The organism is Methanobacterium bryantii (assembly GCF_002287175.1).
GTDB classification, from domain to species: domain Archaea; phylum Methanobacteriota; class Methanobacteria; order Methanobacteriales; family Methanobacteriaceae; genus Methanobacterium_D; species Methanobacterium_D bryantii.
On record NZ_LMVM01000012.1, the window covers coordinates 1 to 461,373 of the forward strand.

A 461,373-nucleotide genomic window follows, 5' to 3' on the forward strand; every position below is an offset into this window, starting at 1 on the left:
CTAACACCTTCATTTTCCATTTAAAATATTAGTACAAAATACCAATTGTACAAATCAACCATATAAATATTTCCATTTTAGTTGAGTAAATATCAAGTAAAATTGAATTAAATGAAGCAGTACCAAACCGAAAAAATCAACATCAAAAAGCCATAATCTGCAAAAGCTATTTTTAAATTGCAAAATCATCACTTTCTACTCCTAAAAATCAATTATCCTTTAACTGATGTACATGGACAATACAATTTTTTTAAATGAGTTTACCACTTCCAGTTTAAAACAAATACTGATTAATTTTTGACTATTATTTTAAAAAACTGTAATTTGCAAGAGAGACAAACTCCATTTTATGATAAACATTTGCAAAAAATTATTGTAATTTGATGATCTTAAATAATAATGATGCATATGAAGACCAGATTTAAAATAGAACCCCATGAATTTAAAGGTCCATTCGACATTGAACTTACCATTGGAAGCGGCCAGACCTCCCAGCCTGCATGGGAGAAGAAAGGCAAATACTTTCAAGGATTAATATTTGTAGAAAATAACGCTTGCCTTGTAAAAATAGCCCATACGCCCAACACTGATGATCCAATTGATATAATAGCTGAATCCAAAGAAGAAATAGAAAAAGAACAGATTAAAGCTAAAATAATGGAAATTTTTGGTTTAAATGATGATCTCCCTAAGTTATATGATTTTTTAAGAAATGACCCCAAACTAGAACCTACAATCGATTTCTGTGAAGGTTTAAGACTATTTAAAGCTAATAACTTATTTGAATCAGTTGTATGCTCCATAACATCTGCCCATAACTCCATAAAGCAGTGGAACAAAGCTATAAATCTATTAAAGGAAAAATTTGGAGATGAATACAAATTCTCATCAGGTACATTCTACTCTTTTCCTAGCCCTCAAATACTTGCAAATGCCCCGGAACATGAGTTTGATGAAGAAGAATGCAGCCCAGAATTACTTAAAACACGGGCTTCATGGAAAGACCTTAGAAGCTGCCGCGTAGGCTACAGGTCAAAATACATAATTAAGGCATCTGAAATGGTTCAAAACGAAATAGATCTGCAGAAAATTAGCAAAATGGACTATGAAACTGCTTTTGATACAATACTCAAGATTCCTGGAGTGGGGCCCAAAGTAGGGGACTGTATCCTCCTTTACGGTTATGGATTTGGAAAAGCCTTCCCAGTGGATATATGGATAAGTAGAATCGTTTCCAGTCTTTACTTTGATGGGAAGAACGTTACAAACCCTAAAATGAGAAAATTTGGTATAGAAAGGTTTGGAAATTATGCAGGATATACACAGCTGTATTTATTCCACTATGCGCGGAAATCCGGGCTTATGAAGACCTTGAAGAAATAATTAGAAGATAATTTATCACCATATTGAATAATATCAAAATGATGAGTTAAATAAATTTATTTAGCTAAAACAAGCTTTAAATAATCAGACCACAAAAAGCGTGAAACATTACTTTGAAAGGTTGAAATGTCAATGAGTGATTTGTATGGGCGAGCTTTCAGATGCACTGGATGAATTCAGTGAAATTTCAAGGGAATTCCATGCAAGAATACAAAAAATTTTAAGGGATAAGTACTGCTGGAAATGTCCAATGAGGTCTACAAGTAAAAATACTTTTTGTAATGAGTTAGATGCATGGATTAGACTTACAGGTGCCTTTGAAAGAGGAGTTCAGGATAATATGCTCAATAATGTTGCATATGATGAACTAGAGATTATAACCTCAAGATACTTATTTAAACTCTTAAAAAAGCATAAAAGACACTTAAAATGTAATAAAACAACTATTTTAAAATTAAAGGAAGATGTTGATCCATTTGCTTTAAAAGAGGATCTACTTTTTATTGAAGAAAATCCAGAATCAGTTAAAACTAATGATCTGATTTTATGGCCTCAAATTTGCCCAGTTTCATTTTACTGGTTTTCAAAAGCTAAAATACTGGGCATTATTCCGTTTAAAATCCTAAAAGTAGAAAAATCATTTCAAAAAGAAGGACATAAGTTTGTTCAAGTAGAAAACAGCTTAGAAATTCCATTAGAATATATAACAGGGAAACTAATTAAAATTATAAGTAAAAACGATCCAGTATATTCAAAACTAGATTTATAACCGACTAAAATAAGTAGGGAACTCCAAATGAAAGTTGAAGAAAACTTTAAAACTCAGGATAAATCCCGTAAAAACCCAAAATTTATAATTGGCGTTATTGATTCATATATTCATAGTGGAGATAAAAATCACATTCCAGATATTTTAAATGGTTCTTTTTCTCTTAAAGAAATTTCAGATACTATCTTAAAAGAGGCAACCAGATTAACTGAAAGTAAATACTGTTATGTAGCCTATGTAGATCCCAAAAATAAGGATAGTGTAGGAATTTCATTCACTAAAATGACGCCCGAATGCGATATGTACGAAAAAATAGGAGAATCGCGGTTTCCTGTGAGAAAAGATGGTACCTACGGCGGACTTCTGGGATATTCACTGGATACAGGGGAATCATTTTATACTCAAGATGTTACTGGCCATGAAGCTGCTCATGGGATTCCAAAGGGACATGTTCCTGTAAAACAGTTTTTATCTGTTCCTGTATTTTCAAAAGACAGAATTACCGGCCAAATTGTCATTGGTAACCCTAAAAGAGATTATACAGATAAAAACCTGAAAATAATTGAAAAAATAGCTGATTTTTATGGTCTAGTTCTTGAAAACTTGTTTTAAATAAAAAAATAAAATAAATAATTATATTTATCTTAAGGCTTCAGGCGGGTTTCTTCTTTTCAAAATAACTGCTGCGATGTATCCAAGTCCTAAAGTTATTAGAACACCTACAATCAATGCCACTATTCCACCGTAAGGATTATCTTCACCTAAAAATGGTATAGTATAATCTGGCATTGGTGCCTCATAAATTCCTGACTCTTCAGTGGTAGATACGTCCTCTGCAGTCTTTTCAAGTCCATCAGGATTGCTTGAAGCTATAAATGGTGCTAAAACAGCAATTATTATGCAGATTACTAATCCTCCCAGGACTAATTTTTTGTCTTTAGGGCTCATTTTGCTGCAGCCTCCATAGATTCAGATTTAGTTTCTTCAACATTCTTTTTTCTGTTCCAAGCGAGTAAATCTGGCCTTACACTTTCCAGTCCCATAATTACTACCACTGTTAGAACTGCTTCAATGATTCCGATTAATGCATGGTATAATCCCATCATTTCAAGTCCAGGTACAAGTGGGAACGTTCCAGCAAGCCACATTTCTACTGCAACTGCTTCAGATGCTAAGAAAATAGATAACCATGATGCTACGCCTATAGCTGCTATTTTTCCTATTGATTTTCTAAGGGCTTTAAATGTGAAAAGTCCTACAAATCCTCCTATAATTCCCATGTTAAGTACGTTAGCACCTATTGTAGTTATTCCACCGTCTCCGAAGAATAAAGCCTGAACAAGTAGTACTAATGTAAATATTATAACTGCTGCTTCGGGAGCACAGAATACAAGTGCGACTAATGCTCCTCCCACCATATGTCCACTCGTTCCAAATGCTATAGGAATGTTCATGGACATTATGGCAAATATACCTGCAGCTAAAACTGCCATTAACGGAACTGATTTTTCATCAAGGTTCTTTCTGGCCCATTTTTGTGAGAAGTACAATGCCACAATAAGAATAACAAAATAAATGGCACACTGCCACAAAGGTATAAATCCATTTGGTATATGCATATTTTTATCCTCCCTTTACTTTATAAGGATCATTTTTAAGTTAATGGAGTATTACCAAACCTGATTTCAGAGGATAAAAGTTAATACTCCATTTTAAAGCTCTATGACCCTTAAACTCTCCGTCTATGCCTTTTAATTTTTAATCATATAAAGCTTTCCATCAGTATTACAAAAACCATTATTTCATCATTAAATGTAATAAAAAAGTATTACATCAGTTCTATTTTTAATGGAAAATGTAATAACACACTATTTCAGACAAAAAAAACTAATAAACGACAATTTCTGATCGTTCTATAAATAGTATACTAAGCCCTAAAACTCAGCTTAACCTATCTTAAAAAAAATAGATGAAAAAATATAAAAAAAGTAACCGTCAACCCTCAACCATAATCAATTTACCGCTGCTAGGATCCTTATATACCGTTCCCATTTGCACATAACCTTTTCCTTGTCCAGATTGGCTTTGTGGTGTGTTGTTGAGTTGTTTACCCTGTTGAATTTCAGCAGCTTTCTTCATGGCTTCCATGGTCTGTTTTTTCTCTTCTGAAGTTGAATCACTGAAAACAACACTCTGCATATTCCATGATAATACCAGAAATATAAGGAATCCAACGGCCAATACGAGCATTGCATCTACTAAATTAGATGTGCCTGCCATTGGATCTTCTTCTTGAGTGTTAAGTAATCTGCGCCGGTTTTTTCGAAGCATTTTCTAAGACCTCCAGAACAGATTCTGCCAGTGTTTCAAGGGTCGAAAGGTTATCTTCGTACCACCGCCTTCTAACTTTAGAAATGACGTATGCAACACCTCCAGCAGCTATACCAACAACAGTAGTGTCAAAAGCAATTATTATTGCCTGTGCAAGAGTATTTATGTCTCCAGAACCTAAAGCTGCTAAACCAGGACCCATTGGTATTAATGTACCCATAAGTCCAAGGGTTGGGCCAAGCCGTGTTACGATATCTGTTTTCTCGAGACTTTTAGCTATTTTATATTCTTCATTTTCAATTAACTTCCTTGCAAGGGATTCCCTTGATTTTAAACCTATATCATCAGACTCTACAATACTCACCAGTATTTCCTTATGATTTTCAGATAAATTACTCTTTTCAACCACTTCCAGTACATGTTCTGGGGTGCCGGGGTTTGACATGTCTTTTATAAGTTTTTTAACGTCCCCAACTTCAAATTTAACCCTGCTTGAATATTCAGAGAGTAAACCTCCAAAACTAATTATTGCATAGACCATAAAGGCCAGTAAACCTATAATAACAGGTATAAGAAGGCTCTGGGATATAACGTGTAAAGCTGCACTTAATGCTTCACTTCCAGGAATTGTCGCCATTAAATCACCTCATTTATTTTTGTATTAGAATGCTTCTCTTTTTTGTCAGGTAAAATCCTGCAAATACAAGTACTACAACAAGTAGTACTGCATAAATCAATGTTTCTGCAGATGGAACAGTTAACGGGCTCATTTGAGATTGAAGAACTGTACTTATATTTGGAATAACTATAGCAGAAGCTAAAAAGTAAAGGCCAACAAAAAGCATAAAATTACCCAACAAAACAGGGTAAGGCTTCTTCAAAACCCTTACTATTGCACCAGATGCAAAATAAAAGGCAAGTATAGTTATACTAAGGAAAACAGCCGCATATTGCCCAACAAATACTGTAGAAACTCCTATAAATGGAGAAGCCAGTACTATAGCTGCTATAACCGCCCCAAAACAACATGGACACGGTGCAATCATTGCAGCACATGATGCCTTAGCATGATTTTTACGATGCACTTTCCATTCCCTAATGGTGTGAAAACCTGCATACATAATTATAACTGACATAGCTAAAAATATAGCGAAATTATAATCATACACGACCTTATAAACAATATCAGTATGTCCTGAAACTAAAAATGCTAATATGAATATTCCAAGACCGTAACCAGCAGATACTCCCACTGCAGCTTTTTTAGAAAGCCCAGCAAATCCAGATGCAAGCCCGATCTTAATACCGAACACTAAAATTGCAGATAATATTCCCATTTGCCATAATAACTCTAACATGATAATCAACCCAATTTTTATAGTTTAGTTCAATATAATACTTTCTATTTTACTTTTATTATTACATAGGGCCATTATTTCACCAAAAATGTAATACAATTTATCTAAAATTATTACTTAAATCAGTTATTTCACCAATTAGTAATAATTAAATAGAAATTATTACGTTCTATCTTTAAATATACCTATTTTTATTACACAACCAAACCAGATACTTTTCATGACTTTTATCCCTACTTAAATAAAAAAATAGGGAAATTTTAGTTTTTAGACCGTTTTAACAGGTTCAAAATATCTGATTTGAAGTAGCCAGCACCAAGTAAACACAAAATTGATATTACACCAATTATAGCCATTACAGGGACACCTGAAGATCCTGACGCACCACTAGAAGCTGCTGTAGATACTTCATAGGCATTGTTACTGCCAGAAGCTACTGAAGCGCTGCTACTGCTGCTTGAAGCACTTTTAGTTGCAGCCGTAACCGCTGCAGCTCCAACACTGCCCACGCCGCTTCCAGAAGAACCAACACTGCCGCTGCCTTTACCAGTATCAGATTGGCCTTTACCCGAATTTTGTGAATTTTCCCCATTAGAGTTCTCACTTAAAACCTGACCAGTAGCCTTATACATCATATCCGCGAACTGTTTAAGCTGGGCCGTACTCAAAGAGGAACTCATCATCAGGAAATTGCTGAAGTCAATATTAGCACACGTGTGGTGGCAGCAGGTAACACCGTACGAAGTAGACTTTATATAAGTATCAACCAAGTCGGTAATAGTTTTCGAGTCTGCATTCCACAGACCTTTACGATATGCCGTAATAAGCCATCCGGCCATACTCTGGAAAGAAAATGCTTTATAATCTGCGTTAACACTGAATGCAGAACTCAGCAAAGTATTGGCCAGTTGATTCCATGTAGAATCGCTGACGAGTTTTCCGCCATTTGTATCTTTATTGATCAGATCAAATGCAGCTAAATTTTCAATCCTTGCAGAATATTCCAGCCAACCGCTTGCTCCCTGGTTCAAAAGAGCATTCACGTATTTTGGGTTTAATAACGTAGATCTAATCTCCAAATTTATCTCTTCAGAAAGGCTCCTTGTTATGATATCGTTTTTGTTACGGATATCAACAATAGATGTATCTGGATTTGCACCTAAATATTGAGATGCTAGAGTTACTCCTCCAAGCCAATCATAATAATCGCTTGAATCTAATAATCCCCATGTACTGTCAATATTTTGGGTTATTAAGTCTGTATTCTTTAATAAATACTCAAAGGTATCTCTATTACTGGACACGACAATATTACCATTTTTATCAACAGTCCATGCATTAGATATTCTTGACAGGTATATCTCTGCTAGTTCTTTGGTAACATCAGCACTATGCTCCCATTTACCCGTGTTTGGAAGGTAATCAGATACTCCTGTCCCTTCAAGAACCGCTCCAGGTAAACCAAATATACGATCCAAAGAGGGGTTTTGTGCATAATGTTTTTTAACATAGTTATCTTTTGTACTTTCATTTGTAGCATTAACCAGTGCCACTGCACCGGTCATGAGTTTTAACCAGTTTACATTACTTGTAACTGCTGTTGCAAAAACATCTATGCGCGGCCTGTGGATTACAGTACCATTACTAAGAGTTATAGTTAATTCAGATAGTTTCATTAGTTTAATACCAGTTACTGTGCCGCTGGCATCCCATACTGGCTCAACACCTAAATAATATAAAAATTGAGCAATAGCGACACCTTCAGTACGCAGCAGTTCAGTACCCCACATAACAATAGCTATAGTATCAGGGAATTTTTTATGTTCCTCATAATACTCAACTATTTGCTTATTAACAATATTTTTAGCAGATTCCCATGCTGCTTCACTCGGCATTTTAGTAGAATCAACAGAGTACATACTGGTACCTGTAGGTAAACTATCGCAGTAAGATGGATCCCCTGCCAAACCCGGCACGATATAACCCCCACTTAAAGCTGTTATAATAGATTCTATTTCAGTATTGTTTGATAATTCTGAAATTGTTTCCACACAAAACTCTAAATTAGCATATAAATCACTCTGCTTGCTGATACCATTCTTTGCCGCTAGATTAGCTAAAGAAACCCCATTAACCAGTTGAGTTATATAATAGGTCAATTTGCTTTTAATAGTAGTTACTTTCTCATCATATGCAGTATTGTGGGTCATAGTGTAATAATCTACACTTAATGACGGATACAATAATTTTTTGATGTTATCCATGACCTTCGTTCTCGACGAAGCTATCGTAACTGTTTCCTGAATTAAATCATCGCCAGTGAGTCCTTTACCTAAAATATGTAAGCCTAATGTGATAAGATTATTTTGAAGTTCATCTAAATAACCATCAAGGCTATTAACCCATGTTTCAAAACTTTCACCCGTTTTCGGACCATCCAATCCTAAGTCATTAACAGCCACGTTTTTAATTTTAATTTGATACTGTGTCACCAGATCAGTAGCATTTACTTTAAGTGCATTTTTATAAGCAGTGATATAATTCTGCAGGGTGACATAATCCCCATATAATTCTGAAGAAACTGTAGCTGGAGTCATATGACTTATAACAAGAGCAAATGCCCTGTCTTTAGCAACCATACCTTCACCCGGATCAGAAGTTATAAAAGGATATATGTCTGGTATTGTGGATAATTGAAAAGTCCAGTCATCTGCCTGCACTCCAATAGATCTACCCGGCAACCACTCCAGTGTTCCATGGGTTCCAAAGTTTATCATTACGTCTGCTTTGAATACTTCACTTAACCATTTATAAAATGCAACATACTGCTGATGAGGTGGAAGCGTTGCACTGTGATAATCTTCAGCTGTTTCCAGTTCTTCCCATCCCCTACTTGGTTGAACTGTGATAAACACGTTACCGCAAACAATACCTGGAATAACAAGGTACTTGTTATCATAAACCATGACTTTACCAATACCAGAGCCCCATTCAGCAACTAATTGATCTTGCAGCGTTTCAGGTAATTCATTGAACCATTTTATGTATTGGGTAAGATTTACAAGCTGTTTATTTGCAGTAAGATTTGCATAGTTGTCTTCAACATACTCATTAAGAAGTCCCTGAGCCCAGGTACCTTTATTACCAAATGAGGCGATTATGGTATAAAGTTTCGTAGCAGAAGGAATTTCACTTCTTTTCATACCAATATTGTATCCCTCATCATACATCGCTACCAATAAATCATGGAGGCTCTGGAAAACATCCAGATAAGAAGCACCGATATTAGATTTCCCCGGAGGGTAATCATAAAGAACGATAGCAACTTTTTTATCTTTATTGGCCTTTTCTTTAAGATTTGCCCACCCATTGGTCAGTTGAACAACTTTATCTATACCTTCCTGTACAGGTATTTCATTACCATTAGAATCAATATAAGATACAGGCACAGCTCCAAAAACGCCTTCAAACTCTGGAATAGTCACTGCATAGGTCCATTCGGCTTGAGGTCCATATGCACTTGTGTAACTATAGTTACTGATACCATTAACAGCCTTGATAATTTCAATGTTCATCTCTGCAAAGTCATCAATGGCACCTCCATCAGCCATATTAGCATAATCCATTGACCAGCTGTACAGTGAAGTTACACAGACAACACCCCTTGATAATGGGCCAGTGCCATTTACACCGACGGTTAGTTCATTTAACAGTTGACTAATTGAAGGTGTAAGTGCAGACTGGAATAAATTAAATACGGCCCTGCCTTGAGCTTCATAAGTTTTGATCATTTTATCTACAAGGGCTCCTCCAGGGTTGTAACTGGCAATAATTATAAATGAACCCTTTATTTTTGATTTAGACGAATTATACCATTTTTCAAACGCTGCATAAATCTCTTTATTGGTGTTATGTTTCGCTTGCCATGTTTTCAATTCATTGGTCATCCAGTTTAAACTCCCAGATTTATCACTATTATAGCCCGGATCTGCCTTGATCCATTCATTTATCTCTTTTTGGGTGGGAGATGATCCAAAAATTCCATAATCTGGATGATATATTCCCCATGTAGGGTTAGATAAAAGTGGGGTTCTGCCCTCTATTTTAGTAGGATTTACGCTGGTTTCTCCCATTAAATAGAAGATATAATCCAGCATGTTCTGCATGTTTTCTTTAACTATGCTACTATCATTTACAGCTTCTGCCTGCCAGTAAGAACCAATATACGTGTTTTCAAGTGTGTTATAAGTGTTGTTTTTATCGGTCCCACCTAAAAAATTCCAGCTGCCTATATACTTTGATATGAAGTTTGCATCATAAATCCCAAATACATATGCAATCCTGTGATTCTGGTTGGCGGGGCTATCTGCAATTACATCTGCAGGTATAGCAAAGTTGTAACTGTACATATCCACCATGATAAAATTGGTATATTTCAACATCCACCACTTAGAATCATCTTTACTGTAGCTTTCAATAGTGTAAACCCTGCAGCTTAAGTTTTGAAGTGTCTGCATCTTATTAAGCTGGCCATCAGTACTGGAAGTACCAGAATAACTGATAACAGCTATATCTGGAACAAATGTATGGTTGACAGTTAGGGGCGTTGTAGTGAGAGTTATACTTTTAGTAAAGCTTTTATAAGTTTTATACAGTATTTCTACAATGTAACTCCCCTTAGTCAGATTACTAAAAGTATAAGTTCCAGAATTACCTGTAACTACAGTTTTAATTATCTTTTTATTACTCTGATTTCTTAAATTTACTGTCGCGTTAGAAACAGGTACCGCATCATTATACTCTCCAGCATACTCCTTTTTTGATTTATCATATGCATCGCGGACAGTTCCGCTGATATTCAATTTGGAAACGGTACTTTGAGATGTGGAATAGGCACTGTAAATTCCACTACTTAACGTGCTGTTATTTGTTGTATTCAAAGACTGATTACCTGTAATATTATCTGCAGATACAGTCCCGCAAAGAGCGAAAGAAAACAAAAGTACAGCCATTAAAAGCAAAATTTTCATGCCCTGTTTTTTGATATTTTTGATAGTAACACTTCCTACTTTTGAAGTTTAAATTGTACTTCAAAAAAGAAAATAAGGTTTTTATTTTCCTGTTTTGAACTTAAAAGTATATGCTTTAGCTAGTTTATTGCCGGCACTGTCTTTTACAGCATATGCTGGGATATAAACCTGGTACCAGGTGTAAGAAGATTTTTTGCTGGTAGTTTTAAGGTACAAAATGTTTCCCTTAATTACTTTGCTAACTGCAACTTTTTTCCCAGTTTTAAGGTTCTTAATATACACTTTAGACCAATTCACACCCGCTTTAACGCTTTCACTGAACTTAACCGCAATAGTACCTGTTCTAGAAACCTTCCCCGCCTTATTTTTAGGACTGGTTAAACTAACCTTAGGCGCAGCCTTATCGATAACATACTTAACAGTGTACACCGGTGACTTATTACCTGCCTTATCCACCGCAAAAAACTTCAAAGTATGCGTTGAAGCCATATTAATCGGCTTAGTGTACCTTGCATTTGAAGTGGTTGGCGTTTTACCATTCAAAGTATAATAAATACTTCCAGACTCACTCATCTTCAAAATAACACTCTTACTAACGTTATACGTTCCCGCCTTAACACTAGCACTAGCTTTAGGAGCAGTCTTATCAATAACATACTTAACAGTGTACACTGGAGACTTATTACCTGCCTTATCCACCGCCAAAAACTTCAAAGTACAAGTAGAACCAACACTAAAAGAACCAGCATACTTAGTACTGCCAGTAGTAGGAGTACTACCATCCAAAGTATAATAAATACTTCCAGACTCACTCATTGAAAGAGCAACACTCTTACTAACATTATACGTTCCACCTGGAACATTAACACTCGCCGTAGGAACCTTAGTGTCAACAATATAAGTTTTTGTAACTACATCCGAAACTTCACCATCCAAATTAACAGCAATAAACTTCAAAACAGTTATCCCTTCCTTACTAACGCTTATTGACCCAGTATACAAAGTACTGCCCACAGTCGGAACACTACCATCCAAAGTATAATAAATTCTAGGATTAGGATCATTATTATCTACAGCAGTTAAATGCACAGTTATCCCCTTATTAAAAGAGCCACTCCCAACATCCGCCGAAGGCAACAGTTTACCAGAATTACCAGTAACCACATCACCAGAAGCAGAAGCCACAGCATCATTACCCCTTTTGCCATTTGAATTCATATAGTTACCCTTAATGGTGGTACTGGTGCCGCCAGTTGAGTCTATGGCATAGGTGCTGGTGGTGATTATTTCATTATCGTTTATGGTAGTGTTGGTGGGGCATTTGCTTGAGGACTGTTTTTTTAACAGGACCCCCGTACTATTTGAGTTTATGATATTCCGGGAGATATTAATGCCACTGGTTCCACCGTATATGTAAATACTTTCTTTACTTGTATCAGCTGTTGTGATTTTATTTTCTGTGATGTTACTGTTTCCTGTTACGTAAATTCCATATCCCCCGTAGAACATGTTGACAATGTTATCAGTTACTGTACAGTTGGAGCCTGTTGTGATGCCGCTGTTGCTTTGATTGGTATAATCAGCAGTTTTATCATCTTTATAACCATATATAGTGTTTCCCGATATTATAGAGTCACCCGATGCGAAAATACCGCAATACGTCGCGTAAATAGTGTTTCCAGTTATGGTATTACCCCCAGATTCAGATGAGATGCCCCGGTAGGCTCCTTTACCATAGGTTCCTGCCGTTAAGTTGGAAACTGTGATGGTGTTGTTCCTTGCTATATTGTAGGACCCCATCATCTGGATAGCATAACACCAGGAGGTGTCCACGCCTATGCAGGTGTTGTCTGTGATGTTGTTATAGTAGCATAATCCACCGCCAGAACCATATATGGATAGGTAAATGCAGTTAGAAACGCGGGATATGATGTAATTATTTTTGATGTTGTTGTAGTTGCTGTTTCCCAGGATGATTGGTGAGTGTGTCCATCCAACTGTTGTTTCGAATTCTGACAAATTATTTTCCAGGATATTATTGCAGTTGGATCCTGTTAATGCAATACCATGACCTGAAGATCCATCACACTGGATGGTGTTCCCTTTTATTGTGTTGTTCTGCGTATCCTTAAGGAATATTCCCATCACTCCATCTCGAGTATTGTTAATCCTTAAACCAGTTACATTCGAACCTGAACCACCTGACAGAATGTTGATGGTTCCATTGATGATCTTCCCCGTTTTACTACTGCTGGTTATATTCAAAGGACGGTCAATATACATGTTCTTATCATAGATAGTACCATACACGTCTAAAACATCACCCGCCTTAATATTCGCACCTTTAATGTACCCCGATTCATTGAAATAGTTACTATATGAATCAGCACTAATGTTATAAACATTAGCCGCGCTGGTAACATTGATACTGGCAAAGGATAACAACAGTATAACAGTTACCATGACCATTTTTACTTCCTTTCTCATTTTCTCCCTCCTTTAAAAGTTTTCTTTAAATTTAATTTGTAAAAATTCAATGCCTATTATCCAATAGAAATGGATAGTATGCGCCCCTTACCAAACAAATTTAAAACCCCTTTCATCAATCATTAATTAAATCAAGTGAATTATATTTTAAGCTTCTTAAATTATGGCATTTGAGAATCAGTAAAAATAAAAAGACTAAATTAATCAATCCATTTATTCTACATCTTTTAAAGTTATACTGCCCTGTAAAAAGTTCTTTACCATCCCGTTTACAATGTGGCATAAAAATTATTGCTGGAAAATACTGCTTTAGGAATATTATCAACCTGAACTGTCCCACCAAACAGTATTACGCATCTTTTTAGAATATTCAGCCGTAAAATGTCAGGAGTTGCCATGACCATAGAAACCATTTTCCTGCAATTTTTTAATTTATATGTAATGTAACTTCAACACCCTTTTTTAGGCCCCGCTAAATAAAATGCCAGGTTTAGGAAGTAATGTACATTATTCAAGTATACTTGAATTTTATTCAATTATAAGTGATATTTAATATTATCTATTTTTTTTCAAGCCCATTTCAAAAAAATTAAAGTAAATTACATCCTATTACCACAGAACAGTTAATTCATAATAAAAAATTCTACAAAAACCCTCAAAAACCCAGTAAACTACAGATAAAATACAAAAACAACTATTTAAAAAAATAAAAAAATAGGGAAAAATTTATTTTTTAGACTGTTTTAACAGGTTCAAAATATCCGATTTGAAGTAACCAGCACCGAGTAGACATAAAATTGATACTACCCCTATGATAGCCAGTGCAGGAACTCCTGAAGATCCTGACGCACCGCTAGAAGCTGCTGTAGATACTTCATATGCATTTTTACTGCCGGAAGCTACTGAAGCACTGCTGCTGCTTGAAACACTTTTAGTTGCAGCCGTAACCGCTGCTGCCCCAACACTGCCCACGCCGCTTCCAGAAGAACCAACACTACCACTGCCTTTACCTGTACTAGATTGGCCTTTACCAGAATTTTCATTCTGTGAATTTGCCCCTTTAGAGTCTACAGTTAAAGTTTGACTAGTAGCCTTATTCATCATATCCGCGAACTGTTTAAGCTGAGCCGTGCTCAATGAAGAGCTCATCACCACAAAATTGCTGAAGTCAACATTAGCACATGTGTGGTGGCAGCAGGTAACACCATACTGATTAGCGTAATTAATATACTGATTAGCCAGTTCAGTTAAGGTAGCCTTGTCAGCGCTCCACATGTTTCTCCGGTTTGCCTCAAGCATCCATCCCAGTATAGACGTATATGCGTAGGGGTTAGATTTGAGCAGTGCACTGCGGACATCAGGATTGGTCATGTAATCTTTAGCCAGGGTTTCATACATCCAATCCTTAACTACGTTGGACTGCACTGCATCCCAGGCGAACATGTTACCTATCTCCTTTACAATTTCATGGGCACCCGAAAATCCCTCGTTAAGCATTCCCTCTTTCCACTTAGGATTTGCAAGTCTGGTTCGGAATTCAGTGGCTAAAAAGTTATCCAGTGTCTCTATCTTTGGATTTGAACGTGTGTTAGCAATATAAACACTAACATCATTTCCAGAAAGGCTTTTTACAGCCATTGAAAGACCACCCAGGTACTGGTAAACATCGTCGTTGTCTAAAACCCCATAATTGTTGTCCCTCACCTGTACAGTTGCCTGTACATTTTTCAGCTGATCCTTGAAGGCCTGAAGTCCCTGTAAACCATAAGTACCTGCACCATAGATATAGGACATCCTTGAGAGGTATGTGTCCACGAGATCAGACTGATCCTTCCACTTGGACGTGGATGGTACCTGTGCTGCAACTCCAGTTCCATAACTTCCAGGCGCTTCTCCGAATATCCTGGCCCCTGCCAGGATATCTGCATCTTTAGAGCTCATACCACTGTTCACATACTTGTTGTAGTTGTTCTGGTAGTGCTTCTTAACGAAATTGTTGCTGGTGCTTTCAGACAGGTTTGCAACCTGACGGAATGCCTTGTCCAGAATGTCTATGGTGTAAGGGAATGTATCTCTGAAAAGACCGCTTATTGTTACAACTACATCGACACGGGGCCTCTGGAGTTCACTCAATGGAGTTACCTTAACACCTACAAATCTTCCGGACTTCCATTCCGGTTCCAGGCCCATGTACCTGAGTATCATAGCTATGGTCTGGCCGTTGGTACGCATGGTTTCAGTTGACCAGAGAACAACTCCCACAGTTTCAGGGTAGTGTCCATTTTTCTTGTAGTAATCTTTTAGCATGTCATCAGCCATTTTCTTACCTATTTCCCAAGCTGTTGTATCTGGAGCCGATCTTGGGTCGAAGGAGTAGAAGTTAGAACCTGTTGGAAGCACATCGGGCTTACGAATTGGATCACCACCTAGAGAAGGAGATATAAACTCTCCATTCAAAGCTGCAAGTAAAGCTTCCATTTCATAGTTTTGAGAGAGCGCAGCCCTTATTTTTGCCCTAAACTCCGCATTATCTCGGTTTACAGGGTCGAAGCCCACTATAGATTCAACCATCTGATCCAGTATTGTGCCGTTCAATGCAACTCCAAATGTATGGAGCCCATAGGGCATGAGTGTTGCTGCAAGATCCTCCAAATGGTGTTCAACTTCGTTTTTAATGGTTTCAAAGTCTGCAGTGTTCATATTGAGATCAATATCCTGATCCAGATTCATTTTAGTTACAAGTGCTCTGATCTGTTTCTCCAGAACTGTTTTACGTTCGCTGTCGCTTGTGCTGTCGTAACTGTTTATCAAGTCTTGAAGAGTCGAAAGATCTCCGTATAACCCTGAACTTATAAGTGGGGCTGTTAAGTGATCAATTATCACTGCGTAGCCCCTTCTTTTAGCCTGAGTTCCCTCTCCAGTGTTATCAACAATGTAGGGGTATATGTTTGGTATGTCTCCAAGGAGAATATCTGGCCAGTCATCTTCACCAAGCCCCACACTTTTCCCAGGTAACCATTCCAGGGTTCCATGTGTTCCAAGATGTATAACTGCGTTTGCACCCATGTTCTTCTGCAACCACATGTAGAATGCAATGTACTGGTGAGTCGGCGGTAGTGTTGATGAATGAGCAATGTCTGTGGAGTTCTCTCCCCATCCACGCATTGGCTGCGCACCAACGAATATATTACCCAACATTATACCCGGTAAAACTATTTTACCATCGTATACCATTACATTACCTGGAGCAGGGCCCCACTTAGCATTTACTTCATCTCTAAGTTCTTTAGGTAATGTATTAAACCATTCCATATATTCGCTGAGAGGTATGGTTATTGCACCTGCATCCACAACCTTTTTAAGCTCTCCAGGAGCCCATGAACCCACGTTATTTCCAGCTGTCAGGAACAGATCAATTATAGATTCAACTGAATAGTTGCCTGATACCTTGTATCCTGATGCTTTAAGTGCTTGAAGTATTGCAGATATACTCTCAGGAACGTTGAGATATGAAGCACCAACTCCATCTTTGCCCCCTGCAGAGTTATAGTAAATAATTGCTATCTTTTTCTTATCTTCAGGGAGTGTTTGAAGTGCTATCCAGTTATAGACCCTGTTAGTTATTCTTTCTATCCTATCTGATAGTGGCTGGTAATTTTTGACAACGATTCCAGTGTATGGGTCAGTTTCTGCAGATTCAACCCCTCCCATAATGATAGGTTCGATTCTTCCTTCCATTTCAGGCATTGCAACCTGCCAGTAAACTTCACTGGAAAGTCCTGAAGAACTGTTCTTCCAAGTTTCAAGGTCTGAAGCATATATAGGGGCAAATATTGGCACATTCATCTTTTTCAGAAGATCTGTGCTGTTTTGAGGGTTGTTGTAGATGATGTTGTAACCAACACATGCCACAAGGGCACCTATACGTGAAGAATTGCCATTCAAAAAGTATTTTGTTATGGAATTTGCCCTGGCAGTGTCACTTGATGCTGTTACAGCCAGGACCACATTCAAACCCTTGGCTTCCAGGCTTCTTAGTATGCTGATGGGCATGTCACCGTTTCCATTGAAGAATGTAGATGCGTACATCATTATACCCACCCAGGACTTACCAGACTTATAGTGTCCGCTCTGGGTGTACCATTTCAGGTAGTCATTCCAGGTTGTAAACTGTGGTGTGGTTGAGTCTGGATGGTATATGAACTCGGTTGGATAGTTTATGACACTCAGGTTTTCAGAGGGTTCAACATACATGCCAACCCTTTGAAGTGCCCTGAGCTGGAACCTTTCCATGTTGTCCGTACCAGTTCCGTCCCAGTAGGCACGGAGTTCGGTGTCGTTGGAATCAATACTGTCGTTATTTAAAAATGTGACCCCACATCTTAAAGCCATTATTTTGGCATTTGAATCTGATAAGAGTGGCATTAAATTTGAAAGTGTGCTTGATTCGCTTATCATCTCTATGACTATGAGATCTGCCTTAGATGCAGACTGTTTTATCTTCGCCCTGGTGTCTGCAGATGTTAAATCTGTGCTGGTGAAGAAGTTCAGGTTAAAATAGTAACCCTTGTCCCTGAGTTTCTTGTTGGAATCAACGAACGGCTTAGCATAGGACGAAGATCCACTTATTATAAGCAGGTTATACGCCCTCAACTTCACAGATGCATCGCCATAAAATACAGGATCCGCGGCATTCCTCTGTGAGACTAATACATTCACTGTTTGAGATACATGCCCTAAGGCACCTGCAGTCAGTTTGAAACTTGTTTTATCGCTGAGGAAATTAACTTTATACTGATTATTTTTAACCTTAACAACTTTCACATTAGTGATAGTTTTTCCACTGGTATCTTTCACTGTTACAGTTGGTAGTTTGTTACCAGAAAGTGCTTCAGGGTGTTCTAAAGTGACATTTAAAGTGATTTCCGGATCAACAGGTTGTTCTGTACTTTTAACATTACTAGAATTTGCTGTTGAATTGTTTAGTTGAAATTGACCCGTATCATTACCTCCCTGTAAACTTTCTGCTGATACTGCACCACACAGAACCATCCCCAAAACAGCCGTAATCATTAGTAAAATCGCTTGTTTTCTAATCTTTTTCACCTCCAAAAATATTTTCAATATTTTTGGGGTTTCGAAAAATTCATAGAATTTTTCTTCAACCTCCAAAATCTTCGATTTTTGGGTCATCAAATGCTTCGCATTTGGGACATCGAAATTTTTAATTTCGATAGTTCCAAAATTCATTCTGAATTTTGATAACCTCCAAAATTTTTTAACAAAAATTTTTGGGTTTTGAAAAATTCGTAAAATTTTTCTTCAACCTCCAAAAAATTTTAGCAAGTATCCTCCTATTCAAGTAATACTTGAATAAAAATCAAGTATAAGCAATATTTAACATTATCTATTTTTTTCAAATTTAGTTTAAAAAAATTAAAGTAAATTTTATATATGAAATAGAACCATCCATTGTTGTTGTAAAAAATAAATAATAAAAAGACATCAAAATGGGTCTACCATAAACTCCTTATTCGCAAATAAGATGTCTTTATTAAGGTATCTGGGTTAAACCAGATTCCTACCCCCCTTTTATAGAAAATTAAATTATTATTTTTGAGAAGTTAAAAATTAAGTTTATACAAAAAATAAAAAAAATAGGAGTTATTTCCTTTTAAATAGATTTAGCATATCCTTTCTGAAATAACCTGCACCCATTAAACCAAGTATAAGGATAACTCCCAATATTGCTGCTAACACTGTATCTTCTGAAGATCCGGATGAATTTTCTGGTTTAGTTATCTCATACGCTTTTTGTCCATTACCGTTTTGTCCCTGGTTACCTGCACTAGATTGAGATTCCTGCGAACTTTGTGTAGAACTTGCAGCTGAAGCGTAAGTAACTCCGCTAGAAACTTGACCCGGAGAAGAAGTTCCACCGGTAGAAGTGGATCCTCCCTGCTGCGGTTGGGAAGGATTAGATGGTGCAAATGCAGGGTTCAACGTAGAAGCATACAATTTGCTTTTAATTCCATCTACAAGCGTAGAATTCATATTTTGGAACATCTCGTTTACAATATTCATGTCTAGAAGATCACCACTCCAACCATTATCGTTAATTGAAGTAGCCAAACTATTAGCTAAAGCTCTTAGAGCATCAGAATCTGCATTCCAGCGGTTTAAATGGATAGCCTGCATAAGGTTATACATGATCGCCTGCTGCGCGTAAGGATTATTCGTTCTGAAATAGTCATTGAGCCCCAAATTCAAGCTATCCCTGACATATATATCGTAAATTGATTGAAACTGGTTTGAAGTTGCAGTACCTGGATTTAATATATCCCACGCCAGCAGATTCGTAATGTCCAAGAGACGGCTGGCTGCACCAGGTCCCTGAGAAATTAATGCACTAATCCAACTAGGATTGAAGTAGGTAGTTCTTAAATCACGGGCTATTGACTCAGCTAGGGTTTCTGTTTTGGGTTTATCTGGATTTTCCAGGTTATTTATGACCATTACAGGTTCAGTACCAGTTATTTTAGTTATAGCTGCTCCCAAACCTCCAAAGTACGCATAGTAGTCATCATCACCAAGCAAGTCGTTAGCATTTACATCCCTGCTGAAAACTGCCATACTAGTTCCATTGAGGATTGCTGTGTAAAGGTCTACAAGAATTTGGGAAGTCGCATTAGAACCGTATAAATAACCAAATGTATTTATATAGGTGTCAATGACTGCCTGCATATTATCCCCACTTTTACCCAGGGTAACCTCTGTTAGCGGGTTATGGTGATTTCCAGGTTCTTGAGAGAATATTCTGGACATCGAAAGCTGCTTAGCATCCTCCTCATTGTAGCCTTTTTTAATAAGCATCTGATAAATACTATTTGAATGAGTTTTAACGTAATTTGTTGTGCTGTTGATGGTTGCAGCATATCTTACGGCATCATCAAGTACATCCAAGACACATTTATAGTCGTTCAAGTAAAGAGAAGTTGTAGTGATTACAACATCGATTATAGGCCTTCCAAGATTAGGGATTACCTCTGTACCGTTGACATATCCATTAATATCCCATTTAGGTTTTAAACCCATCAAATAGAGTATTTCAGCTTCCATTACACCTTTATCCTGAATTGAATGTGTAGCCCACAGCATGAAGGCTACTTTTTCTGGATATTTTCCATGCTGTTTATAGTAAGAAGACAGCATTTCGTCCACCAGTTTCACAGCGATATTCCATGCTTCCTTGGTAGGTACTGTTCTAGGGTCAAATGAATACATGTTATTTCCAGTAGGAAGCACATTTGGATTTGTAATTGGGTCTCCAATGTTAGATGCAGGAATATAACCTCCATTTAATGCTTTCAAAGTGCTGTTGATCTCGTTAGTTGCCAGAGCAAGGTTATTCATGTATATTATTGCCAGATTTAGATAGGCCGTTAAATCAGTTTTAGTTTGGTTTAAGACCGATTTTTGAGCATCTTCAGCTGACATTTTATCAAATAAAACCTTTTCAAGCAGTAAATATACCTGATCATCAGTTAATTTATTCACATTCATGTAATCTCTAAACTGGTAACCCAAAAGCGATTGTACCATGTAAATAGAATAATTTCCCGTTGGGGGTTCACCAAGCACGTGTAACCCAAGCGTGATGTATTCTGATTCCATTTCCTGCAGATAATCCTGCAGTTCAATAGCGAAATCATCGAAATCCTTGATTGTAGATAAGTTCACATTCATATCTTCATCAAGATGAAGAGTTTTGGTCAGCTGTAAAATTGTACTTTTAAGTTCTGCCTTGATGGATGCCGATGTTGATTGATCGAAATATGTATTCAACTTCTGGTTCAGTACTGTTAAATTACCATAAAGCCCGGAAATAGTCATAGTTGGTACTAAGTGGCTGATCATTACCGCGCCCTGTCTTCTTTGAGGTAAAGTAGATTCACTTCCCTCTACAGTAAATAGATAGATTACAGGCATGTCTTGACTTACAATCGCAGGCCAATCATTTTCACAGTCCAGACCAGTTGCACTCTTTCCTGGTAACCATGCCACAGTACCGTGTCTTCCAAAGTTAATCAATGCATCTGCATTATAAACATTATTTAACCAGAAATAGAATGCCAGATACTGATGAGTCGGCGGTACGCTGCCGCTGTGATACATCACTTCCCCATTCTGAGTGTAACCACGGGATGGTTCAGGAGCCAGAATAATGTTTCCATACTGAATTACAGGTAAAACTAGATACCTTGTACCGTTTTTAGTGTAAACCATTATGTCTCCAGGTGCTTCGCCCCATTCATCAATAACTTCCTGTCTTTTAGCAGCGTTAAGCTTGTTAAACCATGCTAAATATTGAGATTCAGGAACTAAAACCACAGGATAATTTTCAACCAGCTTTTTCAGGTCTCCAGGTGCCCAGTTACCAATATTTGAACCCTGATTTCTGATGATCACCGCAAGTTCATCTGCTGTAGGAATTTTTTTATTTCCCAAATTATAGCCGCTGTCTTTCAAAGCCTGCAAAAGGTTAACTAAACTGGCATATGCATCTAAATGTCCTGCACTAACTCCAGAACTCAATCCTGGCTGTGAAGTCCAGTAAATGATAGCTATCTTCTTATTATCATTTGATTTGTATTTGAGGTTTATTTGAGCTATTGATCTATCAATTATCCAATTTATTTGCCGTGTGATTGGTACTGTTTGAGCTATACCTTTAGAATCTGTTTCTGTGGTTGCAACAACAATTGGATCAATTATACCCTGTTTTTCTCCATTTGTAACTGAGTATGCAAATGTAGCGGACCCTATTCCCTGAGTAGCATTTAGCCATTTTTCATATGAATCTTCATAGGTCAGTGCTTTGATAATAGGGACATTCATGGAAATTAATTCAGCCATTGTATCATTATATGACCGTATCATATCCCATCCGGCAGCACGATAATGCACAACTAAATCTGGAAGGAATTTTCCTTTATACACTAAAAACGTGTTTATATCTACTTGACCTAAAGGATATGTCTCATGATCAAGGAAATATGGGATTACATTGTACCCTTTTGCTTCAAATCCGCTGATTAATGCATCTACTGCTGCCGTATCTGCTTTGTTATATGAAAACTGGCCAAACATAACTGCTACTGTTGGCTTATTTGAATTATATTTTTTGTACCATGCCAGATAGCTGGTTAAATTTGAAAATACTTTGTCCGCATCTGGATGATAAATACCAACCTTAACTACAGTGGCAGGGCTCTGATAACTATCTTTTACCCCCAAAAAATTCACTGCCATATATTTCAGCATATTTTTTACATTTTCTGGTGAAATATTAGTCCAGTACTGCCTAATAGCAGAAAGCTTTGTTAAATCTACATTTGTTGGATTTGACATGTAATACGTTGTTGTAATGATCACATGTATATCCTTAGCTTTTGCTTCCTCTATTAGGGGAGTTATTTTATCCAGATTCGGCGTTGAAGTGTATAAATAGTCAATAAATACCAGGTCATATTTAGTGAGATTGAGACCCGCTGGAAGATTTTTAAGTAAGTAGACTTCACTTGTAAAGTGGGTATTTTGATCTAATGCATTCATTAACGTATTTGATACTGCTGAAGAACTTGTAAATAAGAAAACTACTTTTGGTTTTCCTAATTTAAAAGTAGCAGTGCCTTGTAATACTGTTGAATTATTTGAAGTATATTGACGAGTATTTACTATTTGAGACGAAGATTTATGCCCCGTGTAACTCGCTGTCACGTTGAATTGAGTTAAATTACTTAGAAATCTCAGTTCATATTCCCCTTTGCTATTGGTCTTAGTAGAACTTAATTTATTTCCATTACCCGATACAGTCACATTTACTCCTGGAAATGGTTTGCTGGTGACACAATCAAGAACCTGGCCCTTAATTTTAACCTCTTTTAATGAACTATTTTGATAGGAGCTGCTGAGATCAGTTGAATTTATTGTGCCTCCAGAATCACCTCCAGTAGTAGTATTTGCTGCAGAAACTGTTCCAAACAGCGCCAATATAAAAACAAACGTTGTTATTAGTAATATTACTTGTTTTTTAATATTTTTCACCTCCTTTCCTATTTGTAAGAGAGTTTAAAGTCTACCAATATTTAATACTTTTTATTATTCATTTATTATTACTTTTAGGTTCAAATTATGAAGTTTAGTAATAAAAAACACATAAAATTATTACAAATTGAGTAATTATTGTTCAATTTGTAATAAATTCTCTCAAAATTAAGTAAAATCAAGAAAATATATTGTACAAAACTAATAAAAAAATAAAACTTTTTATAATTAGTTAAATATACTTTATTTAAAAAAAAGAATATGAAATACTATTTATTTATGTATTAAATACATACCAAACTTTATTTTATAATAATAATGTTTTTAAGCCATCATTAACTCATAAATTGATATAATTGGTCTTTAGACTTGAAAAAAAGCAGAGTTTAATGTTATTACTGAATCCTTTAAAAATTCCTAAAAAAATGTAAAAATGCAATAACCAGAGTAAATAAAAACTATTTATTCTAAATCCTTTTTAACAAAGATAAGATTTTCATCATAATTTAAAATGTATTCTTCAACTCGCCAGTTAAGCTTTTTTAAAGCTTTTTCTACGGTCTTTAAATTTTCTTCATTATATGGAAAAGTGGTCCATGCAACACATGTAGCTTTTCTTTCAAAATCAAAATCTAATTCTTTCAATTTTTCTACTACAAAATCTAGTGTTGTTAATTTTTTCATATCTAACAATTCAACGTTATTCTTATAATTCATATCATATCCCTCAAAAAGTTTGTAGGGCATTTTAAATACATTTGAGCGAAATTTAAATGCCCTATACTTTTTTATTTGCTAAGGTATGTTTTGGGTTAATTTTCATGTCCTAATGACATCAAGGGGGAAACTTATGGCAAGAGGTGAATTAATAATTTAGCTAAGTATTTTAAACCATTCGTAATACTAAATCATCCCTTTGCCATTACAAAGAAAGATTAGCGCTTTTTATATATAATACTTTCTATTTATTTGGTATTATTACTTTCATGGCCAATTTAAACAGAATCTTAATACTTATAAAAAAAGTAATAAAAATAGGGGTGCTTTAATAATAACTATAACAAAGTTTTTTCAACAAAAATCAGGTTTTCATCATAGTTTAAATTATATTCCCTCGTCTCCCAGTCAAGTTTTTTTAAACAGCTTTTTACAACTCTTAAATTAAATTCATTGTAAGGAAATGTTGTCCATGCTATGCAGGAACCTTTTCCTGCAAAATCTGTGTTTAAAATTACAAGTTTCTCTATTACTTCAGATTCAGCCAAATAGTTATGCTCCACTTTTACTCCCCCGAAATGGAAATCAATATAAAAAATATAATTAAATATCTTATATCTTCAAAACCATTACATTTCAACGCTAATTTTAGTTTTCCTCCAATAAGGAGGAAAGAATGGCAAAGCCGGCAAATCAAGATTTGCGGTGTGCAAAAATTGAGAATTTTTGCAGCCCCCAAACAAGTTGGTGTTTGGGACCCTCGAAAACTGTCAAAATCCTCAAAAATCTATGATTTTTGGGAGTTACGAAACTTTGCTTTTCGAATGTTGTCAAATCCCTCAAAAATTCTTTGAATTTTTGGGGGCACGAATCGAAGCTGTAAAACATGCTGTGCATGTTTTACGCATAAAAAATCTACGATTTTTTAAGATTCGTAAGCTATAATTTGACACAGCAAACACAAGGTGTTTGCATGCTTTGTTTTCGGGACCGAGGAAACTAAGTTTCCTCAGGCATGTAAAAATCTTCGATTTTTAACAGACACCAGAAATCAAATTTAAAATATAAAATTATAAACTTTGACATAGAGTTTAATACATGTATTCATATTCAAAGTAATACAAATTGGTTCTTTGCCATTACAAACACAAATTATAATTTTTTCACATATAATACTTTCTATTTGAAGTTTATTATTACTTTCAAGACAAATTTAAATGAAATAGTAATACTTACACTAAAAATAAGGACAATATATAAAGAAAACTCCCAGTAGTATATCACTTTCTAAATATCTAATTAATGGCTAAAAATGGTAATTTTCTGTTATAATCTGAGTAAATTAAAAAAAATAGGAGCTAAATCTTTGTAAATAATATACTTAAATCCTAAAAAGAGACCAATTCCAAAGCTATTTGCCATTCTTCCTGGAGATCTCCAAATTCAATTCCTCCATTTTTTCCTTTAAAATATCTTTCGGCCGTTTCAATATAGTTGGATCTTTAATTATCTCTTTTGAATACTTTAAAAGCTCTGAATCTTCAAGTAATTCCTTTGAATGTTTTACCAGCTCTAATTCATTGATTATTTCGCTTGATTCTTCAATTATATCCTGCGGTGCAGGTATTATGTCTGATTCCTGAATTATCTCTTTAGTTTCAGTGATTTTCTTCCTGTAGATACCCACTGGAGAAAGTATTAGTATAATTATACTTAAAAGTGCTCCTAACATCATTATCAAGTGCATTCCACTTGTAAAATTATATGCCGCCAGGTTATAGAGTTGATTTTGCTGTAAAGCATCCGGACTTATAGTGGTATACAGCAGTATACCTGCAATTGATACTCCAAATACCATTCCCAGATTTCTCATGGTTACTATAATACTGGAAGCTAATCCTTTCTTTTTATCAGGTATAACTGTCATAATTGCCCTATTATTTGGGGCCTGAAAGATTGCAGCGCCTATCCCTAAAAGGGCTAATCTCCATACAACATCAAAGACATTAGAGAACATGGTAAGAGAGGTCATAGAATAAAACGCTAAAGCACTTATTAATGCCCCCATAATTGCTAAGGGCCTTGAACCTACCCTATCAGCCAATGTTCCACTTATAGGAGCTAGAACCATCATAACTATTGGATTAGCCATTAATACAGCTCCCGTTAATGCAGGATTACACAGCAACACCTTCTGCAGGTAAAAAGGCATGATAAAGAGAATCATATACATGCAGATATAATTGAAGTACAGACTGAGGTTAAATGCAGAAAATGTTTTATTTTTAAATATTTCAATGTCCAGAAGAGGATCATCTGCCCTTTTCTCATTCCAGACAAACAAAATTAAAGTTATCGCAGCCACAAAAGCCATTATTATTGTCAAAGCATCTAATTTTGAGGTTTGAATATCATTAAGCAGGTATACCACAGAAAAAAGGCAAAAGTACTGCAATATTGCTCCAGGAACATCTAATTTAGCTGATTTAGTCTCGCCTCTTTTTAACACTTTATAACAGAGCAGAAAGCTGGTTATACCCATTGGAATATTTACCAGGAATATGGTTTGCCATCCAAAAAAGGTTTGTATTAACCCCCCAATTGCTGGACCAATCGCTAACCCTGCAGATATTGCCACGGCATATATACCTAAAGCTTTACCAGTCTGACTGGGTGGAAAAGCACTTTTAACTATACCCATGGAGACTGACAGCATTAATGCGGCTGCAATACCCTGCAGACCCCTGAAAATTATAAGAAAAGTTATTGAAGGGGATAAGCTGCATAAAACTGACGTGATGAGAAAACTAACCAGGCCCACCATATATATTCTTTCATGACCGTAGAAATCACCTAAACGACCAAATAATAGGACAAAACCCAGTAAATTAATTAAGTATGCAGTTATTACCCACTCTGAGCTCGCAATACTTGTAGAAAAGAAAGCAGTGATTGTAGGTAATGAAACATTAACAATACTGGCATTAATAGGCACCATTATGGTTCCTATAGCAATTGCAAATAATATTCTCCATTTTCTCTCTAAAACATTCAAAACAGTTTCACCTGAATATGAAATAAGGCTTTACTTAACTTTATTTTATATAAAAAGTTGCTAATAAATTTTTTGAACATGCTGATCCTTTAAAATTCAACCATTTATTATATATTTAAAAGCATATTAAGCCCTTAATTGTGTTAAAATCAAACAAAACAAATAAATTAAAGATGCAATTTTTAAAAAATTCATAACACCATTTAAAATAAAAATAAAGTAGAATAGAGTTATTCGTCAAAGACAGTAACCTTATTCATTACGTCGTTCTGTTTTATTTTGTTTACAACATCCATTCCCTTAACAACTTTACCAAAAACGGTGTGTACTCCATCAAGGTGTGGCTGTGGAGAATGGGTAATGAAAAACTGACTACCGCCTGTGTCTTTACCTGCATGAGCCATCGAAAGAGCTCCTGCACCGTGTTTGTGAGGGTTTATTTCACATTTTATAGTGTAGCCAGGCCCACCAGTTCCATTTCCTTTAGGACATCCGCCCTGGATGACAAAATTAGGAATTACCCTGTGAAAAGTCAGGCCGTTGTAAAATCCTTCGTTTGCAAGTTTTTCAAAGTTAGCCACTGTATTTGGGGCTTCCTTATCAAAAAGTACAAGTTCTATATTCCCTTTATCAGTTTCAATTATTGCTTTTTTCATTTTTTTTCACCATCGATTATTTATAATCAAGTAAAAATTTTTAAAATATTAATTAAATTCAAATTTATAGAAAGTGTATTTAATTACTTTCTGAATTCCAGTAATTCTCCCATGAAATAGTGTTTAATGAGATATTAAGATAGTTATTTTATCATATCATATATGAACTTAACTACATTTAGTCCTTAAATTAACAGAAACATACCAGAAAAATAATTTAAATCATATTTTATTCTTTAAACCCATAAAATTTCTAAATTTTCCGGATGATTTAATAGTGGACAAAACAAATTAATTTAGTAAAATAAATTTCAATTAGATAATAAAATTTTCTACTTATATGTTACAAAGGTGATTTAATGAATACGGAAGAGATTATGGCTTTAGATAAGGAATACGTCATGCAAACATACGGACGATATCCTTTAGCCCTTGCAAAGGGACAGGGATCTGTGGTTTGGGACATGGAAGGTAAAACGTATATTGACTGTTTTGCAGGGATTGCCGTAAACAACGTAGGGCATTCGCACCCCAAGGTTGTAGAGGCCATATGTAACCAGGCTAAAAGGATGATTCACTGCTCTAATATCTATTATACACAGGAGCAGGTAGAATTAGCAAAATTGCTTAGTGAAGTTTCTCCGCATGATAAAGCATTCTTCTGTAACAGCGGAGCAGAAGCAAATGAAGGGGCCGTGAAACTCGCACGGAAATTTACAGGAAACGGCGAAATAATTGCCATGGAAAACTCATTCCACGGGCGAACACTTGCCATGATTACAGCTACAGGCCAGCATAAATACAAAAAGGGATTTGAACCACTATCTCCAGGATTTACACATGTTCCTTTTGGAGATATTGAGGCAGTTTCAGAAACTATAACTGATGACACGGCTGCAGTTCTGGTCGAGCCTATACAGGGCGAAGGAGGAGTTATAGTGCCTCCAGAAGGTTATTTAAAAGAACTTAAAGAACTCTGTGATGAAAATGATGTTCTTTTGATCTTCGACGAAGTGCAAACTGGATTCGGAAGGACTGGAGAAATGTTTGCATCCGACCTTTTCGGTGTGACCCCAGACATAACCACTGTTGCTAAAGCTTTAGGTGGAGGATTCCCAATAGGCGGTGTACTTGCCCAAGAAGAAGTTGCAGATGCATTTGAACCTGGAGACCATGCAGCAACCTTCGGTGGAAACCCACTTGCATGTGCCGCCGCAAAAGCGTCAATTGAAACTATAATTGAAGAAAATCTCCCTCTAAAAGCAAAGGAAATGGGAGAATACTTCATGTACAAACTTAACGAACAGAAAAAACTGTACGGCATAGTTGAGGATGTGCGCGGTGCTGGTTTAATGATTGGAATGGAAATAGATATTGACTGTTCTGATATCGTGACCACTGCCAGGGATCAGGGTGTTCTTATAAACTGTACAGCAGGTAATGTTTTAAGGTTCTTACCACCGCTTAACATAGATAAAGGTCAGATAGACACTGTTACATGTGTTTTAGAGACTATTTTAGAGAAGCTTTCTTAAATTTCATTTTTTAGAAGTTTTCTCTATCCCTATATTTTTAAATTGACAATGAATTTAAGATTACACTTTAATAAGATAGTCTATAATGTCTTTCACTGAGATTCAATTTATAATCCTTCTCTTCTAACAATTTCAAGATAAATGGAAGGATGAAATCTATTTAAACGTGGAAAATATTAAAATTGGAGGCGTTGTATCGCTTTTCCAGGTTTATTATTAATTTTTATCTTTTCTCATAGTCTGCAAGATGATATAGTACTGCCATGTTTGTACACAATCAGTTTCATTTACTATATTGAAACAGATTCCACTGTTTTTAAAAATTTATTTATATAACAAAAAAATCAGAATTTTTTTATATCTTATTTAGAAAAGTACTGTTGGGAACATTACAACAATACCCTTTTTAATATTGGGATTTCCATTTTTTTAGCTTCATTATATGCCCGGCATATTATGATAATCATGCTCCTCGAAGGGATATTGTTTTCGTAATATATGTGTATGACGCCACGTTAGTGGTTTAAAGTTCGCAACTTATCTTAAAGAGTAACTGATAAATTGATTTCATAAAATAAATAGCTACAAAAAAGAATTTTATCTGCAAATTCATTAAATCCTTTTTTCCATTAACTTTTTATAGTTTATTTAGAAAATAAGCATTATGGGAATTATTGATACAATTTTTTTAATAATAGGTATTTTTCTTATAATTACAATCACTTTAATTATCGTTTACTGTAAACTAAAACTTCCTGAAAAAGAATTGAACTATATCTCCTATTTAATTACATATTTAATGGGAATTCTTCTTATTATAGGTGTTATTACTGGTTCGATTTGGTTTATACTGCTATTCGTACTTCTACTTGCTTTTTTAGATCGTATTTACCGTTCAAAGAAATATCCTGAAAAATATAAACCTATGTCTATTTGGGAAAAATTAGGTTTTGTTTGGGTGATTCTTTTAATTTCAACTATACTATACATTGCCTTCTTTCATTAGTGTAATCATTTCATGATGTATTTCCAAGGAACTAGGTCCATTAAATAGAATTCACCTAAGCTTCAATAATACATGAATTACTATTAATTTTTATAAGATTTAAATAGTCCTAGAATATTTTTTTTACGGAATTCTGTTCAAAAAAAATTATAGATTTTGAGGGTTTTCAGGTCTAATCTATTTTTAAATTTATTTCTTTCATATCTAATCTATCCCCAATATATTTCCAGAACTTTTCCAATTGATCCATCTAACCTTTATCGGAATAAATATCTTCAGTCATCTATCCAATAATGACCCAATAATACTAAATCCCATGGCGTAATGTATCCAATAGTAGATCCGCTATTTCCACTGCGCAATCTTCCGCTTGTTCCACATAAGTTTCATCAGAATAGGTTGGCTCTCTAATCATTCCAGAAACACCAAGCATGAACGACGACACACCAACTGACATTACAGCAGCAGCTTCAATAGCCGTACCAACTGCCAAATCTCCTGCTAGTAATGTTAATGGACCTGAAACAGCAATTGCTGCAGAAACAGCTATAACATCAGCACCACCAATAGCTGCACCAAGACCGAAAAGCCATATCCCCATATCTATTTTAAGTAATGGACCAATATTATAATATTTTCCATCTGGAATCGCAGGTTCACCACGAATGAAGTCTTTTAATTGAGAATAATTCAATTGCGCTACACTTACAAACCACCGTTCATATGCAACGCTATCATCAAACCAACTACCACATAAATTAGCAACTATGTTAATATCCCTGCAAATACCTGTTTCTGAGTCAATTACAATGAAATCATTGCCAGACACTTCTATGAGGAATCCATTCTGTACAAATATTTGAGGAGTAGCATTACTTAAATAAGCATTAATCAGATCCATCTCTACCGAATTAAAAGTCCCATTAATAGATGTATTCATTACTGCATATTCAATTAATGGAATATTAGAAGAAGTGAGGTAGTTAAATGTATACATATTTCCTAATGTGCCTATAACTGTCATTCCCATGCTATGATCACAATCTAAAGTTAAATAGGTTCCAGTTGCATCTTCATATGCAGAAACTACAATTGGACTGGTACGACTCCAACTAACATTATATTCAGGAGCAACAGCATCAGATAGTTGATCATGAAGGTATTCTACCATCAAAGCTGCTATGAAAGCATTGTATGCAGCTTTCATAGAAGTAGACTGATAATTAGATCCTTGATTCAAGCAGTCTTGTACAATACTAGAAGTTACATCTGTTGTGGCTATTGCAAAACTTTGTACACTATCATATTGCGAACCTATGTATTTTAATTGGACTGTTCTATGAACAAAATTTCCAGGGAAGTTCAGAGTTGTCACATTTGTACTGTTATTCGGGTCAGTTACAGTTATATTAAATCCAGATACTCCAGGATAAGCTAAATTAACTGTAAGAGTATCAATAACAGGGGCCGCATTATTATAAATACATCTATCCAGCACTACAGTTCCATCTATAATAACCTGTAACTCATCTGTCGGGGCATTGGAATAATATGTAGAAATACAAGTCGTCACGACACTGAGCCAAGTCACAGACTCATTTAATGTAATATTACATGTAATATTAAGCGGCTGACCAGTAGAAGTATCATAGGCTGTACTTGTAATGGTTAATACAGCTACTCCTGTAGATATAATTCCAGTTGCATTGACACTTTGATTATCAAGGGACGCTGTTGTTATAACTGTTGCATTTTGCGTGCTGCCAAGATGTAGGATAGTTGTTGCCTTACCTTTAACTGTATAAGCTGAACCGACAATTGTTCCAAATGTAGTTGAGAAATCTACAGGTATACCATTAGGAACATGACCCTGGGACGATGTATCTCCACCCTGATTATTATGAGTTAAATCTGCTGTTACACTGGTATTTCCACAAGAATTAGTAGAAGAAACATTTACACCTAAAACTAACCATGGATTGGCTATAACATTTCCACTTACGTTCCAAATAATGCTTGAATTGGTTGATGGATTAGCATTTGAGCCCCACCAGTTATTAGTTGCGTTTACTGTACCAATATCATTTCTAAGCCCGTAAGTATTCCCAGTTATTCTATTAAAATGTATAGCATCTGTCGAGTTGTAGGTCCAGATACCATAATAGTTATCAGTTAAATTATTGCTTATAATGGAATCATTGGAATATTCTGAATAAATTCCACTGTTACAACCATATATTATATTGCTAGATATGATATTACTGCTGTAACTGCTGTGAATTCCCTCAAAACCATTACTAGTTATTGTATTATTAAATATGGTGTTGTTAAATGAGTTAGAAGCAATAATTCCAGAAGTTCCATTTCCAAAAATAGTGTTTCCGGAGATTGAACAACTATTGGCATTTAAATTGACGCTACCATTTATTATTAAACCTTGAATTATTGAACCGCTTCCACCAGAATTAATTGTTATAGCAGGGCCTGATGAATTTGCAGCTATAATTATCACATTGTTTCCAGAAACAGATTTTATTGTAAGCTTTTTATTAATAACTAAATTTTCTACAAATGTTCCGTTAACTATTTCAATAGTATCACCGTTTAAGGCGTCATTTATAGCATCCTGAATCTTAGAATAAGAAATGTTAGTGTTAATATCCACAACAGGAAGCGTTAATATATAAATCCTGCTTTGAGTCGGCATTTGATAACCAATGCTGTCGACGGCCATAAATTTTAAGTTAATAATATTACAGTTACCATTCATTTGAAGAGTAATAGGACCAGTATACCTTGTACTTGAAGTTGTCGGAGCAGTACCATTTAGAGTGTAATAAATGACTGGATTTGAGTCAAGATTATCAGTGGCAGTTAAAGTTACTGTTTTTGTAGTATTATAAATTCCACTTACCGGATTTGCAGTTACAGTTAATGTATCTATAGTGTAGTTTTGTGTATATTCAGAGCCCCAGTTGCCTGCTGCATCAACTGCTACATATCTAAGGGTTGTGATATTAGTTATTGTTATTGGATTTGTATATCTAATACCATTTACTTGTGGATCAGAACCATCTGTGGTGTAGTAAACTATAGGATTAGGGTCAAGATTATCCGTTGCGTTCAAAGTCACGTTTTGATAAGTGTTATAAAAACCACCTGCATGATTTATAGTTACTGTTGGAGCAGTTGTATCAATTGTGTAATTTATAGTCTGAGTAGCGCGACTATTACCCGCTGCATCAACTGCATAATACTTTAAATTTGTTATTCCCTGATTAAGAGTCAAAGTGACAGTATTGGCCTGATGATTCCATGTACTGCCGTTATTAGTACTGTAATAAATTACAGGGTTAGAATCCAAATTATCACTCGCAGTCAAAGTTACAGACTTTGTAGTATTATAAATTCCTCCTGCAAGATTTGTAGTTACTATAGGCATTATAGCATCAATAATAATGTTGGTTTGCACAGTTTGATTATTTACAGTTACGGTAATGTTTGCAGTCCCAGAAATAGCTGTTCCACGGTTAAATGTTGCACTAGCCTTACCATTTCTAGCTGAAACAGAACTAGTTACAGTACCTAATGTCGTAGTAAAATTAATTGGAGTATTATCCGGAATATGGCCCTGAGAAGAAGTATCAGTACCTGCATTATTATGAGTTAAATCTGCAGTTACTGTGGAATTATTATTAGTGCTTGTGGGATTAGCAGTTACTTTTAAAGTTATCCAAGGACTATAAGTAATAGTTCCGCCATTCATGGTAATATACAGATCGCTTCCCTGATTTGATGAAAGTGTTGGATTGTTTGAACCCCACCAATTATTAGTAGCATCTGCTGTTCCACCATTACTTTCAAGCCCATAGGCTATATTTCCAGTTATTATATTGAAATGAACATTAGCAAAAGAAGAACTGCCAATGTATATTCCATATATTTTATTGTTCATTATAGTATTATATTGGATTATGTTATCAGTTGAGCTAGCATCAACTGAAATTCCATTACCATTATTTGTCACAGTGTTATTTTGGATTGTATTATTAGTTGAAAACACATAAAGGTGAATTCCAAAGTTAGCAACATTATTATTTGTTACCGTATTATTTTGAATTATATTTAGTGAACTAGTATAAAGGTAAATTCCATTACTGTTATTTGTTACAATATTATTACGAATTACATTACTCAAACTAAAATAATTAAGATAAATTCCATATTGACTACTATTTCTCACATTATTATTTTGAATTACATTATGTGAACTGTGATAAAGATAAATACCATTTGAAGTAGTTTTTAAAACATTTCCAGTTATGTTACAGCTTGAAGCTCCATTAATATAAATTCCATTTGATTTTGTGGCCCCAGTAATTGTAAATCCTTGAATAATTGAACCAGTTCCACCAGAATTTATAGTAATAACAGGTTTTGACGAATTCGAAGCTTTAAGCGTCACCGATGCACCAGATTTAGCTTTTAACGTTACATTCTTATTAATAGCCAAATTCACCGTATACGTATATGCAGAACCATTATTATCATTAACAGTAATAATATCCTTAGCAGAAGCACTATTTATAACCGATTGAATGTTACCACCGGGGCTTACAGTCCAATTAGCAGCCGATACTGCTCCACTAAACATCAAAAGTATTGTAAAAAACGTTATACATGCCAAAACTGTTTTTATATTCGCCATAATTCATCACATCGATTATTACAAATACATGGCTATTGTAATTAAGTAATATTTAATACTTTCGGTTCATATCTTATTTTATTATGATTAAACATGATAAAAGGAAAAATAAACAGTTTATACCAAATTAAGGAATAAATAATACAAATTACAAATAAATACAAATTAAATAAAAAAATTACAGTAAAATATCTAAAAAATAATCCATTTAAATAATTTAGCACTGAAATTTGTTTTATTTTATTAGCTAGAACTTAAAAATTAAATTTTAATTTTATTTATAAATAGCAATTTCTCCTATAACACAAAAATCTATTTAAAATGCATATAAAATCATTTAGAGCACTTTAATAAAGCATATTTATAAATTGAATTTTTATTGGTTGAATTATATCCCTTAAAAAGAAAAATTTTGCCTGAAATTCGCTTTCAGGCATAAACTGCAGATACATTTCTCATAGGTTGTAATTACTTAAAGGGTTCACTATATTATCTTTCACAATCACGTTGATCCATGCGATATTCGATGTTCTTCCATTGAATGATAATTGATAGCTAAAAGTGTTGTTACCAACAAAATCCTTAAACGGAACATACTGAACCCAGGGAAAAGTCATGTTTCCAGGATTTAACACAGTAACATTCCCATTTAACGGTTTATCAACAATAAACACTTTATACCCTGCACTAACATTCGTACAATTAATATTCACAGTAACAGGCATATTCTTAACAGTCTCAACCGTCAAATTTTGCGCAGTAATATTTAAAGTACCATTCTCTTTAACAACTACTGTTACCCATCCAACATTTGAATAGTTTCCTTTAGAATCTTTTACCCTGTAACTAAAAGTGTCATTACCAAAGAAATCCTTATTAGAAGTATAACTAAAGCTCCCATTAGTTGAAATATTTACACTACCATTTCCAGGCTTAAAAACAATACTTGAAGTCAAATTATCACCATCAACATCAGTAGCATTAAACACTCCCTGCACTTCCCTTCCAGATTCCGTATTTACTGTACTATTCCCTGCAACAGGCACATGATTTATTTCACTGTTGTGAAAAGAGTTTAAATCTGCTAAATCTGCCTCAGCAGAGGATTTCATTTCCTCAGCATATTTATTCAATATATGGTAGGCTACTAAAATCGCAGTTATTGCTATAGTTAGTACAATAACCACAATAACAATAGTAACTGCAGGAACTGCATTATAAATTAGAGTTAGAAAAACCAGACTCCACAAAACTATATCAATTATACCTAATAAAGCAGCGATTCCCCCTAGAGATTCCCCCGCTATCATAAGCCTATTTGCGGTATTTGCTGTTTTTTTAGCTGCATCCAGTTTTTGATCTATATTTTCTTTTTGAATTGAATATATTTGAGTTACAGCTTGCGAACCATTGAAACCAGGGTAATTAGGAGTTATTTTTAATGTAACTAGCGAAGGAAGCTGTTCTACAGGTATTTGATCAATTTTGCCGTTACTTCCATTAAATAATGCAAATTCATTTTCTTTATCAATTTTATCAAAAATCAAATACCTGTAATACCCTTTTTCAGTCTTGAGCTGTACTATATCCCCACTTTCAAGTTCAGATGGGGAAGTTTTAGAAATGTTGAAAAATATTTTAAAATGATCCCCTAGCTGTTTTGCTATTGATTCTGCATCTTTAAGGCTGTTATTATACTGAACCTGTTGATCCAGCTTTTCAGAATTCTCTTTAATTATTTGCGCTTTACTTTCAATATTTTTTGCATTTGTTTTCAATTGCTTAGACTCTGAATTTATAATAGAAATATGGGAGCTTAACTCTTTCAATTTCCAAAATTTCCACCAATTACCTTTTATATAATTTATAGAGTCACTTATATTCGCAATATTATTCATCATCTTGTCTACATATTCGTTTATTTCATTTGCATTACAATCCATTGTTGAAAGCGTTTCATCAACATTATTTCCATTATTAACTACTCCACCTATTTTTGCTGCACTTACTGGGACTATACTAATTACCAGAAACAGAATAACAAAAATAAAAACATTTTTCAACATTTAAATCACACCCTAATTACTACTAACAATTATATTTAAAAGTTAAAAGTTTAAATATATAAACGTTTAGGTATAATAGTACCAATGCACCCTAAAATAAGAGCAGTAAATAGAAAATCTACAAACAAAAATATAGTTAATATTGAGTTTAAGCATAAATTACAATTTTTAAAGGAGTTTTCATAAATATTATAAAAATATAATTAAAGTCCTAATTAAATAAATTAAACTAATAAATTCTTGAAAACATGATTTGCAATTTTTTTATTGTTTATAGCAATAATTTCCATTTTTTCAACTCAAACATAAAACATTTTTATAGTAGAAAGAGAATAAATTTAATGTTTACTTCTTTTTTGGAATTCCAAAATCGAAGTTGAAGTTGACAAATTAATAATTTTAGAACCCCAAGACTTTTGGAGAGATTATAAATGCAATTTGATCTTAAAACAAATGAAAAAGGAAATTTAAGCATCGGTGGAGCAGATGCTGTAGAACTCACAGAAAAATATGACACCCCTCTTTACGTCATAGACGAGATGAAAATAAGGGATAATTACAACAGGCTGTACAACGCATTTTCCAGCCAGTACGAAGACTTTAAAATATTTTACGCCTGTAAAGCTAACACAAACCTTGCAGTAATGAGAATACTGGAACAGGAAGGAAGCTGTATTGACGCAGTGTCCCCTGGAGAAGTGTATACCTCACTCCTTGCCGGGTTTGAACCTGAAAGGATCTTATACACGGGGAACAACGTCACTGATGAAGAACTTAAATTCGCAGTATCATCAGGCGTTACAATCAACCTGGATTCAATTTCAGCCCTTAAAAGGCTGTCAAAATTAACAGATCCTGAAAAAGTCAGAATATCATTCAGGGTAAACCCAATGGTAGGTGCTGGACACCACGAACACTGCATAACTGGTGGTGAACTATCTAAGTTCGGTGTTATGGAAAAAGAAGCAGCAGATGTTTACAGCTTAGCACAGGACCTTGGATTTACACCTGTCGGAATTCACACTCACATAGGATCTGGAATACTTGACCCAGAACCATTCATGCTTGCAGTTGAAACATTGATGGACATTACAGGAAAAGTACACGAAGAAGCAGGAGTTAAATTTGAATTTATAGACTTCGGCGGCGGGCTTGGTATTCCATACGAGCCGCATGAAAATAAACTTGACATAGACCACTTTTCAAAAGAAATTGTAGGCCTCTTTAAAAACAAATTAAACGAGTACAACCTTGGAAAACCTACAATGTACCTAGAGCCAGGTAGATATATAGTCGGGAACGCTTCAACACTCCTTACAAAAGTAAATACCATAAAACAGAGCTACAGGAAATTTGCAGGTGTAGACGCTGGTTTTAACACTCTCTTACGCCCTTCAATGTACGGGTCATACCACCACATCGTGGTTGCAAACAAGCCAGAAGCAGAAGCTACCCAGAATATAGACATTGCTGGAAATGTGTGTGAATCTGGAGATCTATTTGCAAGGGACAGGCCATTACCTGAAGTTGAAGAAGGTGACATTCTTGCGATCTTAAATGCAGGAGCATACGGATTTTCAATGTCATCACAGTACAACTCACGCCCAAAAACTGCGGAAGTGCTTGTAACTGACGGCGAAAGCGAAGTTATAAGAGAGAGGGAAACCTTTGCAGATGTCCTTACAAAACAGAATGTGCCTGTAAGGCTTTTAAAATAGATACAGATTACTGTACATTAACTAAAAGAAAAATTATTGTAAAGCTTTTAAATTAGGTACATGAGTTATGGAAGCGCCCAAGACTTAAATTGATGTATAATTATTGTGAAGCTTTTAAAATAAAGACTATGAAATGCATTACGCGCCATAACTTAAATTAACGCTTCAAAAACCTATATTTAGGGTTTAAAATAAATGTTCCTTAAACTTTCAAAAAACAGGTATCCATCCAAAAAAACTAAAAAAAAATCTTATTGATCTAACGAGGCTTAAGTAATGAGTTTAAAAGAGATTAAATTTTCAAAAATGCATGGACTTGGAAACGATTACATTGTAATCGATGAAACAGAGGAAGAAATTATTCCAGAGGATAAAAAATCAGAAATTACAGCAGAAATATGCAGACGCGGTTTTTCAATTGGAGCTGACGGAGTTATATTTGTTACTCCATCTGCATCTGAAGATATATGGTTTAGAATCTTTAATTCAGACGGTTCTGAAGCTGAAATGTGTGGAAATGGAATAAGATGCTTCTCCAAGTTTGTATATGACAAAGGGATTATAAATAAAGAAAATATAGATGTTGAAACACTCGGCGGAACTAAAAAAGTAGAGTTAAGCATCAAAGATGGAAAAGTAGCATCTTCAAAGGTTAATATGGGTAACGCAACCTTTAAAACATCAGAGATTCCAATGACAAGTGATAAAGAAGAGTTTCTTGATGACGAATTAGTTGTAGGTGGAAATCCGCTTAAAATGAGTACCGTAAGTGTTGGAAACCCCCATGCCGTGATATTTACTGATAATCTTGATGATGTGCCTCTAAATGAAATGGGTCCTGTAATTGAAGCACATGAGGCATTTCCACAGAAAATCAACGTGCATTTCGTGAAAATATTAAGTAAAAACGAAATAGACATGATCACATGGGAACGCGGCGCCGGCGTGACATTTGCCTGCGGTACTGGAGCTACTTCCTGCGTATTAGCTGGATTTAAGCTTGGAAAACTTGATAATGACGTTCTGGTGCATCTTCCAGGTGGAGATCTTAAAATAAATGTCTACGAGAACAATGGGACATTAGGCGCGTTCATGGAAGGGGACGCTGTCTTAGTCTTTGACGGGATCATCAAAACTAAGATTTAGTTTTGATGGACTGGCAAAATTGAAAATTTTGCCAAGATAATAAAAATTAAAAATTAATTTTTATTGCTATCCAAATTCTTCGAATTTAGATAAGATCATCGGAATTAATATTTAATTCCAATGGACTGTCACAATTGAAAATTTTGCCACGATAATAGAACTTAATCTTTAAGTTCTATTGCATATCAAAATTATGGAAATCGAGCTTTAATTATACAAAAAGCTCTTATCCTTTAATTTTAGAATTTAAATTCCCTGATTTTTAATTTATTTTCTAGTATAAGCTTTTTAATCCAGATACTTAAATCTAGCCTTAATGTTTATTTTAGTGTAAATGTATTTTAATAGATTATTCACTGGTTAATGCCATATAAACCATTATCCTTCCAAGTTCTGTCATTAGATATAAGTCTTCAGTCTGTTTTCCTTTTTCTAGAAGGTCTGTACTGTAATAAGCATGCGCCTTCTCCTCGCCAGCTTCAAATTCTTTTGTTTCAAAGTACTTTAAAATTCCTACATCAGATAATTTCTTTAAGTACTCTTTTGCACTGTCTTTTGTAATCCCAAATTCTTTATTAACAGACTTAGAATCAATAAATCCATGACAGTCGGCTAATTTTAATATTTCACTCTCCTTCTCGCCAAGCGCGCCTGCAGGGATGATAGGAAGCTGCTGAAGTTCCCCATGGCTTAGTACATATGTTGGATTTAAAGAACGCATTTGGGCAAGCCATAAAAGATACACACCAGTTCTATCTGGCCTAACTATAATTGAAAAATCATCCTCATCATTTAAAATTGCATTAGCTTTATGGATAATATCTTCAAATCGATTTTTTATCTTCATATAATCCGTTTTAACCTCAAAATCCCGGAATTTCGCTTTTTTGGATGATATAATTATCATCCTATCAGGTTTAACTTCAGACACCGCATCTTGAATATTATTTTTACTTTTAAGATTTGTTATCAATATTTTTTCACTCATGATATCACCAACAAGCTATAGGTAAAGAAACAGAAAAATTTTGATTTTTTATATTAAAATAACTATAATTTTCTGAGTGTATGTTCAAGCACAACTGCATTATTGTGTTCTTTATCTTTTGCAGAGTAAATTAAAGTTACTTTACCTTTATCTCTTTCTATTCCCTTTATTCCATTAATTAGCTCACCTTTGTCTTTTAACTCATCTTTGTATTTGTTTTCAAACTCTTTCCATTTTTTAGGGTCGTGCGCAAACCATTTTCTTAGATCATTGCTTGGTGCAATCTCTTTCATCCAGGTATCTAGATTTGCCTTTTCCTTGGATACTCTCCTAGGCCAGATCCTATCAACGAGAATTCTAAATTCATCATCTTCTTCACTGGATGACTCATAAGCCTGCAAAAATCGTAGATTTTTGCGGCCACAAAACCAAGAGTTAAAGAAACTTCGTTTCTTTACACCAAAAATCTGTGATTTTTGAAGTTTTGTAGGCCCTTTTTATCTTTATCATTTTATCACTTTTAATACTATGGTTAAAATTAATAATAAGTTTTTTTAACTGTCAAAACTTTATAGTTTTGACCCCCCGAAAAATTGAAAATTTTCGAATATTGTCCAATCTGAGATTTGACACAGCAAACACGGAGTGTTTACATGCTTTGTTTTTCGACTGCTGTTAAAATTTCTAATTTTAACACTTGCCATTGATTTTTCCATTTAAAAGAATTCTAGAAATATACAAAACAAAATACAACTTAAAAACTACATTTAATGACATATAATTAAAAAAATGGTAAATTAGCCTTTACCTTAATTAAGGCAAGTAAAGACAAAAAATTCAATTTTAAAAATACTGAATCAAAAATAAAAAGTAATATATGTTAAATTATCCTATTTTTGAATACATTCCCTTCTCAACTTCAAAAGATCTTTTTTTCTTTTTTTGAGGTCAGATACTTCCTTAACAATTTCCGGGAATTTCTCCAGGATACAGTCCACCACTTCTTTTTTATGTATCCACGTACAGTCTTCACAGCTCCAAACACCTTTATCTTTTATCCATTTACCTCCAGTAGAACTATCTCCACATGGATAAAACGGACAGTAACAGAAGGTACAGCTCTGTCCCTCCTCATGACAGGGATAATATTCACATTCTAAATTTGGACCTTCAACTATTTCGCCCTCTAAAAAGCGTTCATAAAACTCCTTTGAAAGTGGATGTATATCTGATCGGATCATATAGCCCCGTGGAGTAATCATATATCCATCCTGAACATAAGTCATGGAATTTCCGATAATTACAGTTGTGGACATGTTTATTTCATGATCCTTAAGTTCTCCAAGTGTTGTTACTGTAGTATCTACTCTATTATCTCCACTTTTTACTATCCCAACAGGAGTGGATGGTTTTTTATTTTCAAGTAAGACCCTGTAAGCTTCATTAAATGGTTCTTTCCTTGTCTTGCTCATTGGATTGTATATGGCAATTACAAAGTCCCCTTTTGATGCAAACTCTACCTTCCTTTTTATTTCAGATAAAGGAGTTAAAATATCACTTAAACTTATAACTGCAAAATCATGGAGAGGTGCCCCAAGTTTGGACGCTGCAAAGGTTGCTGCAGTTACGCCAGGTATAACTTCCACTTCAATATCACTGTACTTGCCAATTAATTGAAAAACAACATTCCCCATTCCAAATACGCCAGGATCTCCAGAACTTATAATTGCAACATTTTTACCTTCCTTTGACTTTTGTATAGCTATTTCAGCCCGCTCTATTTCATCTCCCATTCCCTTTTTAATTATTTCTTTTCCATCAAGCAGGTCTTCTATGGGTTTTATGTAAGCTTTGTAAGCAATTATAACTTCGCAGTTCTTAATTGCATTTAAAGCCCTTATACTCATGTCTTCTCGGGAAGGCCCTATGCCTATAACGCTGATCATTGAATCACCATGTTTACTACAATTAATTATTTTTTATAAAAAAATATAGTTAGTTTAAGTTAAAACTTAAACTAATTCTTCTATTTTAAGATTTTATTTGCTTAAGTGATGTTATCTTGAGAGTGTTAACATCCACTGCTATACCTTTTGTTTTCTGTTCTCCAGTTGCCGTTGCAGTCAAGTTATAGGTTGCACTTGGACTTATTACTATTTGTCCGCTTGTAAAAGCAGTATTTGAACTGTTTGCAGTTGTTTCATTTTCCTTATATCCAGTTGCCGTAATAGTCACATTTACATTACCGCCGCTTGAGCTAATTATTACAGCAGAGATCGTATCGATATTAATTCCATCAAGCTTTGTTTTGCTCTTAAGAGCCTGAGAAACACCATCTACATTTGTAACGTTGTATGTTTTAGTAATGCTGACCTTTGAACCGATGCCAATACTGTCCCAAATAGCAGTTAATTTACTGACCTGCATATCTATAACTTTTCCAACATCAGGGGGTTGGGAAGTTACTATGGTATATGAGCTTAAAAGTCCTGCTTCAAAAATTATCCCGAAGAGTAAAAGGAAAAATATAAATTTTATAATCCTTGGCAAATTTTATCACCTTAAATAATTTATTTTAGTATACTTTCTTAACATGAATTTTTAAAATTGATTAACTTAGTTTTGTGAGTTAAATTAGATTAATATTATAATATGATGTTATAAATATACATACAAAAAGCTTTGCACGGGGTAGTCATGAGCGATGATATCATTTTAAAGTTCACCAATGCCAACATTTTAATAAACGATAAAGCATATGAACGCATAATAACTCAAGAAAATTCAATTAAATTCACAGAATCATTAATAGAAGATATAGTGTACTCGAATCAGAATATAATTGTTTTAACTGAAGAAATTCTGGATCAATACCTGGAAAAAAATGGTTTAAAAGAAGAAATAAATAACGAAATTATCCCAGAGAATGCGGATATAAACCCCCCTGTTTCCCAGAGTAAATTCCAAACTGGAATGCCCTTCGATTTTCACGTGATTCAGGACACCACTAAGAAATCATATACAAGTGGGGAAGTTAAGGACTTTATTACTTATTTTAACAGCAGATATGAACAATTACATAATATTTTAAATAAAAGAAGGGAATTAAAGGATCACCGCCCTATTAATAAAATAGGAAAGAGCGAAGAGGTCATCAAAATAATAGGAATGGTAAATGACATCAAAAACACTAAAAACAGCCATAAAATAATAGAATTAGAGGATGAGACTGGAAGTACTAGTGTTCTTGTACATAACGAAAGTGGTCAACTCTATGAAAAAGCTGAGAAAATTGTAAGAGATGAAGTTATTGGCATAATTGGAAGTAAAAAAGGAACATTAGTAATAGCCTCAGATATTATACAGCCCGGAGTTCCAAGAATCGGTGAAAAACCCATGGATTTTGGAGCAGTTTTTATTTCTGATGTCCACATAGGCAGTTCTACTTTTCTTGAAGATGCATTTAATAGATTCATAAAATGGATAAACGGAGATTTTGGTGATGATAACCAGCAAGAAATCGCCAACGATGTTAAATATCTAGTTTTGGGTGGAGATACAGTTGATGGAATTGGTATATACCCCAACCAGGAAAAAGAGCTCACTATAAAAGATATTTATGAACAGTACGACGAAGCTGCAAGACTTCTTGGAGATATCCGAAGTGACATTAAAATAGTAATAGCCCCTGGAAACCACGACGCAGTAAGATTAGCCGAGCCACAACCTGCCCTTCCAGAAACATACGCCAAGTCCCTTTACGAGCTTAAAAATGCAGAATTTGTAAGTAATCCCGGAGTTGTAAGTTTAGATGGGATTAATACACTTATATATCATGGAAGAAGCTTCGATGATATGGCGATGTCTGTCAAAGGGTTTTCCCACCAGCGGACAGATTTGGTAATGACTGAACTTATAGAAAAAAGGCATTTAGCACCCATATATGGGGAAAGAACCCCCCTTGCATCAGAATATGAAGATCATCTCGTCATAAAAGAAGTTCCAGATATATTCCATACAGGGCATGTGCATATTAATGCATATAAACGGCATAAAGGTATCCACCTGATAAATTCAGGAACCTTCCAGTCCCAGACAGAGTTTCAGAAAATTTACAACATCGTGCCAACATGTGCAGAAGTTCCGGTGATACATAGGGGCTCATTTAAACTCTTAAAATTTGCTTAAATGTGAAATAGTTTCACATAAATTTATTATTCTCATTGATTAAATTTTTAAAATAGGAAATAGCTACTTAATAAATTATAAATAGAAAAACATTACATTCAAGTGATTTAAATGGATAAAAACCTAATTATAAAAGGAATAGTTGATACTTCACATTATGTTTACAAAAAAGGACTTGTACCTGGAAAATCTGGAAATATAAGCTGTAGATTTTATGAAGAAGGAATATCAAAAATTGCAATTACAAGAAGCGGTATTGCCAAAAGAAACGTAGAAGCAGATGATATCATCATAATAGATATGGATGGAAATGTGCTTGAGGGAGATAAAAAACCATCTATGGAGACTTTTCTGCATCTTGGAATCTATAGGGAAAGAGATGACATAAATAGTATTGTACATTCACATTCGCCATTTGCAACTGGTTTTTCAATGTCAGGTAAAAAATTAAAAAGATTAGAAGGATTTGGACCTATTGAAACTCCTCATATTCCATATGTGAAGTATGCATCACCAGGAAGCGAAGAACTTGCTAAAAACACCGCTTTCATGATGAAAGACAACGATGCGGTGGTACTGAAAAACCATGGAACAGTTGCTGCAGGTGTCAATCTTGATGAAGCAACTCTTCTTGCTGAATTTATAGAAGATATTGCTAAAATACAGTATATCGCACACACTTTAAGCTTAAATTCTGATACATCAGTCTAATTTTAAAATTAATTCAATAATTTTTTCATTTTAAATTATTAAAAATAAGGCAGAGAACGGAGAAAGTTCTCTGCCATGTGGAGTTAATTAAGTCATGTTTTTTTTTTGTTTGGTATGGAATTCGCTTTCAACCTAGATATCCTATCTTTCGTAGTAACGGCGGGTGAATCTGGGATATACAATAGTTAGGATCTAGAATATTGTTTCAAGCTCATTTCCCAATATCATACATACATTACCTAATTCTTCTAGCGTTGCCTGTACTACTCCACACAAACCATTAACAATGGTTACAATTAGGGGTTTACAATTGGCGGATACATTTGTACTTATCTGCGATGTATCTTCAGATAATGGAACATCTGATGAGTCAATTACAGTAAAATTACCATTATCTAATTCATTTACACCTTCATCTTGACTCTCATTTAATTGATCTATATCATGTGGGCCATCATATCCAAATTCAAGGTTTAATTCCGTGAACATATCATATCCGTCTTCATCAAACTGATCATTTGCGTTTAACTCATCAAAATTATCATTTTCATATGAAGGAATTGATACATCACCCAGATAATCAGTGCCTTCATCAACAGTATCTAATACTTCCAACAAATCATTACCCTCATCATCAAATTCATCCATACTTGCAGAGTCAGCCATATTATTGCTATATAGTTCGTCTATGTACTCAATATCTTCACCAGGAATATTAAATGAACTAACGGTGTAATCATCAGTTTCATCCAGCTGATCATCGGGTATACATTCTAAATCTGATGGATCTATCACTGTATAATTACCAATATAGTTACCATCATCGTCATATCCATCAATATAACCACTATCTTCATCTTCTGGATCTGAAACATCAAATGAAGTTACCATATCAGTATTAGATGAATCTAATACTTGAGATACATCTTTAATATCACTATTAGTTTGTTTAACTGCTGTAGAAACGACAGTTTGCTGATCTGCAGGGGAATCTACTGCAAATGCTGGTGCCACTCCCATCATCAAGATTACAAGAAAAATTGCCATTAATACTTTCACATTATCACATCCAATTATAACAATTCATGATTTTGATTAATAAGTTTCATAGTATATAATCTTAACTATTTTAACGGTGTATTAACGCCCATTAATTGTTCTATTAAGACAATATTGCTCTTAAGTGATAAATAAGATTTATATAAGATCATTTTACAAAATTAATATTGCTATAACTGAATAGATAGAAACAAAGTCATATTATCCAAAATTTGAATTAAATATATTGGCAGGAATTAGCAGAATAAAGTCTAAAATTTGGACCAATATGACAGGAACTATGTAAAATAAAGTCTAAAATTTGGACTAAATATACGAAAGTAGAATAAACCTAAATGGGACTAAATATTTGACAAAAGAAGTAAAATAAAATCCAAATCTCAGACTAAATACTAACAAAAACAGTGGAATAAAATCCAAGTCTCGGACCAAATATACTGACAAATAGTAAAATAAAGTCTAAAATTTTGGACTTAAAATTAGAGAAAATAATTAATTTACATAATGCCTTCTAAAAACCTTAATTTACTTTCAACTTTACAATTTATTCAAAAAAGAACACTAACTCAAATTAGATTATTAAATTAATTACAGATCTACAATGTTTAAAAGATAAATAATTCACTTAAACTAAAAATTAAAAGTGAAATATGACATAGATCTAAAAAAGAAAGTTTTGAGAAAATATCAGCTGAAAATAACCTTAAGTTATCTATGCTGACATCAATCAAAAGTAGCTAAATTAAGTTAATATTTATTTAAAATTAAATTCAGTCCCTAACAGACTCTAGTTCGCTTAAAACATTCCATATAAGGGTTCTTGCATGTATTGGAATATTTGGATCATTACTAATTTCGTCAAGTATTGAAATTACAGTACTTGCACGGATAGTAGGTTCTTCTTCATCTTTTGCCAATATATCCTTAGATTCTTCTGCTGCTCTCCTAATATTCCTAGGAACGCTTGTATCTTCCATTATATGTTGTAATATCTGATTAACACGATCAAATGCCTCTTCATTCATAATGTGACCTCCATAATATTTTTAGATAAAAGAATTCATAAAATAATCTAACTATTATTTTTTATATTTGATAAACTAAAAACCTTTTGGTATTTCAATAATTCACCTGTTTCTATTTGAATTTGAAAAATTTAAGATTTCCCCTATGAACTTCATATGGAAAGTAATACAACCTGCTTTATACTGACACAAATTTAATTTTTTAGCCTTTAGAAGCCACAGCAATGGCTACAGTAACCCCATTAAATGCTGTTTTCTTTAATACAAGCCTAGAATTTCTTCCAGCAGTTATTAAAGCCACAGGCTCACAAACTCCATAAATACCAAATTTTTTCTTAACAAATGATGATTTTGAATATCCATCATAGTTAAATTTTTTTAATTTATCTAAAGGAACTATTTCAAGGGGCATATTAAATTCAGAAACCATTTCAATTATACCCTCCTCATTCCTTTTCATTTCACCTGTTGAAATCACATCAATTCTTGCAACTGGTAATTTAAGAGCACTCATTGCACTCGTAATTGCACCTTCAACATTTTGTTTTGAAATGTCCCTTCGTGCACCTACACCAACCACGAATTTTTTAGGTTTTAAAATAATTTCAGTATCTTCAAATAATACTTTTAAATTATTTTCACCGGACTCAACCAAATTGTAAGAAGATTTAACCTGAGGATCATCTGAAATAAAGCTAAGCCTTAACGGAACAAATAGTTCAGGAAATTCATCCCTGACTAAAGCAGAATTTATACTTTTTATTCCTCCAGGATTTTTAATATTCAGATAATATTTTTTTGCAAGTGAATCTATCCCCAATTTACCATGTACGTCTGTAGCTGTTGTTATAACTGGGTCGGCGCCGGTAATTTCTGCAATTTTCTTTGTAATTTCATTGGCACCGCCAAAATGACCTGAAAGTAAGCTTATAACATGTTTTCCAGCGTCGTCCATGACCAGGACTGCAGGATCTTCCAGTTTACTTTCAAGTAATCCGCAAATATTTCTTACCATAATTCCAGATGCCATTATGCCAATTATACAGTCATATTTGCTGAATACAGATTTTAATGTCTTTTTAACGTTTTTGTGGAATATATCCACGCTGGTTATTGTAGGATCCCCTGCAAGATTTTCCAGAATTTTAGATGCAAGATCCTGAGAATCCTTGGTTATGGTGATTATTGCAATTTTCAAAGAAAAATCTCCATTTTACTTCAATTAGAATGTAACTTCTAAACAAATATCATATATAAAATAAGTTTTCTACATTAAAATACTGTTTGGTATGGAGTAACATCATACAACTTTAAAATTTCATAATATACTCAATTTTGGCATTTAAATGGCAGTTTAATTTAATTATAGCACTTTTTAATTTAAGTTTTTAAAAAGGCGAAAAAATTTAATCGACATTAAAAAAATAAATACATCTCGATAAATTTGATGAACTTATTGATGTTAATAGTGATGAAGAACTATTTAGAAAAAAAGGCTGAATATCAGCTAGAAGTGAGTAATCTGTTACAAATCACGTCTTCAAGAAAATAACCATTTAATTTTTTTAAAATCAAAATTACGGCAGTTATAATATTATTATCAAATATAAAAGATTTATAAGCATATATTTAAAAAAATATTTATATTTTTTCTCTTTTTTGGATTAATGAAACACTAAATAACAGTTATGAAAAATAAAAATTAAATTAATTACCATAAAGAGATGGGAAAAGGTTTAACACCTTTTCCATTCGGGTTTAACCTGGAATGTTACTAGATAAAATATGATCATTATGACTGCGATACTTATGAGTTCATAGGCCGGATCTATTGCTGCCTGGGTAAATAGCGATGGTGTTTGCAGAATTGAAGCTTGAGGATGAATGATAGCCGATTCATAGATATTATTAGCAGCATGCATACCAATAGCTAGCTCTAGTGTTCCACTTTTAAGAGTGATAAATGCTAAGGAGAATCCAACTACTACATAATAAACCATTGCTAGAATTCCACCTGCACTGATTTCAGGGTTTACTATATGAGGTAATAAGAATAAAATACCATTTATCAGTGCTAGCACTAAAAAATTTCGGGTTAACAGCCCGGTTCCCTGCATCAAGTAACCTCTGTAAGTGAGCTCTTCGCTAGTAGTTTGAAGTGGTATCAACACTAAAATAAATGGCAGGAAGTACAAGAACTGCGAAATATTACTACCATTAAACTGGATGTTTGATGGGTTCAATCCATATAAAAGAACATCTGAAAGGACTAAAAGCAGGAAAAAAAATCCAAACCCATAGAGAATAGGCTTCACGTTGATATTTTTAAATGGAGTTATAAGTGTAGAAAATGGTCTTTGATGCACATAACGGACGCTTATGAACACTCCAATTATTCCACAAATTGCAGGACACATGGTAACCACAAAATAGGCCAGCGGAGTGATTGAACTGATGTTAAGTGTTCCAAGATTAACTGATGATCCAAAGGCCATTGCAACGATGAATTGTACTGCAGCGCCAACAATATAAATAAAAAAATAAATAATAAATATTCCAATAATATACCTTATTAAACTTGTTTTACCTTTACGAGCTTGATCAAGAAATGTTTCCATTATATATCACCTTTTATTAGCAAACCAAATATTGAATTATCTCTTAAATAAACTTTTCTTACATAAATTCACTAATATTAAGCATTTCATAATAAATAACATGCCTTTTAATCTTATTTGTGATGAATTAAAAAAAATTTAAATAATTATAATTAAAAGTAATCTAAAAGCAATTTTTTTTAAATTTGTTTGCTCATTTATGCTCTAATTAATAAAAATTTAAATATGAATTGTTAAAAATATTGCTATTGAAAGGGGGATATATTATGAAACAAAAAATATTAATAGTTGGAATTTTGCTAATTGCAGGTTTACTTTTAGCTTCTCCTGCATCAGCAGCTACATCAGTAGATAAAAACACGCATAATGTGTACAGCACTAAATTTCATTGTTACGGGTCTATGACACATGTTACTTACAAAATTAGTGCATCTCATTATAGAACCTATGTTTATATTAAATATAAGAATGGGAAGGATGGAAAGTTGCAGATTGATTTAACTAAGCCTTCATCTAATAAAATCAAAATGACTGTTCTTCAACGTACTGACTGGGGTAATTCATATAATACAAAATATATCTACACTTCTTGGAGCGTTTACAAGTTCTATTTCTCCTATTTTAAATATGTGTTAAGATCAATGACATCTTAACCATTCTAAATTTTTATTTTTTTAGACTCGTAAAAATTAATTAATGACCATTAACAAGATATAAATCTCAAGAAATGCTTATTTATATGCTTTACAACAACTTAATTTTTAAAATAATTAACTAATACCATCCTAATTTTAATTTATTTATTATATATTCTCTTTTTTCAAAAATTAAACCATTATATATCATATAAACATGAATAAATAGGTAAAATTAAAATTAACCCTATTAATAATCTTAAATAGTCTTCTTTGAAACTTTTTTCAAATATAGAAAAGAGTAAAATATATTACATCTGCAAATAAATTTAATACTTAGCTAAGAAAAGCGTATGGGTAATGGTAAATAAAAATTCACAATCGAGATTTATTTAGAATTATATCTTGGTGTATCCATGTACGTAATAGTAATGGGCGGGGGAAGAGTAGGACTTAACTTATCATCCTTTTTAATTTCAGATGGGCAGGACGTTACACTCATTGAAAATAACGAAGAATTATGCTCAAAAGCTGCTTCAGAATTGGATGCTATGATTATCTGTGGTAACGGCACCGATACAAAAACACTTGAAGAAGCAGATATAAAAAGTGCAGATGTTTTTGTGGCAGCCACTGGAAATGATGAAACAAACCTGCTGGCGTGTATTCTTGTTAAAGATTATAATGTTTCTAAAATTATCACCAGAATAAGCGATCATACCCATGCAAAAGCATTTAAAAACGCAGGTATTGATTTTGCGATAAGTCCTGAGCTTACTGCAGCCAGTTACCTTGAAAAAATAATATTACGGCCAAAAATAGCAGATCTTGTTGTTTTAGGGAAAGGGGACGCAGAATTACTTGATGTTAGTGTAGAAAATAACAAAGTTATTGGTAAAAAAATAGGTGATATAAGTCCAACCAGGGACTATATCATAGTGTCCTTGCATGAAAATGGGAAGATAACAATTCCAATGATGGATACTGTCCTTGAAAGAGGATTTAAAATCTCGATCCTTGCAAAAACAGGGTCTATAAAAAAAGTTATAGATTTATTCACATAAAAAAGATAATATACATTTAAATATGATTTAATAAGCTTAAATGAGTTAAAATAAATGATTAAACACATTAATGCCTAAACTTTTAAACAAGTCATAAAATCCAATGTATAAAATGAAAACATACCATATTATCATTATAAACTTCTTTTTTCTGGCTTCTTTTTTATAAAATTCATTGAGCATATAGTAAATTGCCCCTATAATCAGGAATATACCTATTAATAAAAGATAATAATCCATATATTTACTTTAAAAATTGTTATATAAATATATTCAAGCTAAAATCATTAAAAATTAAAATACATTCTCAAAAGAAGATAAAAATAAGATATCAAGTTAATTAATTACAGTATACTCTTAAAAAATCATAAATATGTGAAAGGAGTATAGCAAAGAATCTAAATATTAAATAGATTACAATTCACAAACAAATGAAACTATAGCATATCAAAACTGTAAAAACACCAAACAGAATACATGCAACTAAAATAAATAATAAAACCGTTAGTTTAGACAGTAACACTGCTTCTGTAATCTTATCAGTTGTTAATGGACTTAATTCATCTCCAATTTCATAATAACCTATTTTTTCAAGTTTAATATCAAGAGCACCAGCTGCTGCAGCCATAGAAAATCCTGAATTTGGACTGTCTGGTTTTCTTGCATCTCTCCTCATTATTTTATATGCATTTCCCCAGTTTAACCTTAAAAACGCAGCTGCAATTACAATAAGGACTCCTGTAATCCTTGCAGGTATAAAATTCAAAACATCATCCAGTTTTGCAGGAAACCAACCTATTTTTATCTTTTCAGGTGTTTTGTAGCCCACCATAGCATCAAGCGTGTTTATAACCCTGTACACAACAGCCCCAAGAACTCCGAATATAAATGCATAAAACAAAGGAGCTATAATAGAATCTGTAATGTTCTCTGTTAGCGTTTCTATTGTTGCAGATACCAGATCTTCTTCATTAAGTTCCATTGTATTCCTGCTTACAAGATAAGACATTGATTGTCTCGCTTTTTCAATATTATTATCTATATCATTTTTCATATTTTCTGCAGAACCTAATAGGACCTTAATTGCAAATGTAGTGGATAAAATTATAGAAGAAACTAAAATGTATAATATGTAATTGAATGCTGACAGACGGAGTAAGACATAGGTTGCAAGTGTAAAAATCATTACAGCCATGAATGTTAAAATTATTCCAGAAATTTTACTTCTGTAGTTGATAAGATACTCCCTGAAAAAATCTATTACTTTCCCCATCCAGACTACAGGGTGTATCTTTGCAGGTAATTCTCCAAATATGACATCGATGATTATTGCAATTATGATTATAGATAAAGTTAGTTGAAGATACATTGAATTCCTCTAGATTTATTTATAGAAATTTTGTAAATTAGTTTATATTCTTGAATAATTTAATATTCTTCGAAGGAATAAATATGGATATCGTAGGCATATTTGGTGAAGTATCTAAAACTATGCGTTCAGATTTTAAAAGAGTGCAAAAAGCAATTGAAAAACATCCGGGATTAAAGGGAAACTCATATGAAGAAATTGTTAGAAAGTTTCTTAGAGAATACTTGCCAGAATCATTAGATACAGCTACAGGACTCCCTGTTAATTCTAATGGAAATTTTTAGGCAAATTGATGTAATTATTTCAGATAAAGCAAAAACACCCATTTTCTTCAGTAGTGGGGATATTCGAGTTATACCAGTTGATGTGCATATGCCGTTATTGAAATTAAGGCCTTTTTAAATTCCAAAGAATTATATAAAGCATTTAAAAATATGGAAAGCGCCAAAAATCTTGAAAAAAAGCTTATTTTAAAGAAAATGGTCCTGTTACTCATGTAACTAAATTGTAAGGAAAAAAATGGGAAAATTGGCCTTTAAATTATTATATTTTTGCATATAACTCTATTGATCTAGTTAAATTAGCTGAAACAGAACATAAAAAACACATTGCTAAAAATTTGTCAGAACACGCAAAGATAGATACCATTTGTGTTCTTATAAATGAGTCATTTGTAATAGAAAAAATGATAAAAAAAATAGATGCTCTCCAAAGCCAGGATCTAATCTTTATGTTGTCCAAACGAATCATTCACTTCTTTTATTTTATGCATTGACTAGTATTTATTTTAACCAAGCTAATATCCCTAATTTTAATTTTAATAGTTATTTAGGAGAATTAAAATTCTAAAATAACAATCTTTATAACTGAACATGTTAATCAGTTGAAAAGCAAGATATAGCCATATTTACATCAATAAATGTGAAAAATATTTTATAGAATTTTTACACTTGAAATTTAGTTATTAGATGTTAAAATAATCTATATAGGTAAATACACTTGAAAAGTAACTCTATTACTTTTAGTATATCTCCTATTTTTTTTCACTTGAAATCAATCTATTCAACATAATTTCACTAAATTTTATTGATTTACACTTGAAATACAACTGTTAGTTACAGAATCCAATAAAACATCTGAATTTACACTTAAATTTAACTGAACTAATTTTAAGAGTTATATATTTTAAAATTTACACTTGAAATCGATCTATTTAACATAAAACAATAAATTTGCTCTATACCTTAAATAAAACTGTTAAATACCTAAATTAATAAAAACATTAAATTTACACTTGAAACTTAAGTCTAATAATTTTAAAATTCGTATAGTTAAATTTTACACTTGAAACGTGCCTATTCAAATTAATATCAATAACTTTTATCGATTTACACTTGAAACTTAACTTTAAGTGCTGAATACATAATAGTATTAAATTTAATAGTTTAAACATGGTTTAAATGATTTTAAAGGTTTTATTTTAAGACATTGCATTTTAAAATATATCTATTTAGAGTAATTACAACGCATTTCATTTATTTATAGTTAAAAAGCACATTTATATGTCAAACGATAAAAAAAGTTAAATTTACACTTTAAACTTGGCTCTAAGCATTAAATTTATAATGATGTTAATTTTAACACTTTAAACATTATTTAAATAATTTTAAATGTTATATTTTAAAATATTACACTTGAAATGTATCTATTCACCCTAATTTTGATGATTTTTGTTGATTTATACTTAAAATTAGTATTTATATGTTAAATATAACAAAAAAATTAAACTTACACTTAAAAAATAACTTAGACTAATTTTAACAAATTTATAGCACTTTTACACTTGCAAAGTAACTAAACTAATTTCAACAGATTTATAAAGACTTTACACTTGCAAAGTAACTAAACTAATTTTAACATGTTTATAGTTATTTTACACTTGAAACGCGACTCTAGTTATTTTAACATGTTCACTACACTTAAAAAGAAGCGTTTCAAATCTGATTTTATTATTCATTATCGCTTTAACTATAAATTGAAATTTGCATGTTGAAATGACAAAAAACTAAACTTACACTTGAAAGGTAACTAAACTAATTTTAACAAATTTATAGCACTTTTACACTTGAAATAAAGGTTATGATAAATAAAAATAAAAAATTTAAATTTAAATCAATTATTTTTTTTCTAAACACTTTATAACAAGACAAATTTTAAGTTACTTTTTTAAAAAAATTTCACTAGACAAATTTTAATATAATAAATAGATTTTTTAAGCATGGATTAAATATGGGTATACTATTAAAGTACAAGTTACACTTGAAACGCAAGTAGGTGTTAAAAAATGTCAAAAATTGAAAGTAAAGTTCAAAAATGGCTCTCTGATGAAGGTCTCTTCAGACAAAAAGTTCCTGATGATAATACAAATTTTCATTTCATGATAAATTACCCTGAAGGCCATGTTCTAGACATTATTCAGCCAAAAGGGAAAGATGATATGATTTTAATCGCATGTGCAACTAATGTAAGTCCAGAACATCAAACTGAGATTAAAAAATTATCAAGTAAAAAAAGAGAAGATTTTATCTGGGATATAAGGTTTCTTTTAAATAGTCAGTTCGTTGATTTCCAGCTGCAGCATCCAGACAACATTTTACAGAATTTTGTAATTACAGAAGAAATTTTTGAAGATGGATTGAACAAGGACAGGTTAATTTCAACTGTAAAAAAGATCTTCAGGGCCAAGTTACAGGGAATCTGGAAAATACAGAGAGAATTCGGACTTGGAGAAGAGAGTCAAGGAAGTATTCAGCAGGATAACATGTATGTATAACTCTTAAATTCATTTTTTAAGAGACTTAAATTCTTTATTTTTATTTTAGCGCGTTTTATATAATTATAATTTAATTAAAATTATTTATATGTATTTATAAATTAAAATATGACTATAAAACTTATAATTACATGATTTATATATTTTTTCTGGGTTTTTACTGTATAAACATACAATCAACAGGAAGTATTGTAACAAAAATTAAAACATATGTTACACTTGAAATAGATGTCATGAGACTATTTACTAACTTAGATAATAAAACAAAGGTAGTATTCTATTACTTATCATGAAATAGCTAGATCATGAATAGAAAAACATCAAAATAAATTTAATTTTTAAATTTTGATACAGTTGAAATTGTAGTCAAAATAAAACAAATTTTGAGGTATAAAAACAAAAAATATAATCAAATTTACGGTTAAAACAGTATAAACAATCTAAAATTTAAATTATATTCATAAATATTTTATTAAAAGATTAAATTTAAAATTTAAACGTTGAAACACATGATTAACAAAATACACTTGAAACATAACTGTTTTAAGAGAAATCCAACATTGAAAACAAATACAAAAAAATGAAAATTATTTTTTAGATTGCATGTTACAAAGCAAGACATGCATTTCAAGTGTAAATAATTTCTCAAAAATTAATTTTTAGTAAGTAAGACATGCATTTCAAGTGTATTATAAAATAAGCTTTGTAAAGTAAAAATTTTTTATTGGTTTTAATATCTTTTTTTCATAAAACTACTTTAAAAAAAGTGTAAATTTCATCATATCATCTTTAATTACTAATTTAAATCATAAAAATACCTTTTATATTTATTTTAAGATAAAAAATTTGGTTAAGATACAGTATAAAGTCAATAAACCTTAATAAACTTATTCAAAGCATTTAAATTATATAAATATTAATACTAAACAAACTAAGATTAGATATTCTGTTTAGATTATATTAATCAAGCTGTACTACAGTTTTTATATCAAAATATTAAATTATTACTGTTTAATGTATAAAACACTTGTTTACAGTTGAAATGTATGTTGTTATAAAATCTATGTTAAAAATACAACATTTAAGTTCATTTCAGCTGATTTTTTAATTATAAGGAATATTTCAGGTATTTAATTTATAATTATTTACAGGTTATAACATCAAATAAAGCTAAATATATCTTTAATAACAAAAGTACCATTTTAATCGTAATTTTATATATTTTAAGGATATAAAAATAAAATATAATCAATGATTTTAATATAAAGTTTTTATAGTAGATAATAAAATAAATCATTTAGTTTTATAGGACCTTTAAATTAAGTATTAATTATATCTATTTTTATCCAATTTAAACAACTATTTAAGAAATTTATATTATATAATCAATTTTAATCTATTTTTAAGCCGTAAAAGCTCAATAACAGTTATAAGTTTAAAAAATTCTAATCTATTTTTATGTTAAATATATGGTTTAAAATTACATATTTCCAGATATCAATTTTAATAATTTGAATTATTTTAAAATATAGGTAATGTTCTAAATTATATTAAAATATTGTAGAGTTTATCTGCTGTTAAAACTACATAGATCCTGCCAATAGTTTTATAATTTACCTATTCTAATTTTAAAAACTGAAATAAATTGAAATATCAATATTAAATTTAATACCTGCTGTTAATTTTATTTACAATTAAATGCTCGTTAATTTGTTTATATCTAAATTTACACTTGAAATAGTACTGATATCTATTTTAATTAAATCTATAATCTTAAATTATAGTTATATCCAATTTTTTAATTGACACATAATTTTAAATCACATTTAATGATACTGATATTTTCAATTAATCTATAATTTTAAACCACACTTAAAATGGTATGATATGTTTATTAGGTTATAATTTTAAATTAGACTGGAAATAGTATAAACTTTATTTTAATTAGTTCATAATTTTGTGAGTTAAACTTGAAAATGGTGTATTTTACAGTAATTAGTTAAATATCTTTAGTTTACACTTGAAATGGATGTTAATAAACTTTAATTAATTTATAATTTTAAATTATATTTGTAATATTTGATGTATTTTAAATCGATCCTTAATTTTGAGTTACACTTGAAATGGTACTGACATTTAATTTAATTAATTTAATCAGGAATTAAACTTAAATATTGTATCTTTTTTTAATTAGCTTATAATCTTAAATTATGCTTAACTACTGCTAATTTAATTCAATTGATTCATAATTTTGGATTATATTTAAACTAATGTAGATGTAACTGGTTTATAATCTTGAATTACTTGAAATAGCATTGATATTTGATTTATAATTTAAATTACACTTAAATGATGATCTTATATTAATTAATTTAAATAATCTTAAATCATACTTTAAATAGTGTTAAATTTGCTTTAATGAATTTTATACCCTTAAATATCATTATAACAGTGTTAAATTACTTTAATAATTTTATATTTTGAATTAATCCTTAAAATACTATTAAATGATTTTATACTTTTAAATTATCCTTAAAACTATGTTAAATTTACTTTAATAATTTTATACCCTTAAAATATACTTAAAACAGTGTTAAATTTATTTCAATGAATTTTATGTTCTTGAATTAATCTTTAGGATAGTATTAAATCCACTTCAACTGATTTTGTACCATTAAATTAATCTTTAAAGCTATGCTAAATTTGCTTTAATTAATTTTATATTTTAAACTATACTTAAAACAGTATTAAATTTGCTTTAATTAATTTTATACTCTTAAATTATTCTTAAAATAGTATTAAATTACTTTAATTAAGTTTATAATCTTCAATTAATCCCTAAAATTAATTATATTTACTTTAATAATCTTATACTCTTAAATTATTCTTAAAATAGTATTAAATTTATTCTAATTGGTTTTATATTCTTAAATTGTACTTTAAATAGTTTTAAATTTGTTTTAATGAATTTTATACTCTAAAATATACTTAAAATAATATTAAATTATTTTAATTGAGTTTATACTCTTTAATTAATCTTTAAAGCTATGCTAAACTTACTTTAATGATTTTATACTCTTAAATTATTCCTAAAATAGTATTAAATTTATTCTAATTAATTTTATGCTCTTAAACAGCTCTAAAATAGTGTATTTTATCTTAATTAATTTAAATCTTAAAATAGTACCTGCATCTACACTATTTTTATAATCTCAAATTATGCATAAAATACTATTTTTTGGCATATAAACTGTTCTAATGTTTTATTTAAACATTTAATTATGATTCCTGGTTCTTCTTGAATTACACTTGAAACAGTACCATTATGTAGTTCTATATTAAGTATAGAATATACTTGAAATATTTTTATTTAAATTAAATTTGAGATATTTTTTCTACTTTATTTCAATATAGTATCATTTACACTGCATTTAAATATTAATATGTTTTAATTGTCGGATGTTTACAAAATGCAAATTTGTTTTGATCTTTGTACATTTGATACAGTTGAAATGAATCTCTGCATAAAATCATTCATTAATTCATGAATTAAATGTTACACTTGAAATGCATGTCTCTTACAAAATTAAAATTTCAAAATATTTTAAAGAATTATTTGTTTACACTTGAAATGCAGGTCTCATTATCTACGAATTAAACATGATCTAGAAAATCCATTTAAATAATTCAAATCTGATATATATTGAATAAAAGTAGTTTATATTAGAAAATATATTATTAAAAGGCTTGAATTTTGTTTTAAAGTTACGAAATATTGATTTTATAATTTATTAATACTTTTATTTTTTAAATTATTAATTTTAACTGGCAACATCTGCTTCAAAATGTTTTTTACACTTGAAATGCATGTCTCTTACAAAATGAAAATTTTAATTTATGATTTTTTTACACTTGAAATGCATGTCCTTCTAATAGGAAATTTTAATACAAATAATGCTGAATTTATTATTTTACACTTGAAATGCACCTCTCTGTTTGAACATTTATATGAGTTGAGTGACAATTTAATTTACTAGAGAAAGATTTCAAGTGTATTGATATTTTTCGATCATTCTTTTGAAGCTTGAAGTATTATTAATTAAAGGCTTCTTTTAACTATAAATAAGTGGTCAGTATGAACATCTTTGAAGAACTCGGTGAAAAAAACACTGTTTTTAAGTGCAAAAAATTTTTGGATCATAGATTTTTACCTGATAAGTTACCTCACCGTGAAGAACAGATCCGATCTGTTGCTAAATATTGGATTGAAGCTTTAAACAGCGTCACTCCACCAGATATAACTATTTACGGTAAGACAGGTACTGGAAAAACAGCAGTAGCTAAATTTACAAAAAAACAATTATTACAGATGGCAAAGGACAAAAATCTTAATGTAAGGGTAGAGTATGTAAGATGTACTGATTACACAACTGAATATCAAGTTATAGCTCATCTATGTCAGCAAATGGGTCAAAACGTTCCTTACAGAGGTTGGACAAAAGCTGAAGTGATACAATCATTCAGAAATCTTTTTAAAAAGAATGTATTTGGAAAGGACCTTATTTTAATTATTCTTCTTGATGAAATCGATATATTATTGAAAAACGATGGTGATGGACTTCTTTATACTCTTACAAGAACTGAAAACGTTGCAATTGCGTCTATAAGTAACTACGTTGATTTTAAAAAATTCATAAAACCAAGGGTAAAAAGCAGTTTACGTGATCGAGAGATTGTTTTCCCACCGTACAATGCTCAACAACTTGTTGATATCCTGGAAGAAAGGGCCGCATTGTCTTTTAGAGACAATGTCTTAAATGATGATGTAATTCCACTTTGTGCAGCTCTTGCAGCAAAAGAAGAAGGTGATGCTAGATATGCTCTGGACCTCCTCAGGACTTCAGGTGAACTTGCAGATGAAAAATGTTCTGACATTGTATTTGAGGATTATGTAAGGGAAGCAAAGGACCATATTGAGCATAACAAAGTTACTGATATCATAATGACTTTACCAAGCCAGCAGCAGAAAGTTCTGGAATCATTACTCTATCTTACTAAAAGAAAAGAAGAAATAACATCTGGAAGACTCTATGAAGTTTATAAAGAAGTTTCCAAGGGAGATTCAGTATCTTACCGGCGAATCTTTGACTTTATAAATGAATTAGAAATGCTAGGGCTTATTTCAACTAAAACAATCTCAAGAGGTAGGGGTAGAGGACGAACAAATATCATAGATTTACAGTGTGAAATTAGTCTTCTTGAGGATGCTATGTGGAGCGCATAGTGTCATAACTTTCTATTTTATGCCTATAAAAAAAAGAAGGATTAACGCAAGCATAAAACTTATTTTCACTTGAAATGTATCTTAATTATATTTTAGAGCATTTATCTTAAGATTAAATTAATGTTTAGTATTTTAGCGTTTTTAAAATAAAAAAAATAAATGATGTATATTAGTTAAAAATTAGTTTTATAGATTAATCATAGCTAATATAATTAACTGATTTTATTTAATAACAGACTTTAACAGAGCCATTCTAACAGGTACTCCATAAAATGCCTGCTCAAAGTATCTGCCCTGTGGAGTATTATCAACATCATGCGATATTTCATCGATTCTAGGCAGTGGATGCATTACAATGGCATCACTTCCCTCTAAAAGCTTGGAAGTGATGGTATAGGCTCCCTTAATTTTCAAATATTCTGCAGGATCAGGGAACCTTTCTTTCTGAATCCTTGTCACGTACAGAACATCTGTCTTATCCAGCACTTCATGGATACTATCAGTTTCGTACACGTCAACTCCACTTTTACTTAAGTCATGGAGAATCTCGTGGGGCATTTTAAGTTCTTTTGGTGATACAAAGCTCACATCAACATCGAACTTTGCAAGTGCGTATGCTAGGGAATGTACCGTCCTTCCATATTTAAGGTCTCCCACAAGTGCAATACGTAAATCATCAATTCTTCCAAGGATTCGTTTCATAGTATAAAGATCAAGCATTGTTTGAGTTGGGTGCTGGCCGGCACCGTCTCCTGCATTTATTACAGGGACGTCAACTATATTCGCAACAAAACGGGCGGTTCCTTCCATATTATGTCTTATAACAAGTGCATCAGAATATTCCCCTACTATCCGCACGGTATCCGTTAAGTTTTCACCCTTCGTTGCAGAACTTGTCCCTGCTTCTGCAAAACCAATTGTGCTGCCGCCTAGACGCTTCATTGCAGCTTCAAATGAAAGCCTTGTCCTTGTTGATGGTTCATAAAAAAGCATTCCCAGCAGTTTTCCAGACAGCGCATCTGATTTTTTCTTTGATCTAGCGATAGGTTCCATTTCTTCGGCTAGTTTCAGGATATATTCTATATCTTTTCTGTCAAAATCCCTTATTGAAATAATATCTTTTTGATTGAAAGCCATAAACACACCATAACTGAACTTTTAAGATTATTCGTAGTGATTTTAAGTTTATTGATTAATTTGAGAATCTAATTAAAATATTCTTATTTTCTTTAGATTCTAATCATATTTTAAGTTTATAGTGAATGACGTTACTTTTTAAACTTTTGACAGTAATTGATTAAATGCTTTAAATTAAGGAAAATATCTAATTTTTCCGAACATTCGAAATTTTAAAAAATTTTCGAAAGTTCTCAAACACGATGTGTTTGGAACCTCAAAACTTTTGTTAACAAAAATTTTTGATGGTTGAAGAAAATCCTAAAGGATTTTTTGAACCCAAAAATCTCTGATTTTTGGGAGATTAAAGCACATAAACAAATTATCTTACTAAATATTGGTCATTCATTATATTATACTACAAATTCCTTGCAAATGTCAGGTAACCCGTATGGCCCACAGCCCTTGTTTTAGGTCTAGTTCCCTTAGCCTTTACTTCAATTTCGCGTAAATTACATTCAACAGTATTTAGATCTGAAAAACCGAATTTTTTAAGCACTTTATGAAGTATTTGGACCTGTTCAATGTAAGGAGCATAAGTCGCAATATAACCTCCGGTTTTAAGAGCCTCTTTGGCATGTTCTACAACATCCCACGGCCTTGGCAAATCCAAAAATATTACGTCAACATCTTTTTCTTCGATTCCTTCAGTGATATCTTTGCATTTAATATGCACGTTTTCAAGGCCAAAATTCTCCACGTTACGCTTTGCAATTTCTGTAAAATCTTCACGGATCTCGTACGAGTTCACTTTACCTTCTTTTCCCACGATATTTCCGAAATGCAGCGCAGTGGCTCCGGCTCCAGTCCCGGCATCAATTACCCTGTCGCCAGAACCCATACCTGTAAATGCTGTTATAATTCCTATATCTTTAGATAAAATTATTGAACATTTTCTTTCCATTAAATCAATATAATCATTGATATTTGCCTTTAAAACTTTAAATTCATGACCTAAATGAGTTTTAAGGATATCTCCAGGTTTACCATTTTCCATATCCTCTTTTGTTATGAAACCAAAGTTAGTGTGAAATTCTTCATCCCGGGCAATGTATTTCTTGCCCCTTTCATCCATTAAAATGCGCAATATTTTCACTCCTCATGTTTAATAATATGTATTTTGAATTTAATTTAAGTTGATAATTAATTGCTTGATATTTGATTATCCTTACCATTTAAACTAAAGTAAATAGCACTATTTGATCATGTATCTATTTAAAGTAACATTAACTCCTATTTTTCAGCTTGTCTACTTTATAATGGTAGTTCAGCGTATTTTTAATCTTTTAAATAATATTTATTTTATATTTCTATTTATATTATTTTGTGAGACTTATTTTTCTGATTCATCAACTTCTATGAGCTTTTTAGTTTTATTTTCGCTGATTTTTCTAAAACCTGAACTCACCACGTCAACTATACTTTTTGCTATTTTATCTCCAATTCCTTCCACTGATTTAAGTTCTCCCTGTGATGCATTAATGATATTTTTCACAGAACCGAATTCATTGAGCAGTTTTTTAGCAGTAACTGGACCAATATTTGGCAGTGACTCTACAATGTACAGCTGCTGTTCGTATAATGTAAGTGGTTTTTTCTCAGTTCTGACCTGTACAGGTGATTTGTCCTGTATTTGTTCCCTTATAGCTATTCTTAAAATCATTGCTGCAGTATCTTCTTCAGACCGGGTTGGAATTATCGGAATACCAAAATCAACAGCTATAGATGATAGAGCTCCTCTTATTGCATTTGGATTAAGAAGGGAAGAATACAGATCATCTCCTTCCAGTATAATTACAGGCTTTCTGAAGTTTTCCACCAGTTCCTTTGCTTGTTTATACAGCCTCTTGTCAATAATTGAGCCTACAAAGTCTTTTGCAGTTTTTCGCTCGATTCCAACTTCACTACTTACCTGATAATCTGCTACAGGAAGTGCTTTTACTTCAATAACTGCTTCTAATTTATCAAGTTCACGTAAAACCCTGGAATTACCTTCTCTTGAATCTGCGTATATTAAAGGTTTTATAACCTTTTCTCCATCTTTTTCTTCTACTCTAGGAAGCATTTTTACAATTTCATTTGGGGCTATATTTCGCTTAACCCTCTTTGACAACTGTTTTTTCATCCTGGCTTCTTTATTAATACTTGTCCAGTAATAAGCCTCATCTCTAGTACCTTTAGTAATTAAAATATACATCTTACCTTTATTTTTCCTTCCAGTCCTTCCACGGCGTTGTATCATCCTTATTTCTGATGGGACGGGTTCATAAAGGATTACAAGGTCCACTGCAGGTATATCTATACCTTCCTCGGCAACACTTGTAGAGATTAAAACATCATAAACACCCATTTTAAAAGCTTTGATTACTTCTTTCTGTTTTTTCTGGGTTAATCCTTTTTCACCTTCTTTTGAAGCCTGGCCGAAGAATTTTACTGCATTAATTCCTTCTTCCCCACATTTTTCATATATTCGATCTACTGTATCTCTAAACTGTGTGAAAACGATTATTTTAGAATCTTTGTTATTTTTAATCTCTTTTTTTAGAATATCTGCCAGTAATTGAAGTTTTGGGTGTTCAATTCCATTTTCATGCGCTTTCTTGGTGAGGCGAATTGCGTTTGAAAAATTTTCATCCATGAGAAGGCCTTTAGCAGCTTTTGTCCTTTTCTTTTTAAGCCTGTCAAAGTACTTGTCAAGTGTGTTTATTCCCTGAGTTTCCAGGAGTTCAGCGGCGTGCATTGCATTTATAACTGCAGTTAGTACTGAAACTGCATAATAACATTTTTTAGGTGGATTAGAACTCTGTGCAATCCTTTTCTGGGCAGCCCCTTTAGCTATTAAAACATCCTTTTTACCCATATTCACGGACTTTATAACGCCCATTTTCTTAAGCGTATTCAGTCTTGCCTTTAAGGTGGTGTCAATATATTTTTTTATTTCTTTGAGCTCTTCTGTAAGCTCAGTCTTTATCCATTTGACTTCAACTGGGTTAAAGTACGGTGCAACGTCTGGATCTTCTTCGCTTTTAATGATCACTTCATTTATAAAGAGATTTTCGCATACTTCATTAATTTTATCTTCAACAGACCCTGGAGAAGCTGTAAGTCCAAGCACCAATGGATGTTTGCTTTGCTGCAGGTATTTACCTGCTAAATAAACGTAAGAATAAGATCCAACTCCCCTGTGGCATTCATCAAATACGACCAGTGAAACGTTTTCCATGGAATATCTGGATGATATCAAGTCAGATTCTATAGTTTGGGGGGTTGCACATATGACTTGATGATCGTTCCATCTTTTAATTCTCTCTTCTGGCTTCACATCACCAGTTAAAGATGTTGCTGGAATATTTAAAAATTCCCTGAAGCTTTCCTCGTGCTGGACAACGAGGGGCTTGCTTGGGGCAAGAATAAGAACTTTTGAACCCTTAAAATTTTTGATCCGCTCTGCTCCAACTAAAACTGCTACTATTGTCTTTCCAAGTGCTGTAGGTGCTACTATCATTGTGTTTCCTTTTTTAAGCACGTCTGCAGCTAGAAGTTGTTGATAAAGTCGTGATTCTATTTTTTGATCTTTGATTAGGGGGTGTTCTATCCACTTTTGCATGTTTTTATATTGGGCATGCTCATATAAAAAGTTCAATTTTAAATTGGATATATGAGATTGAAATATTAATTTAATTCATTTAAATCCCGAAATTAGGATCTTGAGCAATTTAAATATATAATTAAGCTATTATGTCCTTTTAATACTTCAAAAAAGAAAACTTTTTACACCGAAAGTATGATTCATAATTAAATAAGATATAAATAATTCAAAGCGCTGTTACATTATCTAATTTACTTGGGGGAGTTTTATGGATATAGGGGATTATTATTCAAAATCGATTGAAAGTTTTAGGAGAAATTGGAAAATAACTGTACCTTCGATAGTAGCTTCAATATTAACTGTATTATTATTTACTGTGGGCTTTTTTGGGGTAATGGCAACTTTATCGCCTAATTTAAGCATTATGTGGAATTTCAAATTATCTATATTCTCTCAAATTAATTTAAATACCCTGCTTACAGCTGGCATGATTCTACTAATCATTGAAATATTGATATTTGTTATAAATGCATTTAGAACTGCTGCTACGGTTGGAATGGCTAAACAAATAATAATGGACAGCTCTGCAAGTCTTGATATTGCATGGAAAGATGGAATAAAATATTTCCCCAAAATATTCGTGGTTTCACTTATAAAGATGATTTTGATGGTTATAGTGGCTATACCTCTAATTTTAAGCTTTTATTTGCTTTTTAATAACATGATACTAGGCGGAATTTCACTGCTTTTAGCCGGTTCGCTGATATTCTTCACTGGTTATATCTTAATTTCATTGATATTCTTTGTATTTAACCAGTCAATAGTTGTAGGTCAAAAATCAGTTATAGGCTCAATTAAAGACAGCTACAATATATTCTGGAATAATAAACTCACCGTATTCCTTGTCGCGTTAATTAATGGTGTTATTTCACTGGTAATAGGTTTTATACTGGGAATTATTTTTACACCTTTAGCTGTGGTAGCTGGTCCGCTTGCAACCCAGATTTCAGGGCTTTTGGTAAGTATCATACTTGTCCCTTATTTTGCCCTGGTGATGACTTACATGTACATGGAATTAAAAATGGGTTTCCAGTGGATTAACGGTGATATAAAGGATCATATAGTGTCAACTGAAAAATAAGAAGTTTAAAAATGGTAAAAATGAGAAATAGATATAATTTGTTTATTTATCAACAATTAGGTTTTCAAAACCATTGAAAACAATATTGTTTATTTCTTAAATTAAATTTTGAAAATCGGCAAACATCATTATCTATTTTTCGACAATCATGTTCTCTAATTCATCGAAAACAACATCTAAGCCGCACATACTCGGCACGTAATTCGCTGCTTTAGCGGAATCTACTCCGATGACATCGAATCCAAGTTCTTCAATTGGTGCAACTACCATACATGTGTCGCATACCATTTTTCCGCCGGCTTTTTCAATCATGTCAGTGTAGCCCATCCTGTCGGCGGCTGCTTTAACTGAAATTGATGTGCAAACCCATAACTCGTTTTGAAGCTCTTTCCCAGCCACTTTCTCTGCAATAGTCTTAATTTCTTCGATGGATGCATGCGGACAGCCTAAACATATTAAATCTGGTTTTTTACTGCTTGTTGAAAGTTTTTCTTTTGCTTCGTTGATTTCTTGTCTGCCAATGCTGATTTTTTCCAGATCACTGTTTTCGAGTCCTTCAAGTGCAAACTTGTATTCTGGAGTTAAATTTTCAACATGGTAAAGTGCAACGGCGCCTGATGAAGCAAGTGCAGCACCTAAACTTTTCAAGTTATCTCTTTTTGAGCTGTTTTTAAATTTAAAATAAGGAACTCCATCACCTACAGCTTTCCCAATAATGTAACCAATAGCACCGTAATCTGTTCCCTTAATTTTAGTATCAAGTTCAACAATTAAATTAGCTTTCCTTTCTTCGTCGAGATGGTAACCATATTCTGGGGTTTTTCCACAGATTGCAGCCGAAAGTGCTCCGGGTCCGCCTTCCCTGTTTGTTTTAGCACCGATTACTGAGTTTACATATGCTACAGCAGATGATTCGGACCATGCGATGTGATCTCCGATCATAGGAACGTTTCCGACAAGATAAGGAGTACATGTGCATGTGGTGGTTATATCCATCTTCCTGTAGGCTTCAATTATCTTTAACTGCCATTTTGTAAATTCACCACTAAATCCAAGGTCTTTTCTATCGAGGTCGACACCAGCAGGGTTCAGGGTTGATGGGACTATGACTTTTGCGTCATGGGCCATGTCCTCTAAAAATTCTAAACCGGCGTCTCCAATTGTTTTATATGAAACTCCGGATATCTGTGCTGATGTTATGTTCACCAGTTTTTCAGCGTTGTATATATCACCTAAGGCGACTAATATTTCCATACTTTTTTGAACTGAAGACCCGTATTCGCCTTCGAGCATTTTTTCTTCTTGGGGTGTAAGGTACATAAAAATCACTAAAATTTTTAATTTATTAGCTTCCAGTTGAAGCTAAATTGGTGTATTTTTTATATTTAATATCTTCAAGATTTATTTTGAATTTATTTTTATATTCATTTTAATTTAATTTATATTTACCCGGATCAAAAATAGTAATTTATTTTGTATGTTTTATTGACAAACTGCTTGATAATGAATTTTAATGGATAAAATGTTGAAAGTACTTGGAATAAATCAATGGGATGTATTAAAGCAAATTAACAAAATAGAAAATGAGAATTTAAGTTAGAACTGATTTAAAATAAGAAAAAAATTCATTGACGGATCTGAGTCCCAACTATCTCATCAACGATATCAGTGAAATTATCCATATCTTTAAAAGGTACCACTGCACCTGCAGCGATATTATGGCCTCCGCCAGCTCCATTGAAGCTTTTAGCAGCTTCCCCAAGGGCATAACCTAGGTTCACGCCTTTTCTAATGAGGTCCATGCTGGTCCTCCCAGATATTTTTATGATATTGTCCATCTTTGATATGGCAATCACTGGCTTATTCGGGTTTAAAATTTCAAGTTCAAGTCCAATACTCGATATTGTACCCATTAAACTTTTCCGGGCTTTGTCTTCAGTGTAAATATATTGAATATTATCTAATTGAACTGATCCCTCTTTTTTAATCCAGTCTATGCCTTTAACCAGGTTGTCTCTGTATTTTTTAGCAAATGTTATACCTTCTTCAAGAGCATTCTCTCTTTCCCCAATGCAAATGCTCAGTCCGACACCGTACTTTTTATTTTTACCGCAGGCATCAAGGATCCTTGAATAATCTTCGATATTTCGTAAAGCGGGAGTTTCACGTGGTATGCTGTAAACTTTGTCAAATATTTTAGGGGTTATCTTGATGAGTTCTTCTTTTAACAGGTCCTTCTCTTCCTCTGCTAAATCATCAAACTTAATCCCGTAAGATAATCCTCTCTCTTCCAGGAATGCTTTAGTTCCTTCAGGATCTCCAGAAATACCCTTTAAAGCAGGGTTAAAAGTATATGAAAGCGCTTTATAAAGTGGTTCTTCCTTTTTATAGGTTATTTTAAGGTCTTCATGTTCTTCGATTACACCAGCATTTAGACCTTCATCAAGCATCATCTTGTTGACGCCTATGATCTCTTCACTGCACTGCATATCTCCGTAAGCACCGGCCAATGCAAGCCCTGTAAGCTCTACATTGTCCATTCCGCGGACGGTTAAATAAGAAACTCCTGAAGCACTTACGTCTCTTGTTCCGTCCATTCCAAAGAGATGGGGATTTACATGAATTAAATTTTCGTATTCCTTGTCTTGATCACCTAACACCTGATGATGGTCGGCAATTATGGAATCCGCTTTTAATTTACCTATAAGATCAGGGTATGCACTACCCATATCACAGAAAACGAATAGTTTGTACCGTTCGTTCCTTAATTTTCTTACAAACTCTTCTTTGAGTCTTGGAACTATTGTGACATGGAATTTACCGCCTTGTTTGGAAATTGCATTACACATTACTCCTGCAGCGGACAATCCATCAGAATCATTGTGTGAGATTACTCTCACAACATGATCCTTTTTAATGTGCTCCTTTAAAATGGAGCAGGCTTCTTCAGCTCTATTTAACAAGTAATGCTGCGCTTCTTGGGTCATATCTCCATCCTTCAGGGAGTACACCTTCGTTTGTGTAGTATCTGACTAATCTTCTTATTTTAGATTCGATAATCCTTAAACCTCTCCTTGTGTGGAGGTCTTTTGGATTTTCTTCAAGGTGTTCCCTTATGTTTACGGCTCTTCTTATGAGGTTCATGAGATCTTCAGGGTATTCAAGTCCCTGGCCGTGTTTTTCAAGGATTTTGGTTATTTTCTGTCCGGTTATGAGTTTAACATCGGGGATTCCGTACTGGTCTCTTAATATAATTCCGATTTTGCTTGTGGAGTTTCCTTCTTTTGTGAGTTTTAAGATTAACTCTTCTATTTCTTCGGTTGAGTATTCAACCCATTCAGGCTTAATTGCCATTAAAATCACCTCTAATTTTTAAGTTAAATTAGCTTAATTGAATTTTCAAATAGTCAGTCCTCTGCAGCATGTTCATTTAGCCATGATGCAAATTTTTCAAGTGACCTTCTCCTGTGAGAAAATTCATTTTTTTCATCTGTTGTAAGCTCTCCAAAGGTCTTATCATATCCTTCTGGAATAAAAAGCGGATCGTAAGCAAATCCATTATTGCCCCGCTCTTCGTATGCAATATGTCCTGGAACAGCGCCTAAAAAAACCTCGGGCTCGGTTTTGGGTGTGCAGTAGCCAATAACCGACCTGAATTCGGCGTATCTGTCTTTAACATCATTCATGAGCTTTAAAATGCCTTCATTACCAAGTGTTTCCTGCACGTAGGACGAATAAGTCCCTGGAAACCAGTTTAAGGCTTTTATAAAAAGACCAGCATCTTCTACTATTGCAGGTCCTTCTAGTTTGCTTGCAGCATACTCTGCACCAAATTTGGCCACATCAACCAGCTCTCCCTGCACTTCAGGGTAGCCTAGATCTGTATGTTCAAGCTCTATGCCAAAATTTTCAAAAATTCCTTTGGCTTCTTTAACTTTGTGTTTGTTACCAGTTATAAAGTTTATGACTTTGACCATTTTTTACCATTCCACCTGAAAACTGATCCTGTGAATGTTTTCTATTTCTTTGATAATTAAATTTAACAAATCAATATAAAATTCTAAAACCTGTTAGAAAGAAAGTCACAAAAGTTTGAATAAATCATTATTCTGGATTATAGCGTAAATTTTTCCTTTTCTTCTGCTTATCATACAGTTCAGTTTGCACCAGATTCGCAACTTTTTTATGGCTGCCACTGTAGGCATCCCAAACTGAAATACACCATTTATGGATCATTTCATCTCTTTCAGGGCCTCGTGGAGCATCAAGAACATCATAAACTGTAATATTCCCTCTGAATGTAGGTAAATCAAATTTTGGCCATTCTTTTCTATGCTTTGCCAGTTTAACATGTGCTATTTGCACTTCTCTTCCTGAAAAGTTTTTTTTCTACATGCAGATAAAGGCCAATAAGAGCAAAGGCAAGACCAATAGGTTTAGTATTTTCATCAGCGTATTGGGCTCCAAATGCATCAACAGCATGTTGATGAATGAACGAAGGATCGGGATGAGCTTGTGTGTAACAGGAAAGCTTGTAGAACATCTCCTGTTCAGTTTTCTCTGATTTCATAGTCGTATTCCGTTATCTGGTTATATTTTGCTATGTGAGTTTATAATTACTTTTGTTCTGTATTATTTACAGTGTACCTTCTCCTTCCCTCAATTTCATCAATTTTTTCAGCTATCTCTTCATAATCATCTGCAGTTTCATACCCTTTCAAGATTTCTGTAAAGCATAAATCCGCGATTTTGTAATGAATTCCACTAATAGCTTTTTTAAATACCAGGAGGTCAACACCTTTATCCTCAACTAAATCTGAATTTTTTCCAAGTCCAAAATCTATGAAAACCACATCATTATCTTCTAGAATTAAATTTGAAGTTGTAAGGTCCCCGTGAATTATGCCGCAGTTGTGCAGCTTTGCTATATTTTCACCTATTTTCCTTGAAATCACTTTTATTTCATCCAGGGAAGCATCTTCAAAAACATCTTTAATTATTTTCCCCTCGATTTTTTCTAAAACAAGGGCATGTTCTTTCCTATTTATGTCATAGATAAGTGGAGTTTTGACGTCGCACATTTTTGCTTCGCCTAAAAGTTTTGCCTCTTTCTTTGTCCTCTTTTTCCGCAGCCTGTGGTCAATTTCAGGAATTCTGTAACTTTTTGGGATCCTCTGTTTAACAAATGCTTCGTGATTCAGCCAGTTATCTGTGTAAATGTTTGCTTCTGCCCCTTTTTCTGCAATTTTTCCCGGTAAAACCAGATGTTTTTTTGATTTATGCATCCAGGGAACGTCAACCTGGTCTGTCCTGTACTTTTGGATCACAGTTGTATCCTCTATCTGCTGAGTTAACCCGTATTTATACATCAACTGCCCCATCCAGGCAATCATGGCCCCATTATCTCCACAGTACTTCATTGGCGGCATATAAAACTCTGCAAAATGTTCTTCAGCCATTATACTTACCATTTCGCGCAGCCTACTGTTTGCAGCAACCCCTCCGCACAGCAGAACTTCTCGTTTTTTGGTATGAGCTAAAGCTCGCTCTGTTACTTCAACAAGCATAGAAAAAGCAGTTTCCTGCAGACTGTAACATACATCACTTAAAGGTGATCCACCTTCGTATTTCCTTAAAGCGGCAGTTAAAAGTCCTGAAAATGAAAGATCCATTCCTTTAACAGCATAGGGAAGTTTAATGTATTCTTTTGCTTTACCTGCCAGTTTTTCAACCTCTGGCCCTCCAGGGTGTCCAAGGCCAACATCCCTTGCAAACTGGTCGAGGCAATTTCCTATAGCTATATCCAGGGTTTCTCCAAATACTCTGTATCTTTCAGACTCAAAAGCGATTACCTGAGTATTTCCTCCACTTACATAGAGCGAAACCGGATCTTCTGCTCCAGTTGTGAGTTTTCCAATTTCAACATGCCCTATACAATGGTTTACTCCAACTATGGGGACATTCAGCGAAAGTGCAAGAGATCTCGCAGCAGTTGCGGTGGTTCTAAGTCCGGGTCCAAGTCCTGGGCCTCGAGAAAAAGCAACTAAATCTATATCATCTATATTTAGTTTTGATTCTTTAAGAGCGTCTTTTATTAAAGGAACAATGGCAGCAGCATGATGTTCTGCAGCTTCACGCGGGTGAATACCTCCACTTTCTGGAATTAGGGGATTTCCACATGATGCTAAGATCCCACCGTCGCTGTCAACGATCCCAACCCCTGTCTTTTCTGCAGTTCCTTCTATTCCTATACAAATCAATTATATCACGTCAATAAGTTTAATAAATCTATAAATAGTTATATTTGGCTTTAAAGAGTTAGCCATTTGTTTACCAATAAATAATTACACTTTTTATGTATATCTAACGCTCATGTCATGATCATGTGCACACTTCATGCTTTATGTTAAATTATAATATCAATTAATTATATGAAACTATATTTAGAAGTGTAATTAACCATATAACTCATAAAAATTCAAAGTAACATCGGCACAACCATTTAGACATGAGCGTATCTAAACTAGTATTGGACGTGTAATTAAATAATTTTTTAGTTTTTGTTAAATATCTACTTCAGGGATATGTTGACTAAATTACCTATAATTTTGTATATATAGCATCAATCATGTTATTTAATATATATTTTTAGTTAAATTTGATTTAAAGAGTATATGCTCTTTTATTTAAGATTAAAATGTATTTAAATAATTATAATTTTTTTGGTTACACTTGAAATGGATGTCTTTCGACTGAGTTTATATGAATATGCAACAGTTTTAATTATCTAAGTCTTAAATATCCTGTTTATGTCCTTTAATTAGAATGTATTTAAGTTTAAAATATTTTATATGACTTAATTTTTGATATATCTTAAAAATAAGTTTATATTTTGCTTGAATCAAGCTGTATATCATTTCTGTGAAATCATGCAAATTATATTATATTGAATTTAACAAATAGAATGCAAATGAGTGCAAGGGTTAGGTGAATATCAATGAAAACTTTATCAAATAATGCAATTTCAGATGACAGTACCCTTAATAAAAATATAAAATGCTACGGATCATCAGAAATTCTAAGTGAACTAAAGGGAAAAGATACTTTATTTTTATGTGTAATAGCAACTACAAAGACTTCCAATATTCCTGGAATAACTGGAGCAGGTGCCACACCGGAACTTACTGAATATACTCCTGCTGCAGATCTGGAACTTGTAATATACGGCGAACCAAAATGCCTGCCAGAGATCCCGCAAACAGTGACTGGAGACGCGGTTGCTCCAACTCCTGCAGTGATAACAAAAGCGTCTCTTGAACTTGCTGATATCCCTATAATAGTGGCTGATGCTGGAACTGGGATAAAACCTGATATTCCTTACATTAAACTGGGTAATAGGCCGGGTGAAGATGTAAGAACTGGAAATGCTGTGCCGAATGCAAGAGAAATATTTGAAAAAGGGGTTTTACTTGGAAAAACATTATCAAAATTAACAGATCACCTTGTAATTGGGGAAAGTACCCCTGCAGGCACAACTACTGCTTTAGGAGTTTTAACCGCATTAGGATACGATGCAAAGCAGAAAGTAAGTGGGAGCATGCCTGAAAATCCTCATAATTTAAAATATGAAGCAGTAATGGAAGGCCTTAAAGCTGCAGGGTATGGGGAAGGAGAAGTTGTGGAAGATGCACTGAAGGCTGTTGAAATCGTTGGAGATCCAACTATTCCTGCTGTAGCGGGGATTGTAATGGGTTCTTCTATACCAGTTGTACTTGCTGGAGGTACGCAGATGACTGCAGTGTGTTCTGTTATTAAAGGCATTGATCCTGGGTTTGATTTCTCTAAGCTGTGTATTGCAACAACTATTTTTGTTGCAGAAGATGAAACAGCAGATATTAATCAGCTAACACGTCAGGTTGCCGATATTAATATTTTTGCAGTTGACCCTGAATTTGAGAAATCTTCTGTTGCAGGGCTTAAAAACTATTTGGATGGCTCTGTAAAAGAGGGTGTAGGTGCAGGCGGGGTGATGATGGCTGCATTACTTAAAGATGTCTCTATTGATAATATACGATTGAAAATCGAAGATTTATGTGATAAGATCTTTTAGAAAGTTGAATGGTTTTGTGAAAGGGTAAAATTCAGTATATGTTTGCAATCAAATGAAAATACTCATTTAAACTTTAAAATAGATTGAGCCATGAAAAAACATGAAAATTTAAATAAAAGGGTTATAAAATGTTTGAAACATGTTGTACCGTCTAAATACTCTTTTTTAATTTTTATTTTATTTTATGTATCTGGTCTAGTATTTGCAATTTTAAAACCGCAGTATGCGGCATCTTATTTTTATTATGGGTTCTTCCTTGGTAATATGGATGTTAGTATTCAGCTGCCAGATATTATTTCATTAAATTATCTCCAGAACCATTTTATTTATTATTTAGGTCAATATTCATTTGGTATTTTTTTAAATAATATTACACTGATGGTTTTATGTATCTTCACAGGTATTGCTATTGTCCCTGTTATGTTAACCGGTTTATTCGCGTTTTCAGGGTCTCTTACAGGCATGCTTGTAATAAAATTTGGAATTTTTAAGGCTGTTTTGATACTTTTAGGATCTTTTCACCTGCCGCTGGAGATTTTAGCTGCTCTTTTATCAATAGACGCATTTTTAAAATTTTATGGATCTTTTGCAAACATGGTATTGAAACATGATACTGGCGCATTTAAAATGAGCATTAAAAATGAATTTTTGCCGTTGATTTTAAAAATTATTGTAATTCTAGCTGTTGCTGCTATTTTAGAGGTCTTTTGGAGTACCTGGTGGGTATATATACTTACCAATCATTATATTTCGTGGTATGATTTTTATTTTGGCGTCCGCTCTGTTTTTGTATACTAATTTTTCAGATAATAGAAAGCTTTAAATATCATTTATGTTAGAATTACATAACATGATGTTATAAATTTATAACTTTATGTTGGAAATAGATAACTCGAAGATTGGACAAATAGGAAAGTGATGAGATGGAAACAGAATTCAATTATTACTGGGGCTCATTGGGAATTTTAGGCTTAATGGGCTATGTACTGGAAAATCCGATATATTATGTCTTTTTTGGGTTCTTCTTGCTTTTTTTTGTACCTGTTATCAATAGGTTCAGAAATGTAGAAAGTGAAAAAGACAGTAAAAGTAAATTTAGCAATTATGACATGTATAATGTAAGTATATGGTTTGGATCAGCAGCTTTAATGGTTTCTGGACTTATAATGGTAGTTACAAAGACTATGAGCGACTTGCTGTCAGTTCTCCTTCTTTTAGGTATAATGGGCTTGATGACTAATTTCTTTACATATGTGGGGATGGATAAAAAAGCTCGAGATGAGCGTTTAAGGAAAATAGGGACATTTGCAGCAACTTATTCATGGTATATAACTTTAATATTTGTTACTTTCCTTGTATTAAATATGTACTGGGGGCAAAATATACACAACCCAATTGAATTAATGGGAGTGACTATTTTTGTCATGGTATCCACTATGCTTATAGCTAATACAGTTTTAAGCCGTAGGGGCGACATAGAATAAGTGGGATCATATGAAAACGAGAATAAAAGAATTCAGGGCTAAATACAATTTGACTCAGGCTGAACTTGCTGAAAAGGTCGGTGTCAGGAGAGAAACTATTGTATTTCTTGAAAAGGGCAAATATAATCCTTCGCTTAAGTTAGCCCATGATATTGCTGTAATTTTAGAAACTAGTATTGATGAACTGTTTATTTTTGAGGAATAACAGTTCGAAAAATTAATTTTTTAAAAAAATAGAAAAGTAGTTTTTATAAGTGGTAGATATAGCCTAAAATCATGGCTAAAGGCCCTATTATCCAGCAGTAGTAAGCAAATGGAAGTAAATTCCTTTCTTTTATTAATTTTAACATAAATCTCACTGCAAGGTAACCGCTTATAATGGCAGCTATAAAACCTGCTATGGCAGCTACACTACCGATATCCATCATAGAACCGATGTCCTTTGCCTGTACGAGGGCAGCACCAAGTATGGCTGGTATGGACAGTAAAAAGCTGTAACGTGCCGCTAACTCTTTATCTACTCCTAAAAATAGTCCCGCTGAAATTGTGGCTCCAGAACGAGATATTCCCGGGGCTATAGCACATGCCTGGGCGATACCAATCATTATGGAGTTTTTGAGGGTCATGTTTTTTAAACTTTTTTTGTCTTCGATTTTTCGAGACATCATCTCTGATCCCCAGAGTAAAAAACCGGTTATAATCAAAAAGAACCCTACTATAATCACGTTATTGAATAAACTTTCAAAGGTTGACTTAAATAGAACTCCTGCTAATCCTGCAGGTATTGTACCAATGATCACGAACCATGCCAGTTTTTTGAACTGGTCTTCTTGCAGGCCTTTGCGGAACTGGCCTCTAAATATATCTAATAAGCTGGAGAAGAATGACTTTAACATATTTATTATATCATTCCAGAAATAGGCCACTACAGCTACTAATGTTCCAATATGTAACAGAGTATCATAGGCTAAGCTTGAAGTAGTCCCAATGATGTAAGGAACAAATACCAGGTGAGCCGAGCTGCTTACAGGCAGGAATTCGGTTAGTCCCTGAACAATTCCTAGAATTAATGCTTGAATTATATCCATTTTATCACCAAAATATTATATTTAATAGAAATTGAGTTAAAATTATTATTAATTTGAAATGCATTTTAACTCGTGTACGTTTATAATAAGAACTTAATATACATTATCATCATAAAATTAGTAGATAATTTTAACCGAAACATGGTTTTGGGGATTATCGTACCTTTATATAGTATTAAATGAATTTAATAGTGATTTTATGAAGAAATGGATTTTTATATTAACTGTCTTGGCTTTGATTATCTCAGTCTCGGGATGTACAACAAGTCAACCTGCACCGGCTAATAAAACTTATTCTGCAAATGGTTTATCATTCATTTATCCTGGAACTTGGAGTGAACTAGATAAAACAGCTTATAAAAGTGTTTTAGATGATAAAGGTGAACTATTAGCAGTTGTAGGTGATGGATCTACAATTTTTGGGGTTGCCAGGCTTAACAAGATTAAAAATCAGACAGATGTCACATTGAACAGTTTAGTAATATATTATAATGTTACGCTAAACGCTAACGGTACAAAATATGTATCAGAAGGTTCTGTAACTGTTGATGGAGTTAAAGGATATGAATTAACTGTAAAAGCATCAGAAAATTATTTATCTGGAGTTTTGTTCATTAAAAATCGTACAGCTTATCTGGCTGTTTTTGAATCCTCTGATAATAATCAAAAAACGCTTAATCAGATATTGAATAGCTTTAAAATACCTTAAATTTTATTTTTTTAACATATTATATTCTAGTTGTCCTTTATATAAAAATTCATGCATTTAAGAAAGAAATTTTAATAGAATGTATGTATAAGTTTTAAGATTTAAGTTTTAACTTAGAAGTTATAACTTCTTACTGATCAACTTCTAACAACATTTTTATTATAAATTTTAACTTATAACTTCTCACAGACTAACTTCTAACTATTTTTTCTTATAACGTGGAACTTATAAGTTTTAACTGACCAACTTCTACTTCTTTTTGATTATAACTTTTAACTTATAACTTCCTACAGACTAACTTATGACAACATTTTAAAACTTATAATTGAATTATCATACTTTTTATAACGATAGATTTAAAAATTAGAATTTAACATTGAATATGATTAATAATGCTAGCACTAGCATTATTATTAACTGTCCTACGTTTCTTATTAAAAAAGAATAATCAAGATTACTTTTAGATTTTTGGTATAGTATACCAAATTTGTTACCACAATTAGGACATTTATACGCTGTTCCGAAAAGATTGGGATATTTCTGTTTTAATAATTTATCTTTGAAGCCACAAATTGGACATTCATCCTTTAAAAAATATTCATATTGACATTGTGGGCAAAATAACCAACCTTCATCTGAAGAACCTATTCTACCTTCAAAACCACATCTTAAGCGTATATATGCTTTGTTTAAAGGAATGTAATCATAAAAATGCAATTTCCCTCCACACTCACACCTATCTGAATATTCATCGGGTGTTTCCCAGTCTTCTATTCTGTAGTATTCTCTACATTTTTCGCATACAAGATATGGCATGGAAGTACCTCTTTAATTAGATATTATTTTTAAATAATAAAGTTTTTATTTAAGTCTAGTAATTGAATTGGGGAGTCATGCTGATATGAATGATTGTTGGATCAGTTATAACTTATAACAAATAACTTATAATTTATGACTTTTAATTAAAAAACAGTTAAAAACGCTTAAAATCACTAAATTGACAAAAATATGGCGTATAAGTCTTCAGATTTATGTTATAACTTATATCTTCAAACTTGTAACTTATAGAAACTAAAATTGAAAAGTTAAAAAAAAATTTAAAAAGAGTAAGTAAGTTTATGGTTAATAGTTAATCCCCAAACTTACTCTATAAAGGTCAGCCAGCCGTGTTCATCTTCCTCAACACCTCCGACGATGTTGAAGAACTTTGTCTGTAATTTTTCTGTAATTTCCCCTCTTTTTCCATTTCCTATTTTTATCCCGTCAACAGATCTAACTGGAGTAACTTCAGCGGCTGTACCTGTCATGAAAATTTCATCTGCCAGGTAGAGCATTTCCCTTGGAATTGCTTCTTCATTTACTTTAATTCCCATATCTTGAGCTAATTTAGCTATAGAGTCCCTTGTGATTCCAGAAAGCAGAGATAAAGAAGCGTGTGGAGTGTACAGTTCACCGTCTTTAACTAAAAATATATTTTCACCGCTTCCTTCACTAACTGTTCCATGGTAATCGAGCATTATTGCCTCGTCGAAGCCGTTGCTTACAGATTCCATCTTTGCCAGTTGAGAATTCATGTAGTTGGCCCCTGCCTTTGCCATATTAGGGAGTGTGTTTGGCGCCATTCGCCTCCATGTTGAGACACCTATATCTACACCATTTTCAATGGCATCATCACCAAGATATTTTCCCCATTCCCATGCTGCAATTACAGTATCCATAGGGCAGTTCAAGGGGTAAACACCTAATTCCCTGTATCCTCTAAATGCAATAGGCCTTATATAACAATCTTTTAAGTTATTAACCTTTACAGTCTCGATTATAGCATCGCAAATTTCATCTACGGTGTATGGAATTTCCATCCTGTAGATCTTTCCAGAATTAAACAACCTTTCAACATGCTCCCGCAAACGCAATATAGCGGAGCCTTTTTTTGTGTTATAACATCTTATGCCCTCAAATACGCTTGAACCGTAGTGAACAACGTGAGATAGAACATGTATATTTGCGTCTTTCCAGTTAACGAATTCACCGTTAAACCATATTTTTCCAGTTTCATCAAAAGCCATTCTTATCCCTCTTTTAAACTTTGATTAATTTTAAGAAATCAATGTATTACGCCTAAATCATATTCCGGCTATTAGATTTGATTTATTTTTCTATGCAATATTTATCTATTGTATATAATAAAATGTAGGAATATAAAAATCAGTTGATAATTTGAATTAATTTAGGAAAAGTTTATATAGGAACAAAGCTTAAATTTCATTTTCCGAAGTTTATTTCTCAACGCTTTTTTGGAAAAAGTTTATATACATTACTTGACAATAGTCAAAAATACGCATAAAGGGCCGGTGGTCTAGGGGTATGATACCTCGCTTACAACGAGGTGATCACGAGTTCGAATCTCGTCCGGCCCATTAGAATAACTAACTATTTTTTTCTAGCATTAATTAATCAAAATTCAAGTTTTAGTATGTTAACTATTTATTCTACTTTTCAATCAGTATTTAAAAAAGTCAGTGATTTTTAAAATTTAAAATAACAAAATGAGTACTTCATCTATTAAATAAGATTAAAATAGAATTTTAGAAAATTTTCCTATTTTTAAAGATTTTAGAAATTATTAGTTAAGTTATAACTCTTAAAAATCTTCGATTTTTAATGTAGAAAAAGCAAAGCAATCGAAAATCTTCGATTTTCGATGCGTCAAAAACAAAGTTTTTGACAGCTTTTTCTAACTCCCAAAAAAGTTGAACTTACAAAAATATATGATATTTGAAAGTTTTTGAGGATTTAGCACGTTAATTCATGTTAAGAATATCAGTGCTATGTATATAATCAGAGTCACGAAAAATACTGTACTTCCCCTTATTAAAGTTACAGTTATATCTCTTTCTACAGCCATTACTATTCCATAAGACAGCACAGCTGCAATAAAAATTCTTAAAATCCCTAAAAGTGCCTTATTTATATGTATAAGATAAGGTATAAGTGTTGAAACAGCTAATACAATTATAATAAGCGCTATTGGATTACTTAATAAAGTTTTACCCCATTTTTTTAAGTTATCGGACGCGTCGCTATTGGATATATTCCTTTTCTTCCCGGTCAGCGAACCTCTTTTACCTCTACTTAGGAAGGAACTACCTGCAGAATCAGAAGGAAGTACATAGGTTTCTTCCTCATCACCTTCTTCTTCCTCATCATAGTTTTGATAAGTTTCTACATTCTTCTTAGAAAGTGATTTAGCGATGTTCATCAATTCATCTTTATCTATGAGTGCAATATTTCTACCATTTGCATAACTCAGGGCATTATCTGAAAAAGTTGAGGTTGTTATAACTATTACCTTGGATGCCTGGAGGGTTTTTGCTACCATTTCCATTTCTTTAAGTACATCTAAACCTACTTTCCACCTTTCTTCATAGTTTTTACATGCCACTATTACGCTAATATCTCCTAAAACAGTAGGTAAAACTCCATATATATCTACAAGGTGTTTTGATGTCTTAAAGTACTTATGAACCTTAAATCCAGATTTTTCCATGATTTTAGCTACAAAATCGACCAATCTATTTTTTTCCAACTTCCTCACCCTTGAATTGGAGATATTCAATTATATTAGATGTATCACTGTTTTATAAATGATTTATATTTCCGTATTTTCATTATTTAATATGTAGTATTTACTTTTAACTGATGACATAAATAATATTTATTTTTATTAACTTCCAGTAACCTTTTTGAATGTTGAAATATAGATATGTGCATCATGCGAATTTTGATAACTAATGATGACGGGGTTAACTCATCAGGGATTGTAGCAGCAAAAGATGCTGTTAGTGAACTGGGGGATATCTACGTCGTTGCACCAGCAACTCAGCAAAGCGGAATAGGACATGCACTCACACTTTTTGAACCAATGAGAGTTAGTTCATCTAATTTAAGGGATGGAAGCGAGGCTTATTCAGTTTCAGGAACACCAACAGATGCTTTAATACTTGGAATGTATGAAATAATGGATGAAAAACCAGATTTAGTTATTTCGGGTATTAATATTGGCGAAAATCTAGGTATGGCAGAACTTACAACTTCAGGTACCATAGGCGCGGCAATGGAAGCCGCTGCTCATGAAATACCGGCTATAGCTGCTTCTATACAGGTTACAAGAGATGATATTAAATTTCACGACGGCCATGTAGACATTGATTTTAGCTTCGCTCAGAAAGTTATAGAAAGACTTTCTAAGATGATCATCAAAAAAGGCCTTCCTGAAGGAATTGATCTTTTAAATTTAAACATACCTTCACACCCAGAAAGCCATAAAATTAAATTAACGCGGCTTGGAAAGAGAATGTATTCCATCCATATTCAAAAAAGACTTGATCCAAGGGGAAGAGAATATTACTGGATCGCAGGGGATCCTGTAGGAGTAGATGAAGAGGGCACTGATGTACATGTACTCAGGTATGATAAATGTCCTACTATAACACCTGTATCACTTGATTCTACCTCTGATCTTCATTTAATGAAAGATTGGCTCGAATAAATAAAATTTTTTTATTTATTAAATAGTCTATCGTGATCTGATGGAAATATTAGATATAAACGGAAAACAAATCCAGAGGAATCTGCAGGTTAAGTATATACGGACGCATACAACTGGAAATGTAACCGATATTCTAGTTAAAAATGATACTGTATGGATTAAGCTTGATTCCAGCGGTCTTTATTATAGGGTTGATTATATTGAGGTCATAGAGAATAATAAAGCCTATATGGAGCTGGATAAAAAGAAAAATAGATTAAAGCCTGACAAATTTAACGTTGCAAATCCTGCTGTGATTTCTGATCATGCAGACGGCCCGGGTTACGGCGGGGGTTGATTTTTTTTTAAACCAGTAAATTTCTTTTGAATTTAGTAAATTAATTTAAATATCTATTTTTTGTTTATATTCTATCAGATGCTGCTGTTTGTTTTTACGGAGCAATATTGCTCTAAAAGAGCAATTAGAACTTTTAAATCAATCTTAATATAGTTAGTTTTATATATTAGGATATTTATTAACTGATTATCAAGTTTCAATTCCTAAATTATTAAATATATCATTTAATCTTCTATTATAGATCATTAGAAACATTAGAGATGCAATTTTGGGTGAATTACTGGCTGCAGAATATACTATAGGTTGGGAGAATTTTGATAATATTTAATATTAAAAAAGGCCATCTTAAATAAGGAGTAATCAACATGTCCAGGATAACATTTTTAGATAACGCATCGGGAAGTAAAAACAATTGGTGGAGATACATTTTAACCGTTATTTTAACATGGCCAGTGCCTATGGCAGTGACAGCAGTGATTTTTATCCCTGTCTTCATAATTTTTGGATTAATAGCTATAGCAACCAATACTCCAGACATGTCTTATACAATAGCTTCAAATCCTTTATTTGAGCTTGTACTAACTGGTATATCTGCTGCAATTTCGATTTTACTCCTTTATTTATGCATAGAATTTATCCATAAAAGGAAGTTCATATCTATAATTAACACGGTCTCTAAAGTAGATTGGGTAAGAATATTAAAAGGTGCGGGAATATGGTTTGCTATTTTAACAGTCGGGTCATTAATTGAGTTAATGATTGATCCCGGCAGTGTTAAAGTAACTTTTAATCCAAGTACATTTATTTTTCTCCTGCTTTTGAGCTTACTGGTATTCCCACTTCAAGCGTCCTTTGAAGAGCTGTTTTTTAGAGGATATCTTATGCAGGCAGTAGGGGTACTCACAAAAAAGCCCATAATCCCTTTAATGGTTACTTCTGTCATTTTTGCAGCCCTTCACTTCTGGAACGGTACAGATATGATTATGAGTGTAGATATAGTGCTCCAGGTATTTATTATTGGAATAACACTTGGTATAATAACTTTAGGAGAAAACAGGCTGGAAACTGCGATGGGAGTACACATTGCAAATAATATCTTTGTTTCTGTAGTAGTTAATAGTGCCAGCGGCGGATTTGAAGGTCTTCCATCTATATTAACCTCATATGGTACCCCTAATCCTGTAACAGATGTTCCAATATTTGTTTTATATGCTTTGGTATTGATAGGGGTTGTTTTCTGGAATAAAAAAGATATGTTGCTCAATATTTTCAGGGATACAGTGGATGTGGAACTGGATAAAATTGAAGCTAAAAAGATTTAATTAACAAAATAAAGGGTTATAACGCATTATATTCAATCCATATTAAATTGAATCTTATTAATTCATGCTAAAATAGTTAATATTATATGTTAAAAGATTAATATAAGAATTAGTATTTGTTAAGCATTAATTATGAAAATATTTATTATCATTGATTATTTGGAGTAAAAATTAAAGGAAAGGGTTAATTATGAGGTTTCATCCAGTTATTTCAATAGCATTTGGAGTAATTACGACTTTTGTTTTTTCTGCTATTGTATGGTTCCTATTTTTCTATGGTGTTCCAAATTTTGGTAGTGTGTCTTCCTGGTTTATTCCATTTTTTACATTTGGTTTACTGCTTGGGGGATTTATAGCTACTAACTTTGCTAAAGAAATGAAAATAAGATATGGTGTAATATGAAGGATTAGTTGTGGGAGCTTTAATTTCTATCCCGGGATTAGTTAGTCAAATAGGCTTTGTATTGTTTGCGTTAGTGCTTTTTGCATTGATAAGTGGTGTTGGCGGATATATAGCTAAATCCTGGGGAGAACCAATTCAAAAAACATTATCACTATTTAAAAGTTTAAGAAAGACTTAACGAGTTAACAGTATGAGTTCAATATTTGAAGTTATTGAATAGCTAAATAAAAAAATCAGAGAGTAAATCATGATACAAACCGTAACCGTTACCACAACTACAGTTACAACAGAACAGGTAGCTGGGTTCTTTGTAGGCCTAATTATTGTTTTATTGATAGTTGTATGGCTAGTTATTAGACATAAAAAGAAATCAGGAATGTGAAATGGGTGGAATGTTAAAAAATTAAAATTTAAAATCTTATTAAATGAGCTTAATGGAGTTTTTAGAGGAACTAAATTATATATGAGTTAATTCTCTGAAAAATTTTATTTCTTCTCTGCTGATTCCCCTTAACATAAAGATAATTGTTATATAAACAGCTGAACATAGGATGATAGTTGCTAAAATCCCAATAGCAGATACCGGGTTTATAACTAAAATAACGGTTGACATCACTATAGATGCTATAAGACTTTTAAGCAGGAATTTAAAGTCAAATTCTATTTTAATGTATTTTTGAGAATAGATTAAAGTGACTACTAAGGTAAACAGGTATGCTGTGAGTGTTGCGATTGCTGCGGCAATTATACCAAAAATGGGTATGAATATAATATTTAGAATTACATTAATGGCAGCAGCAGCCATCCACTGTGAACCCATAATTTTTGTTTTCTTTTCCAATATCAGAATTTGGACAATTATCCCATATAATCCCACTAAAAGCGCTCCTAATGCAACAAAAGGGGTAATAAAATAACCATTCTGTGCAAGTTCTGGTTTATGTGTTATTACAAGGAGTAATGGTTTTGATAGAAAGGATAATCCAAAGACTGCAGGTATCGCTAGCAGCATGAAATATTTAATAGAATAGTCTAAATGTTTTTTAACTTCTCCTATTTCATTTTGATCATAATACTTCGACAGTAAAGCTGGTAAAATAAAACTAAACGGTGCTGCAAACATCGTTATTATAATACCCAGAGTGTATGCGGGCGTATAATAACCAACAAATGTTGTTCCCAGTATAAACAGGATTAGATAACGGTCACTTGCATCTACTATCCAGCTGGATAAATTACCTGGAATTGTGGGCATACCAAATGATAAATATTTAGGTATGCTTTTAAATTTAGGGAATTTAAATCCAATTTGACGAAGAACTAACCACATTGAAGCTAAAGCTACAATAAACTGTGCTATGAAATATCCAAATATCGCTCCTTCTATTTTATAACCTGATTCTAAAAGGAATACTACTATGGCTACCATGAGATATGTCTGTATCAGTGAAAGTAGTGAGACTATTTTCATCTGCTGGAATGTTCTAAAGAAACTAGAGAAAGAAATGTATATTATACTTGCTAAACTAGTCAAGGCTAATAAGGCGGATATTGTTGTATTGCCCTTAAAAAGGATTAATGCTACCTGTTTTGATAATAAAAAAAGTATTATTGAGGTAATTAGACCTACAAATAGTAATAAAAATGTAATAGAATAAAATTCTTCTTTTATATTCTCTGTTTCAGTTTTAATAGCTAAAAATCTAACCATTGAATATGGAAGGCCTAGTGTTACAATTAATGGTATAATTCCAACAGTTACAATAAATATGGTCCATATTGCATAATCTTGAGTTGTTAAATTTTGGGTTAAAAATGGCAGTAAAATAAGTGAACTTAAACTTACAAGTATATTTGTCACGCCAAATAAACCAATTCGTTGTACAAAGAGTTTATATTCGCTCAAAAGCTCACCATTATTGGATTATTAATAATGCTACAATTAAGTCTTGTATTTGCTAAATGATAATTAACCAACTTAATTAGCTAGGATGTTTGAGGTTAATAATAGAATAAAGTAACATATTAAGATTACTAAAATACACATTTCTACTTTCTATTCAAATAAACCATTATTGTCTAGCTATAAACTGGATTTAAAATTTAAAAACAATCTAAAATCTCCACAAAAATTTAAATTTTAAAGAGCGTAATCATATATGCCTCTATTAATAATAAACAAACTAAAAAAAATTAAAAATGAAAATAATAGGGTAAATACGTATTAAACATTAATTTTTTTATTTAACAACAGGAATACCTAAAATATCCTTTTCTCCTTCAAAAACATCTCTAGCGATCTGGGCGCTTCCAACAGAACCTGATCTTTCTCCAATTCTAACAACAGGTGCAATACATTCTACTTGTTTTTTGAGGGCACCAAATATATCGATTGGTTCCTGCATAGATCCGGTGGAGCCAGTTAATATAATTCCATCGATTTTTTCTGTTATTCCTGCAAGTCCATAGATCTCCATCACGATTGTCATAACCATGGTATCTACGGCAATTTTTGCCTTTTTATCGCCATTTAAATAATTTTTAATGATTTCATCTTTCATATGGCTTACTTTTCCATATACATCAGCTATTTTTACAGCTCCTGCACGTGAAAAGCATTCATTGGCAGTTCTAACGCCGTCATCGATATCCCTAATCATTTTAAGGTCAAGCGGGCCGTGAATAGTTCCCATAGCACCAATACATGCATCCATAGCTCCTTTAATTATTCCATGTTCAATCAGCATTGTTACAGTATTAGAACTGATATCTGAAACTATCATATTCTTAAATCCTGTTTCCAGGAACGCGTTATAACATATGCTGACTTTTTCAGAGCTGGCATGATGAGAATAAGCGGCTTTAAAACGTTCATCAAGGCACGTGGTTTCATCGTGAATTCCAGGTATTACAACTGTTGGAATCCCTGAATTTTCGATTTCATCATAAACTGCTGTTCCACCGCCTGTTACTTTTCCAGCACCTTCCATTGATTTAATTCCTCTGTTTTTCACTTTTTCTATGGGGGTTACGGCTTTTAGGGCATCTCCCATAGCATAGGTTATTGCCATGAGGTCAATTGAGTTTAAATCAACTCTTTTTGAAAGTTCTTTTAATGCAGAGACTTTTCCAGCAGATAAGTCTTCCCGCAGGATTTTAAAATGAGTAGTTTCATCATCGAGAATTGTAAAAGAGACTCCTGTAGTCCCATGATCCATTCCAACAAATACCATGGATTCACCTTTATGCAATTATAAAATATTAAATAATTTCGAACTTAAAATTTAAAAACAAAAAAAGGGGATTATTTTTGTAATCCGCAAAGTTTCCTGAGTTTTGTACCTACTTTTTCAATTTGAAGGTCATCTTCCATTGCCCTCATTCTCTTGAGCATAGGAGCTCCGGCCTGGTTTTCAAGGGCAAATTCCCTGGTAAATTTACCAGTCTGGATTTCTTTGAGAATTTCTTTCATAGCAGCCCTTGATTCGTCGGTTATAACTCTGTCTCTTCTTGTAAGTCCTCCGTATTCTGCGGTGTTACTTACATCATGCCACATTCCACCAAAACCTTGTTTGTATATGAGGTCTACTATGAGTTTTAATTCGTGGCATGTTTCGAAGTATGCAATTTCTGGCTGGTATCCAGCGTCTACAAGTGTTTGGAAACCTGCTTTTATTAATTCAGTTGCTCCTCCACAGAGTACTGCCTGTTCACCGAATAAATCAGTTTCTGTTTCTTCTTTGAAAGTTGTTTCAAGTACTCCTGCCCTTGTAAGTCCAGATCCTTTGGCCATTGCAAGTGCGATTTCTTTTGCATTTCCTGTGTAGTCCTGTTCGACTGCTACAAGTCCTGGAACTCCAAATCCTTCTTCATATTCTCTTCTAACAGTTGCACCAGGTGCTTTTGGGGCTACCATTGTAACGTTTACATTTTTAGGTGCTTTTATGTAATTGTAGTGTATATTGTATCCATGTGAGAATGAAATGGTGTTACCTTCTTCTAACCCTTCTGCAATTGCTGCTTCATAAACTGCTTCCTGAATTTCATCAGGGATTAATATGTGAATTACGTCTGCTTTTAATGCTGCTTCTTCTATGGTTAATACAGTTAGACCATCAGTTTTTGCTTTTTCCCATGATGCTCCACCTTTTCTAAGTCCGACAACAACGTCTAACCCACTTTCGGACATGTTTAATGCTTGTGCCCTTCCCTGACTACCATAACCTATAACTGCTATAGTTTTATCTTTTAAAACGTCTAAATCTACGTCTTTTTCGTAATGTATATTCATTTAGTGCCTCCGATGACTTTTATAAATAAAACAAAATTTACCAGTAAATGAGGTAAAAATTAATGCCACTACAATATTTGAACCGTGGATTTATAAATTTTATCATGGCCTATTTTACCCTTTAAAATTAAACGCTGAAATTAGAGGCTGCGTATTAAAATAATAATTCCAAGGAAAATTAAGACAAATGGCAAAATTATATGCCCGTATTTTTTAATTTTATCCCCTAAAATACTGTTTTCTACCAAATTAAAGCTGATATAACACCATACTGAAATCATTACTAGAAATACTGATATTACAACAAGTATCTGCTGGAGGCCTATACTTACAAATAAGGGGATATAAACTCCAATATTATCCCCACCGTTTGTAAATGAAACAAGTGCCACTAAAGATGATTTTGAATTTCTAAATCTTGAAAAAAGCCCTTTATTTTCTTCATTTGTATTATGATTTGCAGAAATGTCATTGTTACTTTTTAAATCCTTTAAATTTTTGAGCCCAATAAGTATGGGTAGTATACCCAGTAACCCGATCCAGTTAGCTGGAATAACTAGCTTTAAAAAGTAGCTTAATGCACTTATTGCCATTAAAGCCATAACTCCAATATACTGGCCTAAAACAATCTGTCTAGCTGTAAACTCTTTATTTGAAAAGAATATCATTAAAACAAAAAGATCATCAAGATTAGTTGCTATAAACATTGCAACGGCTGTAAAAATTAGAAAAATGAGTTCTATCATGATTACAGATTAAAAAAATAAAGCGAGGGCCCTCAAAAATCAATGATTTTTGGGGTACCGAAAATTCATAGAATTTTCGAGTATATTAAATAGTTTTAATACCTCTGGACATTGCAGTAGGCCCTGTCCTTGCGATTTCTTTAATTCCGAAACCTTTTACAAGGTCGATAAGAGCGTCAATTTTATCTGATGCCCCTGTCATCTCTATGGTGAGAGTTTCAGGGCTTACATCTATTACGTGCCCTCTAAAGATATTTACATATTGAACAACTTCGGCCCTTACTTTTTCTGTTGGTGAATGAACTTTAATCAGGCAAAGCTCTCTTTTAACAGTATTTTCTGGCTCCAGATCTCTTACCTTAATGACATCTATGATCTTGTTCAACTGTTTTGTAATCTGTTCCAGGACTTTCCCATCGCCTTTTGCAATTATGGTCATTCGAGCGATTTCTTCTTGCTCTGAAGTTCCAACTGTGATGCTCTCTATGTTAAATCCCCTTCTTGTAAAGAGTCCTGCAACTCTCTGGAGTACACCAGGCTTATGAAGTACAAGTGCGCTAATAATGTGGGTTCTTTGATCTTCCATCTTAATCACCTGCCCTTTCTTTAGCTGTTTCATGATATGGTACATCTTCAGAGTTGTTAGACTCGGTTTTGTACTCCCCAACTATTTCGGTGAGGCCGCATCCCGGCGGTACCATTGGAAGGATTTCATCTGGATCAATTGTAACGTCGATGAGTGTTGGTTCACCTGAGTTAATTGCACTGGAAAGTACCTCACGAAGTTCACCAGGCCTTTCTACACGGTCTGCAGCAACTCCAAATGCTTCTGCAAGTTTAACAAAGTCAGGAGACTCTCCTAAGTGAGTATGTGACAACCGTTTCTCGTAAAATAGGTTTTGCCACTGAGCAACCATTCCTAAATATCTGTTATCTAAAACACAGATTACAACTGGAATGTCGTATTCTTTCACAGTTGCAAGTTCCTGTGATACCATTAAGAACCCACCGTCACCAGCAACAGCTACAACATCGCTTTCAGGCATTGCAACTTTTGCACCTATTGCAGCAGGGAACCCGAATCCCATAGTTCCAAGCCCTCCAGATGATAGGAAGGTTTTAGGTTTTCTGGATGTGAAGTAGTGAGCCATCCACATCTGGTTCTGTCCAACATCTGTTGTCACGATTGTATCATCATCTACAGCTTCTGCTATTTCCCTTATAACCTGCTGTGGTTTTAATGGTGTATCATCAAATGACATTTTAGGTATGCATGTTTGTTTGAAGTTTTTAACACGGTTTACCCATTCCATGCTTTTATTGCTCATTTTATTTTGAGAGATAGCTCTTATGAGGTTTGATAAAATGATCTTTGCATCACCGACAATCGGAATGTCAACATCTACATTTTTCCCTATTTCTGCAGGGTCGATATCTATGTGGATTATTTTGGCACCTTTAGCAAATTCACTTATTTTTCCTGTTGTCCTGTCTGAGAACCTGCATCCAACAGCAATCAGACAATCACATTTATCTACAGCAAAATTAGCAGGTAATCTGCCGTGCATCCCGAGCATTCCAAGGGAAAGGTCATGATCTTCAGGGAAAGATCCTTTACCCAGAAGTGAAGTTGTTACTGGGGCTCCAACTAATTCTGAAAGCTTTAGGAGCTCTCCTGATGAATTTGATATGATAACTCCACCACCTGCAAGTATAACTGGTTTTTTAGCGTTTCCAATTAAGCTTGCTGCCCTCTTTATCTGTAGAGGATGGCCTTTTCTTGTTGGTTTGTATCCTGGTAAAGTGATTTTGACATCATTTTCAAAATCTAATTCCTGTTCCTGGATATCTTTTGGTAGATCTAGAACTACTGGTCCTGGTCTTCCGGTCCCTGCTATATAAAATGCTGATTTAACCATTTCGGGAATTTCTTTTGAAGTTATAGGTTGGAAATTATGTTTAGTAATAGGCATTGTCATTCCAATTGTATCTACTTCTTGGAACGCGTCGTTACCAATTAGTCCTGTTGGAACCTGTCCTGCAATAGCAACGATTGGGGATGAGTCCATATAAGCAGTGGCTATCCCTGTCACGAGATTTGTTGCTCCAGGACCTGATGTTGCAATACAAACACCCACTTTTCCAGATGCCCTTGCATATCCATCTGCAGCGTGAGCTGCGCATTGTTCATGTCTTACTAAAATGTGTCTTAGGTCAGAATCGTAGATCATATCGTATAGAGGAAGTAACTGTCCTCCTGGATATCCAAATACAACATCTACTCCCTGATTTTCCAGTGATTTAAGTAGTGCTTCTCCGCCTCTCATTATAAACACCTGTAAAATTTATGTATATTATTGGCTAGTTTTCATATTTATTTATTCTGAGATATATTAATGTTCATATAATCTCTTTTGGATAGCTGGAATTAATTATGATCCAAAACATCCTTAATATTTAAAATTAAATTAATATTAAAGGGGATATTCTCATTTTTAAACCAGATTCATATCCAAAAATAATCAGTTAGCAGCAATATAGGCTCTAAAATTATTTTTTATTAGTTGAAATATTACTGGGTAAATACTTAATTTATAAGCTTTGAATATTTTAAAATTTCCTCAAAACTTGGAACATATAAGTAAATCAGATATTTGTTGAATTTAATGTCTTTAATGACCTTGCTTGTTAAGAACTTCTTCTATAGCGCTGCGCAGTTCACTATCAACAAAAGGTTTCACTAAATAACCAAAAGGCCCGTTATTTTTGCCCTGTTAAGTGTCTGATTGTCAGAATGTGCTGTAAGATATATTATGGGAATGTCAAAATGTTCACGTATTCGCTCTGCAGTCTCTATTCCGTCAATTTCTCCCTTAAGTACAATATCCATCAACACTAAGTCGGGCTGGGACTTTTTAACTTCTTCGATAGCTTTTTCTCCAGAAGATACAACAGCCAGCACACCATAACCAAGATGTTCTACTTTATCCTGTATATCCAGCGCCACGATGCTTTCATCTTCAACTATCAGTATATTTACCATTATTAAGCTCCTCTAATGACTTCTCTGCATTAATTTAGTTCATGCTGTTATTTATAGCCATTTTTTCTAATTATATGTAATTATTCATTATGTTGTGTCACTTGTATTTTCTTTAGATTATTGCTGTTATCTGATAAACATATAACGAGCAGAAATTTTAATATTTTTAATAGTTTTATCTATAGGTTTATCTATTAAATAATAAACCATTTTTATAGGGGTCATGTCTATAGATTTATAAAAGGAGAATTTATAGAGATAATAAAAAATCAGGAAATTTTTAGTCTTTAGTTTTATATCAAGAATAGGTACTTAATTTAAAATTTCAGATTCATAGATTTTATTTAAAGGAGGATTTATATGAAGATTCTTGTAGTAGGTACAGGGGCGAGGGAACACGCTATTTGTAAAGCAGTAGAAGGAAATGCAGAACTATATTCAGTTATGAGCAATAAAAATCCCGGGATAGCGCGAATATCTAAATATCAAATAGGGAGTGAAAATGACATTGAAGCTGTAAAGAAGTTTGCAACTCAAAATAAGATTGATATAGCTGTAATTGGGCCTGAAGCCCCTCTTGAAAAGGGTATTGTTGATGCTCTACAGGCAGAAGGCATAAGCTGTGTTGGGCCGACAATGGAAGCAGCTAAAATTGAAACAGATAAAGTTTTCATGAGAAACCTTTTTGAAAACTATAAAATACCTGGATCTTTAACCTACAGAGTTTTTGATAACTATGAAGATATCAGCGATTTCATCGATGAATTTGGGGAAGATATTGTTGTTAAACCTGTAGGGTTAACCGGTGGAAAAGGAGTTAAGATTGTTGGAGAACAATTAAAAGATCTAGAAGAAGCTAAAAACTACGCTAAAGAAGTAGTAGACACTAAAATGGGTGGATATGCCAGCGTAGTGCTCGAAGAACGTGCTATAGGCGAAGAATTTACAGTTCAGGCATTTGTAGATGGTAAGAACATAGCTCCAATGCCTGCAGCCCAGGACCACCCATATGCATTTGAAGGAGATGAAGGGCCTATAACTGGAGGAATGGGGTCTTATTCTGATAAAGGAGGATTACTCCCATTTTTAGATAAAAAAAGTTATGATGAATCTGTTAAAATAATGGAAGAAACAGTTAAGGCTATTAATAAAGAGGCTGGACCTTACAAAGGATTTTTATATGGACAGTTCATGCTGTGCAGGGACGGCCCGAAGCTCATAGAATACAATGCCCGATTTGGTGATCCAGAAGCCATGAACGTTCTATCTCTGCTTAATTCTAATTTTGTAGATATTTGTGAAGGTATCGTTAACGGGAATCTTAAAGGAGCTAAATTTGAAAATAAAGCTACTGTTTGTAAATACATCGTGCCAGAAGGATACCCTGGAAATGCAGTTCCAAACCAGGTAATCGACGTGGACGAAGCTAAAATTAACGAAGCCGGCGCCCAGGTTTATTACGCGGCTGTAAATGAGAAGGACGGAAAAGTTTACTCCTCTTCTTCAAGAGCCCTTGGCCTCGTTGCAATTGGTGAATCAATAGAAGAAGCTGAAAAGCTGTGTGAAGACGCTACAAAATACGTAAAAGGTGATGTTTATCACAGAAGGGATGTTGGAACAACAGATCTTGTACAGAAACGAGTTAAACATATGGAAAAAATCAGAAAATAATTCAAGGGGTAATAAAATTATTACCCTATTTTAAATTAACTTGAAAAGCTTTAATAGTTCAGTATTAAACTGAAATAGAATAGAATGAATTATGAGGATTAATGAACTGAATAAAAAGGTTAAATCATTTTATTTGGTTTGAATTCTCTAGAAAATAATTCATTTAGAATTAGAGAAAAGTAGATATAGTATGATTTAAATAAACATTTCCTTCAATAAATAAGGCATAATGAATACAATTTGGAGTGAAAATATGAATCATCTTTTATCAATGGAAGATGCCAGGGATCATGTAAATGAAATACTGGATCTCTCTAGAAAATTTAAGAATGGAGAAATCCCTGGAGAGCCTTTAGCTAAGAAAACACTTGCTATGGTTTTTGAGAAGGCATCAACAAGGACTAGAATATCTTTTGAAGTTGGAATGTATCAGCTCGGTGGAAACGCGCTTTATCTATCTAGAGAAGACCTTCAACTTGGTCGTGGTGAAATAGTGGAAGATACCGCCAGAGTTATGAGTAGATATGTTGATGGAGTAATGATCAGGGCCAAGGAACATGATGATGTTTTAGAATTTTCACGGTATTCTGATGTACCAGTTATTAATGGCCTTACAAACAAGGAACACCCTTGCCAGGCATTTGCAGATCTTTTAACCATATATGAAAAGAAAAATAGTTTTGATGTAAAACTTGCCTTTGTTGGAGATGGAAACAACGTCTGTAATTCATTATTATTTGCATCCGCATTTGTAGGGATGGACATGGATGTAGTATGCCCTCCAGGATATGAACCTGATGCGGAAATATTTAAAAAGGCAAAAAAATATGCTGAAGAAACTGATGCAGAACTTAAAATAGTTAATGATACTGAAGCTGGAGTCGAAGGTGCCGACGCTGTTTATACTGATGTATGGATCAGTATGGGAGACGAGGAAGAGGCTTCAAAAAGACTCAAGGCATTTGCAGACTATCAGGTAAATAAAGACCTTATAGGTCAGGCAAATGAAAATGCAATTATTTTGCACTGTTTACCAGCTATTCGGGGACAGGAAATTACTGCAGACATGTTGAATTCTACCCAGTCAGCAATATGGGATCAGGCTGAAAACAGGCTTCACGCCCAAAAAGCGGTGCTTTACAAATTATTGGGGAAGAAATAACCCTTTTATTTCTTTAATATACTATTTTTTTATTCAGTATCTAATTTTTAAATTGAAAATAAAACTACTTTTATTATTTAAATGAAGCAAGAAAACCATTTACAACATCTCTTGCAGACTGTATCAAAGGATTTTTAGATTTTACAGGTGTTTGCATGCCTTTTAACCTGTCAATCCTGAAATAAACAGGGGGATGAGTATCCCACGATAACCATCTTGGAATTTTAGACCCAACTTTTTCCATTTGAAGTCTTTGATATGCTATTTTTCGAAGGGCTTCTGCAAGTATATCTGGTTGACCAACCTTCATGGCTGATAAAAGGTCTGCCCTGGTTTCAAAGAACTTGCCTACGAAGAAAATAAGGGCCATAACTACTATTATGTATATTATGGGGTTAATAATTACAAGAGGGAACAGGACAGTAAATCTCAATATGAACTCGCCGGAAATTATGCTGAATAGTATTAGGGGGTCTCTTCCTTGAAGGTGCCCCATTTCATGGCCTAAAACACTTAATATTTCTTTTTCATTTAATTGAACAAGTAAACCAGTTGTAATGAGTACAAGTCCTTTACTTGGGGTAGGACCAGTAGCTGCTGCATTTGCAATCATGGTATTTGAGATCACGATTTTAGGCATAGGCAGGCCAAAACTATCGGCAGCTTTTTTAACGATGTCGTACACATTGACGGTTTTATACAGGCTGCGGTATGGGTTGCAGCTGAAGCCGTACTTTTCCAGAACTTCATCTCCCAGCTTACATGTTGGTTTTATGCCTTGATTAAATGTCCGGTCGTAGATTTCCTTTTTTATCTGCGTTACAGTTTCTTTTCCAAATTTTTCCTGAAACTCTTTAAATTCTTTAAATGGCAGCTGGTATTCCAGTATATGGACATATGGATTTTGAAGGGAAACATTCCATTTATTCCCATATGCAAGGATTTTATTTGAAAAAAGAACAATTACAAACTGAGAAATTAAAATAAGGGCCACTGCATAATATAATCCGAATAAAAAGAATAAAACGATATTAAATGCAAAAAACAGGATGTAAACCAAAAGGAGGCTGCTGGTAAAAAGCTGGTCTCCAGTGCGTTTTTTGGATGTAGGGGGCTGTTCGGGTATAACCTTTTCTCCTTCCACCCATGAAAAATAAATGGTTGAACTGCGGATATTATCTTCAAATAGATGAACTATGAAGTAGATATCGTCTTTAATGGATTCTGTAAATTTAGACGGAGTTCCATCACCGGGTATTAATGTGAGTTCTACAGGATTTCCTGACTTAACTTCTGCTTCTATCTGAAAACCATGTGCAGGGTCTTTTGCTGTAAATAATAGTCGATTAGCATTTTCTTCTTTTACCCTTCTTACATTTGAGAAGTACTCCGGCTTAACCATCAGATAATTTTCATCAATAAAACTTAGAACTTCGTCGTGGTATTCTTGGGATATATCAAAATCAATTAAAAAAGTTTGAGTTTCAGGGATTTCAATCATTATATAATTATTATTTGTCTTTATAAGTTAAATAATTTATGAAAACCCATTTAGAATCTTTTCTTTTTAAAAAGGGATTCATATTTCAGTTAATGAAAAAGAAAAAAATAGGGCCTCTGGTTACATGGATTCAGGTGCCTTTATTCCCATAAGATCAAGACAGTTTCTAATGGTTATCCTTGACTTATCCACTAAAAGTAACCTGACAACCTCTTCTTCTGCACCTATTACTGGAACAGACTTGTAGAACCTGTTGAATGCCCCTGCCAGATCCATAGCATACTGCGCAAGAGGATGTATCCTGTTAATTTTTGCTGATTCTTCAATAACCGCGGTGAACTTGGAAAGCATTTTTACAAGTTCTATTTCAAAAGGATGGTTCAATATTTGGTCTTGAGTATCGATACCTGCATCAAAGCCTGCTTTTTCAAGCAGTTTGCATGCTCTTGCATGGGCGTATTGAATCGATGCACATCCCCTTTCAAAACTGAGGGCTTCTTCCCATTTAAACACTATATGCTTTTCTGGAGATAATTTGACTATGAAGTACCTTATAGCACCTATACCAATGTCTGTAGCAATTTTAAGGGCTTCTTCATCAGTTAAATCCGATCTCCTATTTTTAATTTCAGCAAGAGCACGGTTTACAGCTTCATCAACCAATTCATCTACTGAAATAAACACTCCTCTTCGTGTAGACATTGAACCTTCAGGGAGAGTTATAAACTCATAAAATACAACTTCTGGGCTTTTTCCATCTAATAAGTTAAGTGCTACACTTATTTGGTCTACTGCAAGCTTGTGGTCGGATCCTAAGATGTCTATCATTTCATCGGAGTTGTCTGATTTTTCAAGGTGATAAGCAAGGTCCCTTGTTGAATAAAGAGAAGTTCCATCGGATCTTGTAAGTACAAGCTCTTTTTCTATGCCGTAATCTTCAAGGGGAAGGTATAAAACTTCATTTCTTTTAGTATATTTACTTAGTTTGTCCAGGATTTCGCTAACGGCATGGTTTCTTATAAACTTGCTTTCCCAGACAAAGGCATCATGATAAATGTTTAAATCGTTTAATGTTGATTCAATTCCACTTATACATTTTTCTACGATGTTTTTAAAGACTTTTTCAAGTTCTGGATCGGCGCCGCTTTCATATCTTTTTAAAATGGCATTGATTTCTGTTTTAAGGCTTTCATCGGCACGTAATTTTTCATTTATCTGGAAGTAGATTTTTCCAATTTCATGGTCTACTTTTTCTTTTTCTTCTATTTTAAAATCAAAATTTAGTAATCCCCATGCAATTATCCCTATTTGCCGGCCCATATCGTTTACATAATACTGAGTTTCCACATTATACCCTGCAGAACGCAGTATTCTTGCTAAAGAATCGCCTATTATTGCATTTCTAACATGGCCAATGTGTAATGGCCCGTTAGGGTTTGCAGATGTGTGTTCGAGGATTATTTTTTTATTTTTATCTTCTAACTGCCCGTAATTTTCATCTATGGAGTCTAAAACCAGTTTTGAAAAGTTATTATAGTTTATGAAGAAATTGATGTAAGGACCTTTCATTTCCACAGAGCTGAAAACTTCAGGAAATTCTATAACATTTAAAATGGCCTTGGTTATTTCCATGGGTGGTTTTTTAAGCTGTTTTGCAAGTTGAAATGATACGGTTGATGCGAGATCTCCAAGATCTGCATTCGGAGGTTCCTCAACTTTAATTTCAGATGGTTTTTCATATCCTAAAGATTCAATTGCATTTTTTAAAGATTTTACTGCTTCTTTTTCTAGCATTCTGTACATAGATTCACCGTATAATCGTTATAATGCATTTATTTCAATATTAAAAGTTGTATAATTATATATTTGCATGAGCATTTCATTAGCATATACACTTTTAACGTAAATGCAGTGTAAAAATATTTTTGAAATTAAATATAGTACTTATTAATAATCTTTCAAAATTCTCTAAATTAAGATATTGTCACGCCTATTAAAAAGTATTTTCAAAAAATTCGTAGAATTTTTTAAACTTTCGAAATCTCTGATTTCGAAGCCGTAGGAAGCATAGTTTCCTGGCCACAAATCGAAGATTTGTAGGGCCCGAACACGATGTGTTCGACGGCCACAAAAATCCCTCAAAAATTCTCCAAATTTTTGGGGCACAGAAAAATGCTTCGCATTTTTTTAAGCTGTCAAAATCTTTGATTTTGACGCGACAAACACTTCGTGTTTGTCAGCTCTGATTTTCGCCGGTTTTTAAATTTTGATAAAATTTTTAAAAAAAGGTATATTTGGCAATAAAAAGGAATTTGCCAGTTGATTTTGCTATAATCCTCTAATCCACAGTGTTATATATCCTATTTTAGGTATAATCAGGGGTTGTCCGCCTATATCCACAACCTTCGAGATCACCTGGTCTGGGAATTGTACTGGATACGGGTCGGCTGTTGGATTGTTATCTCCCTTTGTTATGAGATACGTGCTTCCATTAGACGTTTTGTATATCTCTTTCACTCTGTGAATTACAGGTTCTGGAAACCACGTTGCATGATAAACAACTATATCTCCTACCTGGACGCTGCTTGGGTTTTGATCTACTACGACTATGTCTCCCCTGTACATTACGGGTTCCATACTTCCTGAGACAACAACATTCATATGCTGCGCTATGATCACTCCTGCGAGTATAATTACAATGTAAGTTGCTATTTCTTTATAATTCACTTTTTCACCTTTATTAAGGGCATCATAGCTTAATTTAAAATATATTTAAGAAATTAAGCCTTAATTGAACATTGGCAATAAAAGAAATTGCCAGTTGATTTTATTATAATCCTTTAATCCACAGAGATATATAACCTATTTTAGGTATAATAAGAGGTTGACCATTTATAGATACAACTTTTGAAACTACCTGATCGGGGTATTGTACTGGATATGGATCAGCTACCTGGTTGTTATCTCCCTTCATTATAAGGTACGTGCTTCCATTAGATGTTTTATATATCTCTTTAACTCTATGGATTACATCTTCATTAATCCATGTTGCCTTGTAGACTACTATATCTCCTACCTGAACGCTGCTTGGATTTTTATCGACTATAACTATGTCTCCCCTGTACATTACGGGTTCCATACTTCCTGAGACAACAACGTTCATGTGCTGCGCTACAACTATTCCAATGAGTATGATTACGATATAAGTTGCTATTTCTTTAAGATCCACTTTCTCCCTCTATTAAGGATTTTGTCTAAATTTATGGACTTTAAATGATTTATAGATTTGCCCAAATATTATTTTTTAATATTATGTGATTTATTAAGTCAAGTAACATAAAATTACTGGGCCTGTGATTTTAGGCAGATTATATTCAAATTAAAGCATGAAAATTGGATTTAAAAAGGAAAGATAAAGAACTAAACGTTTATCATAATTACCTTAAAACAGCTCCTTTATCTGCAGAACTTGCCATCTTTCTGTACCTTGAAAGCCAGCCTTTAACCTTTTTATCGGGCATTACTACATTTTCAAGTCTCTTTTTAAGTTCTTCGTCTTCAACTTCGGTTTCGAGAATTCCGTTATTCATATCTATTTTTATAATGTCTCCATCTTTTAGGGCAGCTATTGGCCCTTTTTCCATAGCTTCAGGAGATATATGTCCGATACAAGGCCCTCTTGTCCCGCCGGAGAATCTTCCATCGGTTATAAGCGCAACTGTTTTTAGCCCCATGCCGGATATGGCAGAAGTTGGGTTCAGCATTTCACGCATTCCAGGGCCGCCCTTTGGTCCTTCGTATCTTATTACAACTACGTCCCCTTCTTTGATTTCATGGTTAAAAATTGCATTAACACACTCGTCTTCACCGTCAAAGACTTTTGCTGGGCCGGTGTGTACTTTCATATCTTCATTTACACCTGCTACTTTAACTACAGATCCCCTTGGAGCTAAGTTGCCTTTTAATATTGCAAGTCCTCCCGCTTTACTGTAAGGATTACTTAATGGCCTTATAACTTCATCATCTGCAACTTCTGCATCTTTAATATTTTCGCCAAGGGTTTTTCCAGTACATGTTAGAGTATCCTGGTTTATTTTGTCTTCAATTACCTTTAAAACCGCAGGTATTCCTCCAGCATTATCTAAATCCAACAGGCTGTGAACTCCTGATGGGCGCAGTTTGGTTATGTGTGGAATTTTTTTACTAAATTCATCAAATGAATCAATGGTTATGTTAACTCCTTTATCTTCAAGTTCGCTTGCTATTGCAGGAATGTGCAAAGTAGTATTTGATGATCCTCCAAGTGCAAGATCAGCTGCTATAGCATTTTCAAATGCTTCCTGAGTCATTATTTTAGATGGAGTTATATTTTTATCCAGCAGTTCTATTATTTTGGCTCCAGATTGGCGTGCTATTTGTCTTTTTTTAGCGTCAACAGCATGGGCTGTTGCGCAGTATGGTAAACTCATTCCTAATACTTCTGTTATGCATGCCATTGTGTTTGCAGTGAAAAGACCGGCACATGAACCTGCTCCAGGGCATGCACATCTTTCAAGCTCGTCAAGTTCTTCTTCTGTCATTTTGCCTGATGATACTGCTCCAACACCTTCAGAAACAGATATGAAATCTACTGGTTTACCTTTAAACTCACCAGGTTTCATAGGTCCTCCTGTAACGACAATTGAAGGTATATCCAGCCTTGCTGCAGCCATTAACATTCCAGGAACTACTTTATCGCATGTTGGGATTAATACAAGCGCATCCATCTGGTGGGCCTGTGCCATACTTTCTACTGTATCTGCTATTATCTCCCTTGAAGCAAGGGAATATTTCATTCCTTCATGACCCATTGATATGCCGTCGCAAATGGCCATTGTATTAAATTCGAAAGGTACTCCACCTGCTTCGCTTATCCCCTGTTTAACTGCATCCGTTACTTCATTAAGGTGAATGTGTCCAGGTACTATGCTGGTAAAACTATTTGCAACACCTATAAATGGCTTGTTCATTTCTTCATCTGTTACTCCGCATGCTCTAAGTAAAGATCTATGGGGAGCTTTTTGTAATCCTTTTTTAATAGCATCGCTTCTCATTGAATCACCCTAAAACTTCTATTTAAGATATATTTTACAAATAATACTGACTTAATCCTATTTAAACGGTTATTTTTGATTAATAGAATTAGTGTATTAATATCTTTAGATATAATCATATTAATTTCTTTTTATGTATTATAAATGTACTGTATTCTATTTTTATGGATATAAAATGATCCTATGTCAAATTTCTAGTTATCATTTGCAATTTGATTTGATGTTTAAATGCACATGGCAGTATATTCTAGTTTATATGTATTTTATAAGTACAAGTTCTGGTGGGATTCAGCAGGTTAGACAGGTTATAATGTCGCGTTTGATTTGAAGTTCATTACTTATAGATCAAAAAACAGAGTATTAGTATGCATATAGATATCGTCTTAAAATTTTTAATTGCTTTAGCAATTGGGGCGTTAATTGGGATTGAAAGGGAACGAAAACAGGTAAATAAAAATGAATTTGCAGGTATCAGGACATTTATCTTAATTGCACTCATGGGAATACTTTCAGTGTATATAAATGAATTTTATCCTAATTTTTTAGCTATATCTTTTTTAGGTTTAATCGTGCTTGTAGGATTAAGTTACATGGTAAGCACGCGGGAAACTGGAGACATTGGTATTACAACTGAGGTTGTAGCTCTCCTTACTTTTATTTTGGGGGCATTGTGCTATACAGATGATGGAATAAGGATAGCTCCAATATTTGCAATTATAATAACGGGTTTGCTTGCGGCAAAATCATATATACATAAATTTGTAAGGAAAATAAGTGAAAAAGAGTTAATAAATACCCTGAAATTTCTTATAATTGCATTTGTGATTCTCCCATTACTTCCTGATCAGACGATGGGGCCTTTAGATGTATTCAATCCTTATCAAATCTGGCTTGTAGTTGTTTTTATTTCAGCAATAAGTTATGCAGGATACATAATGATGAAATTAGTTGGGGCAGAAAGGGGATTAGGATTAACAGGAATCGTTGGAGGACTGGTATCAAGTACTGCAGTTGCAACGGCAATGGCATCAAGGGTTAAAGAAAACGAATTTATCATAAGGGCAGCAGTATTTGCAACGGTTGTAGCTAGTTCTATGATGTTTTTAAGGATTCTTTTTGAAGTACTGGTTATAAATCCTGATCTTGTATCGCTTCTTATGGTTCCAATGTTGAGCATGGGAATTTTAGGGATTGTGCTCGGAGTACTGGCATGGAAGGCCACAAAGGTTAAGGAAGTGGGGGAAGAAATCAAATTTAAAAACCCCTTTTCCCTTAGACCTGCACTCCTATTTGGAGTTCTATTTTTAATCATTCTTTTCATGTCGAAAATTGCAGATATCTATTTTGGAAGCAGCGGCCTTTATGTGGCAAGTATTATATCTGGCGTCGCTGATGTTGACGCTATAACCATAAGTATGGCGCTTCTTGCAAAGAATACCATCTCACAGGATGTAGCAGTAACGGCCATAACCATTGCAGCTATTTCTAACACTGTAATGAAATTTGGAATAGCTTTATTTATTGGTACAAGGCGCTTTGGACAAATAATAGGCGTAATTTTTGCTGCAATCATTACAACTGGACTTATTGCAGTCTTCTTTATTTAAATAGATATTTTCCTTTTAAGTAGCACGATTGTTTAATTTTTATAATCAAAAATATTCACTAAAGTGATCCAATAAAAATTTAAATACTCTAAACCTAAAGTTTAATGACAAATATAAAATTCATTTAATTGAAATAAATAGTATCAAGCAAAATTATTGATTTTAAAGTTTAGAATCATTTTATAAATTATTTCAGTTTACAGGTGAGAAAATGAGGATACTTTTGATTCACTCTGATTACTTAAGATATAAAACAAAGTCCAAAACAAAGATAGCGGAAAAAATAGATGATGAAAAGAAAGGCGGCGAATTTGACAACGCTTTAGTGGTTTTTACTGCAGTTGAAAGGGAAGATGAAAAAGATGCAGATGCAATAATTGAAAGTGCTGTATCTGAAATAATGAACGTTTCAAGCCAGGTAAAACCTGATAATGTGATTGTATACCCTTATGCCCATTTAAGTTCATCTTTGAGCTCTCCAGATGCTGCAAAGAATATTTTAAAGGGTATGGAGTCTAAATTAAATGAAGAAGGGGTTTCAGCCTCTAGGATTCCATTCGGCTGGTACAAATCATTTGAAATCTCATGTAAAGGACACCCATTATCTGAACTTTCAAGAACCATAACTGTAAAACCTAAAGAAGAAGAAAAAGCGGAGGAAGAGCCTTCAAAATGGTACATTTTAAATAAAGGAGAACTTTCAGACCCTGAAGGGTATGAATATGAAAACGAGGATCTCAGAAAATTGATGATGTACGAACTGGGTAAAATGGAGTCTTCTGGTGAAGAACCACCTCACGTTAAATTAATGCGTGAGAAGGGGCTTTCAGACTATGAACCATCTGCGGATGTCGGTCATTTACGCTGGTATCCTAAAGGAAGATTAATCCGTGACCTTCTTTCAGATTACGTTTACAATCTTGTAACTGAATATGGGGCTATGCCTGTTGAAACTCCAATAATGTACGACCTTGCAGACGAAGCAATACGCACACACGCAGATAAATTTGGAGAAAGGCAGTACAGGATGGGTACTAAAAAAGAGCTCATGTTAAGATTCGCGTGCTGCTTCGGAGCATTTAGAATACTTTCAGACTCATTTTTAACCTGGAAAAATCTTCCAGTCGGGCTTTACGAGCTTTCAACATACAGTTTTAGATTAGAGAAAAGAGGGGAAGTTGTAGGTCTTAAGAGACTTAGAGGGTTTACCATGCCTGATTTCCACTCTGTATGCAGGGATATACCTCAGTCTATGGAAGAATTTGAAAGGCAAATTGATATGTGCATGCAGACTGGGGATGACCTTAATGTAAACTATGAAGTTATTTTCAGGGCAACACAGGACTTTTTCGATGAAAATAAGGAATGGATGTATAAAGCGGCAGAAAAGGTTGGAAAACCAATGCTTCTTGAAATTTTACCAAGACGTAAACATTACTGGATATCCAAAATGGACTTTGCAGCTATTGACTACCTTGGAAGACCTATAGAAAACCCTACAATACAGATAGATGTTGAAAGTGCTGAAAGATTTGATATAAACTACATCAATGAAAAAGAAGAGGAAGAATATCCTATAATCATCCACTGCAGCCCAACAGGAAGTATAGAACGTGTTATAGGCAGCTTACTTGAAAAAACTGCCATTGAACTTAGAGAAAACCCTAAAAAAATGCCGATGCTGCCTGTATGGCTTTCACCAATTCAGGTGAGGGTGATCCCAATTGCTGAAAGGCATTTCGATTTCGCCCTTTCACTTGCCGAATACTTGAAAGACAGCAATATAAGGGTTGATGTTGATGAAAGGTCTGAAACAGTAGGTAAAAAGATAAGAAATGCTGGAAAAGAATGGGTTCCATATACTATCGTAATTGGGGATAATGAACTTGAAAAAGACCAGTTTACTGTAAATATCCGTGAAACCAATGAAAAAGTATCGATGGATAAGGATGAGTTAATTGCGAGAATCCACGATGAAATTAAGGGAATGCCGTTTAGAAAGCTGCCATTACCTTTAAAGCTTTCAAAGAGAGTTAATTTTTAATTAACTCTATTAATTATTCTTCTTTTTCTATTCTTTCAATGGTTATCTGTGTTTGGGAACCAATTATGCCATCAGTAACAATTTTTTTAGCACTCTGAAACTGTATGACTGCATCACGGGTTTTTTCTCCAAAAATACCATCTTCTTCTCCAGCTTTATAACCATGAGCATTTAACCAGTGCTGTATATCTTTTACCTGTCTTCCGGTGTCTCCTTCTTTTAATATATGTTTCATATTTAACACTCCTTAAAATCTGATCTTTATGTGTTATTTTATAATTGAAAATTAATAAAATTATACTCTTTTTTAATAAATAATCTCGTGAGGATAATTATTTCTAAGCATTATAATTTTTTATTATGATAATTTTTGAAGGATAGGTGTTTAAAAGCGGCTATTTTCAAGTTAATTAGCGTATATGGAAATAGTTATGTTCTATTAACTTTTGGAGTATCACTAAATTTACCATAAGTCCATAATGTATTCTATTTTTTAAGTAAATCCTGATTAATTTCGTTATATCTTCATTCATTTAGAAAGCTTTAAAAATTATAAGTTATAACTTAAAATTTAGAAGTACAAAGGAGAAAATTTTATGGGCGAAACAATTGCAATACTTAATCAAAAAGGCGGTTGTGGTAAAACAACCACTGCAGTTAATTTATCAACAGCTTTAGCACTTAATAATAAAAGAGTTTTATTAATAGATATTGATCCGCAGGGTAATGCCACAACAAGCTTTGGAATACCTAAAAGTGAGATTGAAAAAACTATCTACACCACATTAACCGGAAAAAACCCCGTAGAAGAAGCAATCATCCCAACAGGAATCGACAGACTGGATCTTGTTGCAAGTAATATAGCACTAAGCGGTGCAGAAATTGAATTAAGCGGTGAAATAGGGTTTCATTCAATATTAAATGAACGCTTAGAAAATATTAAAGACTCTTATGACTATATCTTGATTGATGTTCCTCCATCCCTAGGGGTACTTACCATAAATTCGTTGGTGGCATCTGACAGTGTAATAATCCCAATTCAGGCAGAATTTTACGCACTTGAAGGAATGGCAGACCTTATGGAGGCTATGAAACTTGTAGGAAACCGTTTAAACAGCCCATGTAATATAAAAGGTATTTTACTTACTTTATATGATTCCAGAACAAGGCTTGGAAGAGATGTGTATGAAAACGTTAAAGAATACTTTGGAGAGAAAGAATACATCTTTGAAATCAGTATTCCTCGAAATGTTAAACTGGCAGAAGCCCCAAGCCATGGAAAACCCGGTGTTCTTTACGATGAAGAATGTAAGGGTTCAGAGGCATATATGGAACTTGCAGAAGAAATAATTGCTATGGAGGCTGCAAAATGACTAAATCTGATAAAAAACAGGGCGGAGCACTTGGACGAGGGTTAGATGCATTGATCAGTAAAGAGTATGTTAAGGATTCTGAAACTGAAACTGTTAAAGAAGAAATCGTCGCAAAAGAACCAGTGGAAAGTATAGAAGAGTCTGCTGAAGTAAATGTGATCCACCAGAAAATAATAGATGCAATTTTAGAAGATGTTCAGAAGAATCCTCGAGTTTCATTTTGGTCTGCTAGAACTGCCGCAGTGTTGAGGTTTTTAAGGAAAACAGAACCTGAGTTCAGCATCAGCAGTGAAGCATCACTTTTAATGGAAGAAGCGGTAAAGGAAAAATATCCTGAAATCTGGGAAATGTTTGAAGAGCACCTCTAAACCATGAAAATCAATGATTTTTTCTATTTTTATTAAATTTTTAACACCCCAAGTTGAAGAGTTTGGGGTGCTAGATTAGATCGATCCTGTACAAATCATATAATTTTATGGCAAGATTTGAAGATCATTTTCTACTATACTGGTTATCACTTATAAGTGATTAGGTATAAGTTGTAAGATTTAACTTATAACTTCAAAGTTATAACTTATACTCAAACTGAAATTAAGGGTGGGGATGTGGTAACGAAAAATTAACGCTCATGTGCCGGGTTTATACTTCATATTATACTGGTTAATTTAAGTTGAACTTGTTTTAAAAAATTCTATTTTACATAGATAATTCAAATAGTAATATTTGCACAATACTCCGAGCGAAAATTAAAATCCTAATGTCGCCTGATAAGATTTATTTAGTTTTATAAAAGGTTCAGCACGTTTTACAGCCACGCCCAGCTCTTGAAGCTCTTCTAGTTTTTCAAAACGTTTGCCCCGTTTTCTTAAAGTTATAATTCTTTTTGCAGATATTTTACCTATCCCTGGAACTCGTATAAGTTCATCATATGATGCTTCATTGATTTCAGTTGGGAATAAGTCCATGTTATTCAGGGCAAAGGAATATTTGGGGTCTATTTGCGTATCTATGTTTCCATTTTCATCGAATACCAGTTCATCTAAGTCGAACCCATATGAGTTTAATAAAAAATCAGCCTGGTAAAGCCTTGAAGTCCTTTTTGGATGAGGTATATCGTGTTTTTCAAGTGGAGTATCTTCAAGTGGGCTAAAAGCACTGAAATAACTTCTTTTAAGTTCTAATTTGTCGTACAAATTTTTGGTCATGCCTAAAATTTCTTCATCATTTTCGTCTGTAGCCCCAATGATAAACTGTGTGGTCTGCCCTGACGGTGCCATAGCAGGGTCCCTTTTTGCTAATTTGCTGATCCATTTCATCCGCCTTAAAATATCTATGTTGTAATTTTTGGTGCTTGTAAGTTCTTCAAATCCATCAGGAGTTGCAGCTTCCATATTTATGCTTACCCTGTCTGCCAGGTGCATGGCACTTTTAATTAAATCATAAGATGTCCCTGGAAGGATTTTAAGGTGTATATATCCGTCATACCCGTAATCTCTAAGTATCCTTGCAACTTCAACTTCCTTTTCCATGGAAGTGTTTATGTCTCCAGAAATTCCAGAGCTTAAGAATAAGCCTTCCACGTATCTTCTGTTGAAGTAATTTAAAAACAGGTTTGAAAGTTCCTGGGGTGTATATTCAAAACGTTCGCATTTCCTGCCGCTGCGGTTCACGCAGTATTTACAGTCATTTGAACATTTATTAGTCATTAGTACTTTAAATAAAGGTATGCAGCGCCCATCAGGTGCAGTACTGTTGTATACCCCCAGCATTTTGCCTGATGCATAAGTTTCGAAATTGGGGTCTGCATAATTACACAGATCGTACTTTGCTGATTCTCCAAGAACTTTGAGTTTTTGCAGTGAATTCATTATATTTTATTATATCAAAAATAGTATTATAATTTGTTCTAGAGCAATGGACAAGTATTCGTTTGGTATCACTATTTCTATAATAATCTAAATTTTAATTTAAAATGTATTTTAAAATCATTTTTATCATAATATTTTAAGTATATAGCTTTTATTTTCAAATTATATAAAAAAAACCATATAATTTAGTTACATAAAATTTATTACGTATCCTATTGCATTAAATATTATTTTAATAATTTAAATAACAAAATAAGATATTTATACGCGTTTAAATGAAATTTTAAATATTTTTATTGAATTTATAGTTATAAAACTCAACTTAAATTATTTAAAAAATTAATCTTGTAAAAACTTAGTTTTATTTTCTGAATGTATGAAAGCACTTGTCAATTATTTTTTTAAAAGGTTAAAATTAGTTATTAGTATATAAATTACTTTTTTTGGAAGATAGTGCTGAAAAATGAGTGACGTAGTCTAAATTAGATTGGTTGTACTGCTGAACATTCTTTTAGAAGAAAATATCTTCAAGAGGAAAACATCTAATACTTAAGTTTTTATAAAATAGGCTCCTTTGGAAGCTATTATACTAAAAATAAGAACCTCTAACATGAATTTCTATTTCTAAAATATAATTCCTTTTAATTCAGTTTTAAATTAAAAAATAGGCTGTAAATGGGCCTTTTTTTGGATTTTAAACCACAATATTTAAATGTAATAATAAATACAATATCTGTATTACAAAGTGACTGTTTATAAAATGTGCGTGGAGGAGATATGTATTACGCCGAAACAATGGTTTTTACCGATAGTGGTAATTGGTGTTGCCATAGTCGGGTTGTTTTCTGGAGTTTTAAATGATCAAAGCGCAAACTATTCAACTGAATCCAAAGTTGTGCAGTCCCCATCTCAACCAGATAATGGCCAGGTAGCTTCTGAGCCAAAAGCCAAAGCTAAAGTTAGAAAAGATGTACTGGTAGTAACTGCCAGGTGTTCATGCAGCTGTTATCGTGATTATAAATTACACGACCCCTCATGGATAAATTACTGTCCGGTATGTCATCGACACGGTACCCTTATATTTGAAAAAACAAGCGACTGCCCAGAAGGAATGATACGTTGTACCTGTTGTGACGCTGATTTCTGTGCAGTACATGGTAAAGAACATGTTTACAGGCATCCTACATATTTGGTGCCCGCTTAATCACATGGTTAAGTGTGAAACTTCATTTTTTTAATTTTAAACTATTTATTATTATTTTATGGCTATTTTTCCAAATGTATAAATAATAAAACATCACCATCTTGAGATGGTGATTGAAGATGTTAACCTACATAATTATAGGAATAATTATACTTATTGTGGTTATTTTTGCGATTTGGATAGTTGCTATGTACAATAACCTTGTTGGATTGCGTAACAGGGTTAAAAATGCATGGTCCCAAATAGATGTTCAGCTAAACAGAAGGGCTGACCTGATACCTAATCTGGTAGAAACAGTTAAAGGATACGCTAAACACGAAAAAGGTGTATTTGAAGAGGTTACTAAGGCAAGATCTGGCCTTATGAATGCTCAAACAGTTCAAGAAAGCGCAGAAGCAAATAACATGTTAACTGGTGCTTTGAAAAGCCTTTTTGCGGTAGCAGAAAATTATCCGGATTTAAAAGCAAATCAAAATTTCAGGGACTTACAAAGTCAGCTGGCAGAAACTGAAGATAAAATAGCCTATTCTAGGCAGTTTTACAACGATACTGTGCTCATGTACAACAACAAGATCCAGATGTTTCCAAGCAACTTAATAGCACGCCAGTTTAACTTCACCGAGTCAGAATTCTTTGAAGTGGAAGAATCAGCTCGTTCAGTTCCAAAAGTGGAATTTTAATGTTGAAGGAAACTAAAGCTACGAAAAACGAAGTTTTTCGTGCATTCGAAATTCCACGAATTTCGAAAGTTTCCTTAATTACAAAAATAAAATTTTTGGAGTGATTTAATGGATAAAAAACATTTTATCTCCTTTACTTTACTATTTTTACTTACAGTCTCAGTATTTTCAACTGCAGCATTTGCAAAGGATTATTCTATACCCTCTATGGATATGGATCTCTTTCCACAGAGCGACGGGACGCTGCATGTTAAAGAAGTCATTCATTACTCGTTTACAGGGACTTACAACGGGATATATAGGGATATACCGATAAGCGGTAACCAGCAGCTGAAAAATATAAAAGTATCAGCACAAGGAGCTTATGTGGAACCTACAGTAAGTTATTCGGGAGGAATGGAACGGATAAAGATATATTTATACTCAAACTCTCAAAAAACAACTCCAATAACTGATAAAGATGTTACAGTTACCATTGAATATGACTTTTTACATGGAATTAAGTTCTACAATGATATGGCTGAACTCCAGTATAAATTAGTGGGTACTCAGTGGGACAAAGATATTGGGGCAGTTAACGCAAATATACACCTTAAATCAAGTAATGGTGTACAATACTGGTTAAATCCTCCTTATTTGGCTGAAAATTCCAGCTGGAGCGGAAACACTTTAAATGTAGTGGGTAAAACTGTTCCTTCAGGAGATTTCTTTGAACTCAGGATGGTCATACCTAAAAGTCAATTTGCAGCAAACCCCACAAATGGAGTTATAATAAACCAGGACGGCTTGAGTCAAATTGAAAAGATTCAAAATGATTATCAAAACGAATTAAACTTTAAATCAACTCTTTATGCAGTACTGGCAGTTATATTCTTACTCGCATGTTTCATACCTCTGCTTATTTACTTCCGCTATGGAAGGGAGCCAAAAATCAACTACCAGGCAGAATATGAACGGGATGTGCCAACTGATGATTTACCTGCTGTAGTAAATGCTATATCTGGTAAAGGGTTAGGCAAAAAAGTAGGCGAACCTGACATGGATGGGTTTAGAGCTACTATAATGGACCTTATAGACCGTAAATACCTTTTAATTGAGGATGTTCCAAAAACACTTGATAAGGATAAGGATAAATCTATTTCAATTAGAGTCAACGAAAACAAAAATCTGGACGAACTCACAAACTTTGAATATGATGTCATCACCATCCTGAAAAAGTTTGAAGATGACGGTGTCATTAATTTAGATAACCTTAAAAATGATTTAAAGGATCGAGAAATGGCACAGTCATTCAAAGAATCATACGGTATATGGGAAAGTGATTTAAAAAGCGAATTTTTAAACGATGGAATCATGGACCAGATATTCCTGAAGAAAGGAGACACATACCTCAAGATTTTTGGAGTAATTGGTTTAGTTGCTGCAGCAGCTACATTCTTTTTCACAATATCTGACCCTCTGCCAGCATCGGGATATGCATTATTCGCGTCATTTGTTCTGGGCATTGTGGCCATTATATCGCTCATCATGCCTCAAAAAGTTGCAGGGCAGTGGACCACCCATGGTGAAGAGTTCGATGCTAAATGGCATAATTTCAAGAAATATATCCAGGACTTCAGCCTCATAAAGGAATACCCGCCTGAATCTGTTAAGGTATGGAACAAGTATCTGGTATATGCAACCGCGCTTGGGGTGGCAGATCAAGTCAGGAAGACCATGGAAATGAGCCTTCCAAATGACCAGCTGGCCCAGAGCGATATATTCCTGTTCCACTACTATGGGGGATACTGGCTACTTTCATCGAGTTTAGATACTGGTATGAACACTGCAGCAGCTGCAAGCTCCGGTGGGAACGACTTTGGTGGAGTCGGCGGTGTCGGCGGTGGATTTGGAGGAGGTGGAGGAGGAGCATTTTAAGCTCTTCTTTCATTTTATCGAATTTTTAAACCTATTTTATATCTTTTTTTAGCGGGTAAATTTGAATTTGATCAATTCATAACTTCACTACTTTTTCAAACTAAATTTTTAAATAACACATCACCTTATTACATTATATGAGAATAGTCTTAGCAGGAACAGGAAGTGCAGTAGGGAAAACAACCATTTCAACAGGCATAATGAAGGCATTGTCTGAAGAATACAGAGTCCAGCCGTTTAAAGCGGGTCCGGACTACATAGATACATCTTATCACACACTTGCAACTGGAAATAATTCACGGAATCTCGATTCATTTTTCATGTCCGACGGGCAAATACGTACCTCATTTGAGCGGGGTTTAGATACATCAAGGGCCGATTTTGGTATAATTGAAGGTGTAAGGGGACTTTATGAAGGAATAAGCCCTATTGACGATGTCGGGAGTACTGCATCCATTGCAAAAGCGCTTGATGCGCCGGTTATACTTATTTTAAACTCTCGAAGTCTTGTAAAAAGTGCAGCTGCAGTTGTAATTGGGTTTAAAACACTTGATCCGACCATTAAAATTGAAGGGGTAATTTTAAACCAGGTAAAAAATAAAAATCACTACCTTAAAACCAAAGAAGCGGTTGAAACACTGGCGGGTGTAGATGTAATTGGCGGAATACAAAGGAATGACGATATTAAAGTTGAACAGAGACATCTTGGGCTTGTACCTGCAGTAGAACGTGAAAATTTATTGAGTTATATTGATAAATGGGGGGAAATTATCAAGGAAAATATAGATATGGATGCCCTCATTTCTACAATGAAAAATGCTGAAAAGCTGCCTGAAGGAAGGGAGAACACATGGCAGGAAGGAAACAGGAAAAAGGTTAAAATTGGAGTTGCCATGGATGAAGTGTTCAACTTCTATTACACTGAAAACATAGAATCTCTGGAAGCTAACAATGCAAAAGTAGTTCCATTTAGCCCATTTAAAGATGAAGAACTTCCTGATGTGGATGGAATTTACATCGGCGGCGGATACCCTGAAATTTTTGCAAGGGAACTTGAGCAGAACAAATCTATGAGAAGGTCTGTCCTTAAATTCCATAAGGATGGGAATCCCATTTATGCTGAATGCGGGGGGCTTATGTACCTTACAAACTCTATAAACGGCAAAAAAATGTGTGAAATTTTCAATTATGATTCTGTAATGACTAAAAAAGTTCAGGGTTTAAGTTATGTGATTTCTGAAGCTAAAAAAGATAATATAATTACAAAAAAAGGCGACATCTTCAGGGGGCATGAGTTCCACTACTCAAAAGTCATGGTAAACGGTAAACCTGACTATGCATTTAAAATACTCAGGGGAAAAGGCATAGAAAATTCACTGGACGGGCTCATGAGTAAAAACACAGTTGCAAGCTATGTACATACACATGTTGCAGCGTGCCCTCAGTTCGCCTCTAACTTTACCAGAAGTGCTGGAGATAACTAAGGTTCGCGAAACTTTTTATAGAATGCAGATAAAGAAACTGTATAATTTAATAAAAATTATCATTTAATTAAACTTAAAAAATTAGCATGGAAAAATTATGAAAGTTAAAAACGTCGATATATTTTCACCATATATCATGGTAGCGGTAATAATTTTATATGTATCACTTGCACTCGTTGCATATCAGTATCACTTAAGAGGTTTAGATTTTGTATCGGGTGAAACGCTGTTTGCAGTATTTTTTGGAACGTTGTTTTTTATTATAGGTGCTCTTACCCCTAAAATTATTGGTAAATTCAATTTAATACCTAAATTGGATATGAATAGTATTTCAAAGGATAAACTTAAGAGTAAACTGCAGAGTTCTAAGCTTAATTATCTTTTATCTGAAAAAGTTGTACTTGCAGTTGTTTTAGTTGCATTATTCCTGGAACTTCTAAATACTTATTTATTAGGAGGTATTCCTCTTTTTAGTGGTTATTTAAAGGCGAAAGCAACTACAGATCTATGGAGAGTTTCATATCTCCTGTTTTTACCTGCAATAAATATATTAATTGCAAAATATCCTAAGAAATGGTATTATTTATTGGCTTTAATAGGATTAGTGCTGTTTGTGGCTACGGGTTACAGGACCACCACAATGGTTATATTAATCAGCCTGTTTATAACTCTTTATTATGTAAAAGGGCTGAAATTTAAACATTTTTTAATATTTGTAGCGATTGCAGCAGTTATCGGGATTGCAGTGGGATATATAGCAGTCAAATCTATTGAATGGCAGCAGTGGACCCTAAATCCTATTCAATTAGTTTTTTATAGGGCAGGATTTACCATGATGGTCTTTGATAAAATCGTTCACATGGCAGGAGCTACACATGGGGCACTGTTTTATAACACATTCACACCAGGCCATCCAAGATATATAGTGGGAGATGTAGTTCTTGGATATCACAAAATGATCACTCCAACTATATTTGGTGCTGCAATGCTTGATTTCGGCTATATTGCCCTTGCCATACAGATGTTTGTGTTAGGATTGGTTTTAAGATTAGTACATTCAGCTCAAAAATTAATGAACGGAACATTTACAGCAATTTATGCTACAATTCTGGCTTCTACTCTGATCTGGACGGAAACAGGACCTACTGATTTCCACGGATGGTTCTTTTACGCACTTGCAAGTATAGCCCTTGTGGTGCTCGCTAAAACTGTATGGGAAATTTCAAAAAAGGGTTCAAAACCTGAAAATATTTAATTATTTTTTTTTATTTCATTAAATTAGTACTATACAAATCTTGTTCTATTTATGCTGTATTACTGCCCACTTAAAGCAAAATTAGAAGGGTAATACTACGTTAAAATAGTTAATATTATATATGATGGAGTTTATTAATTAAAGTAGGGAAAATTATAGGATCGGAGGCGGTTCTTTTAATTTTTTAAAATAAGGCTTGGCAAATAACTTTGGAGTTCATTGTAATTCCAAAGTTTCCCAAAAACCTTTTTGGTTTTTTGGACCCCCAAACACGCAGTGTTTGAGGCCGGTGAATCCCTCAAAAATCAGAGATTTTTTGGGGCATGTAAAAAATTTTCAATTTTTTACGGTTGCAAAACCTTTGGTTTTGCAAACATCAAAAACGAAGCTTTCAAAAAATCCTTGGATTTTTTGATGTTTGCGAAATGAAATTTCGCAACTGTGAAAATCGTAGATTTTCACATGCCTCAAAACCTTCGGTTTTGAGAGTTTTTGATAGCTATCGATTCTCGGCATTCGAAATTTTTATTTCGATGCACCGAGCACTGTCAAAATTTTCAATTTTGACGTTGAAGGAAATCTTCGATTTCCTGAACCGCAAATCGAAGATTTGCAGGCCCCAAAATCATAGATTTTGAGGGCTTCGTGTTCGACGGCCGCAGAAATCCTCAAAAATCGAAATTTCGATTTTTGGGAGCCCTCAAACGCGAAGCATGCAAAAACTCCGTTTTTGCTTGTGCCAAAATCATAGATTTTGAGCAACGTTTGGGGCATCACAATCAAAGATTGTGATAGCCTACAAAAACTGTCAAAAATTCATAAATTTTTGACGCATCGAATCGGAGATTCGAATGCTTTGTTTTTGTGGCCGAGGAAACTATGTTTCCTCCGGTTAGAAAAATGTTGTAAAAATTTTCAATTTTTACACATTGAAAATCGAAGATTTTCAAATGCTTTGCATTTTTCTAAAATTCATAGAATTTCTGCAGGGGTTTTTTATTTTTTTTACAAGATCTATCATATATTGTATATAATCCTTGATTAACTCATAAAAAATTCTAATAATACCTATTTTTGACGGTAAGTCTTTTGTAGCACCGAAAAGTATGAATATGTATTGTATTCTACTAATAAACAGGGGGCGAGATATTATCTCCAGTATTTTACTTCCAGATTTTTAGAAGTTTCGTCCCCCTATCCCCTTTTGTTTAAGTTAAAAAGTTTTTAGCTGCAGCTAAAATAAATTTTAGATCAACCTAAAATAGTTTAGTTTATTTATTTTTAAATTAATTAGCATATCCATGCCCACATTTGCTTAAGTGCCTCATCACCATCTTCATAAGTTATAACCGTCCTGTTGTCTTGCTGTGATCTCTATTTGCCGTTTTTCGAATCTGGTTTTAAATTCATCTATCAAAAGAAGAACATCAAATAAGAAGGGGACACACTAATTTAATTTTAATTGCATGTGATTACTTAAAAACATAGAAATAATTTATTTGCTTTAGATAAATCAAGCTTTCCATTTTATCGTGCACAGGGTAAAAAAATTATTTTTAATAAGAATTTATATTTTTAATGGTTTCTTCTAATTGATTATCGTCAAAAGGCTTTTTTAAATATGCATATGGTTCTGTCTGTTGTATATTTTTATGTGTTCTTAGATCATGACTGGCAGTAATGTAGATTATTGGGATTGTATAATTCTTTCTAATTTCTATTGCAGTATCAACACCATCTAACTCTCCGTTTAAATATATGTCCATAATAACAAGATCAATTTTGTTGTTCTTTACTTTTTTTAATGCAATTTCACCTGAACATGCAGTATTAACAGTATAACCCATTAATTTAAGCTTTTGTTCTAGATCCAATGATATTATTTTTTCATCTTCAACAATGAGAACGTTAATTAACACATAAATTCCTTCGTTCACTTTAATATGGTTGATAATAAAGTTTTATGAGTGACAATTAAGTGGATATATGCTTTAAGAAAATAAAACCATTTATAACTTAAAAAAAATATTAATAGTGATCATTACTTCTTATTTATTTATATTATTTAAATTTTTAGGATATTATTTATAGCTTTTTGCAGTTTATTATCATCAAAAGGCTTTACTAAATATTCATAATGATCAGTTTTCTTAATCTTTTTAAGCGTTTTTGAATCAGAATTAGCGGAATTGTAAATAATAGGGATATTAAAATCTTTTTCTATTAAAATAGCAGTTTCAATACCATTTAATTGTCCTTTTAAATGTATATCCATAAGAATTAAATCAATTTTACTGTTTTTTACAGCTTTTAATGCTTCTTCGCCTGAAGCTACTATACCACTTACATTATGCCCCAATGAATTTAATCTTTGTTCGAGATCTAAGGCTACAATGCCTTCGTCTTCTACGATAAGAATATTTATGGTCATATATTTTCTCCTTTTGTATCATTCATCCTGTTTTTTATCGCCGAACAAATCTTTTATTCTCCTTTATTGCTCTTTAATGCCTTTATTTGTAATATAAAGATCAAATATGATCTTAATTTCATTATATCATCATTTCCATTACCAGTTTAATGCCTCCGTTTCTTAAACAGAGATCAAAAATGATCCCAATAAACTCCATATTTCCATTTTATCCTATTTTAATGTTTCTACGCTTTATTTTACAGAATAAGTACATAATACTAATTTAAACATTAACAATATCACTACAATAATGAAAAATAAACTAAATTAACTCAAAATTTGTTACTTTACATTAAAATTTATATAAATTTATTATTAATTGATTATATTATAATTAAAATTAATTTAATTCTAATTGACCAATTAAAATACAATATATTAGAAATAATATTATTATTTTAAGATACAAGGTTAAACATTAAAAATATAATAATTTAGCTGTGTTGCAAATAAAAATAAATGAAAATTTAATGCAAAAAAAATCTGTTAAAATTTATAGAATTTAGAAAAATGTTTATATGGTCGGTCAATCCATGAATTTCAATGTTGGAGAAACCGTAGGCTTCGGAAATCGAAGCCTTCAAAAACTTTCGGTTTTTAAATGTTTTATTTTCACATGCACCAAATACTTGGGGAGTATTTGCGAACCGTAAATCACAGGTTTGCAGGCAACAAATTAAAATGGTTATATTTTTAGATTTTGTAACCATAAACACGAATAAAGAAAGTCAAAATTGTAAATTTTGAAGTTAAATATGATGGGGGTATAAAACTAAAGTTTTATATGGTTAACCATACATAATATGCAGTGTGACATATGTAAACAAAACTGTAGGTACAAAGGTAACCTCGAACGAATATGAAAAAATAACTCAGTTGGTAGAGGCTGGAATATACCTGAGCAACTCTGATTTTGCAAGAGAAGCTATACGAGATAAATTACGGTCAATAGAGATAATTAAAATACCTGAAGATGTTGATTATGAAACTGCCAAAAAGGAAGTTTTAGGATACTATGAAAAATATCAACAAGCTTACGAAGATGAAGTGGCGGATGATTTAGAATTAGATCTAAAACTTGTAATGCAAATAACAGAAGAACTTGCAAAAGAAGGTCGTTTAGGAGAAGTATAAATGTCTGAAATTTACACCGATAGAGGAGCTACTTTAAAAGGAGATAGAATAGTTTGTGAAGCTAGAAGAACCTCTCAACCGAAAGTTATTATAAAATCAGGTAGACATAAGGCACAAAAAGTTGTTTTAAGAGATAATGCAGAATGTATTATAGTAAAAGAATGGAAAATTTTGAAAAAATAAAAGTGCCCTTGAAAACCTGCAATTGGGGGATGTTTACAAAACCGATGGTTTTGTGGCCGTAGGAGATTATAATTTCACCGGTCCTGAACATAGAATGTTTGAGGGCTGCAAACACCTTGTGTTTGTATGTTTCGAATTTTTAAAGGGATTGAAATTCGTAAAACGTCGTTTAACTGATCTATTATTCATTAGTTACAATCAAATTATAAGATTGTGGATAATACTCAAATTAAATAAATCTATTTTTTAATTATAAGTTATAACTTATACCTGTTTTAATCACATGGAACTCTATGTGCTGCTGTGAAAATAATAAAGACTTTATTTTCTATTAACAATTTTTATGTGGGGCGTATAGAGTGACCACCTTCAAGCACCTCGGTTGACTCTTACTCTCCGTATAACTTATTTTAAGGATCTAGTTACTAGGTCCTGATTTAGCTAAAGACAGTGTACATGCTAATTATTACATAATATTAGTCAAGATACTTTTAATACAAATATTTTATAATATAAATTTCTTTTTGATTTATGGAGCAATATTGTCCTTTTAGAACAAATTTAAGCTGTTTAAAGGGGGCTAAAATAGTTAATATTATATACTATGAAATTTATTATTAAAAATTAGAAGTTAATAATATCTGATTTCAATCCTAAAATAGTCTGATTTTATTTAAAATGGTATTAATTGTAGTTTTTGTAACGTTTCAATACTGGCATGATTTTTAAATTACTAAACGTGTTTAATTGAATTAATCTTTTCCTGTCCGTATTTGTTTAAGTGCCTCTTCGGCGTCATCATAAGTTACAACAGCCCTGCCGTCTTTTACTGCAATTTCTTTTGCTTTTTCACCGAGTTTTTCAAATCTGCATTTAAATTCGTCTATTAAAAAAAGGACATCAAGGGATGTAGTTTGAGGAGTTTCAATTTTATCTGACTTTGAAACAGTTTTTTTTGTCTTAATCACTTTATTTATCAGCATGGATACTAATTCGCTTTCATTACTTGTCATTTTGTGTTTTAAATTACTATCTGTAATTTTTTTAATCCTGTTTGCACTCTTGCCCATTATTTCAGCTCCCCCCTAATTTTGTTATGTTGTCATTTAGCAAGTTTAATATATATAAATTTCGCAATTTATTAAAATAACAATATATATACATATCAAATTAAAAATGTATAAGTATGCTTATTTGTTAAAATAGCTTCATGGCAAAAGATGAAGAGTTTATGGAAAAGTGGAAAAACACTTCTAAAGAAAATAAGGAATATATAAGGGCCACTATTCTTGAAGAAGCTGCAGAATTCCTTAACAGAAGAGCGTTTGAAGATTTTGGGATGCAACAGGGTTCTGTCAGCATGGAGCTTTCTAAACTGATTTTAATCGCGCGTGACTGTCTAGAAAAACAGGAAAAGAAGTGAATTACTTTAAATTTACTTTATAAAATAAATAGCTGATTTTAACTTTGATGATACTTAAAATATTTACTTAAAAATAGTTTTTAATTAAAAGTTTGTTTCGCTTAGGCCACGCTATCACGTCCTAAGTCACAAACTTACCCGATTAAACAAAAATTCGGAGTTAGACAAATATTTGTGTGTAGTTTTATCTATATAAAATTTTTTAAGTTTAAAATAAAATGAGTTTTATACATCATTAAACAGATTTACAACTTTATTTTTTATATTTTAAGCCCTAATAGGTTAAGCTGACGTATAATTCAAATTAAATAATAGCAAGCTGGCCTGCACTTGTTATTTCTAATTTATCTGCTGAAATAAAGCCCATTTCCCTTAATTCTCTTATATGGTTGTAGATCATCCCCCTGCTTATTCCAACCTTTACAGAAAGATTTTTAACTGAAGTTTCTCCTTTTTCAAGCTCTTCTAGAATCATCCGTTTGGTTGCAGAAATTCCAAAGTTAAGAATGGGGAGATCCACTACTTCTCGGTCTTCTTCTGTCACGTATACAATCCGTTCAACATCGTTATGTCTTGCGTAACAGCCAAATAGTGCACCTAAAGCCTGCGGCTTCCTGCCGCCGCTGATATTAACTATAATTTTTCTTCCATGTGCGCATTCTTCGTCTATAATTTCAGCGGTATCATGTGCTATTTTCACGACATTGTAAAGGCTTGTTGGCTTACTCTCTATGTCTATTACTTTTCCAATTGTTTCTTGGAGAATTCGTTCAGCTTCAAGTTTTTCGGGAGGAGCGTCGTCTTCACTTAAAAGGATAATTCTTTTAGGGGAGAATTGGGTGATGCAGAACATTACAGGTTCTAATTTGTAAATTGTTGAGATTAAAGTATATTCCATTACACACACCGTTTTAGAAATATAATATGTTAACTCTATATTTGTACTCTATTTATATTTCTTTTCAATCAACCTTTTTAGAAAAAAGGATGATCAAAAACATTCCTTTATGAGTTATAATCCTAAATGGGCGGATTTAAACTAATTCCTTGATTTAGATTATATATACTAAATCTATATCTGTACTCTATTTATATTTCTTTTTAATTAATTTCATGGCGTCTTGTTATTTTTCTATTTAATGGATGTACATTTGGCTTAGTTGTAAATGTAAAATGTTTATTTTACAGGTATTTTATCATTAGTTATAGCTTGTCATATATATGTCAATGAAAAACATGTACATTTATATACTATCATTTACAATATTTTCAAGTGAAATTTATTAAAACAAGGGAATTGATATGCAATATTTCATGTGATAAAAGAATTAAAGTGAGTATTACATGATATAATGCTGCCCTTGCGTTATATTTTCAATTTCCAATTACAACAGAATAAGAAACTTTATATATTAATGTAATAAAGTAGGATGTGAAGGGGAATGAGATTAAAAATAAGTTTAGCATCATCAAGCGGTAATTATTTAATTCCTTATAATTACAACCATATTCTTTCTGCTATTATTTATCGTAAGATAGCTGACCTAGATTTGGCCAGCAAACTCCATTTTTCAAAGGATTTCAAATTTTTTACTTTTTCACAGATCTACGTTCCGGAGTTTAAGCTCACAAAACGAGGGGTTATTTCCAGGGATGGAAAACTTGAATTTTATATTTCTTCGCCCAACGATGAGCTGATAAAGAGCCTTGTTGAAGGCCACCTTGAAAACACTGAAGTTGATTTTAAAGGGGATAAACTGTTAGTTGAACAGATTGAGCTTCTAAAAAGGCCAGTATTTAAAGAAAGCATGAAAATGAGAACTATGTCTCCAGTTATGGCCAGGATAAAGCGAGAAGTTGATGGAAAGCTTAAAATATGGGATTTAGGGCCTGGAGACGAGAGATTTTATGAAAGCGTCCAGAAAAACCTTGTAAATAAGTACGTTAAGTTTTACGGTGACTTTGACGGTGATAGATGGTTGAGGCTTAGGCCTGACATGAAATCTGCCAAGAGGCGCAGGATTGATATTAAGGGGAATTTTCACAGGGGATATATGATGAATTTTGAGATTGAAGCTGACCAGAGGCTTTTGGAATTTGTTTATGACTGTGGGCTTGGAGAGAAGAACAGTATGGGATTTGGAATGGTTGAATGTGTTAATTAATAGTTTAAACATTTGGTGAAACTATGGAAATTAAAATACCTCTTTATAATGATATCTGGATGGATAATGCTGTTGAAAATTTATATGCTTTATTGAAAGATTTTGATGATGAAATTGGCATGGATATTAACAAAGAAACATTAATGATAAATTATGAAAGTAAAGGGGAATTAAATGATCTATTAGTTAATTTAGTTGAATCTAACCTTTTTAACTTAATTGTAATCGAAAAAGATAGAAAAACGGGTGAAAAAAAGGAAGTAAAAAAAGATTTTATTCTTATTCAGGAAGGCAAAAAGATTGATGGAAAAGTTGCATTTAAAGAAAATATTTATAAAGAACCTAAGAAAGCAACATCTGAAATTCTCGATTTAATTGAAAAGGACGGTAAAAAAACTTGTGTTATGTGTGGAAAAACATTTTCTAAGCCATATAAAAAATTACAACAAGCAACTTATCCTTTTGTAACAAAAATAAAGAGTTTAGGAGGAGTTAGAACATATAAAGATGGCGAATTCCATGCTTTTAGAGAATATCATGATAATTTTTGTCCAAAATGTTATTTAATAGGTATACTTGAATGGTTAGATACTAGAATAATTTATAGAACGTTTATAAAAGAAAAAAAATCAGTTATATTTTTGCCATATTTTGATAATCTTAAAGATTTAATTGAATTTAAAGGCGAATATGCGCCCCTTTTAAATAAATCGGAGAGATATTCAAATATAAGAGTGAATATTAATGAAAATAAAACAGAAAGAACTCCTGAAAAGTTTAGTACACTTCTTTGTTTTTATGAAAAGTTTTTAATGGATATTGAGTCTGAAAATGTTGTTGGAAAAGATTGGGCTATTATGGAGATTCCATTAGGCTCTGTGAAGAATATAAAGTTAAGAATACTAAATTTAACAGATTCTACACTTTCTGTAATAAAAGAAATGTCCGAAGAAGATATTAGAATATATGGTGAGTTAATAAATCAAATCCAATTTTACTTGAATAATCCTAAAGGTTCTTCTGTAGATTTTGAAACAACTAACAAAATTAGGGAAAAATTATCAAAATCGATATTAGTAGATGATTTTAGAAATTTTGCAAAGACATTGGTACCACGAAAAGGAGGCAATGTTGGATTTTTAAAAGAAAATCATGCTGAATCAAGACAAAATCTTGAAACTTTAATATATGTCTGGAGGTTGAAAAAAATGGGAATATCTAAAGAGAATTTAGGCTCAATTAAAAGCGTAGGGAACATAATAGCGAAAGTTTCCAAGAATAATTTAAGTCTTTTGTATAAACTAGATAAAACTAGGAATATTGGGGAGTTTTGGGGGGTTTTAAGAGAAATATCAAGAAAACTCATTGGACTTGACTTAAAAAAAGCTAAAGTTCGACCAATGGCTTTAGATGAACTTATACATATTTTAAAAGATAATGAAAAGCAATGGGAAGAAATCAGAGATTTATTGGTGGTTTATTCATCAATGTATTATGCAATAGGCTCAAGAGGGGGAGAAAAAGAATGAGTGAATTAAAAGGAATAAATGTAGTATGGTTGTCTGAGACAGATCTAACAAATTTAAACGCAGGAGAAGGGGAAAGCAACTATATCGATGTTAAAAAGTACAAAAAAAATGGAATAGAGTATCCTTACGTAAGTGGCCAAGCAATGAGATTTTATCTTAGAGAAGCCATTAGACGGAATTTAAATAATGATGAGTACATGTGTATCCCTGATGATAAAGGAGAAACTTGCGGGGATATTTCTAAATGCATTAATTGTGATTTATTTGGTTTCATGACTACTATAAAAGGAAAAGGAGCTATAACGAGAGTTTCTCCTGTTAAAGTATCTCCTGCTATTGGTCTTTTTTCATTTGATGAAAATTCTAATGTAGACTTTTTAACAAGGAGGCATAGAGTAACAGAAGGAACAAAAATGGAAGGAGACATTGTAAATGTTGAAATGGGAACAAATATATACAAAAGTGGAATCTCAATTGATCTTTTAAGAGTTGGAGCAGAGGAGAAAATAGATGAAGAAAACAGAACTGCAGACATAGAAGACAAAATCGATGAAAATGAAAAGATATCCCGAATTAAAAAAATAATTGAAGGAATAGGATTTATATCTGATTATTCTAAACAAGCAAGGCTTTTAACAGATTTTACACCAGATTTAGTTGTCATATCATTACAAAATATATATTCTCACAGACTACAAAAATTATTTGAACTTAATGAAGAAGGAGAGTTAAATAAAGAGAGATTTAAAGAAATTTTAGAAGAAGTTTCAAAATACAGTGATAAATTGTTCTTTGGAATGATTTCAGGAATATTAAAAAACGAAGATGCTGAATTTGTGAAAAACACTCTCCAAGAAAAAAATATGGAAATTAAAACTCCAAAAGATGCTATTGATGATGCAGTGGCTTATTTATCTACACAATAAGATAGTGAATCAAATGTTTGGATTAAAATTTAGAATAGAAGCTCTCTATTTTACGACTTTCAGAAAATCCACAAGTACAAGCTTAATTAGTTCTTATAGTATTCCTCCATTTACTACAATTCGAGGAATCATATCTAATGCATTAGGACTTAAAAGAGATGATTTAAGAGTTCAAAATTGGATAAATATCGGAATAAAACTTCAAAATAATGTTAATCGTTCCACAGAAATGGCAAAGGTTCTAAAACTAAAAGGAAATGGAAAAAAATATCAAAAAACATTTCCTTCATCACCAATGTTCAAGGAATTTCTTGTAAATCCAATTTATGACATTTACATTGCAGGTGAACAAGGAAAAATCCAAGACATATACAGTGCATTGAAAAATCCAAAAAGACCGTTGTATATAGGCGGATCAGATGAACTCATTGATATAAATGTTTTTGAGCCTGTAGAAATCGGAAAAGTTGCTTCCAAAGAAACATTTTGCGCTGTGGAGGGAATACATGAAAATTGTATAATTGAAAAAATTCCCTACAAGTTTATTCAAGCAGGAAGAAATTTTTCACTTGAATACAAAACAGTATCTATTCCTAAAGATGAAAATTTCAGTGGAGAAACCGAAACATTCAATTTTGATGGTGAGAACATTTTTCTTTTTTAAATTTAATTATTAAATTTTTTTAGGATATGGTTTAAATGCAATCTTTTGCTAAAAGACATATTAAAAATCAAAATGAATTCTTTCAAACCATTGAAGGGCATACAATTGATTCTTTGAAAATTTTAAAAGCTTATATTGAAAATAATCATGAGATAATAACACAATTTTGTGAAAGATGGGATCTGAATAATGAACTTTTTTTGAGAAATTTATTTATTAGCATTTATCTTCATGATATAGGAAAACTTACAGAGCAATTTCAAGATAATATTATTCAAGGAAAGTCTTCTCAAAAGTATCCACATGCATATTATTCTTTCTTTTTGTTAAATAATATAGAATATACTCAATTATTGGATATTCCTATAGAAAAATTGGCTGTTTTGGGGCATCATACTCAGCTTCATAGGGCTATTTATGATAATGATGAGAATTTTGGGAAACCAAAGCTCTTAACTGAAAATATATTTCAATTCACTGAAAACGCGATTGCTATACATAAAGATCTTAATTTTGATAAATATTTCGACTTTGATGGCTTGGAAATAAATAAGGATAATATCAAATTCAAATCTAGTCAAGCTAGAAGGTTATTGAAAAAAACTATAAAAAATGTTCATAAATTTGACCAAAAAGTAATTTTAAAATCGATTTTCACCTATTTTTTCTCAATTCTTCAACTATGTGATGATTACTCAAGTGCAAATTTCTCTAAATTCATTGAGACTTATAATGGAAGTATTAAACTTTTTGATTCGGTTATAGAGAATCCTGAAGAGTATGTTACCAAATTAAACATAGAAAATCCAATAAAAATTGTTTTAGGGAATCATCAACCTCACGATTTCCAATCAGAACTTTTCAAAAAATCGCCTAAATTTTCAGTTCTATTTGCTCCATGTGGAAGGGGAAAAACTGAAGCATCTCTTTTATGGGCCTTAAATTCTATGAAAAGTTATGATAGAAATAAAATTGTTTTTGCTTTGCCTACGCAGGTAACAAGCAATGCGATGTGGGAACGATTATGTAAAATGTTTGGTGAAGGAGAATCAGATAAGGAAAAAATGGAAAATGGTAAGAAATATGTGGGATTATTCCATGGTAAAAGCTTTATAAAACTTAAATCTGAAGCTATGAAAGAAAATGAAGATTTAAATAAAGAAGATATTGATGAAATACAAGGGGATATATTTAAAGGAAATGTATTTTTTAAACCCATAACTGTAACGACTATTGATCATTTGATTTATTCTTTTGTTCATGGATTTAGACAGGCAGATTTTGCTTTAGGAAACCTTCAAAATGCCACAATAATCTTTGATGAAGTACATTACTACGAAAAACATACTCTTAATCATTTGATCACTTTATTTAGAATTCTTAAACGATTTGATATTCCTCATTTACTAATGTCTGGAACACTTCCCGATTTTATTCGAGAGGAGTTAGAAGATTATGTGGAAGTAGTTGATAAGGAAGGTATTGAATACACTCCCTTTTCTTTTAATTTAAGTGATGATAATTTAATAAAAATCTCAAAAGCTACAGATGAAAATGAATGGAATACATTAATCAATCAAAAAATTCTTGATAGTATTATAAATCAATATAATCTTGGTTTAAAACAATTTATAATTTTAAATACTGTAAAAAGATCACAGGAATTTTATAAGGTACTAAAACGTAATTTAGAAGAGAAGTATGATAATCCAAATGTGATTTTATATCATTCACAGTTCATTTATAAAGATAGGATGGAAAAAGAATCAGAAATTAGAGATAAGTCTGAAAAAGGGCCTTTTATCTTGATAGCGACTCAAGTAATTGAAATATCTTTAGATATATCTTGTGATGTGATGTATACTGAAATTGCACCTCCTGATGCAATTGGCCAAAGAGGTGGGCGTCTTAATCGAAAAGGCAAAACTTGTTTTACTAATGGTATTTCTCATGAAATGAAAATATTCGCGCCTGAAAGTCATCTTCCTTATGATGAAGAATTATTGCAAAAAACGAAAAATAACATTTTAAATGGTCCAATATCTTATAAAATGGTTAAAGAAGTATGTGATGAGATTTATGGTGATTATAAACTGAAAAAAACCAATTTAGAAAAGATTTTCAAAGAATGCGCACTATTTGGGTACCGACCCATAGAAATTGCTTTTGGAGAAGATGAAGGAAGATTATTAGAAATAAGGGAAGAAAAAGTTCAAAAAATCGATGTAATTCCTTGTAAATATTATGAAAATGAAAAAAAGAATCTTCAAGTTGAAAATCAGGTTAAAATTCCACTTTGGTGGTATCAAAACGACCAGAAAGAGCACGGTAACGAATTAGAATATTTTGAAATTGTTTCCAAATTGATTGGTAGAAAAGAAAAGCATTATATGATTTGTGAAATGGATTATAATGATGAAATTGGCTTTAATTATGGTAAAAAAGCTCAATGCACTTCAAATGGTAATATGCTGTAATTTATTTACAAAGCAGTTATAATATACGTACAGGAGTTAATATATGCTCTCAGACTCCGAAAAAAACCTCCGGATAATAGGAACCCAAATTCACTACTATTTTATCTGCAAGACAAAGCTCTGGCTTTTTTCCCACCATATCCAGATGGAACAGGAATCTGATCTTGTATCCCTTGGAAAATTACTCCACGAGAAAAGCTACAAAGAGGAAAAGGAGTACACAATTGATAATTTAATTAGTATTGATTTTATTAAAAAACAGGGTTGCTTGGAACTTCATGAGGTTAAAAAGAGCCGTACGATGAAAAAATCTCATGAATACCAGCTCCTGTATTACATGTACTACTTGAAGCAGAAAAAGGGCATTGAAAATATCAAAGGGGTGATTAACTACCCTAAAATAAGAAAGAAAGTCACTATAAATTTGGACGAGTCTAAAGAGAATGAGTTGATGGATATAATTGTAGATATTGGTAATATTTTGGATATGGAAACTCCAAAGCCTGAAAGAATGAAAATCTGCAGGAAGTGTGCATATTTTGAGTTCTGCTGGGTTTAAAAATTTGAATATTTTATAAAAATGGATGGTTAAATCAACATCTTGTGGCGTGCGGGTGAGCCTATGAAAAAGAACTATTATTTAATGTCAGATGGGATGCTTAAAAGAAGGGAGAACACTGTATACTTTGTAAATAAAGACGGCAAAAAGCCGATTCCAATCAACAAAATTTATTCAATTTATGCCTACGGTTCTCTAACTTTTTCTTCCCAGGCAATACACTTGCTTGCAAAAGAGGGCATACCTGTACATTTTTTTAATTATTACGGCTATTACGATGGTAGTTTTTATCCAAGAGAAAAGCTATTGTCTGGAGATCTAATTATAAATCAGGCTCAACATTATCTGGACCATGAAAAGAGAATTTTCATTGCTAAAAAGTTTGTGGAAGGCGCTGCAAAGAACATGGAGAAAGTTCTTAAATATTACAGCCTTGAAAACAAGATAAGGAGTATACTACCTGATTTAGATGGCTGTAATATTATAACAGAAGTTATGAATGTTGAGGGAAGGATACGTGCTGATTATTACCAGAAAATGAATGAAATTCTCCCTGAAAACTTTAATTTTGATAAGAGGGTTAAGAGGCCTCCTGAAAATATGATAAATGCGCTTATAAGCTTTGGAAATTCTATGGTTTACTCAACTGCACTGTCTGAAATTTACAATACACAGCTTAACCCAACTATTTCTTATCTTCATGAGCCTTCAGAGCGGAGATTTTCTTTAGCGCTGGATTTAAGTGAGATTTTCAAGCCGATTCTTGTTGACAGGTTAATTTTTTACCTTGTAAATAAAAGAATGCTCAGTGAAGATGATTTTGAAAAAGATCTAAATTACTGCCTGTTAAACGATAAGGGGCGGAAGATTTTCATTAAAGAATATGATGAACGGCTTAAAAAGACCATCAAACACCGAGAACTTAACAGAAAAGTCTCTTACAAGCGGCTTATAAGATTAGAATCGTATAAACTGATAAAACATCTTCTGGGGTCTAAAGAGTATAAGCCTTTTGTGATGTGGTGGTAACAGTTTTGGTGATGTGATCTAAATGTATGTGATAATTGTATATGATATTAAGGTAGAACGTGTCAATAAAGTCAAAGGGTTCCTTCGAAAACACCTCTACTGGATTCAAAATTCTGTTTTTGAGGGAGAAGTTACCAAAAGCGAACTTGAAGAAATAAAAACAGGTTTGCTTGATATTATAAACAAAAATGAGGATTCTGTGATAATATACCGGTTCAGAACAGATGATGCTTTCACCAGAAAAGTTTTAGGTGTTGAAAAAGCACCTATAGATGGAATACTTTGATTTAAATTAGTTTATTTTGATTTAGATACATTTATTTTAGTTTTTCAGTGTTTAAAGCGTAATTAGTGGATCGTTTATCAATTGAATTTTTAACTCCTGATTAAAATAACTTTAGGTTATTTTATCTTTAACTTATTTTAAAAGATGTATAACATATTTATTTGGGTTTTACCATGCTATTTTATCTTCAAATAAATAAAAAATATATATAAAATTCTAATTTTTTAAATAAAACAATTATTGAAAGTCGTTGATCCATATAAAGGAACTTAGGAATTATAGATCGACAATTTTAAGTGTTCAAAAGGCCAAAGAATAGCATGTATTTAGAGGATATAGGGCAATTTTCTCGCCTGTTAAAATCAGACTATTTTAGGATTGAAATGCGGCTAACGTATCTATTTCTGCAAAGGGTACAGTTAAAATCAGACTATTTTAGGATTGAAATACTGTCACTTCAGCTAATTTTGAATTAACAATTCCGTTAAAATCAGACTATTTTAGGATTGAAATCAATGATGTTTTTGAATTTAAAAAAAGTTTATTGCTCGTTAAAATCAGACTATTTTAGGATTGAAATCTTCTCTTAATTCTGCGTACTTTTTTTCTTGTTTGTGTTAAAATCAGACTATTTTAGGATTGAAATTTGAGAGCAGCTATCCATTTAAGCATAAACTTAACAGTTAAAATCAGACTATTTTAGGATTGAAATGCATCTACTGCATCATCATATTCATATTCACGGGTTAAAATCAGACTATTTTAGGATTGAAATTTAACCGATGATAATAACAATGATTTATCATACTATGTTAAAATCAGACTATTTTAGGATTGAAATCTTAATCACCTTCAAAATTACATAATAATCTGTAGTTAAAATCAGACTATTTTAGGATTGAAATAAAGTAGTTAGTTATCCTGCAAGTATTAAACCATTGTTAAAATCAGACTATTTTAGGATTGAAATAGGACTACTCTTTTTGATTCATCAGAAGAGGATCCTTGTTAAAATCAGACTATTTTAGGATTGAAATCCATACTGGACAGAACCTAATAACTGGCCATTATAATGTTAAAATCAGACTATTTTAGGATTGAAATATTAACGTGGATAAATTAGATAATTACGATGCATCTGTTAAAATCAGACTATTTTAGGATTGAAATTTTTTTAATTCAATAGGCTTAACCATCTATAACTCGTTAAAATCAGACTATTTTAGGATTGAAATTTACTGCATTTAACCTCTGCCCTGATGAACTCAGTTAAAATCAGACTATTTTAGGATTGAAATTTGACATGACTCTATCATCAAATAATATTCTTTTAGTTGTTAAAATCAGACTATTTTAGGATTGAAATTGAATCTTTCAAGTAGTACTTGGTTTAAGTCGTCAATGTTAAAATCAGACTATTTTAGGATTGAAATGTTACTGTAATGCTGTCTATAAATTCTAAGTTTCTCAGTTAAAATCAGACTATTTTAGGATTGAAATTTGAAGATGGGCCTGCATCATATACCTCGCCAGAGGGTTAAAATCAGACTATTTTAGGATTGAAATCCAATAAATGAAGCAGTAAATAAAGTTCCTACCTCCGTTAAAATCAGACTATTTTAGGATTGAAATTTTGGTATGGTATTTTTAAGTGTTCCGGTTTTATGGTTAAAATCAGACTATTTTAGGATTGAAATATTACTGATGATGTTTTAGGATATTTGAACACTACGTTAAAATCAGACTATTTTAGGATTGAAATTGAAATCTTCTAAACATTCTTGGCTTGCGTAATGAGTGTTAAAATCAGACTATTTTAGGATTGAAATTGAATAATGGATTTGACAAAATAAACGCCCGATTCGAGTTAAAATCAGACTATTTTAGGATTGAAATCAAAAAAATAGCCGATTTAGGAATACCCGTAATTAGGTTAAAATCAGACTATTTTAGGATTGAAATACGCAACAATAAAAGCATTAGAATTAACCAGGGCAAGTTAAAATCAGACTATTTTAGGATTGAAATTATGGTGCTGTTTTATGTTCGTTTAAGTATTTGGTTAAAATCAGACTATTTTAGGATTGAAATAGAAGTACAATGGTCGGATCTTGCAGGAACGACTTATGTTAAAATCAGACTATTTTAGGATTGAAATCGAGCAGTTCAATCAATCGAAGAAAAACTCAGAGAAAGTTAAAATCAGACTATTTTAGGATTGAAATGTATCTGAAATGGAAAATGTTACAATTACAACAGTAGTTAAAATCAGACTATTTTAGGATTGAAATAAGAACATTGACTTGCTTAATACTTGCGTGACTTTCGTTAAAATCAGACTATTTTAGGATTGAAATTACAAAGTTTGGAAAACAAAATAATAATAAATATCAAAGTTAAAATCAGACTATTTTAGGATTGAAATGTATATGAATATAGAAATCCTATAATGGAGGCAGTTGTTAAAATCAGACTATTTTAGGATTGAAATAACATTAAATTCCTGTTTATATTTCTCTATTTCTTTAGTTAAAATCAGACTATTTTAGGATTGAAATTTAAAACGGATTAGTTTTATATGCTTTTTTGCATCTATGTTAAAATCAGACTATTTTAGGATTGAAATGAAAGTGTGAAAGCAATACTGGCATATCTGAAAAGAGGTTAAAATCAGACTATTTTAGGATTGAAATAGATGTAATTCATCTGAAGATAACAAATTTTTAATTGAAAGTTAAAATCAGACTATTTTAGGATTGAAATACAACCAACTATGGATAAAAGGCAGATGCAGAAAGAGTTAAAATCAGACTATTTTAGGATTGAAATTATGTTATTGATGAGAATGGAGATGTAAGTTTAGGAAGTTAAAATCAGACTATTTTAGGATTGAAATCAATTATTGATGTAACCTTTGTAAAAAATGATTTACGTTAAAATCAGACTATTTTAGGATTGAAATGGGATTGGAATAGGTGAAGGGGTTGATTTAGGGTGGGTTAAAATCAGACTATTTTAGGATTGAAATAATAGCAAGCACGGGTATTCATTGCGGTAGAATAGAGTTAAAATCAGACTATTTTAGGATTGAAATCAATATTTACATGAGACAGGTACAACTTCAGCATTTAGTTAAAATCAGACTATTTTAGGATTGAAATATAAGTGAAGAACCAAGACAATTTCAAGCCAAATTCGTTAAAATCAGACTATTTTAGGATTGAAATTCAAACTCGTAGATTTTACCATATTCGAGTACTTCGTTAAAATCAGACTATTTTAGGATTGAAATTCATAGATTGCATATCTCAAATCACTGAAATCACTGTGTTAAAATCAGACTATTTTAGGATTGAAATCAAATTTTAAAAAGAATAAAATAATTTTGATATTACCGTTAAAATCAGACTATTTTAGGATTGAAATTATTCATCCGGGTTTTCTAATGCCTCCTCTAAGAAATGTTAAAATCAGACTATTTTAGGATTGAAATCTTCCGTAACATCAATATCTGCTGGTTGATTTGAAGCGTTAAAATCAGACTATTTTAGGATTGAAATATAAGCCAAAAACCAGGACTATTCCCAAAAGACCAAGTTAAAATCAGACTATTTTAGGATTGAAATAGTTTTGTGTAAGAGTTGTGGTGGAAACTTAATGAAGTTAAAATCAGACTATTTTAGGATTGAAATGCATAAGGGAAGTCTGTTGCAAGTAAGATGTTAGGGTGTTAAAATCAGACTATTTTAGGATTGAAATTTATAACACGTCCTCGTATGGGTCATCAGTTGCATAAGTTAAAATCAGACTATTTTAGGATTGAAATATATAATAACTTATAAGTAATAACTTATAACTAATAAGTTAAAATCAGACTATTTTAGGATTGAAATTTCGCTGAAAAGGCTTTATTATCTGATGAGGCTCACGTTAAAATCAGACTATTTTAGGATTGAAATATTAAACGAACCTAAAATATTAAAAGTTCCATTTACGGTTAAAATCAGACTATTTTAGGATTGAAATTTGCCCCATTCCCTTGAGGTTTTACAGTTACTATAATGTTAAAATCAGACTATTTTAGGATTGAAATCTTTAGATGATATTAAATCATGGCTAGGAATTAAAGGTTAAAATCAGACTATTTTAGGATTGAAATAAAACAAATTCATTTAGTTGAACATATTGTGTACGTTAAAATCAGACTATTTTAGGATTGAAATGCACGATTCAAATCAAAATTAATAATCACACTCAAGTTAAAATCAGACTATTTTAGGATTGAAATACAGGAAAAATAAAACAACGTTCCGAAACATGGGCAAGTTAAAATCAGACTATTTTAGGATTGAAATATCTTTTGAATTATATGTGACAGAAGCACTTATTCCAGTTAAAATCAGACTATTTTAGGATTGAAATAAAAAAGTTTACAATCAGTATCAGCAGAAGCGACAAGTTAAAATCAGACTATTTTAGGATTGAAATTATAATCGCATCAAAACAAAACGTAAACGCCATAAGAGTTAAAATCAGACTATTTTAGGATTGAAATATTAGGTGCGGTAATCCTGATTTTCCTGTGAATCTAAGTTAAAATCAGACTATTTTAGGATTGAAATAAACGATTAGAAGAAGCAATAAATAGACTAAACAATGTTAAAATCAGACTATTTTAGGATTGAAATTTAACTGAATAAAACAGTAATCTAATCAAAATTGACAGCATGTTAAAATCAGACTATTTTAGGATTGAAATAAATGTTAGTACAACGGTTAATGCTCCACTTACTCCGGTTAAAATCAGACTATTTTAGGATTGAAATACATTTGAAGCAGTGATAACTCTATTAGGGATAAGGTTAAAATCAGACTATTTTAGGATTGAAATCGCATAGCAGTACTAGAAAACGAACTAGGAACAAGAGTTAAAATCAGACTATTTTAGGATTGAAATTTGGAATCTCATTAGACAGTAGTGAAGGAGTAAGAGTTAAAATCAGACTATTTTAGGATTGAAATAAACCACAAAACCAACAAGTTACTTCTGCAATAACTGTTAAAATCAGACTATTTTAGGATTGAAATAGTCATATCCCAAATTGGAACAGTATCTTTTGGTAGGTTAAAATCAGACTATTTTAGGATTGAAATTACGATGAGCTGGTGGCTTACCAGATTGACTTTGACGGTTAGTTAAAATCAGACTATTTTAGGATTGAAATATAGAATATATTGCTAATAGGGTGTTATGTAATTATCGTTAAAATCAGACTATTTTAGGATTGAAATTTTAACAGGTGTTTGTGGCATTTCAGAAAGATCTCGTTAAAATCAGACTATTTTAGGATTGAAATTACATTTTGGACAAACTCTGTTATCCCTTCTTGTTATGTTAAAATCAGACTATTTTAGCGCTCAAAAAATTTCTTTGAAATTTTTTGGCGCCCCAAAAATTCTTCGAATTTTTGAGGGGATTGAAATATTTTTAACATCTTGAATAGTGGGCCATTTGAATGTGTTAAAATCAGACTATTTTAGGCTTGATATCAACATGTATGTGGGTTTTTAGCCAGAACCAAACTCTAAACAAAGTAATTGTGGGCATTGCTGCAGGATTGCTGATGTTGACAATATTTCAGTCTGCTTTTTCAAGAACCCGCAAGTGGAAAGAATTTAAAATTAATTAAGTCCTGTGAACTGTTTTTGCATATTTTTTTTACTGAGGAGATATTGGCGTAAAATTAACATGGCCAGATAAAATCAAAATAATCATTGATAATACAAAATGAGTATATACTGCAATCAACGTTTTAAAATGAGTTATACGTGAAAAATAGTATAGTTTAACCTTTTAAAGGATATAAGCTTAAAATTTGTCATTGGTTGCATTATCCTTTTAACATTAGGTTAGAAAATTAAGGTATAAAAACTTAGTCATCAAAATTAAATCAAAAAATACTTATTATATTATTTAAATAGCTACAGCCGGTGATATAATGGTTGTAAAAATAGGAATCATTAAATGTGGTAACATAGGTACCTCTCCAGTACTTGATTTATTACTCGATGAGAGGGCAGACAGACCAAATATAGATACTTGTGTAGTCGGTTCTGGAGCTAAGATGAACCCAGACGAAATTGAAAAAGCTGTACCATTAATGCTTGAAATGGAAAGGGATTTCGTTATATTCATAAGCCCAAACCCTGGTGCACCAGGCCCTGCTAAAGCAAGAGAATTATTATCTGCAGCAGACGTACCTGCAATCATAATTGGTGACGCTCCTGGACTCAGAGCTAAAGATGAAATGAACGAACAGGGATTAGGTTACATCATAGTTAAAGCAGACCCAATGATCGGTGCAAGAAGAGAATTCCTCGACCCAACCGAAATGGCTTCATTCAACTCCGATGTTATAAAAGTATTAGCACTTACCGGAGCATACAGAGTTGTCCAGAACACAATCGACGAAGTAGTAGCTACCGTTGAAGCTGGAAACGAAATAGAACTCCCAAAAGTTGTTATAACAAGAGACAAAGCTGTAGAAGCTGCTGCATTTGCTAGCCCATACGCAAAAGCAAAAGCAATGGCTGCTTACGAAATAGCAACCAAAGTAGCTGATATCGACGTAGAAGGTTGTTTCATGACCAAAGGTGCTGAAAACTACATACCAATCGTTGCATCTGCTCACGAAATGCTTAAAGTCGCAGCTGACTTAGCTACACAAGCAAGAGAAATTGAAAAAGCTAACGACACCGTCGTAAGAACTCCTCACGGTGGAAAAGGCGAAACTCTCGCTAAATGTTGCTTAATGGAAAAACCAGAATAAATGAGTCTATAAGTGGTCTTCGGACTGCTTAATTTTTTCTGTTTTTAGGTTACTTGTTTTAAATTCGATACTGTTGAACTATTTTACGGATATTAAACCCATTTTGTACAGCTACTCATATTATTTTTAGATAAAATATGTATATAATAGGTATAAACAAAAATACAGTGCTGCTTAGGTATGGATTTATAAAAGATAGTGCAATTGCCGCTAGTGCGATTAACGGTGTGAATAAATTGCTTTTTTTAATGGGTTTATCATATGGAATGGCTTTTTCAGCTATATAACCTCTTTTGACAGCATAATTCCAGTTGATATAAAATAATAATCCAATGGTGAATATATTCAGATCAAAGAAAATCTGCGAAAATTCATATTGCCCAAAACTGCTTACCAGCGACGTACTGAAGGGTACCAATGCGATAAACATTAGCCATATTATATTAATCCATAAGATAGCACTATTTACACGTTTAATTACAAAAAATACATGGTGATTCATCCAGAAGATAGCAAGAAGGATGAAACTAATGAAATAAATCAGTATCTTAGGTAGTAATGATATAATATAAATCTGGAAATCAGCTGTGGAATGGAACTCTGCAGAAGGTATTTCAATACTTAAAACGAGCAGTGTCATTGCAATTGCAAATATTCCATCTACAAGAGTTTCTAATCTGTCCTTTGGAATTGTAATGTTAATTTTAGATCTTTTTAAAGCCATTAAAATCATCTATACTTGTAATGAATATTATTTTATATTTCATACTTCCTATATTCTAGGTTTAAAATAGCACAATGTAATTCTATTTTTTAGTTATATTGAAAAGTTTTCAGTCCATGATAAATTTCTCAAACTATTTGACAGTCAAATAACAAAACTATTAAATAATAACTTATGCAAATATAATAAGTAAGATAGGACTTCCTTTCAGTTAATAAAACAATCTTAGAGGGTATTACTCCATGACTGATAAGACCGAGCAGAAAATTTTAGGTGCTGCCTTAAAAATATTCTCGGAAGAAGGATTCAAAGGTGCTACTACTAGAGTTATAGCACAGGAATCTGGATTCAGCGAGCTAACTTTATTTCGAAAATTTGAAACCAAGGAAAATCTTTTTAACTCTGTTTTAATTAAAAATAGAGGAGATATACTGGAAGAATTGGATTCAATGCTGGTTGATAAGGGATTTGAAGATAATAAATGGTTTTTAGAGACCTTAATAAAAAATTTAGCTGCATTAACTGAAAATAACTTTGAATTTGTACATATTCTAGTTTATAGTAAACGTCAAATTGCAGGAGATATATTGATGGAGATTATAAGCCATATCAGCCAGTACATAGAAAGAGTTTCTCCAGAGAAGTATACTGACTCTCAGGTGTTTGCTTTAAACATTTTTTCATTTGTATACTTCGTTGTTTTTGATAAAAACCGGCGTAACTTTTTTGATTGTGATAAAGCAATTAATGAGTTTATAGATCACTCTGTAAAGTGTTGTAATATAAGTTGAATTTTATTATTTATTTCACTTTAAATAGTGGTTTTAAATTACGTTAAATATTAGTTAGTACTTGCAAATATTGTAATATATTATTTACTGGAGGTAACAACTTTATATTTTAAAATTAACCAAGCAAAATCTTTAAATAAAGATTTAAACAGATATACTAGATAATATGATGGTTTTTTTTAATCAAATAATTGGAATGGATTATACAGTGGTTATTTATGACGGGTGAAACTGAACAAAAAATTTTAGAGGCTGCTCTAAATTTATTTGCAGAAAAGGGTTATACTGGGGCTACTACCAGAGTTATAGCAGAAGAAGCAGGTGTTAGTGAATTAACACTATTTAGAAAATTTAAAACTAAAAAAAATCTTTTTGACACGATTATATCTCAAAATCTTGAAAAAATGAAAAAAGACCTTCAATCAATACTTATAAACAAAAAATTTAATAGCAATGGTGAATTTTTAGAAACTTTCATCAGAAATTACGTAGAATCAGTTGAAGAAAATTTTGAAGTATTCTTTTTAGTTATTAACGATGGCACGGGGGAATTTGAACAATCTCTGTCTGAATTTTTCAGGGAATCTGCAGAATATATTGAAAAAAATATTGGAAACAGCAACATAGATCCAGAGGCATTTGCTCTTACAATAGCTGGATTTACCTACATTATTTGCATTGAAAAACATAAAGGGCGCACTATATTCAATCAAGAGGAAGTAATAGAGAATTTTATAAATAATTCTGTTAAGTGTGTTCAATAATCAATATTTCCTTTTTTTTATCTAAACCTTTAATGCTGTAGTCATAATATGGGGATTACTATTTTTTAATATTAAAAATGCATTAACTTTTATTTTTTTTAGCCTATTTTATTATTTAATCATTTCAAATACAGTTAAATAATCAGATTAATAAATAATACATGTATAATCTTATCTAAATATATTTTTCAAGATAAATGGTGAATTCATGATAGAAAAGCTGATTGAAAGATTTTTTGAGGCTGCAAGCATGCAGCGATGGAATGACCATATACGGCCAGTTGAATTAACAGAACTTGATAAACAGGCACATAAAATGGTGATAGCGTATGTCATCGCTAAGATTGAAGAAGATAGGAAAGGTAAAGGCCATGTTAACTGGCTAAATCTTATAGAAAGCTTTATTTTTGAGTTCCTTTACAGGTTAGTTTTAACAGATATCAAGCCTCCAGTTTTTCATAGAATGATGGCAGAAAGGCGTCAAGAATTAAATAATCATGTTTTAACTGAGCTTAAAGAAGATTTTGACTTTTTAAATGATGAAAAATTCAAACATAAATTTGAAAGTTATTTTATGCAGGATGAAAATACCCTTGAGAGGAGAATACTCCGTGCTGCACATTATCTGGCTACAAACTGGGAATTTAAGATAATATATCACTCAGCTCCTTTTATTTATGGAATAGAAAAGACAAAGGAGAATATAGAAAATCAAATTGAAGATCACTATGATTTAATCGGTGTTCAAAAAATTCTGCTTGGGAAGAAATCATATGGATTTGTGGACCTCTGCGGTCAGCTGCGTTTCCAAAAAAGGTGGGCGCATTCCCCTCGAGTACCAGAAACTTCAGTTCTGGGGCATATGCTGATAGTAGCCATAACTACTTATTTATGCACCATTAAAATGGAAAATGAACCATGTGAAAGGAGAGTTTATAATAATTTCTTTGCAGGTTTATTCCATGATTTGCCTGAGGTATCTACAAGGGATATCATTTCCCCAATAAAAAGCGCCGCAGGATTAGAAGATATAATCAAAGACTACGAAAATGAGCGCATGAAAGAAGAAGTACTCCCTTTACTTCCTAAAACATGGCACGACGAGATGAAATACTTTACTGAAGATGAATTTGAAAATAAGATTAAAAAAGAAGGCGTACCTCAAAAAGGAATTAAATTTAAGGAAATGAATAAAAAGTACAATAGAAATGAATATTCTCCAATTGATGGAGAATTAATAAGGGCATGTGATAAACTTGCTGCATTTATTGAGACTAATCTATCTATAGAATATGGAATAACTTCCAGATATCTTGAAGAAGGTAGAGAAAATATCTTTGATGCCTATAGAACTAAGGTAATTTCTGGAACAGATTTCGGCAGGATATTCAATTATTTTTATAAGAAAAAATGGTAATCTTAATTAGAACAGGTAATTTCGCTGCTACTAATTTGATTATCTTTTAATTCTATTCAAATTTTTATATATTTTTAAAAGTATCATTCAAGTTAATTTAATTTCAAGATCCTTCAATTAGTTGAATTTTTTCATGTTTTAAATTCTAAGACTATTTGTTAAAATTTTATCGTTGATTAAATAGAAAAGATCCAGCTTTAACTTACAATAAATAATATGGAAATTATTTTTTATATTTGTAAATTAAGTAAGCTAAAGCTCCTACTATGCATATTACTACAATTATATCCAGTATGTGGAAATATCCTTTAATTATGCTCCAGTGAGGGCCTAATTGAACTCCGATATAACCTAAAACAAAGGTCCAGGGCAGTGATCCTAAAAAAGTATAGATTGTAAACTTTTTGAGGTCCATTCTGGTTATTCCTGCAGGTAGTGATATAAAAGTCCGGATTATAGGTAACATACGACTTATAAGAACTGCCTCATGCCCATATCTTTCAAACCATGCATCTGCTAAATCCAGTTTACTGGAATTGATGAGTATATACTTCCCATACTTTTCCAGAAAAGGCCTTCCTCCTTTAAATCCAACAAAATAAGCGATTAAGGCACCTAAAAGATTTCCTAAAGCCCCTACAATGCCTATGCCTAGAAGGGTCATTTTCCCTTCTGATACTGCAAACCCTGCAAAGGGCATTATCACTTCACTTGGAAGGGGAATACATGCACTTTCGAGGGTCATTCCAATGAAAATCCCCCAGTAACCTAAATGGCCTATTATATCAATTGTAAAATTACTTACAAATTCAATTATACTTATCATGAAATTTTTTTCTCCATTATAATACCTATTGTTTCTATATTAAAAAATTTAGTAAATAAAATTTTAAATTAAGCCGTATAAATGGCTTATAATCAAAGTCACGGCTCCTACTATCCAGCAGTAGTAAGCAAATATCATTAATGTTCTTTCTTTTATCAATTTAAGGAGGAGCTTGATTGCAAGGAAACCAACAATAAGCGCCGCCAGGAATCCAGATACAAGTGCTGCAGTGTTTGCTTCTAGTCCGGTACCTATATCTTTAACCTGTACCAGTGCCGCTCCAGCTATGGTTGGGATTGCCAGTAAAAAGCTGTACCGTGCTGCTAATTCTCTTTCTAGTCCTGAAAATAGACCTGCCGCGATAGTAGATCCAGATCGGGAGATTCCGGGGGCTATGGCGAATGCCTGAAAAATACCAATGCTTAGAGCATTTTTAAAGCTTACTTCTTTGATTTCTTTATGCCCGGTTTTAACTCTTTCAGCAGCCCAGAGCAGGACACCTGTTATAAGCAGGAAAAAACCTACTGCAACATAGTTATTGAAAAGAGCTTCAAACTGTTTATTGAGTAGTATGCCTGTTAAAGCTGCAGGAATGGTTCCTATTACTAAAAGCCAAACTAATCTTTTGGAAGGGTCTTCCCTTAAACCAGTTCTGAATTTTCCCCTGAAAATATCCCAGATGCTTGAAAAAAAACCAGTTATAATATGGATAATATCTTTCCAGAAGTATGCTATTACAGCTAACAGTGTACCTAAATGTAAAAGGGTATCAAAAGCAACGGCTTGACTGGGGTTTGCGTAATTTACGTTTATTAGAGGGGGTACCAGAACCAAATGGGCAGAACTGCTTACTGGCAGAAACTCTGTTAATCCTTGAACAATTCCCAGGATTATGGCCTGAATTATCGTTATATCTATTTAATCACCTTTATTGAAATTATTTATTGTTATATTCGGAGGTTACAGTTAAGTAATTATTCCAGACTCATACCCCAATCTGTACCTAATATTTTCAAGTAGTTATTAGGATATTGTAGCGCAGGTAAAAAAAATAGTTAAATCAAAAAAAGAGGGATGTAGATTAATCCCATGTTATTTTAAATAGAATAGCAAGTGCTATTAATTGGGCTATATTGACAAGGAGTAGCACGAAATATACTCCTGTACCACCTATTTCATGTATTTCTACACCTAAAATTGAGAATACAGCTAAAGCTAGAATTGCAAGAACATTTTCAATTAGTAAAATTGTTGAGAAATATAGAAGCCCTGTGGTGAATTTAGATTTCAATTGTTTGTAACTTTCAAGGTAAAAGTAAACTAATCCCGACAGTAAGCAAACATTTGCAATTCCCACTGCAATAGCAGTATATATTATTATATGGTTTAAAAAGACCAGATCCACCATTATTTTTACCCCTTAAATTTATATCATGATTTTTCGGTTATTTTTTCCCAGATTTCCCGGAAAATATCATAGTTTTGTTCTACTTCTTCGGTTAAGAAATATAATTTACTGTAGGAATCTCCAGTGGATTTAATTACTTTATTCTCCTCTAAAATTTTAAGATGGTGCCTTACAGTTTTATAATCTAAATCAAGTTCCTTTGCAAGCTGGTGAGCATTATAAGGTCTATTATGGAGCGTTTTAATAATTCTGGCACGGTTTATACCTCCCCTTTTACCAGTTATTAACCACCAAAGCAGCTTTTCCATGTACTTCATACGCTCAATACCTTGTGTTTTATTTAATCAAATTATGTATTTCTTATCTTTAATATATTAAATCGTGCTTTTTGTGGACTGTATTAACTTATACTATTACTATAATGTTTAAAATTTGAATTTGACAGAAGGTATGGAGTTACCCTTGTTCATATCTTACAAGTTCAGATAAGTCCTTACGTTCTTTGGTACAGGGTTCGTCTGCTGGATATCTGAGGGGAGTAAATACAACTGGTTCAACGCCTTCCGGTAACTTTAAAATTTCTTTAGCAGCGTCGGCATCAAAAGCCCCAATCCAACATGTTCCAAGTCCAGTGCTTGTAGCATTGAAAAATCGTTGATTTTTTATGCCCCAAACACTTCGTGTTTGAGGGCAGCAAGAATTATATGGTCCATAACGATTGTTGCATCTATATCCATAAAGTTTTTGCCGTCTCTCCTTTTCCATGCCTTACTGCTGACTGCACATACGCATATTAAAAGAGGGGGTTGGACAAACTATCCTGCAGGATAAATGCGGTTTAATTCATTTTCACGGTCTTTTGTAGGTATAACTATAATCTGGAAAGGCTGATAGTTGGTTGCTGTAGGTGCAAGGCGAGCTGCTTCAAGTACTGTATTCAGTTTTTCATTTTCTATATCGTCTGGTTTATATGCTCTTACACTGTACCGTTTTTCAATTAATTCTAAAAATTCCATTTTTATTCCTCCAATTATTCGTGAATTTTAATTTTTAGTACTTAAAACGTATAATATGGATATATTTTTAAAATTAAGCATTATTATGTATTTATGATAACTTAATTCTGAAGTAACAGTTATTGATATGGTTCTTATTTATTTTATTTATTATATGAAAGAATTACGGTTAAATTCATCTTCTTAATTTTATTTGGGATGTTATATTAATTGGCAAATATTGTTAGTTTAAGCTTAAAGAAACATTTTTGTATTGCGAATTCCAAAAATAGAAAGCAACTGCTCTAAAGTAGTGAATGAAAATTTAACCAATACAAAAAAGATCAAGGGGGCTTTAAACTGGTCAAAGATTTTGAGCATATATACGATAATTATACTCGTATGATGCTTTTTGCAAACTCCAATAAGCACAAAATAGAAAGTATACATGAAGAAATGGCCGCAATACAGGAAGCGCACCATGAAATAGTGAATGAACCTCAAACCCCGGTTGAACTATTGAATTCAATAGAAGGACTAAAATCAAGACTTGACTCGTTACATGAAGAAGTAGATGCAATTTTGTATCAGTACGGTGCAATCCATGAGATGTTGCATCAGGTAGATGTAATGATATCAGATTACTACAAGATGGATATAGAAATCTCTTCGTATGAGTTAAATGGAATAGAACAGGATCTTTTAAGCGTTAAAGATGAGTATAAACGGTTTAAATTATTAAAATCGGAAATAGGTGCTGTAACTGAAAAAATAGTAGATAGAAGGATTTAAAATTTGAATTAAATATTATAACTATCTTAATTTGGAAAATAAGTCTGATTTTTGAAATATTGAGAAAACAGAATGTTTCCGAACTATCGAAAATTTCCAATTTCTGAACATTAAAAATAAAAAGTTTTTTTAAAGATTAGAGAACACCCTTTGTACTTGGGATTATATCGTGTTCAATCCGTAATGCATCTTTTAAAGCCCTTGCAAATGCCTTAAAGAGTGATTCTATTTTATGGTGGTCGTTTTCACCTTCCACCCGTGCATTGATATTAATCCTTGCAGAACTTGCAAAGGATTCAAAGAAGTGTTCAACATTCTCTGTGCTCAGGTCTCCAACTTTTGCATTTTTAAATTCGAAGTTTAAGACACTGTAACTTCTTCCGCTTATATCCACGGCTACAGTTGCCAGTGCGTCGTCCATAGGGATTATTGCATGTGACATCCTTTTTATCCCTTTTTTATTTCCTATTGCACCTGCAAATGTTTCTCCAAGTAGTATTCCTACATCTTCAACTGTATGGTGATCATCTACTTTTACATCACCTTTAGCTTTAACACCAAGGTCGAAAAATCCGTGTCTTGCAAAAGAGTCCAGCATATGATTAAAAAAGTCAATTCCTGTGCTTACATCTGATTTTCCATTTCCATCGATATCTAACGAAATTTCAATGTCTGTTTCAGATGTTTTTCTGCTCATTTTCATGTATCGATCTGTCATTTTTGAACCTTCTTACAGATATTTATTCACTTTTTTTAAATGCTTCTTCATCTTCTTTACCATCTCTAATTACACGTATTGCATCTACAGGGCACCTTGAGGCACAGTTAATGCATACATGACAGTATTCTAAATGCGAAGCTTTTGCCTTTTTATCTTTGCCTATGCTCCATATTTTAGGTCCTTTAGGGCACGCTTCTCTGCACTTTCCACAGCCTATGCATTTTTCTTTATCTACTTCGATCCTCATGTTAATTACATTGTAATTTACAGTTAATATAATTTGCAGGCTTGATTTTCGAAGTCCAGTACAGACAGGCATTATTTAATAATAGTATTTTTTTAAATTCCACTCATTTAAAAATTCTCTAGTTTTAATTTACAGACTACATTTTAACTATGGTGGCTGAAGCAGCTTTAAAACCTATATATATGTCCATGCCAAGTGTTAAACCAAGTTTTTCTCTGGAATAATCTGTAACGTCTACATAAAGCTTTGCATTGTTCAGCTGGACAGTGAGCCTTATCATCTCATTGTTAAGTTCCATCCCAATTATGTTACCCTCAAACACATTTCTAACACTTGATTCATAGGGTTTTAACGTTACAAAAATATCATCTGGACTTATTAAAACAAGTACTTTATCTCCCTTATTAAAATCATGGTCTAATGGAATTACTATGGTTTTTCCTTCTATATCCACATGCATAACCTTATTCTTTTCGTAAATTCCTGTAATTTTACCTTCTACTTCATTTACTTCAGAATGCTTTTTAAGGATACTTGTTAGCTTGGTATATTCCCAGAGTATTTGTTTACCTATATCGGTAACGCTGCTTGCACCTCCGCCTCCTTTTCCCCCTCTTTGGGTGGAAACGATTGAAGATCCAAGTTTCTCTTCCATTATTTCAATGTTTTTAAGGGCTGTTCTGTAGGGAATTCCTGTTTTTTTGGATGCTTTCATTATGGATCCGTATTCATCGATGTGTTTAAGGAGAAGGAATTTTTTGTAGTTTAATGATACCTGTTTTCCGCCGATTGAAATTTCCATTTCCAGTTTATATTCTGGTTTTTCTTCTATGTCCATAAAAAGCCCCTATAATTTTATAATAATTCAAGTTAGAAATGAACTTTGGTATATTCTTTCTAATTTTTTCTATATATTATTTTACAAACCTATCTATAAATTTAACTACCTTTTCAACTGCACCAGAGAGTGGGCCGAATTTCTTGCTGTATCTTCTAACTACTCGTATATCCCTTTTTGTAAATCCGCCTATTAATGCAAATATGATTGTATATATAATCGGTGCAATTATAATCGCTGCAAGAAGTCCTAAATCTATAACTGTTCCAAAAAGTTCTAAATCCATTTTAGGTATGAAATATATTGATAGGCCCATAATAGCAGATGCAAATCCAATTTTAGCAAAATCAAGATATGGTAGTTTCACTTCTGTTATATGACAAGTTTTCCATAGTATTACAACCATTATTGAAAATGCAACTATGGTGGTTGCAACAGCTGCTCCTATAATTCCATACATTGGAACCATAAGGAAATTCAATATGATATTCAGCACGGTTCCTATAATTAGGATAATCATAGGAAGCCTTGGGTGTCCCATTCCCTGTATTATACTTGATGATACCATGAAAAGGGTGTAGAATGTCATTCCAACAACCAGTATGCTTAGTGCAGGGGCTCCAAAAATATAATTGGATCCAAATAGCAGGCTGAGAAGAGGTTGTGCGAATATTGCAATTCCAACACAAAGCGGAAGCACTAACAGTACCACATAACGATATGATTGAGTTATATAATTTTCAAGAAGCACTTTGTCCTTTAAACTGGCAGCTTCAGAAGCTGCAGGGAGTATCACAGCTGCTACTGAAAGAGAAATAATGAGGGGAAGCCTTGCAATAGGATCTGCAGTTGTATAATACCCTGCATCCTGTGCAGGTAAATATCTACCTATAACAAGAGGCCCTACATCATATATGGCCATTTCTGAAAGCGCAGTTATAGCTACAGGTATTGAAAAGACTAAAAGTGTTTTCAAAAGCACTAATTCGTCTTTAAAACTAATTTTATTGACTGGTTTTGGGAAGAGTACCCATACATATTTCTTAAGGAGTATAATGGAAACTATAGCAGAAGCTATGAACCCAAAAGCGGTTCCAAGAACTGCTCCTGCTGCATAAAAACCAATGGAAACAAATGTAACAGCCATACCTATCATAAATACCTGTTCTACCGCACGACTGGCTACAACAAGCTCCATCTTATAAACACCCTGGAATGCACCCCTTAAAGCTCCAACTATAACGCTGAATGGAGTTATAAGTGCAACGGCTTGAAGTGGATAAACCATGGCTGGTTTCTGGAAATAGAAATTTGCTATCCAGTCTGCAGAAAAGAATATTAGAATACCAAAAAGAGTCCCTGCCACCATCATAAATTTGAGGGAAGTTAAAATAACCTGTCTTGCCATGTCCTTTTCATCGACAGCATTATGTTGTGCCACAAATTTAGAAATTGCTGGAGGAAAACCTCCTGCAGATAGTACCTGGAATATGCCTTGAAACGGTGTTGTAAGGCCCACTAATCCATATCCCTCAGGCCCAAGCATTCTGCTCAATATAAATCTATAAAGATAACCGCCCACTCTAAAGAACAGGTAGCTGACCATCATTAAAAAGCTTCCTCTGAGTATCTTTGAACTTCCATTTGGGCTTTCACTTGGGTTTTCACGTGGACTTACATCTGCTTCTTCCATTAACTCACCAAAAATAATTACCTATAAAAATGTTGATTTTTTAGAAAAATTAGCATCTAGGTTTTCTAATTGCCCAGTATCATTTATAAAGATTGTCACATCGTTTGCCAGGTAATAGGAATATGCCTTTTTTTAATATAAATTCATTTATTTAATATGGAATTAATAGTATTTAATGGTTTATTTAATGCTTGTTAACTTGATAATACAATTATTTTGGCTCTTTTGAGTGTATTATAATATAATATTGGATTTTTATCCTTAAATATGTCAAATGTTTGAATATTGTAACAAAAAATCCCTTAAAAACAGGGAAATAAAATAGGAACTTTTAAATAATAATTTAATTACAATAATTTTGTTTTGTAATAATTTACAAAGCAATATTTGGGATATAAATTTATATTATCAAAATTCAGAGAATTTTGTAACCCCAAAATCAAAAATTTTGGAGGTGAAGGGGATTAAAACGCGAATAACTTATAGATATGTAAATAAGATGATAACTTTAGTTTTTTTATTTAGTATTGTTTTTACTGTATTATCTACTGTTAACACGGTTTCTGCTGATCAGTCAATTATTTATGTAAGTGATTTGACTGGTAATGATAGCTGGAACGGTGAATCATCAATATGGGATGATTTAACTATGTCTGGCCCTAAAAAGTCAATTAAAAATGCAACAGGAACCATAATTAGTGGTGGAACAGTAAATATTGCAAATGGGCATTACTCAGGAGAAAATAATACTAATGTCGTTATTGACAAGAATATGACTATTGCCGGGGAAAGCAGAGGGAACACAATTATAAACGGTACAGGTTCTGCGCAGATATTCACCATTCAAAGGGGTATAAATGTAATTATCAAAAATTTAACCTTTGTAAATGGAACTGCGACCCAGAATTTAACACTTGCAGACAAGAATATAACTGCAGGCGGTGCCATTTGCAATTTTGGGAATTTAACTATTGTTAACAGTACTTTTAGAAGTAACACCGCAACAAGTGAAGATATATCCAAGAATCACGCTGTTGCCGGCGGAGCTGTATATAATGCTGGAGATTTGACGGTTACCGTCAGTGATTTTATAAATAACACTGCAACAGGTAATTTAATCGGTAACAATGGGACTGCAGGTGGTTCTATTTTTAACATTGGAAGTTTAACCGTGGATACCAGCAACTTCACAGGTAACAGTGCAACTGCAGGTGGTGCAATTTATAATCTGGGAGTCTTAACAGTCCTTAACAGTATTTTCACAGGTAACACTGCAGCAGGGAACAATGTAACATCAGGCGGTGCTATATACAATGAATACAACAGTACTTTGAACCTTAATGGGGGTATTTTGAATATATATGGCAGTACTTTTACAGGTAACCAGGCATCAGGCAACGGCACATCTGGTGGCGGTGCAATAGGTAATGAAAAAAATTTAACCATTAAAAATAGTACTTTTACAGGTAACAAAGTTATTAGCACAGGTAACACTGCAATGGGCGGCGCTATATTCAATATAGGTAATTTAACTGTAACAAACTGTAAGTTTGGATTAAATGCTTTAACAGGAAACACAGCAAATGGTAAAAATAACGCTTCAGCTGCAGGTGCTATTTTAAATAGTGGAAATTTAACCATTAATGGAAGTGAATTTAATTATAATGCTGCATATTTTGGCGGTGCTGTCTACAATGGGGGTAATTTAACTGTCGCAGGCAGTAATTTCACAGGTAACACTGCAATGGGCGGTGCTATATTCAATACAGGCAATTCAACCATAACTAGCAGTAATTTTACTGGTAACGCTGCAAATAGTGCAAAAGGACATTCAATTGGAGGGGCTATTTCAAATTCAGGTGTTTTAACTGTAAATAACAGTAAATTCAACGGCAACACTGCAACTAACGGCGGTGCTATTTGTAATGATGGTAATGCAACTGTAATTAACAGTACTTTCACTGGTAACAAAGTAAGCAGCTCAGATATCACTGTGGAAAATTATGGCGGCGCCATCTATAATGAAGGTAAATTGAGCGTCAGCGTCAGCAATTTCACAGGAAACCATGCAGTCAGTACAAATGCCATGAATCTGGCATACGGCGGAGGTGCAATTTTCAATTTCAAAGAAGCAACAGTTAAAACCAGTAAATTCAGCGGGAACACTGCAGATTTTGGCGGTGCCCTTTCTAACATAGGTAAATTGAGTGTCAGCAGCAGCACTTTTACAGGAAACCATGCAGTCAGCACAATTTCAAGTTATGCGTTCGACGGCGGTGCAATCTCTAATAATGGTAATTTAACCGTTACTTACAGTACTTTTACCGGTAATGTTGGAGATGTAGGAGGTGCTATTAGTAATTGGGGCAATTCAACTACCACAGTAATAGGCAGTACTTTTACAGGCAATAATGCTACTTCTAATGGCGGTGCTGTTTACAATGAGGGTAAATTGACTGTAAATTTCTGTAGAATTATTGGAAATAGGGTTAAAGTATCTAAATATGTATCCAGTACAGGATACATTCTTGAAGATATAGAAAACTACCACGGTTCGGCTAATGTTAGATACAACTGGTGGGGTTCCAATGCAGGCCCGTCAAAAGGCAGAGTTGTTGGTGCAACTGTTAGTCCATGGATGGTCTTAACTTTAAGAGCAAGCCCTACTACTATTAAAGCCAGAGGGACATCAACTATATATGCGGACTTCTTCTATGATTCAAACGGTGGTTATCACAGCTATTCAAGCGGCCATGTTCCAGATGGAATACCAGTAAGTTTTACTACTAAATTTGGGACTATAAACAGTAAATCATCTACAGTTAATGGAGCTGCAAAATCTACTTTAAAAGCAGGATCAACAGGGGGCATTGTCAACGTTGCAGCTAAAACTGACAGTCAAACTGTACAGATCCCGCTAAAAGTGATTTCAGCATATCCTAAAAATTATGCTACTGGCGTTTCCAGAACTAGCACTATTTACATTAAATTCAGCCAGAACATTAAAACAAGCACATACTGGTCTAAGATATACGTTAAAAACCTTAAAACAGGAAAAAAGGTTGCAATCAGCAAATGGATTTCAGGAAATACACTTTACATCAAGACTAACTCAAGGAGATATGCATACTACTGGTATCAGGTTTATATTCCTGCAGCAGCGGTAAAAGACTATGCAAATCGTAACTTAGCCACAAGATATACTTTTAAATTTAAAACAGGGAGATATTAAAAGTTAACTTCTATTTTTTATTTTTTATTGAGTTTTAATTAATTTTATAAATTGAATATTAGTTAACTACTAAACTTAGCATTTATAATGGATTTTAGGGTTTTTATAAATCATAATATATCTATTTGGCTGATTTTATTCATATTAGAATGTTAATAAATAATTAAATCTATAAGTGACGTTAATTATACTATAAAAAAATATAAAATTTTAAATAAGCACTTCATTTTAGTATATATATTTTTTAATAATTTAATAATTAAAATTTTGGATTAAAAATGGGGGTGGAAAATATTAAAACACATATTAGCATGGGATGTGCAAATAAAACGTTATGTATAGTTTTTTTGTTTAGCATTGCTTTTATTATATTATCTGCTGTTAATGCGGTTTCGGCTGACTCCTCAATTATTTATGTAGATTCTGGGGGAAACGATAACTGGAACGGTGAAGCATCTGTATGGAATGGAACAGATGGCCCTAAAAAATCCATCAAAAATGCAACAGGAACTGTAATTGAAGGTGGAACAGTAAAAATTGCAGACGGAAGCTACACAGGGGAAGGCAATACCAATATCTACATTGAAAAGAATATGACCATAAGAGGCCAAAGCAAAGAAAATACCGTAATAAATGGGGCTGGTGAACATGATGGGATATTCCAGATCCAGGATGGAATTACTGTCATAATCATGAATTTAACAATGACAAAAGGCACCTCTGAAATGGAAGGTGGTGGCGCTGTCTCTAACGATGGCACTTTAACCATTATTAACTGTATTTTTACAGACAACAAGGGAGGCGACGGCGGTGCTATTTTCAACTATGGAAATTTAACAGTTAATAACTGTACTTTTACAGGTAACGAGGGCTTTGGTGGTGCTATTTACAACGGAAATAAATTGAATGTAATAAACAGCACTTTCACAGGTAATATTGCAACTGAACGCATGGGTGGTGCCATTTATAATTCAGGTACTTTAATTGTAACAGGCAGTATATTTACAAATAATACTGCAGATTATGGCGGTGCCATTTCCAATGAGGGTACAGTAACTGTAACAAACAGTACTTTCAAATATAATGTTGTAAACAGCACATATGATGATGTAGTGAGTTATGGCGGTGCTATTTATAATAAATATGGTAATTTCAACGTAAATGGTTGTACTTTCACGGGTAATAAAGCAAGTGGCACAAATACTGGGCCGCGTTACAGGGGTGGTGCTATTAGCAATGGCGGCACTTTGAATGTAAAAAACAGTACATTTACTAATAATGCAGCAGATTATGGTGGAGCTATTGCTAATTGGGGTAAATCATCCGTTAGCGACAGTATTTTCATAGGGAATAATGCAAGCACCGTAGATGAAAAGTTAGCTTACTATGGCGGAGCTATTTATAATAAAGGTACTTTAACTGTTACAGGCAGCAATTTTACAGGTAACCTTGGAGATTACGGCGGCGCTATTTCAAACTTATATGGTTCTAATACGACTGTATCAGGCAGTACCTTCAAAAATAACGGAGGAAACCTTTATGGTGATGCAGTTTACAATAGGGGCAAATTGATCATGCATTTCTGCAGCTTTATAGGAAACCATATTGAGGGGTGCCCTCCTGAAGACATATACAACGATGATGGTTCGGCTGATGTCAGATACAACTGGTGGGGCTCCAATACAAGTCCATCAGAAAGAGTCTATTATGATGCAACTTTTAGTCCATGGCTAGTTTTAACTGTAACTGCAAGTCCTGGTAGTGTTAAAGCTGGAGGGGTGTCAACCATAACTGCGGACTTATGTCACGACAGTAAGGGCACTTATCATGATCCTGCCGGTGGATATGTTCCAGATGGGATAAAAATGAATTTAAGTGCAACATTGGGAACTTTAGGCGGCAAATCATTATCTACCATTAATGGAACTGCAAAAACTACTTTTAAAGGCGGATCAACAGGGGGCATTGCTAAAATTTTAGTTAAAGCGGACAGTCAAACTGCATATAAATATGTCACGGTAGACATTGCTCCGCCAAAAATAGCTTCAACCAGTCCCAAAAATAAAGCTGCAGGTGTTTCAAGAACAGGTACCATTAAAATCAAATTCAGTGAAAATATTAAAACAGGTGTGGACTGGTCTAAAATCTATGTGAAAAACAAGTATGGAAAAAAAGTTGCAATCAGTAAATCAATTTCAGGAAACTATCTCTATATTAAAACAACATCTAAAAGATACAGTTACTCATATTACGCAGTTTACATTCCAGTATCAGCAGTAAAAGACTATGTGGGGAATAACCTTACTAAATACTACACATTTAAATTTAAAACAGGGAAATACTAAATTCTCTGTTTTTTTCTATTTTTTGAGAATTTAGCTTTTTAAAAGTCCATTTCAACATTTTCTAAAAAGTTTGAAAAATTCCTGACAGTCTTTTTAAGGACCCTAAATCCTTCAGCATCATTTTTAACACCTTCAAGGGAGTCCTGCGACCAGAATGTCGCCCCTAAATTGGCCCCAAATGCGCCGCCGCTTACTGGAACGGCCCCGTTAAGTATATAAAAAGTGAATATTTGCTGGATTACAAGTTCCTGGCCGCCGTGTCTATCGCCCCCGACTGAAATGGCCATACCAACTTTTCCCCTCAAAAAGTTAATGTCTGCAGCGCCCATAGCTCTGGTCCTGTCCATAACCATTTTTAACTGAGCACTGATCCCTCCATTATAACATGGAGAAGCAAATACAAGTCCATCTGCCTCACGGATTAAATCATAGACTTCATACATATCATCTTTAATTATACATTCCTTTTTCTTTAAACAGTAGTTGCAGTGCCTGCAAGGGCTGATATCTTTGCCCCTAACGCTGAAAAAATTTGTCTCAAATCCTTTATCTTCAAGCATGTTTAAAGCTTCATTTAAAACATAGTCTGTAGCTTGTTTTCTTGGACTTCCGCATATACCTACTATCATTATTAACTCTCCGAGTATAGTGTATCTAATCAGACAAATAAAATTTGTGTGTGGAAATGCCCAGATAGAAGGGAATTTCTATTTTAAATAAGTGATCTTTTGTAATAGATAGACTCTTTTTAATTGAAAGATTATAAATTTTTGTAATATTCATGTGCTTAAAAAACTAAAATTTGCAAATTAAAGATTTGCAAAATTGAGATCTACGGTTTAGACAGTTTTGTGGCACGCAAAAATTTTTCAATTTTTGTTTGAATTATTTTCTTCAACTGTAAAATTTTCGTTAATCCATAGGCCTATCACGTTTAAATCCGGAAATAGATTTTTAATCCGGTTTACTGCAGTATTAATCTGCTTTTTATGAGTTATATCGTCAACTGGATTTCCAGCACAGTCATAATGGCCAACTACAAAAATATTTCTAGATCCATGCCCTGAAATCGAAACTTTCACATTTTTTATGATTTCATGGATATCTGAATTTTCAGCGGCTAAAAATCCGTCCATTCCAGCTTTAGTTACCATATCTACATATTTTACATTGTATTTTTCTGTAATCCAGTTAATGGCAGGTAATTGTACCCGTCCATCTATACAGTTCAAGCAGGTGGCAAAGGTCATGCATTTCCTCCGTGACTATTAATTATTTTAATTTATCTTAAAAACTAGAAATTTTGGTTTATAATACTTAAATAAAAATAGGTAAGCATAGCAGAGCTATGCTTTAAAAAATAAGTTAAATTGCTTCGTCTTCATCAAGAGCAAGTCTCATGGTGTCAGGGTCTTGAGGCATGTGGGCTAAGAAGTCTTCAGCTGCACGTCTTACATCTCTTGAACCTATGATGTACCTTCCGACAATGATGATGCTTGCACCGCTTGTAAGTGCCTTATCTACTTTGTCAGGTGTTATTCCACCTGCAACAGCGACAAGTCCGTTTTTACCAAGGATTTCTTTGATCTGGTTGATGTTACCCCATTCTGTTACTTCTGCTTCAGCTTCTCCACGTTCTTTTGCAGCGGTTTCGAGGTCAACATTTCTGTGTAACAGGACAATGTCAGGTTTAAATCTTAATGACTGGAGTTTTTCAACGAAGTTTTCCACGTTCATCATGTCCAGTATGGAATATATTCCCTGTTTCATTGCTTCATGGATTGCTTTTTCGATGGATTCGACGGTTCCGAGTCCAGAAATTGCAACAGCGTCAGCAGTTTCATCTGCAGCTATTTTAACTTCTACTCTTCCGACATCGAGGGTTTTAAGGTCTGCAATTATAAATGCGTCTTTTCGCAGTTCTCTGATTTTGCTTATAACTCCAACACCGAATTTTTTAATTAGCGGTGTTCCAGCTTCAAGCAGTATTCTTTCACGGTTTGGAAGGCTGTTTATTATCCTTTCAACATCATCAAAGTTGTCTAAGTCGAGTGCAACCTGTAAGTATGGTGGGTTCCATAGTTTTACTACTTTAAAGCCCATTATAGGGTGTGCACCACGGTCTTTTTCAGCTAAAACTTTTCCAACTGAAGGGTATCCTTCCATTGCTCTTCTTATTGCCAATTTTGTTGCCCCGTAGTTGTACTGATAAATTTTACGATAATCGCTTGCTTCAGGGTGTATGAAAACTGAAGCGAGTATTACTAAATCTTCTGCTTTGTCTTCAGGGATTAATCCTTCTTGAACTGCGTCTGCTACTGCTCTACTTACTGCAGTTTGAGCAGGGCCGAATATTTTTTCTGCATCGCACAAATCTTTCACAGTTACTTTAGGTATAATTAATGTGGCAGGCTTTGTAAGTAAGTTAGGCCTTATAACTGAAAGTAAGGGTGTGTGTCCTATTGATAGTTGTGTTAAATTATTTACAAATGCTGTACCAGCAGGGCCGTTTTTGTCCCCAATTACTAGATCAACGTGAGCTACTTCATTTCCGCTTCCTATTAAAGCTTCTCCTATATGATACATAATTGTTATCCTCCTAGATTAGTCTAAAATAATGTATTGAATTAGTGTAAATATAGTTTTAGTTTTTTAAAATCATAAATGTTAGTTTAATATTTTTATTGTAATGTGTGTGAATATTTTTGATCAACTGCTCAAAAATCCTATGGATTTTTGGCACCTGAAAATCGAAGCAATCAAAAACTACGTTTTTGATGCGTCAAAATTCTTTGAATTTTGACAGATTTTCGACGGCTTTTTCCAAAAAAAGGTTGGTGTGAATATAGTTTTAGTTTTTTAAAATCTATTAAATGTTGGTTTAATATTTTTGTTGTAATGGGTATGAATATATTTCTAGTTTTCTGTTAATTTAAATTGTGATTGGGAAGCACCAACAATTTAAGTTCCGTTTTTAAAAACTGAAAATAAGATTATATTTCTAAATAAAAGAAAAAAGAGAGGGGATTAATTAATCCGCAAGGTTGCCGTTTATAAAGTCGTCATAACCTTTAAGGTCCAGCATTCCGTGTCCAGAGAAGTTAATTATAATATTTTTCTCTTCTCCGGTCTTTTTACATTCCAGTGCTTCGTCCATACCTATTTTTATAGCGTGGCATGTTTCTGGAGCTGGGACTACACCTTCACATTTTGCAAATGTGGTTCCGCTCTTGAATATATCTCCCTGTTTTACTGAACGGGCTTCTACAAGTCCTTCATGTACGAGTAATGATACCAGTGAGGACATTCCGTGGTAACGTAATCCTCCAGCGTGTACAGATGGAGGTACGAAGTCGTGTCCTAGTGTGTACATTTTTAAAAGAGGTGTTAAACCTGCGGTGTCACCAAAGTCGTATTTGTACTCTCCTTTTGTAAGGGTTGGGCATGATGAAGGTTCTGCTGCTATGAATTTACAGTCAATTTTCTCGTCAATTTTATCTTTAACGAATGGGAAAACTGCTCCTCCGAAGTTACTTCCACCGCCCACACATGCTACAATTACATCAGGGTCTTCACCTAAAATTTCCATCTGTTTTTTGGTTTCAAGACCAATAACTGTTTGGTGGAGTAGAACGTGGTTTAAAACACTTCCAAGGGAATAATAAGCTTTTTCATCCTGTAGTGCATCTTCCATAGCTTCTGATATTGCAATTCCGAGTGCTCCTGGGTGATTTGGGTCTTCACTCAGTATTTTTCTTCCAAATTCAGTTTTATCACTTGGGGAAGGTATAACATCTCCATCGTATATCTGCATGATGGTTTTTCTGTATGGTTTTTGCTGGAATGAAACTCTAACCATGTAAACAGTACATTCCATGCCCAGCATGGAACATGCAAGTGATAACGCTGTACCCCACTGCCCTGCACCGGTTTCTGTTGTAAGACGTTCAACACCGTCTTTTTTAGCGTAGTATGCCTGTGCAATAGCAGTGTTTAATTTATGGCTTCCAGTTGGGGAAGTATCTTCTCTTTTGTAGTATATTTTAGCTGGGGTATCCAGGTAGTCTTCAAGACCAGTTGCTCTAAATAACGGGCTTGGCCTTCCGATCATTTTATAAACTTTTCTTACTTCTTTTGGAATCTCAATCCATCTTTCTGTAGACATTTCCTGTTCTAAAACGCCTTTAGAAAATACTTTAGGCAAGTTTCCTAGCTGCTGTCCTTCCTCTGTCTGTGAGGGCGCGGGAAGTTCTACAGGTAGGTCTGCTGCTATATTATACCATTTTTTGGGTATGTCTTTTGAGGATAGTGTAACCTTATACATTAAAAATCACCATTTAATTTTATTAAGACCATATAATCTGTGATATTATTAAATCTTTGTTGTACATATCTGTACTTTAATAATTATGGATTTTATGTTATGAATAAGTTTTGGTTTTTGATTATAAAAATAGTATGCCAAATTAACATTAAGGGGCCGTCAAGAGGAGTGATCCAAGAATAAGTTCCATTAAAATTAGTGACTTTGGTATTTTATGGGTCTAGATAAGTGGGCAGCTCGAAGTGTGGGAAGATATATAATGGTGGATACTCAATTTTTTTCAAGGGGAATGGTAAAGTAAAATGTTGAACCTTCACCAGGTTCTGAGTCAACCCAAACTCTTCCTCCATGGCGGTCTATAATTCTTTTAACAATGGCTAAACCTATTCCTGTGCCCTGATATTCTCCGATAGCGTGCAATCGCTTGAAAACTTCAAAAATCTGGTCACTGTACTGCTCTTCTAATCCAATTCCATTGTCACTGACACTGAAAACATATTCATTCTCTTCTTTATGGGTGGAGATATAAATTTTGAGTTGTACTCTCTCATTACGGAATTTAAGCGCATTTCCAATTAAATTCTGGAATACTCGTACTATCTGGCCTTTATCTGCAAAAATTACTGGAAGTTCATCATTCGTTATTTCAGCATCAACTTCACTAACTGCGGATCCTAAATTACTTAAAGCGTAGTTCAATGCATCTTCAGATTCAAATTCTGTAAATTCATGCCCTCGTGTCCCGACACGTGAATAATCAAGCAAACCCTGAATCATTTGTTTCATTCTCCTTGAACCGTCAACCATAAATTCAATGAATTCATCAGCATTAGAGTCTAGTTTACCTTTATACCGTCTTTCGATTAGTTGAGCATAACTGGCAATGGTTCGAAGCGGTTCCTGCAGGTCGTGGCTGGTAATGTAGGCAAAACTTTCTAATTCTTTATTGGAGCGTTCTAATTCAGATATAGTTTCTTTTAATTTTTCTTCTGCTTTCTTACGTTTGGTAATATCAGTCATGAAGCCTTCTAATGTTGGATTTCCATTTTCATCTTTTCCAAAATCTCTAAAGGAGAGATCTCCAATTATTATTTTTCCATCTTTTCGCCTGTAAAGATTTTCAGTTTTAAACCAGGCATTATCTTTTAAAGCAGATTTTAAAAAGCCTGGCCTTAAATCTTTGTTGACATAGATAATATCTGCAATAGATGCTTTATTGGCGGTTGAAACTAAATCTTCGGGAGAATCATAGCCTAAAAGCTTTGCAAGTTCAGGATTAACATCAATATATTTTCCATCCAATGTTGAATGAAAAATACCTACAGGTGCATTCTCATATAAAGAACGATACTTTATCTCTTTTTCCTTTAAAGTTTCGTAAGCATCCTCTAATTTTAATGCACGTTCTTCAACCTGTTCTTCGAGGTGATCTAAAGTATTTTTTAATTCTATTTCAGCTTGCTTTCGTTTTAAAGCTTCAACAAAAGCGACAGAAAGAGTTTCAATATTATCTTTATCTTCTTCAGTGTAACCCCCTTCTTTGTTCGCTAAAGCAATCAGTCCTATTGTTGTATTACCTTGTTTCAGTGGAACTCCTAAAAAAGATTTAATTGGGGGATGTCCTTCAGGGATGCCGCGTTTATCAGGGTCGGAATCAGGGTCATTTACGATTTGACTTCTCCCTTCTTTTACTGTCCGCCCCCAGTAACTTACAATTTCCATGTCGCTCAATAATTCCCGTGCTTTTTTGGGATCTGCTGTACATGCATCCCCTCCTGGAGGACTTACAGCACGGTCATCTAAACGCCCGTTTTCATTAACTTCCCCTATGAAACTGAAATCACTGCCTGTTAATTCTTCTGCAACTTCAAGGCACTTTTCCACGACTTCTTCAATAGTTTCACAGGTTAAAGACTGCTGGAATACTTTGTTAATGCCGTTTAACAATTTATTTTGCCTGTTAATTTGCATTTCAGAGTTTTTATGTTCTGTAATGTCACCAACAACTCCCATTACTCGAACTGGATGGCCTTTGTTATCATAATGAACTTTTCCATCCACTTCGATCCAATGTATGCTACCATCGGGCCATATAACTCGATTTATATGTTTTAAACTGCCTGTTTTCATGGCAATAGTATATGCATCTAGAATATGCTGTCGATCTTCAGGCAGCACGTATTTCATGGCTTTTTCAAATCTCCACTCTGCTTGAGCCTTTTTAAAACCCCAAATCTGATCATGGCGCAATGAACGAATAGCAACATCAGTTTTAAGATCTAGATCCCAAGTGCCGAGATTAGCGGATTCTAATGCAAGACGTAAATGCTCTTCATTATCAAGTAAAACATCTTTTTCACGCTCAGTAATATCTTGAATTTGAACTAAAAAGTTAGAATCAGTAACAGAAACAGTCCAATCAATAAAAGCAGTTCCTGATCTTGTGGGAACATAAAACCCTTTATTTTTTATATCATCATAATTCAATTGAGATTGAAACTTAATTAACCCCTTTTCAAGTAATTCAAGCTTTTTTAATGCGATATCGGGATTATCAAATAAATTAACTTTTTTAAAATTATCTATGGAGTCAATACCTGCTATTTTTAAGGCAGTCGGGTTAGCATCAATTAAATTACCTTTTTTATCATAACAAAAAATGCCGAGGGGGGACTTATCAAATATTTCTTTGAATATATTATCTTTTTTATTCAAAATGTGGCTCTCCCATCAAGTGATAATTAATATTATCTGATAAATTAGAAAGAAGTTACTATTATTTACTTGTTTTAAAGATTTAAAACTTTTTAATTAGTTTTTATGTGGAGATGATATTTTTTGATTTAAGTTCTTTAATTTTAAAATAGTAATTTAAGTAAATTTGAGGTTTTACTGCTAAAATAAGATTTAAAATGCATGAAGTGGGGTGTGGGGGGCGAATTTTTATTTAAATCTGGAATTAACGTGGAAATTAATAGTAGTGGAAAATGATCCGCCCCTCGGTTTTAATATTTAGAGTTTGAGGTATCATACTTTTTGGTACTAAAAAATCTGTACTTTCAAAATTATTAGCATTGGTTTAATTTAACTAATAAATGATATGTTTTGATTTTAACCGTTTATTAAGTATGGAGAATAACTCTATTACTATTATGGGTTATTGGAGTGTGTATTCCATTAAAAGAAATCCAATCCCTACTAAAAGATAGATAATACAGTATAAATAAAATAAATTTTTGTTTTGTTTTGTAGGATTTTTTCTATACCAATCATACACAATAAGACTCATAATTACGTAAGATGTGAGAAATAGGTAATTGTGGAGTGTAATAGAACATGCAGTTAGAAAGATGAAAACTAGAATAATTGAAACAGTTTCTTTTTTTATATTCATTAAATCACAGTATCTGTTCTTTTCATTTAAAGTTATATGTGGGTGTAAAGAAGGTATTTAATATGTTAAAGCGCTGATAAGTTGTAAAATTCCTGCTAAGAAAAATCCAATGGCAGGTAAAAGTCCGTACTTGTATCTTTTAGGATTTATTTTATATTCGCGTATAATAAAAAGGCTTGCAAGTATAAAACCGACACCTGATATTAATTTAAGATAAAAAACTGTATCAAACATAATAATCTCCAATTATAATACAATGAACCATTAAGAAGATGAAACCATGATTATCACGATAGTTTCTTTTTTATATTTATTTTAACTCTCTAAAAGTAATTCTCCTGATTTTTTAGCTTTTTCTAACCTATGATCTAATTTTACACATTATCAAGATATTTTTTGGATTCCTGGTATTTTCTTTCTTTTTTAAGAGGTATACTTTTATACCCTACTGCTGCATCTTCATGATATATCTTACTGGCTTTATCAAAACATTTCCGTGCTTTCTCATATTTTCTCTGAGTTACTAATTCAACACCTTCACCATATAACATTTCAACTTCACTCACAGTGAAAAGTGTAGAATAGTATTTTTGCTTGTCTACATTCTCTGGATCTGGAACTCTTTTATAAACCGCGTACATTTCAAGGTATAGTACATAGTAATATATTCGAAGTTTATATCGTAGAGGGTAGTAGTGTATTGTAATGCCTGAAGGATACCAGAAATTGCATACTGCCCTATTGCCCCATGGTGCCCAAATAGTCCATCTAGGGAAATATGACCATCTTATAACTGGATATGGGATATATCTATCTATTACAATAGTACGATATTTCCACTCACCCTGATGCCAACGCCATTTCACTGTTCTTATTGTATGTCAGTCCTTAAATGCAGGTTTGAAAAACTCGGTGAAAAAGCCTGGGAAATTGCACAAAAAAAACGACAGGACAATTGTCACTTATGAAGATGCTGATGAAGCGCTTAAACAGATAATGACAGAAAAAAGAATAATCCAAATATATTAAATTAATTTAAAAATGAATAAAATCAGACTATTCTAGCTTGCAAAAACTTTTGTTGCCCAAAAATTCATATAATTGAATTTATTTATAAATTAAAGCATATATTGGCCGATAAAAATATAAAACGCACAATTTACCATATTTTTTCGTTTTTGAAATTTTATTATTACATTAAATACACTCAAATTGGATTAAAGGATAATTTTCACTAAAAACAGCTTATATAAAGTATGTTTAATTAGTAAGCGTAAATTTATTATGAATATTTTGTAAATAGGTGATAATAAATATTTAATACTTTAGTAGCGAAATATTAATGAATAATATGATTTTTAAAAAAGGTAAAAGGGGATGATATATTGGAGAAAAAATTTATTTTAATTATAATCGGCATAATAGCGTTAGGAGCGGTTATAGTAGTTCCAGGATACATGCAATCTGAAAATAAGACTACCCTACAAAATAATGCTCCTGTAGCGCAAAACACATATAATACTTCAAATTCTACAGGTACCCCCTCAAATACCACCGGTACATCTAATCCAAATCAAACTGTACAATCAAACAGTTCTCAAAATGTTCAAAATTCCAAAAATACTCAAAATAAACAAGATACGCAAACTACATCCAGTTCCAAAAGCAAATCAAATATTATAAGTGCTGCAAAAGCAAAACAAATAGCTTTACAAAGTGCAGCATCACCCGAAGGTGTAATTGCACATTATCCGAGCCTTATTACATTTAACGGGCGGCTAATCTGGAGAGTGCCTCTTTTTAAGAATGGTAAAACCGTAAGCCTTATAGATGTAGATGCTCATACTGGTGCATGCCTTGGAGGAAGCTGTTAAATACTTTCATTCCATTCTCTTTTATGTACAGTTTTTTAAATTTTTTATAACAAATCTAAAGAATTAATAGACTTAGATAGCTGTTAAATCAACGTATTTATTATTTAAAGCTTTAATATAATTAGGATTTACTTTCAAAGCTTTATCATGCCCTATTATTTTTTTTATTTTTTCCCATGTATTTATGATATTATAAGCATATCCTGCACTTACAATTGTAAATATTCCAAGCGTTAAGTAGTACAATATTGTATCTGTTTGATTTGCACCCGGATAAATTGGTTGAATTAAACCGTCTATCCACATTGCCACTAAAAGCGCTGCTACCACTCCAAAATAAACTGTTTTATTATAATATTCTACAATTTGAAACACACCAGTTATAATAAATATCATGGAGAGAATTAAAAATGGAAATAGGTTAAATGATGGACCCATCAAATACTTCCAAGTAACAAGCATTAAAGATATAATCCCAACTCCTATTGTAATTAAACCCGGATTTTCGATTTCATAAAAACAATACCTCTTTATCTTTTATACTAAACATGGAATATATATTCTCCTTAAAAATATTTTAAGTAGAAATCACAGCAAAAGAGTGATTTCTTTGAAACTCTTTTTAATATATATCTATAGTGGATATCTGTTGTAATAATATCCAAATGGTTGTCCTGTTGCTGATCGCAAAAATTCTTCACCTACAATGTTGTCCTGATATATTGTTTGTCCATCAGCTTTTATTTGTAGCCAAGGATCTTTAAACCAATCTCCTCCATTAAGTCTATAATCCCACAAAGCCATTTTTCCTCCACTCAAAACACCTACTACACTAGTAACAGTAACTGCACCTTCAAGAATACCACTTACTGTACCTATTGTCGCGAAAGATAGACTTGCTTCAGTAAAAAGAGCTCTTTCTAGGTTTGCTTCATTGATTTCAATCTTTATCTTGCGATAATAACTATACGAGACCCAACGCCCAGGTACATGATGAGCTATCCGGACCCAATGCCCCCTGGTTATAGTTACATATCTTGTAGTCCATTCAAAATGAGGTATAGGTATCACACCCCAAAGATAAGAAGTACCTACCCATTTTAACCAAGGAATACCTATGGTTATGCCTTTTACCCATTTATAGGTATAATAAGTATAGCCTTTTATCCATTTGTATTCTGTAAATTTTACAACTTTTGTATAATGCCAATTTCCTTTGATGGCCTGCATTTCACTGTCACTTAAGATTGTGGCGTTTGCTGGCACTTGTCCATTAATTAGCAGTGCAACTCCAGTATAGAGTTCATTGAATTTGCCAATGTCATTTCAATGTTTCCCAGGTTATGATCGAATAGATAAACTGTTGTATTAGTGATGTTTGAAAATCTATGATTTTCAACAGGAAAAATCTCTGATTTTTCCATGTTTTGCACAACTTCGAAGTGATTAACTCCATTGATGGATAGAACTACCATATAATTGGTTTCAAGTTGATCAACGGTTAATCTTACTCCTATTGCAGTTGCTCCTTTGGCTAGTGCTGCTGTTTTCAATCCGTACAAACTTGTTCCAGTTTCGTCTGTACCTGTGAAATCTAGTTCATTTCATATCTCATTATATATTCCATCGTCTGTCTGCAGTTTAATTCTAAATTACACATAGTGTTCTATTTTAAAAATTTTCCTCTATTTTTAGCATATACAACGAGTAATAATATAAATATAACAGATCCTACTTGAGTATAAAATTCTATTGACAATTTAAAAGGCAAATATAGATAAAATAGTATCCATACTACCACTTGAAATAGTATTATACTTAAACAAGCAATAAAAAATTTTTTAGATAAATAAATTCCATTTAGGAATATACCTACTAAAATAATGAACAGTGGAAGGAAGAAATATAGATCTAAAGTAGATTTAGAACTTAAAAAGCTGAATAGAAAATTAAATAATAACAATATACCACTAATAATCAGGATAATTTGAATTAAAATTATGCTAATTTTACTTTCATATTTTTTCAATTTCACTCACCGCTATACTATTCTATTAAATTTTTAAATCATTTGAATTATTAAAAATAAAAAAAAATAAAAATTTTTTTTTGATTTTGGCTTAATTCATAGATCTTTCACTAGATTCACAGTATTATTCAGTTTCATAGACCCATGCTGGATTATTCCAATAGTCTTGAACCTCCTGAATACCTCCAAGAAACAAAGGGTTAACACCACCGACTATGACACTTAGTCCTCCGGGTCCCGTATAAGCCGTAACGGCTACACTTGCCCACAAATAAAATCCGACTTTACTTGCACCTGCAAGTATATGCTTTTCGTTTTCCCAGTTGTATTTCTTGACTACTTCGAATGTTGTCCTCTTTGTCCAGTAACCTGGCTTGTATTTCCATATTGTTTTCCAGTACCCCCTATTTATTTTGACCCATTTTACGCGGAGTTCAGGATGTGGGAATACATACCAGTAAAAAGGACCCCAATGAATCCAATATCCCCTAACAAAAACTAAATAAGGTATTGGTATAGAATAACTAGTGTCTACCCACCGTTTTCCTGCTTTATAGTAGTATCCAGGTACCCACACTTTTGTAACGGTTTTACGGACTTTATATGCTAATGCTTTGATATTCTGCATTTCATAGTCCGTTAATAATGTACCATTTATTTGTATAGTACCATTTGATATTACTAGTGCATATCCAGTGTAGAGTTCGTTGAATTTATCCATTGTCATTTCAATGTTTCCCAGGTCAGGGTCAAATAGATACGCAGTTGTATCTGTGATATTTTGCACAACTTCGAAGTGATTAATTCCATTGATGGATAGAACTATTATATAGTTAGATCTAAGCTGATCTATGTCTAATATTGCTCCCACTGCAGTTGCCCCTTTAGCTAGAGCTGCTGTTTTCAATCCGTACAGGCTTGTTCCAGTTTCATCTGTTCCTACCAGTTCAGCGAGTTTAGCTTAGGTGGTGTAAATTTTATTATACAAACAGATTATCAATCATGAATAATAAGTTATAGTCAATAATTTTCCTTAAAGATATTGGGTTTAAAAAGTAATGAAATGACAACAACATATGCTAAAACTCCAAAAGCAAAAAATGCGTATTCTCTACTGTTCTGTAGATATGTTAGTTTATATAAATAGTTATCAATCAATATTATACTTTGAACTACTATTATGGATAAAAAAATTACGTAATAAACAATACGATTGTAATTAATGAGCTTAGATGTAGAAATCAATACTCCTATAATGCCCAAACAAAGTACTAGTAATCCCGGATTTCCTGAAGATAAGTAATTGAAAAATACACCCACTAATATCATTAACATGATAATAAAAAAATTTCTTTTGTTCATTTTCTTTGCCTCTTTAAATTCTTTAGATTCCTAAAAAAGTATTAAATAAAGTGTCTAATAAAACACTTTATTTAACATAGAGGTATCCTGTTAGTTACTCTTTTTCTCATAGAGAAGTATCCACGTTTAGCACTGAATAAATCACTTGCTCATAATCATCCACTCCATACTAGGGTCTATACAATTTACATATCCCTCTCCTGCTCCAGTGGGATTAGGATCCGGATTAACAATATTGGTAAAGTCAGTTGAATAGACACCCATTGCAGTGAAAATTCCGGATGCGGCAGTTCCATGTGTTAAGATCGAACCTACACCAGAGATTAAACTTGTTCCAACGGTTTCCACTCCAAAGTAACCTGCACTAGCTAAAGTAGCAGTTGCTCCAATGAAGTTTTTATAGTTTATGTCCTTTTGTTCTGCTTCTCTTACATAAGCCACGTACGATTCGAAATATCCTGGCACATAATACCATATTTTATGTTTGATGTATAGGTGATAGTAGTGTATTGTAATGCCTGAAGGATACCAGAAATTGCCTACTACTCTATTACCCCATGGTGTCCAAATAGTCCATCCGGGAAAATACGACCATCTTATAACTGGATAAGGGATATATCTATCTATTACAATAGTATAATATCTCCACTCAGCAGGATGCCAACGCCATTTTATTGTTCTTACTGTATGCCACAGTCCTTTGATACCACTCATCTCGTTATCAGTCAACTGTACAGCACCTGGTATCTCCTCGTTTAAGACGAATGCATATCCAGTGTATAGTTCATTGAAGGTAGTTAAATTCATTTGTATAATTCCTAAGTTAGGATCGAATAAAGTTACTGTGTCATTAGTTATGTTTTGTATAACGTCAAAGTGGTTATAACCATTGATTTTTAAAACCACAATATAATTGGTTTGAAGTTGTTCAACAGTTAATTCATAGCCATATGCATTTATTCCCTTAGCATTAGCTGCATGTTTTAAACCCAATAAACTAGTTCCGGTTTCGTCTGTACCTGCTATTTTTGCCATTTCAGCTTCTGTGGTATAAATTCCTATACTTTTCAGGATTGTGGCTAAAGCTGCAGGTCCACAGGTGTAGATAGTTGTGGCCATTATCACATCACCAGAATCTACTACTGAAGTATCTGTAAGCCAGTTGTCAGTGAAACTATTCCCTGATATAATAGTGCCAATGGAGTTGTAGTAAGTGATTCCTGCACCATTATCATTAAGATTGTTTCCAGTTACACAATTGTTGTTGGTATCATAAAAATAAATTCCCACCCAATTAACTGTAACATTGTTTCCACTTATGTTGATATTGTTAGAATGGAACATATAATTTCCATAGTAATTATTACTTATATTGTTTTCAGTTATTACGTTGTAATTTGAAAGTACAGCGTATATACCATTTTCATTCTTTGTTATAAGGTTATACGATATACTGTTACCACCAGATTTATAAAGAGATATTCCATTAATACCATTTTTTATCGTGTTTTCTGTAATATTATTGTTTCCTGACAAGTATAAATAGATATTTCGGCTACTATTACTTATAACATTATTCTTTATGGTGCAGTCATAGGCATGACTTAACGATATACCATAAGAAATACCTGCACCAATAATGTTAAGTCCTTGTATAGTCGTTCCACTACCTGAATTAACCACCAAAATAACGCTTTTATCAGATTTAAGTGGTTTAACAATTACATTCGCTCCTGTAGCTGATTCAATTTTAATTCTTTTGTTAACAGCGACATTTTCGGTGTAGGTACCTTCTGCTATAGTTAGAGTATCCCCATCTCTTGTATCAGCATCGTCTATTGCTTCCTGTATGCTGGCAAAACTTTCTTGAGTCCTGGTATTATATACTCCCAGTACATTTACACTGGTTATGTTGACTGATTGGGATACTGTTTGGTTATCTAGAGTTGCTGAGACATTAGCTGTGCCTGATGTTGTGCTTGTGAGTTTAAGCTCTGCTTTACCTTTTTTAGTGGATCCTGAAGTATTAATAGTTCCAATTGTTGAGTTGAAATAAACTGGTATGTCATCAGGTATATTACCGTCTGATGATGTGTCATTTCCCTGGTTGTTGTGGGTTAAATCAGCAGTTATCTTGTAGTTATAATATGTGCCGTTGCGGTCTGAGCGGTCAGTAGAACTGTTTATAGATAGTATTAACCATGGGTTGTATGTTACATTTCCACCAGCTATGTTAATATCACTAGGGTTGGTTGAGGATACAATTGGGTTATTAGAACCCCACCAGTTATTAGTCGCATTAACAGTACCATTACCTAAATTATAAAGTCCATATCTACTATTTCCAACAATCTGGTTAAAGTGAACCTCTGTCGAAGAGTTATTTAGATAGATTCCATCCATATTATTAGAGAGGATATTACTGCAAATTCTGTTCTTATCTGAATTCTGGATGTTAATTCCAGCAAAAGCATTTGAAGTAATTTTATTGCTTGATATTTCATTTTCAGATCCTGTGCTGATAAGTACGCCGTTTACACTGTTGTTTAATATGTTATTTCCAGAAATCACATTTTCCTTAGAGTTGTAGATGTATATACCATTATTACTGTTTGTTATATTATTTCCAAGTATTTGGTTTTCATTTGAATTGTTGATATAGATACCCGCATTTCCAGTAGATCCATTCAGGATAAGATCTTGTATAGTTGTGCCATTTCCGCCAATGTTTATGGTAAATATTGGTAGACTAGAATTTAAAGCCTGTATTGTCACATTAAGATCAGAAATTGGCCTTATAGTAACTTTTTTGTTTATTACAACGTTTTCCAAGTATGTGGATTTTTCCAGCCATATGGTGTCACCACTTATAGTGTCTACATCATCTATAGCTTCCTGTATGCTGTTAAATATTTCCTGAGTTCTGAAATTAAAAGTCCCGTTAGGATTGGACAATGCTAACCATGGAATAACCGAAACTTCTTCAGGAGCGGTTTCATTAGCGTTGTAAGATGTCATTATTTTGGAGAACATGTAAATCAGTGATTCATAACGCATTGTGTCTCCTATGCTTGTGTTTGTGACATTGTTAGGTGCTGTTCCATGTGAGTCCATGTAAGATTTAATGTATTTAGCCATGTCCACAAATTCACTGTTAACTATAGTTCCGCTGGTTATGTTTTCTGCAGGGCCTGTTGGGGCTCCAGCACTATCCAAGATTATGGAAGTGTTCAAATAGCTTTCAATATTTATGATTGCATTAGCTGTGAGCTTAAGGAATTGAGGCATAGTTACAGCAGTTCCCGATATAGTTACACTGCTTGGAAGTGCGTGATTAGTATCAACATAGGATTTAACTGTTTGTGATGCATTTTTTATCTGGTCTGTTGTTATAAACATTGTACTTGGATTTGAAACAATTGACCATGGAGTCACAGTGATAAATTCTGGTAGGGTACTTGTTGCATTGTAAGAGCTTAAAATTTGGCTGTATATGTAAACCAGTGATTCAAAGCGTAAGTTACCCATGTTAATAGTTCTGTAATCGGGTGCTTTTCCATTAGTATACATATAAGAAATTATATCATTTGCAAGGTTTATGTAATCTGTATCAGCAATAGTTCCATTAGTAGTTACGGTTTCTGATGGACTTGTAGCTGCATTGTAACTTTTAAGCGAAATGGATGTGTACAGAGACTGATCTATGTTTAATAATGCAGTAGTTGCAAGTTGTAAGAATTGAGACATAGTCACAACAGTTCCATTAATAGTTACATTAGTTGGTAATTGATGGTTAGTTTCTATGTAAGACTGTACTGTTTTGGCTGCGTTTTCTACCTGATTATTCGTAAAGAAAGCGGTGTTTGCATTTGAAACAACTGACCATGGAGTTACAGTGACATTTTGTGGTAATTCTGTTCTATTACCATAATAATCCATAATTAAAGAGTACAGATAGACCAGTGATTCATAACGTATATTTCCTAGGTTACTGGAGGTATAGTTAGGTGCTTGTCCGTTGGAATCCATATAAGAGATTATGTTATTTGCAAGGCTGAGATAATCTGTATTGTTAAGACTTCCTCCAGTTACAGTTTCAGAAGGGCTGCTCGGTGTATTGTAACTCTGTAAAACAATTGTCGCGTTTAATTTTCCATTTATGTTTGTTACTGCAGTAGCTAGAAGTTTTAAAAACTTAGGCATACTTACAGAAATTCCAGATATGGTTACGCTACTTGGGAGAGCGTGGTTTGTTTCTACGTATGATTTTACAGTTCCTGCAGCATTTTTAATTTGATCTGTAGTTATAAATGCAGTATTTGCATTTGAAACAACTGACCATGGCCTCACTGTGATCATATCTGGCAAGGTATAATTATTCGTCTTGTAAGAACTTAAAACCTGGCTGTACATGTAGATCAGTGATTGGTAGCATATATTTCCTAGACTGCTGCTTTGGTAGTTAGGTGCTCTTTCATCACCGTACATGAAAAATTCTACCTGTCTTGCAAGGTCAAGATATTGTGTTTGGTTAAGAGTGCCGCCAGTTACGGTTTCTGGTGTGTCTGTAGGTGGTCCGTAACTTCCTAGAACTAATTGGCCAGTATAGGTACTATTTATGTTGTGTAATGTGGTGGTTAACAGTTTCAGGAATTGAGGCATGCTTACAGCAGTTCCAGATATGGTTACGCTGCTTGGAAGGGCATGATGGGTTTCTATATAGGTTTTTACAGTTTCTGCCCCGCTGATTATCTGGCCCGCGTTGAAAGTTACAGTACCTGGACTTGCAACAGTTGTCCATGGGTTGACTGTGACATACTGTGGAAGTTTATCGTTTACGTTGTAGTAGTTTATGATCTGGCTGTACATGTGGACTAAACCTTCATATCGCATGTTTCCCTGTGAAGTCCATGCATAGTTTGGTGCTTGTCCATTGGAATTCATGAAAGAGAGGACATTATCTGCAACAGTTAAATAATTTTCATAGTTAATTTTTCCACTTGCCAGTGTTTCAGAGGGACTGGCCGGTGCACTGTAACTTTGAAGAACAATTGATTGGTATAAGCCTGCATAGATATTTTTAAGTGATGTAAGTTCCAGTTTCAGGAATTGAGGCATTGTAATTTGCCTTCCAGATATGGTTACACTGCTTGGAAGCGCATGGTTAGTTTCTACATAATTTTTAACAGTCCAAACTACTGTGTTTATCTGATCCATAGTTATAAACACAGTATTACTGTTTGTAACAGTTGTCCAGGGAGTAAGTGTTATATAACCTGGCAGACGTAGTTTATTGCTGGCTGAGTTGATTATTTCAGCGTACGTGTAAACCAGTGATTCATAACGTATGTATCCTCTTACAGTCGTTACGTAGTTTGGTGTGTATCCATTGATATCCATGAAATTGATAATTCTATTTGCAGCGTCTAAATAATCTGTGCTGTTTAGATTTCCGCCAGTGATGCTTTCATAAGGATTTGGTGCTGTATTATAATTGCGTAGAATAATTGACTGGTATAGGTTATCATTAGCATTAACCAGGTATGTGATTTCAAGTTTCAGGAAATTAGGCATGCTTACTTTAGAACCCAGAATGGTTACGTGATCAGGTAACTGATGTTTAGTTTCTATGTAAGACTGCACAGTATCAGCAGCATTCCGTATTTGATCCATAGTTATGAATGCAGTGCTGTTGTTTGCAACAGTTGTCCAGGGGTTGACTATAATGTAGTTGGGTAAAATTTCTGCCACCTGGTATGATTTTAGAATTTGGGCAAATGTGTATACAAGCGATTCATAACGCATGTTTCCTAGACTGATTGTTCTATAGTCGGGTGCCCTTCCATTAGAGTCCATATATGATTTAATACTGTTTGCAAGGTTTAAATAATCTGTTTTGTTGAGATTTCCACTTGTAGTTATGGTTTCTGAAGGGTTAGTCGCTGCCGTGTAATTTCCCAGGGAAATTGAAGAGTTTAGGCTGCCATTTATATTTATTGCTGCCGTGGCTATAAGTTTCAGGAATTGGGCCATGTTCACTGTTGTTCCATTAATGGTCACATTAGCTGGTAAATGGTGATTAGCTTCCACATATGTCTGTACTGAACTTGATGCATATTCTAAATCGTCCAAACTGAAGTTTGGCATGTTAGTGTCGATGGTATAAGTTGCAGTTTGTGTCGCTCCCTGATTACCTGCTGCATCCCGGCCATAGTATTTTAAAGTTGTTACTCCTTGACCAAGACTTAATGCGACTGTTTTAACCTGATTATTCCATGTAGTGCCGTTATTTGTGCTGTAATAAACTTTTGGGTTTGAATCATGGCTGTCAGTAGCTGTTAAAGTCACACTTTGTGCAGTACTGTATGAACCCGGCGCAAGACTATTACTCACACTGGGGGGGACGTTATCTATTACCACACCCGTAGAATCCACACCAGTATAATAAACTACCGAAACGTAATTTGGGAGGTATCCATTATCCTGATAAAAGTTTACCACTTTAGAATACGTGTAAACGAGTGATTCATAACGGATGTTTCCTAAACTGCTGGACGCATAATTAGGCGCCCGACCATTTGTATTTATATAATTATACACATTATTTGCAACCGTAACATAATCAGCTTTGTACAAGTTGCCTGTTGCTGACCCTGAAGGACCAGTAGGACTACTTACGCTGCTTATATTTACAGGTGCTGTGGAACCTGAATTAAGCTGCACCGTAGTCTTAGTAAGCGTCTTTAAAAACGATGGTGCACTACTGTTCTTATCAGATACCATCACATAACCAGGTATATTACCATGAGCTTCCGTATAATTTTTAACCCCTTCTGAAGCCAGTTCCGTTTCAGTGAGATTCAAACTCGCTGCTGAAACAACTCCCATAAATAGGGCTAATACCATACAAAAGCTTATTAATATTAAAATTCTTTTAATATTCTTCATAATTCACCTCCAGCATTTTTTGGTAGTATCTGTGTCATTTGCTACAGATACTTCGTAATAAAGTTTAAAATAGTATTATTAATAGTCAAAAAGTTGTTTCCTTTGTAATATTTTCACCCCCTTTCTATTGAAAAGAAATACTATTTTCTTTTCGAGTATGACTAGTTGTCACTTAGGCTTATGTTTTTAAGCATATTATTGTGAATTTCAGTATGTTTTTATTACATTTGTTGTGAATTAAATCATAATTTTATATTATTTAGTAATAATTATGGAATATACAAAAATAAGATTATGAGAATGTTAATAATTTGCGTTTAAAAAGAAAAAAAGAAGGGGTTTATTACCCTGTTTTAAACTTAAAAACATAACTTTTAGCTAAATTGTTCCCTGCAGCATCTTTAACAGCGTAATATGGAATGTAAACCTGGTACCATGTGTAACCATATCTCTTTAAGTTCATTTTAAGGGTCAATGTGTTACCGCTTATTTTTTTAGTTATTGCGGCTATTTTACCTGTTTTCATGTTTTTAATGTAAATTTTGGACCAGTTAGTGCTTGCTTTGATGTTTTCGCTGAATTTAATGGTGATAGCAGCTGTTCTTGAATACCTTGTAGCTTTGTTTTTTGGATTGGTTGAGGTTATTTTTGGCGCTGTTTTGTCAATGGTGTATTTTTCTGTGTAAACTGGGGATTTATTCCCTAATTTATCGATTGCAATGAATTTTAATGTGGTGGTGGATGTTATTGCAATTGGTGCTGTATAGAGTTTACTTGATGCAGTTGGTGTAGTTCCATTTGTGGTGTAGTAAATATTTCCAGCTTCATTCATTTTTAAGGTAATGTTTTTAGCAGTGTTATAAGTCCCACCTTTAATGTTAGCCGATGCTGTAGGTGCTGTTTTGTCAATGATATATGTTTCAGTGGAAACATCTGCTTCGTTTCCTGCTTTATCAACTGCATAGAATTTTAGTGTAGTTGTGGAGCTTATATTAATTGGTGAAGTGTATTTCACACGCTTACTGCTTGTTTTAGGGTCAGATCCATCAGTGGTATAATATATTGTTGGATTTGGGTCTTGGTCGTCATAAGCTGCCAAAGCCACACTTTTTGAAATATTGTATGTCCCACCTGGTTGATTTACCCCTGCTGTTGGTGCAGTGCTGTCAATTATATAAATTTGACTGGAAACTGGGCCCCAATTTCTGTAGAGATTATTAAATGCAGCAAATAGAAGTCCTGTTGTACTATCTATCTGGATCGGGCCAGAATAAACTGTGCCGCTTGTTGTAGGGTCAGAGCCGTTTGTAGTGTAGTAAGTTGTTGTGCTCCCGTCTGGGCATGTGGTGGTTAAAGTGACAGTTTGGGGTGTCTTATATGCGCCTCCAGCAATATCTGCAGTTACCAGTGGTATTGCTGAATTAATTATGTAATTTTCAGTGTAGACCGGGCTCCAGTGATTTGCAGGGTCAACTGCGGCGAATTTAAGAGTTGTATTGCTGCTAAGAGTTATTGGAGCAGTATATACAGTGTGGGTGGTGCTTGTTTTTGGGTCAGATCCATCTGTGGTGTAGTAAGTTGTTGTTGTGCTGCTGTCAGGGTCTTTGGTGGTTAAGGTAATGGTTTGGTGGGTGTTAAAAAGGCCTCCTGCAGGGTTAACAGTTACATTTGGACTTTTAGTATCTGCAGGCTTATCGAAGCTGTCCAACGCATCGATAAGGGCGTTTGCATCAACTGCTTTTTGAGCTGCCGAATCGCTGAGGTAAGTTTCGTAGATTATAGTGGTTATTCCTTTATTTTTAATTGGTTCTGTGACATATTGTGGGCTTGTTGGATTTGGAGGAGTATATATCACTAATTTGGACGCCTTTGAGTTGATTAACTTCATTTGACTAATTATTTTATTGGCGTATGTTGTTGTTGTGGTTGTTTTTGAAATAGGGTACAAGAACCGGTAATATTTGTATCCACTCTGTGTACCGTGGTTTTCGTGGTTGTCTACCACTAACATGGGATGTTCTTTAGAAACATCGGGAACTATAAACTTTTGACCTAATAACTGCCCGTTCATCCTTCCTTTGCTGTAATCATTGGCATCTTTAGTCACGTGAATATAGTAAAGAACGTATCTTTTAGTGAGTTGGGAAGATTTACTTGTTATGGCATTATAAATGGCAGTGTGTATTCCATTTTCTTGGGGGTGCATGCCGATTATAACGACAATGGTCTGATTAGAGCTCTTATTTCCGTAAATTTTCTTTTCTACGTATCCATAACTTGTTTTGCCTATTATATTTGGATTTGAGGTGACAGTTGCCCATGATTTTACTGTAACGCTGTTTGGTAGAACTTTATTGGTATTGTAATAGTTCAAAACCTGTGAAAACATGTAAATCATTGATTCGTAACGGATGGTTTTTCCAGTACTGGTTTGAGTAACATAATTAGGCGCACGCCCATTTTTGTCCATGTAAGACCTTACACGGTTTGCCATGTCTAAGTATTCTGCTTTGCTGATAGTTTGTGTTTTGATGGTTTCTGAAGGAGAAACTGCTTTTCCAAAGCTTTTTATTGCAATTGCAGTGTTTGAACCTTTATTGATGTTTAATACTGCTGATGTTGAGACTCCTAAATAATTAGACATGTTCACATTATTTCCAGATATATTCACGCTGCCTGGAAGCTTGTGGTTTGTATCTACATAATTTTTAACAGCAGTTGACGAATTGGCAACCTGATTAGGCGTAACACTTGCTGCCGAAACGGTGCTGACAGTTATAAAAAAAGCTAAAATAAACAATATTAACATTAAATAACTTTTACGTATTTTTTCCGCCCCCTTTGCATATTATAAGTTAAATAATCTTTTATTTTTATTCATATTTGCTTATCAAGTATCCTCATTTTTTAAATATAATAGTGTAAATTTATTATATTTTTATAGATTTGTTAAAAATCTATTATGGGAATAATCTTATTTTTAGATTCATATTTAAATTTTGCTATATAATAAAATTTAGTAATAAATGATCAAGGCATAGGTAATCACATTTATGTAACTTCTAGATTAAACATACTAATTTTTTGTATAAATGAATTTAACCTGCTTAATACTTAATTAAACTTGTATGATTAATTTATTGGAAATATTAAAAAGTATAATATCTAAAAAGTTTAAAATACAAAAAGAAAATGAGGATTAAATATTACTCGGTGTATTAATTGTTCAACAAATTATTTCCTGAATACGGAACAGGTACTTAATATAAGTACGTATCCAATTTGATGCTTTATTATAATATAAAATCAAATATACTAACATGAAGATTTTAACCATTGACGTAGGTTTAGGTACTCAAGATATCATGTTTTATGACAGCAAGGAGTCCATTGAAAATTCTCCAAAACTGGTAATGCCCTCTCCAACAAGGATAATCGCAGATAGAATAGCTGAATCAGAGGGAGATTTATTTATAAAAGGCGAAACTATGGGTGGAGGATTTATAACTAAAGTTGTAAAGGAACATTTAAAAGATCACAGGGTTCTCATGACGGAAAATGCTGCAAGGACCATAAGAGACAATTTGGATTATGTAAAGTCATTAGGGGTGGAGATAGTGCCCTCCTCTGAAGCAGAAAAATATTCGGATTTAACTCAAATAGAGTTTAAAGATGTTGATCTGGATGCCATAAAAAGTGCACTGGCTGAATTCGATGTAGATCCCGGTTTTGATTATTTAGGAGTAGCTGTCCAGGATCATGGATATATGGAAGGTGTTGGAGATAGAGATTTCAGATTCATGAAAATAAGGGAAAAACTGGACGTTCCAAAAGGGCCAGAAGAGTTTGCATATTTTGGTGAAGCTCCCTCTTATTTTACAAGAATTAATGCAGTACTGCGGTCATTTAACAATTATAACACTACTGTAATGGATTCTAAATTTGCGTCTGTCTGCGGTGCAACATGTGACAGGTATGTAAAAACCCTTGAAAAGTTCATAGTTATGGATATTGGAAACGGCCATACTCTGGCGGCAGCATTTGACGGGGGAAAAATAGTGGGTGTATTTGAACACCATACTCGTAATATGACGCCTGATAAGATAGATCTATTTGTTAATAAACTTGCAGATGGAACTATAACTCATGAAGAAGTACATGAAGATCACGGGCATGGGGCATGGTCTTTAAAACCAATAGGTGATTTTGAAGCTATAGTTGCAACAGGACCCCGCAGAAATGTTTTAGAGAAAACAAATTTTAATGTGCATTACGCAGCTCCTGCAGGAGATGTGATGATGACAGGACCTGCAGGACTTATAAAAGCCATCCGATCTAAAAATGGTTAATTTTTATGTATCTAAGGATGTATGCGTCTGAAAAATACAAAAAATAAGAGGATTTATAAATGATATTAGATCCACATATACATAGTACGTACTCTAGTGACTCAACAGCGCGTCCTAGAGATATAGTTAAGAAGGCCCGAAGTATAGGGCTGGATGCAATTGCTATAGCTGATCATAACAGCATTAAAGGCTCAATTGTTGGAATTGAAGAATCTAAAGATATGGAAGATTTTATAGTACTGCCTGCAATGGAAGTAAGCAGCAGCAAAGGCCATATAGTGGCAATAGGAATAAATGAAGAGATAAAAAGAGGATTGTCTCCTGAAGAAACAGTTGAGGCAATAAGGGAAGCTGGTGGAATTGCTATTGCTCCACACCCATTTGTGCGTTACAGGGAAGGATTATGCGATAGGATCAAAAAGTTAGATATAGATGCTATGGAAACATTAAATTCAAGGTATATCTTCGGATATTCCAACTGGAAGGCAAAGAATCTTGCTGAGGAAAGGGGAATACCTCAAATTGGTGCAAGTGATGCACATTTCCTGGGCGCAATTGGAAGCTGTGTTACAGAATTTGACGCTGATTTTTCTGTTGATAGTATAATAGAGGCAATTTTATCTGGAAAAACCAATGTATTTGGAGACAGAACTCCCCTGCCTTTGATAATAAAGGAAGTTATCAATAAGAAAATTAAGCGAATTTAAAGTTAGGGAGTAGCATACTTTAGATCTAGACCTAAGAATAATATAGTACGAGATACTGAAAACTTTAGAAAAGTTTAAAATAATCTTTGACAATTTAATATTCAGTGCTATAATCATTGGACTGAGAGGGGAAAACCATGGTTTCAAACGAAGAAATAAAGAGAAGACTGGAATTGAGGAGGAGAGGCATAAATCCAGATGAAGAACTTAATAAAACAGATGAAGTTATTTGCTCAAAATGCCACACTGTAAACCTTGAAAACGCGAAGTTTTGCATCGGTTGCGGGAATGAATTAAATAAACCCCCTGTATATACTCTTAAAATAAATGAACCTAAGTCTAACTTGATTGTGTGTCAGGGCTGCGGAACTGAAAATAAAATAGATTCCAAATTTTGCATCGGTTGTGGAAGCAACTTACTTGAAAGCAGCGTAAACACATCTGAAGCGGATGAAATTGATATGAATTCTCTTATTTGTCAGGAATGCGGCTTTAAGAATAATGCGGATTCTAAATTTTGTATTGGCTGCGGAGCTAGCTTAAAAGAAGCCCCAAATGAAAACGCAAACTCATTTGATATGGAAATGAACAGTGAAAAAGAAGTTCTGTTAACTATAAAAGATGGGAATGATAAAGAAGCTGCGTTAGATACAGAAATCGATAGTGAATCTAATGGCAGAATGGAAGATATTCCTGAACCAGCTGCAGAAGTCAATATTCTTGATGAAATTAAAAAAGCAAAAGAATTACTTGATATGGGCGCAATATCAGAGGAAGAATATCAAAAAATAAAAAGTAAATATCTTGATAAACTGGGTTAACAGTTTAGAGGATTAAACTCAATTTTTTTTACTGATAACTAAAAAAGCTTACTCAAACAATCACTGCAAAATCCAGGGCCTTTAATATCTGTTTCTACAACGCTGTTGCTGAAATGCATCACGCAAAGGTGATTTTTGCAGTGGGGAAGTCCAAAAGTATGGCCTAACTCGTGTACAGCTTCTGTTAAGATTCGTTTTAAAAATAATTTTTTATTGGGGCTTTTTAATCTATTTACAGATATTATTGCAAAATTTCCAGGATATTCAGCTTCTCCAAGGACAAAATTTATCCGTGAAGCATATAAATCTACATTTGTTACTCCCAGAATATGATTAGAATCTCTTTTTAGGATATTCATCATAGAATAAAGGATTTCTGTTGAATGGTACTGGTCTCTAGATGGGTTATAAGATCTTTCAGGTATCTCTAAGATATCATTTGATACATGGCAGTTAATGCCAAATATTTTCTCTAGAGGCTTTTCCAGCGTCCTGAGAAGCTTGTTTTCCACTGTTCCAATGGATTGTATGAGAATTTCCATGGTATATTATTTATCCTTTTTTATACATAATATGTAGTAGGAATATTAATCATTTGGAGGTAAATCTATGGTCGAGAAAATGTTATTAGCTACAGATAATTCCAAACAGGCGGAAAAAGCAGGGGGAGAAGCGATTTCAATGGCGAGTTTGGGCGGTACTATCATAGTTTTATATGTAATTGATGCAGATTACTTGAATGCATTACCACAGCAGGATTTAAGGGATCAGCTTAATGAAAACTTAAAAAAAGAGGGAAAAGAGGCTGTTGAAAAGTTTAAAAAAAGGATAGAAGAAGAACAGTGTGCAGGTACGTGTCCAAATGTTAATATTGTCACTATGATTAAAGAAGGCAGACCTGCTGATATCATAATTAAAACTGCCGAAGAGGAAGGTGTAGACCAGATAGTACTTGGAAAATCTGGTAAACACGGTATAGAAAAATTCTTGATTGGAAGCACCGCTGACAGAGTGGTGAGGAAAGCGAAGATCCCTGTCAATGTGGTCTCTTAATAAGCTGAAAATCGAGCATTAAGCTAAATTTATAAATTTTAATTTAATTTACTTTTTTAGTAGCTGTATAAAAAAACTTAAATTATTCAAATTTCTATTAAATCTATGCTTTCAGATATTTCAGAGTTCATACAGCAAAATTTCCTGTACACTCATCCAGGATATACCATTTTAAATACAGTAGTTTTTGGAATTATACTTGGAATTGCTGTTATACTAATTATAAAGATGTTTAAATACATTAAAAAGGATCCAAAAGATCTTTTCATCCCTTTAGTTCCATTCATATTCTTTGGATCAAGTGCAAGGGCACTTGTAGATAATGGAATTTATCCCCTTGTCCTGTGGCTTGTCACGCCAGGAATATATATTTTAACGGGTTTTGCAGCGATTGCCACGCTATTGATATCTGTTTATGTGGAAAAGAAAACTAAATTTGATTACAGGTACTTCATACTGATTGTGGGAACCATGTTATGTATTCCTAACATTTTAAGTATTAACCATCTAAATTGGGTTACATTTTTTGAGGTTGTTGGAACCTGGGCAGTGATGACTTCAATATTTGCACTTATAGGAAGAAAATGGACTCTTTTAAAGGATAAATTTAATTTAGGAATTCTTTCAGCCCATTTATTTGATGCATCAGCAACTTTTATTGCAATTGATTTTTACGGCTATGGGGAGCAGCATGTTCTTCCAACTGCACTTATGAATATTACTGGGACAGCAGCAGTGATGTTTCCTTTAAAAATAGGAGTTATATTGGCAGCTATTTATGTCATAGATGAATATATTGAAGATGATACCATTAAAAATATGTTAAAGCTGGCCATATTTATTTTGGGACTTGCACCTGGTCTCAGGGATTTCTTGAGTTTGAGTATAGGCACATGAATTTGGTTTTTAAAATGGACCCCACCCTATCTTTTTAAAATTGATTATTTTTTTATGAATTAGTATTAGCAGAACCAAACCAATAATATAAATGTTTAATTTAATTATATTAATGGGGAGTGATTAAATGGATTACGAGGGTGGCAGCGATAAAATAAATGATAAGAATAATGGTAAATTTCAAAAAGAGGGATATACTGAAGATAAAATTTTAAAATCTCCTGTAAATGGAGGGGGCAAGTTTAAGACATCTAAAGGAGCCATTCCTTTTACTCCGCCAGAAGATGTAAAGCTTTACCATTATAATATTAAAAAACCTTTTAAATCATTTAAAAAAATATATGCGCGTTCAGATAACTCTCTGGAGTCAGACGCAGCTATAAATGACATTAATGAAAAATTAAAAGAAAAAGCTTCGGATTTAGGTGCCAATGCTATAATTAATGTTGGTTATGAAAAAGGAATTTTGACTCTATTTCGAGGAATTAGAGGTATTGGACAAGCAGTTTACATAAAAGATCTGGAAAATATAGAAAAAACTTATCCTTCAGGAAATACTTTTCTATTGATTTATGGTTTCTTTTGGTTAATAATTGGATTATTAGACTTTTATAACTATTATAAACTTTTCCTTGTTCTAATTGGGCTTTCTATGATCATTTACTGTGTTTTTGCTCGGCGTGATTATATAACTAAAACTTTTTTACTGGCATTTTTAGGTATCATAGTTATCGGTGGATTAATAGGGGGCAATTATATTCTTAAAAATGGTATTCAATTATCCAGTTTTGGGTTTTATTTAGGCACAGGTGTTTTTACAGCCCTATTGATTAGCTTTGTTTATCCGTATCTTAGGAAACGATCTTAACATAGTTAAGGATGATAGGGGGGGGCATTATGTTCAACTTATGGAAGAGAATATAATTCCGATTAATATGTTGAAGCTGACTATATTTATTTTAGGAATGGCTCCGGGTCTCAGGGATTTCTTGAGTTTGAACATGCTTGTGTTTTGTAAATTGCAGAAGATCCATAAAAATTTAAAAGCAAATAATAAAAACAAAAAAATCAGTCAAATTTAAAAATCAAACTCAATTTATTGGTGTCAATATACCTAATAAAAGTTTCAGTAGATCCTAACTGTTCTCCAATTTCATCAATAGCTTCATTAGGAATTAACGTATGTGGTGAAACAGATAATTCAATTGTTATGTTGGGTTCCTCGTGATTAATTTTTATATAATGGTTTAATTCTAAAGAATGAGCTTCATTTATTTCAAGAACAATATTATCAACTTCATGTATTATATCAAGTTCTCTATCATTAATTTTTTGATTCATTTCTTTTAACCAGTCAATATCTTCTTTAAACGTAATATCGCCCCATTTATTTGTTAAAATATGCTGTTACATGATGATTCTATTTCCAATGATTTTAAATTTTTGCAAGGTTTTTTTCAATTTACTCAAATTTTGCATGATCTAATTCGTGAACTGCTGATGCCATGACTCTTCGTATGCTCATAAAATCTGGAGGGGAGATCATTTTTAATATCTGTTGTTGTCATACTTATTGTGTAAATTGTTTAAAGCAAAAGGTATAGATTGTACCTGAATAATTTACAAATTGCCAAACCAAAAGGAGAAATAATTTATGTATATAGAAAAAGTAAAAAACGAGATGAACCTGCCGGAAACGGTGAAAATATTTGACACAACGCTAAGAGACGGCGAACAAACACCAGGGGTTGCAATGACTGTAGATGAAAAGATACGAATTGCAAAAAAGCTTGATGAACTTGGTGTTAATGTAATAGAGGCTGGATTTCCTGTTTCATCAAGTGGTGAAGTAGAAGCAGCTGGTGAAATCCTTAAAATGGGGTTAAATGCCCATATTTGTGGTTTGGCAAGACCATTAAAAGGTGATCTGGACGCAGCAATTGATGCTGACGTGGATTACATACATACATTCATTGGTACATCTCCCCTTCACAGAGAATTCAAACTTAAAATGAGTAAGGAAGAAATTTTAAGTAAGTCTGTCGATGCAGTAGAATATATAAAAGATCATGGTATAATAGCTGAATTTTCAGCAGAAGATTCTACAAGAACAGAACTTGATTATTTAAAGGAAATTTATAATGCAGTTGAGGATGCAGGTGTGGACTGTATCAATGTTCCAGATACAGTAGGTGTTATGGTCCCAACTTCTATGAACTGGCTTATAAGAGAACTTAAATCTGAACTGAAAGTTCCAATTAGCGTGCACTGTCATAACGACTTTGGACTTGCAGTTGCAAATTCACTTGCCTCTGTGGAAGCTGGAGCTGATCAGGTTCATGCAACTATTAATGGATTAGGTGAACGTGCTGGAAATGCGTCCCTGGAAGAAGTTGTAATGGCTCTTATTACTCAATACGACTTAAAAATGAATATTAAAACTGAGGGTCTTGTAAACCTTTCAGAATTTGTTTCAAGAATTACAGGGGTTAAAATGCCTCCAAATAAAGCTATTGTGGGAGAAAATGCATTTGCTCATGAGGCAGGAATACATGTACATGGGGTGCTTGCAAAAGCGGAAACATACGAGCCAATAACTCCTGAAATGGTAGGCCACACAAGAAGGATCGTTTTAGGAAAACATACTGGTGCGAATGCTATAAAAGCAAAACTTAAAGAGTATGGAATAGACTTAGATAAGAACCAGTTTGATAAAGTATTTAATCAGGTTAAAGCGCTTGGAGATAAAGGTAAATGTGTCACTGACGCTGATTTAAGGGCTATAGCTGAAAGTATTCTGGGACGGGCAAAAGAAGAAATAGTAAAACTGGAAGGATTTTCAGTAATGACTGGAAACAGCGTACTGCCTACAGCTACAGTTAAACTCAGCATTAATGGAGAAAGTAAAACCGCTGCAAAAACAGGTGTAGGTCCGGTAGATGCTGCAATAAATGCTATTCAACGTGCTGTAAGTGAAACTGGAGATATAGAACTTCAGGAATATAACATAGAAGCTATAACTGGGGGAACTAATGCTCTTGCTGAGGTATTTGTTATAATGGGGGATAAAGAAGGTAACAAAGCAACTGGACGATCTACAACTGAAGATATTGTCATGGCAAGTGTTGAAGCAGTTCTGGATGCAATAAACAAAATACTGATCTTAAGATAACTCTGGTTTAAACCGTACCATTTATTTAAAGGATATTTAGATTGTATATGTTTTAAAATAGTAAGCAGTGCTGTTTTAACTCTTTTTTTATTTTCAAAACATTTATTTATTTAAAATATTAATATAATTGATTCTAAGCTGTAATAGCATAACTATTTATAGTGAATAACCAAATGCTCAGGATTATTGATCTATAAACAATGTATTTGAATGCTTTAAATTTTAAATTTAAATTTAATTACGGTCAAACTGAAAGTTTTGACGAATCGAAAATTTACGATTTTCGAATATATCCAAATTTATTAAGTTTAAAAGGTTATGTTATTCCTTATAAATTTTTATGAGTGTATTAAAGTGTTTAAATGATTAAAGTATTAATATGCGTAAATGCAAATGATAGATTAATATTGTAAAAGATAGAGGCATGTCAATGAGTAACGCAAGAATTCTGGTTGTTGAAGATGAAAGGATTACCGCAGAGGACCTAAAGGATGGCCTTAAAAGTTTAGGATATGAAGTACCTGCAGTGGTTCATTCGGGTGAAGACGCTGTTTGTAAAGCGACAGAGCTTCAGCCGGATCTTGTTCTTATGGACATTAAGCTTGAGGGTGAAATGGACGGTATAGAGGCTGCAGGAGAGATTAAAAAGCACTTTGATATACCGGTTATTTATTTGACTGCATATTCAGATGAAGATACTTTAGAGCGGGCAAGAAGGACAGAACCATCGGGTTATGTTCTTAAAGAACCTTCGGGATTTGTCCATAAGCCATTTAAAGAGAGTGAATTACATACTATCATTGAATTAACTCTTTACAGGCATAAAATGGAAAAAAACCATGATCAATGGCTTGAGGCGATGCTTGAAAGTGTAAATGAAGCTTTAATTGCCACAGATGAAAATGGAAAAATTAGATTTATGAACCATATTGCAGAAGACATTACTGGATGGATACGGGAAGAAGCTGTTAACCGAGATTTAGTTGATGTTTTTAAAGTTCAAAAGAGTGAATTTGACATTAGCGAATTAAGAGTTGATGTTAATGATTATTCCATAGATCGGATCATGTTAAACGATAAAAATGGGGCAAAAATTCCAGTTAGGGCCAATTTAAGTCATATTACTGATAATAAGGGAAATATAAATGGAATGACTTTAGTTTTCTGTAATTTAACATAATTATTTGAATTATAGGGGGTAAAATATGGCAGCCGCTCAAATTATGGTTGTTGAAGATGAGAGGATTACCGCAAAGGATATACAAAGTGCATTGGAAAGTGCGGGATATGGAGTTGCCGATTTAGTTTTTTCTGGTGAGGATGCAGTTCGTAAGGCAGGAGAGCTTCAGCCGGATCTTGTTCTTATGGACATTAAACTTGAGGGCGAAATGGACGGTATAGAGGCTGCAACACAAATCAGGGAACGTTATGATATCCCCGTAATTTATTTAACTGCATATTCAAGTGCAAGTATTGTGCAGAGAGCTAAAATGACGGAACCTGCAGGATATCTTCTTAAAGAACAGTTTGGCTTTCTTACCAAGCCTTTTGAAGAGAGTGAATTGAACACTACAATAGAAATAGCTCTTTACAACCATAAAATTGAAAAAAGACTTAGAAATCGTGAACAATGGCTTGCTGCAATACTTAAAAGTGTGAGTGATGCTGTAATAGCTACAGATTCTAAAGGTAGGATTAAATATATGAATCCTGTTGCTGAAGAGCTTACTGGATGGATACAGGAAGAAGCTATAGGTGAAGATCTAGATAAAATATTAAAAATTTTGAGTAAAGAATCTACAAACATTGAATCTGGGATTACTTCAACTGATTTCTTTGATAAAACGGTAATAAGAGCTAAAGATGGAACTAAATTACTTGTAGGTGGTAGTACTACTCCTATTAAAGATGAAAAAGGTAATTCTGATGGTTTAGTTGTGGTATTTAGAAAGTACAGGTTAAATTAGATATTAATTTTATTTTAAATATAGATAATAATTGTAAATAATCTGGAAAATATGGTTTGTAAAGGGGTTAATATGATCTTAAAGGATCTAAATCTCTGGATAAAACTAAAATAGATTTTAGATTGGCTATTATAATTAATGAACTAAAAAACGGAATAAAATAGTTCCCAATTAGTAATACTGGGTTGGCAATATTAATTCTGATAAAAATATTTAATTTAATTTTAAAGGCAATTTAAGAGATTTTTTGCTTAATATTGTATTATTAATGATTAGTATATCTAATTGGTGGCTGTAATTATTTTATTTTATTGATCCTCGAATTTAAAGTTGAGTATGCAAAACATAAACTATATATATTAATTAAGGAATTATAGTAATATTAGACCAAATTAACATGGTTATTCTTTGGAGGTAAAGTGATGTCAGAGGAAAATGTTGTATACATTGGAAATAAACCCGTAATGAACTATGTTTTAGCTGTCGTAACTCAAATGAACGGCGGAACTTCAGAAGTTATCTTAAAAGCACGTGGAAGGGCCATAAGTAGGGCGGTCGACGTCGCTGAAATCGTAAGAAACAGGTTCATATCGGATGTAGAACTCGGAACTATAGATATATGCACAGAAGAAATCATGAGCAACGAAGGCGCAGCAACAAACGTTTCAGCTATTGAAATACAGCTTACTAAATAATATTCTTGTTAGCTCCAAAAAAGAAACCAGATGGTTTCATTTTCTCTTTTAATTTTAGGTCTTTTTATCAAACTTATTTTAAAGTATAATGTTTTTTTTTAAAGATTAAGTATTCATTAATTTTAGGTTTATAAAATTAGTATTTAATTTTAGTTTATCATTTAAACATTTAATAATTTATTTGAATTTTACAAAAAAGTTAAAAATTTACTTATGATTATCCCTTGAGAATCAAGTTAAATAAAATAAGGAGGCGGTAATTGATGATTCTCTTAATTTTAAAAAGCTATATCTCCCACCCATCCATAAGCATAAAAAATTTAATCATCTTAAAAATAATAAAAAATAGGATGAAACTTTAAATTCCATCAACTATTTATTCTTTTTTACGACGTCCTCTTACAGACCTAAATGCTAAAAGTCCTACTATTACTACAATTACGATTGCACTAACGTAGTACAGGTAAACTGAAGTTGGCCCTGATTTTTTGTCGTAGTTAAGGGCGTACATGGAACCATCGGCAGCACCTACAAATATATCATCTCCATATATTATTGGGGTGCTGAATGCGGAATTAAAGAGGTAGTAACCTGGTGCATAACTCCAGTCTTCTTTACCGCTGTATTTATTTAATACATAGACGGTTCCGCTGTCTGAACCAACTACAATATTGTCTCCCATAAGTGCAGGGGTAGATTTTACGTTACCTACACTGACAGACCATTTCAATGTTCCGTCTCTCATATCGAGGGAAGTTATGTTTCCGTTATCAGATCCTACAAACAGACTGTTGTCATTTGGATCGAGGAGTGCTGATGATCTTACACTGTCATTAAAGTCATATGACCATTTTATTGACCCATCATTTGTGTTCAGTGCATAGAAATTACCATTGTCTGTTCCAATGTATAATGTACCGTTGTATATGGCTGGGGAAGATTTCACTGCATTTCCAGTGTCATAAGACCATAATTTGCTACCGTTTGTATTTACTGCGTATACTTTTCCATCATCTGACCCAAAGAATACGGTGTTATTGTAAACTGATGGTGATGATTTCACAGCATTTTCAGTTTGGAACTGCCATTTAAGATCACCATTATCAACATTTAGTGCATATAACCTCTGATCATCTGATCCAAAGTATATCGTTCCATTACTTACTGCTGGAGAGGACTCAATGGAGTTACCAGTTCGATATTTCCATACTGAATCTCCGTTTTTCTTATCCAGGGCATAGAAATAACTATCCATTGAACCGAAGTATACATTATCTCCTTTTACAACTGAAGAACCTGTTATATTTCCCTGTGTACTGTAATCCCAAACCTGGGTACCGTCATTCAAGTTCAGAGCATAAAATGTTCCATCTGTTGAACCGAAGTACATTAATTTGTCTGCAATTGAAGGGGAGGATAGTATGGATCCTCCTGTTTTAAACAGCCATGCTGCAGGAGTGAAATCTGATGATTCATTTAAGTAACCGGTATGATCCAGATTGTACTGGAACATCGGCCAATCGGCTGCTCCTACTGCGGACGCTATTGAAAGTGGACCTACTAAAAGACACATTATGGTAAGTCCGATGATTATATTCTTTTTCACGACCATTTTATCACTTCTTAATTGATTTTTTATTTATATATCCCTGTTAAATTTGGTAACTCCTAAGGCGAAGAACAGCGCTGTAAATCCTAACAGCACTGCTATATCTACCCATATTGCTCCAATACCTACTCCTTTTAACATTACTGCACGTAGTGCGTCATTTACGTAAGTTAATGGGAAGATGTAAGCAAGTTTCTGGAATATCCATGGCATTGTCTCAATTGGGTAGAATACTCCTGATACAAACATCATAGGCATTGTAATTGGCATTACCATCTGCATGTAATCTTCCTGTGTCGAAACTCTGGCGGATATCATAACTCCAAAACCTACAAAGCACAATGCTCCAAGTATTAGGACCAGAAGTGTAAGTATCATACTTCCCTTTATTACAATTCCAAACAGGACTATAGCCGCTGCAATTAATATTAAAGCCCTTACGATTTCTATGGATAATTTAGAGATTATTTTACCTCCAACAACAGTTGCAATACTTGTTGGTGTCATAAATAATCTTGCTAGTTCTCCTCTTTCTCTTTCACCGGCTAAAGCATCTCCCATTCCGAACATACAACCAAACAGGACGGTCATACCAATTACGGCAGGTACTAAGAAGTCAATGTACTTGACATCTCCGTACATTTTATTTATCTGAAGGTTGATTGAATCCATCACATCCTGGAAATCAATTCCCTGTGAAGCAGCTGCAACCTGGTTAGATTGAACCTGTATTGCTGAAGATGAGGTTAAGTTCATACCTTCTAGTTTTTGCACGCCCATTTTGTTGGATATTTGATTAAACAACTGCTGTGTAGCTGGAATAATTGCACTTGAGGCCATTTGGTCTGATGAATCAACATCAACTACCACGCTCTTGGGCTGCGTACTGCTCGTATCGTCATAATTTGCAGGCAGAATTATGGCGGCCTTAACCTGGCCGTTTTGAACCATCTCTTTTCCTTTATCTGGATCCGTTATTATATCCTTAACATCATACAGACTCATCCCCTTAATTGCATTAAGGGTTGCATCAGTTACCTGACCATGACTTTGTTCTACCACAACAACTGGAATATTTTCCAGTGTTCCACCCATACCGTAACCGAAAAGGGTTATCATAATTATGGGGAATAAAAGTATTGAAATTAACCGTGGTGGATGCCTCCATAAGACTAGTAGATCTTTTTTAAACATCCACATAATTTTCTTAGTTTCCACCATCATTTACACCTTGTTCTTGTTTCTTTTTAGAAGTAACTCTCATGAAAACATCTTCTAAGGAAGGATCTTTTGTGGCTATGGAAGTGATATTTCCGCCCTGCTCAATTATATCAGATATAACTTTACTTACAGCTTCATCTGAATCTTCTATATCCATAGTTATTCTTCCAGAAGCATGTTCTACTACATCGTGGACTATGGATAAATTATTGAGGGTATTAAGCATTTCTTCATTCTTATTGCTAATCATAACACTTAATTCTTTTAAATCAATGTTATTATTACTCATATTGCCTTTTATGTATTCAACTGCCTTTTTATCATCAGGATCGGTCTCTTCAAGGATTTTTTCCAGGGCTTCAGAAACATTTGAGTCAACTCTTGAGTTTTCTTCTTTAATTTCTTTAATCATGGTATCTTTAAGTCCTTGAGGAGTATCAAAAGCAGCAAGCTTCCCTTGGCTGACAATTCCCACGTCATCACAGAGTAGCTCTACTTCATACATATCGTGAGAACATAATATGATTGTATGTCCGTTAGAGTTCAGTTCTTCAACTAAATCCCATAAAACTCTTTTAGTTGTAGGATCTAAACCGATTGTAGGTTCGTCTAAGAATAATATTTCTGGCTGGTGTATTAAACTGGCTACTACGGAAGCCTTTTGTTTCATACCTCCTGAAAGCTGTTTTACAAGCTTATTTTCAGCGTATTTAATATCCACCATTTCCATGAGTTCATCAGCTCTGCTTATTTTTAGATCTTCTTGAAGACCATAAAAATCAGCACAGAGATGTATGTTTTCTTTAACTGTAAGGTCACCGTAGAGACTTACAAGTTGAGGAACCATTCCAATTTTCTGTCTAACTTCATTAGGATTTTTTAGGACGTCATAACCTGACACTTTTGCAGTTCCAGATGTTGGAAGGATTAAACATGTAAGCATTTTTATTGTGGTGGTCTTTCCGGCACCATTTGGACCTAAAAATCCGAAAATAGTCTTATCTCGGACTCTCATGTTCAGTGCATCGACAGCTAAAAAATCATTATTATACCTTTTTGTAAGGTCGAATGTTTCTATAGCGTATTTCATAAATATAACTCCTATTATTCATTATTATCTTCAACATCTATCATATCTTTAAAAAATTCCACCCAGAGACTTGATTTATTTTTTTTAGCAAATTTTCCCATTTTTCTGAATCTGGAAAGAGCTTCTTCACCTTCTGTGGTTATTTCATAGTATTTTACCCTTCGTTTTCCATGATGCTCCCATGATCCTTTTATCAAGTTATTTTTCTCTAGATCATGCAGTACCGGGTATATTTTGCTGGCACTGGGCATTTTAGTATTATATGGGGCGGTAGATTCATGAAATTTGGTCATTATTTCGTATCCATGCTGTCTTTTTTTGCTGATAAGCCACAGAATCATGGTATTACCAAAACCTCTCATTAACCCTCTAATAAGCTTTTTTTCGTAATTAGACATGCTATTTAATAGTTCTTTATGGGCTTTCATGCATTTAATTCTTTTTTCTTCATCTAAATTATTTTCTGGGCTAGATTCATTTGAATTATCCACATTGGGTGTTCCATCATCGTCCATCCATTTACCTCCTATACCTCATTTTATGATATATCCAAATTTGATATGTAAGAAAATAATATATCTATTTTCTATATAAAAGTTTTGGATATATCTAAAAAAATAATATGTTTAGGCTTACCTAAACTATTCCAAAAATACAGTATATCGATATGTGATATAAATTTTTTGGTAAGCCTAAAAAATCGAATTATAAAAATAGGTAACCAGTTAACAGATTATGTTATCTAAGAGGGATAACTGCCATGTTTTAATTTATTACATGGGATACAACAAGCAAAATATGATGATTCTAAACCTTAAATAAGCATTAAATTATTTAATTTGTAAATACAATATTAAATAATATAATGTGAATGATTATAGCAATTCAGAATATTACAACATTTAAAGATCTAAAGGAATTAATTTCAAAAATTGTATTTAGTATGGTTTTACCTAAGGGGGTTAGTTAAATGAAAATTGGATTTTCAACGCTGGCACTTTTTATGAATTCACTGGAACATTTTTTAGAAACAGCTGCAAATGACGGCTTTCAATTAATGGAAATGCTGTGTGAAGGCCCTTATTGGCCTAGAAACATGCTGCTCATGGACAAAAAGGAGTTTGAAATATTTAATTCTTATGATGTCTCTGTATTTTTACACGCACCTACTATAGATCTTAATCCTGCAAGTCTAAATCCAGGGATCAGGGAAGAAACGTTGAAGCAGCTTAATGAAACAGTTGATTTGGCTGTAAAAATTGGGGCAAAAGCTATTACAACACATCCCGGCATGATTAATAGGCTTGAAGATAGAATAAGGGAATGGGGAATGGTTTATTCAATCGAAACACTTCAAGAAGCTAATGATTACGCGGAAGATAGGGGCATTAAGTTTTCAGTTGAAAATATGCCTAATAGATATGCGTATTTCTGTAACAATGCTGAAGAGCATGAATTCTTTGTTAAAGAGAGTGGTTCTTATGCTACTGTAGATACTGGGCATGCAAATACATCTGATGATCCAGCATCTTTTTTTAAAATGAAAAAAACAATTTATTATCATTTAAATGATAACGACGGCAAAAAAGACCAGCATTTAGCACTTGGTGAGGGGACCTTTGACTTGTCACTGCTTAATGGGGTTAATAATGGTATTATAGAATTAAATAACTATAAAAATATTCTAAAAAGTAGGGATCTGCTTGTTTCATTGGACCAGAGCATTTCTGATGTAAATGCTAAATAATTAGGGCATTGAGTTGAATTTACTAGAAATAGAGATATGTTTGCTTGAAGGGAATATTTCTGCAGGATATAATATGATCTGAAGATATGGGAAAGATTATATCGAATGAAACATTTTTTAAAGTAGATGTGATTGTTCGGCGTAGAGCGTTTCTAAATAGGTTAGGTAAAGATTAAAATTTAGTTTAGTTGAATATAATCATGATTGAAGATTTTCAAATAATGATTTTCGTTTTTATCAAATCAGTATTCTCCCAATGTAAATTCAAAACAAATTTAAACTTTAAAGAATATATCAGAAGTTGAATAGGGATAATTAACGTTTTAAAATAATAATATTTATCAGGTGATACCATGGCAAGTGAAGTTTATTTTTCTGATTTTAGATCGAGAAGCAGCAGGGAAAATAAGGTAAGTAAAATAAAAAAGATTTTTAATGCTGCAGGGTTTGCTAATGTTTTAAATGAAAGTGATTTAACTGCAATTAAGCTTCATTTTGGAGAGAAGGGGAATGATTCTTATATAAATCCAGTTTTTGTAAGGCAAATCGTGGATAAAGTAAAACAAAATGGGGCCAAACCTTTTGTAACTGATACTAACACGCTTTATTTTGGACACAGACACAACTCCGTTGATCACCTCCAAACAGCGATACAGCACGGCTTTGGTTATGCAGTTCTGGATGCCCCTATTATAATTGCAGATGGAATTTTAGGAAATAATGAGACCAGAATTGAAATTAACAAGAAGCATTTTGAAGAAGTTAAAATTGCAGGGGACATCGAAAAATCAGACAGCATGATTGTAATGTCTCATTTTAAAGGTCATGGTATGAGCGCCTTTGGGGGAGCGATAAAAAACCTTGCTATGGGATGTGCTTCCGTATTTGGTAAAATAGAACAGCATGGATGTGCTAAACCAGTAGTAAAAGGGGAATGTACCGCTTGCGGTAAATGTATGTCTGTATGTCCTGAAGATGCAATATACATTGAAGACGGGAAGTCATTTATAGATTATGACAGGTGTATTGGATGTAATTTCTGTATTGAAGTATGCCCTGACTCAGTTATAGACCTTGATCTTGAGAGGATACCTGAATTTATTGAAAAAATGGTAGAATATGCATACGGTGCTGTTAAAAATAAACAGGACAAGGTATGCTACATTAATTTCCTTATGAATATCACTCCAGATTGTGATTGTGTCCCGTGGAGCGATGCCCCAATTGTTCCGGATATAGGAATTCTGGCATCATTTGATCCTGTTGCAATAGATGCTGCCAGTATTGATCTGGTAAATGAACAGTGTGGATTTGAAAACTCGCTTTTACACCACAACTTCCATAAAGGGGAAGATAAGTTTAAAGGAGTTTATGAGGGCATCGATGGGAAAATTCAGATTAAATATGGGGAAGAAATAGGACTAGGAAGTGCAGACTACAAGTTAATTAGGATATAATCAAAATGGAAATAGGAATCTGAAGTTAGTCGGCATGTTTTTATAAAAGATTCAAAAATTTAAACTATTTTAAAAAATTTTAAAGCAGGTGCAGCATGGCATATGGGAATAATGATGCATGGGAAACAACTGGCCGTATTGAGACCCTTGTAGATGGGATTTTTGCAATTGCATTGACTTTACTGGTTTTAAACCTTAGTATTCCTCAGTTAACAAATTCTATGTCTAATATTGCTGTTGAAGACTATTTAATTGGTTTGATACCGGATTTATTTACATATGCCCTGAGTTTTGTCATCCTGGCCATCTTCTGGAGAATAAACCACCAGCAGTTTTACAGGATCAAACGCGCTAACAATGTACTGCTGTGGATAACTGTTATATGGCTTCTATTTGTTGCTCTTGTGCCGTTTTCTACTTCTCTTATGGGCGGGTACGGTGAGACCCAGGCGGCTAATATATTTTTTAACATTAATTTACTTTTAATTGGGATATTTTCAGGGTTAATATGGTATTATGCAACAAAAAAAGATTTTATAGAAGAATTAAGCCGTGAGAAAATAATTGAGCTTAATAAATTAAATTTGATGCTGCCCATTGCGGCATTAATTGCAATTGGGGCATCTTTCATAATTCCTGCATTCAGTACCGTTACTTATCTGGCCATTCCTTTAATTAAAAGGATAATAAGGGCTTAGGTTTGCATTTTAATATAAAAATTAAAAAGGGTTTTAAACAGTTTATCAAGGATGGCATTTAAAATTTAAATAAAAAAGAGTTTAAACCGTGTAAAAAAGAATTTACCGGCTAATTTACACTTGGTTTACATTTAAAACGCTGCCGTTTGAAAGTAAAACTGTATCGTTGGGGATGTAATCAATTTCAATTATTGCACCATTTAACTGGCAGTCTATAACATGTCCTCCTGAATTTTTATCTCCACTTATGAAGTGGAAATGGTAATCGTTCAGGTTTACATCACTAGCATATGCCGGGCACCAGAACCCGACCATAGTTCCAGTAATATTGTTGAAATTGAAAATAGTTTGATTTTCCAAGGCGGTAGTTAGATCAGGATAAGGTTTGTTTTGTTTTGGTGGACTACGTGCTTTAACGCTGTTGAAGGTTCCAATTACCTTAATTGAATAGAACATATTTTTAGAAGGTACTGTGGCATTTAAAAGCTGTTCAAGCTGTGTTAGATTCATACTTGAATTTAAAATAAGTATTTTATCAGTTTTAAACTGCACTGTCATTGCAAAGGGGGTGTTTGCAGAATCATTCATAAGATAAACAGTTCCATTTGATTTTATCTGGTATACATTGTCGTTTAGTTCAATCATTTCTCCATCCAGGCCATTGAACGTCCCCATTCCAGTATTTCCATGTGTTCTTAACTCTCCTAGGGTCCAGTTCCCGTCAAAATTGCCTGCCGATAATGAATTAAGTGTTGATACCTGGAAAATAGAAGTATCACTCTTTATTTGTGGATAAGCACCATAAACTGCTCCTGTCCCTAAAACTAATATCATTAAAATTGCTGTAAATAGATAATATTTCTTTGCCATGGGAGTATGTTGTATTGAATGAATTATATATAGTTTCAGTATAATTTTGGATAAAAGGATAACTTCTAAAAATTAATGACTTATTTAATCGTTTGTATCTCAAAAATCAATATCCAATATCTCTCTAATATTCTCAACAATAACATCTGCAGAGTCGTAAACCATCTGTGGATTCTTTTCTTTCTGCTGTACAGTAAGGACACCAATATCTGCTTCTTTAAGTGCAAGGACGTCATTTACGCTGTTTCCAACCATCATAACGTCATAGTTCCTTTTAAGCCCCTTTACAATTTCCATTTTTTTCCAGGAGTCTGCAGTGTCAAAAACATTTTCTTCAGGGATTCCGATGTACCTTGCAAGCGCTTTTAAAGACCCTTTCCGATCTCCGGAGGCTATGAATATGTGAATGTCTCTTTTTTGCAGCTCTTTAACCACATCTCGCACTTCTGGGAATATTCTTCCTCCTGAAGTGACTATAAATTCAATTTTTCCCTTGTTCAGATTCACTATAAATCCAGATCCACTGCATACCTGTATATCATATTTTTTAGCTGTTACTGCCCTTATTGTATCCTGAATATCACTTACTTTAGACTCATCGCCGGTAATAGATTCAATTAATTCCTTTTTTTTGATTTCAACAGTTGAATAACTTATGTCAATATGGATGTCGTTCCTTTTAATGAACTGACATATTCTCTGGTCTGGCTTGGCATTAATTATACACTTTGAAGGGTCTGTCTGTATAACTACAAGTGCTCTTGCACTGCTGCTGTCTACAATATCCAGCGAACTTACGGTATCAAATATTTCGCCTGTTTGAAGGTCTTTCACAGCTCTATATCTTTCAATAAGCGTCCCTGAATTATCGAATACAATCGCTTTCATATTATCAACTGTTATTTGCAGATTATCATTTTTTGATATGAATTTTATAGTCAGATCATAATTAATTGAACTTACAATGTTTGAAAAAGTCCAGTGTAATGATTTTATTGATTAAATTCAATATTTCACTATTTCATTTGATATGCTAAAAATTTTTGCACCTGATTATAATTTAACTACAATAGATATTGTAAAAAAAATTATTTATCATTATTGTTTATTGGAATCTATTTTATAATTTGTAACATCCATATGTTTTGTGGGTATTCGTATTGGAGAAATAAATTAGGTTTTTTAGACATTATAACTGATTTAGAATCATTGTTTAGGTTATAATTGGTTAATAATGAATTAAACATATTAATAATGGACATAAAATTGTATTTTTAAAATGTGACTACTATCACAAATTAATAATAAATAAGTATATATCTGTAATAATATAATACTATTAACCAGGATTGTATAACTAAAAATATTGGCAAGATTTCAATTAATAATAAAAATCCCGTTTTTTGTATAAATTGGCAATTTGAGCCACAAAAACGTAATAAAAACAGCCATAACTTTATTTCAGCACTGTGACTGTAATCACAAATCTGTAATAAAATTTCATTCATTAGTGATTACAATGTTTATTTATCCAGAAGAGGATGATAAGAAATGAAATTAGAAAAAATTCTCAAGTTTCTTATTTTATTTTCAGCTATGATGCTATTTATCCTCCCTGCGTTTGCAGCGGATTCTTCAACATTTACACAGACTGTAAGTGTAACCATACCTGAAACTACCGCAGTTTCAACAAATTATGGAAATAGTTCAATCATAAATGTTGATATTCCCCATGGTACTACTAAAGTCACAGTTAATAATATCTATTTTGCAAACCCTTCAAATGTAGATACTGAACTTTGGATTAGAGCAAGTGGCGACCTTACAGGTACAAGTACAGCAAGTACGATAAGCTTGTCTAATATGAAATATATTATTCTAGGTTTGGGTATAAGTGGAGAATTAACAGATCATTACACCAAAGCAGGAGTATTTAAACCGAAACAGGAAAGCAGCGATTTAGGAACAGGAGTAGATTTACAGATAAATGTACCCTATGGAACAGTCCCTGACACTTATAAAACAACAATTTACTTTACATCAATAAAAATTAACTCTGATGCACCAGTATGAGATCAAACATCAGATAAAATTAGAAAGTATAGCGGTATTATCGTCTTTACTTTCTAATACCTCCTTCAATCTAATACAAGATTTAAATGTACGTATTACTATTTTTATATATGAAATAGATTGATTAAATTAGAAAATTTCGTTTATATGTCTCTGTTTGGTTATTTATAGAATTTAAGGGAATATTTGAATATTTTATCCCTAATTTAATCAATAATAATTACTTTTAATACATAAAATTATAATAATCATAAAATTCAACTATATTATAAATAAAGGGGAGGGTATAGTTGGAAATTAGAGTTAAAGTTGGAGATGAGAAAGCATCAACAATTCGAAATTTGCTGAATAATGGTTTAAGGGGTAAATACGTTTTACAATCTGTAATTGAGGATAAAGGAAAAGGTGAATTTATTTTTCAGTATAAAAAGATGAAATAATTATATTTTGTATATAAATCTAATTTCTATAATTCTATTTAATTAAACAGGCTGAATATTTTCTAAAATTTTAGGTATATGGTTTAAAACAGATTTATCTGGGAAACGATGAAATAAACGCCAAGTAGAATAAGGAATACTCCGCAAATTACCATTACTGCCTTATATGCTTCATCACTCATGAATTTTGTTCCTCTGCTTGATGCGAACGAAACTACACTGAACCATGAAAGATCAGCTAACCAGTGGCCAATTGAAAATGCTAAAATTCCAATAATCCCTGCCAGTGCTAATCCTTTAAACATGAACGCCAGACCAATTGTTCCCCACCATATAAAAAAATAAGGGTTGGAAATACTTGTTATAACTCCCTTAATAAAAGATCCGTATTTTTGGTTTCTGTCTTCCTCAGTTTTGATATTTGACAAAGTGGTATTTGATCTGGATGTACTGTATCCCATAAATATGAGAACTGTACCTCCAAATATTCCAATGATAAAAGCCGCCGTTTGAGAACCTAAAATCTGGCCTAAACCTGCCAAAATGACGATCATCATCAGTATTTCTGTCATTATATGGCCTAGGATAATCATAGGGCCTGTTTTAAACCCTTTTTTAACAGAGTCGGAAACTGTTACAGTGAACATGGGTCCTGGGACTAATGCACCAGATAATCCAACTCCAAATGAAGTTAATGCAAATAACGCAATTTCAATCAATTAAATCACTGAAATATAAAAAATAGATAAAACATGGATTTGCTATATTAATATTCATTTAAAACTTTCATTATCTCGGATAAATGATAATTAATGACTTTCATCTTGTCTTCATTTAATGGCCGGGTTCGTGTCAAATACCTAAAACGTTCGAAAACATGTCCCATTTTGTTTATTACTTCGTTTATATAAATTTTCTCTTCGAACATTTCATCACCAGTCTGTACTTTGTTTTTAATGCTGATAAATTTAACTATGTATGAATTTCAAAGAGGCTGGCTCATGATTAATTTATACTCCAAATTTTATTTTTTTCCAGATTTTGAATTAGGGGACAGCCCATTTAAAAAAATGAAAAAGCTATTCTAAGAAATTCATCTTTTGGCCGATACCTTTTTGAAGAGCCTTCTCATACACGTTCCATGCAGTAACTATGTCCTGAACTGCAAGTCCTGTTGAATCAAATACTGTAATCTCTTCATCTGAGGTTCTACCGGGAATGGAACCTGTTATTACATCCCCAATTTTACCGTGGATGTCCTTTTGTCTTATAATGCCCTCCTGGACTGGAATGTTAATTTCACCGCTGTGGCTCGCCTGATCCCAGCAGTCAATTATAATTTTAGATTTTTGGAGTATGTGGCTGTCTAGTTCCTGCTTACCTGGAGCATCAGCCCCCATTGCATTAATATGGGTCCCTAGACCTATCCATTTCGATTTAACGACAGGTTCTTGTGCAGGTGTAGTAGTCAACAGCACATCAGCGCCCTGTACAGCTTCTTTTATAGTATCAACAGCTTTAACTGGAATTCCATATTTTTCAGAGGCTTTTTGAGCAAATGATTCCCTTGTTTGGCAGGTTCTGCAGGAAACCCTTACTTCCTTAATGTCCATTACTTCCATTATAGCTTCAAGCCCAGTTGATGCCTGAACTCCTGCCCCTACAAGTCCTAAAATTTCAGAATTGTCTCTTGCGAGGTATTTTGTGGCAACTCCAGCTGCGGCACCTGTTCTCATATCTGTGATCCATGTTCCATCCATTACAGAAACTGGAAAACCTGTTTTTGGGTCTACAAGCTCGATCATTGCCATGACCGTTGGCAGGTTGTGTTTTCGGGGGTTGTCTGGATGCACATTTACATTTTTAACTCCAGACTCATTTAGGCCACGAATAAAACATGGCATTATTCGGAGGTCCCCCCTAAATTTTTTATAAAATATATATTCTTTGGGAGGCATCTGGACTTTACGCTCCGCATGAAACTTATATGCAGTTTCAACATTTTCAATAGTCTCTTTCATGGTTGTAAGTTCTTTAACCTGGCTTTGATTTAGAAGTATTGTCTCTGGCATAAGTACACCTCTTATAATTATGTACTCTTTTGTTGTTATAACTTCTTAAATTTAGCGATTTGTGTATAAAATATCATGTTTTGTGAACTAGATAGGCAACACATAATTTTGAATTTAATAAATAAAAAATCAAATATGCGTGGTAACACAGTGTTCCTCATGTTTGGTCGGTTTTATTGGTATTAACAGGGAGGAAATTAAGCCTATAATTAGCATTAAGGTTACCACATTAAATGCATCTTTCATAGCGTTTGCTTTTTGATGATCTTCAGTCACTCCTGTCTCTTTTATAGTAGGTATATTCGCAGCATTTACTTTCTCAAACCATCCGTGATTATTAGTTCCATAGGAATCACTTGCAGGTAAATCGTACATGGATCCGCCTCCTAAAGTACCAAAACTTCCAAGTATTAATATCACTCCCAGAACAGCGGTTCCAAGTGAAGAGCCAAGGTTAATGCCGGTGTTTAAAATTCCAGAGGCGTCAGGCTGTTGGTCTTGCCTGGCAGCTGCAAAGATTATATTTGCTGAATGTGGGAAAACAATTCCCATTCCTATTCCAAGGAACAGCACGCCTGGAATCATGTCCATAACAGTTGTGAAAGGACTGAAAATAAGGCTCAAATATATGCTTCCAGCTAGAGATGCTAAAAAACCAATAGATAGGATATAACGCGGCTGCATCCTCGTTGAAACTTTTCCTGCTGTAAACGACATTGTGAAAATGCCTATGCTCATGGGTATCAGGGTTAAACCAGTTACAAGGGGGTTAGTTCCTATAACTCCCTGTAAAAACACTGGAATAATGAAAGTTACCCCTCCAATTGTGAAATTCATGATCATTCGAGATATATTTCCTAAGGTGAAAGAATGATCTTTAAAGAGGGTGATGTCAAGTAAAGGCATTTTATTTCCTTCAATCCTTCTTTTCTGGGTGAAATAGAATATAATCAAGAGAATTATTCCAATTATAATGGATAAAATGGCAGTGTTCCAGCTTGAAGGGCTGTTAAGCAGCAGTACACCTACAACAAGTAGAAATATCCCCACTGAAGAATTTACTGCCCCCAAAACATCTATTTCGCGCCATTTTATAACGGGTGGGAATACATCGATCTCTTTTGAAAACAGGAGTATTGCAATGATTATAACCAGTTCAAGTGCAAAAGCGTAACGCCAGGAGTAGTAAGTTGTTAAAAATCCGCCTATAATTGGTCCGATAGTCCCTGCTCCTGAAGCCATGGAACTTATTATTCCCAGTGCGAAGGCTCTTTTTTCTCCTCCGTAAGTTCCGGAGATTATGGAAGTAGTGGCAGGCATCATAAGTGCAGCCCCTACTCCTTCAAGTATGGACCATCCGAGCAGAAGCATGGTGCTGTTTATACTTAGAGCAGCGACTATTGTGCCTGCTCCATAGATAGAGGCACCCATAAGGAATGTTTTTTTCCTTCCAAAAACTTCCTGTAGTTTACCTCCAAAAAGCATTAATGAAGCCATAACCAGGGAATAAATTGCAATTATGGCTTGAATAGTCTGAATAGTAGTACCCAAATCCTTTATTAAAGTATAGATTGCCACATTCAAAAATGTTTTGTCTATAACTATGGTAAAAACAGATAGGGTAACAATTATAAGTGTTAACCATCCATTTTTTGATTTTTCAGCCACTATAAATGCCCTCCACGGATTTAAGTAATGATTAAAGTTAAAATATTAAACAAATCAAATAGCGCATCTTCATGTCCTTACTATTTTTGTTTTTCATTTGATTAATTTTTATACATTAAAAAAGGGAATATATGTCTAAATAGTTTTAAAAAGATACATTTCTATTTTTAGATTATTTAAAGGGATATGCTGGTTAAAAATATTTTAATATCAAAAAAATAATAGTTTAAATAAAGTATTTATAAATTTAAATATTATTAAAGCGTAAACTATTTTTTTAAATAAACTTAAATTTGTTTTAAAATAAATCAATATTTAACTGAATTTTAAGTCAATGATATAGATTTCTATGTTTAAAGGGTATTTAAATGAACTCCAATCTAAATAAGCGTTTTTGGGAAGTTGACTCCCTGCGTGGACTTGCTATATTAATGATGGTAGTGTTCCATTTTATATTTGACCTGAACTATTTTGGAATTTACAGTTTCAACATGTACTCTGGATTTTTATGGTGGTTTGCGCGTGTAACTGCATCTATATTCATCTTCTTGGTGGGAGTATCTTTAAGTCTTAGTTATGCAAGGACAACCATTTCAAGCAACTGTACAACTGAAAAAGAGCTTTTTTTGAAGTATTTAAAGAGGGGGCTTAAAATATTCTTTTACGGGCTTTTAATTACCGCTGCTACCTACATTTTTATTGGAGACGGATTCATAGTGTTCGGAATTCTTCACTTTATAGGGGTAGCTATCATTCTGGAATATGTATTTCTAAGACGTAAATATCTCAACTTATTTTCAGGTATAGCATTTATCGCTGCCGGAATTCTCTTAATGAGTTTTAGATTTGATTTTTATGGCCTACTATGGCTTGGATTCATTCCAAATAACTTTTACACTGTAGACTATTTCCCACTGCTGCCGTGGTTAGGAATAGTTTCATTTGGAATATTTCTTGGAAACACCCTCTATGAAAAATATGTGAGGCAGTTTGAACTGCCTGATCTGTCAAATAATCTGGTTGTGAAGGTTTCAAGCTTTTTAGGGAAGCATTCACTGCTTATTTATTTAATTCACCAGCCGATAATAATTATACTGCTGCTTCTTTTTGGCTTTATAGATCTCAGTTATTTTTTTCCTACTCTTTAATGCGCATAATGGTTCTAAGTCCATTTACTCAGTATGTTTAGATCGTTTAATAATAGGTAGACTCTATAAGTGGATAATCAGGTTTTTGCTGTTGCAGGACTGCTGGTTGGGATAGATGATTTTCTATAGCTCTGAAGTGTTATTTTGCCAATATACTTTTTGGAGGGAATTTTTGGTAATGTACTGGCATATATTTTACGGCTTCCAAAGAAGATATTGTCTGGTTTTCCTCTATACCTTTTAATTAATTTTCCACCGTCGTAGGATGCCCATACTTTAACTTCAGTTGAATTGGAGACATTGACTCTATAGGTGATTACATTACGCCTGTTAACTCCATATCTGTCAGTACCTGCAAGATATATTGCAGATGCTACGGAAACAGATTTTTTAGGGATAATGCCATGTCTGTAATATGTAGGGCTGTTAGGAACAACTACATATTCTCCCTCTTTCATTTTAAAGAGTTTGGTTTTTGAGCGTCCATAATTGTAGGTGACCATGCTGACATTACCTGAAGGGTCCTTAATAAGGAAATGTCCGAGCCCTTCTTTCCTTAGCAGCGCATAAGCACTGTTTATATCAGCTTTTTTAATACGTCCTCTTACTGAAGCCCGTCCAGCAATGCTTTCCAGCTTTTTGGTTATCCAGACAATGTCGGGACCACCAGTTGAAACTATCCATCCATTCTGGGTTATAATAGTGTGAAAAAAGTATCCATTGGTTGTTTTATATTCTTTAACTGCTTCTTTTCCATACCACTTTGTTTTTATGATGTGGAGATTTGCGGCGTAGGTGGAATCTCTTCTATATGAGAATACGTCTACTCCCTTTTTAACATGAACCAAAACAGAACAACACCCGCTATTTGTTTTGATAGTTTTGGAAACTTTTTTAATCCCTGTAGAATTAACACTGGTAAAATTAGTTTCACTTGTAAAGTGGTTATTGTAGGTTGTATGGTTATCTAAATTAAATGAGTCATTATTGTCTGCTGCTGCAGCAGTTCCGATTAAAAATAAAAAGGATGCAAATAGAACAGTTATAAAAATTATTTCTTGCAATTTCAAAATTTTCGTTACCCCCACGTAATTTTGAATGATTACATTTTATAATATGTTAAAACTTCGTAATAAATACATATGTTTTGTATAGGAATGATTACAGCTTGTGTTAGATTATGCATGGATTTTTAGTAATTTTATTGCATTTAAAACGTTATTTTTGATATATATTCCGTTTAAATTATTTAAAATAAAAATTAAATGTCAAATCAAATATTTTATGCATATACGTGCATCATATTTCCATTTAAATTATTTAAAAATAACAAATTCTTTGAAATGTAAATTATATGGACTTTTGATTTTCTTTTAGATTTTTCAATAGTTTATACAGTTACTTTACATTTAAAAAGGAATAATCACAATAAATATAACGAATATTTAATTGGTGTAAAAATGCCTTATTTAGTCTGTGATAAATGTAATGCATATTATAAACTCCAAAAAGGTGAATCTATCCGTGATTTTCCTTATTGTGCGTGTGGAAATAAACTTAAATACTACGAATATATTGGGGATTATACTCAAAGGCCAGAAGATTCAGATATTAAATCCAAAAAGGGGATAATGAATTTATGGACAGGTCAAAGTACTGGAATTAAATTAGCATCGATTTTAGTAATTATTTTGGGTATTTTGATAGTTACAGGGGTTTCAGGAGTATTCAACAATGATAATGCCAATAAACCTACTTTACTTGTATTGTATGCTCCATGGTGCTCTTCATGTGATAAATACGAAGAAACTCTTTCAGATCCAGATGTTAAGAAAAAAATTGATGAAAATTATAACTTCCATAAAGTAAATATAGATTGGAATTCGGATATTGTAAAAAAATATGCTGAAAATGGGCAGTTACTGGTTCCAACAACCATAATACTGGATAAAGATGGAAATATTGTAAAAAGATATGAAGGTTACATGGATCCTGATCAGTTATTGGGAGTACTGTCATAATCTTCATATTATGGTGCTGTGAAAATCATAGATTTTCACGTGCTTAACATATGATTTTTTATGATTTAATTTTTATACTTGGCAATCAATATCTATTATTAAATTGAAAATAATTAGATATCATAGTGATTATTTTATTATTAAACAGTAAGGTGTGGCCATGAGTCTTTTAGATAAAGAACGTTCAATTAAAAATCATGAAATAACAGCTTTAGAGAATGTAGAAAGCTTTTTAAAAACAATAAAGAAGAAAAATAACAGCATAAACGCTTTTTTAGAAATAAAAGAAGATGAAGCGATCCAGGCAGCGGAAAAAATCGATTCTAAAATTGAAAAAGGTGCTGAAGTAGGAAAACTTGCAGGGCTTGCTGTTGGGATAAAAAGCAACATCAACATTGAAGATTTTAAGATCACAGCAGCTTCAAAAACCCTTGAAAACTACATTGGAAGCTACAATGCCACTGTTGTAAACCGAATAAAAGAACAGGACGGTATAATTCTTGGTGTAACTAACATGGACGAGTTTGCAGCGGGGAGTTCCACTGAAACATCCTATTTTGGATACACTGAAAACCCTGCCGTGCCTGGAAGGATACCTGGAGGTTCAAGTGGGGGAAGTGCAGCTGCAGTTGCAGCGGAAATGTGTGATCTCTCTTTAGGATCTGATACTGGTGGATCAATAAGAAATCCTGCATCTCACTGTGGAGTTATGGGATTTAAACCAACTTACGGTGTGGTCTCAAGGCAGGGGTTACTTGACCTTGCAATGAGTCTTGACCAGATAGGGCCTTTTGCTCAGGACGCTGGTGGAATTGCTTTAATGCTCGATACCATTGCAGGATACGACCCAATTGAATGCACAAGCCTGAAAGATACTCCTGATTTTGGAGGTATAACTGAAAAGTCACAGGATGCCCTAAAAGGAATGAAGGTGGGTGTAGTAAAAGAGTTCTTTGATGTTTCTGATGACAAGATAGTCAATATAATTGAAGAGCGGATCGATAAAATGACAGAGGCAGGGGCCGAAGTAGTGGAATTAAGCTTTGACTATATCGATTTATGTCTACCTACCTACTACCTCATAAACTATGTTGAATTTTTCTCTGCAACAAGAAAATACGACGGCCGAAAATATGGTTACAGAATTGAAGATGTATGTGGAGATGAAGTTTTAAGGAGAATTCACATAGGTTCATACATCAGCCAGAAAGAATACAGCGGGAAATACTACAAAAAAGCACTACAGGCAAGATCATTAATTAGAAGAGAAATAACCAAGCTTCTTGGCGGTGTAGATGTCATAGTCGGTCCAACAGTTCCAAAACTACCTCACAAACTTGGTGAATCACTGGATACAATGGAAATGTATGCTTACGATGTCCTGACAGTTATAGCAAACCTTGCAGGAATTCCCGCAGCAAGTATGAAGGCTGGAGAAGTTGATGGAATACCAGTTGGACTTCAGATTCAGGGAAAACCATTAGATGATGCTAAAATTATCCATGCAATGGCGGGACTTGAACAGATTTAACCAAATTTTTTATTTTTCAGCGTGGAAACAATGAAAAAAATAGGTCTCCTGTATGTAAAAGGTGCGCTGCCCCTTTTTGAGAATTTCGGTGAACTACCAACCCATATAATAAAAGAAAATGGTATGGTAAACGGTCAAAAAGCCAGTGATGTACTTGACGGGCTTATAATACCTGGTGGGAGCATAATTGAATCACAGAGTGTTGGAGAAGATCTCAAAAAGGAAATCATGAAAATGAATCATGATGGAAAATTTATTTTGGGGATGTGCTCTGGATTCCAGCTGCTTGCAAATAAAACGGATATAGGCAGACGTTCTCCGTGCCCTATTGAAAGGGAAGGTCTTGGAATTCTGGATGTGTCGTTCCGCCCTATGATTGGTACAGACCGAGTTGAAGCTGAAATTCTTGATGATTCATTTTTGACTAAAGGTATGGATGGAAAGACTGTTACAGGTTTTCACTGCCATACTTACGGGTTAATTGAAGGAAATGCTGCCCCTCTTTTTTTAAGCACAGTTAAAAGGACAGATTATCAAAATAATCCTCGTAAAATATTATCTGGAGCTAGAAATGATGAGGGAAATGTTACTGGTACGATGGTTCATGGGTGCCTCGATGAGAATCCTGCACTTGTAGATAATATCCTTGAATTTGTAGGTGCAACTGAAAAAGATATTTTGGAGATTAAAGAGAAGAATACGGAGCTTTCAAAGAAAATTAGAAGCGAAATAGGTATAGATACGAATATTTCTGCCAAATCATTGAATTCTCCAGTAAATCCCTCTAATATGGAGCTTCCTAAGGTCTTGATGATGGTAGGCACTGGTTCAGATTCTGGAAAAACATTCTTGACAACAGGAATCGTGGGGACTTTACGAAAAAGAGGTTATCGAGTTTGTGTATTAAAAGTAGGGCCTGATATAAGGGATTTAGTGCCTTCACTTTACTTGAATAAAGAAAATATGGAAAAATTCTCATCTGTTCAAATAGGCGGACTTGGATGGATGGACTTAGAAAATGTCCTTAAGGACCTGAAAAATCAAAATTATGACCTTGTTTTAATTGAAGGAGTTATGAGTGCATTTACAGGTCTGTTAAATGAAAAAACTCCATTTTCATCGGCTGAAATTGCAAAGGCGGCTAATATTCCAGTTATTGTGGTTTCATCATGCAGTAAAGGTGGAATTGAAACTGCAGCGGTGGATATAGTTGGTCATATAGGCATAATGGATAAAATTGGAGTTAAAACAAGCGGCGTAATTTTAAACCGGGTTTACGATAAATCTATTTCAAAGGTTGCGTCGTCTTATATAACTAAAATGACAGGTAAGAGTGTTATAGCCGAAGTTCCGAAGGTAAAAATGACAGAAAGGGGCAATATTCCTGAAGTAGAAATTAAATTGGAAGAGTTCTGTTTAAATGCTATGAAAACAGTTGAAGAACATTTAAATATGGATCAAATCTTCAAAATGGCTGAAATTCCTGAATTCAGCGGTTATTTGTCCTATAAAGAAATAGTTTCTAAATTTTAAAAAATATAAAAAAATAGGTTTCAGATTAATCTGTTGAATTTTCATCTATATTTTGTATTTTTTCCATTAACTCCTTATTCTGGTTAATCAGTGATTCTATCTCTGAACTGTTGCTGTTTATCTCACTTTTAGTCGAATTAATTTTCTGATTCGTTGTTTCATATACTGCTTCTAAGTTGTTTATTTCTTTTTTTAGATTGTTGTTCTTTTTAATCAGCGATTCTATCTGAGTACTGTTGTTATTTATTTGATTTACTGAGTTAATATACTGTGTTTTAATTTCATTTTTCATTGAATTTTTTATTTCTGTTCTGGGGTCTCTGTTTCGTGGAGTGTGTTCTTTATTCAGGTCATCATATATTTTTTCTATACCCTTTTGGAGGTCTTCATTTTGGGTAAATAGTGAATGTATTTTTTTAAATCCAGTTATGATGGTGCTGTCGTTTTGGTTTGATGTTTGTGGATGTTTTGTTTGCAGCTGTTCATGATTTATACTGGTTGAATTAGCAGCAAATACTGGTAAAGTACCAACCAATATAAATAAACACATTAATGCAATTTTTTTTATAATATTCTTATCTTTATCACCTCCTTGTTTTGATCTAACTTCATTTTAATCTAAGGCGCTTTAAAAATAAATATTTATTTCCGATTTACACCCAAATTTTTACCAAATAAACCCCTAAATAGAACCAAATCAAAAAATAGGCCATGATTAATAATGTAAATTTAAAATAAATTGGATAATAGGATTTAAAAGGTGATAGAGGCTTAAAATAAGTATAATACTCTGCCATTTTGAATGGAATTTTAAAAATTAAGGGATATTTACATTAATGTGGTATTTTTATCTGATTTTAGTAAAATAGAATTTAATAATTTAAAAATGAAAAATCGTTAAAGGCATATGCCTTCAAAAATCAACTGACCTATTCTTGGTTTTCTTTAAACTCGTGGTATGCTTTTATGACTTCATCACCGCTTAAAAAGATGAGTTCTTTCTCTTCAGCATATTTTGCGACTTTATCAGTGGTCATGGAGCCACCAGTTTCGTCGTCCATCATTTCACAGCATACAGCTACAGGAGTAGTCCCTGCCATTTCTGCAAGAGCTATACTCATTTCAGTGTGTCCTTGCCTTTTAAGCACGTGTCCTTCAGTAGCTCTAAGTAATGTAACGTGTCCTGGGGCTCTGAAATTTTTCCCGAAACTATCGTATTCTTCATTTTTACATAGAAGGGCTAATTCTTTTATGGTACATGCCCTGTCACTGTCTGTTATGCCTGTGAATGTTTTCCGGTGGTTTACTGTTATGGAAAAAGCTGATTTTTCATCGTATGGTATGTCATTTGGTGATAATTCGCCGAGTACAGGATATTTTTCAGTTGCTGCATCCATTATGTCTGTCATAAATGGAATTCCAAGTTTATCTGAAACTTCTGCTGAAAGGGGGACACAAACAAGACCTCCTGCCTCGTTCCTGATGGTTGTCATGTGTTCAGTGGTCATGTGTTCAGCGGCAATGATCATATCGGTTTCCCTTTCCCTGTTATCATTGTCAAATATTAAGACGATTTTTCCGTCTTTAAATGCTTTAATTGCGTCTTCTATCATGTGGTAACTCCTTTTTTTAATTATTTTATAAATTTAATAAGTCGATATAGAATACATCATATATCTTATACTTAATAGTTTGGGTGAACTAAAACATAAATTAAAAATTAATATTTAAGGCTGATTTTAACAGAATCTCCGTCTTTAATGCCTATAGTTTCTTTGAGTTTTTTAGACGTTATAAATTCTAGAATATTTTCTTTATGGGTGGTTTTTTTTGGAAAAACAATGGCTCCCTCTATTTTATCATTTAAGGTGGCGTGTATAAGCAGAACATCTCCAAAGTTTTCTTTACCTTCAATGATTTTCAGTTTATCTTCATCGATCCTGTGGATTGTATCGATTTCCTCTTCGCTTATTTTTATATTTAAAGTACCTGGAAATGGGCTGAAATTAAGCTGTTTTTCAAATTGAGTTTTGTATACTGGAAGGCCCATAAAATATGCTCCTTTTCCTTGTCCAGAAGTTACAGTTCCTTTAATATCCATTTAAATCACGTTTTTACGTTACTTTGATATTACTGATATTTTGTATCATTTACTGGCTTTTAGGTAGCCTTTAATTATATATAGTTTATTTTTAGACCATATAATCAAAATTCAAAACTAATCATTTAATTTTATCTTTCATGATATTTGTAGCTAGTATATGGGCCTGTCTCAATGGTTCAGGCATTTTAAATAGTGATGCCTCGTGCACAATGTCAACTGCAGTTTTTAAAGATATTTTATGCCCAACACTAATACATTTTTGTCTGTCGCATGCTCCCACAGATTTATTCATGAATTCTACGGTTTTTAGTGAATTATCACCTTTATATTTGTAGTTTCCTTTAATTAACCTTTTGGCAATTCCAATTGTGGGTATATCCATCAGAAGTCCAACATGGGAAGCAAGACCAAAACCTCGGGGGTGCATTATGCCGTGTCCATTCACCATTAAAACATCAAATTCATTATTTAGTTCCCTTAAAACAGAAATTACAGCATCAGCTTCTCTAAACCCTAAAAATCCAGAAATATAAGGAAATAAAAGTTTAACTTCAATGGTTTTTGAATCTATAACAGTAAGATCATCCAGATCAACTGCAACCGCAGCTGCAACTGCACAATTATCTTTTTCAAAAGATATATCTGCCCCTGCAACTGTATGGACATTTTTAAAGCTGTCCTGTTCTATTATATTTTTGGATAGGCTGTATTGGATATCTGCAAGCTTTTGAGGGAAGTTGTATGAACACATAACTGTTAAAATTAAATAAAAAATAAAGGGACTATTCTTTAAGTGTACATGTTATGGTACAGAATACGGGCCCTCGTACATCTATGGCTTTATTTTTACTTGTTATGTAGTTTAAAGCCACGTCTTCTAGTCTTAAATTGATGTCAGAAATGGATCTTGATATAGGTACCCTTAATGTGACTTCTCCGGCTCCGCTTACAACCATTTCTTCAATTTTGTAGGCAGCATCGGCACATATGCCGTCCATGTAAGTTATTTCAGTTGATATCCCATTTTCAAGTGCATTTAACGCATTTTCGTCAGTAACATCTTTTGCAGGGACTCCAATTATGTCTCCCTGATTGATATACACGGTATTCCATGCGGCAGGTCCTAAAAGCTTTGTACCTTTCTCAGGTTCCACCACTTTAACTTCTATATCTTTGCCCAAGAATTCACCTTCAAATGCAGTAAATTCACATGGGGAAGGTGTATCACCGTGTTCTTTAAAGGCAGTTACTATATCGTTCATTAAGTGCCGCCCTTCACCGGTTGCAGGGTAATAATTTATCCGGAGCATGGTTGCAAGGTCGCGGTCTGAAAGCTTCCATTTTCCATAGGTTTGAGGATAAACCATTTCCCTGACATCTGTCTGGTTATAAAGGAGCATTGCAATCCTTTCAACACCTACTCCTAAATTCATGACGTCCTTATCTATTCCGTACTTTGCAAGTGCAATTGGTGAGTACATTCCGAATGTGGCGACTTCTACCCATTCTTTGAGTTTAGGGTGGTAACCATAAACTTCTGTCTGGGTACCTGCTATGTAATATTTAGATTTTTTCTCATCAGGCGTGAATTTGAACTTTTCAAACCCAAAATATTCCAGTAAACTTTCAGACACTGCTTTTCCCATGTCTAAAGATATTTTATCATCTACAATAACACATGAAGCCGAATGGTATGTTGTAAGGTGACTTGCATCTTCCCTCTGTTCCCTTCTGAAACACCTGTCAATTGAGAAAAGTTTTAGAGGTAATTGTCTTTTGTTATGGATATTCTGGAGTGTTATAAACCATCCTGATGTCATATGTGACCTTAAAGTTGTTTTATGAGCTATAGGTGTTAATTCACGGATCTCTGGAAATATTTTTTCCAGGATACGGAGCCCCATATTATTTTTAACATTGAGGGCCTGTGAAACTTCTAAAACCAGGTCGTCTCCACTCACATCTCCTTTTTTATAACATCTAAACACTTCTTTCAGGCCGTCTATCCTTGCATCATCAAGATCTACTCCCATTTTTTCGATCTTTTCAATTTTATCCATTCCAATTCCAATATCGGGTCTTGGAAGCCCGGCTGTATAAAAACACCGATCTAAAACAGCGGGAGCTTCAGGGCCGAACTGTTTGTATATATGCTCTTCTTCAATGAAAACCGGGTTTACAGCTTCATTGAACCCTAAATTAAGATATGCCTGCCTTAACTGCGCAACCGTATCGTAGAGCATGTGGCTTTTACCTGTTTTTAAGTGTATTCGAGGATACTCATCATCATGATGGGGTTTATGCAACGTCTTTGAGGTCATTGTCCACGCTTTCTCGAAATCTTTCTTTGCAAGCTTTACTAGTTTCTTTTTATCCAGAAAAATGCCTCCTGATTAAAATAATTAAAAAGTATTATCAAATTGAATCATGGATTAAATATTTAAATAGAAATTTCGTGCTGATCCCTTTTATATTTAGTTATGTATTTAAAGCATAATCAAAGTTAAATAGAGTTATATGGGATTAAATGCCTCAAAATAATTTAAATGGGGCGATTTTTAATAATAATTTAAATTTAATTCATTATATTTTTAAAAAAGAATATTTTAGAGCTTTTTATATTATTTCTAATAATATTTAAATTAAATGGGCAATATAGTAGAATCATGGAAAGAGAAGTATACGAATGCGACGTTCTAATTATAGGCTCTGGAGGGGCAGGCTGTAGGGCAGCAATAGAAGCGTCTAAATATGATTTAGACATTATAATAGTATCGAAAGGATTAACATTTAAGTCAGGCTGTACTACTTTAGCAGAAGGAGGATACAACGCTGTTTTTGGGGCAGCTGATTGTGCAGACACTGTTGAAGCTCATTTTGAAGACACCCTTAAAGGAGGGGGTTATTTAAACGATTCTAACCTGGTAAGAATTCTGGTAGAAGAAGCACCGCAGAGGTTAATTGAGCTTGAAAGCTATGGAGCTCTTTTTGACAGGCAGGAATCTGGTCAGATTAACCAGCGGCCATTCGGGGGCCAAAGTTACAGGCGTACATGTTTCCAGGGAGATAGGACCGGCCATGAAATGATGCTGGGTTTAAAAGATGAAGTAACAAAGCGCGGTATCAAAACCATGGATGAGATAATGATTACATCTCTCATCATGGATGAAAACGGCCGAAACGTCATAGGGGCATGTGGATTATCACTTAAAGACTCTAAACTTGAGGTATTTAAAGCTAAATCTGTAATTCTTGGAAGTGGAGGTGCAGGCTGGTTATACCCTGTTACTTCAAACACATTACAGAAAACTGGGGACGGCTACTTCATAGCATACAATGCAGGCGCCGATTTACTGGATATGGAGCAGGTGCAGTTCCACCCAACAGGAATGATACATCCAGAATCCAGAAAGGGAGTCCTTGTAACTGAAGCTGTGAGGGGAGAAGGTGGAATTCTCTTAAACTCTGAAGGCGAAAGGTTCATGGAAAAATACGACCCTCGAAAGGAACTTGCAACCCGTGATGTAGTGGCAAGGGCTATATACAATGAGATAAGGGAAGGAAGAGGAACCGCAAAAGGTGGAGTTTACCTTGATGTGACACATCTTCCAGCAGAGGTCATTGAAGAGAAACTTGAGACAATGCTTGCCCAGTTCTTGGACGTTGGTGTAGATATAAGAAAAGAGCCGATGGAAGTAGCGCCAACAGCGCACCATTTCATGGGCGGTGTCAGGATAACTGAAAACGGCGAAACCACTGTGGGTAATTTATTTGCAGCAGGAGAAGCAGCTGCTGGAGTACACGGTGCAAACAGGCTTGGTGGAAATGCACTGGCTGATACTCAAGTATTTGGAAAAAGAGCAGGTGAAGCCGCTGCTAAAAATGCTTTAGATAGTGAATTACTATCAAATGATGCTTTTGTTGATGCTGAAGATGCCAGAATTTCAGGACTTATTAAAGATGGTACTGTATATCCGTTTGAGATTAAAAAAGAGCTTGAAGAAGTCATGTGGAAAGACGTGGCTATAATAAGGAATCAGGAAGGCTTAATGTCAGCCTTAAAGAGGATAAAAGAGCTTAAAGAAATGCTTCCGGACATGAAAGTGCCTGGAGGTATGGACTTTAATAAAGACCTTCAGGATGCCCTTGAAGCATTTGTAATGCTTGATGTGGCAGAAATCGTTACAAAGGCCGCATTTTTACGCCGTGAAAGCAGGGGATCTCACTACAGGGAAGACTATCCTGAAACGAGCGATGACTGGAAAAAGAGCATTGTTTTTAATAAGAGCGGGAGATTGAAGTTTATTGAAAGATAAACGGTTAAATAATTAATTTAACTATTTTTTTTGGATACTAAAGATATTTTGGTGAATTTATCAGTATGTAACTTGAATATCAAAAAAAGGAAATCTGTTCATGAAATACATAGCTTTACTTCGAGGAATCAACATCGGCCGCAGCAAAAGAATAAAAATGGCTGATCTGGTAAAAGCCTTGGAATCACTCGGTTTTAAAAATATAAAAACTTACCTTCAAAGCGGTAATGTTATTTTTGAGCATGATTCAAGTGATATCATGGAAATTAAGGGAAATATTGAAAGAAAAATAAGTGAGACATTCTCTTTTTCTGTAGATGTAATTATTCGGACAAAGAACGAACTGGAAAATATTGTTAAGGGCAATCTATTTATTAAAAAGCCTGATATTGAGCTTGATAAACTGCATGTGACATTTTTATTTGATGTACCTGACCGAAAAGCTGTTTTGAATTTGGATATAAATAAGGCTGAAAATGAACAATTTGAAATTATTGGCAGGGAAGTATACTTATACTGCCCTAATGGGTATGCAAGAACAAAATTAAAGAATGATATGTTTGAGAAGAAGTTAAATACTACAGCAACAACGAGAAATTGGAAGACGACAAATAAGCTGCTTGAATTATTCAGTTAAAGTATAATTTTATTTTTGTGGAATTTAGTTAAATATTTGCTAAAAATTTGGTGCTGTAGAAAACCTATGAAAAAAACTAGAAATTAGTTTTTGAATATTGAGGATATACAAATTTAACAGATATTCCCATAAATTTTAGATGATTTCTACAAAGTTAAAAATTCATCAATACTAAGGCGACTGCAAGTGAAGTTAAGGTTCCCGCAATCAACTTCTTGTTAATAGTCCTTATTTTAAAGGTTTTTTCATAATATACTGCATCTTCTAAGGAAGGGACATATGTGATGGTGCCGCCGCATCTGCAGTGGGTGAAATCATCAGGAATTTCATCATCTTCGAGGCTGTAGTAGCCGTTGCACTTTGAACAGATTAAAAAACCTTTATATTCTTTTTTATTGACCATGGGGCTGATATCAGTTTTAATAATCTTAAAAATAGTTTTATATGCATTTATAACATCTATAGTTGTTATATATGTTTTATTTTTATTAACAGTGCTGCACACAGCAAGAAATTTGGCTATTCTTTTAAGTTCACGTTTGAATGTGATTTCAATACTTCCAATTTCATTAAAGCTTTTTGAGATCAGTAGATCGTGCAGTTTATCAAAAAATCGTTCAGTATGTTTGTCTGTCCATTTGACTTCTTTGATATCATGGAAAAAACTATCGTCAAAGTTATTTGTGGAGTTTACCCTGTCAAAGTTTTCCAGTCCTAAAATGATTTTTTCAAGAATATTGCTGGAGAAAATGGCTTTAACATCTTCTTCATGCAGCCCCCTCCCTAAGTTCATGGAGTAAACCCTTTCCAGGAACCGGTAAAACTGATGAAGTGAAAAGTAATCAACAGAACCTGAGAAGATACTGCTCTTTTCAGGGGTTAAATTATTTGACATAGCTCGCTGTAGTAATGAACTGGTGGAGGGTAACCTGTTATATGCACTGGTTAAAACACTGATGGGATCTTCCCAGTTTTTATAAATATCAAAAAATTCTTCATAGATACCTTTATTTTTCAGATATCCTAGGTCCAGAATGACATTTCTCACACTTTCAAAGTCAAAACCGGTACCTAAATCTTCTAGTTCTCCTCTTATTGATTTAACATAACCTTTATTATACATTAGGGCCATATTTTTCACCGAAATAATATTTTTGGCAATTATGTGGCTTTTAACAAGAAAATTCAAAAAAATAATGGCAGTTTAATCAATATTTATAATCTTTATTGAATATGTGACATGAAGTTAAAGGTGCATGGCATGCTCTAAAGTCATTAATAACCATAAAAATTTGTTATTAAAAGCCACTGTTAGTCTAATATATTGTTAGTACAAAATTTGGCCAGATCATTATATAAATAAGTATTATTTGAATAAAGGTGAAAAAGGATATTTTTATATATCAGAAATTAGAGCACAAATAAATTTTGTATATAAATTAAAATTGGCGGGGTAAATTAAATTTAAAGGGAATAATTTAAGATATATGTTGGGCATTATTTAGAATTCCGCGCTTTAAATTGATTATTTCTATAATTTAAATCTTTTAAAAATTGTTTTTAATCTGCCGCGCTTTTTTTGGACCTTTGACACATGAAAGTCCAGATTCTTCTGCAGTAAATAGCGAAAACTCCCACCACCATAATAAATATGAATATTGTACTTCCTCCAATTGAAGGAATTTGGTTAAATTTAACTCCGGACAGTATAATCGAGGATATGAAAACGGCTATAAAGAAAAGCGCTCCAGAAATATTACCTGTTAAAAATCCATATCTAAATCCGTCTGTGTAGTTTTTAGCCATTAAAATAGTCACAATCCCTATGAGCAGTGCTATTAAAATGATATTATTAAATATGAGGCCAAACATCAGTGAAGTTATGGCCCCTGCAATTAATCCCTTCTCATCCATCACCATTTCTTTAAAAGAGCCTACATACTGTTTCATGTTTTCCAAAGACATGCTGTATACAAGATTACCACCGCAGCTGCACTGAATGAAATCGTCAGGAATTTCATCTTCCTGAAGGTAGTAGTAGCCGTTGCATACGGGACAGATTAATAATCCTTTATATTCTTTTGTATTAACTAAATGGCGAATATCAGTTTCTATAATCTTAAAAAGAAGGTTATAAGAGGATATAACTTCTATCGTAGTTATATATGTTCTTCCTTTACCCACTGTACAGCATACTGTAAGAAATTTGGCTATTCTTTTAAGTTCACGTTTAAATGCAATTTCTCTGTCTCCCATTTCATTGAAGCTTTTTGAAATCAATAAATCATGTAATTTATCAAAAAACTTCTCAGTGTGTTTGTCTGTCCATATAACTTCTTTAATATCCTGAAAAAAACTATCATCCAGCGTTGATGGAGAAACATGCTCAAAATTTTCCTGTCCTAAAATAATCTTTTCTATAATATTACTGGAAAAAATAGCTTTAATGTCTTCTTCATGCAGCCCCCTCCCTAAATTCATGGAATAAACCCATTCCATGAACCTGTAAAGATGATAAAATGAATAATAGTCCACGTAACTTGAAAAAATATTGCTTTTTTCTGGAGTCAACCCATTAGATACTGCCTGAGCTAATAATGGGCTAATGGACTGCAATTCGTTCTGCATACTTGCTGAAACATTAACAGGATCTTCCCATTTTTTAAAAACGTTAAAGAAATTGTTATAAATTCCGTTATCTACAAGATACTGCATACCTGAGATAAGGTTTCTTACGCTTTCAAAATCAAAACCGATCCCTAAATTCTCCAGTTCTCCTTTTATAGAGTTATTAGTTCTTAAAGCCATATTTCCACGTCAAGTTAATTTTAATGTATGCGAATTATTTACGGGTGAAATTAAGAGTATATGGGGTTATAATAATGTAATATTAAATTTATAGATGTAAAATTGATTTTAACAGTAGGTTAAGTATAATTGAGTATTATATCTTGTTAAAATCATTAATAATTTGTTTTAGATATTGTATCATTAATATTATGCATGTGCTGTTATATAAAGCAGTATTATTTGAATAAAAGCGCATAATAATATTAGTTAACTATATTTTATTAAATAAAAGCGAGATTAGATGTTGATTTAAAAAAGAATATTAAAATAAGCATGCCCTGACCGGGACTTGAACCCGGGTAATAGGATCCGCAATCCTACGTGATATCCGCTACACTATCAGGGCAACTTTTAATGATTTAAAAATTATCTAATAAAAAACGCTCTTTTTACATCTTTAATTTTTTTAATATTTAAAATTTTAATTAATTTTGGAAATTTCAATCTATTCACTGGATCATTGTATTATAACTCAATAAATTTATATTATACATTTATCTCAGTTATACTGGTCATGTGTTGATTCTGTGTTCAACATAAAACTAGTAAATTGCAATTAGCACATCAAAACCAAAATTACAGTTTTTAATAGATTTAATTAATTTAAGGTATCCTTAAACCTAGATATGGAATATAAGTCATACATAATCTGAACTGCATCCATGTAACGGTAAAACTGGTAATCGCTCCAACAATAACTTGGGCGGGGGTGTGCTGGTTAAGATAGACACGGCTCCACATGACCATAATAAGAGGGAATCCAAATAAAAGTCCGGGATATCCAAATATGCAAGTTATTGCTGCTGCGGGTCCTGCAATTCCCATAGAATGCACGCTGATTTTCCAGAAAAAGGTTACAAATATGGTCAGTATTATATTTGTGAGGTAGCACAGCATCAATATGGCGGCTACAGCGGGGGCCCCTGCAATAAAAAGCATGATTATTCCAATAATATAAGATAATGCCCCGAAAAGCAGAGGGAATGTACGTTCATCTTTGTCACTTACATCTAAATCTAAATTTTTACTTTTTATCCACATTAAAGCTGCTATTAGTGGTAAAAAAGTCCCGAAAAGCAGGCAGATAAATGTTGATATTAAAAAATTATTTCCACCAGCTGCAAAATAATTTATAATAACGAAAACTGGTATGGTTACTATTACAGGTTGTACAATGTTTGAAACTACCTGGGCGAACCCATGTTTAAATTTAAAATTAGAAGCAACTGATTTCATCCTTTACCTTTCATAATTGATGTTATTTATTTTAAATATCATATATATTAAATTTACGGTCTTTAATTAGAGGTATTAAGTATTAATAGTGTATTTTTAAGATTTTTATATATTGTAAGTATATAACATATGTTTATATATGATTTTAACTGCGGGTTAAATGAAATTTCATTTAATTTTATTTATACTGTATTATATCTATATAATTATATTATTATTTTATGGTGAAAGTTATGTGTGAATTCTGCGTTCAGCATGGGGCTGGTAAAAAATGGTATCTGGCTGCTCAAAATTATGCTGATAAACTGGTGCAATCACAAGAAAGAAGATTATTTATAGAAAGTGTTTTTAAAGACTATAGAAAGATGTACGGGAGACAGGTACGTATAGCGGATGTTGCACTCAAAATACCGCTTGTTAAGAAATATGCATTGATGAAGTTCAATGCATTTTTTACAAGTGACCATTCCGGCCATGTAGTTTCCCTTGAAGATGCAGTTTCCATATGTGGTATTCCTGGGAGGGTCAGCCTTGTTGACTGTCCCTGCAGTAAGTATCTTTTTGGTAAGGATGTGAAAAAATGCATACTTTTTGGGACCACTGCGGAAATTGTGGATAATATTCCTGAATTTGCACCGGTACAGGATATAGGAGCTGAAGATGCTGCAGAGTTCCTTAAGGGTCTCGATGAACAGGGTACGATTCATACAATATGGACGTTTAAGACACCGTATATAGGTGTTATCTGCAACTGTAATAATAGAGACTGTGTTTTAATGCATTTAAATCAGCGTTACAAAGATTTAAATGTCATAAGAGAGGGCCATGAAGTTGCGGTGGTAAATAAGGAAATCTGTAATGGATGTGGGAATTGTCAAAGGGCATGCCAGTTTAAAGCAGTTACAATAAATGAAAAAAAAGCAAAAATTAACAATAGTTGCTATGGCTGCGGTGTATGCCGGAATTTTTGCCCTGTAGGGGCAATTCAGCTGGTGCCAAGAATTGAATTAGAATTAATCAAGTGATTGTAGTAAATAACGTGCAAATTTTTTTATAAATCCATTAATCTCCGACATTTGGTTATGCACTATGATGTTTACTGTTTCTATCTGTAGTAAGCAGTTCTTCATACTTAAATACCTTTTGAGGACAGCCTAGTTCACACCTTAAACATGCCATACCTGAGCAGCGGTCTGTTCTTATTGTAACTACTCCATTTTCGATGGTCAGTGCATCTTCAGGGCAGTTTTGGACACATGTCATGCAGCTGGTGCACCCTTCAAATTCTGCCTTTAATAAACCGCCTATTTTAGTTATTTTCAGGCCTTCTTCGCCCAGTTCAGGTATGTCCCTTTCAAAAATTCTATGTATCACAGGGTTGGAAACCTTTGGTGGGATTTTTTGAAAACCGTATTTGGTCAACCAATCATTGTACATCCAGAAAGGCATTCCTTGCTCACACATTGCCAGTTCTAAAGAGTATATTTTTTCGAAAGTGGGGGATGTGGCAAGTGTTATGTGTTTGCTGCGCATTCCATCTGCTATTTTCTGCAGCTTTTCAAGGAGTCCTGGATCTAGGACTAAATCTTTCGCCATTGCTAATGAGGTATTTCCCATCTGGTAGATTTCACGGGAGGAAGGAGGAATTTGTCCAATGTTCAGGGATTTATGTGGATCTACGTAAAATCCTGAAGCTCCCGCCATGTAGGTTTCATCAATTTCATCAAGGAACACTCCTGATTCTTCTGCTAAAGTTAAATGGGCAGCTCTAAATGCCCCTAACGCTTTGCCTATGTTCTCAATATCCTTTTCTGTGAGATATATATCGTCGTGTAAGTTGATTTTACCATTATGGCTCTTTATTTTAGGCAGTGATATGATACTTGTACTTAGTCCCAAGCTGTAAGCAGCAATTACACCTGTTCCAGTTATACCTATTGGTTTCACGTTATTTTTCGCGCTTAAAACAACGTCTCCACCTGAAGGATCGACTGTAGCTCCATCCTGGGCTATAAGATCAGTATCTAAAACACGGGTTTTCCACCCGTAGTCAGTAATTTCCAGATCACATATAGTTCCTGGAGAAGCTAATCTGCCCTTTTCTATCATCTGTCCTTCTACTGCTGGACCTGCAGCAGCAGAGCATGAATAAACTTCACCATCTATGACTAATGCTATTTCGGCATTTGTTCCAAAGTCTGATACCAGATAAATCCCTTTTTTTTCTAAAACTTGAGACTTAAAAAGCATAGCAAGAGCATCTGCCCCGATTTCATGTTTTATGGCTGGAGGAATATATATTTCGGCTTCTTGGTTAATGTTAAGGCCTATTTCGGCAGCATTTACGGTAATAGCATCTCTTGAAGGGGGAGTTACATGTAACCTTTCAAGTGCATGGGGGCCCCAGTAAGCTAAATCCCTTATTTCTATATTATGGAACAAAGAGAGTTGTATGGGATTACCACATACAGCTAACCTCTCTACATTCTCAAGATCTATATTTAAACTTTCTAACACTTTATTTACCGAGTCAATAAGAATTTCATGGGCGGTATCTCTGCCGACTTTTATGGCGAAATGAAGGTGGTCTACTACATTAGCTCCAGGTAGGGGGTGCCTGAGGGTAATTGCAGTAGAAATTACTTTTCTCTCCTCAATATTTAGAGCTTGTGCTCTAATACCGCTGGTTCCAATATCCAATGCTATTCCATATCTGGTTTTCATTTGATGTACCTCAAATGTTTAAGTCCCTTAAAAATTAGTTTTAAATATTCTAAAAAGAAAAAATAAAAATTTAAGTATTTTTTTAGTCGTATTCAGGAACGAATTCTCCGACTATCTGTGAATACTCTTTTCTGATATCTTTCCATGTTTTCTTGTCTTTTAATATACTGTCCGCAAGTTTTGGGGCGTGATATGCTTCAACACCATATACACTCATAGGGAAAGATTCTACAAAGTCCTTTCTTACAGAACCACCACCGCATCCAATGGCAGGAACCTCAAGACCGTTTTTCTCAAGTTCCTCAACCACTTTAGGGAAAGCAGTCATGGTAGTTGTCATTAGAGCTGTTCCGGTCATAAATATTGGTTTGTATTCTTTTACAGCTTTTATAACCTCTTCATTAGGCACATCTCTACCTAGATCTATTGCATCATATCCATTAGCTCTTAAAAACATCACTACCAGGTTTTTACCTATATCGTGGGGATCTCCTTCGGCAACAAAAGAAACTACAGTTCCTTTGGTTTCACTTTTATGGCCCAGAGCTTTTTCACTTTCTTTTAAGCCTTCCATCATGGAATCTCCAGAAAGCATCAGGTCTGGAAGGAAATAAAAGCCTTTAGTGTAAAGTTCGTTAACTGCATCCATTCCCTTCATTAAACCGTTGTTAATTACATCCATTGGTGTTTCGCCGCTTTTTAACCCTTCCTTAACTTTACTAACTGCTTCTTCTGTATCTCCACGGAGCACAGCCCTCGCAATTGATCTGTAAGGTTCCTCTTTAGGGAGAATGGTCTGCACATCAGGGTCATTTTCAGGTGTTATTGCTGGTCCTTCCAGTTCTACATTATATCTAACTGCTATAAAGTCTTGATCCAGTTTTGATTCTAATTCTTCAATATAATTCATTTTAACACCTCAGAGGTCATAATTTTTAGGATTAAAGTCAGGTACTTTCCTTGAATATGATCTTATACATTCATCTATAAATTGATCCTTATCTACAGGTAAATCCTCAAGGATTTTAAGAGCGTTATCAAGCGAATCTCTTTCAAATCGTGTAAGATACATTTTATTGGCGTCAACTGCTTCATTTATTATTTTTCCTGCTTCAATGGCAGCTGCCCTTGACCTCAGATATGTATCTTTACCATATTTGACTATGGCTTCACCTATCCTGTGGGCGTTATCGTAGGCAAGTACCAGTGCCTGAGGGTCTCTGTATTTATCTGTGAGAGTGTAAAGGTCTCTTAAAACTTCTTCTTGTCCTGTTTGGAGGGCGGTATTCATGAGGGATGCTTCGTACCCTGTGGCCTGCAGCCATACTTCTGGAGTTGTTCCTCCCATTTCCTGCCTGTGGTAAACCGATTCGTTACTCCATACGTCTGTAACTCCACAAACAAGGTTACCCATTAAATCGGAGTGGGCGCAAACTGCATTTTTACCTTCCATTGCTATAGGAACTCCGCTTATTGCTTTTATGATTGGGTTTTCATATCCACAGTCTTTTAGTGGACCAACTGCACCGCATTCAACTGCCACAAGGCTCCTTGCAGCACCCATTCCCCTTGCGAGTGCAGCAACGGTATGTGAAACATCTTTATCCAGCAGCCCACCTGCGATGAACATGGCGGTATTAGCCTGGGAACAATCTGTATCTCCGCCAGGCCTGCAGTCATATTTTTTACAGATATTAACGATTCTTTTCCACATATATTCCATATCTATGCTTCCAAGGACACCTATACCAAAAAGTATTGCCCTTATATCTCCTCTCGCAATTCCATAATCTGATAATGCTTTTCCTCCCATAGTTTCTATACAGAGATCAGAAGCCCCGTTTGCAGCACAGGCTTCCATAGACTCTTCAATTTTGTTATCGTAATCTGATCCTCTAAGTCCTGGTCCTCTTTCTTCTATTCTTATATCAGCGGGTGTCTGTCTAAGAGATACTCTTATGCCGTATTCGTCGTAGTATTTTTCTAAAATTTCAGCCTGAACTCGGGTGGTTTCTGCAGCCCATTCTGGATTGTTGGTCTGCTGGGAAACATGTTCTTGCTCTAACATGAACGCAGGCAGACCTATACCGACAGCCCTTTCACAGGCACTTTGCGCTATATTACGGCATTCTGCTATCATCTTCTCTTTTGATCCTTCAGAACCTTCTACTGGAGCTACTTTTACTTCTGGTACTACGTAACCGGCACCAAACTGCATGTTCCAACGTTGACTCACTGGAAATTTCGCACGGCCGAAAACCATTTCTTCAGGTTTTTTATACACCATTTTAGTAAATCTTTTCACATTTTTCACCACTAGTTATTCATATAATAATTAATCATAATTATATAACGTTCAAATTGTTTATATTTTTGGAATTGGATAAAGAAATTAAAATTTATCGAATTAGTCATGTAGCCAATGCATCATGGAGATATGGAAAAAATGGCAGTTGAAAATGCAGTAAAAATAATAAAAAAGCTAAAAGGAGTCCTTGACGTGCAAAAGCTTTCAGAGGAAGATAAAAAAGCTCTGCTTGAAATTGAATCCAGCAGGAAGGGAGATATGATACCTGTAGTCAACACAGGACTGGAAGAATGCATGAAACAAGATTTTTATTTGGCTGTGCTCAAGAATACAGAATTTAGGAGTCCGCCAATACCTACTGTACTCCTTGTAACTGACAAAGGCCGAATATTGGGACAGGAGCTCATTTCTCCAGAAGAAAAGGAAAAATATCAAAATAGAAAAGACGCATATTTTCTAAGCCCTGAATTCGTTATTTTTAAACCTGATGAATCAACAAGGGGCATGCAAAGAGAAAAAGAATTTTTTCTTCTACCACCAGTACCATTTCCAGAATTAGAAGATATTGAAGGAATATGTGATGTAGTATCATGCAGCCCTTCAACTGAAGGTGACTCGTACCTCAAAGATAAATATAGATATCCTAAAGATCCCCACATCGCCACTATACTGGTTGGATTTTCTAGTAAAAGATAAGAAAAACTAAGAAAAAGGAAAAATAATCTTTTTTAAGTTAGATATTGGACACTGTAAATTCGTTACGTGCTTCGATCATGGCTTTGATGTTTTCAAGGGGAGTGTTTGGAGCTAAACCACAACTTGGAGCTATTATATCTACTCCTGCTTCTAAAACTTTTTTAACTTCTTCTTTAACTTGATCAGGTGAACCTCTAAAGAGTGTTTCGCTTGAAGAAATGTTACCTATGATTTTTGGGACTTTATCTCCTCCACCCATACTCATAGTTCTTCCGCCAACTCTTATGGTTTTTCCTCCACCTTTAATCGCTTCTTTTGCTCTTGTTATATCTACTTTTTCTTCAATGCTTAGCCCATCAAAGCCCGTGGCCGCCATGTCCTTTATAATAGGTTCTGTGGATCCACATATGTGAAGGACTTTAGCTGTGTTTATCTGTACTGCTAAATCTTCTAATCTTGGTTTAACTATTGTTTTAAACTGTAAAGGGTCAATAAGCTCAGGGGCAGACGTTGGATCAGCAACACAGATTACATCTGGACCTGCATCAGCAACAGCATTTGCATATTCAATAGATATGTCCAGTGCTTCATCCAAAGCTGCTTCAACTTCATTTTGTCTGGTTCGCATGTACCTTACAAGCTTTTCCACACCGAGCAGATGTCCTGTGAGGGTGAAAGGACCGGTAATTCCAACGATAATTGGAAGTGTATCTCCATATTTGTCCTTTAATTTCTTAATTGCTTCCAGTACAACTGGAATCCTTCCTTTACTGAGAAAATCATCAGGCATACTTATATCGCTGCTGTTTTCAAACGGACTTTCCACAACCTGTGGAGTTCTATCTTTGTTACCAAGATCCACTTTGCAGCCCATGGCTTCAGCTTCAACTGTAAGACAGAATGGAATTCTTGCGCATTCCAATCCTGCAAGTTCGTAGAGAGAACTTCCCAGTGCTGCCATTTTTTCCGCGTCACTGTGCGCTTCTGGCCAAAATGCGTCTGTTTTTTCCATAGCTTCAGTTATACCAAGTTGGGTGACACTGACTACTGGTGTAACATCGGTTTCTTCATCTCTAAGTACTGCAAGTACATTTTCTTTTAGATTCATAAAAATCACTGTATTTAATATGTTGTTTAAACTGTTTAAATTTTTGGTATAATGTTATTTAGATAAAAACATGGAAATGCGTCCTTTAAAACTTTCTAAAAACAAAACTCGGGATGTTGAGTAATTAAAAATAATTGTTTTGAGAGTAATATCCTTATTTTTATTTTTAATGTGATTAAATTCCTAAATGTTTTGATAATTTAACCTTTTAAATTGTTTTTTACACAGAAAATCGTTAAAACTATATATTACTAATTATAAATATATTAATAATCAGTTAGGGGCGTATCAAAATATTTCTAAAATATATAGCTAAAACAGAGGTGATTTAAATTAAAAGATATCTAGCACTACTCATATCTTTCCTGGCATTAAGTCTCCTGGTTTCAGGAGTATCTGCAGCACAAAGTCAAAGCGCTGCAACCCACCCAGTCATAAAAAATAAGTTAGTCAACGTAAATAAAGAGTTTAAAATAGCACTGGAAAGTAATCCCACCACTGGTTATTCATGGATGGCTAAATTCAATCCAAGATATATACAGCTTGTAAACTCAACATACTTTCCTTACAAGACCGCAACTAATGTTGTTGGATCTGGAGGAGTACAGGTATTCACTTTCAAAGCAATCAGACCGGGAATATCACGAATTACACTTGAATACCAGAGACCGTGGGCAGAAACAGTCCCTCCTATAAAAGAAGTTAAATATAACATATTCGCGTTCGGATGCATCTATAGGCTTTAAAAATGTTATAGTACTCATTTAGAACTTGTTCGTTAGCTTGAATAAAATTGTGAACTATATGTGGCCTCAAACTTTCTGCAGGCCACATTTGATATTTTATTTTAACTTGGCCCTTTAATGGATTAAAAGATGTATTTGTAAGGTGGTCAGTATAAATCCAAGTAATGCCCCTGTTACAACCTGTCCTACAGTGTGCCTTTTTAGATAAACTCTGCTCCACATTACTATGGGAATGATGGCGCCAAATAAGCATCCAATAGGACCAAAGGCGTAAATTAACACAGTTGTAGGTCCTGCAACTCCCATTGCATGGATGCTGATTTTCCAGTAGAGGTTTATAAAAAACACGATCAGAGTATTTGAAAAGTAGCTGAACATGAGGATGGTTGTTAGGATAGGTGCATTTATGGCGTATAAAACTGCAGTTCCTATAAAATAAGATAAAATCACTATGATAAGGGGATAGTTTCGGTCTTTCCTTTCAGGTATATCCATGTCCATTTCTTGACCGTGATGTCGTTTACCTTCAATCCATCTAAGTACAAATAAGACTGGTAATATGCATGTAAAAATGGCACATATAGTTGTTATCACTATAAAATCATGGAAATTCAGAAAATAGTAGTTCATTATTGCAAATGCCGGAATTGAAATTATGGGGGCATATGCAATGTATGAAATAAACACTGCAAACTGTTTTTTAAAGTCATCTTTGATAAAATGGACTGTCATGGAATTACCTAATGATACAAACATTGAATGTAGTGAATATTTAAATTTTTGTGATAATGAGATTTAGATATATTTAATTTTTAGATTATTAACTGTTTCTACTTACCACATTTAGGTGATATGTCATGGATACAGGAAGTATGTGTCAAAGAGTTAAATTCTTAAAAACTCATCCGGAGCAAGACTAGTAGCTAGCATTACCATGTTAATATCTTTATGATCAGTCCAGCTGCTGTATTTCCTGTTTTCATCAGTTATCCAGAATTGATCTATAATTTCACCAGTTGGTTTATATCTTAAGAGAGATTCAACTTGCTGCCGCAGGGAATTATTAAACAAGTCTGGATTCTCTTTGATTAACCCATGCAGCTTTTCAACACCTTTTAAACCAATTGATAATCCAAGTTCGCGGAAAGCAAGGCGGTATTCTGCTGGAAGATCTAGGGAGTTACCTGCCGCAAAAGATCCAAGGCAGGGTAATGATGAGCCTATAATTGTTTTAAGCAGGTTGTTATAAGAAAAACCGTGAACTATCAATTGTGCAGTTCTTGATGCATCAGATAATAGGCCGCCGATGCCTAAAGAATCATTTGTAACCATACTTTGGCCCCTGCAAATACCTGCCATATCATTTATCTCATTACTAAGATCAAATTCAGACAGCTGTTTGAAATTTCTGGCCGCCGCCTGCAGCTCGCTGTAGGTTATGAAACCATCGAGGGGGTCATGCTGTCCCATGGCAAAAACAAGAGGATAGGTAAGGTCAATACTCATTTTCCAGTGCATTCGTTTTTGACTGCTTGAAGATGGAGCGTAAGTGAACCTTGCATGAGCAGCTTGCGCTAGCTCAATTGCCCACCTTAAATAGCTTGGATTTCCAGAAACCTGACTCACACGGTTTAAGGCGTGCATCCACTTTGTCAGGTAATGGTAGTACTGTCCATCCTGGTCCCATTCCGTGCTCTCATCGAACTGTTCATTATTTTTGCGCTCGGACAGCGGCTTTCCAATCCGTAGACCTCCTTTAGTTGGGTGTAGTTCTCCTTCACCCTCATCAAAGCCGCTGATCCATCCTGAGCGTGGATCATCCGCGCGGTGCTTGCCTAACGTGTGGTGCACCTGGTTAACTAACTGAAATGCGAGATTTAAATAAGTTTTATCATCTGTCTGGCGGAAAAGTTCAAGAAAATTACAAACTGCAAATGCATCTGTCCATAAATAACGTTGGGGGTTAGTTTTAACTGGTTCAAGGCCAGTTGAACTTGCAAAATCAAGCATGATTTCTTTAACAGAATCTAAATCTGTTTTTTGCATATTTTTCACCAAAATTTTATCATACTTATTTATCAATTTTGGCGTACTTATAATTTGCCGTGGTTTAGGTGATTTGTTTTTGTTTAATATGGACTTATGTACAGTATTTTTTTTATTATATCCTTAAAAAATAGTATTTTTAAATTTTTCGGGATATATCAATGTTTAAAATAAATAAGGGAAAAATAGATAATTTTTAAGGTTTTTGTGAATAAAAATTAAAATTATTCTGGATACAAATCTCTTAAAGCATCTTTAAATGGAGTTGGGCCAACATCATACATTGTATTTATTGAATCATCTATTTCTTTAAGTGTCTTCCATCCTTCTGTTCTCCCTAATAAATCAATATTTTTACTTTTTCCTGTTGTAAGATCAACGTAGACGTACCCGTACAGTTCTCGCTTACTAGACATAATATTATATAGGGGTATCTTCCAGACAGTTTTCCCTTCTAAAGTTGTTTTATATGGCCTATCAAAGTCTATGCCCGAACCAGACTGGATTTCAGCTATGAAATTTGCTTTCAATTCATCAAGGGATCTCCATGTGTTCACAGGCTTTTCCATACCTCCATTCTTTTTGCTCATTAAAGTTTTTGCATCAATAGTGACAATCCAATCATTATATCCCTCTTCATGCATATTTACTATCCAGTATTGTCTATCATTAGTTAAAGTGGCATTAGTGGTAATGCCGTTCCCTTTACCGAAGCCTGATGCACCTTCATTTAGTCTTGCTATAGATATTGCTGTAGCTTCAGGAGTTGAATTATCAAAAATAAGGCCATTTTCAGTAAGGGAACTAGCAGTTGAATTTATAGATGTTAAATTTTTAATAGGGGTTGAATTAGGGGATATTACTAATCCCATACTTAATATAACAATAATAATACCTGTTAAACTCCCAGCGATTAATAATTTTTTACGATCCATAGTTGCTCTCCTTAAATCATTTAAATAATTAATATTCTATAAAAATGGAGGAGATGTGTTTATATACATTATATTCATATTGTTTCAATAATTCAGTGTCCACGGATAGTCCCTTGCTCCTTTTTGATTCCAAGTAACAGGATCAACGAACCATCCATAGGTTGAATAACTCCAAGAAGTATCAAGATCTATCCAATCCATTGGACCTGGTCCCCATTTTATCTGTGCCCAAACATGACCTGGAAACTTCTTATGACCTTCGTAATAGTCTCTATAATAACCTTCTGGTTTATGTACAAATCGAACATTATAGTAAGATATACCCATAGCTCTGGCAAGACATACACAAAGTCTGGCTTGTTCAACACAATTTCCATAACCGCTATCAAGTACTTGGTTAATACTGTGATGTGTGTTATAATGGTCATGATATTTTATGTGTGAGTCTACCCATTGAAAGATTCCAAGTCCATAGATCTTCCAACTACCTGAAAAATTACATAGTATTGATTTTGCTATACTTTTTATTCTTGCATTGTTTTGTCCAGTGTTCCATTCGCTAATAATTGATCCTGTTCCTTTAACGGATTTCATCTCGTTATCAGTTAAAGTGTTATTGTTGTTTAGCTGAGGATTGTTTGAATCATCGGTTATTACAAGCGCATATCCATATTCACTTGTTTTATTTTGTATATATGATTCAGTAAAATCTGTTAAAGTCATATTAATATTCCCCGAGTCGCTATCTGCAAGATAAACTATTGTATTGTTTATACGTGTTACAATGCTGTAATGGCCTACATTATCAAGGGTTAAATACACTAAATTCCATGCTTGGAGTTCATTAACTTTTAATTTAAGCCCTTTTACAATCAATCCTTGTTTTTGTGCTGCTTGAGCGAGCCCATACATTGTTGTTCCATTATCATCTGTTCCGGCAATAGTTGCCACCATATCTTGTGATACGTTAATACTTAGATTTTGTAGAACGGTAGCAAGTGAAGCAGGCCCGCAATTGGAAGTAGTGTTTGACATCACGACTCCGGTTGTATTTACCATTACTTCGTCTGAAATTGGATTATCTGTTATATTATTTCTGATTGCCTTATCATAGGGAGTATTGTTTATAATTAACTGAATAGGATCTTCAGGATTTAGGGTACAATTGGAAGCTGTCACTGTTCCTGTAAACACAGTTAGTATGGTAAAAAAGATTATAAAAACTAAAATTTTTGTTAAATTACTCATACTTAATCCTCTCAATGTAATCAACTACTTACATATGGATGGAATTGAAGTGTTAATTAACATTTTCCGTTGTAAAAATATTTTATCATTATTTAGTACAATTAAAGGCTTAATATGGACTAAATTTAGTAATTAAATACAACAATCAAAAATTTCAAAAAAATAGAGAATTAAATTGGGAAATGATAATTTATTTGATCTAACTAGAAACTCAAAAAAAGAAATCTCAATCCCAAACACAAAGCCTGAAAATATAACCATCACAGCTTTTAACGCCAACTGCAACATCACCCGCTTCTTTCATATCTGCATTGGCCGCAATTGTAATATTAAGCTGGGCTTCTGTGAGGTTGTATTTAGTGCTGTTAAGTGTCTGGTTTAAATAGGCGCCTGCTGCCTGTCCTGCTTCTTTGGTCCCGCTTTGGTCATTATTATGGGTAGAAAGTATATTGGCGACATTTTGAAGGACTGAAGGATCTTCAGGCCCTTTTTTGTAAGCTGCCATCGTTTCTAAGACATCTTGAGCGTTATGAGAGAGGCGAATCTGTGAAGATAATGGAGATTCATTTACACTGGCCACTGCAGCTAGTGCAATAAAAACAATTACTAGAGCAAGTACTGCGTCTAGAGTAAACACGAATCCATTATCGTCCATAAAATCATCCATTTTCAGTTAGTACATGTCCTAATCTGTCAATGGATTATTTATATGGTTTTATTCTCCAATTATTGAATTATAAAATAAGAGAACTGTAAAGAAATTATTTTTCCCTTACAGCTTTTACAACATCATCTTTTTTCTTTATGGCAGCTAAGGCAGCGTTTTGGACTTTTTCCTTCATGATTTCAAAGTCTTCAGGAGTGGTATCTCCAACAACCTTTTTAATTTTGGTATAAGCCGCTTCTCTAAACAGCGGTGTTAACGCTTCTTCAGCACCATTTCTTATGAGTTTAGCTTTTCCAGTATCATCAACGTAACCGATCTCAGCTATATCTACATTAGCTCCAGAAACTGCCTTTTTAACTTCTTCGGCGATATCTTCCGGCGCAATTATCATTAAAGAATCTACTGAAACTCCAAGTGGGTCTATATCTAGCTTTTCAAGCATTTCAAGTACCTTTGGATTTATCAGTTCCCTTATCTTATCATCAAAAACTGTTAACCCAACTCCAGTAGTACTTGCGATCTCATGTGCGTCTCCTCTAAGCCCTCCGTTTGTAACGTCGGTCATTGCATGGACTTCGGGGAGTAACCCTGCATTTGAAATGGCTTCAGATGCTTTTATGAAACTGACATCCATTGTTTCATCCACCACGTCGAACATCCCGTGGTATATTGCGGTTGTGGTTATGGTTCCTCCTCCAGAACCTTCTGTCATTAAAATAACATCTCCTTTTTCGGCACGTTTCCTTGCTGTTGGGGGGTGTTCAGATACTCCCACTGCACCCACTGCACTTACTAATCTGTCGCCTAAAACCATGTCCCCGCCAACCCTGAGGGTACTTCCTGCTACAAGCGGTACGTTTACAAGTTCTGAAACTGCACAGACTCCTGCAGTAAAGTCAAAGAGTTTTCCAACATCTCCATCGTCTGCAAGGTGAAGATCGCTTAGTATCGCGACAGGGTCAGCTCCCATAACGCACACATCTCGAAGTGATGCTCTAGCAACGTGGAAACCCCCTAAAAAAGGATATTCGCTTAAACGGGAGTGTATTCCATCAACTGCTGTTGTTACATAAATATCGTTAGATCCAACGCTTTTTTTGACTACTCCTCCATCGTCCTGGGCTTCAGGAGTTATGAATGCGTTTGTGTGGGTACTGGACACGATATCTGCAATTCTCCTGTGAACGAAGAAATCACCCTCTCCCCTGGAGCCAACACCGATTTCTCCCATTTTAACGTCTGCTTTTGGATAATTTATTAAATCCCTCAGGAAATCATCTGGGTGAGATTCAATTGTTAAGGTGTTTTTAACCTCTTCAATCACAGCAAATGCCATTTTAGAAGCTTGTTCTGGATTTATATTTTTATATTCTAATATTTTATCTCTTAAGCTAGTTTCAACGGATTTTTCATCATTCTGCTTTATTGCCTGTCTTACAAAGCCTTCTATGTCCACGTGATATCTCCTTGAATGTTTTAAATGAAATTTTATGATTTATATAAACTGATCTCCATATTCAATTGATCTTTATTGTGACTCTATTACATTTAAATATATAATTATAATATTCAAAAAGATCATATTTAATTTAAGGAGTATACTGGCGGGATTATGTTTGGACCATTATTGTTTGGGATAAGAAGCGGTTCAAAATAACTTAATCTGGCTTTGAAGTGAATAACATTTGAATTTATAATTTAACTGGATGGTGAGGTAATTATGAAAAGAGATGTTATTAAGATTAATGAAGAAAAATGTACGGGCTGCGGTGAGTGTATTCCAGGCTGTCCTGAAGGAGCTTTGCAGGTAATTGAAGGAAAAGCAAGACTGATAAGTGATTTATTCTGTGACGGTTTAGGGGCATGTATTGGAAACTGTCCTCAGGGAGCTATAGAAATTGAACAGAGAGAAGCTGAGCCTTATGATGAAAATAAAGTTATGAAAAATATAATAAGGGGAGGACCTAGCGTTATAATGGCCCATTTAAAGCATCTCTCTGATCACGGCCAGAAAGACCTTCTTAATCAGGCTGTTGATTTTCTAAAAGAAAGGAATATTGATATACCTGACTATGAGAAAGGAGCATCATTTGAGTGTGCTTGTCCGGGTTCAATGGCAGTGGATTTGAATCAAAAGCCTGAAACTGAAAATGAACCTCAGATAAGGGTTAGCCCTGAACTTAGAAACTGGCCGGTACAGTTACAGCTTTTAAATCCCAATGCTCCCTATTTTAAAAATGCAGACCTTTTGATCTCAGCGGACTGTGCACCGTTTGCATATGCTAACTTTCATCAGGAGTTCTTAAAGGATAAAGTTTTAATAATTCTCTGCCCGAAGCTGGATAAGACCATAGATATGTATGTGGATAAATTAGTTGAGATCTTTGAAAAACAGGATGTAAACTCTATTTCAATAGTACATATGGAAGTTCCCTGCTGTTCAGGAATTGAAGTTATAGTCAGGAGAGCATTAGAAAAAGTTCAAAAGGATATACCTCTTAAAGACTACACTATTTCTATATCTGGTGAAATAATACAGGCAAAATAAAAATGTAATTAAAGGTTTTATTGTCCTTTAATTTTTTTAATTTAAAAAAATTTTCTTATTTTGATGGAATACTCTTTACAAAATTCTTTAAAATGTTTAAACCCACTTCGCCACTTTTTTCTGGGTGAAATTGGGTAGCAAAAACATTATCTCTGCACACTGCTGCAGTTAAGTCAATTCCATAGTTTGTGGTTGCAGCTATTATATCTTCGTCATCTGGCTTTGCGTAATATGAATGGACAAAGTACATATAATCATTTTCAATTCCATCGAGTATTGAACATTCATTTACAATTTGCAGGTTATTCCATCCCATATGTGGTATTTTAAGGCCTTCTTCTGGAATTTTCACTACTTCTCCTTTAAATATATCGAGACCTTTTACTCCTTTATTTTCCTGACTTTTTGTAAATAATACCTGTAACCCCAAACAAACCCCTAAAAATGGTTTTCCATTGTTTATATGTTCATGAATTATGTCTTTGTAGTTTTCAAGGTGTTCCATGGCTGTTCCAAATGCACCAACTCCCGGTAGGACCAGTGCATCAGCTTTTTCCATTTCACGGATGTCCTGAGATATTAATGTTTCTTCACCTATCTTTGTGAATCCATTTTTAATACTTTTGAGGTTTCCGGATCCATAATTAATTATGACTATCATATTTACCCATTTTTAATCATTTAAAACGTGTTTAAGGAGATATTGATTTGTCTTGGGCTGCTCTGACATAGAAGTCGTTTACACGTATAGTATCGTTTAGATGTGGTGTTGAAACCTCGTGTAAAACTGTGTTTTCCATTGCAACTATGGAATGAGGTTTTCCTGGTTCTATACGTACTGTGTCGTTCTTTCCAAAGTATTCTTTCCTGTCTTCAAATTCTATGTAACCAGAACCGCTTACTATGTACATGGTTTCATCTTTTTCAGCATGGTAGTGGAAAGAGGTTTGATATCCTTCTCTTATGAATAATTCTTTTGTCAGATATTTTTCGGTGTAAATAAGGACCTTTTCGTAGCCCCATGGTTTGTCTTCTCTGTTTTTATATTCTTTTCTGATCTGTTCCAGTTCTTTGGAGGTGTCAATTGCCATCCAGAAAAGTCCATCTTCTTTGTAGTAGCCGAGCTGGTTTTCACTGGCCATCATTGGAAATACAGTTTTTTCTATGTCTCCAATTTCGAAATCCCCGAAGTTAATTTCTCCATTTGAGAAATAAATTCCTCCATTGATATAGTAATCGAGAACAGGTTTTTCTTTGAATGATACCAGTTTATCTCCACTAACTTCAACTATTCCATATGGAGAAACCATTTTAGTTATAAACATTGAAAGTGGATAATCGGATTTTTCGCCTTGATGAATCATTTTCTTGAGATTTAAATCAGCAACAACGTCCCCGTTCCTTATTACGCATTGTTCTTTATTGTTTACGTGTTCCATACCTAATCGTATAGCATTTAAAGTTCCGAGTGGTTCATCTTCAATTACATACTCAATTTTCATCCCGTTGAAATCATCACCGTAACGTTCTTCGATTTTTTCACTTAAAAATCCAGTTAACAGGAGCACACGATCCACGCCTGCGTTTTTAAAGTCGAACATCTGCTTATCAAGAATTGTGTAGGTATCGTGACCTTCTAAAATTGAATAATCGTATTTAATTTCAACTAGTGGCTTTGGAACTTTCTCTGTAAGCGGTCTTAATCTTTTACCAAAGCCCCCGCAAAGTATCATACCTGCTGTTTTGTTCATTTTATCACCATTTAATTATTAGTATAATATTTTGTTTTTATAAGATATTAATACTTTATCTTTGTTTATTAAGAGTAACTTAACTTAATTTGGACTATCTAAATTTTCTCAATTTGATTATATCAATTATAACTTTAAACTTAACTTAAAATCTCCCTTAAAACTTCACCGAAGTCAGATTGTACTATTTTATCAGTACCTAATGTTTTGGCGTGTGCATCAAGTTCTGTAACAACATATTTGTATCCTATTTTTTTTAATGGCTCTACTAGTCGGGGACCGTCTGTTATTGCAAGGGTCTCTGCTTCTATGGTTTCTATTGGTACTGCGTGAGGTACTCCTGCAACAATTACGAAATCGATATTTTTATCCTTTAGGGATTTTGCAGCTTCTTCGCCTGTTACAGGATATTCATCAAGCCCTCCAGTTATTATATCGATATTTAATCCATTATTTTTTAGTTCTTCTTTAATATTTGCTGCATGCTGTCTTATTCTTGGAAGTCCAATATTTTCATCAAGATTTGCAATTACAATAGGCTTATTTTCGCTGTTTATTTTCTCAAATGGAATTTTCAGGATATCAGCAAAAAGGTAAGAAGTTTCTTTTTTTGCATTGAGGATAATAACGGTTTTTTCACCATTTTTAAGTTTTTCTATGAGTATATTTGCTATTTTCTGCTTGTCGTCACCATATGATGGAGCTATATAACCTCCTTGTGCCATTCCACGGGTTTTCTCGATTTCTGTTGCTAATTTAAGCATTTTTGACTGTCTTTCACATTCTGCAACTGGTATTATTCCGTCTTTACTTGCAGCTTCCAGTACTGCTATGGCCCCTTCTGTATTGTCTCCTTCACTTAATCCGCCATGGGATTCTACAGCAATTACTGTTGCATTTATATTTGCACTTTGGATTGCTTCTTTCAAGTCTTCTCCGATTATCATACTTGCACAGGTTCCAACGATCCCCACAAGTTTTGGAGAAAACATTGACTCCACTTCTTTTAATGTTTTTTCCAGTTTATCTGAAGCTCCAAAAATAAAGTCATTTTCAGACATTGCAGTAGTTACAACTCTCACTCCGTCATTTTCAAGGAGCCTTCCTGTTCTAAAACAGCAGCCGTGAGGGCCGTGAAGTATAATAACATCAGCATTCATGTCTCTTAATGTGTATAATGATGCAGCAATTGGACTTGGTCTTGGATGCAATTTTTCACCTCTAAAGTAACTGATTTCGTTGAATATGTATTTTAGTAGTTTTATCAATTTAAATAAGTTTAATGTTGTTTTGTTTTATGTTAAAATATTAAATCGAATAATATTTTTCACACAATGTTTTTTCTTTTAAGCCTATATTGACTCGGGTAAATATAAGATTTAAGGTGAGGAGCTGTATAATAATTATATATGTTTAATTAATATTTTAATAAATTAAAGTCTTGAATTAAAATTAGATGAAATGTAATGCTGTGGGGGCATGGTTAGTATAAGCTCTAGATTATTAACATTGGTTATGATAGCTGCACTGTTATGCCTGGTAATAGCTAACCAGCAATATGCTCAGGATAATAAGCAGAGTGTAGAAATTAAAACCCCTCAAGTTTTAGAACCTCAAATTTTGGGTAGTACCAGTAAAGGAATAGTAACAAAAAGTGGCCCCTATGGAAATCCAAACTCAACCCGAAAGATTGCAATTATAGTTGGAGTACACCCTCTCGAGGCAAATTCACATAAAGCTATCGTAGAATCTATTTTAAATAATTCTAAATCTCTTAACAGCTCATATTACATTTACAGTATTGATGTTACTGAAGGAACAGGTGATTATAGGAAAGGAAGGATAAATGGCCAGTATCTGGCCAGTAAATATGCGGTTCCTGATATAAAGAAGAATCATTTTCAACTGGTAATGGATGTGCATTCAAATAGGGGTAAAGATACAGGCTACAAAGAAAATAGATTTTTATCAGTACCGATAGAGTCTAATAAGTCTAAATCAATCGCGTCCAAGATTACAAAAAAGATTTCATGGCTTGTTTATTATGTGCCTCCAAATGGGAAAGGTCCTAAAAGCCCTAAATATGTAACAATTCCTTTAATTAATTCCAAAATACCTTCAATTGTATATGAAACATATACGTATGAACCATATGGAACTACACTAGAACATGCAAATGAATTTATTAAGACTGTAGATAGTATTAAACTGAATTAACATGTTCAAAGTGGATTTATATAAAGCTTTTTTTAACTTTAAAATATATTTAATTAAGACTCAATTACTAACTAAAACTTGATCTATAAACTGGTAAAAGAATGATAATCAAAAGTATAATCACTGGAAAATTCGTAGATAGGCCCAACAGGTTCACTGTGACATTTCAACGTGGAAAGAAATTAGAAAATGCTCATTTGAGGGATCCTGGAAGACTTAAAGAACTTTTAACTCCTGATGCAGATTTACTTTTAAGACATGCATTGAAATTGGGAAATAGGAAGACAAAGTACGATGTGATAGGAGTTTTAAAAGGTGATCTGTGGATATTAATAAATTCTGGCTTTCACAGTGACATTGCAGCTGATTTAATAGATTCTCAGGCAATATATGAATTTAAGGGATATTCTGTCTTGAAAAGGGAATATACTTACGGTAAAAGCAGAATTGATTTTCTTTTAACTGATAAGAATGAAGAAAAAATGCTTGTTGAAGTTAAAGGCTGTACTCTAGTTGAAGATGGGCTGGCGTTATTTCCTGATGCACCGACTTTAAGAGGTAAAAAACATGTTGAAGAGCTCATATCTGCTAAGAGTGAAGGTTTGAAGGCATCAATTCTTTTCCTTATATTGTGTGAAGATGCGGTAGAATTTTCGCCAAACTTTAGAATGGATCCTGAGTTTTCAGCATCATTAGAAATGGCTTATAAAAACGGAGTTAATGCAATTGCATATTCATTTAAAAATAATTTAAAAAAAGAAAGTTTGGAAGTAATTCCCTTGAAGAGAGTCAAAATAAGTTTTAAAAATTATCACTGATTTTTCAATTTTTCAAACTCTTCTGGCTTTCCAATTCCAAGTATTACGTCTCCAGCATGTATTATATAGTCTCTTGGCGGATCTATGGTTAAATCACCTTTTTTCCCAACACCAACCAGTACAACCCCTGTCTTTTCGTGTATATCTGCTTCACGCACTGTTTTACCGTTGAAGTAACTTTTTTCAGCTACTTCTACCTCTTTCATTTCCCTGTTTTTGTGTTCTGCCAGGACTTCCTGGACAAACATGGCTTCATATCCATCGTCGATACTCTTTTGCATAAGCCTTCCAGAAATTACAAATGGGGATATAACTTGATTTGCCCCTGCAAGCTGTATTTGCTCTATGTTTTCATAACGCTGAACTTCTGCAATTATTCTAACATCTTGATCTAATTTACGAATGCTTAGTATACAGTGTATCGTTTGAGAATCAGATTCCATATCTACAATTATAGCCTTAGCTCCGACTACATTGGCTTTTTCAAGGTCTTTGACGCGTGTAGGGTCTCCATGTACAAATGAAGCTCCATTTTTCAGTGCTTTTTTCTTCACTTCTTCATTTTCGTCAACTACAAAAACTGCATTATCTTTTCCAATTTCTCTGATACATTCTGCTGTACTTTCAGTCCACCCGCATATTACAACATGCTGTGATTTTTTCACTTTAATCAGCCCCATTAACTTCATCTGCTGTTTTTCAAACAGGAATTCCAAAATCTCCCCAACTGCAATTGCAAAACTCCCAATACCCAGTACTATCAGTGAGATAGCGAAATACATACCTAAAGGAGTTTTAGGACTGTAATCGCCATATCCCACAGTTCCTATGGTAACAAAAGTCCAGTATAAGGATACAGTCCATGTTTGATTTTCTATCAGGTGGAATCCAATTACTCCGTAGGCAATCACTACAAATATCCATATTAGAATACGAATCATACGTAGTTTGATTAAATTAGGGAGGTGTTTCCTTAATATTTCTATTATCACTACCATTTAAATTACCTTAAAACTATGGATTTATAAGTTACTTCCTGAGGAAGAAGAACCATACTGCGAGAACTATAATTGCAATTATAATAATTAGGATGATAATTGCAATCCACCATCCAGATCCATCGTCAGTTGAACCGTCATCTGTATCATCGTCGTCACCATCGTGAATTTTTTTGCTGCTGGATTTAGAACTGCTTGAGCTTCCTCCACGGCTGCTTCCTCCACCTTTAAGTAAAGGAACTGTATTATCTAAAACAACTGAATTACTAGTTTGTATGCTAGGTTCGGTGGAACTTGTTTCTTGAGCAAAAACTCCGCTTGGGGCTCCAAAAAGCCCAAATATCAAAAATATCGCCATTATATATGTTAATATCTTCATTTTAAATCCCCTCTAATTGGTATTATCTGATATGATTAATAATTATAAAAAGGTTTGCTTATTGATGTTGAGTCAGATTTTATAACACATTAAGCCTTAAAATAATAATTTATGAAGATTTAAGATATTTTGTAAAATATAATAAAAATAGAAAAACCCACAAACACAATGCGTTTGGGGATTTTGAATAAATTAAAAATTTTTAAATTATTTCCTTTTAGATAATCCCATTCCAGCAAGAACCATTAAAGTTGCTGTTAGTGCTCCTGCAATAGGAACTCCTGTTTTTTGCATTGGAATGGTTTTTTCTGTTGTGTTAGTTACCTCAGGTGTTTCTGAGTAAGGATCAACTGTTACATTTGCCTGATTATTGTCCAGATTTGGGTCAGTACCTAAATCATCGTCTGCTGCAGACACGCCTGGGATGACTAAAAGACCTAAAATTAAAAGAATAGCTAATATTCCTGTATATGTCTTCATTTTAAACCTCCATTTTATTCTTTTATTACCTACTATAAATAATAGGTATAAAAATGTTTTTGTGTTTTAAACAATTTTATCATTTAAGTCACGATTTTCAGTGGCTTATTAAGCTTTTAAATAAAATTTTAATAGTTATGGCGTAATATTTGGCTTAAAAAGAAAAAATAAGAGGATATGAATTTAATCATAAGTCCCTATTCTTTTTAAATTAAACCAGTTTGTTACTCCTTTTTCATTTTAACTACTTCATGATTGCAGTCCCTTTTATACTGGCAGTACTTGTTAACCGAACATTTGAAACTACAGCTTGTGCCACGATATGTAACACTAATTTTCCTCCATTTTTGAGGTTACCGATAGTCCATACTCCTGTTTTATAATTGTATTTTATGTTCTTGTCTTTGGATATGTATTTGAATCCTTTAGGCATTTTAAGGGTTACAGTAACGTTTTTAGCGTTCATTGGCCCGTAATTGTATGCTGTTATTGTAAATGTAACTTTCTGTTTATATTTAGGGCGCGCGTTGTTTACTGATATCTTCACAGCTAAATCAGCTGCAGGACCTACTTTTACGCTTGCACTGCCTTTATTATTGGAAGAGTTCTGGTCGTAGTTAGTTCCATTTATTGTTGCAATGTTGGTCAGTACTTTGCTTGGAGATGTTGCTTGTACTACAATTTTTAGTACTGCGGTTGCTCCGTTTGCTAGATTTCCGATGTTCCATGTTCCTGTTGCTGAATTGTATGTTCCAGTGCCACTAGAGGATATGAATTTTAACCCTGATGGCAGTTTTTCCGTCACATTTACTCCTGTAGCAGTATTTGGTCCGTAGTTGTGTGCTGTTAAAGTGAATGTAACCTTCTGCAGGTACTTAGGATTTTTATTGTTTACAGTTTTGGTAATTCCTAAATCTGATGCAGGATTTACGGTTACAGATGCATTTGCGTTATTGTTAGTTGCATTTAGGTCGAGTTCATGTCCAGTTATGCTGGCAATGTTGATCAATTGGGTATTTGAAGCAACAACATGTGCCACGATTTTTAGTACTGCAGTTGTGTCGTTTGCCAGGTTTCCGATGGTCCATGTCCCTGTTGTTGAGTTATATTTTCCGTTTCCACTGGCTGATATGAATTTTAATCCGACAGGTAATTTATCGGTTACAATTACTCCGGTTGCGCTGTTAGGCCCGTTATTGTGTGCTGTTAATGTGTATGTGATATTCTGCAGGTAGTTTGGTTTGGAAGTGTTAACTGTTTTGGTTATGCTCAAGTCGGCAGCAGGGTCTACATCTAATGATACGCTTGCTTGATCATTATCTTGATTTGGGTCATGGAATTCTGTGGTACCAACAGGATCTGGGTCAGTGATACGGGCAACATCAGTTAAACTGACATTTGATGCCATAGCCTGTGCTATTATGTGTAACACTGCAGTTCCACCTTTGACCATGTAACCAACAGTCCATAGTCCTGTTGTGGAGTTGAAAGCACTGTTAGAGTCATCTGATATATATTTGAGTTTGTTGGGAAGTGTATTGTATACTTTAACGTATGCTGCATCATTAGGCCCGTAATTACTTGCTGTTAAAGTGAAAGTTACATAATCTAAATATTTGGGATTTGCATTATTCACGGTTATTTTGATACCTAAATCTGAAGCTGGTTTTATATTCACTGTTGCACTGCTTTGATCGTTAGTTGAATTTTGGTCGTAGTTAGTTCCTGTTATGATGGCAGTGTTAACTACTTGGGTATTAGCGCTAACAGCTTGTGCTATGATGTGCAGCACTGCGGTTGCACTATTTGCTAAGTTTCCTATTGTCCATATTCCAGTTGCGGAGTCGTATATTCCATTACCGCTGGATGATATGAATTTTAATCCTGCAGGTAGTTTGTCAGTGATTTTAACTCCTGTTGCTGTATCTGGCCCGTGGTTATGTGCTGTTAGTGTAAATGTAACATTCTGCAGGTATTTTGGATGTGGATTATTAACGGTTTTGGTTATTCCAAGGTCTGAGGCAGGATTTATAATTACTGTTGTATTACTTTGGTTGTTGGTTGAATTCTGGTCGTAATTGGTTCCATTTACTCCGGCTATGTTGGTTATTTGGGTGTTTGAAGCTGTAACTTGTGCTATGATGTTCAGCACTGCAGTTGCACCATTTGCAAGGTTTCCAATGGTCCAGATTCCGGTTGCGGAATTGTAGTTACCATTTGAGGATATGAATTTCAGCCCGGTTGGCAGTTTATCGAGTACAATTACTCCTGTTGCTGTATCTGGCCCGTAGTTATGTGCTGTTAATGTGAAAGTCACCTTGTCGAGATAATTAGGGTGTGTACTGTTTACTGTTTTAGTTATTCCTAGATCTGAAGCGGGATCTACAGTTACTGTGGAGTTGCTTTCATTGTTTGTTGAATTTTGATCGTAGTTAGTCCCGTTTATTCCTGCTATGTTGGTTATTTGGGTATTGGATGCAGTTATTTGTGCTATAATTTTTAAAATGACACTTGCCCCGTTTGCTAGGTTTCCGATGGTCCATATTCCTGTTGTTGGGTTATATGCTCCGTTTGAGTTATCTGAAATCCATGTCAATCCTGCAGGTAATTTATCAGTTACAAGTATGCCTGCTGCTGTATCTGGTCCGTTGTTGTGTGCTGTTATTGTGTAGGTTATGTTTTGCAGATAATTGGGGTGTGTATTGTTTACTGTTTTGGTAATGTTGAGGTCAGAGGCTGAGGATACTGTTGTTGTGGTTTGGTCCTGGTTGTTTGTGTGGTTTTGGTCGTATGTGTTGTTGTTTACAGTTGCAGTGTTGGTTATAACAGTGTTAGACTTCATGATCTGGGTTATTATATTTAATGTTATTGATGCTCCATTTGAGAGGGTATTTATGGTCCATATCCCTGTATTATGGTTATATTTTCCATTGCTGTCATCGGATATCCATTTGAGGCTGTTTGGTAGATAATCTGTAATGCTAATGTTGTTGCTTACGTCTGGTCCATTGTTAGTTACAGTTATGGTGTAGCGTATTTTATCCAGGTAATTTGCGGTAGTTTTATCCACAGTTTTAGTTATTCCTAGATCTGAAGCCGGACTTATAGTTATAGTTGCATTGGACTGGTTATTGGTTGAATTCTGGTCGTAGTTGGTTCCATTTATGGAAGCTATGTTTGTTATTTGGGTGTTTGATGAGATGACCTGTGCAATAATATTTAATATTACTTCTCCACCATTTGTCAGGCTTCCGATGGTCCAAATTCCAGTCATTGAATTGTAATTGCCGTTTGTGGATATGAATTTTAGTCCGGTTGGTAGTTTGTCTGTTACTGTTACTCCTGTTGCTGCGTCAGGCCCGTAATTGTGTACTTTTATTGTGTATGTGACATTTTCAAGGTAGTTAGGGTGCGTGTTGTTTACTGTTTTAGTTATTCCTAGATCTGAAGCGGGATTTACAGTTATTGTTGTGTTGCTTTGGTTGTTGGTTGAGTTTTGATCGTAGTTAGTCCCGTTTATAGAAGCGATGTTGGTTATTTGGGTATTGGATGCGGTTATTTGTGCTATAATTTTTAATATTACACTTGCTCCGTTTGCTAGGTTTCCGATGGTCCATGTCCCTGTTGTTGGGTTATATGCTCCGTTTGAATCATCTGAAATCCAGGTCAATCCTGCAGGTAATTTATCAGTTACAAGTACGCCTGCTGCTGTATCTGGTCCGTTGTTGTGTGCTGTTATGGTGAAAGTTACTTTGTCGAGATAATTGGGGTTTGTATTATCTACTGTTTTGGTGATATTAAGGTCAGAGGCTGCTGATACTGTTGTTGTAGTTTGGTCCTGGTTGTTTGTGGTGTTTTGGTCGTATGTGTTATTGTTTACAGTTGCAATGTTGGTTATAACGGTGTTGGACTTCACGATCTGGGCTATTATATTTAATGTTATTGATGCTCCATTTGAGAGGGTATCTATGGTCCATATCCCTGCATTATGATTATATTTTCCATTGCTGTCATCTGATATCCATTGAAGTCCGGCTGGTAAATAATCACTTACATTGATATTATTGCTTGCGTTTGGTCCATTGTTAGTTACAGTTATGGTGTAACGTATTTTATCCAGGTAATTTGCGGTAGTTTTATCCACAGTTTTAGTAATTGCGAGATCTGAAGCTGGATTTATAGTTACAGTTGCATTGGACTGGTCATTACCAGGTTCTGGGTCGTAATTAGTCCCGGTTATATTGGCTATATTGGTTATTTGGGTGTTTGATGTGATGACCTGTGCAATGATGTTTAATATTGCTTCTCCTCCATTTGCAAGGTTTCCGATGGCCCATATTCCAGTTGTGGAGTTGTATGTTCCACTACCGCTGGAAGATATGAATTTTAACCCTGCAGGTAGCTTATCGAGTACAGTAACACCTGTTGCATTATCTGGCCCGTTGTTGTGCACTTTTAATGTGTAGGTTATGTTTTGCAGGTAGTTTGGATGGATATTATCCACTGTTTTGGTCACTTCAAGATCGGAAGTGTTTACATGTAATCCTCCTGCTGGAACCTGTGCTTCGGCATCTGCATGCCCGATTACTAGATTAACAAGGCCTCCTCCAAGAAGACCAAGAATTTGCAGCCGCAAAGCATCACCTGATGCTTTGGCATAGGTACCGTCAGCAGAAGTGGTACTTTCAGTACTGCCCAATGAAAGAGTTAATATGTTAAGGCCCAGAAGGCCAATATTAACATGGCCATTTAAGGTTAAATCATCTAATATGCTTATACCCAGAGCTTTAATATCTGCTACGTTCCATGTGAACTTTGCAGTAGCGCCTCCTGGTTTTCCATTTACTGAAGCTACTGCATTTGATTGTAATGCTTCAATTTCTAGTAAAGGAATTCCTAAAAGAGTTAAAGTTATATCGGCTACTCCTGCATTTGAAGAGCTTATTAAAATACCTGTATTAAAATTGGGCGTTACACTGCTGTTTGCAGTTATAAGATCTGCATTTAATGATAATACATCCAATAATTGTAGAAGCTTTATACCTACATCAATTGATGCTACTTCTCCTGATCCACTTGATTGTGGTAAAGTAGCACTTGAATTTGAAGTAGCACTTAATAAACCTACATCTATACCTAAAAGCTTTAGAGATGAGAGTAAACTGGCATTATTCGATGGAAGCAGCCCTCCTATTTTACTGCCTTCATCACCTTTTGAATATACATCTAAAAGTCCTGCTAATAAGCTTCCTGTAAGAAGTTTAACTTCTAAAGGAGTTCCTCCTCCCTGGGAATAATTTAAAGAGGTACTGTTTACCCATGCGCTTGATTTTCCAGCGTAAATATCTGCTAGAATATCTGGCAGTACTCCTACATTGAGTACATAACTTGAAGCATTACCGCTGTATTTAAGCAGGTTATAAAGTCTAAAATTTGCGGTACCGTAAAGATTAGGGTCGCTTAGGTTTGAACTGTGTTTAACTGTTATTGTTTTAGATATTGGCATATATCCTAGTTTGCTTGCGATTATCGTGTAAGTTGTATTGGAATTAATGAAGTTTAATGAGTATGTACCGTCATTGTGGGTTGTAGTTTGGGCTACCTGTGCGTTGTTTTGGAGAACCGTTATTTTAACGTTTCCAAGGCCTTTGTTGGTAGAATTATCCTTGACTACTCCCGATATTATGGGATCTGGAATCTGGCTGCTGGTATTTTTTACACTTGCTGATGATTGTAAAGAGTGAAAACTAGAATTACTGTTATTGGTTGTTATATTGGTTGTATCTGCTGCTGAAACTGTACTACAAAGAATCAATGTAAAAATGCAAACTAATATTAATATTATTCTTTTGATATTCATTTAAGAATCACCTCCTGTTTTTTTAGAAGAAATTCAAATCTTTAAATAGTTATATTGACATTTTGGGACGATTTTTACGAATTCACTACATCTAAAAGAATGTGAAGTATAGTAAAACATTTGTACTAATGGTGAACTGTTTGTGAGTACTATCACACGTTTATTAAAGAATTTGAATAGTTATGTGATTTGACTAATATTTTCAGTTCCATTTCAATAATTCATACTATAAAGTTTGGTACGTTATGCACAAAACGAAAAGAAGTATATCTACTTTTATTTTGTAATATAATTAGATATTATATTATTAATAAATGAATAATTTTGATAAATCAATTTATATGTTATATCGATCGTTTTAAAAGTAAATTTATGTTCTAAATAAGCTTTTAAACTATTTAAATACTATAAATAAATAAAATAGCTCTTAAGATCTAAATTATATTTATTTATGCATTTTAATTGCTTTAAAAGTTATACATAAATTTTGTTTATTAAATTAAATTTGAAGTAATTTTATAAAATCAAAATAGACATGTATATAATCATAATACTTTATTAAAACTATTTTAAGCTCCATTAAGTATTATTCATATGTATATTAGTTATAAGTTAATAAGTGAATTGATAATGGGCGTATTTTTACAAAAAAAGGTTAAATTAAGAAATTTTTATATACTGAAATTTAAAAAGAAAAAAAAGTAAAGATAAATTTACCATCTCACGCGTTACTTACGTTATGACTGCAGTTCCTTTTATAGATGCAACAGTTGTCAATTTGACATTTGAGGTTATTGCTTGTTCAACTACATGCAGCACGGCCTTAGAGCCACTTTTTAAATTACCGATAGTCCATACTCCTGTTTTATAATTGTATTTTATGTTCTTGTCTTTGGATATGTATTTGAATCCTTTAGGCATTTTAAGGGTTACAGTAACGTTTTTAGCGTTCATTGGCCCGTAATTGTATGCTGTTATTGTAAATGTAACTTTCTGTTTATATTTAGGGTGTGCGTTGTTTACTGATATCTTCACAGCTAAATCAGCTGCAGGTCCAATTTTTACAATTGCAGCTGCATTGTTGTTGCTGGATTTTTGATCGTAGTTGTTTCCAGTTATAGTGGCAGTGTTAGTTACCTTAGTGTTTGGAGCGGTAGCTTGTGCCACTATGTTTAGTACTGTGGTTGCTCCGTTTGCTAAGTTTCCGATGGTCCATGTCCCTGTTGATGGGTTGTATGTTCCATTACCGCTGGAGGATATGAATTTTAATCCTGAAGGTAGTTTGTCAGCGACTTTAACTCCTGTTGCATTATTTGGTCCGTTGTTGTGTGCTGTTATGGTGAATATAACCTTCTGCAGGTACTTAGGATTTGCATTGTTTACAGTTTTACTAATTCCTAAATCTGAAGCGAGGTTTACAGTTATTGTTGAGTTATTTTGGTTGTTGGTTGAATTCTGGTCATAATTAGTCCCGTTTATAGATGCAATATTAGTTATTTTGGTGTTTGAAGTAATTACCTGTGCTATAATTTTTAGTATTGCATCTTTTCCGTTTGCCAGGTTTCCGATTGTCCATATTCCTGTTGTGGAGTTGTATGTTCCATTTCCACTGGAGGATATGAATTTTAATCCTGAAGGTAGCTTGTCTGTTACTTTTACTCCTGTTGCAGTGTCTGGTCCGTAGTTGTGTGCTGTTATGGTAAAAATTACATTTTCAAGATATTTTGGGTTTGTATTGTTTACTGTTTTAGTAATTTTTAAATCTGAAGCTGTACCTACAGTTATAGTTGAATTGGATTGATCATTATCCGGATCTGGATCGTAGTTAGTCCCTGTTATATTGGCTATGTTGGTTATTTGGGTGTTTGATGTGATGACCTGGGCTATGATATTTAATGTTGCGTCTGCTCCATTTTTTAGTGTTCCGATTGTCCATATTCCTGTTGTAATATTGTAAGTGCCGTTACCATTAGCTGATATAAATTTTAACCCTGTTGGTAGTTTATCTGTTACTATCACACTTGTTGCATTATCTGGTCCGTTGTTGTGCACTTTTAATGTGTAGGTTATTTTTTGCAGGTATTTTGGATGTGTATTGTTCACTGTTTTGGTCACTTCAAGATCGGAGGTGTTTACATGTAATCCTCCTACAGGGACCTGTGCTTCAGCTTCAACGTGGCCAATAATTAGATTAACCAGGCCTCCTCCAAGAATGTCAAGAACCTGTAGTCTTAATGCATCACCTGATACTTTGGCGTAAGTACCGTCGGCAGAAGTATTTGTTTTTTGGCCGCCTAGAGATAGGGTTAGTATTCCTGGAATTTCAATCCCTGCTTTTAATTGGTCCAAAGTAACAGTCGCACCTAAGAGTTTTACCGATGCTACCTGCCAGTTGAAAGTTGCAGACGCTCCTCCTGGTTTTCCATTAACTGAAGCTGTCGCGCTTGTTTGCAATGCTTTAATTTCCAGTAATTTATCACCTAAAAGTGTTACAGTTATGTTGGCTACTCCTGCTTTTGAAGTGCTTACTAAGATTCCTGTATTAAAATCAGGTATTACGCTGCTGCTTGAACCTACTGCACCTACATTTAATGATAATATGTGGAGTGCTTTTAAAAGTGTTATATCCAGATCAATTGATGCGAGGGTACTTGTTCCACTTGCAGATGGGGGGTTGGCACTTGAGTTTGATTCAGCACTTAAAAGGCCTATATTGAGTCCTAAGTTATTTAAAATTTTGTTTAAAGTGGAATTAGTTGTTGGAAGCAGTCCTCCAGATTTATAACCTTCATTTCCTGTTGAGTATACATCCAATAGTCCAGATAATAGACTGGTCGTTAGAAGTTTGATTTCTAAAGAGGATCCACCTCCTGTGGAATAAGTTGTGGAATTGCTATTTGCCCATGCGCTTGATTTTCCCGCATATATGTCTAATAATATTTTAGGTAATGCACCTATGTTTAACACATAACTTGAAGCATTACCGCTGTATTTAAGCAGTTTGTAAAGTTTAAAGTCTGCAATACCGTAAAGATTAGGGTCGCTTAGGTTTGAACTGTGTTTAACTGTTATTGTTTTAGATATTGGCATATATCCTAGTTTGCTTGCGATTATCGTGTAAGTTGTATTGGAATTAATGAAGTTTAATGAGTATGTACCGTCATTGTGGGTTGTAGTTTGGGCTACCTGTGTGCTGTTTTGAATAACTTTTATTGTGACGTTTCCAAGGCCTTTGTTGGTAGAATTATCCTTGACTACTCCCGATATTATGGGATCTGGAATCTGGCTGCTGGTATTTTTTACACTTGCTGATGATTGTAAAGAGTGAAAACTAGAATTACTGTTATTGGTTGTATCTGCTGCTGAAACTGTACTGCAAAGAGCCAATGTAAAAATGCAAACTAATACTAATATTATTCTTTTGATATTCATTTGAAAATCACCTCCTGTTTTTGTAAAAAAATTCAAATCTTTAATGTAGGCTTGGCAATTTTGTCGAGATAGAAATGTGAAGTATAGTAAAACATTTGTACTAATTGTAAACTGTTTGTGAGCATTATCACATGTTTATTAAAGAGTTTGAATGGTTTAGTGATTTGACTTCTTTTCAGTTTCAATAGTCCATACTATAAAATTTAATACCTTATTCACAAAACAAAAACAAGCATATATGCACATATTTTGGGTATTATATAATATTAGATTATTAATTAAAGATAAATATTAAAAAATTAATTTATATTATCTGTTAGCTATTTCAAAACTTTAAATGGGGATTAAAACTAGTTTTAGTTGAGAGGAAGTGGTAAATTTGTAAAATAAGTTATAAATAACTAATTTTTACACTTGAAATTGACCTCTGGAATAGGTGGGAGAACCCTATTATTTTTTTATAGTTTAAAACATAAAATAATAAGGGAATAATCATGGAATATGATGTTGTGATAATTGGTGCCGGACCTGCAGGGCTGTTTGCAGCAGCTAAGTTAGCTGATCATCTTAAAGTTGTTTTAGTAGATAAAGGAAGAGGAATGGAAGGAAGAACATGTGCTGCCCTTAAAAACAGCACCTGTAGAAAGTGCAAACCATGTAATATAACTGGAGGACTTGGCGGAGCCGGAGGGCTTTCTGACGGCAAGCTCAATTTAAGGCCTGATATAGGGGGTAACCTTGAAGAGTTTGTAAGCAAGGAAGAAGCGTGGAATATTATATATGAGATAGATGACTTTTTCTTAAGACATGGTGCCCCGGATGAACTGTATTCTCCATCTAAAGAGGATATATCTGAAATTTTAAAGAAATCTGCAGCAGCTGGAATTAAATTTATCCCAATAGTCCAGAGGCACATTGGATCAGATAAGACACCTGCTGTCATAAACTCCATAAGGAAAGAACTTGAAAGTAAGGGTGTTGTTTTTTTACTTGAAACTGAAGTTTTGGACATTCTTGCTGATAATGAAATAAAAGGAGTAATTGTGCGGGATAAATCTGGAAATGAATTTGAAATAAAATGTGACTATGTACTGGCGGCACCTGGAAGAGTAGGTGCATACTGGCTCTCAGATCAGCTTAAAAAGCTTAAAATTCCTATAAAATACAACCCTGTTGATATTGGAGTTAGAGTTGAGGTTCCACAAATTGTAATGGAATCTATAACTGAAATAGAATGGGATCCCAAATTTCACATAACAACAAAAACATATGACGACTTTGTAAGAACTTTTTGTGTTTGCCCTAAAGGGTTCGTTGTTGAAGAAGTATATGATAGTTTTGTTGGTGTAAATGGGCATTCTATGCGTGAAAAATTATCTGAAAATACTAACTTTGCGTTTTTAGTTAGGGTAGAATTAACTGAACCTGTTGAAAATACCTCAGCATATGCATTTTCAGTTGCAAGTATTGCTAACATACTTGGGGGTGGAAAACCTATCATTCAAAGACTGGGAGATCTTAAAAGAGGCAGGAGATCAACATGGAAACGGATTGAAAAAAGCCATGTTATTCCAACATTTAACAATGTGGTGCCGGGCGATATTGCTATGGCCCTACCAAATAGGCTGGTTGTAAATATTATAGAAGGTCTTGATGCATTGAATGAAGTTATTCCTGGAGTAGCATCTGATTCAACACTTCTTTATGCTCCTGAAATTAAACTGTATGCCATGAGAACGGAAGTAGATCGAGGGCTGAAAACTGGTATTGAAGGACTTTATGTGGCAGGAGATGGGGCAGGAGTTTCAAGAGGGATTGTTGGAGCTGCTGCAACTGGTATTATAGCTTCAAATGATATTTTAAGGGAAATTAACCCCATGTAATTCTATAAATGAATATAAAATAATAAATATTTTGATAAAAGAGTTTTAATATTTAATTAAATATTATAATGCCTATTTTTATATGGTTAACCTTATTTTGAGCTATTTTTGGATAAAAGGCATAAATTTATATCATATGTTATTAAGAGTATATGTATTAGATTTAGGGACTCTGAAATAACTATTAGGAGGATTAAAATGAGAAATCTGTTTGCGGGGATACTGGCCATAATTCTTGGCCTTATAGTTATTGCGTTTCCGTTTTTAACAGCGGTAACGGTCAGCATATTTGCGGGTGTTGTGGTACTTTTAATAGCAATATGGCTGCTTATACTGGGAATATCTGAGCTAGAAATAAGCAGGACAACAGGTATATTGAATTTGGTACTGGGTATTATAGCCCTGATAATAGCAATTGGTTTGATTATAAACCCTGCCTTACTCAGCTTTATAGCAGGATTGACACTGTCTATAGCAGGTATATTCCTGATAATAGCAGGTTTAATATCACTGGTAGATGGAATGCACCGAAAAATGGCATGGGCTGGAGTTTTAGGTATAGTCCTTGGTATTATCTACCTTATACTGGGCTTATTTGCATTTAATCCAGTTAACTTGGGATTCTTGATAGGTATCTGGCTGGTTATAACTGGTATATTCAAATTAGTGGAATGAATTTAGAGAGTGGTAATTAATTACCACATATTTTGTTTTAAAACATTTATTCCGTTAAAAACTTCTAAATTAGCCAGTAATCTGTTTAAAAGTATTAAAAAGTTTAAAATAATTTTGAGAAATAGTAGCTATTTTTTACGGACAATTACTGCAGTTCCATAGGCTAAAATTTCTTGCATTACATTTGAAACTTCATTGGAATCATATCGAACGCTTATTATAGCATTGGCGCCCATTTGCTGCGCATGATCTATCATCCTGTACACTGCTTCGTCCCTTGACTCTTCCATCATCTTGACATATTCCTTTATTTCTCCACCAAACATGGAACGTATTCCTGCACCTACCTGCCCGCCTACACCTCTACTGCGGACAGTCAGCCCGTAACAAAAGCCTTTAGTTTCAACAACATCATATCCTGGGACATGGTTCGAGCTTACCACTATAAAACTCTGCTGTAACCCTCCCTCGTCATTGTTTATAGGCATTTCGCCCTCTTGGGAAGTATTTACTTTCCTTTTTTCTTCAAGTTTCCTTTGTATTTCCTCATTTGAGACCATGGGAACCAACTCATTTACTAAACTACAGTTATATTTGTCCGGTTAGATTTAAATCTTTATATTCTTAGGTAAAAAATTAGTTAATGATTGAATTTTATTAATATCCTTTTAAATGCAATTTACCGGCAAATAATGCTTATGATATCTCCACTTTTAAGTTCGTAGTCGCTGCTCACCCTCATACAGCTCCTCGCGTCCATAGCATGCATGAAGCTCTCACCAATATCTGTATGGATTACGTAAGCTAAATCCCTTGGTTTTGACCCTGTTCTAATTAGAATAGCGTCTGGAAGCACGTTACCTTTGCCGTCGCACATCTTATGTTCATCTTCAACAGGAAAAACAACGATCATCTTTAAAAGGTCAAAAATTACCGTGTTTAACGCTTCCTGTACTCCAGTACTTCCGTATTTATTGAGTACATGTTCCTTAATATAATTCAAGGCTTTTTTCTGGGCATCGCTTAATTTTTCAGGATCTACTATTTCAAAGTCTGAGTCTCCAGAAGTATAATTTATTAAACCTGCTTCTGCGGCTTTTACCAGAGCTAATTCTGATTCGGCAGATGCTGGAATTACATTTTCGTATTTTTCCTGCAGGCGTTTTACGTTCTCCTCTGCAGTTGGAAGGTCTGCCTTGTTGGCGACTATGAGCATTGGTTTAGCTATACGCAGCAGAACAGCTAAAAATTCCTGCATGTCTTCATCTTCCCATGCATGATACTCTGTAGGAATAGACCTTTTTGCTTCAAGGATATCCTCTAATGATATTCCAATCCCGCTGAGCTGGTCATGTATAATTCTAGCAAAATCAACCTTCTCTGCCTGGGCCTTTCTTATTAACCTGCTCCAGTTTTTCTTCAATATCCCAAAGAGCCACATGGTTATTTCATGCTCTAAGAAGTCCACGTCTTCAAGCGGATCATGAGAACCTGCGTCTACAGGTCGTCCTTCTTCATCAGTTGATCCTGAAGCGTCTATTATATGTATAAATGCTCCAGATTGCCTTAAATCATCTAAAAACTTATTTCCAAGTCCACGTCCTTCGTGAGCTCCTGGAACTAACCCTGCAACATCTATGAGTTCTACAGGTATCATCCGGGTCCCGTCAACACATTTTGAGTTTTGGGGATTGCATGTAATCTTTAGTTCTGTACATGGGCATTTTGTTGTGACATAGGCAACTGCTTTATTTGCATCTATGGTGGTGAATGGATAACTTGCAACTTCAACCTGACTTAAAGTTGCTGAATTAAAAAATGAAGATTTTCCAACGTTTGGCTTTCCTGTTACTCCGATCTGTAGCATTTTTATCACGTTCTATTTATTCTTTTTATCAGTTTAATATTGAGGTGAGGTAGCAGATAACATTTGTGGAAATTAATTTAATTAATTTAAACATGTCTAATGGAAAAAAGTAGTGTATAACACTGATAACTGGATAATTAATTAAAAAAATTTAGGTAAGGATGTATTTTTTCCCGTAACGTGTTTCATATGTGTAATATAATTTATAAGCCCATTTGTACTTCCATTTGTAAGTCCAGTAGTAGTGCCATCTTCCATATCGGTTATACCCGTGTTTGTACCATTTTTTATACCACTTTTTATACCATTTTTTATGTGAAACCTTTGCTTTGTAGCTGTATTTTACTGTCCGATAAATTTTGTAATTATCTGTGTAAACATATGACAACGTACCTGACATGTCAATGGCCATGAATTTGATGGTTTGGCTGGTTTTAAGGACAATGGGGCCTGTATAAACCAGACTGTTTCTTGTAGGGTTACTTCCATTCAGCGTATAATAAATGGTTGCAGGTTCACTTGCTTTTAAGCTTATGCTTAATGGGCTGTAGTAAGAACCTCCTTTTAGATTAACACTTACTGCAGGAGCTGTTGAATCTGTTATTATGTTTGTTAAAGCCTTAAGTGCGTTAATTCTACCGCCAGTTAAGGTTTTCCCTGCTAAAGAACTTATATAATCTACGTTATTTAAAATGGTGTATTTTATTTGAAGGGCAGTTAGATCTGGCCTTATTGACTTAATGAGTCCTGCAAGCCCTGTTACATAGGGTACAGCCATCGAAGTTCCTTGCATATATCCGTACTGTGATCCTGGCAATGTGCTGCATATGTGTGTTCCAGGAGCAGCTACATCAACTGAATTCAATCCATAATCTGAAAAAGATGCAAGAGTATCGTTTGCATCGGTTGCTGCAACTGAAATTATGTTTTTACTTGTAAAGCATGCAGGGTAGACTGGTGAAATATCATCATTTGCGCCACTGCCCCTATTTCCTGCAGCACAGACTACCAGAGCAGAAGAAGCATCAATTACATCTTTAAGGGCTTGGGAATATTCACTTCCTCCCCATGAACAGCTTATTATGCTTGCTCCCATCTTGGTTGCATAACGTATTGCAGATACAGCATCGTCTACGTACCCGTTCCCTTCATTATCAAGGAATTTTAGGGACATGATGGTGGTGCTCCACATAACTCCTGTAACTCCTTTGGAGTTGTTACCAACGGCTGCAATAATCCCTGCTACATGGGTACCATGCCCGTCATCATCGGAGATATTGCTATTGTTGCTGATGAAATTCCATCCATAAACATCATCTATATATCCATTGTGGTCGTCATCAATGTTATTTCCGGGTATTTCGCCTTTATTTATCCATATATTGGCTTTAAGATCAGGATGATTTAGATCAATTCCTGAATCAATTACTGCAATTATAACTTTATGTGATCCAGTTGTGATATTCCATGCCTCTGAGGCATTGACCTGAGAAAGTCCCCATTGATAATCATAGTAAGTATCATCCGGAATAGAATTTTCTGCATAGGCATAATTAGGTTCGGCATAAATTACGTTAGAATTTTTTTTATACTTTGCTATTGCATCATTTAGAGACATATTTACAGGTATTCTAACCAATTGTAATCCTTTCACTTCGCTGTATTCTTTTATTACAGTAGCCCCAATTTGGTGGTTAACCATTTGGGAAATTTTTTTATAACTGGTTTTACTGCTGTACTTAAATTTAACAAAAAGCTCATTTTTTTTGTAATTTGTAGAATTAGTATTTTTTGAGGTGTAATTATTTGTTATATTTGAAGAAATGGATGTTGAAGATATGTTAGTACTACCGTTTATGCCCGAAACATTTGAGGCGCTAGCTACGCTACAAAAAGTAAATAATGAAATTAATATAACTATCAGCAGTATTATATGCTTTTTCAACGGTTTCCCCTTTATTTAATTTATTATAAATTAATTTATATTATGTAAAATCCAGTATATAATAATTTCTTATACATAAATGCTTTAATAGCTATAGTGCGCATTTTTAAGTTTTAAAATAATAAAATTTAGGCATATATGTATTAATGTGAAATTTCATACATGCAGTGTCTTAAACATTTTAGAAACGCTCATGCCAGAATGTTGTGTAAATAATATCGATTCACTCGTGTGTCTGGTTAAGTAAATTGTATTTTTTTAAGATAAATTCCCTATAATCAATTAAAACTATTTAACATGAAGTATAACTCACGCACAGGATCATGGACATGTAAAAATCGCAGCTAACAAACACAATGTGTTTGTAGCCCGAAAAATTTACGAATTTTCGACGGCTGACAAATCTTTTGATTTGACAACATTTTTCTATATGTAAAAAATCATAGATTTTTTAAGGTTTTTTGAGAGATTTTTACGGTCACAAAAACCGAAGTTTTTGTGAACATGAGTAAAAAATAAGTTCATTCATGCTTGCATGAATTTGCTGGTTAACTAAATATGATCTTTTAAACATATTCAACTCCAATTAACAGGTTCATCATTTAACATACAGTAAAATTTCACAATAATGGACCAGGGAGAATAAGTTTTAAAAGTTAGTGAACCTATTAAAATAATATAACATATTTTAACGGGGTTTAAATGTCAAAGCTGTATATTGTAGGGATAGGTCCAGGATCTAAAGATTATTTAACTTTAGCTTCAAAAAAGGTGGTTGAATCTTCTGATGTAGTAATTGGAAGTAGAAGAGCACTTGATCTTTTTAAAATTCCAGATCACGGTAAAATAGAACTCAACGCTCAAAATATGAAAGAAGATATGAAACTCGCAGTTTCTGAGGTTAAAAATGGTAAAATTGTTGCACTGCTTTCAACTGGCGATCCTGGATTTTCCGGAATTTTAAAGCCGATTTTAAAGCTGAAAGAGGATATAAATATTGAAGTTATTCCGGGAGTAAGTTCGGTTCAGTTATGTGCCGCCAAACTTAAAATTCCGTGGGATGAAGCGGATTTAGTTACCATGCATGGAAAAGGGATTTTGGAGGATATTTTAGATACCATCAACAATGGAAAACCTACAATAATGCTTCCAAACTTTAAACCAGCTGAATTAGCAGCTTATTTAATTGAAAATGGCATTGATCCAGATAGAAAAGCGGCAATTTGTGAAAAACTCAGTTACGGCGATGAAAAGATAATAGAAACATCTTTAAAAAACATTTCAGAAATGGAATTCAGCTATATGTGTGTTATGGTTGTTTACTGATAATTTGAGTTACTCAAATGAATTAATATTTGCTAAAATAAAAAAATAGGGAAAACTTAGTATTTCCCAGTTTTAAACTTAAAAGTGTATCCTGCAAAATTATTGCCGGCATAATCTTTTACAGCTGATGCTGGAATGTAAATTGTGTAGTATAAGTATTTGCTTCTTTTGCTGTTTGTTTTAATATAAATGTGGTTACCACTGACCCATTTAGTTATTTTACATGTTTGATTATACTTATTTTTCACAATAACATTAGACCAGTTAATACTGGCTAAAACATTCTCACTGAACCTGATAGAAATAGGATGGGTTCTTGAAATGCCAGTAGTATTATTTTTTGGATATGTTGCAACCAGTTTTGGAGCTATTTGGTCAAGGATGTAAGTTTGTGTGTAAACACAAGATTTATGGCCGTTGTTATCCACTGCCATATATTTTAATGTGGTTGTATGGGTTATTGTAATGATGGCGTTGTATTTAGTGCTTGTAATTGTGGGAGTACTGCCGTTTATAGTATAATAGATAATTCCAGGTTTATCCATGGTTAAAGTAACATTTTTGGCTGTGTTAAAGTAACCTCCAGATCGGCTGGCTTTCACTGTTGGTATCTGTATGACTTTTTTGTCCAGTGCATTAATAATGGCATTGGCATCGGATGCCTTTTTAGCCGCTGAATCATATGCATAAGTTTCATAGATTATTGTAGGTATTCCTTTCTTTGCAATTGGTACAGTGACATATTGGGGACTTGTAGGATTCGGAGGGTAATAAACTCTTAAAAATGTCATCGCACTGATTATCTGATTTGCGTATGTTTTAGTTATTTTAGTGCCTGAAATTGGATATAAAAACCTGCAGTAAGCATAACCGCTGTTTTTATAATGATTTTCATGATTGTCCACCACTAACATCGGATGTTCATTAGAAACATCGGGTACTACAAACTTTTGAGCTAATAATTGCCCATTCATCCTGCTTTTACTGTAATCATTGACATTTTTAGTTACATGGACATAATAAAGAACATATCTTTTATTCAGACTTGCGGACTTGCTTTTTACAGCATTAGCAATCGCCTTATGTATTCCATTTTCCTGTGGATGAACCCCGACTATAAGAACTACAGTTTCGTTAGAACTGTAATTTCCATAAACTACTTTATCCACATAACCATAGCTTGTACTTCCTATTTGAGTTGCATAGCTGGCATTAATTATTGAAAAGGCTACTAAAATGAATAAAATCACACATATTATTTTTTTTGTCATTTTTTAATCCCTTAATTATTTAATAACTCATTATAATTTATTTAATAATATTTAAAATAATTATAATTATTTTAACAATTTAATAATTAAAATTTTTTATTTTACATGGTATTAATTTAAAATAGATATATTTAATCGTTATAAATCATTTTAATGCATAAATAATCTTTTGAAGAAGTTATTTTTTAAAAATTATAGCTTTTGATCAGTTTAAATATTTTAAACTAATTCTTCATCCTCTTCCTGCCACATTGGGTAAACCATGGCTAAAAATTTAAGTTCATTAGGGGCTGTGTTTTCAATGTACTGCTTTGAATTTGCAGGGATGTAAATCACTTGACCTGGCTGAACTTCTTCAGATTCATCATCAATATGCATAATGCCCTTGCCTTCAAGGATGTAATATATTTCAATGGAAGTTTTTAATCTGTGGGGTAGTGAAGATTCACCCGCCTTTAAAATTGCATGGGCAATGCTGTAATTTATATTTAAGTCTTCATTCTCCTTTTTTGGATGTAGTAATTCGCAGAGAATAGTATTATCAAGGGCTTTAAAATAATCGCAGTTTTTAATGTCTCTTATCAACATATAACCATCTCATCCAGGATATAATTAATAATATTATATAAACAATTGAATATATGGGATATTAACACTATAAATCCTTTTTTATAATACAAACCCATTATAATCAAATTTGTTGATGTTAAGTCAATTTCGTGCTTTATAATGGTATTTTCATGATTATATATTCTATTAGGTTAATAAATGATATTTTAATGGTTATAATCGGCTATATCTTGAGATATGATACATAGGATCTAATAAATACTTAAAATAATGTCTAATTAAATAGTTTAAAATTAGGGCTCTAAAATTAAAATTTTTAGGTAGATAACAAGAAATAAAAAATATTTGAGTTATAATAATCAAATATTTTTAGGATTTAGACTGTAAAAGGAGATCTATGGCATCATCCACGGTTACAATGCCTTTAAGATGATTTTCATCGTCAGTAACAGGGACTGCAAGTAAATTGTACTTTGCAATGGTTTCTATTACGTCAAACTGCTTTTTGTTAACATCAACGGATATCACATCTTTAGTCATGAATTCTTTTATTGGTTTATCAGGATCTGCAAATAACACCTGTTTTAAAGATGTAACTCCGGTTAAATTATCCTGTTTAGATAATGCATAAATGTAATAAATACTTTCAGCCTCTTTATCCATTTCTTTGAGTTTATCTACAATTTCACCCGCTTTCAACTCTTCAGAGACTGCCGCAAATTCGGTTGTCATAATCCCTCCGGCGGTGTCTTCGGGGTACTGTAGAAGTTTCTTCAGGTCATTTGATTCTTCGGGATCCATTAATTCCAACAGGTTATCTGTTTTAGAATCGGAAAGACAGCCGAGTAAATCCGTTGCATCATCAGGCGACATTTTATTTAAAATATTTGCAGCTTTTTTAGAATCAATTTCATCTAGTAAACACATCTGGTTTTCCTGTGAAACTTCTTCCAGAATGTCGGCAGCAACTTCATCATCAAAGGAGTTGAGGATGGTAACTGAGTCTTTAACGCTCAACTTTTCAACTATATCTGCTATGTCTGCAGGGTGAAGCTTCTTAAGGTCGTATTTATGAACTTTTAATTTTAAATTGAACATGTTGTCCCTGCTTGTTGAGACATCGATGTCTTTCCAATCGATATAATCCTCTTGAAGGTTTATTTTAAGGCTGCTGGCTATTTTTTCCAGTCCAAGTCTTCGCAGCGCCCCTTTAAGACTTATATCTACACCAATAAGTCTATAATGGCTGTTAACGGGGGATACCTGCAGGTCATTAATTCTTCTTATTTTTTTGCCATCTACATCCACCAGCTGTTTATCAAACACGTCTTCTACAAGCTTGATGTCTCTTTCGCCTATATTATACTCTTTAATATTTTCAAAGAGGGTATTAAGTGATATAGTGCTTCTTGAATTGTTTACATATTCCCAGGGTATGTTAATGTCCTTTTTATGGGGTCCGCGAAGAACTATTGCATTTATTACAGGATAAGATCTCTTGGTGGAGATTATGCAGTCTTTGCACTTTCCAACTATTTTACCGTTCGAGTCAAACACGGGTCTTTCAATGATTTCGCTTATAAATTGTAAAAAATCACTCCCCTGAGCAGATTTATTTTTCAATTATGTCTATCATGCAAATGGATTATACTTCCTGTCAAATTGTAATTTGGACATAGAATTATCTTAATATGTATTCGACATATAATTTATTTAAACAGCCTCTGACGCGGGTGTTACTTTAAAATTCCGGTTATAACTACAATTTCTTCAAAGAAACATTTTTCACTGGCAGTTATACCTGCCTCAAATCCCAGTTCCTCTAATTTTTGGATGGTTTTTTCGTTATTGGATAAAGATGACTGCACGAGCTGGACTCGACCGCCTTCATTTAAATGGTCCTTTACCTCATTAAGGAACTTGTCTATAGTTGCCCTGCCGTCTGCTCCACCGTCCCAGGCAGCATTAATTTCTTCGTCAAATTTTTCATCCTCATCCGTTGGGAGATATGGGGTATTGAATAAGATTAAGTCGAATTTTTCATCTTCAACAGGTTCAAATAAGTTCCCGGTTTTTAATTCAACGTTATAAGTCCTGTTGGTAATAGTATTTTTAAGGGCGCATTTAACTGCATCTTCATTTATGTCAGTTGCAGTTACTTTTTTTGACTTCTGTGCAGCTACAACTGTTATAAGCCCAGTACCGGCACCTATTTCAAGTACTTCATCTCTTCTTTGGATGTCCAGGTTTTCTGCAAGTAAAAATGTGTCTTCTGCAGGTTCATATACATTACGGTGGGTGTAAATTACGATTCCTTTGTATTCTAACATTTTAATTATTCCTTACTGTTGATAAATTTCAAATATAAAAGAGATAATAAAATTAGGATTTATAAATTATTGTATTTAGTTAAACATTTTATTTTACACCTGTGCATATTGTAGTATACGCAGTCTTCAGGATATGATCTACATATCTCCATGTACTTATTTGAAACTTTTGCTGCAATTAGTGGATTTTTAGGATATTTTTTCAATGTTTGTATGGCATCTTCTTTTTTGACATATCTTGCTTTCCCTACATTAATCATCCCTTCAGCAAGTTCATCTAAAAATACAGATTCTGTAAACTTTGAGTCTTTATTCATGGCTCTGCAAACGCGTTCTCCTACTGCACATTTCTTTGATTCATGAATCAAAATTGACGCGGTGTTTATGTCAATGAATCTTGGTTCTGATACTATTATTTTCTTCAATAATTCTTTCCCGATGCGTTGGCCTAAAACTGGAATTTTTACAAGTTTAAGAAAATAAAGCGTCAATTTCACATTTTTTAAAACTTTTCCAGATGTATAATCATCAATAGTTGGCATATTATGGCCTGTTTTAATATTTAATTAAAAATATTTGGGAAGACAGTATATTCAGTCAAATAAAGTTTAATCGAATACTTCTGTAAATCCATATTGAATCTGTAAATTATATTTATTTTGGGAGTCTTTAGTGATTTCAATTTTATCTCCAGCTGCTAATCCTTCCCATGAAATAAAATAATGTTCATGAGGCCTGTCAGGCCCTCTACAAGTACAGGGATATGATTCTACCATGACTTCTCTGGATATATTTTCATTTGAAAGCTCAAAATTAGTTCCAATGGGAGGAAAAAATGATAATTTACTCTTTAAAATAAAAATAAAATCTTCCTTAGCTTCCTTTGAAGATATCTTTCTTGAATAAATGTTTTGAGCGGCCATGTATACTCCTCAAACTCGTTTCGATGTTAGAAATTTACCTTCAAACCCGTCGATAGCAGCTGGAAGGCAGTCAAGCACCGAGGCAAATCCTGAATGGTGTAAATTCAGCACTACAGCACCTACAACTTCTTCACGAGTAGCACCTTCATTTTTGGCCATCATTGCATGCATCTGCACTCCTTTTACATTCCGATTAGCGGTTTGAATGGCTATGTTGATTAACTGCTTTGTTTTAGCGTCTAATCCTTCTAAAGACTGCTGTGCTTTAATTAGATCGTTAAAACGTTCTGCAACTTCCGGACATTCTTCTATAAATATTTCATATGGGCTCTGGGTCATGTTTTCATCTCTTCATTTTTTGAAAATAAATTTATGTGCCGTATTATATTTTTTGCAAATATGCCATAAAAAATCAGTACAATACTGATAATTGAAGGTACTAATGCTATAAATGTTGGATAAGTAATGTAGTATAATATTGAGCCGATCAAAGCAAAATACCTATGATTATAAAGATTATATTCAAAAGATAAGATTTCATTTTACATTTCCTCTGTTAATAACCTTATAATAATATTAAATAATTTTATTTAAAATTAATAGTTTATATAAATGTTAACGTATTAAATGTTTCAATTCACCAGAAATTACCATAACTTCAGCAGGATCAAGTTTCACAACCCTAGCACTCAAAAGATTTTCATCCAGTTTTGAAACTATTTCCTTAGCTTCTTTCTTGTCCACACTTGCAATTTCATGGAATGAGTTAAGCAGTGCATTTCTCACTTTTTTCTTTTTATGCTGGAAAAGAGCCCTTGAAACTTTTATGAAAAATTCGTCAATTTCAACATTTTTATTTGGAACCAGTTTGATCACAGCCGATGATATCTTGGGGTTTGGGAAGAATGCATGTTTTGAAACTTCAAAAAGCATTTCAACATCCCCGCAGAAACTCATCATCAATGATAATCTTGAATAATTAGATTCACCCGGTTTTGCCACCATTCTTTCTGCAAATTCAAGCTGGTACATAAGTACTGCAAAATCAAAGTCATATTCAAGCAGTTTAAATGTGATAGGGGATGAAATTTTATATGGAAGGTTGGATACAACTTTATTAAAATAAGGAAAATCAGTTTTTACTGCATCTGCAACCATAACTTCTACATTTGAAATATTAAGCTTTTTAAGGCGTTTATTTAAAACAGCAGCAATTTTTTGGTCCTGTTCAACAGCAATCACTTTTTTTGCATGTTCAGCCAGGGGGATTGTCAATGTTCCTATACCTGCGCCAATTTCAAGTACGGTGTCTTCAGAAGATAGATCTGCATAATCAACAATTTTGTTCAGTATATTTGAATCTATCAGGTAATTCTGGCCTTTTCGCTTATCTAATCTTATATCATTCTCTTTCAGTATTTTTAGAGTTTCTTTAACTAACATTAGATATACCTGAGTAAGATTGTAGTGTTCTATTAAAAAAAATTAGAAAAAATATTTAATTTAAAATAATTAGTTTCGTTTTGTAGTGGATCTGGTGAAAAGTACATATTTTCGCTTTCCTTTTTTGTCTCCTGTAGCTTCAAGTTCCATAAGAACTCTTTTTGAAAGAAGCTTTACAGGGTCTGAAAGCATAGGGACCCTTTTTTTGAGATCATCAAAGCTTTCAAACGGTTTTTCTTGTCGCGCTTTGATAATGTCCCACATATGTTTTTTTCCAATTCCAGGTAATAGTTCGAGTTGATGGAGTCTGGTTGATATTGATCCTGCTTCGTTGAAAAACCCAATGAATTTATCTTCTTTTGATTTAATGATTTCTTCTACAACGTAGTTTAATTCAACTTTAGCAGTGGCAGTGAGGTCATCATATCTGAGTCGTCGGTTTACACGAGAGATCTGGTCGCGTTTTCCTGAGCCTATATAAACTTTCTGGTGAATATCCAGTGAAACGTTTTCTTTTGGAATAAGCTCAAGTAGAGTAAATTCCTCTTTACCCATAGCTTGAACTACAGGTTTTCTTTTATATGATGGTATACCTTCTTTAACATAACCTAAAGGAAGATAATCCAAAATAATTGCATATTCTTCCATTTAATCACATCGCCGATGCTATCTCGAATATTCGAGTTTGAAAATCATGTTGATTTTCAATATTTAGTTAATATCTTAAGATATTGTCTGGATTAAGATTCAATTAATCCTCTGAAATTTGTTTATATTATTATTGGCTTTAATATTCCTTATAGTTATCTGTAATTATTTACTATTTCCAATATCTTCTCCATGTCCTCTTGTTTAAATGAACCCCTTTCTTTAGCAAATATTAACCTTAAATCTGCTAGATCTTCAGGCATAATATCTGCTACCTTAATAGCTTGAGTCTTTTTGATTATTTCTGAGAGTTCTTCAACCAGTTTTTTAGCAGCTTCTTCATCTAACTTTGAAAATTTTGTTACATGGTCCAGAGCAAGATTTTGCTCGTATGTAAGCTCATAATGCTCTGAAAGCTCTCCAAGCATCTCTTTAACTTCTGAAATTGTGATAGGGTCAGTATCGATAACTTTTTTCCCAATCATCAATATCACTCTTGCATTTTAAGGTGTTCAGGTCTTATTATTAGTTTTTTAGCCTTATTACCGTCGTTTATTTCTACTATGTATGCTCTACCCCTCTTATCAGCTATTCTACCGGTTTTCCCGTGGAAACGAGGGTGTGGTTGACCTTTTTGAACACTAGGATCAATTATTATGTGGACTAAATCACTTTCATCGAAAGTCTGTATTTTTTTAGTTATTAAATTTGCCCTACTTACTCTTAAGTCCTTTTTAAGTTTATAACGTGTTTTGCTTCTAAAACCTCTAGATCTGGTTACCATTCTTAAACCTCCGTGATTATTAAAGTTATTAAATTGAAATTTAGAATATGTTAGTGCTATATTATACAATTTCAGCTGATTCAAAGAATTCTTTAGAAAAATTCGTTAAGTGAAATCAGATTTCAAATATGTAGATCATAATTGGCATATTCTCTATTTATGTAATATTGTTAAAACACTATTTATACTAAACTTGTCTATTTTAAATTTTATTAAATTTAAACCTTATGAATATATCTGTCAGTACACTTTTAAATATTAACCTTAAAATTCAGTTTTATATTAAATATCATGCTGAATTTATTAAATATTTACTTCTAATACATCTAGCTGGATGCAAAGAGCATTAATTCCTAAAATCTCGGATACGCTGGGTTTTGATCTTCCTTCATCACCAGATATAAGTTCTTTTATGTATAAACCGCCTTCACATTCCACTATCATTTCAAATTTATGTGCATCTATTGGTTTGGTAGTTATACTTCTTACCTTTCTTGTTCTTATTTTATCTGCACGTCGGTGAGACACTCTTATTGGAGTTCGTTGATTTATAATCTCCATTGAATGTAATAAATTTAATTTGTCACCATTAATATCATTTTCAAGCTCTACAATTGCTCTATAAACTTTATATGTGTCTGTAGATGAGCATTTTATGGTGCCTTTTCTATCTTTTCCCACGAACTTTAAATCATGAACTTCTACTTTTCCACCTGCAAATGTGTTGATTTTTTCTTCAAGAATTTCAAGATCTAAATCTCTTATCTTGGGTTCCTTAATCTCAAGTACAAATGGCCTTCCACTTCCAAGCATTTTAACATCTATATCTTCTCGACCTGCGCCGTGGAATTTGGATTCGCTTCCTATAGCTAATTTTACAGCTTCTGGAGAAATTAACTCTTCAACCGTTTCAGGGTACTGTTTCCCTGTGTAATTGCAGTTTGGACATCCTTTGCCTCTGCATTTTCCGCAGGGCCATTTAGTTTGAGGGATACCTCTTACAAGCTTTCTGTAGCGCCCTTCTATAAAGATTGGATTTAACTGAATTTCTATATCATTATTTACAAAATCCACCATTATGACTATATTTGGATAATCAAATTCTACGTTCTTTTCGAGGGTTGAATATAATTTTTTGCCGATTTCTCGATTAATTTCTTTTTTAATATTTTCAACGTCAAGTTCCAGATTTTTCTGGATTTCTCCTTCTTTACTGAGAATCTCTGGTGAGACACGGCATCCAACAAGGAATGTTGAAAATTCAATGTTTTCATGGTTTATTTTATCTATTATTTTATCAATAAGCCCGTTTTCAACATCATTAAACAGGTTACCGCATATATAACATGGACCCGATGTATCGCTATTGTTTCCATTTAGGATTTGTCTTACATATTCTCCCCTGTACTTGTTATCTGGTCCTTCCACAGTTTGGGAGAATGCCCTGCCTAAACAGTGATCGCATAAGTTTCCTTCTGTTATTTCCATAATTTTTAGTGCTTTTTCTGTAATTTGTGATTCCATTGTCTCATCCGGGTAAATTAATTAAAATAAGTTAAATTAACTGAAGTATTCAATTAAAAAAAGAGGGAAGTGAGTTTCAGCGCATCATCTGTCTCATCATCTGCCCTAATGGCCCGCTCATTTTCCGCTTTCCAAAGCCTTTCATTGCTTTTTTGGTAACGTTGTAATATTTAAGAAGTTCTTTAACATCTTCGTTTTTCATACCAGAGCCCCTTGATATCCGTTTTACACGGGACTGCTTTATAACTTCAGGGTGTGTGAGTTCGTGTTCGGTCATGGAGTCCATCATAATTTTATATTTGGTTAACTTTTCTTCTGTTACCTGGGAAGCATTCTTTGGAAGTTTATTTCCCATTCCAGGGATCATATTCATGACCTGCTGCATCGGCCCCATTTTATTCATCATTTCAAACTGTGAATACATGTCTTTAAGGGTGAATTTACCGCTTAACATGGCGTCCATTGTATCTGTATCGATGTCTTCTTCTGCAATTTCTTCTGCCTTTTCCAGAAGTGTTCTAATATCTCCCATTCCAAGAAGCCGTGATATAAACCTTTCAGGGTCAAATGCCTCGAAGTCATCAATTCGTTCTCCAGTTCCGATGAATTTTATAGGTGCACCAATTTCAGACACTGCAGATAGTGCCCCACCACCTTTTGCAGAACCGTCTAATTTTGTGATAACTATTGAACCTACATCTGTAGCTTGATTAAATGCAAGAGCTTGTTCACGTGCTTGTTGACCTATGGTTCCATCGATAACAAGCATAACTTCGTTGGGATTTACAATTGATGACAACTGTTCCATTTCAGTAAGAAGGTCCTGTTCTTCTTTATGGCGTCCTGCAGTATCTACAATTACGATATCGTTCTTTTTGAATTGTTCAATACCTTTTTTTGCAAGGTCAAGCGCGTCTTTATTTTCTGGATCCCCATACAGCGGCACGTCCATGCTTTCAGTCAGCTGACGCAGCTGTTCATATGCTGCAGGCCTCCATGTATCTGTACTTACAATTGCAGGACGGAAACCTTTCTTCTGCAGGTACCTCGTAAGTTTTCCAATGGTGGTTGTTTTACCGCTTCCCTGAAGCCCTACAAACATTATTTTATATGGTTTAGCATTAACTTCCACTTCTTCTGCTTTGCTGCCTACCAGGTTCACCAGTTCTTCGTAAACAATAGTTATAATATACTCTCTTGGTGTAATTCCTTTAGGGGGCTCTTCTTTTAGTGCCCTCTCTTCTATGGTTTTTGAAAGTTTAAAAACAAGCTTAATGTTAACGTCTGATTGAATAAGTGCCCTTTGAATATCTTTTACAACTTCTTTTACCACTTCTTCATCGATTATGGGCATACCTGCTAATTTTTTCATTGTTTTGGTCAAGTTTTTACCTAAATTGCCTAACATGATCTGCCTCGTATAATTTTTATAATTCTCAATTTCGTGATTATTGCATTAAATTTTAATTCTTATTTGATAGTTTGTACAGGTCAATTTATACTCTGAGTATTTTTAAATTAATGTTAAGAATAGTAAAATACATTATTAAATATACCTTACGTTATAAAAATATCTTTGTATATATATTATTGACAATAGAATTAGATATGAAATATTAAATTTTACGTGTTTTAGTTATGATATTTATATGTCTCGGTGATAAAATGCTTGATAAACTTAAAAAAACCCTTGAAGAATCACCTATAGTAAAAAAAGGTGAATATAATTATTTTGTACATCCAATAACTGATGGCATAATGCTTGTTGAACCAGATCTTTTAAAAGAAGTTTCAAATGCAATTACAAAAGTTGCAGATTTAAATGTTGATAAAATCGTGTGTATGGAAGCGATGGGTATTCATATTGCAACTGCACTTTCCCTTGAAACAAACATCCCATTTGTGGTTGTTAGAAAAAGGTGCTACGGCCTGGAAGAAGAAGTTGCAGTCCACCAGGTTACAGGTTACAGTGAATGTGAGCTTTATATAAATGGGCTCAGAAAAGGGGATAGAATACTAGTTGTAGATGATGTATTGAGCACAGGTGGAACTATGGTGGCAGTTTTAAATGCACTTAAAAGTGTAGGGGTAGAAATTGCAGATATAGTTGCTGTTGTGGAAAAAGGAAACGGAAAAGAAAGGGTCAAAAAAGAAACAGGTTACGACGTCAAAACTCTTGTTAAAGTGGATGTTAACGGGGGTAAAGTTGTAATAGAGGACAGTATACTTTAAACTGAGTAGATAACAATGCTTAATTACGATTTTAGACTGGATGAAGTTGTTCAAAAAATAAAGGAAATAGATGCAAAGGCAGTTGGCATTCAGTTTCCAGAGGGCCTTAAAATTCATGCAGTCCGTGTTGCAGAAAAAATAGAAAATGAAACTGATGCAATGGCCATAATTTCAGGTGATCCCTGTTATGGTGCATGTGATGTTTCAGATACTCATATGGAGGGCTTAGTAGATCTAATTGTACATTTTGGCCATATAGAATTCCCAATTGAGTATAAAGTGCCGGTTCTATTTATTGAGGCATATTCTAAGATAGACGTAGATAATGTACTTAAAAAAAGCCTTTCATTTCTTCAAAACTATAAAAAAATAGGAGTTGTAACAACTATTCAGCATTTACAACTTTTAGATCAGATTAAAGACTTTTTAATTGACAATGAAAAAGATATAGTAATGAAAGAAGGTGCAGGGACAAGAAAAGGCCAGGTTCTTGGCTGTAATTTCTCAGCTATTAAAGATGTGGATGCAGATGCATTTTTGTTTATTGGAAGCGGTAATTTCCATGCCCTTGGAATCACTCTCTTTACAGAAAAGCCAGTTTTTATTGCAGACCCCTACATGAATGAAGTAAGAACAATAGATGAATTTAGAGATAGAATACTGAGAATAAGGTTTGCAAAGATAATAAAGGCGGGTGATGCCCAGAAGTTTGGGGTCATTGTTTCATCAAAAAGGGGTCAGTTCAGGCTTGACCTTGCAAAAAGTTTAAAGAAGATGATAAATAAAGAAAAAAGGGAAGCATTTATAATAATGCTGGATAATGTTTCACCAGATCTTTTAATTCCTTATATGGACCTGGACGCGTTTGTTGTAACTGCATGTCCCAGAGTGGCTATAGATGATGCAAGTATGTATAAAAAGCCTCTTTTAACACCTAAAGAACTGGAAATAGTTCTAAATAAAAGGGAATGGGAAGATTATAAAATAGATGAAATTGAACATGTATAAATAATATAAAGAATGTAACAACATAAGATAATTATAAAAATGATCAAAATTTTAAAACTTTTAATGATAATTGTATAAAAAATAAAGGAAAAATTAAGGAAGTTTTACTTATTCTAGTCGAGGTGAACTAATGAAAGCTAAATCTGGAGACTTTGTCTTACCTGGTGATGTATTGGGGGTTACTGAAGAGTTTGTTCCGTCTGAGTGGACATATGAAGAAGATGGAGAAATCAAATCACTGGTAGTTGGAAAAGTCTCAATCGATGAGAAAAATAAAAAGATATCTATAATTCCAAAAACTGGCACTCCAGCTCCTGTGGAAGTTGGTAAAACTATAGTTGGGCAAATAACTGAGGTTAGAGGTCAAAGAGCTTCAGTAAAAATAGAAAAAATTAAAGGTATTGATAGGGAACTTACAACCTCTTTTGTTGGAGGGATACATATTTCACAGGCCCAGAAAGGATATTTATCCAAATTAACTGAAGCTTTCAGGATTGGGGATATTGTAGAAGCTAAAGTTACAAAAGTCATAGGTCTGGATAATGTGGATCTTACAACTGCAAATGAAGAACTTGGAGTTCTAAAGGCCATGTGTACCAAATGCAGGCACTACATGGTAAAGACAGATAAAGAAGTCGTATGCTTAAACTGCGGGAGAAAAGAAAGAAGAAAACTCGCTGCACAGTATAAGGGTTAAAATCCTTCATTTTTTTATTTTGCATGTTTTTAGATTTTAATTGTACTTGTTTTAAATGAATTTTCTATAAATTTTGAGGTTGAGTGAAACATTTTAAAATCATTGTAATGTCGAAAAGTATATAATCTAAAATTTAATATAAGATTTAATACTATGAATTACTAATGAACTAATTTGATAACTGTATTATGCATAGTATATTTTTATTTTGTAGATGTTTAGAGTTATTAGTAAAAATTGGGTATAAATGAATAGATTTTGTTAAGATTATGAGGGATTAAAATGAAGATTATAAAAGATACTAAAAACGAACTGGAAATTGAAATTACAGGCGAAACCCATTCCTTATGTAACGCACTCAGAAGAGCTTTGATGGAAGATAAAAATGTTGAATCTGCAGCATATGTTATAGCTCACCCTATTGTGGGAGAGCCAAATTTGTACATTAAAGGTAAAAACCCAAGAAAATCTCTTGAAAAAGCTGCAAAAACGCTTCAAAAAAGAAGTGATGAGTTCAAAAGTATTTTAAAAGCCTCTTTAGAGGAATAATCTTTAATGAAAAATAAAAAATTTAGGATAATTAAAAGAGAAATACGCATTTTGGGAGTTGACGATGCTCCTTTCCCTCCTCATACAAAAAACAACGTCATGTTAATTGGTACCATCTTCAGGGGAGGAACATGGCTTGATGGGGTATTAAGGACTTACATCAAGGGGGATGGTACAGATGCAACTGCAAAAATCATCAAAATGGTAAATGACTCCAGGCATAAAGATCAAATTGGAGTCATCATGCTTGATGGAATTACTTTTGGCGGATTCAACGTTGTAAATATAAAGGAAATCTTTGATGAAACTGGCATTCCTATCATTGTTATAATGAGGAAGTTTCCAAATTTTGAGAAGATTAAGAAGGCTTTAATGAGATTTGAAGACTGCAAAGAAAGATGGACATTAATACAGGAAGCAGGAACAGTCTATAAAATAGAAAATAAAGAGCCTTTGTATATCCAGATATATGGCATTGATCTTGAAGATGCTGAGGAAATAGTTAGCATTGCTACAACAAGAAGCGCTATACCTGAGCCTATAAGGGCAGCTCATCTTATAGGGGCTGGAATTGTAACTGGTGAATCCAAAGGAAGCGCATAAAAATTAATTTTAAGGTCGTGATTAAATAAAATCTCCTTACTTAACTGTTGATGCTGTTATACTATGCGAAGATGATTCCATAGTTTTGATCAAACGAAAATATGATCCATATAAAGGTTCGTGGGCGTTACCCGGCGGATTTGTTGAATGGGGCGAAACAGTAGAATCTGCAGTTGTTAGGGAGGTTAAAGAAGAAACTGGCCTTGAAGTGGATATAATTGAGCTTGTAGGAGTTTACTCAGATCCTGGGAGAGATCCGAGGGGACATACAGTTACAGTATGTTACCTTACGAGAAAAATAGGCGGAAATTTAAAAGCAGACACTGATGCTTCCATTGCACAGCATTTTAAAAAAGATGAGATTTTGAAACTTAAACTCGCATTTGACCATGATGTCATCTTAAAAGATGCGTTTAAGTTATTAAATAGAAGTAAAACATAGATACAAACCTATTTCAGTATATGAATATTGTAGCCCGATTTTTAAAAGACCACAAAATAATTCTTATTAATGATTTTAAACTCGGATAAAGTTTATAAGTGTTGAGAAACTATTTTTTTTAATCACAATTATAATAATTTTGTAGATAAGTTACAGATTAAACTCACATACATCAAACTAAAAAATTTATTTATCTAAAAACTATCAAACTGATAAGGAGGACTAAAATGGAATTTTGTCCAAAATGTGGAACTGTCATGTTTCCTAAGGATAACTGCTTTAAATGTAAATGTGGATATGAACGGGAAATAACCAAAGAACAAAAAAACGAGTATGAAGTCTCTGAAAAAGTATCATCCAAAGAGAATATAATAGTTAAAGGCGATGATGTAAAAACATTACCAACTACTCGTGCAATTTGTCCAAAGTGCGGCAATAAAGAGGCTTACTGGTGGCTTCAGCAGACCCGAAGGGCTGATGAATCTGAAACAAGGTTTTTAAGATGCACTAAATGTGGGCAGACCTGGCGGGAATATGATTAAGTAAATCAACTGTCGTTCATCAATTGATGAGTTTTAGAAAAATATAAGACCTTACACAATAGTGAAGGGGTTATTTTATGAAAGAAAATTCAGAAAAAGAGAATTCTAAGGGGAAGACGGAAGAAAATTCTGCAATTTCCAAGAATTCTGATAATAAAGTGGAAGAAGAATCCACCACTTCTAAGTCTAGGGATGATTTCTTAAAAAAGTTGGACTCCATGTTTCCAACTCGTAAACCTGGAAAAAAAGATAAAGCGGAAAATACAGAAAATAAAGCTCCTAAAGACTCTGAAGAACAAAAACATGAAAATTCAGAAGATCCGGACAAACATGATCCTCATGCATTTCCAATGATCGGGGATTTCATAGGGTCAGATAAATGGAAAAATCTTAAATCTGGAAAGAGCAACCTGGTACTCGTAATAGGAGTTGTTGCAGGTATTTTACTGATATATGCCGGTATTTCTTTAATGATGGGATCTGTTGGGTCTCCTGAGAGAGTAGCAGATAATGTACAATTTGAAGATGTTTCATCGTTTTCAGCATTTTTAATCTTGGCCGGTGCTCTTTTAATGGGAGGGGTTTTAGTCCGCAGATTTCTCGACAAATCTTTTTTTAAAGGAATAAATAAAGAAGTCGAGTCACACAATGGAACGTCTTCTAATTCAACTGAAAAAGAATAATAAAAGGTATAATATAAATAGAACTAATAAAATAATAGGATAACAGAAAGTCTTAAATCGAAGGAGGATAAAAATGTTTAAAGCGGTTCTGAGCGATTCGAACATCTTAAAAACCAGTTTTGATGCTATATCTTCTATTGTAGATGAAGTACAGATGCAGGCAGATAGTGAAGGTCTAAGATTGGATGCACTGGATAGATCACATATCACATTCGTACACCTTGAACTTAAACCACAATTATTCGATGAATTTACTATCGACGAGCCTTTAAAAATAAATGTAGACACCGAAGAGCTCATGAAAGTCTTAAAAAGAGCAAAAAGCAGTGATATTGTTGAACTTTCAGTAGATGAAGGAAATCTTATTCTTATATTTGAAGGGGATGCAAGACGCAGATTTAAAATAAGACTTATAGATATTGAATATGAAGCACCAAGTCCACCAGACCTTGAGTACCCAACTGAATTTGAGATTCCATTCAGTCTTCTTAAAAACTCTATTCAGGATATTGAAATAGTCTCAGATAAGATTGCACTTATGGTTGATGAGGATAAATTCACTGCAGAAGCTGAAGGTGAATTTGGTGATGCAAAAATCGAGTATCTTCACGGGGAAAAGATAGATGCAAAATCAAAATCCATTTTTTCACTTGAGAAAATTAAAGAGATGCTAAAAGCAGATAAATTTTCAGATGCAATTGTTTTAAAACTTGGAAATGATATGCCCCTTAATCTTTCCTTAAAAATGGCTACAGATGAAGGAGAGCTTAGTTTTCTTTTAGCTCCACGTATAGAAAGTGAAGAATAGAAGTAAATACAAAAATTAACTGACTACAAAACACAGATACAGTAATCTATAGTGAATGACGTAACTTTTTAAACTTATAAATTGACAGTGTTCGGGGCCACGAAACTGAAAGTTTCGATGGCGCAAAAATCTTTGATTTTTGCAAGCTGTAGGAAGCTTTGCTTCCTGGTCGCAAATCGGAGATTTGCAGGCTATGATTTCCGAACATTCGAAAATTAAAAATTTTCGAAAGTTCTCAAACACGATGTGTTTGGAACCCCAAAATTTTTGAAGGTTTAAAGCATATAAACAAATTACTTTATAAATAATTAACCTAAAGTATTAGGTCATTCACTATAAAAGCGAGGAATAAGGTTGGATGAGTTTTTCCAGAGATTGAGGGAAATCCAAAAAAAAGAACGTAGTACAAGTGGGTTAGCTGATGTTGGAGATAACTTCTATAAAGATGTTCACAACTATTTAGATAAGCTGATAATGAAAATAGGAAATAATCCTTTTTCTTTTGAATCATATCTCCTTAGAGATGCGAGAAGAATTGCAGCAGAAATCTGTGAAAGGCGAGAATATAAAATAACAAGTAGTGCTCTGATGAATGTGCACCGCATATATAGAATATTCGATGAAAAATCAGATATAAATTCTCCTGCCATTCCCCCTGCAAACTTAACCCCTGAGGAAGAAGATCTTTACTATTCTCTCGTAAAATCACTTTCAAAATATAGGAAGGGGATGAAATCTCCTTTAGCTAAATTTAAAGCGAAAAAAGAGAAACAGGAGTTAAAATCAGAAGTATCAAACGTTCCAGAGCCATCTGCACCGTTAGCTAATGAAAATTTAAGCGCGGGAAATGTTAAGAAAGCAGCACCTGCTGGAATTGAACATGATATTGAAAGTTTTCAGGCATATACAAGTTCTGGATTTGAAGCACCCGATATAGAACCGCCTATAGGATCCGAATTAGAACCGGAATTAGAACCTGATATCGGACCTGAAATAGACTTTGAAAGTCTTGAAAAGAGAATTTCAAAGGCAGCTGATCAAAAGGATCCAGTTAAAACACTAATGGTTCTTGAAGAGCTTCCCTCTATTATGGGTATTGATAAAAAAGTTTACGGCCCTTTATCTCCTCAAGATGTAATTACGATGCCTGAACCAAATGCAAGGATACTCATAAAGAATAATAAAGGGAAATTTATTGAAAAATATGAAAAGATATCTTATAGATGAGTAACAGGCATGTGGTGCTGTTTAAAAGATATATTTATTAAAAATACACAGGAATGTCCTTATTAACTGGATTATGACATTTTAGTTAGTCTATTTATAAAGATATAGTTACCCATTGTAATACATATTATCTAATTTTTGCAGAAACTGATGGAATTAATCCAAACATATAAATAAACTATTAAGAATAAATAATGCTAATATCGATTGAACTTTGAAAATCATGATATTTTCAAGCCAAAAAACTTTATGAAACTATATTTTTCAGGTTTCAAAATCCTCGATTTTGAAAACCGCTGGTTTTAAAGGTTTTTTTAGGAGTTTAATGTAACTATATTTTTAATCATAAATATATGGTTTATTTTTATAAATAGAGGTGATTATAATGAAAATTCCAAAAGAAAGAAGAACTTACTGTCCAAGTTGTAAAAAACATACTCTTCACGAAGTATTCCAATCCAAAAAAAGGAAAGCAAGCGAGCTTAAATGGGGGCAACGTCAGTTCAGAAGGGTCACAAGTGGGTACAGAGGTTATCCAAGGCCACTTCCATCTGGAAACAAACCAGTCAAAAAATTGGATTTAAGATACAAATGTAAAGAATGTGGAAAAGCACACATTAAAAGAAACTCATTTAGAGCAGGAAAAGTGGAGTTTGTAAGCTAGGTGATCTCATGGCAATTGCAGGAACTCACAAAAGTAATTTTTTAAAAGTCAAATGTTTGGACTGCGGAAATCAGCAGACTGTATTTGATCACGCAGCATCAAATGTCCAGTGTATCATATGTGGGAAAACACTGGTAAAACCAAAAGGCGGAAAATCTGAAATAGTAGCTCAGATTATTGAAGTCCTTGATTAAGTAAAGTTAAGGGCTAATCCAAAATCAGGTGTTTTAATGGTAAGAATGAAAAGAGAATGGCCCAGCGAAGGAGATTTAATAGTAGGAACAGTGCACAAAGTTTTAAACTATGGTGCATTTGCTTCCCTTGAAGAATATGAAGGAAAGGAAGCTTTTATTCATATTTCTGAAGTATCTTCGGGATGGGTAAAAAATATCAGGGATTATGTCCGTGAAAACCAGAAAATCGTTGCAAGGGTCTTAAGGGTAAACCCTAAAAAAGGCCACGTCGACGTTTCCATGAAAAGGATAAGGGAAGATCAAAGGACAAGGAAAATTCAGCAGTGGAAAATCGAGCAAAAAGCTGAAAAACTGCTTGAAATATCTGCAAAAACAATAGGAAAAGATCTTGATGCTGCATATGATGAAATTGGATATGCTATCATAGATGAATTCGGTGATCTTTACGAAGCATTTGAAACAGCCGCAGAAGAAGGAGAAAGTGCACTTAAAGATAGAGGAATAGATGGGGAATGGGCAACAACTATAACTGAAGTTGCTAAAAAGAACATATCTCCTCCTGAAGTTCAGATAACTGGATATATTAACTTAAAATCTTATGCACCTAATGGTGTTGATATAATAAAAGAGGCACTTGGATCTGTTGAGGCTGATAACGTTTCGGTCCAATGTGTTGGAGCTCCAAGATATAGGTTAATAGTTAAATCTTCTGATTACCTTACAGCAGAAAACTTAATGAAAGATGCAGCACAGCAGTGCATTGAACTTGTTGTTGAGGAAGGCGGGGAAGGCGAATTCCAGCGTGAATTAGAATAGGAATATAACTCCATAATAGTATGCTACAGGTCTTTTAATGAAAATGAAAATGAAAAAGTGTAAATCCTGTCACGGGTATACACTTAAAGACAAATGTCCTTACTGTGAAGGTAAAGTTGGAGTGGTATATCCGCCTAAGTATTCTCCTGAAGATAAATATGGGAAGTACAGGAGAATACTTAAAAAACAACTGCTTAAAAAAAGGAGTGATTAGATGAATAAAACTTATGTGAAGATGATAGAAGAGGTGAACCTTAAAGAACCCATATTCATAGAGGCACTTCCTGGAATCGGTCACGTTGGTAAATTAGTTGCAGAGCACATAATTCATGAACTCGAAGCAAAAAAATTTGCAGAGTTATACTCACCATCATTTCCGCCACAAGTCTTTGTAAGTGAAGAAGGGCTTATTGAACCAATGAAAAATGAGTTTTACGCACTTAACGGTGACAATGGGCAGGATTATATAATTCTCGTTGGAAACACCCAAGGTTTAAGTCCAGAAGGTCAACACGAAGTATGTGGAATTATACTTGACCTTGTAGAAAAATATGGGGTTAAACAGATGTTCACCCTCGGTGGTCTTGGAACAGGTCAACCTATTGAAAAATCAAAAGTATTAGGTGCAGCTACTACATTAGAGCTTGCAGAAATGTTGAAAGAACATAATGTAACTTTAAGATCTGCAGATGGGGGTATAATCGGGGCATCAGGCCTTCTTTTAGGAATGGGAATGCTTCGAGGTATTAATGGAGTATGCCTTATGGGTGAAACACCAGGATATTTCATAGATGCTGATGCTTCTAAAGCAGTTTTAACAGTTTTACTGGATATACTGAATATGGAAATAGATATCGTTAAATTAGAGGAAAGAGCAGAAGAAACTCGTAAGATGATATCCAAAGCTCAGCAAATGGAGCGAGAAATGGCTGAAAGAATGCACATAGCTCCTGGCGAAGAAGATTTAAGATACATCGGGTAATCATATTATTTTTAAACATGATTACCATTTATTTTGATTTATTTTTGAGTGATTGTATGACAACGCAGATATTTGTTTAGAATTATTTTTTCCACAGCAAAGCATGTAAATTTAAAGTGGTGGAGTTTAATGATTATTAATGCAGATCTACATATTCACAGCCTTTATTCAATGGCAACTTCAAAAAATATGACCATAAGTACGATTGCATCAGAGTCAAAACTTAAAGGATTGGATTTAGTTGGCACTGGTGATGGTTTTCATCCTGAATGGCTTCAAATTATAGAGCAGAGTACAAAGCCTTCAAAAACAGGAATATACTCAGTTAAAGAATGTGATAATGATTCACAGACGCGCTTGATAAAGAGTGTGGAGCATCCTGAAACCAGCACAGCTAAATGTAAATTCATTTTAACAGCCGAAGTTGAAGACCGCAATAGAGTTCACCAGCTTATTATTTTACCTTCAATTGAATCTGCTTACCAGATAAGGGAAGAATTACCATCTAAAAATATAGATAAAGAAGGTAGGCCTAGAGTTGATATGAATGGGGCGGAATTAATGGATTTAATTAAAGATCACAATGGATTAATAGGTCCTGCCCATGCATTTACTCCATGGACAAGTATTTACAAGGAATTTGACAGTATATATGACTGTTATAATGACGCTCCTGATTTTTTAGAGCTTGGACTTTCTGCAGATACGGATATGGCAGATAGAATAGAGGAACTTCAAGATATTCCTTTTCTTTCAAATTCAGATGCACATTCGCCGTGGCCTCACAGGCTTGGAAGGGAATTTAATGAAATCGAAATTAAAGAAATGACATTTGGTGCATTTAAAGACGCAGTGAAGGCAAAGAAAGTTGTAGGTAACTATGGATTTGATCCAAGGCTAGGTAAATATCATGAAACTGGCTGTGTAAGGTGTTATGATACCATTCCAATTGAAAAAGCACGGGAACTTAAAATGAGATGCCCTTGCGGTGGACTTATAAAAAAGGGTGTTAAAGACAGGATAGGTGACATAGCAAAATGGGATGAACCACATCATCCAGAATTTAGGCCGCAATATACTCATATTCTCCCATTGGCTGAGATAATAAGCCTTGTACATGGAAAAGGGATCACTACAGTTTATGTTCAGAAAATATGGAAGGAAATGGTGCAGACATTTGGAAGTGAAATAGAAGTCCTGATTTATGCGCCTCTTGATAAGATTGCAAGAACTGAACCAAAACTGGCAGAGGTTATAAAGTCATTTAGAGAAAATACCTTGAATATTCGGCCTGGTTCCGGTGGACATTACGGGCAAATTATTTTAGACTGAATTTCTTAATTTAAACCTTTTTTTGGGTATTATTCTCTTTTTTAAGTAATAACTGCCAGTTTGATCAGCGGCATGTATAGATTTGATAAATAAATTTAAAGTGTAAAATATTCTGTTACGTGTTTTCAGCTGCTAAACTGGAATCTTTTTGTTTTTCAGGCAGGGGAATGACTACTGTCTCTTCTTCACATGCTCCTGCATCATGGATTAAACACCCTTCAATTTTGGTGTGAATGGCGGCAGTGTTTTCTGTGTCTACCAGGTCAACTATTTCCAGTTGATCCCTAAATCTTTGGACTGCCTCTTCAGTGACGTTTTCAAGATAGGGTATCGCTCCGTCAGCGCCTACTATTCTTTTTTTGCATCTACACCGTTTTCATGCAGAGCTTTAATAGTTTGTCCAGTGATGTGTCCTTGGACCTCTGCACCACAAACTACTAAAAATCTTATGTTAGAGTTGGAAACAACATTACCAATGACCTTTTCAATACCTAGATTTTCAGTGTGCAAAGATCCGGATATTGATGCTCCTGCTTCAATAGGTTCATTTCCCATATGGGACCCGAGGGTAACTACTGCCACTGCGCTTTCTTCATCTCCGATAGTATAATCGCCGACTATCTGTGGCCATCCTTCAGCAGCAGGTTTTTTGTTTACCATACTTTTCCATCTCCGGTAAAATTTTATTTTACGGACCCAAAAAATCATAGATTTTTGTAGGCTTCGATTTTCGAAAGCCTGCAGAAAGATGTTCTGCGGCAGCAAAAACGTAGTTTTTGCAAGCACTCAAATGCTTTGCATTTTTGGTGCATCGAAAAGCAAAGTTTTTCGATAGCCCTCAAAAATCATAAATTTTTTAAGGTTTAACTATAATTTTTTTAAATGATTCTTTAACTAATAGTTAATTTTTAACTATAAGTTAAATTTTAACTTGTAGTTAACATTATATAAAACTTTTGTTTAAAATTAATATGACACAGACATCAAGTAGAAAAAAATTTTAAAAATTTAAATTATAGTTCTAACTTTAACATATTTGGATATATGGGTTGTAATTAATGTTTATCCATCATATAATGGCATTCGAAGCTCAGCATTAAATTTGTAAGACCGAACTTTTATTATATTCTTAAACTAATTTTAAATAGTGACGAACTTGCACAGATATACATTTTAAGGTGAATCATAAATGGCTATTTCCAGAAAACAACGAGAAAGAGAACAGAGGCGCAATGGACTTATAGATGCTGCAGAAAAGCTTTTTTTTGAGAGAGGTTATGATAATGTTACAATGGATGAAATAGCAGATGAAGCTGAGGTTAATAAAGCACTGCTGTACTATTACTTCAAGAATAAAGAAGCGCTGTTTTTTGCTGTTGATCTTCGGGGAGTCAGAATACTGCATGGAATGTATGTAAAATGTTCTAATCTTGATATTGATGGTTATACTAAAATAAAATCAATGATTCAAAGCCTTTTTGAATTTTCTAAAGATTATCCAGATTATTTCCGTATTTACCGTTATGCAAGAACAGAAAGGTTCCAGATAAGTGATAATGAAGATGCAAAAGAACTTGTAGATCTGACAACTGGAATATGGAGAATCATGGTTGAAGCGATACTTCATGGAATGAAGGATGGAACCATTCGAAAGGATGTGGATCCTGTAGAAATGTCTATTTATATTAATGTTATGAGTATGAGTGCTTTAAATATTGATATGGGCTTTAAACTGATATTGGAAGGTAGGGGAATACATCAAGATAAATTCTGGGAAGATTTGCAGCGTTTTTTAGATCCTGCGATTACAAACCGTTCTTTAATTGATTAAACTGTGTAGATAATAGTTACAGCCATTAAGAAATGAAATTACATGCATTAACTAAATTTTTATATTAAAATGACTAAATGTTACACAGTATAGCTTTATTTTAAATTATTTGGCCTGGGTGAAACAATGGCAATTTCAGATAGGAAAAAACGGGAGAAAGAATATAGGAGGCAGTCTATTATTGACGCTGCTGAAAAGCTGTTTTTTGAGAAAGGCTATGATAACGTTTCTATGAATGATATTGCTGGCGTGGTTGAATTGAACAGGGCCACAATTTATCTTTACTTCGAAAATAAAGAAGCATTGTGCTTTGCAGTTGTTTTAAGGGGAGTTAGAATGTTAAATGTGATGATCAAAGATAATGTAAGGAAAGCTGTTGACCGTCAAAAGATAAATACGATAGGAAGGTCATATTACACATTTTTCCAGGCATATCCTCAATATCTTCAAGTCTATACCTTTTTCCAATCCGGAAGATTTGATTTAACTTGTTTAAGGGGTCGTGCATACCAAGATGTAAATGAGATACTTAAACTGCAAAGGGATATTTTTGATTTTGTACATATAAATATTAAAGACGGAATAAGAAAAGGAAGTATTCTTTCGGATATAGAAGGGTTAAAAAGAGAGGGAATCCGCCAGGATATAGATTCTTTTTATGCAACAAGTTTAATTTTATCTACAATAGAGAGTATTATAAAACTTCCTCCATCTTTAGGAGAAGAACTTAAAGATAGAGAAATAACTGAATACCAATTTGAAGCACTTTTAATGCACTTTGTAAGTAGATTACTTATGAATTAATATTAAGAATATTAGTGGATCTATAAATTAGTTATTTTGTTTTAAATTAGTTTTTTAGCCGTTATTTACCCTTTAAGAGATATTTTTGCTTTTTTCTAGTTTTGATAGCTTAAAGTGGCATTTGAATATTTTTCACAGTTTAAATTTCGATTTTTTTTATTTTTTCTATGTAAGTTGTACCCAAACATTTATATTCTACTAACACCATGTTATAAAATAACACTGTGTTAAAAAATAACAACCTGTTATAAAATGACAGGTGGAAAGCCATGAGATCTCCAAGGTAAAAAGTGTGAAAACAGCCGAATTAGTATTTTCCATATAAGGAGGAATATCATGCCTGCAATAAATGGTAGTAAAAACAAGAGAATAGATATGATAGGACAAAAAAATCGCACTATAAAAACTTCAGGATATATCCGTAAACTTTCAAATCTGGAACGAATGTATTTATGGAGTCCTTACAGTGACGTATCCATGGTCGCAAGGATCAAGGGGAATATTTCAGAAGAAAAACTGTGCAGTGCGTTGGACGTAGTTTTGCAGATTCATCCACTTGCTGGTGCAAAGGTCGTGTTTGATGATGATTATAATGCATGGTTTTCAACTGATAACGTCATTAAACCCTTCTTTAAAACCGTAAAAATGACTTCAGATACACAATGGCTTGAAGAACTCCAACATGAAATCCAAATACCTTTTAATCCAGAAACTGGTCCGATGATTCGGTTTGTATTGATACATTCTGAAACAGTATCAGATCTGGTAGTTATATGCAACCACAGCATATGCGATGGAATGTCACTTGTATATTTAATTCGTGATCTGCTTGACATTTATACAAATCCAGAACAAGAAATTAAAGTAATTAATCCTGTGAATATTAATGATTTTCTTCCAAAAGGTGGATTTTCATTGCAGTCCGCCATGATGAAACTTGTTATGGGCAATGCAAACAGAAAGTGGGAGAAAAATCCTTATTATTTTGACCATAATGATGCGATAGCTGTTCAGGAGTCATACTGGGAGAAATATAAATTCAACACAGTTCTTCTTGAACTTGAGCCTCAAGAAACAAAATTTCTTTTAAAACAATGCAGAAATAAGGGTGTTTCGATTGGTTCTGCAGTAATAGCTGCGTTTATAGCGGCACATGAAGATATTGTCGGTCCATTCGTTAAAAACCAGAAGCAGTTATGGGTTCCCTTTGACATGCGGAGACACGCGACCACCTCAGTCGATGATGTTTTTGGTCTTTGCATTGGAGCACCTCGGTTTTCATACACTTACAATGCAAAAAAAACATTCTGGGAGAATGCAGCAGTTTTACATAAAGAAATCCATAAAAGAGTCTCAAAATTAGACTCACACACCATGGAAACTCCAGATTCTCACCCTACATTTATGGATGCATTGTCTTCATTTGCACTTCTTAAAGAAGTTGTTCCTGAAGCATATACTAAAACAGAGAATTTGAAGAGGTATTTCCAAGATGAAAAGAATATCACTTTCTCATTTGCAAAAAAGTCTAAGAGCATGGTTCCAGGTGCAATCCCTTCAAATTTGGGGCCACTCGACGTACCTGAAACCTATGCCGATCTTCAAATTGATAAAATGATATTTTTCCCCGTAATAAGTGATTCTGTCCCTCTAAATCTTGGAGGGGTTAGTATCGGTGATAAAATGGTATTCTCTCTTAGCTATCCTGAGCCAAGAGATATGGGAAATAATATGACCTGTGAAATGATTCAAATTCGTAACCGGGCTCTAAAATATTTAGGTTTTCCAGATAAAGCAAGCGAAAATGCAATTGTATAAATATTAAAAGGTTAATGGAGATTTTAAAACATGGCAAATGTAAAAGTGAATGATTTGAACATGTATTACAAAGTATGCGGCGAGGGAGAGCCACTGGTAATTCTTCAAGAAGCAGGTATTGAAATTAGTTCTATGTACAATGTTTTAGATGCATTTGCTGAAAATTATCAGGTCATAGCTTTGGATAATCGAGGTGCGGGTAGGACAGACATGCCTGATGAGCCTTATTCCATTGAAATGATGGTTGAAGATACAATTGGTCTTATGGATAAAATTGGCATAACGAGTGCTCATTTTCTTGGAATATCTATGGGTTCGCGTATCGCGCTTGTAACAGCTGTAAAATATCCTGAGCGGGTTAAAAGTTTGATTTTAAACGTGGCAGCGGTAAGTTTTCCAGATGTTTTTAAATCTATTTTAGATGTTTCACTCGAAAATGCGGATTTAAGGGAAAAATTGCTCCAAAAAACAGGAATAGTATTTATACAGAAGTATCCGCCTAACCCTGAATCATTTCTCAGACAATTGAAAGCTATGGCTGATTTCGATGGCAGAGACTATTTAGATCAAATTAAAGCGCCTACACTTGTAATAAATGGTACAAAGGATCATCTAGTGCCTGTGGAATTAACTGAAGAGCTTACACTAGAAATTAGTGATGTAAAACTTGTTCTCGTTGATGAAGGGCATTATTTCTTCGCATTAACTCCTGAATTACTCATTAAATATGCACTGGATTTTTTGGAGGAGTTGAAACGAAAACGATTTTAAAACAGGGGATGTATGGATGAAAGAGGTTGATGACTATAAATTTTTAGAAAAATCGGCACTGGAACATGGATTTGCTGATGCAAAAGTTATACCTATGGATAAAGTAGTAATTGAGGATAGATTACGCCTTCAATGCATGGGCAGCTGTTTTCAACATGGAAAAAACTTGAAATGCCCGCCATACGCGCCGAGCATGGCTGAATTTAGAAAAATACTAAATGAATACAGTTTTGCGATGGTCATTAAATTTAAGCCCCCTGAGATATCAGATGAGATGATAGTAAAATATGGTTTGAATGACATAGAAAATGATAAAGTTTCGTTAATACAGGAATTAGAAACTCAATCAATAAATGCTGTAAAAAATCAGGATATAGATAAATCTATGATGATGCGGTCTGATTTCTCTGGGCCCTGTAAAAATGCTTTAATGGCCATGCTGGAACTTGAAAAAGCTGCATTCAAACAGGGATATACGCTTGCTACAACATTCTTTTATGGGGCATGTTATCTTTGTGAAACATGCAATGTGAAAAATGGCATATGCTTAAATCCAGAGATATCACGTTTTTCAGCAGAAGCTGCAGGTATTAATATTGTTAAAACAGCAGCAAATGCTGGAATGGGATTTAAGTTCCCTATTAAAGAAGAGGAACTGGGAGGCATGGTGATATTATTTATAGATTAATTAATTCAAGTGTGCAGATGGGATAAAAGCTTGAATTAATAGTTACGGTTTAAGTGATAAACCGCGTGTTTTTATCTGTATTGGCCATGTGGGAGATGATGTGAATGCAAAATACTGACGATTATAAAACTTTAGAAAAACTGGCTTTAAATATGGGATACCCTGAAGCAAAGGTTATCCCTGCAGATAATGTTGTAGTTGAAGATAGAGTACGCCTGAAATGTATGGTGGGTTGCCCTCATTATGGTAAAGGCTTGAGATGTCCGCCGTATACGCCCAGTATAGATGAGTTCAGGAAAATACTGAATGATTACAGTTTTGCCATGGTTATTAAGCTTAAACAGCCTGAAATATCCAATGAAATAAAATCAAAATATAATCTGGATAATCTGGAAGAGTTAGATAGACTGCAGGATCGGTATGATGATGTAGATAAAACATCGGCGAAATTATGGTCAGATTTCGCAGTTCATTATAAAAATGCTTTAATAGGCCTGCTGGAACTTGAAAAAGCAGCATTTAACATGGGACATACTTTTGCTACTGTATTTTTTGCTGGGAGATGTATGCTCTGTGAAAAATGTGATGTAGAAACTGGTATGTGTCGTAACCCTGTGATAGCACGTTTTTCTGCAGAGTCTATGGGTATAAATCTACTAAAAACAGCAGAAAATGCGGGAATAGAATTAAAATTTAACTCGAATGATTCAACTGGAATAGCTGTGTTATTAATAGAATGAAAAATGTAAATTTAAAGGTTTAAAATAGTATTAAAGAAGATTTAGAAGATACTGGCTGAACTTCAATTAAGATGAATATAAGTTTAAATGTAAATAAAATAATGAAAATGTGTGATTATCATGCCAGAAATTAAATTAGATACAAATTATGTAGAAGAAATCTTAACTGAAAACAGTTACATTCCAGATGATAATATCGTAACTGTGGTATTTTTAGCTTTATCACTTAAAAAACCAATATTAATTGAGGGTCCGCCGGGAACAGGTAAGACTGAACTTTCTAAAGCGATTTCAAGGGCTTTTGAAAGGGATTTTTTCAGAGTGCAGTGTTATGAGGGCATAACTTTTGAGCAGATCGTTGGGGAGTGGAACTATCAGAAACAGCTTTTGCATCTGGAAATGTCCAAGATAAAGAAAACAGATGCTGAGAAAACCGAAGAAGATGTTTTCAGCGAGGAATTTTTCATAAAAAGGCCGCTTTTATCTGCTTTTATGAATGAAAAATCTTCAGTGATACTTATAGATGAAATCGATAAAGCAGATGAAGAAGTAGAAAGTTTCCTGCTTCAAGCACTTGGAGAAAAGCAAATAACAGTCAATGATCTGGGAACATTTGACCTTAAAAATGACTTACTTGTTATAATGACTTCAAATTCTCAGAGACAGCTCCTTGACGAGACAAAGGACCGCTGTTTATATTTATATATTGATTACCCCACATTTGAAAGAGAAGTTGAAATAGTTAAGTCACATGTTCCTAATGCTTCTTTAGGTTTAATTAAAAGCGTTGTAAGGGCTATGCAGAAAGTAAGGAAACTTAATCTAATTAAAACTCCGTCAATTAGGGCAACTGTGGACTGGATTAATAGTTTACTTGTATTTGGTAAAGATGATTTAGATGATGATTCGTTTAAAAAAACCATCAATGTTGTCATAAAGAATGAAGATGATAAAAATAAGGTGATTGAATCATTTAAACTGGATTAAAAATAAATCTGCTTTTAATGGTGTACTATGTTAGAAGAGATAGCTGAATTTTCAGGAAAACTGAGGGAAAATGGAATTCCTGCAAGTATTAGGAGTACAGAAATAGCCTGCCGAGCTGTCTCTTTAATTAAAGAGAATGATGGGGACTTAAGGGAAGCTCTGGCATGTATTTATCTTAAAGACCAGCGGCAGAGAAAAAGATTTAATGAAGTGTATGGTTCTTTTTTTGAAGGAAAGGAAGAAAATACAGAGGATCAGTCTACAAAAAAACAATCTATGAGTGCAAATCGCACGCTAAAACCTTCAGTGAGTACTACCTCTTCACCAGCAGGTACCAATTCTGTTCATGGTTTAAATAGTATGTATAAAGCTTGGGATCATAGAATGAATCATATAAATGATTCCATAATGGACAAAATAAAGATAGAATACATCGAAAATACCCTTGGGGGGAGCAGTGACGATGGTTCTATAAATGACAAATCTGGTTTACTTAAAAGTAACATAATGACTTTAAATTCCCTTCAGCCTGAACTGATAGATTTGTGCCAGAAACTTGGTAGAAAGATTGCTACAAAAAGAGCACGAAGATATAAACAATCTAAGAAGCAAAAACCCGATATTAGAAGGACTATCCGGAGGAATTTAAAGCATGGTGGAACTCTCCTTGAACTTGTAAAAAGTAAACCTAAACTAAAGAAACAGAATCATTATTTTCTAAATGATGTAAGTGTTTCATGCGATTGGATCAGTATCTGGTTTTTTTGTATGGTTTACGCGGCTCAAAATTCATTTACCCGAGCAAGGGCATTTGAATTTGATAACAAAACTGCTGAGGTAACTTCTGCCCTTTACGAACTCAACATAGTCGATGCATTTGTTAAAGTTTTAAAAATCAGGCATGAAAATGCAATGATTCAGGGTAAATCCAATATGTATACTGCATTTGAAGGTTTCCTTGATCAGGCGAATTTAAATAGTAAATCATACGTCATGATTTTAAGCGATTGCAGGGATTGGGCAGGGCCAAAAGATAATAATAGGCCGTTAAGTGCAGAGTTTATTGAACAAATGTCTAGACTTGCTAAAAGAGTTTTAATATTAAACCCTGAACCTAAAAATAAATGGAACGTAGCAGACAGTCGTGTTTCCTATTATGAAAATGCAGGGGCTGAAGTTTTTGAGGTCCGTGATCTGGAACAGCTTGCTAATTTAATAAGTGAGATTTAAATATTTTAAATTATATTCAACTTTATTTTATTATTTAACTGGTGAATTCAAATGTTTATAGTTAAAATTATTGAATAACTGCAGGTGATATGATGATAAAATATTTAGCTCAAGAAGAAGGACCTACCACTTACCAATTAATTTTTAAAGATACTGGAATCTCAGAAAAGACATATAAAATACTAGAAAAGCATTTAAAGAAATATGATGAAAACTTAGTATTGACGCACGTGCCTGTTGCAGATGAAGTGGTAATTATTGTAAATAAAAAATGCAAAACGGATGAATGCCGTGAAGCGGAAGCAGAACGGTTTATTAAATATTATACGGGGATTTCAAGAAAACTTAAATAAATAGTCACAAATTACCTGCAATTTAATTATTGAAGGATTAAGTGTATTCTATGGAATTTCAAATCGAAAAAATGAAATATGAAGACTGGGAACAGGTTTCAAAAATATATGATGAAGGTATTAAAACTGGAAATGCTACCTTTGAAACAGATGTACCTTCATGGGAATCCTGGATTTCAAAGCATTTGCTATGCTGTAATATCGTCGCGCGCAGGGGAAATAAAATTTTAGGTTGGGCAGCGGTATCGCCAACCTCAAGTAGAGAAGTTTATTCTGGAGTAACTGAAGTCAGCATCTATGTAAGTAAAGAATGTAAAAGAACTGGTGTAGGTTTAGCTCTTCTTAAAGAATTAATAGAATTATCTGAGAATAACGGTATTTGGACTTTACAAGCGGGAATATTTCCAGAAAACAAGGCAAGTATAAATCTGCATAAGAAGTGTGGATTTAAAATTGTAGGCATCCGTGAAAAGATAGGAAAAATGGATGATATCTGGCGTGATGTTGTTTTGATGGAGAGGCGCAGTAAGAAAGTAGTATGACATAGTTTGATAATTTAGATGATTGTAATTCTTATTTTTGCCTGTTTTAACGATTACACTGTTAAATTTAGTACAGTCATAGTCACGGTTTGACCTATTTTATTCATATCTTTTGAATTGAGTTTGTCAAAGGTATTGGCACTGCTCCACGGGGCAACTTCAAAGGGTTGGCTCATTACCTGTAAAACAGGTACCTTATCAATGTTATAATAAAAGGGATAAGTATCGCTGGGGTATGTTGTAGTTCCAGTAACAGCAGAGTATCCTAATTGTTTAGCGTTTTGTTTCATAATGTTTATGAGTTTAGGGTCTCCATTAACAGGCTTGGGCTGGTTACTGTGTCCAATTAAAGATACCTGTTGGCCGGCACCAACACAGTTAAGGTCAATCATTGCTTCACAGTTTTTAACAATCTCGGGATGAGTTTTTACGAAAGCATCAGATCCCTTAAACCACATTTCTTCCCCTCCAAACCCAACAATTAGAACGGTTTGTTTGGGCTTGTAACCTGTGGAAAATACTCTTGCCATTTCAGTTTGTATTCCCATGGCTGCTGCATCATCTGTGGCCCCTTCACAGAATCCTGGAGAGTCTATATGTGAACCTACAATGATGTATTTCTCAGGGCTTTCTGAGCCTTTAATTTCTCCAATAACGTTGTATGTGTATTTACCGTTGCCTAGATCTACTTTCTCTTTATATGCATTGATTCCATTGTTTTTAAATTCAGTTTCCATGTTTTCTGCAGCTTTTAACTCGGCCTCGTTACCGCCGTATCGAGGGCCTAAACTGCAGATTGTTTTAGAGAAAACCAGTGCATTTTGTGAGTTGAATTCTTTGGCTTTGGTCAGTGGATCGGTTACAGTTGGTTGAAATTGATCAAGGGTACTGGATGAATTGAACATGAATGCACCTGCAATTACCACTGCACATAACGCTATTCCTGCAATCAAAAATATGTTTTTATTTTTCATAAAAATTCCCTATCGCATTTAATTATTATTTAAAATGGTGATAATCATTTGGTCATGATTTAAACTAAATTAGAAAGTTTAAAAGAGTTAGAATCACAATATCTCAGATTAGTTATTGATGTGGTATTGTTAACTTTTGAGTTAAGTTCCTGCACATAATTTCTTTATTTAAACTTAATAATAAACTTTATTAGAATAGTAATAATTAGAATGTTATGGGTTGATTAATTTTTATGTGGTAACTGGCAAAAAAAGAGATTATTTGTTATTTAGAATGTTTTTAAAACTATTTTGAGCAATAAAATGAGATTAGATTTTAAAATAAATAGTTTGTTTTTGAGATTTCTTTTTTGGAGTGGGGATATAGCTTTTAAATTGAGGGGGTTAAAATTAGAGTTCCTATTTTGATTTCTGATCTCCGAGCGATAGCGAGGCGATTTCTAATTGGTTTTGAAATCTTATCAGAATTTAATAAAGGATTTAAAATAGAATTTGTTTGAATTTAATAAGAATTAAAATTGAATTTAATATGATTTTAGTTTTCCGGAACTCAAAAATTTTTTATTTTTGAGTGAAGATTTTGGATTCAAACTTTTCGTAAAAGTTTGAGCGGACCCGCCGGGATTTGAACCCGGGACCCTCAGATTAGGAGTCTGATGCCCTGTCCTGGCTAGGCTACGGGCCCACATGTATTCAGAATTAATTTGTTTGATATGATTTATAAGTTTTTATTTTAGTATTTAACTTGTCTGCTTTTTAGATTTCGATCTTCCGAGCGAAGCGAGGCAAACCCAATTGTTTTTGAAATCTTCAGTGGATTTAAATGAAGAAGATTTAAATTAGAATTTGTTGGAATTCAGATAAGAATTAAAATTAGAATTCGCCTTGATTTTGGTTTTACCGCAACTCAAAATTTTTTATTTTGAGTGAGGATTTTGGATTCAAACTTTTCGTAAAAGTTTGAGCGGACCCGCCGGGATTTGAACCCGGGACCTTCGGATTAGAAGTCCGACGCCCTATCCAACTAGGCTACGGGCCCTTATGATACAGTTCAAAGTTGGTAATTACTAGATTGTAGGTTCTGATATATAAAATAAACTGTTACATGTAACTATTTTTATAATAATTACACGCAACCACCAATCCAGCTTAGTTTTACATGTACGCTGGTGATTCTGTTTCGCCTTGCCCTTGTACAGTTTGAGCTAGCTCTTTAAGTCTATTTTCTATTTCTTCCGCTTCTTTTATAAGGGGCTCTGCATTGATATTCGTGCCTAACATTTTGTTTAAAATGTTTGTAACATCTGCAGCAGCCCTTGGGTCTGGATATGGGCTTGTTATTTCTGCAAATAAACAGGATCCCGGTATGCCTTTCATCATGCTCCTCGTAAGTAAAGTACCTGATAGACCGCTTATATTTCCGAATGGTAAAATAGGCAGGTCTAATTTTCCAAGGCGTTCCAGGGATTCATCTGAGTTTGCAGCACCTGCAGCTCCCTGGCTTTTTTCCCTTACAACTATGCTGTTAAATGTAATTATTTCCTTACTATTATTTCGTTCCATCCAGTCGACTATGCCGTTTGTCATGTCGAAAGCGACATTTTGAGGGATGATGAAATCTGAAAGGAATAAAACAATTCCTTCTGTAGCGTATATCCTAAATGGATGGATTGCTTTACCTTTATACAGTACTGCAAGAGGAGGGAAATATTTGGAGTCAATATATCCTATTTCCTCCATTTTAAGCTCTTCAACTAAAAGCCATCCTAATATATTTCCTATAAGGCCTAATTCAGGTGATCCTTCTAAGACTATTGCATCTTCAACATTTTTAGAAATTATTTTACAACATTCATATTCAGTCTCAACCATATCAACCATCTACGGTGCACCTCCTGCACCTCCAACGTTTTTACCTGTTTTAGCGTTTATCCAGATTTCTCCGGCTTGTTTACCGTTGTACATGATTGGAACAATATAGACTTTTTCACCGTCCATTGTTGTAAGCTTAGGAGTACCTGCGGTTGCTCCATCCTGTTCTATATAATTATTTTGAACAATTGATTTAGCTTCGCTTGCTGATATTTTCACACTACTACCTCCATTTGAACTTGAAGTTTGGGTTCCTGTAGAAGTTGTACCACTCTGGGTTTGAGTTTGGGTTTGACTTCCATCAGACGAGGTAGTTGTGCCCTGATCTGAAGATTGCTGGTTGTCCTGTGAAGTAGAAGGCTGCCATAAGCCTGTAGTAGTTGTAGTAACCTGATAAGTAGCCGCTGCGACACCTATGAGTAATACAATAACAACGGATAAAAGAATCTTTGTGTTAACCATTAGTTCACCTCTTCATAGAATTGCACTGATCTCTAAATTGGAGTTATTACTTAAATAATGTTTACTAATATAAATCTTTGACTTATTATAGTTTTAGTGTTCCCGATTATAGTTAGAAAAAAGCTTATAAGTGCGTTAATGAAGTGTTTTTAAAAAATTAAAGATGTTTTCGTTGTTTTTATATTTATATAATGTTAAGCTTATTAATCGGAGATTGTTAATTAGTCTTTTATGTTATATATATTTTTCATTTTTTTTTTTCAAAGAAAAGCTTATTATTATAGATAATAAATTGAAATAGTGATATTCGTATATTTTAAAAACAAGAGGTGATACATTTGAGCGAAAAGATTGTTATATCGCCAACATCACGACAGGAAGGACATGCCGAACTGGTCATGGAAGTCGACGATGAAGGAATAGTAACTAAGGGGCGATACTTAAGTATTACTCCAGTCAGAGGACTAGAAAAGATAGTAACAGGCAAAGCTCCAGAAACCGCACCAGTAATCGTGCAGAGGATCTGTGGTGTCTGCCCTATACCTCATACTTTAGCATCAGTGGAAGCTATGGATGATTCATTAGGTATAGAACCACCAAAAGCAGGTAGGCAGTTAAGAGAGTTAACTTTAGCAGCTCACCATATAAACAGTCACGCTATACACCAGTTCCTCGTTGCACCTGATTTTGTGCCAGCAGATTTACTCACAACAGCGATAAACATGGTCTCCGAAATCCGAAAGACTTCTCAGAACGTGGTTGACGTAGTAGCGGGTGAAGGTATACATCCTGCTGATATTAGAATAGGCGGAATGGCTCGAAACATAAGTGAATTAGCTAGGAAAAGGTTATATGCCCGAACAAAAGCATTAGAACCTAAACTTAACGAATTTGTTGATCTATTCATAGGTTTAGTTGAAGATAAAGACTTACCAAAAGGTTTAGGTGTACACGACCAGAAAACTATGGCTACAGATGTGCTTTACGGTGACAGAACCAAATTTGACCTAGACAGGTTCACTGAAATAATGCCAGAAAGATGGTATGACGACCCAGAAATCGGTAAAAAAGCCTGTTCCACAATTCCATTATATGATGGTAGGAATATAGAAGTAGGTCCAAGAGCCAGAATGGTTGAATACAGTGGATTTACTGGAAAAGGTACAGTTGCCCAACACGTAGCAAGAGCTTTAGAAATGAAATCTGCTCTTTCAAAAGCAATAGCCATACTTGATGAACTCGATACATCTGCTCCTGCAAACGTTGGTAACTTTGATGTCAGAGGTACCGGTAAACTCGGAATCGGTGCAATTGAAGGTCCAAGAGGAATGGACGTTCACATGGCTCAAGTAGGCGAAAACGGTAAAACTGAATTCTACAGCGCTTTAGTCCCAACAACCTGGAACATTCCAACTATGGGGCCTGCAACCGAAGGATTCCACCATGAATTTGGGCCACACGTAATAAGAGGATACGACCCTTGTCTGTCTTGTGCTACACACATGATAGTAATAGACGACGAAGACAAGAGTGTCTTAAAAGACGAAATGGTCAGATTATAAGGGAATAAAAATGCCATACGATGCGGAGATTTTAGTAGTTGGCTGCGGAAATGTCCTTTTCGAAGATGACGGATTTGGACCAGCAGTAATAACGGCCTTACAGGAATATTTCAAGGATCATGAACTTCCAGAAAACACGATGTTAGTAGACGCAGGGACTAGTGCACCACATTTTATATTTTCTCTTCCACATGAATCATGGAAGAAGCTTATAGTAGTAGATGTGGTTGAATCTAGAGCTGAACCAGGGACAGTACGGAGATTTGAGGTAACAGAGCTTCCAGAGGGACGATATACCGATGCACATTCATGGTCGGTGGAAGAACCTTTACATGAATTAAGTAAAAAATGCGAAGTTTTCGTAATTGGATGCCAGCCAGAGTCTATCTCTGCCCCTGATGTTAAAATGAGTTTAACTGAAAGTGTGGAAAATGCCATTCCCAAGGCCATGGAAATCATTTTAAAGGAAATAGGGGTTTAGCATATGTTAGCCCGAATTAAAAAATTTTTAGGAATGGAAGCTAAACCGGCGGAAGAAAAAGAAGTGCCAATGGAAGAAAAAAAAGTAGCTTCAAACGAGGAGGTTGAAAAAGTGGCTGAAGAGAAACCTAAACCAAGAATTGGATACATCCACTTGAGCGGGTGTACAGGAGATGTAATGTCGTTGACTGAAAATTACGACATTTTAGCACCTTTACTCACTGAAATGGTGGATATAGTATACGGACAAACACTGGTAGACCGATGGGACATACCAGAAATGGACATAGCCTTAGTAGAAGGATCTGTATGTCTTCAAGATGAACACAGTTTACATGAACTAAAAGAAGTTCGTGAAAAGGCAGGATTAGTAGTTGCTTACGGTTCCTGTGCTGCAACAGGTTGTTTCACCAGATATTCAAGAGGTGGACAGCAAGCACAGCCAGCTCACGAATCATTCGTGCCAATAGCAGATGTTGTTAAAGTTGATTTGGCAATCCCAGGATGCCCACCATCACCAGAAATCATCGCTAAAACAGTTGTTGCTGTACTTAACGGTGATATGGACTACTTACAACCAATGATGGATCTTGTTGGCTACACCGAAGCATGTGGATGTGATTTACAACTTAAAGTAGTAAACCAGGCATTATGTATAGCATGTGGAACCTGTGCAATGGCCTGTCAGACACGTGCACTTGACATGACAAACGGTAGACCAGAACTAAATGAGGACAGATGTGTAAAATGTGGTATATGTTACACTCAGTGCCCAAGAAGCTGGTGGCCAATGGAAAGAATTAAAAAGGATACTGGATTATAGGAGGCTAAAAAATGGTATTAGGAACATATAAAGAAGCACTCTCTGCAAGATCAACCGATAAACAGATCCAGAAAATTTCACAGGACGGAGGAATTGTATCAGCTCTCCTATCATTTGCTCTTGATGAGAAAATTATAGATGGTGCAGTTGTATCCGGACCTGGAAAAGACATGTGGAAACCAGAACCAATGGTTGCTATGTCATCTGATGAAATTTTAGCTGCAGCAGGTACCAAATATACATTTTCACCAAATGTATTCATGCTGAAACAAGCTGCAAGACAATACGGTCTTGAAAAAATTGGTACTGTAGCAATTCCATGTCAGACCATGGGTATAAGGAAAATGCAGTCATATCCATTTGGTGTAAGATTTGTCGCAGACAAAATTGCATTACTTTTAGGTATATACTGTATGGAAAACTTCCCATTTGCATCTCTCCAGACATTCATCTCAGAGAAAATGGGAGTTAGCCCAGAACTAGTCGAAAAAATGGACATAGGTAAAGGTAAATTCTGGATATACACAGCAGACGACGAATTAAGCATTCCACTCAAAGAAACACACGGATACGAACAGAGCGGATGTAAAGTTTGTCTTGACTACGTTGCAGAATTAGCTGACCTTTCAACAGGTTCAGTAGGTTCTCCAGACGGCTGGTCAACAGTACTTACCCGTACTGACGCTGGTGAAAACGTATTTAAACTTGCCGTTGACGCAGGTTTAATCGAAACCAAACCTATGGCTGATGTAAAACCAGGTCTCGGTCTCTTAGAAAAGCTTGCAAAAGACAAAAAAACCAAGAATCAAAAAACAATTGATGAAAGGATCGCAATGGGATTACCAGTCCCATACAAAGCAAGCACAGAAAAAGAAGACCCACTTGCAAACTACTAAGTTTGAGAATGTAGGAACTAGTTCCTACTAACTTTTTATTGCTCAAAAATTCTATGAATTTTTGGCACCCCAAACACTTTGTGTTTGAGGGTTTTATTTTTTTAAATTATATTCCAACAATTATAACTATATTATGTGATTAAAATGGACATAATTACACTTTTAGGGGCAATGTGCCTTGCTTACGGTGGTATGTTAATCCTGTATTATAGGTTACGTACAACCGAAAAACGAAAAGAATTATCTTACCTTATGTTAAATGGAATAAAAAACATGCGCCGTGGTAATTTAGATAAAGCGTTAATATATTTTGATAAGGCGTATGAATATACCATTGAAACAAATAACATGGAAGAAATGGCGGATGCACTTTATAATATTGGTATAATATACAAAGAAAAAGGGGAAATGGACAGCGCAGTAGAATACCTGAACAGTGCACAAAGTGTATATGATGAACTACATGATAAAGATGGTAGTAAAAAAGTAACAACCGTCACACAATCAATTCGATAAAATGATATTAGTTTTAATGGAGTTCCGATAATGGAATCCTTAAATTTAACTCCTGCTGAATCTCTGATTATTGTATCTCCTAAAGCCAGTGGAGATAAGATGATAAAATTCACATTGATGGATCTACTCTTAAAAAAGAGCCTTAAATTAGATATAAGCGAGAAATTCAACTTTTTAAAAGGTTCCTATAGCAGTATAATTATTAGTGAAGGTGAATCCTGCCAGTGGCCTTTTAAACCACATGAAGAAATATTAATAGAGCTGATTTTAGAACATCATGAGTTGAAGCTCGATGAACTTGTAAATATATTACATAAAAAAATGGGTTCACCTATAGAATATAAAAATAGATATGTAAGAGATCCTCTTATTGATAAAGGCTACTTTAAAATGCAAAAGAAGATGTTAATGTCTCTTGCTCCTTATAATATGTATTCCTTAACTGATAATGGACTTAAAGTGAAGTATAAAATAAATAAACTACTTAATGAGGCAGAAGATCTTAAAAAATGGATGAAAGAAGATTTAGGACGGGCAAAAGCGTATCTATCTGTTTTGGGGTCGCATATACTTTTAACAGATGTTGATATAAAAGATATTAAAAAATTCAATAGAATATTGTCTTACATAAATCCTGAACCAAATACCTGTGAATATTACAGTTATTATCTTTATACTGTACCTTTTGACTATTTAGATGATTATGGTAATCTTAAAAGTTTTGATTTTTTAGATATATCTTTACTTGATCATTTCAACTCTTTCAGTGACTTAACTGATAAAGACACATCGGTTAGTGGAAGAAGAATAGAAAGAAGACTGAAAAATAGGGATGTTATTCCGTAATTACGGTGCAACCATCACTTTCAACAATAACAGTATGTTCTGACTGTGCAACAACTGCATTGCTTTTTTCTCTAAGTACATGATATGGATAGACTGCTCTTGATGAAATTAACATCCTCATTGCTGCATTTAAATGATGTTCACTTAAATGACTTGTAAGCCATCTTCCTGAAAATGGTAAACTTTTATATTCTTCTTTTATAATTTTTAAGGCTCTTCTTGCATGAACTAATCTCATGGGTCTGTCTCTTAAGAATTTGAATATGTATGTTTCGTTCATATCTGTAACTCTTCCAATACCGTCGGTTGCAAATGGTTCTATGGCTAGAACATCTCCTTCTTCTAATTTATGTGGATTATTCTCCTTGATGTTTGGCATTGAGAGCCCTGCATGAAGTATCCATTGGTCCATACTATGGCCTGTTAAATTAGATACAACGTTAAATCCCCTATCGTTTATGGTTTTTTCTATGATTTCTCCAACTTTTCCGATTTCTACACCTGCTCTTATAGAGCTTATTCCATTTTCAAGCCCTTCCTGGGATGCGAGTATCATGTTTTCATGTTTTTCACGCAGTTCTTCATGCATATCTTCGCCGACAAGTACGCTTACTGCAGTGTCTGCGATGTATCCATCTATGTGTACACCTAAATCAATTTTAACTACATCTCCAGATTTAATTGTATTTTCGTCGCCAGCAGGAGATGTGTAATGGGCAGTTATCTCATTTACAGAAACATTGCATGGAAATGCAATATTTCCCCCACGCTCTACAATTTCATTTTCAACGAATTCTACAAGGTCTAAAACTTTCATGTCTTCTTTTACATAGTTTACTGCATCTTTCCTAATTTTTGATGCTATTTTTCCAGATTTTTTGTACATATCAATCATATAATCACGTAAATTCAATTTCATTGATGCTTTAATTAATTTAGATAAAAATTAATGATATAACTACTTAGATTCAGTTTAAATAATAAAGCTTTAAATTTAATTATATTCGTTGTTTTCTATTTTTTCATTAATAAGTTTTTAATGATTTGCTTTAATCATATAAAATTGGGAGATGTAACTTGAAAATTTAATAAATTAGATTTATTGTATGTTTCTGCTCTATTAAAGTCATAAAATAATTTATTTTTAAGTATGTATGACTTTTTAAGCTTAATTTAGTATTGTAGAATAATTTAATAAAGTAAATGTATAAAAATCAATTAAGAAATGCACTAATCTTTTAAGGGTCGATTAGGGGGTTAAAAAAATTCCAAATAATAATAAAAATGAGGTTGGCTATATTACTGGTTCTTTCCCAGCTTTTTTATTTGGTGGAGACATATTTCAAATTTTTATAGCAATTGTATTAGTTTTAGTTTTAATTTTGGGTATTTCTATCATTTATAGAAAAAGAAAGTCATCCAAAAAAACTGATGAAAGGCTTTCAAGCTTAAGAAGAGAATTTAACTATGTAAAAGAAGAAAGTTTTAATGAAATCGAAGATGATTGGTTAGAAAATAGATTAAATGCAGATGATCCTGATCTAGAAGATTTAATTAATGTAAATAAGAAGTAAGTTTGGTATAAATCTATTTAAATTAATTATACTACTTTTTATTTAACTTATTCAATTTAAGATGTTTATAACTCTCTGACTTTAATTTTATTTATTTTAATGGTTAAAATTTCAAATTATTTATATGGAATTACTACATATAAATGTAGAGTTAATTAAAGGCCACCTAAATGACTAAGATTATATATAAACTTGGACAAAAATATTAAAAGGTGAAATAATATGGCTGCATTCGATACAACTGCAATATCACAAAATATCGTATGGATAATTATTGTGGTAATTGTGGCAATTGTTGTTATAATCATATTTAGTGAATGGAGAAAGGTGAGGGAAGCTCAAAATAATGTAGCACTTGTTGAAAAACAGGTTGAGCTTAAAAAAATCTCTTTAGTGGAAAAAGACATTGAAACAAAACGTATGATGGAAAATGTGATTCCATTACCTAAGGATCAGCAGGAACAGCTTGCTAATATAAGACAGGGTACTTCAGATATAATGCACAAGGTAGGGTATCTTCACAGTGAAATAAGTGAAAGAGTGTCACGCCTTGAAGCTAAGGCAGAATACGGAAAACTCCAGAAATTAATGAAAGACCTCGAACAGAAAGAGGCAGAACTTGATAAAAAAATGGAAGATAGTGCTAAAGGGAGGAAATAATCAATGGGACCGCTAGAACTATTCGCAATTCTTGTTTTAGCTGGTGCGATAATCGTACTTTTGTATTATTACCTTCAAGAAACAAAGGGAGCTTCTTTGGTAGGTGTACGATCCAGTATTTCTCAAGTGGGTAGTAAAGTGTCTGGAGGGATACATCCAAACAATGATACTACTCAAACCCCTGAAGGAGAAAGGAAAATGTCAGGAGTAAGTGAAAAAGTTTCTGAAATGAGTGAAATGTTAAAAGGAAAAGTCAATGTTCCTATAAGTACAGATAGTTTATCTGGAAGAATTGATGAATTTTTAGATGAACAAAGCGATAGACTAATAAAAGATTGGGAACTTGCCACTAAATCGGATGTAGGTACTCTTGAGAAGAAATATGATAAAGTTTCCAGGGAAATAGATGACCTTGAAAGGAGATTCAATGAATACCGGGGACACGCCAACAAAAAATTTGAACACATCGAAGAGAGGCTTAGTAAATTAGAAGGTAAAGAGCCTGAAGAAACTGAATAATTAAATTTATTTTCCTTTTTAATTGATTACCATGGTTGATTATGGGACAGTAATAGTATACATTGCAAGTATTCTTTCTTATTTTGGAGCTGTAGTTATTTTCTATGGCGGTATAAGGGCAGCAATCGGGGTGCTCTCCATTGAAATACTCAAAAGAAAAACCAGTTATAATGAGGTGAGGCTGGATTTTACCCCTAAAATTCTAATTGGTCTGGAGTTTTTTATTGCAGGAGATCTTATAAAATCGATTATAGAGCCAAATTTAAACCAGGTGATTATACTGGCAATAATTGTATCTATTAGGACTATCGTGGGATTTTCTTTGGGTAGAGAAATTAAAGAATTAGAAGACATGGAGAAAAAATAGTTATTTAGGGCATAATTGTGCATTAAATTGGTTAAATTATATGTTACATCCCCTGAAAATTTTGATTTTATTGATGCATTTGCATAAATGACAGTGCTGTATTTAATTAATATTAAAAATATTGTGGTTTAGCGCAATTAACTTTAAATAGCTTAATTTACTAAATATATTTAAAGTATTAGTTGAAATTAAAATTTAATTTTTATTAATAGACTAAGAGAAACCTTTATATACTCTTAGGTACAAACCATGATAGTACAGCGGGGTGGGGTAGTCTGGTGATCCCGCGGGGCTCATAACCCCGAGAGCCCTAGTTCAAATCTAGGCCCCGCTACTCATTTTTAATTTAACTTTAAAAACTCAAAATTTATATTCAAGTTCAATTTTATTATTGTTTATGGGTAAGCCGAAGAGCAGCTACCGGTTTCTTGCAACTTGCAAGTTAAACTGAGGAAACTCCATCCATCATACAGAACCATGGTGTCGCGAGGCACATGCTGAGAAGCATGACTCTGGAGCAGAAACGAGACGTCTTTTGATAGATGAACATGATGCCTAAGCTGATGATATCAAAAGGAACGGTGAAACGGCCATTTCGTGGGATGTAAGGGCAAATACTGTCGATGAATCCTGTATGAGGCAGAGGTAGCTCGCATAGATGAATGCTGCTAAAACAGGAGGTGGGTTACTCTCGGCATACCATCACCCTTTTTAAAAAAGGGTGAAACCAAAATCCTCGCAAAAAATCTGTGATTTTTTGCTGTGGAAAACCAAAATCAAAATGAATTCAATTTTAAATACTCTTCTAAAAGTTATTGAATCCTTTTTTTACTAAATTCATTAAAGATTTCAAAACATTTGATCCTAGCTCACTATCGTTCGGAGATCGAAAATCAAAATTAAATCCTATTTTAATTTCTATTCAAATTCAAAAAATTTTAATTTGAAATCTCTTCTTTAAATTTTAATAAATAATTTCAAAAATTGAGATCCCCTCATTGTCGAAAATCGAAGCATGAAAAAATCGAAAATTTTGAGGGATTCAGGAGAGCAAAAACATAGTTTTTGCAGGCTATCGCTCGGAGATCAGAAACCAAAAACTAAATTTTACTTAAAATTTCAGAAATTGAGATTCCCTCATTTATGCCGGAATAAAATGAACATCTAATATTTAATCTGATATTTCTTTTTAGCTGAAATAATAACAGATATATGTCTCAATTAACATAATATCCATATTAAACTATTATGTCCCTATAAAAATCTTAAAAGGAGTTAAACATGTCCGAATTATCAACTTTACTCTTTGATATACTTCCTCTGGCGTTAGGGGCTGCTGTTAGCCCTACTGTGCTTATAGGAATAATTTTAATTTTATCAATATCAAACCGCCCTAAATTAAGTGGAATTGCATTTTATTTTGGATCTATGATTATCCTGCTTATTGTGGCTGCTGCGGGGATACTGCTGGGAAAAGGAGTAGCAGTCGCATCAAGTAAGCCCCCATCTGTTGCATCGGCTTATCTTGACCTTGCCATTGGAATATTTCTAATTTTACTTGGAATCTGGAGAATCAATAAGAAGGGCAGTGACGCACCGGATAAAGGTAGATTCGGTGGTAAATCAAAATCAAGTATCTCTGATTTTATAAAGTATATGATTTTGGGGTTAGGAATGTTTGCTGTTAATTTTACAACTACTGTACTTGTATTTGCAGCGGGTAAAGATATTGGAATTTCCAGTGCAGGTTTTACTGATAAGGTGACTGTGGTGATAATTCTTACTTTAATTACACTGCTTGTGGTTGAAATTCCGCTTTTAGTATACTTTACAATGCCAGAACGTTCTGAAAAACTTTTAAATGTTCTTAATATTTGGATGCAGAAAAACAGCCGTTATCTGATGGCGGCAGTTATGTTTGTATTTGGAATTTATTTAATGGTGAAAGGGGTAAGAGTTTTATTTTAAACTTGTTCTTTAAAATTTTCATAAACCCTTAAAGACTTTGAAAGTGCATCTGTCTCTGCTATTAAAGACCCCATTAAAATAGCTAGAAGTAGCTGTTCTTGTTTGGCCCCAAATTTCTCTGCAACCTTAAGATGAGTTAGCAAACAATTTTCAGCCCCTATTGCAGATGCAGCACCTATGGCCACAAATTCTTTGGTTAATGAAGGTAATGCATCATCATTATTTATTGTTTCTACTTTTTCACAGTAAGCCTTTAATGTAGCTGGTTTTTCTGCCAGTACTTGAAAGATCTTTGGAACGAAACCGAAGTAACTCTCAATTTTTTCAAATATTTCGTCTACGTCTATTTCTTCTTCTATGTTCATTGAACCATCTCCCTAATTTAGCTGATCTTATAACTATTCTATTATTTCTGTATTATGAAATGTTAATTTTTGAATTGAAATGGTTGAAAAAATAAATTCTAAAAAAAAATAGAAATATTATTTTAATGGGATATTAGTGGAATCAGCACGCTTATAAAGTTTATACTTATAAAAATCCATAACTTTGACTATATTCCTCTAAATGGAGGTACATAGCTTTGTATCAAACTACTTGATATTTAACTTGCTTTAATTAAATATAAATTATATCTAATAAAAAGCATACATGGAAGGATATGTTTAATTTATTCAAACATTCGTTCTATTTAATTGTTTTAAAATAAGTACTGATATTAAAAATATTTTCAAATTATGATATATATTTTTGATTAAAGTTTCAGTTGCAACATGTTTACCTGTGGCAGCACCTTTTTCAAGTAGTAAAACTGGTTTAGTTTATATTTTATTTCATTGGGACAGTGCAAACATAGACATCATCTCTTGTCGATTTCTCATTCTGTACTACCCTGGGAACAGGGGAAGAATTCTCCTTTATTTTTCATGTATTCATTACATGCAGGACAATCTTGCAGCGTTTTCTTCTGTAGAGGTACAGCTCTATAATTATACATTTTAATTACCTTGTTGTATTTAATTAAGCAATATCATTTCCACCACTGTTTAAATTGACATTTTTTGAAATATTCTTTGGATTATTTAAAATGGGTATGTTAGTGAAACAGTATTAGTAATAATTTATACAAAATAGTTAATAAATATTATAAGAGTCTAAAAAATATGGGGGAATGTTATTGGTAGAAATTGGTTTTAAGCTTGGAAGTGAAGTATTTGGACCTCAAGAACTTATAAATTATGCTAAACATGCTGAAGAAGCAGGGTTTGATTTTGCAAGCATATCTGATCATTATCACCCGTGGTTAAGTCAGCAGGGTAACAGTCCTTTTGTCTGGAGTACCCTTGGAGGAATATCACAGGTAACTGAAAATTTAGGGCTAATGACTGGAGTTACGTGCCCTACAATTAGACAGCATCCTGCTTTAGTAGCTCAAGCCGTAGCCACAATAGCGGCATTAATGCCTGGAAGGTTTATTTTAGGGGTAGGTTCTGGTGAAAATCTAAATGAACATATCTATGGAGATCACTGGCCGCCAGCACCAATAAGGATTGAAATGCTTGCAGAAGCGGTGGATGTAATCAGAACATTATGGCAGGGAGGAATGCAGGACTACGATGGATGTTACTATCACGTTGAAAATGCGCAAATTTATACATTGCCTGAAGAGCTTCCACCGATATATATGGCTGCAGACGGGCCAATAGCTGCAGCTACTGCCGCGGCTAATGGCGACGGACTAATTGTAAGCGGCGGGAAAAAAGAAATTTTAGACATTTTTAATGAAAAAGGAGGAGAAGGCAGGCCTTCTTACTCGGAATTTTCACTTAGCTGGGCTGAAACCGATGAAAAAGCGGTTGATTTAGTCCATAAATACTGGCCTTTAATGGCGGTTAAAGGAAATTTGAGCTGGGATATTCCTACACAGACACATTTTGAAGAACTAGCAAAGAATGTTAAAAAAGAAGATATACCTGAAAGTATTCCCTGCAGCTCTGATCCACAAGTACACATCAACATAATAAAACAAAATATTGACGCTGGCTTTGACCGTATCTGCATCCAGCAAATAGGAAATAACCAGCATGAATGTATTGAATTTTACAAGAATGAAGTTTTACCTGAATTTAAATAGGTAGTATAAATCGGGTAGTAATTGAAAAAAAGAATATTTTGGGAATTTAAGGGTAAAAAGGTTATTTCAGTGCTTAATAGCGTCTTTCATCTTGTCAAAGAACCCTTTGTCTTCAGTATAAATTTCTTTACCGCTTATCTCTTCAAACTCTCTTAAAATCTCTTTCTGTTTAGTGCTTAACTTTTTAGGCACGATGACTTTTGCTTTAACGTAAAGATTTCCTTTACCGTTCCAGCGTAGATGTGGCATTCCTTTACCTTTAATACGGAATGAAGTACCTGGTTGTGTACCTGCCGGGATTTTTAAGCTTACTACTTCTTCTCCTATGGTTGGGATGTCTACTTCATCACCAAGAGATGCCTGTACAAAACTTATAGGCTGTTCATAAAGCAGGTCTGAGCCGTGCCTTTCAAATAGTGGGTGTGCCTTAACAGAAATCATAACGTAAAGATCTCCTGAAGGGCCGCCTTTTATTCCTACATCCCCTTCTCCCGGAACTCTGAGACGTGATCCATCTTCAACACCTGCTGGGACTTTTATATGAATTGTATTGGTTTCTCTTACAATTCCTTTTCCACGGCATTCGTGGCATGGAGTGTCAACAATTACTCCTTCACCTCTACAGTCCCTACATGGTGCTACATTAACAAATTGGCCAAAAGGAGTCCTGTTTATATGCTGTACCTGTCCGGTACCTCCACAGGTTGCACACTGCCTTGTTTCAGTTCCAGGTTCTGCCCTTGTACCTCCACATGTTGGACATACTTTTTTATGTGGTACTTCTATGTCGGTTTCAAGTCCAAATGCAGCATCTTCAAGCGTAATGTCAAGTTCATAAATGACGTCATTTCCTCTCTGTGCCTGGCTTCGTCTTCGACCTCCTCCAAAACCGAAAATATCAAATATGTCTCCAAAATCGAATCCAAAACCTTTAAAAATATCTTCAAAGTTTATATCTCTGAATGCATCCTCTGTGGAGTATCCGCCCATTCCAGCATGTCCAAACTGGTCATAAGTGTGTCTTTTATCTTCATCTGAAAGAACAGCATAAGCTTCACTTATTTCTTTGAATTTTTCTGCACATTCTGGGTCATCACTTACATCTGGGTGATATTTCATTGCTAATTTACGATATGCCTTTTTAATATCTTTTTTATCTGATCCTTTCTCTACTCCAAGGATATCGTAATAATCACGCTTTTCTGCCATATCAATCTTACCTTCACCTTTTAATCAATTCATGATAAAAATTAACTTTATTTATTAAAAATCCTCAATTTTTGAGGAATTAAGTCTTGAAAATCTATTTTTCCAAGTTGAGGAAATTCTATGAATTTCCGAACCACAAAAAAACTTTGTTTTTTTTTGAGGCTTTAAAAATAGAAGAAGGATTTTCCTCCAACTTTTTATCTTATCTATCTATAAAATTTTTCCTATTTATATTTATAAAAAGGGAGCCCTGCAAAAATTTTTTAAATTTTTGCGGTCCTCGAAAACCGCAGGTTTTCGGGACATGGAAACATTCTACAAATTTTTTCGGTTGAAAATTGAAGCCTGAGAAAAATGTTTACAAAATCAGAGATTTTGTAACCGCGAAAATCTTCGATTTCCGTGCTCCGAAATCTTCGATTTCGAGAGATTTTTGAGTGTAGTAATGAAACTCCCTATTTTATAAGATGAAGCTTATTTTTTAACTTCATAGTCTGCATCAATGGTGTCGTCATCTCCACCCTGCTGGTTTCCTTGAGCACCCTGTGCATCCTGTTGTGCTTGCTGCTGAGCTTGTTGGGCCTGTTGTGCTTCCTGGTAGATTTTAGCACCTACTTCCTGGACCACTTTAGTTAGCTCTTCAGTTTTACTTTTAATTGCAGCGATATCGTCTCCTCCAGTTAAATCCCTGAGTTCTTTAACTAAAGCTTCTATCTTTTCTTTCTGGTCTTTATCTACTTTGTCGCCCAGTTCTTCAAGAGTTTTCTCTGAAGTGTAGATCATTGAATCAGCGTCATTTCTGACCTGAATTTCTTCCTGCCTCTTTTTGTCTTCTTCAGCGTGCATTTCAGCGTCTTTAATTTTCTGGTCAATTTCGTCCTGCGATAATTTAGTTGAAGCAGTTATGGTAATTGCCTGCTCTTTACCAGTTCCCATATCTTTAGCTGAAACGTTCATGATACCGTTTGCGTCTATATCAAATGTTACTTCGATTTGAGGCATTCCTCTTGGTGCTGGTGGTATTCCTACTAACTGGAACCTTCCAAGGGTCGTGTTATCATATGCCATTGGCCTTTCGCCCTGCAGGACGTGGATATCTACAGATGTCTGGTTGTCTGCTGCAGTTGAAAATATCTGGCTCTTTTTGGTTGGAATAGTAGTGTTTCTTTCTATTAATTTGGTAGATACATTACCAAGAGTTTCTATTCCGAGAGATAATGGTGTAACGTCAAGTAATACGAGGTCTTTGATTTCTCCTGCTAAAACTCCACCCTGGATTGCAGCACCCATAGCTACACATTCCATTGGGTCTATTCCTCGCTCAATTGATTTACCTATGAATTTTTCAACAAAGCTCTGTACAGCTGGCATCCTTGTTGGTCCACCTACTAATATAATTTTGTCAACGTCAGATTTGGACATTTTAGCATCGGATAATGCCTGTTCCATTGGTCCACTACATCTTTTAATGATTGGGTCAACTAATTCTTCGAGTTTAGCCCTTGTTAATGTAGTTGTCAGGTGTTTTGGACCTTCTGCAGTTGCAGTTATGAATGGGAGGTTTATGTCAGATGTTAAGGTTGTTGAAAGCTCGATTTTTGCTTTTTCAGCCGCTTCTCTTAATCTCTGGACAGCCTGGTCGTCATTCATGATGTCTATTCCGGTTTCTCTTTTGAATTCATCTGCGAGGTAGTTCATGATGGCGTTGTCCATATCAGTTCCACCGAGTTTGGTGTCCCCACTTGTAGATCTGACTTCGAATACTCCTCCTCCGAATTCCATAACGGTTACGTCGAGTGTTCCACCACCGAAATCGAAAACCATAATTTCAAGTTCTTCTTCCTGTTCTTTATCGATACCGTATGCTAAACTTGCTGCTGTAGGTTCGTTTACGAGCCTTACAACTTCAAGACCTGCAATTGTACCTGCGTCTTTTGTAGCGGTTCTCTGGTTGTCGTTGAAGTATGCTGGGACTGTAATAACAGCTTTCTGCACTTCTTCACCGAGGAAAGCTTCTGCATCTTTTTTAATCTTTTGTAAGATAAAAGCAGAAATTTCTTGAGGAGTGTATTGTTTTCCGAGGACATTCACTTTATAATCTGTACCCATGCTTCTTTTTATGGCACTTATGGTGTTTTCAGGGTTTGTTACAGCCTGTCTTCTTGCAGGTTCCCCAACTAACCTCTGTCCGTCAGAAGTAAATGCAACGTAACTTGGGAAAGCTTTTCCGTACTGGGTTGCCCCTTCTGCACTTGGTATGATAGTTGGTTTTCCACCGACTAAAACTGCTGCTGCGGAGTTACTTGTTCCAAGGTCTATACCTATGATTTTTTCTTTCTTATTATTAGCCATTATATCACCTTATTTTACTAACATTTCATAATTTTTGTAAATTTTTTTTAATTTAACATAATTTGGTTATTTTTTGCAAACTTTAACCATTGCACATTTGATTACTTTTGATTTGAGGGAGTATCCCTTTGCAAGTTCTTCGGTTACGACCCCACTTTCATAGTCTTCATGGTTTTCTGTCATCAATGCTTCATGTTTAAATGGGTCGAATTTTTCACCGGTAGTTGGAATTTCTTCAAGTCCTTCTTTTTCAAGTACATTTTTAAGGTTTTTATATATTAATTCAACACCTTCTTTAAGGTTTTCACCTTTTTCACTTGATTTTAGGGCTCTTTCTAGGTCTTCATAAGTGTCTATCAATTTGATAATCAGGCCTTCATTGGCATACTTTCTGAAGCTGTCAATATCTTTTTCTGATCGTCTCTTGTAGTTTTCAAAATCAGCCTGAAGACGCTGCAGTTGTGAGAAATAATCATCGATTTTCTGATCCTTTTCTTCAATCTGCTTGTTTAGATCTTCAATTTCTGATTCTTTCTCTTTCAGATCATTTTTTAGCGTTTTTAACTCATCTTTATCAGTCATTAATTCACCTTTTGTAGTGATAAAAATAATAGTAATCTTTAATAGGTTATAGTTACAAAAGGTTATATAAATCTTTCTACCAATATAGTTAATTGTATAAAAAAGCAGAGTGTTTGTATTAAATTTCTTTATACACTCATGTTAATAAATTACTGCAAGATGATTATATTATAAATTGGAACGTTGTTAAAATTTTTAAAGTGTATAAATTTGAATACAGATAACACTTGCATAACATTTGGTCATGAATATATAAATACTAATATCTAATTAATGGAACTTCATATATAAATTTTAAATGGAGATATTTAAACTAAATAACTTTAATCAGGGATGAAAAATGGATCTTGAAGCAATACTTGACGTCATGGGATGTAAGACAAGAAGGGATATACTGATTTTATTAACAGGGGAGCCCCGTTTTGTAAGTGAAATATCAAAGGAACTTGAAATAGGGCAAAAAGCCATTATTGAACATTTAAAGGCAATGGAAGAGTTAGGACTTTTAAAATCTTCTTTTCAAAAGATAGAACGAGGTCGCCCTAGAAAATATTATGATATATCCCAAAAAGTCGAAATTCAAATATGTATAGATAGGGATACTGTCAAAATGGACGTTAAGGGGGATGATTTTTCAAAATTACAGGAGATAGAGGCTCGGTTCAGTTTGGGGCATGAAGATGTAATTGAAGATCTGGAAGAATTAATAGACAGATATGACAAAGCAAAAAAATATGCTGAAATACTGCTAATGGAAGCAAAGAGAAGAAGAAATATAATCAAATTATTAGAAGGGAATATTGAACGTCCCTATTAACTTTAATTTTGTATTATTATAGAATCTAAGTTAAAATTTAGATTTAAAATTAGTTTAAACAGTATTTAATAAGATTAATTTTTTTTATTTATTGGAATATCCTGCTATTTAAATTTTGTATTAAAATATAATGTTTTATTTTAAAAAATAGGAATTTAAAGATAATCAAAAGCTATAAAAGCTTTTGATCATCTAGTTAAGCAGTTTCCTAATTTAGCAAGAAGCTAAAACAGTCATTCCGGGCTTACTTGAAGTAGCCTTGAACATGGTACTGTAGCCGTAGCTTGAGTATGGAACATCTACCCATGCACCGTTTTGATACAGTTGAACTGATCTGTGGCGTGCTGAGTATGCTGTGCTGTACTGAACTATTCTTGAATGGATACCTGCTGCAGAGAGTTTTCCGTATAGGTATTCACTCATTGCCCAGCAGTCTCCGCTTCCTATTGATACCATTCCTGCAGCTGTACTAGCTGAATGACTGTAACCGTAGTTAGCACCGCTTGCAAGGATTGCTGATAGAGATGCAGATGATGTTGATGCTGTACTGGTTTTTTTAGTTGTGCTTGTGCTCTGTTTTTTAGCTGTACTTGTTGTCTCTTTTTTAGTTACACTTGTAGTTGTTGAGCTTGTTTTGTTTACACTAGATTTAGTGGTAGTTGTTGAGCTTTTGGTTACGTTTGTTTTATCTGTTGATTTGACGTTACTAGAACTTGTAGAAGTGTTGAATACTTCTTCAAATATGTTTACACCGTTTATGTCTTCCATTGCACATGTTGTTTGATTTGCAACCCATCCATCTACGACTATACTTGAGTCGTTCTGGAAGTATTTAACAGCTAGTTCTGTGTATGGACCGAATGATCCATCAACGTCTCCAGTGTAATATCCCTGTTCTTTGAGCCATTTCTGTAATTCAACAACGTATGTTCCGTTTGCTCCTATTTTTAAGCCTTTTTCCGTAACCGCATTTACGGATGAGCTTTGTGTTACATTAAAAGTTGTATTTTGGATTTCAGTAGCTGCTGCAAATGGCAACGTACTGAACATCACACATACTGCAACCATTGTTGCATATGTGAGTTTCCGCTTAATTGTACCGCCTCCGATTCTATGACAATGTCATAGGAAAATTTCTTGACCCAGTAGCCCACCTACTATGGTATCGCTTATTTCATAATACAATTTCAGTGCAATATTATGAGTTTTTAATTTTAATACATAATTCAAGTAAGGTATTATGAAAGTTTTTAACCATTTAAGCTATTCTGGGACAGCATTAGTTCACATCAGGATCACATATAAATGTTTTGGTTTTTTTTCAAAAAATCGGCGCGCTAACAACGTATTTTTGAATTTAAGTCACACTGATAGCGTATTTAACAATTGTTTCTCGGGCGAACTCACTGCATTGTTATTTTTAAGAAAAAAGCCCAATTTATACTTTATTTCCATAAAATAAAGATATTTAGAGCTTTTGTATCAGCACCTCAGCAGTCAAAAAAGAGTCTCAAATGGTGTGGAATACACACTAGAGTAATGTCAAATATAAATGACTTAATAGTTAAATGGAACAAGTAATAGAACTACTAATCTGATTTGAAAGTTTTTAAAGGTTTTTCTAAAATAAGCGATTTTTGGTCTTTTTTTGCCTGATTTTGCCTTTACAATTAGTTAATACTAACTTTACTTTATAACTAAACGTAATATTATATTGTATATATTTAATACTTGAAAATGGACTTTAATCATAAAATCTACTGTGAAATTAAGAAAGGTTAAGATAATCACATTCTAAAAATAGAATTATGTGAATTCTTTTTGTAAGTATTGTTAATGAATATATTACTTAAGAATGTAAAAAAAGAAAGGATAAGGATGTTATATTAACATCCTATTCATGTATAAATCTTTTATTCAGGATAAAAATCTTTTAGTATGTCTTTAAATTTGTGTGGTTTGTATTCAGGTAGTGCAGTGTTGAGCATCTTGTTAATGGTGTTATCTACTTCGTTAAGGGTTAAAAATCCTGTTTTTCCTGTATTTTCATTGAAATCATTCCATGTGGTCATAATTTGTCCATTTTGGTCGTTGAAGTAGATACAATATATTAAATCGCCACCATCAAAATTGTACTTATGCGCTTCTACTTTCCATACGTCTTTTCCATTTAAAGATACTTTAACGGGTTTTGAATTATTATAACAGCTGCCTAAGTCTGCATAGGTTGTTATGATGGATGCGGCGTATTGGGCTTTTAATTCATTGAGAGGTATCCATAAGGATTTTGCACCTGTTTTTTTACTTGCACAGCTTTTTGCATTAACAGTAACAGAATAAATGGGTCTATTTTTTTCGCCAATTACTTTTATAATCCAATATTTATTATCGGGGCTTAATTCAGCGTTAAAATCCATTTTTTCATAATAATAAAACTCACAATCAAAATTATCATCATACAATTTAGCAATTGAAATAGCTTTATTTTTATCAATTGGAATAGTTTTATTACTATCAACTGAAGATAAATTTGTTTTATTCTTCTCTTGAATTGGTGTTAAGTGTGCAGATTGATCATTAATATCATTACTATTATCATTATTATTGCCATATGTGCCATACGTACCATACATCCCTAAAACTAAAAATACCACAAATAGTAGGCCTAATGCCTTAAAATATTTCATTTTAACACTCTCCTGATTTTTTATTTAAATGTAAACTAATAAACCAAATAAAACAACTATAAACTCTTTTTATACAAATAATGCATTCTAAAAGCGTTTTATAATTGTATTATGAAAGGCATATCAGTTCATATATAATATAAGATACTCTAATTGATAAACTTTACGTATTAAATTATTAAAACAGACTAAACACCGTAAAAGTGGATTTAAGCACGATAATAATGTCGAAAATTATGAAACATCTCAAAAAATAGGAATTAAATAATACATGACAAATATGGTACAAACATAAATTAGCATTATCCACTTGAAAGATAATTCAAATCTTTTAAGCTAATATCTAAACTATGCTTTCATTTTTAGCACAATATAAGTTATATAAAAACTAATATTCAAATTTGTTCATTTAAAAAGCTTAATATAGATGTATTACAAGATAGGACTATAAACAGACAAATATATCTGGTCATATTTGTAATACATAAAAAAGAAATTAATTGGTTTTATAATGTAAAGCCGCAATAGCAGCCTGTCCTAAAGATACAGAACCATCTCCAGCGCATGTGTTTTTATGTTGAATAAAATCATATCCATTTTCTGTTACAACATCTTTTATAGTTTTACTTATGGTCTCATTGTAGAATACACCACCAGTTCCACCAATTACATCCACGCCAGTTTTATCTGCTACTTTTATACCTAATTTTGCGAGGCCTTCAGCAACAGCCCTTTGTGCAGAACATGCAATATCTGTTACAGGCATACATTTCTCTTTATTTTCTAAAACTGAAATCAGTATTTTAGAAGTGTTGAGTATATACATTCCGTCATGTTTTTTAATTTCAACAGGAATTTCACAGGTATCTGTACCATAATAAGCTACAGATTCAAGTTTCATAGCACATTCACCTTCATATGTTCTTTCGCCACAGATTCCAAGTGCAGAAGAAAGTGCATCAAGAACACGCCCTGTGCTTGTTGTTTTCTGGATATTGAAGCCGCGTTCAAGCTGTTTTAATATAAGGTCTATTTCTTTTTCGCCATGTTTGAAGTAAGTAACATACTCGTTTTTCATGAGTTTTTTAAGATCTTCATCATCATAAAACTCATGTAACATGGACATGACCATTCTTATAGGATATTTAGTAGTTAAATCTCCACCTGCCATGTTTTGGGGCATTAAACTTCCTAAACGATCGTAATTCTCACCTGTAACATGCAGTATCTCACCACCCCATGCAGATCCATCATCTCCATAACCTACACCATCAGCAGCGATACATATCAGTTCATCAATTCCATGATCTACAAACAACGCCCCTGCATGCGCATGGTGGTGCTGGACGCCGAAAACATCACATTCAAACTTTTCACTCAGCTCATGTGCAAGTTTAGTTGTAAAAAACATTGGATGAAGGTCACATGCTACAGCATCTATTTTTTCAGCCCTTGTTATGTCTATCATGTAATCTATGGCTTCTTGAAGATATTTGTAAGTTTCATATTTGGTTGTATTGCCGATATGCTGTGATACGTAACATTTTTTATCTTTAAGAAGAGCAAAAGTAACATCTAGTTCAGGTCCAAGTGCAAGAATGTTTATATCCCCAGCTATATTTGAGAAATCGTATGGTTCGGGCACATATCCTCTAGAACGCCTTATAAAAGCTAAATCTCCAGCTCTAAATCTAATAACTGAATCATCGCACCTGTTAATTATTTTTCTATCATGGAGGAGGCAGTAATCTGCAATTCCTCCTATTTTATTTACAATTTCTTCATTATCTATGAGCATTGGTTCTCCCGGTATATTGGCCGATGTCATAATATAAGCTGGTTCACAGGTTTCCTGAAAGAGCAAATGTTGTAATCCTGAATAAGGAAGCATTACTCCAAGATTATGGAGTTGGGGAGCGACAGAAGGAGCTAAATAATAGTCATTGTTCTTATTAAGCACAACAATGGGTCTCCTTCTTGATAGGAGGGTTTTTTCTTCAAAATCTCTTACCTCTGCAAATGTCTTTATGGTTTCAATATCTGGTGACATGCATGCAAAGGGTTGATTCATCCTTCCAAGCCGTTTTCTTAAAGTGACAACAGGATCATCCTCGGTTGTCTTTGCAACAAGATGCGTTCCACCTATTCCTTTTATAGCGAGTATATTCCCTTCATCTATGAGTTTTGCAGCTTCTTTTATTGGATCTTCTACGTCTAAAACTTCATCTTTGTAGAGGAAAACAGAAGGCCCGCATGTGGGACAGCAGGTTGCCTCAGCGTGGTAACGGCGGTCCAGTGGATCTCTATATTCAACCATGCACTCATCACACAGGGGAAACTCATCCATGGATGTCCGCACGCGGTCATAAGGAATTGATTTTATAACTGTAAAACGAGGTCCACAATCAGTACATGCGGTAAATGGATATTTATACCTGTTATTTTCTGGAGTAAGTGTTTCTTTCAGGCATTTATCACATATTGCAACATCTGGAGGAATTACAGACGACCCTGAAAAGTCGGCAGAACTTTCAAGGATCATAAAATTATCGAATTCTGGCCCTTCATGAAGACCTAACCATTCTATTTCTAGGTGAGTTATCTTAGATATTGGAGGTTTATGCTGCTTTAAATTTTTTGCAAAATTTTTTATTTCTTCTTTTTTTCCTTCTAGGATAATTTCTACACTGTTTCCAAGATTCCTAACATATCCATTAAGTTTCATTTCGTCTGCTATTCTGTAAACTGTTGGCCTAAATCCAACGCCCTGAACGATCCCCTGAACTAAAATCCTGGCTTTTTCCATTTTGTATTCCTCTAGAATGTGATTGTATGGACTATTATTTTAATGAGTTAAATAAAATAAGTTATATATTTAAAATATTAATTTATACTTTGATCTTTATATAGTGAAGTGGACAATATTTAGTGATACCATGAAAGAAATACTTCAAGAACTCATAGATGGAAAAATTTCACTTCAGGAAGCGGAAAAACAGCTTAAAACAATGCAAATCGAAGAAATAGGAGATTTTGCGAAGCTGGATACGGGTAGAGAGGCAAGAACGGGGATTCCTGAGGCAATTTTTGCAGAAAGTAAAGAAGATGAAGATCTTATAAAAATCATACTTAAAGGTGTAGATAACGGCAGGTTAATGGTAACAAAGCTTGAAAGGGAAAGATATGATTTAATAAAGCCTCAAATTGGCACCCTTGAGGATAAAGGCTTTAAATTTGAATACAACAAACGGGCCAAAATTTTACTCATTAAAAACCATGAAATCGAAAAAGAGGGCAAGATTGGAGTTATCACCGCTGGAACGTCTGATATTCCAGTTGCAGAGGAAGCGAGGATAACTGCTGAAGAAGTGGGTTGTGAAGTTTTAACATCCTATGATGTGGGTGTTGCAGGAATTCACAGGCTTTTTGCACATATTAATGAAATGATTGGAGCAGATGTCAAAGCACTCGTAGTGGTTGCTGGAATGGAAGGAGCATTGCCGTCTGTTGTTGCCGGACTAGTTGATGTGCCTGTTATCGGTGTCCCGACATCAGTGGGTTATGGTGTTGGTGAGGGAGGATTTACGGCTCTTTTTGCAATGCTCCAGTCATGTGCTCCTGGAATTGCAGTTGTAAATATTGATAATGGATTTGGTGCAGGGGTAGTCGCTGCTAAAATCGCTAAACAATCTTAATTGATTTATAAAATTGGATTTTCACCATTATTTTTGAAAATTAGGATTATGGTAGTTAGTATACAAAAGTGTAGTATATACCTTTTCTGGCCGTACTTAATTTAAATATAATTTAGTCTCAATTGGTACAGTATACATTAAACTAGAGAGGTGAAATAATGCTAGTAGAATTTGATTTACCACACTGGTGCTGCGGCCCTAAAGGATGCCAGCTAGAAATAGAATACGGCGAATTAATAGATGCAGAAGATGCACACTAAATATGCAAGATAATATGTGCAGAATAATTTAAATTTAATCAACTCATTTTTCATTTTTATCTTTTATTTTAACTTTGGGGACTGAGAACCTGACAAAATTTAAGAAATAAAAACAATAAAATAATACTGAAAATGAATTTTTAATGTTTATCCTACTAAAATGTTTTAATATTAGCTAAAGGTGATTTTATGGACGTTTTTGAAGCTGTAAGTAAAAGGCGTAGTATTAGAAAGTATAAAGACGCGGAAGTTGAAGACGAAAAACTTCAGGATATCCTTGAAGTGGCTAGAATTTCCCCATCTGCTTCTAACCGCCAGGAATGGAAATTTATAGTTGTTAAAGATCAAGAAACAAGAGAAAAACTTGTAGAAGCCGCACACGGCCAGAAATTTGTTGCTGAAGCTCCAGTTACAATTGTAGCATGTTCAACAGAATCAGAAAGGGTAATGCCTTGTGGACAGCATGCTTATACTGTAGACCTTTCAATTGCAGTATCATTTATGATTCTGGAAGCTACAGAACTTGGTCTTGGAACATGCTGGCTTGGAGCATATGATGAAGAAAAAGTTAGAAATATTTTAGAGATTCCTGAAAGAATTAGGGTCCCTGCTATGTTTACTTTAGGATATGCAGATGAAAATCCACATGCAAGGCCTAGAAAACATTTAGATGAAATTGTAAGCAGTGAAAAATACGTCACTCCTTAGTATTTTCCTTTTTTATTTTTTCCATGGGGACAAATATAAATGCACAACCCGCAGACAGTCCAGTCGCCATTATCATCTGTTTTATTAACATAATTTTCGCATTTTTTCGCGTCATACCGCGCTTCTCGCCCTTCATCTTCTCGGAAAGACTCTCCTGTAAATGCAGATATCGGACATATTTCCACACATTCGCTGCATTCCCCGCACTGTACTTCCATGGGTTCTCCAGTTATAGTAAGGGGCGCATCTGTGAGCACAGTTGCCCAGCGGACTCTGGGGCCTGCTTCTGGAGTTACGAGTAAACAACTTTTACCAATCCAGCCGAGCCCTGCTAAATTTGCAGCTAATTTATGTGAAAAGACAGCACATATTCTTTCATCGTCAAAACGTTCTGATGCAGGTACTGGAAGTGCTTTGTGTCCTTCCTGCTGTATAATACTTCCTAATTTTGATGTTAGAATGTCAAGACGCAGATTTGTGATGTCATAAGCGTGGCGGTAATTAACTGCCACAGCACGGTTATCTCGATTAGGTAGTTCATCAACAATGGTTTGAGGCAGTCTAATACCTATAGAAATTGCTTTAGGATATTGGGCGCACATTTCGCCGCCTTGATCTGTAATTGCTTCTTTTGCACGTGACAGGTCTGCAATACCAAAAAAATCAGCACCTTCATGTTCTGCCATAATTCTGATTCGGTAATCAAGCTGCATAGTTTTCCCTCATTATTTATTGGAATGCTCTAAAATTATATGTTTTGGGAAGAAGTTGTAGCGGCTGTAAAATGCAAGTGTATTTTCATTACCTGCTGCAACAATGATTCTTTTAGTTTCTACACTGTTTTGATCCATCCAGTTAAGCGCGCGTTTTATAAGAGCATCTCCAATACCTGAGGATCTATATTCTTCATCTAAATATATTGAATCTACTTCTCCTACTTTTTCATCTAAAATAGAGCTTATACAGTATCCAATAAATTGTTTAGATGTTTCATCGTAGGCAGTATCTATTCTTAAAATTCCATTTTCAGATTTCTCTAGTAAATCTTCTTTTCTTTTTTGAAATGTAAACTCAGCGTACCTTTCTGGAAAATAGGGGGATAGCTCTCTGTGATGATCCCTTAATTTTTCCCATAAAGTTTTGATCAAATCTATGCGGTCTTCGTTAAGTTCCATATAACTTATATCCATATTATACCTCTTAAGAGGGATTGTTTTAGATCATATTGCTTTTTAGCATAGAAAACACGAAAATTGCAGTATTTACAGTAGATTTCTCTACTAAAAAATGCGGGCATTTATATTATTTTTTTTATAATATTTGCTTAAATCATTTTTACATTTTTTTCATAAGAATTTTTTAAAAATGAAACTCCTTGGTTGTATGCTATACAAATAACAGTACATGATTTGAAGATTCGTAGAATAATCTTACTCTTTAGTATAAGCACTTCCCAGTATAGTGCTTATAGAATATGATAACTCATTTTAACTGAATATTGTAATTAAAATCAAACTATAAATATTTAAGATGATTTCATTCTTTTGATAAATAAGATTTTAAAAAATATTGTTCCCCCATAAAAATTATAATAATAAGTATTACAGCTAGAATAACAATTAAAATGTCTGTTTGGATCTTCATCCAGATAAAAGCGCTTAATGCAATAATATCCAGTACAATAGCTACAGTAATGATGGAAGCTTTTGCATTAACGTCTTCCTTAATTCGTTTTAACACTCCCCACTGGAAAATAATATCCATAACTAGATAAAAAATGGCCCCAATAGATGCAATTCGGCTTAAATTAAATAATATAGTTAATATTGATCCTATAACCAGTAGATAAACAAGCATATGTTTCTGTACTGTTCCTTTCATGCCTAGATGGCTGTGAGGAATTAATTTCATTTTTGAAAGCATAGCAGTCAAACGGGAGACAGCAAATAAACTGCCAATACATACTGTGACAGTGGCTAAAATTGCAATTCCCACCGTAAACCACAAACCATATATGCCCAAAGTTGGGCTTGCAGCAGCTGCAAGTGCATAATCTTTTGCTGCAACTATTTCAGGCACAGAAAGACTGCTTGACACTGCCAGAGCTATAAATAGATATAGTGCTGCTAATATGGCAATGGAGATAATAATTGCTTTTCCAACATTCTTATGGGGTTTTACAATTTCTGCACCGCTGTTTGTAATTGTAGTAAAACCCTTAAAACTTAACAAGGCCAGAGCAAATGAAGCAGCAAGCCCTAATCCGGGTTGAGAGGGTATAGTTTGAGGAGCAACTCCTAAAAAAATTTTTGAAAAAACTCCTAAAGAAAAACCTGCCGCCATTAATGCGGCAAAAGAAAAAATAGCAAGTCCAACAATTTTAATTAAAGAAATTACAGAAGTAAAAGTTTCAATAAAATAATTTTTGGATATATTAACCAGAAATGCAAAAATAAGTAATCCTACTCCAAGTGCAGGTACTAACCAGCTATTTGGACCTATATTAAAAAGTTGGAGTGTATATGTTCCAAATGTACGGGCTATCAGGCTCTGAGAAAGTACCATGGAAAAAGCCATTAAAAGGGCAGATGATGCGGTAATTGTCCCTTTCCCATAGACTTTTACAAAAAACATTCCAATCCCTCCTGCTGATGGATAAGAATTGGACATTTTTATATAAGCATAGGCACTGCATGCTGCAATGATGGCACCGCCTATATATGAAAAAGTCAATAAATTTCCCGCAAGTTCTGCTACTTGACCTAGCACTGCAAAAATAGCAGCTCCAAGCATCACTCCTGTTCCCATTCCAACAGCGCCCCAGAGGGTGATGCTTTCTTTTTTATAATCTTTTTGAGCCATTACTATGACCAACCATTTTAACAGATTAATCTTTATTAATGTCCTTATTTTTTTTCAAATGCAACTGTCTATTAATATTATTTTTTTTAATAATTAAATTTTAATACAAGTCGTAGGATAATGTAATAATATTAAAATGGGGGCGATAGAAAGAAATAGATACCCAAAAAGGTGAAAAATAGATCTAAAAAATATGGAATGGTCGTAGAGTAACCTGTGAATGTTTGGAATGCGCGATAATCTGTTATCAGTAGCTATGGAAACAGGAATAAATCTATAAACTAATTAAAATCTGAAATTTATATAACTTCTGTATTTTTCATTTAAATTTCTCTTTTAAAGTTTCATTGGGAATGTTTCCAAACTCTTTTAATTTATATTCCTAAACAATGTGGACATACAGTCCTGCACAGGCTGCATTTCTTTAAATTAAACCCACGTTCCGTTACAAAGTTTGAAAGTTCTCTGCACAACTTTTGATCAACAGTTGTTCTGTCCAGTGCTTTTTGAGGACATGAATCTATACAAAGACTGCATTTTTCTAAACAGCCTTCATAATTAGCAATAGGATCACTTTCAAGCTGAATATCTACTAAGATTGCCCCAATTTGTATCATATTGCCGTATTTTTCATTTATAAGCAGGGTATTTTTACCCATGTTACCTAACCCTGCAAAATATCCTGCATGCCTCAGTGATAAAATGCCCCTTGCATATTGTTTATCAGCTTCCCAGTATTTGGAAGGATCATCTGAAGGAATAGGAACTGTATTTATCCCTAAATCTTCTAAAACCAGGCAAAGTTCTAACCCTAAGCTATCAACAAGTTGGGTAATCATATTATTTGCATGTGTATATGGAATGCAGTTTTCAGCATATATAGATCCAGGGGGGACCCTTTTTGCAAAGACTATTACTGATTTACAATCAGGGTATATGTCTAAAGGGTGGTGACCTTTAGGGGCATTATTAAACTTATCGGGCCTTGTTATTCCGCAAAGATCTGCCCCAAGATCCTTTGCTATCTCTTTAATTTTCCTTGATTTATCTGAAATTTCCATGGTCCTGTCAAATTTTCCTTTTACTGTATTTGACATTTTTGCACCAATTCAATTAAATCGTTTATATTTATTTAAAGAATTTTCAAATATTTTTAGCCCTTCTTCCATCTCTTCTTTTGTTATGGTTAAAGCGGGAAATATTCGGACTATGTTTCCATGTGTGACATTTAATATAAGCCCTTCATCAAGACATTTTGAATTTAGGGAAGATGTAATATTCTCATCTAATATTTCTATGGCAATTAATAATCCTTTCCCTCGTACATCTTTTATTATATCTGGATGTTCTTTTTGAATTTCATTCAGTTTTTTAAATGTGAATTTACTTATGTTTTCAACGTTTTCCCAGATTTTGCTGTCAAGCATATACTTGATGACGGAATATGCAACTGCACAGCCAAGCGGGTTTCCACAGTATGTTCCGCCGTGGTCTCCTATGTTGAGTTTATCATGTACATTCTCTGTAATTGCAAATGCTCCAAAAGGGAATCCTCCAGCGATGCTTTTTGCCATGGTCAGGATATCAATCTTAACATTATCTGAGGCAAACAAAGGCCCTGTCCTGTAAAACCCGGTCTGAATTTCATCTGCTATCAAAAGGACATTATTTCTTGTGCATAAATACGATAATTTTTTAAGATAGTCTGGATCAGGCACATTAACTCCACCTTCTCCTTGTATAGGTTCGACTATTACTGCGGCAACGTCATTTTCTATAACTTCTTTAATTGCTTGGATATCATTGTAGGGGACAAAAATATGGTTTGGAATCAGCGGATTAAACCTTTCCCTGTGGCTGTCCTGTCCTGTTGCGGATACTGTACTTATGGTCCGTCCGTGAAAGCTGTTTACTGTAGATATAATATTTAATTTTCCAGTTGCTTTCCTTGCAAGCTTAATTGCAGCATCATTTGCTTCTGCCCCGCTGTTTGCAAAAAATATGCGGGTCAAATTTCCAGGTAAGATCTCATGCATTAAAGATATAAGTTTAGACCTTGCTGGTGAGTATGTTGCTCCTGAATTTGGGTTTTGTATGATTTTCTGGCCCTGCTCTAGAAGAGCGTTTGTAATAACAGGATTTGCATGCCCTATACTTGTTACTCCCCACCCTGCAGTGAGATCTATATATTTTTTACCTTCTTCATCGTAAGCGTACACTCCTTTGCCCTTTCCTATTGATATTTTTGTCTTATTTGCAAAAGAGGCGTAATGCGTGTCTTCAACTTGAAATGTGTCTAAAATTTTGTCCATAATAAGTCCTCAAGGCTTTTAATCAGAATATATTTATAAAAAAGTTATGTTATTGATCTGGTTTGTCAGCTTTTAAACATCGTCTTCTACATTTCCAGTATATGTAGCATAAAAACCATCAGTATCTGCATAAATAGCTTTAAAACCAAATTTTTCCGCTTTTTTCATGGTTTTTTTAATATAATCTCGTCCCCAAGCTGTTACAGCGTCGGCACATTCTCCACTGTACCATCTAAACCTTGCAAAACCGTAAAGGCCGTACATGGAGTTTGCAAGGGTTTTAAGCGCCTGCTGCTGAACATTCAATATCTTTTTCTCCATGGGGTCATCTGTTTTTTTCATAATGTCCTTTATCTTTGCCCTTTCTTTCAGTAAATTCCCAATTACAGATGGTACAAAACCAATAGGTTCTTTCCTGAATTTATGAGGTACTTCGGGTGCGGTATGAAATTCTTCAGCCTCTTCATTTTTTACCAGAGTATCTGGAGAGATGTTTTTAGAGATGATTATGCTTGGATACAGACTCTTGAAATCAAATGAAAGGATATTTTCATGAAGGCCTTTTACAGGTTCTTTAACGTAACCCCCTACGTATTTAAAACCTCTTCTTCTTGAATATTCTGATTGAGATGGCTTATTAGGTATTACTTCGCCATATTCGTATGCTTTTCGTGTAAGAAGCCATTCTACCATTTGTCCAGATGCCATCCTTGTTATATCAAAAAAGGGCTGACCTACAATTCGGGTAAGCTCTCTATTTATGGGCAGCATTTTATCTCCTACTTTATAAGCCGCAATAGCATCATCCATGGAATATGCAAACAGTTCTTCCAGTTTTTCACCATTTGAATCCCAGTATTTCCAGATTTCATCTCCTTCCACATCTTCCTTCTCTTCCCCAAAGAGCTCTTTATACACTCTTTCTAAGGTATAACGATCAAGTGTCAGGTGGCGCCTCATAATTGGGTAAAGGTCAATATGTAGTCTGCCGCGGACTACGGCTGCTGATGTAAATCCACGCCTTAAAAATTTAATTCCAGAACCATCCATTCCTATATTCATGGGAACGCCTAATTTTTTTGCCCTATCATTGATATATGGAAAATCAAAGTTATCCGAGTTGTATCCTAAAATTAGATCTGGACACTCTGTATTTACAATCTTAATGAAACGTTTTATCATTTCTTTTTCACTTTCAAGGGTTTCCACATAATCAAAGGAGGAACTTTTAGTTGAAAGCACGCTTTCAAGCCCAAAGTTGCTTGCAAGACTTATCATAATTATTTCGTCTTTATCTGCGCTCGGCATCCCTTTTGGATTTCTAACTTCAATATCAAAACTCATGACTTTTAAATCAGGGATTCCACCATCTACTGGTTCAGGTTTTCCTTCCATGTTAAAGATACATAAATTCTCATCAGTTGATGATATTCCAGGTCCAGCTTTCTGTGTTTTGGTTTTTCCGCTTACAACAATCTCTCCCATTGGGAAAAGTGCATTGTCAATTAGATATCTTCTGTAAAAAGGAATATCATGTTCCCTGATCTCTTTCACTTCACTTAAATTCCATATTTTATCTCTAAGCTTGGGAACATCTTGAGGATGGAACAGAATAACTTCCAGCATTTCTTTTTCTTGAGTAATGTCTTTTTTTTGAACAATCCTGATTTCATCCACGTCAAGTGTGTTAATCTGTTTGATGCAGTCTTCAATATTGCCCATGGGGATTACATAGATGTAAGGCCTGAAATGTCTGTCCAGGGCAATTATAGATCTTCCTTTATTATCCCCACGTTCTTTTCCGAAGAGTCTGACCACCGGGCGGCCGTTTTCTGTTACATAATCGATGTCTAAGAGGATGAATCGTTTAGTTTCCATAATTTTGTATATATACTATAAATATTATTAAAGTTATGCAGAGAAAAATCTAAGGTTTATTTTATTAAACGTTCATTTTGATCATGTTATGAATTATACTATCATGAACTTGTAAAACAGGAATTATCTTAAAAACATGTATTTCAAAAACATATGAAATTACATTATCTACACAACTCCCGAATGTTAAATAAGTAAGAGTTTAGCTGTATTTAATACAATAATTATTAAGGTGCAGTATAATGTTTTAAAGGCTATTTCATAAAAATAAGTAAATTTAATAATTTAAAAAATGAAAAAGAGTTGATTTGCAACGTTTAATTAGGGTGCTTTACCTTTTGAACAAAAGTATCCTCCGGGTTCGCCTTCACCTAATCTGTTTTCTTTCCATACATCGCAGGTACCGCACTGGCACATGTTTTTTGAATCAAGATCGGGGCATGTTGCTGTCCCTGTTGCACAGTAAGCTTCAGGTACATGCTCTGGATGGGATGTTATCTCTTTTTCTTTGGCTACTGTTGTTTCCGGCGGATAATTCATGGTTTTTTCTAACTTATCTAATTTGTCCATTGCACAACTGCTTTGAGCTTGTACTGGACATTCTGGGCACTTACATTTTCCAATTGTAGCCATATTAAACTCTATATTAGTCATATTTCAACCCCCATTTTTATTAGTAGGATTAGATAATAAACATGGGATTATTAAACGTATTTGATGTTAAAATTGAGTTATTTTATAGAATGGTGCCATTTTAATAATTTTAAAACTACTTGATTTAAGTGTTCCTAATCTATGGAAATTTTAAGACTAATCCAATTAATTATTTAGCTTTTCCATTTTGACAGAAATAACCTGCAGGTTCTCCTTCATCTAATTTGTATTCTTTCCATACCTCACATTTGGGGCACTGACATGCTCCTTCTGGATTAAAATCATCACATTCAGTTTTTCCAGACACGCAGTACATTCCTGGAACATCTTCTGGATTTGGACTGCCACTTATGCTCTGTAATTTATCCAGTTTTTCATATGCGCATTTACTTACAGCCTGCACGGAACAGCAGGGGCACTGGCACTTTTCTATATTTTCATTATTAAATTCAATATTGGCCATACTTTCAACTCCTTATTTACCGTGTATTATATAAGATGTTCATACGTAATAAATTTCAAGTATTAAGATATATTCTTAATTAAAAAAAATATCATATGTAAAATATTTTAAATAGTCCTGAAAGATTAAATAATGTATTACTAATTAAGTTTAAGTACTAAAAGGTTATAATAATCTCACTTGGATTCATTTAAATCTGAATGTATTAAAAGGAGTACAAAATGAAGTTTTTAAAGCTTGATATTAATAAACATGACTTGAATAAAGTTTCTGAATTAATTTATGAGACAGAATTAACAGTATTTAAACAGTTACTTGGAAAAAATGAAAGTGAAGCGGTCCAGAATATTAAAAAGCTTGTAAAGTCAGGTAATAACTCATTTGGACATGAACATATCCACGTGGTAGTTGATGATGATGAAAATATGTTGGGGATTCTGGTTTCATTTTGCGGTAGAGAAACGAGTTTATGGAATGATTTTAAAGAATATTCTAAAGTATTGAGGTTTTATAACTTTTTAAAATATGCAGTAAAAGGAACATTAATAAGTGAACTGCTTACAGCCAGTGTGGGTAAAAATGATTACTATTTGAGTAATATTGCAGTTGATCCACAATTTAGAGGTCAGGGAATTGGAACTTACATCTTAGAGAGCGCATTTAAGGCTGCAGAAAAGAAAGGATGCAAACGGGTTCTCCTTGATGTTACTTTAAATAATGAAGGCGCTAGAAGATTATACGAAAGGTTTGGATTTAAAGTTTATAGTAAAAAGGATCCTAAATTGATTTTTAAGGGTAAAGGTACTTTAAATATGGAGCATTTTGTTGATTAATGCTTAATTTATTATTTTTTTAATGTTGGAAATCTTCTTTGTAAAAATAAAGGGCAGTATATTTTGGGTGCAAACGATGCAATCCGTTTTAATTTAATTTTTAATATATTTTTTAATTTAAGTAATATATATCTTATATCCCTAAACTATAAATAGTACCTTGCAATATACAGTACCTTGTGTAATACAGTGGTACTATGAATGCTCAATTTAAAAAAGGGGTACTGGAACTTTGTGTGTTGGTGCTTCTTGACAGAAAGGACTGTTATGGTTACGAAATGGTTGATGAAATATCTAAAAATATTTCAATTTCGGAAGGCACTATCTATCCTCTTTTAAGACGGCTAAAAAAGGAAGGTTTAGTAAGCTCTTATTTAAAAGAGTCTCAGGATGGCCCTCCTAGAAAATATTACCAGATAACAGAGATGGGAAAAGAAAAAAAGGAAAATTTAGTTGCAGAATGGAATGAATTTTCTGCAGCTGTTACTAATTTACTTAATTAAAACGGAGACTAGGGTGGTTAAATGGATAAGGAGGAATATCTCAAAAAGCTCGATAAACTGCTTAAAAAATTACCAGAAGAAGACAGAGAAGATCTGATTTTAGACTATGAGGAACACTTTAGAATAGGTTTGGAAAACGGCAGGACTGAAAAAGAAATTTCAGAGGCATTAGGGGATCCTGAAAATGTTGCTAAACAAATTAAAGCAGATTATATGGTCAAAAAAGCCGAAGATAAGCCTTCTCCAGGCAGTATAATTGAAGCAGTGCTGGCAGTGGCAGGACTTGGTCTTTTTAATATAATATTTGTAGCTGGACCTTCTCTGCTGCTTGCAGTGGTTATTATCAGTTTAGTTGTGGCAGGATTTGCAATAATCGTTATAGGAATTTTAACTATGTTGTCGCCTTTATTACAGGTATTTTTCCCAAAGTACATTCATTTGCCTGTACAGGGAGGAATACTGGGAACTTTAATAATGGTGGTAGGTGGTATTGGCGTAACAGTAATGGGTACATTTTTTGTAATAGTTATGGCATATGCAGCCAACAGGTTCTACAAAGTAGTAATTAAACTATTAAAATCCAATTTGGATGATATAAAAAAACGAACTGAGGTATTTAAATAACTTGGAGGATTTCTATGGATAAATTTATGTGGGGGATACTTGCAGGTACTAAAGGTGCAACAAATCGTGCTAGAATTATAGATGAGCTGAAAAATAGGCCTTATAATGTCAATCAACTTGCTGAAAAGCTTGAACTTGATTATAAAACTGTAAAACATCATATTCGAGTTTTAGAAAGAAATAACATGGTCACATCAACCGGAAAGAAGTACGGTGCTTTGTACTTCCTTTCAGATAAAATGGAACAAAACTACGATAGTTTTCAGGAGATATGGGAAGAATTCAGAAAATCTAATGAAGCATGTGCCATTTATGATCACGCCTCCTGATCATGAATACAACTAAACCTGAGATTAAATTTGAATTATTTAAAGAATATATGTTCTATTCTCCTTTAACTTCATTTGTTACTTTTAGATTAATATAATCTATAAATATTATTTGCACTATTTAAATGCTAATTTACTAAAATTAAACTTGAACTACTAAATAACATGTTTAAATACTTTTTTTAGGTTTTTAAGTAACTTTCATTCCAAGTTTTATTGCTTAAAATAATGATTGAAGTGAATCTATTACACATAATTCTAAATTTGTTTTATTGCAAGTCTAATTTTTATATCTGGTAAGTTACATGGATTTATCATGAAAATAACTGATTTCTTTTTTCTATTTTTTTAAACATATCCTGCTGAATTTTAAGATTTGGGTGTAATCTGGATGGAATTTTGGGGCAAATTAGTGGAAAAGAAGGCTTAATGTTGGGTTAATATTGGAAAAAGTACTTTTAATGGTTTATATAAGTATATTAATAGGCAGTGTTTTACTAAATAAACTTTTTAGCCTTAATTGTACCGTAATAAGTTAAAAAGTCAGAATAAAATGGTTTAATAGTAAAACACGTTGTCATTTTTAAATACAATTATTGATTGAGGTTGAAGAAATTTTCAATTCCTCAAAACCTATGGTTTTGGGCCGCAAAAATGTAGTTTTTGCGAGCTTTGATTGAGAATTTTCAAACCCAAAATAGAAAATTTTAGAGGCTGAAGAAAATGGATCTTTATAAATTGGCGTTTAATAATATTCGCAGAAAAAAGCTTAGGAGCGCATTAACCGCTCTGGGGATAATTATTGGAGCTGCAACAATTGTTGTACTCCTTGGAATAACTGCAGGAGCAACTTCGGCAGTCCAGGAGCAGACAGACCAATATATGTACGATGTGGTAATAGCCCCTGCATCAAGTAGTGGAACTTATTTAATGGATTCTCAAACGGTTTCGAAGGTAGAGAAAATGTCGGACCTCTATGGGTTGAGGGAAGTAACCATCTTTTCGGAAAATATCAATGGAACTAGAGTAAACTTCGAAGGGGTAAATGACTGGAGACAGGTTAAATTAATAAATGGAACGCAGGGAGTGGTAATTAATAAAGCTACTGCAGATAAATTTGGCCTTGGTATTGGGGATAAAATAAAAGCCAAAGATCAGCAGTTAACCATCACTGGAATATCTAAAGAAGAACAGGCGATTTATGTCTACTTAAACCAGGATATAGCACAAAAAGTCACTGGTAATAAAGTAAGCGCTATCTACGCTAGATCACATGTAAGCCCAAATGCCACAGTTGATGAAATAGAAAATCAGGTAGATGGTGTCTCTGTTTTAACTAAATCAGAAAAAGTTGCTGAAATTCAGAAGCAAACCAGCCAGGCACTCTTGTTTATAGGAATTATTGCATGTATAGCTCTGGTTGTGGGAATCATAAGTGTAGTAAATACCATGATGATGAGTGTCATGGAGAGAACAAGAGAATTAGGAGTTTTAAAAGCAATTGGATTTACAAACTGGGAACTAAAAGGAAGTATACTCTTTGAATCCGGTCTTTTAGGGTTCTTAGGGGCAATTTTAGGAGTCATTCTTGGTATTATAGGTATAGTAGTATTTGCAAATATGCTTGACTTTACAGATTATATACCTCAAATGATGCCTGTGTGGTTAATTGGAGGGGTAATTGTAGGATCTACTCTCTTATGTATCCTGGCAGGTTTATATCCGGCAATGCGTGCTTCAAAATTAAATGTTGTGGAGGCTCTTAGACATGAATAATGCAGTACTTGAATTTAATAATGTTTGGAAAACTTATACCATGGGAGATGAATTGATAAATGCTTTAGCTGGTTTAAACATGGCTCTGGAGAAAGGTTCCTTTACAGCAGTCATGGGGCCGTCTGGATCCGGCAAATCCACATTTTTGCACGTGGCCGGAATATTAGACATGCCTTCAAGCGGTGTAATTAAAATTAATGGGAAAGAGGCCAAGAAATTATCAGTTAAAGAGCAGGCTAGACTTCGAAGAAATGAAATTGGTTTTATATTTCAGCGTTTTAACCTGATGTCACAGCTTACAGTCCTTGAAAATGTCATGCTCCCTATGATAAAAGAGGATACAAAGAAAGCTATAGACCTTTTAAACAGAATGGGATTGGGCTCAAAATCTAATAAATACCCAGGGCAGCTTTCAGGTGGAGAGCAGCAGCGTGTTGCAATAGCCAGAGCTCTTATAAATGATCCATCAATTATTTTAGCTGATGAACCGACAGGAGAACTTGACACTAAAAATGCAGACTCCATAATGCAGGTCCTCAAAGATCTGAATCAAAATGAAGGAGTAAGCATTGTTGTTGTTACCCATAATCAGGCATCGTCAGATTTTGCAGATGAAATTCTTCATATGAGTGACGGTAATTTCGTTGATAATGGGAGTAAATAGATGATATCCTAAAATTAACCAGCTTCAGATTATGCTTGTGGGAGGGTGGGTAATCACTACTTATTTTTTTATGAGAATCAAAATCCGTCTCCGTGGGTTATAAACCTCCTTATCTATGATTCTCAAGGTATACGAGTATAATCTGAATCATTATTTTAGAAAATTTCTAAAGACAATCAAAAGGGAGATGTGATATAAAATAATATTAAAACAGGTTTAAAGACTATATTTTTCAATATAAACATCTGAAATCATTAATTAGAAATCGTTCAGAAATAATTATATTCATATCTAATGATGTTAATAGAAATTTTTTAAAAACTTTATTCAGCTTATTTTCTTAAGACATATCAAATTATAAGGTTTATACTTGTTTTTAAACCAGAAACCTTTTGATATTTCATTAAAATCTGAAATTACACATTCAATTGTGTAAATATCTTTAGTTATAAACCATTTTTCTATTTGTGTCACTAATTCTTCTCCAATTCCTTTATTTCGATGCTTTTCGGTTATGCATATTTCTACTATGGTTCCTATCTTGTCTTCTTTATAAACAGGTGGAAGCTGCGATTCTTCAGCCATTAAATAACCTACAATGTTATTTTCAATTTCGCAGACTAGAACTATACTTTCATGACTTTTAAGGATTTTTTTAAGATAAAATTCGTAAATTTGCTGGGCATCTGGTTTAATATCATATATGCTGCTTTTTTGGATATGAAAATTCATCAGTTCTTCCCATAAATCTACAATTGATTCTGTGTCATCTAAAGTTGCTTCTCTTATCATGTTACCACTATTTATAAAATCTCTTAAAAATTCTACAGACTGTTAAAGTAAGCCATAGACGAGTTTCAAATAGTCTTTTGTTATCTGGAGATTTATGGATTTTTGAGTAAGATACTTTCCACAAGCCGTCATTTTCTTGATGACATTCAATCCAGTTTAAAGCGTTTTTAATATCTGGATCTTCTTCGGGAAGTCCGATTAATGAAATAGAATCAAGTGCAGATATCACATTGGTCCACCAGAAAGGAAACTGAAACCTCACCCAATTATCTGGGTGCTGGTATGATGTCCAGTTATCTTTTTTAAAGAACTTTGATTTTAAAAGTTCAGCAGCTTTTAATGTGAGTTTAGAATGTTTATAATCACTGTGGACTGAAAATGCCCTTAAGACCATTCCAGTACCTGCCGCTGAAAATGGTTTTGATTTATCAAAGGCTTTCATAGATTCTCTATTTATATTTGAAGTTAAATCATTGATCTCCAACCGCGAAAGATCAGTGCCAATCATTCCAGGACTTCCAATTACCCATCCGCCGTCATTTTGTCTCATATCAAGAAGCCATTTAAATCCTTTTTCTATCCGGAAGTCATTTTCATAACCTGCTTTTATTAGCAGGTACATTATTGCTCCAGTATAGTATGGGGCATACTGGTTTGCGAGTATTCCTCTGATATCTCCTTCATCTGTTTGGCATGAAAATAAATATTCTGAAGCTTTTCTAATTGCAGGATGGCTATTGTTCATTTCGTATTGTTGGATCAAATATCTAAACTGCTTCCATGTTTCAATTAAAGGATATTTAACTCCAGAATTATTTTTTTTAGTTTTAGGTTGCCATGATCCATCTAACTGCTGCTTTTTAAGTATTTTCTGGACTTCTGCTAACTCCCATAAATTATTTATGGGTTCTACTTCTTCTTCTAATAAATCTCGCGTAGTAAAATAAATTACTGCATCATTTTTTGATCCAAGAAGTGATTTAATGGGATCATATTTAAATTTTAAGAGCCAATCAGCCATTTAACCGCCTTAAATTTATAATTTTACACAAAATTATAAGTATATTTTGAATATGATGATTTTATAAACCTATATCTTCATTCCATAATTTTGGACGTGTTTCAATGAAGTCTGACATCATTTTAATACATGATGGATCTTGAATAACTTTTACATTAACTCCCCTGGATCTAAGTAGTTCTTCTTCACCCATGAAGTTCTTATTCTCTCCTATTATCACTTTTGGAATACCGTAAAGCAAAATAGCTCCAGAACACATTGGACATGGTGATAATGTGGTATAAAGAACACACTCACTGTAAAAAACCCCACTATGGCGCCCACCATTCTCTAGCGCGTCCATTTCTCCGTGAAGTATTGTGCTTCCATTTTGCACGCGCCTGTTATGTCCTTGACCTATTATTTTGCCTTTATGGACAAGAACAGAACCAATGGGAATGCCTCCTTCAGATAATCCTTTTTTTGCTTCTTCCATCGCTGCTTGCATGAATTTATCCATTTAACTCCTCTAAGATGTAATATTTTTTATAGAACCACTGTGCTGGCATTTGCAGTTATATTAAATTTTGAATTATAGATTTTTGATGGCGTCATATTAAATATTACCTTTAAATTACATCAATTCAAGTTAATTAATTATTTTAATGTTTCAATTAAGTTTAATGCTTAATTTTCGGGTCATATACAGCTGTTTTTTAGAGACTGTACTTGTTCAGTCCATTTTAATCTCCAGAGTTTTCCAATAATTATATTATTTACTTTTCTATATTATCATGTTCTTCCCATTCTTCAAGGAATCTATCTAGAAATTGTTCCATAAATTTATGTCTATTTTCTGCAATCTCTCTGGCAGTTTCAGTATTCATTAAATCCTTTAAAAGCAGTAATTTTTCATAAAAATGATTTATAGTAGGCCCCTTATTGTTTTTGTACTGCTTGAATGATTCATGCATTACAGGTTTAATATCAGGATTATACATTTCGCGCCCTTTATAGCCACCATAAGCGAATGCTCTCCCTATACCAATAGCTCCAATAGCATCTAGTCTATCTGCATCCTGGACAATCATCCCTTCAATGGTTTTCATGGGTGTTTTAACTCCAGCGCCCTTAAAAGATATATCTTTAATAATCTCAATTATATGTGAAATTATATCCTTTTCAACATTCAACTTTTCAAGCCATTCTCGTGCAACATGGAGACCAATATTTTCATTTCCGCCGTGGAACTTCCAGTCTGCTATGTCGTGGAGTAAAGCTGCAAGCTGGGTCACCAACAGATCAGCATTTTCTTCTTCAGCGATATAGACTGAATTTTTCCAAACACGGTAAACATGCCACCAGTCATGTCCAGAACTTTCGCCCTGTAATTTACTCTGCACAAATTTCTCGGTTTGTCTGATAATTTTTGAATCCATGTTAATTATGGGATGCACTAGAAAATAAAAAGTTTTTGAAAAAAGAGTTTAAAAGAATTTAATATAATTAGTAATTTATTCTTAAGTAGGGAATAAACCTTCATTTGTTAGTTTTTGAAAAAAATAAGAAAGTTAAAGGTATTTTGATTTATTATAATTCATATTTAGCAATTTCTTTTTAAGTAGGGAATAATCCCTAATTTGTTGTTGTTTAAAAAAAATAAATAGTTAAGAAGGATTTACTATAATTCACCTTTAGCAATTTCTTCTTTTAAGTAGGGGATAAGCCCTCCTTTATCCAGTATATTACGCATGAATCCAGGTAATCCTTTGATGGTGAATTCTTCTCCAGTGGTTAAATTCTTTAGAATTCCCTTCTCCATATCTATTTCAAGTTCATCTCCTTGCGAAACATGTTTGGAGATGTCTTTTATTTCTATAAGTGGTATACCAAGGTTTATGGCGTTTCGATAGAATATTCTTGCGAATGATTCTGCAACTACTGCAGAGATACCTGCGCCTTTCATTGCGATAGGTGCATGCTCTCTTGATGAGCCGCAGCCGAAATTCTTACCTCCAACAATTATATCTCCTTTTTTTACTTTTTTGGGGAATTCTGGGTCTGCTCCTTCCATTAAATGCTGTGCAAGGTCTGATTCACATCTTAAAACAAGATATCTTCCAGGGAGAATCAGATCTGTATCTATATCATTTCCAAATTTCCATGCTCTTCCTTTCATAATAACCACCTTTTTTTATAGATTCCTCGGATCTTCGATTTTTCCGGTGATTGCAGATGCTGCTGCAACTGCTGCAGAACTCAGGTAAACTTCACCTTCGCTGCTGCCCTGTCTTCCTTTAAAGTTCCTGTTTGATGTTGAGAGGCTGACTTCTCCGGGTCCGATGAGCCCTACGTGTCCACCGAGGCATGGTCCGCAGCACGGGTTGCAAACAAGTGCTCCCGAGTCTACGAAAATGTTCATTAACCCTTCGTTAAGCGCTTTGGTGTAAACTTCACGTGAAGCTGGGATCACAAGCATCCGGATGCTGTTTGAAACCTTATTTCCTTTAAGAATCTTTGCAGCGTCTCTAAGATCCTGAATTCGCCCATTAGTACATGAGCCGAGGAAAACCTGGTCTATAGGTGTCCCTTCAACTTCAGAGATACCGTGAACATTATCCACATTGTGTGGGCATGCAATCTGTGGTTCAAGTTCGCTGACATCTATGTCCATAATCTCAAGGGATGCAGCGTCATCATCTCCTTTGATTATATTGTAAGATTTATTAGTATGGTTTTTAAGGTAGTTTACTGTTTTTTGATCTGGCTCAACGAGCCCTGTTTTACCGCCCATCTCAATAGCCATGTTACACATAACCATCCTATCTGAAACTGACATGTTACTTGTTGTTTCACCTGCAAACTGACATGCTTTATATGTTGCACCATCAGCACCAATCTGACCTATTATGTTGAGTACCACATCTTTTGCATAGGTGTGTTCTGGGAGTGTTCCTTCTATGTTGAATTTGATTGTTTCTGGCACTTTAAACCACAGTTTTCCTGTTGCAAAAACCATTGACATGTCGGTTGAACCTATACCTGTTGCAAAAGCTCCTAAGGCTCCGTGTGTACAGGTGTGGGAATCAGTTCCAACTACAATTTCTCCAGGAACTACATGTCCTTTTTCTGGGAGAACCTGGTGACACACACCTTCTCTGACATCGTAAAAATTGGTTATTCCCTGTTCTTTTACGAATTTTCTCATTATCATATGGTTTGTGACTGCATCAAGCGAGTCTGCGGGTACTTGATGGTCAAAAAGAATTACAATTTTCTCAGGATCCCATACTTTAGGAACTCCTATCTTCTCAAAAGCTTCCACAGATAGAGGGCCTGTAAGGTCGTGGGTCATTGCAACATCGATGTTGGCCATGACTACATCTCCAGCCTCGACCTCTTTTTTACCGGAAGCCTTTGCAAATATTTTTTCTGCTATTGTCATAGACATAATTATTCCTCCTGTTATTGACAACTTTAAAATGATTTTTTACCGCCTATTAAACACCATAACAGGTGCTTAGAGAATATATCAGTTTCAGTAAAACCTATCTCTTTTAAGCAGTCTAATTGAGCTAAAAAAGGCTCATGAATGTCATTTCCTTCCTGTTTAGGAAGATGGGCGTTATCTAAATTTCTTTTTTTCCAGTTGCTGAATTTTTCCATCCATGCTTCATAAGGGCTGGATAAATCATCAGAAACTATATATTTTTGTTCTTTAGCATGATGAACCCAATAATAAAGGTTTTTTAGGTATGCATCTTCAGTTACGGTTTTCATTTCATCGATATTAAAAAACCAGCCGCCTTCTTCCAGCACATCATAACATTTCTGGTACAATTTCTTTTTATTTTCAGTTTGAAGGTGGTGAATTGCAGACATGGATGTAATTACGGTAGGTTTTACGGTAATTTCTGATTCCCAGTTTCTGCAAAAATCCGACTTGATATAATTCACTCTATCTTTGTATTTCTGTAACTTTTCCTTTGCAACAGACATGAACTCATCAGAGGAATCTATATAGTAGCAGGTTGAATCTGGAAACTCTTTCAGTACTTTTTCAATTAAAATGCCGCTTCCAGCTCCTAAATCTAAAAGGACTATTTTTTCCATGTTTTCAAATTTTAAGATGTCTATAACGGCGTTCTGCAGGAAATCATATCCTGGTACCATTAGCTGGCACATTTTATCATAGTTAACTGCCATTTTCTGCAGGTGAAAGCGGTTTTTATCTATTTGTTCCATAATAACCTCCTTTACTATTTAATTAATTTCTAATTAGTTTTGCGAAACTAACTATATCTTGAAAAAAAATTACAGTCCCGATGCAGTAATTTTACCTATGATTTTAATGAAGTTCTCAACTTCATCTTCATTTAAAACATCCAAAATCTTTTTAATTGCATTTTTGTGAACTTGCATGTGTATTTTAATTATATTTTCGCCTTTTGGTGTTAACCCGAGGAAATAAAATCGTTTATCTTCATTTGATTGAATTTTAGTCACGATGCCTCGATCTATTAACTGGTTAATAGCTATAGAAACTGTAGATTTCTTGACGTCCAGCATCTTTGCTATCTCAGACACGCTTATATTTTCATGCTTGTTGATTAATTCAATGTAATACAATTGGCGCAGGGTGAAACTTTTTAAATCACCGCTTAAGATCTGATTCTGGAAGTTTCCCATCAGTTCGGTTAATTTATCAACTGCCTCTACCAGTTCAAGTTCATAAGTCATATATTTCATCCTCTTGAGTAAATAGTTTTATCTAACTAACTATTATATAAATTTATTGGAGGGTTTTCATGTACTTATATTATTTTGCTAACTTTGAATAGTTTTAAATGCTTATTTTTACTTTTAAATCTGTTTAATGGCTTGAAATAAGAAAATATATTAAACAAAACGACTATAATTATAATAAATTGAATAGAACGAGGTGAAAAAATAGCAAATATCAAAGAAATTAAATCTATTGAATTAATTTCTTTTACACGAATAGCATCTTCAACAGCTGCAATTTTGGTATTCATTTACTCTGTGATAATTTTAATCATATCTAGGATTGTAACAACTTTTATACCCCATTTAGGTACATTTGGTGATATTATAGATGGTATGGGTATAGCATCAGTTGTTATCCTCCCAATAACTGCATATTTCCTGATCATGGCAGTAAGTTTTTTCAGCGGACTGCTTTATAACAGGATAACCTCCAGATTATGTGGTATAAAATTAAGGTTGGATAACAATGAAATAACAGAAATACCTGTAAAAGCATTTTCTCTAATTATAGCGAGCATTGAAACAATATGGCTGTTTATTGTGGGTTTGTTTTTGGCAGCGGCAATTATACCGTTTACAAACATTATAATTATGTTAATTAATTTTGTAGCCAGCGCTATTGAGAGGAGTATCGATATTAGTGGATCAACTCTCCTAATTGGCACTGCTTTAGGAACAAATGGAGCTACACTGGCATTAATTTTGATAATTGGATTACCACTTGTAACCTTTGCATATGGGCTTGTTAGCAATGGGTTATTTGCAATATTTTACAATTACATAGCCACAAAATTTATCAAAATGCAGTTGGATATTGAAGTAATTTCAGGAAATCTGCACGAAATAAAATCTTTGCCAGTTGTAGCTGCTGCAGCACCGCTTTCAGGAGCTGTATTTGGTGCATTCGGGGTCATTATGGGACTTATAACTTTGTTATCCCTTGCTGTAACTGGAAATCCAAGTGTTGGAAACATAATAAATGACATTACAATCATTGTATTAAATGGGCTAAGTTATTTTTTAGGCTATTTCCTTATTTTTGCTTTAATTGCAGTGATTTACAACTTTTTAGCTCCACGAATTGGTGGAATTATGCTTAAGTTTGAATAATCAGTTATTATTCCATTTTAAAGAGTAATAATAGATTGTTTCAGTAGTATATTGCCTTTGGAACCATTTTAGAAACTTTAATGCAGAGTTCAACGTCGCTTTCGATAAATCTGCCCTTTGTATATCCTTTTTCCTCATTAATTTCAATAAGTTTTCTATAAAGAGTTTTTGCATCTGCTTTTGATAGTTTTTCTACAGTATCCGTTCTAGAATCTAAAAACATACGTGCAAAAACTGGACCAATCCATTTAACCCGTGACAAATCAGTTAATTTGGTTAATTTTACTATTTCTTCTGGATTTATCTTAGTTTCGGCAGCTAACTTGACTCTCTCATCAGGAGTTTTAATTATTTTAAATAAGTGGGCAGTATTTTTAATGCCCATATTGTTTAATTTGCTTAAAGTATCTTTTTCAATGCCTGGAAACTTTTCAAGATTCACGGGTTTTGGCAGATAACTGTTTACTTCTCTTCTTAAAATTAAAATATAATCTTGAGGCAAACTTGATTTATCCGCAAATTCTTTGGCTTTTTTGGGAGTTTTCAGTGAGATTAATAGATCATTAAGATTTTTAATTCCTTTACTTTCTAAAATTTTAAATCTATTATCAATTTGCTCTTTTAATATTCTCCTGCTTGGAAGAAGGTCTGATTCTGTTAGTTCCTGCTTAAATTTATTTAATGGATACTTTTCAAGGTCAATATAATAGCTGTCAGTCATATTAATCCTCAAATTTATTTTATGTCATTAACATCTGTTTTAATATTTTATCCTTTCTCAAAAGTCTCAACCACTTCTTTAAGGTACTTCCTTATTGGAATATCCTGTGTGCATTTTTTTTCACATTCGCTGCAGTCATCACAAGCAGATGCATCTACATCTTTGGCCTTCAAGAATCTGTAACTTCCAGATGGTTTTTCCATGTTCTGATAGATGTACAGATCGTTTAGCAGGTTCAGGTTTGCAGGAATATCGACTCCATTAGGGCAGGGCATACAGTAGTTGCAACGGGTGCAGCTTACATGAATTCGTTCAGTGTAAGTATCTTTAGCTTCTTGAATTAGATTTATATCTTCACTGGTGAGACTATTGGCTTTGCCTTCATCTGCAATCCTGATGTTTTCTACAACCTGTTCCATTTTACTCATGCCGCTTAAAACCACATTCACTTCTCCTTGATCCCATAAAAAGCGCAGAGCCCATTCTGTGGGGCTTCTTTTAACAGTGGATTTATCCCATATTGCCTGTACATCTGGAGGAATGTTGTTTGTAAGGCAGCCTCCCCTGAGCGGTTCCATGATTGCCGCGCCAATATCTCTGCTGGCTATGTAATCAAGTCCATCTTTACCAGCTTGAAAGTTTTCATCCATGTAGTTGTACTGAATCAGGGCGAAACTCCAGTTGTAAGAGTCTACAATTTCCTTAAAAAGTTCAACTTCATCATGGTATGAAAAACCAGCGTACTTTATCCTGCCGTCTTCAAGTGCAGAGTCCAGAAATTCAAGTACCTCAAGTTCTTTTAAGTTTGACCATGTATTATTACCAAGACCGTGTAAAAGATAAAAATCTATGCTGTCAGTTTGCAGCCTTTTAAGCTGCATATCGAGGTAATAATTGAAATCTTCTTTTTTCTCGATATTCCAACTGGGTAATTTAGTGGAAAGATATACCTGATCCCTGTAACCTTCTTTTAGAACATTTCCAACAAATATTTCACTTCTGCCTCCTTGAGTTGCATCAAGGCCGTGATAAGGGTAAGCAGTGTCAATATAATTCACACCGTGTTCTATGGCGTAATGGAGCATTTCTGTTGCCAGCGGCTCATTTATTCTTTCAGGGTTGCCGCCGATTATTGGAAGTCTCATGCATCCAAAACCGAGTATTGAAACTTTTTGGCCTGTTTTTCCAAAAGTTCTGTATAACAAAAGTAGTCCTCCTAAAAACGAATTACTTTAATTATTTGGAATTTGGTTTTATTATAATTTTATAATACCGCGCCAAAGTTAAAAGATAGAGAGATAACGGATATTTTTTAATCATTTCTCAAAGGTTATAGGAGTTAAAATTAAAAGATAGGATGATAAGGATATTTTTTAATCATTTCTCAAAGGTTATAGGAGTTAAAATTAAGGTAGGATGATAGGGATATTTTTTAATCATTTCTCGAAAGTTTCAACTGTTTCTTTAAGGTATTCTCTTATCGGGAGGTTTTGTGTACATGTTTCTTCGCATGCACCGCACTGATTACAAAATGAAGCACTCATTCCTTTGGCTATTAAGAATGAATAGTTTCCAGACGGTTTTTGCATGTTCTTATAGATGTAAGTGTCGTTTAATAGATTCAAGTTCAATGGAATATCCACTCCTTGAGGACAAGGCATGCAGTAATTACAGCTTGTGCAGCCAGCATGCATTCTTGCACTGTAAGCTTCTCTAACTTCTTCAATTAGATTTCTTTCATCATCTGTAAGAACATTGGCGTGGCCCTTTTCTGCAATATTTATATTGTCTACAACATGTTCCATTTTACTCATGCCGCTTAAAACCACATCAACTTCTGGCTGGTCCCATAAAAAGAGCAGAGCCCATTCTGCAAGGCTTCTTTTAACTGGGGATTTATCCCATATTGCCCGAATATCTAACGGGATGTTGTCTGTAAGGCAGCTCCCTCTAAGCGGTTCCATTATTACAGTCCCCATTTTGTCTGCTGCATAGTTAAGTCCTACCTTTCCTGCCTGGAACTCCTGATCGATGTAGTTGTACTGGATCTGGGAAAAATCCCATTTGTAAGAGTCCACAACTTCCTTAAAAAATTCAAGTTCATCGTGGAATGAAAAGCCAACATGGCCTATTCTGCCGTCTTCAACTGCAGAGTCCAGGAATTCGAAAACATTTAGATTCAGCAGCTTTTCCCAAAAATTCCTGTGGAGACCGTGCAGGAGATAGAAATCTATCCTGTCGGTTTGTAGTTTTTTGAGCTGTTCATCCAGAAAGCTGTCAAAGTCTTCCTTCTTTTGAACAAGCCAGCTGGGTAATTTGGTGGAAAGATACACATGATCCCTGTAACCGTCTTTCAGGGCATTTCCAACTGCGATTTCGCTCATACCTTTGTGGTAAGGATAAGCTGTATCAACATAATTTACACCGTGTTCTATGGCGTAATGGAGCATTTCTGTTGCCAGTGGTTCATTTATTTTTTCTGGTTTATCATCAAGTATTGGAAGTCTCATGCATCCAAAACCAAGTATTGAAACTTTTTTACCTGTTTTTCCGAAATTTCTGTATAACAAGTGATAATCCTCCGATAAAACTGATTTAAATTAATGAAAATTCATTTCCAATTTACATGTAATAGATTGAATAAAATAGAATGAATTAATTTAAGTAATTTACCCTCAAGTTTAAAAGGTATTAACTTATTTTCTGTGAAACATTAAATCACATCTGCATTCGCCGTGTAAAGGTGGCAGCATATTTAACTGTTCCATAGAATGTTTTTTACCATTTTCATAGGCATTTTTACATATTTCGCATGCATCATCTTTAGATACCGCGCTGAAGAATTTGTATCCTGCGCTGTAATACTCGTACCAGTCAGCAAGGTTTTCAATTCTCTGTTTTTCGCTCACGGCTACTTTATTTGCATCACCGTCTGTTAATCCTTTAGTTTTGAGTATTGGGGTTATTTGTTCTGCTGATTGGCCTTCCAGCATGGCACTTATCATTATATGCATGATCCCTGTTCTTTTAGCTTCTGCCTCTGGAGCGTAGCTTAAATCATAAAGTTCTTCAATGGACGCGACAGCGGCAAGTAGTTCTACATGCCCTCCAAAGTGCACTCCGTTTGTTTCTTGACTTATGATATCGTTTATCTTCGTATTCATTGCAGTTATGACTCTGTGCAGTTGTTCAGCTTTCATGGATATACATTAATGGAACTTATTAAAATCATTTTTTTCAATTTAAAAGGGGAGTACATACATACTTGTAAAAAAAAATAAATCAAAAATAAAGTTCCTAATTTTTAAGATTGCTCATTACTGAACGCTTTTTGGTTCAGTAACTAACGGAATGGTAAAATAAAACGTAGAACATTCACCTCAACCACTTAAAAATTCTATGAATTTTTGGTGTCCCAAACACATTGTGTTTGAGGACTTTTTAGAAAAAAGCCCTCAAAATTTTCAATTTTTGGGCGCCGAAAATCCGTAGGATTTTCGAGCGGTTGATCAAAAACACTCTTTTTCCATGGTAAATAGTTTTAATAAGGAATGGTAAAATAAAACGTAGAACCCTTCCCTGGAGAAGATTCAACCCAGATATGGCCGCCGTGTCGATCGATAATTCTTTTTGCAATTGCAAGACCGATTCCTGCACCCTCATACTCTCCGATGGCATGTAACCTTTTAAACACTTCAAAAACTATATCAAAATACTGGTCGTCGATTCCTATGCCATTATCCTTTACAGAAAAAATCCATTCATTGTCATGTTTTTTTGCTGAAATATGAATTTTTGGTGTTTCATCCTTTTTTCGAAATTTTAAAGCATTATCAATTAGATTTTGGAATACACTCACTATCTGATTTTCATCTGCAAAAACAGGTGGAAGGGGATCATGGGTTACTTCAGCATGGCACTGATCTATTGAATACTGTAGATTAGATAATGCGGTATTAAGTGCTTTTTCAGTGTTAATTTCTTTAAATTCATTACCTTTAGCTTCAACATGAGAGTAGTCCAGTAAACCTTGAATCATGCTTTTCATTCTCTTTGCATCACTGACCATGTATTCAAGGAATTCATCAGCATCAGGATCTAACTGTCTTTTGTAACGCCTTTCTATAAGCTGGGAATAACTGGTTATTGTCCTGAGGGGCTCCTGCAAATCATGACTTGTAATGTGGGCAAAACTCTTTAATTCTTTGTTGGAGCGTTCTAATTCTTCCAAATTTTTCTTTAATTCATTATTTGCTTCTTTACGTTCTTTATCAGTTTTGTTAAGGGATAGAATACTGCTCCACACAAAAATACTCAAAATAATAAGTACTGAAAGGGTATACAGCACTGTCCCGAAAGCTGTATCATAATAACCTAAATTTTGCCCTAATATCCGTAACCACCCAAAAACTATGGAAATAATTGCCAGCACAAATAGGATCCTGAGTCCAAATATACTCCCATATTCTCCACTGGTCAATATCCTCATAAAGCCGGTTTCAGGACGTGCAATAAGAACAGCAAAAGATATTAACATAAATCCTATTCCTGCATAAATGGAAGTTGCAGTATAATATGATATCTGGTAAAATTCGGACGCATCATATAAATAACCTAAAAGAACCATTAAAGAGATAATACTCCCTAAAATCATTAAATACTGAGTAATAGAGCGTTTATCTATTTCTTTATCAATAATTAAAAGTGCAGCACCGATTATTATGTATTCAATTGCCCCAATAAACGCTATTCGATTTGGTGCTGAAGTTTCAAGTGCTCCAGATGGTTCTATAAATAATGTTTGATCTATGCCTAAATTAAAATTGAATAAATGTTCAATGAGGGCAATCAACCCAATTAATAATACTATAACTGCTAATACCTGTGCAACATGTCTATTTCTTTTGTTAATCCTTTTCGTTTGTTGCAGCCATAAAGAAGCTCCTATTAAAATAAAACATAATGCAGAATTGAATTTAATGGTGGGGAAATCCGGGCCTGGGCTTTTAAGGAGAGGGATATTAAAAGCCCATCCAATGAATATAATAACTCCAATTATAATTATTGCTATGCTTAAAATTTCAGAAAACCTTTTTAAATTAGCTCTAAAAGTAATGGAGTTGTTTAAATCCATTTAATTCACCATAATGCTAAAATTAACAGTTATCTTTAATTTATATTACTTATTATATTTTGAGTATTACTTACATTTTATTATTTTTTAATGCTTAGGTCTTTATTAACTCAGGAAGTAACTACTGCAAATGACATCGTCTGAATATTTTAAGTGGCTAACAAACGTAATTTTGATAATTGGGAGTATACGAATTAAAATGTTGGATTTATTTAAACAGCAGTGTTTTAATTTACATTTTAAATCTGGATGTAGAAATGTTTTTTTAATTTAAAGATATAATTTATTTAGATAATGATTAGAGGGGACTAATATGAAATATATAGAATCTAAAAAGGGATTATTCTTATTGATTATATTAGTAGTATCAGCAGTAGCAGCGGCTTCTTTTGCTTATTATATTTCTGATTATTACCATATGGATAGTAAAGCTACAGCTGCACTTGAATCAACGGATGTTTACAACGTTACATATACAGATAACTCCATTAAATTTACTCCTACTCAAAACAGGAGCGACACTGGAATAATATTTTATCCCGGAGGCAAGGTCCAGCCTGAAGCTTATTCTGTTATTTCTTCTAAACTTGCTGTGAAGGGTTACACAGTTATAATTGTGAAAATGCCATTTAATCTGGCATTTTTTGGTGTTAACAGTGCGGATGATGTCATAAGTAAACATCCTGAGATTAATTTATGGGTAATCATGGGCCACTCGTTGGGCGGTGTTTTTGCGTCTGAATATGCTGTAAATCATCAAGATAAAATTAAAGGAGCGGTATATTTAGCTGCTTACCCGTCAAAAAATGCTTCAAATGCCACTTTTAAAGCATTGTCAATTAGAGGTTCTCTAGACAATCTTACAACAGCTCAAGATATCTCTAATAACAAAAATAAGTTCCCTGCAAATACTGTCTTTATCACTATACCTGGCGGTAACCACTACAATAACGGTAATTACGGCCCTCAAACAGGGGACAATAACAGTACAATCACAAGGGAAGAGCAGCAGAACGAAACTGTGAGTTATATAATCGAATTTCTTAAATGTCTTTGAAGTGACAGTGTTTCTTAAATTTTAGGTAATACCCAAGTGTACCTAAATTTTAAGAATTATCTATCTTTTTAATTGAAAGTATCCAGTTTATAATGGTATTAATGGCTAACTGAGTGTTTCCTGCATTGCAGTGGTTCTCTCCATTTTCTTTTTCTGTAAAAATACGAAATGTCAATGATTTAACATTTTTTAAAGCATTTATTTCATTTTTATACATTTCAAGCGGTATGAAATGGTCTTTTTGTGCTGCTAAAAGTAAAAAGTCCTGCTGAATTAAGGGTGCAATATCAAAAATCTGGAACTTGCCGGCGTTTTTAAGATATTCAAATGGTGAAGAAACACCCATATTATGCATACCATGTTCTATGCCCCATTTAGCCATTGGATCTTTGTCCATCTGCATTTTGAGAATGAAATTTACCAGTTTTTTAAATTTATGATTTAACAAAAATTTAATGGTCTTTTGAAGGAATGGCTTCCTTGAAGATAATAAAACATCTAAAAAGTTGGGCAGTATGCTCCATGCAACTACTCGTTTGATCCGTTTATCAAATGCAGCGGCTCTAGGCGCTAGAACTCCTCCAAGAGAAATGCCTATGATGGTCACGTCGTCCAAATTAAAATGATCCAGCAGTTTTTTAACAGGTTTTTCCCATTTGTAAGTAAATGGAATGCCATGTTCCCTCAGAACTTCACCTTGACCTGGACCTTCAAATAAATACACTGCAAATCCAGCTTCACGTAAATAAAGGACGATGGGCAAAAATTCTTCTATATATGAGTCATTTCCCCCGTGGATAACTATAGTATCTTTAATATCTCCAGTCGGAGTGGAAACCCATACTGGGAGATGCCCATTTTCGTATTTAACCTTTTTAATGCTTATTTCATGTTTAAATACGTCAGAATAATAATCATAGAATAAATCTCTGGCTTTTCTATAGGTAACAATTTTATGGGGGTCACCATCAAACATGAAAAATTCGGCCATCCTGTAGTAGGCTATTGCTTGTTCAACACGATTTTTTTGTAAAGTTTTATCAGCCAGCAGGGTCATCTGATCTACCCATGATTCTGCAGATGTTATATTTTTTGAAATGGGTTTAATATCATTTATGTATCCATTACTCCACATTATAGTTCTATTTAGTTGAAAATTAAAATTTGGTTCGGTATTCAGTTTATAGGTCCCTGTCTTAAAAGTCATATTATCTCCAGTTATAAAGTTTTAGGTACACCTAAATTTTTAGGGATGTAAGTATAAAAACTTTGGGTTTGGAGATACTTTTGATGAATGCTTGATGTAAGTTAACCTGCTAAGACTGGTATTATAATTTAAGGGATTAATATGTTAAATGCACTGCATTGAATGATAATGAATCAGTTAATCTTTAGTTTATAAGTTATTTGACTAAAAACCCAACATTTAATTATTTAAAATATGCATTAAACGTTTTAATGTATATGATGTTATTGCCTCTAAAATTTTATAATTTTCCTGATTTATGGATTAAAACCATTTTCATAAATATAATCTAATGGAAGAATACATAAAAAGAAAACTGATATATATTAGTAGTTTATACAGAAATTTAGGGGAATGTGACTCTATTGAATTAATCTATGGTGAGAAAATTGATTAAGTGTCCTGAATGTGGAGCAAATAATGATGATAATTACAATTTCTGCAAATCATGTGGGAAAAAATTGGTCAAATACAACTTCTGCCAGGAATGCGGCCATAAAAATGTCGATACTGCTAGATTTTGTGAAAATTGTGGTATGAATTTAAAAACATTTGAATCGGGTAGTGTAAAAACTCAAAATGACGTAAATGACTCTAATGAGATCGTTCCATTAGATTTAACTCCTGCTGAATCCCTTATGATCCTGGATCATAAAACACATCAGAGGACACCAAAAGAACTGTTTAAAGCAACCTTGATTGACCTTATTTTTAAAAATGTGTTCCAATTAGATGTTCAGGAAGTTGAAAAGAAGGGTATATTGGGCAGTAAAATTGTCAAAAAGACTTACTTGCTGGAGGGGAAAAATTTTAACATGCCCCTTAAACCTCATGAAGAGGTATTTCGAAAACATTTACCTCGTAAAGCAGATAGTAAAAGACTTAAAAAGCTTCAACAACAGGTTTACAAGACATATCATAATAATTATGCCCAGAAAAAACTGCTGGAACCGCTATCTTTAGAAGGTTTCTTTGAGGTGGAAAAGAAATTTTTAGGCAAAAAATATTTTTTAAGCAATAAAGGAGTGGAGACACAGCAGATGATCATGGAATTAAAAGATGAGGGAAGAAATCTGGAAAACTGGGTAGAAAACGATCCTGAAAGAGCGAAATCTTACCTGCTAATGGGGGGATCAAATATATTCTTAACCGATGTTTATTATTTTAACTGGTTTAAGAATAATTCTAAAAAAATAAGTGCATTATTCGCTGGTGCAGCAGCAGTAGGCACCGCATATGCATTTAATAAAATTCGGTGGTACGGTGCATTTAGAAAATCGTATTCTCATGATATGGATTTTGGCGACTTCGATGACTTTAATAGTTTTGACAGCTTCAGCGACATATTTTCAGATTTTGACACATTTGATATATTCGATTCAATGGATTTCAGTGATTTTGATTCAGGATTCGACGGTGGTTTTGACGGCGGCGGTGATTGTGGAGGGGGCGGCGACTGAAGCAGACCTCTAATATATTCCTAAAACTGTTTACTAATCAATAAGGATTATTTTATTAACAAGAGATCCTTAATCAGGAAATGACACATAAAAATCGAAATATGATATAAATATATTAAGTCATTGGTGAGAAAATTGATTAAATGTCCTGAATGCGGAGCAGATAATGAAAAAAACGCTTGTTTTTGCTGTTTATGTGGATCAGCTGTTTATAAATTTTGTCCAGAATGTGGTAAAAAGAATATTAATGCTGCAAACTTTTGCATGAATTGTGGTGCGAGTTTTGAATCAGAAATAAAGAGTTTAGAAACTCAAGATAATGAAATACTTAACCTTCAAGATGATATTTTCAGTGATGATTCTGGTAAAAAAGTTTCATTGAATTTAACTCCTGCTGAATCTCTTATGCTTTTAAACCCTAAAAAATATGTGGGGCATAAAGAATCACTAAATGAATTGTTGAAAGTGACTTTAATAGACCTTATATGCAAAAATGTCTTTAAAGTGAATATAGAAGAAGGAAAGGCAAATATATTTGGCAGGAAAAAAGCAGACATAATTTATTTGGAGGAAGGGGAACTTTTTGAAATGCCCCTTAAACCTCATGAAGAAATATTTTTAGAATGTTTGCCCTCTGAATCAGATAGTAACAGATTTTGGATACTTCAAGAGCGTGTTTACCATAAAGCTCTTCAGTATAATTATGCTAGGAAAAAATTGCTCGAGCCATTATTTTCAGACGGCTTTTTTACCATTAAAAACGGGTTTCCACGAAATAAGTATGTAGTAAGTGATAAAGGGATAGAAGCTCAAGAAATAATGTTAAAATTAAAAGATGAAGGGAAAAATCTGGAAAATTGGTTCGAAACAGATCCTGGGAGAGCTAAAGCATACCTGCAAATCTGCGGTTCAAATATGTTCTTAATTGATGAATATAACTTTAAATGTATTAGAGATAATTTTGAAAAGATTAAGGCATTATTTTCTAATAAAAAAAGTTACCCTGCCGCATCTAGACATTATAATCATGGTTGGTATCCTGTATTTATGCAGAGTTCAGATAATAATATATTTTCAAATGAGGATATAGACCGTATTTTTAATTCAATCGATGCAAATAATTTTGATTTTGGATTTAATAATATAGAAGGCAATAATGGATATAATAGTACTAGTTATGATAGCTATAATCATTATGGAGGATCTGACAGTTCCAGTTATAGTACAGGATCTGACGGTGGATTTTGGGGTTCTGATGGAGGAAGTTCTGACAGTAGTTACAGCGACGGTGGAGGATCTGACGGTGGCGGGGGCGACTGCGGAGGAGGAGGCGATTGTGGCGGTGGATTTTAGCTAGTTAGCGTTAATATCCATGCTGCTTAAAACCCTCTTCTAATAAATTTTTTTAATCTCTTTTTAGGCTGTGAATTTAAATCAGCTATCTTCATTTTATTAACAAGTGAACACCTTGATTGAAGAAATAAATCGCAAATAATACGAGTACTATTCCTAGAATTCTCATTATGTAAAGATACGGTTTCCCTGTAATGAATTCACGGGATTTACCTGCAGCGAAGGCCAGAACTATTTTTGAGCCCACTAAAAGAACATAAAAGCCTATAATGAACATCAATGGGGCTAAAATACTGCCTGTATAAGCGTTTATGATTAGGGGTCCGCCGACGGTTATCCAGAACAGGTATGGGGCCGGATTTAAAAAGTTGACTGTTGCTCCTTTTTTAAGTGATTTTGGCTCTTCTGCTTCGATATCTTCAGTTAGTTCTCTTGTTTTAAAGCTTTCATAGGCCATATAAAGCAGGAATAAACCTCCAAGAATTGATATGATGCCTAAAATTGAGCTGTAACCTGCAACAAATGATAAAAATATTATGGATACTGCTATAATTGGCAGGTCTGTGATCAGCGGGGAAAATGCGACTTTTATGCCTTCCCTGTGGCCGTGTTTTAAGGTTTGAGATATGAGGAGGATGAGTAGGGGGCCTGGTGAGAGGCCTGAGTAGAGGCCGAGTGTGATTCCTGCGATGAGTAAGTTGAACATTTTTTTAGTGTCTCCTAAAATTTAAGTAATGTATTTGTTTTTAATTTATTTTAAATAAACTTTATAACAAAATTTAATAGTATAACAGCAGCCAGAACCTAGATCAACACAATAAAGCTACAAATCTACTTTTGGGTATTCCCTCACTAAACTTTGTTTTTGCACTTTCTCTATGCTCATCCATTATCTCTTTAGGAACCATTTTAAGTAAAATATGAATCACTACGGTTATCAACAAGAAATCATCGAGATAACCTAATACGGGTATAAAATCGGGAATTAGGTCACTTGGGCTTAAGATAGGCAATAACTAAAAGAATGATATTGATGTGTAATGGAACTTTTGGGTCTTTATAGGCTAAATAAGGCGCATAGATTTCTATTTCAAACTTTTCTGCAATAGCTTTCCAGTTTTTGAACATAAAGCATCCGATGAAAAATTTGTTAATTCAAATTCGTTAAATAAGATTTGGTATTTATAGCCAAATATTGTTTTTAGAGTTTTATGAATTTTATTAATATAAACAACAAGTATTTTATTACATAATTCACATAAATAACCTCCGGCGCATACCTAGAATAACTGCGCAAAGATACATGTGGAGGTGCGATTGCATGAAAATAAAGTTAGGAATCATCATGCTTGCATTTTTGGCCGCGGTAGGATTTTCTGGAGAGTGGCAGCTCAACGTGTTGAGGAAGGACATAACAACAGACACTCCCACGAACCCCCTAGAAGTAATATATCAATAACCCGTACAAGTAGATGCAACCACTCCAGTAAATACCATTTAAAATTGTTCCAGAAGAATAATAAATTGATAAAATAAGGTATACTTTTTGAAAGTACTTGTTTAAGGGGAATTTATCCTCATTTCTATTTTTAGCAGTAATTATCTTTGTGAGGTATTTATAAATCTTATTTTAGATCAAAAACTTTATATATTAATTTTGACATCATATCACATTAATGACAGTGTGATATATAACTAACACTGTGTCAGAACTAATGCATAGGTGGATACATTGTCAATTCAGGAATTGAAGGAAAGAGAAAAAGAAGAAAGGCGTAATTACATTGTAGATGCTGCAGAGAAGTTATTCTTCTCAAAAGGCTATGATAATGTTTCAATGAAGGATATAGCTGATGAAGTTGGGATCAGCAGGGCTGCTCTTTATCTTTATTTTAAAAATAAAGAGGTCATTTACCTGGCCATAGTTTTACGTGGGATGAGGATAATGGATAAGTTGTTTAAAGAAAGCGTAAAAAGTGATAAAAATGGCCTTGGCAAACTTGAAGATACAGGATGGGCTTATTTTAAGTTTTACAGGGATTTCACTGATTATTATGGGGTATGTGCATATTTTGATTCCCAGAGGTTTTCTAAAGTTGATAATGAGTATATGCCTGAAATTAATGTATTAAGAGAGGAAACAATCAGGATAACACGTGAATCGATAGAAGAGGGAATTGAAGATGGTTCTATAAGGGCAAATGTGAACTCAATGGAAATAGCGGTTTTCATTGCAATAACATCAAAACAAATTGTAAATCCTAATGAATGGGCCACAAGATCTTTGGAAGGTGAAGAAATTAGCCATGAACAGTTCATTGGGGATTCTATGGATTTGTGGAGACGTATGCTAGTTAATACTGAAAATAAGAACTTAAAATGACTATTTTGGTTTTTAAATAAAATTTAATGAATCTTTAAAGGTGGAGGTAGGAGAAATGGATTTTGAAGTTGTAGTTGATAAAGAGAAATGTGTTGGTTGTGGAACATGTACATATTCTTGTCCAAAATCAGGTAAAGTATGGAACATTGGAGAGAAAGCTGTCTGGTGTGAAAACGGCACTGAAAATCTAGAATACTGTCATAGATGTGCTAATTGCGTGCTAGCGTGTCCACAGAGGGCTATAACAATTAGTGTGTCATGAATTTATAGTAGGGGTGAAATTATGAAAGAAACGATAAAGGTAGTGGCAATTAATTCGAGTCCTCATAAAGATAAAGGAAACACTGCACTGGTTCTTAATCCGTTTATGGAAGGTATGATGAAAAAGGGGCAGAAGTAGGAATATATTATACAAATGACCTTGAAATAAAACCTTGCAGGGGCGACTGCAGCTGTATGAGAACTACAGGTAAGTGTTTTCAGGAAGATGATATGAACTGGCTTTTGCCGAAGGTTGAAGATGCAAATATCCTTGTTTTAGCTTCTCCTCTTTATTGTGATGGAGTTACAGGGCCTATGAAGATGTTTATGGACCGTTTGGTACCTGTAATACATTTGACCATGGAAATCCGTGATGGTCATCTCAGACATCCTGCCCGCAAAGATATGAATCTTGAGAAAATAGTTCTGGTTTCAAACTGTGGTTTCTGGGAAATAGACAATTTTGACCCAATTGTGGCTCATATTAAAGCATTTAGTAAGAATATAAATGCTGAATACGTTGGAGAACTCCTCAGGCCTCATGGACATTTCTTTAGGGCCATGTTAGAAAATGATATGTCTGTAAATGATGTTATTGAGTCTGCAAGACAAGCAGGATGTCAACTTGTAGAGAATGGTAAAATGTCTTCTGAAACTATTGCAAATGTAAGCCGCCCTCTCATGTCTAGGGATGCATTTTTACAGATGGCTAATCAAAACCTGCTAAGTGATCAAAATCAGGAGTAAAGTAAGATAATTTATATTATTCTTTTAGTTTAAATATATTAATTTAATTGGATTATTTTGTGATTTTATGTTTTTAAATATTTTTAATGAATATATAATTACTTAATATGCTATTTTGTTTTTATTTAATATAATTTTGAACTTTAATTTACAAATATGGTATTTTTATGGGATTATTCGTGATTCAATCTCTATTCACGATCGAAACTTTAAAACCAAACATTTATATACTATTTCAAACTAGGGTTAAATATTCAACCACTGGTTGAAAGTTCAAATCAAGGTTAGATGGAAAATCAAAAGGTGGTGATGAGGGGTGTCTATCAAAGAATTAAAGAAAAAAGAGAAGGAAACAAAGCGTAATTACATTATGGAATCAGCTCAGAAGCTATTTTTAAGTAAAGACTACGATGAAGTTTCAATGAACAGCATAGCCAAGGAAGTAGGGGTAAATAAGGCCACGCTTTATTATTATTTCAAGAACAAAGAGGCACTGTATTTTGCGATAGTCTTACAGAGTGTTCAAGTTTTAGTTAAAATGGCTAGAGAAGAAATAAAAAAGGGTAACACGGGTTATGAGAAGATTTTATTGTATGGAAATGCAATGGATAAATTTTCAACTGAATATCCTGGTTGTTTAAAGCTTTTATATGCTCCACAATCTTCTAAATTTGATATGGGCAATCTGAACAGTAGTGAAGAGTATAAAGAGGTAATGGGGATTCTTAAAGATTTAATGTTTATCATGAGGGATTTGATACAATCTGGAATTGATGATGGTACAATTAGGGAAGATGTTAACCCAATGGAAGCAGCTGTTTTGATGTCGCTGATCTCCCAGAGCATGTCGAATATGAGTTGTCTATATAAAAACATGCTGAAAAGTGATGGAGTAAGTGAACAGAAGTTTGCAATGGACGTAAAGGGTTTCATGCGTTATATGCTCAAAAAAGGTTAGTTCAATTTCTTAAGAGATTTGGAGATTATAATTAAAAGGAGGAGATGAAAAAAAATGTCAATGGTAAAAGTGAATGATATAAACATGTATTATGAGATACACGGTGAAGGTGAACCATTAATTTTAATATCGGGTAACGGTGCGGAGTCTTCCCAATGGAAAGACATGATTCCTGCATTTTCTAAGGGTTACAAAGTGGTCCCATTTGATAACCGCGGTGCAGGGCGTACTGATAGGCCATATATAGAATATTCTATGGATATGATGACTGAAGATGTCATTGGTTTGATGGATGTGCTTGGAATTGAAAGGGCACATATACTTGGGGCATCTATGGGGGGAATGATTGCTCAAAATATTGCTTATTTATATCCTGATAGAGTAAAAAGCCTGATACTTGTTGTAACAAGTATGAAAAATTCTCACCGCGTTAATTATGCTTGTAAACAGGCAATAAAACGTGTTATGGATGGAAGCGATCCTGATGCACTGGCTGAATATTCTGCAGTATGGTCATTTCCTGAGGAAGTATTAGCAAATCCTGGAGCTGTTGATAGAATTAAAAGTGCTATGGCACATGTATTAAATCCTCAGACAGTGAATACATTCAAAAGGCAAAATGATGCACTTGCTACATTTGATTCAAGTGGATGGATCAGTGAACTTACAGCTCCAACATTGGTTATAGCTGGAGATGGAGATATAATCTGGCCTCAAAAATATTCTGGACAGGAATTAGCTAAAGCCCTCTCTGGCTCTAAGTTTGTCTCAATTCCCGGAGCGCACATGGCATATCTATTAAGTGCTGAAGCATTTCAAAATCATGTGGTGGAGTTTCTTACATCAGTTGAATAGAAATTATAACATAATATTGTTATTTTTTTTAGTGGCTGTTCACATTAATAAGGACTAGGCCCTGTAACAGTCGGGTTATCATCTCTTTGGGTCCATTCAGTAATAGACCCTTCATATAATCTCACATCAGGATAATCTAAATACCATTTAAAAACTAAAAACAAATTAGTAGCTTCTCTGCCGGTTCCGCAGTAGCATATAACTGTTTTATCGGGAGTTACTTCTCTTTCTTCAACTAAAGATTTTATTTCGTCCTTGGGTTTGAGGAGCTGGCGGTTCTTGGGATTCATGATGGCAGCTGCCTGTAAACTCTTAGCTCCAGGTATGTGTCCTTCTTTACTCCATAAACTAGGCCCTGCATAATATTTAAACGGCCTTGCATCAAGCACTACCACATCATCATTGTCCTTAATATTTTTAAATTCCCCGTATTCAATCTGATATTCATCGTGGACCTCTGCTTCAAATTCAGATTCTTCTACAGTTGGAAATACCTTGGTTAATCCTCTTTCTTCTTTTTTCCATTTGTCTATGCCTCCATCTAAGATATGGACATTTTCATGGCCAAATCTAACCAGTGAATAAGCAGCCATGGTCTGTCCCCAACCGTCCCCTTTTTTTGAATAGGAGCCCTTGCCAGTATAAAAAAGAATAGGTTTATCATTTCTGATGCCTAATTTCCCGAATATTGTCGAAATTGCATCATGAGGAATATATCTAGCAGGGTTATTGCCCTGCATTTCTCTAAGAAACCATTCATTAAAATAAAATGCATTGTGGATGTGTTCTTTTATATAATCATGTATATCTGGCTGAACATCGAATATAGTGAGATTATTATCCAGATTATCTTCTAACCATTCTGTATCCACCCATTTTACTTTTGAATTTCCCAATAAATGAGGATAGTTCATATAAATGACTCCATTAGTATGACTTTGAATTAGATATGTATATCATAATAGTTGTATGTTGCTGTCAACTGATGGCATATTTTAAAAAAATATTCCATGAGTTAAAATGATAAAATTCTCTTAAATAGACGTTATTTTTAAAAAAATAAGTTATATGGGTTTATATATGTATTAAATTCAAGTATTCTTTTTATATTTAAATTAGATGGAAATTATGATAATTTAGTTTAGGGCAAGAGTATAAACTTAAATAATATATTATTACAATTGTATTGTAACTTTTGGTATAACGAGGCTATCAGAATGAATTTATATTTTAAAGAAACTGGTAAAAACAACAGTGAAACCATAGTATTCCTCCATGCAGGTATGTCTTCAGGTTGGATGTGGGATAAACATGTAGAATCATTAAAAGATTATCACTGCCTGGTCCCAGACCTCCCTGAACATGGAAAAAGCATGGAAATAAAACCATTTACAATAGAAAGTGCTGCAAATGAAATCATTGGCATTATTAAAGAAAGGGCACATGGAGGAAAAGCTCATATCGTTGGATTATCTCTTGGCGCGCAGGTAGCCGTTCAAATATTAAGCATGGCTCCAGAAGTTGTTGATCATGCAGTGATTACGGGGACATTGGCTCGTGAAGTTGGATCCGGCCTTTCAATATTTATGAACATTTTTTATAAAATTTACATGCGCCTCAAGGATGTTGATTTTTTCATAAAAATGGGCATGAAAGCACAATCTATACCTTTAAAATATTTTGAAGACGTTAAAAAAGATACAAAAGCATCAACATGGAGTTCTTTAAATAACATCACTCGTGAAAACAGAGCGTTTAGAATACCTGAAAATTTATGCAGATCAAAAAACAGGGTGCTGGTACTGATGGGAGAAAAAGAGGTCAAAGTTGTGTATGAATCAGCTTTAGACTTAAATAAATGCCTTCCAAATTCTAAAGTCTATAAAGCGGCTAATTTAGGCCATACCTGGCCTTTAGAATCACCAGAACTTTTCAGCAATGTTGTAATGGCATGGATAAATGATAATCCATTACCTGATACTTTGAAGCTGTAATTTGAATAAATTTATTAAAATAAAAAGAGAATATAAAATTAAATCAATTATTTTTTTTAAGTGAGAAATTATGAGTTTATATATCAAAGAAACAGGTAAAAGTAACAATGAAACAATAGTATTTCTTCACGGTGAGGGAATAGCCGGATGGGTGTGGGATGAACAATTAAAGGCGTTCAGTGATTATCACTGCATTATTCCGGATCTACCTGGACACGGAAAAAGTGCTGAAGTAAAATCATTTAGTGTACAAAGTGCTGCAGATATGATTATTGATATAATAAAAAATAGGGCCAAAAATGGAAAGGCCCATCTTGTGGGACTGTCTTTGGGTGCTCAAATTATAGTTCAAATTTTAAATACTGCTCCTGAAGTGGTAAACCATGCTTTAATCAGCGGAGCTATCGTACGTAACTTTCAACCTACTGAATCATTTTTAAAGCTCCTGGACAACCTTATCGCGCTTTATTTGCCGGATAAAGATAAAACTATTCGTATAATGAGTTATGTGAGATCTTACAACATACCAAAAAATCTCCGCAGTAAGTTTAAGGAATCCACCTATGTTATTGAACCTTATTCTTTAGATAAAATCCTCAGGGAAACTATACTTTTTAAAATGCCGGATAACCTTGAACATGCAGATGTGCCTGTACTGGTGATGACAGGTGAAAAAGACTACAGAATTATTAATGAATCTGCATTAAATCTCTTAAACACGCTTCCAAATTCTAAAGGAGCAATGGCTTTGAAGGTAGGACATTTATGGAATATAGAAAACCCTGATCTGTTTAACAATGTCTTGAGAAGCTGGTTAAAAAGATATTAATCCTCAGGACATGTTATTGAGTTAAACATATACTAACTGTTTTTGGGGTGGCAGTATAAACGAGAAACTTAGAAAAGAATGGGATGCCGAAAGGAAAATTGAGCATAAATTCAACAGGATTATAAACATTTCCACGAGTAAAGTTATGGAAATAGTAAAAGATAGAAAACCTATGATTTTCGGCAATTTTCATTATGGTTCAATAGGTATTAACCCAAAATACCTTGTAATATGGTATCTTTTTGAAAAAGATAGTGATTTAAAAGAAGCGGAAGCCAGTGGTCTGGTAGATGAATTAAAAAAATTGACATTAATGGAGTTAAAGAATAATAGTTATCCTGAAAGTGCATTAAGTGAAATACAAATTGCTTTCACATCTGATGAGGATATACAAAAAGAAACGGGTGGCAATTACTGGTATTATTTTAAATAAAAGCAATCCTGTCTTTTTAAGTGTTTATTTTAAAATAAGGTTTTCCAGTTTATAGATGATATTTTTGATAATTAAATATCATGAAAATTATTTCACTTTTTTTGTAGTGTTTTAGATAGTTTTATATATAGCGTCATACGATATACCGTAGTGTGATATAACGCGTCACGATGTAGATCAGGGATTAATATGGATATAAAAAAATTGCAAAATAAATATTTACCATTAACTGAAGCGGCTTATTATATTCTCATATCTTTAAATGAGCCAAGACATGGATATGGAATAATGCAGCACGTTGAAAAGCTCACAAATGGTCGTATTAAGATCGGTGCAGGAACTATGTATGGAAATCTTTCCCGAATGGAAAAAGAGGGATTGATAACATCAGTTGCAGAAGAAGATCGTAAAAAAATCTATGGACTTAGCGAAAAAGGGAAAATTGTACTGAAATTGGAACTTGAACGTTTAGAAGAACTTATTGAGCATGGTAAAAATGAAATGAGGAATTAGCATGGGTGAAACTAAAACTGCTTGCCACTGGTGGTGGGGCTGGAACCCAGAAAAAATAGAAGACTGGCTTGAGGAGATGGAACTTGGGGGTTGGAACTTATTTCAAGTTGATTTCAATCATATCCGTTTTAAATTTGAAAAGGGAGAAAGCAGGAAGATGAGGTACTGCATCGACTATCAAGAAAATGTTGATGAAAACTATTTTGAGCTTTTTAAAGATTATGGCTGGGAACTAGCTGATGATGGAATTTTACCAGGGGTATATTTGGCGTAAATCCTACGAAAATGAAAGGCAGAGTATTTATACTGATACAATGTCCTTGATTGAAAGAAACAACCGCCAGCTTTGGATTGTTGGAATTTTGATAACCATGGATGTAATTGTATTTTACTCTACATTTGAGGGTGGTCATATAGGAATAGGGTTATGACTGCTTTTTTTAATGATTTTAGCCTTAGGGTACATTATGATGCAGCTTTACCTGTATAATAAAAAACTGGAAAAAAATGAAATGAAGCTTTGATATTTAAAATTTTGTTATTAAATAGCTGATGCATATAAGTTTTTAAGGATTGGGGATTAAAATGGGAGAAACTAAAACTGCTTGCCACTGGTGGTGGGGCTGGAACCCAGAAAAAATAGAAAACTGGCTTGAAGAAATGGAATTAAACGGCTGGAATCTGGTCAGTGTAGGTTTTGCTTATATAGTCTTTAAATTTGAAAAAGGAGAAAGCAGGAAGATGAGGTACTGCGTTGACTATCAAATTAACGTGGGAAATAATTATTTTGAGCTATTTAAAGCGGATGGTTGGGAATTAGCAGATGATAAAATCATTCCATGGTATATCTGGCGTAAACCCTATGAAAATGAAAGGCAGAGTATTTATACTGATACGAAATCATTAATTGAGAGAAATAATCGATTGATCAAGACTGTTGGTATTCTGGTGCCTTTAGAAATAGTTGTATTTTATCTCCTTTTAGAACACAATTCGGGTATAGTATGGGCACTGGTATTCATTGTTTTAATACTTACCTTCCTTGGATATGTGACAGCACAGCTTTACCTGTATAACAAAAAGCTTGAAAAAAGTGAAATAAGGTTATAAACACAGTACAGTAGAGAATTAAATAAAATAGGAGATGGGGGGGGGGGAATCATGGACAATAACAGTGTTTTGATGCCATTGGTAGTTATATTATGCGGTTTTTTGGGGATGATAAATTTGATTAATCAGAGAATTGCAGAATCTTCTTTGCAATATTGGTTATGTTTCATTTCAGGGTTATTGGTCGCATTTATTCTAATTCTGGTATTTAAGATATTTATCAACATGAAAAATTCACAGGGAAATTAGAATAGTCCAATATTTTTCTCAATTTTTCCTTCTTATAATGAAATAGCCGTATATTGAGATGTAACATAAAATAGCAAATATTAAAAATGGTATTTTGCTGGCTTCAATAAAAGAAGTGTAATTACTGGGCGTAAGAGGAGATTGTCCCATAAAAATGTTTAGAACGGCCAGAGTTACTCCCATTCCCATCATCTGGCCCACTACCCTCATGGTGTTCAACGTAGCAGTGGAAACTCCATAAAACTTATTTTCAAAGTACCCTACTGAAATTTGAGTACTGGAAGAAGCAGAAAGTCCATATCCTGACCCAATAACTGCAAGGGCAACCACTATAAGCCATAAATTTGTGTTCTCTCCTAAAAACACAAGTAGAGTTAACCCTACTGCAGTCAGCGCCATTCCTATAGCTGCTATAAAACGGGGCCACAGGAACTTCAATAATTTACTCTCTGAAATCGAGAATATGGCTATAAAAACAGATTGAACACTTAATAATAATCCTGCCTGGTCAGGACTTAATCCTTTTATGTTCTGAAGGTACAGAGTTAAAAGGAAAATGGTGAATATGCCTGGGGCGTAGTTTACAAGGGATGTTAAATTGTTAATGATGTAAACCCTGTCAAATAACAATTTAGGATGTATAAGGGGATTTTTAACTATTTTTTGAAGCCATATGAAGATTAGAACTCCTAAAGAACCTAGTATTAACGTTATAACCCCAAAGTAAGTGGTAATCTCTGAAAAACCCACCATTATCCCAATTAGTGATAATGCAAAAACTGAAGTGCTGATCAGGCTGATATTTTCATTTTCATTATCTTCAAGTTTTTCTTCTAACTTAAGGAGGATAAGCAGTGCTGCTACGCCGAATGGCACAGCAAATGCAAAAATAGATCTCCAGCCTAAAAACTGGGTTAAAAATCCACCTAAAATAGGTCCAGTGGAAAGCCCGACATAACTTACCCCTACACTTACAGAAAGTGCCCTGCTTTTATCCTTTTTCTTGAAAACAGATGCAATCAGGGAATACACATTTCCAAAGATCATAGCCCCTCCAACGGCCTGTAAAATTCGGGATATTAATAGTATGGTTCCAGAAGGGGCTGCAGCAGATAAAATACTTGCCAGTGTGAATATTATTATTCCATAGGTCATAATTTTCTTTTTGCCATAGTTATCTGCTATTTTACCAAATGGAATTAAAAATATGCCTGTAAAAAGTAGGTACGATGTTGGAATCCACCCTAAAAATATGGAATTAAGTGCAAATGTTTCTCCGATTTCGGGCAGAGCAATATTTACAGAAGAACTTATATATGCAACCATAAAACTGACCAGAATACTTACCCACAGCGCATATCTCGCAGTGGTTTTTGTTTCGGCAGAGTCCATAGTATTATTTAGTTGTAAAATGGTATAAACATTGATATTAATTAGAAGAATTGAATTGTTTTAAAATGTTCATGATGATCCTATGCACGGTTTATACTTCAGGTTAAACTGTCTCGGTTAATTTAGTTAAAAAATTCTAATTTATTTAAATTAACGATTTAAATTATAGCAATATTCTGGACATGAATGTTAAAAAATTATTAGGTGCATTTTAAATAATTTAATAATAGAATAATGATTATTAATGAAAAAGATAAAAAAAATCTTTAATAAATGGGGATATTCTATGAAAATAGGAATTATCATTCATTCCAGAACTGGCCATACACATTTTGTTGCCCAGAGGCTCGAGGAAAAGCTTTCTGCAGATGGGCATGCGGTAGATATTCAACAGTTGAGACTAGCGGGAGGGCAGGATGCCCCTGGCAAAGATAGCATGATCCAAAATCCACCTGATTTAAATGGGTATGATAGAGTTATATTTGGAGCTCCAGTACATGCCTTTTCCCTTTCAAAGGTAATGGAAGCTTATTTGACACAAGTTTCATCTCTTACAGGTAAAACTGTGGCATGTTTTGTTACCAAGGGATTACCGTTTGACTGGACTGGTGGAAATCGTGCAATTAATGAACTGAAGGAAATTTGTGAATCTAAATGGGCTACTGTTTCTGGAACAGGGATTGTAATCTGGAACAAAAACCGCCAAAAACAGATTGATGATCTTGTCGAAAAATTCAGCAGATTAATTGATTTAGATGAATAAAATGGGGATTATACTATGAAAATAGGTATTGTTGTTCATTCACAAACAGGTAACACCTGCAAAGTCGCTCAAAAACTTCGGGAGAAGCTTTCAGCATCTGGGAACGATGTAGAAATTCAGAGGGTGAAAATGGTAGGAGGCGATAAACCGCAGGGTAAAGATATAAAGATTGAAAACCCTCCGGATGTAGGTAAGTACGATGCATTAATTTTTGGAGCTCCTGTACATGCCTTTTCCCTTGCACCTGCCATGAAAGTATATATGGAACAGATTGCATCACTTCAGAATAAAAAAGTGGCATGTTTTGTTACAAAAGCCCTGCGTTTTAACTGGACCGGCGGAACCCGTGCAACTGGTCAAATGAAACAAATTTGTCAGGATAAAGGCGCAGTAATGTCTGGAACAGGGATTGTGGTATGGAACAAACACCGCAATGAAAAAATTGCCGAGCTGGTTGAAGAATTCAGCGGCTTATTTGACTTATAAATGAATAAAAAGGTTTTGTCATGAACCTAGAAATTTACTATTTCTCTGGGACTGGAAATTCATTAACTGTAGCAAAGGATATTGCAGAGAAAATGGGTGGTGATTTGATATCAATACCGTCTGTAATGGATAAAAAAAGTATAACAACTGATTCAGACGTGATAGGTATTGTTTTTCCGGTATATTACTTGGGAACTGTCAATATTCCCCTTGTTGTGCAGCGATTTGTCATGAAACTGGATGGGATAAGTACAAAATATATCTTTGCAGTGTGTACATTTGGTGGAGGGGCTGGTTCCACATTAACAATTCTGGATGAACAACTCAAGAAGCGTGGAGGCCAGCTTGCATCTGGATTTGGTGTTCAAATGCCGCAGAACGCTTTTAGAAAGCCTTTTGAAAATAAAACAAAACTTTACAGTAATTGGAAAGATAAAAAACTTGATTTTATTTGTGAACATGTCAAAGCAAAGGACGGCTGGTTTGATACCGATGGGTTATTCATTGGTCTGGTTGTGGCTATTATAGAAAGGATGATGAAAGTTGGTTTTTTAAATAGATCTTCCCTAAGATCAATGAAAAAAACAGCACGTCTTCAGGAAGATTCGGATTTAAAATTAGATGAAGTCATTCATTTTATGGATAGAAGTTATAGCACTGATGAGAATTGTACGGGCTGCGGTACATGTTCGAAGGTTTGTCAGGTGCGTAATATTGAAATAGTGGATAATAAACCGGTATGGCAGCACCACTGTGAGAACTGCCTGGCCTGCATCAAATGGTGCCCGCAAAGTGCAATTCATGGCTATGGGGAACTACCTGGGGGCTATCATCATCCGGATGTGAATATTTTGGATATGTTAAGGGAAAGTGATTAACGGGGGATTTTATGGGCACTGAAATTTATTATTTCTCAGGAACTGGAAACTCCTTATATATAACTCTGGAATTACAAAAAAGGATTCCAGAAACGGAATTAATACCTATAGTGGGCCTTTTAGATATGGATGCCGTAAAAACCAGTGCAGAAACAGTGGGGATTATATTTCCTATCCATCTTGCAATGGCCCCTCCAATTGTAATTGAATTTTTGAAAAAGATGGACTTAAAATCAGCAAAATATATATTTGCAGTCGCAACACGTGAAGGCAGTCAGCACAGGGCATTCGCTGATTTTAAAAAGGTACTGGGCAAGAAGGGTAAAGATCTAAACTCCTATTTTACTTTGAATATGGCAAGCAACGACCCCAAGTTTAAAAACTGGCACCCGGCAGCAGCAGAAGAACTGGCAGATATAGAATCTGAAATTCAAAATAATCTGGAATACATTCAGGATATTATTTTAAACAAAGATGAAAGCCATGAAAAAGACACTCATTTCACTGTTGATATGCCTCTTTTCCCGATTTTCTCGCTGTTCCTTCCAGTTCTTAATAAATTTTATAATGTTGAGTTTTATGCTAATTCAAAATGTACAGGTTGTGGAACCTGCAAAAAGGTTTGTTTATCTGGCAAGATAAAGATGGTCAATGGAAAGCCGGTATGGCAGAAAAATGTAGATAGTTTCTTCTGCCATGCATGTTTAAATTACTGCCCAGAACAAGCGGTTCAAATTAAATCTAACCTCTTTTTAAAGTCTTACACTGAAGAAAATGATAGGTATTCTCATCCTTATGCAACAGCAGATGATATTGCAGGACAGAAAAATAATTTAAAGTATTTTCAATCAACTTGGGAATAATCCACAAATTTTTTCCGGCATCAGGTCAATTTGTCATAGAAGATTGGGTATGAATAAATTTATAAGGAAGTTAATTTGAAAAAAAATATAAATGAAGCTCATGCGATACTTTGAGTCTGATTTACAGGAGTTCCTATGAAGAAAGTGTTTTTGTGGTGGTTAATAGCAGGTAGTAAAGGCGGGGAAAACCGCGCCAGGATAATACTTGAATTAAATAGAAGACCATATAATGCTAATAAACTTGCTCAAAAGCTTTCACTTGATTATAAAACAATAAGGCATCATATAGATGTTTTAGAGGAAAATAACCTGGTAAAATCCACTGGAGAAACGTATGGTGCATTATATTTCCTTTCTGATGAAATGGAAAAGGGATTTGATATATTCCTGGAAATTTGGGAAGAATTTAAAGAATGATAAAATTGGAAAGAAAAGGTAAAAAACATGTTAATGGAAATTAATTTATTTGGACTGCCAGATATAATACCTACTTTGTTAATACTGGTTAAATACTCTGCTTTAATAACAAGCGTTGCAAATATCTGCCTTTTAGCAGGTATGCTCTATGTATACATGGAAAGATACCTGAAAGTTAAGTCCAAATTCACCACAACTCTGGTTTTATTTGCGTCACTTTTCCTGATTCAAAACATTTTATTTTCGATTTATTTCTTATTCAGCATCCCTGAAACTCTTTTCAATGCTATTCTTCCTTTTATATTTTTGGGTCTTGAATTTACAGCCTTAACATTGCTTTTAATGGTAACAAGGGAATAATTATTAATATTTTTTAAGTATACTCTTCAATAATTTGATTTTTTTTAATTGAAGGGTTTAAATTCATTTTTTAATATAAATTCATTGATTTTTTGGGAGGGAATTTGGAGGGAAATCCCACACTAATGTGAGGAAAATTTGGAAAAATTACTTTTAAGAGTTTAAACAAGATTTAAGTATTCAATAAATTATAAAAAATGAAACTCATTGATCAAATTGTAAATTAGATAAAAAAACATCATTTGAGTTTTAGAATTCAGGTAGGGGCAATTAGAATGATTAATAGTAAGGAAATTAAATCGGTCAAACTGGCATCGTTTACAAAGATGACGGCTTCAATTTATGGAGTTTTGGGCTTTATTGCAGCTTTAGTGATGTTAGTAACGTTAATAATCATGCAGACTGTGGGAGTTATTCCTCAATTGGCACCTCAATGGGGGCAGTTTAATTTTGTAACAGGATTAGGAATACCTTTACTTGTACTCCTTCCAATAGGTGCGTTTTTCATTACAATAGTAATAAGTCTTTTCTCAGTAATGATTTACAACGTATTAGTACCAAGATTAGGAGGTATAAGGTTAGAATTAGAAGGTGAAGATGTAGTAAAAATTCCGGTAATTTCTTTTTCCTTGATTTTATCAGCAATAGGAGCTATATGGGCATTTATAGTGGGATTATTAACGGCGGCATTAATTGCACCACTGTTTTCAGTAATAAGTACTCCTTCTATAGCATCTAATATCACAGATAATTTAACTAACACTACTGGAGCAACAGTAATAAGTATTTCTTCTGTAACAACTAATATCACAACTAATTTAACTAATACTACTGGAACAACTATACCTGACGGCACATTTGGAGCTGCAGGAATAATATTGGCCTTGTTGTTAGTAATAGGACTGCCTATACTGGCATTCGTATTTGGATTTATATGGAACGCATTATTTGCACTATTTTATAACTATTTAGTTACCAGAGTAGCTAAAATTAAGTTAGAATTTGCCAATATAACTGGAAGCTTACACGAACTTAAGCATGTACCTGTAATACCAACAGCCCTGGCTGTGGCCCTGGTTTTCACATTATTAGGAATAATATCTGGTATCTTAGATGGAAATTATGGCGAATTTATAACCAATTTCGTGTTCTACTTCATAGAAACAGCGTTAGTCGCGCTTTTATATAACTACCTGGCACCTAAAATTGGTTCAATTAAAATTAATATGGTATAATGAATTTGATTCAAGTTCACACCACCTCCGTGAAAAATGGTAACTTGGTCCATGAAGTGTAAACCTCTGGGGTTCACATCATGGACCAGGACTTCCAAAAACCAAAATAAATGGAAGGGAGTTTGGGAAAAATGAAATCAATACTAATTTTATATTCTTACCACCACCATAATACTGAAAAGATCGCTAAGGCAATTGCCCAAGTTTTAAGTGCAGATATAATATTGCCGAAGGACGTAAATCCAGAATCACTTCAATATTATGATCTCATTGGTTTTGGTTCGGGAATATATGGTGCAAAACATGATGAATCTCTGCTTAAGCTTGCAGATAGGTTACCTGAAGTTAATAATAAGGATGCATTCATTTTTTCAACTGCAGGAATAACGGGGAAATCCAAAATCTCAAAAGATCATTCTACACTCAAATATAAACTGGAATCTAAAGGTTATACTATCATTGATGAATTCCAATGCAAAGGTTTTAACACCAACAGTTTTCTTAGACTATTTGGAGGAATGAATAAGGGTAGACCTAACATTGAAGACCTGAAACATGCGGAAGAATTTGCTAAGGGCATGATTTCAGAATAGATCGGTTAAACTATAAAAGAAAGATAAATATCATCATAACTGAGCATAAAGTAATCTAAATAGGGATAAATACTTATGAAAGCAATTATATGCAAAAAATAAGGATAGCCTGAAGTTCTTCAACAGAAGTAGAAAAACCTGTTCTAAAGATAATGAGATATGGTAAAACTATATGATGCAACAGTATCAACATGTGATGTTGAAATTCGAAAATTTAAAATTCCCATGTGGTTATGGCTCCCTGCAAATAGGATTTGGCATCAGAGGACCAGGACAAAAAATATTAGGTCAGGAATTAATCTGATAGGAGGTAAGCAACTTACTCAAATGCAACGGTGAAATGGCGATTTAAATGTTAATTCCTATTTTTATGGTTATCATGTCTCTGTTATTGCCTTATTTAATAAATTGTTGGTTAAACATTATTCATATTCTTGTTTTTAATCTCCTGGATTGCATACACATCCTGTTTATGACAAATTTTTGATAGTTATTGGATTTAGGTTTAGGGTAGTAGTGGTTAGTGTGCATGGAATTGGATTTAAAATGAATATATTATTATTCCTATTGACAGATTATATTCATGGCAATTAATAGTCAAAATTGGAGAGAAAAATATGCCGCAGGAAATCAAAACAATTGAATTGCCCATTAAGTTAGGTGTAATTAAATTAGGCAGTGTAAACTGTTACATTGTAAAAAACGGTAATGATTATGTATTAATTGATACAGGGCCTTCAAATAAACGTTTTGACCTTGAAAAAGAACTGGAAGATGCAGGCTGCACACCCGAAAATCTTAATCTTATAATTTTAACCCATGGAGACTTTGATCATACTGGTAACGCGGATTATCTACGTGAAAAATTTGATGCAAAGATAGCCATGCACTATGGAGATTTAGAAATAGTCAAGCATGGAGATATGTTCTCCAACAGAAAAGGTAATTTTCTAATTAAAATGTTAGCTCCTATCCTCTTTAGCTTTGGTAAATCAGAAAGATTTAGGCCTGATCTGCATATAGATGATGAACACAGCTTCTTAGAATATGGTTTTGACGCTAAAGTTATCTATCTTCCTGGGCACTCTAAGGGTTCTATAGGGGTTCTTACAGATGATGGCAATCTATTTTGCGGCGATCTGTTTACAAATAATAAAAATCCCGCTTTAAACTCTATTATTGATGATGATGAAGAAGCTGATGCAAGTGTTGAAAAATTAAAAGGTATGGAATTAAAAACAGTTTATCCGGGACATGGAAAACTGTTTTTATGGGCTGAATTTTTAGAAAAGTAAGCTTGAGAGCTGTGAAAATGTTTTTAATTCGTTTATTTTTATCAATATGAAATTAAATGGGCTTTTGATGTGCCTGAATGATATAAAAAAGGAGTTAGTATGGATAAATACCTTAACCCGAATTTTAAAAATTCTGCACTCATAACAGTCGATGTACAAAAAGATACACTGGATGGCCAACCATTTGAAATCCAAGGTACTTCTACCGCTTTGCCGTATATGAAGCAGTTATTGGATACGTATCGTGCGTACAAGCTTCCAGTAATACATGTTGTAAGGATCTATAAGACAGACAGGTCAAATGTTGATTTATGCAGAAGGAAATTGATTGAAGAAGGCAATCCCATACTTGAAGAGAATAGTCCAGGTGCAGAATTAGCGGAAGAACTTTTGGGTGATGATTCTGTACGAATTAATTCAAAACTCTTACTTTCAGGTGGGATTCAAAAAATAACTGAAAATGAAGTGATAATTTACAAACCGAGATGGGGTGCGTTTTACAACACCCCTCTTCAAGAATATTTGCAGGGATTAAAAGTGGACACGCTTGTTTTTGCAGGGTGTAACTACCCAAACTGCCCAAGAACATCCATATATGAAGCAAGTGAAAGGGATTACAGGGTTGTTGTTGCTGAAGATGCTCTTTCAGGATGTTATGCACGAGGAATAAAAGAAATGGAAAATATCGGAGTGCTTGTTGATACAACTGAAAATATAGTACATATGGTCCGCGACCAGATGGATTAAAGATAAATTATAAAAATTTGGATAATAATGTCCTGATTATTTAAAGAACTGTCTTAATGACATTTGAAAACATAGTTTGAGATGTCTAGGTTGCCAACACAGATGAAGGAAGAAAAATGACTAATTTACCAAAAGATGTCAAAATAGTTATAAATGATTATATATCGATATTTTTAATACAAAATTGCTGGATTTAATGGAATCATTCTATCTTATCGGTTCTGCGGCATTAAATGATTATAACGGTAAAAGTGATATTGATTTTATTTCTATAATTAAAAAGGAAATAAACACTTCTGAAGTGGAAAAAATTAAAGAAATACACAAAAAAATGGGGTCTAAATACCTTAAAAGCAAGTTAAAAGGTTCCTATGTTACACCAAAGCAGGTTAAAGTACTGGATAAAAATGAAGTACCTGTTGTGTATTTTGATGGGAAACATGTAAGAGATAATGGTAAATCTGGAAATACGGGTATTGTAGCGGGGTTCATATTGAAAAATTATGGTATAACAGTGACAGGCAAGCCTCCAGAACACTATGTTCCACATATATATGTTGATGATTTAGTCAGCTATGTTAAATTAAATGCAAATACCTAATGGACTAACTGGACTGCAAAGGTATCAAAAAGAATTTCAGTAATAGCACCTTGGCGCTCTTTGGGCAAAAAGTGGAGTGGGGAGTGCTGAGCATCTCGACTTTATTATACTATGTATGAAGGGACATAGTATCAAAATAGGAAGCGGGAAAGTATGTATTGGAGAGGGTTCCTCCTTATTTTGAAAAGATATTAAAGGAAGCTTTAAGAATCCGTAAGGGTGAATCAAAAAGTTATTATAGTTCTCCTTTTAGGCGCAGGAAGGATACATTATCGTTTATGTGGTATATGATTCACTAGTTCAATGATTAAAAATTTAAATAAGTACTGGGACTTATTTTATTAAATAATCTTTTTTATATAATTTTAGACTTTAAAACTCTCTAAAAAATTTATTTTTCGTAAATATTAATTTTTAAAACAGATAATGTGATGTAATTGTCGACATATTTATATACTACTGCGATATAATCACTACTACGATTATATCGTAGTAACGATATAATCCTAACTACGATATATTTATAAACATATTATAAAAAGGAGGCTTTAAATGGCTGAACCATCAATTAAAATGAAAAAAGACCTAAATTACCAGTTATCAGGTTTAAATTACAGGTTAATGACAGCAGTTCTTTTCTGGTGCGGTTTAATAGTGATGTCCGGTATGTACCTTACTATACCTCTGATCTCAGTATTTTCAACATCCTTCAATATATCACCAAATGATGCGGCGTGGACCAGTACCATTTTTTGTATATTCTTTGCCGCCGGCTGCCTAGTTTATGGACCTTTATCTGATAGATATGGTCGAAAAAAAATTATTTTAATAGGTATGGTCCTGTTAACCATCGTATCACCACTTGTAGGTTTATTTGATAATATTTACTGGATTATTGCTCTTCGAGCAGTTCAGGGATTGGTTGCTGCTACATTTTCGCCGGTGGCACTGGCTTATATTGTGGAAATGTTTCCAGATACTAAAAAGCTGACAGCTACAGGTTTTCTGGTTACAGGATTTTTAATGGCAGGAATAACTGGCCAGGTCATAAGTGGTTTCATTAACCAGTATTTAAGCTGGAATTACGTGTTTAGTATAATGGGACTATTTTATCTCATCACTATTTTCATTGTAATGGCTTTTTTACCTTATGATGATATTCAACGCCCTAAAAGCAGTGTTATAAGAGCTATTGTCCAGATGGGATCGTTATTTAAAATAAAAACACTGGTACTTACATATGCAGTGGATATAATGCTTTTAATGTCAATGATGTGCATGTACACCGCACTGGAATATTATTTAAGTGGACCTCAATTTGGCCTAAACAGCCAGGAAATTCTGTATATACGGGCCGTAGGGATAATAGGTATTCTTTTTGCTTCAACTTCAGGTTTACTTGCCAAAAAATTCCACTTTTTCAATGTTCTCATTGCAGGATTACTAATAGCTGCAGTAAGCCTTATATTGTTAGGAATGGTCTCTAATGTGATACTGCTCACTGTATTAAGTGTGGTTTTCGTGGCAGGTATGGCAGTAGCAACTCCAAATGTTATTGAGCTTATAGGTCAACTTGGAGGAAAAGCAAGAGGATCTGCTCTCTCAATTCATACGGTTGTTCTATTTATAGGAGCAGGTATAGGTCCTATTCTTGCTACTAACCTGTTAACTACTGGAATCAGTTCATTACCTTATTTAGTCATGGGTATTATGCTGATTATTGGAGTTGGACTGTCATTTTTAATCAAAAGATCATTCAACAACGAACCAGTTGGAAATTAAATTTTATTATTTTTTTTAAAAGAGGATCAATAAAATTTATATCGGTATAACGAGATACTTTTCATGAAAAGTGTACAGGTGTGGTTATGTGGATGTAGCTGAAATATGGGAGTACTTGGAACGTGTGGAAAAGGTGATACATTCAAAACATCATAAAGCAGCCAAAAAATATGGTTTAACACTGGAACAATTCCATTTACTTATAGAGCTGGATGAGCTGGAATTAGATATAATTTCTGAAAAGGCTTTACCTCCTACAATTGGGGAAATAGCTGCAGATATTGGTAATGCACCTCATACGCTGTCTGGGAGAATAAAAAGACTTGAAAAAAAAGGTCTGATTAAAAAAATACGGGATGAAAAAGATCTCAGGATAAATCGGGTTGTTTTTACGGAGAAAGGACGAGATCTAATCAATAACATTAAAAAAGAAACCGGTGACGAATTCATCCATAAAGCTGCTAAAATGGATGAAAAAATGTTAAAGGATCTTTTAAAGGGTTTAAAAGAATTAAATGAAAGTTTATCTGAATGAATATCAATGTTTAATTGTATTTCTAATTTTTAAGTATTTTCTAAATTAACAAATAACATAATAGTTTGCTGCCAGTCCTATATTCCGAAGACGCATAGTGAATGGAAAATTTGTAAGCATGGAAAGAGGTTGTTTAAATGACACCAAAATGTAAAATAACGGTTTTAAAGAATAAACTAACCTAAAATGTTAAGGTTTTGTATATTGTATGTTATATGTTGTATATTTTAGAATATAAATAACTAATGTTATATTAAATTAAATTGTACAATTTATTATAGGTATATTTTTAAAATGTAATCTTATTAAATTTATATCTATTTTTTAAGGTTATTATGTTAAATTTTATATAAAAAAATGATATTTGACTATACTGGATATAAATATAATCAATTATACTAAAATTCATATTTAAAGAATAACATAATATTTAACATAAATTATTTGGCTTGTTTAGAATTATTAAAATATGTAAATATAATAATAAATGAAAAATTATAATTGGGTTACCTTACATAATTAGAGATGACATTAACAAATTAAATAGAATATATTTATTAAACGGTTTATCAATAAGATAATAGAATTAAGTGGAGTGGAAAAAAATTCCTAAAAAATCTAATGAACCGGAAGTTAGTATTAAAGACTTTGAGAAAGGCGCTATGTTGATAAAAGATTTAATTAGAAAAGATCTTTTAGAATTTAATTTCGGACCTTCAAGCATGGGCTTTTCTGCTAAAGAGCCATTAAATCCTAACATAACTGCTGAATATGAAATTCAATGGGAAGATGTAAATAGTATATTAAATGAAGTAATGGAAGTTACATATCTAATTCTTTCAAAAGAGGAGAGAGAACTTGTTTTAAGCCTGAAAGATAAAGAACTTGTCAAAACTTTTAAAGAAAGATGTAAGATATTAAGAAGAGAAATTATTAATAAAAACATTAAACGTGTATTTGAATTACAAATGAATTGTAAGACATCTATATTAAAGGATTTGGAATGGGAAATCATCGTTAAACGTAGAAATGAAAGGGGAAATTCATTAAAGTTTCCAACAACATTGATTAGAATGGAAACAAATCCTATAAAACGAGGATATGATGAAAGTAAGAATTTATTAGTATTTGAAAGTGATTTGGGGAAAATTGAGTATTTAATTAAAGAATTTACTAAAATTAAGAATTTATTGGAAGAAGAAGAAAATAAGATGGGGGTGGAAAAATGAGATTCGATTTATCAAATAGGAGTATTATTGAAGATCAAAATGGAAGTGTAGCTATCCCTAGACGTGTAGTACCATTAGGACTTGGAGAAAGACGCGATAATGTAGTAATAGTTCCTAACAGGGTAATACCTCAAGAAGGAGAACCTAATTTACGTTGGATGCCTGAACGAAAAGCTTTCAACTTCGAAGAAAATCATTTAGTAGCTTCATCTTTTTGGATTAAAAATAGAAAAAACAATTTAAAATCTGAGAATGAGTTTTTACATTCATTGATTAAAGAGGTAAGATTAGTCAAAAAAGAATTTGATGAATTAAGTATTCGGCAAATATGTTTTTCAGAAATTAAAGAAAAAATCCCTAAATTATGGGATAACTTTGATGAAAACGATAGCTATCATGATGAATTATTAATAATAATAGAACGAGCTACCCAATCTATGCATTCAGAGGATTTAAATATAGAATATATTTCTTTACTTGAAGATGCATTATCCTATGTAGAGAAAACAGACATAAATGAGGAAGATGTTGAAGAAATTGGCGAAAAATTTATGGAATGTGGTTTATCAATTACTTCACGGATATCTGGACTTTCAGAGTTATACTAAATCGAGGTCTTACTATTGAATTCATTCTTTTATTTAGATACAAATATTTGCATTGACAGATTATTTGGAAATGATTCAAAAGCAATGGAAGCAACTTTTGAAAAGATGAATAATGCTAATGAATTATGTATTTCTGAATATGTCGTAGGTGAATTTATAAGAACTGTTCTATTTGATTGTTGTGCTTTGCATACTATCATTCTAGAAGAAGAAAACATGACGGATGTGTATCGAAGAATTAGAAAAATGTGTAGCCATGAAAATAAATGTTTAAATCGAAAGGGCTCACGTTACAATTTAATATTAAAAAATATGGATTATCCCGCACCCCAAAACCGGAGGAGAACGTTAGCCATTTTATCAAATGATATCCGTTTTTTAAAGAAAAAATTTTCATTAGGCTTGCGTGTTCTTCCAAGTAGTGTAAATTGTAAATTACCATTACAAAAACCAAAAAAGGATAATGGTAGATTTAAAATAGAAATACATTGTGAATCAAATTTTGATAAAGTTAATTGCTCTTTAAAGGATTTTATGAGTAATGAATTAAGTTTTCTTCAAACAATTGCTTCAGGATCTGGAATTAATGAAGCATTTGAAGATTTAAGGGAACTAATATCTAAAATAAGCGATGGATCTCTTCAATCATGTGCACTTAGTCATTGCAAATTGTTAGGAGATAGTATAATTCTCAAAGATTGCCCCTCGTGTTATACATTAATTTCAAGAGATTATCATTTAAAATTGTTATCTGATATTATTGGACAGAAAGCTGATTATATAGAAAAGGCTGAAAAACCAAAATGTTAGAATTAAAAGAAGGATTAATAAATAAATTAATCTCTAAATCTGCAACAAATGGAAATAAGTTACATATCATTTTTTATTTTTAATTAATCATTATTTTTATCCAAATATTCTGCAATTGCTTGGCGAATATGGAAGCTTATAGGATTATAACTTCTTTCTGACATTTTTTTTAATTCTTCTAACATTTTGGGAGGTAATTTAATTGTAATTTGTTCCATTTTATCTTTTACTTTAGGTCTGCCTCTTTTAGTTGTTTCTGACATAGTTTCACCTAACTAATTATTTTAGTTTTAAAGTTTATAAAAGTTTTTAAATATTTAAAGACATTTTTTAAATATTTTTTGAACTTCGTCATATGTATCTATGACGAAGTAAATTATATAATATACGATTTAATCTAGTAAAATTCTGTAAAACTTGGTATTTGTGGTCTGTTTGAGATATATTTAAGTATGTAAAAAATTAGTAGTGGTCAGGCTAGTATGATTCAAGGTCTTAAGTGTTACTATATTGGGTAACTTCTAAATCTAGTCAATTTAATTACATCTACAGATAATAAAATGAACACCTGTTAACTTAACGATTTTATCCAAACGGAAATTTTTCTGATATAGCGGTCAAAATTCCGTTTATATCGTATTGATGCTCTCCTACTGCGTCTGAAACGAAGAATAGGAACTCTTAGTACTTTTTAACCTATTATGGGTAAGTTATAGAAATTCACATCTTTATAACTTATTTCTATAATACTAGAAAATATAAAAATATAGATTTATGAAATAAAATTTCCAACATTGAAAAAAAAAATCTCTTGAAAAGTTTATTATATAATTTATTATAGTATCTCTCGATTTTATTATGTAATTTATATATTTAATTATAAAAATTATAATAGAATATTTCAAAAACAACATGTTGGCTTAATTTTTTAAAATGAAGCTATAATTGAGTTTCCCTCTTAACCAACACTACGTAGGTATCTCAATTAGGATATTGAAGCACTTTGCCTACTCCGTACTCCTCTCACTAAATTTCCACTAATTATCTCGGTTAACGGGGAACGCTGATATATAGTACCGCTTGAGGGAACATGCGGGAGACCTTCTATTACAGAGTAAGGTATATGGAGCTATTTATGGGGCTAATAAAGAGCTTAAAATGACTTTCTCCTCATGCCTTTTCTATACACTGTATGGTATAAAACATATAATCTAAAAAATCTTTTGAAAGCAGATAACATAGAAGTCTAAATAACTTTTAGCCAGGAAATACAATGTACTTTTTAATAATATAATTTTTTAGACGTTTTCTATTATAAAAAAGAGCATATATGCGATGTTTCTATTATGACTATTTCAATGTTTTTTTATTATTTGGCTTAAATGGCTTTAATTCTAATTTAATTAGCCATACCTATAATACAACTCCAATAAAGCTATGTGTAAGTTTCCCGCAAAATAGTGAGTATGCTGGTATCTGGCTGATGTGCGGGAAACTACAAGCAACCGGTATTTAACATCTATTATAGACACATACGATATTTTAACAAAATAATGGCTTAAATCAATTTTCGTATTTTCTATAATATTTAGTTTCAAAAAATACCGTATAATATATACTTATATTACCATTTAACTAATTAAATATAATCCTCCGGTCATTCACGATGAGTTACCCTTTCTTTCAACGTCTAAGTCTCTCTAACATCTTGGAATTTTTAAAATTGAATATTTTTTAATTTATACCATATAGCTTATAGGAAAGTATGAGGAGTAAACGCCATTAGAAAGCTTAGAATCTTCTATAACTTTTTCAGTATTCCCCTTACTGTAGTAGCGAATCTCCCGCATCTTCCCGCACCTCGTACTATATCTCACCATGCTTGAATGAGCTAAATACTTAGTGGAAATTTAGTGAGAGGAGTCTATTACAGTCAGGACGTGTATCTAACCTACTTGACATAGGTACTATCTGGAAATTATGCGGGAAGTTCAATCGTGGCTTCTTTTCTTTCCCCTGCAAATTTCAACCTGTTAAATTTTATTTTATTATAGAAAAAATTATAGAATCAGCTTATTTTTTTTAATTCTATTATAGAAAATATTATAGAAAAATTTAAGGATATTTAATTTTGTTAAATGGGTTATACTCGAATCATGTTTAGTTGTTTTTTATTCATGATTTTAAGATCGCATTTTTATGTTTTTTAAGAAATTCGAGTTTTTTACCAAACGTTTTCTCAAATTCTGGACTTTTTTTAGTAGTAGGGTCTAATATAAGATCTAAAATATCATTATATGCACTCATATGTTCTTCAATAGATTTTTCAACTTTTTTATCTATGTTACTATTTAGTTCTTTAATTTCCTTTTTAAGCTTTAAATTTTCTGATCGTGATAGTTCGTAACCTGTTTTAATTTCTGTAAACTCGGTCATGTTGATTGGTGGTTTAGTAGGTCCTATTGCTACTTTATCCATGTATTGAACATAAACTCTTTGTAACTCATCAGGATTCGATAAAAAGTAAGCATCACGTATTTTATTATCAATGGCATGCCCCATTAGGTGTTCTCTAATTTCTTCAGGCATTCCAGCATTAATCATTTGAGTATTGAAAAATTTACGAAGCATATGGCTTGTTGCTTTGTTATATCTCCCATTTTCAGTTTCCCAGCCAGCAAATTTGTTTAAACGTCTATATATTCCCATTAAACCTTGTACTCTTAATGACCTTTTAGTTTTTTTACGTGTCGTAAATAATGGATCAGAAGGTGTAGGATCAACTCTTTCCAATTTTAAATAATTTTGAATTGCCTTTACGGTTTCTTCGCTTATAAAAGTTGTAAATTCCTTGGTTGTTTTTCCTCTTTTTAAAGTAAATCTACATATTGTCCTTTCTTTTCTTGTATTTTTATCGTAAACTTTTGTAAGACCTTTATTAAAGTCGTCAACTGTAAATCTGAGAATATCATCTCCAGATATACCACTTGAAGCCTCAAATAAGATAAGGGCTTTTACTTTCCAGCTTTTTGCAACTCCAAGCAAGGTTCGAATATCACTTTTACTTAATCCTTTTCGATCATTTGGATTTTCTCCACGTATCCGTTTTCTTTTTGAACGTGGTGTAGGTATATCATGTGAATGAAAAAAATTTTTAATATTAGTACGCCTAGTTTTAAATGTTCCCGGGCTTCTATTTGCTTTAATACTGTATTCTTCGTATTTATCGAACCATTTGGTGATTTGACATTCCCAAGGTGGTGTTCTTTCAGTTATATCATTATATGCGATTTTTAGCATTTCTTCGGGATTTAATTTGTTTAAAGTACAAAAGTCAGCTAATGCATACAAATATGCCCTTTCGCTGTTTGGAGATAAGCCTCTTAACCAGCTATTTACAACATAAATGTCTTTTATTTCAAGAGTTTTATTTTTTATACCTGTCATTTACACCACAATCATATATTTGATTTTTAAAACATAAAACCTTAACATTTACATTAAGTTAATAAAGAAAAATCTTTATGAAGACCTGGCAAAAGAATATTGTCAAAGCGAAGTTACATCATGCCCTGCATTTTCAGAAGGGCAGGAATTCATTACTAGATTTGAAAAACCAGAGGGGTTTTGTGATTGGGCATGGAATGATATCCATAAATTTGTGACAGTTTTGCTCTCCGGAGGTAACTTTTCGAAGGATATATTTCAAGGATGGATGAAAGATGATAAAACTATGATCGCTTGCTGCACTGATGCTATACGGCCGGTGACTTTTAAAATAGAAAGAATTGATGAATAAATATTTAAGAAAGCCTTAATGATTCGATATATTCTTTCAGTGATGTATTTGGGATAATTTGATAAGAAACAGAGCCTGGAACAGATCGGGATGTCATGAAGTTCAGAGCAAAGGAATTTGCGTAATTTTGGGCATCTTTCAAGCTATCCCACTGGTAAATGCCCTGAAAATCTCCATTTTTTTCATTAAGTGTCCATAATTTAGCTCTAAATCCTGGAAGTCCAAGTATAAAAAGCATGGGTATAACTGAAAATGGTTTATTTTTCTCAGGGGACATGCCTGATAAATGGAATCTAACTTTGAAAATAGCAGCATTTTGTCCATTTAATTTTGTGCTCATTACAGCATGCCTGAAAACTTTAAACTGCTGCTTATCTTCCATGGTAATTGTTTTATGAAGACAGTTCTTTGGAAAATGTATTTTTCTTGTTAAAACGTATTTAACTGTCTTTAAGAATGCACTAAAAGGATTTAAGCTCATACTACTCCTCATTGTATAAGTTCATAATTTTAATCGTGTTTTTTAAGAGCTGTTGGGTTGCTAAATGGTTCAGCTGTCCATATGAAGTTGTAAACTCCACTTATGGTTTCAACAAACTCATTATGTTGATTCCATATTCCTATTGCTGTTTGGGATATTAGATTATTTTCTATCCTCTTACAGAAGGTTATAACCATCTCTTTTTCATCTCTAATTACTATTTTAATGTGAGGCACCTGAAATATTTTCATTTCACAGTCCAGTTCACCTATTTCTTTTACTATATCAATTTTATCATCATCAATAGTGCATGAAGGAGCTAATACAATTTTTGTAGTTACTCCTCTTTTAATGACTTTATTTAATCTTTCTTTAAGTTCAGGAATTTCATTTTGAAACATAAAACCCCCTAAAATGAAAAGCGAGTTTTTAGCGCGTGAAATAATTTCAAGTTCTTTGTTTACATTTTTTTCAGGACCATTTACCAGCCATATAGGTGCTGGAACCTTGGGAATCTGGTTTTCATAGATAAAATTCAGTTCAGTCTCTGCACCATCGAGCCGTTCTTTAATTTCTCTCCTTGACTTTTCAAAAATTTCGTGGGGGGGTACAACATTGAACTTTAATGGTTTACCTTTCTCTATTTCGACAAAACCTTTTTTTGCAAGGCTTTTGAGAACTTCATATATTTTGGAACGTGGTACATTTGATTCAAGACTAATTTCAGTAGCTGTAGCACTGATAAGAGATATATTGGCTATATATGCCTTTGTTTCATAATCGGAAAGCCCTAAATTTTTCAGGGCTTTTATTGTATTTTTATTTACAGTCAATTTATGTCACATCCCTCTAATGTTGTTTCACTTTATACTATCTTAGTGACAATAAGTATATAAATTTATTTTGTTTTATTTATTTTAGGTAATCTATTGAGTTGAAAATTCCGGGATTTGAAAATACTGAACTAGATTCTTTACATCTCAAAAGATATGGGGGAGCTATGATGGAAAATGAAGGCTTTGGCACTATGCTTGCTAACGTCATTAAAAACGGATTTAAAAGGAAAGTTCCAATTGGAATGGCAGTATTTGGGCCGATTATTATCATGATGGTACTGGGATATATGGTAACGATAGCGGGTACTGCAGATACTGTAAATATTGGAGTTGTAAATCATGATCAGGGCATGGCAAATGTAAATATTGCCTCAAATATAATTGAAGAGCTTGAAGGGCAGGATAATGTTAATGTGACTTCCATTAATCAAAATGAGATAAGCAGTGATTTTAAAGATAAGTCTATTGACGCAGCTATAGTTTTCCCTGAAAATTTCACCAGGGATCTGGCTATGAAAAAGATTCCTGAAGTGCTGCTGCAGGTTGAAGGCACTGATCAGGTAAAAAGTGCACTTGTTAACCGTGCTTTCCTTAATTCTACAATGGCAGTGGCTGCAGAAAGTGGTAATACAGTAATGCCCTTAAAAATTAGCAATGAAAGTTTCTATGGGGAAGGTTTGAGCTTTACCAATCTTTTCATATACCACATAATGGCTCTTGTTACTCTGTTGATTTCAACAATCATCGGATTATTTGCAGTATTGAGGGATAAAAATAGTAGTAAATCTAATAAAATATTTTTATCTCCAGTTAAGGCTGTTGCAGCTTATATAGTGGGGCTCAGCATATTTGCGTTTATTACGGCTTTAATGGTGTTAGCTTACGTTATTTATGTTATGGGCATCACCATTGTTGGGGATATGGGCAGCACTGTACTTGTAATGCTGTTGATTGCTCTGGCAGGAGTTTCTTTAGGTATTCTTGCAGCTGCAGTTACACGAACTGAAAAACAAGCTCTTGGTTTATTTGGTTTAATTATTATTCTGCAGGTTTTATTTGGAGGTTTATTCATAGCAGTTGCTAGATTCGACTATTATATCCAGCTGATGTCATATTGTCTTCCATTAACCTACGGTCTGGATGCTATGCAGGGTATTGTAATTAAAGGCTTTGGTCTGGGTGATGTAGGAACAGATCTGCTCGCTATATTTGCTATACTTATTGCTGCTTTAGTTTTATCAGTAATTGGTTTAAAAATAGGACAAAATGGGAGTACAATTAAAGATACGGAAGATAAGGAAAAACAAATCATTTAATGATTTATTTTTTCTCTTTTTTATTTTTGAAGGCATTGAAGTTAAGACATTCTAGTAATGTCAATAATGTATATTTTTAAAATCAAAGAATTAGATGATAAAAAGATTAATATGATGCAGCTGTTTGAATTAAATAAAGATATCTCTCTTATCGGCACTGACACATGGAATCACCCCGAGGATATTCATTGCAGTATGGATGATCTGGATCGAGGCAACCTCACTGAAACTCTACTTGCTAATTAAATAATCTTTATTTGATTTTAGAAAGTATTAAACGTGATTATTTTTAGATTATATTAATATTAACTTAGGAATGATTAAAATGAAACAATGGTACGAAGAACTATTTACAAACTATGCTGATAAATATGAAAAGGAGATTTACACCCAGGGAACCCTTGGAGAAGTGGATTTCATCGAAAAAGAGATAAATTATGATAAAAACTGTAAAATCCTTGATATTGGGTGTGGAACCGGCAGGCATGATATAGAGCTTGCAAAAAGGGGTTACAATGTCACAGGAATCGATCTTTCAGAATCTATGTTGGCCAAAGCAAGAGAAAAAGCCCAGAAAGCTGCTGTAAACTTGAATCTTCGCTTAGCAGATGCCAGAAAACTGAATTTTAAAGAGGAGTTTGATCTGGTAATTATGCTTTGTGAAGGGGCATTTTCTTTAATGGAAACCGATGAGATGAACTTTGAAATTTTAAAGAACGCTGCTAATGCATTAAAAGAGAATGGAAAATTGATATTTACAACCCTAAATGGTCTTTATCCTCTATTTCATTCAGTTAAAGATTTCATAAATTCCAACGCGGTGGAAGGCATGAGTGAAGGGAATTCATTTGACCTCATGACTTTCCGTGATATATCTACATTTGAAGTGGAAGATGACGATGGAAATCCTATGGTTTTAAATTGCAATGAACGCTATTATGTACCTTCTGAAATTACATGGCTCCTTAAATCACTGAATTTCAGTAAAATTGATATATTGGGATCTAAAATTGGAAATTACAGTAGAGAAGACGTGTTAACTACAGAAGACTATGAAATGCTTGTTGTAGCTGAACTATAAAAAAACTTTTATTTTTCTTTTTTTTAAAATTAAGTAAATTAAACCATTAAAAAAGAGTAGTCCCTGGCGGAGTCGAACCGCCGTCGAAAGGTCCAGAGCCTCACAGGATTACCACTACCCCAAGGGACTGTAAAAAAAATTATATTTCTGATTTGGTATAAATACTTTTTGGAATATAAATTTAATGCCTCTGCTTTGGTCAATACTACAATTATTTTTTGAATTATTAAATAGAAAATCCATTATTTGTTGAATTGGGTACTTTATTTATTTAAAAGCATAATGTTTATGATCATGTTATTGAAGTGGTGTTTGCATAGTGTTTCAACAGGATTTTGGACGGAATATAAAATGCAATTTCAAAGAAACATCATGTAGTTATGATTTGTGGATAATAAAAGCTATTTTCAAAATATTGGGTTTTTGAACTATTAATTAAAAATTGGGTAGGAACTTTTGTATACGTGGGTTAAAAATTTACAATGCTTCATCACATACGATATTTTAATTTAAATGGCCATGTAATCTCTTTTTTTATAAATTAAGGCAAATATTGTGGCAAATTTTATTTGAAGATTATACAATTAAAATTTAAATTAATTATTAGGGTTTATTTTTTTAAAATAGATTTAATTAGAGCTTTTTTCTTTAAAATACTAACAAATATCTGTAAATCTTATTCTGTTTTTTTGATAGGTGCTAATAGAGTTTTAAATGAAAAAATAAGATTTAATAGAGTTTATTTTAAAATTTTAAACCAAAAAATTTATATAAGCATTAAAAGTGAACATTATAAAATCCAAAAACTTAAAATAATTTCTAAAATTTAATAAAGTATCTATTTAAATTATTAAATAGAGTAGGTGTAGTTTTTGGATTCGGAGGCGGTATAATTAAGAGAAAATTACTTTTAGCGGTAGCTATCGTTTTTAGCGTAATATCGCTTAGTTTAAGTTGTGTATCTGCTGATAATACAACAGTAAATACAACAAGTTCCAATTTAACTAATGATTTAAATTCTCCCACTGTAAAAAGCGTAGACCCCACAAATAAATCAATAGGTGTAGCAGTTAATAAAGTGATTAAAGTCACATTCAGTGAATCCATAAATGCAGGAACTTACTGTATCAAACTTAGAGATACCAGTGGAAAAACAGTCTCAGTAACTAAATCAATCAATGGCAACGTTTTAATGATAAAACCAACTGCTAACTTAACTAATGGAACTAAGTACACTTTACTGATTTATAATGGCAGTGTAACGGACTTATCAGGTAACAATGTATCTGCATACACAAGTACATTCACGACTGATGGTACTGCACCCACTGTTAAAAGTGTGGATCCTGCAAACAAGGCAACAAGTATATCAGTCAGCAAAACAATTAAAGTTAAATTTGGTGAATCCATTAAGATGGGTAGTGGATGGATTGAATTAAAGAATAGTAATGGAAAGTCTGTATCATTTACTAAATCTATCTACAAGAATGTATTAACAATAAACCCCAAAAGTAACTTGGCTACTGGAACTGAATATACCTTAATCATACATTCTGGAAGTTTAACAGATTTATCTGGTAATAAATATGTATACAAGGGATCTACTAGTTTTACAACTTATTCCACATATCTTAAATCTACAGCAAACTGTCAGGTGACCAACTCAAAAATTAAAGCTATGGCTACAAAACTAACAAAAAGCAAAACTACAGTATATGCTAAAGCAGTGGCAATTTACAACTGGGTAAGGAATAACATTGATTATTCTTATTATTCAAGTACAAGATATGGGGCTGTAGGTACCCTTTCTAAGGGTTCAGGTAACTGTGTGGATACGGCACACCTTTTAATAGCTCTTTTAAGGGCATCAGGAGTTCAAGCGAGGTATAAACACGTTAAAGCTAAATTTTCAAGCGGGAATTGGTATGGGCATGTTTATGCTCAGGTATACGTGAACGGTAAATGGTATAATGCAGACGCAACCAGTTCAAGAAACTCATTTGGAGTTATTAAAAATTGGAATACTGCAACAGCAACATACAAAGGTACATATGTTTCATTGCCTTTCTAAATTAGGCAAAATATATGCCTTAAATTTCTTTTTTTAAATTTGCGTAGCTCATGCTCTAAATCAACACCTGAAGAATATTTGGATTTCTTAAAAGAAAGAAATATTGATTATATAGTTGCGGGTGTAAAACATGTGGATTTGAAGGAAGCAATGGAAAAATTAAATTTGGAATATAAGATAAATTCCATTCGAGTTGACAGTGGAGGTATTTTAAATGCTGTTCTCCTTAATGAAGGATTGGCAAATGAGATTCACGTGCTTATTCATCTGGAACTTGTTGGAGACGTAAATAAAGATTCAATATTTATTTCAAAGGATTTAAATCCTTTAAATAATCCTATCAAGCTTAAACTAGCGCATATTGATAAATTGAATGATGATATGGTCTGGATTAAATATGATATTATTGGATAAGAATTACGCGGAGGTTATTTCAGCTCTTAAAATTTTAAAATTCCAATAATATATTAACCTAAATAACATAGTGGATGTTTAGAAGGGATTTCATGAAAAGCAAAAAACTCAAAGGACTTTTAAATTCAGGTGAAACGCTGGTGGTACCTGATGCATATGATCCAATAAGCGCTAAACTAATTGAAAATGCAGGATTTAAAGCTGTTCAATGCTCAGGATACAGTTTTTCAATTTCTGCAGGTTATAAGCGGGAAATCGATGTTAATCTTGATGAAAACATAGAATTAACACGTAGAATTGTGGAATCCGTGAATGTTCCAGTTATGGCTGATGCTGAAGATGGGTTCGGCGGGCCTGAAGAGGTAATTGACACAGTTGCAATGTTTATAGAAACGGGTGCTGCCGGCATTAACATTGAAGATCAAATTCCTGATGGAAAAAGTAAACTGTCTATAATAGACGCTGATTTAATGGCCCAAAAAATTATGGTGGCCAGAGAAACGGCAGAAATAGAGGGATATCACGATTTTGTAATAAATGGGAGGACAGACGCTTTAAAATCAACTGATGATCGGTATGATGGGTTGGAACTTGCAATAGATCGTGCTAACCAATATCTTGAAGCCGGTGCTGATCTTGCATTTGTGACATATGCTGCAACACTGGATGAGGTTAAACAGATTACAAAAGAAGTTAAAGGTCCAGTTAGTATTGCAGCGGGCCAGCTATATAACATTAATAATTTCACAATCCGTGATTTACAGAAATTAGGAGTGGCAAGGGTTAGTTTGCCTACATTACTGATATTTTCCAGTCTTCATGCGATTAATAATTCGCTTCAGTATCTTAAAGAGGATAATCTATCGGAAATACTTGAAAAAAATCTGTTATGTTCGGTTGAAGATTTAAATAACATTTTAAAATAATTACTGAACTTGAAATACTATTTGGATTACTAATTTAATTATATAAAATATTTTCACTGGTTGAAGGGGAGAAGCAGATACTTATGAAGAAACTAGAAACTGAAAGACTCTTAATAAGGAATTTCCAGTATGATGATTGGCTTGATCTGCAGAATATGTTTCTCAAGAAGAAGTACTAAAATTTGAACCAAATTGGGATTCATCAGATAAAGCTTGCCAGATTAAAGCACGAAAATTCGCGCAGGGGGAATGTCTTTTGGGCAGTTGAGTTAAAAAAATCCCAAAAAAATGATAGGGCATGTATATTTTAACAAGGTGAAACCTGTTGAATTTCGGAACTGGGAGTTGGGATATGTGTTTAACCCTTTATATTATGGAAATGGTTATGCTACAGAAGCATGTAAATGTATTCTACAATTTGGTTTTGATCAGTTAGATATACACAGGGTATCGGCTAAATGTAGTCCAGAAAACATACGTTCATGGAAACTATTAGAACGTTTGTCTATGAGGCGCGAGGGATACAGCTTAAAGAGTGTTATTTTTAAATATACTTCAGATGGGTAGCCTATCTGGTGGGATGAATATCAATACGCTATTTTAGCAGAAGAAGGGTATGAATTTGAATATAAGTATATTGAATAGATTTAAGTCATATTTTTTTAAATAAACTTTTAATCATGGGTATTTTTACCTTTTTATTAAATGTACATATATGTGCTGTAAAGTTTTAAATAGAACTATCCTGTATAAAACTTATTCAAAGCGTTTACTTGGATATATTATGATCTTAGCATCTTGTTGCCTCGTTAAAATTGTTAAATGAAATGTAAAGATCAAAATGGAAATATAAATTAGTTTGATGGGATGATTATTATGAGTAAAGATTATGTTCACGGATATTCTGAAGAGGAATCTAACAGGCTACTTGATCAGGCAAATACGCTCGCTGATCTTCTGCATAGTGGTACTACATACCCTGCAGGAAGCAAGGTTTTAGAAGCAGGCTGTGGGGTGGGGGCTCAAACAATAAGGCTTGTAAAAAGCAGCCCTGAAGCTAAAATCACTTCAATTGATATATCTGAAGACTCAATAATGCAGGCAAAAGAGTTAATAAAACAAAATGGCTTCTCTAATGTTGAATTTCAAAGGGCAGACCTTCTAAATTTACCATTTGAGGATGAAACTTTTGATCATATATTTGTCTGTTTCGTGCTTGAGCATCTAAAGGATCCAATAGCTGCACTGGAAAGTTTAAGACGAGTTCTTAAGAAAGGGGGTTCAATCACCGTAATTGAAGGAGATCATGGGTCATGCTATTTCTATCCTGAAACAGAAGAATCGGTTAAAGCTTGGAAGTGCTTGATAGAGTGTCAAACTGGACTGGACTGTAACCCTATGATTGGAAGGGAAATTTATCCCCTGTTAAAAAATTCAGGGTTTGAAAATGTTCAGGTTTCACCTAAAATAGTATATGTAGATGCAAGTAAACCTGATTTGGTGGAAGGGTTCAATAAAAGGACTATTATTGCGATGGTGGAAGGAGTTAAAGAACAGGCAATTTCTTCAGGTATGATGGATGCTGAATCATGGAAAAAGGGGATAGAAGACTTATATAAAACAACAGAGCATGATGGTGTGTTCTTTTATAATTTTTTTAAGGGAACTGCGGTAAGAGATTGAAATCTGACAACTTTTTTTTATTTTCTTTTAGCTAGATGAAACTAATTTGTATTTTAATAAGCAGATAAAAATACAAAAAACATAAAAAGGTTGGAGTGGAAAATTTGCAGCTTAATCAGATAGATGATATAACAGATTATTTGATAGATTCGGAAATCATGGATTACAATAATTCTCGAATCAAGGAAAAGGCATTAGAATTATCTTTAGATTCTAAAAATCAGTTTGAAACTATCAAAGATATTTATGAATTTGTAAGGGATGAAATACATCATTCACTGGACATCAATGGCCAGAAAGCGGCTTTCAAGGCATCTGAAGTTTTAAATAATGCTCAGGGGATCTGTTTTGCAAAATCCAACTTGCTTGCTGCAATGCTGAGATTTTTGGGAGTTCCAACAGGCTTTTGCTATCAAAGACTTACTCATGAGGGAGGATACATACTCCATGGGCTTAATGCAGTATTTTTAGATAATAAATGGTACAGACTGGATGCTAGAGGAAACAGGGAAGATGTGAACGCCCAGTTTTCAGTTGATAGTGAAAAACTTGCATTTCCAGTTTCAAAAGAAGGTGAGATAGATTATCCTGGAATATACAGCAAACCTGTTGAATCTGTTATAGCTGCTTTTAATGGTGCTGAAACAGTCGATGAACTTATGGAAAAGATTCCAGATAGGCTAATTGAGAACAGTACCTAAATTTATACATAAAATTCATTAAAAAGAATAAGAGAATTATTTTAATGTACTAAAAGAATTTATAGTCTATTATCTGCCGTGTTCATGCCTAATTTCTGACCATTCTTTATGTTTAAGCTGTGATCCTATCCTGATAAGTTCATCTTGAGATTTATACTCTTCATCAGGAAGAGTTTCTAAAGCATTGATTACATCTGCGCCAGCACCGTTAATTTTGGCATGTTTAATTAATTCTGGCTTTTTAGCTGGATATTGTACGCCACCTAAATAATTATAAACGGCTTCAGGGCTCATTCCGGCCATTATATCACTCCTTTAATCATTTTAATTGGATTGTTGGTTGGATGAATATGCTACTTAAACAGCTCAGCCATATGCCGTAGTATTGCTTAATTCATTTTATATTCTCAGGAATTGGGATTGTCTAATTTTATAACTTATTGGAACTGCAGTCTTTTTACTAAAGTGCAATAATTGAAATTCAGGGGCATATAACAGCTTTTTTGTAGGTATTAAAAGCTGGGTCTTTTTGTCTTTTAATATCAACTCATATCTGATTAATATTTCCTCAAGGTCACGAATTATGTCATTATTATATTCATGCAGGCGCTCCATTAATTTTGTTCTGAATATAAAAGTTGCAACACCTGAATATTTGTTATATCTCAATATTTCATACGTAGCCTTGAGCACAGATTCCCTTTTTGTCATAGGAGGTCTCATGTACTTATTATGATCATCATGTGATAAATAATATTACTTTTTATGAAAAAAAGCATAAATAAAATAATCTGAAATAATCACTAAATGGATTAATAGGTCTAAATTAGATTTATTTTAACTTCAATATTGTAAATAAATTGAATGGTGTATTTTAATATTATATTAAATTATAGATGCGTTTTAAAATTTAAAATATCATTTATATTGCGGTTTTTTGGGAGGATTATGGTGCCTTCATCCACGTCACCAAACTCCATAAATTCACCGTGCATGTAAAAGACGCCGGCTATAACAAGCAGTGCAGCGTCCAGTTCATGTTCACTGATATTTTCTGGTAATTCAAAATAGTTTGTTAGGTCCTCATATAAATTGGAAAAACCTAAAATTTTTTGAATAGTCCGTGGATGGGATTCTAAGACAATATATTCCTCTTTAAGTCTCTCTGCTATTTGAATGCCTCTTTCTGTAAGCATTCTCATTCCTCGGAATGTAAGGGGCAATGTTCTCCCATATTTGCGCATTTGCACTTCTGCTTCCCTAAAATGTCCTCCCTTTTTACTGCAGCTGCAGTCTTTACTCAGGCAGCATCTGCCCTTTGGAAGTGATAGCGGAGCATCAATTACAATTAAAGATGGTTTTTTCAGGAATATATAACTTAAAATATCTTTATTTTCAAAAAGAGTGCTAAAATGAAGATTATGAACATCTAAAAAGCAGATTCCTGTTGGATTTTCGGGTTTCCCTGATAGATCTATTCCAATGATTTTGATATCCATATTTATCCAATGTTTAATTGAGTGTTATTTGTAACTAAAAAGTAGATTTGAAAATATCATGATTCTATGATTAATAGAATTAATATGTTTCACGGTGAATGAAGTCTTCAATATCTTCCCTAGGTGGGGGAATAGGTTTTTCATCAGGATAACCCACAGTAATTATCGTTACTGGCCGCACACCATTTGGAATTCCTAATAAAGCTGAAACTGACTCTTCATTGAAGGACCCATTCCAGCAGGCCCCTAATCCAAGATCATGAATCATAAGGAGCATATTTTGAGCTGCACACGCTGCATCCTGTATGCAGTAAAGTTCCTGTCCTCTTTCACCATATGCAGCGCTTGATTTTCGTTTATGGGCGCATATTACCAGCACAACAGGAGCTTCCGCAATGAACTCCCGTATGTAACATGCAACTGCAAGTTGGGATTTTATTTCAGGGTCTTTTACTACTACAACTTCCCAACTTTGTAGATTTCCGGCAGACGGGGCCCATATGCCTGCTTCAATTATTTCATGTATAAGATCGTCATCAATTTCTCTGTCTTTATACTTCCTTATACTTCTTCTATTCCGTATAGTTTCATATAAGTCCATATTATCACAACACAGCTCTTTTAAGAGATTAAGAGCATTTATCTTAATTTATACTTTGTTTTTTATATTTAATATAATTATGAGATAAATTCTTAAATTTTTAATCTTTTGAAACTTGATTATTCAGCGGTTAAATGGAATTTTATCTCCTGTAAATTTTTGTAGTGTAATATTTCTTAAAACCAATCTTTTTATAAACAGGATATCCCATTTTGCTTGCCTGTAAAACAGAAATAGAGCATCCTTTCTTTTTTGCAGTGCTTAGGAGATAATAAACCATAGCTTTGGCTATACCTTGTCTTCTAGCCTCTGGAACTGTTCCAATATAAAATAAACCTGCAGCTCCATCACCTTTAAAGAGTACTCCTGTAGCTATGGGATTTCCATTTAGAAATCCGAGATAATAATGAGAATTATGGCTTTTAAGTCTAGCATTAATGAAATATTTTTTATAAGACTGAACTATCTCAGGGAATTCAAAGCTTTTTACCAGGATATCTGTCCATGTTTTGAGTTCACCTAGATTAAGAACTTCTTTTATCTCCATACCTTCTGGAAAGTTAAAACTTTCAGGGATATTTTCAAGATCAATTGCCATGGCGCTCCAATCATCTTTATGAGCAAAACTGTGATCTTTCAGGAGGTTTTGCAGGTTTGCAGGGCGTGATTGGGGTGTGATGTACCATGAAGCAGATATGTCTAACTTTTTAATCCTTGAGACTATCTGCTCAATACTTGTAGATACATTTGATTCATTGAAATTTATCATGAAAATACGGTTGAACCAGTTTCTTGTGAATATATATTTAATTTCAGAGGTATCACATACTTCATCACAGTTTAAACGCCCTAAATTAAGAAAAAACTTTGCAGTGTTGTATTCAATTAAATTAGATATTTCCTGATCAGTGTCCATTTCATCACTTAAAATTAATTCACTTATTCAATTAGCGCATCTATTACAACGTGGTAAACACCTGGAGAATATTTTTTTATGATTCTCTTATTTAATATTTCCACATCACGCCCACATGCAGCGTCAATTATTCTTTGGGGAGGCCTTTCAAATTTCAACTTATCTGGCACTGATTCGTGATAGTGGATAATGCCCCCCGGCTTCACAATGTCCACTGCCTTATCCAGGTATTCGTGTGTATTTCCAATGTAACCCATTAAAACCCTATCTGCAAAATTTTTAGGGGCAAATTCTCTGCAGTCGCCTAATATTGGCTCTATTACGTCTTCAACTTTATTAAGCATGATGTTTTCTTTTAAATAGCCGTATGACACTGGATTTATTTCTAATGAATAAATTTTAGATGGATTAGAATGCACAGACATTGGTATTGAAAAGTATCCAATTCCAGCGAACATATCCACAATGGTTTCACCATCTTTAACCAGTTTTGCCATTCTTCTTCGCTCTCCTGTATTTCCTTTAGACCACATTATTCTGGCAACATCTAACTTGAAAAAACAGTGGTTTTCTCGATGAATGGTTTCTGTATTATCACCGACGAGTATTTCAACTTCTGGTTCTCTTTTAGGACCATTTATGCGCCCTAATTTAACTATACGTTTCACTTCTGGTAAATCTAGTAGTTTCTCTAAATTATCCGGTTCATTTTTTAAAACAAGGATATCTCCGATGACTTTGCCTTTCATAAATATAATATTTTTATACACTATTTAAAATATTATGGTAATTTAAACAAGATCCATTCAAAAGAGATTATTTGAAATTATAAATTATACAACATTTTAAAGAAAAATGATAATATAATCTCTTATTTAATAAAAATCTTAAACAAAATAGGTATATTCTTTTGATCTTATTTAATAAGAGGCATATCTGGTTTTTTTAAAAAATGGTATTCGTATTTTGCAAATAATTCCTAATTTCGTATTATAATCAAGATCAAGACAAAAAGAATAACTATTAAATTAGACAAAAGTTATTCAACTAACGGGGGAGATCCGAAAATGAGTGTAGTAGATAAACAGAAAATCATGGATATCTTAGATAAATATGATAAAAACAATATAACCATTGCGACCTTAGGAAGCCATACATCTTTACATATACTAAAAGGAGCAAAAGAAGAAGGCTTTAAGACTGCAGTAGTATGTGAAAAAGGACGTGAAGTTCCATATCAGAGATTTGGAGTCGCTGACGAGTTTATACTTGTTGATAAATTCAGTGATATAGTTAATGATGATGTACAACAGAAATTACGTGATTTAAACAGTATTATTGTCCCTCATGGTTCTTTTATAGCTTATGCCGGACTTGATCGTGTTGAAAATGATTTTTATGTTCCGATGTTTGGAAACAGGTCTATTTTAAGGTGGGAAGCTGAAAGAGACCTTGAAAGAAAACTTTTATCCGAATCGAACATAAGAATACCTAAAAAATTCGAAAGCAGTGCAGAAATTGACAGAACTGTAATGGTAAAATTCCCTGGGGCAAGAGGTGGAAAGGGATATTTTATAGCATCATCACCTGAAGAATTCGATAAAAAGATCGCTGCCATGGTTGATAGAGAATGGATTACAGGGGAAGATATAGAAAAAGCACACATCGAAGAATATGTTTTAGGTTGTAATTACTGTATTCATTTCTTCTATTCTGCATTAAAGGACGAAGTTGAGGTTTTAGGTATGGACACCAGGTATGAATCCCAAATTGATGGCCTATGCAGAGTTCCAGCAAAAGACCAGCTTGATATTCCTGCAGATCCGTCATATGTCATAACAGGTAACCATCCGGTGGTTATAAGAGAATCATTACTTACACAGGTATTTGATATTGGGGATAACCTTGTTGAAACTGCTAAAAAATTAGTAAAACCTGGAATGAATGGGCCTTTCTGTCTGCAGACTTTATGTAACGATAATCTTGAAATTGTTGTATTTGAGATGAGTGCAAGGATAGATGGCGGAACAAATACATTTATGAACTCATCACCTTACAGTTACATCATGTTCGGCGAAATGATGAGTATGGGACGTAGAGTTGCACGTGAAATTAAAAACGCGGTAGAAGAAGATAAGTTAGAAGTAGTCATCACCTGATGATACCACTTCCTTTTTTTATTTAGCTTGATTTATTGTATATGCAAACTTTTTTCAATGGGTAAAAAGCAAATATACCTCTGGATCTCGTTGTTACTGTCATAATTGAAGTTCAGACTGTAAATAGTGTTATTTTTTATAAGAAGTAACTCTACTCCTGTAATATTGCTGGTGCTGTTGTAATTAATTTCAGCGGCTGGAACTCCATCTACAGTTGAATTTGTTTCTGAAATGATTGTGCAGTTAGCTTTTTGAATAGATGCTTTTTCTGCATTGGTATAATCCTGTAATGACATTGTCACAGGACCTTTACTTATAAGTAAAGCATCTGATTGGGTCCCTGTATTATTTACTCCGTTTAATGCTGCAATTACAGTAAGGTTATTTCCTGTACCGAAGGGATGTGTGTTTACGGGGTTGTCAAGTGTAACTAACTCTCCAAAATAACTGAATGAGATTCCATTCTGGTCATATGAGGTACTGTTAGTGCTAGCATCTGTAATGGCCATTAATGTACCAAAGATACCTGCAGATATTACAAAGAGAAACACAAGGATAAGTCTAATTTTTACTATGGGGTTTGTTTGAGAATTTTTTATCAATCTGGTTGTTATGATCTTACCTAAAATTCCAGCTAAAGATCCCATGATGAATAAAATGAATAGAACACTAATATTACCGAAACCAAAAAGTGAGAGTACCAGGATGGGTAAAATTCCTATCATCCCTCCATTAAATAGACTTTGTTGATAATTGCTGTTTGCAATCCAGCATGCCAGGATGTTACCTATTATAAGGGGCACTATAACTGCAAATATGAGTGCAGACCCAAATTCGGATAGGTTTAAGGGATGATACAGGCCCAGTAAAACTACCAGCATTCCAATAAAAAACATTAATCCTGAATAAACAAGAGTTCCTGCAAAAATAGCCTGTAAACTAAATTTATTTTCAGCTGCTCTTACATTTTGAATTTTTACATTTTTTTCGGGGGATTCTTTGAACATATATCCGCAAACTAAACATTTTATAGAACCATCATCATATTCAATACCGCAGTTAGGGCATTTAACCATTGTAACTCGCCTCTAAATATATTTTTAATAATCGTTATTAAAAGACCATTGTAATCTTTGTAATTTTGATTTTTACATAGTTTGTAAATACTTTTATAAGTATTAGATTTGTAATGTACTGGTTGTACTCTCAAGATGTAGTACCTATATTTTTGAGAAAAATTTAAAGGACTAAAGATTAATACATTGTTGATTGATATGACTGATGAAACTAAACAGAAAATTTTAGAGGCTGCGTTAAAATTGTTTAGTAAAAAGGGATATGCCGGCGCTACTACTAGAATTATAGCAGCTGAAGCTGGTTTTACTGAGATGACTTTATATACAAAATTTAAAACTAAACAGAATCTTTTTAACCAGGTCATGATTTACGGCATGGAAAAATTGAATAAAGATGCATCTTCGCTTATTTTTATTGATAATGAATTTGAAGACCCCAATGACTTTCTAGAAACTTGTGTTAAAAACCTGGATAAGTTTTTCTGGAATAATTTTGAATTCTTCAAGTTAGGTTTTAACCAGGATAGAAAAGTAACCGGGCCAATTTGGAAAGAAAGTACAGAAAATTTCAGTAAATACATTGAAAAGCACATTCCCAACCAGAAAATAGATTATATGGCATTTTCACTTTCTATATTCTCCTTTGTATACATGTCGAACCTTGGAAGGTACCAGGGTGGCCATAATCCCCTCCGTGATGAGCTTTTAGAAAGATTTATTTATAATCTTACGCTTTGCATTGAGTAACCATGGGAAAAAATCTTTAAATTTGTAAATGAACTTATTTTTTTAAATTCCGTTTTTTAAACGGTTTTTTTTGAAATTAGTAATATATAAGACATATTTTTTTTTAAATTCAACTTTTAAAAATGAATTTTTTTAAAATTAGTATTATATAACCACTATTTTTTCTTATCATATTTAATAATATTTATATATGAAATAACAACTAATAACCTATTGATTATAGCATCTTATAAGATGCTATAGTTAAAAAATTTACAAGTAGAGTTAAAAAGACGAATTTCTTGTAATAATTTTAAAAGGGGGTTGAAGAAAAAACCAAAGGTTTTTTCTGAACCCCAAAAAATTCAAAGAATTTTTAGGAGGTGAAAAAGATTAAAAAACAAGTAATTCTATTGACTTTAACATTAATACTTTTTTTGCATGCATGTAATGCAGTTTCGGCTGCAGATAATTCGAATAATACTACACAATCAAATAACAGTTCTACACAGCTGTCTGCCGCTAATCTGACAGCAGCCGCTATGAATAATGTTCCTTCAAAAGTCGTGATTTCAGGTAAAGTGCTTAAATGTTCCGATGGAACCCCATTTTCCGGCGTTACAGTAACAGCTTCTAAAGGTGGAACTAAACTCGCAAGTACAACCACTGGCGATGACGGGATTTATACTTTGAATTTCTTCAGCAGTGATGATGTATTTAATGTCACTGCAAGTTATCCTGGCCATGTTTCGTCCAGTAAAAATGTTGCTGTGGCTTTTGGTGCAGGTGGTACTAGCTATGGGGCAGCAAATTTCAAGATGGGATTAGCTTATGTTTATGTTTCTCCAAGCGGAAACGATGGACATTCTGGGGATTCGAGTCATCCTGTTCAAACCATAGGAAAGGCACTTTCATTGGTTAATAATGGTGGAACGATATATTTAGCGAGTGGAACCTACTCTGAAGATAATGACTTTGGTTTAACTATTGACCGTAGCGTTACTATAGTTGGTCAAGGCCAAACAAACACTATAATAAATGCAAAAGGTGCTGGTCGAATATTTATCATTAAATCTGGCGTAACTGTTACCATTGAAGGTTTAACACTTGCAAATGGAACTGCAAGTAACCCTGGTGCTTATAGTGGTGGTGCTATCCTCAATGATGGTACTCTTACTTTGAGTGGTTGTACCTTTACGAATAACAGGGCAGTTAGTTATGGTGGTGCTATCTTTAATCGTGGTACAGTTGCTGGTTTGAGTGGGTGTACTTTCACAAACAACACAGTACTTAATTCTGGCGGTGCTATCTATAATTCAGGTGCTATGGGGAGTATAAATAGTTGTACTTTCACAGGTAACACAGCAATTCAGAAGGCTTCTTCTAATGTTATTGGTTTAGGTACAGGTGGTGCTATTTACAATAGTGGTACTTTAACTGTTACATTAAGCATTTTTAAAAATAACAGTGTTAACACAGCAATTACAAAAGGTGATGGGGCTGCTATCTATAATTCAGGTACTTTAACTGCCACTATAAGTACTTTTGAAGATAATACTGCAGAAAGCGGTGCTATATGGAACGAAGGTACTAGTACTATTACATACTGCACTTTCACAAACAACAACGCAACTAACATCGGCGGCGCTATTGAGAATTATGGGACTATGACTATTAATTTCAGTACATTTACAGGTAACAAAGCAAATTCTGCAGGTGCAATTTCAAATTACGGCAGTTTGACCATTAGTAATAGTACATTTACCGGTAACACTGCAACGAAAGGTGGTGCTATTTCCCAGAGATATGATGGAAGTTCTGGTTCTAATAATGCATTGACTATAACTGGCAGTGTTTTCACAGGTAACACTGCAACAACTAAAGGCAGTGCTATCTATTGCGGTAGTAACGCAGGCACTTGCAACATTCACTTTAACCGTATTTATGGAAATACTGGAACCAATGACATATATTCTGACAGTACAATAGATGCAATTAATAACTGGTGGGGTACTAATTTCAGCGTAACCAGCCCCGTAAATGCAAATAGGGTCAACAGCAATGTTAATGCTGACCCATGGATTGTGCTTACCCTTACAAGCAGCGATAACTTAGTTGACATTGGAGAGACTACCACTGTAAAAGCTAATTTAAAATATAATTCAGCTGGTACAGATGTTTCTAGTTTAGGTACTGTTCCTGATGAAGATGTTGTGTTTACTTTTGACAGTTTAGGAAGTGTATCTCCAACTAGCGGTACAATTAGTAAGAACTTAAATGCTACAACAACTTTCACTGCGGGTTCAACAGCTGGAAATTCTGTGGTAAGCGCTGCTGTTAACGGGCATACAGTAACTACAACAATTATTAAAATAAAGGACTTGACCAATGTTTACGTTAATCCAAATACTGGAAATGATTCTACTGGAGACGGCAGTCCTACATCACCATTACAGAGCCTTGCAAAAGCGATTAGTGAAGTCAGGGCAGGTGGTACAGTACATGTTGCAAAAGGAACTTACAGCGGGGCAAACAACAGGGGCATAAGAATTGATAAGGATGTTACTATCATTGGTGAAAGCCAGAATAATACTATAATTGATGCTCAAGGGCAAAATAGTACATTCTTCGTTGGCTATGATTTTACCGTTACAATAAAAAACTTAATGTTTTCAAATGGGAATGCAACTAGTAGTGGTAACGGGGGCGCTATCGTTAGCAGCGGTACTTTGAATCTGAGCAACTGTACCTTCATAAATAACACAGCAGAAATTCATGGCGGTGCTATCTACACTGATCATCCTTTGAATATTAGTGGTTGTACTTTTACTGGTAACACTGCAGATTATAGTGGTGCTATTGGATGCATCGGTAATGATGGTACTTATACAGTTACTGTGCATTTCAGTTCTTTTGTAAATAATACAGCAACAAAAACAGGTAATACTATCTACTGTGACAATTATGGTTCGGTGAATGCTACCATTAACTGGTGGGGTTCAAATAACCCGGCTTTCAGCAGTCTTGTGGGTGGAAATGTGGATTATTCGCCGTGGATGGTGCTGAATATCACTTCAAACACTGTAACTGTCAAAAAAGGAGGCAGTGCAGCTATAACGGTGAACATGCTCTACGACAGCGATGGAAATTACCATAACCCTGCTTCAGGCCATGTGCCGGACGGTGCTGCTGTGAGTTTCACAGGGACTCGTGGAAGTCTCAATCCAACAGGCAGTACACTGATTGATGGACAGGCAGCATCGGTATTCACAGCTAATGCTGCAGGTGCAGCAGTTGTTAAAGCAACAGTTGATGATGAAACCGTTCAAACACCTATAACTATAGTTAAAGCAAATACTAGTCTTGTAGTTGGTAATGTGACTGGTGTCAATGGTAAAACTGTTAATTTAACTGCAACGCTAACTGATGAAAACGGTAATCCTGTAGATGGTGAGATAGTTAATTTCAATGTTAATGGGAAAGATTACACTGTAACTACTGATTTGAGTGGAGTTGCTACTTGGAGTTATGCTATCTCGGAAACTGCTGGAGTTTACATAATATCTGCTAGTTTTGTTGATGGTAAAATTTATGCAAATAGTTCAGGCACTGGAACTTTAACTGTAAGCACAATAAACACAACACTTATTGTAAACAACGCAACTGGTTACAATGGCAAAACTGCTAATTTAACAGCAACACTAAAAGATGAAAACGGCAATCCATTAAGTGGTAAGACAGTTACTTTCAATGTTGATGGAACTGACTACACTGCAACAACTGACGCTAGTGGACTTGCTGCTTTAAGTTATAAACTGACTAAAGCTGGAGTTTACAATGTAAGTGCTAGTTTCTCTGATGGTGCAGTTTATACAAACAGTACTGGCAGCGGTAATTTAGCTGTAAGTCCTGTTGCAAATCTTTATATCAAGATTACAGCAAGCAATGACAACCCTGAAGTCGGTGAAAAATTCCTGCTCACTTACAAATTGGGTAATTACGGGCCTGATGCTGCAGAAAACGTTACAATAACCTTTAAATTACCTGAAGGTCTGGACTTTGTAAAAGTTACTGCAGACACTGGAAACTGTACATATGATCCAGCAACAAGGACAGTAACATGGACAATAGATTCAGTACCTGTTGGAGACCCTTACCTGTACTTTACAGTTAAAGCTGCAGGTGATGGAACTTACGAAATAACCCCAGATATTGATTCATTAACTTATAATTCAGGAAGCAGTGATGGTATAACCATTAACGTGCAATCACCGCCAAGCAATGATAATCCAAACAGCTCAGGTAACGGCGGTTCCAGTACAGTAAACGCAGCAAGTATAATAAGCATGCAGAAAACAGGTGTACCGTTAAACTATTTAATACTGGCTATATTTGCGGTTTTAAGTGGGTTAATAGTTCCAAGAAAGAAATAAAACCTTTATTTTTTCTTATTTTTTTTTAAATTGGATATGTTACACAGGATTAGATGTAGTCTTTAAGTTACATTTAAAATTTTAAAACAAATTTTTCTAGTAAATATAGGGCATGGTTGTGGATAGTTTTTATAATTGAAACCTGAAATTTGTAGAAAAGTTTAAAAATTATTACTTACAATATAATCTAAATAAACTTATAATCTGTTTTGGAGTCTTTAGTTTTCTAAAAAGATTTAAATAGTTTTACAACTTTGTTATAATTATAGAAAAACCTAAATATTATTAAAAATTATTTAATAATAAATAAGATATGCTTTAAATTTTAATTTTAAGTTTCCCTTATATGCTTTAATTTCTAGTTATATACTGCAAACACTCATATTATTGGCAAAGAATAATGAAATTAATCTATTAAGAGAATAAATTATAAATAAGAGGTTTAAATTTAAAATTAACAGAAAGTAAAACAAGCAATCTTTATATAATATGAACTCCAATATTAGGAAACAGGAAACTATTTTTATTTAAATTTTGTATTTTTTTGAGGTGTATTCATGAATGATGAAAACAAATTAAAAGGCACTACAACTGTTGGTTTAAAATGTAAAGACGGGGTTGTTTTTGCTACCGAAAGAAGGGCCACAATGGGTAACTTAATAGCTCACAAGGCTACTGACAAAATTTTTAAAATTGATGATCATTTAGGGGCCACAATCGCCGGAGGCGTTGGTGATGCCCAGAGTTTAATGAAATATATAAGTGCGGAAGTAGCCTTATATAGACTTAGAAACGGCGCAAGAATAAGCGTTGAATCAGCTGCAACTTTAACAGCAAATATATTACATTCATCAAGGTTTTATCCATATTATGTTCAAACTTTACTCGGAGGAGTCGACGATAATGGACCATCATTATTCTCATTAGACCCTGCAGGTGGAGTAATAGGTGATGATGTGATTTCAACTGGATCAGGTTCACCGGTTGCTTATGGTGTCCTTGAAGACAGGTATAACAAAGATTTAGATGTTGAAGAAGGAGTTGAAGTTGCTGTTCGAGCAATACAATCCGCAATGGAAAGAGATGCATATTCAGGTAATGGAATTTTAGTTGCAACTGTAACTGAAGAAGGCTTTAAAATGTTACCTGAAGAAGAGGTAAAAAGTAAATTAAGGAAATAAATTAACTTTTTTTTGCCCCCAAATTAATATTTACATGAGTTTATTATTATTAAATTTATTAAATCTGTAAACTTAGTTTACGGTATTTTCTATTTTTTAGAAGTGGTTTTATGGGTTCAGAGATTCAAGAAATTAAAAATACGATAGTACAAAGATTACCATCAAGAGTACAAGTAGCAAAGGTAGAGTTTGAAGGTCCGGAGGTTGTAATTTATACCAAAAACCCCGAGATCATAACCGAAAATGGAGGACTTATAAGGGATCTTGCAAAGGATATAAGAAAGAGAATAATTATCCGTTCCGACCGTTCTGTACTTGCAGAACCAGAGAAAGCTATTGAAAAGATCCACGAAATAGTTCCAGAAGAAGCTAAAATAACCAATATTTCTTTTGATGATGTTACCTGCGAAGTTATAATAGAGGCAAGAAAACCAGGCCTTGTAATAGGTAAGTATGGTACTACATCCAGAGAAATAGTTAAAGGAACAGGATGGGCACCTAAAATACTTAGAACGCCTCCTATATCTTCTGATGTCATACAAAGGGTAAGGAGAACATTAAGGAAAAACAGTAAAGAGCGAAAACAAATTTTACAAACACTTGGAAATAGGATTCATCGTCCTGTTTCTCTTGAGAATGAATGGACACGTTTAACGTCACTTGGTGGATTTAGAGAAGTCGGAAGGTCTTCATTGTTTTTACAGACTCCAAATAGTAAAATTTTACTTGACTGCGGGGTTAACGTCGCAGGAATTGATGAAAAAAGTTCTTATCCTTATTTGAATGTTCCTGAATTTATTTTAGATAACCTTGATGCAGTGGTAATAACCCACGCACACCTTGATCACTCTGGATTTCTGCCATATCTTTTCCATTATGGATATGAAGGGCCAGTTTACTGTACAACCCCAACAAGGGACTTAATGACATTATTACAGTTAGATAATATAGATATAGCTCACCGTGAGGATAAACCTCTTCCTTTCAACGTTAAACACGTTAAAAAATGTGTTAAACATACTATAACTTTAGATTACGGTGAAGTAACTGATATAGCTCCAGATATACGTTTAACTCTTCACAATGCAGGGCATATCCTGGGATCTGCAATTGTACACATGCACATAGGAGACGGCCAGCATAACTTTGTTTATACTGGAGACTTTAAATATGAACGAAGCAGGCTTTTGGAACCTGCAGTGTCTAAATTCCCGAGATTAGAGTCGCTTGTAATGGAAAGTACATATGGTGGACATGGAGATGTTCAGCCAACCCGAAATGACGCAGAAAAAGAGCTTGTAAAAACAATTTACAGAACTTTAGAACGTGGAGGAAAGATTTTAATTCCTGTTTTCGCTGTTGGAAGGGCTCAGGAACTTATGATAGTACTTGAAGAGTACATCCGGCATGGAATTATTGATGAAGTCCCAGTCTACATCGATGGAATGATATGGGAAGCAACAGCGATTCACACAGCCAGACCTGAATACTTAAGTAAAGACCTCCGTGACCAGATATTCCACATGGGAAGAAACCCGTTCATCTCAGAGGTGTTCCATAAAGTAAATGGAATGGAAGAGAGAAAAGAAATAGTGGAAGGAGAACCAGCTATAATCCTTTCAACTTCAGGAATGCTTACTGGAGGAAATTCTGTAGAGTACTTCAAATGGTTATGTGAAGACGAGAAAAACACTTTAGTCTTTGTTGGTTACCAGTCTGAAGGGTCCCTTGGAAGAAGGATACAGAAAGGATGGAAGGAAATTCCACTTAAAGAAGACGGTAAGACCAATGTTTACAACGTAAAAATGGAAATAAAAACCATTGAAGGATTCAGTGGTCACTCAGACAGAAAGCAGCTCATGGATTACGTAAGGAAATTATCTCCAAAACCAGAGAAAATCCTTATATGTCACGGTGATAACTATAAAACCCTTGATCTTGCATCAAGTATTTACCGGTCTTATAAAATCGAGACAAAGACTCCAATGAACCTGGAAACTGTTAGGATTCAATAATCCTATATTTTTAATTTTTACAAATTCTCATTAACTGGTTTCCGCCCCTTTGAAACTCATAATCAACAGTTTCAATGGAAACCTGCATTTCTTTTTCTTTAAAAATTTTTATTATTTCTTCTACATGGCACGACTTGTCCGTATTTAAATCTAGCAGAGGGAATATCCTCACTTCATGAGCTACCCTTAGCATTTCGTCGACGGCGCTTATGTGAAAGTCCAGTGAAAGCATGTCTGAATATAAAAATAAAAAATGAGAGCTGAGGGCTAAATCAAACTCTTCATTTTTAAATGGTAAATATGGAAGTGCAGCGTTTATATAGTGTTTTTCGTTCCTTCCTGTCTCAAAATCATTTAAAAATAATTTCATTGAGGTCATTCTGGTCTCTGCAAGTTCTTCAACGTTTTTAATATTTTTCCAGATGTAGTCATCTTTATTAGATTTTGCCTGGGCCATTACATCATCAAAGGTTTCGCCTATTCTTTTTTCAATATCTTCTTTGCTGAACTGGTATAGGGGGTCTATAGTAATGACTTCTTTATTTTGCATTTTCATTTCATAATTAAAACTTGATGGGCCTCCACCGCAGTCCAATATATTTTTATTTAAATCCGCTTTATTAAGGCTGAACATGGCCGTGTATTCAGTTAATGTCCTTCCCAGTGGAACTACCTCTTTTAATTGCATTTTTATCACCTGTTATTTTGGTTGGGATATTAATTAACATTAATCTTAAATATAATTTAAATAGCTAACTTAGCTTTTATTGGATAAATGTTGATTTTTAATCAAGTTGTGAGTATTTAACTATTCAAAAAAAATCTGTCAAAATCTTAAAAAAATTTACGATTTTTTTACGCGTAGAAAAATGTTTACAAAATCTTTGATTTTCGCATGCTATGCATTTTCTCCAGCTTCGATTTTGAGCAGCAAAAACGTAGTTTTTGATTGCTCTGATTTTTGAGAGTTTTTGATCAACTGCAAATCTTTCGGTTTTAGGCACAGAAATTCATAGAATTTTCGAGTGGTTCTGTACATATCCTTTCCAGCGATACTAATTCCTTTAATTGCATTTTTATCACATGTTAATTGGTTAATAGTTATTTGAATTAGCATTAATCAGTGAATATAATTTGAAAAGCAAGATTAGATTTTATTGAACAAAGATTCATTTTCAATAAAGTTGGGTTAATTATCACATGTTAATTATAATGTATAATATTGATCGTTATTGTTATTTATATACCTTTGAAGTTATTGAATGTTCATTAGGTGATGAGCTAATAAATATTATTATGTGTAATTTATTAGGTTAAATATTAGTTATATGATACTTAATTCAATTTTAAATGGCTTAAATTTCTAAGTTGGTATAGGTTTTTCGAGAAAAAGTGGTTTTTAATGTAATTTGAATTTATTATATTTTAATTTTATATTAATTGCTCTAGATGCAGTTATGGGGTAATTAATCCATATATAACATTTTATTAATGCATGATTAAATTATATTCAATTTTATAAATTATTTTGATCTCTAGTTTGTTTTTGATCATTCAATTTAATAATTTCAATTTATGACTATCTTAAACGTAATATTTAATAAATTATTGAAATATAATAATATGTAATCACTTAACTTTTAGGAAGGTATCTTTGATAAATGTTTGGGAGAAGTGATATGGAGTTAAAATCACTTATAGAAAAAATTATGCTTCTAAATGATACTTTAGGATACTCCGATAACACTGAAAGGTTAATAAACAAAGAATATATACTAAAAGATAATTCTCAGACTCTTGAAGACTTAGAAAAACTTCTTATTGATTCAATTAAGTATTCTCAAAGTCCTGAATTAAAGCTGGGTTTAGAAATTATATTGCTACTTGTATCTCATAAAAACGAAAATATAAGGAATTCTGCCCTTGCAAAAACGTTTGTTTTAATGGACGATGGGTTAATTAGGGAACTCGTTGTCAAAGAGCTAAAAAGCGTATCTGGCAATGGAAACAAGAATTCTAGTGAATCTGCAGAATATTCACTTGATTTAATAGCTGATGAAATCCATAGATTTGAGGTAATGGATGCAGTTTTTGATCTGTTTTGTAAACTAAAAAACAGGGTTGTATCTAAATTTAATCAGTCTGAATTCATATCTGTTTTTTCAATACAATCTTTTGATAAGTTCAATTCAGCAGATATGTCTGGTATTAAAAATGATTTATTTAACAGATTAATATGTAACCTACGTGCTTTAGACCGTAAAATGGATAAAATGATCCCATATTTGGAAGAAATGGAAGCTTATGATGAAATAGAATATAGAAAACTCAATTATTTAGATACTCAAAATTCTAAATCCAGTGAAAAAGAATCATTACAAAAATTGGCAGATTTTTATGCATCGACTTTTACAGAAAGGGGCCATTTACGCAGATTAATATTCTTACTCGGCGATGAAGATCAGGAAGTCCAGGAAATAGGGTTTAATGCATTAATTGATATAGTGGAAGTTTTAATAACAGATTCAGCACGAAAAAATCTTGTAAAACCAGTAACTAGCACAGATTTAGAGAAAATATCTTCATTTAAAAACTAAATTGGGAAAGTAACAATATTTTCAGTATATAATATAAAAAGACCAATTATTTTTTTTATTTATTAAAATACGGAGGTATAAAGTTGGGGGTATAAATTCACAAAAAATTTTTAAAGCCTCAAATTTTAGATTTTGATTAATTTAAGATTATTAGGGCCATATATGATGTGAAAGTATATATTTTGACATTAATGTTGAAATTATCTTATTTTAATCTGTATTATTGAAGAATATGGTTATTATAGTTTTTTATCATGTATTCTTGAGATTTGAAATTATAAAAAATGGGGCTTTACTGATTTTCTTGTTAATTAGATGTTTTATCATATAAAAAAACACTTTTTGGTTTTTTTGGTTTAATTTTTAACAGTTGGGGTAGGGCGGGTTGCCTATTTTCTATTTATTCAAGTTTACTTTATATTAGTTCAAGTAAAATGGAAATGTTTATATAGTAAGTATGTTGATTATTTTTTATAGGAATTTAAATCTTTTAAAGTGAATTTGGGATGGAAGGGGGTGTATTGATGCGGAAAATAGTATTATTAAGTATTTTGGTATTATGTTTTCTTTTTGTAGGTGCGGTTAATGCTGCGGATCCTGTAAATCAGGATGTTTATGTATCTGTTAGTGGTAATGATGCTAATAGCGGTACTGGTGTGGCTAGTTCGTATGCTACTATTGGGAAGGCTGTTAATGTTTCTGATGAAACTAAGAATGTTAAAATTCATTTAGGTGAGGGAAATTTCACCGGAAATGGAAATGTTAATTTAACCATTAATAAGAATCATACTGGTTCTGGCGGGTCCATGACTCTTATCGGTGCTGGGATTAATAAGACGTTTATTGATGGTGGAAAAGTAAATCAATTGTTGAATATTGGTGTTAATTCTAATTTAACTTTAATCAATATTACTTTTGTAAATGGTAATGCCAGTAGTGGTGGAGCTATTTGTAACAAAGGTATTTTGAATATTTATAATTGTTCTTTTGAAAATAATAATGCAACAAGTTCTGGTGGTGCGGTATATTCAGAATCTGGTAGTTTGAGTGTTTCAAATTCTGTTTTCAATAATAATTATGCTAAGTATTCTGGTGGGGCTGTATCTTCTTATTCAGTTTGTAATGTAGTTAATTCAAATTTTACAAATAATTCTGGAAGATCTGGTGGAGCACTATACATAAGTGGTGGTTCAGACAGGTATTCTCTTGTTAAGAATTGTACTTTCCTTGATTCTGCTGCTGAACAGTATGGTGGTTCATTATATGTCACTTATGCTTCTGTTGTTAACAATAGTTTTGAAGATAGTATAACTACTGGTACTTCTAGTTCTTATGGTGGGGGTGCTATTTATGGGGGTAATATTTACCTTCAAAATAACAGCATGATTCTTTGTTCTGCTGCTAGTGGTAGTGGGAATTATATTAAGGCTATTGGGCCTATAAACAATACGGGAGTTACTTTGGATAGTAAGAGTATTACTCAGCCTAGTTTTACTTTAACTGCTAGTGTGGCTGATGATAAGGGAAACCCAATTGATGGTGGTTCTATTACTTTTTATGCTAATTCCACTCTCCTTGGATATGCTAATGTAATTAACGGTGCAGCTACTTTGAATGCTAATATGTTATTGGATAATGGTTTTTATGCTTTGAATGGGTCTTCTAGTTATTATAGTAATGTGACTAATGGGACTTTGGATGTTAATCTTAATGTTAATCCTTCAACTTATTATGTTTCACCTGATGGTGATGATGATGTAAATGATGGTTTAACAAATATTACTCCGTTTAAAACCATAAAAAAAGCCGTTGACACTGGATTTGCAAATGGTGTTTACGTTAACATTTACCTATTATCTGGAACCTACTCTGGTGATGGTAATGTAAATTTAACTCTTGCAGACTATCTTGGCTATCTAAACCTTATAGGTTTAAATTATAATCAATCAATCATCGACGGCAGTGGTACAGACTGGGCTTTCAATTTTGGGTCAAATGTACAGGCAAACTTGGTAAATTTAACTATAAAAAACTGTACTATCACAGGTTCCAGTAAAGCGATAATATTGTCTACAGGTACAAATATGGGGAGTGCTAACCCTATTTACAAGAAAATAACCATCAAAGACTGTATTTTTGAGGATAATGTCGCTAAATCATATGCAGCTGTGGTTAGGCTTATCAGTGGATCGGTTGAAAATTCATCATTTATTCATAACGCAGGAACTTCAGTATATTTATCTACAGGATACGTGCAGGATGTTCCAGTTTTAGTTAGCAATTCCATGTTTTTAAACAATTACAATATAACTAGGTATGGTCTGTTGACTTTAGGGAATACGGCAGTTTTAGAAAACTCTTCATTTATTAATAATTCAGCTAATTATTCGAGTATAATAAATTTCAATGCTAACTCTGCTGTAAGTCGTAATAATCAATTTATTAACAACACTAATCCTTATGTGAATGGAGCTACAGATGGAGTTATCGTTTCAGGGTATTTTTTAAGTTCAAACGATACATTTGAAGGAAATAATGTTTCAAGTATTGTAAATAACGGAATATTTGTTAATGATACATTTAAAAATAACACGTTTACAACAGGTAACAGGGCAATTTTCTATTTGAATGGAGGTCAATTAAACGTTACTAACTGTACTTATACAAACAACAATGGTGTTAATAGTGTTGTTGTTATTAGAAGTGGTACTCTTTTAAATGATGGTGTTTTGATATTTGTATCAAAGAATTCAAATTCTTTAACAAGTACCCTAAGGGCAATTTTGGATTTACCTGGATTTACTGTTTCGGGAGGTTCTGTTAATTTTTACCTTAACGGTACACTTTTGGGTACAGCTTCGTTTGTTAATAATACTGCTGAGTTAAATGTTTCCGGTTTTGGTAATGGAATTTATACAATAACAGGAAACAGCACTAACTTTGCAAATGCAATTGTCCAAAATGGTGTTTTAAACATCACTGCACAAGTATATGATTCTTTAACATACTATGTTGGGCAAAATGGAAGTGATGATACTGGTGATGGGTCAGTAAGTAAGCCTTATGCAACAATTCAAAAAGCAATAGAGGAAGGTGTTTCAAAAACATTAAACTTAATTATAAACATCCTGCCCGGAACCATAAAAGGCACAGGTAATGTTAACATGACCTTACCAAATTATCTAAATTTAACCATCACCGGAACTAAAAATCAATCTATCATTGATGGTGATGGTGTAAACTGGTTATTTGTAACAGATACCCTGTATGAAAATAACTTAATTACCCTGTCTAATTTAACAGTAAAAAATGCAAAAGCTATGAAAATTTTCTCTGGAGCGGGCCAAGCTACGAGTGGTGTAGGCATTATTCAGACAGCAGGTAATTTAAAAATTGATAACTGTACCTTTACAGATAATATAGGTTACGTTATTTCCGCTGCAGAAGGAGCTTACTTAACTGTAAATAATTCATATTTCACACGGAATACCAATGCAATCTATAGCTACTACGGTAATTATATTGCAATTCTCAACAGTGTATTTGAAAACAATATCGCTGTTAATAATGCTACCTGGACAGGTGGTAAATCACTTATTTATATCCAGGATAGATACAGGCCAAGCAGCAGTGATCGTGTTTTAGATGTTTCCACTGTTTTGATAGATAATATTACTATCAGTGGAACGGTCGGTGATAATACGTCATATGTTTCATGTGGTGTGTTTATTAAGGGCTGTAATTCAACTATACTTAATTCAAAATTCATAAATAACGATTTAACTACTGCTTTCGCTGTGTTTGCAGGTGATACGGCTAATAATTTGACTAATTGTTATACTTTGACTAACTGTTATTTTAAAAACAACACATATGATATTAGAACTTTATATGGTCCGGCAGCAGGCCCTAGACCTACCATAACTTTAATCAACAGCATCTTTGATTCAAGTGGAGGATTTACATATATAGATAGTAGGTATAAGAATGCTTGGTGGAACGTTACTAATTGTTCTTTTACTAATATGCTGAATAATTTAACTTTCGTAAGTGAAGGAGCAGTAATAAATGGCAGTTTATTTAAAAACGATACTGTTACACTTCCAGATAATACTACAAACAGTGCAATACTTAATTGTACTGTTCTTTCAAGCTCTAATCTAAATCATTTGAATTATAATTATTGGGGCGGTAGTAATCCTAAGGTTAGCAATGTAAATTACTGGATTGTTCCTGTGTTGGTTGCTGATGGTAAGGCTGGTTTGAGTCAGGTTGTTAGTTTAGTGTATAAAGTGTTTGATGGTGTGAATTACTATGATTATGATGTGAGTTCTATACCTATTCCAATGGAAGAGTTTGTTTTATCTGTTGTTAAGGGTAGTATTGCTCCGGGTTTGGGTAATTTAACTAAGGGTGGTTTTGATGCGGTTTATGCTGTGGGTGGTTATGGTGTTAATACTGTAATTGCGAATTTTGCTGATGGTAATTCGCTGTCTTTGGATGTTGATTTCCATACTGATTCGACTAGTTCTGATGTGATTTTGTCTAAGTCTGTTGGTGAATCGGGTGAGTATGTTGATGTGGCTGTTGATGTGACTGGTGAGGATGGTTCTCCTGTTAATGGTGGTGTTGTGGAGTTCTTCTTAGCGGGTACTTCTTTAGGTACTGTTAATGTGGTTAATGGTGTTGCTACTAAGAGGATTCAGGTTAATGGGTCTGTTGGTTTCTATGAAATTTATGCAAAATATGTGGGGACTGACTGTTTTGCTGAATCTAACGGTGTTGAACTTTATCAATTAATAGATACTGTTGCACCAACTGCAAGTGTTAATGTGCCTGGTGGATTGTATAACACCAGTAAAACTGTTACGGTTAATATGAGTGAGACTGGAAGTATTTATTATACTTTGGATGGTAAGACACCGACTACAAGCAGTAGTAAATATACTGGTCCAATTAGTATTTCGTCTACAACGACTTTGAAGTATGTGGCTGTGGATAATGCGGGTAATCAGTCACCTGTTTATACTGCGGTGTATACTATTGATAAGACTGCTCCAACTGCAAGTGCAAGTGTTAAGGCTGGGACTTATAATACTGCTAAGCTTATTACTTTGAAGATGAGTGAGGCAGGGACTATTTATTATACTTTGAATGGTAAGACGCCGACTACGAGTAATGCGAGGTATAGTAAGGCTATTAATATGGCTTCAACGCACACTTTGAAGTTCTTTGCGGTGGACAAAGCAGGGAATAAATCACCAGTTTACACTGTAAAATACGTTATAGACAAAACACGGCCGTACGTAAAAGTGATGTACCCTAAAAAAAGCAGTACGGGCATTTCCAGGTCAAGTACACTCTACCTCAAATTCAGTGAAAACATCAAAACAAGCATAAACTGGTCAAAAGTGTACATCAAAAATCTGAAAACAGGTAAAAAAGTAGCAGTAAGCAAAGTGATCAAAAACAATGTTTTATACTTTAAAACAGGCAAACGGTCTGCTTACACATGGTACCAGATTTATATCCCTGCATCTGCCATTAAAGACGCAGCAGGAAATAACGGTATTAGTTACACATGGAAATTCAAAACAGGAAAATACTAAACTATTTTCTTCCCTTTTTTAGGAGTTATCTACATAAAAATTTAAAAAAGGGAAACTATCTTGATTAAGACAAATATGCTTTAAATATCTATTGAAAGTAGGGTCGCGTTATAATGAATTTTAATAAATCCTTTTTAGTAGCTTTAATATTTGGAATTTTTGTGATCTTAGTTATGGGGTCTCTTAATTCAGTTGCAGCTACTGATAAGAATATATATGTTGATATTAATGGTAATGATACTACAAATTTAGGAAATAGTTCTAACAGTCCTTATGCCACTATAGAGAAGGCTGTAAATGAAAGTGCCCATAAAGATGCAGTAACTATTCATTTAAGTGAAGGAACATTTAGAGGCTCTGGTAATTCATTAATTACAATCAATAAGGCTCACAGGACACAGGGAGGAAATATTACTATTGTCGGTGCTGGCTATAACAAAACTATTATCGATGGTTATTTTAATAGCAATATTTTTGATATTAAGGCGGATTCAATCGTGATTTTGGAAAATTTAACATTTATTAATTGTAAAAGTCTTAATGGTGGTGTTATATCCAGTTCTGGAAATTTAAAAATTATTAACTGTATTTTTGATAATAACCGTGCTGTAACTAATGGTGGATCAATTTATATTAATTCAGGGTCTTGTTCTATTTACAATTCCCGATTTAACAATAATTCTGCATCTACAGGAGGAGCTATTTATTTCGGTGTTTCTACAGGATCTGGAAATCTTAATGTAGATAGATCTGTTTTTACAAACAATTGTGCCTGCTCTTCAAGTCTGAATTATGGACACGGGGGTGCAGTTTATTCTTATGGAAGTTCGGCAGCATTATCAACTATAACAAATTCGATATTTATCAATAATTCTGCAGTATCAGATTATCATTCTACATATCCTAACCCCACATATGTAAACAGGGGAGGATCAGTTTATTTATGGTCGGGATATCTAATCAACAACAGCTTCATTAATAGTTCTATCACTGGTCCTGCACCTGAAGGAGGCGCTTTTTATGTCAATACTGCATATATTTACGGTTTTGATAATAATTTAAGGGTTAATTGTTCAATAAATGGTGTATTAGAGCCTGATATTTACACTCCAGATTATCAGAAGGATACCAGTACCAATGTTACGTTATCCCACTCTACAGGTGAAAATGGGGATTATGTTGATGCGGCGGCTGATGTAACTGATAAAGATGGTGCTCCTGTTAATGGTGGTGTTGTGGAATTTTTCTTAGCGGGTACTTCTTTAGGCACTGTTGATGTGGTTAATGGCCGTGCTACAAAAAGCATTCAAGTTAAGGGGTCTATTGGCTCTTATATAATTCTTGCAAAATATTTGGGAACGGAACGTTTTAAGGAGTCTAACGGTGTTAATATTTATCAGTTGATAGACACTGTTGCCCCAAATGTGACTGTTAACCGCGCTGGTGGGATTTATGTTGGTGTTCAGACCGTGACTTTGACCAGTGATGATCCAACCGCGGTTATTTACTACACCACAGATGGAACTAACCCTACTACAAGTAGCAGGGTGTATTCAGGTTCTATTCAGGTTAACAAGAGCATGACCTTGAAATATTTCGCAGTAGATCCTGCAAATAACCCTAGCCAGATTTACGTACAAAATTATGTAATAACAACTGCTGCCCCGTCTGTGTATGTGAATCATGCTGGTGGGATTTATGTTGGTGTTCAGACCGTGACTTTGACCAGTGATGATCCAACCGCGGTTATTTACTACACCACAGATGGAACTAACCCTACTACAAGTAGCAGGGTGTATTCAGGTTCTATTCAGGTTAACAAGAGCATGACCTTGAAATATTTTGCAGTGAACTCGGCAAATAGTTCGAGCCAGATTTACATGCAAAATTTTATAATCAACAGCAGGCCACCAAAGGAGATAAACATCACAGATAATAATTATAACAATTATTTCAATGTTTACACTGGCGAAATATTATCCAGTGCAGATATTATTGCTGGAGACACTATACGGATAGGAAATGTATCTAATAAGGCGTTTGTAATAGATAGACAGCTGACTTTAACAACAATTGCTCCAGGTAATATTATAAAAAATGGTGTCATTCACTTAACTCATGGAAGTAGTGGATCCAGTGTTATCGGCCTTAAAATTGTTAATGATAAAACTGATATTGTAATCGATGGAATAAATGTTATTAAATTGCATGGTATATGGTTAACTAATTCAAGCAACGATTATATCTTTAATAACAGTGTTCAACTGGCCAATAGCCGCGGTGTTTTCGCAATGCCCATGGGATGGTCTAGCAATAACACTATTATTTTCAACACTTTGATCAGTACATTAAGTACCACTATGCCTATGGGAGATTGTAATTATAATAATATTTCTAATAACTATTTACAATCCACAGCAGCCAATGTTGTCTATTATAACCCGTGGGGTCATGCAGATTATAGTGGAAGCGGCATATGTATTGGTAATTATTTTTCTAATAATCATATTTATGCAATTACTTCAGCATCATTTGCTATTGCAATGGTTTTAAATTCAAATGTCACTGTAATTAATAATATAATAAACAATACTGGAGCTGGAATTACAGGTGTAGAGAGCAATTCTTTAGTTAAAAACAACACCATAATTACACCTTCTGGCGCTATAGAAACATTGGGGGGCAATATAACAGTTTCAGATAATACTATTTATTGTCCAGGTACAGGAATCTATATTGGTTCAAGCAGATCCTCGAATTTCCCTGTAATTGTTTCTAACAATAAAATTTTTAATTCTTCATCTTTTGCAGCAATTTGTATAAAAACTGATAATTGTATTTTGATGAATAACACTGTAGATACCAGCAGCATTTACTTTGGAATTTATATTGAAGGGAATAATGTTACTGTTAGAGATAATAACATCAATATCAATTACTTTGGAGATGGTATTGGAGTAGCTGGAGATAACTGTCAAATCTTTAACAATAAGGTTAATGTTTCTAAAAATAAGGGTATTGTTATTCTGGCTTCTAACTCAAACGTTTATGATAACAATATCAAAGCGGGTTTAGGGATTGTGGCTGATTCAACAGGTATTGTTTGGAATAGACTTTCAGATACAGCAACCGTAGCATCATCCTGGAAATATCCTTCTTCATCCAATAGACTTTACTCTAATATTCTCATTAATAATATCATAAGTAGCAGCTCTTATGGGATATTTTTAAATGGAAATGTTTATAATACAAGCTTATCTGGAAATCAGATCACTACAAATGAAACCATAGGTATTGTTAAGAATACAACTGATTATTTTGAGGATGACAATTCTGATAATACTGTTAATGGTATTGTAACTGATTTTACAGGCGTAATTATAAATGATCTGAATTTCTATTCATATTTTGATAAAAATGGTTATTTTAAGCTAAATTCTTCAGCTGATAGTTTTACTTTTATTTTAACCTGTTTATCCAGTAAGACCATAAATGTTGACAGAAACATGACCCTTTTTAGCAATGGTCTGGCTAATCTATTAACTGATGTTACTGTAGTGATACATAGCGATGGTAGTGGTTCAACAATAAAAGATTTGAACTTTTTCAATGAGGATATGGGTGCAATTGTTCTTGAAGACGGTTGTGAAAACATCAATATCCTGGGCAATAATATAACTATGTCTTCAAATGCCAATTTTAATGATTCTTTAACTGGAATTTCTATGGGGGCATGTAATTTTGCTAATATTGAATCAAACAATATTTTTATAATCAGTAATAGCGCTCTCCTTTATGGAATTTCTATTCTGGATAATGCAAACTATTTAAATATATACAATAACAGCATTATTTTAAATGGTGATAACTTAATTGAAGGTATATACTGTAGTTTACTTGGATACTCCAACATAACATCCAATACAATTAACCTGATCGGCAGTGGCTTTGGTTATGGTATTGCAGCAACAAATATAAATGGCCCTGTTCATGATCTAAACATAAACAACAACGTTATTGTGGCTAACATAGGTAAAATGCTGTATTTAATTGAACTGCACATCACAGAAAATATAAACATTGAAAATAATTCCCTCAGCGGCAAAGCTAACGGCGTTTATGGTATTGCCATATTTAATTCTAATAATACAACAATAAAATCTAATGAAATCAAAACAGAAGGCGGTAATTTAGATAAAATTACTTACAATCCTGATGTTTTAGGAACAGGTAATGCTGCAATTTATATATGTTCCAACACCAACAACACTATCGCTGAAAATAACACTATTTATACTGATGCTAAAAAACAGATTATTCTTAACAACTTAAAAACAGGACTTCAAAATTCTTTTATCAATAATTATTTTGTTGTTTATGATGATAATATTGCTAACTACTTTAATAGTAATAATGAGTTTGAAAATAATTTAGTTACTCAAAATGACACTTTATTGTTTGATAATATAAAAAATTATCACAACTTATACTTTAACACTCCTTTAAATATCAGTTCTTATTCTAAAAATAGTGTAGTTAATGCAACTTTTAATTTTAAATCAGGGGCGTTTAATTCTAATATCACAAATTTAAATTTTAATTTGATAGATAAAATGGCTTTTATCATTGTTGATGGGGTTAATATCACTTTCACCAGTAATTTAATCAATATTTTAAGCACAAATCCTTTAAACAATTTATCTGCTGTTATAATTGCCCAATACAGTATCTACAATACAATCAGGAATAATACAATTAATATGGCTGGTAAATCAAACTTAACAGCTGTCACTGTTTATAACTTTTATAATGGCTATTATGGAAGAAGTCCTGAGTTCAATAAAATTGAGGGAAACACTATAAACTTAAAATCCAATTTATCGGTAACAGGAATTTATAATGCGATGACTGGAAATACAACCATCGTTAATAATTCAATTAATTTATTTGCAAATGATTCTGCTTGTGGAATTTATAACATATACTCCAATGATTTCAAGTTATTCCTCAGCACTCTCTGGACTAGAAATACGAACATTATAAACAATACTATTTTAGCAAATGGAAGTAAAGTAAGATTAATAGAGTCTATAATGGCGAACAATACATATATAAGTGGTAATATATTACGTTCTTCATCAACTGCTTCTTATGGGTATGCAGCGTATAATACCACTGGTGATGTACTGGAGTACAATGATATTGAAGTCAACGGGTCAAATACAAATAATAATTTTATTAATTTGCCATGGGCAAAAGTTCCCCATGCAGGAGTATACTTCTCTGAAGGTTCTTCTAACAGTACAGTGCTTGAAAACAGTATAGTATCTAATTATGTTGGAACTAATGATTATGCAGTATACATCGATGAAAACACGTTTGATATGGTTGTTAAAGATGATTATTTAATCAGCGACAACAACCGGCGCATTGCAAACATGGCTGTTTATGGGCCTACAGCTGTAATTAGTAATAATGGCTATTACTATGTCTATGTTTCTGTAGAGGGTAATGATGAAACTGGAGATGGATCTAGCGGTAATCCTTTTAAAACAATTGCATATGCTGTTTCTAAAGTAATAAATAAAGGAATTATTTATATTAATAGCGGTATTTATTATGCAAGTGGTATACTTGTAAATAAAACCGTTACAATTGTTAATGCGGTTTTCAATAATGGTACTGCTGCAAGTGGCAATGTTTTAATCAACGGCAACGGAAGTCAAATATTTAACATTACTAAAAATGCTAAATTAGCTGTTATTGGGCTGAATTTTACTAATTCAGCTGCTAAAGATGGTTCTGTATTTTATAACAATGGATTTTTATCAATTAAAGACTGTAAATTTTTCAACAACACGGCAAATAACTATGGTGGCGTGGTTGTTAACAATGGCAGCTTACAGATTGAAAATTCTAGTTTTTCATATAATACAGCTTATCGTGGAGGTGTTATAGATAATTATGGTAATTTAACCATTACATCTTCAAATTTCTTCAATAACACTGTTTATATGAATGGATCCGGTGCTGTGATATTTTCTCATGATAAATCCTTAATAAACATCACTAAATCTCATTTTACCTCAAACTTCGCTAATAAAACAAATACAAATCCGGTTTATCAAACAACCGATGAAAATGGAATAGCGTATGGTTCTGGAGGAGTAATATACAATTTAGGGCAGTTATATGTATATGATTCAATTTTTGATTACAACAACGCAACAACCATGGGCGGTGCAATTGTAAGTTCATCACTTTCCGGAATTAAGGATATTTTAATTGTAAATTCAACTTTTAACCACAACAGGGCACAGGGAGGAGGCGCAATAAACGTGGTCCAAAATAATAAATTGACTATACGGAACTCGTCCTTCTATGAAAATGAAGCCACTGTGCAAATGGGCGGCGCTTTATGTGTTAATCACAGCACATTGATTATGGATAATGTTACAATGACTTCAAACTCTGCTGGTTATGGTGGAGGAGCCATAGCTAGTTGGGATACTAATTCAACCATTACTAATTCTAATATCAGTAGTAATACGGGGGATGTTGGTGGGGGAATTTATTTTAGTGGAAATAATCTTGGTGGTCACCCTTCAGCATCATTAACGATATTAAACAGCACCATTTCAAACAACATTGGTTTTGATCAGGGCGGTGCTTTCTATTTAAACAACGCTAATGTTAAAATGACAAATTCAAATGTTTTTGGTAACTTTGCAAGTGGAAATCCAACAATAGCAATCCAATCCAGTAATGATCCGTTAATCAGTAACATTGACTTTGATGGTAACTGGTGGGGTAGTGATTCAGGGCCTACTGATGATGTATGGTTGAATGCAAACGCATTCAGAAATTGGAGACGTACAATTAATATTTGGGTACCAAATGACAATTCTAATTCAGATTCTGATAATGGGGGAACAGTTTCTAATCCTTGGTACAATCCAAATCTAGGAAATGTGAATGCGGGTTTAGGCACAGGATTTGGCTTGGGTACTGGTTCGGGCTTAGGTTCTGGTTCTGGTTCTGGTTCTGGCGGTAGTGGTAGCGGTAGTGGTAGCGGTGGTTCTGGTTCTGGTTCTGGTTCTGGCGGTAGCGGTTCTGGTTCTGGAGGGGGTAGCTTGATTCCTGGAGGGTCTGGAGGTAATTCGACTGTTCCCGGAGGTAATACTAATAGTACTGTTGCTTGGAATGATGTGGGCACTATAGGTCTTACTACAGCTTTGGGTTACACTTCAGCGGGTGAGTCTGGTAGTTCAGGAAAATCAGGCGGCAGTTCAGGCAGGGCTTATGAAATAGAAAATCCAGAAGATGAAAAAATTCACAGTGAAGAGCAGAATGCATTATGGGGATTTTTTGCAGTTTTATTCTTCATTGTTTTGTTGGCTGCAGGTTATCTGCGTAACAGGAAATCAGGATAAAGGAGAGAATTTGAATGTTTGGTAAAATACGAATGATTATGATATTCATTTTTTTATTGTTATCATTACTATCTATAGGTGCAGTAAGTGCAAGTGGTGTTGCATCGGATGATTTGGGGGTTTATGTGGCAGTTAATGGTAGTGATGATTCGGGCAATGGTTCCAGCGGTAACCCTTATTTAACTATGAAAAAAGCGATTGATAACTCGCAAAATGGTTCAACTATCTATTTATCAAGAGGAAACTATTCTAGTATCTCTAATACTAATTTAACTATCAATAAATCTTTGACTATTTCTGCTAGGGATAATAATGTTATTTTTAATGGGGGAAATAACAGCTACTTTTTTAATATAAACAATGGTAGTAGTTTAACTCTGGTGGGGATCGATTTTTATAATGCTAACACTTCAAATTTTTACTTTATCGCGCCTATATTAAATTATGGGACTTTAAATATTGTTAATTGTAGCTTTGCTGATAATTCTGGTTTGAGATCAGGAGTTCTTTTAAATTATGGAAATTTAAGTATTGACAGCACTAATTTCATCAGTAATCAAGGTAATTACACAGGAGCAATCAGTAATTTAGGTGTTTCAAGTATATACAATTCTAATTTCTCAAACAACAGGGCATTGAACAAAAATTATATTTTTAATAGCGCGTCAACTGGTAGTGCGGTCTATAATACGGGGAATTTAAATGTTTATTCTTCTAATTTTGTGAATAACAGTATTTTCTCCATAAATTCTGAATTTAATCAGTCTTTAACAAAAATCAACTTCTCATCATTTAAAGACAACTCGATATTATATATAGAAAATAGTACTGGCTATGTAACCAGCTCCTATTTTGAAAACTTAATAAACATTACAAAGAAAGGGACACTTAATATAAGCTATTCTGTCATTTTAGACTATGATTTTGAAAATGCCACAGTCAATGCTAACTGTAACTGGTGGGGGCATAATGAAAAAATCCCCAGTTTTGTAAATAAATGGCTTATATTAACTTTCACATCTAACAACAATAATTCTATTCCAGGTAGGATAAACTCTACTCTTAATGTAAGTTTTAAACTTAGAGACTCTCAGGGTATTCATAATTTACCTCTAGATGTATCTTCACCAGAATGTTTTGTAAGACTTATAGCGGATAATGGGAATTTCACTAATTCTGAAGGTTATTTAATCAATAACTCATTTTCATCAATTTATTGTAATAACACTATTGACACGCTAATTTATGCTAATGTGGCTGATTATTATCTTAAATTAACTATTGGCACTGGTTTAAGCAATCAAAAAATTTATGTATCAAACAGTGGATCTGATGATAATGATGGCTCTTTAAACAGCCCACTGAAGAGTTTATCTAAAGCTATTGGCATTAGTTTAAATGGAGCTGTAGTCTACATTTTATCAGGTAATTATTTGGGTGATCTTAATTCTAATTTATTAATAGCTAAAAATTTAACTTTCACTTCATTTAATGGGCCGGTTACATTTTTAAGAGGTAATAACATTATTTTTAAGGTTGCAGGACATGGACAGCTGAACTTAAATGGTATTACTTTTACAGCATCTAATCCAGATATTTTTGTTCCAATAATTAACAGCTCAGGGACATTGTTTATAAACAACTGTACCATTGAAAATCTCCGCGGTGGAAATGCAACTTATTATACATCCATGCCTTATACTGTTCACTTCTATCAAAATCAGAGTATCATCTTTACAAGTGGTCCTTTGTTTATAAATAACACGGTTTTCTCTAATTTAACTGAATTTGTTATTAAATCAGGTAATCTTTTAAATTCTAAAGATTACATTCCTGTAAACATCACCATTTCAAATTCAACTTTTAAAAATATGTCTGGAATCCCAAGGTCTGTCATGTCAGATAATGACCCTTACCCCACATACAGTCTTTACTTAGACGGCGACTTGATAAGATTTGATAACTGCACTTTTATAGATAACAGTGTAACTCCTATTAAAACACACACCAGATATTCAACAGTAATAAATAACTCTGTTTTTATCAATAACCGGGGTGTTATGGATAATGGTAACGCAGATGATGATGTAGAGATGGATTATGGTAACAATACTATTATGAATTCCAAATTCATTGACAATAAGAGTCCTCTTAGAGCTTATTGGACAGGATATACTTCTCCTCTAATTGAAGGCGTTCAAAATTTTATCAACTGTTCATTTGAAAATAACAAAATCGTAATTATAAACACATGGTATAGCCGTGCAGATAACATTTCAATATATGGATGCTATTTTGTAAATAATACTCATGTCCTGGGCAGTCAAAGCCAGGGTGATGATGATAGTGAAGGTATAATTTTTAATGGAGGTAATTTAACCATTGAGTATTCTGTTTTTGAAAATAACAGTGCTTACTACGGTGGAGCAATCGTTAATGATAATGGGGGTAATTTTTATATTAACCATACAGTTTTTATCAACAACAATGCTAACTTTGGAAAAGATATACTCAATAAAAATGGTTATGGATATATCAGCAACTGCTGGTGGGGTTCTAACAGTGGACCTGCAGGGGATAAGGTGTTTTCTTCAATAGGGGAAGTTTTGATAGAAAATTGGGTGATAATGACCTTAACAACCAATGGAACTTCAGTTACAGCTTCTTTGGATAAAGTTACAGGCCAAAATGGGAATATATCCAATTTAGATGGAATTTTGCCTTCCAGAGAAGTTTTATTTGCGGGTAAAAGTCTTAATTCTCCTTTGAAGTTGAATTTATCTGCTAATAAAGCTTCCTTTGATCTTCTTAACCAAAATGGTGATCTTGATGTCAATGCTACTATTGATGATCAAACCGTTAATTTAACTGTTCACAGCAGAGATACAATCCTTGAAATTAATAATACAGTCGTCTATGGAAAAAATAATGTTTATAACTTCATTTTACGGAATATAAATGGTTATTTAATCACCAATCAAACTGTTAAATTTATTATTAAAAATCAAACAGGCATTATTGGAAATTACACTGTGACTACAGATGATAAAGGAAAGGGTCAAATTGTAATTAACAACAGTATTGGTGATTACAAAATTGAACTTTTATATAACGGTGACGGCTACTTTAACCCAAGCTCTGCAAATGCAACCATGAAGGTCATGCCTTACTACACAGATATTTTTGTAATTAATAATCAAACGTTTTATGGCAAAAATAATGTTTTTTACATTACCCTTGATGATAATAACGGTAACCCTGTCTCTGGTGAGACAATTAAATTTATAATTACTAATAATGGTAAAAATACTACATGTTATTCTATAACTGATGATTATGGTCAGGGAAGTTTTTTGCTTAATCTTTCTAAAGGTTCATATGGTGTTGAAATTATCTTTGCGGGTGATGAGTGGCATATGTCCTGTAATTACACTACAAAGTTTACAGTGGCACCTATAAGTTCTGTTGTAGAGTTGGAAGTTGATCATCTTTATGGTAGAGGGAATCCATTCACTGTTAAGCTGACTGATAAGAATGGAAATGTTCTTAAAGGTGAAAGTATTGTACTCACTATTTCTCAAGGAAATAAAAGTGATTCATATAATCTAACTACAAATGACTATGGAATTGCAGGTTTGATGATTAATTTAACTCCCGGAAATTATAATGTCAGCGCTAAATTTAGGGGTGATAACCTAAATTTGGGAAATACGACCAGCGGTCATTTATTGATTGAGAAGGTGGGTACCAAGCTCTCTACTGATTCCATTTTTAATTTTAGTAGTAAAAACAGCATCTTGAAAATCAAATTAACTGATATATATAATCGTCCTTTATCTGGAGAGTTTGTAAACATTACAATTAGCAATCTGGATTATAACAAAGCATATACAGTATTAACAGATAATGAAGGCATTGCTTCATTAGCTGTTAATATTCCTGCAGGTAACTATATAGTTGTTGCAAATTTCTCTGGAAATGAGTGGTATGGCAGCACATTCACTGGAAGTACTTTGATTGTTAAAGATATTAATCAAATTAAGGCCACTAAAATTAGCTTTAAATTGGATAATGGTGTTTTTTTAATTAATTTAACTGATGCTGGAGGTAATGCTGTTGCAAATAGGATCATCACTTTAAATATTGTTCAGGAAGGTTTAAACAGTACTTTATATAATAAAACGGATAGTAAAGGTTTGGTTAAGTTTTCTGCTCCGACGTATCCTGCTTATTATAATATTTTCTATAGTTTTAGTGGGGATGATTCGTATATGGGAAGCACAGGGTTTACTAAGCTTAAAATTACTCAGGACACTGTTGCTCCAACTGCAAGTGTTAATGTGCCTGGTGGGTTATATAACGTTAGTAAAGCCATTACTTTGAAGATGAGTGAGGCAGGGACTATTTATTATACTTTGAATGGTAAGACGCCGACTACGAGTAATGCGAGGTATAGTAAGGCTATTAATATGGCTTCGACTCATACTTTGAAGTTCTTTGCGGTGGATAAAGCAGGGAACAAGTCGCCTGTGTACACGGCTGTGTATACTATTGATAAGGCTGCGCCTAAGGTGAGTGTGGTCAGTCCTAAAAGTGGAAGTACTGGTATTTCTCGGTCTAAGACCATTGCAATTAGAACTAGTGAAAGTGTGTTTAAGAGTACTAACTGGTCTAAAGTGTATGTTAAAAACTTGAAAACTGGTAAGAAAGTTAAAGTAACTATCAAGATCAGTGGAAATCATATTTACATTACAACCAGTAAAAAGTCAGCTTACACTTGGTATCAGGTTTATATTCCAGCTTCAGCAGTAAAAGACAAGGCGGGAAATAAATTAGCTAAAGCATACACATGGAAATTCAAAACAGGAAAATACTAAATCATTTTCCTCCCTTTTTTTGGGATCTATAATAGGTTGGGTTTTAACAAAAATTTTTAAAGTCTTGAATTTTAGGTTGTTAATGGTTTAAAGCCATTGAAGTTAATCATTATATGTTATCAGATGTTTTAGTAGGTTTAACTCAATTATACTTATTTTCGTTGTTGTGTTAATTTAATACAATTTAAATTTTTTGATTTGGCTTGAAAAGCCATTTTTTTAAAAAAGTTCTTGTTGAAATATTTCAAAGTGTTGAAATACCTTGAAATGTGATCAATGCTTAAATTTGCTGATAGTAATCAATTCCAAGTATTCTTTGGAATTTCACATTCAACTCAGTCAATTGCATATCTGTAAACTGTTGTAAAATAAATTATACAAAAATTTTAAGTTCAAAATGTTTTAAAACATGCTAAAATAGGAGTATGCGTCTATTGTTGATATAAAATAAATAGTAAGTACGTGTGACAAAAAAAACATCTATTAAAAGTATATGTATTATGGACTGATTCAGCTCGAAAAAAGCTCGTAAAACCAGTAACTAGCTCAGATTTAGAGAAAATATCTTCATTTAAAAACTAAATTTGTAAAACAAATATTGCTTGAAAAGTATTAACTCCTGTAGTAGGGGAAAAATAAGTCCCTGATCTATTTTTTTATCTATGGAAAATCTAAAAAGTTTTATAAGGTCTGATTAGATAATAGATATTAATATACATTACATTTATTTTTAGATAAATAAATTTTAAAAATTTTTGGTGACTTACATGGTAACATATTCAGAATCAGGTGTTGATATTAATCTTGAGGAAGCTACAGTTTCTGCACTGGTTTCCGAAATTAAAAAAACGCTTTCATTTAGAGATGTAATTACAGAAAGCGGTCATTTTGCGGCGCTTGTAAGATTAGGAGATAAAGCAATCGCCATGAGTACAGATGGTGTTGGAAGTAAAATATTAGTTGCAAAAATGATGAATAAATATGATACAGTTGGAATAGACTGTATTGCAATGGTTGTAAATGACATTCTCTGTGTTGGTGCTGAACCAATAGCAATGGTGGATTATCTAGCTGTTGAAAAAGCAGATCCTGAAATTGCAGGCCAGATTGGAAAAGGGCTTGCTGAAGGATCTAAAATGGCCAAAATAGCAATGATTGGAGGAGAGACTGCATCACTTCCAGAGATAATTAAAGACTTTGACCTTGCAGGTACAGGAATTGGAATTGTAGATGCAGATAAAATCATAACTGGAGAAAATATCGCTGATGGTGATGTTCTTATTGGAATAGAAAGCAGTGGTGTTCATAGTAACGGATTAAGTCTTGCTAGAAAAGTATTTTTTGATAAGGCTAATTTAAGTATCGATAGCCCTCTCCCAACAGATTCTGATAAATTAGTTGGGGAAGAACTTTTAAAACCCACTGAAATTTATGTAAAACCAGTTGTTGAACTTTTAAAGGAAGATATAGATATTCATGGCCTTGCCCATATTACTGGGGGCGGATTTTTAAATCTTAAACGGCTCAAAAAGGGTATCAGCTACAACATAGATAGTTTACCTGAACTCAGTTCAATTTTTAAATCTATCTATTCCTTGGATGTCCCATTAGAAGAGATGTACCGCGTATTTAATATGGGTATAGGATTTGTAGTTATTGTACCCGCTCGTGAAGCGGATAAAACAATAAACGTTATTAAAAAGCATAACAAAGCTTATAAGATAGGAACTGTTGTAGATAACAAGGATGAAACAGTTAAAATAAAAGCGTTTAATGGGGATATCATTACTTTAAATTAATTTCACGCTGAATTTCAAGATTAAAAATTAAATGGTGTATTACATGAAAATAACAATTGAACAAGAAAGATCAATAATTATGGAAATTTTAACAAGATTTAATATACCAGAAGAGGATGCATACATAGTTGCTGATGTTACTATGGACGCTGACCTTAAGGGATTCACTTCTCATGGAATAGGAAGGTTTCCGCAGTATGTAAAGGGATTAAAAGTTGGAACTATAGATCCCGAAGCTGAAATAACTGTGGAAGCGGAAACAGCATCTACAGCCCTTTTGAATGGAAATCACAAGTTTGGACATGTTGTAACCTATAAAGGTATGGAAATGGCAATGAAAAAGGCAGAACAAACTGGTGTAGGGCTTGTTGGAGTACACAACTCCAACCATTTTGGAGTTGCAGGTTACTACTCTGACATGGCAGTTATGCAGGACATGATAGGTGTTGTAATAGCAAATACAGAACCTGCAGTAGCTCCAATCGGTGGTAAAGAACCAATAATTGGTACAAACCCAATAGCAATCGGTATTCCTGCAAATAAAAATTATGTCTCTGTAGATATGGCGACATCTGCTTCTGCAAGGGGAAAACTCTTAGAAGCATTCAGAAAAGGTCAAAAAATCCCTGAAAATGTCGCGCTTGATTGTGATGGAAATCCTACCACAGATCCTGAAGCTGCACTTAAGGGTTCAATTCTACCATTCGGGGCACATAAAGGATATGCACTTGCATTCATGGTTGAGATTATGGCAGGACCTCTCGTAAGGGCTGCATTTGGTAAAGGGGTTAAAGGAACTGCAAATCCTGAGGAAATGTGTACAAAAGGTGACCTTTTAATGGCAATAAACCCATCAAAATTCTCTGATATCAACCAGTTCAAAGAAGAAGTAGATGAGTTTGTAGCAGAAATTAAAGATTCAGGTGAAAATATCTTTATTCCTGGAGACATGGAAGTAAATAATATTAAAAGGTTCAGGGAAGAAGGATTTTCAATAGATGACACTTTATTTAACCAGCTTAAAGAAATTGCAGATGAATTAGCATTTGATCTGGATGAAATATTAAAAGATTAAGTACAAATTTTAGACAGACAGAAAACTATCTGTATATCTAACTTAATCAATAGTCCTTCTTTTTTATAATAATGTCCTGATATTTATTTTTGTGTTATTTAACTATTAATTTGCATAACCAAGTGCAAATAATGTTATAATGCCTAATGCTACTATGGCCAGATAGTGAAGTATTATTTTAAAACCTAAAATTCTTGTTTTATTTTTAGAAGCTGTAGGTACTTGAGAATCTTTAAATGCATAGTACAAGTAGACCATTGTAGCAAATCCTGATACTAAAATTGAATAGTCATATGCAATATTTAAGATTATAGCATTGCTTATAATAAATATTAAAGCTCCAATTATAATTATTTTTGGCTCAATTCGAGATTCAGGGTTAGAACCTAAGATGCTTGGTTTTTTATGGACTTTTAAAGTATTTTTACAGTTATAACAGACCTTAGCTTTTTTGCTGTTTTTAGTTTTACATCTCGGACAGATGATTGTAGATACCAAAATACCACCTTGCTGTACGAGCTAATCTTTTATTTGCTGGGTATTTTCACAGATTAAGCTCATTTTTATTCCATGTTATGGATGTTATATTTGACATTTTTTGTACTAATAAACTGATTATTTTATTTGATGTTAGGTTAATTCAAGACTATATAAGTTTATTGAGTAGCCATAAATCAGAATTAAATAATACAGTAAGTCAAAAATAAAAGGGCAAATATTGGATATATTATCGAAGGTTTTGCATGCTCTGTAGGTAGGTTAATCAGTGAATTGTGCCGGTGTTAATATAATTTGAATAAATTTTAATTAAATAATACATAAATGTCTTATTATATCTTAAAAATGCAATTCCTTTTTTTTTAAAAAAGAATAAATAAAAAGAAGTAATATAATAATAAATATATTTTGAACATTAAATGATAGGGGTTACAAAAATGTCAAAAAAGCTGGAAAAAGCAATAGATGAGCAAATTAGGGGAAAGGTTGAGGCTGAAATACAAAAGGAAATTCAGGAACAAATAAAAGGCGAAAATGATCCTGAAATTAATAAGGAAATACAGGAGCAAATTAGGGGAAAGGTTGAGGCTGAAATACAAAAGGAAATTCAGGAACAAATAAAAGGCGAAAATGATCCTGAAATTAATAAGGAAATACAGGAGCAAATTAGGGGAAAGGTTGAGGCTGAAATACAAAAGGAAATTCAGGAACAAATAAAAGGCAAAGTTGATACAGAAATCCAAAAGCAAATAGAAGATCAAATTAAAGGAAGAAACTAATAAAAGCCTTTATTAAACCTATTAAATTATTTAAATACATTTATACTTCTTTTTTAACTTATTTGGGCATGTATTTTTTCTAAAAAACATTATGCGGATGTTTTTCATATTATTAAACATACATAGACAAGCAATGGCTTACCTGTCAAATATAAACCTTTCGATTTGTCTGTCTAACAACACATTTATATTAAGAAAAAATAGTCCCATTACTATGAATATTCATGAAAGTTCATGATAGACCATTAAATCGTATAGGGGATAATAATAATTTGAATTATGTATTATTTAGTAATAATAATTTGAATTATGTATTATTGAGAATAGTAACTGGATTTAAATATTATCATGTAATAATTATTGGGTAAAATTATTAACGGGTAATACTAAACGGGTTTAATGGACTACAATGCTGTCACTATATCTATGGATATTCATAGGTAAAAAAGTGTAAAAGGAGGTAGAATGATATGCCGTCATCTTTTAAATCGCCTGCAGACACAGCTAAAGCTTGTGTAGGCATAGCAGCATTAAAAGAAAAAGCCCCGTTGAGTAATTTGATAATTTTAAGCTTTTTAGCGGGTGCATATATTGCATTTGGAGGACTTTTAGCGGAAGTTGCTACTGGTGGTCTAGCAGCAGCGGGTGCTCCTCCAGGAATTGTTAAATTGCTCTTTGGGGCAGTGTTCCCTGTCGGACTGATGCTGGTCGTTATAGCCGGTTCTGAATTGTTTACAGGAAACAACATGTACATGCCGTTTGGAGTACTCCAAGGAGAGGCAAGCTGGTATGGACTTATTAGAAATTGGGTAGGAAGCTGGGTTTTCAACCTTATAGGTGCCCTATTTGTTGCATATTTCTTAGCTGTAGTTTCTGGTATTCTAACAGCAGATCCATGGGCAGCCACTGCAATTACTATTGCTAAAACAAAAGCTCTTGGTGGAGCAACATTTGTAGCAGCAGGTAAAACAGTCACTTCATTAACATGGGTACAAGTGTTCGTAAGAGCTATAGGATGTAACTGGCTTGTATGTCTTGCAGTATACCTGGCCGTTGCTTCAGATGATATTATTGGTAAAATACTGGGAATATGGTTCCCAATAATGGCTTTCGTAACCATGGGATTCGAGCACGTTGTTGCAAATATGTTCTTTATACCTGTCGGAATATTCTTAGGTGGAGTATCCTGGACAGAATTCTTTGTAAACAACATGGTACCTGCTACTTTAGGTAACATCGTTGGTGGGGCAATATTTGTTGCAGCTGTCTACTGGTGGACGTATCTTAGAGGAACTAGCCCTGAAAAAGCGGAGGCTCCAGCTTCAGCTAAAGGTACAAGTAAATAGAATGAGTAAGTTTAATCCTTCTATTCATTTTTATTTTTTTCGACTGAAAATAGAAGGATTAACTCTCAAATTCTAAATTTTCACAATACTAACAATTAACGTGTATTGTGCTAATGCAGGATAATACTTTCAATGCATATCGTACATCTGTTAAATATTTAAAAATTGTGAATGAATCATAAGAAAGTTAAAAAATTGAAAGTATTTCTGAAAAAATTGAAATAAAAAATGAGGGGATAAAAGGATGAATATTAAATACGTACCGACAATATGTCCTTACTGTGGTGTTGGATGTGGTATGAATCTCGTTGTTAAGGACGAGAAAGTAGTTGGTGTAGAACCATGGAAAAGACATCCAGTAAACGAAGGAAAATTATGTCCAAAAGGAAATTTCTGTTATGAAATTATCCATAGAGAAGATAGGTTAACCACTCCACTTATAAAGGAAAATGGGGAATTTAGAGAGGCTTCTTGGGAGGAAGCATATGATCTAATAGCATCTAAACTTGGTGCATATGACCCTAAAGAAATAGGTTTCTTCTGCTGTGCAAGATCTCCAAATGAAAACATCTATGTGAATCAGAAATTTGCAAGAATAGTTGTTGGAACCCAGAATATCGATCACTGTGCAAGACTCTGCCATGGTCCTACTGTAGCAGGACTTGCAGCATCATTCGGTTCTGGAGCAATGACTAACTCTTATGCGAGTTTTGAAGATGCAGATCTGATATTTTCCATTGGGGCAAACAGTCTTGAAGCCCACCCTCTGGTGGGAAGAAAGTTAATGAGAGCAAAAATGAAGGGAGCATACTTTATAGTAGCTGACCCAAGATACACTCCAACTGCTAAACAGGCTGACCAGTACATTCCATTCAAAACTGGAACTGATGTTGCATTAATGAACGCTATGATGAATGTAATAATCAGCGAAGGTCTGGAAGATAAAAAATTCATAGAAGAAAGAACCAAGAACTATGAAGAGCTGAAAGAAGTAGTATCAAAATACACTCCTGAAATGGCAGAAAAAATAACCCAGGTACCTGCTGAAATAATCAGAGACATAGCTATAAAATACGCTAAAGCGGATAAAGCAGCTATAGTTTACTCACTTGGTATAACAGAACACTCACATGGTGTGGACAACGTTATGCAAACAGCTAACCTTGCAATGCTAACTGGAAACATTGGAAGATTAGGAACAGGAGTTAACCCTCTGAGAGGTCAAAACAACGTTCAAGGTGCCTGTGATATGGGGGCATTACCTACCGATTACCCCGGATACCGGAAAGTAGCTGATAATGAAGTAATGAAAGATATTACATGTAGTTGGGGATGCAGTGACTTCTCCTGTGAACCTGGACTGAAAATCCCAGAAATGATAGATGCTGCCGCAAAAGGTGACCTGAAAGTTCTCTACGTTACTGGTGAAGACCCCGTGATTTCTGACCCTGATACTCACCATGTTGAAGAAGCACTTAACAACCTGGACTTCTTTGTAGTACAGGATATATTCATGACTGACACGGCTCAATTTGCAGATGTTGTATTGCCTGCTGCATGCTGGGCTGAACAGGAAGGAACATTCACCAATGGTGAAAGAAGAGTTCAACTAATAAGAAAAGCTGTAGATGCACCTGGAGAAGCTAAATATGACTGGGAAATCTTCTGTGATTTAGCTAAAAAAATGGGCGCTGATCCTGAAATGTTCACATATGAATCTGCCCAGGACATATTTGAAGAAGTTAGAACTGTAACTCCTCAGTATGCTGGTATGAACAGGGAAAGACTGGAAAGACCAGAAGCACTTCACTGGCCTTGCCCATCTGAAGACCACCCTGGAACTGCTATGATGCACGTTGAGAAGTTTGCACACCCTGATGGATTAGGAATATTCATGCCTCTTGAAGAACAGGGACCACAAGAAACTCCTGATGAAGAATACCCATTATTACTGACAACCACCCGTCTATTATTCCATTACCACGCTGCAATGACAAGAAGGGCTCACACATTGGACCGTGAAGTACCAACTGGATATGTAGAAATAAACAATGAAGACGCTGTTGAACTTGGAATAGTCAACAATGAAAAAGTTAAAGTTAGATCTAGAAGAGGAGAAATTGAAATAAATGCTAGGGTCACTCCTGACATCCTGAAAGGAATAGTAAACATTCCTATGCACTTTAGAGAGTGTTCTGCAAATATTTTAACTAATGCCTCTGCAATAGACCCAAAATCCGGAATGCCGGAATATAAAGCATGTGCTGTTGCAATAACTAAAATGGGGGTAGCAAAATGATAGAAATAAATGATATGTTCTATGCAAAATCATCCGATGCAGCAATTGCAGAAGCTGGAGAATACGGTGGTGCAGTTACGACCCTTCTGAAATTTTTACTCAAAGAAGGAATTGTTGATGCAGTCCTAGCTGTTGATAGCAGTGCAGACTTATACGACGTAGTTCCTATACTAATAGAAGATCCTGAAAAAGTTGTGGATGCTGCAGGTTCACTTCACTTTGGAACACTCAACCTTGCTAAATTCATTACTAGATACCTTGATGGTGCTCAGAATATGAAAATAGCAGTCACTGTTAAGCCTTGTGATGCAATGACTATGGTTGAGCTCATGAAAAGGGAAAAAATCAACTCAGATAACATCATAATGATAGGTTTAAACTGTGGGGGAACTATGCCTCCAGTTAAAAGCCGAATGATGATGGAGCAATTCTATGAAGTTGATCCAGACTCAGTTGTCAAAGAAGAAATTGCTAAAGGTAAACTCATTGTGGAAACTGAAGACGGTACTGAAAAAGAAATTCCAATAGACGTACTGGAAGAGGAAGGATTTGGTAGAAGAACCAACTGCAGAAGATGTGAAGTCAACATTCCAAGAATGGCTGATCTCGCATGTGGTAACTGGGGAGTTATAGGGCCTCTTGCAGGGAAAGCTACATTTGTAGAAGTTTGTTCCGTTAAAGGCGCAGAAATTCTCGAAAAGGCTAAGGAAGCAGGAGTCATAGATTTAGAAGCTCCAATTCCAAAAGGAATTGAAATAAGGGAAAAAATTGACGGTGCAATGGTTAAACTTGCAGATAAATGGCAGGTTAATGACTGGGAAAGTATTGAAGGCCGTGAAATTTTCTCTGTTCTCACAGAATATATGTCAGATCTCTCCAGATGTCTGAAATGTTACGGATGCAGAGAAGCATGTCCAATATGTTACTGTGATGACTGCTGTCTAGAGGCTAATAATGGTCCTGACTGGCTGACTAAAGGGGAAATTCCACCATCACCAATGTTCCACCTGGAAAGAATGCTTCATATGGCAGAATCATGTACAAACTGCGGACAATGTGAAGAAGTATGTCCTGGAGAAATACCTCTTGCCAAAATTTGGCATGAAGTAAATACCAAAATAAGAAATACCTTTGGATATACTAAAGGAATTGACGAAGGAAAACCACCTATTGCATTTTTCCCTTCCAAAGAAAGAGATGAATCTGGACTGGATAAAGCAATAGATGAACAACCACCAATCGCTCCAAAACCAGTGCCAGAAAGTAAATAAGTGAGTTAAATACTCACTTTTTACATTTTTGTTCACTGCATTGTGTATTGACTCTTTAACCTGTTTAAAGGTCATTACCTACTTAGTAAACCATATTTTGCTCGAACAAATTGTGACTTATAAAGGATGATTCGCTCAACATCACCCAATATTAATTTTTGCAAAATATGGTTTATATTAATCACATTTTAGGTGATAAAGTTATGCTTGATGAAGTACTAAAGGCCAATGAAAATTTTGTTAAAAATTTTGAACCTAAAAAAATGAGCCACATGCCTCAAAAGAAATTAGCTATTGTAACATGTATGGACACACGGCTTACTGGATTTTTAGAACCTGCAATGGGAATTGAAAGGGGAGACGCAAAAATAATTAAAAATGCTGGCAATGCGGTAGTTGGCAGGGATGTCATACGGTCCGTTGCGGCAGCAATATACGCACTTGGTGTTGAAGAAGTTATGGTAGTTGGACACTATGAATGTGGGATGGCTAATGTAAACTCTGAAAAACTTACAGAAACTATGAAAATGAGGGGTGTTGATGAGGAAACTCTTTCAGGAGTTAACATTGATGAATGGATTGGTGCAATCGGTAACGAAGAAGAAAACGTTATAAAAGTAGTAGAAAAGATAAAAGAGTCCCCATTTATTCCAGAAGATGTCCCTGTACACGGCCTTATAATTGATCTTTATGACGGGAAAATGAAAGTCCTAGTTGAAGATTAACCCTTTTTTGTTTTTTGAAAGTTGTAAAGATGAACTAGATTTTTTGTACTTATTTTATATTGTAAATACACTTAAAATATATGAACATTATATTTTTTCCATTTTAAAGGGCCACTATATCCTGATATTCCATTTTAAGAGAATTTCTATTAACTTTTGATATGAGTATGATTTCTGAACGATTTCTAATTAACGATTTCAGATATTTATATTGAAAAATAGGGTATTTAAACATGTTTTAATGTTATTAGTTATCATGAAATTTATATCACATCTCTATTTTGAGGGCCGTCGAAAAATCTCTGATTTTTCTGGGCCGCAGAACATAGCTGGAGAAAAATGTTTACAAAATCTCTCAAACCCTTCGGGTTTGGAGCCCTCGAAAATTAGAGATTTTCGGGGCAACAAATCAAAGCTGTAAAAAATCTATGATTTTTTAAGGTTCTGCATGTTTTTAGAAAATTCTCTTACGTAAATTTATTCTACTTCTAAAATGTTATCATAAATTAATAATATAATTTAATACACTTAAGAATTATCTTTAAGAATTAAGTGTTCCATAGATCTTTAAGAAATTTCATGCCTCTTTAAAAAGTTATATGGGGTTAATTTGCATAGTTATATGTTCCTTTTTTATTGTTTAATGTCATTATTTGTATTATGTTATTATTAAACGTTTTGCTTGTCATACGAAATAACAAGACGAAAAAAATAATTATGAGAAACGAAACATCTTATATTTAACTAAAGATGTTTTATGGCATGAGGAGGGATGTAGTAAATGAGTAAAATAAATAGAAAGGGCATTTTAGACATTTTAGATGGATATGACAAAGAGGATATAACCATTGCAACATTAGGAAGTCATTCATCTCTGCATATGTTCCAGGGAGCAAAAGCAGAAGGTTTCAGGACTGCTGTAGTATGTGAAAAAGGACGTGAAGTTCCATATCAAAGGTTTAACGTTGCTGATGAATATATAATGGTTGATAAATTTAGTGATATAGTTAATGATGATGTTCAGCAACAATTAAGGGATATGAACAGTATAGTGTTCCCACATGGATCCTTTGTAGCTTATGCGGGATTAGATAATATTGAAACTATTTTCAATGTTCCTATGTTTGGAAACAGGGATATTTTAAGATGGGAAGCAGAAAGAGATCTGGAAAGGCAATTAATGACTGAATCCGGAATCCGAATCCCCAAAAAGATAAATAATCCTAAAGATATTGATGGTACCGTTATGGTTAAGTTTCCAGGAGCTAGAGGGGGAAGAGGATACTTCGTTGCTAACTCCACTGAAGAGTTTGACCAGAAAATTGATGCAATGCTAAAACGAAATTGGATTGAAGAAGAGGATATAAAAGAAGCGCATATTGAAGAATACGTACTTGGATGTAATTACTGTATTCACTATTTCTACTCTGGATTAAAAGAGGAAGTAGAACTCATGGGAATTGACAGTAGATATGAATCAACTATAGATGGTTTAGTCCGAGTCCCTGCTAAAGACCAGCTTGATATAGGTGCAGATCCATCCTATGTTATAACAGGTAATCACCCTGTAGTTATGAGGGAATCACTGCTACCACAAGTATTTGAAATAGGTGACAAAATTACTGAAAAGGCCAAAGAATTAGTAAAACCGGGATTTAACGGTCCTTTCTGTATGCAAACCCTGGTTAACGATGACCTTGAAGTAGTAGTGTTCGAGATGAGCGCCAGGTCAGATGGTGGAACAAACACATTCATGAACGGATCATCCTACAGCTACCTCTATCATGGAGAACCTTTAAGTATGGGCCGTAGAATGGCTAGAGAAATTAAAAATGGTATAAAAGAAGATAGATTAGAGGAAATTATAACATAATAATTTCTTATTTTAATATAATCCGTTAATCGATGTTATCACAGGGTAACATCATCTCTTTTAATTTTAAGTTAATTTTATTCTTTAATTTATTTGTATAATATCCCTATAGATTGAATTGATAATATTTAAAATAATAGCTTTTATATAGCTACAAGAAAGTTTCTTGATTATTTGAATTAACCAGTAAACCATAATTTAATATAATGAAAGAATTAAACAATATATTATGACACTTGGGGAATTCAAAGGTAATTCGAACCTTAAACGGCTGAATGAAATAATTAGAGTTTTAACCAAGTACGAATTTGGTTACATAATTGAAAAAATAAAGCTTAAAGATAAAATCCCATTTAAGCACCATTCCTATGAATATGAATCTATAGAAGAGTTAGATGCAACTTTGCCCTTACGATTAAGGCATGTTTTGCAGGAATTGGGAACAACATATATAAAACTCGGTCAAACTCTAAGTACAAGGCCAGATTTAGTTGGTGACGATATTGCAGATGAATTTTCAAAATTGCAGGATGATAACCCTCCTGTAGACTATGAGATCATGCAATCCATTGTCGAAGAAGAGTTAGGAAGTTCAATAGATGAGTTGTTTTCTTCCTTTGAAAAAGAGCCCCTGGGATCTGCATCTATAGGGCAGGTACACAAAGCAGTGCTTAAAACAGGAGAAGAAGTAGCAGTTAAGATACAGAAACCTGGCGTAAAAGATCTTATTAAGAATGATATTAATATCATGCGCTTTCTGGCTGCAAGAATCAATGATTATATTTTTCCATCCCGAAATTACAACCTTCCGGGTATTGTAAATGAATTTGAGCGTTCTATTTTAAAGGAAGTGGACTACGGGCAGGAAGCAATGAACATAAAAAGGTTTGATTATAATTTTAAAGATGATGAAACCGTTTATGTCCCCAAGGTTTATAGGGAATATTCAACTTCTAAAGTCATTACTATGGAACTTATTGGAGGGAAAAAGGTTTCAGATGTTATAAATTCCGATGAAGGCTTTGATAAGGAATTAATAGCAAAAAGAGGGGTAGAGTCCTATTTTAAACAGGTACTGATCCATGGGTTTTTCCATGCAGATCCCCATCCTGCTAACATATATGTTTTAGAGAATAATATTATCTGTTTTTTAGATTATGGGATGATGGGAATTCTGGATCAGGAATTTAGAGAAAATTTAGCTGAACTTATCATATATTTCGTAGAAGACAGCGTTAAGGGTATGATAAACCAGCTGATTTACATGGGTATAATCAGTGAAAATATCGATATTAAATCCTTTAAATACGAACTCACGGATTTAATGTACAAGTATTATGGAATAGGCCTCAATGAGATGCACGGTGGAATGGATGATTTAATTTCACTCATGAGAAAGTACCATATCCAGCTGCCAAGTGAGTTTGTGCTTCTAGCCCGGGGAATTGGAATGCTTGAAGACGTTGGCGAAAAACTGGATCCAAACTTCAATCCGGTAGATGCATTCAAACCTATGGCTAGAACGGTTATCCGTAAAAAAGTAAGCCCTTTGAAGGTTGTGGACTTTGTGAAGGACAATCTATTTGAAGTGGAACACCTTATGAAAACTCTGCCCCGTAATCTTAGCAGGACCCTATATAAGATAGAAGAAGGGAAAATAACCCTTGAAGTAGAGCATAAGGACATGGAAAGAATAAGTAACAAGATTTCAGCGTCTTTAATACTGGCGGCACTTTTGGTAGGTTCTTCATTGATTATGCAGACTGATAAGGGCATACTGATACTGGGATTCCCATTTTTGGGCATTATTGGGTTTATAGTTAGTATGGTGCTGGGCTTAGCCCTTGTGTTGTCTATTTTAAAATATAGGGAGCTATAATGCACTCAATCAGCAAAATATCTCAAAAATCATAGATTTTTGCAGATTTTGCAAACATTTTCTATACTTTAAATTTTCTGGAGGATTAATCTTTGATTCACCTGCTTTTTTAGAATTGACTTAAGTGTAATTTTGAAAAATTGAATAAAATGTAATTAGAACTAAATTCATATAATAATTAACATGACTGAACTGATGATGCTCCTGTTTTTCACCGCTGCTTTTTTATCGGTAGTCATAGGTACAGTGGCAGGATTTGGAACATCAACTATTTTACTGCCTATTACATTACTTTTTGTAGATTTTAAAACTGCGCTGGTGCTGGTTGCAATTTCTCATATTTCAGCTAGTTTGGGCGCAACTGCATTTTTCCGTCATGGGCTGGATAAAAGATTGATTTTACTTTTCGGCCTGCCAAGTATAATTTTAACAATTTTAGGGGCATATCTTGTAACATATGTCCCTCAAAATATCCTGCAGCTTATTTTAGGTTTATCTCTTTTAATATTTTCAATTTATTTCCTGTTAAAACCGGATTTTAAAGTTTCGCCGTCAAAGAAGAATACAATATTTGGTGGAAGTCTATCTGGATTTTTACAGGGACTTTTAGGAATTGGAGGTCCTCTAAGGGGGGCTTTTCTTATTTCATATAATCTGGATAAATTCAAATACATAGCTACGTTAGCAGCGATAGCCGTGATTATTGATGCAACCAGGATTCCAATTTATTTTTTAAACAATCTCATTGAACCCCCATTTTATTATTTTATACCAGTTCTTGCAGTGATTGGAATTGCGGGGTCATATACTGGTAAACGAATTGTCCAGAAAATTCCGCAAAGTATCTTTAAAAAGTTTGTTCTGGTTGGAATTGGTCTTGCAAGCTTATTATTAATTTATAGCAGTTTAATTATATTATAAAAATGTTGGATTGCTAAAAAAGCATTTGAACTTTTTTAGTAAATGGAATTTTTCTAACAAAAAAAGTTATAGTCGAATACACAAATATAAACGAGATAGATACAAAAATAATTTAATTTTATAAATATTTACAGTAAGGTGTATTACGTGGAAAGCAGTGAAGCGGTTTATAAAGCAATAAAAGAAGCAGGAATAGACTTTATAGTTAGTGTACCCTGCGTAAATCTTGGGAAAGTTATGGAACTTGTAGATTGTGACGAAGATATCATTCATGTCCCTGTAACAAGGGAAGAAGAAGGATTTGGAATATGTGCAGGGGCATTTTTTGGCGGTAAGAAGCCCGCTATATTGATGCAAAATTCGGGGCTTGGAAATTCAGTGAATGTACTTGCATCGCTATATGAACTATATAAAATTCCTATACTTATAATTATGAGCCATAGGGGCACTGAAGGGGAATTTATGAGTGCCCAGATCCCTATGGGGAAAGCAACCCCTGGTGTTTTAGATGTATTGAATATTGCTTACTTTAACCCTAAAACTCCTGAAGAAGCTTTAGAACTTATTCCTCAAGCATGGAAATTGTCAGAAATGGGTGAAGCGCCAATTGGAATACTTTTAGAAATTACATTCTGGAAAAATTAATTGAGATGATACTATGGAACGTATTGAAGCCATAAAAAAAGTAGCAGAAAGTCTTAACGATGAACTTGTAATCTGTAACATTGGATTTCCATCCAGAGAATTATACGCAGTTAAAGATTCTCCCACTCATTTTTATATGTTAGGATCTATGGGAATGTCATCATCCATTGGTCTTGGACTTGCGATGTCAGGAAAAAGAAAAGTGGTATCTTTTGATGGGGATGGATCAGTTTTAATGAATATGGGAACTCTTGTAACTATTTTCAGCCAAAATCCTGAAAATTTTATATTAGTTGTCTTTGATAACCAGTGCTACGGCTCTACAGGGTCGCAGTGCACATACACAACGAAGATCGATCTTTTAAAAGTTGCAAAATCCATTGGATTTAAAAATACATTTGTCTTTGAAGAAGAAATTAACTTTAAAGAAGCTTTGGATGCAGAAGGACCCGTTTTTGTGCATATAAAAGTTAAACCTGGAAATGCAAATGTTCCTGTAATTGATATGGAACCTGAAGAGATAAAAGAAAGATTTATGGAAGAAGTAAAGAAAGGAAATTAATGCTTTTAAGTTAATAAGAGATTAAAATAAGATTTATAAAGTAAAAATTAAATTAACGTTTCAAAAAATATATAATTTTTAATTTTATTAAATTGGGAATGATGCAATGTTAAAAACAGAATTTATGAACCTTTGGCTCTGGATAGGGCTTGGAGGATTTATCGGGGCTCTTTTAAGGTTTTTACTCAGTGGTATAATGCAGTCTAAAGCAAATGTTTTTCCATTAGGTACACTTGGTGTTAACTTCATTGGAAGTTTTTTCATGGGTTTTATAATGTATTCTTCGGAATTTGGAGGACTTTTCAGTGAAGAAGCAAGAGTTTTCTTAACCATGGGATTACTTGGATCATTTACAACGATGTCTGCATTCAGCTATGAAACATTTAAGTTGTTGGAGCAGAATGAATTATTACTGGTAAGTATAAATGTTATAGGAACAGTTTTACTTACAATATTCTCAATTTATCTAGGTAAAATTGCTGCAGTAAGCTTATGGAAGGTCTAAAATGGAAAAAAAACCAGAATTTATCTTGCTTAGGATATTTATAGGGGAATCTGATAGATATGGAGGAAAGCCACTGTATAGATATCTCCTTGAAATGTTTAAAAATGAAGGGTTGGCTGGCGCAACAGTACTTAGGGGGATCAGTGGATTTGGAAAATCAAGTTATATCCATTCTATGGCAATACTGCAGCTTTCAACAGATTTACCAATAGTAATTGAAGTTGTTGACAGAAAGGAAAAAATTGAAATGATTAAAAACAAATTAAAAGGAAAAATAGAAGGAGGGCTTATAACAGAAGAAAAAGTAAATGTAATTTTTTATAAAAGTAAAGAAGAATAGTAATATCATGATTTAATGATATATTTTTGAAGTAATTTTTTTATTTCCATTAAACTGTTAAAATATTTATACTAAATGTACAGAATATAATAATAGGTGATGGAGTTCACCTTTAACTGCTTATTTAAGCTGGATCAATAAATTGATCAAAATATAAACCGCTTATTTTTAAGCTGATGACTCCTACCAAGATTTGGAAGGGAATGTCATTGGCAGTAGATATATTAACTCAAACTGACCTGTTAGTACTGGTTACCGCTGTCTTTATGGTAAATTTAATCTTTTTAAGAGATGAATTAACTGTAGCAATAATTAAAACAGGTTATATGGATAGTAATTTTCAATGCTGTGATCTCAGTATTTATGGCACAGAAATGGTTCTTATCGTGCCCTACAGTGTAGATATGCTACTTGAACTTTTAAATAGAATAATTCCCTAATAGTTGAATATTTTCTTTCAAAGATGTTATATTTAGAATATATGAATATATTGAGCTTGAATATATATTCAAAGTTGTGTATATGCTTAAAAATTTGCCATATTTATAATTAAATCTTATTTTTTAATTATAAAAAATGCGTAATAGAAGGAGGTATTACATGAGCAGTATTATTGAAGATGTCGAAATAAGAAAAATTTTGGACAGCAGGGGAAACCCGACTGTAGAAGTAGATGTGTTAACTGAAAATGGCTTTGGAAGAGCAGCGGCACCAAGCGGGGCAAGTACAGGTATACGTGAGGTTACAGCATTTCCAGAAGATGGAATTGACAATATAATGAATGATTTTGGTAGTAGAGTTGCCCTAGAACTTATTGGGATAGATTCACAAGATACAAATCTCATTGATACTATATTAAAAGAAATAGACGGCACTGATAATCTATCTTCTTTGGGGGGCAATATAATAGTTGCAATTTCTCTTGCAACTGCAAAAGCAGCATCTTCCTCTTATAATATGCCTTTGTATAGTTTCCTAGGGGGAAATATGAAAAATGAAATTCCTTATCCCCTTGGAAATATGATAAATGGGGGAGCACATGCTGGTAAAAATGCGCCAGATATACAGGAATTTCTTGTTGTTCCTGTAGGTGCTAAAAATATTACAGAAGCAGTTTTTGCAAACTCAAGGGTGCATAAAAGAATTGGGGAATTAATAAAAGCCAAAGATAAATCTTTCACAGGTGGAAAAGGCGATGAAGGTGGCTGGGCTCCTAATTTGACCAATGAAGATGCCCTTTATATTCAGGCAAAAGCCTGTGAAGAAGTAGGCGATGAACTGGGAATTGAAATAAGGCCATCTATGGATGTTGCAGCAAGCAGTCTGTGGGATGATAAACAGGAGAAATATGTATATGAACGAGAGGGTATGCTGAGAAATAGCGGTGAACAAGTAGATTTTGTTGAAGATATTATCAATACATACAACATGTTTTTTATGGAAGATCCTTTCCATGAAAACGATTTTAATGGATTTACAGAATTAACACGAAGATCTGGAAATAAATGTCTTATTTGTGGTGATGATATATTTGTAACAAATGCAGAACTCCTTCAGAAAGGGATAGACGTAGGTGCTGCAAATGCAATTATCATAAAACCAAACCAGATAGGGACATTAAGTGACACATATAAAACCATAAAACTTGCAAAAGATAATGGTTACGTGCCAGTTGTCTCACATAGATCTGGTGAAACAACAGATGAAACTATAGCCCATTTAGCTGTGGCATTTTCATGCCCTCTTATTAAAACAGGAGCAATAGGTGGAGAAAGAATAGCAAAGCTTAATGAACTCATTAGGATCGAAAAACAGATGATAAATGTCACAATGGCAAAAATTTAACACCATTTCAAATCTTTAAAAATATTTAATCAAGGAGGAAATTGTATGAATTTATGGAAGGAACTACCAACCGGACCAGCGGCCCCTGAAGTTGTATATGCAGTAATTGAAATACCAAAAGGATCCAGGAATAAATATGAATATAATAAGGATATAGAAGCTTTTGCACTTGATAGAGTATTATATTCCCCATTTCATTACCCTGCTGAATATGGTATAATACCAAAAACCCTTTGGGATGACGGAGACCCAATGGATATTCTGGTTATTATGGATCAGCCCACTTTTCCGGGATGTGTAATCGAAACTCGTCCAGTGGGAGTAATGAGAATGATAGATGGAGATGACAGCGATGATAAAATACTGGGTGTGCCTGTAAATGATCCAAGGTTTAAAGATGTTATGGATATTTCTGATGTACCCAAAGCCTTTTTAGATGAAGTTGCCCACTTTTTCACAGAATATAAACGGTTAGAAGGAAAAACAACAAAAGTGTTGGGATGGGAAAACGCTGAAAATGCATTAAAAGCTATAAATCATTCTATTGATTTATATAATAAAATGTAATCCACTTTTTAATCTTTAATTTTTTTATTTCTGTCTTCTTGCGAATTCGTCAAAAATATCGTCAATATCAATGCCTTTGTATACAAGAAGAAGTAAAGTGTGAAAAATAAGATCAACTGATTCGTAAACTAAATTTTCATCATTTTTAGATGCAATTATAACTTCTGCAGCTTCTTCGCCCACTTTCTCAAGTATTTTATCTTCACCCCGTTTTTTATCGTCTTTCATTATATTTGAAGTGTAAGAATCAATTGGATTGTCACGTCTATCCTCTAAAACACGATAGACCTCTCTTATAATTGTATCTTTCATTTTATATCTCCTGAAAAATCAATGGTTAAATTATTTTATGCTTTTCCTGATGCTGCCGGTTATAGCTATCAATGGGTGCTGTGCATCGTCTATTATCTCTATATCATCAAGGGAATATATGCCTTCTTTGTCTGCGGTTTTTTCTAATCCCAGTTTGATATCTTTTTCCAGTTCAATTACATAAGAATCAATTTTCTTATAACCCAGATGGGAAGCTGCAACTGTTCTGTGATGGCCATCTACTAAAATATATCTATCTCCGCTTTTAACGGTGATGGTTGGCTCTGCAAGGCCTCTTTTAAGTTCATATGTCCTTCCCTGGAGTTCATCTGCATATATTTTATTTTGGGTTGGTCTGAGCCTGGCTGTAGGTACTTTTCTCCTTGATAATTTTGTTTTAACCCCGTAAAGCTGTTCCAATGTCTTTTTGAAGTAATTCACTTTCATTGGAGTTGATCTTTCAATATGGGATCTCACAATATCTGTATTTGTGATTATACCTACTAATTTCTCTTCTTTATTTATAACTGGAAGTCTTGATATTCCCATTCTAAACATTACTCTGGCAGCATCATTTATGGACATGTCTTGGTCTGCAACCACTATGTCTGTTGACATAATGTCTTTAACTAAATTGTCCCATGGTTTCAGGAGTAAATCGAAGGCAGTTACCATGCCTAATACTTCACCATTTGTTTTAACTGGAAATCCGTCGTGTCCTGTGGTTTTCATTAATTTGATGACTTCTTCATTTGGGGTATCTGGAGTTACTGTTATGACCTCTTTTGTCATATAATGCTTTACAAGGGATGATTCACTCATTTAAACACTCCTTTAATCTAAAATTATGAGAATATAATAAAGTTTTATACTATTACTTTAAATTATTTATTCCATATTACTTTATTATTGCATTTAATCTTAACAATTCTATGGCATGGAATCTGTGTACCTTCCTTTAATATTAAAAATCCACGTTCTACTTTATTTATACAGCTCCCTTCAATGGTCTTAAGGTTTCCTGGAGCGCCCCTATGCACATAAGTTATTTTACATTTCTCAATTTCCATTTCTGGATGCCATAGAATCATATCTAAAACATTCTTTACCATTTAAAGACCTGATTCAGATTAAAATTCCTGAAAGTATCTTGATAATAATCTGTTTGAAGTGACTAAAATAATCTATGTATATTGAGGAGCCAATAAATATAGTCGTTTTTATCACTTAAATAGATTAAAGGACTTGCAATATGGGGATAATAAAAAAATTAAAAAATAGTTAATTTTTAATATAAGATGGTTTTTCATCTTAAAGCTTCGCTTAAAAACTTAGCTGTTTCTCCAGGGTCTGCTTTTCCACGAGTAAGTCTCATGACTTGCCCTATTAAGAAATTCATTGCCCCTTTTTTGCCTTCATGATAATCAGATACTGCTTGAGGGTTTTCATCTATAGCTTGCTTTACAGCTTTTAAAACGCTTTCCTCATCACTTACACCAATTAAACCAAGCCCTTCCGCAATTTTAGCTGGTGAATCCTTGTTTTTAGGCATTTTTTCAATTATTTTCTTTGCAGCTTTTGGAGTTACTTTTTTATCATGTATAAGCTTCAGGAGTTCAACGATATTATCCGTTGTTATTCCGCTGTCAGCAAATCCCATTTTATTGTAGTTAAGAACCCTTTTAAGCTCATCCCTCATCCATAATGCTGCAAATAAAGGATCTATTTTCTTTGCAACTTCTTCATATGCATCTGCAAGTGCGAGTTCTGATGTAATGACCTTTGAATATTCTTCTGCTATTCCATATTCCTCAATAAATCGTTCTGATTTTATGTGAGGAGGCTCTGGCATGTTCTCTTTTATACATTCTACCTGTTCATCTTCCGCTACCATTGGGGGGAGATCTGGATCGGGTATGTACCTGTAATCGTCAGCCTCTTCTTTAAGACGCATTGGAACTGTGATCATTTGCGATTCAAGGAATGCTCTTGTTTCCTGTTTTATTTCCACTCCTCTTCTAAGGAGATTTTTCTGCCTTATTATTTCATATTTAAGGGCTTTGTATGCTCCCTTTATGGAGTTTATGTTCTTTATTTCAGCTCTCTTCCCGCCTTCGAGGGATATGTTAACATCAGCCCTCATTGTTCCTTCTCCACGGGCGCTGCCGCTGTATTCTAATACCCTTATTAGTTCACGAAGGAAAGTCCTTGCTTCTTCAGGAGAGGTCATATCTGGTTCTGTTACAATTTCTATTAATGAAATTCCAGATCTGTTAAAATCTACCACTCCTAAATCTGGTTTGTATTGACCTGGATCTTCTTCCAGGTGAACTTCACGAATTCGTATACCGTTCAGGTTACCTTCATACCCTATGGGGATTGATGTTCTCTGGTAACCAGATGAAAGATCTGGGTAATCATAATGCTTTCTCATGAAGTAAGTTTCATTTTCCGCTATCTTACATCCCAGCATTAAAGCTATCTTAATTGCACCGTTAACTGCGTCTTCATTTGGTGGATATGGCTTTGCACCAGGCTGGTTAAGACAGACAAAACAAATATTTGTGTTTGCCGGAGCATCCTGATAATTTGTACGGCAATCACAGAAAAGTTTAGAATCAGTTTCAAGCTGAACGTGAATTTCAAGTCCGCATTTCATCTTAATGGTAATTCCTCCTCAAATTCAATCGATGATTAGATTAGTGTTATTTTTTTAAAAATTAACAAAAATTTTATTCATTATTTGTTTTATTATTAGGACACTTATGAATATATCGTTATAGATATCTCTGTTGAAAAATATTAGATATGGATATATACAGTTCAATTTAATCTGTATTGATGGATATTTTAAAAGTGTTTAGCTAAGATAAAACTTGCCCAAGCACGGTGATATCAGATGTCTGGTTAATATTATATATGATTATTTAATGCATTTATTGACATAACGCTGGATAAAAGGCTCAAGCTCAGGATTTTTTGATTTGCTTTTTGTAAGTGCATCAATATCTGTAAAAGTACCAATTAGTTCTCTTCCAGCCCAGTAAACTTCTTTTTCAACCCTTTTTCCATAACGAGTCCCGAACATTTTAAATAATGGGAATTTAGTAAGTCCGTTTGCCCCGCTTAAAAGCAGAGGGCCCATGTTTGCAAGGTTATCTATCCATGTCCCTGTAATTATCTTGAGCTTTGGGAATTTTATTCTGGTTGCAGCCACTACTCCTGCATAATAAAGGGAAGCCGGTTGAGGTTCATTTTCATAAACAGTCTCTTTATGTGGATTTAATGAGTAAAATGTAACCCTATCAATCCCAACATTTTCTATCATGTCAAATAAATATTTTAAATCATCAGGAGTTTCTCCAAGGCCTAAAATAACAGTTATGGCCTTTTGAAACCCTAAGTCTCCTGCAAATTCAAGCATTTCAGTTATGTCTTCAAGTGACTTGCTGGGGCAGATTTTATCATGCAGTTCTGGATTTGCAACTTCTACAGCCCCTGTGATCCCTGCAATTTCTTCTCCATACTCTTCAAGGTCTTTTGTAATTCCAATATTTAGCCAGACAGGTTCTCCAGTTATTCTGTAGATTTCCCGTGAAATATTCCTTATTTCTTCAGTTGAATAAGAACCATATCCTCCTGATAAAAATTCAATTTTCATGCCCGTCCTTCTGCAGAGCTCAGCTTCTGCTAAAATCGAGTTTACATTTCGCCTGGCTTTTTGAGGTTCTTTAATTTTAGGTTTCTGTGATGACATGTAACAGAAAAGGCAGTCCCCTTTATCACACCACCATGAAAGGAAAATAGCCCGTTCAAGTGTTATTTTGTTCCCGTGCTCAGCAAGGGTAATTTTATTAGCTTCCTGCATGAGATCGAGGGTTTCGAAGTTTTTAATTTTGTTAATGAGATTCATAATTCACCTTGAGATGTGTTAGAATGAGTTTCTATATAATAGTTTTATAATGAATTTAGAAAATAAAACATTTAAAGTCTTTTTATTAGATCAATTTGAATTCTTTTATTAGTTTTTGTGTTTCTTTTATTTGTTATGAAATAAATAAAATATATATAACCCAGTAACAACAAAGTATATATGTTATAAGAGCCGAAGATGAAGTTATACTGTGAATTGGCATAGCCAAAACGTTTATATACTATGATGACTAACTTAGAAAATACGTCACAAATAGTGCTAAATTCTAATCTCTTGAAACTTTCAGTTTCAAGTTTAAATATCCAAAAATTTGTAACTCTTGCAAACGCTATCTTTATGTTTGCAAAAATCGTACGGCATTGCCGCCGTAGCTCAGTAGGTAGAGCGTTCGGCTGTTAACCGATTGGTCGCAGGTTCGAGTCCTGCCGGCGGCGCTCTGGGCCCATAGCTTAGCCAGGTAGAGCGCCCGGCTCATAACCGGGCGGCCATGGGTTCGAACCCCATTGGGCCCACTTTTCATAGGTAAAAATAAATTTTAAATAAATTTCATTCGATCATAAGCTCCGGTAGTGTAGTCCGGCCAATCATTTCGGCCTTTCGAGCCGAAGACTCGGGTTCGAATCCCGGCCGGAGCATTTCTTATAATCAAATCAACTTGTGCTGGCGGGGGTGCCCGAGCTGGCCAAAGGGGACAGGCTTAGGACCTGTTGGCGCAGGCCTACCAGGGTTCGAATCCCTGCTCCCGCATTGAAATATTCCCCAATAACTTTCATTCAAGTGCCGGGGTGGGGTAGGTGGTTATCCTTTGGGACTGTGGATCCCACGACTCGGGTTCGAATCTCGGCCCTGGCCTTACTCTAATATTTTATTTAGTTAAATTTTGAGAATTTTTATTCTATTTCTAATAAAGCTGTAATACTATTTTTTAAGCATTTAAAATACTACTTTATTGATAAATAGAAAATTATTATTTAATTTTGATTTGGGGATAATATGAACTTTAATCTACTTTTAAATTTGTTAAATTCAATTAATTTACCAAATCTTACATTCTATATTTTATTCAGTTTAATTTAATTTCATAGTTTTTAAATAACATTTAGAAAATTATTTATGCACTGTCATCCAAACCAAGTAACCATGCCGGGGTGGGGTAGGTGGTTATCCTTTGGGACTGTGGATCCCACGACTCGGGTTCGAATCTCGGCCCTGGCCTTACTTTAATCTTTTTTATCTATTAATTTCTGTATTGATAAGTAATACTGTGTGATATAAGTAACATTTTTATTTTAAGAACTAGGTTAACTAATATGATAATGACATAAGTGTGTAGATGAATATCATGCTGAAAATGGAAAGAACCTGTAATTCACTTAAATGCGATGTCATGTGCAACGGAGAATTAATAGGATATATGGAAGGAGTGAATCTTATACAATGGTTTTTAAAGAATAAATACAGTTATAAAGGATCTTTTTCAAAATTCATTACTTTTAATCCTGTTGATGATTATTCGGGTATGATAGTGGATATTGTTTTCACGGATAAAAATTTAATTGCTAAAAATGCGCGAATAGAGTGGATAAGAGCGCCTGGCAAGAACGGAACTTTCAAGGCTTCAAATATGGAATATTACGAAATTTAACATTAAATGTTATTTTGGGAGTTATTCTGGATTAAATTATTTTTTACCTAGTCTTGATCTAAACCGCATGATAGAATTATATATCCTTAGAATTAATGTATATTAGATTAAAATTTTCAAGTTTTAAAAGGGATTACAAGCGGGATAAAATGGCCAACGTTTTATCACAAAAATGGGCTATTTTATAGGATTTCTCACAATAGAATATTATGACTTACAGGGATATTGAAAATGATCCATGTGTAAAAGACTTCCTAAGAAGTAGAAGGCTAAGGGAAAGCACTAAAAAGGAATACTTAGGAAGACTTAAACAATACTGCTTATTTACAGGGAAAACCCCCACAGAATTAATCGATGAAGCAGAAATGGAACAGGACCAAGGAATTAAAAGCCGAAAAAGGAAAATAAAAGGCTACATCCTTGATTATATAGATGACTTTAAAAACAACAATAAAGCAGATACCACCACAAAAACTCATATCGAAACTATTTTTGGATTTTACAAGGCTTATGATATAGATACCCCTAGTTTAAGGAATTTATTCTCTAATAATCAGACTAATGCTACTTTTGAAGAATTGCCCGAATTAAAACACATTAAACAAGCAATCAAAGCATGCAACATTAGAGACCGTGCCATTATTTTACTCCATTTCAGCAGTGGAATGGGGGCCTCTGAAGTAAGACATCTCACATGTAAAGATTTTGTCAAAGCAATAGACGAATATCTTGATTTGGATAGCCTAGACAAAGAAAACATGTTTAAAGTTGCAGTTAACCTCAAAGATAAAAATGACTTAATCGGGACATGGAAAATTCGCAGATATAAAACCAACATGCCTTATATAACATTTAATTCTCCTGAAAGCACACATGCAATCATTGATTATATTTTTTATAGATATAAAATGAATAAACCTGTAAAAAACATTAATGATTATCTTTTTACAACTAAAGACAACGCTCATATCACTAAAGGAAACCATCAAAAGATATTCATGCGATTAAATGATAGAGTTGGCTTTGGACGTCGAGCAGAAAAAAGAAGATTCTTCACTTCTCATATGCTCCGTAAAATATTCACTACTTCTCTTTACAAAGCAGGAGTAGATAAACTAGCTATAGACTGGATGTTAGGGCATAAGATAAACCCAGTTACTGAAGCTTACTTTAAAACCAATGAAAAAGATTTGAAAAATAATTACATCAAAGTATTACATCATTTAACGCTAGAAAAAATTAAAGTTCAGCGAATAAAATCTGAAGAAGTCAAAGACATTGTAAGAGACCTTGATAAAAAAGATAAAGAAATAAAAATGCTTAGAGAAGAAAACGCAATGACTCAAAAAATAGTTAAAGATTTGATTGAGACTATGAAAATGAGAGAATAAATGTTGTATCCCATGTATATCGCAGTGTGTAACATCCTGTTAAACAAGCATTTAGCAGGGGGAATAGAAATAGCTAAAAAACAGCAAATCTTTGCAGTAAGAATAAAGTCAGATAAAGTAAAAAGAGACTTTAGTAAATTTGTTCAGGCAAAAAAGGAAGTAGATTACACTACTGGTGGAAAAGAGCTAGAAAATGCAATATATGAGTATATGGCAAAGGAAGGGTTTGACCTTGAAACTGGAAAATTTATAGATTTTGATGATGATGAGGAAGAAGAATTAATGTATAATCCCAAGCACACACACATCGATCCCAAACATGTTAAACATATCGATATTGCAGAAAAAAGAAAATCCAAAATTCAAGAAACTGGAGAAGAACCTGTAAATATAGAAAATGTTGAAGAAGAAGCTATAAGTGCATTAAACGTAAATACGGAACAAACAATGTTTTTAAAAGTTAAAGGCCCATCTAATGAGCAATTATACACTTATGCATTTTGTAAAGTGTTTAAAAACATGTCTGAAGTACATTATGAACAAATAGAACAACTATCAATTCCTTTCTTTAAGTCTAAGGATAATAGAGCAGTTAAAAATAAGCCCAATATCTTAATTGGAAATCAATGCATAATTAAAACAAATAAAAACAATTATAAGACTCTTCCTAGCGGAATGCAACAATACATAACTGAAAACAGTTATTTAGAGGAAATATTAAAAGAAAGGGTTAATATGGATTTTCTGGAAGCGCTTAAACCATGAAATCCAATATTATTTTTTAATTTTTTTATATTTAAATTTTTAGACATTACAAATTCTGTATATAACAAAATATTAAATAATCCTAATTTAATACACCTAATAAATTAGTAAACTACTTTAGGCTATTAATACAAAATAACCTATTTAATGACAGACGAAAAAGAGAAAAAAGTGCCGAACTACGTTGTTATTCAATGGACAGGGGATAAGCCCCCAAGAGTACAACCTCCAGAAGCATGGATTGAGCAGGAAGGAGTAAAAAAGTACGATACCATAAAGTACACTTTTGAAGTAGTTCTTAAGCATGAAGATTCGGAAGAATAAAGATGATAAGTACTGTAATTGGTATAGTAATAATATTTGTCGTAATTTATCTATTGGGGGAAATGTCGAATACTGTTACATCTTTTAAAACCAAATTTATGGTATCATTAGCTTTTATTTTAGGTTTAGGCAATATCATCGGCGATTTAGCCCTTTAAATTGATTATTTTTTATTATTTTTTTATATAATCCAAACTAAATTTAAAGAGATTATTTAAAATTAACTATTTTTAGAAATTATAAAGCATTAAAAGAGTCGGAATAAACGTTAAATTTTGTCAATACAAATGATATTATAAATGAACCATAACGATAAAAACGAAAAGGAATTTCACCTCCTTTTTCAACTATATTCTATTTTAAAACGTAAAAGGCACTAATGATTGGGATCATTTAAGATCCCGGTCACCCCCAACTATTTTTAAAAGATATGTAGATTATTTAATTTATTTATAAAAAAATAAGTTATCCTGAATGCTTATAAAAAAATAACTATCCAGGATGCAGTGGTATTTCAGGCAATATTATTATTAATTTTGGACTATTTATAAACTCATTTTTACACATAAACATCAAAATGTATATATGTTTTAGCTTTACTTTTCAAAAGCTCTAGCTCAAGAAGCTTATAAAATAATTTTAATAATTTGAGTAATGATTGATAAGAGTGGTTTTAGACTCAATAGAGTAATATCGCCAGAAACCAAATATATGCACCTCATCGAAGCAGTTCAAGAAGCAGAACTTAGATTTTTACTTGCAAGTTTGAAAGGTGAAACTTTTCATGTTTCTGGAAAAGGTCAATCTAAGATTTCAAGTAAAAGGTGGAAAGATAAGTAACTGTTTTCTATTTTTTTCAAAATTTAATAATAATTAATTATTTAACATTTTTCTATTTGATTTTTTACCATATCTTTATATATCTAGTTTAATAATCAAAAACCAAGAGAATAAGGAATAAAATAAGCATCCACGAAAAACAACCGAAAATGATGTCTATTATTTATAACGCAATTTAAAAAAGAGAGAACGGAGACTCATAAATGACAAACGAAAAGATTACTGATCTTTTTATAGCTAAACTCTTAGATAAATCGGAAATTGAATATATTCCTAATGATGGAATCGTTAAAGAAGTTAAAAATGCTCTAAAAACCGCGTCAAAAAATAAATTAGGGAATCATGGTTTTCCAGAATTCACTGCTAAATCTGAAGAATTTATACTTGTTATTGAAGATAAAGGAGATCTTGAAAAACAAGCAATATACGAAGATGAAGAAGAAAATATTTTATCTAAGGATCTAAATGCTGTGAAAAATTATGCTGAAAATGGCGCATTACATTATGCTCAACAAATTGTAGCTCAAACCAATTTTAAAAAAGTATTTGCCTTTGGTTGTAGTGGTGATGAAAAGCACCATAAAATAAGACCAATATATGTTGATGAAAATGGGTATAAAATTTTACCAGAAGTAGAGAACTTTGAAAACTTCACTAAAGAAAATATAAATGGATACTATAAGGAACAAGTTTTAGGCGAAACTCCAAAAGAAATACAAGAAAAAGAAGACATTATTAGCAACGCAAAAGACTTGCATGAACACTTAAGAAACTATGGGGCTTTAGGAGAAACCGAGAAAGCTTTAGTTGTATCAGCTATTTTATTAGCATTAGATGATAAAGATAATGAAAATTTATTAATTACTCTAACAGGGAGTACAACTAAAACTGATGGGGAAAAAATATTTGATGCTCTTGAAGTTCATTTGAAAAATGCAGAAGTAGAACCTGGAACTAAGACAGAGGTTATTCTAAACCAATTTAACATAATAAAAGATAGAAACAAATTAAATCAAGAACATCGGGACTTAGGTAAAACTCCCTTAAAATATTTCACAGAATATATAAAAGAAAATATATTCGATGCAGCTAAAGATCATTCATCTGAAGATATTTTAGGACAATTTTATGGAGAATTTATTCGATATAGTGGAGGGGATGGTCAATCATTAGGAGTTGTTCTAACACCTCCCCACATTACTGAGCTATTTTGCGATTTATTGGAAATTAAACCATCAGATGTTATTTTTGATCCATGTTGTGGGACAGGATCTTTTTTATTAGCTGGAATGCATAAAATGCTACAGAATGCAGAAACAAAGGACGATAGAAAACAGATTAAGAAGAAGCAGATACATGGTATTGAAGAAAGAGAAGATATGTTTTCCATTGCAACAACAAACATGATTTTACGTGGCGATGGTAAAAGTAACCTCATACTTGATGATTTTTTAAAAACAGATCCTGATGATTTACGTGAAAAAAGATTCACTGTTGGTTTATTAAATCCTCCTTATTCTCAAAGGAAAAATAAAGATACTGCCCATTTGTCAGAAATACATTTTGTAGATCATTTACTTGATTCATTATCAGAAAATGCAAGATGCGCAGTTATTGTCCCTCAATCAGCGATGATTGGTAAAAATATAGAAGATAAACAAGTTAAAGAAAATATTCTTAAAAACCATACATTGGAAGGCGTAATAACTTTAAATACTGATACATTTTATGGAATAGGCGTGCATCCATGTATTGCATTATTCACAGCCCATATTCCTCATCCTATAGAGAAATATTGCAAGTTTATTAACTTTAAAGATGATGGTTTTACTGTAAGCAAGCATGTAGGCCTTATAGAAACAGAACGTGCAAAAGAAAAGAAAAAACATTTATTAGATTGTTGGTTACATGATGCACCTGCTGAAACTAATTTTATGGTTAAAACACAAATAAAACACGACGATGAATGGTTACATTCTTTTTATTATTTTAATGATGAAATACCAACTCCTGAAGATTTTGATAATTCAATGACAGATTATCTGACATTTGAATTTAATATGATATTACAAGATAAAGACCATTTGTTTTTAGAAGAGGATGAAAATGATTAATAAAGATTTTCTGGATTTAATTTGGAAAGAATTTTATTTTGATCAAATTTTTGAAGTTGAAAATGGTTTTTATAATAAAAAACCAGAATGTTCTAATTCAGGAAGAATCCCTTTTTTAGGTGCAACATCAAGTGATAATGGAATAACAGGTTTTTCTTCTTTAGAAATAATAGAAAAAGCCTCAAAAAATGGGCATGGCAAAAATCATTCATTGGAAGAAAAGATTTTTGAAGGTAATTGTATAACTGTGACAAATAATGGAACATCAATGGGGTATGCATATTATCAAAAAAATGAATTTACATGTAGTCATGATATCAATCCACTTTATTTAAAAGATCATGAACTTAATAGATATATAGCATCGTTTTTAATTGTACTCATTGAAAAACAGAAAATTCGTTTTGAGTATAGTAGAAAGTGGCGACCTGAACGAATGAAGAAATCTAAAATTCTCATACCTGTAACGGATGAAGGTATTCCAGATTGGATTTTTATGGAATCATATATGAAAGAAAAAGAAAAATTTCTACTCAGGAAATATAAATCTTATTTAGAGGAGAAACTTAATCAAATTAATATAAATAAAGGCGAATGGGATGGAATTGATATTTCTTCCAAAAAATGGAGTGAATTTTTTATTTCTGATATTGGAGAAATCGATTCTGGAAAAGATATTTATGCAACTGAAAGACTTAAAGGCGATATTCCTTATATAACAGCAAAATCTAAAGATAATGGTGTTGGTCATTTTATAAGAAATGAAAATAACACTTTAGAATCAAATTGCATATCAGTTAATCGAAATGGATCAGTAGGTTATGCTTTTTATCATCCTTATAAAGCATTATATTCTAATGACTGTAGAAAAATACGATTAAACAGAAATAAACATATTTCACTTTTCATAGCTAATCAAATAACCTCTCAAAGAGGTAAATATGGTTATGGTTATAAGATGGGAACTGGAAGATTAAAAAGGCAAAAAATCATGCTTCCTATCGATGATAATAATAATCCGGATTGGGAGTTTATTGAATCTTATATGAAAAAGTTAGAATACGAAAAAATTAGTAAGTATTTAAATTATATCGAAAATAGGGTTAAATGATTATTTTCATTAACTATTTTTAGAAAGCGAATAAAATATCTTAAATTAAATTTTTACAACACAGTATAACTGATTCATTTAACTTAAAATTAAAATTAATTATTTAAGATTAAATCTAGTTGATTTAGTCAAATAAATGTTTTTATTATTCTTTAATAGAAAATAATAAAATAAACTAATAACTGATACAATTTCATAGTTAGAATAACCAAAAAAAATGAGGTTATAGTGATTTCTATGAAATTCGAAGTGTATGCAGATGATTTCTATTTAAGAAATGAATTTTTAGGCATAGGGTGTCTTTTTGTCCCAGTAGATAAAAAAGTTGAACTTGTCAATTCTCTTATTAACAAACGATGTTTGGGTAAAAGTGGCAATTATAAATGGAATTATGGGGACTGTTCTTTTAATGGTATGTGTAAGAAGCAATGGCACGATTTAAATAATTGTGAAATCCATTATCGAACTTTAGATAGTAGTTCTAGTCATCCTAAAAAAGAGATTTCTGGAAGATGGGTTGATTTTCTTATAAAAAATAATTTGGAAAATTTAGGGCTTGTTTATTTTAAAATTCTTTACATAAACCTTTCTAATTTAGATGAAAATTGCTTTGGAGATGAAAATGCTAGAGAAAATATGTATAATCGCTTTTTTAGGACTATTATAAAAGGCTCTAGGTTTTTCTTTGGTCCTGAACTTAAAGAAATTGTTAAAATATACCATCATAAAGGTGAAAATCATGAAATTCATTCTTATTTTCCATGGCATGTTGGTACTAGGCTTAATATAGATGAAGATGACTTTTTTGTTGTTGACGAAGAAATTAAATTTATTGAATCTGATCATAAGATTTATTTTGGATCTGATGACGATTTAAGTGATGAATCGAACATTATACAGTTTGTAGATTTGATAATTGGAGTTATGTCTAGAAATATTTTTGATGGTTTAAGTAATGATCCTACTAAAATTATTCTTGCTGAAAAAGTAAGGGATTTAACCCAACGCTTGTTAATTAGTCCTAAGAATCGTAACAGCAGGTATAATTACTATAGAAAGCAGGATATAAGTTTCTATCCCAAGAATAAGCTTGAAATACAACCTCTTTTTGAATATTTAGACAATGAAAAAGGAGAAGATAATTTTTATAGAGTTCAAAAATTAGCAAGAATTCCTCGTATTGATACTAACAATGGTCCTTTAGATATATGGCTTAAATGAAATATTGCATTATTAATATAACTGGTGAATTTGCATAATATTAACAAGAAGAAAATAAAAATAACTTAAACTATATTTTGACTAAAAAAATATTTAATTAAGATCTATTGAAGCATTATAAAGCATTTATTTTACAAATAAAAGAAGTAAAATTAAATCTTGAGTAGCAAAGATGAGTGACCTTTTATAGAATCCCTTAGCTGGATCTAGAATTTGGTCTTAAAGAATAGGCCCTAGCGGGAGATTAGACCTTTAGAGAAATAGAAGTGATTAGTTCCTTGGGAGAGCTTTGCAGTATTTCAACCCTGATAAAAAAGACGGTAGTTCTAATGAATGTGCCATAAGAGAATCCAATTAAAGGCACCAATCAAATGATTTCATTAAAAGAGACCGTTAATGAATTCTATTGATAGCTTCTTCTTTATGAAATCACAATAGGGGCATGAGAGTTACTGTTAATGTTCTTTTTAAGGGGGAGTGGCCATTTTGCGGATTTTTTCAAATCTTTTTTCAGTTTCATCAATTAGTGTATTGATTTTATCAATATCTTCATTAATTTTTTTAATTGTATCTTTTTCCCGTTTAATGAATTCTAAGATTTTATCTTGTCTTTTCTCATCTTTAAGACCTGCTTTTTTTGATTCATTTGTCCAATAATTTAATAAATTATTTAATATATTTAAATATTGTTTTTCTGTTTCTTTTAGGGTATAAAGATTAGTGATAATGCTCTCCAGAGTTTTTATATACTTTTTTTCTTCATTATTCTCCCCTTCATTTACCATATTTAAGATATGCGTTAATATTTATAAATAAGCTAGTAGTCAATAGCTTAAACGTCTTAATCATTCAGAAAAATTTCATGAATTTGATTGTAAAAATACCACAAAAATTAAACGAATTCAATAAAAGAGATCATTAATGAATTCTATTGTTGGCTTCTTTTTTATGAAATCAAATCAAATGAGTTCTTTAACGATTCCAGGGATCTGGAAATATTTTAGGAAATTTTGCAGGTTTAAAATAAAAAAGAAAAAAAATAGTAGTTTTGATTGGATATTAGTCTTTTTCGGTGAGTATTTTAATAGATGTGAATATTAGTAACGCGCCTAATATGATTTTTAATAGTTGTGATGGGGCGTATATGACTAAGAATGCACCTATTGAAGCACCGATTATAGAAGCTATACCCATTGGCAGGACTAAAGAGCTGAGTTCGGACCTGTTAGTATACATTTTATTTTTGGTATGTCTTGTAATTCCAACAAGCATTGTAGGTAAACTGATGATTAGACTCATTGTTCCAGCTAATTTAACATCTATTCCGAAGAGTAGAATTAATATTGGAATTATAATTTCTCCACCAGCAACCCCTAAGAGACTACTGATGATTCCGATAAGTACTCCACAGAATACAGCTACAATTAGCTCTATATATAAGCTGCCGAACATTATTCCCATTGAGCCGAAGGTGATAAAGCTTTCACTAATAAGGAGTAATCCCATGATTAAAAGCAATACTAACAGTACTTTTTTAAACAAAGTATCGGATATTTTAGTTAACATTCCTATTCCAAAGTAAGCACCTGTAGTAGAGCCTACAATGATTGCAATCATTAACAGTACTTGAGGTACGATAATAGAGATATCGAAATTATTCATTCTAAAATATATTGCCGATACAACTGTGATTAAACTTATTAGCATATTTAGTGCCACTGCTTTTTTAGCAGGTTTACTAAATGTTTTTAACAGGAAAGGAAGCCTAAATTCAGCTCCACCTAAACCTATTAATCCACCTAAACAGCCGATAGGTCCACCTATAGCAAATGCTAAAAGAGACGTTTTTTTATCTTTCATTTTCATAACCTATAGAAAAAATTAATTTACTTTTCTGAATTTATACGACATGCAATATATACCTTAAAGAGACCACAAATGAATTCTATTAATGGCTTCTTTTTTACGAAATCAAACCAAATGGGCTCTTTAAAGGGCTAGGGGCGCGTGTATGGAATTATAAAAATACCACAAAATAAAAAATTTTGTGAAAAACAGGCATTACTTATTCTTTTTAGTAAGCTGCGAACTTTAAACCAGTAAACTGGCGTCATACGCGTATATTACGAAGACAACTTCCCTTCGAGGAGCCTGATTATCGTAATATACAGGCATATGACGAAGTTCGCATATCTAAAACCATCCCTCACACCCCCACCCACCTCCGATAAGGGGCTTCGCCCCAGAATGCCCCAAGTTTAAGGAAGAAGATAGAAATCAAATTGCTTCTGTAGCTGTAGCCCCTAGCAGAACCAAATACCTTGATTTAAATAGAAATAGTTTTATGTAGTTTAAATACTATGATTAATAATATTAATAAATAAGTGATTATATGGATCAACCCGATATCATTGATATATTGTTAATAGAAGATAATTCTGATGAAGTAGGTTTGATATCAAAAATAATCGATGTTAAAGAATGGAATGTTAATTTTAACATAGTTAATGATGGTATTGAAGCTATGAACTATCTACATAAAAAAGGTAAGTATTATGATTGTGTAAAACCGTCTTTAATTTTATTAGACTTGAATTTACCTAAGAAAAATGGTAGTGAAGTGCTTAAAGAGATTAAAACGGATGATATATTAAAATGTATTCCGGTAATCGTTTTAACTAGTTCTGATGATGATAATGATATAATTGAATCATATGGGCACCATGCAAATGCATATATAATAAAACCCCCTGATTTTGACATGTTTGAAAAATATATACTCATTTTTAAGGATTTCTGGTTTAACAGCGCAAAGTTACCTAAATAAGGGTTAATGTGACTATAATCACATAATAAACCGTTTAATTTAAATAATTAGAACTTAATAGAACAGTATAGCGTATTTTATAGATCATAGGATATGCCTCAGGTGTTAGACCACTCAAAAATAAAGCACCTACTGTTTAGGGACACTTTAAACTCACGATACCTTATAAAAAGTGTCCCTAAGCCAATGTTTAAAATTTAAATTCTCATTTTAAAAATTTAAGTTTGTTCCAGTACAGTAATTTGAATTGATTGTATGAAAAATGGTAGTACTATAGCCCCTTGCAGAATTTTGGAATTAATTTCAGGTGCAAACAAGTACTTGGAATGGGTTCAAGTAAAATTATTTTGAAATTAAACAGCAGGTGCCGAACAAGTACTGTGAAAAAGTTCAGTGTATTTAATTTTAAATTGGGATTGTTTAAAAAAATTATTGAATTGGTTCCTAATAGTTAGGAGTATGAATTTTGGAATGGATCAGTTGTGAAATTGAAGGGTTGAATAAAGTTAGTCAATTACACATATCCACTCATGGGTTCCGCCATATCGGGTGGGGGTTTTATAGTATATGATAAACTTTTGAATAATCAAGTTTAAAAGAAGCCCTGAGAATCCTTCTTTTGTAAAAATAATAATTCATTCATTAAATTGCTTATGTGAAGCATCAGAAACAGTTAAATAGAGAAGAACCCATTTAAATGAAAGTTATGTTTAATTTAGTAGAGTGTCCTGATAGTAAGAAATTTTTTAAGGAAAAATAAAAATTTAATTTAGAAAATAAAGGAAAATATCAATAAAAATTTAAAAATTTGTGAACGTATGGGGAATACTTGATTAAGCTATTAAAGAATAATCTATAAGTGTCTAAGTTAAAAGAAAAATAAAATTTATGTGCTGATAAAAGTAAAGTATTATGGAAGTTATTTTTAGATTTAAATAGATATAAAATAAAATATTTTTAAAGAACGTGAGAATTTTCTTTAAATTAAAAAAGAAGAACAGAGCGAAGTTTTTTAAAATTTGATGAAAGGTCTATTTTTTGAAATTATGATTTTCAGATGTAGTAATAATGAAAATAATAAAATCTCTAAAATCTCTTTTTTATCTCCGTTAGCAGTTAAACAGTAATATAAAAGTATAAGAAAAGTACTTTAAGGTTTAAATAAAAAAATAAGCTCATCTATAAAAATAAAAAAAGTGTGTTTTTCTAATAATTTCAAATTTATTGTTTATAAAAAATTTTAAATATTCTCTGAGAAGTCTCTTTTTATCTTCGTTAGCAGTTAAACAGTAATAAAGACGTATGAGAAAGA

Annotated in this window: 404 protein-coding genes, 12 tRNA genes, 1 other RNA gene, 2 pseudogenes, 1 CRISPR repeat array and 1 riboswitch; of the genes and pseudogenes, 221 read left to right on the top strand and 198 right to left on the bottom strand. The window is 33.7% G+C overall.

The window, feature by feature from the left end; all coding sequences use genetic code 11:
* The first annotated feature begins 408 nt into the window (after positions 1-408).
* From ASJ80_RS05605 to ASJ80_RS05615, 3 genes are all read left to right on the top strand, one after another.
* Positions 409-1,383: a DNA-3-methyladenine glycosylase family protein gene (locus ASJ80_RS05605; RefSeq protein ID WP_069581977.1), complete on the top strand. Its 975-nt coding sequence runs from the start codon at positions 409-411 to the stop codon at positions 1,381-1,383.
* Between the two features lie 145 nt (positions 1,384-1,528).
* On the top strand, positions 1,529-2,152 hold the full coding sequence (locus ASJ80_RS05610) for a hypothetical protein (RefSeq protein ID WP_069581981.1): 624 nt from the start codon (positions 1,529-1,531) through the stop codon (positions 2,150-2,152).
* A 27-nt stretch (positions 2,153-2,179) separates the two neighbouring features.
* A complete protein-coding gene (locus ASJ80_RS05615) occupies positions 2,180-2,764 on the top strand; it encodes a GAF domain-containing protein (RefSeq protein WP_083240830.1) in 585 nt (194 codons plus the stop codon).
* A gap of 27 nt (positions 2,765-2,791) precedes the next feature.
* Here the strand turns inward: ASJ80_RS05615 and ASJ80_RS05620 are convergent, their stop codons facing one another.
* The 14 genes from ASJ80_RS05620 to ASJ80_RS05680 all read right to left on the bottom strand — a co-directional run bounded on the left by ASJ80_RS05620 (position 2,792) and on the right by ASJ80_RS05680 (position 27,893).
* Entirely contained in the window at positions 2,792-3,100 is a 309-nt protein-coding gene (locus ASJ80_RS05620; RefSeq protein ID WP_069581984.1) for a PDGLE domain-containing protein, read from the bottom strand.
* Positions 3,097-3,771 carry a cobalt transporter CbiM gene (gene cbiM / locus ASJ80_RS05625; protein ID WP_048082283.1) on the bottom strand — a complete coding sequence of 225 codons (675 nt, stop codon included), beginning with the start codon at positions 3,769-3,771 and terminating at the stop codon, positions 3,097-3,099. Before cbiM ends, ASJ80_RS05620 begins: the two co-directional genes overlap by 4 nt.
* 376 nt (positions 3,772-4,147) lie before the next feature.
* Complete coding sequence (locus ASJ80_RS05630; protein WP_069581989.1) at positions 4,148-4,483, bottom strand: DUF2149 domain-containing protein; 336 nt, start codon at positions 4,481-4,483, stop codon at positions 4,148-4,150.
* Positions 4,452-5,120, bottom strand: coding sequence for a MotA/TolQ/ExbB proton channel family protein (locus ASJ80_RS05635; protein WP_069581992.1), 669 nt, complete (start codon positions 5,118-5,120; stop codon positions 4,452-4,454). Before ASJ80_RS05635 ends, ASJ80_RS05630 begins: the two co-directional genes overlap by 32 nt.
* Positions 5,121-5,133: 13 nt before the next feature.
* A complete protein-coding gene (locus tag ASJ80_RS05640; protein ID WP_069581996.1) occupies positions 5,134-5,841 on the bottom strand; it encodes a DUF2162 domain-containing protein in 708 nt (235 codons plus the stop codon).
* A gap of 260 nt (positions 5,842-6,101) precedes the next feature.
* The gene (locus tag ASJ80_RS05645; RefSeq protein ID WP_083240831.1) at positions 6,102-10,871 is read right to left on the bottom strand and encodes a cobaltochelatase subunit CobN; all 4,770 of its coding nucleotides are present in this window, start codon (positions 10,869-10,871) and stop codon (positions 6,102-6,104) included.
* A gap of 81 nt (positions 10,872-10,952) precedes the next feature.
* Positions 10,953-13,358 carry a chitobiase/beta-hexosaminidase C-terminal domain-containing protein gene (locus ASJ80_RS05650; RefSeq protein WP_069581999.1) on the bottom strand — a complete coding sequence of 802 codons (2,406 nt, stop codon included), beginning with the start codon at positions 13,356-13,358 and terminating at the stop codon, positions 10,953-10,955.
* Between the two features lie 269 nt (positions 13,359-13,627).
* Complete coding sequence (locus tag ASJ80_RS17640) at positions 13,628-13,762, bottom strand: hypothetical protein (protein WP_269221330.1); 135 nt, start codon at positions 13,760-13,762, stop codon at positions 13,628-13,630.
* A gap of 322 nt (positions 13,763-14,084) precedes the next feature.
* Positions 14,085-18,608: a cobaltochelatase subunit CobN gene (locus ASJ80_RS05655; protein ID WP_245837489.1), complete on the bottom strand. Its 4,524-nt coding sequence runs from the start codon at positions 18,606-18,608 to the stop codon at positions 14,085-14,087.
* 414 nt (positions 18,609-19,022) lie between these two features.
* Complete coding sequence (locus ASJ80_RS05660) at positions 19,023-23,465, bottom strand: cobaltochelatase subunit CobN (RefSeq protein WP_069582001.1); 4,443 nt, start codon at positions 23,463-23,465, stop codon at positions 19,023-19,025.
* Between the two features lie 462 nt (positions 23,466-23,927).
* Positions 23,928-24,212, bottom strand: a complete 285-nt coding sequence (locus ASJ80_RS05665) for a hypothetical protein (protein ID WP_141705139.1) — start codon at positions 24,210-24,212, stop codon at positions 23,928-23,930.
* Between the two features lie 308 nt (positions 24,213-24,520).
* Positions 24,521-24,730, bottom strand: a complete 210-nt coding sequence (locus ASJ80_RS05670; protein WP_141705140.1) for a hypothetical protein — start codon at positions 24,728-24,730, stop codon at positions 24,521-24,523.
* Between the two features lie 863 nt (positions 24,731-25,593).
* Positions 25,594-27,237 (bottom strand): MFS transporter, encoded by a 1,644-nt coding sequence (locus ASJ80_RS05675; RefSeq protein WP_069582009.1) that lies wholly within the window; start codon positions 27,235-27,237, stop codon positions 25,594-25,596.
* 230 nt (positions 27,238-27,467) lie between these two features.
* Positions 27,468-27,893, bottom strand: coding sequence for a peptidylprolyl isomerase (locus tag ASJ80_RS05680; protein ID WP_069582015.1), 426 nt, complete (start codon positions 27,891-27,893; stop codon positions 27,468-27,470).
* Positions 27,894-28,252: 359 nt separating this feature from the next.
* Between ASJ80_RS05680 and ASJ80_RS05685 the strand changes: the two genes are divergently transcribed.
* Complete coding sequence (locus ASJ80_RS05685) at positions 28,253-29,428, top strand: acetylornithine transaminase (RefSeq protein WP_069582019.1); 1,176 nt, start codon at positions 28,253-28,255, stop codon at positions 29,426-29,428.
* Positions 29,429-30,741: 1,313 nt separating this feature from the next.
* Here ASJ80_RS05685 and ASJ80_RS05695 read toward each other — a convergent pair.
* Together ASJ80_RS05695 and ASJ80_RS05700 are read right to left on the bottom strand one after the other, a co-directional pair.
* The gene (locus ASJ80_RS05695; protein ID WP_069582025.1) at positions 30,742-35,142 is read right to left on the bottom strand and encodes a NosD domain-containing protein; all 4,401 of its coding nucleotides are present in this window, start codon (positions 35,140-35,142) and stop codon (positions 30,742-30,744) included.
* A gap of 455 nt (positions 35,143-35,597) precedes the next feature.
* Entirely contained in the window at positions 35,598-37,208 is a 1,611-nt protein-coding gene (locus tag ASJ80_RS05700) for an Ig-like domain-containing protein (protein WP_069582027.1), read from the bottom strand.
* A 431-nt stretch (positions 37,209-37,639) separates the two neighbouring features.
* Here ASJ80_RS05700 and lysA point away from each other — a divergent pair, with 431 nt between their 5' ends.
* Positions 37,640-38,926, top strand: a complete 1,287-nt coding sequence (lysA, locus tag ASJ80_RS05705; protein WP_069582031.1) for a diaminopimelate decarboxylase — start codon at positions 37,640-37,642, stop codon at positions 38,924-38,926.
* Between the two features lie 276 nt (positions 38,927-39,202).
* Complete coding sequence (dapF, locus tag ASJ80_RS05710) at positions 39,203-40,072, top strand: diaminopimelate epimerase (protein WP_069582034.1); 870 nt, start codon at positions 39,203-39,205, stop codon at positions 40,070-40,072.
* Between the two features lie 349 nt (positions 40,073-40,421).
* Here dapF and ASJ80_RS05715 read toward each other — a convergent pair whose 3' ends face one another.
* The 4 genes from ASJ80_RS05715 to ASJ80_RS05730 form a co-directional block, all read right to left on the bottom strand.
* Positions 40,422-41,060, bottom strand: a complete 639-nt coding sequence (locus ASJ80_RS05715) for a hypothetical protein (RefSeq protein ID WP_069582038.1) — start codon at positions 41,058-41,060, stop codon at positions 40,422-40,424.
* 62 nt (positions 41,061-41,122) lie between these two features.
* Complete coding sequence (locus tag ASJ80_RS05720) at positions 41,123-41,461, bottom strand: DUF488 domain-containing protein (protein ID WP_069582044.1); 339 nt, start codon at positions 41,459-41,461, stop codon at positions 41,123-41,125.
* A 489-nt stretch (positions 41,462-41,950) separates the two neighbouring features.
* Positions 41,951-43,006 (bottom strand): precorrin-3B C(17)-methyltransferase, encoded by a 1,056-nt coding sequence (gene cobJ, locus ASJ80_RS05725; protein ID WP_069582047.1) that lies wholly within the window; start codon positions 43,004-43,006, stop codon positions 41,951-41,953.
* Positions 43,007-43,091: 85 nt separating this feature from the next.
* Positions 43,092-43,610, bottom strand: a complete 519-nt coding sequence (locus ASJ80_RS05730) for a hypothetical protein (protein ID WP_069582049.1) — start codon at positions 43,608-43,610, stop codon at positions 43,092-43,094.
* A gap of 147 nt (positions 43,611-43,757) precedes the next feature.
* Between ASJ80_RS05730 and ASJ80_RS05735 the strand changes: the two genes are divergently transcribed.
* Both ASJ80_RS05735 and ASJ80_RS05740 read left to right on the top strand, forming a co-directional pair.
* The gene (locus tag ASJ80_RS05735) at positions 43,758-45,248 is read left to right on the top strand and encodes a DNA-directed DNA polymerase II small subunit (protein WP_069582053.1); all 1,491 of its coding nucleotides are present in this window, start codon (positions 43,758-43,760) and stop codon (positions 45,246-45,248) included.
* 111 nt (positions 45,249-45,359) lie between these two features.
* Complete coding sequence (locus ASJ80_RS05740; protein WP_069582057.1) at positions 45,360-45,959, top strand: class II aldolase/adducin family protein; 600 nt, start codon at positions 45,360-45,362, stop codon at positions 45,957-45,959.
* Between the two features lie 192 nt (positions 45,960-46,151).
* Here ASJ80_RS05740 and ASJ80_RS05745 read toward each other — a convergent pair whose 3' ends face one another.
* The 4 genes from ASJ80_RS05745 to ASJ80_RS05760 form a co-directional block, all read right to left on the bottom strand.
* Complete coding sequence (locus tag ASJ80_RS05745) at positions 46,152-47,018, bottom strand: hypothetical protein (protein ID WP_141705141.1); 867 nt, start codon at positions 47,016-47,018, stop codon at positions 46,152-46,154.
* A 770-nt stretch (positions 47,019-47,788) separates the two neighbouring features.
* Positions 47,789-48,043 (bottom strand): UPF0147 family protein, encoded by a 255-nt coding sequence (locus ASJ80_RS05750; RefSeq protein WP_069582062.1) that lies wholly within the window; start codon positions 48,041-48,043, stop codon positions 47,789-47,791.
* A 202-nt stretch (positions 48,044-48,245) separates the two neighbouring features.
* On the bottom strand, positions 48,246-49,241 hold the full coding sequence (locus ASJ80_RS05755) for a cobalt-precorrin 5A hydrolase (RefSeq protein WP_069582063.1): 996 nt from the start codon (positions 49,239-49,241) through the stop codon (positions 48,246-48,248).
* Positions 49,242-49,779: 538 nt separating this feature from the next.
* On the bottom strand, positions 49,780-50,661 hold the full coding sequence (locus ASJ80_RS05760) for a CPBP family intramembrane glutamic endopeptidase (RefSeq protein WP_069582068.1): 882 nt from the start codon (positions 50,659-50,661) through the stop codon (positions 49,780-49,782).
* A 266-nt stretch (positions 50,662-50,927) separates the two neighbouring features.
* On the opposite strand from ASJ80_RS05760, the gene ASJ80_RS05765 reads away from it, so the two are divergent.
* Positions 50,928-51,314: a hypothetical protein gene (locus ASJ80_RS05765; RefSeq protein WP_069582069.1), complete on the top strand. Its 387-nt coding sequence runs from the start codon at positions 50,928-50,930 to the stop codon at positions 51,312-51,314.
* A 398-nt stretch (positions 51,315-51,712) separates the two neighbouring features.
* Positions 51,713-52,360 (top strand): potassium channel family protein, encoded by a 648-nt coding sequence (locus ASJ80_RS05770; RefSeq protein WP_069582071.1) that lies wholly within the window; start codon positions 51,713-51,715, stop codon positions 52,358-52,360.
* 421 nt (positions 52,361-52,781) lie between these two features.
* Here the strand turns inward: ASJ80_RS05770 and ASJ80_RS05775 are convergent, their stop codons facing one another.
* Positions 52,782-53,729, bottom strand: coding sequence for a cobalamin biosynthesis protein (locus ASJ80_RS05775; RefSeq protein ID WP_069582073.1), 948 nt, complete (start codon positions 53,727-53,729; stop codon positions 52,782-52,784).
* Positions 53,730-53,812: 83 nt separating this feature from the next.
* Here ASJ80_RS05775 and ASJ80_RS05780 point away from each other — a divergent pair, with 83 nt between their 5' ends.
* The 3 genes from ASJ80_RS05780 to ASJ80_RS05790 all read left to right on the top strand — a co-directional run bounded on the left by ASJ80_RS05780 (position 53,813) and on the right by ASJ80_RS05790 (position 61,846).
* Positions 53,813-54,013: a DUF6602 domain-containing protein gene (locus tag ASJ80_RS05780; RefSeq protein ID WP_069582078.1), complete on the top strand. Its 201-nt coding sequence runs from the start codon at positions 53,813-53,815 to the stop codon at positions 54,011-54,013.
* 2,060 nt (positions 54,014-56,073) lie between these two features.
* Positions 56,074-56,562, top strand: a complete 489-nt coding sequence (locus ASJ80_RS05785) for a DUF2299 domain-containing protein (RefSeq protein WP_069582079.1) — start codon at positions 56,074-56,076, stop codon at positions 56,560-56,562.
* 4,135 nt (positions 56,563-60,697) lie between these two features.
* Complete coding sequence (locus tag ASJ80_RS05790; protein WP_069582080.1) at positions 60,698-61,846, top strand: orc1/cdc6 family replication initiation protein; 1,149 nt, start codon at positions 60,698-60,700, stop codon at positions 61,844-61,846.
* A gap of 222 nt (positions 61,847-62,068) precedes the next feature.
* On the opposite strand, the gene pyrB is transcribed toward ASJ80_RS05790, so the two are convergent.
* The 3 genes from pyrB to ASJ80_RS05805 all read right to left on the bottom strand — a co-directional run bounded on the left by pyrB (position 62,069) and on the right by ASJ80_RS05805 (position 66,629).
* Positions 62,069-62,989, bottom strand: coding sequence for an aspartate carbamoyltransferase (gene pyrB, locus ASJ80_RS05795; protein ID WP_369802119.1), 921 nt, complete (start codon positions 62,987-62,989; stop codon positions 62,069-62,071).
* A 391-nt stretch (positions 62,990-63,380) separates the two neighbouring features.
* Entirely contained in the window at positions 63,381-64,109 is a 729-nt protein-coding gene (locus ASJ80_RS05800) for a tRNA (adenine-N1)-methyltransferase (protein ID WP_069582093.1), read from the bottom strand.
* Positions 64,110-64,355: 246 nt separating this feature from the next.
* Positions 64,356-66,629, bottom strand: a complete 2,274-nt coding sequence (locus ASJ80_RS05805; protein WP_069582096.1) for a DEAD/DEAH box helicase — start codon at positions 66,627-66,629, stop codon at positions 64,356-64,358.
* 250 nt (positions 66,630-66,879) lie between these two features.
* On the opposite strand from ASJ80_RS05805, the gene ASJ80_RS05810 reads away from it, so the two are divergent.
* Positions 66,880-67,752, top strand: coding sequence for a DUF7847 domain-containing protein (locus ASJ80_RS05810; protein WP_069582099.1), 873 nt, complete (start codon positions 66,880-66,882; stop codon positions 67,750-67,752).
* A gap of 132 nt (positions 67,753-67,884) precedes the next feature.
* Here the strand turns inward: ASJ80_RS05810 and ASJ80_RS05815 are convergent, their stop codons facing one another.
* The 7 genes from ASJ80_RS05815 to ASJ80_RS05840 all read right to left on the bottom strand — a co-directional run bounded on the left by ASJ80_RS05815 (position 67,885) and on the right by ASJ80_RS05840 (position 74,012).
* A complete protein-coding gene (locus ASJ80_RS05815; RefSeq protein ID WP_304439919.1) occupies positions 67,885-69,072 on the bottom strand; it encodes an aconitase X catalytic domain-containing protein in 1,188 nt (395 codons plus the stop codon).
* Positions 69,073-69,377: 305 nt separating this feature from the next.
* Positions 69,378-70,739, bottom strand: a complete 1,362-nt coding sequence (locus ASJ80_RS05820; protein ID WP_069582111.1) for a DHH family phosphoesterase — start codon at positions 70,737-70,739, stop codon at positions 69,378-69,380.
* A complete protein-coding gene (locus ASJ80_RS05825; protein WP_069582114.1) occupies positions 70,705-71,106 on the bottom strand; it encodes a 30S ribosomal protein S15 in 402 nt (133 codons plus the stop codon). Before ASJ80_RS05825 ends, ASJ80_RS05820 begins: the two co-directional genes overlap by 35 nt.
* Before the next feature lie 53 nt (positions 71,107-71,159).
* The gene (locus ASJ80_RS05830) at positions 71,160-71,729 is read right to left on the bottom strand and encodes an XTP/dITP diphosphatase (RefSeq protein WP_069582117.1); all 570 of its coding nucleotides are present in this window, start codon (positions 71,727-71,729) and stop codon (positions 71,160-71,162) included.
* A gap of 127 nt (positions 71,730-71,856) precedes the next feature.
* Positions 71,857-72,117, bottom strand: coding sequence for a DUF5946 family protein (locus tag ASJ80_RS17645; RefSeq protein WP_218105028.1), 261 nt, complete (start codon positions 72,115-72,117; stop codon positions 71,857-71,859).
* Positions 72,098-72,322 (bottom strand): DUF5946 family protein, encoded by a 225-nt coding sequence (locus ASJ80_RS17650; protein WP_218105029.1) that lies wholly within the window; start codon positions 72,320-72,322, stop codon positions 72,098-72,100. Before ASJ80_RS17650 ends, ASJ80_RS17645 begins: the two co-directional genes overlap by 20 nt.
* Positions 72,323-72,368: 46 nt before the next feature.
* Positions 72,369-74,012, bottom strand: coding sequence for a bifunctional N(6)-L-threonylcarbamoyladenine synthase/serine/threonine protein kinase (locus tag ASJ80_RS05840; protein ID WP_069582120.1), 1,644 nt, complete (start codon positions 74,010-74,012; stop codon positions 72,369-72,371).
* A 737-nt stretch (positions 74,013-74,749) separates the two neighbouring features.
* Here ASJ80_RS05840 and cobT point away from each other — a divergent pair.
* The 4 genes from cobT to ASJ80_RS05860 all read left to right on the top strand — a co-directional run bounded on the left by cobT (position 74,750) and on the right by ASJ80_RS05860 (position 77,551).
* A complete protein-coding gene (gene cobT / locus ASJ80_RS05845; protein ID WP_083240833.1) occupies positions 74,750-75,862 on the top strand; it encodes a nicotinate mononucleotide-dependent phosphoribosyltransferase CobT in 1,113 nt (370 codons plus the stop codon).
* 90 nt (positions 75,863-75,952) lie between these two features.
* Positions 75,953-76,660 (top strand): stage II sporulation protein M, encoded by a 708-nt coding sequence (locus ASJ80_RS05850; RefSeq protein WP_069582123.1) that lies wholly within the window; start codon positions 75,953-75,955, stop codon positions 76,658-76,660.
* A 125-nt stretch (positions 76,661-76,785) separates the two neighbouring features.
* Complete coding sequence (locus ASJ80_RS05855) at positions 76,786-77,346, top strand: hypothetical protein (protein ID WP_069582125.1); 561 nt, start codon at positions 76,786-76,788, stop codon at positions 77,344-77,346.
* Between the two features lie 10 nt (positions 77,347-77,356).
* The gene (locus ASJ80_RS05860; RefSeq protein ID WP_048082002.1) at positions 77,357-77,551 is read left to right on the top strand and encodes a helix-turn-helix transcriptional regulator; all 195 of its coding nucleotides are present in this window, start codon (positions 77,357-77,359) and stop codon (positions 77,549-77,551) included.
* A 43-nt stretch (positions 77,552-77,594) separates the two neighbouring features.
* Here the strand turns inward: ASJ80_RS05860 and uppP (ASJ80_RS05865) are convergent, their stop codons facing one another.
* Positions 77,595-78,434 carry an undecaprenyl-diphosphatase UppP gene (uppP, locus tag ASJ80_RS05865; RefSeq protein WP_069582128.1) on the bottom strand — a complete coding sequence of 280 codons (840 nt, stop codon included), beginning with the start codon at positions 78,432-78,434 and terminating at the stop codon, positions 77,595-77,597.
* 199 nt (positions 78,435-78,633) lie between these two features.
* Here uppP (ASJ80_RS05865) and ASJ80_RS05870 point away from each other — a divergent pair, with 199 nt between their 5' ends.
* Complete coding sequence (locus ASJ80_RS05870) at positions 78,634-79,143, top strand: PsbP-related protein (RefSeq protein ID WP_069582135.1); 510 nt, start codon at positions 78,634-78,636, stop codon at positions 79,141-79,143.
* A 363-nt stretch (positions 79,144-79,506) separates the two neighbouring features.
* On the opposite strand, the gene ASJ80_RS05875 is transcribed toward ASJ80_RS05870, so the two are convergent.
* Together ASJ80_RS05875 and ASJ80_RS05880 are read right to left on the bottom strand one after the other, a co-directional pair.
* Positions 79,507-79,959, bottom strand: a complete 453-nt coding sequence (locus ASJ80_RS05875; RefSeq protein WP_069582144.1) for a hypothetical protein — start codon at positions 79,957-79,959, stop codon at positions 79,507-79,509.
* 326 nt (positions 79,960-80,285) lie between these two features.
* The gene (locus ASJ80_RS05880; RefSeq protein WP_069582151.1) at positions 80,286-81,209 is read right to left on the bottom strand and encodes a branched-chain amino acid transaminase; all 924 of its coding nucleotides are present in this window, start codon (positions 81,207-81,209) and stop codon (positions 80,286-80,288) included.
* 279 nt (positions 81,210-81,488) lie between these two features.
* Here ASJ80_RS05880 and ASJ80_RS05885 point away from each other — a divergent pair.
* Positions 81,489-81,560 (top strand) — tRNA-Val (locus ASJ80_RS05885).
* Positions 81,561-81,949: 389 nt separating this feature from the next.
* On the opposite strand, the gene ASJ80_RS05890 is transcribed toward ASJ80_RS05885, so the two are convergent.
* Positions 81,950-82,738, bottom strand: coding sequence for a restriction endonuclease (locus tag ASJ80_RS05890; protein WP_176720171.1), 789 nt, complete (start codon positions 82,736-82,738; stop codon positions 81,950-81,952).
* 177 nt (positions 82,739-82,915) lie between these two features.
* On the opposite strand from ASJ80_RS05890, the gene surE reads away from it, so the two are divergent.
* The 6 genes from surE (at position 82,916) to ASJ80_RS17655 (ending at position 86,136) form a co-directional block, all read left to right on the top strand.
* Positions 82,916-83,692 (top strand): 5'/3'-nucleotidase SurE, encoded by a 777-nt coding sequence (gene surE, locus ASJ80_RS05895; protein WP_095652049.1) that lies wholly within the window; start codon positions 82,916-82,918, stop codon positions 83,690-83,692.
* A 40-nt stretch (positions 83,693-83,732) separates the two neighbouring features.
* The gene (locus ASJ80_RS05900) at positions 83,733-84,029 is read left to right on the top strand and encodes a DUF2098 domain-containing protein (RefSeq protein ID WP_069582163.1); all 297 of its coding nucleotides are present in this window, start codon (positions 83,733-83,735) and stop codon (positions 84,027-84,029) included.
* 365 nt (positions 84,030-84,394) lie between these two features.
* Positions 84,395-85,351: a type II CAAX endopeptidase family protein gene (locus ASJ80_RS05905; RefSeq protein ID WP_069582166.1), complete on the top strand. Its 957-nt coding sequence runs from the start codon at positions 84,395-84,397 to the stop codon at positions 85,349-85,351.
* Between the two features lie 190 nt (positions 85,352-85,541).
* Positions 85,542-85,754 carry a hypothetical protein gene (locus tag ASJ80_RS05910; RefSeq protein ID WP_069582176.1) on the top strand — a complete coding sequence of 71 codons (213 nt, stop codon included), beginning with the start codon at positions 85,542-85,544 and terminating at the stop codon, positions 85,752-85,754.
* A gap of 10 nt (positions 85,755-85,764) precedes the next feature.
* On the top strand, positions 85,765-85,932 hold the full coding sequence (locus ASJ80_RS16985; RefSeq protein ID WP_176720167.1) for a hypothetical protein: 168 nt from the start codon (positions 85,765-85,767) through the stop codon (positions 85,930-85,932).
* A 69-nt stretch (positions 85,933-86,001) separates the two neighbouring features.
* Complete coding sequence (locus tag ASJ80_RS17655) at positions 86,002-86,136, top strand: hypothetical protein (RefSeq protein ID WP_255360669.1); 135 nt, start codon at positions 86,002-86,004, stop codon at positions 86,134-86,136.
* Positions 86,137-86,211: 75 nt separating this feature from the next.
* On the opposite strand, the gene ASJ80_RS05915 is transcribed toward ASJ80_RS17655, so the two are convergent.
* The 7 genes from ASJ80_RS05915 to ASJ80_RS05945 form a co-directional block, all read right to left on the bottom strand.
* Positions 86,212-87,660, bottom strand: coding sequence for an oligosaccharide flippase family protein (locus ASJ80_RS05915; RefSeq protein ID WP_069582182.1), 1,449 nt, complete (start codon positions 87,658-87,660; stop codon positions 86,212-86,214).
* A 334-nt stretch (positions 87,661-87,994) separates the two neighbouring features.
* Positions 87,995-88,987, bottom strand: coding sequence for a methanogenesis marker 12 protein (locus tag ASJ80_RS05920; RefSeq protein ID WP_069582189.1), 993 nt, complete (start codon positions 88,985-88,987; stop codon positions 87,995-87,997).
* 71 nt (positions 88,988-89,058) lie between these two features.
* Positions 89,059-90,045 (bottom strand): ketol-acid reductoisomerase, encoded by a 987-nt coding sequence (gene ilvC, locus ASJ80_RS05925; RefSeq protein WP_069582196.1) that lies wholly within the window; start codon positions 90,043-90,045, stop codon positions 89,059-89,061.
* 140 nt (positions 90,046-90,185) lie between these two features.
* Positions 90,186-90,791: a cadmium resistance transporter gene (locus ASJ80_RS05930; protein ID WP_245837492.1), complete on the bottom strand. Its 606-nt coding sequence runs from the start codon at positions 90,789-90,791 to the stop codon at positions 90,186-90,188.
* A gap of 85 nt (positions 90,792-90,876) precedes the next feature.
* Positions 90,877-91,377 (bottom strand): acetolactate synthase small subunit, encoded by a 501-nt coding sequence (gene ilvN, locus ASJ80_RS05935; protein WP_069582199.1) that lies wholly within the window; start codon positions 91,375-91,377, stop codon positions 90,877-90,879.
* A gap of 1 nt (position 91,378) precedes the next feature.
* The gene (locus ASJ80_RS05940; RefSeq protein ID WP_069582202.1) at positions 91,379-93,118 is read right to left on the bottom strand and encodes an acetolactate synthase large subunit; all 1,740 of its coding nucleotides are present in this window, start codon (positions 93,116-93,118) and stop codon (positions 91,379-91,381) included.
* A 413-nt stretch (positions 93,119-93,531) separates the two neighbouring features.
* Positions 93,532-93,834, bottom strand: coding sequence for a response regulator (locus tag ASJ80_RS05945; RefSeq protein WP_069582205.1), 303 nt, complete (start codon positions 93,832-93,834; stop codon positions 93,532-93,534).
* Positions 93,835-94,194: 360 nt separating this feature from the next.
* Here ASJ80_RS05945 and purD point away from each other — a divergent pair, with 360 nt between their 5' ends.
* The gene (gene purD, locus ASJ80_RS05950) at positions 94,195-95,505 is read left to right on the top strand and encodes a phosphoribosylamine--glycine ligase (RefSeq protein WP_069582208.1); all 1,311 of its coding nucleotides are present in this window, start codon (positions 94,195-94,197) and stop codon (positions 95,503-95,505) included.
* Positions 95,506-95,758: 253 nt separating this feature from the next.
* Positions 95,759-96,667, top strand: coding sequence for an ornithine carbamoyltransferase (gene argF, locus ASJ80_RS05955; protein WP_069582211.1), 909 nt, complete (start codon positions 95,759-95,761; stop codon positions 96,665-96,667).
* 73 nt (positions 96,668-96,740) lie between these two features.
* Here the strand turns inward: argF and ASJ80_RS05960 are convergent, their stop codons facing one another.
* From ASJ80_RS05960 to ilvD, 5 genes are all read right to left on the bottom strand, one after another.
* A complete protein-coding gene (locus ASJ80_RS05960; RefSeq protein WP_069582214.1) occupies positions 96,741-98,168 on the bottom strand; it encodes a M48 family metallopeptidase in 1,428 nt (475 codons plus the stop codon).
* 120 nt (positions 98,169-98,288) lie between these two features.
* Positions 98,289-99,971 carry an arginine--tRNA ligase gene (argS, locus tag ASJ80_RS05965; RefSeq protein ID WP_069582217.1) on the bottom strand — a complete coding sequence of 561 codons (1,683 nt, stop codon included), beginning with the start codon at positions 99,969-99,971 and terminating at the stop codon, positions 98,289-98,291.
* Positions 99,972-100,496: 525 nt separating this feature from the next.
* Positions 100,497-100,940: a signal peptidase I gene (locus tag ASJ80_RS05970; RefSeq protein ID WP_369802120.1), complete on the bottom strand. Its 444-nt coding sequence runs from the start codon at positions 100,938-100,940 to the stop codon at positions 100,497-100,499.
* A 58-nt stretch (positions 100,941-100,998) separates the two neighbouring features.
* Entirely contained in the window at positions 100,999-101,397 is a 399-nt protein-coding gene (locus ASJ80_RS05975; RefSeq protein ID WP_069582222.1) for a signal peptidase I, read from the bottom strand.
* Positions 101,398-101,605: 208 nt separating this feature from the next.
* Complete coding sequence (gene ilvD, locus ASJ80_RS05980; RefSeq protein WP_069582227.1) at positions 101,606-103,261, bottom strand: dihydroxy-acid dehydratase; 1,656 nt, start codon at positions 103,259-103,261, stop codon at positions 101,606-101,608.
* 365 nt (positions 103,262-103,626) lie between these two features.
* Here ilvD and ASJ80_RS05985 point away from each other — a divergent pair, with 365 nt between their 5' ends.
* On the top strand, positions 103,627-104,868 hold the full coding sequence (locus tag ASJ80_RS05985) for an MgtC/SapB family protein (RefSeq protein ID WP_069582236.1): 1,242 nt from the start codon (positions 103,627-103,629) through the stop codon (positions 104,866-104,868).
* A 211-nt stretch (positions 104,869-105,079) separates the two neighbouring features.
* Positions 105,080-106,912 (top strand): threonine--tRNA ligase, encoded by a 1,833-nt coding sequence (locus ASJ80_RS05990; RefSeq protein ID WP_069582239.1) that lies wholly within the window; start codon positions 105,080-105,082, stop codon positions 106,910-106,912.
* Positions 106,913-106,925: 13 nt separating this feature from the next.
* On the opposite strand, the gene ASJ80_RS05995 is transcribed toward ASJ80_RS05990, so the two are convergent.
* Positions 106,926-107,147, bottom strand: a complete 222-nt coding sequence (locus ASJ80_RS05995) for a peptidoglycan-binding domain-containing protein (protein ID WP_069582243.1) — start codon at positions 107,145-107,147, stop codon at positions 106,926-106,928.
* 361 nt (positions 107,148-107,508) lie between these two features.
* Between ASJ80_RS05995 and ASJ80_RS06000 the strand changes: the two genes are divergently transcribed.
* On the top strand, positions 107,509-108,285 hold the full coding sequence (locus ASJ80_RS06000; protein ID WP_069582246.1) for a ParA family protein: 777 nt from the start codon (positions 107,509-107,511) through the stop codon (positions 108,283-108,285).
* Positions 108,282-108,653 carry a hypothetical protein gene (locus tag ASJ80_RS06005; protein ID WP_069582249.1) on the top strand — a complete coding sequence of 124 codons (372 nt, stop codon included), beginning with the start codon at positions 108,282-108,284 and terminating at the stop codon, positions 108,651-108,653. The genes ASJ80_RS06000 and ASJ80_RS06005 overlap by 4 nt, the downstream gene beginning before the upstream one ends.
* A gap of 378 nt (positions 108,654-109,031) precedes the next feature.
* On the opposite strand, the gene ASJ80_RS06010 is transcribed toward ASJ80_RS06005, so the two are convergent.
* Positions 109,032-110,153 (bottom strand): putative DNA modification/repair radical SAM protein, encoded by a 1,122-nt coding sequence (locus tag ASJ80_RS06010; protein WP_069582253.1) that lies wholly within the window; start codon positions 110,151-110,153, stop codon positions 109,032-109,034.
* Between the two features lie 766 nt (positions 110,154-110,919).
* Here ASJ80_RS06010 and ASJ80_RS06015 point away from each other — a divergent pair.
* From ASJ80_RS06015 to ASJ80_RS06035, 5 genes are all read left to right on the top strand, one after another.
* Positions 110,920-111,357 carry a hypothetical protein gene (locus ASJ80_RS06015; protein WP_176720168.1) on the top strand — a complete coding sequence of 146 codons (438 nt, stop codon included), beginning with the start codon at positions 110,920-110,922 and terminating at the stop codon, positions 111,355-111,357.
* 119 nt (positions 111,358-111,476) lie between these two features.
* The gene (locus ASJ80_RS06020; protein ID WP_069582261.1) at positions 111,477-112,037 is read left to right on the top strand and encodes a LemA family protein; all 561 of its coding nucleotides are present in this window, start codon (positions 111,477-111,479) and stop codon (positions 112,035-112,037) included.
* Positions 112,038-112,145: 108 nt separating this feature from the next.
* A complete protein-coding gene (locus ASJ80_RS06025) occupies positions 112,146-113,954 on the top strand; it encodes a DUF2207 domain-containing protein (protein WP_069582264.1) in 1,809 nt (602 codons plus the stop codon).
* A gap of 137 nt (positions 113,955-114,091) precedes the next feature.
* Positions 114,092-115,438, top strand: coding sequence for a Ni-sirohydrochlorin a,c-diamide synthase (gene cfbB, locus ASJ80_RS06030; RefSeq protein ID WP_069582265.1), 1,347 nt, complete (start codon positions 114,092-114,094; stop codon positions 115,436-115,438).
* 97 nt (positions 115,439-115,535) lie between these two features.
* Positions 115,536-116,693 carry an oligosaccharide repeat unit polymerase family protein gene (locus tag ASJ80_RS06035; protein WP_069582268.1) on the top strand — a complete coding sequence of 386 codons (1,158 nt, stop codon included), beginning with the start codon at positions 115,536-115,538 and terminating at the stop codon, positions 116,691-116,693.
* Positions 116,694-118,249: 1,556 nt separating this feature from the next.
* Here ASJ80_RS06035 and ASJ80_RS06045 read toward each other — a convergent pair.
* Positions 118,250-118,630, bottom strand: coding sequence for a response regulator (locus ASJ80_RS06045; protein WP_176720169.1), 381 nt, complete (start codon positions 118,628-118,630; stop codon positions 118,250-118,252).
* A 128-nt stretch (positions 118,631-118,758) separates the two neighbouring features.
* On the bottom strand, positions 118,759-119,124 hold the full coding sequence (locus tag ASJ80_RS06050; protein WP_069582289.1) for a response regulator: 366 nt from the start codon (positions 119,122-119,124) through the stop codon (positions 118,759-118,761).
* 852 nt (positions 119,125-119,976) lie between these two features.
* Here ASJ80_RS06050 and ASJ80_RS06055 point away from each other — a divergent pair.
* Both ASJ80_RS06055 and ASJ80_RS06060 read left to right on the top strand, forming a co-directional pair.
* On the top strand, positions 119,977-120,300 hold the full coding sequence (locus ASJ80_RS06055; RefSeq protein ID WP_069582299.1) for a ribbon-helix-helix domain-containing protein: 324 nt from the start codon (positions 119,977-119,979) through the stop codon (positions 120,298-120,300).
* The gene (locus ASJ80_RS06060; RefSeq protein ID WP_069582302.1) at positions 120,301-120,483 is read left to right on the top strand and encodes a hypothetical protein; all 183 of its coding nucleotides are present in this window, start codon (positions 120,301-120,303) and stop codon (positions 120,481-120,483) included.
* 752 nt (positions 120,484-121,235) lie between these two features.
* Here the strand turns inward: ASJ80_RS06060 and ASJ80_RS06065 are convergent.
* Entirely contained in the window at positions 121,236-121,553 is a 318-nt protein-coding gene (locus ASJ80_RS06065; RefSeq protein WP_069582304.1) for a hypothetical protein, read from the bottom strand.
* 140 nt (positions 121,554-121,693) lie between these two features.
* On the opposite strand from ASJ80_RS06065, the gene ASJ80_RS06070 reads away from it, so the two are divergent.
* Entirely contained in the window at positions 121,694-121,906 is a 213-nt protein-coding gene (locus ASJ80_RS06070; RefSeq protein WP_069582305.1) for a hypothetical protein, read from the top strand.
* Between the two features lie 304 nt (positions 121,907-122,210).
* Here the strand turns inward: ASJ80_RS06070 and csa3 are convergent, their stop codons facing one another.
* The gene (gene csa3 / locus ASJ80_RS06075) at positions 122,211-122,804 is read right to left on the bottom strand and encodes a CRISPR-associated CARF protein Csa3 (RefSeq protein ID WP_069582310.1); all 594 of its coding nucleotides are present in this window, start codon (positions 122,802-122,804) and stop codon (positions 122,211-122,213) included.
* 544 nt (positions 122,805-123,348) lie between these two features.
* On the opposite strand from csa3, the gene cas6 reads away from it, so the two are divergent.
* The 9 genes from cas6 to ASJ80_RS06120 all read left to right on the top strand — a co-directional run bounded on the left by cas6 (position 123,349) and on the right by ASJ80_RS06120 (position 138,371).
* Entirely contained in the window at positions 123,349-124,071 is a 723-nt protein-coding gene (gene cas6 / locus ASJ80_RS06080) for a CRISPR-associated endoribonuclease Cas6 (protein ID WP_069582314.1), read from the top strand.
* A gap of 23 nt (positions 124,072-124,094) precedes the next feature.
* A complete protein-coding gene (locus ASJ80_RS06085; RefSeq protein WP_069582317.1) occupies positions 124,095-125,600 on the top strand; it encodes a hypothetical protein in 1,506 nt (501 codons plus the stop codon).
* Positions 125,597-126,526, top strand: coding sequence for a type I-B CRISPR-associated protein Cas7/Cst2/DevR (gene cas7i, locus ASJ80_RS06090; protein WP_069582319.1), 930 nt, complete (start codon positions 125,597-125,599; stop codon positions 126,524-126,526). The genes ASJ80_RS06085 and cas7i overlap by 4 nt, the downstream gene beginning before the upstream one ends.
* 13 nt (positions 126,527-126,539) lie before the next feature.
* Positions 126,540-127,190 (top strand): CRISPR-associated protein Cas5, encoded by a 651-nt coding sequence (gene cas5, locus ASJ80_RS06095; RefSeq protein WP_069582320.1) that lies wholly within the window; start codon positions 126,540-126,542, stop codon positions 127,188-127,190.
* Positions 127,191-127,225: 35 nt separating this feature from the next.
* Positions 127,226-129,667, top strand: a complete 2,442-nt coding sequence (locus ASJ80_RS06100; protein ID WP_069582322.1) for a CRISPR-associated helicase/endonuclease Cas3 — start codon at positions 127,226-127,228, stop codon at positions 129,665-129,667.
* A gap of 43 nt (positions 129,668-129,710) precedes the next feature.
* Complete coding sequence (gene cas4, locus ASJ80_RS06105; RefSeq protein ID WP_069582324.1) at positions 129,711-130,226, top strand: CRISPR-associated protein Cas4; 516 nt, start codon at positions 129,711-129,713, stop codon at positions 130,224-130,226.
* A 63-nt stretch (positions 130,227-130,289) separates the two neighbouring features.
* Complete coding sequence (gene cas1b, locus ASJ80_RS06110; RefSeq protein WP_069582327.1) at positions 130,290-131,255, top strand: type I-B CRISPR-associated endonuclease Cas1b; 966 nt, start codon at positions 130,290-130,292, stop codon at positions 131,253-131,255.
* Positions 131,256-131,277: 22 nt separating this feature from the next.
* A complete protein-coding gene (cas2, locus tag ASJ80_RS06115; protein ID WP_069582332.1) occupies positions 131,278-131,541 on the top strand; it encodes a CRISPR-associated endonuclease Cas2 in 264 nt (87 codons plus the stop codon).
* Between the two features lie 355 nt (positions 131,542-131,896).
* A CRISPR array of direct repeats spans positions 131,897-136,965; the repeat unit is 30 nt; unit sequence GTTAAAATCAGACTATTTTAGGATTGAAAT.
* A gap of 575 nt (positions 136,966-137,540) precedes the next feature.
* On the top strand, positions 137,541-138,371 hold the full coding sequence (locus ASJ80_RS06120) for a F420-dependent methylenetetrahydromethanopterin dehydrogenase (RefSeq protein ID WP_069585433.1): 831 nt from the start codon (positions 137,541-137,543) through the stop codon (positions 138,369-138,371).
* A 115-nt stretch (positions 138,372-138,486) separates the two neighbouring features.
* Here ASJ80_RS06120 and ASJ80_RS06125 read toward each other — a convergent pair whose 3' ends face one another.
* Positions 138,487-139,095 (bottom strand): TMEM175 family protein, encoded by a 609-nt coding sequence (locus ASJ80_RS06125; protein WP_069585596.1) that lies wholly within the window; start codon positions 139,093-139,095, stop codon positions 138,487-138,489.
* A gap of 242 nt (positions 139,096-139,337) precedes the next feature.
* Here ASJ80_RS06125 and ASJ80_RS06130 point away from each other — a divergent pair, with 242 nt between their 5' ends.
* From ASJ80_RS06130 to ASJ80_RS06140, 3 genes are all read left to right on the top strand, one after another.
* Positions 139,338-139,886 carry a TetR/AcrR family transcriptional regulator gene (locus ASJ80_RS06130; protein WP_069585435.1) on the top strand — a complete coding sequence of 183 codons (549 nt, stop codon included), beginning with the start codon at positions 139,338-139,340 and terminating at the stop codon, positions 139,884-139,886.
* A gap of 218 nt (positions 139,887-140,104) precedes the next feature.
* Positions 140,105-140,650, top strand: coding sequence for a TetR/AcrR family transcriptional regulator (locus ASJ80_RS06135; protein ID WP_069585437.1), 546 nt, complete (start codon positions 140,105-140,107; stop codon positions 140,648-140,650).
* Positions 140,651-140,858: 208 nt separating this feature from the next.
* Positions 140,859-142,067 carry an HD domain-containing protein gene (locus ASJ80_RS06140; RefSeq protein ID WP_069585439.1) on the top strand — a complete coding sequence of 403 codons (1,209 nt, stop codon included), beginning with the start codon at positions 140,859-140,861 and terminating at the stop codon, positions 142,065-142,067.
* A 223-nt stretch (positions 142,068-142,290) separates the two neighbouring features.
* On the opposite strand, the gene ASJ80_RS06145 is transcribed toward ASJ80_RS06140, so the two are convergent.
* The 6 genes from ASJ80_RS06145 to ASJ80_RS17465 all read right to left on the bottom strand — a co-directional run bounded on the left by ASJ80_RS06145 (position 142,291) and on the right by ASJ80_RS17465 (position 145,317).
* Positions 142,291-142,893, bottom strand: a complete 603-nt coding sequence (locus ASJ80_RS06145; RefSeq protein ID WP_176720324.1) for a DedA family protein — start codon at positions 142,891-142,893, stop codon at positions 142,291-142,293.
* A 63-nt stretch (positions 142,894-142,956) separates the two neighbouring features.
* On the bottom strand, positions 142,957-143,805 hold the full coding sequence (uppP, locus tag ASJ80_RS06150; protein WP_069585441.1) for an undecaprenyl-diphosphatase UppP: 849 nt from the start codon (positions 143,803-143,805) through the stop codon (positions 142,957-142,959).
* 169 nt (positions 143,806-143,974) lie between these two features.
* Positions 143,975-144,301 carry a hypothetical protein gene (locus ASJ80_RS06155; protein ID WP_069585443.1) on the bottom strand — a complete coding sequence of 109 codons (327 nt, stop codon included), beginning with the start codon at positions 144,299-144,301 and terminating at the stop codon, positions 143,975-143,977.
* 23 nt (positions 144,302-144,324) lie between these two features.
* Complete coding sequence (locus ASJ80_RS06160) at positions 144,325-144,618, bottom strand: ArsR/SmtB family transcription factor (protein WP_069585448.1); 294 nt, start codon at positions 144,616-144,618, stop codon at positions 144,325-144,327.
* Positions 144,619-144,757: 139 nt separating this feature from the next.
* A complete protein-coding gene (locus ASJ80_RS17460) occupies positions 144,758-145,066 on the bottom strand; it encodes a nitroreductase family protein (protein WP_245837498.1) in 309 nt (102 codons plus the stop codon).
* A gap of 50 nt (positions 145,067-145,116) precedes the next feature.
* Positions 145,117-145,317, bottom strand: a complete 201-nt coding sequence (locus ASJ80_RS17465; protein ID WP_245837500.1) for a nitroreductase family protein — start codon at positions 145,315-145,317, stop codon at positions 145,117-145,119.
* A gap of 381 nt (positions 145,318-145,698) precedes the next feature.
* Between ASJ80_RS17465 and ASJ80_RS06170 the strand changes: the two genes are divergently transcribed.
* Positions 145,699-146,088: a hypothetical protein gene (locus ASJ80_RS06170; protein ID WP_141705215.1), complete on the top strand. Its 390-nt coding sequence runs from the start codon at positions 145,699-145,701 to the stop codon at positions 146,086-146,088.
* Between the two features lie 136 nt (positions 146,089-146,224).
* On the opposite strand, the gene hisB is transcribed toward ASJ80_RS06170, so the two are convergent.
* The 4 genes from hisB to ASJ80_RS06190 form a co-directional block, all read right to left on the bottom strand.
* The gene (gene hisB, locus ASJ80_RS06175; RefSeq protein ID WP_069585453.1) at positions 146,225-146,806 is read right to left on the bottom strand and encodes an imidazoleglycerol-phosphate dehydratase HisB; all 582 of its coding nucleotides are present in this window, start codon (positions 146,804-146,806) and stop codon (positions 146,225-146,227) included.
* A 22-nt stretch (positions 146,807-146,828) separates the two neighbouring features.
* The gene (locus tag ASJ80_RS06180) at positions 146,829-147,128 is read right to left on the bottom strand and encodes a 4Fe-4S dicluster domain-containing protein (RefSeq protein ID WP_245837508.1); all 300 of its coding nucleotides are present in this window, start codon (positions 147,126-147,128) and stop codon (positions 146,829-146,831) included.
* Between the two features lie 64 nt (positions 147,129-147,192).
* A complete protein-coding gene (locus ASJ80_RS06185) occupies positions 147,193-147,894 on the bottom strand; it encodes a TOBE domain-containing protein (protein WP_069585454.1) in 702 nt (233 codons plus the stop codon).
* A gap of 76 nt (positions 147,895-147,970) precedes the next feature.
* Positions 147,971-149,587 carry a flippase gene (locus ASJ80_RS06190; protein ID WP_069585455.1) on the bottom strand — a complete coding sequence of 539 codons (1,617 nt, stop codon included), beginning with the start codon at positions 149,585-149,587 and terminating at the stop codon, positions 147,971-147,973.
* A 499-nt stretch (positions 149,588-150,086) separates the two neighbouring features.
* Between ASJ80_RS06190 and ASJ80_RS06195 the strand changes: the two genes are divergently transcribed.
* Positions 150,087-152,819, top strand: a complete 2,733-nt coding sequence (locus ASJ80_RS06195) for an Ig-like domain-containing protein (protein ID WP_069585457.1) — start codon at positions 150,087-150,089, stop codon at positions 152,817-152,819.
* A gap of 311 nt (positions 152,820-153,130) precedes the next feature.
* Positions 153,131-155,164 (top strand): Ig-like domain-containing protein, encoded by a 2,034-nt coding sequence (locus tag ASJ80_RS06200; RefSeq protein ID WP_069585459.1) that lies wholly within the window; start codon positions 153,131-153,133, stop codon positions 155,162-155,164.
* Between the two features lie 38 nt (positions 155,165-155,202).
* On the opposite strand, the gene ASJ80_RS06205 is transcribed toward ASJ80_RS06200, so the two are convergent.
* From ASJ80_RS06205 to ASJ80_RS16620, 7 genes are all read right to left on the bottom strand, one after another.
* A complete protein-coding gene (locus ASJ80_RS06205) occupies positions 155,203-155,793 on the bottom strand; it encodes a flavodoxin family protein (RefSeq protein WP_069585465.1) in 591 nt (196 codons plus the stop codon).
* 240 nt (positions 155,794-156,033) lie between these two features.
* Positions 156,034-156,414, bottom strand: coding sequence for a carbonic anhydrase (locus tag ASJ80_RS06210; protein ID WP_069585470.1), 381 nt, complete (start codon positions 156,412-156,414; stop codon positions 156,034-156,036).
* A gap of 115 nt (positions 156,415-156,529) precedes the next feature.
* Entirely contained in the window at positions 156,530-157,750 is a 1,221-nt protein-coding gene (locus tag ASJ80_RS06215) for a bifunctional 5,6,7,8-tetrahydromethanopterin hydro-lyase/3-hexulose-6-phosphate synthase (protein ID WP_048081917.1), read from the bottom strand.
* 445 nt (positions 157,751-158,195) lie between these two features.
* Complete coding sequence (locus ASJ80_RS06220; RefSeq protein WP_069585475.1) at positions 158,196-159,488, bottom strand: TrpB-like pyridoxal phosphate-dependent enzyme; 1,293 nt, start codon at positions 159,486-159,488, stop codon at positions 158,196-158,198.
* Positions 159,489-159,758: 270 nt separating this feature from the next.
* The gene (locus ASJ80_RS06225) at positions 159,759-162,203 is read right to left on the bottom strand and encodes a PAS domain S-box protein (protein ID WP_083241061.1); all 2,445 of its coding nucleotides are present in this window, start codon (positions 162,201-162,203) and stop codon (positions 159,759-159,761) included.
* Positions 162,204-162,939: 736 nt separating this feature from the next.
* Complete coding sequence (locus ASJ80_RS16990; protein WP_176720325.1) at positions 162,940-163,116, bottom strand: hypothetical protein; 177 nt, start codon at positions 163,114-163,116, stop codon at positions 162,940-162,942.
* A gap of 140 nt (positions 163,117-163,256) precedes the next feature.
* Positions 163,257-163,748: a hypothetical protein gene (locus ASJ80_RS16620; protein WP_141705216.1), complete on the bottom strand. Its 492-nt coding sequence runs from the start codon at positions 163,746-163,748 to the stop codon at positions 163,257-163,259.
* Positions 163,749-164,267: 519 nt separating this feature from the next.
* On the opposite strand from ASJ80_RS16620, the gene ASJ80_RS06230 reads away from it, so the two are divergent.
* The gene (locus ASJ80_RS06230) at positions 164,268-164,756 is read left to right on the top strand and encodes a PepSY domain-containing protein (RefSeq protein WP_069585481.1); all 489 of its coding nucleotides are present in this window, start codon (positions 164,268-164,270) and stop codon (positions 164,754-164,756) included.
* 72 nt (positions 164,757-164,828) lie between these two features.
* Here the strand turns inward: ASJ80_RS06230 and ASJ80_RS06235 are convergent, their stop codons facing one another.
* The 6 genes and pseudogenes from ASJ80_RS06235 to ASJ80_RS06270 form a co-directional block, all read right to left on the bottom strand.
* Positions 164,829-165,218 carry a hypothetical protein gene (locus ASJ80_RS06235; protein WP_176720326.1) on the bottom strand — a complete coding sequence of 130 codons (390 nt, stop codon included), beginning with the start codon at positions 165,216-165,218 and terminating at the stop codon, positions 164,829-164,831.
* Between the two features lie 171 nt (positions 165,219-165,389).
* Complete coding sequence (locus ASJ80_RS06240) at positions 165,390-166,022, bottom strand: hypothetical protein (RefSeq protein ID WP_141705217.1); 633 nt, start codon at positions 166,020-166,022, stop codon at positions 165,390-165,392.
* 11 nt (positions 166,023-166,033) lie between these two features.
* A pseudogene (locus tag ASJ80_RS06245) lies at positions 166,034-166,333 on the bottom strand (hypothetical protein); the annotation flags it as partial.
* Between the two features lie 576 nt (positions 166,334-166,909).
* Positions 166,910-167,731, bottom strand: a complete 822-nt coding sequence (locus ASJ80_RS06255) for a cysteine peptidase family C39 domain-containing protein (RefSeq protein WP_083241062.1) — start codon at positions 167,729-167,731, stop codon at positions 166,910-166,912.
* A gap of 557 nt (positions 167,732-168,288) precedes the next feature.
* On the bottom strand, positions 168,289-175,095 hold the full coding sequence (locus tag ASJ80_RS06265) for a pseudomurein-binding repeat-containing protein (protein WP_069585504.1): 6,807 nt from the start codon (positions 175,093-175,095) through the stop codon (positions 168,289-168,291).
* A gap of 343 nt (positions 175,096-175,438) precedes the next feature.
* Complete coding sequence (locus tag ASJ80_RS06270) at positions 175,439-177,895, bottom strand: chitobiase/beta-hexosaminidase C-terminal domain-containing protein (protein WP_176720327.1); 2,457 nt, start codon at positions 177,893-177,895, stop codon at positions 175,439-175,441.
* Between the two features lie 520 nt (positions 177,896-178,415).
* Between ASJ80_RS06270 and ASJ80_RS06275 the strand changes: the two genes are divergently transcribed.
* The 3 genes from ASJ80_RS06275 (at position 178,416) to ASJ80_RS06285 (ending at position 180,972) form a co-directional block, all read left to right on the top strand.
* Complete coding sequence (locus ASJ80_RS06275; protein ID WP_069585509.1) at positions 178,416-179,444, top strand: DUF1786 domain-containing protein; 1,029 nt, start codon at positions 178,416-178,418, stop codon at positions 179,442-179,444.
* A gap of 59 nt (positions 179,445-179,503) precedes the next feature.
* Complete coding sequence (locus ASJ80_RS06280; RefSeq protein ID WP_069585511.1) at positions 179,504-180,151, top strand: PHP domain-containing protein; 648 nt, start codon at positions 179,504-179,506, stop codon at positions 180,149-180,151.
* A gap of 137 nt (positions 180,152-180,288) precedes the next feature.
* Positions 180,289-180,972 (top strand): zinc-ribbon domain-containing protein, encoded by a 684-nt coding sequence (locus tag ASJ80_RS06285; protein WP_069585515.1) that lies wholly within the window; start codon positions 180,289-180,291, stop codon positions 180,970-180,972.
* A 38-nt stretch (positions 180,973-181,010) separates the two neighbouring features.
* Here ASJ80_RS06285 and ASJ80_RS06290 read toward each other — a convergent pair whose 3' ends face one another.
* Complete coding sequence (locus ASJ80_RS06290; protein WP_069585519.1) at positions 181,011-181,514, bottom strand: archaemetzincin family Zn-dependent metalloprotease; 504 nt, start codon at positions 181,512-181,514, stop codon at positions 181,011-181,013.
* A gap of 67 nt (positions 181,515-181,581) precedes the next feature.
* On the opposite strand from ASJ80_RS06290, the gene ASJ80_RS06295 reads away from it, so the two are divergent.
* The 3 genes from ASJ80_RS06295 to ASJ80_RS06305 all read left to right on the top strand — a co-directional run bounded on the left by ASJ80_RS06295 (position 181,582) and on the right by ASJ80_RS06305 (position 183,790).
* The gene (locus ASJ80_RS06295) at positions 181,582-182,025 is read left to right on the top strand and encodes a universal stress protein (protein WP_069585523.1); all 444 of its coding nucleotides are present in this window, start codon (positions 181,582-181,584) and stop codon (positions 182,023-182,025) included.
* A 105-nt stretch (positions 182,026-182,130) separates the two neighbouring features.
* Positions 182,131-182,922, top strand: a complete 792-nt coding sequence (locus tag ASJ80_RS06300; protein ID WP_069585525.1) for a DUF63 family protein — start codon at positions 182,131-182,133, stop codon at positions 182,920-182,922.
* Positions 182,923-183,049: 127 nt separating this feature from the next.
* On the top strand, positions 183,050-183,790 hold the full coding sequence (locus ASJ80_RS06305) for a hypothetical protein (protein ID WP_069585528.1): 741 nt from the start codon (positions 183,050-183,052) through the stop codon (positions 183,788-183,790).
* 200 nt (positions 183,791-183,990) lie between these two features.
* Here the strand turns inward: ASJ80_RS06305 and ASJ80_RS06315 are convergent, their stop codons facing one another.
* The gene (locus ASJ80_RS06315) at positions 183,991-184,263 is read right to left on the bottom strand and encodes a hypothetical protein (RefSeq protein ID WP_069585532.1); all 273 of its coding nucleotides are present in this window, start codon (positions 184,261-184,263) and stop codon (positions 183,991-183,993) included.
* A gap of 313 nt (positions 184,264-184,576) precedes the next feature.
* On the opposite strand from ASJ80_RS06315, the gene ASJ80_RS06320 reads away from it, so the two are divergent.
* The 4 genes from ASJ80_RS06320 to albA all read left to right on the top strand — a co-directional run bounded on the left by ASJ80_RS06320 (position 184,577) and on the right by albA (position 188,756).
* A complete protein-coding gene (locus ASJ80_RS06320) occupies positions 184,577-186,094 on the top strand; it encodes a 2-isopropylmalate synthase (RefSeq protein WP_069585534.1) in 1,518 nt (505 codons plus the stop codon).
* A gap of 430 nt (positions 186,095-186,524) precedes the next feature.
* A complete protein-coding gene (locus ASJ80_RS06325) occupies positions 186,525-187,274 on the top strand; it encodes a response regulator (protein ID WP_069585536.1) in 750 nt (249 codons plus the stop codon).
* 25 nt (positions 187,275-187,299) lie between these two features.
* Entirely contained in the window at positions 187,300-188,061 is a 762-nt protein-coding gene (locus tag ASJ80_RS06330) for an ATP-binding response regulator (RefSeq protein ID WP_069585542.1), read from the top strand.
* 422 nt (positions 188,062-188,483) lie between these two features.
* Positions 188,484-188,756: a DNA-binding protein Alba gene (albA, locus tag ASJ80_RS06335; protein WP_069585544.1), complete on the top strand. Its 273-nt coding sequence runs from the start codon at positions 188,484-188,486 to the stop codon at positions 188,754-188,756.
* Between the two features lie 376 nt (positions 188,757-189,132).
* Here albA and ASJ80_RS06340 read toward each other — a convergent pair whose 3' ends face one another.
* From ASJ80_RS06340 to ASJ80_RS06355, 4 genes are read right to left on the bottom strand one after another with little or no spacing between them, the layout of a single operon-like run.
* The gene (locus tag ASJ80_RS06340) at positions 189,133-190,368 is read right to left on the bottom strand and encodes a beta-alanine-activating enzyme beta-propeller domain-containing protein (RefSeq protein WP_069585546.1); all 1,236 of its coding nucleotides are present in this window, start codon (positions 190,366-190,368) and stop codon (positions 189,133-189,135) included.
* Positions 190,369-190,395: 27 nt separating this feature from the next.
* The gene (locus ASJ80_RS06345) at positions 190,396-191,586 is read right to left on the bottom strand and encodes an ABC transporter permease (protein WP_069585549.1); all 1,191 of its coding nucleotides are present in this window, start codon (positions 191,584-191,586) and stop codon (positions 190,396-190,398) included.
* Entirely contained in the window at positions 191,573-192,676 is a 1,104-nt protein-coding gene (locus tag ASJ80_RS06350; RefSeq protein WP_069585551.1) for an ATP-binding cassette domain-containing protein, read from the bottom strand. Before ASJ80_RS06350 ends, ASJ80_RS06345 begins: the two co-directional genes overlap by 14 nt.
* A 14-nt stretch (positions 192,677-192,690) precedes the next feature.
* Entirely contained in the window at positions 192,691-193,191 is a 501-nt protein-coding gene (locus tag ASJ80_RS06355) for a PadR family transcriptional regulator (RefSeq protein WP_245837510.1), read from the bottom strand.
* A 455-nt stretch (positions 193,192-193,646) separates the two neighbouring features.
* On the opposite strand from ASJ80_RS06355, the gene ASJ80_RS06360 reads away from it, so the two are divergent.
* From ASJ80_RS06360 to ASJ80_RS06370, 3 genes are all read left to right on the top strand, one after another.
* Positions 193,647-194,423 carry a sugar phosphate isomerase/epimerase family protein gene (locus ASJ80_RS06360; RefSeq protein ID WP_069585552.1) on the top strand — a complete coding sequence of 259 codons (777 nt, stop codon included), beginning with the start codon at positions 193,647-193,649 and terminating at the stop codon, positions 194,421-194,423.
* A gap of 353 nt (positions 194,424-194,776) precedes the next feature.
* Complete coding sequence (locus tag ASJ80_RS06365) at positions 194,777-195,880, top strand: DUF362 domain-containing protein (protein WP_069585553.1); 1,104 nt, start codon at positions 194,777-194,779, stop codon at positions 195,878-195,880.
* Positions 195,881-195,975: 95 nt separating this feature from the next.
* The gene (locus tag ASJ80_RS06370) at positions 195,976-196,578 is read left to right on the top strand and encodes a TMEM175 family protein (protein WP_069585554.1); all 603 of its coding nucleotides are present in this window, start codon (positions 195,976-195,978) and stop codon (positions 196,576-196,578) included.
* A gap of 114 nt (positions 196,579-196,692) precedes the next feature.
* Here ASJ80_RS06370 and budA read toward each other — a convergent pair whose 3' ends face one another.
* Both budA and ASJ80_RS06380 read right to left on the bottom strand, forming a co-directional pair.
* Positions 196,693-197,412 carry an acetolactate decarboxylase gene (budA, locus tag ASJ80_RS06375; protein ID WP_176720328.1) on the bottom strand — a complete coding sequence of 240 codons (720 nt, stop codon included), beginning with the start codon at positions 197,410-197,412 and terminating at the stop codon, positions 196,693-196,695.
* 135 nt (positions 197,413-197,547) lie between these two features.
* Complete coding sequence (locus tag ASJ80_RS06380; RefSeq protein WP_069585556.1) at positions 197,548-198,336, bottom strand: HAD family hydrolase; 789 nt, start codon at positions 198,334-198,336, stop codon at positions 197,548-197,550.
* A gap of 663 nt (positions 198,337-198,999) precedes the next feature.
* Between ASJ80_RS06380 and ASJ80_RS06385 the strand changes: the two genes are divergently transcribed.
* Together ASJ80_RS06385 and ASJ80_RS16995 are read left to right on the top strand one after the other, a co-directional pair.
* A complete protein-coding gene (locus tag ASJ80_RS06385; RefSeq protein WP_069585557.1) occupies positions 199,000-199,521 on the top strand; it encodes a hypothetical protein in 522 nt (173 codons plus the stop codon).
* Between the two features lie 290 nt (positions 199,522-199,811).
* Positions 199,812-199,961 carry a hypothetical protein gene (locus ASJ80_RS16995; protein ID WP_176720329.1) on the top strand — a complete coding sequence of 50 codons (150 nt, stop codon included), beginning with the start codon at positions 199,812-199,814 and terminating at the stop codon, positions 199,959-199,961.
* Between the two features lie 83 nt (positions 199,962-200,044).
* Here the strand turns inward: ASJ80_RS16995 and ASJ80_RS06390 are convergent, their stop codons facing one another.
* From ASJ80_RS06390 to ASJ80_RS06400, 4 genes are all read right to left on the bottom strand, one after another.
* On the bottom strand, positions 200,045-200,680 hold the full coding sequence (locus tag ASJ80_RS06390; RefSeq protein ID WP_069585558.1) for a LysE family translocator: 636 nt from the start codon (positions 200,678-200,680) through the stop codon (positions 200,045-200,047).
* 47 nt (positions 200,681-200,727) lie between these two features.
* Complete coding sequence (locus ASJ80_RS17000; protein WP_176720330.1) at positions 200,728-200,889, bottom strand: hypothetical protein; 162 nt, start codon at positions 200,887-200,889, stop codon at positions 200,728-200,730.
* A 151-nt stretch (positions 200,890-201,040) separates the two neighbouring features.
* Positions 201,041-202,033, bottom strand: a complete 993-nt coding sequence (gene ala / locus ASJ80_RS06395) for an alanine dehydrogenase (protein ID WP_069585559.1) — start codon at positions 202,031-202,033, stop codon at positions 201,041-201,043.
* Between the two features lie 129 nt (positions 202,034-202,162).
* Complete coding sequence (locus tag ASJ80_RS06400) at positions 202,163-203,701, bottom strand: MFS transporter (RefSeq protein WP_069585560.1); 1,539 nt, start codon at positions 203,699-203,701, stop codon at positions 202,163-202,165.
* Positions 203,702-204,069: 368 nt separating this feature from the next.
* On the opposite strand from ASJ80_RS06400, the gene ASJ80_RS06405 reads away from it, so the two are divergent.
* Positions 204,070-204,849 carry a heparan-alpha-glucosaminide N-acetyltransferase gene (locus ASJ80_RS06405; RefSeq protein WP_069585561.1) on the top strand — a complete coding sequence of 260 codons (780 nt, stop codon included), beginning with the start codon at positions 204,070-204,072 and terminating at the stop codon, positions 204,847-204,849.
* Between the two features lie 77 nt (positions 204,850-204,926).
* Here the strand turns inward: ASJ80_RS06405 and ASJ80_RS06410 are convergent, their stop codons facing one another.
* The gene (locus ASJ80_RS06410; RefSeq protein ID WP_179288742.1) at positions 204,927-205,913 is read right to left on the bottom strand and encodes a hypothetical protein; all 987 of its coding nucleotides are present in this window, start codon (positions 205,911-205,913) and stop codon (positions 204,927-204,929) included.
* Positions 205,914-206,309: 396 nt separating this feature from the next.
* Between ASJ80_RS06410 and ASJ80_RS06415 the strand changes: the two genes are divergently transcribed.
* The 3 genes from ASJ80_RS06415 to ASJ80_RS06425 all read left to right on the top strand — a co-directional run bounded on the left by ASJ80_RS06415 (position 206,310) and on the right by ASJ80_RS06425 (position 209,934).
* Positions 206,310-206,870 (top strand): thioredoxin family protein, encoded by a 561-nt coding sequence (locus tag ASJ80_RS06415; protein ID WP_069585562.1) that lies wholly within the window; start codon positions 206,310-206,312, stop codon positions 206,868-206,870.
* A 160-nt stretch (positions 206,871-207,030) separates the two neighbouring features.
* Positions 207,031-208,401, top strand: coding sequence for an Asp-tRNA(Asn)/Glu-tRNA(Gln) amidotransferase subunit GatA (gene gatA / locus ASJ80_RS06420; RefSeq protein ID WP_069585563.1), 1,371 nt, complete (start codon positions 207,031-207,033; stop codon positions 208,399-208,401).
* Between the two features lie 30 nt (positions 208,402-208,431).
* Positions 208,432-209,934: an AAA family ATPase gene (locus tag ASJ80_RS06425; RefSeq protein WP_069585564.1), complete on the top strand. Its 1,503-nt coding sequence runs from the start codon at positions 208,432-208,434 to the stop codon at positions 209,932-209,934.
* Between the two features lie 25 nt (positions 209,935-209,959).
* Here ASJ80_RS06425 and ASJ80_RS06430 read toward each other — a convergent pair whose 3' ends face one another.
* The 5 genes from ASJ80_RS06430 to sepS form a co-directional block, all read right to left on the bottom strand.
* Entirely contained in the window at positions 209,960-210,484 is a 525-nt protein-coding gene (locus ASJ80_RS06430; RefSeq protein ID WP_069585565.1) for a coiled-coil domain-containing protein, read from the bottom strand.
* 379 nt (positions 210,485-210,863) lie between these two features.
* Positions 210,864-211,547, bottom strand: coding sequence for a 3,4-dihydroxy-2-butanone-4-phosphate synthase (ribB, locus tag ASJ80_RS06435; RefSeq protein WP_069585566.1), 684 nt, complete (start codon positions 211,545-211,547; stop codon positions 210,864-210,866).
* A 107-nt stretch (positions 211,548-211,654) separates the two neighbouring features.
* Positions 211,655-212,035: a DUF120 domain-containing protein gene (locus tag ASJ80_RS06440; RefSeq protein WP_069585567.1), complete on the bottom strand. Its 381-nt coding sequence runs from the start codon at positions 212,033-212,035 to the stop codon at positions 211,655-211,657.
* 121 nt (positions 212,036-212,156) lie between these two features.
* A complete protein-coding gene (locus tag ASJ80_RS06445) occupies positions 212,157-212,789 on the bottom strand; it encodes an endonuclease V (protein WP_069585568.1) in 633 nt (210 codons plus the stop codon).
* A 31-nt stretch (positions 212,790-212,820) separates the two neighbouring features.
* A complete protein-coding gene (sepS, locus tag ASJ80_RS06450; protein ID WP_069585569.1) occupies positions 212,821-214,416 on the bottom strand; it encodes an O-phosphoserine--tRNA ligase in 1,596 nt (531 codons plus the stop codon).
* A gap of 288 nt (positions 214,417-214,704) precedes the next feature.
* Here sepS and tfrA point away from each other — a divergent pair, with 288 nt between their 5' ends.
* A complete protein-coding gene (tfrA, locus tag ASJ80_RS06455; protein ID WP_069585570.1) occupies positions 214,705-216,354 on the top strand; it encodes a fumarate reductase (CoM/CoB) subunit TfrA in 1,650 nt (549 codons plus the stop codon).
* 100 nt (positions 216,355-216,454) lie between these two features.
* Complete coding sequence (locus ASJ80_RS06460; RefSeq protein WP_069585571.1) at positions 216,455-216,991, top strand: DUF1697 domain-containing protein; 537 nt, start codon at positions 216,455-216,457, stop codon at positions 216,989-216,991.
* A gap of 154 nt (positions 216,992-217,145) precedes the next feature.
* Here ASJ80_RS06460 and ASJ80_RS06465 read toward each other — a convergent pair whose 3' ends face one another.
* The 4 genes from ASJ80_RS06465 to ASJ80_RS06480 all read right to left on the bottom strand — a co-directional run bounded on the left by ASJ80_RS06465 (position 217,146) and on the right by ASJ80_RS06480 (position 221,077).
* Positions 217,146-218,123, bottom strand: a complete 978-nt coding sequence (locus tag ASJ80_RS06465) for a hypothetical protein (RefSeq protein ID WP_069585572.1) — start codon at positions 218,121-218,123, stop codon at positions 217,146-217,148.
* A gap of 428 nt (positions 218,124-218,551) precedes the next feature.
* On the bottom strand, positions 218,552-219,799 hold the full coding sequence (locus tag ASJ80_RS06470; RefSeq protein ID WP_069585573.1) for a hypothetical protein: 1,248 nt from the start codon (positions 219,797-219,799) through the stop codon (positions 218,552-218,554).
* 316 nt (positions 219,800-220,115) lie between these two features.
* Positions 220,116-220,187 (bottom strand) — tRNA-Arg (locus ASJ80_RS06475).
* Between the two features lie 257 nt (positions 220,188-220,444).
* Positions 220,445-221,077 (bottom strand): phosphoesterase PA-phosphatase, encoded by a 633-nt coding sequence (locus tag ASJ80_RS06480; RefSeq protein ID WP_069585574.1) that lies wholly within the window; start codon positions 221,075-221,077, stop codon positions 220,445-220,447.
* Between the two features lie 233 nt (positions 221,078-221,310).
* Here ASJ80_RS06480 and ASJ80_RS06485 point away from each other — a divergent pair, with 233 nt between their 5' ends.
* Positions 221,311-222,102, top strand: coding sequence for a 4Fe-4S binding protein (locus tag ASJ80_RS06485; protein WP_069585575.1), 792 nt, complete (start codon positions 221,311-221,313; stop codon positions 222,100-222,102).
* Positions 222,103-222,157: 55 nt separating this feature from the next.
* Here the strand turns inward: ASJ80_RS06485 and ASJ80_RS06490 are convergent, their stop codons facing one another.
* The 3 genes from ASJ80_RS06490 to mtaB form a co-directional block, all read right to left on the bottom strand.
* Complete coding sequence (locus ASJ80_RS06490; RefSeq protein WP_069585576.1) at positions 222,158-223,801, bottom strand: methylamine methyltransferase corrinoid protein reductive activase; 1,644 nt, start codon at positions 223,799-223,801, stop codon at positions 222,158-222,160.
* A gap of 82 nt (positions 223,802-223,883) precedes the next feature.
* The gene (gene mtaC, locus ASJ80_RS06495) at positions 223,884-224,711 is read right to left on the bottom strand and encodes a methanol--corrinoid protein MtaC (RefSeq protein WP_069585577.1); all 828 of its coding nucleotides are present in this window, start codon (positions 224,709-224,711) and stop codon (positions 223,884-223,886) included.
* Between the two features lie 9 nt (positions 224,712-224,720).
* On the bottom strand, positions 224,721-226,106 hold the full coding sequence (gene mtaB / locus ASJ80_RS06500; RefSeq protein WP_069585578.1) for a methanol--corrinoid protein co-methyltransferase MtaB: 1,386 nt from the start codon (positions 226,104-226,106) through the stop codon (positions 224,721-224,723).
* 132 nt (positions 226,107-226,238) lie between these two features.
* Between mtaB and ASJ80_RS06505 the strand changes: the two genes are divergently transcribed.
* Positions 226,239-226,805: a hypothetical protein gene (locus ASJ80_RS06505; protein WP_245837514.1), complete on the top strand. Its 567-nt coding sequence runs from the start codon at positions 226,239-226,241 to the stop codon at positions 226,803-226,805.
* A gap of 37 nt (positions 226,806-226,842) precedes the next feature.
* Here ASJ80_RS06505 and mtaA read toward each other — a convergent pair whose 3' ends face one another.
* Positions 226,843-227,913 (bottom strand): methylcobamide:CoM methyltransferase MtaA, encoded by a 1,071-nt coding sequence (mtaA, locus tag ASJ80_RS06510; protein WP_069585579.1) that lies wholly within the window; start codon positions 227,911-227,913, stop codon positions 226,843-226,845.
* A 479-nt stretch (positions 227,914-228,392) separates the two neighbouring features.
* On the opposite strand from mtaA, the gene ASJ80_RS17850 reads away from it, so the two are divergent.
* The gene (locus ASJ80_RS17850) at positions 228,393-228,659 is read left to right on the top strand and encodes a protease inhibitor I42 family protein (RefSeq protein WP_369802134.1); all 267 of its coding nucleotides are present in this window, start codon (positions 228,393-228,395) and stop codon (positions 228,657-228,659) included.
* A 114-nt stretch (positions 228,660-228,773) separates the two neighbouring features.
* Here ASJ80_RS17850 and ASJ80_RS06520 read toward each other — a convergent pair whose 3' ends face one another.
* From ASJ80_RS06520 to ASJ80_RS06545, 6 genes are all read right to left on the bottom strand, one after another.
* Positions 228,774-229,391, bottom strand: coding sequence for a phosphatase PAP2 family protein (locus tag ASJ80_RS06520; protein WP_069585581.1), 618 nt, complete (start codon positions 229,389-229,391; stop codon positions 228,774-228,776).
* Positions 229,392-229,544: 153 nt separating this feature from the next.
* Positions 229,545-230,705 carry a glycoside hydrolase family protein gene (locus ASJ80_RS06525; protein ID WP_069585582.1) on the bottom strand — a complete coding sequence of 387 codons (1,161 nt, stop codon included), beginning with the start codon at positions 230,703-230,705 and terminating at the stop codon, positions 229,545-229,547.
* A gap of 224 nt (positions 230,706-230,929) precedes the next feature.
* A complete protein-coding gene (locus tag ASJ80_RS06530) occupies positions 230,930-231,640 on the bottom strand; it encodes a hypothetical protein (RefSeq protein WP_069585583.1) in 711 nt (236 codons plus the stop codon).
* Between the two features lie 84 nt (positions 231,641-231,724).
* Positions 231,725-232,888 (bottom strand): cysteine peptidase family C39 domain-containing protein, encoded by a 1,164-nt coding sequence (locus ASJ80_RS06535; RefSeq protein ID WP_069585584.1) that lies wholly within the window; start codon positions 232,886-232,888, stop codon positions 231,725-231,727.
* Positions 232,889-233,114: 226 nt separating this feature from the next.
* On the bottom strand, positions 233,115-233,543 hold the full coding sequence (locus ASJ80_RS06540) for a hypothetical protein (RefSeq protein ID WP_069585585.1): 429 nt from the start codon (positions 233,541-233,543) through the stop codon (positions 233,115-233,117).
* 106 nt (positions 233,544-233,649) lie between these two features.
* Positions 233,650-235,011, bottom strand: a complete 1,362-nt coding sequence (locus ASJ80_RS06545) for an AIR synthase-related protein (RefSeq protein WP_069585586.1) — start codon at positions 235,009-235,011, stop codon at positions 233,650-233,652.
* Between the two features lie 264 nt (positions 235,012-235,275).
* On the opposite strand from ASJ80_RS06545, the gene ASJ80_RS06550 reads away from it, so the two are divergent.
* The gene (locus ASJ80_RS06550) at positions 235,276-236,103 is read left to right on the top strand and encodes an ATP-binding protein (RefSeq protein ID WP_069585587.1); all 828 of its coding nucleotides are present in this window, start codon (positions 235,276-235,278) and stop codon (positions 236,101-236,103) included.
* A 55-nt stretch (positions 236,104-236,158) separates the two neighbouring features.
* On the opposite strand, the gene hisH is transcribed toward ASJ80_RS06550, so the two are convergent.
* The 3 genes from hisH to cfbD form a co-directional block, all read right to left on the bottom strand.
* Positions 236,159-236,764 (bottom strand): imidazole glycerol phosphate synthase subunit HisH, encoded by a 606-nt coding sequence (gene hisH / locus ASJ80_RS06555; RefSeq protein ID WP_069585588.1) that lies wholly within the window; start codon positions 236,762-236,764, stop codon positions 236,159-236,161.
* A gap of 31 nt (positions 236,765-236,795) precedes the next feature.
* On the bottom strand, positions 236,796-237,854 hold the full coding sequence (locus tag ASJ80_RS06560) for a sugar phosphate nucleotidyltransferase (RefSeq protein ID WP_069585589.1): 1,059 nt from the start codon (positions 237,852-237,854) through the stop codon (positions 236,796-236,798).
* 140 nt (positions 237,855-237,994) lie between these two features.
* Complete coding sequence (gene cfbD, locus ASJ80_RS06565) at positions 237,995-239,065, bottom strand: Ni-sirohydrochlorin a,c-diamide reductive cyclase catalytic subunit (RefSeq protein ID WP_069585590.1); 1,071 nt, start codon at positions 239,063-239,065, stop codon at positions 237,995-237,997.
* A 268-nt stretch (positions 239,066-239,333) separates the two neighbouring features.
* Here cfbD and ASJ80_RS06570 point away from each other — a divergent pair, with 268 nt between their 5' ends.
* Both ASJ80_RS06570 and sfsA read left to right on the top strand, forming a co-directional pair.
* Positions 239,334-240,071: a hypothetical protein gene (locus ASJ80_RS06570; RefSeq protein WP_069585591.1), complete on the top strand. Its 738-nt coding sequence runs from the start codon at positions 239,334-239,336 to the stop codon at positions 240,069-240,071.
* A 101-nt stretch (positions 240,072-240,172) separates the two neighbouring features.
* Complete coding sequence (gene sfsA, locus ASJ80_RS06575) at positions 240,173-240,889, top strand: DNA/RNA nuclease SfsA (protein ID WP_069585592.1); 717 nt, start codon at positions 240,173-240,175, stop codon at positions 240,887-240,889.
* Here sfsA and ASJ80_RS06580 read toward each other — a convergent pair.
* The 5 genes from ASJ80_RS06580 to ASJ80_RS06600 form a co-directional block, all read right to left on the bottom strand.
* Positions 240,883-241,887, bottom strand: a complete 1,005-nt coding sequence (locus tag ASJ80_RS06580) for a potassium channel family protein (protein ID WP_069585593.1) — start codon at positions 241,885-241,887, stop codon at positions 240,883-240,885. The two genes, sfsA and ASJ80_RS06580, sit on opposite strands and share 7 nt — an antisense overlap.
* Before the next feature lie 31 nt (positions 241,888-241,918).
* The gene (locus ASJ80_RS06585; protein WP_069585594.1) at positions 241,919-242,266 is read right to left on the bottom strand and encodes a hypothetical protein; all 348 of its coding nucleotides are present in this window, start codon (positions 242,264-242,266) and stop codon (positions 241,919-241,921) included.
* 207 nt (positions 242,267-242,473) lie between these two features.
* The gene (locus ASJ80_RS06590) at positions 242,474-242,746 is read right to left on the bottom strand and encodes a hypothetical protein (RefSeq protein ID WP_069585595.1); all 273 of its coding nucleotides are present in this window, start codon (positions 242,744-242,746) and stop codon (positions 242,474-242,476) included.
* 244 nt (positions 242,747-242,990) lie between these two features.
* On the bottom strand, positions 242,991-248,606 hold the full coding sequence (locus ASJ80_RS06595; protein WP_095652052.1) for a carboxypeptidase-like regulatory domain-containing protein: 5,616 nt from the start codon (positions 248,604-248,606) through the stop codon (positions 242,991-242,993).
* Positions 248,607-249,338: 732 nt separating this feature from the next.
* Positions 249,339-252,038: a carboxypeptidase regulatory-like domain-containing protein gene (locus tag ASJ80_RS06600; protein ID WP_095652053.1), complete on the bottom strand. Its 2,700-nt coding sequence runs from the start codon at positions 252,036-252,038 to the stop codon at positions 249,339-249,341.
* A gap of 494 nt (positions 252,039-252,532) precedes the next feature.
* Between ASJ80_RS06600 and ASJ80_RS06605 the strand changes: the two genes are divergently transcribed.
* A complete protein-coding gene (locus ASJ80_RS06605; protein ID WP_069584362.1) occupies positions 252,533-253,921 on the top strand; it encodes an NAD(P)/FAD-dependent oxidoreductase in 1,389 nt (462 codons plus the stop codon).
* A gap of 198 nt (positions 253,922-254,119) precedes the next feature.
* Complete coding sequence (locus tag ASJ80_RS06610) at positions 254,120-254,596, top strand: DUF308 domain-containing protein (protein WP_069584361.1); 477 nt, start codon at positions 254,120-254,122, stop codon at positions 254,594-254,596.
* Positions 254,597-254,724: 128 nt separating this feature from the next.
* Here the strand turns inward: ASJ80_RS06610 and ASJ80_RS06615 are convergent, their stop codons facing one another.
* From ASJ80_RS06615 to ASJ80_RS06625, 3 genes are all read right to left on the bottom strand, one after another.
* Positions 254,725-255,084 (bottom strand): heavy metal-binding domain-containing protein, encoded by a 360-nt coding sequence (locus ASJ80_RS06615; RefSeq protein ID WP_069584371.1) that lies wholly within the window; start codon positions 255,082-255,084, stop codon positions 254,725-254,727.
* 191 nt (positions 255,085-255,275) lie between these two features.
* Complete coding sequence (locus tag ASJ80_RS06620; RefSeq protein WP_069584360.1) at positions 255,276-256,463, bottom strand: redox-regulated ATPase YchF; 1,188 nt, start codon at positions 256,461-256,463, stop codon at positions 255,276-255,278.
* Between the two features lie 151 nt (positions 256,464-256,614).
* Entirely contained in the window at positions 256,615-258,408 is a 1,794-nt protein-coding gene (locus ASJ80_RS06625; RefSeq protein WP_069584359.1) for a S8 family serine peptidase, read from the bottom strand.
* Between the two features lie 702 nt (positions 258,409-259,110).
* Between ASJ80_RS06625 and cbiE the strand changes: the two genes are divergently transcribed.
* Complete coding sequence (cbiE, locus tag ASJ80_RS06630; protein WP_069584358.1) at positions 259,111-259,734, top strand: precorrin-6y C5,15-methyltransferase (decarboxylating) subunit CbiE; 624 nt, start codon at positions 259,111-259,113, stop codon at positions 259,732-259,734.
* 56 nt (positions 259,735-259,790) lie between these two features.
* On the opposite strand, the gene ASJ80_RS06635 is transcribed toward cbiE, so the two are convergent.
* The 13 genes from ASJ80_RS06635 to ASJ80_RS06695 all read right to left on the bottom strand — a co-directional run bounded on the left by ASJ80_RS06635 (position 259,791) and on the right by ASJ80_RS06695 (position 270,635).
* Positions 259,791-261,005: a chitobiase/beta-hexosaminidase C-terminal domain-containing protein gene (locus ASJ80_RS06635; RefSeq protein WP_069584357.1), complete on the bottom strand. Its 1,215-nt coding sequence runs from the start codon at positions 261,003-261,005 to the stop codon at positions 259,791-259,793.
* A gap of 219 nt (positions 261,006-261,224) precedes the next feature.
* On the bottom strand, positions 261,225-261,593 hold the full coding sequence (locus tag ASJ80_RS06640; protein WP_069584356.1) for a cupin domain-containing protein: 369 nt from the start codon (positions 261,591-261,593) through the stop codon (positions 261,225-261,227).
* Between the two features lie 351 nt (positions 261,594-261,944).
* Positions 261,945-263,198 (bottom strand): magnesium transporter, encoded by a 1,254-nt coding sequence (locus tag ASJ80_RS06645; RefSeq protein ID WP_069584355.1) that lies wholly within the window; start codon positions 263,196-263,198, stop codon positions 261,945-261,947.
* 113 nt (positions 263,199-263,311) lie between these two features.
* Complete coding sequence (locus ASJ80_RS06650) at positions 263,312-263,905, bottom strand: HemK2/MTQ2 family protein methyltransferase (RefSeq protein WP_069584354.1); 594 nt, start codon at positions 263,903-263,905, stop codon at positions 263,312-263,314.
* A gap of 59 nt (positions 263,906-263,964) precedes the next feature.
* Complete coding sequence (locus ASJ80_RS06655; RefSeq protein ID WP_069584353.1) at positions 263,965-264,447, bottom strand: hypothetical protein; 483 nt, start codon at positions 264,445-264,447, stop codon at positions 263,965-263,967.
* Positions 264,448-264,513: 66 nt separating this feature from the next.
* Positions 264,514-264,828 carry a hypothetical protein gene (locus ASJ80_RS06660; RefSeq protein ID WP_069584352.1) on the bottom strand — a complete coding sequence of 105 codons (315 nt, stop codon included), beginning with the start codon at positions 264,826-264,828 and terminating at the stop codon, positions 264,514-264,516.
* Positions 264,829-264,837: 9 nt separating this feature from the next.
* Positions 264,838-265,167, bottom strand: coding sequence for a carboxymuconolactone decarboxylase family protein (locus ASJ80_RS06665; protein ID WP_069584351.1), 330 nt, complete (start codon positions 265,165-265,167; stop codon positions 264,838-264,840).
* Positions 265,168-265,443: 276 nt separating this feature from the next.
* A complete protein-coding gene (rsmA, locus tag ASJ80_RS06670; RefSeq protein WP_069584350.1) occupies positions 265,444-266,271 on the bottom strand; it encodes a 16S rRNA (adenine(1518)-N(6)/adenine(1519)-N(6))-dimethyltransferase RsmA in 828 nt (275 codons plus the stop codon).
* A gap of 69 nt (positions 266,272-266,340) precedes the next feature.
* On the bottom strand, positions 266,341-266,919 hold the full coding sequence (locus ASJ80_RS06675) for a DUF655 domain-containing protein (RefSeq protein WP_069584349.1): 579 nt from the start codon (positions 266,917-266,919) through the stop codon (positions 266,341-266,343).
* Positions 266,920-267,074: 155 nt separating this feature from the next.
* Complete coding sequence (locus tag ASJ80_RS06680) at positions 267,075-267,404, bottom strand: RNA polymerase Rpb4 family protein (protein WP_069584348.1); 330 nt, start codon at positions 267,402-267,404, stop codon at positions 267,075-267,077.
* Between the two features lie 5 nt (positions 267,405-267,409).
* Entirely contained in the window at positions 267,410-267,703 is a 294-nt protein-coding gene (locus tag ASJ80_RS06685; RefSeq protein WP_069584347.1) for a 50S ribosomal protein L21e, read from the bottom strand.
* Positions 267,704-268,006: 303 nt separating this feature from the next.
* Entirely contained in the window at positions 268,007-269,227 is a 1,221-nt protein-coding gene (locus tag ASJ80_RS06690; protein WP_069584346.1) for a tRNA pseudouridine(54/55) synthase Pus10, read from the bottom strand.
* Positions 269,228-269,303: 76 nt separating this feature from the next.
* Positions 269,304-270,635: a signal recognition particle protein Srp54 gene (locus ASJ80_RS06695; RefSeq protein WP_069584345.1), complete on the bottom strand. Its 1,332-nt coding sequence runs from the start codon at positions 270,633-270,635 to the stop codon at positions 269,304-269,306.
* Between the two features lie 257 nt (positions 270,636-270,892).
* Here ASJ80_RS06695 and hpt point away from each other — a divergent pair, with 257 nt between their 5' ends.
* The 16 genes from hpt (at position 270,893) to ASJ80_RS06775 (ending at position 282,006) form a co-directional block, all read left to right on the top strand.
* On the top strand, positions 270,893-271,459 hold the full coding sequence (gene hpt / locus ASJ80_RS06700; protein WP_069584344.1) for a hypoxanthine/guanine phosphoribosyltransferase: 567 nt from the start codon (positions 270,893-270,895) through the stop codon (positions 271,457-271,459).
* A gap of 15 nt (positions 271,460-271,474) precedes the next feature.
* Positions 271,475-272,467, top strand: a complete 993-nt coding sequence (gene dph2 / locus ASJ80_RS06705; protein ID WP_069584343.1) for a diphthamide biosynthesis enzyme Dph2 — start codon at positions 271,475-271,477, stop codon at positions 272,465-272,467.
* 130 nt (positions 272,468-272,597) lie between these two features.
* A complete protein-coding gene (locus ASJ80_RS06710; RefSeq protein ID WP_069584342.1) occupies positions 272,598-273,164 on the top strand; it encodes an exosome complex RNA-binding protein Csl4 in 567 nt (188 codons plus the stop codon).
* A 282-nt stretch (positions 273,165-273,446) separates the two neighbouring features.
* Positions 273,447-273,713 (top strand): DNA-directed RNA polymerase subunit L, encoded by a 267-nt coding sequence (locus ASJ80_RS06715; RefSeq protein ID WP_069584341.1) that lies wholly within the window; start codon positions 273,447-273,449, stop codon positions 273,711-273,713.
* 6 nt (positions 273,714-273,719) lie between these two features.
* A complete protein-coding gene (locus ASJ80_RS06720; RefSeq protein WP_069584340.1) occupies positions 273,720-274,316 on the top strand; it encodes an endonuclease dU in 597 nt (198 codons plus the stop codon).
* Positions 274,317-274,341: 25 nt separating this feature from the next.
* Complete coding sequence (locus ASJ80_RS06725) at positions 274,342-274,758, top strand: NUDIX domain-containing protein (protein WP_069584339.1); 417 nt, start codon at positions 274,342-274,344, stop codon at positions 274,756-274,758.
* Positions 274,759-274,985: 227 nt separating this feature from the next.
* Positions 274,986-275,300, top strand: coding sequence for a transcription factor S (locus ASJ80_RS06730; RefSeq protein ID WP_069584338.1), 315 nt, complete (start codon positions 274,986-274,988; stop codon positions 275,298-275,300).
* 77 nt (positions 275,301-275,377) lie between these two features.
* Positions 275,378-275,983, top strand: a complete 606-nt coding sequence (locus ASJ80_RS06735) for a hypothetical protein (RefSeq protein WP_069584337.1) — start codon at positions 275,378-275,380, stop codon at positions 275,981-275,983.
* A 73-nt stretch (positions 275,984-276,056) separates the two neighbouring features.
* On the top strand, positions 276,057-276,791 hold the full coding sequence (gene pcn, locus ASJ80_RS06740; protein ID WP_069584336.1) for a proliferating cell nuclear antigen (pcna): 735 nt from the start codon (positions 276,057-276,059) through the stop codon (positions 276,789-276,791).
* A gap of 375 nt (positions 276,792-277,166) precedes the next feature.
* Positions 277,167-278,018, top strand: coding sequence for a DNA replication complex subunit Gins51 (locus ASJ80_RS06745; protein WP_245837518.1), 852 nt, complete (start codon positions 277,167-277,169; stop codon positions 278,016-278,018).
* Positions 278,019-278,403: 385 nt separating this feature from the next.
* Positions 278,404-278,682 carry a 50S ribosomal protein L44e gene (locus ASJ80_RS06750; protein WP_048081700.1) on the top strand — a complete coding sequence of 93 codons (279 nt, stop codon included), beginning with the start codon at positions 278,404-278,406 and terminating at the stop codon, positions 278,680-278,682.
* Positions 278,683-278,690: 8 nt separating this feature from the next.
* The gene (locus ASJ80_RS06755) at positions 278,691-278,876 is read left to right on the top strand and encodes a 30S ribosomal protein S27e (protein WP_069584334.1); all 186 of its coding nucleotides are present in this window, start codon (positions 278,691-278,693) and stop codon (positions 278,874-278,876) included.
* A 36-nt stretch (positions 278,877-278,912) separates the two neighbouring features.
* Positions 278,913-279,692, top strand: coding sequence for a translation initiation factor IF-2 subunit alpha (locus ASJ80_RS06760; RefSeq protein ID WP_069584333.1), 780 nt, complete (start codon positions 278,913-278,915; stop codon positions 279,690-279,692).
* A 37-nt stretch (positions 279,693-279,729) separates the two neighbouring features.
* Positions 279,730-279,906: an RNA-protein complex protein Nop10 gene (locus ASJ80_RS06765; RefSeq protein WP_069584332.1), complete on the top strand. Its 177-nt coding sequence runs from the start codon at positions 279,730-279,732 to the stop codon at positions 279,904-279,906.
* Positions 279,907-280,674, top strand: coding sequence for a proteasome assembly chaperone family protein (locus ASJ80_RS06770; protein ID WP_069584331.1), 768 nt, complete (start codon positions 279,907-279,909; stop codon positions 280,672-280,674). It begins immediately after the preceding gene.
* A 129-nt stretch (positions 280,675-280,803) separates the two neighbouring features.
* Entirely contained in the window at positions 280,804-282,006 is a 1,203-nt protein-coding gene (locus ASJ80_RS06775) for a TIGR00375 family protein (RefSeq protein ID WP_069584330.1), read from the top strand.
* A gap of 115 nt (positions 282,007-282,121) precedes the next feature.
* On the opposite strand, the pseudogene ASJ80_RS17855 reads toward ASJ80_RS06775, so the two are convergent.
* Positions 282,122-282,714: pseudogene (locus tag ASJ80_RS17855) on the bottom strand (tetrahydromethanopterin S-methyltransferase subunit A).
* A 481-nt stretch (positions 282,715-283,195) separates the two neighbouring features.
* On the opposite strand from ASJ80_RS17855, the gene ASJ80_RS06785 reads away from it, so the two are divergent.
* The 10 genes from ASJ80_RS06785 to ASJ80_RS06830 all read left to right on the top strand — a co-directional run bounded on the left by ASJ80_RS06785 (position 283,196) and on the right by ASJ80_RS06830 (position 291,770).
* The gene (locus ASJ80_RS06785; RefSeq protein WP_069584329.1) at positions 283,196-283,837 is read left to right on the top strand and encodes a TetR/AcrR family transcriptional regulator; all 642 of its coding nucleotides are present in this window, start codon (positions 283,196-283,198) and stop codon (positions 283,835-283,837) included.
* 126 nt (positions 283,838-283,963) lie between these two features.
* Complete coding sequence (locus ASJ80_RS06790; RefSeq protein ID WP_069584328.1) at positions 283,964-284,641, top strand: TetR/AcrR family transcriptional regulator; 678 nt, start codon at positions 283,964-283,966, stop codon at positions 284,639-284,641.
* Positions 284,642-284,977: 336 nt separating this feature from the next.
* The gene (locus ASJ80_RS06795) at positions 284,978-286,459 is read left to right on the top strand and encodes a condensation domain-containing protein (protein ID WP_069584327.1); all 1,482 of its coding nucleotides are present in this window, start codon (positions 284,978-284,980) and stop codon (positions 286,457-286,459) included.
* 30 nt (positions 286,460-286,489) lie between these two features.
* Positions 286,490-287,230: an alpha/beta fold hydrolase gene (locus ASJ80_RS06800; protein ID WP_069584326.1), complete on the top strand. Its 741-nt coding sequence runs from the start codon at positions 286,490-286,492 to the stop codon at positions 287,228-287,230.
* Between the two features lie 16 nt (positions 287,231-287,246).
* A complete protein-coding gene (locus tag ASJ80_RS06805; protein ID WP_069584325.1) occupies positions 287,247-287,918 on the top strand; it encodes a DUF2284 domain-containing protein in 672 nt (223 codons plus the stop codon).
* A 104-nt stretch (positions 287,919-288,022) separates the two neighbouring features.
* Positions 288,023-288,658, top strand: a complete 636-nt coding sequence (locus tag ASJ80_RS06810) for a DUF2284 domain-containing protein (RefSeq protein WP_069584324.1) — start codon at positions 288,023-288,025, stop codon at positions 288,656-288,658.
* A 120-nt stretch (positions 288,659-288,778) separates the two neighbouring features.
* Positions 288,779-289,645, top strand: a complete 867-nt coding sequence (locus tag ASJ80_RS06815) for an AAA family ATPase (protein WP_069584323.1) — start codon at positions 288,779-288,781, stop codon at positions 289,643-289,645.
* Positions 289,646-289,672: 27 nt separating this feature from the next.
* A complete protein-coding gene (locus ASJ80_RS06820) occupies positions 289,673-290,875 on the top strand; it encodes a VWA domain-containing protein (RefSeq protein ID WP_069584322.1) in 1,203 nt (400 codons plus the stop codon).
* Between the two features lie 92 nt (positions 290,876-290,967).
* Complete coding sequence (locus ASJ80_RS06825; protein ID WP_069584321.1) at positions 290,968-291,228, top strand: hypothetical protein; 261 nt, start codon at positions 290,968-290,970, stop codon at positions 291,226-291,228.
* 50 nt (positions 291,229-291,278) lie between these two features.
* The gene (locus ASJ80_RS06830; RefSeq protein ID WP_069584320.1) at positions 291,279-291,770 is read left to right on the top strand and encodes a GNAT family N-acetyltransferase; all 492 of its coding nucleotides are present in this window, start codon (positions 291,279-291,281) and stop codon (positions 291,768-291,770) included.
* Positions 291,771-291,823: 53 nt separating this feature from the next.
* On the opposite strand, the gene ASJ80_RS06835 is transcribed toward ASJ80_RS06830, so the two are convergent.
* The 5 genes from ASJ80_RS06835 to ASJ80_RS06855 form a co-directional block, all read right to left on the bottom strand.
* Entirely contained in the window at positions 291,824-292,744 is a 921-nt protein-coding gene (locus ASJ80_RS06835; RefSeq protein ID WP_069584319.1) for a M28 family metallopeptidase, read from the bottom strand.
* A gap of 610 nt (positions 292,745-293,354) precedes the next feature.
* Positions 293,355-293,429 (bottom strand) — tRNA-Arg (locus tag ASJ80_RS06840).
* A gap of 280 nt (positions 293,430-293,709) precedes the next feature.
* Positions 293,710-293,783 (bottom strand) — tRNA-Arg (locus ASJ80_RS06845).
* Positions 293,784-293,899: 116 nt separating this feature from the next.
* Positions 293,900-294,625: a proteasome assembly chaperone family protein gene (locus ASJ80_RS06850; RefSeq protein ID WP_083241001.1), complete on the bottom strand. Its 726-nt coding sequence runs from the start codon at positions 294,623-294,625 to the stop codon at positions 293,900-293,902.
* Positions 294,626-295,078 (bottom strand): PepSY domain-containing protein, encoded by a 453-nt coding sequence (locus ASJ80_RS06855; protein WP_069584318.1) that lies wholly within the window; start codon positions 295,076-295,078, stop codon positions 294,626-294,628.
* A gap of 338 nt (positions 295,079-295,416) precedes the next feature.
* Here ASJ80_RS06855 and frhA point away from each other — a divergent pair, with 338 nt between their 5' ends.
* The 6 genes from frhA to ASJ80_RS06885 all read left to right on the top strand — a co-directional run bounded on the left by frhA (position 295,417) and on the right by ASJ80_RS06885 (position 300,201).
* Positions 295,417-296,640, top strand: coding sequence for a coenzyme F420 hydrogenase subunit alpha (gene frhA / locus ASJ80_RS06860; RefSeq protein ID WP_069584317.1), 1,224 nt, complete (start codon positions 295,417-295,419; stop codon positions 296,638-296,640).
* A gap of 10 nt (positions 296,641-296,650) precedes the next feature.
* Positions 296,651-297,121: a coenzyme F420-reducing hydrogenase, FrhD protein gene (gene frhD, locus ASJ80_RS06865; RefSeq protein ID WP_069584316.1), complete on the top strand. Its 471-nt coding sequence runs from the start codon at positions 296,651-296,653 to the stop codon at positions 297,119-297,121.
* Between the two features lie 3 nt (positions 297,122-297,124).
* Positions 297,125-297,943 carry a coenzyme F420 hydrogenase subunit gamma gene (gene frhG / locus ASJ80_RS06870; RefSeq protein WP_069584315.1) on the top strand — a complete coding sequence of 273 codons (819 nt, stop codon included), beginning with the start codon at positions 297,125-297,127 and terminating at the stop codon, positions 297,941-297,943.
* 11 nt (positions 297,944-297,954) lie between these two features.
* The gene (gene frhB / locus ASJ80_RS06875; RefSeq protein WP_069584314.1) at positions 297,955-298,839 is read left to right on the top strand and encodes a coenzyme F420 hydrogenase subunit beta; all 885 of its coding nucleotides are present in this window, start codon (positions 297,955-297,957) and stop codon (positions 298,837-298,839) included.
* A gap of 144 nt (positions 298,840-298,983) precedes the next feature.
* Positions 298,984-299,355, top strand: a complete 372-nt coding sequence (locus tag ASJ80_RS06880; protein WP_069584313.1) for a tetratricopeptide repeat protein — start codon at positions 298,984-298,986, stop codon at positions 299,353-299,355.
* Between the two features lie 30 nt (positions 299,356-299,385).
* Positions 299,386-300,201, top strand: coding sequence for a hypothetical protein (locus tag ASJ80_RS06885; protein WP_069584312.1), 816 nt, complete (start codon positions 299,386-299,388; stop codon positions 300,199-300,201).
* Here the strand turns inward: ASJ80_RS06885 and map are convergent.
* On the bottom strand, positions 300,191-301,096 hold the full coding sequence (map, locus tag ASJ80_RS06890; protein ID WP_069584311.1) for a type II methionyl aminopeptidase: 906 nt from the start codon (positions 301,094-301,096) through the stop codon (positions 300,191-300,193). The two genes, ASJ80_RS06885 and map, sit on opposite strands and share 11 nt — an antisense overlap.
* A 487-nt stretch (positions 301,097-301,583) precedes the next feature.
* Between map and ASJ80_RS06895 the strand changes: the two genes are divergently transcribed.
* The 7 genes from ASJ80_RS06895 to ASJ80_RS06925 all read left to right on the top strand — a co-directional run bounded on the left by ASJ80_RS06895 (position 301,584) and on the right by ASJ80_RS06925 (position 305,289).
* Positions 301,584-301,775: a hypothetical protein gene (locus tag ASJ80_RS06895; protein ID WP_069584310.1), complete on the top strand. Its 192-nt coding sequence runs from the start codon at positions 301,584-301,586 to the stop codon at positions 301,773-301,775.
* A 222-nt stretch (positions 301,776-301,997) separates the two neighbouring features.
* Positions 301,998-302,435, top strand: coding sequence for a hypothetical protein (locus tag ASJ80_RS06900; protein WP_069584309.1), 438 nt, complete (start codon positions 301,998-302,000; stop codon positions 302,433-302,435).
* A 3-nt stretch (positions 302,436-302,438) separates the two neighbouring features.
* Positions 302,439-302,954: a hypothetical protein gene (locus tag ASJ80_RS06905; protein ID WP_069584308.1), complete on the top strand. Its 516-nt coding sequence runs from the start codon at positions 302,439-302,441 to the stop codon at positions 302,952-302,954.
* Between the two features lie 31 nt (positions 302,955-302,985).
* Positions 302,986-303,321, top strand: a complete 336-nt coding sequence (locus ASJ80_RS06910; protein WP_069584307.1) for a DUF1622 domain-containing protein — start codon at positions 302,986-302,988, stop codon at positions 303,319-303,321.
* Between the two features lie 259 nt (positions 303,322-303,580).
* A tRNA-Met gene (locus tag ASJ80_RS06915) sits at positions 303,581-303,655 on the top strand.
* Positions 303,656-303,722: 67 nt separating this feature from the next.
* Positions 303,723-304,021, top strand: an RNA gene (gene rnpB / locus ASJ80_RS06920) — RNase P RNA component.
* Between the two features lie 581 nt (positions 304,022-304,602).
* Positions 304,603-305,289 carry a GAP family protein gene (locus tag ASJ80_RS06925; RefSeq protein WP_069584306.1) on the top strand — a complete coding sequence of 229 codons (687 nt, stop codon included), beginning with the start codon at positions 304,603-304,605 and terminating at the stop codon, positions 305,287-305,289.
* Here the strand turns inward: ASJ80_RS06925 and ASJ80_RS06930 are convergent.
* Positions 305,286-305,654 carry a carboxymuconolactone decarboxylase family protein gene (locus ASJ80_RS06930; RefSeq protein WP_069584305.1) on the bottom strand — a complete coding sequence of 123 codons (369 nt, stop codon included), beginning with the start codon at positions 305,652-305,654 and terminating at the stop codon, positions 305,286-305,288. The two genes, ASJ80_RS06925 and ASJ80_RS06930, sit on opposite strands and share 4 nt — an antisense overlap.
* 385 nt (positions 305,655-306,039) lie before the next feature.
* Here ASJ80_RS06930 and ASJ80_RS17005 point away from each other — a divergent pair, with 385 nt between their 5' ends.
* The gene (locus tag ASJ80_RS17005; RefSeq protein WP_176720273.1) at positions 306,040-306,291 is read left to right on the top strand and encodes a hypothetical protein; all 252 of its coding nucleotides are present in this window, start codon (positions 306,040-306,042) and stop codon (positions 306,289-306,291) included.
* A gap of 175 nt (positions 306,292-306,466) precedes the next feature.
* Positions 306,467-307,423 carry a TIGR03557 family F420-dependent LLM class oxidoreductase gene (locus tag ASJ80_RS06935; protein WP_069584304.1) on the top strand — a complete coding sequence of 319 codons (957 nt, stop codon included), beginning with the start codon at positions 306,467-306,469 and terminating at the stop codon, positions 307,421-307,423.
* 66 nt (positions 307,424-307,489) lie between these two features.
* Here the strand turns inward: ASJ80_RS06935 and dnaJ are convergent, their stop codons facing one another.
* From dnaJ to grpE, 3 genes are all read right to left on the bottom strand, one after another.
* Positions 307,490-308,632 carry a molecular chaperone DnaJ gene (gene dnaJ / locus ASJ80_RS06940; protein ID WP_069584303.1) on the bottom strand — a complete coding sequence of 381 codons (1,143 nt, stop codon included), beginning with the start codon at positions 308,630-308,632 and terminating at the stop codon, positions 307,490-307,492.
* Between the two features lie 474 nt (positions 308,633-309,106).
* Positions 309,107-310,984: a molecular chaperone DnaK gene (gene dnaK / locus ASJ80_RS06945; protein WP_069584302.1), complete on the bottom strand. Its 1,878-nt coding sequence runs from the start codon at positions 310,982-310,984 to the stop codon at positions 309,107-309,109.
* Positions 310,985-311,050: 66 nt separating this feature from the next.
* Positions 311,051-311,566: a nucleotide exchange factor GrpE gene (grpE, locus tag ASJ80_RS06950; RefSeq protein ID WP_048081734.1), complete on the bottom strand. Its 516-nt coding sequence runs from the start codon at positions 311,564-311,566 to the stop codon at positions 311,051-311,053.
* 340 nt (positions 311,567-311,906) lie between these two features.
* Between grpE and ASJ80_RS06955 the strand changes: the two genes are divergently transcribed.
* The gene (locus tag ASJ80_RS06955; RefSeq protein WP_069584301.1) at positions 311,907-312,383 is read left to right on the top strand and encodes an ArsR/SmtB family transcription factor; all 477 of its coding nucleotides are present in this window, start codon (positions 311,907-311,909) and stop codon (positions 312,381-312,383) included.
* 213 nt (positions 312,384-312,596) lie between these two features.
* Here ASJ80_RS06955 and ASJ80_RS06960 read toward each other — a convergent pair whose 3' ends face one another.
* From ASJ80_RS06960 to hypF, 3 genes are all read right to left on the bottom strand, one after another.
* A complete protein-coding gene (locus ASJ80_RS06960; protein WP_069584300.1) occupies positions 312,597-313,451 on the bottom strand; it encodes a peptidoglycan-binding domain-containing protein in 855 nt (284 codons plus the stop codon).
* An 845-nt stretch (positions 313,452-314,296) separates the two neighbouring features.
* On the bottom strand, positions 314,297-315,070 hold the full coding sequence (locus ASJ80_RS06965) for a hypothetical protein (RefSeq protein WP_069584299.1): 774 nt from the start codon (positions 315,068-315,070) through the stop codon (positions 314,297-314,299).
* 496 nt (positions 315,071-315,566) lie between these two features.
* The gene (gene hypF / locus ASJ80_RS06970; protein WP_069584298.1) at positions 315,567-317,876 is read right to left on the bottom strand and encodes a carbamoyltransferase HypF; all 2,310 of its coding nucleotides are present in this window, start codon (positions 317,874-317,876) and stop codon (positions 315,567-315,569) included.
* 130 nt (positions 317,877-318,006) lie between these two features.
* Here hypF and larB point away from each other — a divergent pair, with 130 nt between their 5' ends.
* Together larB and ASJ80_RS06980 are read left to right on the top strand one after the other, a co-directional pair.
* Positions 318,007-318,765: a nickel pincer cofactor biosynthesis protein LarB gene (gene larB, locus ASJ80_RS06975; protein WP_069584297.1), complete on the top strand. Its 759-nt coding sequence runs from the start codon at positions 318,007-318,009 to the stop codon at positions 318,763-318,765.
* A gap of 449 nt (positions 318,766-319,214) precedes the next feature.
* Entirely contained in the window at positions 319,215-319,733 is a 519-nt protein-coding gene (locus tag ASJ80_RS06980) for a nitroreductase family protein (protein WP_069584296.1), read from the top strand.
* Here the strand turns inward: ASJ80_RS06980 and ASJ80_RS06985 are convergent.
* The 8 genes from ASJ80_RS06985 to ASJ80_RS07020 all read right to left on the bottom strand — a co-directional run bounded on the left by ASJ80_RS06985 (position 319,730) and on the right by ASJ80_RS07020 (position 327,902).
* Positions 319,730-320,446, bottom strand: a complete 717-nt coding sequence (locus ASJ80_RS06985) for a 4Fe-4S double cluster binding domain-containing protein (protein ID WP_069584295.1) — start codon at positions 320,444-320,446, stop codon at positions 319,730-319,732. The two genes, ASJ80_RS06980 and ASJ80_RS06985, sit on opposite strands and share 4 nt — an antisense overlap.
* 12 nt (positions 320,447-320,458) lie before the next feature.
* Positions 320,459-320,923 carry a GNAT family N-acetyltransferase gene (locus ASJ80_RS06990; protein ID WP_069584294.1) on the bottom strand — a complete coding sequence of 155 codons (465 nt, stop codon included), beginning with the start codon at positions 320,921-320,923 and terminating at the stop codon, positions 320,459-320,461.
* 346 nt (positions 320,924-321,269) lie between these two features.
* Positions 321,270-322,595: an APC family permease gene (locus ASJ80_RS06995; RefSeq protein ID WP_069584293.1), complete on the bottom strand. Its 1,326-nt coding sequence runs from the start codon at positions 322,593-322,595 to the stop codon at positions 321,270-321,272.
* 374 nt (positions 322,596-322,969) lie between these two features.
* Positions 322,970-323,692, bottom strand: a complete 723-nt coding sequence (locus tag ASJ80_RS07000) for an epoxyqueuosine reductase (RefSeq protein WP_245837520.1) — start codon at positions 323,690-323,692, stop codon at positions 322,970-322,972.
* Positions 323,693-323,704: 12 nt separating this feature from the next.
* Positions 323,705-324,907 carry an aspartate aminotransferase family protein gene (locus ASJ80_RS07005; protein WP_069584292.1) on the bottom strand — a complete coding sequence of 401 codons (1,203 nt, stop codon included), beginning with the start codon at positions 324,905-324,907 and terminating at the stop codon, positions 323,705-323,707.
* A gap of 72 nt (positions 324,908-324,979) precedes the next feature.
* Complete coding sequence (locus tag ASJ80_RS07010) at positions 324,980-326,785, bottom strand: DNA-directed DNA polymerase (protein ID WP_069584291.1); 1,806 nt, start codon at positions 326,783-326,785, stop codon at positions 324,980-324,982.
* Positions 326,786-327,106: 321 nt separating this feature from the next.
* Entirely contained in the window at positions 327,107-327,439 is a 333-nt protein-coding gene (locus tag ASJ80_RS07015) for a hypothetical protein (protein WP_069584290.1), read from the bottom strand.
* A 169-nt stretch (positions 327,440-327,608) separates the two neighbouring features.
* On the bottom strand, positions 327,609-327,902 hold the full coding sequence (locus ASJ80_RS07020; protein WP_069584289.1) for a DUF2769 domain-containing protein: 294 nt from the start codon (positions 327,900-327,902) through the stop codon (positions 327,609-327,611).
* Between the two features lie 221 nt (positions 327,903-328,123).
* Here ASJ80_RS07020 and ASJ80_RS07025 point away from each other — a divergent pair, with 221 nt between their 5' ends.
* The 6 genes from ASJ80_RS07025 to ASJ80_RS07050 all read left to right on the top strand — a co-directional run bounded on the left by ASJ80_RS07025 (position 328,124) and on the right by ASJ80_RS07050 (position 332,631).
* Positions 328,124-328,735, top strand: a complete 612-nt coding sequence (locus ASJ80_RS07025) for a GNAT family N-acetyltransferase (RefSeq protein ID WP_069584288.1) — start codon at positions 328,124-328,126, stop codon at positions 328,733-328,735.
* A gap of 197 nt (positions 328,736-328,932) precedes the next feature.
* On the top strand, positions 328,933-329,238 hold the full coding sequence (locus ASJ80_RS07030; protein ID WP_069584287.1) for a PadR family transcriptional regulator: 306 nt from the start codon (positions 328,933-328,935) through the stop codon (positions 329,236-329,238).
* A 21-nt stretch (positions 329,239-329,259) separates the two neighbouring features.
* The gene (locus tag ASJ80_RS07035; protein WP_069584286.1) at positions 329,260-329,862 is read left to right on the top strand and encodes an HAAS signaling domain-containing protein; all 603 of its coding nucleotides are present in this window, start codon (positions 329,260-329,262) and stop codon (positions 329,860-329,862) included.
* Between the two features lie 14 nt (positions 329,863-329,876).
* Positions 329,877-330,191, top strand: coding sequence for an ArsR/SmtB family transcription factor (locus ASJ80_RS07040; protein ID WP_069584285.1), 315 nt, complete (start codon positions 329,877-329,879; stop codon positions 330,189-330,191).
* A gap of 723 nt (positions 330,192-330,914) precedes the next feature.
* The gene (locus tag ASJ80_RS07045) at positions 330,915-331,967 is read left to right on the top strand and encodes an ABC transporter permease (RefSeq protein WP_069584284.1); all 1,053 of its coding nucleotides are present in this window, start codon (positions 330,915-330,917) and stop codon (positions 331,965-331,967) included.
* Positions 331,960-332,631, top strand: a complete 672-nt coding sequence (locus ASJ80_RS07050) for an ABC transporter ATP-binding protein (protein ID WP_069584283.1) — start codon at positions 331,960-331,962, stop codon at positions 332,629-332,631. The genes ASJ80_RS07045 and ASJ80_RS07050 overlap by 8 nt, the downstream gene beginning before the upstream one ends.
* Before the next feature lie 327 nt (positions 332,632-332,958).
* On the opposite strand, the gene ASJ80_RS07055 is transcribed toward ASJ80_RS07050, so the two are convergent.
* From ASJ80_RS07055 to ASJ80_RS07090, 8 genes are all read right to left on the bottom strand, one after another.
* Positions 332,959-333,423 (bottom strand): GNAT family N-acetyltransferase, encoded by a 465-nt coding sequence (locus ASJ80_RS07055; RefSeq protein ID WP_069584282.1) that lies wholly within the window; start codon positions 333,421-333,423, stop codon positions 332,959-332,961.
* Between the two features lie 7 nt (positions 333,424-333,430).
* Positions 333,431-334,444, bottom strand: coding sequence for a prenyltransferase/squalene oxidase repeat-containing protein (locus ASJ80_RS07060; RefSeq protein WP_069584281.1), 1,014 nt, complete (start codon positions 334,442-334,444; stop codon positions 333,431-333,433).
* Between the two features lie 61 nt (positions 334,445-334,505).
* The gene (locus ASJ80_RS07065; RefSeq protein ID WP_069584280.1) at positions 334,506-334,943 is read right to left on the bottom strand and encodes a nucleoside deaminase; all 438 of its coding nucleotides are present in this window, start codon (positions 334,941-334,943) and stop codon (positions 334,506-334,508) included.
* A gap of 256 nt (positions 334,944-335,199) precedes the next feature.
* Positions 335,200-335,862: an HD domain-containing protein gene (locus ASJ80_RS07070; protein ID WP_069584279.1), complete on the bottom strand. Its 663-nt coding sequence runs from the start codon at positions 335,860-335,862 to the stop codon at positions 335,200-335,202.
* A 242-nt stretch (positions 335,863-336,104) separates the two neighbouring features.
* Entirely contained in the window at positions 336,105-336,602 is a 498-nt protein-coding gene (locus tag ASJ80_RS07075) for a 3-isopropylmalate dehydratase small subunit (RefSeq protein ID WP_069584278.1), read from the bottom strand.
* A 15-nt stretch (positions 336,603-336,617) separates the two neighbouring features.
* The gene (hacA, locus tag ASJ80_RS07080) at positions 336,618-337,874 is read right to left on the bottom strand and encodes a homoaconitase large subunit (protein WP_069584277.1); all 1,257 of its coding nucleotides are present in this window, start codon (positions 337,872-337,874) and stop codon (positions 336,618-336,620) included.
* Positions 337,875-337,900: 26 nt separating this feature from the next.
* Positions 337,901-338,668, bottom strand: a complete 768-nt coding sequence (locus ASJ80_RS07085; protein WP_069584276.1) for a class I SAM-dependent methyltransferase — start codon at positions 338,666-338,668, stop codon at positions 337,901-337,903.
* Between the two features lie 69 nt (positions 338,669-338,737).
* A complete protein-coding gene (locus ASJ80_RS07090; RefSeq protein ID WP_069584275.1) occupies positions 338,738-339,163 on the bottom strand; it encodes a MarR family winged helix-turn-helix transcriptional regulator in 426 nt (141 codons plus the stop codon).
* 285 nt (positions 339,164-339,448) lie between these two features.
* Here ASJ80_RS07090 and ASJ80_RS07100 point away from each other — a divergent pair, with 285 nt between their 5' ends.
* On the top strand, positions 339,449-340,321 hold the full coding sequence (locus tag ASJ80_RS07100; RefSeq protein WP_083241000.1) for a hypothetical protein: 873 nt from the start codon (positions 339,449-339,451) through the stop codon (positions 340,319-340,321).
* Between the two features lie 40 nt (positions 340,322-340,361).
* On the opposite strand, the gene ASJ80_RS07105 is transcribed toward ASJ80_RS07100, so the two are convergent.
* From ASJ80_RS07105 to ASJ80_RS07125, 5 genes are all read right to left on the bottom strand, one after another.
* Positions 340,362-341,042 (bottom strand): DUF4332 domain-containing protein, encoded by a 681-nt coding sequence (locus ASJ80_RS07105; RefSeq protein ID WP_069584272.1) that lies wholly within the window; start codon positions 341,040-341,042, stop codon positions 340,362-340,364.
* A gap of 47 nt (positions 341,043-341,089) precedes the next feature.
* Positions 341,090-342,247 (bottom strand): aldo/keto reductase, encoded by a 1,158-nt coding sequence (locus ASJ80_RS07110; RefSeq protein ID WP_069584271.1) that lies wholly within the window; start codon positions 342,245-342,247, stop codon positions 341,090-341,092.
* A gap of 231 nt (positions 342,248-342,478) precedes the next feature.
* Positions 342,479-343,612 carry an aldo/keto reductase gene (locus ASJ80_RS07115; RefSeq protein WP_069584270.1) on the bottom strand — a complete coding sequence of 378 codons (1,134 nt, stop codon included), beginning with the start codon at positions 343,610-343,612 and terminating at the stop codon, positions 342,479-342,481.
* 126 nt (positions 343,613-343,738) lie between these two features.
* A complete protein-coding gene (locus ASJ80_RS07120) occupies positions 343,739-344,242 on the bottom strand; it encodes a phage minor head protein (RefSeq protein WP_069584269.1) in 504 nt (167 codons plus the stop codon).
* Between the two features lie 341 nt (positions 344,243-344,583).
* Complete coding sequence (locus tag ASJ80_RS07125; RefSeq protein ID WP_069584268.1) at positions 344,584-346,176, bottom strand: sensor histidine kinase; 1,593 nt, start codon at positions 346,174-346,176, stop codon at positions 344,584-344,586.
* Between the two features lie 313 nt (positions 346,177-346,489).
* On the opposite strand from ASJ80_RS07125, the gene ASJ80_RS07130 reads away from it, so the two are divergent.
* Complete coding sequence (locus ASJ80_RS07130; protein ID WP_069584267.1) at positions 346,490-347,233, top strand: alpha/beta hydrolase; 744 nt, start codon at positions 346,490-346,492, stop codon at positions 347,231-347,233.
* Positions 347,234-347,282: 49 nt separating this feature from the next.
* Here ASJ80_RS07130 and ASJ80_RS07135 read toward each other — a convergent pair whose 3' ends face one another.
* A complete protein-coding gene (locus ASJ80_RS07135) occupies positions 347,283-348,440 on the bottom strand; it encodes an alpha/beta hydrolase (RefSeq protein ID WP_069584266.1) in 1,158 nt (385 codons plus the stop codon).
* A 428-nt stretch (positions 348,441-348,868) separates the two neighbouring features.
* Between ASJ80_RS07135 and ASJ80_RS07140 the strand changes: the two genes are divergently transcribed.
* Together ASJ80_RS07140 and ASJ80_RS07145 are read left to right on the top strand one after the other, a co-directional pair.
* Positions 348,869-349,939 (top strand): zinc-ribbon domain-containing protein, encoded by a 1,071-nt coding sequence (locus ASJ80_RS07140; RefSeq protein WP_069584265.1) that lies wholly within the window; start codon positions 348,869-348,871, stop codon positions 349,937-349,939.
* Positions 349,940-350,074: 135 nt separating this feature from the next.
* Entirely contained in the window at positions 350,075-351,292 is a 1,218-nt protein-coding gene (locus ASJ80_RS07145; protein ID WP_069584264.1) for a zinc ribbon domain-containing protein, read from the top strand.
* 91 nt (positions 351,293-351,383) lie between these two features.
* Here ASJ80_RS07145 and ASJ80_RS07150 read toward each other — a convergent pair whose 3' ends face one another.
* Positions 351,384-351,998, bottom strand: a complete 615-nt coding sequence (locus ASJ80_RS07150) for a LysE family translocator (protein WP_069584263.1) — start codon at positions 351,996-351,998, stop codon at positions 351,384-351,386.
* A gap of 103 nt (positions 351,999-352,101) precedes the next feature.
* The gene (locus ASJ80_RS17660) at positions 352,102-352,305 is read right to left on the bottom strand and encodes a DUF1232 domain-containing protein (protein WP_083240998.1); all 204 of its coding nucleotides are present in this window, start codon (positions 352,303-352,305) and stop codon (positions 352,102-352,104) included.
* A gap of 308 nt (positions 352,306-352,613) precedes the next feature.
* On the opposite strand from ASJ80_RS17660, the gene ASJ80_RS17010 reads away from it, so the two are divergent.
* The 6 genes from ASJ80_RS17010 (at position 352,614) to ASJ80_RS07180 (ending at position 356,496) form a co-directional block, all read left to right on the top strand.
* Positions 352,614-352,751 (top strand): hypothetical protein, encoded by a 138-nt coding sequence (locus ASJ80_RS17010; RefSeq protein WP_176720272.1) that lies wholly within the window; start codon positions 352,614-352,616, stop codon positions 352,749-352,751.
* A 273-nt stretch (positions 352,752-353,024) separates the two neighbouring features.
* Positions 353,025-353,675 (top strand): TetR/AcrR family transcriptional regulator, encoded by a 651-nt coding sequence (locus ASJ80_RS07160; protein ID WP_069584262.1) that lies wholly within the window; start codon positions 353,025-353,027, stop codon positions 353,673-353,675.
* 55 nt (positions 353,676-353,730) lie between these two features.
* Entirely contained in the window at positions 353,731-353,937 is a 207-nt protein-coding gene (locus ASJ80_RS07165) for a 4Fe-4S binding protein (RefSeq protein ID WP_069584261.1), read from the top strand.
* A 164-nt stretch (positions 353,938-354,101) separates the two neighbouring features.
* Positions 354,102-354,683, top strand: a complete 582-nt coding sequence (locus tag ASJ80_RS07170) for a flavodoxin family protein (RefSeq protein WP_245837536.1) — start codon at positions 354,102-354,104, stop codon at positions 354,681-354,683.
* Positions 354,684-354,999: 316 nt separating this feature from the next.
* The gene (locus ASJ80_RS07175) at positions 355,000-355,641 is read left to right on the top strand and encodes a TetR/AcrR family transcriptional regulator (RefSeq protein WP_069584260.1); all 642 of its coding nucleotides are present in this window, start codon (positions 355,000-355,002) and stop codon (positions 355,639-355,641) included.
* A gap of 54 nt (positions 355,642-355,695) precedes the next feature.
* Positions 355,696-356,496, top strand: a complete 801-nt coding sequence (locus ASJ80_RS07180; RefSeq protein ID WP_069584259.1) for an alpha/beta fold hydrolase — start codon at positions 355,696-355,698, stop codon at positions 356,494-356,496.
* 44 nt (positions 356,497-356,540) lie between these two features.
* Here ASJ80_RS07180 and ASJ80_RS07185 read toward each other — a convergent pair whose 3' ends face one another.
* Entirely contained in the window at positions 356,541-357,410 is an 870-nt protein-coding gene (locus ASJ80_RS07185; protein ID WP_069584258.1) for a sulfurtransferase, read from the bottom strand.
* Between the two features lie 303 nt (positions 357,411-357,713).
* Between ASJ80_RS07185 and ASJ80_RS07190 the strand changes: the two genes are divergently transcribed.
* The 6 genes from ASJ80_RS07190 to ASJ80_RS07215 all read left to right on the top strand — a co-directional run bounded on the left by ASJ80_RS07190 (position 357,714) and on the right by ASJ80_RS07215 (position 361,375).
* Complete coding sequence (locus ASJ80_RS07190; RefSeq protein ID WP_069584257.1) at positions 357,714-358,490, top strand: alpha/beta fold hydrolase; 777 nt, start codon at positions 357,714-357,716, stop codon at positions 358,488-358,490.
* Positions 358,491-358,560: 70 nt separating this feature from the next.
* Complete coding sequence (locus ASJ80_RS07195) at positions 358,561-359,319, top strand: alpha/beta fold hydrolase (RefSeq protein ID WP_069584256.1); 759 nt, start codon at positions 358,561-358,563, stop codon at positions 359,317-359,319.
* A 145-nt stretch (positions 359,320-359,464) separates the two neighbouring features.
* Complete coding sequence (locus tag ASJ80_RS07200; protein WP_069584255.1) at positions 359,465-359,752, top strand: hypothetical protein; 288 nt, start codon at positions 359,465-359,467, stop codon at positions 359,750-359,752.
* A gap of 189 nt (positions 359,753-359,941) precedes the next feature.
* Positions 359,942-360,265: a PadR family transcriptional regulator gene (locus ASJ80_RS07205; RefSeq protein ID WP_069584254.1), complete on the top strand. Its 324-nt coding sequence runs from the start codon at positions 359,942-359,944 to the stop codon at positions 360,263-360,265.
* A gap of 1 nt (position 360,266) precedes the next feature.
* A complete protein-coding gene (locus tag ASJ80_RS07210; RefSeq protein ID WP_069584253.1) occupies positions 360,267-360,539 on the top strand; it encodes a DUF2812 domain-containing protein in 273 nt (90 codons plus the stop codon).
* A 311-nt stretch (positions 360,540-360,850) separates the two neighbouring features.
* The gene (locus tag ASJ80_RS07215; RefSeq protein ID WP_069584252.1) at positions 360,851-361,375 is read left to right on the top strand and encodes a DUF2812 domain-containing protein; all 525 of its coding nucleotides are present in this window, start codon (positions 360,851-360,853) and stop codon (positions 361,373-361,375) included.
* 267 nt (positions 361,376-361,642) lie between these two features.
* Here ASJ80_RS07215 and ASJ80_RS07225 read toward each other — a convergent pair whose 3' ends face one another.
* Complete coding sequence (locus ASJ80_RS07225; RefSeq protein ID WP_069584250.1) at positions 361,643-363,016, bottom strand: MFS transporter; 1,374 nt, start codon at positions 363,014-363,016, stop codon at positions 361,643-361,645.
* A 286-nt stretch (positions 363,017-363,302) separates the two neighbouring features.
* Between ASJ80_RS07225 and ASJ80_RS07230 the strand changes: the two genes are divergently transcribed.
* From ASJ80_RS07230 to ASJ80_RS07310, 16 genes are all read left to right on the top strand, one after another.
* Complete coding sequence (locus ASJ80_RS07230) at positions 363,303-363,779, top strand: flavodoxin family protein (protein WP_069584249.1); 477 nt, start codon at positions 363,303-363,305, stop codon at positions 363,777-363,779.
* Positions 363,780-363,794: 15 nt separating this feature from the next.
* Entirely contained in the window at positions 363,795-364,265 is a 471-nt protein-coding gene (locus ASJ80_RS07235) for a flavodoxin family protein (protein ID WP_069584248.1), read from the top strand.
* Positions 364,266-364,285: 20 nt separating this feature from the next.
* Positions 364,286-365,143: an EFR1 family ferrodoxin gene (locus ASJ80_RS07240; protein WP_069584247.1), complete on the top strand. Its 858-nt coding sequence runs from the start codon at positions 364,286-364,288 to the stop codon at positions 365,141-365,143.
* Positions 365,144-365,154: 11 nt separating this feature from the next.
* The gene (locus ASJ80_RS07245; RefSeq protein ID WP_069584246.1) at positions 365,155-366,006 is read left to right on the top strand and encodes an EFR1 family ferrodoxin; all 852 of its coding nucleotides are present in this window, start codon (positions 365,155-365,157) and stop codon (positions 366,004-366,006) included.
* A 135-nt stretch (positions 366,007-366,141) separates the two neighbouring features.
* Positions 366,142-366,423, top strand: a complete 282-nt coding sequence (locus ASJ80_RS07250; protein ID WP_069584245.1) for an ArsR/SmtB family transcription factor — start codon at positions 366,142-366,144, stop codon at positions 366,421-366,423.
* A 33-nt stretch (positions 366,424-366,456) separates the two neighbouring features.
* Positions 366,457-366,783, top strand: a complete 327-nt coding sequence (locus ASJ80_RS07255; protein ID WP_245837521.1) for a hypothetical protein — start codon at positions 366,457-366,459, stop codon at positions 366,781-366,783.
* Positions 366,784-367,058: 275 nt separating this feature from the next.
* Positions 367,059-368,018, top strand: a complete 960-nt coding sequence (locus ASJ80_RS07260; protein WP_069584243.1) for a hypothetical protein — start codon at positions 367,059-367,061, stop codon at positions 368,016-368,018.
* A 131-nt stretch (positions 368,019-368,149) separates the two neighbouring features.
* Positions 368,150-368,611, top strand: a complete 462-nt coding sequence (locus ASJ80_RS07265; RefSeq protein WP_069584242.1) for a flavodoxin family protein — start codon at positions 368,150-368,152, stop codon at positions 368,609-368,611.
* 617 nt (positions 368,612-369,228) lie between these two features.
* The gene (locus ASJ80_RS07275) at positions 369,229-369,906 is read left to right on the top strand and encodes an MBL fold metallo-hydrolase (protein ID WP_069584240.1); all 678 of its coding nucleotides are present in this window, start codon (positions 369,229-369,231) and stop codon (positions 369,904-369,906) included.
* 99 nt (positions 369,907-370,005) lie between these two features.
* The gene (locus ASJ80_RS07280) at positions 370,006-370,653 is read left to right on the top strand and encodes a cysteine hydrolase family protein (RefSeq protein ID WP_069584239.1); all 648 of its coding nucleotides are present in this window, start codon (positions 370,006-370,008) and stop codon (positions 370,651-370,653) included.
* A 196-nt stretch (positions 370,654-370,849) separates the two neighbouring features.
* The gene (locus ASJ80_RS07285) at positions 370,850-371,254 is read left to right on the top strand and encodes a hypothetical protein (RefSeq protein WP_069584238.1); all 405 of its coding nucleotides are present in this window, start codon (positions 370,850-370,852) and stop codon (positions 371,252-371,254) included.
* A 552-nt stretch (positions 371,255-371,806) separates the two neighbouring features.
* Positions 371,807-373,036, top strand: coding sequence for an MFS transporter (locus tag ASJ80_RS07290; RefSeq protein WP_245837522.1), 1,230 nt, complete (start codon positions 371,807-371,809; stop codon positions 373,034-373,036).
* Between the two features lie 88 nt (positions 373,037-373,124).
* A complete protein-coding gene (locus ASJ80_RS07295) occupies positions 373,125-373,571 on the top strand; it encodes a MarR family winged helix-turn-helix transcriptional regulator (protein WP_069584237.1) in 447 nt (148 codons plus the stop codon).
* Between the two features lie 590 nt (positions 373,572-374,161).
* Entirely contained in the window at positions 374,162-374,800 is a 639-nt protein-coding gene (locus ASJ80_RS07300; RefSeq protein ID WP_069584236.1) for a hypothetical protein, read from the top strand.
* Complete coding sequence (locus tag ASJ80_RS07305) at positions 374,797-375,408, top strand: hypothetical protein (RefSeq protein ID WP_069584235.1); 612 nt, start codon at positions 374,797-374,799, stop codon at positions 375,406-375,408. Before ASJ80_RS07300 ends, ASJ80_RS07305 begins: the two co-directional genes overlap by 4 nt.
* 15 nt (positions 375,409-375,423) lie before the next feature.
* Complete coding sequence (locus ASJ80_RS07310) at positions 375,424-376,218, top strand: type II toxin-antitoxin system VapC family toxin (RefSeq protein WP_069584234.1); 795 nt, start codon at positions 375,424-375,426, stop codon at positions 376,216-376,218.
* Between the two features lie 83 nt (positions 376,219-376,301).
* Here ASJ80_RS07310 and ASJ80_RS07315 read toward each other — a convergent pair whose 3' ends face one another.
* Both ASJ80_RS07315 and ASJ80_RS07320 read right to left on the bottom strand, forming a co-directional pair.
* On the bottom strand, positions 376,302-376,481 hold the full coding sequence (locus ASJ80_RS07315) for a ribbon-helix-helix domain-containing protein (RefSeq protein ID WP_069584233.1): 180 nt from the start codon (positions 376,479-376,481) through the stop codon (positions 376,302-376,304).
* Positions 376,482-378,393: 1,912 nt separating this feature from the next.
* Positions 378,394-379,665, bottom strand: coding sequence for a tyrosine-type recombinase/integrase (locus tag ASJ80_RS07320; protein WP_069584232.1), 1,272 nt, complete (start codon positions 379,663-379,665; stop codon positions 378,394-378,396).
* A gap of 85 nt (positions 379,666-379,750) precedes the next feature.
* Between ASJ80_RS07320 and ASJ80_RS07325 the strand changes: the two genes are divergently transcribed.
* Positions 379,751-380,017, top strand: coding sequence for a TIGR04076 family protein (locus ASJ80_RS07325; RefSeq protein WP_255360704.1), 267 nt, complete (start codon positions 379,751-379,753; stop codon positions 380,015-380,017).
* Between the two features lie 4 nt (positions 380,018-380,021).
* On the opposite strand, the gene ASJ80_RS07330 is transcribed toward ASJ80_RS07325, so the two are convergent.
* Positions 380,022-380,498 (bottom strand): YdhR family protein, encoded by a 477-nt coding sequence (locus ASJ80_RS07330; protein WP_069584230.1) that lies wholly within the window; start codon positions 380,496-380,498, stop codon positions 380,022-380,024.
* 29 nt (positions 380,499-380,527) lie between these two features.
* Entirely contained in the window at positions 380,528-381,331 is an 804-nt protein-coding gene (locus tag ASJ80_RS07335) for a TrmB family transcriptional regulator (RefSeq protein WP_069584229.1), read from the bottom strand.
* Between the two features lie 167 nt (positions 381,332-381,498).
* Here ASJ80_RS07335 and ASJ80_RS07340 point away from each other — a divergent pair, with 167 nt between their 5' ends.
* The 3 genes from ASJ80_RS07340 (at position 381,499) to ASJ80_RS07350 (ending at position 383,731) form a co-directional block, all read left to right on the top strand.
* A complete protein-coding gene (locus tag ASJ80_RS07340; RefSeq protein WP_245837523.1) occupies positions 381,499-382,650 on the top strand; it encodes an ABC transporter permease in 1,152 nt (383 codons plus the stop codon).
* Between the two features lie 66 nt (positions 382,651-382,716).
* The gene (locus tag ASJ80_RS07345) at positions 382,717-382,896 is read left to right on the top strand and encodes a hypothetical protein (RefSeq protein ID WP_069584228.1); all 180 of its coding nucleotides are present in this window, start codon (positions 382,717-382,719) and stop codon (positions 382,894-382,896) included.
* 79 nt (positions 382,897-382,975) lie between these two features.
* Positions 382,976-383,731 (top strand): class I SAM-dependent methyltransferase, encoded by a 756-nt coding sequence (locus tag ASJ80_RS07350; RefSeq protein WP_069584366.1) that lies wholly within the window; start codon positions 382,976-382,978, stop codon positions 383,729-383,731.
* 57 nt (positions 383,732-383,788) lie between these two features.
* Here the strand turns inward: ASJ80_RS07350 and ASJ80_RS07355 are convergent.
* Positions 383,789-383,860: transfer RNA gene (locus ASJ80_RS07355), tRNA-Gln, on the bottom strand.
* An 808-nt stretch (positions 383,861-384,668) separates the two neighbouring features.
* Between ASJ80_RS07355 and ASJ80_RS07370 the strand changes: the two genes are divergently transcribed.
* The 6 genes from ASJ80_RS07370 (at position 384,669) to ASJ80_RS07395 (ending at position 389,526) form a co-directional block, all read left to right on the top strand.
* The gene (locus ASJ80_RS07370) at positions 384,669-385,802 is read left to right on the top strand and encodes an Ig-like domain-containing protein (RefSeq protein ID WP_255360703.1); all 1,134 of its coding nucleotides are present in this window, start codon (positions 384,669-384,671) and stop codon (positions 385,800-385,802) included.
* Positions 385,803-385,841: 39 nt separating this feature from the next.
* Positions 385,842-386,216: a dihydrofolate reductase family protein gene (locus tag ASJ80_RS07375; RefSeq protein ID WP_176720271.1), complete on the top strand. Its 375-nt coding sequence runs from the start codon at positions 385,842-385,844 to the stop codon at positions 386,214-386,216.
* Positions 386,217-386,308: 92 nt separating this feature from the next.
* The gene (locus ASJ80_RS07380) at positions 386,309-387,142 is read left to right on the top strand and encodes an isocitrate lyase/PEP mutase family protein (protein WP_069584223.1); all 834 of its coding nucleotides are present in this window, start codon (positions 386,309-386,311) and stop codon (positions 387,140-387,142) included.
* A 288-nt stretch (positions 387,143-387,430) separates the two neighbouring features.
* Positions 387,431-387,709, top strand: a complete 279-nt coding sequence (locus ASJ80_RS17305) for a GNAT family N-acetyltransferase (RefSeq protein ID WP_218105067.1) — start codon at positions 387,431-387,433, stop codon at positions 387,707-387,709.
* Positions 387,710-388,018: 309 nt separating this feature from the next.
* Positions 388,019-388,825 carry a methyltransferase domain-containing protein gene (locus tag ASJ80_RS07390; protein WP_069584222.1) on the top strand — a complete coding sequence of 269 codons (807 nt, stop codon included), beginning with the start codon at positions 388,019-388,021 and terminating at the stop codon, positions 388,823-388,825.
* 104 nt (positions 388,826-388,929) lie between these two features.
* Positions 388,930-389,526 carry a transglutaminase-like domain-containing protein gene (locus ASJ80_RS07395; protein ID WP_083240993.1) on the top strand — a complete coding sequence of 199 codons (597 nt, stop codon included), beginning with the start codon at positions 388,930-388,932 and terminating at the stop codon, positions 389,524-389,526.
* Positions 389,527-389,595: 69 nt separating this feature from the next.
* Here the strand turns inward: ASJ80_RS07395 and ASJ80_RS07400 are convergent, their stop codons facing one another.
* The 6 genes from ASJ80_RS07400 to ASJ80_RS07425 all read right to left on the bottom strand — a co-directional run bounded on the left by ASJ80_RS07400 (position 389,596) and on the right by ASJ80_RS07425 (position 393,291).
* Entirely contained in the window at positions 389,596-389,829 is a 234-nt protein-coding gene (locus ASJ80_RS07400; RefSeq protein ID WP_218105066.1) for a DUF2795 domain-containing protein, read from the bottom strand.
* 96 nt (positions 389,830-389,925) lie between these two features.
* Complete coding sequence (locus tag ASJ80_RS07405) at positions 389,926-390,237, bottom strand: hypothetical protein (protein ID WP_069584221.1); 312 nt, start codon at positions 390,235-390,237, stop codon at positions 389,926-389,928.
* Positions 390,238-390,416: 179 nt separating this feature from the next.
* Complete coding sequence (locus tag ASJ80_RS07410; RefSeq protein ID WP_245837524.1) at positions 390,417-391,025, bottom strand: DUF429 domain-containing protein; 609 nt, start codon at positions 391,023-391,025, stop codon at positions 390,417-390,419.
* 79 nt (positions 391,026-391,104) lie between these two features.
* Entirely contained in the window at positions 391,105-391,626 is a 522-nt protein-coding gene (locus tag ASJ80_RS07415) for a nitroreductase family protein (protein ID WP_069584220.1), read from the bottom strand.
* A 142-nt stretch (positions 391,627-391,768) separates the two neighbouring features.
* Positions 391,769-392,542 carry a GNAT family N-acetyltransferase gene (locus ASJ80_RS07420; protein ID WP_069584219.1) on the bottom strand — a complete coding sequence of 258 codons (774 nt, stop codon included), beginning with the start codon at positions 392,540-392,542 and terminating at the stop codon, positions 391,769-391,771.
* A gap of 23 nt (positions 392,543-392,565) precedes the next feature.
* Positions 392,566-393,291, bottom strand: coding sequence for a class I SAM-dependent methyltransferase (locus ASJ80_RS07425; RefSeq protein ID WP_069584218.1), 726 nt, complete (start codon positions 393,289-393,291; stop codon positions 392,566-392,568).
* A 318-nt stretch (positions 393,292-393,609) separates the two neighbouring features.
* On the opposite strand from ASJ80_RS07425, the gene ASJ80_RS07430 reads away from it, so the two are divergent.
* Positions 393,610-394,701, top strand: a complete 1,092-nt coding sequence (locus tag ASJ80_RS07430) for a formate--phosphoribosylaminoimidazolecarboxamide ligase (RefSeq protein ID WP_069584217.1) — start codon at positions 393,610-393,612, stop codon at positions 394,699-394,701.
* Positions 394,702-394,733: 32 nt separating this feature from the next.
* Here the strand turns inward: ASJ80_RS07430 and ASJ80_RS07435 are convergent, their stop codons facing one another.
* Complete coding sequence (locus ASJ80_RS07435; protein ID WP_069584216.1) at positions 394,734-395,777, bottom strand: zinc ribbon domain-containing protein; 1,044 nt, start codon at positions 395,775-395,777, stop codon at positions 394,734-394,736.
* Positions 395,778-395,975: 198 nt separating this feature from the next.
* Between ASJ80_RS07435 and ASJ80_RS07440 the strand changes: the two genes are divergently transcribed.
* The 4 genes from ASJ80_RS07440 to ASJ80_RS07455 all read left to right on the top strand — a co-directional run bounded on the left by ASJ80_RS07440 (position 395,976) and on the right by ASJ80_RS07455 (position 404,132).
* Entirely contained in the window at positions 395,976-396,524 is a 549-nt protein-coding gene (locus ASJ80_RS07440) for a TetR/AcrR family transcriptional regulator (RefSeq protein WP_069584215.1), read from the top strand.
* 392 nt (positions 396,525-396,916) lie between these two features.
* Positions 396,917-400,936 carry a beta strand repeat-containing protein gene (locus ASJ80_RS07445; protein ID WP_069584214.1) on the top strand — a complete coding sequence of 1,340 codons (4,020 nt, stop codon included), beginning with the start codon at positions 396,917-396,919 and terminating at the stop codon, positions 400,934-400,936.
* A gap of 557 nt (positions 400,937-401,493) precedes the next feature.
* Positions 401,494-402,117 carry an archaeal proteasome endopeptidase complex subunit beta gene (gene psmB, locus ASJ80_RS07450; protein ID WP_069584213.1) on the top strand — a complete coding sequence of 208 codons (624 nt, stop codon included), beginning with the start codon at positions 401,494-401,496 and terminating at the stop codon, positions 402,115-402,117.
* Positions 402,118-402,227: 110 nt separating this feature from the next.
* The gene (locus ASJ80_RS07455; RefSeq protein WP_069584212.1) at positions 402,228-404,132 is read left to right on the top strand and encodes a beta-CASP ribonuclease aCPSF1; all 1,905 of its coding nucleotides are present in this window, start codon (positions 402,228-402,230) and stop codon (positions 404,130-404,132) included.
* 10 nt (positions 404,133-404,142) lie between these two features.
* Here the strand turns inward: ASJ80_RS07455 and ASJ80_RS07460 are convergent, their stop codons facing one another.
* Positions 404,143-404,820: an SAM-dependent methyltransferase gene (locus tag ASJ80_RS07460; RefSeq protein ID WP_069584211.1), complete on the bottom strand. Its 678-nt coding sequence runs from the start codon at positions 404,818-404,820 to the stop codon at positions 404,143-404,145.
* Positions 404,821-405,811: 991 nt separating this feature from the next.
* Here ASJ80_RS07460 and ASJ80_RS07470 point away from each other — a divergent pair.
* The 6 genes from ASJ80_RS07470 (at position 405,812) to comC (ending at position 427,522) form a co-directional block, all read left to right on the top strand.
* Complete coding sequence (locus ASJ80_RS07470) at positions 405,812-406,729, top strand: hypothetical protein (RefSeq protein ID WP_069584209.1); 918 nt, start codon at positions 405,812-405,814, stop codon at positions 406,727-406,729.
* Between the two features lie 524 nt (positions 406,730-407,253).
* Positions 407,254-412,338 (top strand): chitobiase/beta-hexosaminidase C-terminal domain-containing protein, encoded by a 5,085-nt coding sequence (locus ASJ80_RS07475; protein WP_179288743.1) that lies wholly within the window; start codon positions 407,254-407,256, stop codon positions 412,336-412,338.
* Positions 412,339-412,451: 113 nt separating this feature from the next.
* Positions 412,452-419,771, top strand: coding sequence for a chitobiase/beta-hexosaminidase C-terminal domain-containing protein (locus ASJ80_RS07480; protein WP_095652056.1), 7,320 nt, complete (start codon positions 412,452-412,454; stop codon positions 419,769-419,771).
* A 14-nt stretch (positions 419,772-419,785) separates the two neighbouring features.
* The gene (locus tag ASJ80_RS07485; protein WP_069585265.1) at positions 419,786-424,648 is read left to right on the top strand and encodes a chitobiase/beta-hexosaminidase C-terminal domain-containing protein; all 4,863 of its coding nucleotides are present in this window, start codon (positions 419,786-419,788) and stop codon (positions 424,646-424,648) included.
* Between the two features lie 767 nt (positions 424,649-425,415).
* A complete protein-coding gene (gene purM, locus ASJ80_RS07490; RefSeq protein WP_069585264.1) occupies positions 425,416-426,447 on the top strand; it encodes a phosphoribosylformylglycinamidine cyclo-ligase in 1,032 nt (343 codons plus the stop codon).
* A gap of 43 nt (positions 426,448-426,490) precedes the next feature.
* A complete protein-coding gene (gene comC, locus ASJ80_RS07495) occupies positions 426,491-427,522 on the top strand; it encodes an L-sulfolactate dehydrogenase (protein WP_069585263.1) in 1,032 nt (343 codons plus the stop codon).
* Positions 427,523-427,627: 105 nt separating this feature from the next.
* On the opposite strand, the gene ASJ80_RS07500 is transcribed toward comC, so the two are convergent.
* Positions 427,628-428,020, bottom strand: coding sequence for a hypothetical protein (locus tag ASJ80_RS07500; RefSeq protein ID WP_069585262.1), 393 nt, complete (start codon positions 428,018-428,020; stop codon positions 427,628-427,630).
* A 437-nt stretch (positions 428,021-428,457) separates the two neighbouring features.
* Between ASJ80_RS07500 and ASJ80_RS07505 the strand changes: the two genes are divergently transcribed.
* The 16 genes from ASJ80_RS07505 to ASJ80_RS07575 all read left to right on the top strand — a co-directional run bounded on the left by ASJ80_RS07505 (position 428,458) and on the right by ASJ80_RS07575 (position 443,577).
* Positions 428,458-428,799: a hypothetical protein gene (locus ASJ80_RS07505; RefSeq protein ID WP_245837525.1), complete on the top strand. Its 342-nt coding sequence runs from the start codon at positions 428,458-428,460 to the stop codon at positions 428,797-428,799.
* 470 nt (positions 428,800-429,269) lie between these two features.
* Positions 429,270-430,145: a formate/nitrite transporter family protein gene (locus ASJ80_RS07510; protein WP_069584793.1), complete on the top strand. Its 876-nt coding sequence runs from the start codon at positions 429,270-429,272 to the stop codon at positions 430,143-430,145.
* Positions 430,146-430,389: 244 nt separating this feature from the next.
* Positions 430,390-432,444, top strand: coding sequence for a formate dehydrogenase subunit alpha (gene fdhF / locus ASJ80_RS07515; RefSeq protein ID WP_069584796.1), 2,055 nt, complete (start codon positions 430,390-430,392; stop codon positions 432,442-432,444).
* Complete coding sequence (locus tag ASJ80_RS07520; RefSeq protein ID WP_083241031.1) at positions 432,441-433,715, top strand: Coenzyme F420 hydrogenase/dehydrogenase, beta subunit C-terminal domain; 1,275 nt, start codon at positions 432,441-432,443, stop codon at positions 433,713-433,715. Before fdhF ends, ASJ80_RS07520 begins: the two co-directional genes overlap by 4 nt.
* 203 nt (positions 433,716-433,918) lie before the next feature.
* Positions 433,919-434,440 (top strand): beta-class carbonic anhydrase, encoded by a 522-nt coding sequence (locus tag ASJ80_RS07525; protein WP_069584798.1) that lies wholly within the window; start codon positions 433,919-433,921, stop codon positions 434,438-434,440.
* A gap of 256 nt (positions 434,441-434,696) precedes the next feature.
* A complete protein-coding gene (locus tag ASJ80_RS17015) occupies positions 434,697-434,861 on the top strand; it encodes a hypothetical protein (RefSeq protein ID WP_176720302.1) in 165 nt (54 codons plus the stop codon).
* A gap of 360 nt (positions 434,862-435,221) precedes the next feature.
* Complete coding sequence (locus ASJ80_RS07530; RefSeq protein WP_069584800.1) at positions 435,222-436,313, top strand: formate--phosphoribosylaminoimidazolecarboxamide ligase; 1,092 nt, start codon at positions 435,222-435,224, stop codon at positions 436,311-436,313.
* Positions 436,314-436,542: 229 nt separating this feature from the next.
* Positions 436,543-438,192, top strand: coding sequence for an ABC1 kinase family protein (locus ASJ80_RS07535; RefSeq protein ID WP_069584802.1), 1,650 nt, complete (start codon positions 436,543-436,545; stop codon positions 438,190-438,192).
* A gap of 183 nt (positions 438,193-438,375) precedes the next feature.
* A complete protein-coding gene (locus tag ASJ80_RS07540) occupies positions 438,376-439,113 on the top strand; it encodes a sulfite exporter TauE/SafE family protein (RefSeq protein WP_069584804.1) in 738 nt (245 codons plus the stop codon).
* 147 nt (positions 439,114-439,260) lie between these two features.
* A complete protein-coding gene (comD, locus tag ASJ80_RS07545; RefSeq protein WP_069584807.1) occupies positions 439,261-439,758 on the top strand; it encodes a sulfopyruvate decarboxylase subunit alpha in 498 nt (165 codons plus the stop codon).
* A 13-nt stretch (positions 439,759-439,771) separates the two neighbouring features.
* Positions 439,772-440,320 carry a sulfopyruvate decarboxylase subunit beta gene (gene comE, locus ASJ80_RS07550; RefSeq protein ID WP_069584809.1) on the top strand — a complete coding sequence of 183 codons (549 nt, stop codon included), beginning with the start codon at positions 439,772-439,774 and terminating at the stop codon, positions 440,318-440,320.
* Positions 440,321-440,426: 106 nt separating this feature from the next.
* Complete coding sequence (crcB, locus tag ASJ80_RS07555; RefSeq protein ID WP_218105071.1) at positions 440,427-440,825, top strand: fluoride efflux transporter CrcB; 399 nt, start codon at positions 440,427-440,429, stop codon at positions 440,823-440,825.
* A 1-nt stretch (position 440,826) separates the two neighbouring features.
* Positions 440,827-441,165, top strand: a complete 339-nt coding sequence (locus ASJ80_RS07560; RefSeq protein ID WP_069584811.1) for a DUF190 domain-containing protein — start codon at positions 440,827-440,829, stop codon at positions 441,163-441,165.
* Between the two features lie 86 nt (positions 441,166-441,251).
* A riboswitch (Fluoride riboswitch) is annotated at positions 441,252-441,358 on the top strand.
* Between the two features lie 16 nt (positions 441,359-441,374).
* Positions 441,375-441,605 carry a hypothetical protein gene (locus ASJ80_RS07565; protein ID WP_069584813.1) on the top strand — a complete coding sequence of 77 codons (231 nt, stop codon included), beginning with the start codon at positions 441,375-441,377 and terminating at the stop codon, positions 441,603-441,605.
* Between the two features lie 160 nt (positions 441,606-441,765).
* Positions 441,766-443,010, top strand: coding sequence for a phosphopyruvate hydratase (gene eno, locus ASJ80_RS07570; protein ID WP_069584815.1), 1,245 nt, complete (start codon positions 441,766-441,768; stop codon positions 443,008-443,010).
* A 45-nt stretch (positions 443,011-443,055) separates the two neighbouring features.
* Positions 443,056-443,577 (top strand): inorganic diphosphatase, encoded by a 522-nt coding sequence (locus tag ASJ80_RS07575; RefSeq protein WP_069584817.1) that lies wholly within the window; start codon positions 443,056-443,058, stop codon positions 443,575-443,577.
* Positions 443,578-443,601: 24 nt separating this feature from the next.
* On the opposite strand, the gene hisE is transcribed toward ASJ80_RS07575, so the two are convergent.
* From hisE to ASJ80_RS07600, 5 genes are all read right to left on the bottom strand, one after another.
* Complete coding sequence (gene hisE, locus ASJ80_RS07580) at positions 443,602-443,889, bottom strand: phosphoribosyl-ATP diphosphatase (protein ID WP_069584819.1); 288 nt, start codon at positions 443,887-443,889, stop codon at positions 443,602-443,604.
* Positions 443,890-443,919: 30 nt separating this feature from the next.
* Complete coding sequence (locus ASJ80_RS07585; protein ID WP_069584821.1) at positions 443,920-444,711, bottom strand: CBS domain-containing ParB/RepB/Spo0J family partition protein; 792 nt, start codon at positions 444,709-444,711, stop codon at positions 443,920-443,922.
* Between the two features lie 62 nt (positions 444,712-444,773).
* Complete coding sequence (locus ASJ80_RS07590; RefSeq protein ID WP_069584823.1) at positions 444,774-445,001, bottom strand: DUF504 domain-containing protein; 228 nt, start codon at positions 444,999-445,001, stop codon at positions 444,774-444,776.
* A gap of 194 nt (positions 445,002-445,195) precedes the next feature.
* Positions 445,196-446,548, bottom strand: coding sequence for an Asp-tRNA(Asn)/Glu-tRNA(Gln) amidotransferase subunit GatB (gatB, locus tag ASJ80_RS07595; RefSeq protein WP_069584825.1), 1,353 nt, complete (start codon positions 446,546-446,548; stop codon positions 445,196-445,198).
* A 264-nt stretch (positions 446,549-446,812) separates the two neighbouring features.
* Positions 446,813-447,802, bottom strand: a complete 990-nt coding sequence (locus ASJ80_RS07600) for a radical SAM protein (protein WP_069584827.1) — start codon at positions 447,800-447,802, stop codon at positions 446,813-446,815.
* 382 nt (positions 447,803-448,184) lie between these two features.
* Here ASJ80_RS07600 and ASJ80_RS07605 point away from each other — a divergent pair.
* The 15 genes from ASJ80_RS07605 to ASJ80_RS07665 all read left to right on the top strand — a co-directional run bounded on the left by ASJ80_RS07605 (position 448,185) and on the right by ASJ80_RS07665 (position 457,234).
* A tRNA-Asn gene (locus ASJ80_RS07605) sits at positions 448,185-448,257 on the top strand.
* 4 nt (positions 448,258-448,261) lie between these two features.
* A tRNA-Ile gene (locus tag ASJ80_RS07610) sits at positions 448,262-448,335 on the top strand.
* A gap of 48 nt (positions 448,336-448,383) precedes the next feature.
* Positions 448,384-448,458 (top strand) — tRNA-Glu (locus ASJ80_RS07615).
* 28 nt (positions 448,459-448,486) lie between these two features.
* Positions 448,487-448,570 (top strand) — tRNA-Leu (locus ASJ80_RS07620).
* 32 nt (positions 448,571-448,602) lie between these two features.
* A tRNA-His gene (locus tag ASJ80_RS07625) sits at positions 448,603-448,675 on the top strand.
* 290 nt (positions 448,676-448,965) lie between these two features.
* Positions 448,966-449,038 (top strand) — tRNA-His (locus ASJ80_RS07630).
* A gap of 127 nt (positions 449,039-449,165) precedes the next feature.
* Positions 449,166-449,468 (top strand): hypothetical protein, encoded by a 303-nt coding sequence (locus ASJ80_RS07635; RefSeq protein ID WP_069585105.1) that lies wholly within the window; start codon positions 449,166-449,168, stop codon positions 449,466-449,468.
* A 209-nt stretch (positions 449,469-449,677) separates the two neighbouring features.
* Entirely contained in the window at positions 449,678-450,859 is a 1,182-nt protein-coding gene (locus ASJ80_RS07640; protein WP_069584829.1) for a tyrosine-type recombinase/integrase, read from the top strand.
* Entirely contained in the window at positions 450,860-451,624 is a 765-nt protein-coding gene (locus ASJ80_RS07645; RefSeq protein ID WP_069584831.1) for a hypothetical protein, read from the top strand.
* A 171-nt stretch (positions 451,625-451,795) separates the two neighbouring features.
* Positions 451,796-451,948, top strand: a complete 153-nt coding sequence (locus ASJ80_RS17020) for a hypothetical protein (protein ID WP_176720303.1) — start codon at positions 451,796-451,798, stop codon at positions 451,946-451,948.
* Positions 451,949-451,950: 2 nt separating this feature from the next.
* On the top strand, positions 451,951-452,106 hold the full coding sequence (locus tag ASJ80_RS17025; RefSeq protein WP_176720304.1) for a hypothetical protein: 156 nt from the start codon (positions 451,951-451,953) through the stop codon (positions 452,104-452,106).
* A gap of 496 nt (positions 452,107-452,602) precedes the next feature.
* Positions 452,603-452,788, top strand: a complete 186-nt coding sequence (locus ASJ80_RS07650; RefSeq protein WP_069584833.1) for a hypothetical protein — start codon at positions 452,603-452,605, stop codon at positions 452,786-452,788.
* A 203-nt stretch (positions 452,789-452,991) separates the two neighbouring features.
* Entirely contained in the window at positions 452,992-454,902 is a 1,911-nt protein-coding gene (locus ASJ80_RS07655; protein WP_069584835.1) for an HsdM family class I SAM-dependent methyltransferase, read from the top strand.
* Positions 454,895-456,013 carry a restriction endonuclease subunit S gene (locus ASJ80_RS07660; protein WP_176720305.1) on the top strand — a complete coding sequence of 373 codons (1,119 nt, stop codon included), beginning with the start codon at positions 454,895-454,897 and terminating at the stop codon, positions 456,011-456,013. Before ASJ80_RS07655 ends, ASJ80_RS07660 begins: the two co-directional genes overlap by 8 nt.
* A gap of 237 nt (positions 456,014-456,250) precedes the next feature.
* A complete protein-coding gene (locus ASJ80_RS07665) occupies positions 456,251-457,234 on the top strand; it encodes a hypothetical protein (RefSeq protein WP_069584839.1) in 984 nt (327 codons plus the stop codon).
* 467 nt (positions 457,235-457,701) lie between these two features.
* Here the strand turns inward: ASJ80_RS07665 and ASJ80_RS07670 are convergent, their stop codons facing one another.
* On the bottom strand, positions 457,702-458,019 hold the full coding sequence (locus ASJ80_RS07670) for a hypothetical protein (protein WP_069584841.1): 318 nt from the start codon (positions 458,017-458,019) through the stop codon (positions 457,702-457,704).
* 274 nt (positions 458,020-458,293) lie between these two features.
* Positions 458,294-459,094 carry a sulfite exporter TauE/SafE family protein gene (locus tag ASJ80_RS07675; protein ID WP_176720306.1) on the bottom strand — a complete coding sequence of 267 codons (801 nt, stop codon included), beginning with the start codon at positions 459,092-459,094 and terminating at the stop codon, positions 458,294-458,296.
* Positions 459,095-459,626: 532 nt separating this feature from the next.
* On the opposite strand from ASJ80_RS07675, the gene ASJ80_RS07680 reads away from it, so the two are divergent.
* Positions 459,627-460,061 carry a response regulator gene (locus tag ASJ80_RS07680; protein ID WP_176720307.1) on the top strand — a complete coding sequence of 145 codons (435 nt, stop codon included), beginning with the start codon at positions 459,627-459,629 and terminating at the stop codon, positions 460,059-460,061.
* Positions 460,062-461,373 lie beyond the last annotated feature (1,312 nt).

What these genes read in the sequence shown, in the direction of transcription:
- ASJ80_RS05605 (WP_069581977.1), top strand. Translation starts at nt 409, where the DNA reads ATGAAGACCAGATTTAAAATAGAACCCCATGAATTTAAAGGTCCATTC.
- ASJ80_RS05610 (WP_069581981.1), top strand. Translation starts at nt 1,529, where the DNA reads ATGGGCGAGCTTTCAGATGCACTGGATGAATTCAGTGAAATTTCAAGG.
- ASJ80_RS05615 (WP_083240830.1), top strand. Translation starts at nt 2,180, where the DNA reads ATGAAAGTTGAAGAAAACTTTAAAACTCAGGATAAATCCCGTAAAAAC.
- ASJ80_RS05620 (WP_069581984.1), bottom strand. Translation starts at nt 3,100, where the DNA reads ATGAGCCCTAAAGACAAAAAATTAGTCCTGGGAGGATTAGTAATCTGC.
- cbiM (WP_048082283.1), bottom strand. Translation starts at nt 3,771, where the DNA reads ATGCATATACCAAATGGATTTATACCTTTGTGGCAGTGTGCCATTTAT.
- ASJ80_RS05630 (WP_069581989.1), bottom strand. Translation starts at nt 4,483, where the DNA reads ATGCTTCGAAAAAACCGGCGCAGATTACTTAACACTCAAGAAGAAGAT.
- ASJ80_RS05635 (WP_069581992.1), bottom strand. Translation starts at nt 5,120, where the DNA reads ATGGCGACAATTCCTGGAAGTGAAGCATTAAGTGCAGCTTTACACGTT.
- ASJ80_RS05640 (WP_069581996.1), bottom strand. Translation starts at nt 5,841, where the DNA reads ATGTTAGAGTTATTATGGCAAATGGGAATATTATCTGCAATTTTAGTG.
- ASJ80_RS05645 (WP_083240831.1), bottom strand. Translation starts at nt 10,871, where the DNA reads ATGAAAATTTTGCTTTTAATGGCTGTACTTTTGTTTTCTTTCGCTCTT.
- ASJ80_RS05650 (WP_069581999.1), bottom strand. Translation starts at nt 13,358, where the DNA reads ATGAGAAAGGAAGTAAAAATGGTCATGGTAACTGTTATACTGTTGTTA.
- ASJ80_RS17640 (WP_269221330.1), bottom strand. Translation starts at nt 13,762, where the DNA reads ATGGTCATGGCAACTCCTGACATTTTACGGCTGAATATTCTAAAAAGA.
- ASJ80_RS05655 (WP_245837489.1), bottom strand. Translation starts at nt 18,608, where the DNA reads ATGAATTTTGGAACTATCGAAATTAAAAATTTCGATGTCCCAAATGCG.
- ASJ80_RS05665 (WP_141705139.1), bottom strand. Translation starts at nt 24,212, where the DNA reads ATGCCCTACAAACTTTTTGAGGGATATGATATGAATTATAAGAATAAC.
- ASJ80_RS05680 (WP_069582015.1), bottom strand. Translation starts at nt 27,893, where the DNA reads ATGAAAAAAGCAATAATTGAAACTGATAAAGGGAATATAGAACTTGTA.
- ASJ80_RS05685 (WP_069582019.1), top strand. Translation starts at nt 28,253, where the DNA reads ATGAATACGGAAGAGATTATGGCTTTAGATAAGGAATACGTCATGCAA.
- ASJ80_RS05695 (WP_069582025.1), bottom strand. Translation starts at nt 35,142, where the DNA reads ATGGCGAATATAAAAACAGTTTTGGCATGTATAACGTTTTTTACAATA.
- ASJ80_RS05700 (WP_069582027.1), bottom strand. Translation starts at nt 37,208, where the DNA reads ATGTTGAAAAATGTTTTTATTTTTGTTATTCTGTTTCTGGTAATTAGT.
- lysA (WP_069582031.1), top strand. Translation starts at nt 37,640, where the DNA reads ATGCAATTTGATCTTAAAACAAATGAAAAAGGAAATTTAAGCATCGGT.
- dapF (WP_069582034.1), top strand. Translation starts at nt 39,203, where the DNA reads ATGAGTTTAAAAGAGATTAAATTTTCAAAAATGCATGGACTTGGAAAC.
- ASJ80_RS05715 (WP_069582038.1), bottom strand. Translation starts at nt 41,060, where the DNA reads ATGAGTGAAAAAATATTGATAACAAATCTTAAAAGTAAAAATAATATT.
- cobJ (WP_069582047.1), bottom strand. Translation starts at nt 43,006, where the DNA reads ATGATCAGCGTTATAGGCATAGGGCCTTCCCGAGAAGACATGAGTATA.
- ASJ80_RS05735 (WP_069582053.1), top strand. Translation starts at nt 43,758, where the DNA reads ATGAGCGATGATATCATTTTAAAGTTCACCAATGCCAACATTTTAATA.
- ASJ80_RS05740 (WP_069582057.1), top strand. Translation starts at nt 45,360, where the DNA reads ATGGATAAAAACCTAATTATAAAAGGAATAGTTGATACTTCACATTAT.
- ASJ80_RS05750 (WP_069582062.1), bottom strand. Translation starts at nt 48,043, where the DNA reads ATGAATGAAGAGGCATTTGATCGTGTTAATCAGATATTACAACATATA.
- ASJ80_RS05760 (WP_069582068.1), bottom strand. Translation starts at nt 50,661, where the DNA reads ATGGAAACATTTCTTGATCAAGCTCGTAAAGGTAAAACAAGTTTAATA.
- ASJ80_RS05765 (WP_069582069.1), top strand. Translation starts at nt 50,928, where the DNA reads ATGAAACAAAAAATATTAATAGTTGGAATTTTGCTAATTGCAGGTTTA.
- ASJ80_RS05770 (WP_069582071.1), top strand. Translation starts at nt 51,713, where the DNA reads ATGTACGTAATAGTAATGGGCGGGGGAAGAGTAGGACTTAACTTATCA.
- ASJ80_RS05775 (WP_069582073.1), bottom strand. Translation starts at nt 53,729, where the DNA reads ATGTATCTTCAACTAACTTTATCTATAATCATAATTGCAATAATCATC.
- ASJ80_RS05780 (WP_069582078.1), top strand. Translation starts at nt 53,813, where the DNA reads ATGGATATCGTAGGCATATTTGGTGAAGTATCTAAAACTATGCGTTCA.
- ASJ80_RS05785 (WP_069582079.1), top strand. Translation starts at nt 56,074, where the DNA reads ATGTCAAAAATTGAAAGTAAAGTTCAAAAATGGCTCTCTGATGAAGGT.
- ASJ80_RS05790 (WP_069582080.1), top strand. Translation starts at nt 60,698, where the DNA reads ATGAACATCTTTGAAGAACTCGGTGAAAAAAACACTGTTTTTAAGTGC.
- ASJ80_RS05805 (WP_069582096.1), bottom strand. Translation starts at nt 66,629, where the DNA reads ATGCAAAAGTGGATAGAACACCCCCTAATCAAAGATCAAAAAATAGAA.
- ASJ80_RS05810 (WP_069582099.1), top strand. Translation starts at nt 66,880, where the DNA reads ATGGATATAGGGGATTATTATTCAAAATCGATTGAAAGTTTTAGGAGA.
- ASJ80_RS05815 (WP_304439919.1), bottom strand. Translation starts at nt 69,072, where the DNA reads ATGTACCTTACACCCCAAGAAGAAAAAATGCTCGAAGGCGAATACGGG.
- ASJ80_RS05820 (WP_069582111.1), bottom strand. Translation starts at nt 70,739, where the DNA reads ATGACCCAAGAAGCGCAGCATTACTTGTTAAATAGAGCTGAAGAAGCC.
- ASJ80_RS05825 (WP_069582114.1), bottom strand. Translation starts at nt 71,106, where the DNA reads ATGGCAATTAAGCCTGAATGGGTTGAATACTCAACCGAAGAAATAGAA.
- ASJ80_RS05830 (WP_069582117.1), bottom strand. Translation starts at nt 71,729, where the DNA reads ATGGTCAAAGTCATAAACTTTATAACTGGTAACAAACACAAAGTTAAA.
- ASJ80_RS17650 (WP_218105029.1), bottom strand. Translation starts at nt 72,322, where the DNA reads ATGAAATCAGAGAAAACTGAACAGGAGATGTTCTACAAGCTTTCCTGT.
- cobT (WP_083240833.1), top strand. Translation starts at nt 74,750, where the DNA reads ATGAAAACTTTATCAAATAATGCAATTTCAGATGACAGTACCCTTAAT.
- ASJ80_RS05850 (WP_069582123.1), top strand. Translation starts at nt 75,953, where the DNA reads ATGAAAAAACATGAAAATTTAAATAAAAGGGTTATAAAATGTTTGAAA.
- ASJ80_RS05855 (WP_069582125.1), top strand. Translation starts at nt 76,786, where the DNA reads ATGGAAACAGAATTCAATTATTACTGGGGCTCATTGGGAATTTTAGGC.
- ASJ80_RS05860 (WP_048082002.1), top strand. Translation starts at nt 77,357, where the DNA reads ATGAAAACGAGAATAAAAGAATTCAGGGCTAAATACAATTTGACTCAG.
- uppP (WP_069582128.1), bottom strand. Translation starts at nt 78,434, where the DNA reads ATGGATATAATTCAAGCATTAATTCTAGGAATTGTTCAGGGACTAACC.
- ASJ80_RS05870 (WP_069582135.1), top strand. Translation starts at nt 78,634, where the DNA reads ATGAAGAAATGGATTTTTATATTAACTGTCTTGGCTTTGATTATCTCA.
- ASJ80_RS05875 (WP_069582144.1), bottom strand. Translation starts at nt 79,959, where the DNA reads ATGCCATATCTTGTATGCGAAAAATGTAGAGAATACTACAGAATAGAA.
- ASJ80_RS05880 (WP_069582151.1), bottom strand. Translation starts at nt 81,209, where the DNA reads ATGGCTTTTGATGAAACTGGAAAAATATGGTTTAACGGTGAATTCGTT.
- surE (WP_095652049.1), top strand. Translation starts at nt 82,916, where the DNA reads ATGCGAATTTTGATAACTAATGATGACGGGGTTAACTCATCAGGGATT.
- ASJ80_RS05900 (WP_069582163.1), top strand. Translation starts at nt 83,733, where the DNA reads ATGGAAATATTAGATATAAACGGAAAACAAATCCAGAGGAATCTGCAG.
- ASJ80_RS05905 (WP_069582166.1), top strand. Translation starts at nt 84,395, where the DNA reads ATGTCCAGGATAACATTTTTAGATAACGCATCGGGAAGTAAAAACAAT.
- ASJ80_RS05910 (WP_069582176.1), top strand. Translation starts at nt 85,542, where the DNA reads ATGAGGTTTCATCCAGTTATTTCAATAGCATTTGGAGTAATTACGACT.
- ASJ80_RS17655 (WP_255360669.1), top strand. Translation starts at nt 86,002, where the DNA reads ATGATACAAACCGTAACCGTTACCACAACTACAGTTACAACAGAACAG.
- ASJ80_RS05920 (WP_069582189.1), bottom strand. Translation starts at nt 88,987, where the DNA reads ATGGTATTTGTTGGAATGGATCATGGGACTACAGGAGTCTCTTTTACA.
- ilvC (WP_069582196.1), bottom strand. Translation starts at nt 90,045, where the DNA reads ATGAATATACATTACGAAAAAGACGTAGATTTAGACGTTTTAAAAGAT.
- ASJ80_RS05930 (WP_245837492.1), bottom strand. Translation starts at nt 90,791, where the DNA reads ATGATAGAACTCATTTTTCTAATTTTTACAGCCGTTGCAATGTTTATA.
- ilvN (WP_069582199.1), bottom strand. Translation starts at nt 91,377, where the DNA reads ATGGAAGATCAAAGAACCCACATTATTAGCGCACTTGTACTTCATAAG.
- ASJ80_RS05940 (WP_069582202.1), bottom strand. Translation starts at nt 93,118, where the DNA reads ATGAGAGGCGGAGAAGCACTACTTAAATCACTGGAAAATCAGGGAGTA.
- ASJ80_RS05945 (WP_069582205.1), bottom strand. Translation starts at nt 93,834, where the DNA reads ATGGTAAATATACTGATAGTTGAAGATGAAAGCATCGTGGCGCTGGAT.
- purD (WP_069582208.1), top strand. Translation starts at nt 94,195, where the DNA reads ATGAAGATTCTTGTAGTAGGTACAGGGGCGAGGGAACACGCTATTTGT.
- argF (WP_069582211.1), top strand. Translation starts at nt 95,759, where the DNA reads ATGAATCATCTTTTATCAATGGAAGATGCCAGGGATCATGTAAATGAA.
- ASJ80_RS05960 (WP_069582214.1), bottom strand. Translation starts at nt 98,168, where the DNA reads ATGATTGAAATCCCTGAAACTCAAACTTTTTTAATTGATTTTGATATA.
- argS (WP_069582217.1), bottom strand. Translation starts at nt 99,971, where the DNA reads ATGTACAGAATGCTAGAAAAAGAAGCAGTAAAATCTTTAAAAAATGCA.
- ilvD (WP_069582227.1), bottom strand. Translation starts at nt 103,261, where the DNA reads ATGAGAAGCGATGCTATTAAAAAAGGATTACAAAAAGCTCCCCATAGA.
- ASJ80_RS05985 (WP_069582236.1), top strand. Translation starts at nt 103,627, where the DNA reads ATGCATATAGATATCGTCTTAAAATTTTTAATTGCTTTAGCAATTGGG.
- ASJ80_RS05990 (WP_069582239.1), top strand. Translation starts at nt 105,080, where the DNA reads ATGAGGATACTTTTGATTCACTCTGATTACTTAAGATATAAAACAAAG.
- ASJ80_RS05995 (WP_069582243.1), bottom strand. Translation starts at nt 107,147, where the DNA reads ATGAAACATATATTAAAAGAAGGAGACACCGGAAGACAGGTAAAAGAT.
- ASJ80_RS06000 (WP_069582246.1), top strand. Translation starts at nt 107,509, where the DNA reads ATGGGCGAAACAATTGCAATACTTAATCAAAAAGGCGGTTGTGGTAAA.
- ASJ80_RS06005 (WP_069582249.1), top strand. Translation starts at nt 108,282, where the DNA reads ATGACTAAATCTGATAAAAAACAGGGCGGAGCACTTGGACGAGGGTTA.
- ASJ80_RS06010 (WP_069582253.1), bottom strand. Translation starts at nt 110,153, where the DNA reads ATGAATTCACTGCAAAAACTCAAAGTTCTTGGAGAATCAGCAAAGTAC.
- ASJ80_RS06020 (WP_069582261.1), top strand. Translation starts at nt 111,477, where the DNA reads ATGTTAACCTACATAATTATAGGAATAATTATACTTATTGTGGTTATT.
- ASJ80_RS06025 (WP_069582264.1), top strand. Translation starts at nt 112,146, where the DNA reads ATGGATAAAAAACATTTTATCTCCTTTACTTTACTATTTTTACTTACA.
- cfbB (WP_069582265.1), top strand. Translation starts at nt 114,092, where the DNA reads ATGAGAATAGTCTTAGCAGGAACAGGAAGTGCAGTAGGGAAAACAACC.
- ASJ80_RS06035 (WP_069582268.1), top strand. Translation starts at nt 115,536, where the DNA reads ATGAAAGTTAAAAACGTCGATATATTTTCACCATATATCATGGTAGCG.
- ASJ80_RS06050 (WP_069582289.1), bottom strand. Translation starts at nt 119,124, where the DNA reads ATGACCATAAATATTCTTATCGTAGAAGACGAAGGCATTGTAGCCTTA.
- ASJ80_RS06060 (WP_069582302.1), top strand. Translation starts at nt 120,301, where the DNA reads ATGTCTGAAATTTACACCGATAGAGGAGCTACTTTAAAAGGAGATAGA.
- ASJ80_RS06065 (WP_069582304.1), bottom strand. Translation starts at nt 121,553, where the DNA reads ATGGGCAAGAGTGCAAACAGGATTAAAAAAATTACAGATAGTAATTTA.
- ASJ80_RS06070 (WP_069582305.1), top strand. Translation starts at nt 121,694, where the DNA reads ATGGCAAAAGATGAAGAGTTTATGGAAAAGTGGAAAAACACTTCTAAA.
- csa3 (WP_069582310.1), bottom strand. Translation starts at nt 122,804, where the DNA reads ATGGAATATACTTTAATCTCAACAATTTACAAATTAGAACCTGTAATG.
- cas6 (WP_069582314.1), top strand. Translation starts at nt 123,349, where the DNA reads ATGAGATTAAAAATAAGTTTAGCATCATCAAGCGGTAATTATTTAATT.
- ASJ80_RS06085 (WP_069582317.1), top strand. Translation starts at nt 124,095, where the DNA reads ATGGAAATTAAAATACCTCTTTATAATGATATCTGGATGGATAATGCT.
- cas7i (WP_069582319.1), top strand. Translation starts at nt 125,597, where the DNA reads ATGAGTGAATTAAAAGGAATAAATGTAGTATGGTTGTCTGAGACAGAT.
- cas5 (WP_069582320.1), top strand. Translation starts at nt 126,540, where the DNA reads ATGTTTGGATTAAAATTTAGAATAGAAGCTCTCTATTTTACGACTTTC.
- ASJ80_RS06100 (WP_069582322.1), top strand. Translation starts at nt 127,226, where the DNA reads ATGCAATCTTTTGCTAAAAGACATATTAAAAATCAAAATGAATTCTTT.
- cas4 (WP_069582324.1), top strand. Translation starts at nt 129,711, where the DNA reads ATGCTCTCAGACTCCGAAAAAAACCTCCGGATAATAGGAACCCAAATT.
- cas1b (WP_069582327.1), top strand. Translation starts at nt 130,290, where the DNA reads ATGAAAAAGAACTATTATTTAATGTCAGATGGGATGCTTAAAAGAAGG.
- cas2 (WP_069582332.1), top strand. Translation starts at nt 131,278, where the DNA reads ATGTATGTGATAATTGTATATGATATTAAGGTAGAACGTGTCAATAAA.
- ASJ80_RS06120 (WP_069585433.1), top strand. Translation starts at nt 137,541, where the DNA reads ATGGTTGTAAAAATAGGAATCATTAAATGTGGTAACATAGGTACCTCT.
- ASJ80_RS06125 (WP_069585596.1), bottom strand. Translation starts at nt 139,095, where the DNA reads ATGGCTTTAAAAAGATCTAAAATTAACATTACAATTCCAAAGGACAGA.
- ASJ80_RS06130 (WP_069585435.1), top strand. Translation starts at nt 139,338, where the DNA reads ATGACTGATAAGACCGAGCAGAAAATTTTAGGTGCTGCCTTAAAAATA.
- ASJ80_RS06135 (WP_069585437.1), top strand. Translation starts at nt 140,105, where the DNA reads ATGACGGGTGAAACTGAACAAAAAATTTTAGAGGCTGCTCTAAATTTA.
- ASJ80_RS06140 (WP_069585439.1), top strand. Translation starts at nt 140,859, where the DNA reads ATGATAGAAAAGCTGATTGAAAGATTTTTTGAGGCTGCAAGCATGCAG.
- ASJ80_RS06145 (WP_176720324.1), bottom strand. Translation starts at nt 142,893, where the DNA reads ATGATAAGTATAATTGAATTTGTAAGTAATTTTACAATTGATATAATA.
- ASJ80_RS06155 (WP_069585443.1), bottom strand. Translation starts at nt 144,301, where the DNA reads ATGGTGGATCTGGTCTTTTTAAACCATATAATAATATATACTGCTATT.
- ASJ80_RS06160 (WP_069585448.1), bottom strand. Translation starts at nt 144,618, where the DNA reads ATGAAGTACATGGAAAAGCTGCTTTGGTGGTTAATAACTGGTAAAAGG.
- ASJ80_RS17460 (WP_245837498.1), bottom strand. Translation starts at nt 145,066, where the DNA reads ATGGAAAAGGAGAGACGGCAAAAACTTTATGGATATAGATGCAACAAT.
- ASJ80_RS17465 (WP_245837500.1), bottom strand. Translation starts at nt 145,317, where the DNA reads ATGGAATTTTTAGAATTAATTGAAAAACGGTACAGTGTAAGAGCATAT.
- ASJ80_RS06170 (WP_141705215.1), top strand. Translation starts at nt 145,699, where the DNA reads ATGATGCTTTTTGCAAACTCCAATAAGCACAAAATAGAAAGTATACAT.
- hisB (WP_069585453.1), bottom strand. Translation starts at nt 146,806, where the DNA reads ATGACAGATCGATACATGAAAATGAGCAGAAAAACATCTGAAACAGAC.
- ASJ80_RS06180 (WP_245837508.1), bottom strand. Translation starts at nt 147,128, where the DNA reads ATGCCTGTCTGTACTGGACTTCGAAAATCAAGCCTGCAAATTATATTA.
- ASJ80_RS06185 (WP_069585454.1), bottom strand. Translation starts at nt 147,894, where the DNA reads ATGGACATAGAAGAAAAACCAGAATATAAACTGGAAATGGAAATTTCA.
- ASJ80_RS06190 (WP_069585455.1), bottom strand. Translation starts at nt 149,587, where the DNA reads ATGGAAGAAGCAGATGTAAGTCCACGTGAAAACCCAAGTGAAAGCCCA.
- ASJ80_RS06195 (WP_069585457.1), top strand. Translation starts at nt 150,087, where the DNA reads ATGATAACTTTAGTTTTTTTATTTAGTATTGTTTTTACTGTATTATCT.
- ASJ80_RS06200 (WP_069585459.1), top strand. Translation starts at nt 153,131, where the DNA reads ATGGGATGTGCAAATAAAACGTTATGTATAGTTTTTTTGTTTAGCATT.
- ASJ80_RS06205 (WP_069585465.1), bottom strand. Translation starts at nt 155,793, where the DNA reads ATGATAGTAGGTATATGCGGAAGTCCAAGAAAACAAGCTACAGACTAT.
- ASJ80_RS06210 (WP_069585470.1), bottom strand. Translation starts at nt 156,414, where the DNA reads ATGACCTTTGCCACCTGCTTGAACTGTATAGATGGACGGGTACAATTA.
- ASJ80_RS06215 (WP_048081917.1), bottom strand. Translation starts at nt 157,750, where the DNA reads ATGTATCATATAGGAGAAGCTTTAATAGGAAGCGGAAATGAAGTAGCT.
- ASJ80_RS06220 (WP_069585475.1), bottom strand. Translation starts at nt 159,488, where the DNA reads ATGTATAAGGTTACACTATCCTCAAAAGACATACCCAAAAAATGGTAT.
- ASJ80_RS16990 (WP_176720325.1), bottom strand. Translation starts at nt 163,116, where the DNA reads ATGTTTGATACAGTTTTTTATCTTAAATTAATATCAGGTGTCGGTTTT.
- ASJ80_RS06235 (WP_176720326.1), bottom strand. Translation starts at nt 165,218, where the DNA reads ATGCTTGTTACTTGGAAGTATTTGATGGGTCCATCATTTAACCTATTT.
- ASJ80_RS06265 (WP_069585504.1), bottom strand. Translation starts at nt 175,095, where the DNA reads ATGAAGAATATTAAAAGAATTTTAATATTAATAAGCTTTTGTATGGTA.
- ASJ80_RS06275 (WP_069585509.1), top strand. Translation starts at nt 178,416, where the DNA reads ATGAAGATTTTAACCATTGACGTAGGTTTAGGTACTCAAGATATCATG.
- ASJ80_RS06280 (WP_069585511.1), top strand. Translation starts at nt 179,504, where the DNA reads ATGATATTAGATCCACATATACATAGTACGTACTCTAGTGACTCAACA.
- ASJ80_RS06285 (WP_069585515.1), top strand. Translation starts at nt 180,289, where the DNA reads ATGGTTTCAAACGAAGAAATAAAGAGAAGACTGGAATTGAGGAGGAGA.
- ASJ80_RS06290 (WP_069585519.1), bottom strand. Translation starts at nt 181,514, where the DNA reads ATGGAAATTCTCATACAATCCATTGGAACAGTGGAAAACAAGCTTCTC.
- ASJ80_RS06295 (WP_069585523.1), top strand. Translation starts at nt 181,582, where the DNA reads ATGGTCGAGAAAATGTTATTAGCTACAGATAATTCCAAACAGGCGGAA.
- ASJ80_RS06300 (WP_069585525.1), top strand. Translation starts at nt 182,131, where the DNA reads ATGCTTTCAGATATTTCAGAGTTCATACAGCAAAATTTCCTGTACACT.
- ASJ80_RS06305 (WP_069585528.1), top strand. Translation starts at nt 183,050, where the DNA reads ATGGATTACGAGGGTGGCAGCGATAAAATAAATGATAAGAATAATGGT.
- ASJ80_RS06315 (WP_069585532.1), bottom strand. Translation starts at nt 184,263, where the DNA reads ATGAATCAAAAAATTAATGATAGAGAACTTGATATAATACATGAAGTT.
- ASJ80_RS06320 (WP_069585534.1), top strand. Translation starts at nt 184,577, where the DNA reads ATGTATATAGAAAAAGTAAAAAACGAGATGAACCTGCCGGAAACGGTG.
- ASJ80_RS06325 (WP_069585536.1), top strand. Translation starts at nt 186,525, where the DNA reads ATGAGTAACGCAAGAATTCTGGTTGTTGAAGATGAAAGGATTACCGCA.
- ASJ80_RS06330 (WP_069585542.1), top strand. Translation starts at nt 187,300, where the DNA reads ATGGCAGCCGCTCAAATTATGGTTGTTGAAGATGAGAGGATTACCGCA.
- albA (WP_069585544.1), top strand. Translation starts at nt 188,484, where the DNA reads ATGTCAGAGGAAAATGTTGTATACATTGGAAATAAACCCGTAATGAAC.
- ASJ80_RS06340 (WP_069585546.1), bottom strand. Translation starts at nt 190,368, where the DNA reads ATGGTCGTGAAAAAGAATATAATCATCGGACTTACCATAATGTGTCTT.
- ASJ80_RS06345 (WP_069585549.1), bottom strand. Translation starts at nt 191,586, where the DNA reads ATGGTGGAAACTAAGAAAATTATGTGGATGTTTAAAAAAGATCTACTA.
- ASJ80_RS06350 (WP_069585551.1), bottom strand. Translation starts at nt 192,676, where the DNA reads ATGAAATACGCTATAGAAACATTCGACCTTACAAAAAGGTATAATAAT.
- ASJ80_RS06355 (WP_245837510.1), bottom strand. Translation starts at nt 193,191, where the DNA reads ATGGACGATGATGGAACACCCAATGTGGATAATTCAAATGAATCTAGC.
- ASJ80_RS06360 (WP_069585552.1), top strand. Translation starts at nt 193,647, where the DNA reads ATGAAAATTGGATTTTCAACGCTGGCACTTTTTATGAATTCACTGGAA.
- ASJ80_RS06365 (WP_069585553.1), top strand. Translation starts at nt 194,777, where the DNA reads ATGGCAAGTGAAGTTTATTTTTCTGATTTTAGATCGAGAAGCAGCAGG.
- ASJ80_RS06370 (WP_069585554.1), top strand. Translation starts at nt 195,976, where the DNA reads ATGGCATATGGGAATAATGATGCATGGGAAACAACTGGCCGTATTGAG.
- budA (WP_176720328.1), bottom strand. Translation starts at nt 197,412, where the DNA reads ATGATATTAGTTTTAGGGACAGGAGCAGTTTATGGTGCTTATCCACAA.
- ASJ80_RS06380 (WP_069585556.1), bottom strand. Translation starts at nt 198,336, where the DNA reads ATGAAAGCGATTGTATTCGATAATTCAGGGACGCTTATTGAAAGATAT.
- ASJ80_RS06385 (WP_069585557.1), top strand. Translation starts at nt 199,000, where the DNA reads ATGAAATTAGAAAAAATTCTCAAGTTTCTTATTTTATTTTCAGCTATG.
- ASJ80_RS17000 (WP_176720330.1), bottom strand. Translation starts at nt 200,889, where the DNA reads ATGTTCGAAGAGAAAATTTATATAAACGAAGTAATAAACAAAATGGGA.
- ala (WP_069585559.1), bottom strand. Translation starts at nt 202,033, where the DNA reads ATGCCAGAGACAATACTTCTAAATCAAAGCCAGGTTAAAGAACTTACA.
- ASJ80_RS06405 (WP_069585561.1), top strand. Translation starts at nt 204,070, where the DNA reads ATGAACTCCAATCTAAATAAGCGTTTTTGGGAAGTTGACTCCCTGCGT.
- ASJ80_RS06415 (WP_069585562.1), top strand. Translation starts at nt 206,310, where the DNA reads ATGCCTTATTTAGTCTGTGATAAATGTAATGCATATTATAAACTCCAA.
- gatA (WP_069585563.1), top strand. Translation starts at nt 207,031, where the DNA reads ATGAGTCTTTTAGATAAAGAACGTTCAATTAAAAATCATGAAATAACA.
- ASJ80_RS06425 (WP_069585564.1), top strand. Translation starts at nt 208,432, where the DNA reads ATGAAAAAAATAGGTCTCCTGTATGTAAAAGGTGCGCTGCCCCTTTTT.
- ASJ80_RS06430 (WP_069585565.1), bottom strand. Translation starts at nt 210,484, where the DNA reads ATGTGTTTATTTATATTGGTTGGTACTTTACCAGTATTTGCTGCTAAT.
- ribB (WP_069585566.1), bottom strand. Translation starts at nt 211,547, where the DNA reads ATGATAGAAGACGCAATTAAAGCATTTAAAGACGGAAAAATCGTCTTA.
- ASJ80_RS06440 (WP_069585567.1), bottom strand. Translation starts at nt 212,035, where the DNA reads ATGGATATTAAAGGAACTGTAACTTCTGGACAAGGAAAAGGAGCATAT.
- ASJ80_RS06445 (WP_069585568.1), bottom strand. Translation starts at nt 212,789, where the DNA reads ATGTGTTCATACAACTTCCCTCAAAAGCTTGCAGATATCCAATACAGC.
- tfrA (WP_069585570.1), top strand. Translation starts at nt 214,705, where the DNA reads ATGGAAAGAGAAGTATACGAATGCGACGTTCTAATTATAGGCTCTGGA.
- ASJ80_RS06460 (WP_069585571.1), top strand. Translation starts at nt 216,455, where the DNA reads ATGAAATACATAGCTTTACTTCGAGGAATCAACATCGGCCGCAGCAAA.
- ASJ80_RS06465 (WP_069585572.1), bottom strand. Translation starts at nt 218,123, where the DNA reads ATGGCCCTAATGTATAATAAAGGTTATGTTAAATCAATAAGAGGAGAA.
- ASJ80_RS06470 (WP_069585573.1), bottom strand. Translation starts at nt 219,799, where the DNA reads ATGGCTTTAAGAACTAATAACTCTATAAAAGGAGAACTGGAGAATTTA.
- ASJ80_RS06480 (WP_069585574.1), bottom strand. Translation starts at nt 221,077, where the DNA reads ATGAAATCAGTTGCTTCTAATTTTAAATTTAAACATGGGTTCGCCCAG.
- ASJ80_RS06485 (WP_069585575.1), top strand. Translation starts at nt 221,311, where the DNA reads ATGTGTGAATTCTGCGTTCAGCATGGGGCTGGTAAAAAATGGTATCTG.
- ASJ80_RS06490 (WP_069585576.1), bottom strand. Translation starts at nt 223,801, where the DNA reads ATGAAAACCAGATATGGAATAGCATTGGATATTGGAACCAGCGGTATT.
- mtaC (WP_069585577.1), bottom strand. Translation starts at nt 224,711, where the DNA reads ATGAATTATATTGAAGAATTAGAATCAAAACTGGATCAAGACTTTATA.
- ASJ80_RS06505 (WP_245837514.1), top strand. Translation starts at nt 226,239, where the DNA reads ATGGAAAAAATGGCAGTTGAAAATGCAGTAAAAATAATAAAAAAGCTA.
- mtaA (WP_069585579.1), bottom strand. Translation starts at nt 227,913, where the DNA reads ATGAATCTAAAAGAAAATGTACTTGCAGTACTTAGAGATGAAGAAACC.
- ASJ80_RS06520 (WP_069585581.1), bottom strand. Translation starts at nt 229,391, where the DNA reads ATGACAGTCCATTTTATCAAAGATGACTTTAAAAAACAGTTTGCAGTG.
- ASJ80_RS06525 (WP_069585582.1), bottom strand. Translation starts at nt 230,705, where the DNA reads ATGCAAAAAACAGATTTAGATTCTGTTAAAGAAATCATGCTTGATTTT.
- ASJ80_RS06530 (WP_069585583.1), bottom strand. Translation starts at nt 231,640, where the DNA reads ATGGATCGTAAAAAATTATTAATCGCTGGGAGTTTAACAGGTATTATT.
- ASJ80_RS06535 (WP_069585584.1), bottom strand. Translation starts at nt 232,888, where the DNA reads ATGAGTAATTTAACAAAAATTTTAGTTTTTATAATCTTTTTTACCATA.
- ASJ80_RS06540 (WP_069585585.1), bottom strand. Translation starts at nt 233,543, where the DNA reads ATGGACGATAATGGATTCGTGTTTACTCTAGACGCAGTACTTGCTCTA.
- ASJ80_RS06550 (WP_069585587.1), top strand. Translation starts at nt 235,276, where the DNA reads ATGAAAAGAGATGTTATTAAGATTAATGAAGAAAAATGTACGGGCTGC.
- hisH (WP_069585588.1), bottom strand. Translation starts at nt 236,764, where the DNA reads ATGATAGTCATAATTAATTATGGATCCGGAAACCTCAAAAGTATTAAA.
- ASJ80_RS06560 (WP_069585589.1), bottom strand. Translation starts at nt 237,854, where the DNA reads ATGAACAAAACAGCAGGTATGATACTTTGCGGGGGCTTTGGTAAAAGA.
- ASJ80_RS06570 (WP_069585591.1), top strand. Translation starts at nt 239,334, where the DNA reads ATGGTTAGTATAAGCTCTAGATTATTAACATTGGTTATGATAGCTGCA.
- sfsA (WP_069585592.1), top strand. Translation starts at nt 240,173, where the DNA reads ATGATAATCAAAAGTATAATCACTGGAAAATTCGTAGATAGGCCCAAC.
- ASJ80_RS06580 (WP_069585593.1), bottom strand. Translation starts at nt 241,887, where the DNA reads ATGGTAGTGATAATAGAAATATTAAGGAAACACCTCCCTAATTTAATC.
- ASJ80_RS06585 (WP_069585594.1), bottom strand. Translation starts at nt 242,266, where the DNA reads ATGAAGATATTAACATATATAATGGCGATATTTTTGATATTTGGGCTT.
- ASJ80_RS06590 (WP_069585595.1), bottom strand. Translation starts at nt 242,746, where the DNA reads ATGAAGACATATACAGGAATATTAGCTATTCTTTTAATTTTAGGTCTT.
- ASJ80_RS06595 (WP_095652052.1), bottom strand. Translation starts at nt 248,606, where the DNA reads ATGAATATCAAAAGAATAATATTAATATTAGTTTGCATTTTTACATTG.
- ASJ80_RS06600 (WP_095652053.1), bottom strand. Translation starts at nt 252,038, where the DNA reads ATGAATATCAAAAGAATAATATTAGTATTAGTTTGCATTTTTACATTG.
- ASJ80_RS06605 (WP_069584362.1), top strand. Translation starts at nt 252,533, where the DNA reads ATGGAATATGATGTTGTGATAATTGGTGCCGGACCTGCAGGGCTGTTT.
- ASJ80_RS06610 (WP_069584361.1), top strand. Translation starts at nt 254,120, where the DNA reads ATGAGAAATCTGTTTGCGGGGATACTGGCCATAATTCTTGGCCTTATA.
- ASJ80_RS06615 (WP_069584371.1), bottom strand. Translation starts at nt 255,084, where the DNA reads ATGCCTATAAACAATGACGAGGGAGGGTTACAGCAGAGTTTTATAGTG.
- ASJ80_RS06620 (WP_069584360.1), bottom strand. Translation starts at nt 256,463, where the DNA reads ATGCTACAGATCGGAGTAACAGGAAAGCCAAACGTTGGAAAATCTTCA.
- cbiE (WP_069584358.1), top strand. Translation starts at nt 259,111, where the DNA reads ATGTCAAAGCTGTATATTGTAGGGATAGGTCCAGGATCTAAAGATTAT.
- ASJ80_RS06635 (WP_069584357.1), bottom strand. Translation starts at nt 261,005, where the DNA reads ATGACAAAAAAAATAATATGTGTGATTTTATTCATTTTAGTAGCCTTT.
- ASJ80_RS06640 (WP_069584356.1), bottom strand. Translation starts at nt 261,593, where the DNA reads ATGTTGATAAGAGACATTAAAAACTGCGATTATTTTAAAGCCCTTGAT.
- ASJ80_RS06650 (WP_069584354.1), bottom strand. Translation starts at nt 263,905, where the DNA reads ATGTTAGAATACAAAGGAATCGTAATTTACACCCACCGTAATGTATAT.
- ASJ80_RS06655 (WP_069584353.1), bottom strand. Translation starts at nt 264,447, where the DNA reads ATGCCAACTATTGATGATTATACATCTGGAAAAGTTTTAAAAAATGTG.
- ASJ80_RS06660 (WP_069584352.1), bottom strand. Translation starts at nt 264,828, where the DNA reads ATGGCCGCTCAAAACATTTATTCAAGAAAGATATCTTCAAAGGAAGCT.
- ASJ80_RS06665 (WP_069584351.1), bottom strand. Translation starts at nt 265,167, where the DNA reads ATGACCCAGAGCCCATATGAAATATTTATAGAAGAATGTCCGGAAGTT.
- rsmA (WP_069584350.1), bottom strand. Translation starts at nt 266,271, where the DNA reads ATGTTAGTTAAAGAAACTCTAAAAATACTGAAAGAGAATGATATAAGA.
- ASJ80_RS06675 (WP_069584349.1), bottom strand. Translation starts at nt 266,919, where the DNA reads ATGGAAGAATATGCAATTATTTTGGATTATCTTCCTTTAGGTTATGTT.
- ASJ80_RS06680 (WP_069584348.1), bottom strand. Translation starts at nt 267,404, where the DNA reads ATGATTGGGAAAAAAGTTATCGATACTGACCCTATCACAATTTCAGAA.
- ASJ80_RS06685 (WP_069584347.1), bottom strand. Translation starts at nt 267,703, where the DNA reads ATGGTAACCAGATCTAGAGGTTTTAGAAGCAAAACACGTTATAAACTT.
- ASJ80_RS06690 (WP_069584346.1), bottom strand. Translation starts at nt 269,227, where the DNA reads ATGGAATCACAAATTACAGAAAAAGCACTAAAAATTATGGAAATAACA.
- ASJ80_RS06695 (WP_069584345.1), bottom strand. Translation starts at nt 270,635, where the DNA reads ATGTTAGGCAATTTAGGTAAAAACTTGACCAAAACAATGAAAAAATTA.
- hpt (WP_069584344.1), top strand. Translation starts at nt 270,893, where the DNA reads ATGCTTGATAAACTTAAAAAAACCCTTGAAGAATCACCTATAGTAAAA.
- dph2 (WP_069584343.1), top strand. Translation starts at nt 271,475, where the DNA reads ATGCTTAATTACGATTTTAGACTGGATGAAGTTGTTCAAAAAATAAAG.
- ASJ80_RS06710 (WP_069584342.1), top strand. Translation starts at nt 272,598, where the DNA reads ATGAAAGCTAAATCTGGAGACTTTGTCTTACCTGGTGATGTATTGGGG.
- ASJ80_RS06715 (WP_069584341.1), top strand. Translation starts at nt 273,447, where the DNA reads ATGAAGATTATAAAAGATACTAAAAACGAACTGGAAATTGAAATTACA.
- ASJ80_RS06720 (WP_069584340.1), top strand. Translation starts at nt 273,720, where the DNA reads ATGAAAAATAAAAAATTTAGGATAATTAAAAGAGAAATACGCATTTTG.
- ASJ80_RS06730 (WP_069584338.1), top strand. Translation starts at nt 274,986, where the DNA reads ATGGAATTTTGTCCAAAATGTGGAACTGTCATGTTTCCTAAGGATAAC.
- ASJ80_RS06735 (WP_069584337.1), top strand. Translation starts at nt 275,378, where the DNA reads ATGAAAGAAAATTCAGAAAAAGAGAATTCTAAGGGGAAGACGGAAGAA.
- pcn (WP_069584336.1), top strand. Translation starts at nt 276,057, where the DNA reads ATGTTTAAAGCGGTTCTGAGCGATTCGAACATCTTAAAAACCAGTTTT.
- ASJ80_RS06750 (WP_048081700.1), top strand. Translation starts at nt 278,404, where the DNA reads ATGAAAATTCCAAAAGAAAGAAGAACTTACTGTCCAAGTTGTAAAAAA.
- ASJ80_RS06755 (WP_069584334.1), top strand. Translation starts at nt 278,691, where the DNA reads ATGGCAATTGCAGGAACTCACAAAAGTAATTTTTTAAAAGTCAAATGT.
- ASJ80_RS06760 (WP_069584333.1), top strand. Translation starts at nt 278,913, where the DNA reads ATGGTAAGAATGAAAAGAGAATGGCCCAGCGAAGGAGATTTAATAGTA.
- ASJ80_RS06765 (WP_069584332.1), top strand. Translation starts at nt 279,730, where the DNA reads ATGAAAATGAAAATGAAAAAGTGTAAATCCTGTCACGGGTATACACTT.
- ASJ80_RS06770 (WP_069584331.1), top strand. Translation starts at nt 279,907, where the DNA reads ATGAATAAAACTTATGTGAAGATGATAGAAGAGGTGAACCTTAAAGAA.
- ASJ80_RS06775 (WP_069584330.1), top strand. Translation starts at nt 280,804, where the DNA reads ATGATTATTAATGCAGATCTACATATTCACAGCCTTTATTCAATGGCA.
- ASJ80_RS06785 (WP_069584329.1), top strand. Translation starts at nt 283,196, where the DNA reads ATGGCTATTTCCAGAAAACAACGAGAAAGAGAACAGAGGCGCAATGGA.
- ASJ80_RS06790 (WP_069584328.1), top strand. Translation starts at nt 283,964, where the DNA reads ATGGCAATTTCAGATAGGAAAAAACGGGAGAAAGAATATAGGAGGCAG.
- ASJ80_RS06795 (WP_069584327.1), top strand. Translation starts at nt 284,978, where the DNA reads ATGCCTGCAATAAATGGTAGTAAAAACAAGAGAATAGATATGATAGGA.
- ASJ80_RS06800 (WP_069584326.1), top strand. Translation starts at nt 286,490, where the DNA reads ATGGCAAATGTAAAAGTGAATGATTTGAACATGTATTACAAAGTATGC.
- ASJ80_RS06805 (WP_069584325.1), top strand. Translation starts at nt 287,247, where the DNA reads ATGAAAGAGGTTGATGACTATAAATTTTTAGAAAAATCGGCACTGGAA.
- ASJ80_RS06810 (WP_069584324.1), top strand. Translation starts at nt 288,023, where the DNA reads ATGCAAAATACTGACGATTATAAAACTTTAGAAAAACTGGCTTTAAAT.
- ASJ80_RS06815 (WP_069584323.1), top strand. Translation starts at nt 288,779, where the DNA reads ATGCCAGAAATTAAATTAGATACAAATTATGTAGAAGAAATCTTAACT.
- ASJ80_RS06820 (WP_069584322.1), top strand. Translation starts at nt 289,673, where the DNA reads ATGTTAGAAGAGATAGCTGAATTTTCAGGAAAACTGAGGGAAAATGGA.
- ASJ80_RS06825 (WP_069584321.1), top strand. Translation starts at nt 290,968, where the DNA reads ATGATAAAATATTTAGCTCAAGAAGAAGGACCTACCACTTACCAATTA.
- ASJ80_RS06830 (WP_069584320.1), top strand. Translation starts at nt 291,279, where the DNA reads ATGGAATTTCAAATCGAAAAAATGAAATATGAAGACTGGGAACAGGTT.
- ASJ80_RS06835 (WP_069584319.1), bottom strand. Translation starts at nt 292,744, where the DNA reads ATGAAAAATAAAAACATATTTTTGATTGCAGGAATAGCGTTATGTGCA.
- ASJ80_RS06850 (WP_083241001.1), bottom strand. Translation starts at nt 294,625, where the DNA reads ATGGTTGATATGGTTGAGACTGAATATGAATGTTGTAAAATAATTTCT.
- ASJ80_RS06855 (WP_069584318.1), bottom strand. Translation starts at nt 295,078, where the DNA reads ATGGTTAACACAAAGATTCTTTTATCCGTTGTTATTGTATTACTCATA.
- frhD (WP_069584316.1), top strand. Translation starts at nt 296,651, where the DNA reads ATGCCATACGATGCGGAGATTTTAGTAGTTGGCTGCGGAAATGTCCTT.
- frhG (WP_069584315.1), top strand. Translation starts at nt 297,125, where the DNA reads ATGTTAGCCCGAATTAAAAAATTTTTAGGAATGGAAGCTAAACCGGCG.
- frhB (WP_069584314.1), top strand. Translation starts at nt 297,955, where the DNA reads ATGGTATTAGGAACATATAAAGAAGCACTCTCTGCAAGATCAACCGAT.
- ASJ80_RS06880 (WP_069584313.1), top strand. Translation starts at nt 298,984, where the DNA reads ATGGACATAATTACACTTTTAGGGGCAATGTGCCTTGCTTACGGTGGT.
- ASJ80_RS06885 (WP_069584312.1), top strand. Translation starts at nt 299,386, where the DNA reads ATGGAATCCTTAAATTTAACTCCTGCTGAATCTCTGATTATTGTATCT.
- map (WP_069584311.1), bottom strand. Translation starts at nt 301,096, where the DNA reads ATGATTGATATGTACAAAAAATCTGGAAAAATAGCATCAAAAATTAGG.
- ASJ80_RS06900 (WP_069584309.1), top strand. Translation starts at nt 301,998, where the DNA reads ATGGCTGCATTCGATACAACTGCAATATCACAAAATATCGTATGGATA.
- ASJ80_RS06905 (WP_069584308.1), top strand. Translation starts at nt 302,439, where the DNA reads ATGGGACCGCTAGAACTATTCGCAATTCTTGTTTTAGCTGGTGCGATA.
- ASJ80_RS06910 (WP_069584307.1), top strand. Translation starts at nt 302,986, where the DNA reads ATGGTTGATTATGGGACAGTAATAGTATACATTGCAAGTATTCTTTCT.
- ASJ80_RS06925 (WP_069584306.1), top strand. Translation starts at nt 304,603, where the DNA reads ATGTCCGAATTATCAACTTTACTCTTTGATATACTTCCTCTGGCGTTA.
- ASJ80_RS06930 (WP_069584305.1), bottom strand. Translation starts at nt 305,654, where the DNA reads ATGAACATAGAAGAAGAAATAGACGTAGACGAAATATTTGAAAAAATT.
- dnaJ (WP_069584303.1), bottom strand. Translation starts at nt 308,632, where the DNA reads ATGGCAGAAAAGCGTGATTATTACGATATCCTTGGAGTAGAGAAAGGA.
- dnaK (WP_069584302.1), bottom strand. Translation starts at nt 310,984, where the DNA reads ATGGCTAATAATAAGAAAGAAAAAATCATAGGTATAGACCTTGGAACA.
- grpE (WP_048081734.1), bottom strand. Translation starts at nt 311,566, where the DNA reads ATGACTGATAAAGATGAGTTAAAAACGCTAAAAAATGATCTGAAAGAG.
- ASJ80_RS06955 (WP_069584301.1), top strand. Translation starts at nt 311,907, where the DNA reads ATGGATCTTGAAGCAATACTTGACGTCATGGGATGTAAGACAAGAAGG.
- ASJ80_RS06960 (WP_069584300.1), bottom strand. Translation starts at nt 313,451, where the DNA reads ATGGTTGCAGTATGTGTGATGTTCAGTACGTTGCCATTTGCAGCAGCT.
- ASJ80_RS06965 (WP_069584299.1), bottom strand. Translation starts at nt 315,070, where the DNA reads ATGAAATATTTTAAGGCATTAGGCCTACTATTTGTGGTATTTTTAGTT.
- hypF (WP_069584298.1), bottom strand. Translation starts at nt 317,876, where the DNA reads ATGGAAAAAGCCAGGATTTTAGTTCAGGGGATCGTTCAGGGCGTTGGA.
- larB (WP_069584297.1), top strand. Translation starts at nt 318,007, where the DNA reads ATGAAAGAAATACTTCAAGAACTCATAGATGGAAAAATTTCACTTCAG.
- ASJ80_RS06980 (WP_069584296.1), top strand. Translation starts at nt 319,215, where the DNA reads ATGGACGTTTTTGAAGCTGTAAGTAAAAGGCGTAGTATTAGAAAGTAT.
- ASJ80_RS06985 (WP_069584295.1), bottom strand. Translation starts at nt 320,446, where the DNA reads ATGCAGCTTGATTACCGAATCAGAATTATGGCAGAACATGAAGGTGCT.
- ASJ80_RS06990 (WP_069584294.1), bottom strand. Translation starts at nt 320,923, where the DNA reads ATGGATATAAGTTATATGGAACTTAACGAAGACCGCATAGATTTGATC.
- ASJ80_RS06995 (WP_069584293.1), bottom strand. Translation starts at nt 322,595, where the DNA reads ATGGCTCAAAAAGATTATAAAAAAGAAAGCATCACCCTCTGGGGCGCT.
- ASJ80_RS07000 (WP_245837520.1), bottom strand. Translation starts at nt 323,692, where the DNA reads ATGTCAAATACAGTAAAAGGAAAATTTGACAGGACCATGGAAATTTCA.
- ASJ80_RS07005 (WP_069584292.1), bottom strand. Translation starts at nt 324,907, where the DNA reads ATGGACAAAATTTTAGACACATTTCAAGTTGAAGACACGCATTACGCC.
- ASJ80_RS07010 (WP_069584291.1), bottom strand. Translation starts at nt 326,785, where the DNA reads ATGGAAACTAAACGATTCATCCTCTTAGACATCGATTATGTAACAGAA.
- ASJ80_RS07015 (WP_069584290.1), bottom strand. Translation starts at nt 327,439, where the DNA reads ATGACTAATATAGAGTTTAATATGGCTACAATTGGAAAATGTAAGTGC.
- ASJ80_RS07020 (WP_069584289.1), bottom strand. Translation starts at nt 327,902, where the DNA reads ATGGCCAATATTGAATTTAATAATGAAAATATAGAAAAGTGCCAGTGC.
- ASJ80_RS07025 (WP_069584288.1), top strand. Translation starts at nt 328,124, where the DNA reads ATGAAGTTTTTAAAGCTTGATATTAATAAACATGACTTGAATAAAGTT.
- ASJ80_RS07030 (WP_069584287.1), top strand. Translation starts at nt 328,933, where the DNA reads ATGAATGCTCAATTTAAAAAAGGGGTACTGGAACTTTGTGTGTTGGTG.
- ASJ80_RS07035 (WP_069584286.1), top strand. Translation starts at nt 329,260, where the DNA reads ATGGATAAGGAGGAATATCTCAAAAAGCTCGATAAACTGCTTAAAAAA.
- ASJ80_RS07040 (WP_069584285.1), top strand. Translation starts at nt 329,877, where the DNA reads ATGGATAAATTTATGTGGGGGATACTTGCAGGTACTAAAGGTGCAACA.
- ASJ80_RS07045 (WP_069584284.1), top strand. Translation starts at nt 330,915, where the DNA reads ATGGATCTTTATAAATTGGCGTTTAATAATATTCGCAGAAAAAAGCTT.
- ASJ80_RS07050 (WP_069584283.1), top strand. Translation starts at nt 331,960, where the DNA reads ATGAATAATGCAGTACTTGAATTTAATAATGTTTGGAAAACTTATACC.
- ASJ80_RS07055 (WP_069584282.1), bottom strand. Translation starts at nt 333,423, where the DNA reads ATGATAAGAGAAGCAACTTTAGATGACACAGAATCAATTGTAGATTTA.
- ASJ80_RS07060 (WP_069584281.1), bottom strand. Translation starts at nt 334,444, where the DNA reads ATGGCTGATTGGCTCTTAAAATTTAAATATGATCCCATTAAATCACTT.
- ASJ80_RS07065 (WP_069584280.1), bottom strand. Translation starts at nt 334,943, where the DNA reads ATGGATAAATTCATGCAAGCAGCGATGGAAGAAGCAAAAAAAGGATTA.
- ASJ80_RS07070 (WP_069584279.1), bottom strand. Translation starts at nt 335,862, where the DNA reads ATGGATTCAAAAATTATCAGACAAACCGAGAAATTTGTGCAGAGTAAA.
- ASJ80_RS07075 (WP_069584278.1), bottom strand. Translation starts at nt 336,602, where the DNA reads ATGAAAGGAAGAGCATGGAAATTTGGAAATGATATAGATACAGATCTG.
- hacA (WP_069584277.1), bottom strand. Translation starts at nt 337,874, where the DNA reads ATGTCTATGACAATAGCAGAAAAAATATTTGCAAAGGCTTCCGGTAAA.
- ASJ80_RS07085 (WP_069584276.1), bottom strand. Translation starts at nt 338,668, where the DNA reads ATGGAACAAATAGATAAAAACCGCTTTCACCTGCAGAAAATGGCAGTT.
- ASJ80_RS07090 (WP_069584275.1), bottom strand. Translation starts at nt 339,163, where the DNA reads ATGACTTATGAACTTGAACTGGTAGAGGCAGTTGATAAATTAACCGAA.
- ASJ80_RS07105 (WP_069584272.1), bottom strand. Translation starts at nt 341,042, where the DNA reads ATGACTGACAGCTATTATATTGACCTTGAAAAGTATCCATTAAATAAA.
- ASJ80_RS07120 (WP_069584269.1), bottom strand. Translation starts at nt 344,242, where the DNA reads ATGAAAGCTGAACAACTGCACAGAGTCATAACTGCAATGAATACGAAG.
- ASJ80_RS07125 (WP_069584268.1), bottom strand. Translation starts at nt 346,176, where the DNA reads ATGGATTTAAACAACTCCATTACTTTTAGAGCTAATTTAAAAAGGTTT.
- ASJ80_RS07130 (WP_069584267.1), top strand. Translation starts at nt 346,490, where the DNA reads ATGAAATATATAGAATCTAAAAAGGGATTATTCTTATTGATTATATTA.
- ASJ80_RS07135 (WP_069584266.1), bottom strand. Translation starts at nt 348,440, where the DNA reads ATGACTTTTAAGACAGGGACCTATAAACTGAATACCGAACCAAATTTT.
- ASJ80_RS07150 (WP_069584263.1), bottom strand. Translation starts at nt 351,998, where the DNA reads ATGTTCAACTTACTCATCGCAGGAATCACACTCGGCCTCTACTCAGGC.
- ASJ80_RS17010 (WP_176720272.1), top strand. Translation starts at nt 352,614, where the DNA reads ATGAAAATAAAGTTAGGAATCATCATGCTTGCATTTTTGGCCGCGGTA.
- ASJ80_RS07165 (WP_069584261.1), top strand. Translation starts at nt 353,731, where the DNA reads ATGGATTTTGAAGTTGTAGTTGATAAAGAGAAATGTGTTGGTTGTGGA.
- ASJ80_RS07180 (WP_069584259.1), top strand. Translation starts at nt 355,696, where the DNA reads ATGTCAATGGTAAAAGTGAATGATATAAACATGTATTATGAGATACAC.
- ASJ80_RS07185 (WP_069584258.1), bottom strand. Translation starts at nt 357,410, where the DNA reads ATGAACTATCCTCATTTATTGGGAAATTCAAAAGTAAAATGGGTGGAT.
- ASJ80_RS07190 (WP_069584257.1), top strand. Translation starts at nt 357,714, where the DNA reads ATGAATTTATATTTTAAAGAAACTGGTAAAAACAACAGTGAAACCATA.
- ASJ80_RS07195 (WP_069584256.1), top strand. Translation starts at nt 358,561, where the DNA reads ATGAGTTTATATATCAAAGAAACAGGTAAAAGTAACAATGAAACAATA.
- ASJ80_RS07200 (WP_069584255.1), top strand. Translation starts at nt 359,465, where the DNA reads ATGGAAATAGTAAAAGATAGAAAACCTATGATTTTCGGCAATTTTCAT.
- ASJ80_RS07205 (WP_069584254.1), top strand. Translation starts at nt 359,942, where the DNA reads ATGGATATAAAAAAATTGCAAAATAAATATTTACCATTAACTGAAGCG.
- ASJ80_RS07210 (WP_069584253.1), top strand. Translation starts at nt 360,267, where the DNA reads ATGGGTGAAACTAAAACTGCTTGCCACTGGTGGTGGGGCTGGAACCCA.
- ASJ80_RS07215 (WP_069584252.1), top strand. Translation starts at nt 360,851, where the DNA reads ATGGGAGAAACTAAAACTGCTTGCCACTGGTGGTGGGGCTGGAACCCA.
- ASJ80_RS07225 (WP_069584250.1), bottom strand. Translation starts at nt 363,016, where the DNA reads ATGGACTCTGCCGAAACAAAAACCACTGCGAGATATGCGCTGTGGGTA.
- ASJ80_RS07230 (WP_069584249.1), top strand. Translation starts at nt 363,303, where the DNA reads ATGAAAATAGGAATTATCATTCATTCCAGAACTGGCCATACACATTTT.
- ASJ80_RS07235 (WP_069584248.1), top strand. Translation starts at nt 363,795, where the DNA reads ATGAAAATAGGTATTGTTGTTCATTCACAAACAGGTAACACCTGCAAA.
- ASJ80_RS07240 (WP_069584247.1), top strand. Translation starts at nt 364,286, where the DNA reads ATGAACCTAGAAATTTACTATTTCTCTGGGACTGGAAATTCATTAACT.
- ASJ80_RS07245 (WP_069584246.1), top strand. Translation starts at nt 365,155, where the DNA reads ATGGGCACTGAAATTTATTATTTCTCAGGAACTGGAAACTCCTTATAT.
- ASJ80_RS07250 (WP_069584245.1), top strand. Translation starts at nt 366,142, where the DNA reads ATGAAGAAAGTGTTTTTGTGGTGGTTAATAGCAGGTAGTAAAGGCGGG.
- ASJ80_RS07255 (WP_245837521.1), top strand. Translation starts at nt 366,457, where the DNA reads ATGGAAATTAATTTATTTGGACTGCCAGATATAATACCTACTTTGTTA.
- ASJ80_RS07260 (WP_069584243.1), top strand. Translation starts at nt 367,059, where the DNA reads ATGATTAATAGTAAGGAAATTAAATCGGTCAAACTGGCATCGTTTACA.
- ASJ80_RS07265 (WP_069584242.1), top strand. Translation starts at nt 368,150, where the DNA reads ATGAAATCAATACTAATTTTATATTCTTACCACCACCATAATACTGAA.
- ASJ80_RS07275 (WP_069584240.1), top strand. Translation starts at nt 369,229, where the DNA reads ATGCCGCAGGAAATCAAAACAATTGAATTGCCCATTAAGTTAGGTGTA.
- ASJ80_RS07280 (WP_069584239.1), top strand. Translation starts at nt 370,006, where the DNA reads ATGGATAAATACCTTAACCCGAATTTTAAAAATTCTGCACTCATAACA.
- ASJ80_RS07285 (WP_069584238.1), top strand. Translation starts at nt 370,850, where the DNA reads ATGGAATCATTCTATCTTATCGGTTCTGCGGCATTAAATGATTATAAC.
- ASJ80_RS07290 (WP_245837522.1), top strand. Translation starts at nt 371,807, where the DNA reads ATGGCTGAACCATCAATTAAAATGAAAAAAGACCTAAATTACCAGTTA.
- ASJ80_RS07305 (WP_069584235.1), top strand. Translation starts at nt 374,797, where the DNA reads ATGAGATTCGATTTATCAAATAGGAGTATTATTGAAGATCAAAATGGA.
- ASJ80_RS07315 (WP_069584233.1), bottom strand. Translation starts at nt 376,481, where the DNA reads ATGTCAGAAACAACTAAAAGAGGCAGACCTAAAGTAAAAGATAAAATG.
- ASJ80_RS07320 (WP_069584232.1), bottom strand. Translation starts at nt 379,665, where the DNA reads ATGACAGGTATAAAAAATAAAACTCTTGAAATAAAAGACATTTATGTT.
- ASJ80_RS07330 (WP_069584230.1), bottom strand. Translation starts at nt 380,498, where the DNA reads ATGAGCTTAAATCCTTTTAGTGCATTCTTAAAGACAGTTAAATACGTT.
- ASJ80_RS07340 (WP_245837523.1), top strand. Translation starts at nt 381,499, where the DNA reads ATGATGGAAAATGAAGGCTTTGGCACTATGCTTGCTAACGTCATTAAA.
- ASJ80_RS07345 (WP_069584228.1), top strand. Translation starts at nt 382,717, where the DNA reads ATGTATATTTTTAAAATCAAAGAATTAGATGATAAAAAGATTAATATG.
- ASJ80_RS07350 (WP_069584366.1), top strand. Translation starts at nt 382,976, where the DNA reads ATGAAACAATGGTACGAAGAACTATTTACAAACTATGCTGATAAATAT.
- ASJ80_RS07380 (WP_069584223.1), top strand. Translation starts at nt 386,309, where the DNA reads ATGAAAAGCAAAAAACTCAAAGGACTTTTAAATTCAGGTGAAACGCTG.
- ASJ80_RS17305 (WP_218105067.1), top strand. Translation starts at nt 387,431, where the DNA reads ATGATAGGGCATGTATATTTTAACAAGGTGAAACCTGTTGAATTTCGG.
- ASJ80_RS07390 (WP_069584222.1), top strand. Translation starts at nt 388,019, where the DNA reads ATGAGTAAAGATTATGTTCACGGATATTCTGAAGAGGAATCTAACAGG.
- ASJ80_RS07400 (WP_218105066.1), bottom strand. Translation starts at nt 389,829, where the DNA reads ATGGCCGGAATGAGCCCTGAAGCCGTTTATAATTATTTAGGTGGCGTA.
- ASJ80_RS07405 (WP_069584221.1), bottom strand. Translation starts at nt 390,237, where the DNA reads ATGACAAAAAGGGAATCTGTGCTCAAGGCTACGTATGAAATATTGAGA.
- ASJ80_RS07410 (WP_245837524.1), bottom strand. Translation starts at nt 391,025, where the DNA reads ATGGATATCAAAATCATTGGAATAGATCTATCAGGGAAACCCGAAAAT.
- ASJ80_RS07415 (WP_069584220.1), bottom strand. Translation starts at nt 391,626, where the DNA reads ATGGACTTATATGAAACTATACGGAATAGAAGAAGTATAAGGAAGTAT.
- ASJ80_RS07420 (WP_069584219.1), bottom strand. Translation starts at nt 392,542, where the DNA reads ATGGACACTGATCAGGAAATATCTAATTTAATTGAATACAACACTGCA.
- ASJ80_RS07425 (WP_069584218.1), bottom strand. Translation starts at nt 393,291, where the DNA reads ATGAAAGGCAAAGTCATCGGAGATATCCTTGTTTTAAAAAATGAACCG.
- ASJ80_RS07430 (WP_069584217.1), top strand. Translation starts at nt 393,610, where the DNA reads ATGAGTGTAGTAGATAAACAGAAAATCATGGATATCTTAGATAAATAT.
- ASJ80_RS07435 (WP_069584216.1), bottom strand. Translation starts at nt 395,777, where the DNA reads ATGGTTAAATGCCCTAACTGCGGTATTGAATATGATGATGGTTCTATA.
- ASJ80_RS07440 (WP_069584215.1), top strand. Translation starts at nt 395,976, where the DNA reads ATGACTGATGAAACTAAACAGAAAATTTTAGAGGCTGCGTTAAAATTG.
- psmB (WP_069584213.1), top strand. Translation starts at nt 401,494, where the DNA reads ATGAATGATGAAAACAAATTAAAAGGCACTACAACTGTTGGTTTAAAA.
- ASJ80_RS07455 (WP_069584212.1), top strand. Translation starts at nt 402,228, where the DNA reads ATGGGTTCAGAGATTCAAGAAATTAAAAATACGATAGTACAAAGATTA.
- ASJ80_RS07460 (WP_069584211.1), bottom strand. Translation starts at nt 404,820, where the DNA reads ATGCAATTAAAAGAGGTAGTTCCACTGGGAAGGACATTAACTGAATAC.
- ASJ80_RS07470 (WP_069584209.1), top strand. Translation starts at nt 405,812, where the DNA reads ATGGAGTTAAAATCACTTATAGAAAAAATTATGCTTCTAAATGATACT.
- ASJ80_RS07475 (WP_179288743.1), top strand. Translation starts at nt 407,254, where the DNA reads ATGCGGAAAATAGTATTATTAAGTATTTTGGTATTATGTTTTCTTTTT.
- ASJ80_RS07480 (WP_095652056.1), top strand. Translation starts at nt 412,452, where the DNA reads ATGAATTTTAATAAATCCTTTTTAGTAGCTTTAATATTTGGAATTTTT.
- ASJ80_RS07485 (WP_069585265.1), top strand. Translation starts at nt 419,786, where the DNA reads ATGTTTGGTAAAATACGAATGATTATGATATTCATTTTTTTATTGTTA.
- purM (WP_069585264.1), top strand. Translation starts at nt 425,416, where the DNA reads ATGGTAACATATTCAGAATCAGGTGTTGATATTAATCTTGAGGAAGCT.
- comC (WP_069585263.1), top strand. Translation starts at nt 426,491, where the DNA reads ATGAAAATAACAATTGAACAAGAAAGATCAATAATTATGGAAATTTTA.
- ASJ80_RS07505 (WP_245837525.1), top strand. Translation starts at nt 428,458, where the DNA reads ATGTCAAAAAAGCTGGAAAAAGCAATAGATGAGCAAATTAGGGGAAAG.
- ASJ80_RS07510 (WP_069584793.1), top strand. Translation starts at nt 429,270, where the DNA reads ATGCCGTCATCTTTTAAATCGCCTGCAGACACAGCTAAAGCTTGTGTA.
- fdhF (WP_069584796.1), top strand. Translation starts at nt 430,390, where the DNA reads ATGAATATTAAATACGTACCGACAATATGTCCTTACTGTGGTGTTGGA.
- ASJ80_RS07520 (WP_083241031.1), top strand. Translation starts at nt 432,441, where the DNA reads ATGATAGAAATAAATGATATGTTCTATGCAAAATCATCCGATGCAGCA.
- ASJ80_RS07525 (WP_069584798.1), top strand. Translation starts at nt 433,919, where the DNA reads ATGCTTGATGAAGTACTAAAGGCCAATGAAAATTTTGTTAAAAATTTT.
- ASJ80_RS17015 (WP_176720302.1), top strand. Translation starts at nt 434,697, where the DNA reads ATGAAATTTATATCACATCTCTATTTTGAGGGCCGTCGAAAAATCTCT.
- ASJ80_RS07530 (WP_069584800.1), top strand. Translation starts at nt 435,222, where the DNA reads ATGAGTAAAATAAATAGAAAGGGCATTTTAGACATTTTAGATGGATAT.
- ASJ80_RS07535 (WP_069584802.1), top strand. Translation starts at nt 436,543, where the DNA reads ATGACACTTGGGGAATTCAAAGGTAATTCGAACCTTAAACGGCTGAAT.
- ASJ80_RS07540 (WP_069584804.1), top strand. Translation starts at nt 438,376, where the DNA reads ATGACTGAACTGATGATGCTCCTGTTTTTCACCGCTGCTTTTTTATCG.
- comE (WP_069584809.1), top strand. Translation starts at nt 439,772, where the DNA reads ATGGAACGTATTGAAGCCATAAAAAAAGTAGCAGAAAGTCTTAACGAT.
- crcB (WP_218105071.1), top strand. Translation starts at nt 440,427, where the DNA reads ATGTTAAAAACAGAATTTATGAACCTTTGGCTCTGGATAGGGCTTGGA.
- ASJ80_RS07560 (WP_069584811.1), top strand. Translation starts at nt 440,827, where the DNA reads ATGGAAAAAAAACCAGAATTTATCTTGCTTAGGATATTTATAGGGGAA.
- eno (WP_069584815.1), top strand. Translation starts at nt 441,766, where the DNA reads ATGAGCAGTATTATTGAAGATGTCGAAATAAGAAAAATTTTGGACAGC.
- ASJ80_RS07575 (WP_069584817.1), top strand. Translation starts at nt 443,056, where the DNA reads ATGAATTTATGGAAGGAACTACCAACCGGACCAGCGGCCCCTGAAGTT.
- hisE (WP_069584819.1), bottom strand. Translation starts at nt 443,889, where the DNA reads ATGAAAGATACAATTATAAGAGAGGTCTATCGTGTTTTAGAGGATAGA.
- ASJ80_RS07585 (WP_069584821.1), bottom strand. Translation starts at nt 444,711, where the DNA reads ATGAGTGAATCATCCCTTGTAAAGCATTATATGACAAAAGAGGTCATA.
- ASJ80_RS07590 (WP_069584823.1), bottom strand. Translation starts at nt 445,001, where the DNA reads ATGGTAAAGAATGTTTTAGATATGATTCTATGGCATCCAGAAATGGAA.
- gatB (WP_069584825.1), bottom strand. Translation starts at nt 446,548, where the DNA reads ATGAAATGCGGACTTGAAATTCACGTTCAGCTTGAAACTGATTCTAAA.
- ASJ80_RS07600 (WP_069584827.1), bottom strand. Translation starts at nt 447,802, where the DNA reads ATGAATCTCATTAACAAAATTAAAAACTTCGAAACCCTCGATCTCATG.
- ASJ80_RS07635 (WP_069585105.1), top strand. Translation starts at nt 449,166, where the DNA reads ATGCTGAAAATGGAAAGAACCTGTAATTCACTTAAATGCGATGTCATG.
- ASJ80_RS07640 (WP_069584829.1), top strand. Translation starts at nt 449,678, where the DNA reads ATGACTTACAGGGATATTGAAAATGATCCATGTGTAAAAGACTTCCTA.
- ASJ80_RS07645 (WP_069584831.1), top strand. Translation starts at nt 450,860, where the DNA reads ATGTTGTATCCCATGTATATCGCAGTGTGTAACATCCTGTTAAACAAG.
- ASJ80_RS17025 (WP_176720304.1), top strand. Translation starts at nt 451,951, where the DNA reads ATGATAAGTACTGTAATTGGTATAGTAATAATATTTGTCGTAATTTAT.
- ASJ80_RS07650 (WP_069584833.1), top strand. Translation starts at nt 452,603, where the DNA reads ATGATTGATAAGAGTGGTTTTAGACTCAATAGAGTAATATCGCCAGAA.
- ASJ80_RS07655 (WP_069584835.1), top strand. Translation starts at nt 452,992, where the DNA reads ATGACAAACGAAAAGATTACTGATCTTTTTATAGCTAAACTCTTAGAT.
- ASJ80_RS07660 (WP_176720305.1), top strand. Translation starts at nt 454,895, where the DNA reads ATGATTAATAAAGATTTTCTGGATTTAATTTGGAAAGAATTTTATTTT.
- ASJ80_RS07665 (WP_069584839.1), top strand. Translation starts at nt 456,251, where the DNA reads ATGAAATTCGAAGTGTATGCAGATGATTTCTATTTAAGAAATGAATTT.
- ASJ80_RS07670 (WP_069584841.1), bottom strand. Translation starts at nt 458,019, where the DNA reads ATGGTAAATGAAGGGGAGAATAATGAAGAAAAAAAGTATATAAAAACT.
- ASJ80_RS07675 (WP_176720306.1), bottom strand. Translation starts at nt 459,094, where the DNA reads ATGAAAGATAAAAAAACGTCTCTTTTAGCATTTGCTATAGGTGGACCT.
- ASJ80_RS07680 (WP_176720307.1), top strand. Translation starts at nt 459,627, where the DNA reads ATGGATCAACCCGATATCATTGATATATTGTTAATAGAAGATAATTCT.